The organism is Pseudohongiella spirulinae (assembly GCF_001444425.1).
Classification (GTDB): domain Bacteria; phylum Pseudomonadota; class Gammaproteobacteria; order Pseudomonadales; family Pseudohongiellaceae; genus Pseudohongiella; species Pseudohongiella spirulinae.
The window spans coordinates 1,668,126-2,129,498 of the sequence record NZ_CP013189.1 but is presented as its reverse complement, the minus strand read 5'-3'; the positions used below and the strand labels follow the sequence as shown (position 1 = coordinate 2,129,498).

General features: G+C 54.8%; 427 protein-coding genes, 12 tRNA genes and 2 pseudogenes (2 of these 441 running past the window's edge). 303 read left to right on the top strand and 138 right to left on the bottom strand.

Going from position 1 to position 461,373, the window contains the following annotated elements; all coding sequences use genetic code 11:
- From PS2015_RS09740 to nadA, 30 genes are all read left to right on the top strand, one after another.
- On the top strand, positions 1–356 hold the 3' portion of the coding sequence (locus tag PS2015_RS09740) for a hypothetical protein (RefSeq protein ID WP_058022062.1). Its footprint begins 190 nt before the window's first position; 356 of the gene's 546 nt are visible here — the last part of the coding sequence; the start codon falls outside the window, past its left edge; it ends in the stop codon at positions 354–356.
- Between the two features lie 208 nt (positions 357–564).
- A complete protein-coding gene (locus PS2015_RS09735; RefSeq protein ID WP_156412706.1) occupies positions 565–1,032 on the top strand; it encodes a hypothetical protein in 468 nt (155 codons plus the stop codon).
- Between the two features lie 13 nt (positions 1,033–1,045).
- The gene (locus tag PS2015_RS09730; RefSeq protein ID WP_058022060.1) at positions 1,046–1,633 is read left to right on the top strand and encodes a hypothetical protein; all 588 of its coding nucleotides are present in this window, start codon (positions 1,046–1,048) and stop codon (positions 1,631–1,633) included.
- Positions 1,634–1,799: 166 nt separating this feature from the next.
- On the top strand, positions 1,800–2,090 hold the full coding sequence (locus PS2015_RS09725; protein WP_156412705.1) for a hypothetical protein: 291 nt from the start codon (positions 1,800–1,802) through the stop codon (positions 2,088–2,090).
- A complete protein-coding gene (locus PS2015_RS09720; protein ID WP_058022058.1) occupies positions 2,087–2,551 on the top strand; it encodes a cell wall hydrolase in 465 nt (154 codons plus the stop codon). The genes PS2015_RS09725 and PS2015_RS09720 overlap by 4 nt, the downstream gene beginning before the upstream one ends.
- Positions 2,552–2,573: 22 nt before the next feature.
- Positions 2,574–3,296 (top strand): lipase family protein, encoded by a 723-nt coding sequence (locus PS2015_RS09715; RefSeq protein WP_058022057.1) that lies wholly within the window; start codon positions 2,574–2,576, stop codon positions 3,294–3,296.
- A complete protein-coding gene (locus PS2015_RS09710; protein ID WP_058022056.1) occupies positions 3,263–3,580 on the top strand; it encodes a hypothetical protein in 318 nt (105 codons plus the stop codon). Before PS2015_RS09715 ends, PS2015_RS09710 begins: the two co-directional genes overlap by 34 nt.
- On the top strand, positions 3,567–3,749 hold the full coding sequence (locus tag PS2015_RS09705) for a hypothetical protein (RefSeq protein ID WP_058022055.1): 183 nt from the start codon (positions 3,567–3,569) through the stop codon (positions 3,747–3,749). Before PS2015_RS09710 ends, PS2015_RS09705 begins: the two co-directional genes overlap by 14 nt.
- Before the next feature lie 151 nt (positions 3,750–3,900).
- Complete coding sequence (locus PS2015_RS09700) at positions 3,901–4,353, top strand: terminase small subunit (protein ID WP_169792295.1); 453 nt, start codon at positions 3,901–3,903, stop codon at positions 4,351–4,353.
- Positions 4,301–6,235 (top strand): phage terminase large subunit family protein, encoded by a 1,935-nt coding sequence (locus PS2015_RS09695; RefSeq protein ID WP_082628082.1) that lies wholly within the window; start codon positions 4,301–4,303, stop codon positions 6,233–6,235. The genes PS2015_RS09700 and PS2015_RS09695 overlap by 53 nt, the downstream gene beginning before the upstream one ends.
- Positions 6,235–6,435: a phage head-tail joining protein gene (locus PS2015_RS09690; protein WP_058022052.1), complete on the top strand. Its 201-nt coding sequence runs from the start codon at positions 6,235–6,237 to the stop codon at positions 6,433–6,435. The genes PS2015_RS09695 and PS2015_RS09690 overlap by 1 nt, the downstream gene beginning before the upstream one ends.
- On the top strand, positions 6,432–7,880 hold the full coding sequence (locus PS2015_RS09685; RefSeq protein WP_058022051.1) for a phage portal protein: 1,449 nt from the start codon (positions 6,432–6,434) through the stop codon (positions 7,878–7,880). Before PS2015_RS09690 ends, PS2015_RS09685 begins: the two co-directional genes overlap by 4 nt.
- Complete coding sequence (locus PS2015_RS09680; protein ID WP_082628081.1) at positions 7,855–9,948, top strand: ClpP-like prohead protease/major capsid protein fusion protein; 2,094 nt, start codon at positions 7,855–7,857, stop codon at positions 9,946–9,948. The genes PS2015_RS09685 and PS2015_RS09680 overlap by 26 nt, the downstream gene beginning before the upstream one ends.
- A gap of 80 nt (positions 9,949–10,028) precedes the next feature.
- Positions 10,029–10,379: a DUF2190 family protein gene (locus PS2015_RS09675; protein ID WP_058022049.1), complete on the top strand. Its 351-nt coding sequence runs from the start codon at positions 10,029–10,031 to the stop codon at positions 10,377–10,379.
- A 17-nt stretch (positions 10,380–10,396) separates the two neighbouring features.
- Complete coding sequence (locus tag PS2015_RS09670) at positions 10,397–10,684, top strand: hypothetical protein (RefSeq protein ID WP_058022048.1); 288 nt, start codon at positions 10,397–10,399, stop codon at positions 10,682–10,684.
- Complete coding sequence (locus PS2015_RS09665; RefSeq protein ID WP_082628080.1) at positions 10,681–11,253, top strand: phage tail protein; 573 nt, start codon at positions 10,681–10,683, stop codon at positions 11,251–11,253. The genes PS2015_RS09670 and PS2015_RS09665 overlap by 4 nt, the downstream gene beginning before the upstream one ends.
- Entirely contained in the window at positions 11,250–11,636 is a 387-nt protein-coding gene (locus PS2015_RS09660; RefSeq protein ID WP_058022046.1) for a phage tail terminator protein, read from the top strand. Before PS2015_RS09665 ends, PS2015_RS09660 begins: the two co-directional genes overlap by 4 nt.
- 49 nt (positions 11,637–11,685) lie before the next feature.
- The gene (locus PS2015_RS09655) at positions 11,686–11,904 is read left to right on the top strand and encodes a hypothetical protein (RefSeq protein ID WP_058022045.1); all 219 of its coding nucleotides are present in this window, start codon (positions 11,686–11,688) and stop codon (positions 11,902–11,904) included.
- Positions 11,901–12,842, top strand: a complete 942-nt coding sequence (locus tag PS2015_RS09650) for a phage tail tube protein (protein WP_058022044.1) — start codon at positions 11,901–11,903, stop codon at positions 12,840–12,842. Before PS2015_RS09655 ends, PS2015_RS09650 begins: the two co-directional genes overlap by 4 nt.
- 98 nt (positions 12,843–12,940) lie before the next feature.
- Entirely contained in the window at positions 12,941–13,363 is a 423-nt protein-coding gene (locus PS2015_RS09645; RefSeq protein WP_058022043.1) for a hypothetical protein, read from the top strand.
- The gene (locus PS2015_RS09640; RefSeq protein WP_058022042.1) at positions 13,318–13,740 is read left to right on the top strand and encodes a DUF1799 domain-containing protein; all 423 of its coding nucleotides are present in this window, start codon (positions 13,318–13,320) and stop codon (positions 13,738–13,740) included. Before PS2015_RS09645 ends, PS2015_RS09640 begins: the two co-directional genes overlap by 46 nt.
- A complete protein-coding gene (locus PS2015_RS09635) occupies positions 13,733–18,538 on the top strand; it encodes a phage tail tape measure protein (RefSeq protein ID WP_058022041.1) in 4,806 nt (1,601 codons plus the stop codon). Before PS2015_RS09640 ends, PS2015_RS09635 begins: the two co-directional genes overlap by 8 nt.
- A complete protein-coding gene (locus PS2015_RS09630) occupies positions 18,522–19,967 on the top strand; it encodes a hypothetical protein (protein ID WP_058022040.1) in 1,446 nt (481 codons plus the stop codon). Before PS2015_RS09635 ends, PS2015_RS09630 begins: the two co-directional genes overlap by 17 nt.
- 3 nt (positions 19,968–19,970) lie before the next feature.
- Positions 19,971–20,837: a hypothetical protein gene (locus PS2015_RS09625; RefSeq protein WP_058022039.1), complete on the top strand. Its 867-nt coding sequence runs from the start codon at positions 19,971–19,973 to the stop codon at positions 20,835–20,837.
- A gap of 2 nt (positions 20,838–20,839) precedes the next feature.
- Positions 20,840–21,592 carry a hypothetical protein gene (locus PS2015_RS09620; RefSeq protein ID WP_058022038.1) on the top strand — a complete coding sequence of 251 codons (753 nt, stop codon included), beginning with the start codon at positions 20,840–20,842 and terminating at the stop codon, positions 21,590–21,592.
- 30 nt (positions 21,593–21,622) lie between these two features.
- The gene (locus tag PS2015_RS09615; RefSeq protein WP_058022037.1) at positions 21,623–21,979 is read left to right on the top strand and encodes a hypothetical protein; all 357 of its coding nucleotides are present in this window, start codon (positions 21,623–21,625) and stop codon (positions 21,977–21,979) included.
- A 3-nt stretch (positions 21,980–21,982) separates the two neighbouring features.
- Positions 21,983–23,050: an SUMF1/EgtB/PvdO family nonheme iron enzyme gene (locus PS2015_RS09610; protein WP_058022036.1), complete on the top strand. Its 1,068-nt coding sequence runs from the start codon at positions 21,983–21,985 to the stop codon at positions 23,048–23,050.
- 61 nt (positions 23,051–23,111) lie between these two features.
- On the top strand, positions 23,112–23,498 hold the full coding sequence (avd, locus tag PS2015_RS09605; RefSeq protein WP_237113307.1) for a diversity-generating retroelement protein Avd: 387 nt from the start codon (positions 23,112–23,114) through the stop codon (positions 23,496–23,498).
- Positions 23,499–23,783: 285 nt separating this feature from the next.
- Entirely contained in the window at positions 23,784–24,854 is a 1,071-nt protein-coding gene (locus PS2015_RS09595; protein ID WP_058022034.1) for a reverse transcriptase/maturase family protein, read from the top strand.
- A 190-nt stretch (positions 24,855–25,044) separates the two neighbouring features.
- A complete protein-coding gene (nadA, locus tag PS2015_RS09590; protein WP_058022033.1) occupies positions 25,045–26,097 on the top strand; it encodes a quinolinate synthase NadA in 1,053 nt (350 codons plus the stop codon).
- A gap of 69 nt (positions 26,098–26,166) precedes the next feature.
- On the opposite strand, the gene PS2015_RS09585 is transcribed toward nadA, so the two are convergent.
- A complete protein-coding gene (locus tag PS2015_RS09585; RefSeq protein WP_169792294.1) occupies positions 26,167–27,630 on the bottom strand; it encodes a M48 family metalloprotease in 1,464 nt (487 codons plus the stop codon).
- Between the two features lie 80 nt (positions 27,631–27,710).
- On the opposite strand from PS2015_RS09585, the gene PS2015_RS09580 reads away from it, so the two are divergent.
- The 6 genes from PS2015_RS09580 (at position 27,711) to PS2015_RS09555 (ending at position 33,001) form a co-directional block, all read left to right on the top strand.
- Positions 27,711–27,944 (top strand): sulfurtransferase TusA family protein, encoded by a 234-nt coding sequence (locus PS2015_RS09580; protein ID WP_058022031.1) that lies wholly within the window; start codon positions 27,711–27,713, stop codon positions 27,942–27,944.
- A 12-nt stretch (positions 27,945–27,956) separates the two neighbouring features.
- The gene (locus PS2015_RS09575) at positions 27,957–29,033 is read left to right on the top strand and encodes an AI-2E family transporter (RefSeq protein ID WP_418054917.1); all 1,077 of its coding nucleotides are present in this window, start codon (positions 27,957–27,959) and stop codon (positions 29,031–29,033) included.
- A 115-nt stretch (positions 29,034–29,148) separates the two neighbouring features.
- Positions 29,149–30,024, top strand: coding sequence for a 4-hydroxy-tetrahydrodipicolinate synthase (gene dapA / locus PS2015_RS09570; protein WP_058022029.1), 876 nt, complete (start codon positions 29,149–29,151; stop codon positions 30,022–30,024).
- 17 nt (positions 30,025–30,041) lie between these two features.
- Positions 30,042–31,124 (top strand): NlpB/DapX family lipoprotein, encoded by a 1,083-nt coding sequence (locus PS2015_RS09565; protein WP_058022028.1) that lies wholly within the window; start codon positions 30,042–30,044, stop codon positions 31,122–31,124.
- A gap of 7 nt (positions 31,125–31,131) precedes the next feature.
- Positions 31,132–32,382 carry a DNA recombination protein RmuC gene (locus PS2015_RS09560; RefSeq protein ID WP_058022027.1) on the top strand — a complete coding sequence of 417 codons (1,251 nt, stop codon included), beginning with the start codon at positions 31,132–31,134 and terminating at the stop codon, positions 32,380–32,382.
- Positions 32,375–33,001: a MiaE family protein gene (locus tag PS2015_RS09555; protein ID WP_058022025.1), complete on the top strand. Its 627-nt coding sequence runs from the start codon at positions 32,375–32,377 to the stop codon at positions 32,999–33,001. The genes PS2015_RS09560 and PS2015_RS09555 overlap by 8 nt, the downstream gene beginning before the upstream one ends.
- On the opposite strand, the gene PS2015_RS09550 is transcribed toward PS2015_RS09555, so the two are convergent.
- The gene (locus tag PS2015_RS09550) at positions 32,976–33,515 is read right to left on the bottom strand and encodes a leucine-rich repeat domain-containing protein (RefSeq protein WP_156412703.1); all 540 of its coding nucleotides are present in this window, start codon (positions 33,513–33,515) and stop codon (positions 32,976–32,978) included. The two genes, PS2015_RS09555 and PS2015_RS09550, sit on opposite strands and share 26 nt — an antisense overlap.
- Before the next feature lie 118 nt (positions 33,516–33,633).
- Between PS2015_RS09550 and bamJ the strand changes: the two genes are divergently transcribed.
- Positions 33,634–34,332 (top strand): BamJ family beta-barrel-assembly machinery protein, encoded by a 699-nt coding sequence (gene bamJ / locus PS2015_RS09545; protein WP_058022022.1) that lies wholly within the window; start codon positions 33,634–33,636, stop codon positions 34,330–34,332.
- The gene (locus tag PS2015_RS09540) at positions 34,333–35,682 is read left to right on the top strand and encodes a M18 family aminopeptidase (protein WP_058022019.1); all 1,350 of its coding nucleotides are present in this window, start codon (positions 34,333–34,335) and stop codon (positions 35,680–35,682) included.
- A gap of 275 nt (positions 35,683–35,957) precedes the next feature.
- Here PS2015_RS09540 and mnmC read toward each other — a convergent pair whose 3' ends face one another.
- Entirely contained in the window at positions 35,958–37,940 is a 1,983-nt protein-coding gene (mnmC, locus tag PS2015_RS09535) for a bifunctional tRNA (5-methylaminomethyl-2-thiouridine)(34)-methyltransferase MnmC2/FAD-dependent 5-carboxymethylaminomethyl-2-thiouridine(34) oxidoreductase MnmC1 (protein WP_058022017.1), read from the bottom strand.
- Between the two features lie 328 nt (positions 37,941–38,268).
- On the opposite strand from mnmC, the gene prfB reads away from it, so the two are divergent.
- The 4 genes from prfB to PS2015_RS09515 all read left to right on the top strand — a co-directional run bounded on the left by prfB (position 38,269) and on the right by PS2015_RS09515 (position 42,792).
- A protein-coding gene (prfB, locus tag PS2015_RS09530) for a peptide chain release factor 2 (protein ID WP_156412702.1) occupies positions 38,269–39,364 on the top strand; the annotation gives its coding sequence in 2 pieces (ribosomal slippage) (positions 38,269–38,340 and positions 38,342–39,364; 1,095 coding nt in all).
- Positions 39,365–39,368: 4 nt separating this feature from the next.
- Positions 39,369–40,895 carry a lysine--tRNA ligase gene (gene lysS / locus PS2015_RS09525; protein WP_058022013.1) on the top strand — a complete coding sequence of 509 codons (1,527 nt, stop codon included), beginning with the start codon at positions 39,369–39,371 and terminating at the stop codon, positions 40,893–40,895.
- The gene (gene ung, locus PS2015_RS09520) at positions 40,895–41,590 is read left to right on the top strand and encodes a uracil-DNA glycosylase (protein ID WP_058022011.1); all 696 of its coding nucleotides are present in this window, start codon (positions 40,895–40,897) and stop codon (positions 41,588–41,590) included. The genes lysS and ung overlap by 1 nt, the downstream gene beginning before the upstream one ends.
- A gap of 26 nt (positions 41,591–41,616) precedes the next feature.
- The gene (locus PS2015_RS09515) at positions 41,617–42,792 is read left to right on the top strand and encodes an NAD(P)/FAD-dependent oxidoreductase (protein WP_058022009.1); all 1,176 of its coding nucleotides are present in this window, start codon (positions 41,617–41,619) and stop codon (positions 42,790–42,792) included.
- A 13-nt stretch (positions 42,793–42,805) separates the two neighbouring features.
- On the opposite strand, the gene queD is transcribed toward PS2015_RS09515, so the two are convergent.
- Positions 42,806–43,162: a 6-carboxytetrahydropterin synthase QueD gene (queD, locus tag PS2015_RS09510; RefSeq protein ID WP_058022007.1), complete on the bottom strand. Its 357-nt coding sequence runs from the start codon at positions 43,160–43,162 to the stop codon at positions 42,806–42,808.
- 116 nt (positions 43,163–43,278) lie between these two features.
- On the opposite strand from queD, the gene PS2015_RS09505 reads away from it, so the two are divergent.
- The 11 genes from PS2015_RS09505 (at position 43,279) to PS2015_RS09460 (ending at position 53,374) form a co-directional block, all read left to right on the top strand.
- A tRNA-Val gene (locus PS2015_RS09505) sits at positions 43,279–43,354 on the top strand.
- Positions 43,355–43,414: 60 nt separating this feature from the next.
- A tRNA-Asp gene (locus PS2015_RS09500) sits at positions 43,415–43,491 on the top strand.
- Positions 43,492–43,553: 62 nt separating this feature from the next.
- On the top strand, positions 43,554–44,285 hold the full coding sequence (locus PS2015_RS09495) for a 1-aminocyclopropane-1-carboxylate deaminase/D-cysteine desulfhydrase (RefSeq protein ID WP_058022005.1): 732 nt from the start codon (positions 43,554–43,556) through the stop codon (positions 44,283–44,285).
- Between the two features lie 111 nt (positions 44,286–44,396).
- On the top strand, positions 44,397–44,546 hold the full coding sequence (locus PS2015_RS15615) for a hypothetical protein (RefSeq protein ID WP_156412701.1): 150 nt from the start codon (positions 44,397–44,399) through the stop codon (positions 44,544–44,546).
- Positions 44,547–44,626: 80 nt separating this feature from the next.
- On the top strand, positions 44,627–46,771 hold the full coding sequence (locus tag PS2015_RS09490) for a M12 family metallo-peptidase (protein WP_058022004.1): 2,145 nt from the start codon (positions 44,627–44,629) through the stop codon (positions 46,769–46,771).
- 80 nt (positions 46,772–46,851) lie between these two features.
- Complete coding sequence (locus PS2015_RS09485; protein ID WP_058022002.1) at positions 46,852–47,742, top strand: NAD(+) kinase; 891 nt, start codon at positions 46,852–46,854, stop codon at positions 47,740–47,742.
- A complete protein-coding gene (locus PS2015_RS09480; RefSeq protein WP_058022000.1) occupies positions 47,735–48,583 on the top strand; it encodes a rhomboid family intramembrane serine protease in 849 nt (282 codons plus the stop codon). Before PS2015_RS09485 ends, PS2015_RS09480 begins: the two co-directional genes overlap by 8 nt.
- On the top strand, positions 48,576–48,884 hold the full coding sequence (locus PS2015_RS09475) for a YeaC family protein (protein WP_058021998.1): 309 nt from the start codon (positions 48,576–48,578) through the stop codon (positions 48,882–48,884). Before PS2015_RS09480 ends, PS2015_RS09475 begins: the two co-directional genes overlap by 8 nt.
- 5 nt (positions 48,885–48,889) lie before the next feature.
- Positions 48,890–49,717 carry a DUF2797 domain-containing protein gene (locus PS2015_RS09470; protein ID WP_058021996.1) on the top strand — a complete coding sequence of 276 codons (828 nt, stop codon included), beginning with the start codon at positions 48,890–48,892 and terminating at the stop codon, positions 49,715–49,717.
- Between the two features lie 8 nt (positions 49,718–49,725).
- Complete coding sequence (pepN, locus tag PS2015_RS09465) at positions 49,726–52,440, top strand: aminopeptidase N (protein WP_058023255.1); 2,715 nt, start codon at positions 49,726–49,728, stop codon at positions 52,438–52,440.
- A gap of 22 nt (positions 52,441–52,462) precedes the next feature.
- Positions 52,463–53,374, top strand: coding sequence for an AEC family transporter (locus PS2015_RS09460; protein ID WP_058021994.1), 912 nt, complete (start codon positions 52,463–52,465; stop codon positions 53,372–53,374).
- Here the strand turns inward: PS2015_RS09460 and PS2015_RS09455 are convergent.
- Complete coding sequence (locus PS2015_RS09455) at positions 53,361–54,596, bottom strand: PQQ-dependent sugar dehydrogenase (RefSeq protein ID WP_058021992.1); 1,236 nt, start codon at positions 54,594–54,596, stop codon at positions 53,361–53,363. The two genes, PS2015_RS09460 and PS2015_RS09455, sit on opposite strands and share 14 nt — an antisense overlap.
- 287 nt (positions 54,597–54,883) lie before the next feature.
- Here PS2015_RS09455 and PS2015_RS09450 point away from each other — a divergent pair, with 287 nt between their 5' ends.
- Positions 54,884–55,237: a hypothetical protein gene (locus PS2015_RS09450; protein WP_058021991.1), complete on the top strand. Its 354-nt coding sequence runs from the start codon at positions 54,884–54,886 to the stop codon at positions 55,235–55,237.
- Between the two features lie 599 nt (positions 55,238–55,836).
- Here the strand turns inward: PS2015_RS09450 and PS2015_RS09445 are convergent.
- The 3 genes from PS2015_RS09445 to acnB all read right to left on the bottom strand — a co-directional run bounded on the left by PS2015_RS09445 (position 55,837) and on the right by acnB (position 60,444).
- Entirely contained in the window at positions 55,837–57,165 is a 1,329-nt protein-coding gene (locus PS2015_RS09445; protein ID WP_058021989.1) for a serine hydrolase domain-containing protein, read from the bottom strand.
- 70 nt (positions 57,166–57,235) lie between these two features.
- Positions 57,236–57,427 (bottom strand): hypothetical protein, encoded by a 192-nt coding sequence (locus PS2015_RS15610; RefSeq protein WP_156412700.1) that lies wholly within the window; start codon positions 57,425–57,427, stop codon positions 57,236–57,238.
- A 422-nt stretch (positions 57,428–57,849) separates the two neighbouring features.
- Positions 57,850–60,444, bottom strand: coding sequence for a bifunctional aconitate hydratase 2/2-methylisocitrate dehydratase (acnB, locus tag PS2015_RS09440; protein WP_335338230.1), 2,595 nt, complete (start codon positions 60,442–60,444; stop codon positions 57,850–57,852).
- 51 nt (positions 60,445–60,495) lie between these two features.
- On the opposite strand from acnB, the gene PS2015_RS09435 reads away from it, so the two are divergent.
- A complete protein-coding gene (locus tag PS2015_RS09435; RefSeq protein WP_082628078.1) occupies positions 60,496–61,014 on the top strand; it encodes a DUF1289 domain-containing protein in 519 nt (172 codons plus the stop codon).
- On the opposite strand, the gene PS2015_RS09430 is transcribed toward PS2015_RS09435, so the two are convergent.
- Positions 60,993–61,769, bottom strand: coding sequence for a UDP-2,3-diacylglucosamine diphosphatase (locus tag PS2015_RS09430; RefSeq protein ID WP_058021985.1), 777 nt, complete (start codon positions 61,767–61,769; stop codon positions 60,993–60,995). The two genes, PS2015_RS09435 and PS2015_RS09430, sit on opposite strands and share 22 nt — an antisense overlap.
- A 33-nt stretch (positions 61,770–61,802) precedes the next feature.
- A complete protein-coding gene (locus tag PS2015_RS09425) occupies positions 61,803–62,306 on the bottom strand; it encodes a peptidylprolyl isomerase (protein WP_058021983.1) in 504 nt (167 codons plus the stop codon).
- Positions 62,307–62,392: 86 nt separating this feature from the next.
- Between PS2015_RS09425 and PS2015_RS09420 the strand changes: the two genes are divergently transcribed.
- The 5 genes from PS2015_RS09420 (at position 62,393) to PS2015_RS09400 (ending at position 65,937) form a co-directional block, all read left to right on the top strand.
- Complete coding sequence (locus PS2015_RS09420) at positions 62,393–64,132, top strand: glutamine--tRNA ligase/YqeY domain fusion protein (protein ID WP_058021981.1); 1,740 nt, start codon at positions 62,393–62,395, stop codon at positions 64,130–64,132.
- Positions 64,129–65,529, top strand: coding sequence for a cysteine--tRNA ligase (cysS, locus tag PS2015_RS09415; protein WP_058021979.1), 1,401 nt, complete (start codon positions 64,129–64,131; stop codon positions 65,527–65,529). The genes PS2015_RS09420 and cysS overlap by 4 nt, the downstream gene beginning before the upstream one ends.
- Positions 65,530–65,614: 85 nt before the next feature.
- Positions 65,615–65,691, top strand: a tRNA-Pro gene (locus PS2015_RS09410).
- Positions 65,692–65,716: 25 nt separating this feature from the next.
- A tRNA-His gene (locus tag PS2015_RS09405) sits at positions 65,717–65,792 on the top strand.
- 68 nt (positions 65,793–65,860) lie between these two features.
- Positions 65,861–65,937, top strand: a tRNA-Arg gene (locus PS2015_RS09400).
- Positions 65,938–66,762: 825 nt separating this feature from the next.
- On the opposite strand, the gene efp is transcribed toward PS2015_RS09400, so the two are convergent.
- The 3 genes from efp to PS2015_RS15715 all read right to left on the bottom strand — a co-directional run bounded on the left by efp (position 66,763) and on the right by PS2015_RS15715 (position 68,764).
- Positions 66,763–67,329: an elongation factor P gene (efp, locus tag PS2015_RS09390; RefSeq protein ID WP_058021975.1), complete on the bottom strand. Its 567-nt coding sequence runs from the start codon at positions 67,327–67,329 to the stop codon at positions 66,763–66,765.
- 32 nt (positions 67,330–67,361) lie between these two features.
- A complete protein-coding gene (gene earP, locus PS2015_RS09385; RefSeq protein ID WP_058021973.1) occupies positions 67,362–68,561 on the bottom strand; it encodes an elongation factor P maturation arginine rhamnosyltransferase EarP in 1,200 nt (399 codons plus the stop codon).
- Positions 68,562–68,626: 65 nt separating this feature from the next.
- Positions 68,627–68,764 (bottom strand): hypothetical protein, encoded by a 138-nt coding sequence (locus PS2015_RS15715; protein ID WP_169792292.1) that lies wholly within the window; start codon positions 68,762–68,764, stop codon positions 68,627–68,629.
- Between the two features lie 156 nt (positions 68,765–68,920).
- On the opposite strand from PS2015_RS15715, the gene PS2015_RS09380 reads away from it, so the two are divergent.
- Together PS2015_RS09380 and PS2015_RS09375 are read left to right on the top strand one after the other, a co-directional pair.
- Positions 68,921–69,934 carry an urease accessory protein UreH domain-containing protein gene (locus PS2015_RS09380; RefSeq protein ID WP_237113305.1) on the top strand — a complete coding sequence of 338 codons (1,014 nt, stop codon included), beginning with the start codon at positions 68,921–68,923 and terminating at the stop codon, positions 69,932–69,934.
- 9 nt (positions 69,935–69,943) lie between these two features.
- The gene (locus PS2015_RS09375; RefSeq protein ID WP_058021971.1) at positions 69,944–70,717 is read left to right on the top strand and encodes an S-methyl-5'-thioinosine phosphorylase; all 774 of its coding nucleotides are present in this window, start codon (positions 69,944–69,946) and stop codon (positions 70,715–70,717) included.
- A gap of 9 nt (positions 70,718–70,726) precedes the next feature.
- Here the strand turns inward: PS2015_RS09375 and PS2015_RS09370 are convergent, their stop codons facing one another.
- Positions 70,727–71,494: a CsiV family protein gene (locus PS2015_RS09370; RefSeq protein WP_169792291.1), complete on the bottom strand. Its 768-nt coding sequence runs from the start codon at positions 71,492–71,494 to the stop codon at positions 70,727–70,729.
- Between the two features lie 104 nt (positions 71,495–71,598).
- Here PS2015_RS09370 and PS2015_RS09365 point away from each other — a divergent pair, with 104 nt between their 5' ends.
- Positions 71,599–72,984, top strand: coding sequence for an alanine/glycine:cation symporter family protein (locus PS2015_RS09365; protein WP_058021968.1), 1,386 nt, complete (start codon positions 71,599–71,601; stop codon positions 72,982–72,984).
- On the opposite strand, the gene mfd is transcribed toward PS2015_RS09365, so the two are convergent.
- Positions 72,963–76,403: a transcription-repair coupling factor gene (gene mfd / locus PS2015_RS09360; RefSeq protein ID WP_058021966.1), complete on the bottom strand. Its 3,441-nt coding sequence runs from the start codon at positions 76,401–76,403 to the stop codon at positions 72,963–72,965. The genes PS2015_RS09365 and mfd overlap by 22 nt on opposite strands.
- A 136-nt stretch (positions 76,404–76,539) precedes the next feature.
- On the opposite strand from mfd, the gene PS2015_RS09355 reads away from it, so the two are divergent.
- The 13 genes from PS2015_RS09355 to PS2015_RS09290 all read left to right on the top strand — a co-directional run bounded on the left by PS2015_RS09355 (position 76,540) and on the right by PS2015_RS09290 (position 89,659).
- Positions 76,540–78,000 (top strand): glyceraldehyde-3-phosphate dehydrogenase, encoded by a 1,461-nt coding sequence (locus PS2015_RS09355; protein ID WP_058021964.1) that lies wholly within the window; start codon positions 76,540–76,542, stop codon positions 77,998–78,000.
- A gap of 393 nt (positions 78,001–78,393) precedes the next feature.
- The gene (locus PS2015_RS09345) at positions 78,394–79,752 is read left to right on the top strand and encodes a Na(+)-translocating NADH-quinone reductase subunit A (protein WP_058021961.1); all 1,359 of its coding nucleotides are present in this window, start codon (positions 78,394–78,396) and stop codon (positions 79,750–79,752) included.
- A gap of 14 nt (positions 79,753–79,766) precedes the next feature.
- The gene (locus PS2015_RS09340; protein WP_058021959.1) at positions 79,767–80,984 is read left to right on the top strand and encodes an NADH:ubiquinone reductase (Na(+)-transporting) subunit B; all 1,218 of its coding nucleotides are present in this window, start codon (positions 79,767–79,769) and stop codon (positions 80,982–80,984) included.
- Positions 80,974–81,765: a Na(+)-translocating NADH-quinone reductase subunit C gene (locus PS2015_RS09335; protein ID WP_058021957.1), complete on the top strand. Its 792-nt coding sequence runs from the start codon at positions 80,974–80,976 to the stop codon at positions 81,763–81,765. The genes PS2015_RS09340 and PS2015_RS09335 overlap by 11 nt, the downstream gene beginning before the upstream one ends.
- Before the next feature lie 10 nt (positions 81,766–81,775).
- Positions 81,776–82,444: an NADH:ubiquinone reductase (Na(+)-transporting) subunit D gene (locus tag PS2015_RS09330; protein WP_058021955.1), complete on the top strand. Its 669-nt coding sequence runs from the start codon at positions 81,776–81,778 to the stop codon at positions 82,442–82,444.
- Position 82,445: 1 nt separating this feature from the next.
- Positions 82,446–83,054: an NADH:ubiquinone reductase (Na(+)-transporting) subunit E gene (nqrE, locus tag PS2015_RS09325; protein ID WP_058021954.1), complete on the top strand. Its 609-nt coding sequence runs from the start codon at positions 82,446–82,448 to the stop codon at positions 83,052–83,054.
- A 44-nt stretch (positions 83,055–83,098) separates the two neighbouring features.
- On the top strand, positions 83,099–84,325 hold the full coding sequence (gene nqrF, locus PS2015_RS09320) for an NADH:ubiquinone reductase (Na(+)-transporting) subunit F (protein ID WP_058021953.1): 1,227 nt from the start codon (positions 83,099–83,101) through the stop codon (positions 84,323–84,325).
- A gap of 11 nt (positions 84,326–84,336) precedes the next feature.
- The gene (locus PS2015_RS09315) at positions 84,337–85,422 is read left to right on the top strand and encodes an FAD:protein FMN transferase (RefSeq protein ID WP_058021951.1); all 1,086 of its coding nucleotides are present in this window, start codon (positions 84,337–84,339) and stop codon (positions 85,420–85,422) included.
- Positions 85,419–85,601 (top strand): (Na+)-NQR maturation NqrM, encoded by a 183-nt coding sequence (gene nqrM / locus PS2015_RS09310; RefSeq protein ID WP_058021950.1) that lies wholly within the window; start codon positions 85,419–85,421, stop codon positions 85,599–85,601. The genes PS2015_RS09315 and nqrM overlap by 4 nt, the downstream gene beginning before the upstream one ends.
- The gene (gene sthA / locus PS2015_RS09305) at positions 85,598–86,983 is read left to right on the top strand and encodes a Si-specific NAD(P)(+) transhydrogenase (RefSeq protein WP_058021948.1); all 1,386 of its coding nucleotides are present in this window, start codon (positions 85,598–85,600) and stop codon (positions 86,981–86,983) included. Before nqrM ends, sthA begins: the two co-directional genes overlap by 4 nt.
- An 81-nt stretch (positions 86,984–87,064) precedes the next feature.
- Positions 87,065–88,123: an NAD(P)H-dependent glycerol-3-phosphate dehydrogenase gene (locus tag PS2015_RS09300; protein ID WP_058021947.1), complete on the top strand. Its 1,059-nt coding sequence runs from the start codon at positions 87,065–87,067 to the stop codon at positions 88,121–88,123.
- The gene (locus PS2015_RS09295; protein WP_058021945.1) at positions 88,105–88,722 is read left to right on the top strand and encodes a DUF4389 domain-containing protein; all 618 of its coding nucleotides are present in this window, start codon (positions 88,105–88,107) and stop codon (positions 88,720–88,722) included. Before PS2015_RS09300 ends, PS2015_RS09295 begins: the two co-directional genes overlap by 19 nt.
- Before the next feature lie 49 nt (positions 88,723–88,771).
- Positions 88,772–89,659: a DUF4892 domain-containing protein gene (locus PS2015_RS09290; RefSeq protein ID WP_169792290.1), complete on the top strand. Its 888-nt coding sequence runs from the start codon at positions 88,772–88,774 to the stop codon at positions 89,657–89,659.
- A gap of 58 nt (positions 89,660–89,717) precedes the next feature.
- On the opposite strand, the gene folE is transcribed toward PS2015_RS09290, so the two are convergent.
- Positions 89,718–90,302 carry a GTP cyclohydrolase I FolE gene (folE, locus tag PS2015_RS09285; protein WP_058023249.1) on the bottom strand — a complete coding sequence of 195 codons (585 nt, stop codon included), beginning with the start codon at positions 90,300–90,302 and terminating at the stop codon, positions 89,718–89,720.
- Positions 90,303–90,381: 79 nt separating this feature from the next.
- Here folE and prmB point away from each other — a divergent pair, with 79 nt between their 5' ends.
- The 15 genes from prmB to purF all read left to right on the top strand — a co-directional run bounded on the left by prmB (position 90,382) and on the right by purF (position 106,771).
- Positions 90,382–91,278: a 50S ribosomal protein L3 N(5)-glutamine methyltransferase gene (gene prmB, locus PS2015_RS09280; RefSeq protein WP_058021942.1), complete on the top strand. Its 897-nt coding sequence runs from the start codon at positions 90,382–90,384 to the stop codon at positions 91,276–91,278.
- A 36-nt stretch (positions 91,279–91,314) separates the two neighbouring features.
- The gene (gene aroC / locus PS2015_RS09275) at positions 91,315–92,400 is read left to right on the top strand and encodes a chorismate synthase (RefSeq protein WP_058021940.1); all 1,086 of its coding nucleotides are present in this window, start codon (positions 91,315–91,317) and stop codon (positions 92,398–92,400) included.
- 73 nt (positions 92,401–92,473) lie between these two features.
- A complete protein-coding gene (leuC, locus tag PS2015_RS09270; protein ID WP_058021939.1) occupies positions 92,474–93,904 on the top strand; it encodes a 3-isopropylmalate dehydratase large subunit in 1,431 nt (476 codons plus the stop codon).
- Between the two features lie 67 nt (positions 93,905–93,971).
- Positions 93,972–94,619 carry a 3-isopropylmalate dehydratase small subunit gene (gene leuD / locus PS2015_RS09265; protein WP_058021937.1) on the top strand — a complete coding sequence of 216 codons (648 nt, stop codon included), beginning with the start codon at positions 93,972–93,974 and terminating at the stop codon, positions 94,617–94,619.
- 39 nt (positions 94,620–94,658) lie between these two features.
- Entirely contained in the window at positions 94,659–95,678 is a 1,020-nt protein-coding gene (locus PS2015_RS09260; RefSeq protein WP_335338229.1) for an aspartate-semialdehyde dehydrogenase, read from the top strand.
- A 40-nt stretch (positions 95,679–95,718) separates the two neighbouring features.
- Positions 95,719–98,118, top strand: coding sequence for a motility hub landmark protein FimV (locus tag PS2015_RS09255; protein ID WP_058021933.1), 2,400 nt, complete (start codon positions 95,719–95,721; stop codon positions 98,116–98,118).
- Entirely contained in the window at positions 98,115–98,906 is a 792-nt protein-coding gene (gene truA / locus PS2015_RS09250; RefSeq protein ID WP_058021931.1) for a tRNA pseudouridine(38-40) synthase TruA, read from the top strand. Before PS2015_RS09255 ends, truA begins: the two co-directional genes overlap by 4 nt.
- Positions 98,907–99,029: 123 nt before the next feature.
- Entirely contained in the window at positions 99,030–99,680 is a 651-nt protein-coding gene (locus PS2015_RS09245; protein ID WP_058023247.1) for a phosphoribosylanthranilate isomerase, read from the top strand.
- The gene (gene trpB / locus PS2015_RS09240; RefSeq protein ID WP_058021930.1) at positions 99,667–100,911 is read left to right on the top strand and encodes a tryptophan synthase subunit beta; all 1,245 of its coding nucleotides are present in this window, start codon (positions 99,667–99,669) and stop codon (positions 100,909–100,911) included. The genes PS2015_RS09245 and trpB overlap by 14 nt, the downstream gene beginning before the upstream one ends.
- A 13-nt stretch (positions 100,912–100,924) precedes the next feature.
- The gene (gene trpA / locus PS2015_RS09235; protein WP_058021929.1) at positions 100,925–101,737 is read left to right on the top strand and encodes a tryptophan synthase subunit alpha; all 813 of its coding nucleotides are present in this window, start codon (positions 100,925–100,927) and stop codon (positions 101,735–101,737) included.
- A 50-nt stretch (positions 101,738–101,787) separates the two neighbouring features.
- Positions 101,788–102,666, top strand: coding sequence for an acetyl-CoA carboxylase, carboxyltransferase subunit beta (accD, locus tag PS2015_RS09230; RefSeq protein WP_058021928.1), 879 nt, complete (start codon positions 101,788–101,790; stop codon positions 102,664–102,666).
- Positions 102,667–102,670: 4 nt separating this feature from the next.
- Complete coding sequence (gene folC, locus PS2015_RS09225) at positions 102,671–104,041, top strand: bifunctional tetrahydrofolate synthase/dihydrofolate synthase (protein WP_058021927.1); 1,371 nt, start codon at positions 102,671–102,673, stop codon at positions 104,039–104,041.
- Positions 104,032–104,745 carry an SPOR domain-containing protein gene (locus PS2015_RS09220; RefSeq protein WP_058021926.1) on the top strand — a complete coding sequence of 238 codons (714 nt, stop codon included), beginning with the start codon at positions 104,032–104,034 and terminating at the stop codon, positions 104,743–104,745. Before folC ends, PS2015_RS09220 begins: the two co-directional genes overlap by 10 nt.
- On the top strand, positions 104,746–105,237 hold the full coding sequence (locus PS2015_RS09215; RefSeq protein ID WP_058021925.1) for a CvpA family protein: 492 nt from the start codon (positions 104,746–104,748) through the stop codon (positions 105,235–105,237).
- Positions 105,238–105,268: 31 nt separating this feature from the next.
- Positions 105,269–106,771 (top strand): amidophosphoribosyltransferase, encoded by a 1,503-nt coding sequence (gene purF, locus PS2015_RS09210; RefSeq protein WP_058021924.1) that lies wholly within the window; start codon positions 105,269–105,271, stop codon positions 106,769–106,771.
- Between the two features lie 3 nt (positions 106,772–106,774).
- Here purF and PS2015_RS09205 read toward each other — a convergent pair whose 3' ends face one another.
- Genes PS2015_RS09205 through PS2015_RS09175 form a run of 7 tightly spaced genes read right to left on the bottom strand, consistent with a single transcriptional unit; the run spans position 106,775 to position 114,356 of the window.
- Positions 106,775–107,140, bottom strand: a complete 366-nt coding sequence (locus tag PS2015_RS09205; RefSeq protein ID WP_058021923.1) for a translation initiation factor — start codon at positions 107,138–107,140, stop codon at positions 106,775–106,777.
- 3 nt (positions 107,141–107,143) lie between these two features.
- Positions 107,144–108,925, bottom strand: a complete 1,782-nt coding sequence (locus PS2015_RS09200) for a BatD family protein (RefSeq protein WP_082628075.1) — start codon at positions 108,923–108,925, stop codon at positions 107,144–107,146.
- 10 nt (positions 108,926–108,935) lie between these two features.
- Complete coding sequence (locus tag PS2015_RS09195) at positions 108,936–110,861, bottom strand: VWA domain-containing protein (RefSeq protein ID WP_058021921.1); 1,926 nt, start codon at positions 110,859–110,861, stop codon at positions 108,936–108,938.
- A complete protein-coding gene (locus PS2015_RS09190) occupies positions 110,858–111,874 on the bottom strand; it encodes a vWA domain-containing protein (protein ID WP_058021920.1) in 1,017 nt (338 codons plus the stop codon). Before PS2015_RS09190 ends, PS2015_RS09195 begins: the two co-directional genes overlap by 4 nt.
- Positions 111,867–112,415: a DUF4381 domain-containing protein gene (locus PS2015_RS09185; RefSeq protein ID WP_058021919.1), complete on the bottom strand. Its 549-nt coding sequence runs from the start codon at positions 112,413–112,415 to the stop codon at positions 111,867–111,869. The genes PS2015_RS09190 and PS2015_RS09185 overlap by 8 nt, the downstream gene beginning before the upstream one ends.
- A complete protein-coding gene (locus PS2015_RS09180; protein ID WP_058021918.1) occupies positions 112,394–113,368 on the bottom strand; it encodes a DUF58 domain-containing protein in 975 nt (324 codons plus the stop codon). The genes PS2015_RS09185 and PS2015_RS09180 overlap by 22 nt, the downstream gene beginning before the upstream one ends.
- 28 nt (positions 113,369–113,396) lie before the next feature.
- On the bottom strand, positions 113,397–114,356 hold the full coding sequence (locus PS2015_RS09175; RefSeq protein ID WP_058021917.1) for an AAA family ATPase: 960 nt from the start codon (positions 114,354–114,356) through the stop codon (positions 113,397–113,399).
- A 201-nt stretch (positions 114,357–114,557) separates the two neighbouring features.
- Between PS2015_RS09175 and PS2015_RS09170 the strand changes: the two genes are divergently transcribed.
- Positions 114,558–115,580 (top strand): quinone-dependent dihydroorotate dehydrogenase, encoded by a 1,023-nt coding sequence (locus PS2015_RS09170; RefSeq protein ID WP_058021916.1) that lies wholly within the window; start codon positions 114,558–114,560, stop codon positions 115,578–115,580.
- Positions 115,577–115,831 (top strand): glutaredoxin family protein, encoded by a 255-nt coding sequence (locus tag PS2015_RS09165; protein WP_058021915.1) that lies wholly within the window; start codon positions 115,577–115,579, stop codon positions 115,829–115,831. Before PS2015_RS09170 ends, PS2015_RS09165 begins: the two co-directional genes overlap by 4 nt.
- Here PS2015_RS09165 and PS2015_RS09160 read toward each other — a convergent pair.
- A complete protein-coding gene (locus tag PS2015_RS09160; protein ID WP_058023245.1) occupies positions 115,797–116,615 on the bottom strand; it encodes a TatD family hydrolase in 819 nt (272 codons plus the stop codon). The two genes, PS2015_RS09165 and PS2015_RS09160, sit on opposite strands and share 35 nt — an antisense overlap.
- A 138-nt stretch (positions 116,616–116,753) precedes the next feature.
- Between PS2015_RS09160 and PS2015_RS09155 the strand changes: the two genes are divergently transcribed.
- The 3 genes from PS2015_RS09155 to PS2015_RS09145 all read left to right on the top strand — a co-directional run bounded on the left by PS2015_RS09155 (position 116,754) and on the right by PS2015_RS09145 (position 121,043).
- Entirely contained in the window at positions 116,754–117,806 is a 1,053-nt protein-coding gene (locus PS2015_RS09155) for a branched-chain amino acid aminotransferase (RefSeq protein WP_058021914.1), read from the top strand.
- 94 nt (positions 117,807–117,900) lie between these two features.
- A complete protein-coding gene (gene topA, locus PS2015_RS09150; protein ID WP_058021913.1) occupies positions 117,901–120,525 on the top strand; it encodes a type I DNA topoisomerase in 2,625 nt (874 codons plus the stop codon).
- A gap of 272 nt (positions 120,526–120,797) precedes the next feature.
- Complete coding sequence (locus PS2015_RS09145; protein ID WP_058021912.1) at positions 120,798–121,043, top strand: hypothetical protein; 246 nt, start codon at positions 120,798–120,800, stop codon at positions 121,041–121,043.
- Here the strand turns inward: PS2015_RS09145 and lexA are convergent.
- Complete coding sequence (gene lexA, locus PS2015_RS09140) at positions 121,024–121,644, bottom strand: transcriptional repressor LexA (RefSeq protein WP_058021911.1); 621 nt, start codon at positions 121,642–121,644, stop codon at positions 121,024–121,026. The two genes, PS2015_RS09145 and lexA, sit on opposite strands and share 20 nt — an antisense overlap.
- A gap of 178 nt (positions 121,645–121,822) precedes the next feature.
- Here lexA and nagZ point away from each other — a divergent pair, with 178 nt between their 5' ends.
- From nagZ to PS2015_RS09115, 5 genes are all read left to right on the top strand, one after another.
- On the top strand, positions 121,823–122,839 hold the full coding sequence (gene nagZ / locus PS2015_RS09135; RefSeq protein WP_058021910.1) for a beta-N-acetylhexosaminidase: 1,017 nt from the start codon (positions 121,823–121,825) through the stop codon (positions 122,837–122,839).
- 44 nt (positions 122,840–122,883) lie between these two features.
- Positions 122,884–123,432: a hypoxanthine-guanine phosphoribosyltransferase gene (locus PS2015_RS09130; protein ID WP_058023243.1), complete on the top strand. Its 549-nt coding sequence runs from the start codon at positions 122,884–122,886 to the stop codon at positions 123,430–123,432.
- 32 nt (positions 123,433–123,464) lie between these two features.
- On the top strand, positions 123,465–124,058 hold the full coding sequence (locus PS2015_RS09125; RefSeq protein WP_082628073.1) for a DUF1285 domain-containing protein: 594 nt from the start codon (positions 123,465–123,467) through the stop codon (positions 124,056–124,058).
- 106 nt (positions 124,059–124,164) lie between these two features.
- A complete protein-coding gene (locus PS2015_RS09120; RefSeq protein ID WP_058021909.1) occupies positions 124,165–124,914 on the top strand; it encodes an electron transfer flavoprotein subunit beta/FixA family protein in 750 nt (249 codons plus the stop codon).
- Positions 124,915–124,928: 14 nt separating this feature from the next.
- Positions 124,929–125,858: an electron transfer flavoprotein subunit alpha/FixB family protein gene (locus PS2015_RS09115; RefSeq protein WP_058021908.1), complete on the top strand. Its 930-nt coding sequence runs from the start codon at positions 124,929–124,931 to the stop codon at positions 125,856–125,858.
- 45 nt (positions 125,859–125,903) lie between these two features.
- Here the strand turns inward: PS2015_RS09115 and rne are convergent, their stop codons facing one another.
- On the bottom strand, positions 125,904–128,948 hold the full coding sequence (gene rne / locus PS2015_RS09110) for a ribonuclease E (RefSeq protein ID WP_082628072.1): 3,045 nt from the start codon (positions 128,946–128,948) through the stop codon (positions 125,904–125,906).
- 631 nt (positions 128,949–129,579) lie between these two features.
- Between rne and PS2015_RS09105 the strand changes: the two genes are divergently transcribed.
- The 17 genes from PS2015_RS09105 to PS2015_RS09025 all read left to right on the top strand — a co-directional run bounded on the left by PS2015_RS09105 (position 129,580) and on the right by PS2015_RS09025 (position 145,243).
- On the top strand, positions 129,580–130,308 hold the full coding sequence (locus tag PS2015_RS09105; protein ID WP_058021906.1) for a recombinase family protein: 729 nt from the start codon (positions 129,580–129,582) through the stop codon (positions 130,306–130,308).
- Positions 130,309–130,310: 2 nt separating this feature from the next.
- Positions 130,311–131,552 carry an ABC transporter permease gene (locus PS2015_RS09100; RefSeq protein WP_058021905.1) on the top strand — a complete coding sequence of 414 codons (1,242 nt, stop codon included), beginning with the start codon at positions 130,311–130,313 and terminating at the stop codon, positions 131,550–131,552.
- A 40-nt stretch (positions 131,553–131,592) separates the two neighbouring features.
- Entirely contained in the window at positions 131,593–132,288 is a 696-nt protein-coding gene (gene lolD, locus PS2015_RS09095; protein WP_058021904.1) for a lipoprotein-releasing ABC transporter ATP-binding protein LolD, read from the top strand.
- Positions 132,281–133,549 (top strand): lipoprotein-releasing ABC transporter permease subunit, encoded by a 1,269-nt coding sequence (locus tag PS2015_RS09090; RefSeq protein WP_058021903.1) that lies wholly within the window; start codon positions 132,281–132,283, stop codon positions 133,547–133,549. The genes lolD and PS2015_RS09090 overlap by 8 nt, the downstream gene beginning before the upstream one ends.
- 63 nt (positions 133,550–133,612) lie before the next feature.
- Positions 133,613–136,045 (top strand): DNA internalization-related competence protein ComEC/Rec2, encoded by a 2,433-nt coding sequence (locus tag PS2015_RS09085; RefSeq protein ID WP_082628070.1) that lies wholly within the window; start codon positions 133,613–133,615, stop codon positions 136,043–136,045.
- 4 nt (positions 136,046–136,049) lie between these two features.
- A complete protein-coding gene (locus PS2015_RS09080; protein WP_082628069.1) occupies positions 136,050–136,754 on the top strand; it encodes a MotA/TolQ/ExbB proton channel family protein in 705 nt (234 codons plus the stop codon).
- A complete protein-coding gene (locus tag PS2015_RS09075; RefSeq protein WP_058021901.1) occupies positions 136,751–137,185 on the top strand; it encodes an ExbD/TolR family protein in 435 nt (144 codons plus the stop codon). Before PS2015_RS09080 ends, PS2015_RS09075 begins: the two co-directional genes overlap by 4 nt.
- A complete protein-coding gene (gene msbA / locus PS2015_RS09070; RefSeq protein WP_082628068.1) occupies positions 137,178–139,028 on the top strand; it encodes a lipid A export permease/ATP-binding protein MsbA in 1,851 nt (616 codons plus the stop codon). Before PS2015_RS09075 ends, msbA begins: the two co-directional genes overlap by 8 nt.
- Complete coding sequence (gene lpxK / locus PS2015_RS09065) at positions 139,028–140,125, top strand: tetraacyldisaccharide 4'-kinase (protein ID WP_058021900.1); 1,098 nt, start codon at positions 139,028–139,030, stop codon at positions 140,123–140,125. Before msbA ends, lpxK begins: the two co-directional genes overlap by 1 nt.
- A gap of 10 nt (positions 140,126–140,135) precedes the next feature.
- Entirely contained in the window at positions 140,136–140,324 is a 189-nt protein-coding gene (locus PS2015_RS09060; RefSeq protein ID WP_058021899.1) for a Trm112 family protein, read from the top strand.
- Entirely contained in the window at positions 140,321–141,058 is a 738-nt protein-coding gene (kdsB, locus tag PS2015_RS09055) for a 3-deoxy-manno-octulosonate cytidylyltransferase (RefSeq protein WP_058021898.1), read from the top strand. Before PS2015_RS09060 ends, kdsB begins: the two co-directional genes overlap by 4 nt.
- 2 nt (positions 141,059–141,060) lie before the next feature.
- Positions 141,061–142,122 (top strand): UDP-N-acetylmuramate dehydrogenase, encoded by a 1,062-nt coding sequence (gene murB / locus PS2015_RS09050; RefSeq protein WP_058021897.1) that lies wholly within the window; start codon positions 141,061–141,063, stop codon positions 142,120–142,122.
- Positions 142,109–144,142, top strand: a complete 2,034-nt coding sequence (gene uvrC / locus PS2015_RS09045; RefSeq protein ID WP_058021896.1) for an excinuclease ABC subunit UvrC — start codon at positions 142,109–142,111, stop codon at positions 144,140–144,142. The genes murB and uvrC overlap by 14 nt, the downstream gene beginning before the upstream one ends.
- A 48-nt stretch (positions 144,143–144,190) precedes the next feature.
- Positions 144,191–144,736, top strand: coding sequence for a CDP-diacylglycerol--glycerol-3-phosphate 3-phosphatidyltransferase (gene pgsA, locus PS2015_RS09040; RefSeq protein ID WP_058021895.1), 546 nt, complete (start codon positions 144,191–144,193; stop codon positions 144,734–144,736).
- A gap of 107 nt (positions 144,737–144,843) precedes the next feature.
- Positions 144,844–144,919: transfer RNA gene (locus tag PS2015_RS09035), tRNA-Gly, on the top strand.
- A gap of 63 nt (positions 144,920–144,982) precedes the next feature.
- Positions 144,983–145,056: transfer RNA gene (locus PS2015_RS09030), tRNA-Cys, on the top strand.
- A 100-nt stretch (positions 145,057–145,156) separates the two neighbouring features.
- A tRNA-Leu gene (locus PS2015_RS09025) sits at positions 145,157–145,243 on the top strand.
- A 77-nt stretch (positions 145,244–145,320) separates the two neighbouring features.
- Here PS2015_RS09025 and PS2015_RS09020 read toward each other — a convergent pair.
- The 3 genes from PS2015_RS09020 to PS2015_RS09010 all read right to left on the bottom strand — a co-directional run bounded on the left by PS2015_RS09020 (position 145,321) and on the right by PS2015_RS09010 (position 149,580).
- Positions 145,321–145,632 (bottom strand): DUF3817 domain-containing protein, encoded by a 312-nt coding sequence (locus PS2015_RS09020; protein WP_058021894.1) that lies wholly within the window; start codon positions 145,630–145,632, stop codon positions 145,321–145,323.
- 8 nt (positions 145,633–145,640) lie between these two features.
- Positions 145,641–147,605, bottom strand: a complete 1,965-nt coding sequence (locus tag PS2015_RS09015; protein WP_058021893.1) for a calcineurin-like phosphoesterase C-terminal domain-containing protein — start codon at positions 147,603–147,605, stop codon at positions 145,641–145,643.
- Positions 147,606–147,684: 79 nt separating this feature from the next.
- Complete coding sequence (locus tag PS2015_RS09010) at positions 147,685–149,580, bottom strand: glycosyltransferase family 39 protein (protein WP_169792288.1); 1,896 nt, start codon at positions 149,578–149,580, stop codon at positions 147,685–147,687.
- A 35-nt stretch (positions 149,581–149,615) separates the two neighbouring features.
- On the opposite strand from PS2015_RS09010, the gene PS2015_RS09005 reads away from it, so the two are divergent.
- The 6 genes from PS2015_RS09005 (at position 149,616) to mtnC (ending at position 154,277) form a co-directional block, all read left to right on the top strand.
- Entirely contained in the window at positions 149,616–150,203 is a 588-nt protein-coding gene (locus PS2015_RS09005; RefSeq protein WP_058021891.1) for a nitroreductase family protein, read from the top strand.
- Positions 150,204–150,262: 59 nt separating this feature from the next.
- Positions 150,263–151,117, top strand: coding sequence for a pirin family protein (locus PS2015_RS09000; RefSeq protein ID WP_058021890.1), 855 nt, complete (start codon positions 150,263–150,265; stop codon positions 151,115–151,117).
- Complete coding sequence (locus PS2015_RS08995; protein WP_058021889.1) at positions 151,114–152,313, top strand: class I SAM-dependent rRNA methyltransferase; 1,200 nt, start codon at positions 151,114–151,116, stop codon at positions 152,311–152,313. Before PS2015_RS09000 ends, PS2015_RS08995 begins: the two co-directional genes overlap by 4 nt.
- A 61-nt stretch (positions 152,314–152,374) precedes the next feature.
- On the top strand, positions 152,375–153,031 hold the full coding sequence (locus tag PS2015_RS08990) for a methylthioribulose 1-phosphate dehydratase (protein ID WP_058021888.1): 657 nt from the start codon (positions 152,375–152,377) through the stop codon (positions 153,029–153,031).
- Positions 153,028–153,591: a 1,2-dihydroxy-3-keto-5-methylthiopentene dioxygenase gene (locus tag PS2015_RS08985; protein WP_058021887.1), complete on the top strand. Its 564-nt coding sequence runs from the start codon at positions 153,028–153,030 to the stop codon at positions 153,589–153,591. The genes PS2015_RS08990 and PS2015_RS08985 overlap by 4 nt, the downstream gene beginning before the upstream one ends.
- A complete protein-coding gene (gene mtnC, locus PS2015_RS08980) occupies positions 153,588–154,277 on the top strand; it encodes an acireductone synthase (protein WP_058021886.1) in 690 nt (229 codons plus the stop codon). The genes PS2015_RS08985 and mtnC overlap by 4 nt, the downstream gene beginning before the upstream one ends.
- Positions 154,278–154,588: 311 nt before the next feature.
- Here mtnC and PS2015_RS08975 read toward each other — a convergent pair whose 3' ends face one another.
- The 8 genes from PS2015_RS08975 to PS2015_RS08935 form a co-directional block, all read right to left on the bottom strand.
- On the bottom strand, positions 154,589–157,447 hold the full coding sequence (locus PS2015_RS08975; RefSeq protein WP_058021885.1) for an acetoacetate--CoA ligase: 2,859 nt from the start codon (positions 157,445–157,447) through the stop codon (positions 154,589–154,591).
- A complete protein-coding gene (locus PS2015_RS08970) occupies positions 157,447–159,351 on the bottom strand; it encodes an acetyl/propionyl/methylcrotonyl-CoA carboxylase subunit alpha (protein ID WP_058021884.1) in 1,905 nt (634 codons plus the stop codon). Before PS2015_RS08970 ends, PS2015_RS08975 begins: the two co-directional genes overlap by 1 nt.
- The gene (locus PS2015_RS08965; protein WP_058021883.1) at positions 159,348–160,166 is read right to left on the bottom strand and encodes an enoyl-CoA hydratase-related protein; all 819 of its coding nucleotides are present in this window, start codon (positions 160,164–160,166) and stop codon (positions 159,348–159,350) included. The genes PS2015_RS08970 and PS2015_RS08965 overlap by 4 nt, the downstream gene beginning before the upstream one ends.
- Before the next feature lie 11 nt (positions 160,167–160,177).
- The gene (locus tag PS2015_RS08960; RefSeq protein ID WP_058021882.1) at positions 160,178–161,779 is read right to left on the bottom strand and encodes a carboxyl transferase domain-containing protein; all 1,602 of its coding nucleotides are present in this window, start codon (positions 161,777–161,779) and stop codon (positions 160,178–160,180) included.
- Positions 161,780–162,391: 612 nt separating this feature from the next.
- Positions 162,392–163,555 carry an isovaleryl-CoA dehydrogenase gene (locus PS2015_RS08950; RefSeq protein WP_058021880.1) on the bottom strand — a complete coding sequence of 388 codons (1,164 nt, stop codon included), beginning with the start codon at positions 163,553–163,555 and terminating at the stop codon, positions 162,392–162,394.
- A gap of 73 nt (positions 163,556–163,628) precedes the next feature.
- On the bottom strand, positions 163,629–165,173 hold the full coding sequence (locus PS2015_RS08945; protein WP_058021879.1) for a methyl-accepting chemotaxis protein: 1,545 nt from the start codon (positions 165,171–165,173) through the stop codon (positions 163,629–163,631).
- A gap of 93 nt (positions 165,174–165,266) precedes the next feature.
- Positions 165,267–168,239 carry a bifunctional diguanylate cyclase/phosphodiesterase gene (locus PS2015_RS08940; RefSeq protein ID WP_058021878.1) on the bottom strand — a complete coding sequence of 991 codons (2,973 nt, stop codon included), beginning with the start codon at positions 168,237–168,239 and terminating at the stop codon, positions 165,267–165,269.
- 8 nt (positions 168,240–168,247) lie between these two features.
- On the bottom strand, positions 168,248–169,432 hold the full coding sequence (locus PS2015_RS08935) for an aspartate aminotransferase family protein (RefSeq protein WP_237113303.1): 1,185 nt from the start codon (positions 169,430–169,432) through the stop codon (positions 168,248–168,250).
- Positions 169,433–169,546: 114 nt separating this feature from the next.
- Between PS2015_RS08935 and msrA the strand changes: the two genes are divergently transcribed.
- A complete protein-coding gene (gene msrA / locus PS2015_RS08930) occupies positions 169,547–170,173 on the top strand; it encodes a peptide-methionine (S)-S-oxide reductase MsrA (protein WP_058021877.1) in 627 nt (208 codons plus the stop codon).
- A 283-nt stretch (positions 170,174–170,456) separates the two neighbouring features.
- Positions 170,457–171,587 carry a hypothetical protein gene (locus PS2015_RS08925; RefSeq protein ID WP_058021876.1) on the top strand — a complete coding sequence of 377 codons (1,131 nt, stop codon included), beginning with the start codon at positions 170,457–170,459 and terminating at the stop codon, positions 171,585–171,587.
- A gap of 50 nt (positions 171,588–171,637) precedes the next feature.
- Here the strand turns inward: PS2015_RS08925 and PS2015_RS08920 are convergent, their stop codons facing one another.
- The 4 genes from PS2015_RS08920 to PS2015_RS08905 form a co-directional block, all read right to left on the bottom strand.
- Positions 171,638–172,693 carry an undecaprenyl/decaprenyl-phosphate alpha-N-acetylglucosaminyl 1-phosphate transferase gene (locus PS2015_RS08920; RefSeq protein WP_058021875.1) on the bottom strand — a complete coding sequence of 352 codons (1,056 nt, stop codon included), beginning with the start codon at positions 172,691–172,693 and terminating at the stop codon, positions 171,638–171,640.
- A gap of 143 nt (positions 172,694–172,836) precedes the next feature.
- Complete coding sequence (locus tag PS2015_RS08915; protein ID WP_058021874.1) at positions 172,837–176,550, bottom strand: PKD domain-containing protein; 3,714 nt, start codon at positions 176,548–176,550, stop codon at positions 172,837–172,839.
- 287 nt (positions 176,551–176,837) lie between these two features.
- Entirely contained in the window at positions 176,838–179,549 is a 2,712-nt protein-coding gene (locus tag PS2015_RS08910) for a hypothetical protein (RefSeq protein ID WP_058021873.1), read from the bottom strand.
- A gap of 12 nt (positions 179,550–179,561) precedes the next feature.
- Positions 179,562–180,698 carry a hypothetical protein gene (locus PS2015_RS08905; RefSeq protein WP_058021872.1) on the bottom strand — a complete coding sequence of 379 codons (1,137 nt, stop codon included), beginning with the start codon at positions 180,696–180,698 and terminating at the stop codon, positions 179,562–179,564.
- Positions 180,699–180,833: 135 nt separating this feature from the next.
- Between PS2015_RS08905 and smc the strand changes: the two genes are divergently transcribed.
- Genes smc through ligA form a run of 3 tightly spaced genes read left to right on the top strand, consistent with a single transcriptional unit; the run spans position 180,834 to position 188,596 of the window.
- Positions 180,834–184,340, top strand: a complete 3,507-nt coding sequence (smc, locus tag PS2015_RS08900) for a chromosome segregation protein SMC (RefSeq protein ID WP_058021871.1) — start codon at positions 180,834–180,836, stop codon at positions 184,338–184,340.
- A gap of 22 nt (positions 184,341–184,362) precedes the next feature.
- Positions 184,363–186,534: a cell division protein ZipA gene (gene zipA, locus PS2015_RS08895; RefSeq protein ID WP_058021870.1), complete on the top strand. Its 2,172-nt coding sequence runs from the start codon at positions 184,363–184,365 to the stop codon at positions 186,532–186,534.
- On the top strand, positions 186,521–188,596 hold the full coding sequence (gene ligA / locus PS2015_RS08890; protein ID WP_335338228.1) for an NAD-dependent DNA ligase LigA: 2,076 nt from the start codon (positions 186,521–186,523) through the stop codon (positions 188,594–188,596). Before zipA ends, ligA begins: the two co-directional genes overlap by 14 nt.
- Before the next feature lie 168 nt (positions 188,597–188,764).
- On the opposite strand, the gene PS2015_RS08885 is transcribed toward ligA, so the two are convergent.
- The 6 genes from PS2015_RS08885 to PS2015_RS08860 form a co-directional block, all read right to left on the bottom strand.
- Positions 188,765–189,214, bottom strand: a complete 450-nt coding sequence (locus PS2015_RS08885) for a transposase (protein ID WP_058021869.1) — start codon at positions 189,212–189,214, stop codon at positions 188,765–188,767.
- A gap of 39 nt (positions 189,215–189,253) precedes the next feature.
- Positions 189,254–189,490: a DUF2442 domain-containing protein gene (locus tag PS2015_RS08880; protein WP_058021868.1), complete on the bottom strand. Its 237-nt coding sequence runs from the start codon at positions 189,488–189,490 to the stop codon at positions 189,254–189,256.
- Positions 189,491–189,499: 9 nt separating this feature from the next.
- Positions 189,500–189,766 (bottom strand): DUF4160 domain-containing protein, encoded by a 267-nt coding sequence (locus PS2015_RS08875; protein ID WP_058021867.1) that lies wholly within the window; start codon positions 189,764–189,766, stop codon positions 189,500–189,502.
- 75 nt (positions 189,767–189,841) lie between these two features.
- Positions 189,842–190,444, bottom strand: a complete 603-nt coding sequence (locus tag PS2015_RS08870; RefSeq protein ID WP_058021866.1) for a transglycosylase SLT domain-containing protein — start codon at positions 190,442–190,444, stop codon at positions 189,842–189,844.
- A 29-nt stretch (positions 190,445–190,473) separates the two neighbouring features.
- Complete coding sequence (locus PS2015_RS08865; RefSeq protein ID WP_058021865.1) at positions 190,474–190,890, bottom strand: type II toxin-antitoxin system VapC family toxin; 417 nt, start codon at positions 190,888–190,890, stop codon at positions 190,474–190,476.
- The gene (locus tag PS2015_RS08860) at positions 190,881–191,111 is read right to left on the bottom strand and encodes a FitA-like ribbon-helix-helix domain-containing protein (protein WP_058021864.1); all 231 of its coding nucleotides are present in this window, start codon (positions 191,109–191,111) and stop codon (positions 190,881–190,883) included. The genes PS2015_RS08865 and PS2015_RS08860 overlap by 10 nt, the downstream gene beginning before the upstream one ends.
- 162 nt (positions 191,112–191,273) lie before the next feature.
- Here PS2015_RS08860 and PS2015_RS08855 point away from each other — a divergent pair, with 162 nt between their 5' ends.
- The 16 genes from PS2015_RS08855 (at position 191,274) to PS2015_RS08780 (ending at position 207,885) form a co-directional block, all read left to right on the top strand.
- Positions 191,274–191,672 (top strand): MarR family EPS-associated transcriptional regulator, encoded by a 399-nt coding sequence (locus PS2015_RS08855; protein ID WP_335338227.1) that lies wholly within the window; start codon positions 191,274–191,276, stop codon positions 191,670–191,672.
- The gene (gene rfaH, locus PS2015_RS08850) at positions 191,669–192,163 is read left to right on the top strand and encodes a transcription/translation regulatory transformer protein RfaH (RefSeq protein WP_058021863.1); all 495 of its coding nucleotides are present in this window, start codon (positions 191,669–191,671) and stop codon (positions 192,161–192,163) included. Before PS2015_RS08855 ends, rfaH begins: the two co-directional genes overlap by 4 nt.
- Positions 192,164–192,445: 282 nt before the next feature.
- Entirely contained in the window at positions 192,446–193,645 is a 1,200-nt protein-coding gene (locus PS2015_RS08845) for a polysaccharide export protein (protein ID WP_058021862.1), read from the top strand.
- Positions 193,642–194,100, top strand: a complete 459-nt coding sequence (locus PS2015_RS08840; protein ID WP_082628065.1) for a low molecular weight protein-tyrosine-phosphatase — start codon at positions 193,642–193,644, stop codon at positions 194,098–194,100. The genes PS2015_RS08845 and PS2015_RS08840 overlap by 4 nt, the downstream gene beginning before the upstream one ends.
- A gap of 35 nt (positions 194,101–194,135) precedes the next feature.
- The gene (locus PS2015_RS08835) at positions 194,136–196,439 is read left to right on the top strand and encodes a polysaccharide biosynthesis tyrosine autokinase (protein ID WP_058021861.1); all 2,304 of its coding nucleotides are present in this window, start codon (positions 194,136–194,138) and stop codon (positions 196,437–196,439) included.
- Between the two features lie 147 nt (positions 196,440–196,586).
- Complete coding sequence (locus PS2015_RS08830; RefSeq protein WP_058021860.1) at positions 196,587–197,573, top strand: 2Fe-2S iron-sulfur cluster-binding protein; 987 nt, start codon at positions 196,587–196,589, stop codon at positions 197,571–197,573.
- Between the two features lie 10 nt (positions 197,574–197,583).
- Positions 197,584–198,357, top strand: a complete 774-nt coding sequence (gene rfbF, locus PS2015_RS08825; RefSeq protein ID WP_058021859.1) for a glucose-1-phosphate cytidylyltransferase — start codon at positions 197,584–197,586, stop codon at positions 198,355–198,357.
- A gap of 5 nt (positions 198,358–198,362) precedes the next feature.
- A complete protein-coding gene (gene rfbG / locus PS2015_RS08820; protein WP_058023227.1) occupies positions 198,363–199,433 on the top strand; it encodes a CDP-glucose 4,6-dehydratase in 1,071 nt (356 codons plus the stop codon).
- Between the two features lie 34 nt (positions 199,434–199,467).
- Positions 199,468–200,784 (top strand): lipopolysaccharide biosynthesis protein RfbH, encoded by a 1,317-nt coding sequence (rfbH, locus tag PS2015_RS08815; RefSeq protein ID WP_058021858.1) that lies wholly within the window; start codon positions 199,468–199,470, stop codon positions 200,782–200,784.
- Entirely contained in the window at positions 200,784–201,710 is a 927-nt protein-coding gene (locus PS2015_RS08810) for an NAD-dependent epimerase/dehydratase family protein (protein ID WP_058021857.1), read from the top strand. Before rfbH ends, PS2015_RS08810 begins: the two co-directional genes overlap by 1 nt.
- On the top strand, positions 201,697–202,215 hold the full coding sequence (gene rfbC / locus PS2015_RS08805; RefSeq protein WP_082628064.1) for a dTDP-4-dehydrorhamnose 3,5-epimerase: 519 nt from the start codon (positions 201,697–201,699) through the stop codon (positions 202,213–202,215). Before PS2015_RS08810 ends, rfbC begins: the two co-directional genes overlap by 14 nt.
- Positions 202,216–202,219: 4 nt before the next feature.
- Positions 202,220–203,338: a glycosyltransferase gene (locus tag PS2015_RS08800; protein ID WP_058021855.1), complete on the top strand. Its 1,119-nt coding sequence runs from the start codon at positions 202,220–202,222 to the stop codon at positions 203,336–203,338.
- Positions 203,339–203,353: 15 nt separating this feature from the next.
- Positions 203,354–204,661, top strand: coding sequence for an oligosaccharide flippase family protein (locus tag PS2015_RS08795; protein WP_156412698.1), 1,308 nt, complete (start codon positions 203,354–203,356; stop codon positions 204,659–204,661).
- Between the two features lie 218 nt (positions 204,662–204,879).
- Positions 204,880–205,758: a glycosyltransferase domain-containing protein gene (locus PS2015_RS08790; RefSeq protein ID WP_058021853.1), complete on the top strand. Its 879-nt coding sequence runs from the start codon at positions 204,880–204,882 to the stop codon at positions 205,756–205,758.
- Positions 205,759–205,778: 20 nt separating this feature from the next.
- On the top strand, positions 205,779–206,735 hold the full coding sequence (locus tag PS2015_RS08785; RefSeq protein WP_237113302.1) for a glycosyltransferase: 957 nt from the start codon (positions 205,779–205,781) through the stop codon (positions 206,733–206,735).
- Between the two features lie 64 nt (positions 206,736–206,799).
- Positions 206,800–207,885 (top strand): glycosyltransferase family 4 protein, encoded by a 1,086-nt coding sequence (locus tag PS2015_RS08780; RefSeq protein ID WP_058021851.1) that lies wholly within the window; start codon positions 206,800–206,802, stop codon positions 207,883–207,885.
- Here the strand turns inward: PS2015_RS08780 and PS2015_RS15600 are convergent.
- From PS2015_RS15600 to PS2015_RS08755, 6 genes and pseudogenes are all read right to left on the bottom strand, one after another.
- Positions 207,863–208,504, bottom strand: a complete 642-nt coding sequence (locus PS2015_RS15600) for a hypothetical protein (protein ID WP_156412697.1) — start codon at positions 208,502–208,504, stop codon at positions 207,863–207,865. The two genes, PS2015_RS08780 and PS2015_RS15600, sit on opposite strands and share 23 nt — an antisense overlap.
- A gap of 711 nt (positions 208,505–209,215) precedes the next feature.
- Positions 209,216–210,220: a UDP-glucose 4-epimerase GalE gene (galE, locus tag PS2015_RS08770; protein ID WP_058021849.1), complete on the bottom strand. Its 1,005-nt coding sequence runs from the start codon at positions 210,218–210,220 to the stop codon at positions 209,216–209,218.
- A gap of 1 nt (position 210,221) precedes the next feature.
- Entirely contained in the window at positions 210,222–210,944 is a 723-nt protein-coding gene (locus tag PS2015_RS08765) for a WecB/TagA/CpsF family glycosyltransferase (RefSeq protein ID WP_058021848.1), read from the bottom strand.
- A gap of 217 nt (positions 210,945–211,161) precedes the next feature.
- Entirely contained in the window at positions 211,162–212,232 is a 1,071-nt protein-coding gene (locus PS2015_RS15710; RefSeq protein WP_058021847.1) for a mannose-1-phosphate guanylyltransferase/mannose-6-phosphate isomerase, read from the bottom strand.
- 207 nt (positions 212,233–212,439) lie between these two features.
- Positions 212,440–212,565: pseudogene (locus tag PS2015_RS15800) on the bottom strand (transposase); the annotation flags it as partial.
- A 214-nt stretch (positions 212,566–212,779) separates the two neighbouring features.
- Complete coding sequence (locus PS2015_RS08755) at positions 212,780–213,025, bottom strand: hypothetical protein (protein WP_058021846.1); 246 nt, start codon at positions 213,023–213,025, stop codon at positions 212,780–212,782.
- A gap of 70 nt (positions 213,026–213,095) precedes the next feature.
- Here PS2015_RS08755 and PS2015_RS08750 point away from each other — a divergent pair, with 70 nt between their 5' ends.
- Both PS2015_RS08750 and PS2015_RS08745 read left to right on the top strand, forming a co-directional pair.
- Positions 213,096–214,097 carry an ATP-grasp fold amidoligase family protein gene (locus PS2015_RS08750; protein ID WP_058021845.1) on the top strand — a complete coding sequence of 334 codons (1,002 nt, stop codon included), beginning with the start codon at positions 213,096–213,098 and terminating at the stop codon, positions 214,095–214,097.
- Positions 214,085–215,020 carry a hypothetical protein gene (locus PS2015_RS08745; RefSeq protein WP_058021844.1) on the top strand — a complete coding sequence of 312 codons (936 nt, stop codon included), beginning with the start codon at positions 214,085–214,087 and terminating at the stop codon, positions 215,018–215,020. Before PS2015_RS08750 ends, PS2015_RS08745 begins: the two co-directional genes overlap by 13 nt.
- On the opposite strand, the gene PS2015_RS08740 is transcribed toward PS2015_RS08745, so the two are convergent.
- The 4 genes from PS2015_RS08740 to PS2015_RS08725 are packed head-to-tail and all read right to left on the bottom strand — an operon-like array spanning position 214,972 to position 221,040.
- Positions 214,972–216,633 (bottom strand): hypothetical protein, encoded by a 1,662-nt coding sequence (locus PS2015_RS08740; RefSeq protein WP_058021843.1) that lies wholly within the window; start codon positions 216,631–216,633, stop codon positions 214,972–214,974. The genes PS2015_RS08745 and PS2015_RS08740 overlap by 49 nt on opposite strands.
- The gene (locus PS2015_RS08735) at positions 216,630–218,432 is read right to left on the bottom strand and encodes an ABC transporter ATP-binding protein (protein WP_058021842.1); all 1,803 of its coding nucleotides are present in this window, start codon (positions 218,430–218,432) and stop codon (positions 216,630–216,632) included. Before PS2015_RS08735 ends, PS2015_RS08740 begins: the two co-directional genes overlap by 4 nt.
- A 2-nt stretch (positions 218,433–218,434) precedes the next feature.
- Positions 218,435–219,280: a glycosyltransferase family 2 protein gene (locus PS2015_RS08730; RefSeq protein ID WP_058021841.1), complete on the bottom strand. Its 846-nt coding sequence runs from the start codon at positions 219,278–219,280 to the stop codon at positions 218,435–218,437.
- Positions 219,277–221,040, bottom strand: a complete 1,764-nt coding sequence (locus PS2015_RS08725) for a WlaTC/HtrL family glycosyltransferase (RefSeq protein ID WP_058021840.1) — start codon at positions 221,038–221,040, stop codon at positions 219,277–219,279. Before PS2015_RS08725 ends, PS2015_RS08730 begins: the two co-directional genes overlap by 4 nt.
- 236 nt (positions 221,041–221,276) lie before the next feature.
- On the opposite strand from PS2015_RS08725, the gene PS2015_RS08720 reads away from it, so the two are divergent.
- Positions 221,277–222,278 (top strand): T6SS phospholipase effector Tle1-like catalytic domain-containing protein, encoded by a 1,002-nt coding sequence (locus PS2015_RS08720; RefSeq protein WP_058021839.1) that lies wholly within the window; start codon positions 221,277–221,279, stop codon positions 222,276–222,278.
- A 34-nt stretch (positions 222,279–222,312) separates the two neighbouring features.
- Here the strand turns inward: PS2015_RS08720 and PS2015_RS08715 are convergent, their stop codons facing one another.
- Positions 222,313–223,104, bottom strand: a complete 792-nt coding sequence (locus tag PS2015_RS08715) for a GGDEF domain-containing protein (RefSeq protein ID WP_156412696.1) — start codon at positions 223,102–223,104, stop codon at positions 222,313–222,315.
- A 146-nt stretch (positions 223,105–223,250) separates the two neighbouring features.
- Here PS2015_RS08715 and PS2015_RS08710 point away from each other — a divergent pair, with 146 nt between their 5' ends.
- On the top strand, positions 223,251–224,303 hold the full coding sequence (locus PS2015_RS08710) for an NAD-dependent epimerase (RefSeq protein WP_058021837.1): 1,053 nt from the start codon (positions 223,251–223,253) through the stop codon (positions 224,301–224,303).
- Between the two features lie 7 nt (positions 224,304–224,310).
- Here the strand turns inward: PS2015_RS08710 and PS2015_RS08705 are convergent, their stop codons facing one another.
- Both PS2015_RS08705 and PS2015_RS08700 read right to left on the bottom strand, forming a co-directional pair.
- Complete coding sequence (locus PS2015_RS08705; protein WP_058021836.1) at positions 224,311–225,516, bottom strand: hypothetical protein; 1,206 nt, start codon at positions 225,514–225,516, stop codon at positions 224,311–224,313.
- Complete coding sequence (locus PS2015_RS08700; RefSeq protein WP_058021835.1) at positions 225,516–226,355, bottom strand: hypothetical protein; 840 nt, start codon at positions 226,353–226,355, stop codon at positions 225,516–225,518. The genes PS2015_RS08705 and PS2015_RS08700 overlap by 1 nt, the downstream gene beginning before the upstream one ends.
- Before the next feature lie 252 nt (positions 226,356–226,607).
- On the opposite strand from PS2015_RS08700, the gene PS2015_RS08695 reads away from it, so the two are divergent.
- Positions 226,608–227,327 carry an FAD-dependent oxidoreductase gene (locus tag PS2015_RS08695; RefSeq protein WP_058021834.1) on the top strand — a complete coding sequence of 240 codons (720 nt, stop codon included), beginning with the start codon at positions 226,608–226,610 and terminating at the stop codon, positions 227,325–227,327.
- A 77-nt stretch (positions 227,328–227,404) separates the two neighbouring features.
- Positions 227,405–228,574, top strand: coding sequence for a fumarylacetoacetate hydrolase family protein (locus PS2015_RS08690; protein WP_058021833.1), 1,170 nt, complete (start codon positions 227,405–227,407; stop codon positions 228,572–228,574).
- Between the two features lie 293 nt (positions 228,575–228,867).
- Here PS2015_RS08690 and PS2015_RS08685 read toward each other — a convergent pair whose 3' ends face one another.
- Positions 228,868–230,034 carry a nucleotide sugar dehydrogenase gene (locus tag PS2015_RS08685; RefSeq protein ID WP_058021832.1) on the bottom strand — a complete coding sequence of 389 codons (1,167 nt, stop codon included), beginning with the start codon at positions 230,032–230,034 and terminating at the stop codon, positions 228,868–228,870.
- 222 nt (positions 230,035–230,256) lie between these two features.
- On the opposite strand from PS2015_RS08685, the gene PS2015_RS08680 reads away from it, so the two are divergent.
- From PS2015_RS08680 to cysC, 4 genes are all read left to right on the top strand, one after another.
- Positions 230,257–230,493 carry an AbrB/MazE/SpoVT family DNA-binding domain-containing protein gene (locus PS2015_RS08680; protein ID WP_058023226.1) on the top strand — a complete coding sequence of 79 codons (237 nt, stop codon included), beginning with the start codon at positions 230,257–230,259 and terminating at the stop codon, positions 230,491–230,493.
- The gene (locus PS2015_RS08675) at positions 230,477–230,881 is read left to right on the top strand and encodes a PIN domain-containing protein (RefSeq protein ID WP_335338226.1); all 405 of its coding nucleotides are present in this window, start codon (positions 230,477–230,479) and stop codon (positions 230,879–230,881) included. The genes PS2015_RS08680 and PS2015_RS08675 overlap by 17 nt, the downstream gene beginning before the upstream one ends.
- 183 nt (positions 230,882–231,064) lie before the next feature.
- Entirely contained in the window at positions 231,065–231,229 is a 165-nt protein-coding gene (locus PS2015_RS15590; protein ID WP_156412695.1) for a helix-turn-helix domain-containing protein, read from the top strand.
- A gap of 337 nt (positions 231,230–231,566) precedes the next feature.
- On the top strand, positions 231,567–232,163 hold the full coding sequence (gene cysC, locus PS2015_RS08665; protein WP_058021829.1) for an adenylyl-sulfate kinase: 597 nt from the start codon (positions 231,567–231,569) through the stop codon (positions 232,161–232,163).
- A gap of 39 nt (positions 232,164–232,202) precedes the next feature.
- Here cysC and PS2015_RS08660 read toward each other — a convergent pair whose 3' ends face one another.
- Genes PS2015_RS08660 through PS2015_RS08645 form a run of 4 tightly spaced genes read right to left on the bottom strand, consistent with a single transcriptional unit; the run spans position 232,203 to position 237,465 of the window.
- A complete protein-coding gene (locus tag PS2015_RS08660; RefSeq protein WP_058021828.1) occupies positions 232,203–233,366 on the bottom strand; it encodes a M14 family metallopeptidase in 1,164 nt (387 codons plus the stop codon).
- Positions 233,350–235,299, bottom strand: a complete 1,950-nt coding sequence (locus PS2015_RS08655; RefSeq protein WP_237113300.1) for an acetoacetate--CoA ligase — start codon at positions 235,297–235,299, stop codon at positions 233,350–233,352. The genes PS2015_RS08660 and PS2015_RS08655 overlap by 17 nt, the downstream gene beginning before the upstream one ends.
- Positions 235,296–236,129 carry a beta-keto acid cleavage family enzyme gene (locus tag PS2015_RS08650; RefSeq protein ID WP_058021826.1) on the bottom strand — a complete coding sequence of 278 codons (834 nt, stop codon included), beginning with the start codon at positions 236,127–236,129 and terminating at the stop codon, positions 235,296–235,298. Before PS2015_RS08650 ends, PS2015_RS08655 begins: the two co-directional genes overlap by 4 nt.
- Complete coding sequence (locus tag PS2015_RS08645) at positions 236,110–237,465, bottom strand: aspartate aminotransferase family protein (RefSeq protein WP_058021825.1); 1,356 nt, start codon at positions 237,463–237,465, stop codon at positions 236,110–236,112. Before PS2015_RS08645 ends, PS2015_RS08650 begins: the two co-directional genes overlap by 20 nt.
- Positions 237,466–237,600: 135 nt before the next feature.
- Between PS2015_RS08645 and PS2015_RS08640 the strand changes: the two genes are divergently transcribed.
- From PS2015_RS08640 to PS2015_RS08625, 4 genes are all read left to right on the top strand, one after another.
- On the top strand, positions 237,601–238,542 hold the full coding sequence (locus PS2015_RS08640) for a LysR family transcriptional regulator (protein ID WP_058021824.1): 942 nt from the start codon (positions 237,601–237,603) through the stop codon (positions 238,540–238,542).
- A 123-nt stretch (positions 238,543–238,665) separates the two neighbouring features.
- Positions 238,666–241,482 (top strand): TonB-dependent receptor domain-containing protein, encoded by a 2,817-nt coding sequence (locus PS2015_RS08635; protein WP_082628060.1) that lies wholly within the window; start codon positions 238,666–238,668, stop codon positions 241,480–241,482.
- Between the two features lie 66 nt (positions 241,483–241,548).
- Positions 241,549–243,186: a gamma-glutamyltransferase family protein gene (locus PS2015_RS08630; protein ID WP_058021822.1), complete on the top strand. Its 1,638-nt coding sequence runs from the start codon at positions 241,549–241,551 to the stop codon at positions 243,184–243,186.
- The gene (locus PS2015_RS08625; RefSeq protein WP_058021821.1) at positions 243,186–244,055 is read left to right on the top strand and encodes an alpha/beta hydrolase family protein; all 870 of its coding nucleotides are present in this window, start codon (positions 243,186–243,188) and stop codon (positions 244,053–244,055) included. The genes PS2015_RS08630 and PS2015_RS08625 overlap by 1 nt, the downstream gene beginning before the upstream one ends.
- Before the next feature lie 9 nt (positions 244,056–244,064).
- Here PS2015_RS08625 and PS2015_RS08620 read toward each other — a convergent pair whose 3' ends face one another.
- From PS2015_RS08620 to PS2015_RS08575, 9 genes are all read right to left on the bottom strand, one after another.
- Positions 244,065–244,487, bottom strand: coding sequence for a type II toxin-antitoxin system VapC family toxin (locus PS2015_RS08620; RefSeq protein WP_058021820.1), 423 nt, complete (start codon positions 244,485–244,487; stop codon positions 244,065–244,067).
- Positions 244,487–244,723, bottom strand: coding sequence for a type II toxin-antitoxin system Phd/YefM family antitoxin (locus PS2015_RS08615; RefSeq protein ID WP_058021819.1), 237 nt, complete (start codon positions 244,721–244,723; stop codon positions 244,487–244,489). The genes PS2015_RS08620 and PS2015_RS08615 overlap by 1 nt, the downstream gene beginning before the upstream one ends.
- 281 nt (positions 244,724–245,004) lie before the next feature.
- Entirely contained in the window at positions 245,005–246,678 is a 1,674-nt protein-coding gene (locus PS2015_RS08605; protein WP_082628058.1) for a cytochrome c peroxidase, read from the bottom strand.
- Positions 246,653–247,258, bottom strand: coding sequence for a methylamine dehydrogenase light chain (locus tag PS2015_RS08600; RefSeq protein WP_058021816.1), 606 nt, complete (start codon positions 247,256–247,258; stop codon positions 246,653–246,655). The genes PS2015_RS08605 and PS2015_RS08600 overlap by 26 nt, the downstream gene beginning before the upstream one ends.
- The gene (gene mauD / locus PS2015_RS08595) at positions 247,258–247,878 is read right to left on the bottom strand and encodes a methylamine dehydrogenase accessory protein MauD (RefSeq protein ID WP_058021815.1); all 621 of its coding nucleotides are present in this window, start codon (positions 247,876–247,878) and stop codon (positions 247,258–247,260) included. The genes PS2015_RS08600 and mauD overlap by 1 nt, the downstream gene beginning before the upstream one ends.
- 5 nt (positions 247,879–247,883) lie before the next feature.
- Positions 247,884–248,408 carry a MauE/DoxX family redox-associated membrane protein gene (locus PS2015_RS08590; protein ID WP_058021814.1) on the bottom strand — a complete coding sequence of 175 codons (525 nt, stop codon included), beginning with the start codon at positions 248,406–248,408 and terminating at the stop codon, positions 247,884–247,886.
- A complete protein-coding gene (locus tag PS2015_RS08585; protein ID WP_058021813.1) occupies positions 248,408–249,553 on the bottom strand; it encodes an amine dehydrogenase large subunit in 1,146 nt (381 codons plus the stop codon). The genes PS2015_RS08590 and PS2015_RS08585 overlap by 1 nt, the downstream gene beginning before the upstream one ends.
- On the bottom strand, positions 249,550–251,079 hold the full coding sequence (locus PS2015_RS08580; RefSeq protein ID WP_169792287.1) for a tetratricopeptide repeat-containing sulfotransferase family protein: 1,530 nt from the start codon (positions 251,077–251,079) through the stop codon (positions 249,550–249,552). Before PS2015_RS08580 ends, PS2015_RS08585 begins: the two co-directional genes overlap by 4 nt.
- 8 nt (positions 251,080–251,087) lie before the next feature.
- Positions 251,088–254,186 carry a TonB-dependent receptor domain-containing protein gene (locus PS2015_RS08575; RefSeq protein ID WP_058021811.1) on the bottom strand — a complete coding sequence of 1,033 codons (3,099 nt, stop codon included), beginning with the start codon at positions 254,184–254,186 and terminating at the stop codon, positions 251,088–251,090.
- A gap of 407 nt (positions 254,187–254,593) precedes the next feature.
- Here PS2015_RS08575 and PS2015_RS08570 point away from each other — a divergent pair, with 407 nt between their 5' ends.
- Positions 254,594–255,589: a hypothetical protein gene (locus tag PS2015_RS08570; protein ID WP_058021810.1), complete on the top strand. Its 996-nt coding sequence runs from the start codon at positions 254,594–254,596 to the stop codon at positions 255,587–255,589.
- Here the strand turns inward: PS2015_RS08570 and PS2015_RS08565 are convergent.
- Complete coding sequence (locus PS2015_RS08565) at positions 255,555–256,487, bottom strand: ParB/RepB/Spo0J family partition protein (RefSeq protein WP_058021809.1); 933 nt, start codon at positions 256,485–256,487, stop codon at positions 255,555–255,557. The two genes, PS2015_RS08570 and PS2015_RS08565, sit on opposite strands and share 35 nt — an antisense overlap.
- Before the next feature lie 309 nt (positions 256,488–256,796).
- Here PS2015_RS08565 and PS2015_RS08560 point away from each other — a divergent pair, with 309 nt between their 5' ends.
- The 6 genes from PS2015_RS08560 to cysQ all read left to right on the top strand — a co-directional run bounded on the left by PS2015_RS08560 (position 256,797) and on the right by cysQ (position 262,904).
- Positions 256,797–258,233, top strand: coding sequence for an L-serine ammonia-lyase (locus PS2015_RS08560; protein ID WP_058021808.1), 1,437 nt, complete (start codon positions 256,797–256,799; stop codon positions 258,231–258,233).
- Between the two features lie 67 nt (positions 258,234–258,300).
- Complete coding sequence (locus PS2015_RS08555; protein ID WP_058021807.1) at positions 258,301–259,527, top strand: hypothetical protein; 1,227 nt, start codon at positions 258,301–258,303, stop codon at positions 259,525–259,527.
- 52 nt (positions 259,528–259,579) lie between these two features.
- Entirely contained in the window at positions 259,580–260,569 is a 990-nt protein-coding gene (locus PS2015_RS08550; protein WP_169792286.1) for a substrate-binding periplasmic protein, read from the top strand.
- 4 nt (positions 260,570–260,573) lie between these two features.
- Positions 260,574–261,116 (top strand): CBU_0592 family membrane protein, encoded by a 543-nt coding sequence (locus tag PS2015_RS08545; protein WP_058021805.1) that lies wholly within the window; start codon positions 260,574–260,576, stop codon positions 261,114–261,116.
- Positions 261,117–261,242: 126 nt separating this feature from the next.
- Positions 261,243–261,941: an OmpW/AlkL family protein gene (locus tag PS2015_RS08540; protein WP_156412693.1), complete on the top strand. Its 699-nt coding sequence runs from the start codon at positions 261,243–261,245 to the stop codon at positions 261,939–261,941.
- A 207-nt stretch (positions 261,942–262,148) separates the two neighbouring features.
- Entirely contained in the window at positions 262,149–262,904 is a 756-nt protein-coding gene (gene cysQ / locus PS2015_RS08535; RefSeq protein WP_058021803.1) for a 3'(2'),5'-bisphosphate nucleotidase CysQ, read from the top strand.
- A gap of 75 nt (positions 262,905–262,979) precedes the next feature.
- Here the strand turns inward: cysQ and rnt are convergent, their stop codons facing one another.
- The 4 genes from rnt to PS2015_RS08515 all read right to left on the bottom strand — a co-directional run bounded on the left by rnt (position 262,980) and on the right by PS2015_RS08515 (position 265,485).
- Positions 262,980–263,624, bottom strand: a complete 645-nt coding sequence (gene rnt / locus PS2015_RS08530) for a ribonuclease T (protein ID WP_058021802.1) — start codon at positions 263,622–263,624, stop codon at positions 262,980–262,982.
- On the bottom strand, positions 263,624–264,676 hold the full coding sequence (pyrC, locus tag PS2015_RS08525) for a dihydroorotase (RefSeq protein ID WP_058021801.1): 1,053 nt from the start codon (positions 264,674–264,676) through the stop codon (positions 263,624–263,626). The genes rnt and pyrC overlap by 1 nt, the downstream gene beginning before the upstream one ends.
- 354 nt (positions 264,677–265,030) lie before the next feature.
- Positions 265,031–265,249, bottom strand: a complete 219-nt coding sequence (locus tag PS2015_RS08520) for a DUF2283 domain-containing protein (protein WP_058021800.1) — start codon at positions 265,247–265,249, stop codon at positions 265,031–265,033.
- Positions 265,246–265,485: a hypothetical protein gene (locus PS2015_RS08515; RefSeq protein WP_058021799.1), complete on the bottom strand. Its 240-nt coding sequence runs from the start codon at positions 265,483–265,485 to the stop codon at positions 265,246–265,248. The genes PS2015_RS08520 and PS2015_RS08515 overlap by 4 nt, the downstream gene beginning before the upstream one ends.
- A gap of 166 nt (positions 265,486–265,651) precedes the next feature.
- On the opposite strand from PS2015_RS08515, the gene PS2015_RS08510 reads away from it, so the two are divergent.
- Together PS2015_RS08510 and PS2015_RS08505 are read left to right on the top strand one after the other, a co-directional pair.
- Positions 265,652–266,563 (top strand): OmpA family protein, encoded by a 912-nt coding sequence (locus PS2015_RS08510; protein ID WP_082628054.1) that lies wholly within the window; start codon positions 265,652–265,654, stop codon positions 266,561–266,563.
- Positions 266,564–266,934: 371 nt separating this feature from the next.
- Positions 266,935–268,149, top strand: coding sequence for an argininosuccinate synthase (locus tag PS2015_RS08505; protein WP_058021797.1), 1,215 nt, complete (start codon positions 266,935–266,937; stop codon positions 268,147–268,149).
- Between the two features lie 324 nt (positions 268,150–268,473).
- On the opposite strand, the gene PS2015_RS08500 is transcribed toward PS2015_RS08505, so the two are convergent.
- Genes PS2015_RS08500 through PS2015_RS08490 form a run of 3 tightly spaced genes read right to left on the bottom strand, consistent with a single transcriptional unit; the run spans position 268,474 to position 270,647 of the window.
- A complete protein-coding gene (locus tag PS2015_RS08500) occupies positions 268,474–269,292 on the bottom strand; it encodes a glycosyltransferase family 2 protein (protein ID WP_058021796.1) in 819 nt (272 codons plus the stop codon).
- A gap of 3 nt (positions 269,293–269,295) precedes the next feature.
- The gene (gene nth / locus PS2015_RS08495) at positions 269,296–269,931 is read right to left on the bottom strand and encodes an endonuclease III (RefSeq protein WP_058021795.1); all 636 of its coding nucleotides are present in this window, start codon (positions 269,929–269,931) and stop codon (positions 269,296–269,298) included.
- Positions 269,928–270,647 carry an RnfABCDGE type electron transport complex subunit B gene (locus PS2015_RS08490; RefSeq protein WP_169792285.1) on the bottom strand — a complete coding sequence of 240 codons (720 nt, stop codon included), beginning with the start codon at positions 270,645–270,647 and terminating at the stop codon, positions 269,928–269,930. The genes nth and PS2015_RS08490 overlap by 4 nt, the downstream gene beginning before the upstream one ends.
- A gap of 96 nt (positions 270,648–270,743) precedes the next feature.
- Between PS2015_RS08490 and rd the strand changes: the two genes are divergently transcribed.
- From rd to PS2015_RS08465, 5 genes are all read left to right on the top strand, one after another.
- Positions 270,744–270,911 (top strand): rubredoxin, encoded by a 168-nt coding sequence (gene rd, locus PS2015_RS08485; RefSeq protein ID WP_058021793.1) that lies wholly within the window; start codon positions 270,744–270,746, stop codon positions 270,909–270,911.
- 45 nt (positions 270,912–270,956) lie between these two features.
- A complete protein-coding gene (metG, locus tag PS2015_RS08480; protein WP_082628052.1) occupies positions 270,957–273,050 on the top strand; it encodes a methionine--tRNA ligase in 2,094 nt (697 codons plus the stop codon).
- Between the two features lie 75 nt (positions 273,051–273,125).
- Complete coding sequence (locus PS2015_RS08475; protein ID WP_082628051.1) at positions 273,126–274,673, top strand: S1C family serine protease; 1,548 nt, start codon at positions 273,126–273,128, stop codon at positions 274,671–274,673.
- 26 nt (positions 274,674–274,699) lie between these two features.
- A complete protein-coding gene (gene dcd / locus PS2015_RS08470; RefSeq protein ID WP_058021791.1) occupies positions 274,700–275,269 on the top strand; it encodes a dCTP deaminase in 570 nt (189 codons plus the stop codon).
- Positions 275,270–275,572: 303 nt separating this feature from the next.
- On the top strand, positions 275,573–276,289 hold the full coding sequence (locus PS2015_RS08465; RefSeq protein ID WP_058021790.1) for a GAP family protein: 717 nt from the start codon (positions 275,573–275,575) through the stop codon (positions 276,287–276,289).
- A 21-nt stretch (positions 276,290–276,310) separates the two neighbouring features.
- Here PS2015_RS08465 and PS2015_RS08460 read toward each other — a convergent pair whose 3' ends face one another.
- The 3 genes from PS2015_RS08460 to PS2015_RS08450 all read right to left on the bottom strand — a co-directional run bounded on the left by PS2015_RS08460 (position 276,311) and on the right by PS2015_RS08450 (position 277,358).
- Positions 276,311–276,640, bottom strand: coding sequence for a type II toxin-antitoxin system PemK/MazF family toxin (locus PS2015_RS08460; RefSeq protein WP_058021789.1), 330 nt, complete (start codon positions 276,638–276,640; stop codon positions 276,311–276,313).
- Positions 276,641–276,895 carry an AbrB/MazE/SpoVT family DNA-binding domain-containing protein gene (locus tag PS2015_RS08455; RefSeq protein ID WP_058023224.1) on the bottom strand — a complete coding sequence of 85 codons (255 nt, stop codon included), beginning with the start codon at positions 276,893–276,895 and terminating at the stop codon, positions 276,641–276,643.
- 97 nt (positions 276,896–276,992) lie between these two features.
- Entirely contained in the window at positions 276,993–277,358 is a 366-nt protein-coding gene (locus tag PS2015_RS08450) for a hypothetical protein (RefSeq protein WP_058021788.1), read from the bottom strand.
- 703 nt (positions 277,359–278,061) lie between these two features.
- Between PS2015_RS08450 and PS2015_RS08445 the strand changes: the two genes are divergently transcribed.
- From PS2015_RS08445 to PS2015_RS08240, 42 genes and pseudogenes are all read left to right on the top strand, one after another.
- Positions 278,062–279,267, top strand: a complete 1,206-nt coding sequence (locus PS2015_RS08445; RefSeq protein WP_058021787.1) for a sensor histidine kinase — start codon at positions 278,062–278,064, stop codon at positions 279,265–279,267.
- Positions 279,267–280,667 carry a sigma-54-dependent transcriptional regulator gene (locus PS2015_RS08440; RefSeq protein ID WP_058021786.1) on the top strand — a complete coding sequence of 467 codons (1,401 nt, stop codon included), beginning with the start codon at positions 279,267–279,269 and terminating at the stop codon, positions 280,665–280,667. The genes PS2015_RS08445 and PS2015_RS08440 overlap by 1 nt, the downstream gene beginning before the upstream one ends.
- A gap of 5 nt (positions 280,668–280,672) precedes the next feature.
- Entirely contained in the window at positions 280,673–281,041 is a 369-nt protein-coding gene (gene fliE / locus PS2015_RS08435) for a flagellar hook-basal body complex protein FliE (RefSeq protein ID WP_058021785.1), read from the top strand.
- 45 nt (positions 281,042–281,086) lie between these two features.
- Positions 281,087–282,790: a flagellar basal-body MS-ring/collar protein FliF gene (fliF, locus tag PS2015_RS08430; protein WP_058021784.1), complete on the top strand. Its 1,704-nt coding sequence runs from the start codon at positions 281,087–281,089 to the stop codon at positions 282,788–282,790.
- A complete protein-coding gene (fliG, locus tag PS2015_RS08425) occupies positions 282,783–283,778 on the top strand; it encodes a flagellar motor switch protein FliG (RefSeq protein ID WP_058021783.1) in 996 nt (331 codons plus the stop codon). Before fliF ends, fliG begins: the two co-directional genes overlap by 8 nt.
- A gap of 1 nt (position 283,779) precedes the next feature.
- Positions 283,780–284,775 carry a flagellar assembly protein FliH gene (locus tag PS2015_RS08420; RefSeq protein ID WP_058021782.1) on the top strand — a complete coding sequence of 332 codons (996 nt, stop codon included), beginning with the start codon at positions 283,780–283,782 and terminating at the stop codon, positions 284,773–284,775.
- Positions 284,772–286,109: pseudogene (fliI, locus tag PS2015_RS08415) on the top strand (flagellar protein export ATPase FliI); the annotation flags it as partial. The gene PS2015_RS08420 and the pseudogene fliI, both read left to right, overlap by 4 nt.
- A 128-nt stretch (positions 286,110–286,237) precedes the next feature.
- The gene (gene fliJ, locus PS2015_RS08410) at positions 286,238–286,687 is read left to right on the top strand and encodes a flagellar export protein FliJ (RefSeq protein WP_058021781.1); all 450 of its coding nucleotides are present in this window, start codon (positions 286,238–286,240) and stop codon (positions 286,685–286,687) included.
- 86 nt (positions 286,688–286,773) lie between these two features.
- Entirely contained in the window at positions 286,774–288,504 is a 1,731-nt protein-coding gene (locus PS2015_RS08405) for a flagellar hook-length control protein FliK (RefSeq protein ID WP_058021780.1), read from the top strand.
- 168 nt (positions 288,505–288,672) lie between these two features.
- Positions 288,673–289,167 carry a flagellar basal body-associated FliL family protein gene (locus tag PS2015_RS08400; RefSeq protein ID WP_058021779.1) on the top strand — a complete coding sequence of 165 codons (495 nt, stop codon included), beginning with the start codon at positions 288,673–288,675 and terminating at the stop codon, positions 289,165–289,167.
- Between the two features lie 18 nt (positions 289,168–289,185).
- The gene (gene fliM, locus PS2015_RS08395; RefSeq protein ID WP_058021778.1) at positions 289,186–290,154 is read left to right on the top strand and encodes a flagellar motor switch protein FliM; all 969 of its coding nucleotides are present in this window, start codon (positions 289,186–289,188) and stop codon (positions 290,152–290,154) included.
- Positions 290,147–290,533, top strand: a complete 387-nt coding sequence (fliN, locus tag PS2015_RS08390) for a flagellar motor switch protein FliN (RefSeq protein WP_058021777.1) — start codon at positions 290,147–290,149, stop codon at positions 290,531–290,533. Before fliM ends, fliN begins: the two co-directional genes overlap by 8 nt.
- Positions 290,530–290,850, top strand: coding sequence for a flagellar biosynthetic protein FliO (gene fliO / locus PS2015_RS08385; RefSeq protein WP_058021776.1), 321 nt, complete (start codon positions 290,530–290,532; stop codon positions 290,848–290,850). Before fliN ends, fliO begins: the two co-directional genes overlap by 4 nt.
- On the top strand, positions 290,850–291,653 hold the full coding sequence (gene fliP, locus PS2015_RS08380; RefSeq protein WP_058021775.1) for a flagellar type III secretion system pore protein FliP: 804 nt from the start codon (positions 290,850–290,852) through the stop codon (positions 291,651–291,653). Before fliO ends, fliP begins: the two co-directional genes overlap by 1 nt.
- 3 nt (positions 291,654–291,656) lie before the next feature.
- Positions 291,657–291,926, top strand: a complete 270-nt coding sequence (gene fliQ / locus PS2015_RS08375) for a flagellar biosynthesis protein FliQ (protein ID WP_058021774.1) — start codon at positions 291,657–291,659, stop codon at positions 291,924–291,926.
- Positions 291,927–291,930: 4 nt separating this feature from the next.
- Complete coding sequence (gene fliR, locus PS2015_RS08370) at positions 291,931–292,704, top strand: flagellar biosynthetic protein FliR (RefSeq protein WP_058021773.1); 774 nt, start codon at positions 291,931–291,933, stop codon at positions 292,702–292,704.
- A gap of 41 nt (positions 292,705–292,745) precedes the next feature.
- The gene (gene flhB, locus PS2015_RS08365) at positions 292,746–293,888 is read left to right on the top strand and encodes a flagellar biosynthesis protein FlhB (protein WP_058021772.1); all 1,143 of its coding nucleotides are present in this window, start codon (positions 292,746–292,748) and stop codon (positions 293,886–293,888) included.
- A 223-nt stretch (positions 293,889–294,111) separates the two neighbouring features.
- On the top strand, positions 294,112–296,229 hold the full coding sequence (gene flhA / locus PS2015_RS08360; RefSeq protein WP_058023223.1) for a flagellar biosynthesis protein FlhA: 2,118 nt from the start codon (positions 294,112–294,114) through the stop codon (positions 296,227–296,229).
- Between the two features lie 24 nt (positions 296,230–296,253).
- A complete protein-coding gene (flhF, locus tag PS2015_RS08355) occupies positions 296,254–297,402 on the top strand; it encodes a flagellar biosynthesis GTPase FlhF (RefSeq protein ID WP_058021771.1) in 1,149 nt (382 codons plus the stop codon).
- A gap of 31 nt (positions 297,403–297,433) precedes the next feature.
- The gene (locus tag PS2015_RS08350; RefSeq protein WP_211271208.1) at positions 297,434–298,240 is read left to right on the top strand and encodes a MinD/ParA family protein; all 807 of its coding nucleotides are present in this window, start codon (positions 297,434–297,436) and stop codon (positions 298,238–298,240) included.
- Positions 298,241–298,243: 3 nt separating this feature from the next.
- A complete protein-coding gene (locus PS2015_RS08345; protein ID WP_058021770.1) occupies positions 298,244–298,966 on the top strand; it encodes an RNA polymerase sigma factor FliA in 723 nt (240 codons plus the stop codon).
- A gap of 117 nt (positions 298,967–299,083) precedes the next feature.
- The gene (gene cheY, locus PS2015_RS08340; protein ID WP_058021769.1) at positions 299,084–299,476 is read left to right on the top strand and encodes a chemotaxis response regulator CheY; all 393 of its coding nucleotides are present in this window, start codon (positions 299,084–299,086) and stop codon (positions 299,474–299,476) included.
- A 12-nt stretch (positions 299,477–299,488) separates the two neighbouring features.
- On the top strand, positions 299,489–300,175 hold the full coding sequence (locus PS2015_RS08335) for a protein phosphatase CheZ (RefSeq protein ID WP_058021768.1): 687 nt from the start codon (positions 299,489–299,491) through the stop codon (positions 300,173–300,175).
- A 51-nt stretch (positions 300,176–300,226) separates the two neighbouring features.
- Complete coding sequence (locus PS2015_RS08330; RefSeq protein WP_058021767.1) at positions 300,227–302,266, top strand: chemotaxis protein CheA; 2,040 nt, start codon at positions 300,227–300,229, stop codon at positions 302,264–302,266.
- 14 nt (positions 302,267–302,280) lie between these two features.
- Entirely contained in the window at positions 302,281–303,369 is a 1,089-nt protein-coding gene (locus PS2015_RS08325) for a protein-glutamate methylesterase/protein-glutamine glutaminase (protein WP_058021766.1), read from the top strand.
- A gap of 1 nt (position 303,370) precedes the next feature.
- Entirely contained in the window at positions 303,371–304,180 is an 810-nt protein-coding gene (locus PS2015_RS08320; RefSeq protein WP_058021765.1) for a ParA family protein, read from the top strand.
- Positions 304,173–304,871, top strand: coding sequence for a chemotaxis protein CheW (locus PS2015_RS08315; RefSeq protein WP_058021764.1), 699 nt, complete (start codon positions 304,173–304,175; stop codon positions 304,869–304,871). Before PS2015_RS08320 ends, PS2015_RS08315 begins: the two co-directional genes overlap by 8 nt.
- An 87-nt stretch (positions 304,872–304,958) precedes the next feature.
- Positions 304,959–305,429, top strand: a complete 471-nt coding sequence (locus PS2015_RS08310) for a chemotaxis protein CheW (protein WP_058021763.1) — start codon at positions 304,959–304,961, stop codon at positions 305,427–305,429.
- 24 nt (positions 305,430–305,453) lie between these two features.
- Positions 305,454–305,852, top strand: a complete 399-nt coding sequence (locus tag PS2015_RS08305; protein WP_058021762.1) for a DUF2802 domain-containing protein — start codon at positions 305,454–305,456, stop codon at positions 305,850–305,852.
- 304 nt (positions 305,853–306,156) lie between these two features.
- Entirely contained in the window at positions 306,157–306,825 is a 669-nt protein-coding gene (gene ccmA, locus PS2015_RS08300; RefSeq protein WP_058021761.1) for a cytochrome c biogenesis heme-transporting ATPase CcmA, read from the top strand.
- Positions 306,822–307,529: a heme exporter protein CcmB gene (gene ccmB / locus PS2015_RS08295; protein WP_058021760.1), complete on the top strand. Its 708-nt coding sequence runs from the start codon at positions 306,822–306,824 to the stop codon at positions 307,527–307,529. The genes ccmA and ccmB overlap by 4 nt, the downstream gene beginning before the upstream one ends.
- 90 nt (positions 307,530–307,619) lie before the next feature.
- Complete coding sequence (locus tag PS2015_RS08290) at positions 307,620–308,366, top strand: heme ABC transporter permease (protein WP_058021759.1); 747 nt, start codon at positions 307,620–307,622, stop codon at positions 308,364–308,366.
- Positions 308,363–308,575 (top strand): heme exporter protein CcmD, encoded by a 213-nt coding sequence (gene ccmD, locus PS2015_RS08285; protein ID WP_058021758.1) that lies wholly within the window; start codon positions 308,363–308,365, stop codon positions 308,573–308,575. Before PS2015_RS08290 ends, ccmD begins: the two co-directional genes overlap by 4 nt.
- Positions 308,572–309,027, top strand: a complete 456-nt coding sequence (gene ccmE / locus PS2015_RS08280; protein ID WP_058021757.1) for a cytochrome c maturation protein CcmE — start codon at positions 308,572–308,574, stop codon at positions 309,025–309,027. The genes ccmD and ccmE overlap by 4 nt, the downstream gene beginning before the upstream one ends.
- A complete protein-coding gene (locus PS2015_RS08275) occupies positions 309,027–311,027 on the top strand; it encodes a heme lyase CcmF/NrfE family subunit (RefSeq protein WP_058021756.1) in 2,001 nt (666 codons plus the stop codon). Before ccmE ends, PS2015_RS08275 begins: the two co-directional genes overlap by 1 nt.
- Positions 311,027–311,587: a DsbE family thiol:disulfide interchange protein gene (locus PS2015_RS08270; RefSeq protein WP_082628046.1), complete on the top strand. Its 561-nt coding sequence runs from the start codon at positions 311,027–311,029 to the stop codon at positions 311,585–311,587. Before PS2015_RS08275 ends, PS2015_RS08270 begins: the two co-directional genes overlap by 1 nt.
- The gene (locus tag PS2015_RS08265; protein WP_058021755.1) at positions 311,584–312,165 is read left to right on the top strand and encodes a cytochrome c-type biogenesis protein; all 582 of its coding nucleotides are present in this window, start codon (positions 311,584–311,586) and stop codon (positions 312,163–312,165) included. Before PS2015_RS08270 ends, PS2015_RS08265 begins: the two co-directional genes overlap by 4 nt.
- Positions 312,166–312,174: 9 nt before the next feature.
- Complete coding sequence (gene ccmI, locus PS2015_RS08260; protein WP_058021754.1) at positions 312,175–313,446, top strand: c-type cytochrome biogenesis protein CcmI; 1,272 nt, start codon at positions 312,175–312,177, stop codon at positions 313,444–313,446.
- A gap of 13 nt (positions 313,447–313,459) precedes the next feature.
- Positions 313,460–314,539, top strand: coding sequence for a GTP 3',8-cyclase MoaA (gene moaA, locus PS2015_RS08255; protein WP_237113299.1), 1,080 nt, complete (start codon positions 313,460–313,462; stop codon positions 314,537–314,539).
- Between the two features lie 8 nt (positions 314,540–314,547).
- Positions 314,548–315,063 carry a molybdenum cofactor biosynthesis protein B gene (gene moaB / locus PS2015_RS08250; protein ID WP_058021752.1) on the top strand — a complete coding sequence of 172 codons (516 nt, stop codon included), beginning with the start codon at positions 314,548–314,550 and terminating at the stop codon, positions 315,061–315,063.
- Between the two features lie 503 nt (positions 315,064–315,566).
- Positions 315,567–316,355: an exodeoxyribonuclease III gene (locus PS2015_RS08245; RefSeq protein WP_058021751.1), complete on the top strand. Its 789-nt coding sequence runs from the start codon at positions 315,567–315,569 to the stop codon at positions 316,353–316,355.
- A 20-nt stretch (positions 316,356–316,375) separates the two neighbouring features.
- The gene (locus PS2015_RS08240) at positions 316,376–316,969 is read left to right on the top strand and encodes a peptidylprolyl isomerase (RefSeq protein WP_335338225.1); all 594 of its coding nucleotides are present in this window, start codon (positions 316,376–316,378) and stop codon (positions 316,967–316,969) included.
- Between the two features lie 24 nt (positions 316,970–316,993).
- Here PS2015_RS08240 and PS2015_RS08235 read toward each other — a convergent pair whose 3' ends face one another.
- A complete protein-coding gene (locus PS2015_RS08235; protein ID WP_058021750.1) occupies positions 316,994–317,293 on the bottom strand; it encodes a YciI family protein in 300 nt (99 codons plus the stop codon).
- Between the two features lie 126 nt (positions 317,294–317,419).
- On the opposite strand from PS2015_RS08235, the gene PS2015_RS08230 reads away from it, so the two are divergent.
- From PS2015_RS08230 to rluB, 5 genes are read left to right on the top strand one after another with little or no spacing between them, the layout of a single operon-like run.
- Positions 317,420–318,040 carry an L-threonylcarbamoyladenylate synthase gene (locus tag PS2015_RS08230; protein ID WP_058021749.1) on the top strand — a complete coding sequence of 207 codons (621 nt, stop codon included), beginning with the start codon at positions 317,420–317,422 and terminating at the stop codon, positions 318,038–318,040.
- 60 nt (positions 318,041–318,100) lie between these two features.
- Positions 318,101–319,315 carry a tryptophan--tRNA ligase gene (locus tag PS2015_RS08225; RefSeq protein WP_082628045.1) on the top strand — a complete coding sequence of 405 codons (1,215 nt, stop codon included), beginning with the start codon at positions 318,101–318,103 and terminating at the stop codon, positions 319,313–319,315.
- Positions 319,315–320,136: a segregation and condensation protein A gene (locus tag PS2015_RS08220; protein WP_058021747.1), complete on the top strand. Its 822-nt coding sequence runs from the start codon at positions 319,315–319,317 to the stop codon at positions 320,134–320,136. The genes PS2015_RS08225 and PS2015_RS08220 overlap by 1 nt, the downstream gene beginning before the upstream one ends.
- Before the next feature lie 43 nt (positions 320,137–320,179).
- On the top strand, positions 320,180–321,007 hold the full coding sequence (gene scpB / locus PS2015_RS08215; RefSeq protein WP_211271207.1) for an SMC-Scp complex subunit ScpB: 828 nt from the start codon (positions 320,180–320,182) through the stop codon (positions 321,005–321,007).
- Entirely contained in the window at positions 321,000–321,806 is an 807-nt protein-coding gene (gene rluB, locus PS2015_RS08210; RefSeq protein WP_058021746.1) for a 23S rRNA pseudouridine(2605) synthase RluB, read from the top strand. Before scpB ends, rluB begins: the two co-directional genes overlap by 8 nt.
- Before the next feature lie 3 nt (positions 321,807–321,809).
- On the opposite strand, the gene PS2015_RS08205 is transcribed toward rluB, so the two are convergent.
- From PS2015_RS08205 to PS2015_RS08180, 6 genes are all read right to left on the bottom strand, one after another.
- Positions 321,810–322,232: a hypothetical protein gene (locus PS2015_RS08205; protein ID WP_058021745.1), complete on the bottom strand. Its 423-nt coding sequence runs from the start codon at positions 322,230–322,232 to the stop codon at positions 321,810–321,812.
- A gap of 18 nt (positions 322,233–322,250) precedes the next feature.
- Positions 322,251–323,159 (bottom strand): GGDEF domain-containing protein, encoded by a 909-nt coding sequence (locus PS2015_RS08200; RefSeq protein ID WP_058021744.1) that lies wholly within the window; start codon positions 323,157–323,159, stop codon positions 322,251–322,253.
- 179 nt (positions 323,160–323,338) lie between these two features.
- Positions 323,339–324,103 carry a YciK family oxidoreductase gene (locus PS2015_RS08195; protein ID WP_058021743.1) on the bottom strand — a complete coding sequence of 255 codons (765 nt, stop codon included), beginning with the start codon at positions 324,101–324,103 and terminating at the stop codon, positions 323,339–323,341.
- Positions 324,100–324,786 carry an HAD-IA family hydrolase gene (locus tag PS2015_RS08190; RefSeq protein ID WP_237113298.1) on the bottom strand — a complete coding sequence of 229 codons (687 nt, stop codon included), beginning with the start codon at positions 324,784–324,786 and terminating at the stop codon, positions 324,100–324,102. Before PS2015_RS08190 ends, PS2015_RS08195 begins: the two co-directional genes overlap by 4 nt.
- Positions 324,783–325,493, bottom strand: a complete 711-nt coding sequence (ubiG, locus tag PS2015_RS08185; protein ID WP_058021742.1) for a bifunctional 2-polyprenyl-6-hydroxyphenol methylase/3-demethylubiquinol 3-O-methyltransferase UbiG — start codon at positions 325,491–325,493, stop codon at positions 324,783–324,785. Before ubiG ends, PS2015_RS08190 begins: the two co-directional genes overlap by 4 nt.
- Positions 325,490–326,827, bottom strand: coding sequence for a TRZ/ATZ family hydrolase (locus PS2015_RS08180; RefSeq protein ID WP_058021741.1), 1,338 nt, complete (start codon positions 326,825–326,827; stop codon positions 325,490–325,492). The genes ubiG and PS2015_RS08180 overlap by 4 nt, the downstream gene beginning before the upstream one ends.
- Before the next feature lie 151 nt (positions 326,828–326,978).
- On the opposite strand from PS2015_RS08180, the gene gyrA reads away from it, so the two are divergent.
- The 11 genes from gyrA to PS2015_RS08125 all read left to right on the top strand — a co-directional run bounded on the left by gyrA (position 326,979) and on the right by PS2015_RS08125 (position 339,674).
- Entirely contained in the window at positions 326,979–329,552 is a 2,574-nt protein-coding gene (gene gyrA / locus PS2015_RS08175; RefSeq protein WP_058021740.1) for a DNA gyrase subunit A, read from the top strand.
- Positions 329,539–330,387 (top strand): prephenate dehydratase, encoded by an 849-nt coding sequence (gene pheA, locus PS2015_RS08170; protein WP_058021739.1) that lies wholly within the window; start codon positions 329,539–329,541, stop codon positions 330,385–330,387. The genes gyrA and pheA overlap by 14 nt, the downstream gene beginning before the upstream one ends.
- Positions 330,374–332,155, top strand: coding sequence for a prephenate dehydrogenase (locus PS2015_RS15460; protein WP_169792284.1), 1,782 nt, complete (start codon positions 330,374–330,376; stop codon positions 332,153–332,155). The genes pheA and PS2015_RS15460 overlap by 14 nt, the downstream gene beginning before the upstream one ends.
- Positions 332,155–332,823: a (d)CMP kinase gene (cmk, locus tag PS2015_RS08160; protein ID WP_058021738.1), complete on the top strand. Its 669-nt coding sequence runs from the start codon at positions 332,155–332,157 to the stop codon at positions 332,821–332,823. The genes PS2015_RS15460 and cmk overlap by 1 nt, the downstream gene beginning before the upstream one ends.
- 179 nt (positions 332,824–333,002) lie before the next feature.
- Positions 333,003–334,679, top strand: a complete 1,677-nt coding sequence (rpsA, locus tag PS2015_RS08155; protein ID WP_058021737.1) for a 30S ribosomal protein S1 — start codon at positions 333,003–333,005, stop codon at positions 334,677–334,679.
- 18 nt (positions 334,680–334,697) lie between these two features.
- Positions 334,698–334,988 carry an integration host factor subunit beta gene (ihfB, locus tag PS2015_RS08150; protein ID WP_058021736.1) on the top strand — a complete coding sequence of 97 codons (291 nt, stop codon included), beginning with the start codon at positions 334,698–334,700 and terminating at the stop codon, positions 334,986–334,988.
- A 104-nt stretch (positions 334,989–335,092) separates the two neighbouring features.
- Positions 335,093–335,386, top strand: coding sequence for a lipopolysaccharide assembly protein LapA domain-containing protein (locus tag PS2015_RS08145; protein ID WP_058021735.1), 294 nt, complete (start codon positions 335,093–335,095; stop codon positions 335,384–335,386).
- A 34-nt stretch (positions 335,387–335,420) separates the two neighbouring features.
- Complete coding sequence (pyrF, locus tag PS2015_RS08140; RefSeq protein WP_058021734.1) at positions 335,421–336,122, top strand: orotidine-5'-phosphate decarboxylase; 702 nt, start codon at positions 335,421–335,423, stop codon at positions 336,120–336,122.
- Between the two features lie 118 nt (positions 336,123–336,240).
- The gene (locus tag PS2015_RS08135) at positions 336,241–336,588 is read left to right on the top strand and encodes a ComEA family DNA-binding protein (protein WP_058021733.1); all 348 of its coding nucleotides are present in this window, start codon (positions 336,241–336,243) and stop codon (positions 336,586–336,588) included.
- Positions 336,589–336,671: 83 nt separating this feature from the next.
- Positions 336,672–337,694 carry an MraY family glycosyltransferase gene (locus PS2015_RS08130; protein ID WP_058021732.1) on the top strand — a complete coding sequence of 341 codons (1,023 nt, stop codon included), beginning with the start codon at positions 336,672–336,674 and terminating at the stop codon, positions 337,692–337,694.
- Between the two features lie 3 nt (positions 337,695–337,697).
- Positions 337,698–339,674, top strand: coding sequence for a polysaccharide biosynthesis protein (locus tag PS2015_RS08125; RefSeq protein ID WP_058021731.1), 1,977 nt, complete (start codon positions 337,698–337,700; stop codon positions 339,672–339,674).
- Between the two features lie 8 nt (positions 339,675–339,682).
- Here PS2015_RS08125 and PS2015_RS08120 read toward each other — a convergent pair whose 3' ends face one another.
- Together PS2015_RS08120 and PS2015_RS08115 are read right to left on the bottom strand one after the other, a co-directional pair.
- Positions 339,683–340,225, bottom strand: coding sequence for a peptidylprolyl isomerase (locus tag PS2015_RS08120; RefSeq protein WP_237113421.1), 543 nt, complete (start codon positions 340,223–340,225; stop codon positions 339,683–339,685).
- 298 nt (positions 340,226–340,523) lie between these two features.
- Positions 340,524–340,598 (bottom strand) — tRNA-Asn (locus PS2015_RS08115).
- 126 nt (positions 340,599–340,724) lie between these two features.
- Here PS2015_RS08115 and uvrB point away from each other — a divergent pair.
- From uvrB to PS2015_RS08005, 22 genes are all read left to right on the top strand, one after another.
- Positions 340,725–342,758 carry an excinuclease ABC subunit UvrB gene (uvrB, locus tag PS2015_RS08110; protein ID WP_058021730.1) on the top strand — a complete coding sequence of 678 codons (2,034 nt, stop codon included), beginning with the start codon at positions 340,725–340,727 and terminating at the stop codon, positions 342,756–342,758.
- A gap of 113 nt (positions 342,759–342,871) precedes the next feature.
- Positions 342,872–342,948, top strand: a tRNA-Val gene (locus tag PS2015_RS08105).
- Between the two features lie 50 nt (positions 342,949–342,998).
- A complete protein-coding gene (gene thrS, locus PS2015_RS08100; RefSeq protein ID WP_058021729.1) occupies positions 342,999–344,921 on the top strand; it encodes a threonine--tRNA ligase in 1,923 nt (640 codons plus the stop codon).
- Between the two features lie 33 nt (positions 344,922–344,954).
- A complete protein-coding gene (gene infC, locus PS2015_RS08095; RefSeq protein WP_058021728.1) occupies positions 344,955–345,485 on the top strand; it encodes a translation initiation factor IF-3 in 531 nt (176 codons plus the stop codon).
- Between the two features lie 69 nt (positions 345,486–345,554).
- Positions 345,555–345,749: a 50S ribosomal protein L35 gene (rpmI, locus tag PS2015_RS08090; RefSeq protein ID WP_058023218.1), complete on the top strand. Its 195-nt coding sequence runs from the start codon at positions 345,555–345,557 to the stop codon at positions 345,747–345,749.
- Between the two features lie 24 nt (positions 345,750–345,773).
- Positions 345,774–346,130, top strand: a complete 357-nt coding sequence (rplT, locus tag PS2015_RS08085) for a 50S ribosomal protein L20 (RefSeq protein WP_058021727.1) — start codon at positions 345,774–345,776, stop codon at positions 346,128–346,130.
- A 90-nt stretch (positions 346,131–346,220) separates the two neighbouring features.
- Positions 346,221–347,261 carry a phenylalanine--tRNA ligase subunit alpha gene (gene pheS / locus PS2015_RS08080; RefSeq protein ID WP_058021726.1) on the top strand — a complete coding sequence of 347 codons (1,041 nt, stop codon included), beginning with the start codon at positions 346,221–346,223 and terminating at the stop codon, positions 347,259–347,261.
- Positions 347,262–347,302: 41 nt separating this feature from the next.
- Complete coding sequence (gene pheT / locus PS2015_RS08075; RefSeq protein ID WP_058021725.1) at positions 347,303–349,687, top strand: phenylalanine--tRNA ligase subunit beta; 2,385 nt, start codon at positions 347,303–347,305, stop codon at positions 349,685–349,687.
- A 2-nt stretch (positions 349,688–349,689) separates the two neighbouring features.
- Positions 349,690–349,995 carry an integration host factor subunit alpha gene (gene ihfA, locus PS2015_RS08070; protein WP_058021724.1) on the top strand — a complete coding sequence of 102 codons (306 nt, stop codon included), beginning with the start codon at positions 349,690–349,692 and terminating at the stop codon, positions 349,993–349,995.
- A complete protein-coding gene (locus PS2015_RS08065) occupies positions 349,979–350,335 on the top strand; it encodes a MerR family transcriptional regulator (protein ID WP_058021723.1) in 357 nt (118 codons plus the stop codon). Before ihfA ends, PS2015_RS08065 begins: the two co-directional genes overlap by 17 nt.
- Positions 350,336–350,615: 280 nt before the next feature.
- Complete coding sequence (locus PS2015_RS08060) at positions 350,616–353,525, top strand: TonB-dependent receptor domain-containing protein (protein ID WP_058021722.1); 2,910 nt, start codon at positions 350,616–350,618, stop codon at positions 353,523–353,525.
- 162 nt (positions 353,526–353,687) lie between these two features.
- Positions 353,688–353,764, top strand: a tRNA-Pro gene (locus PS2015_RS08055).
- Between the two features lie 80 nt (positions 353,765–353,844).
- Complete coding sequence (locus PS2015_RS08050; RefSeq protein WP_058021721.1) at positions 353,845–354,675, top strand: CvfB family protein; 831 nt, start codon at positions 353,845–353,847, stop codon at positions 354,673–354,675.
- A gap of 129 nt (positions 354,676–354,804) precedes the next feature.
- Complete coding sequence (locus tag PS2015_RS08045) at positions 354,805–356,055, top strand: EAL domain-containing protein (protein ID WP_082628041.1); 1,251 nt, start codon at positions 354,805–354,807, stop codon at positions 356,053–356,055.
- Positions 356,056–356,074: 19 nt separating this feature from the next.
- Positions 356,075–356,551 (top strand): DUF6644 family protein, encoded by a 477-nt coding sequence (locus PS2015_RS08040; protein WP_156412691.1) that lies wholly within the window; start codon positions 356,075–356,077, stop codon positions 356,549–356,551.
- A gap of 6 nt (positions 356,552–356,557) precedes the next feature.
- Positions 356,558–357,043: a DUF6644 family protein gene (locus PS2015_RS08035; protein ID WP_058021718.1), complete on the top strand. Its 486-nt coding sequence runs from the start codon at positions 356,558–356,560 to the stop codon at positions 357,041–357,043.
- 53 nt (positions 357,044–357,096) lie between these two features.
- Positions 357,097–358,284 carry an acetyl-CoA C-acyltransferase gene (locus tag PS2015_RS08030; protein WP_058021717.1) on the top strand — a complete coding sequence of 396 codons (1,188 nt, stop codon included), beginning with the start codon at positions 357,097–357,099 and terminating at the stop codon, positions 358,282–358,284.
- A complete protein-coding gene (locus PS2015_RS08025) occupies positions 358,284–359,876 on the top strand; it encodes a protein adenylyltransferase SelO (protein WP_156412690.1) in 1,593 nt (530 codons plus the stop codon). Before PS2015_RS08030 ends, PS2015_RS08025 begins: the two co-directional genes overlap by 1 nt.
- A 176-nt stretch (positions 359,877–360,052) precedes the next feature.
- Entirely contained in the window at positions 360,053–361,213 is a 1,161-nt protein-coding gene (locus PS2015_RS08020; RefSeq protein WP_058021716.1) for an efflux RND transporter periplasmic adaptor subunit, read from the top strand.
- A 35-nt stretch (positions 361,214–361,248) separates the two neighbouring features.
- Entirely contained in the window at positions 361,249–364,428 is a 3,180-nt protein-coding gene (locus tag PS2015_RS08015; RefSeq protein WP_082628040.1) for an efflux RND transporter permease subunit, read from the top strand.
- A gap of 56 nt (positions 364,429–364,484) precedes the next feature.
- Positions 364,485–365,081, top strand: coding sequence for a LemA family protein (locus PS2015_RS08010; RefSeq protein ID WP_058021715.1), 597 nt, complete (start codon positions 364,485–364,487; stop codon positions 365,079–365,081).
- An 18-nt stretch (positions 365,082–365,099) separates the two neighbouring features.
- Positions 365,100–366,992, top strand: a complete 1,893-nt coding sequence (locus PS2015_RS08005; RefSeq protein ID WP_058021714.1) for a M48 family metallopeptidase — start codon at positions 365,100–365,102, stop codon at positions 366,990–366,992.
- Between the two features lies 1 nt (position 366,993).
- Here PS2015_RS08005 and ygfZ read toward each other — a convergent pair whose 3' ends face one another.
- Positions 366,994–367,884: a CAF17-like 4Fe-4S cluster assembly/insertion protein YgfZ gene (ygfZ, locus tag PS2015_RS08000; protein WP_058021713.1), complete on the bottom strand. Its 891-nt coding sequence runs from the start codon at positions 367,882–367,884 to the stop codon at positions 366,994–366,996.
- Between the two features lie 27 nt (positions 367,885–367,911).
- Here ygfZ and PS2015_RS07995 point away from each other — a divergent pair, with 27 nt between their 5' ends.
- Together PS2015_RS07995 and PS2015_RS07990 are read left to right on the top strand one after the other, a co-directional pair.
- A complete protein-coding gene (locus PS2015_RS07995) occupies positions 367,912–368,199 on the top strand; it encodes an FAD assembly factor SdhE (RefSeq protein ID WP_058021712.1) in 288 nt (95 codons plus the stop codon).
- Between the two features lie 4 nt (positions 368,200–368,203).
- A complete protein-coding gene (locus PS2015_RS07990; RefSeq protein ID WP_058021711.1) occupies positions 368,204–368,632 on the top strand; it encodes a hypothetical protein in 429 nt (142 codons plus the stop codon).
- On the opposite strand, the gene nadB is transcribed toward PS2015_RS07990, so the two are convergent.
- Positions 368,606–370,243, bottom strand: a complete 1,638-nt coding sequence (gene nadB, locus PS2015_RS07985; protein WP_058021710.1) for an L-aspartate oxidase — start codon at positions 370,241–370,243, stop codon at positions 368,606–368,608. The two genes, PS2015_RS07990 and nadB, sit on opposite strands and share 27 nt — an antisense overlap.
- 113 nt (positions 370,244–370,356) lie before the next feature.
- Between nadB and rpoE the strand changes: the two genes are divergently transcribed.
- From rpoE to PS2015_RS07905, 16 genes are all read left to right on the top strand, one after another.
- Complete coding sequence (gene rpoE / locus PS2015_RS07980) at positions 370,357–370,935, top strand: RNA polymerase sigma factor RpoE (RefSeq protein WP_058021709.1); 579 nt, start codon at positions 370,357–370,359, stop codon at positions 370,933–370,935.
- A 99-nt stretch (positions 370,936–371,034) separates the two neighbouring features.
- Complete coding sequence (locus PS2015_RS07975) at positions 371,035–371,676, top strand: sigma-E factor negative regulatory protein (protein ID WP_058021708.1); 642 nt, start codon at positions 371,035–371,037, stop codon at positions 371,674–371,676.
- Positions 371,677–371,956: 280 nt separating this feature from the next.
- Positions 371,957–373,393 carry a Do family serine endopeptidase gene (locus PS2015_RS07970; protein ID WP_237113297.1) on the top strand — a complete coding sequence of 479 codons (1,437 nt, stop codon included), beginning with the start codon at positions 371,957–371,959 and terminating at the stop codon, positions 373,391–373,393.
- Positions 373,394–373,467: 74 nt separating this feature from the next.
- Positions 373,468–375,267 carry a translation elongation factor 4 gene (gene lepA, locus PS2015_RS07965; RefSeq protein WP_058021706.1) on the top strand — a complete coding sequence of 600 codons (1,800 nt, stop codon included), beginning with the start codon at positions 373,468–373,470 and terminating at the stop codon, positions 375,265–375,267.
- Positions 375,267–376,040, top strand: a complete 774-nt coding sequence (gene lepB / locus PS2015_RS07960; RefSeq protein WP_058021705.1) for a signal peptidase I — start codon at positions 375,267–375,269, stop codon at positions 376,038–376,040. The genes lepA and lepB overlap by 1 nt, the downstream gene beginning before the upstream one ends.
- Before the next feature lie 10 nt (positions 376,041–376,050).
- Positions 376,051–376,743: a ribonuclease III gene (gene rnc, locus PS2015_RS07955; RefSeq protein ID WP_058021704.1), complete on the top strand. Its 693-nt coding sequence runs from the start codon at positions 376,051–376,053 to the stop codon at positions 376,741–376,743.
- On the top strand, positions 376,740–377,627 hold the full coding sequence (era, locus tag PS2015_RS07950; RefSeq protein WP_058021703.1) for a GTPase Era: 888 nt from the start codon (positions 376,740–376,742) through the stop codon (positions 377,625–377,627). Before rnc ends, era begins: the two co-directional genes overlap by 4 nt.
- Before the next feature lie 4 nt (positions 377,628–377,631).
- Positions 377,632–378,324, top strand: coding sequence for a DNA repair protein RecO (gene recO / locus PS2015_RS07945; protein ID WP_058021702.1), 693 nt, complete (start codon positions 377,632–377,634; stop codon positions 378,322–378,324).
- A gap of 99 nt (positions 378,325–378,423) precedes the next feature.
- Positions 378,424–379,341, top strand: coding sequence for a cysteine synthase CysM (gene cysM, locus PS2015_RS07940; RefSeq protein WP_058021701.1), 918 nt, complete (start codon positions 378,424–378,426; stop codon positions 379,339–379,341).
- 8 nt (positions 379,342–379,349) lie between these two features.
- On the top strand, positions 379,350–380,744 hold the full coding sequence (rlmD, locus tag PS2015_RS07935; protein WP_058021700.1) for a 23S rRNA (uracil(1939)-C(5))-methyltransferase RlmD: 1,395 nt from the start codon (positions 379,350–379,352) through the stop codon (positions 380,742–380,744).
- 12 nt (positions 380,745–380,756) lie between these two features.
- Complete coding sequence (locus PS2015_RS07930; RefSeq protein ID WP_058021699.1) at positions 380,757–382,793, top strand: RelA/SpoT family protein; 2,037 nt, start codon at positions 380,757–380,759, stop codon at positions 382,791–382,793.
- On the top strand, positions 382,790–383,623 hold the full coding sequence (mazG, locus tag PS2015_RS07925) for a nucleoside triphosphate pyrophosphohydrolase (protein WP_237113296.1): 834 nt from the start codon (positions 382,790–382,792) through the stop codon (positions 383,621–383,623). Before PS2015_RS07930 ends, mazG begins: the two co-directional genes overlap by 4 nt.
- 38 nt (positions 383,624–383,661) lie before the next feature.
- Positions 383,662–384,312, top strand: a complete 651-nt coding sequence (adk, locus tag PS2015_RS07920; RefSeq protein WP_058021698.1) for an adenylate kinase — start codon at positions 383,662–383,664, stop codon at positions 384,310–384,312.
- 168 nt (positions 384,313–384,480) lie between these two features.
- Complete coding sequence (locus tag PS2015_RS07915; RefSeq protein ID WP_156412689.1) at positions 384,481–385,428, top strand: hypothetical protein; 948 nt, start codon at positions 384,481–384,483, stop codon at positions 385,426–385,428.
- Positions 385,429–385,503: 75 nt separating this feature from the next.
- Positions 385,504–386,184: a tRNA (adenosine(37)-N6)-threonylcarbamoyltransferase complex dimerization subunit type 1 TsaB gene (gene tsaB / locus PS2015_RS07910; RefSeq protein ID WP_058021697.1), complete on the top strand. Its 681-nt coding sequence runs from the start codon at positions 385,504–385,506 to the stop codon at positions 386,182–386,184.
- Complete coding sequence (locus PS2015_RS07905; protein ID WP_058021696.1) at positions 386,181–386,918, top strand: class I SAM-dependent methyltransferase; 738 nt, start codon at positions 386,181–386,183, stop codon at positions 386,916–386,918. The genes tsaB and PS2015_RS07905 overlap by 4 nt, the downstream gene beginning before the upstream one ends.
- On the opposite strand, the gene dapE is transcribed toward PS2015_RS07905, so the two are convergent.
- Genes dapE through map form a run of 5 tightly spaced genes read right to left on the bottom strand, consistent with a single transcriptional unit; the run spans position 386,879 to position 392,915 of the window.
- Positions 386,879–388,027, bottom strand: coding sequence for a succinyl-diaminopimelate desuccinylase (gene dapE / locus PS2015_RS07900; RefSeq protein ID WP_058021695.1), 1,149 nt, complete (start codon positions 388,025–388,027; stop codon positions 386,879–386,881). The two genes, PS2015_RS07905 and dapE, sit on opposite strands and share 40 nt — an antisense overlap.
- 16 nt (positions 388,028–388,043) lie before the next feature.
- Entirely contained in the window at positions 388,044–389,075 is a 1,032-nt protein-coding gene (dapD, locus tag PS2015_RS07895) for a 2,3,4,5-tetrahydropyridine-2,6-dicarboxylate N-succinyltransferase (RefSeq protein ID WP_058021694.1), read from the bottom strand.
- A 36-nt stretch (positions 389,076–389,111) separates the two neighbouring features.
- Positions 389,112–389,465, bottom strand: a complete 354-nt coding sequence (locus PS2015_RS07890) for an ArsC/Spx/MgsR family protein (RefSeq protein ID WP_058021693.1) — start codon at positions 389,463–389,465, stop codon at positions 389,112–389,114.
- Positions 389,462–392,140, bottom strand: a complete 2,679-nt coding sequence (locus PS2015_RS07885) for a [protein-PII] uridylyltransferase (RefSeq protein WP_058021692.1) — start codon at positions 392,138–392,140, stop codon at positions 389,462–389,464. Before PS2015_RS07885 ends, PS2015_RS07890 begins: the two co-directional genes overlap by 4 nt.
- Position 392,141: 1 nt before the next feature.
- Positions 392,142–392,915, bottom strand: coding sequence for a type I methionyl aminopeptidase (gene map / locus PS2015_RS07880; protein WP_058021691.1), 774 nt, complete (start codon positions 392,913–392,915; stop codon positions 392,142–392,144).
- 332 nt (positions 392,916–393,247) lie between these two features.
- Here map and PS2015_RS07875 point away from each other — a divergent pair, with 332 nt between their 5' ends.
- Positions 393,248–393,994 (top strand): TorF family putative porin, encoded by a 747-nt coding sequence (locus PS2015_RS07875; RefSeq protein WP_058021690.1) that lies wholly within the window; start codon positions 393,248–393,250, stop codon positions 393,992–393,994.
- Here PS2015_RS07875 and PS2015_RS07870 read toward each other — a convergent pair.
- Positions 393,982–395,145, bottom strand: coding sequence for a patatin-like phospholipase family protein (locus PS2015_RS07870; protein ID WP_082628038.1), 1,164 nt, complete (start codon positions 395,143–395,145; stop codon positions 393,982–393,984). The genes PS2015_RS07875 and PS2015_RS07870 overlap by 13 nt on opposite strands.
- Positions 395,146–395,210: 65 nt before the next feature.
- On the opposite strand from PS2015_RS07870, the gene PS2015_RS07865 reads away from it, so the two are divergent.
- Complete coding sequence (locus tag PS2015_RS07865; RefSeq protein WP_058021689.1) at positions 395,211–396,116, top strand: 5'-nucleotidase; 906 nt, start codon at positions 395,211–395,213, stop codon at positions 396,114–396,116.
- Positions 396,113–397,108, top strand: a complete 996-nt coding sequence (gene cysB / locus PS2015_RS07860) for an HTH-type transcriptional regulator CysB (protein WP_058021688.1) — start codon at positions 396,113–396,115, stop codon at positions 397,106–397,108. The genes PS2015_RS07865 and cysB overlap by 4 nt, the downstream gene beginning before the upstream one ends.
- Here cysB and PS2015_RS07855 read toward each other — a convergent pair.
- A complete protein-coding gene (locus tag PS2015_RS07855; protein WP_082628222.1) occupies positions 397,083–397,814 on the bottom strand; it encodes a phosphoadenylyl-sulfate reductase in 732 nt (243 codons plus the stop codon). The genes cysB and PS2015_RS07855 overlap by 26 nt on opposite strands.
- 141 nt (positions 397,815–397,955) lie before the next feature.
- Between PS2015_RS07855 and thrH the strand changes: the two genes are divergently transcribed.
- Positions 397,956–398,573, top strand: a complete 618-nt coding sequence (gene thrH, locus PS2015_RS07850) for a bifunctional phosphoserine phosphatase/homoserine phosphotransferase ThrH (protein ID WP_058021687.1) — start codon at positions 397,956–397,958, stop codon at positions 398,571–398,573.
- A gap of 1 nt (position 398,574) precedes the next feature.
- On the opposite strand, the gene pabB is transcribed toward thrH, so the two are convergent.
- The 7 genes from pabB to PS2015_RS07815 are packed head-to-tail and all read right to left on the bottom strand — an operon-like array spanning position 398,575 to position 405,580.
- Positions 398,575–400,008 carry an aminodeoxychorismate synthase component I gene (gene pabB / locus PS2015_RS07845; protein WP_058021686.1) on the bottom strand — a complete coding sequence of 478 codons (1,434 nt, stop codon included), beginning with the start codon at positions 400,006–400,008 and terminating at the stop codon, positions 398,575–398,577.
- The gene (locus PS2015_RS07840; RefSeq protein WP_058021685.1) at positions 400,008–400,715 is read right to left on the bottom strand and encodes a hypothetical protein; all 708 of its coding nucleotides are present in this window, start codon (positions 400,713–400,715) and stop codon (positions 400,008–400,010) included. Before PS2015_RS07840 ends, pabB begins: the two co-directional genes overlap by 1 nt.
- Before the next feature lie 19 nt (positions 400,716–400,734).
- The gene (locus PS2015_RS07835; RefSeq protein ID WP_058021684.1) at positions 400,735–401,904 is read right to left on the bottom strand and encodes a cupin domain-containing protein; all 1,170 of its coding nucleotides are present in this window, start codon (positions 401,902–401,904) and stop codon (positions 400,735–400,737) included.
- A gap of 56 nt (positions 401,905–401,960) precedes the next feature.
- Positions 401,961–403,328 carry an adenylosuccinate lyase gene (purB, locus tag PS2015_RS07830; protein ID WP_058021683.1) on the bottom strand — a complete coding sequence of 456 codons (1,368 nt, stop codon included), beginning with the start codon at positions 403,326–403,328 and terminating at the stop codon, positions 401,961–401,963.
- A gap of 13 nt (positions 403,329–403,341) precedes the next feature.
- Positions 403,342–404,010, bottom strand: a complete 669-nt coding sequence (gene hflD, locus PS2015_RS07825; RefSeq protein ID WP_058021682.1) for a high frequency lysogenization protein HflD — start codon at positions 404,008–404,010, stop codon at positions 403,342–403,344.
- The gene (mnmA, locus tag PS2015_RS07820; RefSeq protein WP_082628036.1) at positions 403,991–405,097 is read right to left on the bottom strand and encodes a tRNA 2-thiouridine(34) synthase MnmA; all 1,107 of its coding nucleotides are present in this window, start codon (positions 405,095–405,097) and stop codon (positions 403,991–403,993) included. The genes hflD and mnmA overlap by 20 nt, the downstream gene beginning before the upstream one ends.
- Positions 405,098–405,103: 6 nt before the next feature.
- The gene (locus tag PS2015_RS07815) at positions 405,104–405,580 is read right to left on the bottom strand and encodes an NUDIX hydrolase (protein WP_058021680.1); all 477 of its coding nucleotides are present in this window, start codon (positions 405,578–405,580) and stop codon (positions 405,104–405,106) included.
- 133 nt (positions 405,581–405,713) lie between these two features.
- On the opposite strand from PS2015_RS07815, the gene moaC reads away from it, so the two are divergent.
- From moaC to moaE, 3 genes are read left to right on the top strand one after another with little or no spacing between them, the layout of a single operon-like run.
- Positions 405,714–406,214, top strand: coding sequence for a cyclic pyranopterin monophosphate synthase MoaC (gene moaC / locus PS2015_RS07810; RefSeq protein ID WP_058023212.1), 501 nt, complete (start codon positions 405,714–405,716; stop codon positions 406,212–406,214).
- A 4-nt stretch (positions 406,215–406,218) separates the two neighbouring features.
- On the top strand, positions 406,219–406,470 hold the full coding sequence (gene moaD, locus PS2015_RS07805) for a molybdopterin converting factor subunit 1 (protein ID WP_058021679.1): 252 nt from the start codon (positions 406,219–406,221) through the stop codon (positions 406,468–406,470).
- A gap of 2 nt (positions 406,471–406,472) precedes the next feature.
- Entirely contained in the window at positions 406,473–407,021 is a 549-nt protein-coding gene (gene moaE / locus PS2015_RS07800; protein ID WP_335338224.1) for a molybdopterin synthase catalytic subunit MoaE, read from the top strand.
- Here moaE and PS2015_RS07795 read toward each other — a convergent pair.
- Complete coding sequence (locus PS2015_RS07795; RefSeq protein ID WP_058021678.1) at positions 406,937–407,557, bottom strand: pseudouridine synthase; 621 nt, start codon at positions 407,555–407,557, stop codon at positions 406,937–406,939. The genes moaE and PS2015_RS07795 overlap by 85 nt on opposite strands.
- A gap of 166 nt (positions 407,558–407,723) precedes the next feature.
- Positions 407,724–407,948 (bottom strand): cold shock domain-containing protein CspD, encoded by a 225-nt coding sequence (gene cspD, locus PS2015_RS07790; protein ID WP_058021677.1) that lies wholly within the window; start codon positions 407,946–407,948, stop codon positions 407,724–407,726.
- A 161-nt stretch (positions 407,949–408,109) separates the two neighbouring features.
- On the opposite strand from cspD, the gene clpS reads away from it, so the two are divergent.
- Entirely contained in the window at positions 408,110–408,478 is a 369-nt protein-coding gene (gene clpS, locus PS2015_RS07785) for an ATP-dependent Clp protease adapter ClpS (protein ID WP_058021676.1), read from the top strand.
- An 11-nt stretch (positions 408,479–408,489) separates the two neighbouring features.
- Complete coding sequence (gene clpA / locus PS2015_RS07780; protein ID WP_058021675.1) at positions 408,490–410,781, top strand: ATP-dependent Clp protease ATP-binding subunit ClpA; 2,292 nt, start codon at positions 408,490–408,492, stop codon at positions 410,779–410,781.
- 57 nt (positions 410,782–410,838) lie between these two features.
- Here clpA and infA read toward each other — a convergent pair whose 3' ends face one another.
- From infA to trxB, 3 genes are all read right to left on the bottom strand, one after another.
- Positions 410,839–411,057, bottom strand: coding sequence for a translation initiation factor IF-1 (gene infA, locus PS2015_RS07775; RefSeq protein ID WP_058021674.1), 219 nt, complete (start codon positions 411,055–411,057; stop codon positions 410,839–410,841).
- Positions 411,058–411,125: 68 nt separating this feature from the next.
- Positions 411,126–411,827 carry a leucyl/phenylalanyl-tRNA--protein transferase gene (gene aat, locus PS2015_RS07770; protein WP_058021673.1) on the bottom strand — a complete coding sequence of 234 codons (702 nt, stop codon included), beginning with the start codon at positions 411,825–411,827 and terminating at the stop codon, positions 411,126–411,128.
- 3 nt (positions 411,828–411,830) lie between these two features.
- The gene (trxB, locus tag PS2015_RS07765; RefSeq protein ID WP_058021672.1) at positions 411,831–412,778 is read right to left on the bottom strand and encodes a thioredoxin-disulfide reductase; all 948 of its coding nucleotides are present in this window, start codon (positions 412,776–412,778) and stop codon (positions 411,831–411,833) included.
- Between the two features lie 226 nt (positions 412,779–413,004).
- Between trxB and PS2015_RS07760 the strand changes: the two genes are divergently transcribed.
- The 6 genes from PS2015_RS07760 (at position 413,005) to cysG (ending at position 420,497) form a co-directional block, all read left to right on the top strand.
- Positions 413,005–415,329, top strand: coding sequence for a DNA translocase FtsK (locus PS2015_RS07760; RefSeq protein ID WP_058021671.1), 2,325 nt, complete (start codon positions 413,005–413,007; stop codon positions 415,327–415,329).
- A gap of 83 nt (positions 415,330–415,412) precedes the next feature.
- Positions 415,413–416,039, top strand: coding sequence for an outer membrane lipoprotein periplasmic chaperone LolA (gene lolA, locus PS2015_RS07755; protein WP_169792283.1), 627 nt, complete (start codon positions 415,413–415,415; stop codon positions 416,037–416,039).
- 31 nt (positions 416,040–416,070) lie between these two features.
- The gene (locus tag PS2015_RS07750; protein WP_082628221.1) at positions 416,071–417,381 is read left to right on the top strand and encodes a replication-associated recombination protein A; all 1,311 of its coding nucleotides are present in this window, start codon (positions 416,071–416,073) and stop codon (positions 417,379–417,381) included.
- On the top strand, positions 417,378–417,770 hold the full coding sequence (gene crcB, locus PS2015_RS07745) for a fluoride efflux transporter CrcB (protein WP_058021668.1): 393 nt from the start codon (positions 417,378–417,380) through the stop codon (positions 417,768–417,770). Before PS2015_RS07750 ends, crcB begins: the two co-directional genes overlap by 4 nt.
- Positions 417,771–417,820: 50 nt before the next feature.
- The gene (serS, locus tag PS2015_RS07740; RefSeq protein ID WP_058021667.1) at positions 417,821–419,104 is read left to right on the top strand and encodes a serine--tRNA ligase; all 1,284 of its coding nucleotides are present in this window, start codon (positions 417,821–417,823) and stop codon (positions 419,102–419,104) included.
- A gap of 1 nt (position 419,105) precedes the next feature.
- On the top strand, positions 419,106–420,497 hold the full coding sequence (gene cysG / locus PS2015_RS07735; protein ID WP_058021666.1) for a siroheme synthase CysG: 1,392 nt from the start codon (positions 419,106–419,108) through the stop codon (positions 420,495–420,497).
- Here cysG and PS2015_RS07730 read toward each other — a convergent pair.
- The 7 genes from PS2015_RS07730 to PS2015_RS07700 form a co-directional block, all read right to left on the bottom strand.
- Entirely contained in the window at positions 420,451–421,758 is a 1,308-nt protein-coding gene (locus PS2015_RS07730; RefSeq protein ID WP_237113295.1) for an MATE family efflux transporter, read from the bottom strand. The two genes, cysG and PS2015_RS07730, sit on opposite strands and share 47 nt — an antisense overlap.
- An 83-nt stretch (positions 421,759–421,841) precedes the next feature.
- Positions 421,842–422,951 carry a phosphoribosylaminoimidazolesuccinocarboxamide synthase gene (locus PS2015_RS07725; RefSeq protein WP_335338223.1) on the bottom strand — a complete coding sequence of 370 codons (1,110 nt, stop codon included), beginning with the start codon at positions 422,949–422,951 and terminating at the stop codon, positions 421,842–421,844.
- 66 nt (positions 422,952–423,017) lie between these two features.
- Complete coding sequence (locus tag PS2015_RS07720) at positions 423,018–423,368, bottom strand: TusE/DsrC/DsvC family sulfur relay protein (RefSeq protein ID WP_058021664.1); 351 nt, start codon at positions 423,366–423,368, stop codon at positions 423,018–423,020.
- A gap of 4 nt (positions 423,369–423,372) precedes the next feature.
- The gene (gene tusB / locus PS2015_RS07715; protein ID WP_058021663.1) at positions 423,373–423,648 is read right to left on the bottom strand and encodes a sulfurtransferase complex subunit TusB; all 276 of its coding nucleotides are present in this window, start codon (positions 423,646–423,648) and stop codon (positions 423,373–423,375) included.
- The gene (tusC, locus tag PS2015_RS07710; RefSeq protein ID WP_058021662.1) at positions 423,645–424,010 is read right to left on the bottom strand and encodes a sulfurtransferase complex subunit TusC; all 366 of its coding nucleotides are present in this window, start codon (positions 424,008–424,010) and stop codon (positions 423,645–423,647) included. The genes tusB and tusC overlap by 4 nt, the downstream gene beginning before the upstream one ends.
- A complete protein-coding gene (tusD, locus tag PS2015_RS07705; RefSeq protein ID WP_058021661.1) occupies positions 424,007–424,399 on the bottom strand; it encodes a sulfurtransferase complex subunit TusD in 393 nt (130 codons plus the stop codon). Before tusD ends, tusC begins: the two co-directional genes overlap by 4 nt.
- A gap of 120 nt (positions 424,400–424,519) precedes the next feature.
- A complete protein-coding gene (locus PS2015_RS07700; RefSeq protein ID WP_058021660.1) occupies positions 424,520–425,203 on the bottom strand; it encodes a Bax inhibitor-1/YccA family protein in 684 nt (227 codons plus the stop codon).
- Positions 425,204–425,386: 183 nt separating this feature from the next.
- Here PS2015_RS07700 and PS2015_RS07695 point away from each other — a divergent pair.
- Positions 425,387–425,477, top strand: a tRNA-Ser gene (locus PS2015_RS07695).
- 273 nt (positions 425,478–425,750) lie between these two features.
- Here the strand turns inward: PS2015_RS07695 and PS2015_RS07690 are convergent.
- From PS2015_RS07690 to PS2015_RS07680, 3 genes are read right to left on the bottom strand one after another with little or no spacing between them, the layout of a single operon-like run.
- Positions 425,751–426,719 carry a 1-phosphofructokinase family hexose kinase gene (locus PS2015_RS07690; protein WP_156412688.1) on the bottom strand — a complete coding sequence of 323 codons (969 nt, stop codon included), beginning with the start codon at positions 426,717–426,719 and terminating at the stop codon, positions 425,751–425,753.
- The gene (locus PS2015_RS07685) at positions 426,716–427,732 is read right to left on the bottom strand and encodes a hypothetical protein (protein WP_058021658.1); all 1,017 of its coding nucleotides are present in this window, start codon (positions 427,730–427,732) and stop codon (positions 426,716–426,718) included. Before PS2015_RS07685 ends, PS2015_RS07690 begins: the two co-directional genes overlap by 4 nt.
- A 43-nt stretch (positions 427,733–427,775) precedes the next feature.
- Positions 427,776–428,549 carry a glucose 1-dehydrogenase gene (locus tag PS2015_RS07680; RefSeq protein ID WP_058023209.1) on the bottom strand — a complete coding sequence of 258 codons (774 nt, stop codon included), beginning with the start codon at positions 428,547–428,549 and terminating at the stop codon, positions 427,776–427,778.
- Positions 428,550–428,664: 115 nt separating this feature from the next.
- On the opposite strand from PS2015_RS07680, the gene PS2015_RS07675 reads away from it, so the two are divergent.
- Positions 428,665–430,035: a M20/M25/M40 family metallo-hydrolase gene (locus PS2015_RS07675; protein ID WP_058021657.1), complete on the top strand. Its 1,371-nt coding sequence runs from the start codon at positions 428,665–428,667 to the stop codon at positions 430,033–430,035.
- A gap of 9 nt (positions 430,036–430,044) precedes the next feature.
- Here PS2015_RS07675 and PS2015_RS07670 read toward each other — a convergent pair whose 3' ends face one another.
- Positions 430,045–431,385, bottom strand: a complete 1,341-nt coding sequence (locus tag PS2015_RS07670) for a M28 family metallopeptidase (RefSeq protein ID WP_082628035.1) — start codon at positions 431,383–431,385, stop codon at positions 430,045–430,047.
- A gap of 121 nt (positions 431,386–431,506) precedes the next feature.
- Here PS2015_RS07670 and PS2015_RS07665 point away from each other — a divergent pair, with 121 nt between their 5' ends.
- Positions 431,507–433,843 (top strand): TonB-dependent receptor, encoded by a 2,337-nt coding sequence (locus tag PS2015_RS07665; protein ID WP_082628034.1) that lies wholly within the window; start codon positions 431,507–431,509, stop codon positions 433,841–433,843.
- A gap of 10 nt (positions 433,844–433,853) precedes the next feature.
- Here the strand turns inward: PS2015_RS07665 and nhaC are convergent, their stop codons facing one another.
- Complete coding sequence (gene nhaC, locus PS2015_RS07660) at positions 433,854–435,311, bottom strand: Na+/H+ antiporter NhaC (RefSeq protein WP_058021655.1); 1,458 nt, start codon at positions 435,309–435,311, stop codon at positions 433,854–433,856.
- Between the two features lie 148 nt (positions 435,312–435,459).
- On the opposite strand from nhaC, the gene PS2015_RS07655 reads away from it, so the two are divergent.
- Positions 435,460–436,638, top strand: a complete 1,179-nt coding sequence (locus PS2015_RS07655) for a DUF3089 domain-containing protein (RefSeq protein ID WP_058021654.1) — start codon at positions 435,460–435,462, stop codon at positions 436,636–436,638.
- Positions 436,639–436,647: 9 nt separating this feature from the next.
- On the opposite strand, the gene PS2015_RS07650 is transcribed toward PS2015_RS07655, so the two are convergent.
- Positions 436,648–438,927, bottom strand: coding sequence for a carboxy terminal-processing peptidase (locus PS2015_RS07650; RefSeq protein ID WP_058021653.1), 2,280 nt, complete (start codon positions 438,925–438,927; stop codon positions 436,648–436,650).
- A 132-nt stretch (positions 438,928–439,059) separates the two neighbouring features.
- Complete coding sequence (locus tag PS2015_RS07645) at positions 439,060–440,274, bottom strand: tyrosine-type recombinase/integrase (RefSeq protein WP_156412687.1); 1,215 nt, start codon at positions 440,272–440,274, stop codon at positions 439,060–439,062.
- 119 nt (positions 440,275–440,393) lie between these two features.
- Between PS2015_RS07645 and PS2015_RS07640 the strand changes: the two genes are divergently transcribed.
- The 5 genes from PS2015_RS07640 to PS2015_RS07620 all read left to right on the top strand — a co-directional run bounded on the left by PS2015_RS07640 (position 440,394) and on the right by PS2015_RS07620 (position 447,076).
- A complete protein-coding gene (locus PS2015_RS07640) occupies positions 440,394–441,707 on the top strand; it encodes a mechanosensitive ion channel family protein (protein ID WP_237113294.1) in 1,314 nt (437 codons plus the stop codon).
- Between the two features lie 84 nt (positions 441,708–441,791).
- Positions 441,792–442,340, top strand: coding sequence for a TetR/AcrR family transcriptional regulator (locus PS2015_RS07635; RefSeq protein ID WP_058021650.1), 549 nt, complete (start codon positions 441,792–441,794; stop codon positions 442,338–442,340).
- Positions 442,337–443,425 (top strand): efflux RND transporter periplasmic adaptor subunit, encoded by a 1,089-nt coding sequence (locus PS2015_RS07630; protein WP_058021649.1) that lies wholly within the window; start codon positions 442,337–442,339, stop codon positions 443,423–443,425. The genes PS2015_RS07635 and PS2015_RS07630 overlap by 4 nt, the downstream gene beginning before the upstream one ends.
- A gap of 17 nt (positions 443,426–443,442) precedes the next feature.
- Positions 443,443–446,484 carry an efflux RND transporter permease subunit gene (locus tag PS2015_RS07625; RefSeq protein ID WP_058021648.1) on the top strand — a complete coding sequence of 1,014 codons (3,042 nt, stop codon included), beginning with the start codon at positions 443,443–443,445 and terminating at the stop codon, positions 446,482–446,484.
- A gap of 10 nt (positions 446,485–446,494) precedes the next feature.
- A complete protein-coding gene (locus tag PS2015_RS07620; protein ID WP_058021647.1) occupies positions 446,495–447,076 on the top strand; it encodes a protein tyrosine phosphatase family protein in 582 nt (193 codons plus the stop codon).
- 449 nt (positions 447,077–447,525) lie between these two features.
- Here the strand turns inward: PS2015_RS07620 and PS2015_RS07615 are convergent, their stop codons facing one another.
- The gene (locus tag PS2015_RS07615) at positions 447,526–447,939 is read right to left on the bottom strand and encodes a helix-turn-helix domain-containing protein (protein WP_058021646.1); all 414 of its coding nucleotides are present in this window, start codon (positions 447,937–447,939) and stop codon (positions 447,526–447,528) included.
- 205 nt (positions 447,940–448,144) lie between these two features.
- Here PS2015_RS07615 and PS2015_RS07610 point away from each other — a divergent pair, with 205 nt between their 5' ends.
- Positions 448,145–449,173 carry a phage/plasmid replication protein, II/X family gene (locus PS2015_RS07610; RefSeq protein ID WP_058021645.1) on the top strand — a complete coding sequence of 343 codons (1,029 nt, stop codon included), beginning with the start codon at positions 448,145–448,147 and terminating at the stop codon, positions 449,171–449,173.
- 66 nt (positions 449,174–449,239) lie between these two features.
- Positions 449,240–449,515 (top strand): hypothetical protein, encoded by a 276-nt coding sequence (locus tag PS2015_RS07605; protein ID WP_156412686.1) that lies wholly within the window; start codon positions 449,240–449,242, stop codon positions 449,513–449,515.
- A 452-nt stretch (positions 449,516–449,967) separates the two neighbouring features.
- Here PS2015_RS07605 and PS2015_RS07600 read toward each other — a convergent pair whose 3' ends face one another.
- Positions 449,968–450,381 carry a helix-turn-helix domain-containing protein gene (locus PS2015_RS07600; protein ID WP_058021646.1) on the bottom strand — a complete coding sequence of 138 codons (414 nt, stop codon included), beginning with the start codon at positions 450,379–450,381 and terminating at the stop codon, positions 449,968–449,970.
- A 205-nt stretch (positions 450,382–450,586) separates the two neighbouring features.
- Here PS2015_RS07600 and PS2015_RS07595 point away from each other — a divergent pair, with 205 nt between their 5' ends.
- The 5 genes from PS2015_RS07595 (at position 450,587) to PS2015_RS07575 (ending at position 455,124) form a co-directional block, all read left to right on the top strand.
- Positions 450,587–451,615, top strand: coding sequence for a phage/plasmid replication protein, II/X family (locus tag PS2015_RS07595; protein WP_058021645.1), 1,029 nt, complete (start codon positions 450,587–450,589; stop codon positions 451,613–451,615).
- 66 nt (positions 451,616–451,681) lie between these two features.
- The gene (locus tag PS2015_RS07590) at positions 451,682–451,957 is read left to right on the top strand and encodes a hypothetical protein (protein ID WP_156412686.1); all 276 of its coding nucleotides are present in this window, start codon (positions 451,682–451,684) and stop codon (positions 451,955–451,957) included.
- Between the two features lie 163 nt (positions 451,958–452,120).
- Positions 452,121–452,417: a hypothetical protein gene (locus PS2015_RS07585; RefSeq protein ID WP_156412685.1), complete on the top strand. Its 297-nt coding sequence runs from the start codon at positions 452,121–452,123 to the stop codon at positions 452,415–452,417.
- Positions 452,418–452,513: 96 nt separating this feature from the next.
- Positions 452,514–453,857: a TolC family protein gene (locus PS2015_RS07580; protein WP_058021642.1), complete on the top strand. Its 1,344-nt coding sequence runs from the start codon at positions 452,514–452,516 to the stop codon at positions 453,855–453,857.
- On the top strand, positions 453,850–455,124 hold the full coding sequence (locus tag PS2015_RS07575) for a multicopper oxidase family protein (protein WP_058021641.1): 1,275 nt from the start codon (positions 453,850–453,852) through the stop codon (positions 455,122–455,124). The genes PS2015_RS07580 and PS2015_RS07575 overlap by 8 nt, the downstream gene beginning before the upstream one ends.
- On the opposite strand, the gene PS2015_RS07570 is transcribed toward PS2015_RS07575, so the two are convergent.
- Both PS2015_RS07570 and gorA read right to left on the bottom strand, forming a co-directional pair.
- Positions 455,085–456,101, bottom strand: coding sequence for a GGDEF domain-containing protein (locus tag PS2015_RS07570; RefSeq protein ID WP_058021640.1), 1,017 nt, complete (start codon positions 456,099–456,101; stop codon positions 455,085–455,087). The genes PS2015_RS07575 and PS2015_RS07570 overlap by 40 nt on opposite strands.
- Positions 456,102–456,107: 6 nt before the next feature.
- Positions 456,108–457,475 (bottom strand): glutathione-disulfide reductase, encoded by a 1,368-nt coding sequence (gene gorA, locus PS2015_RS07565; RefSeq protein ID WP_058021639.1) that lies wholly within the window; start codon positions 457,473–457,475, stop codon positions 456,108–456,110.
- Positions 457,476–457,566: 91 nt separating this feature from the next.
- Between gorA and PS2015_RS07560 the strand changes: the two genes are divergently transcribed.
- Positions 457,567–458,772: an NAD(P)/FAD-dependent oxidoreductase gene (locus PS2015_RS07560; RefSeq protein WP_058021638.1), complete on the top strand. Its 1,206-nt coding sequence runs from the start codon at positions 457,567–457,569 to the stop codon at positions 458,770–458,772.
- Here PS2015_RS07560 and PS2015_RS07555 read toward each other — a convergent pair.
- The 5 genes in view from PS2015_RS07555 to mltG are tightly spaced (at most 31 nt apart) and all read right to left on the bottom strand, a layout consistent with a single transcriptional unit that may run on beyond the window.
- Complete coding sequence (locus PS2015_RS07555; protein ID WP_082628030.1) at positions 458,744–459,229, bottom strand: DUF411 domain-containing protein; 486 nt, start codon at positions 459,227–459,229, stop codon at positions 458,744–458,746. The two genes, PS2015_RS07560 and PS2015_RS07555, sit on opposite strands and share 29 nt — an antisense overlap.
- A 5-nt stretch (positions 459,230–459,234) precedes the next feature.
- Positions 459,235–459,564: a PilZ domain-containing protein gene (locus PS2015_RS07550; RefSeq protein WP_058021636.1), complete on the bottom strand. Its 330-nt coding sequence runs from the start codon at positions 459,562–459,564 to the stop codon at positions 459,235–459,237.
- Between the two features lie 31 nt (positions 459,565–459,595).
- Entirely contained in the window at positions 459,596–460,567 is a 972-nt protein-coding gene (holB, locus tag PS2015_RS07545; protein ID WP_058021635.1) for a DNA polymerase III subunit delta', read from the bottom strand.
- 1 nt (position 460,568) lies between these two features.
- Positions 460,569–461,225, bottom strand: a complete 657-nt coding sequence (gene tmk / locus PS2015_RS07540) for a dTMP kinase (protein ID WP_058021634.1) — start codon at positions 461,223–461,225, stop codon at positions 460,569–460,571.
- A gap of 2 nt (positions 461,226–461,227) precedes the next feature.
- Positions 461,228–461,373: the final stretch of an endolytic transglycosylase MltG gene (gene mltG, locus PS2015_RS07535; protein WP_237113409.1), read on the bottom strand. It continues 874 nt past the right edge of the window; the window shows 146 of its 1,020 coding nt (coding positions 875–1,020); its start codon lies beyond the right edge, outside the window — the gene reads right to left on this strand; the stop codon is at positions 461,228–461,230.

The following is a 461,373-nucleotide window of genomic DNA, read 5'->3' as shown; positions in this document are numbered from 1 at the left end:
GCATCAGCTTTGTTCTGCATGGCGGGTATCTGGAGCGCTACCAGAACGATCGCACTGAGCTGGCGGATCGTATGCGACGGGCATGCAACATGAGCCCGGTTCAATTGGATCAAATCATCGCCGGCGAGCAAACTGATCTGTCGATCGACCTGGGCGAGTTCATTGGGATTGAGCACTGGCACAGGATAGTTCGCGTCCAGCCTGAGACATGGACCTTGATGATTGTTGATCACGCCCGTGAATCGAAGTGGTGGTTCCGCGATGATGCTGGCGCTCTGGAAGAAATGACCGCCAGCCCTGCTGACTGGTGGAAGGCATGCAGATCGCGCGATCAGAGCGATGGAGCAGTGCAGTGACTGCCCGAAAGAAGCGGCAAATCAGAACGGTTTCGCATGTTCTAAGGCGCGCCAGGGGTCGCTGGTCCAAATCTGCACGGCCAGAAAAAGATGAGGTTCGGACAAATCACCCGGAATTGATATCGGCGGATCGTGCAGCCGGGCCGCTCAAGGATCCGCAAAGGATGCACCTGCCGGCGCGTGATCAGGGCATTGATTGGAGACTTCAGTGAGCGGACCTGTTGTTGTTGGGCTGGATCCGGATAGTAAGCGGCACGGCGTTGCGGTCTACCGAAATGGACAGCTGGAACAGCTTCTCATGCTTAGCCTGGTAGAGCTCAGGGCCTGGCTGGATGCCAACAGCACCGAGCGCTTTCTGTTCAGTATCGAGGATGTCCTGTCACAGAATTTCGTTTATGCCCGCAATTCAAAATCCAGCAAAGCAGCACACGCGAAAGTCGCACTCAGTGTCGGGCGCTGCCAGCAAGCCCAGGAAGAGGTCATGCGAGAACTGGACGCCAGAGAGGTTCCCTACCATCTGCACAAGCCGGCGCGTGGTAACTGGGCGAATAACAAAGATCAGTTTGAAAGGGTGACTGGATGGAGATCGTCCAGTAATCCGGAGACCCGCTCAGCTGCATATTTCGGCTTTATCGCCTCGCGTAAATTTAAGAACAACAACCCAGTATGGATGTGAAAGGGAAATCATTATGGTTAGCGAACAACACGCCGATCAGGTATTTAATCACGCCCCGCCGAGCAAGGCAGAAGCCCTGCTGCAAAAGCTGAACTTGAGATCGCCAGACTATTGCAGCCCGATGGGTGGCGGGACCGGCAGGGGGCTCTGCCCTGGTGAGATTGCAGCAGCACTGGCGCTTGGTCGCCCGGCGCTGCCACGCGCTTCTCGATTCATGTCTTACGAACTTGCGCGAAAGGCGATGGCCTCGATGGCGATGTATGTGCACACAGGGGACAGGCAATCATTTTGCCACGTTTACTATTTCGCGCTGAATGTGATTGCCGGACAAATGGCGGCGGCTGCCACAGATATGAAATCCCTGGCCAAAGAGGTGGCAGAGCACAGAGGCGCCATGAGCGCTTGTTGTGTGATGGCAATCGATGATGTGAGCTGCCCCCGAAAATACAGAGCGACCACTGACAGGGAGTTTGCCAGAATTGTGGGGCTGCCAAATCACAAACTCTGGTCGCGAAACTGGAAGAGTCGTTACCAGAACATACGGTCAGTGATCGAGGAGCTTTCTGATACCGCGGAGCAACAAATCAAAAATAATGTGTGAAAAACTTGACGTGTCCCAAAATAGGGGTATTATTTCCCATAATAGCGAATTCTGACTCTACAGCGAACCCGGCCCTAAAAAGCTGGGTTTTTGCGTTTTAATGCCCGAACAATCAACCAATCGAAGCCGGCCGCCAAGCCGGTTTTTTTATGCCTGGAGAAATGGTTTGTCTGGAGAGCGAGAAAGCTGGCACTTATCCAAGTCGGTGCCCATCACACTGATTGTTGCGTTGTTAATTCAAGCGGCAGCAGTTGTTTGGCACGGCAGCCAGTGGACTGCGGCCATCCATCAAAACCGAACTGACATCGACAAGCTGGCAGCAGAGCACGACCAGATGAATAACGCATCGTCTGTGCAGGCGATCCAGTTGGCCAGGATTGAGGAGAATACCCGCAATCTGGCAGAGCGAATAGCGGATTTGGTCCGGCAGCTGGAAAGGCGGCAGCCACAGCCATGAGGCCGTCCGATGCCGACATCCTGATCGGCGCATTAACGATCCACGGCGAAGCCAGGGGCTGCACACAGCCCGGCCGGACCGCCATTGCTCATTGCATCATCAACCGGGCAAAGGCGCGCAAATGGTGGGGCAAGGGCACAGCAGGCTATGCCGATCACACGATTGCGGCCGTATGCCTGAAACCATGGCAGTTCAGCTGCTGGAACCCGAACGATCCTAATCAGATTCTTCTTAAGACGTTGCAGGAGCAGTATCGGGCAGCGATCCAGAAGCCGACATGCCGTGCAGCATTAAAGGCATTGATCGACGCGCTGGACGGCTATGAGCCAGACCAGACCGGCGGTGCAACGCACTACCTGACAACAAATCTACACAAATCGGCCAGATGCCCGGCATGGGCAAAGGGCAACAATAATTTTGTCGAAATAGGCAGCCACAGGTTTTTCTCGGGAATCGCATAAGCCAGCCCGCCCGGAGGCACGCATGACAGCAATCGACGATCTGATCATGTTGGCCGAGCTGTGTCGTGATGTTTACATGCACACCAGCACCACCGAATCGCTCGGCATTGTCGCCATGCACGACTTTGCCAGCGGATCTGATTACGGGTGCGTGTACGTGGGAGCGGATAGTCTGTTTATTACCATCGCCGGATCAGACGACGCGCTGGATTGGCTCAGCAACTTCAGAGCTCTGGCGCGCGATGACTGGTATGGGATCAGGGCCCATCGAGGGTTCGTCCAGGGCGCGCGATCCATCGAGCTCGCAGCGCTAAAGATCATTGATAAATACCCTGGCTATGATCTGGTGTTCACAGGCCACAGCAGAGGCGGGGCCATAGCGCTGCTGCTGGCTATAGCTGCCGAGCACCACCACAAACACAAGGTCAGCCGGTGCGTGACATTCTCGCAGCCCAGGCTGTCGAGTGGCCGGCAAATCCGGCTGGCTTATCGATACGGGCAATACATCCGCGTCGTTAACGGATCGGATGCAGTCGCTCGCTGGCCCAAGGTTGGGTACGGCCATGCCGGCACAGAGCTCTATATAACCAATCGGGATGATGGATACCTCATCGACCCGAGCGGCTGGCAACGCCTGGTGGATAGAGCGATGACTCTTTTTCAGCGGGCCAAAGACCATACAATCAGCGACGTAATACGGGAGCTGCACAAATGCAAAAACTGGCTGCTATCACAGCGCTGCTGATCGCCCTGATTGGATGCTCAGTGATTCAACAGGCGTCAGTGCCAGAGAGCATAGCCGTTGGCTACCTGAGCATTGAAGCGATCGCTGAAACGGCCGCTGACGCTGATCTGGACGAGCCCGCCAAAGACAGGGTCAGGAGCGCGCTTCAGGAGGCGAAAGACATTCTTGATAGCGCCACCGATCTCTATGAAGCCGGGTTCGAGGCACAGGCCGAATCAGCACTGGCCAGAGCTTCCCAGTTGCTCGCTACTGCACAGGAGATTCTGACCCGTGGACGCAATTAAAGTCATCCAGATCATAAACCTGGCGCTGGACCTTGCGGCTGATGCGCACATCAGCATCAAAAAGCTGCAAGCACTTCGGGAAGCGGCACAGGCCGAAGGCCGCCAGATCACTGCCGATGAGCTTCGGTCTCTGGCTAGCGATGCCCAGGATGCCATCGACCGGATCTGACCGCCCGAAAAATCGAGCGGGTCCTCCCCGGCGATCTGCAGTACGGGTGCGAGGAACCGCGATTTCGCGCTAATTATGAAAATTTTCACAATCAGGTTGTTGTTTGGTAACCATGGCGAAAAAAGAGGCCTACTGGCTCAATAAGTCACAAGTGGCACGTAGTCTTGGGATTAGCACCCAGGCGTTCGACAAGTGGGGCGTAGAGCCGGTCGCCCGCCAAGGTCGCGAGGCATACTTCACGATGCGCGACATCCTGGATAATCGGCTGGCGCATGTTGAGGCACGCAGGTCGAGTTCCGGTGCCGATGACGATGACTATGATGCCCAGCGCACCAGGCTCACCAAAGAGCAGGCTGATAAGCTGGAGATGGAGAATGCGGTCACCAGACGGGAGCAGGCACCAGTCGAATTGCTGGAATGGGCGCTGGCCGAGTTGAGCCAGCGCATCAGTGCAATCCTGGGCGCGGTACCGTCCAAGATCAAAAAGCGGGTGCCATCACTTACTTCGACGGAAATGACCAACATCAATCGAGAAATCATCAAGGCTCAAAATGCAGCAAGTAAAGTCGAGCTACCCTGGGATAAATTGCCGGGATTCGATTGATAGGGCCATCCGCCACGGATTAAAGCCGCTTTACAAGCCCGAGCCACTGACTCTGTCGGCATGGGCAGATGAGAATTTCTATCTCAGCCCAGAGTCCAGTGCTGTTGAAGGGCCTTGGGAGACGCTTCCGCCACAAAAAGGGATCATGGATTGCATCAGCAATGATGACATCGAGGTGATCACCTGGCGAAAGAGTGCACGGACTGGGTATACGAAGATAATCGTTGCCGCGATGTGTTACTTCGCTGAGCACAGAAAGCGAAACATTGTAGTGTTTCAGCCAACCGACAGCGACGCTGAAGAGTTCGTTAAGGATGAGATTAACCCGGCAATCCGAGATGTTGATGTCGTCAGGGACATATTCCCCAGTTACGATAAAAAGTCCAAAGACAACACGCTCAGCAAAAAGGTGTTTGTTGGATCGACTCTCGATATCCGGGGCGGCGAAAGCCCGAGAAACTACCGGCGCTTGACCAAAGATGTCGCCATGTACGACGAGTTGAGCGGCTTTACTCGTGATGTGGGCGGTGAGGGCAAGCCGACCGACCTCGGCGATGTGAGGATCACAACCTCATCATTCCCAAAATCGATTCGCGGATCAACACCAAAGATCGAAGGGTCTTGCCAGATCACGGACTCCCTCAATGAGGCTGACGTTGTTTTTGAATTCCAGGTGCCGTGCCCCCGCTGTGACGAGTTCCAGCTGTTGGAGTGGGGTGGAAGCAAGGCGTCGTTCGGCATCAAGTGGGAAGGGACAGACCATAAAACGGCCCATTATGTGTGCCGCCACTGTGCAGACAAATTTTATTACCAGGAGCTGACGGCTGTCTGGGATCGCGGGCGCTGGGTCAGCGAGCAAGGTCACTGGATTGATGAAGATGGTGAAATCCGCTCCCCCGACGGAACGGTCACCGATCCGCCAAAGCATGTTGGGTTTGATCGGTACTCCTCAATCTACTCGATATTCTTCACCTGGCCACAGATGGTTGATCAGTATCTGAAGGCAGTTGAGAAGGCCCGGCTGGGCGATGACACAAAGCTCAAGACGTTTATCAACACGCGCCTTGGAGAAACCTGGAAACAGGATGTCGGCGACAAGCCGGACAATGAGATCCTGTACAACCGGCGCGAGAACTACGGCGGCGATGTGCCTGACCAGGTTGTTTTCATAACTGGCGGTGTGGATGTTCAGGACGACAGATTTGAGTTTGAGATCTGCGGCTGGGGCACCGACGAGCAAAGCTACTCTATCGAATATCAGGTGCTGATGGGCAATCTGTCCAATCAGGCGGTCTGGGACATACTGGCCGAGATGCTGCGCAAACAATTCAAGCGCAATGACGGGCTGGTAATACCAGTTAGCCGAATTGGCATGGACTCCGGCGGCCATTACACAGACGAGGTGTACGCGTTCTCGCGCAAGCACGGAGTGCACTGGATTATCCCGACCAAAGGCGCAAGCACATACGGCAAGCCGATCGCGGACTTTCCAAAAAAGCCGAACAAAAAAGGCGTGTTCCTGACTTTGGTGGGAACCGAAAATGCTAAAGACCTGGTGTACAACAGGCTGGCGATCAAGGACATCGGACCAGGATATTGCCACTTCCCGAATCGGGACGATATGTACAACGAAGCCTATTTCAAGATGCTGACATCTGAAAATAAGCGGCTCGACTATAGCCGCGGACGGCCGGTCTATAAATACATTCTGCCCAGCGGGGTGCGAAACGAGGCTCTTGATTGCCGTGTGGGCAACCTGGTCGCGCTGCGCATATCGCAGCAGTACTTTGGACTGGATCTTCTGACCATCCAGCCGCGCCGCCGCGAAGACGAACCAAAGCCAGACCAGCGCAGAAAATCAAGTTATTGGAATCGAGACTGATGAGCACAGCAGCACAACAACTGGCAAAGATAAAGGAAGCAATCGCCCTTGGCGCCCTTGAAATTCACATGAATGGGCGGCGGGTGACTTACAGATCCCTGAACGAGATGCGCAGCATTCGCGACGAATTGCAGCGTCAGATTTCGGGCAGCTCTGGCCCGGATGTGCTTCGCCCAACTTTTGATAAGGGCATCGAATGACAAACGCACTTGATAAAACCATTGGCTTCCTGTTCCCAGGCTGGGGCGCCTCTCGCGCATTCGCTCGCGCAAAGATGAACTATCTCGGCGATGCGATGAACAAATATGATGCCGCCGGTAAGGGCCGAAACGGCTGGACCAGAGGAAGTGATAGCAGCGCAAACATGGAAATCGGCGCAGCGCTTCCCAGAGTTCGCGCTTTTTCCCGAGACCTTCGGCGCAACAACCCGTATGCGAGCAAGATAAGCGACTCGCTGGTGTTCAATGTCGTTGGCGCTGGCATTGTGCCAGGGGCAAAGCACTCGTCAGAGCGGAAAAGAAAGCGCGCCCAGGAGCTGATGCAGGACTGGTCATGGACAACTGACTGTGATGCAGATGGCCGCATGAATTTGTTCGGACTGCAGTCACTGGCGTTTCGAACTGAGAATGACAGCGGCGAGGCGTTGATCGTGCGCCAGATCGTCAATGACCCGACCATGGCGGTACCACTGAAGATCCGCGTGCTCGAAGGTGATTTTCTCGACCACACAAAAAATGTTACGGCTCTGTCAAACGGTGGGCGCATTGTCCAGGGTGTCGAATTCGATGCCCAGGGCCGCAGGGCTGCATACTGGTTATTCGAAGATCACCCCGGTGAGTATGGCTTCAGGCGTTTTAACTCAAAGCGCCACGACGCTGCCAATGTAATCCATCTCTATGAGATCCGCCGCCCCGGGCAGGTTCGCGGCATGCCACGAGGCGCTGCCGGTTTTCTGCGTCTGAAAAACGTGGATGAGTTTCAAGACGCAGTGCTTGGCCTGCAAAAGGTCGCGGCTTGCTTTGGCGCGTTCATCAAAAGCGACGATCCATCCAAAAAGGCCGGAGATATCCTGCCGGAAAAGATGGAGCCGGCCATGCTCACGAAGCTGAGCTACATGGAAGATGTTTCCTATGTGACTCCGCCGACAACCTCTGGTCATGCCGAATACCTGACCACGGAGCTGATGGGCGCAAGTGCCCCGTCTGGCGTGACATATCAAGCTGCCACTGGTGATTTGCGCGGCGTGAACTTCTCATCCGGGAAGATGGGATTCATCGAATTTGGCCGAACGATTTCGCACCTGCAAAAGAACATGCTTATTCCGCTGCTGTGCCAGGGCATAGAGAAGTGGTTCATTGAGGCCGCTGCTTTGCGAGGAATAAACCTGTCGGGCGTCTACTACGAATGGACGCCACCGCGCCGCGAAATGATCGACCCGCCAAAAGAGCTGCCCGCGATCTCGAAAGCAATCCAGGGCAAGCTGAAGTCGTTCAGCGACTGGGCGCGGGAAAACAACCGCGATCCGGACGAATGGGCCAAAGAAATTGCTGATGACATGAAGCGCTTCCGCGATCTGGAAGTAGATCTTTTCGATAAACAACCGAAAGAGGAGCAGTCCAATGCCCCGAACAACGAGCAAGACTAGCGCGGCAGACTCAAAATTGATGATTGGCAGCGACGGAAAGACGCTGCTGATCTATGGCGTGATCGGAGACTGGTGGGAAGGCAACGACGCGCTGACCCTGGCCCAGGAGATTGATGCGCTGATCGATGCAAACGATGAGCTGAACGTCAGAATACACTCTCCGGGTGGCTACATCATGGAGGGCCTGGTGGTTTATAACCGCCTCAAATATGCAGAAAAGCCAGTGAACATCCACATAGATGGAATGGCCGCATCAATGGCCTCAGTTATCGCAATGGCTGGCGGCAATGGCGGAAAAATATCAATGCCAGAAAATGCCTGGCTGATGATCCACAAGCCGATCAACGGAGTGTTTGGTAACGCCGACGACATGCGAAAAATGGCCGACACCCTTGACGGTTTTGAAACTGACATCAGCAACATCTACATGCAGCGCTTCACAGGCTCCCGAGAGGAGCTGGCTGAAATGCTCACACAAGAGACATGGATTAATGCGCAGGATGCGCTGGCTTATGGCTTGATCGACGAAATTGTCGAGCCGGTCAAAGCTGCAGCGTCGCTGGCGCTCAATCTCAGTGATTTCGAAAACGCTCCGAAGGCGGCCATTCAGCTTTTCGGGGAATCCACGGCGAGCACCGCCAAATCAATGCAAGGAGTAACAACTATGCCTAACAAAGCTGAAGAGCAGGCAAAGAACCCGGCGGCAAACGGTGGCGCCGATCCCATCAACACTGCGCAGAACGAGCCGCAAAGCCGAAAACCAGCCGAGCCTCGCGAATCTGCCGCTGCAGATAAAAGCGATGTGACCGAAGCGGTCAATACCGCCCTGGCGGCCCGCGCCCAGCTTAATGCCGATATTCGTGCGCTGGCGCAAAAGGTGCGGCTCAGTGATGCTGAAACCAATGCCATTGTTGATAAGAACCTTGGCAGCATGGAGCTGGCCCGCGAAGCCATCCTCGAAGTTGTCGCAGATCGTGACAGCAAGGCGCAGCCCTCCAACTTCGTCACTGTCAATCACGACACATCGATGTTGCGAGAAGATATTACCAAAGGCCTGATGGCCAAAGCGGGCCTGATGGACCACAAAGAGGGTAATGATTTTACCCAAATGTCATTGGTCGAGATTGCCCGCTTCTGTCTGCAAAACGCTGGCGTTTCAGTGGGTGGCATGAACAACAACGCCATCGCCACCAAGGCTATGCACACCACCAGCGACTTCCCCAACATCCTGGCTGATGTTGCGAACAAGTCGCTGCGCGCCGGCTACGACGCCTATCCGAGAACATTCCTGCCTTTCTCGCGCCGCGTAAGTGCGAACGACTTCAAGCCGATTAACCGGGCTCAGTTGGGTGAAGCGCCTGCGCTGGAGAAGGTCAACGAAAACGGCGAGTTCAAGCACGGAACCATGGGTGACGGCAAAGAGCGTTACAACCTGGAAACCTACGGCAAGATCATTAGCCTGACTCGCAAAACAATCATCAATGATGACCTGGATGCGTTCACGCGCGTGCCGCAGTCATTCGGCGATGCAGCTGCTGATCTGGAGAACTCTGTTGTCTGGGGCCTGATCATCAACAACGTCAAGATGAGCGACAACAAGGCGCTGTTCCATGCTGATCACAAAAACCTGGGCACAGGCGGCGTTCCAAGCGAAACCACTTTGTCCGAGGCGCGCAAGATGATGCGTGTGCAGAAGGCATTGAACGGCACTCGCAACCTGAACCTGCGTGCTCAGTACGCCCTGGTGCCAGCCGCCCTGGAGACAACTTTCCAGAAGCTGCTGTCAGCCATCATGGCCAACGACACGGATAACGTGAACGTCTTTACCAACTCGATGGAACTGATCGTTGAGCCTCTGCTCGATTATGCTGATCCAAAGGCCTGGTATGTGGCGGCAGCGCCAAACCGTATCGATACCATCGAGTATGCGTACCTGACTGGCGAAGAGGGTGTGTACATCGAAACGCAAAATGGTTTCGAGGTCGATGGCGTTCAGATCAAGGCGGTGCTGGACTTCGGTGCTGGCGTGATCGACTACCGCGGCCTGCTGAAGAACGCCGGGCAGTAATCTGATCCAAATCTCAAAAGGCCACCAAGGGGTGGCCTTTTTGGTTCGAACAGAAACATTTTAATTCTGGAGTAAATCTCATGAAAAATTTCATTCAGTCCGGTCACACAGTGACCGCAATTCTGTTGGCTGCGGCCACCAGCGGCGATGGCGTGCTGATCGAGAATCTGTTCGGCGTTGCCTCAACAGATGGTGCAATCGGTGACGAGTGCGAGCTGCAGGTCACTGGCGTTTTCACTCTCCCGAAAAAGTCAGCCGATGAGCCAGCCCAGTTCCAGGTTGCTTACTGGGATCCTGTTAATGACGAGCTCACAGTGACCGCGACATCGAACTATCGAGTCGGCGTGTTTATGGACACGCTGGCCAGTGGGACAACCACAGCTGCTGTCCGGCTCGATGGCACTGCAATCATCCAGGAAGCTGGCGCTTAACCCGGGGGCCGCCACAGATGTTTGATCTGATGTCACAAACCGCTGTGGCGGCATTTGGCGGTGCGCTGGAATACACCCAGTCAACCAATAAGCAGAGCTTTCAAATCCTGATCGAGCGCAATCTGGAGATCATCGACGATGATACCGGTGCGGGGCAGTACATTAATGCTGCTGTTTGGGCAAATGTCGATTTCCCGTTTAGCAAACCGGTGGACGGTGATCTGATTGTTGCGCCTGATCGAACATGGCGAGTTGTTCGAAAGGTCTCCGATGACGGACATGTCACAACAGTAGAAATTCGATGATTGAATTTAAGGACAACCTGGACGAAAAGATTCGACAGATTGATCCGGAGGTTTTTAGAAAAGCCCAGCTCTCTGCGCTTACCCGGCTTCGAAGTTCCACGGCCACCCAGATATCAAGGGCAGCCAGGGAAAAGTATAGCGTAACAGCTGCAACCATAAGGGGTGCACTGTCGCGCCGGATCCGGATAGTGGTGCGCCGCGATCAAACCACCGCAGTTCTGGAATATGTCGGCCGCCGAATTGGGCTGATTAATTTCGGCGGACAATTTAAGAAGGTCAGCACCCCGCGCGGCAGGCGCATGGGCGCAACGACCAAGTTGTACAAAAACAAACGCCGATATCTAACAAAGCGCGGATTCATTGCGACCGGCAAAAGCGGCAATGTGCATATCTACCAGCGAGAAAAAGCCGGACAGACCAAGCGCTTGCCGCTTCAGGCGCTCTACGGCCCATCTATCCCTCAGATGGTTGGGTCTGATGAGGTGCTGGAGAAGGTCGGGCAGTTCGTTGAACGACAGTACCCGATTGAGCTTTCCAGACAGATTGATTATCAGTTGAGCAAATTATGATCGATTCATTTATCGCGCACCTCAACTCGCAGCTGGATCAGACGTTCGTGAAAATCACGCACGCTGCAGACCAGCAACCGATTGATGACATTACAGAAGAGCTGCCACTTCTGGGCGTTTTCCCAGGCCCTGATAGCACACAGGTGGATCCGACCGATTTTGTTGAATCGAAGATGATCACCTCTGAGGCGATCGTACACATCGTTTGCCTGATTGAAGAGTTAGAAACCTTGCGAACCGCAGTTCGGTCAGAGGCAATGGGCTGGAATGCCGGACCCATGTACACCGACATGACCTTAAAAAGCGGCGAGCTACTACAGCTCAAGGCTGGAATCTGTTGGTGGGAAGAGAGATACACCTCAGCCCACCTCATCAGAGCTTAATAAACTTTCCCCACTAACCTGGGCCCGCCCGGGCCGATGAGGTATTGCTATGAAAAAAACGAAGACACCCTCCAAGGGCGGCGTCTATTTTCAGTCATCGCCCGACGCAACACCGGTTCAGATTGCTGGCCCTGGCTGTCAGATGACCGATGAGACACGAAAAAAGCTACTGGCAGACGCCCAGCGTGCGCCAGTAAAAACCCCCGCCGAGGCCTCGGACACATCTGATGCCGACGCGACCTACAACAAAGGAGCGCGCAGCAAATGAGCTTTCTGGCCCGTAACCAGATCATTCTGGTAAAAATCGAAGATACTTACGCAACCGACCCAACCCCGACCGAGTCGCTGAACGCTGTCCTGACCAAAAATCTGCAGCGCCAGATGTATAACGGCAACCGGGTCAGCCGCGATGTAGATTACCCCTACATGGCAAACGACTTCTCGATCAATACCGCACCGAGCGTTCAGCTGACCTTTGATGTTGAGCTGGCAGGATCCGGCGATGCTGGCACCGCACCGCAGCTCGATGCCTTACTTCGCGCATGCGGCTTTGCGTCAACTGTAGTGGCTGAAACCAGTGTTACCTACAGCCCGGTTAGTGGCGCGTTCGAGTCCTGCGCGATCTATTACAACTATGATGGCGAGATGCAGAAAATTGTCGGTGCCCGTGGTACCTGGACGCTGAACATGGCCCGCGGCGCATTGCCCTCGGTCAGCTTCACGATCACAGGCCTGTATGCCAAGCCGACTGCGGTTGAGCAGTACGACCCGACCTATACCGCAATCTCTCCGCTGCCGTTCAGCAGCTACAACACCACAACATTCAGCGTTCATGGCCAAGCCGTCCGGGGCGAAGGCCTTAGCATTGATGGTGGTGTGAACGTCGTTCATCGCAACCTGGCCGGTTACGATGGCGTCAACATTACCGACCGAGCACCGACCGGCAGCGTTTCATTTGAAGCGCCGACCATTGCAACAAAAGACTTTTTTGCGCAGATGGAGTCGCATAACAAGTCGCCGGTCACAGGCGCTATCAGCGTGGTCCACGGAACAACAGCTGGCAACATAGTCACAATAACTGCCGGCCAGACCCAGATCACAAACATCAACGAGCAGGACAGCGACGGCATCCGCACCTTCTCAGCTGAGTTTATTCCTGTTCCAACCGATTCGGGTAACGACGAGTTTTCGATCGCCTTTACCTGATGCCCCAGCAGTAGTGTGTCACCTGTATTGCCGGTCACTGCCCACCTCTCTCCCGGGCAGCGGCCGGATTTTTTTTGGGAGAGAACCGGGAGAAGAAAATGGCATTTGTCATAGGTGAGATTAAGACAGTTGAGCGCAAAGTGGAGTTTGACCTGCCATCGAGTGTAGGTAAGCCAAAACGCAAGGCTGATTTTGTTGTAGAGCTGACAGTGCGCGATGACGCCACAGTAAAGGCCCGCCGCAAAGCGGTGCAGGAATATCTGGCTAAGCTGAATCGAGAAATGGAGCTGGCGCGCGGTGATCGAAACTACACGCCGACCATTGATGATCAGAACTTTGATGACGAATACCTGCGCGAAGACGTGGTGAACATCAAAGGGGTGCGCGATGAAAGCGGCAATGACCTGGAGTTCAGTGCCCAGTTGCTCGATGCCATTCTGCTGGATCGGCCAGCCAGATCCGCCCTGCTTGATGTATGGGCAGAGCTCAACTCAGACAAAGCGCTGAAAAGAAAAAACTAATCGAGGCCGGGGAATACTGGGCCAGCGCCTCTCCCCGCGCCAAAAACACAGATGGCCTTGAGGCCGATTTTGATCAGTTTGGTCTTAGCCAGGAATTGCGCGAGCAGATACTGGCTGACACTGATCCGCAAACTATTGACCAGGACTTTGTGGTGCTCGCTGAGAACGCAGAGGCGCTGGACGTGTTTATGTTCTGCCAATCTCAGTGGCGCACCTCCATGTCCGGGTTGATAGGCCTGGATTATACCGCGGTGATCGCTGTCATCGCACTTCGCTACAAAAAGCGCAAAACCCAGCGGGATTTACTGGAATCCGTTCGATTGGTTGAATCAGGCGCCCTTGGCGCGTTTGCAAAAATGAGGCAGGTTGATGGCTAAGACGTATCGTTATGGCTTCACGATTGAGGGGGATGCCGAAAAAGGCACCAAGACTCTTCGTCGATTCAAAGAAGAAGTCACCGATCTGCAGCGCGAAACCGGCAACACGCGCAAACGAACTCAGGAATGGCGCACAGAGACTGATAAGACCAGCCAGTCGCTGCTAAGCGCCAAGAACATGGTTGTCGGCCTGACAGGCGCACTGGCTGCCATGGGTGCAACCAGATTTGCCCAGGGCGTGATTAATGACTACCGTGAGTTTGAAGTCGGCCTGCTGGGCGTCAGTAAAACAACCGGACTGGTCGGAAAGGAGCTCGACACGTATGCCGCCCGGATTGACAGAATATCCAGAGGCCTGCCAGTAACAACAGCCGAGCTGTTGGAGTTGTCACAGGCTGCCGGCCAGATGGGCGTGACCGGCGCTGCCAATCTTGAAAAGTTTGCCGTAACGGTAGCCAAGCTGGGCAGGGCCTCTGACCTGGCTGGCGAAGAGGGCGCAAAGTCGCTGGCCCGCATTCTTAACGTCACCGGCGAATCCGTTGACCGTATCGATGTGCTGGCCAGCGTCATTGTTTCGCTTGGCAACAATGTGGCTGCCACCGAATCGGAGATTGCAAACATTACAACCGAGGTGGCGCGGGCCACCAGCCAGTTTGACATCTCCTCAGCTTCAGCCGCGGCGCTCGGTGCCGCGATGGCGTCAATCGGCGTTAGAGCTGAGACCGGCGGCTCTTCAGTTGGTCGTGTGTTGCAGGAGATGACCCTGCGCATCCAGGAAGGCGGCAAGGAGCTTGAGGACTTCGGCGTTGCTCTGGGCCTTAATGCTGATGAATTAGCCCGCCTGTATGCTGAAGACAAGATGCTGGCGCTGGAGTACTTCCTGGATGCTGTTGCCGCTAAAGGCCTGGACGCCGGCGGTGCTCTGAAAGATGTCGGGCTCGGCGGGCAGGAAGTGCTCAAGACCATCATCCCGCTGGCCGGCAACATGGATATCCTCCGCCAGACAATGGGCCTGGCGAACGAAGAGGTCAGAGAAGCCTCTGCCCTTGAGAATGAATTCGCTGCCACCCTGGCGTCGCTCGATGCCCAGTTCACTATTTCCCAGAACATCCTTTCCAGCTATTCGCTTTTGCTCGGCACTCAATTTCTGCCGACAGTGACCGATACTCTCGCCGCGTTTAACGCCTGGGGCGAGGAAGACGGTCCCGAGAAGATGCTGGAGGCGACCAGGGTCGCAACGACGCTGCTGGCAACTGCCCTGACAGCCAAATTGATGGGCCCTCTCGTGGCATCCGCTGGCGGCTTGGCGCTCTCTGCCGCAAACGCTGCATTTTATGCAGCGTCCGCAAAAAACGTTGAGCTGGCCCTGATTAGGGCTACCGCACAGCAAAGATTAATGAATGCAGCGATGGACAGGGGAAAGACCCTGCTGGCGTTAGTCGGAGGCCCTGGCGGCCTTTTAATTCTTGCTGCTGGCGCAGCCTACACATTCAGGGAACAGTTGGGGTATACCAAATACGATGCCGAAGGGGCGCTATCTGCTGTCCAGAATTTAACTAGCGGGATCGATGATCTAACAGATGCTCAGATCCGCAATAGCGCCAACAAAGCCCTGGAGGGCTACTTAGAGGCAGCTAAAGAAGTTGAGCGGATGGAGGCCAAACTAAGCGTCCTGCAAACCAGCATGACGCAAAATCGCCGCTTCCAATACTCACCTGAGAAGCAGAAAGAAATCACTGAAACACAAGCCGACCTTGATTCTGCCCGGCAGGCACTGGATCAATACGGTGAGGCGCTGACTAGGCTCGTTCGCGCAGCAACTGATGCTAGCGAGGCTACTGGCGAGCAAACTAGCGCAACAAATGATCTCGGCGAAAGCGTCCGCGCGGCAGCCGGAGATATTCCCGAGCTAACTAGCAAGATCGATCAACAAATCCTATCCCTGAGGCAGCGAGTGGTGGCCACCCAGCTCGACGCCCGCAACCAGGCCATCTACAACGCAGTTATTCAGGCCGGCAGTGATGCCGCTGAAGGTAAGATCCGCCAGATCGTCGAGCTGACAGGCGCGCTCTATGATCAAGACGCTGCCCAGCGAGCGACCACAGATGCGATGCGTTCCGCCGAGCGAGAGATGGAGCGGTTGGAGCGAATTTCAGAGCAGACCGCCCGGCAGCTCCAGGAGGACTGGGAGGAAACACGGCGCGAGTTTGGCAAGACCTGGGCAGATTGGTACATGGATGGCAAAAACGCCATGGATGCCACGGCTCAGGCCTTCAAGCGCATGCTTTTGGAAATGTCGGGTCAGCTGGCGCTCAGTGGCCTGGCCAAAATGTTTGGCGTCAATGTTCCTGGCGGCGGAGACGCAGGCATTCAAGGCGTGCTGGATAGCTCTGGCTTCGCCGGCGATGTTACCGGCGCGCTGCTGTCCAGGTTTGGCGGGCAGTTCGGCACAAACGCTGGTGTATCAGACATTTTTAGGGGCCTCGGCTTTGGCAGCGAGAAGCTGTACATCGATGCAGCGGGCGAGGGCATCGATGTCGCCAATACCTTCAGCGCTGACACATTGGTCAGTGGCCTGAAAACTCTAGGCCTGAATATCGGCGCAGGCATTGCAGGCGGCTATGCAGGCAACGAAATCGGAGAGGCTCTGTTCGGGAAAGTGTCCGAGTCGGGCATTGGGCAATCGCTTGGCACCGCCATAGGCACCTACGTGGGTGGCCCCGTGGGCGCACTGCTTGGATCTGCTCTGGGGTCGATGGTTGATGTCGCCACCGGCGGTGATGGCAAGGTGCGCTATAACGCCGGCATGCTGGTCGGACCCACCCCGGCAGCCATTGGCTCAGATCGTGCGTTCGAGGTTGATCCTTTTGAGTCCGGTCTTCGCGTCACAGGTGCAGCCAGGCGCGTAGATCAATCCAAGGCCCTTGAGGTCATTAACACGTTCCGAGAAGTTGACTCTGTTGTTGCCAGTCTCATCAGAGCGATGGATGGCACAATTGATCTGAGTCGCGCCACCTTGGCAGGACTCGATGAAGAGGCGACACCTGGCAGCTCTGGCACGTTCCTCGGCCTTGGCGGGAACGGTCAGCTTGCCGGTGACTTGCTGGCGCAGCTCGACTACTTTGTGGATCAGCTGCTGAGCCATGTCTCTGGGGTCAGCGATGAAATCATAACGGCCGCAAAAGCTGCCGGCACAGCGGAGGAGGCCATCGCCATACTCTCTGGTGCAGTTGTCGAACACACGGCAAACACCCAGGCAGCTGCAGAGGCCGAAGAAAAGGCGGCCGCCGCCACCGCTGCACTTGCTGAGACTGAAGAGAGGCTGCTCAAAGAGCGGCTGAGCGCCACTCAGGCCATGGTTGATGATCTACGGTCCATCCGTGCCGTGCGCGACAGCATCAGCATGGATGTTTCCAGTCTGCTGGGCGCAACGCCTCTTTTTGGTATCGATGGGGCGGTGTCCGATCAGGTGGCCCACATCGAAGAGGCGCGCCGTCAGCTATTAAAGAATCACGAAGATCAAATTCGGGCCGAGCAGCGCTTGCACGAGCAACGCATGAGCTATGCACAAAGCCTGTATGACCTGGCCCTTAGCATCCGCCTGGGCGATTCCAGCAGCCTGACCGGACAAGAGAAATTTGATCTTGCACAAAGCAACTTCCGCGATCTGGCGCAGGCCGCCGCCGGCGGCGATCTGGCTGCGGTTGGCAGGCTCCAGGAAGCTGCGCAGAGTTACATATCATCGGCTGACTACATGTATGCCTCGAGCACCCCTAGAAAAGAGGCAGTGGCCGAGGTGCTCAGCGTGCTTGATTCGGTTGGCGCTCAGCTTGGCCAGAGCGAGTTTGACCCACAGGCTGCCAATGATGCCTTGCTGCGCAGCCTGCGCGATCTGGATAGCCAGCTGACCGCAATTGCAGACGGGGTAAACCAGGCAATTATCGATAAGCTCGATGAAATCCGCGTTTCGATCGGTGACCTCTCCCCACAAATGCGAGACGCCCTGTTCGGCGCAGTCAGCCAGTGGATCGACCAGTCAGGCCCAGGCGGTGCCGAGATTATCGATGCCCTGGGCGGCATTCGCGGATCAGTCGATGCCCTGCCACCTGAAATCGCCGGCTATCTCTCTGGCGCCATGGGCTCATGGATCCAGCAGATGCAGTCCAGTGGGGCAGCATCCCAGGTCATCGCAGACAGCATCAGCAAAGGCGGCCTGGATGAGTCGGCAGCCAATAAGTGGCTGGCAGGCCAGGGCGCTGGCAGCGTCGATGATTACCGATCTGCCTACAACCCGGCATTCGGTGCCCAGGAGATCGCCGCCCACGTTAATGCGGTGCTGGGATCAGCCAGCGATGAGGATGCCGCCATTGCCAGGCTGCACGCAGAGGCCACCGCCAGTGGTGTCGGCAGCCGCCAGTTAGCCGAAGCCATGGGCATGAGCCAGCAGGACGTGATCGATGCGGTGACACGCCTGGGCCTGCCCAGTTTCAGCGGTGGCGGCATTGCCTATGGTCCGGCCACCGGCCACCTGGCACTGCTGCACGGCTCCGAAGCGGTTGTGCCTCTCCAGTCGGGCGCCATCCCTGTGCGGGTGGATATGGCGCCCGCAAACGATGCCATTGTGCGCGAATTGCGGGCAGTGCGTGAGGACTATCGTGCCAGCTCTGCTGAGCTGGCAGCCCTTCGCAAAGACATGCGCGCCGGCATGGCATTTGCTGCCCAGCAGCGCGATGAGATGACGCAGGCCACTGAGCAGTGGGCGCGCAGCAAAGGGGTGCGCAATGGCACTATCGGATAGCGAGTGGCGCGCCTGGCTGGCCCAGGAGGATAAGCAGCCGGTGATCCTGGTTGAGGCACAGTACTATGACGGCAGCGTCAAAACCGCCTATTGGTCAGACTCTGGCTACATCGATCCAACTGATGCCAGCGGTAAAAACTATCTGCCGGTGATCGTCAGCGAGGTGGTCATCAACGAGTCGCTGCAGTCGAGCGTGCTGGATGATGTGGAGGTCTTTCTATATGACCAGGACCTGCTGAGCTGGCGTTTTGTCGGTTACAGTTTCAAGGTTTGGTTTGGTGACAAGAGCTGGCCGCGCTCCGACTTTGTGCTACAGGCCACCGAGAAAACGCACGATCTGGCCGCACGGGATCCGGATCGGGTGCGCTTTCAGTTCGCAGATTTGGGCGACATTTACTTTGATCAGCTGGTCAATGGCAACGGACTGGGACTCGATGCCGGTTTGCCGTTTGTGTTTGGGCGGGTCTTCAATTTCGAGCCACTGCGCACCGGCAGCGAGACCTTCCGTTATTTCACCCCGGCAGAGATTGCCAGCCCTGAAGCGGCCAGGGACAACGGCGTGGCAGTCACGATCACAAATATCAATTTCACGGCAGATGGCACCGGTGACGGCCTGCGCATCGATGTCACGCTATCAGCTCCGCCCGCCGGCCGTGTCACGCTCGATATTCGAGGCGGCATACCTGGCGATCCGGATCCGACCTGGACGAACAACAATCTGAAGCACCTGCTGCAGCGGATGAATAATTACATTCAGATCCCGATCCCCCTGGGCCCTACACTGGACACAGCACCCATGGATGACCTGGGCTATGCGTTTTACCAGTACGGCACGGTCAAACAGATGCTGACCGAGTTCTGCGACAGCCTGGGTCTGAATCCGCGCATCAACAAGGCGGGCCAGCTGGATGTGATCCGCATCGATGACAGCGGCACGGCTACTCGCCTGGCAACCGACTCCAATCTGCTCAGCCGTCTCACCCTGCAGTCCATCGAGCCACCGTACAAACAGTTGGAGCTCGGATACCGCAAAAACTGGGCAGTGCAGGGCACCGACACGCTGGCAGGGTCGGTTAGCGCCGCCAACGCGCTGCTGTACTCGCGTGATTACAGCTATGAGAAAGAAACCCGCACGCTCACCGGCTACCCGTTTGTGCGCAACCAAAAGCGCGAGACGCTGCTGTATGAGCAGACCGATGCAGCGGCAGAGCTTACCAGGCGCTGGGATCTGCGCGAGACCGAGCACCGCGTTTATGCCGGGGAGGGCGATGCCAGCTTTCTGGCCGATGAGATCGGCGACAAAATCGTGCTGCGCTCTGCCGATTATGGGTTCGGCCCAGTGGGCAGCTCCCCCGGCACGTCGGTGATTGTGATCAGCAACAAAAAAAACCTGACCCGACAGCGATGTCAGTTTGAGATATGGGTGTAACACATGGCGCTTAAAAGCAAATTACTCATCGGGTGGAAAAATCTGCTTGAGGACATGTCGCTGATCACGATGCAGGGCACTGACGTGCTGCATCCGATTGCCAATGTGCTCAGCCAGACAAAAGGCCTGCCCACGCGCTGGGATATAACTGGCGAGTCCGTGATTACGCTCAAAGCGTCCTCTGCCACCGCCCGCGCCATGTCAGGCCTGATGCTAAAGGGGCACAACCTGGTGGAGGAGACCACCCTGCGCCTGCGCATCTGGGATGGCGAGAACCAGACAGGCTCAGTCCTGTATGACTCAGATGACGTGACCGGTGCAGACACCATATTCACGGTGCGGCCCTGGGGCGAAATGCTGGCAGGCTTCGACCCCTGGGGCGGTTACTGTGACGCGGACAGCGTGCTCGATGCCGTCTACACGCTGGTGTTTGAGGATGTGACAGGCAAGTCCATGCAGCTAGATATCACGCCAGGCACCCAGCCAGACAACATTGTAGAGATCGACAAACTGGCGCTGTTTTTTGCCTGGGCCCCGCAATACAACTATGACTGGGGTGCTGTGTTCGGCACGGACGATCTGACCGAACAGGCGCGCACTGTTGCCGGTGGTTACTGGAGCAGCGCCCGGCCCGTACGCCGGCGCATTGATCTGGATTTCAGCCTGATGGAAGACGTGGACCGCAACCGCTTCCTCGCAATCCTCGGGGCCGCCGGGAAAACCGGCGATTTGTACGTAATCCCCAACCCCAACGATGTTGGCTGGTCCTGGCACATGGGCGCATCGATTTACCGGCGCACAAACGACTACCAGTATGAGCAACAAATGTTTAACGGCAGCGCGAGCGCGCTGACACTCAGGGAGAATTGAGCATGGCCATTGATCTGCAGCCATACAAGATCACTATTAAAGACCACGATTATCCGGTCAAGCACAATGCCATGATTGATGGTGTGCAGGCTGGGGTTAACCAGGGCCTGGATGACATTGATGAGGGTCTGGCCGATATCGTCCAGGCCACCACCGATCTGAGCAACCAGATCACCAGCGAGCTAAACGTAGCCATCGGGCAGGTGGAAGTCTTCCGCGACCAGTCAGCAGCCTATGCCGCCACCGCCCAAGCGGCCGTCATCGCCTCGGGCACCAACGCCGGCGATGCACTGACCTACCGAAACGAAACCCGAGACGCCCGCGACGAAGCCATTGCCATTGTCTATGGTGGCGACTACTCAGTCACCCCGACGCCCGGCAACGTACCCATCGCCGGATCTACCGGCACCCTGGACAAGGGCTGGGTGGCCGCAGAGTACTCCGTCCAGTTCATCGAGCACATCAACTACGTGCTGGACGTTGCCGACAAGATTCGCAAGGACCAGCCCTCAAACCGCGACACAGATGCTCTGGTGCAGATGCTGCTACAGATATCCGATTTGGCGGGTCAGGCAGCCAAGACACTGGCTGGCATAGGCGAGTACAAGGCCAGCGCCGGATCTGCAGCCCGCTGCTCAATTGCCCATCGCACCAACCCCGGCACTGGCATGTTTTTCCCGGCTGCCGATGAGATTGCATTTGCCGTCAACGGCACAGAGGTGCTGCGCATCGACTCCGGCGGCATCGTACCGTAATTCAACTGACACCCCTGATCAGGAGCAACCATGAGCAACTACAACGAGCAATCCGTCACCGGCACGGAGTGGACACGATGCAAGCGTATCGTTATCAGCAACCCGCTGGCTGCACAGCCCGAGATACGCTATGACGAAGAGACCGTACTGACCACCAGTGCGGGTCAGACGCTCAAGAGCGCACAGGGTTATCTGACTGTGCCATTTGACCCGTCAGCAGTCATTGATCTGTATGACCCGGCAACAGGCCAGCCAACTGGCCAGACAGTTACGCAGGGTGAGATTTATGCGCTGGTCTACTCAGCATATCTGACAGCTGCCAACGCGCGCGATGTCGCCAATACACCACCGGCTGAAGAGCCGATAGAAGAGCCGCAAGGAGAGTAAGCCATGCCAATTACTATCAACGTGCCAGACCAACTGCGCAGGCAAGTCGAGGCGTCCAGCAACGGCCGCAACACAGTCCTGTACACGGCTGCCGGACAGCCCTGCTTCATGTATGTGCTGCGTCACTCCGATATGGCGGCCGTCAACTCCGACCTGGGCATCAGCCGCCACCCCGCTTTTATCGTAGGCGGTGTCAACAAAGACGAGCTGATGATCGGCCAGTACCTGGGCAGCAGCCGCAACAGCGAGCTGATCTCAGTGCCTGGTGTTGATCCGACGACAGAGATCACTAACGATGCCGCCATCAGCCTGGCGCGCAACAATGGCGCTGGGTGGCACCTGACGACCTCGGTTGAGTTTGCGGCACTCGCGCTGTGGTGTCACAAAAACGGATTGATGCCACGAGGTAACAATGATTATGGGCGAGATCACGCGACGACTGTCGAGGCTGGGCGACGCCAGGATGGCGTGACACCCGGCACCGCAAGCGGTACCGCCCGCACCCTGACTGGCTCCGGCCCGACCAGCTGGCGACATGACAACACGCCTTTTGGTATCAGCGACCTAAACGGCAATGTCTGGGAGTGGACACCAGGGGTGCGAGTCGTGGCTGGCGAGATTCAAATTATCGAAAACAACGATGCTGCTCTGACCGCGACCGATCTGGGCGCAGCCTCTGCGAGCTGGATGGCGATTGATGGAGCCACTGGTGATCTGGTGTCACCCGGGCACGCCAATTCCGTTAAATATGCCAGCGCAAACAGCGGAACTGCTGACTATACCCTGTACAGACTAACAGTAAATACGTTTGAGGGTATGCAAAATAGCACTGGCGCAAACCCTGTCAGCACGGCTGCTTTAAACCGGCTCAAGGCACTGGCGCTGTTCCCCATCGCCGGGAGCGGCCTGGGCGGAGATGGATTCTATCTGAACACCTCTGGCGAGCGCGTCTCGCTTCGCGGTGGCTACTGGAGCAGCGGTTCGATCGCCGGCGTGTTCGCGCTCACTCTCAGCGCTGAGCGGTCGCCGTCGCACACGACTGTCGGCGCGCGGCCCGCTTTTGTAATCTGAAGCCTGAATCACTGTAATCTGATCGGCGCTAAAGCGCCGCTACCATGCTGACAAGGATGTTATGAGCAGATCACTGCAACGCAAACCAGAAAAAATCACTGACCTTCTGATCCGTCAGAAAGTTGAGGATATGATCGACTACGGGTATATCGCACTGCGTCAATTTCCAAAGTCTGAGCGCCACGTGCTCAGTGCGGAGATCCGCCAGTGTATGTGGTCGATCCTGCGCTGCGTCATCAAGTGTAACCTGGCTCGGGACAAAAGGGCTGCTTTGTTGCAGCTTGATGTCGAGCTAAACGTCCTGCGCAGCTTTTTGCGCAGGGCCATGCAGTACCAATTTCTGCAGTTTAAGAAATTCGAGCATTGGTCCAAGCTCAACGATGAGATCGGCCGCATGATTGGCGGCTGGATCAAATCACAGAGCCAGGCCAGCAGGGGTGTGCGTTAAACGCGTCTCGCGTCGCGGTGGCAACTGGAACAACGGTTCGATCGCCGGCGTGTTCGCGCTCAATCTCAACAATGAGCGGTCGAATTCGAACACGAATATCGGCGCGCGGCCCGCTCTTGAGATGTGTCAGAAACTCAAAGCCCACGTGGCTTTAAGTCAGTACCTCTCTCAAAAGGACGCATGCTCCCCGGCAGATGCCGAAAAACTTAACAGGCAGGCTGTTCCAGTAAGTGCCATGTTGCACCCACCGTTCAGCCCTGCCGCCTTTTTAGACACGGAGTGTTTATGAAAAGCCACAACGGAATGTTCCCGGCCGTTTATGATTTTGAGAGCCTGTATCGCGGGCACCTGAAGGCCAGGCTGGGCAAGCGAGGCCGCCCGGCCGTGCAGCACTTTGAGCAGGATCTGGAGGGCAACCTGATTCAGCTCCAGAACGAGCTGATCTGGGGTGAATACAAAACCGGCAAATATCACCGGTTTCATGTGTTCGAACCGAAAAAGCGCGAGATTGCCTCGGTCCCATACCGCGACCGCGTGGTGCAGCACAGCCTGGTCAGCCAGCTTGAGCCGCTATGGGATCCGTGCTTTATCCACCACAGCTATGCCTGCCGAACCGGCAGAGGTATGCACAGAGGCGCAGATGCCGTCCAGCGCATGCTCAGAAAGGTGCAGCGCGAGCATGGTCATCTGTATGTGCTCAAGGCCGATGTCAGCAAATATTTTGCCAGCGTGGATCACGGCGTGCTGAAAGCCATTTTACGACGCAAGATCCGCTGTAACCGCACCTATGAGCTGTGCGCAGGCATCATCGACAGCGGCATTCACCCGGCAACACTGGCACCCAAAGGCCTGCCCATCGGCAACCTGACCAGCCAGCTCTGGGCCAATGTGTACCTGCATGAGCTGGACCTGTACGCAAAACACCAGGTCAAGGCTCGGCACTATGTGCGCTACATGGACGATTTTGTCATCGTCCACCACGACAAAGCCTGGCTGCACGATGCCAGGCGCGTACTGGAGCAGTTTCTGTGGGACAGCCTAAGGTTGACCACCAATGACAAAACACAGGTGTTCCCGGTGGCCACCCGGCATGGGCGGGGGCTGAACTTTCTGGGGTATCACATTTGGCCGACACACCGGCGGCTGCGTAAAGATTCGATTCGGCGGATTAAGCGTAGTTTGAAGCGCCTGCAGCGGCAGTATGCCGAGGGCAGTGTTAGCCTGGAGCTGGTGCGTCAGACCGTGCAGAGCTGGGTGGCGCATGCCAGTCATGCGGATACGCTGGGGCTGCGTGAGAGTGTGCTGGGTGGGGTGGTTTTTGTGCCAGCTGAGCGCGGTCGATCTCCGGAAAAATAAATGCTATTATCTTGATATTACAGGGGTGTTTTCGGCACTTTGCCGGAAAAAGATGGCACCCAACTATTTGATAAGTGAGCAAAATGCAGTTGCCTTTTAACCAATTGGTCGATGGTTCGAATCCATCACGCCCCACCATTTCATCTGTGCAAGTATTATGACTCAATCCTCAGCGCCAGATGACAAGTTGATGTCGGATACTCTGCTGGTCAGAGAATATCTGGCAAACCTGCCCGACAAAACCGAGCTCGCTTCCTCTGAGCGCGACCAATACCGTCATGCAATCAAAAAACTGCTGAAAGAAAAAAACGCAGTGCTGGTTGCTCATTATTACACCGATCCTGAGTTGCAGTCCCTGGCCGAAGAAACAGGTGGCATTGTGGCCGACTCGCTGGAAATGGCGCGTTTCGGGCGTGACTGCAATGCGCAGGTGCTGGTAGTTGCCGGCGTTCGTTTTATGGGTGAGACAGCCAGCATTCTGAGTCCGGAAAAAACCGTGCTGATGCCCACTGTTGAAGCGACCTGCTCGCTGGATATAGCCTGTCCGATCGAAGAGTTTGCGCCTTTCTGTGATCAGCATTCGGATCGCACCGTGGTGGTCTACGCCAATACATCGGCGGCTGTGAAGGCGCGTGCTGACTGGGTAGTGACATCCAGTATCGCACTGGATGTGATTGAGCACCTGAAAGCGAAAGGCGAAAAAATACTGTGGGCACCTGATCGCCACCTGGGGCATTACATTCAGGAGAAAACCGGCGCTGACATGTTGCTCTGGAACGCCGCCTGCATTGTGCACGAAGAGTTCAAGGCCAAGGGTCTGTTCGACATGAAAACGCTGTACCCGGACGCCAAAATTCTTGCACATCCAGAGTCGCCGGCATCGGTGTTAAGCATGGCTGATGTGATTGGTTCCACCAGCCAGCTTATTAAAGCAGCCTGTGATCTGCCGGATCAGACGTTTATTGTGGCGACTGATCAGGGTATTTTTTACAAAATGCAGCAACTGGCGCCTGAAAAGACATTCATCATTGCACCAACGGCAGGCAAGGATGCAACCTGCCGAAGCTGCGCAAGCTGTCCGTGGATGGGTATGAATTCCCTGCAGGCGATGTATGAGTCACTGCGTGACGGCAGCAATGAGGTGAGAGTGGAGGCGGAGTTGGCAAAAAAAGCCATGATTCCTCTGCAGCGTATGTTGGATTTCTCCGCTCAACACAAGCTGAAGGTGCAGGGCAAAGCCTGATAATTGTTGCGGCAGAGTGCTCTTCCTGCTTGCGTGATTTTAAGACCGGTTTTTTGCTGGTGAGAATTGTCAGCCCTGGGTTTCCCGCTGCATTTGTTCAACCTCGGTCATGCGCTGGCGCAGCCGGCTGATCAGTGGAATATTACCTTCTCGTGAATTTTCAATACGCAGCGCGTAGTTCAGTTGCTCACGTGCGCTGCGGAAGTCACCGACCAGAATGAAATACTCAGCCCGTGCCTGGTGTACTTTGCTGATATCACCGACCTGTCCCTGGGTTTCCGCTATCAGATACCACAGGTCGTGATCATCCGGCCGACTCACTGCGTGGCGCTCCAGAACCCGGGCGGCTTCGGTATAATTACGCTGGGCAATCAGAGCGTCAACATGTGTCATGGTCAGCGGGTGATTGCTGGGGTTGATTCGCAGATGGCGGTCCAGATAGTCCAGCGCCTGCTGGGCGCTGCCCTGTGCAATCAGAATATCAGCACGCGTCACGACGTAGGTAATGCGATTGGGGTCGCTTGCCAACAGGCTGTCAATTCTCTGCAGTGCCAGGTCATATTGTTCCGCAGCCAGGTGAGCAAGCGCCAGGCCGTAGGTGTTGGTCGTGCGCTGCTGGTCGGTGCGGCTGTCGCTCAGCCGGGTGGTGAAGTCTGTCACCGCGGCGCTGTTGTCGCTGGCGTAATGGACTTCTATCCGTGCTCGCATTAACTGGTATTCCAGGGAATCACTCTGACCGGTATTGCGATAGGGAATGCGGCCTGCGCGACTGCGCGCATCGGCAATACGGGTCTCTGTGACCGGGTGGCTGAGCAGGAACTCCGGCGGGCGACTGGTGAATCGGCTGATGTCCATGAGGCGCTCAAACAGTCTGGCCATGTCAGCCGGGTCATAACCGGCAGCCACCATAGTGCGCAGTCCAATACGGTCTGCTTCCGATTCATTTTGCCTGGAAAAACGCAGTTGATTTTCGATTGATCGTCCCTGTGCGGCCATGACGGCGGCCGGGCCGGCGCTGCTGCCGGTGCCCATCAGCACCACGCTGGCCAGCAATGTCGCCAGTTCCGGAATGCGCCGTCGCTGGGCGTCTTCCACGCTGCGGGCAAAGTGTCGCTGGCTGACGTGGGCAATTTCGTGCGCCATGACAGAAGCGAACTCGCCTTCAGTATGTGCGTTAAGGAACAGCCCGCCATTGACACCAATCACTCCGCCGGGGGTCGCAAAGGCGTTAAGGGCCGGACTGTCTATGACAATAAAAGCCAACCGGTAGTCCTGCAGGTCGCTGTGCATCGCCAGGTTGTGAGTAAAATTAACAACATAGTCATTGATCAGAGGGTCTGATATGGTGGGCGTGGTGCGCCTGACAGAGCGCAAAAAGTCGCGGCCCAGTTTGTACTCCTCATCAAGGGAGAAAATACCGGATATCCTGTCTCCCAACGAGGGTAACTGGCTCTGTGGCAAAGCTGCCGGGCTATGGCTGAGAGCCGCTATACTGGCGGCCATCACGCTGACTTTAAGAAGACTACGCATCATGCTCATAAGACCGATATTAGCACAAATAATTCCGCAGGCTGCGCTATGCACAGCTTTGCAATGCTTGATAAAATGCGCCGATGGAAAATAATGCCGATCATGAACTGGATGTCAGCGGACTCCAGTGCCCCATGCCTTTGTTGAAGGCCAAGTTGGCGCTGAATTCGCTGCAGCCAGAGCAAATTTTAATGGTCACGGCGACAGATCCGGCTTCAGAGCGGGATTTTTTCGCCTTCGTGCAACAAAGCCGTCATAAAATTATTGCATTCGAAAAGCAGGATGCCTCCTATTGTTACTGGATACAGAAAGGCTGACCACTGATGCGAGTGCGAAATTTTTTCAGAAGTTTCCTGGATCGCTATTTCCATGATGAAGAATCAGTCATCTTTACCTTGATTCTGATCTCTGCGCTTTTGGTGCTGTGGACTATTGGCACTTATATAGCGCCATTAATCGTCGCCCTGATAATTGCCTACCTGTTGCAGGGAATGGTGAATTCTCTACTACGACTGGGATTGTCTTATCTGCTGGCAGTGGTACTGGTCTATACCCTGTTTATCAGTGGATTCATGGCCCTGCTGCTGTTGGTGCTGCCACAAGCCTGGGGGCAGTTGGCGCGACTTATCAATGAGTTGCCGCGTCTGATCAGCGAAGGGCAGGCACTGCTGATGGTGCTGCCGGAGAACTATCCGGAATTGATGAGCGAGCAGCAGGTCCAGGATTTCATCCGCAGTCTGCGTGGCGAGCTCGCCCTGTTTGGTCAGTACATTCTGTCTTACTCCATCTCCAGTCTTCCCAATATATTCTCCTGGATTATCTTTGTGATCCTGGTGCCGGTGCTGGTGTTTTTCATGATGAAGGACAAAAAGACGCTGGTTGACTGGGTCGCAGGGCTGTTGCCCCGGCATAGACCGCTGATGCGCAAGATCTGGCTTGAAATGGATGAGCAGGTGGCCAATTACGTGCGCGGCAAGTCGCTGGAGATCCTGATTCTGGCGGGTGTCAGCTACATTGCCTTCACGATTCTGGGAATGAATTATACGTTGTTGCTGGCGGTATTGATGGGTCTGTCTGTCATTGTGCCGTTTATCGGCGTGGCCGTGGTGGTGATTCCGGTGATGGCGGTTGCCTACGTGCAGTGGGGTTTTGGCAGTGAATTTTTTACCGTCCTGGCTGTCTACACGGTTATTCAGCTGCTGGATGCCAATTTATTGGTACCGATCATCTTCTCTGAGACGGTTAATCTGCATCCGGTGGCAATTATCGCCGCGGTGCTGGTTTTTGGCGGTCTGTGGGGGCTGGCGGGGGTGTTTTTTGCAATTCCGCTGGCGACCCTGATCAAGGCCATTCTGAACGCCTGGCCCTCGCATCCGGGGCCAGGCGATCAAACCCTGCTGAAATAAATCGTCCACCAGTCAGGCGGGCACCGTGGTACGTGTCATTCGGGTTTTTGTCTATATGGTGCAGTGTGTTAGAGTCTGCTCCCTGAGCCAGACCCATAAAAGTTGAGGTTTTTGCATGATCCAGGGCAGTATTGTTGCCATTGTTACGCCGATGTTTCCGAACGGCGATATCGATTTCGAAGCGTTTGACCGCTTGCTGGAATGGCACGTTGAAAGCGGCACAGACGCCGTTGTGGTGGTGGGTACAACAGGTGAATCACCGACACTGACCGCTGATGAGCACGTCGATGTCATAGCGCGTGCCATCAAAACGGTAAAAGGGCGCATCCCTGTGATAGCCGGCACTGGTTCCAACTCCACCAGTGAGGCAATTTATTACACAAAAGCGGCCAGGGAAACTGGAGCTGATGCCTGTTTGCTGGTGACGCCTTATTACAATCGCCCCAGCCAGGAAGGCCTGTATCAGCACTTCAAAAAGATTGCCGAAGAAGTGGATATTCCCCAGATTCTCTACAATGTTCCGTCACGAACCGGTTGCGACATGCTGCCGGAGACTGTCTCCAGGCTGGCTGATGTCGACAATATTATCGGTATTAAAGAGGCGACCGGCGACCTGGATCGCGGCCAACAGGTAATCACCCTGTGTGCTGAGCGTATTGCCATTTATAGCGGTGATGACGCCACGGCGCTGGATTTGATTCTGGCCGGTGCCAAGGGCAATATCTCGGTCACGGCCAACGTTGCCCCGGCGCAGATGCACGAGATGTGCCGCCTGGCGCTGGCCGGCGAATATGAAAAGGCCAGTCTGCTTAACGCCCGACTGGCCGGTCTGCATAATGCTCTGTTCCTGGAAGCCAATCCGATTCCTGTGAAATGGGCTCTGGCCGAAATGGGTTATATTCAAAGTGGTATCCGGCTGCCGCTGGTTACACTGAACAAGGCGTACCATATTCCGCTGCGTGAAGCGCTGCGCCATGCCGGTCTCGATTAATTATTAAGGTCCCGAAAATGCTGTTTGAAGCCCGGAATACGAATATCCGCACTGTCGCCAGAGTGTGCTGCATTGCTCTTTTCTCTCTGTCATTCCCGGCCTGCTCCTGGCTGGGTATAGGCGGCGAAGACGGCTGGTTGCGTGACCGGCAGGGCGAATATCTGGAGGCGCGTATCTCTCCGCCCATGACGATTCCACAGGAGCTGGATAGCTTTACCATTGACGAGCTGTATTATATTCCGCCCGAATCGCCCGGTGAGCGTGAAATGTACGTCATCCCCCCGGCCCCCAAACCCATCGACACCCGCGTACGTGAAGGCGTTGTGATTCAGCGCTTTGGCGAGCGAGCATGGATTGTCATCGGTGCGACCCCGGGGCAGGTATGGCCACCATTGCGTGACTACTGGATCACAGAAGGTATAACCCTGGCCGGTGAAGATCCTGTGAACGGTGTGATGGAAACCGGCTGGATTCCCGTGGAAGGCGGTGAGCAGCGTCACCGTTACCAGGTACGCATTGAACCTGGCCTGCATGCCGGTAACTCTGAGATCTATGTGCGTCATGTCAGTGACTCCGGTGCCACGCCGGATGGCATGCCCGTCGCCTGGCCAGCGGAATCTCAAAGTCTGGAACGTGAAACGGCTGTGCTTGCGTCCATCTCTGTGTATCTGGCTGACCGCACTGACATCTACCGTGCCTCTTCCGTGTCCATGCTGGCTGGCAGCATTGCAGTGCAAGGCAAGGCAAGGCTGGATGCCAGCCGCGCCGGTGATACACGATTACTGCTGAGCGTGGATTTCGAGAGAGCCTGGAGTCAGATCAATCAGGCAATAAACAATGCGGAAATAGTAGTGCTGGAAGCAGACCGCGATGCGGCTCGATTCCGGTTGCAGTTCTCGGGTGATGAGGGGCAGGATGAACCCGGATTTTTGGCCAGACTGTTCACACGTGACCGTGATGAGGCGGAGCTGCGGGAGTTTGTGTTGACTCTCGATGAGAGCGGTGGGCTTATTACTGTTCGTGCCGAAATTGCTGAAGGGGCGCCTGCTCCGTACCAGCAAGACCTGCTGATTCGCACAATTAACGATAATCTGATCTGAGCCACCCATGCCCTTGACGGCTGTGCTGCTTGAAGAGTCGGTACCGATGTATGCGGCACTGTTGGCAGTGGCGGTTGTTGGGCTGTTGGCGACGCTGCTCGGTCGTTATAGCAGTAGCGGTCGGATTCGTGAGATGCGAGAGCAGAATATCCGACTGCAAACCCGCCTTGATGAAGAGCAGCGTCAGACTGTTGAGAAAATTGAGTTACTGAATCAGAGTCGCGAGGAGCTGCGCCAACAGTTTCGCATGCTGGCCACTGATGTGCTGAATGAAAAAAGTCGGCGTCTGAGTGATCACAATCAGGCAACCATCAGTCAAATTCTGCAACCTCTGCAGGAAAAAATCAGCGGATTCGAAAAACGTGTCGAGGAGGCTTACAACCGCGAGGCACGAGAGCGATTTGCGCTGGAAAAAGAAATCCGCCAGCTGCACCAGCTTAACACGCAGATCAGCGAAGATGCGGTGAATCTGACCCGGGCACTTCGTGGTGAGCAAAAAACCCAGGGTGTGTGGGGGGAATTTATTCTCAGCTCGGTATTGCAGGCATCAGGGCTGGTTGAGGGTCGTGAATACCAGATACAGCAGAGTTTTCATGACACCTCAGAAGACACCGGGTCGCGTTTGCGCAGTCAACCGGATGTGGTTGTGCAATTACCGGATAACCGTCAGATCATCATTGATGCCAAAGTGTCGCTGACTGCCTATGAGCGATTCTGTTCGGCAGACGATGATCCAGCTCGTGATCTCGCGCTGAAGCAGCACGTGCAATCGGTAAGGACACATGTCCGGCAACTCAGTGACAAGCGCTATCAGAACCTGCCCGGCGTGGTATCTCTTGATTTTGTGTTGTTGTTTATGCCGGTGGAACCGGCGTTTTCTCTGGCCTTGCAACAGGACCATGAGCTGTTTAATCACGCATTCGACCGCAATATCGTGCTGGTCAGTCCATCAACTTTGCTGGCAACCTTGCGTACTATTCAGAATATCTGGCGTTATGAATATCAGAGCCGCAACGCCCAGGAAATCGCCCGGCAGGCCGGTGCGCTGTACGATAAGTTTGTGGGTTTTGTCGAGGATATCGACGACCTGGGGCGTAAACTCGATGCCAGTCAACGCAGTTACGAAGGCGTGATCAATAAGTTACAGACCGGTAAAGGTAACCTGATCGGTCGCACTGAAAAATTGAAGAAGCTGGGTGCCAGGGCCAGCAAGAAACTGAATGAAGATCGCCTGGCGCAGGATAATGATGATGAATGAAGCACTGCAGGAACTGATTGATTTTTTGCCTTGTCGCACGCCCGCTGCGTGGCTCGACTGGGCCATGGATAATCAGGCCTTATTATTGATTGATCATGCCAATTGTGAGAAAAAGGCGGCATCCAATGCCATGACGCTGATGTATCGTTATGTGTCGCACACTGATCTGCTGACAAAAATGTCACAACTGGCACGTGAAGAGCTGCTGCACTTTGAGCAGGTGGTTGGCATCATGGCTGAGCGAGGGGTGACTTATGGGCGCATCGGGCCGTCGCGTTATGCAGCGGGCCTGCGCGATTCTATGCGTACTGACCGGGATGGAGCCCTGATTGATAGCTTGATTGTGGGCGCCATTGTTGAGGCTCGCTCCTGTGAGCGATTTTCAGTGCTGGCGCCGCTGCTCGATGAGAAACTGGCTAAATTTTATCGAAGTCTGCTGCGCTCTGAGGCGCGGCATTACCAGGATTATCTGGGCCTTGCTCAGCAGTATGCGGATGTAGATATCAGTAATCGCATCAAACATTTTCTCAGTATCGAAAAAACGCTGATTGAATCACCCGACACCGAATTTCGCTTTCACAGCGGAGTGCCTTTCAGCGCCGACACTGCGGCGATCTGATCAGATTCTGCCCCAGCTTCTGTTGAAGACTCTCCAGTTGGTCACATGGGATGTCCGGGTTGTCTGTCAGCACGGCGCTGGTTAATGAGTTCAGTGCCAGAATTCCGGAAATATCTTTCAGCAGATTGTTCGGCGCGTTGACCGATGTCAGACGCTCCAGACGTCGCAATCCATCCAGCGTTTCCAGCTCATTGCCAGCCAGATCAATAAAGCGCAGGGATGCTACCGCTTCCAGGCCGGCCAGTGAGCTGATTTCCAGTTGCGGGCAGGCCAGGACGGTTATATCAGTGATATCGCTGATCTCGCGCTGACGAACTGTGACGTTGATACAGCTCTGGAGCCCCGGATCGGCTACCCGGATTAAGCCGCTGGCGGGTCTGGGATCATACAGGACATTCTGATTGACACTGACCGAAAACTGTCGGGCACAGCTGTTGAGCGTAAGCAGGCACGCGCTCATGCAGACGATTTGAAGGGTCGCGCGGCGGAATAGTTGGCGGGGGGTGATTGTCATGCGCCAAGCATAACCGATGCGACCCGGAGGCGGAAGCACTGTCATGGCGCCACTGGAAATCAACGCTTAACAGGTTTAGACTGCTCGGCGTATTCAAAAACGCTAACAGGACAAGATTATGAACAAATTTCGCGCCGCAGGCCTGGGTCTGGCGGTTTCATTGCTGATGGCACAGGTGCCTGCGCAGGCTCAGGACGTCGATCTGACTGATCAACAAATGCAGATCAGCTACAGCGTAGGCGTTAATATTGGCCAGAATCTGGTGATGCAGGGGCTGACAGAAGACATCAATCTTGAGGCTTTTATCGAAGGTCTGCGAGATACGGTCAACGGCGAGCCACGCATGAGCGAAGAAGAAATGATGAATGCGCTGATGGCCTTTCAGCAGCAACTGATGGAACAGCAACAGGCCGAAGTTGAAGCCAACCGCCAGGCCGCCGAACAGTTTCTGGCTCAGAATGGCCAGCGCGACGGTGTGACCACAACAGCCTCGGGGCTGCAATATGAAGTGTTGTCACGCGGTGACGGTGCCGGTGTATCACCGACTGCCAGCGACTCGGTGACCGCTCATTATGAGGGACGTTTTGTTAACGGCGAAGTGTTTGACAGCTCAATTGAACGTGGGCAGCCTGCTGAATTTATGTTGAGCCAGGTTATTCCTGGCTGGACAGAAGGCCTGCAGCTGATGAAGCCGGGCGATCGTTTCCGTCTCTACATCCCGTCGGATCTTGCCTATGGCCCAGGTGGCTCTGGTCCCATTCCACCATTCTCAGCGCTGGTGTTTGATGTAGAGTTGCTTGAGGTTAACGGTCAATAAGTGGATAAGCAGCACTATAATGATGGACTGCTGCGTTTCCTGCAGCAGTCTCCTACACCCTTCCATGCGGTCAGTACCATGCGGGCGGCGCTGGAATCTGCCGGATTTGAACTACTGAATGAGCAGGATGTCTGGCAACTGAAACCTGGCCGCGCCTATGTAGTGACGCGCAATGATTCCTCAATTGTGGCGTTTACCACGGCAGATGCCGATCCAGCAGAAACCGGCATCAACATGGCAGGTGCCCATACCGACAGCCCTTGTCTGAAACTCAAACCCAATGCGGTGATGAACTCGCCATCGGCATTGCAGTTTGCCGTCGAAATTTATGGCGGTGCTCTGCTGGCGCCCTGGTTTGATCGGGATCTGTCGTTGGCGGGTCGGGTGGAGTTTCGCCGACAAAACGGCGATGTCGACTCGGCTTTGCTGAACTGGTGCCGGCCGATAGCCACTGTCCCGAGTCTGGCCATTCACCTGGATCGTGAAGCCAATCAGAATCGCAGCATCAACGCCCAGAAGGATATGCCACCGGTGTTTGCCATGCCGCTGGTGCCGGCAGCGGATAATACGCCAGCACAATTTGATTTCGGCGCTTTCATCCGTGAGACGTTGGAGGCACAGCACGGCATTGTAGAAGTCGATAAAGTACTGGCTCATGAACTGTATTTTTACGATACACAGGCACCGGCCGTGATTGGTCTGCACAATGACTTTATTGCTTCAGCGCGGCTGGACAATCTGCTCAGCTGTTATGTGTGCCTGGATGCAATTCTGGCGGCTCACAAATCGGACAATAAACAGTTTTCGCTGATGGTCTGCAACGACCATGAAGAAGTGGGCAGCGCATCAGCCTGCGGCGCGCAGGGTCCTTTCCTGCGTTCCGTGCTGGCTCGGCTGTGCGCACAATTCTCGCAGGGTGATGCCGCCGAATCAGTCGAGCGCATGACACGCCGCTCGCTGTTTCTGTCCATCGACAATGCCCACGGCCTGCACCCCAACTTCCCCGAAAAACACGACGCCAACCACGGTCCCTTGCTTAACAAAGGTCCCGTCATCAAAATCAACGCTAATCAACGTTACGCCACCAACAGCCGCAGCAGCGCCCGCTTCAAGGCAATATGCGATCAGGCGGATGTGCCTGTGCAGGAGTTTGTGGTGCGCAGCGACATGGGCTGCGGCAGCACCATCGGGCCAATCACGGCCTCGGGGCTGGGTGTTGAAACCATCGACATCGGTGTGCCGACCTACGGTATGCACTCGATCCGGGAACTGGCTGGCAGTGACGACGGCTGGTTGCTGGGGCGTGCTCTCCGGCTCTACTTCGGCGCCGGGGACGGAGGCGGTCTCTGACCCTCCCTGGGTTATAAGCTTCGTTCGGGAGCGGATTGGGTGTCAGGCAGCGCGGTCATAACCGGCCATCTTTTCCCCAGTGGTAACCGGCGGTGCGGAACTCGACGTCGCGGCTGCGCCGCTCCGGACTCAGACAGTCCTACCGCTGATCGGCTACCACTGGGGAAAAGAAAACATGGCCTGAATGGTTATGACCGCGCTGCCCGACACCCAATCCTTGTGCCGGCTTCTAGCGTGATGTGGTCAAAGACCGGCTCTGACTCTCTTGTCGGCGATTATTGCTCGGGGGACGTAGACCGCCTCCGTCCCCGGCGCTGGAATCTGATCGGATCGACCAGCTCTGCCAGGGGTTGGGGCAGGGGGGATGGTTCTCCGCAGGCCAGACTGGCCAGGTGCTCGGCGAGGATGGGACAGCTGACAGTGCCGTGGGAACCGTGGCCGGCGCTGATGTAGAGGCCGGGCAGACGAGTTTCTTCGGGGCTATCATGAAAGTGTTGAGCGCCGCCGTAGCGATGGGCTGGCTGCTCGGGGTCGGGCACGGAGCCGGCCATGGGCAGGTAATCGCGTGACGTGCCGCGGAAACCGACGCGGCCGGCCAGTGGCGTTTTTGGATCGAGGTTCAGGCCGCTGGTGATGGCGCCCAGTTTTTGCAGGTTTTCTTCATGTTCAGACAACGAGAGCTGAGCATCGTCTGTATTTTTCACATAACTTGCGCCCACACAATGCAGACCCTGATGGGCGGGTGCCAGGTATCTCTCTGAACACAGCACCATGTTGATGCTTTCACTGTCTGATGTCGATGGCACGTGGCTGACCTGGCCGCGTAGCGGTGCCAAAGGTAAGTTTTCGGTCGGTTCCAGGTCGTTCGCCGCATAACTGTTGGCGATAAAAACCAGTTCACTACGGGTGATCAGCGCACCGCCGGGTTCGCTCAGTTGCCATTGTTCGCTGCCAGCACGTTCCAGCTTTGCTACTTTTACGCCGGTTCTAACGCTGATCAGGGGGTGTTCCAGGCACAGCCTGCAGCAGGCTGCCGGATTCAACCAGCCACCGCCGGGCAGATAAATTCCGGCCTCTTGCAGCTGTATACCGCCGACAGCACTAGTCATCTCAGTGCTGAGCTGTTGCAATACAGATTCCGGATAGTGGCTGTAGTCTTGCGATGAGCCTCCCTTGCGGGTGTGTGTGTAGGCACTGTCCAGCGTCAGGACACCGCAGGCATGCCAGTTCAAGGCATTACCTGACTCGTCGGCCAGCGCCTGATAACAGCGCAATGCATACAGATAGCTGTGCAGGTTCAGTTGCCAAAGCGCATCAGCCTGCCGGTTAAGGCGCATCTGCACCACTGCCTGGCGATTGCCTGAGGCACCACCGGCGACTTCCGGCAATTGCTCCAGCACTGTCACGTGGACACCACGCCGCGCCAGTGAGCGAGCCAGCATGGCACCAGCCAGGCCCGCCCCGATAACAACAGCTGAGCTTGGGGTACGAATCTCTTCTCTGAACTCAGATCCGAATCGTGCAAACAGCATCTGCCGTTTATGGCCGAATCCTTTGCGCTTTTCCACTTCAAAACCCAGTGCTCGCAGTTCTCGCACAACCCGTCCCGTGACACTGTAGCTGCTGAGTGTGCTGCCGCCATGACTCAGTGCAGCTATGGTCGCCAGAATTTCATCGCTCCAAAGTTCCGGATTGTGGGCTGGCGTAAAACCATCCAGAAACCAGGCATCGATTTTGGCCCCGGGCGAGGACTGCTGTCTGAGCAGCTCCAGGGCATCGCCGTAATACAGATCCAGCGTGACGTCCGGCAGAGGCAGACGGTGATATCCAGCCGTATGATCTGGATAAAAACGCAATAGCTGATCGCGCCACCTGGCCAGCTCCGGCCACTGCAACAAGGCCTTGCCCAGCGCCTCATGAGTCAGTGGATGTTTCTCGCAGCTGATGTAGTGCAGACGCAAACGCCGACATCCGCTATGCAGCCAAAGCCGCCAACAGCTCAGAAAATTAAGCCCGGTACCAAAGCCCAGCTCGGCAATCGTGAACACCGCATGTCTGTCACTGGCCACCAGTTCTGCGTCAAGCGCCTGCCAGCGCGCCATAAGGTCGTTGGCCTGCAAAAACACGTAGTGCGTCTCGGCCAGCCCGCCTTCGCGGGAGAAGTACACGTCATCATAATCAGGCGAGTAGGGCGCGCCGTCGTCCTGCCAGCTGAGCCTGGCGTTGTGCAGTTCAGTGTGTTTCGTCATGCGCGCCATTGTAACCTACTCCGGCGCGCAATCGTTCAGTACTCCGTAGTACGGTCACGGAGAGGGGGAGGTACGCCCAGCACGCGCTTGAACCCATCCATGGCGGTCAGATGGCGAACGCCGAGCGCCCCATGGATGGGTTCAAGCGCGTGCTGACAGAACCTGCCCCACCCCGCAGCCGTGCTACGAAGTGATACTGACCCTGCTACGAAGTGATAACGGCCGCGCTACGAAGTGATACTGAACGCGCTACGATGACACAGATGTGTAAACGAGCCCGCAGTGGTGTAAAATGCGCGTTTTTCCGGATAAACCGCGCAAACCCACAGGATCATCGATGGAAATCAACCCCTTGCTGAACAAAATCAAAGACTTCACCGAGCGTACCAACACGCTGAGGGGGTACCTTTGACTACGACACCAAAAAGGACCGCCTCGCAGAAGTAGAACTCGAACTGGGCGAATCCGCCGTCTGGGACAAACCCGAATATGCCCAGGAACTGGGACGCGAGCGCTCCAGCCTTGAGAACGTGGTGGGCACCATAGATCGCATGTACAGCGGTCTGGAAGACAGCAAAGAGTTATTGCAGTTAGCGCAGGAAGAGCAGGATTCAGACCTGTTTGATGAGGTTGGTTCTGAACTTGGCAAGCTGGAGCAGGAACTGGAAGCACTGGAGTTCCGGCGCATGTTTTCAGGCAAGATGGATCCCAATAACGCCTTTCTGGATATTCAGGCTGGTTCTGGTGGCACCGAAGCGCAGGACTGGGCGGAAATGCTGATGCGCATGTATATGCGCTGGGGTGAGGACAAAGGATTTGCTGTAGAGGTTGTGGAATTATCCGCCGGTGAAGTGGCTGGCATCAAAAGCGCCACGCTGCACTTTAGCGGGGAATATGCTTTCGGCTGGTTGCGTACTGAGACGGGTGTGCACCGATTGGTACGCAAGTCGCCGTTTGATTCAGGTAACCGTCGCCATACATCGTTCTCTTCGGTGTTTGTGTCGCCGGAAATTGATGACGATATTGAGATCGATCTCGATATGTCGCAGGTTCGTGTTGATACCTATCGCTCCAGCGGTGCCGGTGGCCAGCACGTAAATACCACTGACTCGGCGATTCGACTGACGCACCTGCCATCGGGCATTGTTGTGCAGTGCCAGAATCAGCGCTCGCAACACAAGAACAAGGACCAGGCTATCAAACAATTGAAGGCCAAGCTCTATGAGCTGGAAGAGCTCAAACGTCGTGAAGAGGCGCAAAGTGTTGAGGCTGAAAAAGCAGATATTGGCTGGGGTAGCCAGATTCGCTCTTATGTGCTTGATCAGTCGCGCATCAAAGATCTGCGTACCAATGTCGAGAATACCAATACCGGCGCCGTGCTAGACGGCGACCTGGACCGCTTTATTGAAGCCAGCTTGAAAATGGGATTGTAAACGGATGAGTTCACCAAAAGATCAGAATACGGCAGACAACGTCGCGCCGCAGCACGATGTGCATGAAGAGAACAAGCTGATTGCCCAGCGGCGGGAAAAGTTGCACGCCATTCAGGCGAAACGCAATGCTTTCCCGAATGACTTCCGGCGCGATGTCCTGGCGGTAGATCTGCATCGGGAATACGCTGAAACCAGTCGTGAAGACCTGGAACAACTGGCACGTAAGGTCAAAGTGGCGGGGCGCCTGATTCGTCAGCGCGGGCCGTTTCTGGTCATACAGGATGCCAGCGAAGCGCTGCAGCTTTACGTGAATCACAAGGCCTTGCCTGCTGAAATGATGGAAGAAATCAAAGCGCTGGATCTTGGTGACATCGTTGGCGTTGAGGGCGAGGTGTTCCGTACCGGTAAAGGCGAACTGACTGTAAATGTTGAGTCCCTGCGCTTGCTGACCAAGGCGCTGAGACCGCTGCCGGACAAGTGGAAGGGTCTGACTGATACAGAAGTGCGCTATCGTCAGCGTTATGTTGACCTGATCGCCAATGAGGAGTCGCGTCGCACATTTATCTTGCGTTCAAAGATCATCAACAGTATGCGTGATTACTTTCTGTCGCACGATTATATGGAAGTGGAAACGCCGATGATGCAGGTGATTCCCGGTGGTGCCACGGCAAAGCCGTTTATTACGCATCACAATGCGCTGGATCAGACCATGTATCTGCGCATTGCCCCGGAGCTGTACCTTAAGCGTCTGGTGGTGGGTGGCTTTGAGCGGGTTTTTGAAATCAATCGCAATTTCCGCAATGAAGGTCTGTCTACCCGACATAATCCCGAGTTCACCATGGTCGAGTTCTACCAGGCCTATGCTGACTACCACGACATGATGGATTTCACAGAGCACATGCTGCGCACAATTGCCGGCGAGGTGCTGGGCAGCACGGAGTTTGAATATCAGGGTTTAAAACTTGATTTTTCTCAGCCCTTTACCCGATTGCCGGTGAAGGAGGCCATCCTGCAATACTGTCCGGATGTCAGTGCAGAGCAATTGGAATCGCGCGACAAGGCCGAAGCGTTGGCCAAATCTTACGGTGTCAAAGTTGAAGCATCCTGGGGCCTGGGCCGCATCATGATGGAAATTTTTGACGAGAAAGTTGAGCATCATCTGCTGCAGCCGACCTTTATCACTGAATACCCGACGGAGGTGTCACCACTGGCGCGGCGCAGCGACAGCAACCCCGAGGTGACGGATCGTTTCGAGCTGATTATCGGTGGGCGCGAACTGGCCAACGGCTTTTCGGAGCTGAACGATGCCGAAGATCAGGCGGCTCGTTTCCATGAGCAGGTGGAGCAAAAGGATGCCGGTGATGATGAGGCCATGCATTTTGACGCAGACTACATCACGGCCCTGGAGTATGGCATGCCGCCAACGGCCGGTGAAGGTATTGGTATTGATCGTCTGGTGATGCTGTTCACAGATTCGCCGTCTATACGTGATGTGCTGCTGTTCCCGCATATGCGACCACATAAAGACTGATGGCAGCGGCAGAATCCGGACGTGAGATAAAGCTGGAGCCATCCTGGAAAGCATTGTTGCAGGATGAATTTCAGCAGCCTTACATGTTGGCGCTACGCCAGTTTCTGCGTGATGAAAAGGCCGCGGGTAAAATCATTTACCCGCCAGGTCCGGATATCTTTAATGCTCTCAACTCAACACCTTTTGATAAGGTCCGGGTAGTGATACTGGGACAGGATCCCTATCACGGTTCAGGCCAGGCACACGGTTTGTGTTTTTCTGTGAAAAAAGGTGTTGCTGTGCCACCTTCCTTAAAAAACATCTACAAAGAGCTGGGTCAGGATCTGGGGCTGAGTGTGCCGGCACATGGTAATCTGAGCCATTGGACGCAGCAGGGGGTGTTGTTGCTCAATGCTGTATTGACGGTTGAATCTGGCCGCGCTGGTGCTCACCAGAATAAGGGCTGGGAGCGCTTTACCGATAAAATTATTGCACTGCTGAATGAGCGGCGCGAGCATCTGGTGTTTATGCTTTGGGGTAGTTATGCGCAGAAAAAAGGTGCGATTATTGATCGACGCAGGCACCTGGTCCTGCAGTCGGCTCACCCCTCGCCACTGTCCGCTCACAGGGGATTTCTGGGTAACCGTCATTTTTCGAGTGCCAATCATTATTTGCAGGCGCATCAGCAGCCGCCTATTGACTGGCAGATAGTTTAGTTTGGTATTTTCAGCAGGAGAGTTGCATGTCTGAATCGTCTCAGAATTTACGTTGCGTCATCGTCGGTGCCAGTCATGCTGGTTCGCAATTGGCCATACAACTCCGTAAAAACGGCTGGACGGGCGAGATCGTGCTGATCGGGGATGAATCGCAGATGCCTTATCATCGACCACCTTTGTCCAAGGCGGTCATGTCCGGCGAAAAAGACGCGGATGGTATTCTGTTGCGCCCGGCGCCCATGTACCAGGCCCAGAATGTGACACTGCGACTGAATGAGCGAGTACAGTCTCTGAGCGCAGAAAATAAACAGGTGGTTCTGGTTTCTGGTGAGGTGCTGGCTTATGACAAGCTGGCACTGTGCACAGGTGCGCGGCCCATACGTCTGCCCCTGGGCGATGGTCTGGATGGTGTCTGTTATCTGCGCACCCTGGCAGATGTTGAAGCAATCCGCGCGCGCCTGGATGAGGTGCGGCGTGTAGTGGTGATTGGCGCTGGTTATATCGGTCTGGAAGCGGCGGCGGTGCTTCGTAAACTGGGCAAAGATGTCACTGTGCTGGAGCGGGCGGAGCGCGTGCTGCAACGGGTCACTGGCCCGCAGATGTCAGCGTATTTTCAGAATCTGCATCGTCACCATGGCGTTGACATTCATTGCTCTGCCGAAGTGGTGGCCATCAATGGTCAGCAGTCTGTGGAGTCAGTCACCTGTGCAGACGGCAGTACCTTTAAGGCTGATCTGGTGATTGTTGGTATTGGTGTGGTGCCGGAAACCGGGTTGGCCGAAATGGCCGGTCTGAAACTGGATAATGGCATTTGTGTTGATGAACATGCGTGCACCAGTGACCCGGATATCTACGCAGCAGGTGATTGTTGCTCGCACCCGAGCGCGTTGTATCAGCGCCGTGTGCGCCTGGAGTCGGTGCAGAACGCCAATGATCAGTCTCGCGTAGCGGCTGCCAATATCTGTGGCGCCAATGAAGTGTACAACATGACCCCTTGGTTCTGGTCGGATCAGTATGATGTCAAATTGCAAGCCGCCGGTTTGTGTGATGGCTATGACCGTATTGAAACGGATGGCTCAGCAGAGCCCGGTTCAGAAGAAGGTTTTGTCGTGACTTACTATCGTGATGGAGAGCTGATCGCGGCCGACTGCATCAACCGCGCAAAAGACTTTATGTATTACAAAAAACTGCTGGGCAGCTAAGCCCGGCCAGCGTTTACTCGCCGCTGTAGATGCAGCCGCTGGTGCAGGTTTCGCGGATCTCGATGCGCGCAAGTTCCGGCAGCTGCGGCTTCAGTTCCTGCCAGATCCAGGCGGCAATATTCTCACTGGTGGGATTTTCCAGGCCGGGGATCTCGTTCAGGTAGTGATGGTCCAGGCGTTCCCAGACTGGCTTGAACGCTTTTTTGATGTCGCCGAAATCCATGACCCAGCCGCTGTGTTCACCCACCGGTCCAGCGACGACCAGTCGCACCTGGAAGGAGTGGCCGTGCAAACGGGCGCACTTGTGTCCCTCAGGAACATTCGGCAGGCGATGGGCCGCTTCGAAGCTGAACTCTTTGTAGATTTCCATCAAAAAATAATCCGTGATCGGCAAAGACTGACAAGTATAAACCTTGTGACTTATTTTCTTAAATTTTATTTGACATGCCAGCTCAAGTCGGTAAAATGCGCGTCACTCAACACAGCGGGTGGTTAGCTCAGTTGGTAGAGCGTCGCCCTTACAAGGCGAATGTCGGGGGTTCAAATCCCTCACCACCCACCAGAATTTACGTGACACTTTCTGGCTGTATGGATGTGCAATGTGCACTGTGTAGGGTATCGCGGACCGGTAGTTCAGCTGGTTAGAATGCCGGCCTGTCACGCCGGAGGTCGCGGGTTCGAGTCCCGTCCGGTCCGCCATTATTTCTGATGCCCGTCGGCAATCGCCGACGGCGCCATCAACCGGACACTCCCTCTTGCCTATGTCCGATTCAGCTCCTTCAGACTCCTTGTTATCAGACGGTTGGCTTGCCCCCGAGCCAGACTTTGATACCGTTCCGCTGCAGACATTAGTTGATCCTGTCCTTAAGCAGCATGCTATCGATTTGCAGATATTACGCCTGGATCTGGCCGATCCGGCGCTGGGTGGCAATAAGTGGTTCAAGCTACGCGAGAACCTGCGCCTGGCGCGGCTTAACGGCCACGACACGCTGCTGAGTTTTGGCGGCGCCTGGTCGAATCATCTGTATGCGCTGGCCGCAGCCGGTCATCGTTACGGCATGCGCACCATTGCCATGCTACGCGGTGAGATCCCGTCGATGCTGAATCCCACGTTGAGGTTTGTTCACGAGCGCGGCATGCAGTTGATTCCGATCACGCGCAGTGAATATCGACGTCGTCATGAGTCTGCATTCGTCGATCAGTTGCTGGCACGGTATGGTCCGGCATGGCTTATACCGGAGGGGGGCGGCAATCTGGCTGGCACGCACGGATGTCAGGCGCTGGCGAAGGTGCTGAGGCCGAGCATTGATGATCGGCCTGATCAGCATATTGCTCTGGCCTGCGGCACGGCTACCACCATGGCTGGCTTGTTGGCCGGTCTGTGGCAGCATCATCAGCTGGGTGATCTGCGATATATGCCACTGGTTCGGGGATACGCTGTCCTTAAAGGTGCTGATTTTTTGCAGCGCGACCTGGAGAGCTGGCTGGCATAACTGGGCGTTAATCTCAGCCCCTCATCGTATGTCTTGAAGCTGAACCATCATTGCGGAGGGTACGCCAAAACAAACGCCGAGCTGATGGGATTTATTGACTGGTTTGAGGCAATGCATCAGATACCGCTGGAACCGGTCTACACCGGCAAACTGCTGGCAGGTCTTTATCAGGACATTCAGCAAGGCGACTTCAGTCCTGGGTCCCGAATTATTGTGCTGCACACCGGCGGCTTGCAGAATCGTTTCGCCGCATCCCCCTGACTTAATCTGCAAAAAGGTGGAAAAAATTCCCACGTCACGCTATTCTGGTCGGGTCGTTCATTATTCGCGGTCTCTGGTTTATGCAGTTTCGCACCCTGTTAAGCTCAATTGGACTCTCGGCCATGCTGGTGTTGCTGAGTGGCGGCGCCGTATTGCCCGCCCTCGCTGCCGAAAGCTTGACCCTGCAGGTGCCCTCGAAGACTATTGATTCCTTGCGTGAGGGGCGGTTACTGGAGTTTTTCGTGCCCGGGCACGGCACTCAGCAGGTTATTATCAGTCATGACGGCCACTACCTGAACGGTGACCGGGTATTGCGCGGTGAGAGTGAAGATGGTCAGGTCGCTGTCATTCTGACTACTAACCGCCAGGTTGCGTTTGCAGAAATTCAGTTGTCCGGACAGCGCTGGTTGTTTGATGGTCAGCGGAGCGGCGAAATGATCGAAGGTCGTCTTTATCAGCCTGAAGAGCTTGAGCTGGATAAACTCAGTAGTGACTATGTATTGCCTGCTGATTATCTTCGACAGGCGCAGCCCTTGTCATTGTCTTCTGATCATGCCCGCCCCGATCAGTTGCATGTCTCCCAGGGTGAACTGGAAATTCAGCAACAATTCAGCCGCCAGGTGCTGTTTACGGGGCAGTCTGCCGAGGTGGAGGTAACTCTGTCCTTTACTAATCGAAGCAGCCGCAATCTGTCTGCTGTTGAGGCAGACGTTTATTTCATTCTTGAAGACAGCCGCCTGATCAGCGCACCAGCCTGTCAGTCACTGTGGACCAATACGCGGCCAAGCCAGCAGATATTGCGTTGCCGTCTGCCACAGACATTGGCGCCCGGTGCCACCCGCAGCATCAGTTATATAGTCCGAGTGGATCCGGTCAGTCAGCCCAAGCGACTACTGAGCACCGTTTATGTCGAGCAGCAGCGGCACGATGCCTGGTTGAACGTGGTCAATGACGTAGTAGGTCAGGGTAGTGATGACATGCTCAGCGCATTCAACACAGCTCAGGCTCAGCAGTTGACAGCGGATCGGCTGGGCAATGTGGTTATCGATGTGCTGGCCCTTTACACACCCGATGTGCGTCAGATATACGGTGCAAACGCGGCGACCCGTATCAATCAGATGTTCAGTGTTGCCAATCAGATTTTTCAGGACAGCGGTGTGGGCATTACCCTGCGCCCGGTCTATCACAATGAAGTGAATTACCCGGGAAGTGACGTTGATTTTTATACCCAACTGGATGAGCTGACCTATGGTGATCATCCGGCTTTCGGCCAGGTGTCGACTCTGCGTGACCAGTATGGTGCAGATCTGGTTGTCCTGTTCCGTCCCATGGCTGTGCAGGCACGGCTGTGTGGCCTGGCCAACCTGGGCGGGTATCAGACATACGGTGATCTGACGGCTTTTGATGAGAGTGAGTATGCGTTTTCTTTGGTGGGTATTGATTGTCCGGTCAGTTCGGCGCTGGTACACGAAATTGGTCATAATCTGGGACTAACCCACTCACACCTGGAAGACGGCGGCGGTGGCACCTTCCCGTTCGCAACCGGGCACGCGGTCGACAATCAGTTTGCGACAGTCATGGCCAATCCGGCCCGGTTTGGCAGCGCCCGGCGTACTGCAGTGTTTTCCAGCCCTCATCTGGACTGTGGTGCCGGACTGGCCTGTGGTGTACACCATGGCGATCCGCATCAGGGCGCCGATGCCGTCAGAGCCTTGAATCTGGTGCGCTTTCAGGCTGCCAACTACCGCCCTTCAACGGTCACCCAGCGCCCGGCGCGACAGGTGGCCAGTCTGGATGGCCGCGCTACGGATGCACAGATAGCCCTGGCCGCCAGCGTTGATCAGGGCCTGAACTACACCTACAGGGTCAGCCCAGGGCAGCGAATGGACATCAATGCGGATTTTTATATCGATTCGCAGCATGTAGGAGAGCAAGGTCAGTTCCATGTGCTGGCCGATCTGTCAGCGGCGGGTCTGGGCTTGCTGCAACTTAATGATCAGGGTGAAATTTTTGACTGGGACGGCAGCGCAGCCGGATTGGTGCCTTACGCCCCGGCGAGAACCCTGAGCGCCGTTGAATATCTGAGCATTCTGCAGAACTTCCAGCCGCTGCCGGAGCTGCTGGGCCATCCCCTGGTGCTGTTTATTGCGTATCAGTTGCCTGATACCGGTCAGGTGATTTACACCGCCGAGCCACTTGTAGTGCAGATCGGAACCGGACCCTGATTTTTCAGTGCCACGTGCCTGTTACCGGTCCCGTGTTATACTGCGCTGCTGTTAAATCCCGAGCGCGCGGAAGCCTCATTATGTCGACATTCAAAAAGTTGGGTCTGGTGGGTCGCCCCGGACACGCCGGCGTTGTTTCGACCCTCAGACGCCTGATTGAATACCTGCAAACCCGACATCTGGAGATTGTGCTGGAGCAGAGCACTGCCGAGCTGCTGCCGGACATTTCATTGCCCGTGCATCGTCGCCATGAACTGGGCGGCGAGTGTGACCTGGTGGTCGTGGTGGGTGGTGACGGCAGTATGCTCAATGCCGCTCGAGCGCTGGTTAATCATGATGTACCCGTACTGGGAATCAACCGCGGCCGACTGGGTTTTTTGACTGACATACTGCCCGAAGAACTGGAGACATCGCTGGATGCTGTGCTGGCGGGTCGTTATCGGGAAGAAAAACGCTTTATGCTGGATTTCACCGTGCGCCGGGATGATGAATTGCTGCCCGGTGGCACTGCCCTCAATGATGTCGTGCTGCACCCGGGCACTGCCGCGCAAATGATTGAGTTCGAACTGTTTATCGACAACCAGTTTGTCAATTCGCAACAGTCTGATGGCCTGATCGTGGCCACGCCGACCGGATCGACAGCTTACTCTTTATCGGCCGGCGGGCCGATCATGCATCCCAGTCTCAATGCTCTGGTGCTGGTGCCCATGTATCCGCACACTTTGAGCAGCCGCCCCCTGGTAGTCGATGCTGATCTGGAAATACGCATAGCGGTTGTCAAGCAGCGGGCAATTTCGCCCCTGGTCAGCTGTGACGGTGCTGTGCGGTTTCATACAGAGCCGGGTGATGAAATCATTATCCGCAAAAAAGCCGGACCGCTGCGCCTGATCCATCCGCTGGAATACAATTACTACGAAGTTTGCCGCAGCAAACTCGGTTGGGGTAACCGACTGGTCAGGGACGATGCATAGAGCACTGACGGTTTCGGCAAGTCTGGATTTACGCCCCCTGGTGGTGATACTGCGGTCGCGGGCAATTGCGCATCACGTGACGGAGGAGTCGGGTAAGCTGGTGGTGTGGACGCGCTCGGAGGCTGAGGCTCAGCTGGTTCGGGCCTGTTTCGATGCCTGGCAAAGTGGTGAGCTGCAAGTGTCGGACAGTGCGCTGACCCGTGGGCCGGCAATGCTGCCGGTCAAGAGCATTGTTCAGAATCTGTTAAACGCAGCCTGGACGGCACCGGTGACAGTCACAGTGTTGTTGATCAGTCTTGTGGTTGCGTTGTTCAGCAGCGCCGGAGCCGATACCTACGCCATTCGGGGGATGTTTTTTCCCGACCTGAACCGTAGCACAGTCTCGCTGTCTGAGCCGCTGGTCTGGCTCCAAATGATTACGCCGGCATTTCTGCATTTTGGACTGATTCATCTGGTATTCAATTCATTGTGGCTCTGGTATTTTGGCCGCATGATGGAGCCTACCCTGAAACCCTGGCGTTATACATTGGTCCTGTTGTGGATGGCACTGGCTGGCAATGTGGCGCAGTACCTTTGGAGTGGGGCGGCCAATTTTGGCGGCCTGTCGGGTGTGGTTTACGGTCAGATCGGCTTTATCTGGTTATGGCAGAATATTCATCCGGGCTCTCGACTCCGCCTGCCGCCCGCCATGATCATGGTATTTCTGGTGGCGCTCATACTGATGGAGGTGCTGGCCTCATCCTACATTGCCTCGGCGGCACATGCCGGTGGTCTGGTTTCCGGTATGCTGGCCGGCTGGTTGCTTGGCCTGTGGTACAAAAAAAGAGGATCCTATGTCTGAGAAAACGATTGAGTCGATACGGGATATTCTGGATCTGATGGATCCGGAAGTGCACGAGAATCTTAAAACAGCGGTGGAGCTGGGCAAATGGCCCGATGGCCGGCGCTTGACGCCCGAGCAACTGGAGTATTGTCTGCAGGCGATTATCGCTTATGAGCAGCAGTATTTGCCTGAAGAGCAGCGGGTTGGATTTATCGACCGCACAGGGCTTAAAAAAACACAGTGTGATGATGATAAACCCGCCGATCCTCAGCAGAGTGTCCCACTGACAATCATGCCGGAAGATGGACGGAGACATTGAATTCTATGGAAACCCTGGCCAGAGGCAACGCCCGCAAACTAATCACCCGACTTGAACAGCCGGTCAACTACCGGTTGGCACTGGGTGAAACGAAAGTCGAACTCAATTCCCTGCTGGGCAGCACAGTGCGTCTGCGTTATACAGGCAAAATCAACTGCGTGCATTGCGGTCGCAATACCAACAAGAGTTTTAACCAGGGTTACTGCTACCCCTGTTTTCAGACTCTGGCGCAATGCGATAGCTGCATCATTCATCCGGAAAAGTGCCACTACGATCAGGGCACCTGCCGTGAGCCTTCCTGGGGTGAAAAATTCTGTATGCAGGATCATATTGTTTACCTTGCCAATTCATCCGGCCTCAAGGTCGGCATTACCCGCGCCACGCAGATTCCGACTCGCTGGATTGACCAGGGCGCGATTCAGGCGCTGCCAATTGTGCGGGTGCGCAGCCGTCTGCAAAGCGGGGCGCTGGAAGTGATTTTCCGTCAGCATGTGGCCGATAAAACCAACTGGCGCGATATGCTGCGTGAAGGCGATCATGTGGTGGATCTGCTGAAGGAGCGTGATCAGTTGCTGGAGCGCTGCCGCGCGGATATTGATGAGTTGATCCAGCGTTTTGGTTTTCATGCCATCAGCGTGATCAGGGGCATTGATCCGGTCGATATCAGTTATCCGGTTGAAGGCTATCCGCAAAAAATCACCTCATTTAGTTTTGACAAAGAGCCGCTGGTTGAAGGCACCCTGCTGGGTATTAAAGGGCAGTATCTGATGTTTGATACTGGTGTTATCAACATCCGGCGCTTTGGCGGTTATGAACTTGAATTGATGAATTGAGACTGATTATGAGAGATGCACAGGCAACAACCATTTATCTGAAAGATTACCAGGTTCCGACATTTCTGATCGACCGCACACAGTTGCGCTTCGAGCTGGAAGAGACGCAGACCCGTGTTATCTCCAGGCTCAGTATGCGCCGCAATCCGGATTTGATCGGCAACACCGGCAATACGCTGCGCCTGGATGGTCAGGATATGACCTTGGTATCGGTGTCGCTGAATGGGCAGGCCTTGAGTGCTGAACAATATCAGGTCGATGATGAATCGCTGGTGATTGCCAATATCTCTGCGCTGCTGGATCAGTCGCCTGAGCAGGGTTTTGAGCTGAGCTGTGAAACCCTGATTAAACCGCAGGAGAACACCAGCCTGGAGGGGCTTTACAAGTCCCATACCATGTTCTGCACGCAATGCGAGGCCGAGGGCTTTCGTAAAATTACCTATTATCTGGATCGTCCGGATGTGATGGCGATGTTTGAAACCACCATCGTGGCCGACAAGCGGCGCTACCCGGTGCTGCTGTCCAATGGTAATGCCATCAAGCAGGGCGAACTGGACGACGGCCGCCACTGGGTAACCTGGGAAGACCCCTTTCGCAAACCCTGCTATCTGTTTGCCCTGGTGGCCGGTGATCTGAAATCCATTGAAGACCGCTTTACCACACAGTCCGGTCGGGATGTGATGCTGCGTATCTTTGTTGAAGAAAAAGACCTGGATAAGTGCGATCACGCCATGCAGTCCCTGAAAAATGCCATGCGCTGGGATGAGCAGGTCTATGGTCGTGAGTACGATCTGGATATTTTCATGATCGTGGCGGTTGATGATTTCAATATGGGCGCCATGGAGAATAAAGGTCTTAATATTTTTAACACCTCCTGTGTGCTGGCCAAGCCTGAGACCACCACCGATACCGCGTTTCAGCGCGTTGAGGCGGTGGTGGCGCATGAGTATTTCCATAACTGGTCAGGTAACCGGGTCACTTGTCGAGACTGGTTCCAGCTTAGCCTGAAAGAGGGTTTTACAGTCTTCCGTGACGCTGAGTTTTCGGCCGATATGGGTTCACGAACCGTCAAGCGCGTAGAGGATGTGACGTTTCTGCGCACGGCGCAGTTTGCAGAAGATGCCGGTCCCATGTCGCACCCTGTGCGACCTGACTCTTATATGGAAATTTCCAATTTTTATACATTGACCATTTATGAAAAAGGCGCCGAAGTAGTGCGTATGATTCGTGAACTGGTGGGTGAAGAAAATTTCCGTAAGGGCTCTGATCTGTATTTTGAGCGCCACGATGGCCAGGCCGTGACCACAGAGGACTTTGTGCGAGCCATGGAAGAGGCAAGCGGTGTGGATCTGCAGCAGTTCCGCCGCTGGTATACCCAGTCAGGGACACCCGTGATGCACGTCAGTGGTCACTACAACGAGCCAGCCCAGACCTACGAACTCAGCCTGAGTCAGAGCTGCCCGCCAACTCCGGGTCAGCCGCATAAAGAGCCTTTCCATATTCCTCTGCGCATGGGGCTGCTGGGCGCCGGGGGCAATGAACTGGAATTGAATCTGCCGGGTGAGAAACACAGCGGCCTGACCGAGCGTGTGCTGAATGTGACCGAGCCAGTGCAGCGTTTCGTGTTCCATAATATTCCGGCCGCGCCGGTGCCTTCTTTACTGCGTGGTTTCTCGGCGCCGGTGAAGCTGCACGCTGACCTTGATCGTGACCAGTTGATGTTTTTGATGACACGTGACAGCGATGGCTTCAATCGCTGGAATGCCTCGCAGGAGCTGGCGGTGGGCGTGATGCAGGAGATGCTTGCCAGTCATCAGCAGGGCGGCGAGATGGTGATGGACAGTCGCCTGAGTGTGGCAGTCGGTGAAGTATTACAGCATGCGGTTGCGGATGCCCAGGGCGCCAATGAGTTGGATCAGGCCATGCTGGCGCAGCTTCTGAGCCTGCCTTCAGAGGCCTATCTGTCGGAGCTGGCCGAGGAGATTGACGTGGATGGTATTCACGCTGTGCGAGAGCATGTGGCTGATGCGCTGGCCGCAGAACACGCCGCCGCTTTTGCACAGCTTTATCAACTCTGCCAGTCAGATGAACCCTATAGGGCTGATGCAGCGGGCATTGCCAGACGCTCCCTGAAGAATCTGTCGCTTGCCTATCTGATGCGCCTGCCAGAACCCAAACCGCTTGATGTGTGTTTTGAGCAATTTACTGGCGCTGGCAATATGACCGATGTGGATGCTGCCTTGCGCCTGCTGGTCAATAGTCGGCAGCCTCAGGCGGCGGCCCTGGCGGAAAAGGCGCTGGCTGACTTTTATGCCAAATGGCGTCATGAGTCACTTGTAGTGAATCAATGGTTTACGGTTCAGGCCACCGCCTCGCGACAGGGCACCTTGCAGCAGGTCAAGGCGCTGATGGAACACGAAGCGTTTGATATCCGAAACCCCAATAAAGTCAGGTCGTTGATTGGTGCGTTCAGTAACGGCAATCCGGTCAACTTCCATGATCTCAGCGGAGAAGGGTATCAATTTCTGGCTGAGCAGATTCTGCAGCTTGATGGTCTGAATCCGCAGATTGCCGCGCGACTGCTAACACCTTTGACCCGCTGGCGGCGCTACGGCGCACAGCGTCAGAAACTGATGAAAGCAGAACTGGAGCGTATTGCCGCGCAGGCAGATCTGTCGCGTGATGTTTATGAAGTGGTGAGCAAGAGCCTGTCTGCATCCTGATCAGCACAACAGTGACTAGCGTGTGAGTAACTTTTTTCTGGTTCTGATTTATCTGGTCATCGGCGCGTTGCTGCGTCGCACCGCGTTGATGCCGGATAATGCGGCCAGTGTGCTCAATGCCTATGTGTTGTATGTGGCATTTCCGGCGCTGATTCTGAAGAGCCTGCCGGGGCTGCAGTTCTCTTTTGATCTGCTGATTCCGGCGCTGACGCCCTGGATTTTGCTGGCATTCAGCGTACTGCTGGTACTGCGTCTCAGTCGCTGGCTGCACTGGTCGCGCGAGCAGACCGGCGCCTTGCTGATCCTGGTACCGCTGGGTAATACCTCATTTCTGGGGTATCCGCTGGTCGAAGCGTTTTTTGGTGCTGACGCTATTCCTTATGCGCTGGTTTATGATCAGATGGGATCGTTTCTGGCCTTAACGATTTACGCCACGATTATCGCGGCGATATACAGTCCTGCGCTTTCAACACCTGATGCGGTGAGCGTAATACGCAAGATCATCACCTTCCCCTCGTTTGTTGCGCTGATTGTTGGCTTGCTGTTATTCAACGTAGAAAAACCCGCTTTGGCCATCAGTGCCATCGACAATATTGCCGCCACCCTTGTGCCGGTGGTGATGGTAGCGGTGGGATTTCAACTCAGTCTGCGATTTGATACACGCGAAGTGTCGCCACTGCTCGTAGCATTGAGTCTCAAGTTGCTGTTGCTGCCGGTGTTGGCCTGGTCAATGTGGTCGCTGGCCGGTCAAAGCGGACAGGCGGTTGATATCACTATTTTTCAGGCGGCCATGCCGTCAATGATTTCGGCCGGTGCGGTGGCCAGCATGGCCGGCCTTTCACCCAGGCTGGTAAGCGGTGTGACCGGGCTGGGCATTTTATGCAGCCTGGTCACTTTGCCGCTGGTGTACTGGTTGATTACTAACGTGGCGTGATGCGCAGAATGCGATCGGGTTGTTCTCGATGTGAGGGTGTCATCTGTCGCCCATCATGATTGCTGGTGCCGACATACAGCGCACCATCCGGCCCTACTGCCAATGCGCGCAAGCGGCCATAAACACTGTTGCCCTGACCATCATTAAACCATCGCTCAATGGCTGTCGGGCGAGTCGGGTCAGCAGGGTCCTGAAAGCGAATGCGCATCAGATTCTGACGATCCTGAGGCTGAAAACCCAGTACTGAAACAAACAGATCGTTCTTTAATTCCGGCATCAAATCGCCGGTGTAGAAAGCCATGTCGCCGGGTGGTGACGACGGCACAAAGGTCAAAATTGGGTCAACATAATCGGGTGAGTTTATAGCGCCCACCATGATGGGCCAGCCATGATGACGGCCACCTTCCAGTACGATGATGCGATCGTGGGCCATCAACTGATCTTCGCCCGTCGGACCGTGATCCCCGGCGAACAGATTGCCGGTCTCAGGTTGCCAGGTCAGGCCATGCGGATTACGCATGCCGTGTGCCCAGATCGGGTTGCCGGGCCAGGGATTATCGGCCGGTACTTCGCCCTCGGGCGTGATGCGCAGCACCGCACCCGACAGGTCCTGCAGATCATTGGAACGCTGGCGTTCGAAGGCATCGCCGGTGGCCACATACAGCATACCGTCGGCACCAAACTGCAGGGTACCGCCGCTGTGACTGCCGCCACGCGCCTGCGCCGCCAGTCCATCATAGAGAATCGTTTCCTCACCGGCTTTGCCATTCACTTCTATAAAGCGGCTGATACGGTTATAGGGGCCCTCGTCGGTCATGTAGGTATACATAATGTAGACCCAGGGCACCTGCGGATATTCTGGATGAAACGCCAGTCCGGTCAGACCGCTTTCGCCCTGAAAAAATATTTTATCTTCCAGCGACAGCCAGGGTTGTGGATCCAGCTCGCCATCGGGCGAAACAATACGTACGCGACCGGGGCGTTCAGTGACAAAAATGCGCTGGCCATCGGGTGTAAAACGAATGGTCCAGACCACCTGCAGATCGCCGACAAACTCCTCGACCTGATAGTCCTCAGGCTCGGTGATCCAGTCAATTGCCGGCATGGGCGGGATCTCACCGCGGATGATTTCGTCCTGGGCAAACGCGGGCAGGGAAGCGCTGCTGCAAATAAAACCACACAGCAAAGCGGCAGCAGACAGTTTAGTTCTCAAGGTTTTCATGGCGACGTCCTGGTACATGAATGGATGCGCGACAGTATAGGCCCGTGCCAGACCAACGTCATGTCACTCTATCGCAGCGGATCAGCACATTATCCCGTACATGGTTAAAATCGCTAACTGCTTAGCCAACTGACCAACTTTTGTTGCCCTGTACTTGCCGACGTTTAGGCGATCATTCTTAAAAAGCTAATAAAAACAGAATGATACTTGGTGTCTTGGATATTGGCACAATTTCTGCTTTTACCTTCGCACAAGATTAAAACTAATAAGCTGATTTTGGGGGAAATATGATCAAGTTGTTGGGTGTGGCCGTGTTGAGCATGACATTGATGGGCTGTCTTTTTGTGGTGGATTCCAAGCAGACGGCTTCACGATCTCAGTGGCATGAGGAACAACGCAGCCGCCTGGTCGCCGGCCAGACAGAAGCGTCATGGGTACGGGAGAATTTCGGCGAACCGGACCGGGTGTCCCGGTATGAGGATGGTAGTGAGACCTGGCGCTATCGTAATTCGAACTCGTCGGAGTCGCGCATTGGTCTGTTCTTGCTGTTCAAGATAGACGTGGAGCGCGAAAACACCGAGACGCTGGTGCTCGATATCCGTGACGGCGTTGTCACCGATCACTGGGTCGAGCGCCGTTAACGCGGGGGACGGAGGCGGTCTACGTCCCTCGTGTGTTTCGCGGACCGGGTAGTGTGCGGGGAGTACGGTGCTGACCGGCCACCTCCTTCTGCTGCCGACCCGGCGGTGCGGAACTCGACGTCGCGGCTTCGCCGCTCCGGACTCAAACAGTCCTCCCGCTTTTTCGGGTCGGCAGCAGAAGGAGAAGACGTGGCCTGATTGGTCAGCACCGTACTCCCCGCACACTACCCTAAGAGCCAGCGATTTGGCGCTGGGGACGTAGACCGCCTCCGTCCCCCGCGCAGCCAGAGTTGTGCGCGGCACCGGTGGCCGGAGGAAGCCTGCAGAGCAACAGGTTTCCGACCGCCGGTGCCGACGCATTACATAAATTGTTTGTGAAGGGGCGGAATATATTGATTAGGGGCGGGGAGTGGGTGGTGGGGTGATTGCCAGTCAGGCCATGTTTTCTTCTTTTTCCGTCCACCCGAAAAGCGGGCGGGACTGTCTGAGTCCGGAGCGGCGCAGCCGCGACGTCGAGTTCCCCCCCGCCGGGTGGACGGGGAAAGAAGATGGCCGGCAATCACCCCACCACCCACTCCCCGCCCCGGACCCAAAGGAACCTACTTGAGCCCCTCGTAAATAATATCCACCGCAATGCCGCGCATATTCGCCGCACCTGGCCGCGTGCCGCCCTGCGCCTGAATCATGCCGATGAAGTACATGTCATGCACCGGATCAATCCAGAACCAGGTGCCCGCCGCGCCACTCCAGTAATAGGTGCCTTCGCCCTGCACCGAGCCTGCGGCCACCGGATCAAAAATCACCGCAAAATCCACACCAAATCCCTGACCTGCCTGGCCCGGACGGGTGTCAGTTCCACGCAGCAGCAGACCGTCGCGCAGGGTATTGCTGCGCATCATATCTACTGACTGCGGGCCGAGAATGCGGCGACCATCCAGCTCGCCACCATTCACCAGCATCTGCAGAAAGCGTGCATAGTCGTGGGTGGACGACACCAGACCGCCACCGCCGGATTCCAGGCGAGTCGAATCAAGATAGCTGGGACGATCCGGGCGTTCTTCATTGCGCATCAGCTTGCCCTGCGATGCTTCCCATCGGTACACATCGGCAAACCGGTGTTTGTCTTCAGCTTTTACATAAAAGGCTGTGTCGTGCATGCCCAGCGGATTAAAAATTTTCTGATCCAGAAACTCACCGAACGGCATGCCGCTGAGTTTTTCAACGATATATCCCTGAATATCAACTGCAATGGAATATACCCACTGTTCACCGGGCTGGTAGAGCAGGGGGATGTCAGCCACCTTGTCAATCAGTTCATTCAGATCGCTGGATGCCAGCACACCTTTGTCGCGGAAAGCTTCATTGACCGGATCATTGCCGCCCAGACCATAACCAAAACCCGCCGAATGATTCAGCAGTTCCCGCATAGTGGGCTGACGTGTCAGTGGCTCAAGCTGCATGGCGCCACTCTCGTCGTAACTGACCATGACCTGCAGGTTTTCAAACTCCGGTACGAATTTGCTGACTGGATCATCAAAATCCCAAAGTCCCTGCTCATGCAGCATCATCAATGCGACGCCGGTGACCGGTTTGGTCATGGAATAGATGCGGAACAGGGTGTCTTTGGTCATCGGGCGATTATCCTCAATCGAGGCATAACCGGCTGTTTCATAGGTGGCCACCTTGCCGTCTTTGGCCAGCAACCAGACCATGCCGGCGACATCATTGTCGCTGACAATCTTCTCCATGGCGGCATCCAGCCGATCTATCGTGGCCTGCGAGAATCCGGCCGCGGAGGCGCCGTCCGCCTCAACAGGCCAGCTGGTGTCGTGGCTCCAGGCCGACAGGCTGAGAGCGCTAAGCGCCAGAGTCAATGCGCTGGTGTTGAGCCATTTCTTGAAGGCAGATGTTCTTTGGGAGATCAGCATGGGTCACCTCTGTTGGAATTATTGTTGCCGCATGTTTTACCACAGATTCTTGAGACTGTCGTGCGACTTGTCAGTGGTTCTTGTTCGAGATCGGCCTGGGTGGTGGGGTATGACCGTCAGACCGGGCACCGTCTTCAGCCGGGCGACCGGCGGTGCGGAACTCGCCCTCGCGCGCTTCGCGGGCTCGGAGCTCAGACAGTCCTCCCGCTTTTTCGGTCGCCCGGCTGAAGCCGAAGCGTGCCCTGATTGGTCTGACGGTCATACCCCACCACCCAGGCCTTGTGCCGGATTCAGGAGAAGCAGACTTGCCTCAGCGGAGTGAATCTGACTGAGCCGGTAAACACATGGAAGTGCGGCTATGCTGAGGATAGAAAGGAGAGAGTAACAAAACGCCGAGGATGGCAAAAAAGGCGAGAAAGACGCGCCTGCAGAATGGCACAAGGGCCGGGGAGCGGGCGGTGGGCTGCGGGTCGTGCGCCCGGACCATTCAGGCCGCGCTTTTTCTTTGGGTAGGGACCCGAAAAAGCGGGAGGACTGTTTGAGTCCGGAGCGGCGCAGCCGCGACGTCGAGTTCCGCACCGCCGGGTGCCTACCCAAAGAAAGCGGCCGGTCCGGGCGCACGACCCGCAGCCCACCGCCCGCTCCCCGGCTCGCTCTACACTACGAAGTGATCAAGTGCCCGACTCAAGCCACCTCAACCACATTAGTCACCGGAATCGCCTTCTGACGCTCCGCCGCCTCCATGTACTCCTTGATCTCATTGAAGTTCAGATAACGGTAGATATTATCCGCCATGGTCTTCACCTCACCCATGTAAGACATATACTCTTCCATAGTCGGGATCTTGCCCAGCGCCGAAGCAACTGCCGCCAGCTCCGATGAGGCCAGGTAAACATTAGCCCCATCACCCAGACGGTTCGGGAAGTTACGCGTTGAAGTCGAGATCACAGTCGAGTTCGGCGCCACCCGTGCCTGGTTACCCATGCACAACGAGCAGCCGGGCATCTCGGTACGTGCACCGGCCACGCCGAACACACTGTAGATGCCTTCCTCGGTCAATTGATGCTGATCCATCTTGGTCGGCGGAGAGATCCATAGACGTGTTGGCAGCGTGCCTTTTACCTGCTTCAGCACTTCGCTGGCGGCGCGGAAATGACCGATGTTGGTCATGCAAGAACCAATAAACACTTCGTCGATCTTTTCGCCCTGAACTTCAGACAGTGGCTTCACGTCATCCGGATCATTCGGACAGGCCAGCAGCGGCTCCTTGATTTCGTTCAGGTCGATCTCGATGATCTTGTGGTACTCGGCGTCAGCATCCGGTTCCATCAGCTGAGGATCTTCCAGCCAGGCTTCCATGGCCTGGGCACGGCGCTCCAGAGTGCGGGGGTCGCCGTAACCCTCACTGATCATCCAGCGCAGCAGGGCGATATTGGACTTGAAGTACTCAATGATCGGCTCTTTACCCAGGCGAATGGTACAGCCGGCAGCAGAGCGCTCGGCCGAGGCATCTGACAATTCAAACGCCTGCTCTACTTTCAGGTTTGGCAGGCCTTCAATCTCCAGAATACGGCCAGAGAAGATGTTCTTTTTGCCCTTTTTGGCAACCGTCAGATCACCAGACTGAATGGCCGCATAGGGAATGGCATTGACCAGATCACGCAGGGTGATACCGGGCTGCATCTCTCCCTTGAAGCGCACCAGCACGGATTCCGGCATATCCAGCGGCATCACGCCCGTGGCGGCGGCAAAAGCCACCAGACCGGAGCCGGCCGGGAAGGAAATGCCGATCGGGAAGCGGGTGTGTGAGTCGCCGCCAGTGCCGACTGTATCGGGCAGCAGCATACGGTTCAGCCAGCTGTGGATGATGCCGTCGCCGGGGCGCAGTGATACACCGCCACGGGTCTGAATGAAGTCGGGCAGGGTGTGTTGAGTGTCGATATCAACCGGCTTGGGGTAGGCCGCTGTGTGACAGAAAGACTGCATGACCAGATCCGCAGAGAAACCCAGACAGGCCAGGTCTTTCAGCTCGTCACGGGTCATTGGCCCCGTGGTATCCTGCGAGCCAACGGTGGTCATCTTGGGCTCGCAGTAGCTGCCTGGACGCACGCCTTTCACGCCGCAGGCCTTGCCAACCATCTTCTGTGCCAGAGTAAAGCCCTTGTCAGAGTCGGCCACAGTGAATGGCTTGCGGAATACCGTTGAGTGCGGCAGGCCCAGTGCAGTGCGTGCCTTTTCTGTCAGGCCGCGACCAATGATCAGCGGAATACGGCCACCAGCGCGGACTTCGTCCAGCAGTACGTCAGTCTTTAATTCAAACTCGCATACCAGTTCGTCAGTGCCGTGTTTGAGTATTTTGCCGTAGTAGGGATAAATGTCGATCACATCCCCGGTTTCCATCTTGTCGACGTCGCACTCGATTGGCAGGGCACCGGCATCTTCCATGGTGTTGAAGAAAATAGGCGCGATCTTGCCGCCGATACAGACACCACCATCACGCTTGTTGGGGATGTAGGGGATGTCGTCACCAATATTCCACAGAACGGAGTTGGTGGCCGATTTGCGCGAGGAACCAGTTCCCATTACGTCGCCAACCAGGGCAACCGGGTGACCTTTTTTCTTCAGCTCGGCAATCTGCTCGGCGGCGTTGGTCACACCTTCGCGTGGCATTTTGTACATGGCCAGTGCGTGCAGGGGAATGTCAGGGCGTGACCAGGCATCGGGTGCTGGAGACAGGTCGTCAGTGTTGGTCTCACCCGGTACCTTATAAACGGTCGTTGTGAGTTTTTTGGGCACTTCGGGACGGTTCAGGAACCACTCGGCCTCCGCCCAGCTTTCAATCAGCGCCTTGGCGTGAGCGTTGCCAGCCTGCATTTTTTCTTCCACATCATGGAAGGCATCAAACATCAGCAGGGTGTGCTTCAGTTCGTTAGCCGCTGCTTCCGCCAGTTCGGCATCGTCCAGCAGTTCTACCAGTGTGGTGATGTTGTAACCACCCAGCATGGTGCCCAGCAGTTTAACGGCGTGTTTTTTATCGATCAGCGGGGATGTGGCTTCGCCTTTAGCGATGGCGGACAGGAAACCGGCCTTTACGTACGCCGCTTCGTCAACACCTGCAGGAACACGATTAGTGATCAGATCCAGAATGAAGTCTTCTTCGCCGGCCGGCGGAGCCTTCAGCAGTTCTACCAGATCGGCAACCTGCGCCGCGTCCAGAGGTTTGGGCACAATGCCCATTTCAGCCCGTTCGGCCACGTGTTTACGGTAGGCTTCTAACACAGTAATCCCCTTCAGGTAATGGTGAAACAAAATTCGGGTAAGCGGTGAAAAATGGCTGACGATTTTAGTGTAAAATGGCTGAAATTTCCAGTTGACTCCCTGTGTGACCATTTTCTGATGACAGTCCCTCCGGTTAGAACGCCTTGTATTGGTATCTGCTCCACCACGTCAGTGGGGGATGCCATCTGTCGCGGTTGTAAGCGTTTTGCGTTTGAAGTCATTGAGTGGAACAGCTTTGATGACCAGGAAAAGCAGGCGGTGGTGGATCGTCTGGAGCAACTGATTCGCCCGATTGTAGAGACCCGCTTTATTATCCGCTCGGCCGATACCCTGGCCAGCGGCCTGCGTCGCCAGGGCGTGCCTTTTAACCCGGCACTGTCACCCACCAGCTGGCTGCATAATCTGCTGAAAAAACGTCACCAGGTGATTCGTGATCTGTCAGAGTTTGGTGTTGAGGTACGCCCGGACTTCAGTCACCTGTCACTCGCGGAACTGGCAGAGGATATGGATGTGCAACTGCTGCGTCTGTGTCAGGCGCACCAGTTGCGCTACTTCCCGGAACTGGGTTGATGGGGTAAAGGCTTGAGGTCATAACCTTCAGGCGTGAACTCCAGTACCCAGGCTTTCTGGTCCCAGGCGCCCAACACAATGCGACAGGCCTCATCGCTGCCATTGATGGGTTCCTGCAAACGCAGGGTGTGAATGCCGGGCCGATGAGTGTGGCCGTGAACCAGGATGTTGACAGACAGTGATTCCATCAGCTTGACCACTTCCTCATGGGTCACGTCCATGATATCCGAAGCCTTGTTGCTGTTGGCTTCCTTGCTTTGCTGGCGCAACTGCTGAGCAACCATCAGGCGTTCCAGCAGAGGACGGGCCAGAAAGGCGGCCTGCCAGTCAGGGTCGCGCACCTGGCTGCGAAACTTCAGATAGTCGGTGTCGCGGGTGCAAAGGCTATCCCCATGCACCAGCGCCACTCGTTGCCCGTAACAATCAATCACAGTGGGTTCATTGAGCAGGGTGGCGCCACAGCGACTGGCATAGTCCTGCCCGATCAGAAAATCGCGGTTGCCATGCATCAGATAAATGGCGGTGCCGTCGGCGCTGAGTCCCGCCAATGCGTCGGCCACCCGATCAGCTGCGGGATTCTCATCATCGTCGCCAATCCAGGCCTCAAACAGATCGCCCAGAATATAAAGCGCATCTGCACCGGGCACCCGTGTCTGCAGGATATTCAGCAGACTGTTGATAATGGGTCCGTCGGGTGACTCGATATGCAGATCAGAAATGAACAGTGTTTTATTGTTCTTTTGCGGGTCGGTCATAGCTTTCCCTGACTTTTTATTGTTGTTCCCTGATTATGACTCAGGGTAAGTCACTTCTGTGGCTGTGATGATTACCTCATCAAGAGGGACATCCTGATGACCGGCAACATAACCGGTTTTGCAGGTCTTGATGCGGTTGACCACGTCCATGCCGTCTGTCACTTTGCCAAATACGGCATAACCCCAGCCCTGGGTGGTTTTGTTTTTATGATTGAGAAAACCATTGTCTGCCACATTGATAAAAAACTGCGAGGTGGCTGAGTGTGGGTCAGAGGTGCGGGCCATGGCAAGTGTGCCAGCGTCGTTGGTCAGGCCATTGTCAGCTTCGTTTTCAATCGGGTCACCATTATCTTTCTGCTTCATACCGGATTCAAAACCACCGCCCTGAATCATGAAGTTATCGATAACGCGATGAAAGATCGTGCCATCGTAAAAGCCGTCCCTTGCGTACTTCAGAAAATTTGCGGCTGTATTAGGCGCCCTGTCAAAGTCCAGTTCAATCTGGATATCGCCGTAATTGGTCTTAAAAACAATCATAATTCACACTACTCGTCGGTTCTGCTCATGGGTAGGAACAGCTATAATAAAGGCTTTACATCGTCTGAGAAAGCAGAATTGCCATTATGACAGATTCCAGCAAAGCGCCATCGCATTTTATTCGCCACATGATTGACCAGCATCTGGCTCAGGGCAAGCACGACGGTCGGGTGCAGACCCGCTTTCCGCCCGAGCCGAACGGCTTTCTGCACATTGGCCATGCCAAGTCTATCTGCCTGAACTTCGGCCTGGCGCAGCAGTATTCAACTGACTACCGGGCAGCGTGCAATCTGCGCTTTGACGACACCAATCCGGTCAAGGAAAGTCAGGAATTTATTGACGCCATCAAGGCGGATATCGAGTGGCTGGGATTTAGCTGGCAGGGCGATGTGCGTTATACCTCGTCCTACTTCAACTATCTTTATGAGTTTGCCTTGCAGTTGATCAGCAACGGCAAAGCCTATGTCTGCGGATTGACGCCGGATCAGGCGCGTGAGTATCGCGGTACTTTGACAGAGCCGGGTCGCAACAGTCCCGATCGTGAGCGCAGTGCAGATGAAAACCTGGATCTGTTCAGGCGCATGCAGGCTGGCGAGTTTGCCGATGGTCAATACAGTCTGCGCGCGAAAATCGACATGGCGTCGCCCAATATCAATATGCGTGACCCGGTGATTTATCGTATCAGAAAGGTTCATCATCACCAGACCGGCAATCAGTGGAACGTATACCCGATGTACGACTATGCGCACTGCATATCGGATGCGCTGGAACATATTACCCATTCACTTTGCACACTGGAGTTCGAGGACCATCGTCCCCTTTATGACTGGATCCTGCAAAATCTGACGCCGGAGTCACTGCAAAAGGCCTGCGATGAGCTGGGAAATATGGGCGGCACCACACATTACGTACTGCCGCAGCAGACCGAGTTCGCTCGTCTGAACATTAACTACACAGTGATGAGTAAGCGCAAGCTGAAAGAACTTGTTGAATTGCAACTGGTATCCGGCTGGGACGATCCGCGCATGCCTACTTTGTCTGGTTTGCGCCGACGTGGTTATACGCCGGCTGCGATTCGCAACTTCTGCGATATGATTGGTATGAGTCGCAGTGAGAGCATTGTTGATGTGGGTATGCTGGAGCACAGTATTCGCGAAGATCTGGATGAAAATGCCCCGCGAGCCATGTGCGTGCTGCGTCCATTGAAAGTGACCCTGCTCAACTATCCGCAGGGACAGACAGAAATGCTCAGCCTGCCAAAGCATCCTAAAAAAGATATCGGGCACCGTGAGCTGCCGTTTGGTGCTGAACTGTATATTGACCGGACCGATTTTGAAGAAGTGCCACCGCCCGGGTTCAAGCGACTGATGCCCGGCACTGAGGTTCGATTGCGTGGTGCTTATGTGATTCGCTGCGACGAAGTGATCAAGGATGAGTCGGGCAAGGTTGTCGAGCTGCGCTGCACAGCCGATCTGGATACCCTGGGTAAAAATCCTGAGGGACGCAAGGTCAAGGGTGTGATTCACTGGGTGCCGGCGCATGCGGCTTTGCCGGCGGAAGTGCGTATTTATGATAGATTGTTCAATAATGCCAACCCTGACGACAAATCGCTGGGTGATTTCAAAAATTGCCTGAATCCTGACTCACTGCAGGTCCTGACCGGGTGCCTGGTGGAGCCATCGCTGGCCGAGGCAAAAGCTGAAGACAGTTTTCAATTTGAAAGGGAGGGCTATTTCTGTGTTGACCGGCGCGACAGTCATGCCGATAAACTGGTGTTTAATCGCACTGTGAGTCTGCGCGACTCCTGGGGAAAACAGAACCCATGAATAATTCCGAATTATCCATATACAACACTTTGACCCGAAAAAAAGAACGCTTTGAGCCCCTGGAGGCAGGCAAGATCAACATGTACGTGTGTGGTCTGACCACCTATGATTATGCACACATCGGTCATGCCCGTATGTTGGTAGCCTTCGACGTCATTGTCAGATACCTGCGTTATCTGGGTTTTCAGGTGACATATGTGCGTAATATCACCGATATCGATGACAAGATTCTGCGTCGTGCCAATGAAAATGGCGAGTATTTCGAGGATCTCACCGCACGTTTTATTGAAGCGACGCATGAGGATGAGCGGGCTCTGTTTATCATGCCGCCAGATAAGGAGCCGCGCGCAACAGCTCATATCTCCGAGATCATTGCGCTTATTGAGCGCCTGATTGCGGCGGACTATGCTTACCGTGCCGAGAACGGTGATGTGTATTACGCGGTTCGCCAGTTCAAAGGTTACGGCAAACTGTCGAATAAAAACCCGGAGGAATTGCTGGCCGGTGCCCGCATTGAGGTGGGTGAGCTGAAGCGCGATCCGCGCGATTTTGCGCTCTGGAAGTCTGCCTCGGACAGCGAGGTGGGTTGGGATTCACCCTGGGGCTATGGGCGTCCGGGCTGGCACATCGAATGCTCGGCCATGTCAACCTGCTGTCTGGGTGATAGCTTTGATATTCACGGCGGCGGCTCCGATCTGATGTTTCCGCACCACGAAAATGAGATTGCCCAGTCTGAAGCGGCAACCGGCAAACAATTTGCCAAATACTGGCTGCATAATGGAGCTGTGCGCGTCGACAATGAAAAGATGTCCAAATCGCTGGGCAACTTCTTTACTGTTCGTGATGTGCTGAAGAGTTATCCTGCCGAGGTGGTGCGCTACCTGCTGGTCGCCAGCCATTACCGCAGTCCCATCAATTATTCTGATCAGGGTTTGAAACAGGCCTCCGCATCGCTGGAGCGCCTCTACCTGGCAGTGCGTGGGCTGGATACAGAAAAAGCCCGCGATCTGGCCAACAGCAGTTACGAGAAAACTTTCCGTGCAGCCATGAACGACGACTTCAATACCTCAGAGGCCATCAGTGTGCTGTTTGATCTTGCCAAAGAGATTAACAAGATCAAGGAACAGGATGCACAGCAGGCTGCTATTCTGGCGCGTCTGTTGTTGAAGCTGGCTGGTGTGCTGGGTCTGATGCAGGGTTCGGCGGAAGCGTTTCTGCGACGCAGTAACGACGGTGTTGATGCTGAGCTGATTGACTCGCTGATTGCTCAGCGCAAACAGGCCCGGGCTGATAAAAACTGGGCCCTGGCGGACGAAATTCGTGACCGTCTGAACGCGATGAATGTCGTGGTTGAGGATGGCACTGATGGCAGTCGCTGGCGCATTGAAAACCAGTGAATGAGCAATCAATCGTTGACGGAGCGTGCCCGCATGAGTATTATGCGCACCTCGCGGTAACGACGTCAGTTTGCAGGACGAATATCGGGGTATAGCGCAGTCTGGTAGCGCGCCTGCTTTGGGTGCAGGATGTCGGGAGTTCAAATCTCTCTACCCCGACCAATTTTGTTGGTTCGCGAGTGTTATGGTGGCTGTAGCTCAGTTGGTAGAGCCCCGGACTGTGACTCCGGTTGTCGTGGGTTCGAGCCCCATCAGCCACCCCATATTCTGCAGTAAACGCCGTTCAGCACCGTGCGGCGATTGCGCACCCGGCGCAACAGGGCCACGTTCAGCGCTCGTAGCTCAACCGGATAGAGCACCGGCCTTCTAAGCCGGGGGTTGCAGGTTCGAGTCCTGCCGGGCGCGCCAAATAAAAAAGGTCACCTTCAGGTGGCCTTTTTTGTTTGCCGTCTGGTGGCAGACGAGAACCTGCCGGTTCGACAAAACGGCAGGATAGCCGTTTTGGATGACCGAAGGTCACCCGCAGGGCGAGGGCCATGGATGGCCCGAGTCAGTCCTGCCGGGCGCGCCAAATAAAAAAGGTCACCTTCAGGTGGCCTTTTTTGTTTGCCGTCTGGTGGCAGACGAGAACCTGCCGGTTCGACAAAACGGCAGGATAGCCGTTTTGGATGACCGAAGGTCACCCGCAGGGCGAGGGCCATGGATGGCCCGAGTCAGTCCTGCCGGGCGCGCCATCTTCGAGCATCTCAGTCAGGGGTTTCTTCGACCAACGGTCCGGGTGGCGGGTAGCAGATTGCGCCCGGCCGCATCCTTTTGCCGCTCAGCCGGCGGGGGGGAACTCGACCTCGCCGCCTTGCGGCTCGGGACTCGAACAGTCCCGCCCGCTGATCGGCTGAGCGGCAAAAGGATAAACGCGGCCTGAATGGGCGCAATTCTGCTATCCGCCACCCGGACCTTATGCCAATCTTCGAGTGGATGCGGTATCGAATACGCAAGCAGCCTGTCTCTGACTCAGCCGCAAAGCGCCCAATTCCAGGCATCACTTACCAAGGCCCGGCACAAAACCAGATCCAGGCAGCGGATTCGGAAGCGGGGGTGAGAGCGAGGAAAACCTGACGAGGAACACCCCCGCTTTCGGAGCCGTTGCCGTCAGGCGTTCAAGTTAATCGCCTTGGTAAGCGATGCCGGCAGGCACTGAAGCAGAACCTGCCGACATACTGAGAGGCTGAGATTTTAGCGCTTGACGCGCGACTTGTACTCGCAGGCGATGGTATCAATCTCGATGAAGTCACCGATCTCGCAGAACTCGGACACTTTCAGCTCATAGCCGGAGTTCAGACGGGCGATTTTCATAACTTTGCCGGTGGTATCGCCGCGGGCGGCCGGCTCCGTGTAGGCGATCTGGCGCACGATAGTTTTCGGCAGATCAATGGATATCACCTTGCCATCGTAGAACACTGCCTGGCAGACATCTTCCATGCCGTCTTCGATAAAATCGATGACGTTTTCCAGGTCTTCCTTCTCAATCTCGATCTGCTCGTACTCGCTGTCCACAAACACGTACATGGGATCGGCGAAGTAGGAGTAAGTCACTTCCTTCTGCTCCAGCACGATCTGCTCCAGCTTATCGTCGGACTTGAATGCCGTTTCAGTCTGGACGCCGTTAAGCAGGTTTTTCAGCTTCATCTTGTTGACGGCTGAACCGCGACCGGCACGATGAAAGTCGTTCTTTTGCACTTTCCACGGTGAACCATCGATCATGATGACTTGACCGGGACGGATTTCCTGAGCGGTTTTCATAATGTAAGACTCTGTAAAGCAAAACAAAAAGGTTATTTTGCAAAGCCTGTAGTGTGCACGAGACTTGAGGTCAGATCGGGCAAAACTGCCAGCTTTTGCTGCCAGTTCCGGGCGTGTATCTGAAGCGCCGGAAGGTGGGGGCGCAGATCATGCCATAAATTGCCGATGTCGTCACCAAGATTCCACTTCAACTGCAGTTCCTGCCAGTAATCCAGGGCTGCCTGGTCGACGGCACTGTCACAGTAGCGTTCAATGAAGGCCTGCAGTTTGTTGATATGTGCTCCATCATCTTGAGGATAAATATGCCAGAGCATGGGTTTGGCGGCCCACTGCGCGCGGACCATGGAATCTTCGCCACGCACGATATTGATGTCACAAATACTGAGCATTTGATCATAGTCGGGTTGACTGACAAAGGGTCTGATCAGCGCCGCGAGTTTACCCCAGCGGATAAGCTTGCCGGCATGGGCTGGCCCGCTCTGGCCAGCCAGCAACATTAGCTGGTCTGCCGTCTTGCCTTCAGGGATCAGGCATAGCACCGGATCTTTGTCATTCTTCATGGCACGCAGCAGATTTTCGCAACAGATACCCGGGTACATGAACAGAGATACCCAGCTTGCAATATCCGAGCTTGGAAAACAATTGTTGAGACCGGTCTGTGTGAGTAATTCCTGACGCAATTCTGTTTGCTGTTGTTGCCATTGCCGGTGCTTTTGCAACACGTCAGGCTCTCGCAACAGTCCGCCACTATCTGTGCTGAAACCAGGCATAAAAAACTTTTTCTGTAACGTGCGCGAGCCTTTAGTCGTCATGATGGTCTGTGGCGAGGGTAAGCGGTGCAAGCCGCCTACCCAGCTTTCCGCGCTCAGATATTCAATTGTCAGCCAATGGGGAGCATTGCCGGATTCCGCCATGGCTTGCAAAAGAGCCTGTGGCAACGGGCAGCTGAACATTTCGATAATGACGGAGCTGGCTGCGAGCTCGCGGTTGAATGTCTGGTCGTCAGGCCAGATTTGCAGCCATCGATGAACAGTAATCCGCCCATATTGAAAGTGGTTTTTGTGCTGCAGGGCAGAGGGGGTGTCGGGCCAGGGACCCAGAAACTGACTGAAAGCGGACCAGTCGTCGACAAACAAATCAACGTGAATGTGATGTTCGTTTGCGAGCTGCTGGGCCAGACGCCAGGTGACTCCGATGTCACCCAGATTATCGATGACCTGGCAAAAAATCACCCACCGTCCCGGCGTCTGTTGGGCGTCCGGGACGGTGATCAGTGATAGATCGGCAACTTGATCGGTTATGCTTCCACCTTGGTCATCTGCTTGCCGCAGCAGATTTCAGAGTGAGGCATGCCTTCGCAGGGGCAGGCTACTTCGTAAACCAGCTCTGCTTTACAGGAATCGCAACGATATCGATCACCAACTTCTCTGGACATTGTTTGTTTCTCCTCAAGATGCATTATTTTTTATCGTGTCATGATGGTTACAACGGTTAAGATAGTGTCACCACACGCTGATAAATTCAAGCATAGGGTGACGCGTATAATTTGATCTGAGTCAGCAAAGACTGACATCACACGGGAGCGTTTCACATGGTGGCAACAACAACGCAGTTTAATGTTGAGGGTATGCATTGTTCGGGCTGTGAACAGAGCATCGAACAGGCAGTGGCAAAGCTGGTCGGTGTGGAATCTGTGAAGGCGGATCATGGTAAGGGAGTGGTGGAGGTCAAATTTAATGATCGGCTGACCACGCGGCAGGCCATTGAATCATTGATCAGCTCAACCGGTTACTCTGTACGCTCGCCGCAAGTGGCGACGGTTTCTCTGGTCCGCAAGGTGTTATTGTTTGTGATCCTGCTGGCAGTGGTTGGTGGTGTGGCGTTCTGGGGTAAAAGCCTGATGCCCGGTCTCATGCAGCAGATGAACGCCGAGTTGGGTTATGCCGTGTTGTTTGGTATCGGTTTTCTCACCGGTTTCCACTGCATTGGTATGTGTGGCAGTTTTGTTGTCAGCTACTCTGATGCGGCCCGCTCAAATGCCGAAGCGGCTGTGTCGCATTTTTCTTACGGTGCCGGTAAAACTATATCCTACACAATGATCGGTGCGATGTTCGGCCTGCTCGGTGCAATCCTGACCATCACGCCTTTTATGCGGGGCATGGCAGCGATTCTGGCGGGACTGTTTTTGTTTGTATTTGGTCTGAAAATGCTCAACGTGATTCGCAGCATGGGTGTGTTTTCATTGCGACTGCCTGACTCATTTGTCAGCAAGGTCAGCAGGCAGATTAACCTGCGTCAGAATCCGCTGGCGATTGGTTTGTTGAGCGGCCTGCTGCTGGGCTGTGGACCACTGCAGGCCATGTATATAATGGCAGCAGGCACCGGCAGTCCGGGCGAAGGTGCGCTGTTGCTGTTTTTCTTTGGTCTGGGTACGCTGCCGCCGTTGCTGGGTTTTGGATTTTTCGCCAGTTATCTGTCGCGCAAAACCATTCACGATCTGGTACGTGTATCGGGCGTGCTGGTTATTATAATGGGTCTGATGATGCTGGATCGCGGTCTGCTGATGACCGGCTCGGGGCTGGATTCCGGCTCGTGGTTCAATTAAGGAAATATTATGTTAGCGATTATAGGTGGCAGCGGTATGGACCAACTGCCGGGGCTGAAACTGGATCAGCAGCGGGCTGTACAAACACCTTATGCCGCCGAACCGGTTGTTGTACAGGCCGGTACTCTGGAGGGTGCTTCGCAAGATGTGGCCTTTTTGCCCCGGCATGGTGCTGATCACGCTGTGCCTCCGCACCGTATAAACTACCGCGCCAATATCTTCGCATTACACAAACTGGCCGTATCTGGCGTGCTGGCCGTTAATGCTGTCGGTGGCCTGAGCCCGACAATGGGGCCGGGTGTCATAGCTATTCCCGATCAGATAATTGACTATACCTGGGGGCGCGAACATACGTTTTTTGATGGCAGTATCAGTGGCATCGAATCACCTGATCAGTTCAGCGATACCGTCGCCCATATTGATTTTACGGAGCCTTATGACGCCGACCTGCGTCAGTTGCTGATTGATGCAGCGGTAGAGCAGGGCGTTGTCATTCAGACGCACGGCACGTATGCCGCTACTCAGGGGCCCAGGTTGGAGACGCCCGCGGAAGTGCGCCGCCTGCTGCGTGACGGTAGTGATCTGGTTGGTATGACAGGCATGCCGGAAGCCGCCCTGGCGCGGGAAATCGGTTTGCCGTATGCCTGTGTAGCGCTGTCGGTGAACTGGGCGGCAGGAATCAGTGATGAGCTCATTACAATGGACAGTATCCGTCAGGTCCTTGAGCAGGGCATGGGCAGCGTCAGACAGATATTGCAGGCGGCGATTCGGCTGCAGGACTAATCCTTTGTGCTACATCTGGTTTTGTAACGGCACGGTATAGGGGAAGACCTGCACTACAATGCCCACCACCGGATGATCCAGGTAATGGAACTCGTTACTGCGCATGTCCCGGCTTTCACGGACAGGGATTGTTAGTTCCTCTGCGTTAAACCAGAGGGCCGTGTCCAGCACCACCCGGTCCTCACTGCGGTTGAAGCGTATGGTCAGACTGCCATCCAGCTCCGGCTGACCCTCAATCATCCTGCCGCCTTCAATCTGTATGGCCTGCGCGCCGGCAGCCTGTCTGACCGGCTGACGCCAGGCGGCATGATATAGCAGTCGATAGGCGGGCGATCGCTCCAGCGCCCGGTTAGTATCAGCAAAGTTGAAGTCATCAGGGAGTAACAGCAGGTAAGCGTCCCGATCAAAATCCGGCAGTCGGAAATTGCCGATGACAGGAGCGTCAGCACCGGTCAGCTCTTCGAGCTGCGCCGGCTGCCCTTCGACCGGGAGATCAGTGATGGCTGGTGTGACTTCCCATTCTGGCAGGGATAACACATCCATCAATTGATCAAGTTTTCTTGCATTGTCCGGCAGGCTAAACAGCGTCGGGTCGCTGGGCCAGTTCTCTTCATTCAGCGTGCTGTTCTCATGCTTGAAAATACTCAATTCAATCTGATACCAGCGTTCACCCGACTGCGCCTGAACCCCGCCGACAAACAAGGTGACCAGCAAGGCGGTCATCGCCTTGATGTGTTGGCGCATCCATGGACTGAGTTTTGAGGGTGAGCGGTTCATGGCCGCGATTATCGCACAGCTTTGGATGAGGGGTAAGACAATCAGCCCGGCAGATGCTAAGCTCATTAAAACATGGAAAATGAGCTAGCGGAGAACAGAAGAATATGGAAACTCTGGCCCAGAGTCTGCAGGCCTTGTCTGGTTTTTTGTGGGGAACACCGCTGATTGTGCTGCTTGTTGGGGGTGGCGTCTTTTTTGCCATTTACAGCCGGTTTCAGCCCTATCGTTATTTCGCACACGCGGTAGCCATCCTGCGCGGCAAGTACGATCACGCGGAGGATCCGGGCGATCTGAGTCATGCGCAGGCGCTGGCGGCGGCGCTGTCAGGCACCCTGGGCATGGGCAATATTGCTGGCGTGGCGCTGGCCATTGGCATTGGCGGACCCGGCGCAGTGTTCTGGATGTGGGTGACCGCTGTGGTGGGTGTGGCGACCAAGTTTTTTACCTGCACCCTGGCTGTCATGTATCGCGGACCAGACAGTAATGGCGATATTCAGGGCGGTCCGATGTATGTGATTCGCGAAGGGCTGGGTAAACGCTGGCACTGGCTGGCGATGATGTTTGCCGCCGCGGGCCTGATAGGAACCCTGCCGGTGGTACAGATCAATCAGCTGACTCAGGTTATCCGCGAAACTGTGTTTGTGCCTGCCGGGCTGGTCGATGCCGGTAATCCGTTTTTTTTTAATCTGTTGTTTGGTTTGTTTGCAGCAGCCGTGGTGGGCGGGGTGATTTTTGGTGGCGTCAAACGTGTCGGATACGTGGCTGTGCGCCTGGTGCCGTCCATGGTGCTGCTGTACATGGGTATGACGTTACTGGTGCTGCTGGCCAATATTACCGAGCTGCCGCGTTATCTGGCGCTGATTGTCACCGATGCGTTTACAGCGCAGTCAGTGGGTGGCGGTCTGATAGGCGTCATTACGATTGGCGTAATGCGCGGCGCGTTTTCCAATGAGGCAGGCATCGGGACTGAAGCCATGGCGCATGGGGCGGCGAAAACCACCGAGCCGGTGCGCGAAGGTCTTGTTGCCATGTTGGGGCCGTTTATTGACACGCTGGTAGTATGCACCTGTACAGCTCTGGTGATTCTGCTGACTGGCGTGTGGGAAAATGGCGATGTGGATGGCGTCAGTCTGACGGCGATGGCCTTTGCCGATATTCTGCCGGGGCAGTTTGGAGCGTACGCGATTTCCTTTGTGGTCTTGATATTCGCTTCCAGTACCATGTTTACTTTCTGGTACTACGGTGCCAAGTGTCTTGGTTTTCTGATAGGTGCGCACCGTCAGCATCACTATCGCTATTTTTATGTGCTGCTGGTGGTGCTCGGTGCTATTGCACCGCTGGAAGCCGTATTCGGTCTGATTGACAGTGCCTATGCATTGATGGCGATCCCGACCATGGTGTCGACCTTCCTGCTGGCGCCGCAGGTCATGACCGCGGCGCGCGATTACTTTCAACGTCTGAATGTGGGTCAGGAAGATAGTCGAAACTGATCCAGTGTTTTATTAATAAACTCGATGCGCGCAGCGGGCTTTTCCTGGCCGTGGGTAAAGCCAAGCTGAGCGGGACCGGATAGTTTGTAAAGGCGTGATTGCTTCTGTACCAGCTGAACAATAGACAGTGGATCGACTTTGGTGTGCTGACGGAACACGATACGGCCAGTCTGGGCACTGGCATCAATTTTACTGATGCCATACTCTTCGGCCCTCAATTTAAGGCGGGTGACAGACAGCAGAATCTTCACCTGTTCCGGCAACAGCCCGAAACGGTCAGTCATTTCCACATGTAAGTCCTGCAGTTCTTCTTCATCACGTGCACCGGCAATGCGTTTGTACATGATCAGACGTGTATGAATATCCGGCAGATAGTCTTCCGGAATAAGTGCCGGGACGCGCAGATTGATTTCGCTGCCACTTTGCAGGACCAGATCGACATTGGGCGAGCGGCCTTCACGCATGGCCTTGACGGCTTCATCGAGCATTTCGGTGTACAGGGTAAAACCGATTTTTTGCATATGACCGGTCTGTTCTTCGCCCAGAATTTCACCGGCACCGCGAATTTCCAGATCATGGCTTGCCAGGGTGAAGCCGGCGCCGAGTGTGCTGGCGGCCATAATGGCTTCCAGGCGTTTCTGGGCATCGGTGCTCAGTGATTTTGGCGGTGGCGTCAGCAGGTAGGCATAGGCCTGGTGATGCGAACGGCCCACCCGGCCGCGCAATTGATGCAATTGCGCCAGTCCCAGCTTGTCGGCACGGTCGATAATGATGGTGTTGGCGTTTGGAATGTCGATGCCGGTTTCGATAATGGTGGAGCAGACCAGGATGTTGTACTTCTTGTGATAGAAGTCCGCCATGATGGTCTCCAGTTCGCGTTCGGGCAGCTGACCGTGAGCCACACACACGCGAGCCTCCGGTACCAGTTCGCGAAGATGCTCGGCGGTGCGCTCGATGGTTTTGACTTCGTTATGAAGGTAAAACACCTGGCCGCCGCGCAGCAGTTCCCGCAGAATCGCCTCTTTGGTCAGGCTGTCCTGCTGCTCGCGCACAAAAGTTTTTACCGACAGGCGTTTGGCTGGTGGCGTGACAATCAGTGACAGGTCACGCACACCGGACATGGCCAGATTCAGTGTGCGCGGAATGGGCGTGGCGGTCATGGTCAGAATATCAACCTCCGCACGCAACGCTTTGATGCGTTCTTTTTGCTGTACCCCAAAGCGGTGCTCTTCATCGATGATCAGCAGGCCCAGGTCTTTGTACTTGATCGAACTTTGCAGCAGTTTATGTGTGCCGATTATGATATCGGCCTGGCCATCCTCGATGCGTTTCAGCGTGTCGGTCTGCTGCTGCCCGGTGCGAAAGCGGGAGATCAGCTCCACGGTGACCGGCCAGTCGGCAAAACGATCCTGGAAACTGTCATAGTGTTGCTGTGCCAGCAGTGTTGTTGGCACCAGCATCACAACCTGTTTGTGGTTCTGTACAGCGATAAAAGCGGCGCGCATGGCTACCTCGGTTTTTCCGAAACCGACATCGCCGCATACCAGCCGGTCCATGGCGCGAGCTGATTGCATGTCGGCAATCACGCCATTGATGGCGTCGAGCTGGTCAGGTGTTTCTTCAAACGGAAAACCGTCGGCGAAGCGCTCCATATCGATGTCATCGACGCGGTAGGGAAAGCCTTTTTTGGCTTCGCGTTTGGCGTAGATGTCCAGCAGTTCGGCTGCCGCATCGCGAATTTTTTCCGCCGCTTTGCGTTTGTTTTTCTGCCAGGTGTCGTTGCCCAGTGTGTCCAGTGGCGCCAGTTCGGGATCGGTGCCTCCGTAGCGACTGATCAGATGCAGGTTGGCAACCGGCACATATAAGGTGGCACCTTTGGCATATTCCAGGGTCAGGAACTCCGCCTGCTGGTTTTCGATGGTCAGGTTCTGCAAGCCCACATAGCGCCCGACGCCGTGATCCAGATGAACAACGGCGGCGCCCGGGTGCAATTCTGTCAGACTCTTGATGATAAAATCGGTATTGTCCTGAGTCTTGCGACGTCGGCGCCGCTGTGCGATTTTGCGCCCCAGGAGCTGAGACTCGGTGATCATTGCCAGTTTCTGATCAGGCAGCAGCAGACCTTTGTCCAGAGAGGCAATCGTAATGGCAGGGGACAGCGAACCGTCACTGAACTCTTGCCAGGAATCCACCGATTGCGTGCTCAAAGGAACAGCGCGCAACAGCTCGCTCAACACCTCGCGCCGACCTGCAGTTTCCGCACAAATCAGCAGTCGGTAGTCGGGGTGCTTGTCAATAAAATGTCGCAGCGCCTGCATTTGCTGGCCCGGCTGGCTGTCACTGGTTAATTCCGGGAAGCGGCTGGCGGCAACGCCTTCAAGGGTGACGGTGGCAAATGGCTTGATCTGTCGGAAGACTTCTTCCGGCATCATGAAAATTTCTGATGGTGGTAGAACGGGGCGCATCCGGTCATAGCGTCGGTCTTCGTGCCGCGCTTCAATGTCCTGCCAGAATCGCTGCGCCGGCTGTTCCAGTTGCCGTGAGCGCACCACCAGCGTTCGCTCTGGCAAATATTCGAATAAATGACTTAACTGCTCATAAAACAGCGGCAGATAATATTCCGCACCTGTTGAGGCGATACCTTCGCTGATGTCCTGATACAGGCTGCATTCACGGGTATCCACATCGAAACGCTCCCGGAACCGGCGCCGGAACTGGCTGCGCCCGGTTTCGTTCAAGGGATATTCACGGCCGGGCAGTACACGTATTTCGGAAACTTTTTCCAGGGACAGCTGTGTCTCCGGATCGAAGGTGCGCAGCGATTCTATTTCGTCATCAAACAGGTCGATGCGAAAGGGCTGCCGACTCCCCATTGGGAAGATGTCGACGATGGCGCCGCGTACGGCAAATTCTCCATGCTCGTAAACAGAATCTACATGCTGGTAGCCGGCCTCTATCAGGCGACTGCGCAGCGCATCGGTATCCAGTCGTTCACCTGTTTTCACCATCAGACTGTTGCCCAGCACATACTCGCGCGGCGGCAGACGGTGCATCAGGCTGTTGATCGGTACTATGACGATGCCGCTTTTCAGGTCCGGCAGATGATAAAGGGCGCTAAGGCGCTCTGAGACAATATCCTGATGGGGCGAGAAGGAATCGTAAGGCAGTGTTTCCCAGTCGGGGAATGTATAGATGGACAGGCTCTCATCATCGCCGGCAAAGAATACAAGCTCGCGGCGCAGTTGCTCGGCATCCTCGCTGCTGTTGCTGATGACCATGACCGGTGCCTGTGACCGCCGTGCCACACTGCGGGCGGCATGCACCAGTGCCAGGGCCAGTTCGCTGTCAGCCAGATCTCGCCACTGAGTGTTGTGGGCTATGTCGGGGAGAGGAGGGGAAAGCAGGTCAAAAGTTGCCATAGCAGAATGCGGTCAGTCCGTGAGCCATAAAAAGGGCACGTATTTTGGCACAGTCCCGATAAAGTTGCACCGGCGGGCTAATCGCAAGATAATATGCGCCCCTTTAATTCATCTCTATGACAAACAGGTAACTGACGTGACTCGACCCAGCCCGGATGATTATTTCAGCGATTGGAAAGCAAGAGAAGCCCTGGCCCAGGAAATGATTCCTGTGGTAGGACGTCTGTACAGCGAGCGCAATGTCGGCGTGTTTATTTATGGCCGTCCCCTGCATAACCGATCTGTGACCAATATCATGAAGTCACATCGTTTTGTGCGCCAGGTGGGACGTAACGAGATGTCGGAGTTTGAGTCGCACCCCGTGCTGATGGCGCTGGCCAAACTGGATCTGTGGCACTGTCAGATTGATCTGGGCAAGTTGACTGTCAAATACATGGAGCTTCAGAAAGACGGTAGCGCTCCTGCGGTGGAAGATTTTGTGGCAAAGGAACTGGCGCACCTGGTGGGTGACAAAACCCCGCCCAGCAAAAAGTCTCAGGATATTGTGTTGTACGGTTTCGGCCGCATCGGCCGTCTGATTGCCAGGCTGCTGATCGAGCGCACCAGCACCGGTGAGGTCATGCGCTTGCGTGCTGTTGTTGTGCGTCCCGGTAAAGAAGGTGATTTGATCAAGCGTGCCAGTCTGTTTACCTCTGATTCCGTGCACGGCACGTTCCAGGGAACGGTGCGTATCGATGAAGAAAATAACTGTCTGATCTGTAACGGTAATGTGGTTCACGTTATCTACGCGAACAACCCGGATGAAATCGATTACACCCAGTACGGCATCGAAGACGCGTTGGTGATTGATAACACCGGTAAATGGCGCGATGAGGCCGGTCTGTCTCTGCACCTGAAGTCCAAAGGGGCCAGCAAAGTAATGCTGACGGCACCAGGCAAGGGCAACCTGAAGAATATCGTTTATGGCATCAATGACAATCAGATCAGCCCCGATGACAAGATCATCACGGCAGCATCTTGCACGACCAATGCCATCGCACCTGTGTTGAAGGTACTGAACGACGAGTACGGTGTGGCCAGCGGACACGTTGAAACGGTGCACGCCTACACCAACGACCAGAACCTGATTGACAATTACCACACCGGCAATCGTCGTGGCCGCAGCGCAGCGCTGAACATGGTACTGACCGAAACCGGCGCCGCCAAAGCGGTGGTCAAGGCCGTACCTGAACTGGCCGGCAAACTGACCGGCAACGCCGTGCGGGTGCCAATCCCCAACGTGTCCATGGCTATCCTGATGCTCAATCTGGAGAAATCCACCACCAAGGAAGAGATCAACGAGTTCCTGCGTCTGCTGGCCCTGCACTCACCGCTGCAGAACCAGATCAGCTACACCCAGGATCCCGATGCTGTCTCCAGCGACTTCGTTGGTACCCGCGAAGCGGCGATCGTCGACTCTACAGCCACCATCGTCGATGGCAACCGCTGCGTCCTCTACCTGTGGTACGACAACGAGTTCGGTTACTGCAACCAGGTCGTGCGCATGGTCTACCGCATGGCCGGCGTTAACTACCGGGTCTATCCGGTAGAGGGTTGATGTGCTGGGGACGGAGGCGGTGACGCGGGGGACGGAGGCGGTGACGCGGGGGACGGAGGCGGTCTACGTCCCCAAGCGTGGGGACGTAGACCGCCTCCGTCCCCCGCGTCACCGCCTCCGTCCCCAGTGTATCAACTGACACTGAATTGGCTCAGAAAGTTAACAAATCAGTGGCAAATCAAGCCACTTATCTCTATAATTATGCCCGTTTTGACGGCGCCCGCCGATACCTGGCTGCCACATAAAAAATGTCTGTCATTCTTGATGGGTGACATATCTCTCTCAGAGCGGCGCGAGGCCGCAGTGGTGCTGTATGCGTACGCTGTATCAGACTGGCGTGAAATACGTAACAAACAAACGTTAATCCTGAAAATTAAAGACTAGGCCTGATGAATGATCAGAATTAAGCGCGGTTTGGACCTACCTATAAATGGTGCTCCTGAGCAGGCAATTGAAGATGCTGCTGCGGTGCGCTCGGTAGCGATACTGGGGAACGACTACGTTGGCATGAAGCCCACCATGGAAGTTCGAGAAGGAGACCGGGTCCGTCTGGGCCAATTGGTGTTTACTGACAAGAAAACCGAAGGTGTTAAATACACCGCGCCGGGGACCGGTACTGTTCGTGCCATTAACCGGGGTGAAAAGCGGGTGTTCCTGTCACTGGTGATTGATCTGGATGAAGATCAGTCAGATCAGGAAACCTTTGCCAGCTACAATGATGAGCAGATCGCTGGCCTGGAGCGCGATAAGGTGGTGGAGAATCTGGTTGATTCCGGATTGTGGACCACACTGCGCACCCGGCCATTCAGTAGAGTACCGGATCCCCAGACAACACCATCCTCGATTTTTATCAATCTGATGGACAGCAATCCGCTGGCCATGGATCCAGAAGTGGTTGCAAGGGATCATGCGCAGGATCTGCTGCGTGGTATCAGTGTGCTGGCGCGTCTGACCGAAGGCAAAGTGTTTGTATGCCGCCGTGCCGGAAGCTTTGCCGGGCTGGAAGGTCAGGGTCTGCCATCCAGTGTGCAGGTTGAAGACTTTGATGGCCCGCACCCAGCCGGCCTGACAGGTACCCATATTCATTTTCTGGACCCGGTCAGTCTCAACAAGTGGGTCTGGAGCGTTAATTTTCAGGACGTGATTGCCATTGGCAAGCTGTTCAGCACCGGGCAGATCTGGAATGAGCGCGTGGTTGCGCTGGCGGGTCCTCAGGTCAAGCGTCCGCGCCTGCTGCGCACCCGGGTTGGCGCCAATCTAACAGAATTGTTGGCTAATGAACTGAAGGACGGTGAAAACCGGATTGTTTCCGGCACTGTGCTGGCTGGTCGCAAAGTGGCAGATCCTGAAAATTTCCTGGGTCGCTATCACCAGCAGATCTCCGTGCTGAAAGAAGGCCGTGAGCGTCCGCTGTTTGGATACCTGTCGCCGGGCAGCAACCGCCACTCCAATCTGGGTATCTATCTGACCAGTCTGTTCAAAGGCAAAAAGCTGGACATGACAACCACGACCAATGGCAGTGAGCGTGCCATGGTGCCGGTGGGCAGTTACGAGACCATCATGCCGCTGGATATTCTGCCGACACAACTGCTGCGCTCGCTGATTGTTGGCGATATCGAAACAGCCATGAATCTGGGCTGTCTGGAACTGGACGAAGAGGACCTGGCACTTTGCACCTACGTGTGTCCGGGTAAATACGAATATGGTCCGATTCTGCGTAGCAACCTCACGCGTATCGAAAAAGAGACTTGATGGAAAGCTGAAACATGGGTCTGCGTAAAATACTTGATGATATGGCGCCGCAGTTTGAAAAAGGCGGCAAATACGAAAAGATGTATCCACTATATGAAGCCGTGGATACCATTTTTTACTCTCCGAGCAAAGTCACCGTTGCCGGATCTCATGTGCGTGACGGTATCGACCTCAAACGCATCATGATCACCGTCTGGTTTGCGGCTTTTCCCGCCATGTTCTACGGCATGTACAACGTCGGTTATCAGGCCAATATGGCCATGATGAACATGGGCATAGAGTCAGTGGAAGGCTGGCGCGGTGCGCTGATCAGTCTGCTGGCCGGACACAATCCGGAGAGTATCTGGGATAACTTCTGGCATGGTGCCATGTATTATCTGCCCATTTACGCCACGGTATTTATTGTTGGCGGCTTCTGGGAAGTTCTGTTCGCTATTAAACGCGGCCACGAGATCAACGAAGGCTTCTTCGTTACCTCAATTCTTTTCGCTCTGATTGTGCCGCCTTCGCTGCCCTTATGGCAGGCCGCTTTGGGTATTTCCTTTGGTGTGATAGTCGGCAAGGAAGTCTTCGGTGGTACTGGCAAAAACTTCCTTAACCCCGCGCTTACGGGAAGGGCCTTTCTGTTTTTCGCCTATGCTCCGCAAATTTCCGGTGATTCTGTCTGGACGGCGGTGGACGGATTTTCTGGCGCAACGGCGCTTAGCCAGATAGCCACAGACGGTCTGCCCGCTGTGATGGCCGCGACCGGCGAGCAACTGACCTGGCTGGATGCCTTCTTTGGTCGAATGCAGGGTTCAATCGGTGAGGTCTCGACGCTGGCGATTCTGATCGGCGCAGCAATTCTGCTCATCACCCGCATTGCTTCCTGGCGCATCATGCTGGGTGTGTTCGTTGGTATGGTGATTTTCTCTACTTTCCTCAACATGGTCGGCTCTGACACCAATCCGGCGTTTGCTACCCCCTGGTACTGGCATCTGGTGCTGGGTGGTTTTGCCTTTGGTATGGTGTTCATGGCCACCGACCCTGTATCAGCCTCCATGACCAATACCGGTAAATGGGTGTTTGGTATTCTGATTGGTATGCTGGTTGTGATGATCCGCGTACTCAACCCGGCTTATCCGGAGGGCATGATGCTGGCTATTCTGTTCGGTAACCTGTGTGCCCCGCTGATCGATTATTTCGTAGTGAAAGCCAATATCAAACGGAGGATTGCCCGCAATGTCGTCTAATGTGAACTCCGTTGGCAACACCATCAAGGTGGCGCTGGGATTGTGCGTGGTGTGCTCGATTGTGATTTCGAGTGCGGCCGTTGTGCTTAAACCCATGCAGACAGCCAACCAGATTCTGGATCGCAACAAAAATATTCTGATTGCCGCCGGTATGTTTGATCCGACGGTGAATACCAATGCCGATGTGCCAGCCATGTTTGCTGAATTCACGCCCAAGATGGTTGATCTGGACGCCGGTCGTTATCTGACTGACGATGAGCTGCAGCAACTGGGGCTGGATCCTGAAACCTATGATCAGCAAAGCGCCCGCAATGACCCGGCACTGTCGGATGCGTTGAGCGGTGCCGAGGATGTGGCTTCCATTCGTCGGCGCGCCAAATATGCCACTGTATACGTCATAGAAGGCAGCTCGGGATATGAAAGCGTAGTCATTCCGGTCAGCGGTTACGGCCTGTGGGGTATCATGTACGGTTACCTGGCGCTGGAAAGCGACGGTAATACGGTGCGTGGTATCGGTTTCTACGACCATCAGGAAACCCCCGGTCTGGGCGGTGAAATCAGCAATCCACGCTGGCAGGCTCAGTGGCCCGGCAAACAGATTTATGATGAAAGCGGCGATGTGGCCTTCCGTGTCGTGAAGGGAGGTGGTGCCGGTGGAGAGCGACAGGTTGATGCGCTGTCCGGCGCCACACTGACTAGCCGTGGTGTCGAGAACATGATTGAATTCTGGTTAGGTGAGCGTGGTTTCGGCCCCTACCTTGATAACGAAGTGCGAGGCTGACGAGGTATCTATGGCAGCAGCAAATTCCAAAACCATCCTGATCAAACCGATCTTTATGGACAATCCCATCGCACTGCAGATCCTCGGGGTCTGTTCGGCGCTGGCGGTGACAACCAGTCTGTCAGTGACTCTGGTTATGTGCCTGGCGTTAACGACAGTGTGTGCATTTTCCAACCTGTTCATCTCAATGATCCGCAATCACATGCCGAGCAGTATTCGTATCATCATTCAGATGACTATCATCGCCTCGCTGGTTATTCTGGTGGATCAGGTGCTCAAGGCATTTGCCTACGAAATCAGCAAACAACTCAGCGTATTTGTGGGGCTGATCATCACCAACTGTATCGTGATGGGTCGCGCTGAGGCCTTCGCCATGAAGAACCCGCCCGGTCTGAGCTTCATTGATGGTATCGGCAACGGCCTGGGCTACAGCGTGGTGCTGATCGTTGTCGGTACGCTGCGTGAACTGTTTGGTTCCGGCACCTTGCTGGGCATTACCATTTTGCCAACAGTCGCCAATGGTGGCTGGTATCAGCCAAACGGTCTGATGTTGTTAGCGCCAAGTGCCTTCTTTATTATCGGGTTCTTTATCTGGATTTTGCGTAACAAGTACGATGAGCAAGTGGAGAAGAATGAGTTTGAAATGATGCCGCACACTGCCGAGAAGGGGGCTCATTGATATGGAACATTATCTGAGTCTGTTTATCAGCGCGGTTTTTGTTGAAAATATGGCGCTGATGCTCTTCCTGGGCATGTGTACCTTCCTGGCGGTTTCCAAGAAGGTCGATACCGCTATCGGTCTGGGTATTGCCGTGGTTGTGGTACAAACCATTACGGTTCCCGTGAACAACCTGATTTATAACTACCTGCTGAAAGACGGCGCGCTAGCCTGGGCCGGTCTGTCTGATGTGGATCTGAGCTTCCTGGGTTTCCTCTGTTACATTGGCGTAATTGCGGCAATGGTGCAGATTCTGGAAATGTTTCTGGATAAGTTTGTACCGGCGCTGTACAACGCGCTGGGTGTGTTTCTGCCGTTGATTACAGTGAACTGTGCCATCCTGGGTGCCTCGCTTTTCATGGTAGAACGCAGTTATACCTTCCCTGAAAGTGTTGCCTACGGCATGGGCGCAGGTGCCGGCTGGGCGCTGGCCATCATACTGCTGGCCGCTATCCGGGAAAAGATGAAGTACAGTGATGTTCCAGCTGGTTTGCGTGGTCTGGGAATAACTTTCGTGACCACCGGTCTGATGTCACTGGGCTTTATGTCCTTCAGCGGTCTGACTCTGTAACAGACTTTTTTCAGTCACTTTGAAGTGAGAAGGTTTCAGAAATAATGGATATCACAACGATTGTAGCCGGCGCTTTGATGTTCACCGTGGTGGTGATGCTGCTGGTAGTGATGATTCTCGCCGCCCGTTCACGCCTGGTCAGTACAGGTGATGTGAAAATTGAGATTAACGGCGATCCGGAAAAGACCATCACTGTGCCGGCTGGTGGCAAACTGCTGAACACGCTGGCCGATGCCGGTATTTATTTGTCATCAGCCTGTGGCGGTGGCGGTACCTGTGCCCAGTGTAAATGCAAAGTGGTTGATGGTGGTGGCTCCATGTTGCCGACCGAGGCCGGACACTTCACCATGGGTGAGGCCAAAGAACACTGGCGTCTGTCCTGTCAGGTAGCCGTGAAGCAGGATATGAAGATCGAAGTCGATCCTGAGTTCTTCGGCGTCAAACAGTGGGAATGTGAGGTGATCTCAAACCATAACGTGGCGACCTTTATTAAAGAACTGGTTCTGAAAATACCCGAAGGCGAGGTGGTGGATTTCCGCGCTGGCGGTTACGTGCAGCTCGAAGCGCCACCCCATTCAGTTGATTTCAAAGACTTTGAGATTGAAGAGCGCTTCCGCGGTGACTGGGAACACTTCAAACTGTTTGATCTCAAGTCAAAGTGTGATGAAACCACAATCCGTGCTTACTCCATGGCCAACTATCCGGAAGAGTACGGCATCATCAAGTTCAACATCCGGATTGCCACGCCGCCGCCGCGGACCAACCACCCGCCGGGCATCATGTCGTCCTATGTGTTTAACATGAAACCGGGCGACAAGATCAAGGTGTTTGGTCCCTTCGGCGAGTTCTTCGCCAAGGAAACTGACAACGAGATGGTGTTTATTGGTGGTGGTGCCGGTATGGCTCCCATGCGTTCACACATCTTTGATCAACTATGTCGCCTTAACAGTAAGCGCAAGATCACTTTCTGGTACGGTGCACGAAGCAAGAAAGAAATGTTCTATGTTGAGGACTTCGATCGTCTGGCCGCTGAACATGACAACTTTGAATGGCACGTGGCGCTGTCTGAGCCGCAGCCTGAAGATAACTGGGAAGGTTTCACCGGCTTCATCCATAACGTGGTGCATGATCAGTATCTGAAAGATCATCCGGCACCGGAAGACTGTGAATACTACATGTGTGGACCGCCCATCATGAACGCGTCTGTGATCAAGATGCTGAAAGACCTGGGTGTGGAAGACGAGAACATCGCGCTGGACGAGTTCTCCTGATCCCCGGCCGCATGGCAATGATCGCAACACTGCAGCACTGGTTAGGCCGTTACAGCTATACGCTGGCCTTTCTGGTGCTGTTTTTTTTGTGGCTCTGGTTAAGACCGGAGGCGCCGACTCAGGTTTATCAGCTTGATGGCGCGACCATGGGCACGCGGTATCAGATTCTGATAGCCGGCTTTCCTGAATCAGTGTCTGATCAGGAGCTGGCAGACGGTATTGAGCAGCGCCTGTTTAGACTGGACAGGGAATTGATGTCGACTTATGCGCCAGACTCTGAATTGTCACAATTTAATCGCAGTGAGCCCGGACAATGGGTGGATGTATCGCCAGAGCTCGCCTATGTGGTACATCGCTCACTTCATTTTAGTGACATGACTGGCGGGTATTTTGATGTGACAGTCGGGCCTCTGGTTGACCGTTGGGGATTTGGCCCTGATCAACAGGGTTCGCTTAGCTGGACCCGTATTCCTGATCAGGCGGAAATATCCCGCCTGCAGTCTCAGGTGTCCTATCAGGCCCTGCAGGTCAGTCTGCAGCCTCCCCGTCTGCGCAAGGAAAGAGACGTAAAGCTGGACCTTAGCGGTATCGCCAAAGGATATGCAGCTGATGTTATTGCTGATTACTTTGATAGCGTAGGGCAGAACAGCTATTTTATCGAGATTGGCGGTGAGTTGCGTATCCGGGGTCTCAAGCCTGACGGCAGCGCCTGGGTACCAGCTATTGAGAAACCCGAAGACGGGGTGCCTGAAATCTGGGCGGTGTTGAACACGCAAGGGGAATCATTAGGCATTGCCGGGTCCGGCGATTACCGTAATTATTTTGAGGAAGACGGTGTTCGTTACTCGCACGAGATTGATCCCTTTACCGGTAAGCCAGTGACTCATCAACTGGCGGCTGTTAACGTAATTGCTGACGACGCACTGACCGCTGACGCCCTGGCCACTGCCTTTATGGTCATGGGGGAACAGCGTTCCGCAGAGCTGGCGGAGCAGCACGGACTGGCCGCCTACTTTATAGTAAAATCCCCCAACGGGGATGGCTTTGAGGCGCGATATACGTCCCGTTTCGCGCATTATCTGGAGGAAGCACCATGACAACCGTATTAGCAACATTTGTTATTCTGATGCTGGTCGTGGCCGGTATGGCCGTGGGTGTCATATTCGGGCGTCAGCCGATCAAAGGTTCCTGTGGCGGGCTTAACAATGTCGGCATTGATCAAACCTGCGAGCTGTGCGGCGGTAATCCTGCCAAATGTGAAGAGAGCACCCGATGATCCGCAAGAAATACGACATTATTGTCGTTGGCAGCGGGCCGGCTGGTGAGTCGGCGGCGATTAATGCTGCCAAACATGGCAAGTCGGTGGCTCTGATCTCGGATCGGGATCAGGTGGGCGGTAACTGCACTCATCTGGGCACCATTCCATCCAAAGCTCTGCGCCATTATGTGAAGCAGGTCATGCAGTTTCGTTCCAACCCGCTGCTCAGAGAGTTCGCTACACTGCATAAACCCGGTTTTCAGGAGATCATGCGCCACGCCGAGCGGGTGATTGAAGAGCAGGTGTATCTGCGCAGCAACTATTACGAAAAAAATGATGTTGATGTGATTCAGGGGCATGCCGTTTTTCAGGATGCCAACACCATCAAACTGGGCAGCAAGGGTCCGACCCTGAAGGCGGACTATTTCATTGTTGCCACCGGTTCGCGACCCTACCGGCCGGCTGAAGTGGATTTTGATCACCCGCGTCTGTTTGACAGCGACAAGATCCTCACCCTGGATCACACGCCCAAAAAAGTCACTGTGATCGGGGCAGGTGTAATCGGCTGTGAATATGCGTCTATCTTTGGCGGACTGGGCTGCAAGGTTGAATTGATCAATCCAGCCGAATCACTGCTCTCCTTTCTTGACTGGGAAATCTCCGATGCGCTGAGTTATCACCTGCGAGACATTGGTGTGCGCAGTCGTCATAAAGAAGAGTTCGAAGAAATCGAGTACCACGATAATTATGTCGTGACCCACCTGAAGTCTGGCAAGAAGATCAAGAGTGATATTATTTTGTGGGCTAACGGTCGAACCGGCAATTCGGACGGCCTGGGGCTGATTGAACTGGGTGTAAAAGCAAACAGCCGGGGCCAGGTTCAGGTTAACGAGCGTTACCAGACGTCCGTGGAGAACATTTTTGCCGCTGGCGACATAATCGGCTGGCCCTCGCTGGCCAGTGCTTCCTATGATCAGGGCAGGGCTGCCTGCAACGCTATTGTGGCGCCGGATGATTTTGTGGCCATCAACCGGGTGGCCTCGGGTATTTACACCATTCCGGAGATCAGCACGCTGGGGCGTACCGAGCAGGAACTGACTGCCGAACAGGTGCCCTATGAAGTGGGCAAGGCGTTTTTTAACAATACAGCCCGCGGCCAGATCACGGGCGAGTCGGTGGGCATGCTGAAAATCATATTCCACTTCGATACCCTTGAGATTCTGGGTATCCACTGTTTCGGTGACCAGGCCTCAGAGATCGTGCATATTGGTCAGGCCATCATGGAGCAGAAGGGTAAGGCCAATACGATGAAGTATTTTCTCAATACCACTTTTAACTACCCAACCATGGCCGAAGCCTATCGAATAGCCGCCCTGGATGGCCTGAACCGGGTGTTTTAAAAGCCTGCTGCGGCCTTACACAGCCTGTGAGAACACGTTTATGCTCGCTGTCATTGCAAATTAAACAATAAGGAGAATTCAGTGCCTGAACAGACAGTCAGTGTTCTGGGTGGTGGCAGTTTTGGCACGGTACTGGCCAATATCATTGCCGGCAATGGTTTCAGGGTTAATTTCTGGATGCGCAACAGTGAGCTTGTAGAGCAGGTCAATGCGCTGCACGAAAACCCGCAGTATTTGCCGGGATACAGTCTGGACCACAAGGTTCATGCAACTGACGATATTCTGCGAGCCGTTTCCGGCAGTCGCACGGTATTTGTGGCCGTACCCAGTGCCTATTTCCGGACCGTGGTCCGTAAACTCAAACCTGCCGTCAGCGAAGATACCATTCTGGTCAGCACCACCAAAGGCATTGAGGCTGGCAGCTTTCTGTTGATGAGCCAGATTCTGCAACAAGAGCTGCCGCAATCCCCCACAGGAGTGCTCAGCGGCCCCAATCTGGCTGGTGAGATTGCCACACGAAGTCTTACGGGCACCGTCATTGCCAGTTCCAGTGAATCCGTGCGAGAGCGGGTCAGAGAAGTACTGCGGTCGGATTATTTCCGGGTTTATACCAATGACGATATGTTTGGGGTTGAGCTGGGTGGTTCTCTAAAAAATATTTACGCCATTATTGCCGGTCTGGCCTCTGCCATGGGTATGGGGCAAAACACCAATAGCATGTTGATTACCCGAAGCCTGACCGAAATGGCGCGTTTCGGCCGTGAACTTGGCGCTGATCCGATGACCTTTTTGGGACTGGCAGGTGTCGGTGACTTGATTGTAACCTGTTCTTCTTCGTTGAGCCGGAATTTTCGTGTAGGCTTTGCTTTGGGTCAGGGCAAGTCACTGCAGGAGGCCGTAGCCGAACTCGGGCAGGTCGCCGAGGGAGTCAATACTCTGAAGCAGGTCAAAGAAAAGGCCGATCAACTCGGAATTTACATGCCACTGGCCTCGGGACTGTATAAGATTGTGTACGAAGGGTATGCAGTGGATCAGGTCATTTCGGCGCTGATGCATGGCGAAGGTGCCCTGGATGTCGAATACGAAGCCAGCCGAAGCAAGCAATTGACAGGAGCGAGTGCATGTCCGACGAATTCGTAGATAACCTCAAAAAACCGTCAGCCTGGCTGCGGGTATTATTCATGGCCGGCTTTGTAGTAGCCCTTTATGTCACGGGGGTCGTGCTGCTGGTCATCATGCTGGCACAGATCATATTCAGTCTCCTGACGGGTGGCGACAATCAGAATCTTCGACGCCTGGGTGCGGGTCTTTCTGGTTATGTCAGCGAGATTCTTGCGTATCTGACTTATAACTCAGAGCTGCGACCCTTTCCTTTTTCTAGTTTTCCGCAAACGTCAGACCCGGAAAACGATCCCGAACCAAAGCCCGGGCCGGAGGCTGATTCAGAGCCAGCGTCAGACGCCAGGCCTGAGCCCGAGTCAAAGTCTGAGCCAACGTCCGAACCTGACCCCAGGCCTCGATCAGATCCATCACCCAAGGCTGAATCGCAGCCCGAATCAAAAGCCGACAAGGCGGAATCCAAACCCGTGGCACGAAAAAAACCGGCTGCAACAAAAAAAACGGCTGCAGCAAAAAAAGCTGCGAGTAGCAAAAAAAGTACGGCTGCCCCTAAACCGGCTGCCCGCAAACCACGTACAACAGGCAAGTCTGCAAAAACTGAAGGTGATGGTGATAGCTGATATCCGTAGTTTACTTTCAAGCCTCATGGGGCTGTTGCTGTGCGCGGGAATGACGGTAGTCTCTGCAGATACACCGGGCTCGTCTGATTTCCCCGGCATCGATCGCTTTCCCGGCTCCGAGATTGTCAATTTTCAGCGCGATGACAATACCGTCTATGCGCTGGCCCTGGGGCGAATGCAGCGGGCCGCTGGCACCGTGGCGCCGAGCAATGCGGAGCGATTCAGTGGCAACCTGTGGCGCATCACCTATCGTATTCCTGACGGCTTTGATGCGCAGGAAGTTTACAACCACTTTAGGTCGCAATTGCTGGTAGCCGGTCAGCGAGAGCTGTTTGCCTGTCAGGGGCGTGGCTGTGGCAGCAGTAATTTCTGGGCTAACGATCAATTTAATAATCGCGTTCTGTACGGTCCGGAAGCCAATCAGTCCTACCTCGCCAGCACATTCCAGGTCACAGCGCAGGGTCAGGAGCGGGTTGGCTACGCGGCCCTGTATGTGGTGACCCGGGCAAATCGGCGCATGTATGCGCACCTGGATTTTCTGGAGCTGGCAGGTGCACAGGCCGATGAACAGCGTGCAGGCGTACTGGCAACAGCCCAGGCTATGCAGCTGCGCTTACAGAACGATGGCGTTATTGTGATTCCAGGGCTGTCATTTAACGAAGACGATGAGCTGGTGGATGAGCAGGGGTTGCAGCTGCTGGCAGAGGTCATGCAGGCCGATGCGCTGCTGAGCATCTATCTGGTGGGGCATCTGGCTGATGATCAGCCACTGGAGACATTGCAGCAGCGTTCAATGAACCGGGCTTTGGCTGCTCAGCAGGCTCTCATTCGGCTGGGTGTGGATGCCGATCGCATTAATCCTCAGGGTGTTGGTCCTCTGGCCCCTTACTGCCGCCCCGGGCCTTGTGGTTCACGCATCGACGCGGTGCTGCAGTAAGTCTCCCCCTCCTGTCGGACAACTTGTGGCGACTGCCTGTCAGGGATAGTCGCCGCAATCAGCGCTGAATTAGCGACAGAAATTCATTGCGGGTACTCTGACTGTTGCGGAAAGCCCCAAGCATGCACGATGTGGTCATCACCGAATTCTGCTTTTCCACGCCACGCATCATCATGCACATGTGCTGAGCCTCGATAATCACCCCGGCACCGGCAGCACCGGTTTTTTCAATGATGACCTCGGCAATTTCTTTGGTCAGATTTTCCTGAATCTGCAGGCGACGGGCAAACATATCCACGATGCGTGCTATCTTCGACAAACCGATCACCTTGCCCTTGGGCAGATAGGCAACATGGCATTTGCCGATAAATGGCAGCATGTGATGCTCGCACATGGAATATAATTCGATGTTTTTGACGATGACCATCTCTTCAGAAGAGGAGGGGAACATGGCGTTGTTGATCACTTCGTCGATGTTCTGCTGATAACCGCGGGTCAGAAACTGCATGGCCTTGGCGGCGCGCAGCGGTGTATCTACCAGTCCCGGCCTGTTCAGATTTTCGCCAATGTCGGCGATGATCTCCCGGTAAGCCTGAGTCATGCCGGAGAGTTTGTCAGCGGGTTGCAGAGGTGTTTTGCTCATGCCAGGGTCACTCGTCAAAAAAAGATCGATACCGTACGATATCACCATGGCTTCGTAAAGCAATTTTTAGGACAAGATAATGCAATTAGAGGAATGCCTGTCCCGGCTAGCCGAGCAGTTTGAAGAGGCCGACCTGTATTATGGTCACGGAACGGACAATGCCTGGGATGAGGCGGTCTATCTGGTGTTTTCATTGCTGGGTCTGTCATTTGATGAGGAGGTAGACCCCGCCCAGCCTGTCAGTGCCGGGCAGTGGCAGCACATCGTGTCGCTGGCGGACAAGCGCATCAACAATCGCATACCCGTAGCCTATCTGATAGGGGAGGCCTGGTTTGCCGGTCTGCCATTTAATGTTGATGACAGAGTGTTGGTGCCCCGTTCGCCGATAGCGGAATTGATAGCCAATGATTTCCAGCCTCTGCTGGATGAGTCGCCCCGACGTATTCTGGATCTTTGTACTGGCAGTGGCTGCATTGGTATCGCCACAGCCATCTGCTTCCCGCAGGCGCAGGTGGATCTGGCTGATATATCAGAGGATGCGCTGGCGGTTGCGCGCAGCAACATCGAGCGACATCAATTGCAGGATAGGGTACATGCCATCCAGTCGGACCTGTTCTCGTCACTGACTGAGCGCTGTGCCGGGCACGGCCCCTACGACCTGATTGTCTCCAATCCACCGTATGTGTCTGCGCAGGAAGTGGCAGAGCTGCCGGCCGAATATCAATCGGAGCCGTCACTGGGGCTGCTGTCTGAGGACGAAGGCCTGGCCATACCCCTGGCAATCCTGCAGCAGGCGTCAGACTACCTGAGTGAGAACGGTCTGCTGGTGCTGGAGCTGGGTTATACCTGGCTCTTATTGGAGCAGCGCTGTCCACGTCTGCAGGTCACGTGGCTGGAATTTGAGCACGGCGGTGAAGGCGTATTGGCGATCAGCCGCGCTGAGCTGATTCGTGCCAGACAGGCACTTCGTGTATAATACCCGCCTTTTTACTCAGTAATGGAAGCCTGACCGATGGCCGGCAATACCATAGGAAGTCTGTTCACTGTCACCAGTTTTGGCGAAAGCCACGGCCTGGCACTGGGTTGTATTGTGGATGGCTGCCCGCCCGGTCTGGAACTGTCAGAGGCCGATCTGCAGCGTGATCTGGATCGGCGCAAGCCGGGCCAGTCGCGTTTTACCACGCAGCGCCGTGAAGCTGATGAAGTGAAAATTCTGTCAGGTGTGTTTGAGGGCAAAACCACCGGAACACCGATTGGCCTGATCATAGAAAACACGGATCAAAGGTCTAAAGATTATAGTAAAATCAAGGATATATTTCGCCCTGCTCACGCCGATTATACCTATCAGCAAAAGTATGGTCTGCGGGATTATCGGGGCGGTGGCCGCTCTTCTGCCCGAGAAACGGCCATGCGGGTGGCGGCTGGCGCGATTGCCAAGAAGTACCTGGCGCAACATTGTGGCGTGCAGGTGCGTGCCTATCTCAGCCAGCTTGGGCCGATCAAGGCCGAGGTGCTGGACTGGGATCAGGTAGAGCAAAATCCGTTTTTCTGTCCGGATGCCGGGAAAGTGGCAGAGATGGAAACGTATATGGCTGCGCTGAATAAAGAAGGCAATTCCATTGGTGCCCGGATTTCAGTTGTCGCCAGCGGCGTGCCGGTCGGTCTGGGTGAGCCGGTGTTTGACCGGCTGGACGCCGATATTGCGCATGCCCTGATGAGTATAAATGCTGTTAAAGGCGTGGAAATCGGTGCAGGTTTTGAGTCAGTAACCCAGAAAGGCACCGAGCATCGCGATGAAATGACGCCTGAGGGGTTTCTGTCGAATAACGCCGGCGGTGTGCTCGGTGGCATTTCCAGTGGCCAGGATGTCGTGGCACATATTGCGTTGAAGCCGACTTCCAGTCTGCGCTTGCCGGGGCGATCGATTGATATCCACGGTCAGTCGGCGGAGGTGGTGACAACCGGGCGGCATGATCCCTGCGTGGGTATTCGTGCGGTGCCCATCGCCGAGGCCATGTTGGCCATTGTGCTGATGGATCATCTGCTGCGCCACCGCGCACAGAATTTTGATGTAACGTGCAGCACACCAAAAATATAATAATTTCATAGATCTGTAATTGAAATTTAACACTGCCACCTATGGTAGGTGGCTCGACATGCGGGAATGATTCATGGCTGGAAAAACCTTATACGACAAGCTCTGGGATTCACACCTGGTCAAGCAGCGCGACGATGGCACAGCATTGATTTACATCGATCGTCAGCTGATTCATGAGGTCACCTCACCGCAGGCCTTTGAAGGTCTGCGTCTGGCCGGGCGTAAACCCTGGCGTGCGGATGCCAACCTGGCAACGCCTGATCACAATATTCCGACCACCAAGGCGGAACGCAGCCGTGGCCTGGATGGCATTATCGATCCGGTATCGCGTATTCAGGTCAAGACGCTGGATGAGAACTGTCGTGAGTTCGGCATCACAGAACTTGATATGAACGATATCCGTCAGGGTATTGTGCATGTGGTCGGGCCGGAGCAGGGTGCAACGCTGCCCGGCATGACCATTGTCTGCGGTGATTCGCATACCTCTACTCACGGTGCACTGGGTGCGCTGGCACACGGTATCGGCACCTCCGAAGTTGAGCATGTGATGGCCACGCAGTGTCTGATTCAGCGCAAGATGAAAAATATGCTGATTCGCGTCGATGGCCATTTGAACCCGGGCGTGACTGCCAAGGATATCGTGCTGGCCATTATCGGTGAAATCGGCACAGCCGGCGGTACCGGCTATACCATCGAATTTGGCGGTGAGGCCATCCGTTCGTTGAGCATGGAAGGGCGCATGAGTGTCTGCAATATGGCGATTGAGGCCGGTGCCCGTGCGGGTCTGATTGCCGTTGATGAAACCACCATTGATTACATCAGGGGTCGGCCCATGGCCCCGCAGGGTGAGATGTTCGAGCGTGCTGCTGATTACTGGCGTACGCTGGTCAGCGACCCGGATGCACATTTTGATCGTGTGGTGGTGCTGGATGCGGCTGATATTATTCCGCAGGTCACCTGGGGAACTTCCCCGGAAATGGTAGCGCCGGTCACCGGTGAAGTGCCGGACCCCGATCAGGAAAAAGATCCGGGTCGTGCCAGCAATATCCGTCAGGCGCTGAAATATATGGGTCTGAAGCCGCGCACACCCATCAAGGATATCAAGCTGGAGTATATCTTTATCGGTTCGTGCACCAACTCGCGTATCGAAGACCTGCGCGCCGCGGCTGCGGTTGTCAAAGGCCGCAAGGTGGCTGACAGCGTGGAGCTGGCCATGGTGGTGCCGGGTTCCGGTCTGGTCAAACAGCAGGCCGAAGCAGAGGGTCTGGACAAGATCTTTATCGAAGCAGGCCTGGAATGGCGTGAGCCCGGCTGCTCAATGTGCCTGGCCATGAACGCCGACCAGTTGCCGGCAGGCAAGCACTGTGCGTCGACCTCCAACCGTAACTTTGAAGGCCGTCAGGGCTTTGGTGGTCGCACCCACCTGGTCAGTCCGGCCATGGCCGCGGCCGCCGCCGTACATGGCCATTTTGTGGATGTGCGCGATATTCTGCTGGAGCACTGAGCGACAGGCATTGGCAGGGTTCGCCACCGGCAGACCTTAATTGATGACAGTATTTGAGTGAACGATTATGAAAGCATTTACCGTACATACCGGCCTGGCTATGCCACTGGACCGGGCCAATGTGGATACCGACTTCATTATCCCCAAGCAGTTTCTGAAGTCGATCAAACGCAGTGGTTTTGGCGTCAATCTGTTTGACGAGCACCGTTACCTGGATAAGGGCGAGCCGGATGCCGATAACAGCAAGCGTCCCGTCAATCAGGAATTTGTATTGAATCAGCCCCGTTATCAGGGTGCCAGTGTATTGCTGGCGCGGGATAACTTTGGCTGCGGTTCAAGCCGTGAACACGCACCCTGGGCGCTGGATGACTATGGTTTTCGTGTCATCATTGCACCGAGCTTTGCCGATATTTTTTTCAATAATTGCTTCAAGAATGGAATATTACCCATTGTTCTTGATAAAGATACTGTCGACCAGTTGTTTAAAGAGGTTGAGGCGCAGGAAGGTTATCAACTGACGGTTGATCTGCCCGCGCAAACCATCAACAAGCCCGATGGCAGCACGATTGCGTTTGAAGTGGACGGCTTCCGCAAGCACTGCCTGCTGAACGGTCTGGACGACATCGGCCTGACACTGGAGGATGCCGACGCCATTGCAGCGTTCGAGACCCAGTGGCGGGATAAATCCCCCTGGTACTTTCCGGCGCAACAATAAGCGCTGACGTGATCAGGTTTTTAATCCAAGGGAGTTATTATGAAGAAGTATAATGTTGCGGTTGTGGGTGCCACCGGTGCGGTAGGCGAGACCCTGATCAGCATTCTGGAAGAGCGCGATTTTCCGGTTAATGAACTGTTTCCGCTGGCCAGTGAGCGCTCTGCCGGCAGCAAAATACAGTTCCGCGGCAAGTCTGTGACAGTCCAGAATCTGGCCGATTTCGATTTTTCCAAAGCCGATATCGGTCTGTTTTCAGCCGGTGGCAGCATTTCCGAGATCTACGCACCCAAGGCCGGCGCGGCGGGGTGTATAGTTATCGACAATACCTCTCAGTTCCGCTATGACGAAGATATACCATTGGTGGTGCCGGAAGTTAATCCGGAAGCCATTGCCGGCTATAAAACCCGTAACATCATAGCCAACCCTAACTGCTCGACCATTCAGATGCTGGTGGCGCTGAAACCCATTCATGACAAAGTGGGCATTACCCGGATCAATGTGGCGACCTACCAGGCGGTATCCGGCACCGGTAAAGAGGCCATCGAAGAGCTGGCCGCCCAGACCGCAGCGCTGCTTAACGGCAAAGAGGCTGAGTGCAATGTGTATCCCAAGCAGATCGCCTTTAATGCGCTGCCGCACATTGATGTATTTCTGGACAATGGTTACACCAAGGAAGAGATGAAAATGTCCTGGGAAACCAAAAAGATCATGGATCCGGCCATCGAAGTGAATGCAACCTGCGTGCGCGTGCCGGTATTCTATTCACACTCTGAGGCGGTGCATCTGGAAACCCGGGAGCCAATCACGGTAGAAGAGGTGCGTGAACTGATTCGCAATGCACCGGGTGCCGTGTTGATGGATGAGCGCAAAGACGGTGGCTATCCGACAGCGGTCGGTGATTCTGCTGGCAAGGATGAAGTGCTGGTGGGTCGGATCCGCAAGGATATTTCACATCCCAACGGTATTGATATGTGGATTGTCGGTGACAATGTCCGTAAAGGCGCGGCGCTGAACTCCATTCAGATCGCTGAGGTGTTGATAAAAGACTATTTATCATAAATACTCGGACGTCAAACGATCAAAATAAAAGGAATATGAAATGATCAAACGGTTGCTCTCCTGTCTGACGGTGCTGGCGATGCTGGCTGCCGGTCCGGTAGCAGCCGTCGAACTGGGTGAGTTGACCCTTAACAGTCGCAGCGGGCAACCGCTGCAAGCTGTGATCAGTCTGCAGGATGTGCAGGGCGTGTCGGCCGCGGATATAACGGTTAGCGTGGCCTCTGCGGACGATTTTGAGCGCTTCTCTCTGGAGCGTAATCCCGTCCTGGATAATCTGCAGGTGACATTGGACTTGAGTGCTAATGGTGGTCCGGTTGCCAGACTGGATACCACTGTCACCGTCAATGAACCTTTTATTGCCCTGGTCCTGGAGACGCGCTGGCCAACCGGACGCCTGCTGACCGAATACACGCTGCGACTTGAGAGTCCGGCATTCTCCTCGGGAGTGGCCTCGCAGGTCATTTCCCCCAGTCGCTCGGTTAACGAAGAACCCATCGTTGATGAAACACAGGCTGATGAGCCGCTCAATGCAGAACAGCAAGCAGAACCTCAACTGGCTGATGTGCCGGTTACCAGCGATCCTGTCGCCGGACAGTCTGACGATAGTCAGAGCACAGCCACTGAAGCAGCCACAAGTGCCCAGGCACCGACCGAAGAGCCGTCCAGCACGCCCGCGTCGCCCCCGGTTATCTCTAATGCCAGTACGCTGACGGTCAATGCCGGAGACACCTTGTGGGAACTCGCTCTGCGAGCCAGGCCTGATGACTCGGTGAGCGTCCAGCAAACCATGCTGGCGCTGCAGCGTCTGAATCCAGATGCCTTTATCGGCGGCAATATCAATCAGGTGCGCCGCGGTGCCGTGCTGAACGTACCGGAAATGGCTGAAATTCGCCGTCTGGGCCAGACAGAGGCCGTGCAGCAGGTTGCGCAGCAGAACCAGGCATTCGCGGCACGGGCAACGACTCCACAGCCCACTGCGGCTGCGCCGGGCAGCGCAACTGGCGGTAATGCGCAGGGTGAGCTGCGGGTAGTCAGCGTGGACGAAGAGCAAAACGAACCGGTTGATGTGGATGCGGCCGGCAGCCAGGATGCAGAGCGCGAGCAGCGCCTCAATGAACTGGAGGACCGCCTGGCGGTGCGTCAGGAAGAACTTGATCGGCTCGATTCTGAAAATTCTGAGCTGAATGCGCGCCTGGATATGCTGCAACAGCAGATTGCCTCCGCTCAGGAGATAATCCGCTTGCGCGATCTGGAATTGGCGCAGTTGCAGTCCTCGCTGGCTGAACAGCAGCGTGAGCAGGCGATAGCCGAGCCGCCACCTCCGACGGTAGTCACTCTGGCACCCGAGGCAGGCCCGTTGCAGCGCTTGATGAATTCACTGGTCAGTAATACCTGGATGTTGCTGGGGCTTGCGGTTGCGCTGATATTGATATTGGTGCTGATCCTGGTGTGGCGCAATCGCAGCGCGCGGGCTGCCGAACAGGAAAATGAACATGATGCCGATAAACTGAAAATCGGCGAAGAAGATTCTGACGAATTGCTGTTTGCTGGTGTGGCGGCTGCAGCAGCAGAGGCTGATGCCGACGCCGATGCGCGTCGTGAAGACCTGACAGACGATGCGGCAATTCAAGATGATGATGGCGTTGTCTATACGCCGAGCGGAGAGGCCGCCGCGCTGGCCGAGCAGGCGTCTGCGGACACTGACAGCAGTCAAACGTCTGATTTTGACCGAATGTTGTCAGAAGAGCAGCAGCCCATATCGGGTGAAGAGCCTTCAGCGGGTGAGGAGCCTTCAGCGGGTGAAGAGCCTTCAGCGGATGAAGAGCCCTCAGCGGGTGAAGAGCTCAGCGACTCAGATACGGCCTGGACTGACAGCACTGGTGATTATACTCTGGACGATGAGTTCGATCTGGACAGTTCGGCCGATCCGCAGCCCGAGTCTGCTCCGGCAAAAGAATCTGATGACTTTGATGCTGACCTGGAGTGGCCGACAGAATCTGAAGAACCAGAACCAGAACCAGAACCAGAACCAGAACCAGAACCAGAACCAGAACCAGAACCAGAACCAGAACCAGAACCAGAACCAGAACCAGAACCTGAGCCAGAACCTGAGCCAGAACCTGAGCCAGAGCCGGAGCCAGAGCCGGAGCCAGAGCCGGAGCCGGAGCCAGTCGCCGTAGATGGTGACGACGATGATGACTTCGATGATCTGGCCTTTATACCATCTGAAGAACTGACGGCGGATGACGACCTGGACGATGACGACGAGGATTTCCCTTTCCTGTCCGATAGTGATGAAGCCGCCACCAAACTGGACCTGGCGCGCGCCTACATCGACATGGGCGATGAAGAGGGTGCCCGGGAGATTCTGGCGGAAGTGCTTGAGGAAGGCACTGAGTCCCAGCGTCAGGATGCCCAGGCCTTGCTAGATCGTCTGTGAACAACCGTATAGCACTGGGTGTTGAGTACAACGGTGCCGCCTTTTCGGGTTGGCAGCGTCAACTGGCCCCGCCATTGCCTACCATTCAGGGCTTGCTGGAGCAGGCGCTGAGCAGGATTGCCGACCAGCCGGTGAGTATAAGCTGTGCTGGCCGCACCGATGCTGGTGTGCATGCAACCGGCCAGGTTGTACATTTTGATACCGTCAAAGACCGGGGCCCAAAAGCCTGGATTATGGGGACCAATACTCAACTGCCCCCCCAGATTCGTGTGCAATGGGCCTGTACTGTTGATGATCGTTTTCACGCCAGACATTCCGCAACGGCACGCCGCTACCGCTATATCATTTACGATGAGCCGGTGAAGCCGACGGTACTGGTCGGCCAATTGACTCATAGCCGGGAAAAACTGGATGTCGACAGTATGCACCGGGCCGCACAGGCGCTATTGGGCGAAAATGATTTCAGCGCCTTCAGGGGCAGCGGTTGCCAGTCCAGTACACCTTTTCGTTACGTTCATGAGATCAAGGCCTACCGCCATAACCGATTTGTTGTCGTGGAGGTTGAGGCCAACGCGTTTTTACTGCATATGGTCAGGAATATAGTTGGCACCTTGCTGCATGTCGGGCAGGGCAGGCAGCCTGAATCCTGGGTGGCGCAGATACTGGCAAGCCGGGATCGCCAGCAGGCGGCCGAAACTGCCAGGCCAGATGGCCTGTTTCTGGTCCATGTAAGCTATCCTGGCTACCCTGATCTGCCGATGTTGCCTTTGGGACCCTGTTTTCTCTGAATTTTTAAGCGGACAGGCGTTTTACTCACCCAAGGCTGCGGGTTCTCTGTTAAAATCACCTGCTTCGCTGAACAGCCAGATTGTCGACTCATGAGCACTGCATACACAAACAACAGCCAGACCATGCCGCGCACCCGCGTCAAGATCTGCGGAATCACCCGCCCGGATGATGCGCGGCAGGCGGCGTGGTTTGGAGCCGATGCACTGGGTTTAGTATTTTATCCACCCAGCAAGCGTGCCGTGAGTCCCGCACAGGCTGCGGTGATAGTCTCGGTGACTCCCGTTTTTGTGAGCATGATCGGACTGTTCGTCAATCCCGACAAGAAAGATGTGCGCGATGCGCTCAGGCAGGTTCGGCTGGACTGTCTGCAGTTTCACGGTGATGAAGACGCGGCTTTTTGCGAGTCATTCGGTTTGCCTTACATGAAGGCGGTGAGGGTCAAGCCCGGGCAGGACGGTCTGGCCGCCGATCCGCTTCAGGAAGCATCCGCACATCCAAATGCCAGTGCGATATTGCTGGATGCGTTTGACGCCCGGCAGGCCGGCGGCACTGGCAAACAGTTTGACTGGACTGTGGCACGACGCTGTGTAGAACAGTGCAACGTGCCGGTGGTACTGGCCGGCGGCCTGAAGGCTGCCAATGTCGCTCAGGCCATCACGCAGGTTCGACCCTGGGCGCTCGATCTGAGCAGCGGGGTAGAAAGTGAGCCGGGTCTGAAAGATCCGGAAAAATTGCAGGAATTTTTCAAAGAGGTTAATCGTGTCTGTATCTGAGTCAGTTAACGTTGCCAAATCGGCAACAGAGCAGGATCTTTTCAGCGGACCCGACCTGAGCGGCCATTTTGGGCGTTTCGGTGGCATATTTGTGGGTGAAACGCTGATGGCAGCGGTCGAGGAGCTCGACCAGGTGTATCGCAAGCTGTCCAAAGATCCTGACTTCTGGCGCGACTACGACAATGACATGAAACATTACGTGGGCCGTCCCTCGCCTCTGTATTTTGCCGAGCGACTGACAAAACACGCCGGTGGCGCGCGTATCATCCTGAAACGCGAAGACCTGAACCACACCGGGGCACACAAAATCAACAATACCATCGGTCAGGCGCTATTGGCCAAATACATGGGCAAGCCGCGTATTATTGCCGAAACCGGTGCAGGTCAGCATGGTGTCGCCAGCGCCACGGTAGCGGCGCGACTCGGTCTGGAGTGTCATGTTTACATGGGCGCTGATGACGTCAAGCGCCAGTCAGCCAATGTCTATCGCATGAAGCTGTTGGGTGCCAACGTCATTCCGGTGACTTCCGGTTCGCGTACCCTGAAAGATGCACTGAATGAGGCGCTGCGTGACTGGGCCACCAATGTGGATAATACCTATTACATCATTGGCACAGTGGCCGGCCCGCATCCGTATCCCATGCTGGTGCGCGATTTCCAGGCCATCATCGGCCGTGAAGCGCGCGCGCAGTCTCTGGAAGAATATGGTCGTCTGCCAGATGCCCTGGTGGCCTGTGTGGGCGGTGGTTCCAATGCCATTGGTCTGTTCCACCCCTTCCTGAAGGATAAAGAAGTCGCCATTTACGGTGTCGAAGCCGGTGGTGATGGTGTTGAAACCGGTCGTCATGCGGCGCCGCTGTCGGCGGGCAAGCCGGGTGTCCTGCACGGCAACCGCACTTACATCATGAGCGACGATAACGGTCAGATCATGGAGACACATTCGGTATCAGCAGGTCTGGACTATCCGGGTGTCGGGCCAGAACATGCCTGGCTCAAAGATATTGGCCGCGCTAATTACGTCTCCGTCACAGATACCGAAGCGCTGGAAGCCTTTCGGCTGACAACGCGGCTGGAAGGGATTATCCCGGCGCTCGAGTCAGCCCATGCGGTGGCTTACGCCTTGAAACTGGCTGCGACCATGAGCCCCGATCAGAACATTGTGGTCAATCTGTCCGGCCGGGGTGATAAAGATATTCATACCGTAGCGGCCATCGACGGCATCAGCGTTTAAGGATGAGGAGAGCATGAGCAGGATTTCAACAAGAATCAGTCAGAAAAAGGCTGATGGCAAAAAGGTTTTGATTCCCTATCTGGTGGCTGGCGACCCGGATGCGGTCACCACAGTGGCCTTGATGCATCAACTGGTCGCTGATGGTGCTGATGTAATAGAGCTGGGTGTGCCTTTCAGCGACCCGTCCTCTGACGGCCCGGTGATTCAATTGGGTGCCGAACGAGCGCTGCGCCAGGGGACAGGATTAAAAGCGGTATTTGACATTGTGCGCCGCTTTCGCGAGCAGGATGACACTACGCCAATAGTGCTGATGGGGTATCTTAACCCGGTGGAGATCCTTGGCTACCAGGCATTCGTTGAACAGGCTTCGCAGGCTGGCGTTGATGGCGTGCTGATTGTCGATCTTCCGGTCAGTGAAGCCAGTGCCTTGCTTGAACTGACCCGGCCGCGTGACATGGATATCATTTTCCTGGTGGCGCCGACCACCACGGAGCGCCGTCTGCAGGGTATCTGTGAACACAGTTCTGGCTACCTGTATTACGTATCCTTGAAAGGTGTCACCGGCGCCGCGATTTCCGACAGTGGCGAGATTGCTGAACGGGTGCAGACTTTGCGCAGCCGCACAGAGCTGCCGGTTGTGGTCGGTTTTGGTATCAAGGACGATAACAGTGCCCGTGCCATGGCCAGCATCAGCGATGGAGTGATTGTGGGCAGCGCGCTGGTAGAGCGGATTGCCGCGCTGACAGATTCCGGCGCCCGGGATCAGGCCAGCATTGCAGAAGCCACCGCCATCATCGCACAGCTGCGTCAGGCAATGGACGCATAAACGCTCGTAAAATGTTATAGTTAACGGCAAGTGTTTTACAGGAATCAGGTATGAGCTGGATTAACAAAATCCTTCCCTCCATTCGCAACAGCAGTGCGGCGCCTGAAGGCGGCAAGCAGAAGTCCAGTGTGCCCGAAGGGCTGTGGAAGAAGTGCCCGCGCTGTGAGGCCGTGCTGTATCGGCCCGATCTGGAGCGCAACCATGATGTCTGCCCCAAATGCGACCATCACATGCGCATCAGTGCCAGACGACGACTGGAGCTGTTCATGGATGCTGAAGGCCAGCAGGAGCTGTTCGGCGACATCGAGCCGGTCGATATTCTCAAGTTCAAAGACCTCAAAAAGTATAAAGATCGGCTGTCAGCCGCTCAAAAGAGCACCGGCGAAAAGGACGCATTGATCGTCATACAGGGCCGGGTCTGTGACGTGGAGAGCGTTGTTGCCGCCTTTGAATTCGGATTTATCGGTGGCTCTATGGGAGCCGTGGTGGGTGAGAAATTCGTCCAGGCGGTCAATCGCTGCATCGAGCAGCGTCTGCCGTTTGTGTGTTTCTCCACCAGTGGCGGCGCACGGATGCAGGAAGCACTGATCTCACTGATGCAGATGGCCAAAACCTCTGCAGCGCTGGAGAAACTGCGTGCCGAAGGCCTGCCGTTTATTTCCGTACTGGTTGACCCGGTCTACGGCGGTGTCTCGGCCAGTCTGGCGATGTTAGGCGATATCAATATCGCTGAACCACGCGCATTGGTCGGGTTCACCGGGCCGGATGTGATCCGCCAGACAGTGCGGGTCAAGCTGCCCGAAGGTTTCCAGCGAGCTGAATTCCTGCTGGAGCACGGAGCGATCGATATGATCGTGCATCGTCAGGACATGCGTCAGACAGTGTCCGGCCTGGTCGCCAAATTACTGCAATTACCTCCGGCTGCCTGATTTGATGACACAGCCCGCCTCGCTGGCGCAGTGGCTGGATTATATCCAGCAGCTTCACCCCTCAGAGATAGACATGGGGCTTGACCGGCTGCGCCTGGTGGCGCAGCGTATAGGCCTTGGCCGTCCGGCACCAGTGGTGATTACAGTGACCGGCACCAATGGCAAGGGTAGCCATGTTGCCACTCTGGAAGCGCTTTGTATCGCGCTGGGTTATCGCACGGCCGCATACACCTCACCGCATTTATTGAAGTACAACGAACGCGTGCGCATCAATGCGCAGGACATCGATGATGCCTCCCTGGAACAGGCGTTTTCGACTATTGAACAGGCGCGCGGCGATATCTCCCTGAGTTATTTTGAATTCGGCACACTGGCGGCATTGATGATCTTTGCCGAGGCTGCTCTCGATGTAGCTATTCTGGAGGTGGGGCTGGGTGGTCGTCTGGATGCCGTAAATCTGGTGGATGCTGATGTCGCGGTGATCAGCAGTATCGGACTTGACCACCAGGAGTGGCTGGGCGATACGCGTGAATCGGTGGCCAGGGAAAAAGCCGGCATTTTTCGCCCAGGCAAACCGGTTATCTGCACAGAAGCGCAACCACCGGCCAATTTGCGTGAGATCGCTGAGCAGCTCGCCTGTCCTTTTTTGCAGTTTGAACAGGATTTTAACGTAATAGAAAGGGCTGATGGCTGGCAGTGGTCGGGTGTCGATTCACAGCGGCAGGGGCACTGGCAGTTGTCCGGGCTGCCGCGTCCGGCGTTGCAGCTGCAAAACGTGGCTGGCGCCGTCCAGGCCGCCATTGCTGCTGGACTGGTCAGCGGGCCGGAGGCGCTTCAGCAAGTGCTGCCCGCCATGCTGAGCAATTTACAGTTAGCCGGCCGACAGCAGTTTATAAACATCAATGGGCAGCAGGTTTTGTTGGATGTTTCACACAATCCACAGGCCGCCCTGGCGCTGGCTGATACGATTGCCCGCTGGCGGGCTGATGCTGTCGGCTCCGCGCCCGGACAGGTCAGATTAGTGCTGGCCATGATGAAAGATAAAGATCACGATGGCTACATTCAGGCTTTAGAAAAGCAGATCGATTTCTGGTATATTGCGCACTTCGATCTGCCACGTTGCATGGCAGCCGATAAGCTGGCGAACCTGGTGCGGCAGCATCCTGTAAAGTCGACGTCAGACAACGTATCCGTTGTGGTATTTGATGGTCCGTTGCATGGCTTATTAAATGCAGCGACAGGTGTGCAGCAAGCATTTTTGGCTGCCTGTGCTGAAGCGTCGCCCGGCGACCTGCTGGTTGTGAGTGGTTCCTTTTTCACCGTGTCAGACGTCATGCAGTTAAAGACGATTACGAGCGAAGACAGATGGCAGTGAGTCAAAACACCCGTCAGCGAATAATCGGCACCATCGTTCTGGGTCTGGTTGCGGTGATTGTGCTGCCCATGATCTTTGACGGAGAAGGCAGCTACCAGCCACCGCTACAAACCCAGATTCCCCCGGTCGCCGAACGTCCGGAAGTGAACCGCAGTCTGCCGCAGCGCCCCGTTATCACTGCCGACTCCGATGCCATCCGAATTCGCCCCGAAACACCTGTAGAAGAATCAATAGCTCCCTCTGACCGGCCAGACCAGCCAGCAACCGACGCTGAGAGTGTAGACGACTCGCAAGAGCAGCTTGCCGATAACAATTCTGCTGACAACAATGATGACGCGCAGTCACAGGCGCTCACTACAGACGAGCCCGCAGCGGATGCTGCACAAGCAGCAGCTGCGGTAGCTGAGCCCCCCGATACAGCGGCCATCACTGCCGCACTGGACAATCAGGGCCTGCCGGAGGCCTGGAGCGTGCGTCTGGCCTCATTCTCAAACCAGACCAATGCCAGCAATCTGCTCAATCGCCTGCTCAGCGATGGTCATCGTGCCTATACACGCCAGATCAGTTCCAGTCAGGGACAGTTGACGGCGGTGTTTGTCGGGCCGCTGATCGACCGTGCAGCCGCTCAGCAACTGCTGGGGCAGATGCGTGAAGATTATCAGCTCAACGGGCTGGTAGTGCGTTATCAGATTGAGGCGCCGTAAATGCTGAACTGGGTCGACATTATTATCTTGAGCATCATTGCGCTGTCGGCTTTGTTTGGTATCTGGCGAGGATTTGTCCGGGAAGTCCTGTCGGTGGTGGTGTGGATAGGCGCCATCGTCGTGGCCCGACTTTACAGTCCGCAGTTCTCCCCTTTGTTTGACAGCCTGACAGACAGTGAAACCGCCCGCTACGTGATGGCCTTTGCCGTGCTGTGTTTTGGCGTGCTGATCCTGGGTGGCATCATCAATCATTTTATGGCCCGTCTGATCAGCGTTGCAGGACTGCAGATCACAGACCGTCTGCTGGGCATACTGTTTGGTGTGGCGCGTGGGGTGATCATTGTGGCCATCATCGTTTATTTTGCCGCTGCCGTTTATCAGACGGAACTGTGGTGGCAACAATCCCTGACACTGCCCTATATCGAACAGGTGATAACCTGGGCGCAGGGCACGCTTGGCATGGACAGCGATCCTGTCCCTGCCGGAGCCTGATTTTTACTAGCTGGTTTACGGAGTATTTTGCATGTGTGGTTTGGTTGGCATCGTTGGCAACTCAGATGTTGCAGTTTCATTGTATGACACCCTCACGGTGTTGCAGCATCGGGGTCAGGACGCGGCAGGTATCGCAACCTGTGACAACGGTAAACTGAGTCTGCGCAAGGACAACGGTCTGGTCAAAGATGTGTTTCGCACCCGCCACATGCGCCGCCTGATCGGTCGCATGGGCATCGGACATGTGCGCTATCCGACTGCCGGCAGCTCCAGCCCTGCGTTGGCGCAACCGTTCTATGTCAACTCCCCATACGGCTTGTGCCTGGCCCATAACGGCAACCTGACCAACTCGGCAACTCTGGCCGAAGAGCTTTACTCCGAGGACCTGCGTCACATCAATACTGACTCCGACTCTGAGGTTCTGTTGAATATTTTTGCTCACGAGCTGCAGCAGGTCGGGCGTGTGGCACCCAGTGCCGACGACGTCTTCAAGGCGGTGCAAGGCGTGCATCGCCGTTGCCGGGGCGGATACGTGGCACTGGTGATGATCACCGGTTACGGCATTGTGGGTTTCCGCGATAAAAATGGTATCCGTCCGCTGGTGTTTGGCAAACGGGAACTGAACGGTCATACCGAGTACATGCTGGCCTCCGAAAGTGTGGCTCTTGACTCGCAGGGTTTTACCCTGGTGCGTGATGTCGCGCCGGGCGAGGCCGTGTATATTGATGCCAAAGGCAATCTGCACACCCAGATCTGCGCCGAGCCGGCGCCCTATACACCCTGCATTTTTGAACATGTTTATTTTGCCCGGCCTGACTCATTGATGGATGGCATTTCGGTGTATAAAGCACGGCTGCGAATGGGTGAGCGACTGGCGGATAAGGTAAAACGTCTGCGACCGGATCATGATATTGATGTGGTGATTCCCATCCCCGACACCAGTCGTACATCAGCCCTGGAACTTGCCAATCGCCTGGGTGTGAAGTATCGAGAAGGGTTTGTGAAGAACCGGTATATAGGCAGGACCTTCATCATGCCGGGGCAGAGTGAGCGTCGCAAATCCGTGCGGCAGAAACTTAACGCCATCGAGCTCGAGTTCCGGGGCAAGAATGTATTGCTGGTGGATGACTCCATAGTGCGTGGCACTACCTGCAAGCAGATTATTCAGATGGCGCGTGATGCCGGTGCCCGCAAGGTGTATTTTGCTTCTGCCGCGCCACCGGTACGTTATCCGAATGTGTATGGCATTGACATGCCGGCTGCCAGTGAACTGATAGCGTATGACAAGACTGAAGAGCAGGTGCAGGAATTGATTGGCGCTGACTGGCTGGTCTTCCAGGATCTGGAAGATTTGATAGCCGCTTCACACGAAGGTAACCCCAAAATTACCCAGTTTGAATGTGCGGTCTTTAATGGTCAGTATATTACCGGTGATGTGGATGATAACTATCTGAAGGCGCTGGAGGCTTCACGCAATGATGCGGCCAAAAAGCAGCAGCGTCGCAAGCCGGAAGAGCCGGCGGATGAGGCCTGATACTCAGGCGCCGGCTATTTTTGCCTGGATGCCTCGTGCGTCCAGGAAGGCCAGGATTGTCTGGCGCTGGTCACCCTGAATTTCGATAGTCGCGTCTTTCACAGAACCACCACATCCGCAATGTGTCTTGAGCGCTTTTGCCAGTTGTGCCAATTGGGGTGCCGTCATGGCAAGGCCTTCTACCAGTGTGACACCTTTGCCTTTTCGACCTTTGGTTTCGCGTCTTATCCTGACGCGGCCATCACCCAGAATCCGTTCGCTGGCATTCGTCCTGCATTGACAGTTTGTTTTAGCCTGACCGCAGTCCGGGCACAGACTGCCTTTGTCCGTGCTGTAAACCAGGCGTGACAGCTGATCGCGCATATTCATGGTTTAGTTGCGATACAGCGGAGGCAGAACGTAAGGCGCCTGCTGCTTCTCTAAACGCCGGGATTTGGCCTGGCCGTCGCGATAGTCGCTGATCAGTGACTGTAACTGCTGGCGTTGGGATTGATCAAAATTCCGGGCATCTTCAGCGCTGTACATGGCCGCCTGCAGATGGGTGAAACTTTGTCTGATGGTTGCGTTGTCAAGGTGTCGTGCCAGGTCATCCAGATTATAAAGGCCGGCATCGTGAAAATACTGACGACCCCAGGCGATCAGGTGCAGCCGAATTTGCTGCGGGTCAGCCTGGCTGATGCTTTTGCTCAGGTCTGCAAAGGATTGCTGCTCATGGCTGTCCTCGATTTCTCGGGCATAGGCTTCGCTGCGTTGGTAAGTGGGTGCAGCCGCTGCAGCGGCCGCTGTCATGGCGGCCAGACGTCGTCGCCACAGCCACCACATGCCAGCCAGCACCAGTACAATCACCAAACTCATCAGATTGATAATCCACACCGGCGTTCTGGCGCTGCTCAGCAATTCGTCCTGCTCAACAAATGCCGCAAGACCATTGTTCTCTGCTGCTTCGTCACCGTCAGCCTCTGACTGTGCAGCAACAGCACCACCAACCGGGTTGACCCTGATCAGCGAAGCCGGAATTTGTGCATTTCTCAGCTCATCAGCTTCGGTGTCCCACCAGGGTAGATTGATTTCCGGAATGACTACCGAACCTTCGCCCGTGGCAACCAGTTCATATGTCTCGGTTCTTGAACCGACGACATTGCCATCGATGACCCGACGCTCAATCACTGGCGCTTCCGGGTAGACATTCATTCGTGCTATTTCTTCTCCGGTTGCCAGCGGTGGCAGGGCAGGGCCGTCCAGCCCGTCAGCCACAATGGTGATCGTGCGCTTGACTGCATCACCTGGCTCCAGAGTGGTGATATCCCGGCTCCAGGTCTCACTGATCTGAATGTTCTTGGCCGGAAGCCAGGTATTGTCCTCAGACGGGAACTCGGTCGGGCGCTCATTAACATCGACGCGATAGCCAGTGGCGAAGGCTGTAACCGGTCGCATATTGGGATTGCGAAACACGAAGTTACTGGAACCATCTGTCAGCTCACCACGAAACACAATATCAGGGATGACCAGCTCACCACTGCGCTGCGGAAAAATCACGTAGTTTTTCTCGTATACACCATAGCGGATTCCGTCAATTAGCTGCTCATACTGGTGTGGCTGTCCGAGCAACTGTACCAGCGCATTGTCGGGTTCCACTTCAGTGAAGTTGGGATTGCGAATCCCGGCAATGGTGTAATACAGACGGATAGTGAACAGCAGTTGTTCCTGCACATAGACAGATTCATCGCTGATCACAGTTTCAAGATATATTTCCTGGCCGCCACCCAGGCCAGCGCCGCTCGGCTCGTTGACGGTGATGGTATAACTTTGTGTTGTAGTGCCTGCAACCTCCAGAGCGGGAACCTGCTGTTCACCCAGCTCTCTGGGGAACAGCACCAGGTCATAGTCAGTCCAGGATTCGATGCGGTTGTTTACCGAGCGCAAATGACTGGCGGAGCGGGTTGAGACAATCTCAAAATTTTCGCGTAAAGGTTCCAGCTCTATGCGAACGCCGCCCTGCTGGCCATGTACACGCACAGTGACTGTAACCGTTTCGCCCCGGGTAATTTCGGTGCGATCAATGCTGGTGTCAACTCTTGGAGGCTGCTGAGCCTGCGCCAGTCCGACCAGCAGGGCCATGACCAGCCCTAAAACACATGTCAGTTGCTGTCTCATAACTCTCCGCTCATCGTATGCCTTGGCTGGCTGCGCGTCGCTCAATCATGCGGCGACGTGATTCAAACTGGAATTTGCGGCGCAGCAGCTCACCCGGATCGTCTTCGATGCGGCGCAGGAACTGCTCCAGAGATTCCTGATCTTCTTCAAATTCGGTGTTTTCGCTGCGCTGGTTTTTCTGCGAATCGTCAGTTTCAGCATCTTCAGCTTCCTGCTCGGGCGTTTCCTGTTCCTGAGGCTCCTGAGGTTCCTGATCCTGCTGCTGTTGCTCGTCTTCTTCCAGCGTTGGTTCAACTTCTTCTTCGTTTTCCTGCTGTTCGGCTTCGGCCTGAGACTCTTCCTGCTGTTCCTGCTCCTGCTGTTCCTGCTCTTCCTGTTCTTGCTGTTGCTGCTCCAGTAGCTGTTCAACAATCTGCTTGTTGTGCTGGGCGTCTTCGTGCATGGGCTGTTCGGCCAGCACGCGGTCGTAGGCGGCGATGGCTTCGGCAAAACGTTCAGCGTAGGCCAGGGCGTTACCGAGGTTGTAGTAGGAGTCGAGATCCTCGCCCTGACTGAATTCCTGAATGGCAGCTTCGAAATTGCCGGCCCGATAGTGTGCAGTGCCACGCCAGGCCTGATCATCAAACAGGACTGCCGCCGTGTTCGGGTCGCGGTTGGCAAGAGCGCGTGCGGCGCGCTGGTCGCGGTTCAGGAACAGGGCGCGCCAGTCGAAGCGGGGCGGGTTGGCGGGTGGAAACTCCGATTGCATCTCTTGCGGAGTGCCGATTGACAGGGTCTGCATCTGCCCGGGGCTCTGTGAATTGTCGCCTTGCGGGGCCTGCGCCTGAGTTAAGGGATCAGTCTCATCAGCCGGTTGCGCCATGACTGGTTCCGGTGTCATGACCATCATGGCCAGGCCTGCCGACAGGGCCAGCTGCAACACCCAACCGCGCCGGAAGCACAGGGCACACAGCGGCAGCAGCAGTAGCAGCAGCCACGGACCGGCGTCGCGCCACAGCTCAACTTCTTCTTCGGACTCCAGGAAGGTGTCGTTATCACCGCGGCGCAGGCTTTCAGCCAGCACTGACTCGAGATCGCTGCTATCAACCGTTACATCGCTGTAACGACCATCATGATTACCGGCGACCTGTTGCAGTACACTGCGATTCATGGCGCTGATGACCACCTGGCCATCACTGTCACGCAGCACTTCGCCGCCAGCTGCCGGGATCGAGGCGCCCTGCGTTGTACCAACCCCGATGACATGCAGCGGAAAGTTGACGGTACTCATGGCATCACCGATGCGAAACACCTGATCGGACGGAATATCCGAGGTGATCAACAGAATGCGGCCATTGCTGGTGCCGGCTTCTTCCAGCAGCCGATTGGCCATCTGGATTCCGTCAGCCGGATTGTTGCCGATCACTGGCATGATGTTGGGGTTCAGGGCCGGCACCATGGCGCGGATGCTGATGCTGTCATCGGTTAACGGAGTGACCATATGCGCCTCACCGGCGTAGACCACCAGGCCGGTCTGGCCCTCGCGCCGGGTATCCAGGATGTCCAGAATCTTGCGTCGGGCGATGGTGATGCGATTAGGTTCAAAGTCGGTGGCAAACATGCCCAGGCTCAGATCCAGCACAATGACCAGGGCGTCCTGACGCTGCTGGACCGGTTGTGTCTGCTTGGACCAGGTTGGGCCGGCCAGTGCCACAATGCTCAGGGTCCAGGCCAGCATCAGCAGATACAGAGGTAAACGCTGCGAGCGGTTTTTGGTGGCGTTCAGCAGATAGGGCAGCAGGCTTTTTTCGATCACTTTGTGCCAGGCAGATCCCTGCGCGTCGAGGACCCACAGGCGGCGAAAGAAAAATACCGCCGGCAGCAGCGCCAGTAGCCATAGCGGGCGCAGAAAATGAAAGTTTTCGACGGCCTGTGCCAGCGTTATGGTCTCATTCATACCGAGTCCCCCGCCCGTGCCCGAGTGGCTGCGGGCATGGCACTGAGTGCCAGCAGGAAGCTGAGCAACAGGGCGATGCCCAGCGGCCAGTGGAATAGCTGGGTTTCCGGTCGATAGGTCTGCTCATCCTGCTCGATGGGCTCCATCTGATCCAGTTCATCATAGATACTGATCATATCTTCCAGGGTCCGCGCGCGAAAGTACAGCCCACCGGTCATTTCAGCCGCCTCGGCCATGGTTTCATCGTCTATTTCAGAGACCAGCGCCCCGCTGGCACGTGTGCCGAACATGGAACGCTGGGCAAACTGATCGGATGCCACGCCCACAATATGCATTTTTATGCCTTCGGTACGAGCCAACTGGGCCGCCTGCAGAGGCGTGAGCTCACCGGCGTTATTGATGCCATCGGTCAGCAGAATCAGGATGCGGTTATTTTCCGGTTGCTGACGCAGGTGGCGGATACTCAGACCGATGGCATCGCCAATGGCCGTGGCTGACTCATCAATCATGCCGATTTCCAGCTCATCCACCATTTGCTGAACAGTGGCCAGATCATAAGTCATCGGCGTGAGCATATAGGCATGTGCCGCAAACAGGGTCAGACCCAGACGGTCGCCGGTGCGCTTTTCCACAAAATCACTGATCACCGCCTTCATGACCTGAAAGCGCGACAACTGGGTGTTGTTGAGAAACATATCACGCGCTTCCATACTGCCCGACATGTCCAGAGTCAGCATCATGTCGCGGCCGGTAGTAGGTATCTGAACAGGATCGCCTATCCATTGCGGGCGAGATGAGGCGATTACCACCATCAGCCAGATCAACGCGCAGGCAATCAGCAGAAACAGGTTCTTGTTGTACTGATGTGAGCTGTCAGTGTGCAGTTGCACCAGCTGACGATAAAAAGGTACGCGCAGCGCCGCATCCTGACGCGGTGCCCGCGGCACCAGCCAATAAATGATAAGCGGCAGGGGCAGGGCCAGAAAAACCCAGGGCCAGGAAAATTCAAGCATGATGTTCGGTCGCTGTGCTCGGTGAATTCGTTTTATTGTTGTCGATTCTAGCCATATACAGGCCTTTAATCCAAGTGCCGGCCATGCTGTGCAGGGCCTGGGTATCAATGTCACAGCGCGGTGCAAAACGACCCTGTGCCAGGGCCTGCGCCAGGTCATCGCGCAGCAGCTGCTGCTGGTCATAGCGGCGCAGGAAGGCAATCCACTGCTGGCCGGTCAGACCGGCCACCTCGGACTGGCTGAAATGAGCCAGCGCCACGCGGCGCAGCACGCTGTTGACCTCATTAACGTAGACCAGCCGCTGCTGCATATCCTGTTCATCACCGGCGCGCAGTTTATTCAGACACTTGTCCAGCTCAGCGACCGCCTGGTTGGCACGGCGCTGCAGGCGCAAGCGCGCCATCAGTTTCCACAGGCCCCAGAGCAGCCCGGCAATCAGCATGGCAATCAGCAGCCACCAGCCCGGTGCCAGCGGCCACCAGCCCACTGCCTGCGGTGCATGAATGTCGGCCAGTTGGCTCAGAGCGTCTGCGATGTCCATTGGTGTATCCGTTCTACGACAGGTTCGTCGGTTCTCAGGGTGAGCAGGGGTATCTGTAATTTGTTCAGTTCGCCCTGCAGTGCATCAAGGCGCTGATGAAAGACGTTGCTGTAGCTGTCCCGTACCTGCTTGTTGTAGGTGTTCAGTGTGCCTTTTTCGCGACCGTCGGTAATACTGTAGTAACCCGGCAGCGGCAGATTCTCTTCCAGCGGATCGTAAACAAAGCAGCACACAACATTATTATGACGTGATATCTGCGACAGGTACTGGAAGCCGGCCTCATTCAGGGTAGAAAAATCACTGATGATGTAAAGAGTGCTGCCAGGTTTGGTAATGCGCCGGATGCGACCCAGTGCGGTTGCCAGATCCCCAGACTCAGGGCTCGGTGCGGCCTGCGACTGTGTGGCGTTAACTGCCAATTGGGTGTTGTACTGATGAATCTGGTTCAGCAGATGAAGCGCCGAGCGCCGGCTGCGTTTCGGGCGCACCAGCGCAAACTCATTGTCGCCGTACACCAGCCCACCAACCCGGTCGCCGTTATCAATGGCCAGCCAGGCAAAGATCGCCGCTGCCTGAGCGGCAACTACCGATTTAAACGCTGTTTTGCTGCCAAAAAACATGCTGGCAGACTGATCGATTGCGACCAGAACAGGGCGCTCACGCTCTTCGCGGAACACTTTGGTAAAAGGTTTGCCGATGCGGGCGGTGACTCGCCAGTCGATGGTGCGGATATCATCACCGGCCTGATAGGGACGGAATTCTTCGAAATCAATGCCCCGTCCGCGCATCTTGGACAGGTGCAGGCCCGAAATGCCAGCCACCGAGCGCTTTTGGGTGGCGTATTCGATGGTGCGGGCGGCATAACGCTGCAGCAACAGATCCTGCAGCGAAACAATGGCACCGTGCGCCCGATACAGCTCCTGGTGAGGTAAAATGCTGACTGTCTTGCTCATGCGAACTCCCGGTTCAGGCTGGCAGGGCTCAGGCTGACGGGACCCGCTCCAATATGGTGCTCAGTACCTTATCCGGGGTGATACCGCTGGCTTCCGCTTCAAAACTGAGCAACACGCGGTGACGCAGCACATCAAACATGACGGCCTGCACGTCATCCGGGCTGACAAAGTCCTTGCCCTGAATCCAGGCGTGAGCGCGGGCGCAACGATCCAGTGAGATCGTGCCACGCGGACTGGCACCAAAATCGATCCAGCCGGCCAGATCTTCGCCATAGGTGGCCGGGTTACGGGTCGCCATGATCAGTTGAATAATGTATTCCTCAACGGCCGGTGCCATGTGCATGGCCAGAATTTCCTGACGTGCTGCAAACAGGTCGTCCTGACTCATTACCTGAGGTGCTTCTGGCGCCACATGACGGGCCTCTTCGCGCACCAGGTGCAGAATGTCACGCTCAGCTTCTGTGGATGGATAGCCGATCGATACGTGCATCAGGAAACGGTCCAGCTGCGCTTCGGGCAGCGGATAGGTACCTTCCTGCTCGATCGGGTTTTGTGTTGCCATGACCAGGAACAGCGGCGGCAGCTGGAAAGATTCGCGGCCTACAGACACCTGATGCTCGGCCATGGCCTCCAGCAGGGCTGACTGCACTTTGGCCGGCGCACGGTTAATTTCGTCTGCCAGCACCAGGTTGTGGAAAATCGGGCCGGGCTGGAAGCGGAAAGATCCGTCCTCCGGGCGGAAAATTTCCGTACCGGTGATATCACTGGGCAACAGGTCAGGAGTGAACTGAATACGGTGAAAGTCACCTTCAACAGCACGGGACAGATCCTTGATAGCCTTGGTTTTTGCCAGTCCCGGCGCACCTTCCACCAGCAGGTGACCGTCGGCAAGCAGGGCAATCAGCAGGCGATCCACCAGTTTCTCCTGTCCGATAATCTGCTGCGTTAACCAGGTTTTCAGTACTGTTATTGTATTGTGGTGACTCATAATTTTTCCTGTTTTTCGTGCTTCTGTAGCTTGGCGGAAGTCAGCGATTGTAACCAATTCAGTTTTTATGTCTAGCAGCGCGAACACAGACTTTGTCTCAGAGTGTGGCAGATCGTCTATCAGTTCCCGGCAGATGTCTGCGCGCGCTTGCTTTATAATGACAGGTCTTTACTGCCAATTGTCTGCCGGAGATCAAACCTGATGTACTCACTGATGCGCAGCGCGCTGTTTACTCTGCCCGAAGAAACCTCCCACCGTGTGGCGTTGGGCAGCCTGGATGTGGCCGCCAGCCTGGGTCTGGGTGGTCTGCTGGGCGGTGCGCGCAGCGGGCGCGGGCAGGCGCTTAGGGTCATGGGTCTGGAGTTTCCCAATGCACTTGGATTGGCAGCAGGGCTGGATAAAAATGCTGATCATATCGAAGGGCTGGCGGCGCTGGGTTTCGGTTTTATTGAAATTGGCACAGTCACACCCCGGCCACAGCCTGGCAACCCCTCGCCCCGGCTGTTTCGGCTGGTCCCCCAGCAGGCCATCATCAATCGCATGGGTTTCAACAATAAAGGTATCGATCATGCCCTGCAGCGTATCCGCAGCAGCCGCTATCGCGGCGTGCTGGGCATCAATATTGGTAAAAACTTTGACACGCCGGTTGAAAAGGCCGCCGATGATTACCTGATTGGCCTGCGCAAAGCCTGGCCGCTGGCCAGCTATGTGGTGGTCAACCTGTCTTCGCCCAACACACCCGGGCTGCGGACTCTGCAATACGGTGAGGACCTGCGGCGCCTGCTGGAGGTGCTGAAGCGCGAACAGCAGACCCTGCAGCAGACCGATGGCCGGCATGTGCCGCTGGTGATCAAAATTGCGCCTGATCTGACTGCAGAGGAGCTGCAGCTTATTGCCGGCACTTTGCTGGACTTTAACATCGACGGAGTCATCGCCACCAATACGACGCTGTCGAGAGAAGGCGTTGAGCAGAATCCTCGCCACCAGGAGGCGGGCGGTTTGAGCGGTGCGCCGCTGCGTGAGCGCTCAACGCAGATCATTGCCGGTCTGCATGAAACGCTGCAGAGTCGTATTCCGATTATTGGAGTGGGTGGCATCAGCTCACTGGCCGATGCGCAGCAGAAGCTGGATGCCGGCGCCAGTCTGCTGCAGATATACACCGGCTTTATCTATCGCGGACCGGCGCTGGTGCGCGAAATAGTTGAAGGGCTGGAAACGGCGTGAGCGATATCATTTTATACACCACCGCTGGTTGCCACCTTTGCGATCAGGCCCGTTCTGTCCTGGAGCCGTTGGCACGTGTTAACGGGCTGCGCTGGCGTACGATTGACATCGCCGATGACCCGGCATTGGTTGATGTCTACGGACTGCGTATTCCGGTCATCAAAGTGGACGGAGCCGAGGCTGATATTGGCTGGCCCTTCGATGAGCACGCCCTGATCAACTATCTGCAGAGTCATCTGCCGGCAGACTGAGTGGCAGTTTAAACAGGTGTATGGCGTTGGCCGTGGTCTGGTGCGCAATATCCGCCGCCGGTCGCTGGCAGTGTTCAGCCACCACCCGTAAAACCTCCGGCAACCAGCCCGGTTCATTGCGGCGAGTTTTCGGGCGCGGTCGCAGGCTGCGCGGCAGCAGATAGGGTGCATCGGTTTCCAGCAGCAGCCGGTCGGCCGGAATATCCTTCACAAACTCGTGCAGATGGCTGCCGCGCCGTTCATCACAGATCCAGCCAGTAATCCCGATGTGCATGTCCAGATCCAGGTAGTCATACATGGCCTGTTTCTCATCGGTGAAGCAGTGCACAACACCGCCGCTGAGCTGGTCGCGGAACTCTTTAAGGATAGGCTGAAAGCGGTTGTGGGCATCGCGCTGGTGCAGAAACACCGGTTTTGCTGTCTCTGCGGCCATGGCCAGATGCGCTTCAAACACCTTTTCCTGAACGGGCCTGGGCGAATAATCCCGGTTAAAGTCCAGTCCGGTTTCACCGACAGCACGTACCAAAGGTTCGTCGAGCAGTTCGCGAATACCCCGCAGGACGTCAGCATCGGCGTGCTGCGCTTCATGCGGATGAACGCCGGCAGTGGCTGACAGATCTGCATGGGACTTGCAAAGCGATAGTGCTTTCTGTGAAGCTGAAAGGGTGGTGCCGGTCACCAACTGGTGAACCAGGCCGGCGTTGCGCGCCCGCAGCAGGACTTCAGTCAGGTCGTGAGCAAAGGATTCATGGCCCAGATTGGCGCCGATATCGATCAGTGGCATAGTCATGGCGCGCGATTATAGCAGCAGCCTGCTGGCGGATTCAGCATCTATCAAGGATAATGACGCGCTTTTGACAGCTCACAGGCCAGAACTGACATCAGGCAATAACACGTACGGGACACAACTGGACAGCAGCAGATGACACAGCAATTCACAACACCCAAAAAAGATTTGAACTGGGCGGAACTGGGATTTCAGTACCGGCCTACCGAGTTTCGTTTTCGCGCCCTGCACCGCAACGGCCAGTGGTCCGACGGCGAACTGATCACCGATAACATGATCAGTGTGCACGAAGGAGCACCCGCTCTGCATTACGCACAGCAGTGCTTTGAAGGACTGAAAGCGCAGACGGCTCCTGATGGGCGGGTATTACTGTTCAGGCCTGAACTGAATGCTGAGCGCATGCGGCAGGCGGCTGAACGACTGCTGATGCCCCAGGTGCCGGAAGCCTTGTTCATCCGCGGTGTCGAAGAAGCCGTGCGTGCCAATTATGCCTGGATTCCGCCGCATGGCTCTGGAGCGGCTCTGTACATCCGCCCCATGCTGATTGGCGTTGGGGAGAATCTGGGACTTAAGACTGCTAAAGAATTTGAGTTCCGGGTGTTCGTGTCGCCGGTGGGGCCTTATTACAAAAGCGCCGGTCTGGCGGTGATTTCACTGGCTGTTTCCGATCTGGATCGTGCCGCACCAGCGGGTACCGGTAACTATAAAATAGGCGCGAACTATGCAGGCGGTCTGCTGGCAACCCGTCTTGCCCAGGAGCTTGGTGCCAACGAGGCGCTGTTTCTGGATGCCCGGGAGCGTCGTTATATTGATGAAGCTGGCTCTGCCAATATCGTTGTTGCGATGCGCGATGGCAGCTTTGTGACACCCGGCTCCAATGCCGTATTACCCAGCGTCACACGGCGTTCCATCATGACGCTTGCCGAGCAGGAGCTGGGCATGAAGATTGAGCAGCGCGCCATCGATCTGCGCAAGGAAATCGATCAGTTCGAGGAAGTGGCAGCCTGTGGTACAGCAGCCGTGATTTCGCCAGTTGGAAAAATTTACATTGATGGTCAGTGGCACAGTTTTTACGGCGAGGGCGAGCAGGCCGGACCGGTGATGCAGAAGCTCTACAATCTGCTGGTTGGCATTCAGCGCGGCGAGCTTGAGGATAAATTTGGCTGGACACATGAAGTTAAAGCTTGACCCCCGGCAATCGAATCCTTAATGATAAAAAAGGCAGTGACATGAGGTTGCTGCCCGGACATCTCTCAATACTTTTCAGGAACTGTACAGCTTAATGAGTAAATCCCTGGTTATCGTCGAGTCACCCGCCAAGGCAAAAACCATCAACAAATACCTGGGCAAGGAATTTGTGGTGAAGTCCAGTGTGGGGCATATCCGTGACTTGCCGGTCTCCGGTGGTGGTTCCACCGTGTCAGCCGCTGAGCGTGCCAAAGAGGCTGCCAAAACGCGCAAACTGAGTCCTGAGCAGAAAGCGGCACACAAGGAAAAGAAAGCCAAAGAACAATTGATCGCCCGCATGGGTGTGGATCCGGAGCACGGCTGGAAGGCGCGCTACGAGATTCTGCCGGGCAAAGAAAAAGTGGTGGCAGAGTTAAAAAAACTCGCCAAAGGTGCAGACACCATTTATCTGGCGACGGACCTTGACCGGGAAGGGGAGGCCATTGCCTGGCACCTTAAAGAGGCTATTGGCGGCGATGATTCGCGATACCGTCGGGTTGTGTTCAACGAGATCACCAAAAAAGCCATCAATGAGGCCTTCTCTCACCCAGGTGATCTGGACATGCGTTACGTCGAAGCCCAGCAGGCCAGACGTTTTCTGGACAGGGTGGTGGGTTTTATGGTCTCGCCACTGCTTTGGGCTAAAGTGGCAAGGGGCCTGTCGGCAGGGCGCGTGCAATCGGTGGCCGTGCGCCTGATCGTCGAGCGTGAACGAGAGATTCGCAAGTTTATCCCGGAAGAATACTGGGAAATGTTTGCCGACACTCACACGACTCACAAAGATGCTCTGCGCCTGCAGGTCATAAAACAGTCAGGTGAGAACTACCGCCCCGGATCAGCTGAACAGTCGCAACAGGCCGAGAAGGCGCTGCAGTCCGCTGAATTTATTGTGAGTGGGCGCGAAGATAAACCAACCAGTTCAAAACCGCGTCCGCCGCTGATCACTTCGACACTGCAGCAGGCTGCCAGCACCCGTCTGGGTTTTGGTGTTAAAAAAACCATGATGATGGCTCAGCGTCTATACGAGGCGGGTTACATCACTTACATGCGTACTGATTCCACACACCTGAGTGCGGATGCCTTAACGATGTGCCGAGAGTACATCGAAGACAAATTTGGTAAACAGTATCTGCCAGAGAAGCCGGTGCAATACAGCTCCCGTGAAGGGGCGCAGGAGGCACACGAAGCCATTCGCCCGACTGATGTGAATACCTCGCCCACTCAGTTGTCTGGTATGGAGCGTGATGCTGAACGGCTTTACGCGCTGATCTGGGCACATTTTCTGGCCTGTCAGATGCCGCCGGCCCGTTATCTCAGCTCACAGATTACGGTGACTGCCGGTGACTTTGAACTGCGTACCAAAGGTCGCATCATGCAGTTTGACGGTTACCTGAAAGTGCTGCCGTCCAAAGAGGAAGACGTGGTACTGCCGGATGTCAGCAAGGGTGAGAAGCTTGCGCTGACAGCGCTGGACCCCAAACAGAATTTCACCAAGCCACCGGCCCGGTACACAGAAGCCAGTCTGGTTAAAGAGCTGGAAAAGCGTGGCATCGGCAGACCGTCTACCTATGCTGCAATTATTTCCACTATCCAGGATCGCGGTTACGTGAAAGTGGAAAGTCGACGATTCTATGCTCAGAAGATGGGTGATATTGTCACTGAACGTCTGAGTGAAAGTTTCGCGGATTTGATGGATTACGATTTTACCGCCAAGATGGAAGGTTCACTGGACGAAGTGGCGGCAGGCGACAAAGAATGGAAGCGACTGCTGGATGAGTTTTACGCGGATTTCTCCCGGCAGCTTGGTCAGGCATCCTCCGACGATAAACATGGCATGCGGGCCAATAACCCGACTGATACCGATATTCCCTGCCCCGATTGTGGCCGGCCCATGCAGATTCGCACGGCTTCAACCGGCGTTTTCCTGGGCTGCTCCGGCTACGCCCTGCCGCCAAAAGAGCGCTGCAAAACCACGATTAATCTGACGCCCGGCGAAGAAGCAATCAATACAGACAATGAAGAAGAAGCCGAAGCGCTGGAAAATCGACGTCTGCGCGAAAGACACCGCTGTAAACTGTGCAATACCGCCATGGACAGTTACCTGATTGATACCAGCCGCAAACTGCATGTCTGTGGCAACAATCCGGACTGTTCGGGATACGAGGTCGAGAAGGGCAGCTTCAAGATCAAAGGTTACGATGGTCCCGTTATTGAGTGCGACAAGTGCGGCTCAGATATGCAATTAAAGACCGGCCGGTTCGGTAAGTACTTTGGCTGCACCAATAGTGACTGCAAAAATACCCGCAAGTTGCTGCGCAACGGTCAGGCCGCGCCGCCCAAGATGGATCCGGTACCCATGCCGGAACTTGCCTGCGAAAAAGTGGATGACCATTATGTGTTGCGTGATGGCGCAGCGGGCCTGTTCCTGGCAGCCAGCAAATTCCCCAAAAATCGCGAGACACGTGCGCCCCTGCTCAGCGAGCTGGTGCCGCACAAGTCGGAAATCGATCCCAAGTATCACTACCTGTTTGATGCGCCGCTGGCGGACGATGATGGTAACCCGTCTATCATCCGGTTTAGTCGGAAGGCACAGGAGAGTTATCTGCTGACTGAGGTGGATAAGAAGCCGACAGGCTGGAAGGCGTTTTACCGCGACGGCCGCTGGGTGGTGGAGAGCTGATCTGAGCTATTTCAGTGGCTTCGTTCTGGTTCGGCCCGCGCACCCACCCCCGTGCCTTGTGCCATGCTGCGACTCTGCAGTGTCTGCATACGAAATAACTGTTCAGATTCTAGCGGTTCGCACAACTTGCTGCCTTCGACTATGCTGTTGCGCAAATCGATGGGCCGGGTGCATCTATCCAAAGCAACGTAATGGATGGCGCCTCTCAGAGTAGGGTTTGTGATGGCGCGTCAGTAGAGGAATAGCACAAGGGCCGGGAGTGACAGTGATGGGTGCTGACCTTTCAGGTCGCGTCTTCTTCTGATCTGGAGCACCCGAGAAAGCGCGAGGACTGTCTGAGTTCCGAGCCGCGCAGCGGCGAGGGCGAGTTCCGCAGCGCCGGGTGCGCAAGAGCAGAAGGCGGCCGGTCAGCACCCATCACTGTCATTTCCGGTCCGTTCTTTGCCGAAGCTACTGTAACTCCCAATCCGCTCTCTATCGAAGCTACTGCCAAGCGCGTCAACCGTGCCGACGGATGACCCCAACGGAGATGCCCTCGATGGCAAAGGCGTCGCGGCGCAGATCCACCTCTATTGGCTGGTAGTCGTCGTTCTCCGGCAGCAGGCGGATGCGGTAGCGGTCCGGCGTTTCCTCCAGGCGCTTTACGGTCACCTCATCGTCCAGCCGCGCAACAATGATCTCGCCATGACGCGCGCGATTGGTTTTGTGTACCGCCAGCAGGTCACCCTCGAATATACCCACATTGATCATACTGGTGCCCTTGACGGTCAGCAGGTAGTCGGCGCTGGGGTTGAACATGGCGGCAGGCACGCTGACATATTCATCGATGCATTCCTGTGCCAGGATGGGGCTGCCTGCGGCTACCTGACCGATAACCGGCAGGCCCTGCTGCTTATCCTGATCGTCCTGATCTGGCAGGCGGATGCCGCGCGAGGCGCCGGGCACAATTTCTATGGCTTTTTTGCGGGCCAGGGCTTTCAGGTGCTCCTCGGCTGCATTAGGGGAGCGGAATCCCATTTGCTGGGCAATCTCCGAGCGCGTGGGCGGATAGCCGGTTTCCTGCTGGTATTCACGGATAAATGCCAGTATCTGCGCCTGTCGAGGGGTCAGTGCCTGCATGGTCATGATTCCTGTTGATCCATTCAGCCTGTGATTATATACAGTTATGGATTCAGGGCAAGCCCCGCATGACGATGCGCTGTATTCGGGGCAAGTGGATGATAGCCAGTGACATTGGTATGTTGGCCCCGATGGGTGATAATGTCGCGTTTTGATCAGGCACAAAATGGAGTGCGCAATGTCCGATTTCCCCGGCGTGCTGATGCTGGATTTGATGGGTACCACGCTGAGCCGTGAGGAGCACGATTTGCTCCAGCACCCTCAGGTGGGTGGTGTCATATTGTTTGCGCGCAACATAGAGACACCCGCGCAAGTCTGTGCACTCAACGCTGCCATCCGGCAAAGCCGTCCCGAAATTCTGATTGCCGTTGATCAGGAAGGCGGGCGGGTGCAGCGACTGCGACAGGGATTTACCCGATTGCCCCCGCAGTTGCGTCTGCAGAGTCTGTTTGAAAGTGACGCAGAGCAGGCATTGCGTCTGAGCCGGGATTTAGGCTGGCTGATGGCAAGTGAGGTGCTAGCGGCCGGGTTTGATTTCAGCTTTGCGCCGGTGCTGGATTTGCACACCGGACGTAGTACCGTGATTGGCGATCGTGCCTTTGCATCAGATATCGATACGCTGGTTGCACTGGCGTCAGCCTATATGGAAGGCATGCACGAGGCCGGCATGGCAACGACCGGCAAGCACTTTCCCGGACATGGCAGTGTGGAGGCCGATTCGCATCTGGATCTGCCGGTTGATGAACGGCCACTGGATGAGATTCTGCGGCAGGATCTGCAGCCCTTTGCCCGTTGCCTGCCACTGCTGGATGCGGTGATGCCCGCTCATGTGCTGTATCCGGCTGCTGATGCCAGTTGTGCCGGTTTCTCATCGTACTGGCTGCAGCAGGTTCTGCGCGAGCAGCTGGGTTTCAAGGGCGTGATTTTCAGTGATGATCTGGTCATGGCCGCGGCCGCCTCGGCAGGCGATATGCCGCAGCGTGTCGCCCGGGCGCTGACCGCGGGTTGCGATATGCTGCTGGTCTGCAATGATCGGGCCGCCGCCCTGCAGGCATTGCAGGCGCTGGACAAGGGGCAGGTGTCACCGTCAGAAAAGCTGTTGTCGATGCGTGGTCGTTATCAGGGCAAGGATCTGGTGTCATTGCAAACTGATGACCGGGTAATGGATATCCGCCAGCGAATCGGACAGTTGTGAATTTAAATTTGAATTCAGGGAGTAATAGTTTGGACAAGCAGACCATGCTGGATGTACTGAAGCAGGCCGAATGCCTGTATTCGCCGAAACAGATTGATGCTGCTATCGATGCAATGGCAGAGAAAATAAGTTCCGTGATGGCGGACAAACTGCCGCTGCTGCTGTGTGTCATGAATGGTGGCATCATCTTGACAGGACACCTGGCGCCTAAGTTGTCGTTCCCCCTGCACATCGACTACATTCACGCCACACGTTATCGCGAACAGTTGACCGGAAGTGATCTGCACTGGCGCGTTTCGCCGGCCACATCGCTGCAGGGTCGGGCAGTGCTGCTGCTGGATGATATTTTTGACGAAGGTGAAACCCTGGCCGCTATCCGGCGCTGGTGCCTGGAGCAGGGCGCCGCCGACGTCTACAGTGCAGTGCTGGTCGACAAACAGCATGATCGCAAGACGGCGGATATCAAACAGGCCGACTTCACCGCGCTTTATGCTGAAGACAAATATCTTTTCGGTTATGGTATGGACTACAAAGGATTCTGGCGCAACGCACCGGGCATTTTTGCCGCCAGCGATGCTCACACCGGATCCTGACCGTTGAATCAGACAGCAGGTGAGGTCAGATCATGAGTCAGTTTACACCCGACGCCGACAATCTGCTTAAAACCCTTGGCAAGCAGCGCGGTCCCGCACCGGTCCATCTGTGGGACCCGCCGTACTGCGGCGAAATGGACATGCGTATCGCCGCTGATGGCCGCTGGTATCACGAAGGTTCACCCATTGGCCGGCTGCGCATGGTGCAGTTGTTCTCATCAATTCTGCGACTCGATGACGATGGTCATTACTATCTGGTGACGCCCGTCGAAAAAGTCCGTATTCGTGTGGATGATTGTCCGTTTGTGGCACAGGTACTGGATGTGATCGAGGACGATGGGCAGCAGGTCCTTCGTTTTACCCTGAATACAGAAGAGACAGTGGATGCCGGGCCGGATCATCCGCTTGAAGTTGATGTTACAGACGAGGGGGAGCCGCATCCGGTGATTGAAGTGCGGCGCGGTCTCAAAGCACTGATCAGCCGTTCGGTTTTTTATCAGCTTGTTGAACTGGCGGCCCGTCAGGCAGATCTGGAAGATGAAGAAAAGTCCAATAAAAACAATGAGTCAAATCAGCTCCTCAGTATCTCCAGCAGGGGTAAAAAATTTGCGCTGGGTCAGTTTTAGGGTAGATTCTGTGCGGCACTTTTATTGACGTATGCAGCTAAAAGCGGCATCATTGTCGACCTTTTCAAGCCGCAATATTTTCTTAACCGTAAACTTTGGAGAATCCATGAAGATTCTGGTAGCAGTCAAACGCGTTCTTGATGCGTACGTAAAAGTGCGCGTGAAGGCAGACAACAGTGGTGTCGATATGGCCAATGCCAAGATGGCCGTGAATCCCTTCTGCGAAATTGCCGTTGAAGAGGCGGTCCGTCTGAAAGAGAAGGGGCTGGCAGAGGAGGTCATTGTGGTCTCCATCGGTGAAAAGTCCTGTCAGGAGCAGATCCGTACCTCTCTGGCGCTGGGCGCCGATCGCGGTATCCACGTTGAAGCGGCGGCAGATCTCCAGCCACTGGCGGTCGCCCGATTGCTGCAGAAAATTATTGAGAAAGAAGGCACCGAGCTGGTGCTGCTGGGCAAGCAGTCCATCGATTCTGATAACAACCAGGTGGGCCAGATGCTGGCGGCACTGACCGGTATGCCGCAGGGTACTTTTGCCTGCAAACTGGAACTGGCTGATGGTAAAGCACTGGTTACCCGCGAAATCGACGGCGGTGAGCAGACTGTTTCCTTGAAACTGCCAGCGGTTGTGACCACCGACCTGCGTCTTAACGAACCGCGTTACGCCTCTCTGCCGAACATCATGAAGGCCAAGAAGAAACCAATCGACACGCTGACGCCGGACGAGCTGGGCGTTGACGTCAGTTCAGGTCTGAAAATTCTGTCCGTTGAGCCGCCACCCGCACGTTCCGCCGGTATCAAGGTGGAGAGTGTGGACGAGCTGGTCAGCAAATTGAAAACTGAAGCCAAAGTGATTTAAGGGGACGCGTACAGATGAGTATTTTGGTAATTGCAGAACACGATAACGCCGCCCTGAAACCGGCAACCCTGAATGCGGTCAGCGCCGCTAAAGAAATCGGTTCAGACATCACTGTACTGGTCGCTGGTTCTGGCTGTGATGCAGTCGCCCAGGCGGCCGCTGCCATCGATGGCGTCAGCAAGGTGCTGGTCGCTGACAACGAAGCTTATAAAAACCAGCTGCCGGAAAACCTGGCCGAGCTGGTTGCCGAAGCCGGCAAAGATGCCAGCCATATTTTGGCGCCCGCCACCACCAGTGGTAAAAACTTCATGCCGCGCGTAGCGGCTTTACTGGGTGTTGCCCAGATCTCTGATATCACCGCCGTTAAATCTGCCGACACCTTTGTGCGTCCAATTTACGCGGGTAATGCCCTGGCAACCGTGCAGTCCTCCGACAGCGTGAAAGTGATCACCGTGCGTGGTACTGCATTCGATGCGGCTGCCGCTGAAGGTGGTTCCGCCAGTATAGAGGCTTGTGACATCGTCAAAACGCAGGATGTCGCCGAGTTCGTCAGCGAAGAGTTGACCAAGTCTGAGCGTCCGGAGCTGACCGGTGCCAAGGTTGTCATCTCCGGTGGTCGTGGCATGCAGAATGGTGAAAACTTCGCCATGCTGGAAAAAGTCGCTGACAAGCTGGGTGCTGCCATCGGTGCGTCGCGCGCAGCAGTTGACGCCGGCTTTGTTCCCAACGATATGCAGGTAGGTCAGACCGGCAAGATTGTTGCGCCGGAGCTGTACATTGCGGTCGGTATCTCTGGTGCCATTCAGCACCTGGCCGGCATGAAAGACTCCAAGGTCATTGTTGCCATCAACAAAGACGAAGAGGCGCCTATCTTCCAGGTGGCCGACTATGGGCTGGTTGCAGACCTGTTCCAGGCCGTGCCGGAGCTGGAAGAGAAGCTCTGATCGTTACGCTGGGGACGGAGGCGGTCTACGTCCCCAGCGCTTCACTCAAGATTCCTGCTGCTGTTTCTCTTGCTGCTGACGACGGCGTATTTCACGCGGGTCGTTCGGAGCGCGGCCGGTGGGTCTGGCCGGAGCGGGGGCAGGTGTGGGTTCAGGCTCTGTTTTGGTTTCTGACGTTTCTGTCTCTACGGCAAGTTCAGTCTGAACGGGTTGCTCTGCTTCAGTGTTGGTTTCCGCTGCAGTGTCAGCTTTGCTTTCTGTCTCTGGCTGTGCAGATGCCTGGGGCGATTCAGGCGCTTTTTCCTTTATGTCTGCAGTTTCTGGCGCATTTGCGTCGGCAGCTGCCGGCATCTCAGCGGACTCAGTTGTCTCTGCTGAAGTCTCCGTTGCCTGCTCTGTTGCAACCGGTTCGTCACTGCTGCTTTCCGGTTTGGCTTTGCTGTCACGTGCTGCCTTCGCCTGTTTGGCGCTGGCGGCCTTGGCCGCTTTGGCAACCTTCTTGACGACGGCGGCTGTTTCTTCGCTCATGGCTTCGTCCGCAGAGGTTTGCTCAGCGGGTGCCTGGCTGGCGACGGTGTCTTCAGCCTCTGCGCTGTCAGAGCTTGCGGAGTCTGCGCCGGCATTATCGGCGCTCGTCTCATCGCCGCTGGCCTCATCGGCGCTTGCGTTGTCGGCTGACACATCCTTGTTTTTGCTGCCGCGACGTGAACGACCACCACGGCTGCGGCGACGTTTAACGGGCTTTTCAGTTGAATCGGCGTCTTCAGCGGTGCTGGCGTCGGTCTGTGGCGACGTTTCGCCTGCTTCAGCGGACTCGGATTGCTCGGCCGGTGCGGCAGCGGCTGGGGCCTGCTCAGTGACCGGCTCTGCCTGAGGCACTGCGGCCTGTTCAGCGGTTTGCTGCTCATCTGCTGACTGCTCAGTGGCCTGCTCGCCATCGGGATGCGGTCCACGCACGCGCTTGGTGGTGTTGCGTGGTTTGCGCTCACCGCGCGGACGGCGATTGCTGTTTTCCTGCTCGTCGCCCTCGGACGCTTCCTGATCCGGCTTGCTGCCCTGACGATTGCCGGCCTTCTCCTCATCGCTCTTGTTGCGATTGCGCCCGCCGCGACGTCGACCGCGCGAAGGTTTGTCTGCGCCGTCCTTGTTCTCTTTGTCGCTGCGCTCTTCAGCCGCTTTTTGGGGCTGCTGAGTGCCGCGCGAACTGTCGTCCTGCGCATTATCGCCATCGCGCTTATCACTGCGCTCTGATCGATCACCGCGGTTACCACCTCGTCCGCCGCGACTGTTACGGTTGCGATTGCTGCCGTCACGACGGTTGTTGTTGCGACTGCGATTATTGTTGCTGCGCTCTTTCTGCTTGTCGTCAGTCTCCGACTCTTCGTCGTTGGCGGCACCTGAGAACAGCCCGCCAAACACAGACAACAATGAACCCAGGAAGCCTTTTTTCTCGGCAGGGCGCTGCTTTTCAGCCGCTACCGGACGAGGCGCCGGTGCCTGGGCAATGGTAGGTGCCTGCACTGCGGCCTGCTGCACTTGCAGAGGCTTCTGCGCCTGCACAATCTCTTCGCTCTGGTCCTGATCAGTCTCGATCTCGAAGCTGGCCAGCGACACGCCGCCTTCCTGTGGGCTCAGGCTCTGAATGTCAAAGTGCGGTGTTTCCATGTTTGGATTAGGGATGATCAGCAGGCGGGTCTTGCTCTGCTGCTCGATGCCAGCCACCACATTGCGCTTTTCGTTCAGCAGGTAAGAGGCGACATTCAAGGGCACAATGGCGCGGATCTCGGCGCTTTTCTTCTTGTTGGCCTCTTCCTGCAGAATACGCAGGATGGACAGACACAGTGACTTCACATCACGGATCGTGCCCTGGCCGCTGCAGCGCGGGCAAACTACGGCATTGGTCTCTTCCAGAGAGGGACGCAGACGCTGACGTGACATCTCCAGCAGACCAAAACGGGAAATACGGCCCACCTGCACACGCGCGCGATCCGCTTCCAGCGCATCACGCATGCGGTTTTCCACTTCCTTCTGGTTGCGGGTAGACGACATATCGATAAAGTCGATGACCACCAGGCCGCCCATATCACGCAGACGTAGTTGACGGGCAATCTCATCAGCCGCTTCCAGGTTGGTGTTCAGTGCGGTTTCTTCGATGTCTGAACCGCGGGTTGCGCGCGAGGAGTTGATGTCGATGGAGATCAGTGCCTCGGTCGGATCAATCACGATGGAACCGCCGGAGGGCAGTTTCACTTCGCGCTGGAAGGCCGATTCAATCTGATTCTCGATCTGATAGCGATTAAACAGCGGCAGCGCATCCTGATAATGCTTGATGCGTGATTCGTAGTGCGGCATGACCTGGCGCACAAAGTTCAGCGCTTCTTCGTAGGATTCTTTGGTGTCAAACAGTACCTCGCCGATGTCCTGGCGCAGGTAGTCACGGATGCAGCGGATAATGACATTGCTTTCCTGATAAACCAGGAAGGGGGCTTTTTTCTCAGCCGAGGCTTCGGTAATGGAGCGCCACAGTGACAGCAGATAATCCATATCCCACTGCAGTTCTTCCTGACTTTTGCCCACGCCGGCGGTGCGTACAATGATGCCCATGCCGTCCGGAATGTTCAGGCTGTTGATGGCTTCGCGGATCTCTGAGCGCTCGTCGCCCTCAATGCGGCGCGAAATGCCGCCGGCGCGCGGGTTGTTGGGCATCAGCACCAGGTAGCGTCCAGCCAGGCTGATAAAGGTGGTCAGTGCTGCGCCCTTGTTGCCGCGCTCTTCTTTTTCCACCTGAATGATGACTTCGGTGCCTTCGGCAACGGCCTCTTTAATGTTGACGCGGCCGCCGTCACCCTTGTTGCTGAAATATTCCGGGGCAATCTCCTTTAACGGCAGAAAACCGTGGCGCTCGGCGCCAAAATCAACAAAGGCCGCTTCCAGACTGGGTTCAACCCGGGTGATGCGGCCCTTGAATATGCTGGCTTTTTTCTGAACCCGGGTGCGATTTTCGATATCCAGGTCGTAAAGTTTTTGCCCATCGACCAGGGCAACACGCAACTCTTCTTCCTGAGTTGCATTGATTAACATTCTCTTCATTTGATTCACATCTCTGTTGAACCAGACCGGGGAGGCCAGAAGAAAATGATGTCAGGCGCAGTGCGGGAGCACTCAATGGCGCGGACAGGCGGCTATGATCACAACTTGCGTGGATCAAAAGACCATGAGGAGCAATGGTTTACAGGTGTTCTGGAGCGTGTCTCAGTGTACTGTTAACTCAAAATAACCATTAATCCGATTGCGTCGTGCGCCAACCATATCACTCACATCTTGTTTGTGGCGACAGGGCGCTGCGCGCAATCCGTCTGTTCGTGCCGTGCTTTGCCCGGCGTGCCGACCCCGGGCTCAGCTATTGGACTGAAACTCCACCGGGTGCGGTCTGCAGGAAGCCGTCTATCGGGCTTCCGCTGGAAATCATCTTCTGGGCTCCGGGCTGTCGTGTTGTCACGCAGCGTTGCCGGATCCGGTTACCGTTAAAAAAAGTAACTATCAGTAACTAGCAATCTTAAAATCTTCATCGCCGAAGGTGCGGCGGAATTATCTAAAATCTGTCTGCTTTGCAGCTCCGCGACTATAGCAGCATGTTCCAGAATATTCAAACAGTTAATTTATCCCCGGAGCCATGCACGGGCGGTTTGTTTTCGCTGCAGGGCTCGACTAGAATCCGGCCATGAAGATTTATGCCTATCAGCGTCTCTCTGCCTTTGAACAGGACTCCGATCCGGATTTGCCGATGGGATTCAGTGACCCTGCTGAATTGGCGCAGATTATCAACTATTGTGAGGCTCAGGGCTGGGCGGAACCCATCTGGATTCGGGAAAGCAGCCGTGACTGGCGCGCCGGTTTCAGTCAGAGACTGGCAGCCGGTTATACCGGAGACGGCTGGCGTCCCGCACCGGGCAGTGATGTTGTGGTGCACAGCCTGCAGCGACTGGTCAATGGTGCGCAGGATCTGCTGCTGACCCTGGATTGGCTGCGTGAGCACGATGTCTGCCTGCATGTTGTTGAATTTAATGCCGAACTCAGTCAAACCCGCACGCTGATTCGCACCCGGGTGGATTCTGATGTCATGCTGGCCAGCCTGGCACGTGTCGAAATGCGCCGCGGTGCCGAACGCATGCGCAAGGTTAAACACGAACAGCGCAACAAAGGCCGCTTTCTGGGCGGCACTAAACCGTTTGGATACATGGTGCACAGCAATGGCAAGCTGGTGGAGAATCCTCTGGAGCAACGGGTGTTAAAGCAGATACGGCAACTTCGCAGTCAGGGGCATTCGCTGCGCGTTATCGCGCGCAAGGTCAGCACGCCTGTCGCTCCAATCAGTTTCAAGACCGTGCAGCGTGTCCTGCAGCGTGATGAGAGAGATGGGCAGCCGACGCAACAGGGAGTGAAACGCTGAGCATGTTCAGGCCTGTCGCCCTGTTTGTCGGCCTGCGCTTTGTGCGGGCCCGCAAGAAAAATCAGTTGATGTCCTTTGTGTCGCTGATCTCCATGCTTGGCGTGGCACTGGGGGTGGCGGCCCTGATTGCCGTGTTGTCGGTGATCAATGCGTCAACCGCGACCATGCGTGATGAAACACTCAAAGCCGTCCCGCATGCGGCCATCAGCCTGAACGGGTCATTCATGGGTGTCGACCAGGCGATTGAACGCCTGTTGGCACAGCCCGGCGTTCTGGGCGCGGCGCCCTTCATGCAGGCCGAAGCCTGGCTGCGTTTTGAAGGGCGGGGCGAATTTGTTAATGTGCGCGGCGTGTCAGCACAGACTGAAACGCAGGTGCTACATAGTCCCAGTCCGCAGTTGCAGGATTTGCTGCAAGAGCTGTCAGGGCAGCCGGATGGGGTGATCCTGGGTACCCGACTGGCCGGGCAGTTGGGCATTTATGCCGGCATGCAGTTATCTGTCACGCCACTGGCCAGTCTGCTGCAGCGCCAGACAGAAGATGCCCGCAGTTTTCGGGTACTGGGCGTCGCTGATTTTGGTTTTTATGATAACGACAATATCGCGCTGATCTCCCTGCCAGCGGCTGAGCAGCTGTTTGCCGCTGATCCCGGTGCTGTCACGCAGATTCGTCTGAAGGTGGATGACGTGTTTGAAGCCGCCGCCATTGCCCGCCAGGCCGCCTCATCGCTGGATAATCAGCCGCATACGGTCAGCAGTTGGAGTGAGTCGCGCCGCAGTCTGTTTGATGCGCTGCGTATGGAGAAAATCCTCACCGGCTTTATGTTGTTGATGATTGTGATTATCGGAGCTGTGAACATAGTGGCGACGCTGGTCATGGCGGTGGCCGATAAAAATGCCGATATCGCGATTTTACGTACCATGGGCGCAGGGCGCTTTACGGTGATGGCTGTATTTATGATTCAGGGGTTTGCCGCCGGCATACTGGGCACGGTGCTGGGCGCCGCAGGTGGCATTGCGCTGGCGGCCAATCTGCAGCACATAACCCGCTGGTTCGAAGGGGCTATCAACAACTTTGTGGCGCCTGGTAATGTTTACATGATTGCCCATCTGGACGCACTGGTGCTGTGGTCTGACGTGTTGCTGGTGTGCCTTAGCGCGCTGCTGATCAGTCTGCTGGCCACTTTGTATCCGGCGTGGCGCGCCTCGCGTGTGCAACCGGCAGACGTGCTGCGTTACGAATAATGTTGAATACTTCAGGATCTGACATGCCAGGAGAAAGCGTTTGAACAGCCCCGAGCCCGTCATCAGCTGTCGGCATCTGCAAAAGTCCTACACGCAAGGGCCGCAACAGGTGGATGTGCTGGTCGATATCAATCTGGATGTGATGCCCGGCGAATGCGTTGCCATTGTCGGCAGTTCCGGCTCTGGCAAAACCACTCTGCTCAATATGCTGGGCGGCCTGGACCTGCCCAGTGCCGGACAGATTCACGTGGCCGGTCAGGATATGCTGAAATTGTCAGAAAAGCAGCGTGGCCTGTTGCGTAACCAGGATCTGGGTTTTGTTTATCAGTTTCATCACCTGTTGGGAGAGTTCAGCGCGCTTGAAAATGTCGCCATGCCCTTGTTGATTGGCGGGCAGGGCATCGACCAGGCCAGAAAGAGGGCCAGTGAGTTGCTTGAACAGGTTGGCCTCAGTCACCGACTGGACCATAAACCCTCAGAGCTGTCCGGCGGCGAACGGCAGCGCGTGGCCATCGCCCGTGCGCTGGTGGCTGGGCCGCGCTGTGTACTGATGGATGAACCCACCGGCAACCTGGACCGGCGCACGGCAGAAGGTATCCATCAGTTAATGAAGACACTGAATCAGACCCTGGCAACCAGTTTTGTGGTAGTGACCCACGACGAGCGCTTTGCCGCCAGTCTGGATCGTGTTCTGTTGCTGGACAATGGCCGGCTGGAAGCGGCCAGCGATGTCTGAATCTCAGCTGATTCCCGGCCTGTCCGGGCGCATCGCACTGCGGTATGTCAGTGTGGGCGCCCAGCACAGCCAATTGGTCAGCTTTATGTCGGCGCTGACGATCAGCGGACTGACATTGAGCGTGGCCATATTGATCACCGTGCTGTCAGTGATGAATGGCTTCGATCGTGAAGTGCGTGAGAATGTGCTGGGCGTGCTGCCGCATGCCAGTGTGATAACAAACGAAAAGCCGCGCAGCCGCGACTGGCTGTCACTGGATGAACAGCTTCGCGCCGTTGATGGCGTATTGGCAACAGCGCCGGTGCTTGAAGTGAACGGTGTGCTGGCCACCGATGCCGGCAGTCGGGGTGTGCTGGTTAATGGCATCGATCCGCAACGCGAGCAGCAGATGTCACAGTTGGGGCGTTTCATGCAGCAGGGCTCCATTCAGGCCCTGGCGGAACAGCGTTTTCAGGTGGTCATGGGCCAGACCCTGGCGCAGCAACTTGGAGTCGGGCTGGGCGACAGTGTCACGCTCTACAGTCTCAATGTGTCCATTAACCCGATCGCGCCCATGCCGGTGCAACGCCGCTTCACCGTGGCCGGAATCTATCGGGTGGGCACTCAGGAGCTGGACGAGCGGCTGATCATGATTGCGCTGCCCGATGCGCAGGCCCTGTACCGGCAGCCTGACAGCTTCAACGCCCTGCGTCTGCGCACCGATGATGTGCTGGCGGTCAACCGCCTGCGCCCACAACTGGAGGCCGCGCTGCCACAGGGTTTTTACGTGCAGACCTGGACGCAATGGTTCGGCAGTATCTACGAGAATATTCGTCTGTCTCGCACCATCGTGGGGCTGCTGTTATGGTTGCTGGTGGCGGTGGCGGCCTTCAACCTGATTGTCAGTCTGGTCATGATTGTGCGCGACAAACGCGGGGATATCGCCATTTTACGCACCATGGGCGCGCCGCCGGGCATGATCGGACGCGTATTTGTGCTGCAGGGTGCCCTGATCGGGCTGATCGGGACGGTGCTGGGCCTTGCGATAGGGACGGTGCTGGCGCTGAACGTCAGCGATCTGTTTGCGGCCTTCGAGGGCTGGAGCGGTACACAATTGTTGAGCGCGGATGTGTATCCGGTCGATTTTCTGCCCTCCCAGGTGCGTTGGCAGGATCTGCTGCTGATCAGCGGCGGCGTCATGTGCCTGTGTCTGCTGGCCAGCCTGTACCCGGCCTGGCGTGCCTCCCGCGTTCTGCCTGCAGAGGCACTGCGCGCCGAATAGCCGCGCAGCGGGCTGTCCCATAGTCTATAACAGACAGACAGGCCAGTTAGGGAGCGGGCAGGGATGCGCACCGCAATGTTGTTGTTTTGTCTGGGTTTGATGTTGCCGGGCTGGTGGTCTGCCCTGCCAGCCTGGTCGCCGGCGATTGTTGGCAGTGTGCTGGTGTTGTGTGTTGTGCTGCTATCCGCCATTTATCTGCTGGCGCCCGATTCGCTGTGGCGGACGCTGAGCTGTCTGGCGCTGGTGGCATGGCTGGGGCTGGGCAGTGCGCTGCATCATGGCCTGCAGCTCCAGGCACATCAATTACCCACCTCCTTGGAGGGGCGCGATTTCTGGGTGAGCGGGACAGTCACGGGGCTGGTCAGTCAACAGGCGCGCTATCAGCAATTTGAATTTCGGGTTCGCCATAACTGCTTTCGTCTGGACCCCGCTGACTGCGATGATCAGCCGCCAGTCCTGACCGGCCATCGTATTGTTCTGAACGACTACAGCCAATTGCCTCTGAACAGCGGTGATCAGTGGCGGCTGCGGGTGCGCATGAGCCGGGTGCATGGTCTGTCAAACCCGGGCACCCGGGATTTTTCGGCGGTGCAGGCTCAACGGGGTATCGTAGCGCGCGGCTACGTGCGCGAGACATCGCTGAATCAAAAGCGACCGGGCGCGATCTGGCACATTGATCGTGTTCGCCAGGCGCTAATCAATCGTCTGCATGAACTGGCTCAGGAGCCGGCAGTCAAACTCAATCACCCCGGCGTGCTGTCAGCCCTGGTGGCCGGTGACCGTCGCGGCATCAGTGATGATCAGTGGCTTCTGCTGAGCAACACAGGCACCAATCATCTGCTGGTGATTTCCGGTCTGCATGTGGGGTTTGTGGCGCTGATGGCCTACTGGCTGATAAACCTGCTCAGTCGCATCAGCACGGCCCTCATCAGCCGGGTGCCGGCGCAGCGACTTGGCGCCGTGGCAGCCATAGTGGCGGCCACCCTGTATAGTGCGCTGGCAGGATTTTCGCTGCCCACGCAACGAGCCACGATCATGGTGACCCTGATTATGGCGGGCCACTTGCTGGGTCGGCGTTTTTTGCCCAGCTACAGTCTGTTGCTGGCGATGAGTGTGGTGTTGTGGCTCGATCCACTGGCCGCCACGCAGGCAGGCTTCTGGTTATCTTTTACGGCTGTCGCGACCTTGCTGCTGTGCTTTGCGGGACGTATTGAGCCGGGCGCTTCCGGCCGACCCTGGCGGCATGTCTGGCAGCAGTGGATCAGGCCTCAATGGGTCGTCAGCATCGGTCTGCTGTTGCCATTGCTGCTGTGGACCGGGCAGGTGTCGCTGCTGTCGCCGGGGGTCAATATGCTGGCAATTCCCTGGGTCAGCTTTCTGGTGGTGCCGGCGGCGCTGGCGGGTAGTGCGCTGCTCACTGTCTGGAGTGAGGCGGGCGTCCTGTTGCTTCAGTTTGCCGACTGGGCACTGGCGCTGTTTTTTCAGGTACTGCAGAAAGCGGCCACGGTGCCATTGGCGGTCTGGCAGCCACTCAGGCCCGATCTGCCGACCATAATATTTGCCTTATTGGCCTGTCTTCTGGTGTTGCTGCCTCGTGGCTTGTTGCCGCGCTGGCCGGCACCCTTGTTGTTAATGCCGCTACTTTGGCCGTCGTCTCGAGCGCTGCTGGCGGAAGGTGAGTTACGCCTGCAGGTGCTGGATGTGGGGCAGGGTCTGGCGGTGCTGGTTCATACCCGACATCACAGTCTTCTGTACGATGCCGGACCCCGGCTGGGTGAGCTGGCAGATGCCGGGCGCAATGTCATCCTGCCGGTGCTGAGACATGAAGGTATAAATGAGCTGAGCATGGTCATTATCAGCCACTGGCATGAGGATCACTTCGGCGGGCTGAATGCTGTTCTGCGGGCAGTGCCGGTGCGGCAGGTTCTGAGTACTGAACCCGAGCGACTGGGTGCAGACATGCGCGCCGGACGCTGTCGTGCGGCACAGCGCTGGCAGTGGGATCAGGTGCTGTTCGAGATTCTTCATCCGGATGACGGCGTCTATCGTTCCATCAATGACCGTTCCTGTGTACTGATGATCACGGCAGGACAGCAGCGCGTGTTGCTCAGTGGCGATATTGAACAGGTGGCGGAGCGGGCCCTGGTGCGGAATTATGGACCCGGCTTGCACGCCCAGTTTGCGCTGGCGCCGCATCATGGCAGTAATACCTCATCCTCCATCGCCTGGCTGCAGCAGGTTCAGCCCCGGTGGCTGCTGGTGTCTGCTGGGTACCGTAACCGCTTTGGGCATCCGGCCGAAGAAGTTCTGGGGCGTGCCCGGCAGCAGGGGGCAGAGGTGCTGCGCACTGATTATCATGGCGCCATCGAGATCCATGTGCGTGAGGAGCCGTGCGCATCGCAGATTTCCCTGCATCGCCTGATCAGTCGGCGTTACTGGCATAACATCCCGTCTGGCGATTATGGTAAAGTAGCCTGCAATTCTGCAGGAGGCTAAGGTTGTGGTAGAAATTGTAATGGCCGGTGGCTGGCTGATGCTGCCAATTATTCTGTGCTCCATTCTGGCGATTGCAATTGTCATCGAGCGCTTCTGGACACTCAGCACCAATCGCATAGTGCCGCGCTATGCCGTTGGCCAGGTGTGGACCTGGATCAAGAACGGTGAGCTGGACTCCTCGCGGATGCGCGAACTGCGCCTGGCTTCCCCTCTGGGGCAGATCCTGGCTGCCGGTCTGTTGCACGCCCGCCAGGGTCGTGAGGCCATGAATGCCGCCATCGAGCAGAGCGCTGCGGTTGTTATCCACGAATTGGAGCGCTACCTGAGCACGCTGGGCACGATTGCAGCCATTACGCCATTGCTGGGGCTGCTGGGCACGGTGGTGGGCATGATACGTGTGTTTACGGAAATCATGATTCAGGGAACAGGCAATGCCAATGCCCTGGCCGGTGGTATTTCGGAGGCTCTGATTACCACAGCAGCCGGCCTGACGGTGGCCATTCCGGCTTACGCCTGCCATCGCTATTTTATCCGCAAAGTGGACTCGCTGGTGCTGAGTCTGGAGCAGGAGTCTGCCAAGCTGGTCGAAGCGCTGCACGGTGACCGGCGCGTCGATGTGCGTGATTTTGTGACGCTGCCCGAGACCGGTGCGGCGCGCGAGGCGGCGCAGCAGGCAGCTGAGGGTGCCACAGTGGATGGCCAGGCGTGAAATTTCCGCGGCGCACGCTGGAAGATCCGGCCATCAACCTGACACCACTGATTGACGTGGTGTTTCTGCTGCTGATCTTTTTTATGGTCACCACGACCTTTACCCGGGAAACCCGACTGGCCGTCAATCTGCCCGAGGCCGACGCGGCGCCCGCCGAACAGCAGCAGAATCAGATAGAAGTACTGGTCAATCAGAACGGCCGCTACAGCATCAACAATGAACTGCTGGCCGACAATCTGCGTGATACGCTGCGCGATCGGCTGATCGACGTGGCCGGCGGTAACCTGAATCAGACAATCCTGCTGATTGCCGATGCCGAGTCCAGTCACCAGGCCGTGATCACCGCCATGGACGCCATCGGCCAGGCCGGTTTCAGCGGTTTCAGCATTGCTACCCGGCAGCCCGGTCAGGACGACAGTAACAATGAGTGATTCACCCTCTCTCACATCCGGGCCGCTGGAACAACAGCCTCCGGAACAGGCGACGCCGCAGCTTACCGGTATGCAGGTCTATCAGCGACTGCTGACTTATGTGCGGCCCTACCTGGGATTTTTTGGCATCAGCCTGCTGGGTTATCTCATATTTGCTGTCACTACACCGGCCACGGCTGCCTGGCTGGGCTGGACGATTGATCAGATCGAAGCCGGCAATGCCGATGCCCGCATTATCAGCCCCATCCTCTGTGTATTGATTGTACTGGTGCGCGGGATTGGTGGTTTCCTGGGTCACTATTCGCTGGAACATATCGCCAATCATGTGGTGCACAAGCTGCGGACCGAAGTGCTGGATCAATTGTTGAATGTGCCTGTCCGTTACTACGATGCCAATACCACCGGGCGTCTGGTGTCCAAGGTCACCTATGATGTCATGCAGATCAAAGGCGCAGCGACCAGTGCCGTGACAGTGATGCTGCGTGAAGGCCTGACTGTGATTGGTCTGCTGGCGTGGTTGTTCTGGGTGAACTGGCGCCTGAGTCTGGTCTTTCTGCTGGTGGCGCCCTGCATGGCGCTGATTGTGCACCTGGCAACCAAGCGTTATCGCCGCTACAGCCGCCAGATGCAGGATTCTATGGGGGATGTCACGCAGATCGCCAACGAATCGATTAAAGGCCAGAAAGTTATCCGCACCTTTAATGCCGCCGGCTTTGTGCTGGATCGTTTTCTGCAGGCCAGCGAGCGCAACCGCCGTCAGAACATGAAGATGGTCACCACCGAGGCAACCGCCACGCCGCTGATCCAGTTGATTGTGGCCATGGCCATGGCGATTCTGATCTGGCTGGCGCTGGCGCCGGAGTTTCTGGGTGGTGCATCGGCCGGCGAGGTGGTGACCTTCCTGACCCTGGCGGGCATGCTGAGCAAGCCGCTGCGCCAGTTGTCAGGTGTTAACGCCATTATTCAGCGTGGCATTGCGGCAGCGTCCAGCATCTTTGAGTTGCTCGACAGCGACCGTGAGCGTGATGACGGTACGTACCGGACAGAGCGTGCGCGGGGCCGCGTGGATATCGAGCAACTGAGTTTTGCCTATGATCCGGACAAGCCTGTGCTGGATAGTGTCAACCTGCAGGTGCAGCCCGGTATGACGGTGGCACTGGTCGGTCGTTCGGGCAGCGGCAAGTCAACGCTCGTCAACCTGCTGCCGCGCTTTTATGATTTTCAGCAGGGTGAAATTCGTCTGGACGACGTGCCATTGAAGGATTATCAACTGGCCAATCTGCGAGATCAGATTGCCATCGTGACGCAGGACGTTGTGTTGTTCGAGGGCAGTGTGGCAGACAATATTGCCTATGGCCTGGGTGACTTGATGACGCGGGAGCAGATCGAACAGGCGGCCCGCGACGCCCATGCTGATGAGTTTATCCAGCGCCTGCCCGGTGGTTATGATGCCGAGATCGGAGACGGTGGATCATTGCTGTCCGGCGGTCAGCGTCAGCGTTTGGCCATTGCCCGGGCCTTTCTGAAAAACGCACCGCTGCTGATTCTGGATGAAGCGACCTCGGCCCTGGATACTGAGTCGGAACAACATATTCAGCAGGCTTTGAGTGAGCTGATACGCGGCCGCACTACCTTTGTCATTGCCCATCGGCTGTCAACTATTGAAAACGCTGATCTGATTGTGGTCATGGATCAGGGGCATATCGTTGAGCGCGGCACACATCAGGAATTGCTGGCGCTCAACCAGCACTACGCCCGTTTGCACCGCATGCAGTTCAGCGAACAGCTCGATGACCCTTTGCAGTTGCAGCGTACCGCGCCTCCCGATGGAGCCATTGAGTAATGTGGCTGGTGGACGCCTGGTATCGGGGTGCCTGGTGGTTGAACCTGCTGCGTCCCCTCAGTGCGCTGTTTGTCCTGCTGGCGCGGCGCCGCCGCCAAAAGTCAGGCGCGCAGGCGCGTCCGGTGGACATTCCCGTGATCGTGGTTGGCAATATCACTGTTGGCGGTACGGGCAAGACACCGGTGGTGCTGGCATTGGCTGAGGCATTGCAGCGCAGCGGTCTGCGAGTTGGTGTGTTGAGCCGCGGTTATGGTGGGTGCGCTGCTCAATATCCCCTGAGGGTGACCAGCGATACACCGGTCAAACAATGCGGAGACGAAGCCAGTTTGATGCGGCGGCATCTGCACGGACCACTGGTACTGGACCCGCAGCGCGCACATGCTCTGCACGCACTGGTCAAAAGCGGTGAGTGCGACGTCGTGCTCAGTGATGATGGCCTGCAGCACCATCGACTATGGCGTGATGTGGAGATTGCTGTGATTGATGCGGATCGCGGCCTGGGTAATGGACTTTGTTTGCCGGCCGGGCCGCTGCGGGAGCCGCCGTCTCGTCTTGCGGAGCTTGATCATATTGTGTTGAATGGCCATATGACTCAGTCATCGTTGTCGCAATGGCAGGCACTGGCCGGCACAACGCCGGTTAGCGGGATGAGTCTGCGGGCACGTGAATGGGTTAATGTCAAAACCGGCCAGCGTGTGGCTCTGCAGCAGTTTTTCATGGCGCTGGGGCTGGACGATAGCACCGAATTGGCTGACGATACGACGAGTGCCGGACAGGCAGGGTCTGAACAACTGTCACTGCATGCCATTGCGGGAATCGGACATCCGCAGCGTTTTTTCGACACCCTGCAAACGCTGGGCTTAAACCCGCTGTGCAGAGCGTTTCCGGATCATCACAACTTTGTCGCCGAAGATCTGGCCTTTGCCGGTAAACAGCCCTTGCTGATGACCGAAAAAGATGCCGTAAAATGTCACTCATTTGCCGGCGACAACTGGTGGTATCTGTCAGTGACAGCGCAGTTGTCGCCATCACTGCTCAAGGCCCTGGCCACAAAAATTGATGCAATACGCGCCTCTGCCAATCATCAGCGCGACTGAGGAAAACAGTATGGATAAAAAATTGTTAAGCATTCTGGTTTGTCCGGTCTGCAAAGGCCCGCTGCAGTACAAACGCGAGCAGGCGGAATTGATCTGTTACGCCGACGCGCTGGCTTTTCCGATTCGCGATGACATACCGGTGATGCTGGAAAACGAAGCCAGAACGCTCAGCGAACAGGAGCGTGAGGAACGCTCATGAGCTTCACGGTTGTCATTCCGGCCCGTTACGCCTCGACCCGTCTGCCCGGCAAACCCCTGCTGGATATTGCCGGCAAACCGATGGTGCAGCACGTTTACGAGCGCGCCTGTGAAAGCGGTGCCAGTGCCGTGTATATTGCCACCGATGATCAGCGCATCGCCGCTGCCGTGCAGAAATTTGGCGGCAAGGTAGTGATGACCCGTGATGATCATCAGTCGGGCACTGACCGCATTCAGGAAGTGGCGCAGCAATTGGGATTGGATCATGCCGAGATCGTGGTCAATGTGCAGGGCGATGAGCCACTGATACCACCAGCGGCGATCAATCAGGTGGCTGAACGCTTGATCAGTCATCCGCAGGCAGGTATCAGTAGTCTGTTTCATCGTATCAGCAATGTGACTGAGTGGATGAATCCCAATGCTGTCAAAGTGGTGACCGATGCATCCGACTATGCTTTGTATTTCAGTCGCGCGCCGATTCCCTGGCAGGACACCGATCAGATTCACGGCAAGCGCCATATCGGAATATACGCTTATCGTGTGGATACGCTGAACAAGTTTGTTCAGTGGCCGCGCTCCCTGCTGGAAGTCAGCGAGCGATTAGAGCAGTTACGCGCTATGCATCACGATGTGCGCATTATCATGGATGAGGCCGTTGAGATGATCCCGGCGGGTGTTGATACGCCGGAAGATCTGGAGGCGGTGCGCCGTTTTCTGTCCGACAGTGAGATGTAAGCGTGAATTTTCCGTCTAACTGGCAGGCCGACGCGAGTCTGCAGTCGCTGCATACTTTCGGATTCAAGGTTCACGCGCGCTGGCTGGTGCAGGTGGAGCAGGAGGATGAGTTACCGGCAATTCTGGCAGTCGCTGAACGCAAGGATCTGCCGGTGATGATTCTGGGCGGTGGCAGTAACGTGCTGTTTGTCTCTGACTATCCCGGGTTAGTGGTACATCTGCAGTTGCAGGGTGTTCGCAGTCGAGCTGAAGGCGAACGGATTCTGGTGACAGCTGCGGCGGGGGAGAGCTGGCACGATTTTGTTGAATACTGTCTGGGACGTGGCTGGTATGGTCTGGAGAATCTGGCACTGATTCCCGGTAGCGTGGGTGCCGCGCCGGTGCAGAATATCGGCGCCTATGGTGTGGAGCTGGCCGCCATTTTGCACAGTGTCCGTTATCTGGATCGTCAGGATATGTGCGTGAAAACGCTCGCTGCAGTTGACTGTCAGTTTGCCTACCGTGACAGTATCTTCAAACATGAACTACGCGATCGGGCGATTATCTTGTCCTGCACTTTTTCACTAAGTGCTGTTCCGCAATCACAGCTTGAATATCCGGCTTTGCGACAGACGCTGGCGCAGTTACCGGGTGTGGATCTGGAGCAGGTATCGCCCCGGCAAGTGTTTGATGCGGTCTGCGCTTTGCGTCGCAGCAAATTGCCGGATCCTGCCGTACTGGGCAATGCCGGCAGCTTCTTTCGCAACCCGATCATAAGTCGTGCACATTGCCAGCAGTTATTATCCGAATGGTCGGATATGCCGGTATTTGAGATTCCACACGATCCCGGACATGTTAAAGTGCCGGCAGCCTGGTTGATCGAGCAGGCGGGCTGGAAGGGTGTGCGCCGGGGATTTGTCGGTGTGCATGACCAACAGGCGCTGGTCCTGGTGCACGATTACCTGCATTCGCAGGGTGCTGCCTCAGCTTCTGAGCTGGTCAGGCTGGCAGGTGATATCGCTGAGTCAGTGCAGCAGCGTTTCGGCATACAGCTACAGCCGGAGGTGCAGATTGTCGGACTTTGATGCTGACTTTGATGCAAAGGCGCGCCTGCAGGTGATGAGCCAGCGTCCCGGTGTGTATCGCATGCTGGACGACAAGGGCGAGGTGCTTTACGTCGGCAAGGCGCGTAATCTGAAAAAACGTGTCAGCAATTATTTCCGTGCCAGTGGCCTGGATACCAAGACAATGGCACTGGTCTCACACATTGCGGATATCGATGTGACCATCACCAACAGCGAAGCCGAAGCGCTGCTGTTGGAGCAGAACCTGATCAAGAAATATCGCCCGCCCTACAATATCCAGCTGCGCGACGACAAAACCTATCCCTACATTATGCTTACGCACAAAGACGCCTATCCGCGCCTGGCTTTTTACCGTGGCAGTCGCAAACGTGATGCGACTTTTTTTGGCCCCTATCCCAGTGCCAGCGCCGTGCGAGAAAGTCTGGCGTTGCTGCAAAAAGTATTTCGCGTGCGTCAATGTGAAGACAGCTACTTTCGCAATCGCAGTCGCCCCTGTCTGCAGTACCAGATAGGCCGCTGCACAGCACCCTGTGTCGGTTATATCACGCCCACCGATTACGCGCAGGATGTTCAGGATGCTGTGCAGTTCCTGCAGGGGCGCAGCGATACCCTGATTCAGACGCTGGGCAAACGCATGGAACAAAAATCGGCGGCGCTGGAGTTCGAACAGGCGGCGCGTGTCCGCGACCGGATAGCCGATCTGCGGCGCATTCAAAGTGAGCAGGTGGTGTCCGGCGATGGTAATGATGCCGATGTCATGGCGGCCGTTTTGCAAGGTGCCTATACCTGCGTGCACGTCATCACCATTCGTGGTGGGCGCATTATAGGTAGTCGCAATTTCTTCCCCAAAGACAAATTGGCCGAAAACGCCGCCGAATTGCTGAGCGCGTTTATCGCGCAATATTACTTGCGCGACAACGTGGTTGCTGGCAGCAGTTTATTGCCTGCAGAGATCATCATCAGCCCTGCCATTAAAAACAGCGCCAGCCTGCAGGAGGCACTCTCAACCGCTGCAAGCAAACAGATTCGCCTGACCGGCAGCGTCCGTGGCCATCGCGCCCGCTGGCTGGCCATGGCCGTGGCCAACGCCGAGCAGGCCATGCTCAGTCACATAAACAACAAACAGACCATGTTCCAGCGCTTCGAGCGCCTGCAGGCGGAGCTGGAGCTGGATTTTATCCCCAAACGCATCGAGTGCTTCGACATCAGCCACACCATGGGTGAGAGTACCGTGGCTTCGTGCGTGGCCTTTGATCATAACGGGCCGCTGAAGTCAGATTATCGGCGTTATAACATCAGCGGCATTGAGCCGGGGGATGATTATGCGGCGATGGATCAGGCGTTGGGTCGCCGATTTGCTGCTCGGGGGACGGAGACGGTCTCCGTCCCCCCGTCGGTCAATGCCAACCGGCAAGCCGCCGGCCAGGGGGGAGGTTCCTCGGGTACACCCTCGCTCACTTCCCCCCCACCCGACGGCCTGCCTGGATCAGACATTAGCGCTGGGGACGGAGACCGCCTCCGTCCCCAGGGTAAACCGGCTTCTCAGCGCCCACTGCCGGATATCCTGCTCATCGACGGCGGCAAAGGTCAGCTCTCCCAGGCGGTGGACGTGCTCAACCGCACGCTCACGCCCGAGCAACTGCAGGGCATGCTGCTGATTGGCATCGCCAAGGGTATCAGCCGTCGGGCAGGGCAGGAGACGCTGTTTCTGGCGGTCGGGGACAGCTATCAGGAGATTGCCATTCCTGCGCATTCGCCCGCGCTGCATCTGCTGCAGCAGGTGCGTGATGAGGCGCATCGTTTCGCTATTACCGGCCACCGCCAGCGTCGTGCCAAAACCCGCAATCAGTCGCCGCTGGAGCAGATTCCCGGCCTGGGTCCGGCCCGGCGACGTGAGCTGCTGAAGTACTTTGGTGGTCAGCAGGAAATCATGCGTGCCAGTCAGGCCGACCTGGCCCGCACACCCGGTATCAGCAAAAAACTCGCTGCTGTTATTTATGAGTCTCTGCATAATGAGTAGAATGCACGCTGTTACACGATCGGGAATACAAGGGAGAGACAATCAGCAATGAACGCGGCCAATACGGTAACAATATCGCGAGTCCTGTTGGTGCCGCTGATTGTTGTGGTTTACTACAGTGGTTTTGCCTGGAGCCAGCTCGCAGCCGCGGCGCTGTTTACCGTTGCCAGTATCACCGATTGGCTGGATGGGTACCTGGCCCGCAAACTGAATCAGACCTCGCCCTTTGGCGCCTTTCTGGATCCGGTGGCCGACAAACTGCTGGTGGTGATGGCGCTGGTGCTGCTCACCGCCAATTTCCCCAGTCCCTGGTTTGTGGTCCCCACGGCCATCATTATCGGCCGCGAAGTCTTCATCTCCGCATTACGCGAATGGATGGCATCACGCGGCGAGCGGGACAAGGTGGCCGTTGGTTATATAGGCAAGGTGAAAACCACCGTGCAGATGATTGCCATCATCGTTTTGCTGGCCTACAGCCCGGAATTTCCGCGTTGGGTCTTGCAATTGGGCTATGTGTTGATATATCTTTCCGCCGCCTTGAGTGTGTGGTCCATGGTCAACTATTTGAAGAGTGCCTTGCCGACCATGAGGTGAAAAAACGGCGAAAAATTCGGAGACTGATGCTTGACATCGTACCGAATGCCATTAGAATAAGCGCCTCTTTCGCAGTGATGCAAAAGACGTAAAAAAACCAGTTTAATGCGGGAATAGCTCAGTTGGTAGAGCACGACCTTGCCAAGGTCGGGGTCGCGAGTTCGAGTCTCGTTTCCCGCTCCAAACATACGGCCACTGGCCAGTCCGGAAGTTACCTGTCTGCCAGGTAAAATTTGGAACAGTACAGGCTGGGTGGCAGAGTGGTCATGCAGCGGACTGCAACTCCGCGTACGCCGGTTCGATTCCGACCCCAGCCTCCATTTTCTACAAGCCGCCCGGGTGGCGAAATTGGTAGACGACGTGCAGGATGCACGAGTGCCGCGGAGGACAGGAGTCCGGGAGCGGCCGCAAGGACAAACTGCCCGGGTGGCGAAATTGGTAGACGCAAGGGACTTAAAATCCCTCGGGGGAAACTCCGTACCGGTTCGATTCCGGTCCCGGGCACCAATCAAATCTCCGAAATTTTTTCTTAAACGAGCTCAGTGTTATTACTGGCTTGATGAGTTCGTCTTTCGGGCTCGGGCCTACCCCAGCAAGCCCTTGCGCCTGAACCATATCTCTAGCGGCAGTGTCACCAGCGGCGGAATAGCCGCCATAATGGCGAGCATGCTGGCCCACCATGGCCAGCGCAGTCGCGTCATGCAGAAAAAGGTCACCACCACGTAGGCGATGAAAGCGGCGCCATGCAATCGGCCAAAGAGCCACACTCCGAAATCGGTAGTACCAGTGACGTATTTCAGGTACATGCCAATCAGCAGGCCGGCCCAGGTCAGGGCTTCTATCAGGGCTACAATTGAGAACAGCCGACCTGCAGAAAATGTCAGAGTATGTGTCATATTGGACGCTATTGTCCGGTATCCATATCCCATACGTCAACGCGATGCAGTGGATCGGGTCGCGCCTCACGCACCTCGAATATCACGCGGTCGGTATACCGGCGGCCGTGCCGGTCGATGCTGGTCACCTCGAGGGTATGCACGCCGTGCGGCAGATCAGTTGGCAAAGTGGCACGCCACAGGTGCATGTTGCGATCAGCGATGGCTGTCTGGGGCTGCGGCGGACCCTGAAATCGAGAACCACGGTAGGCTTCGTAGCCCTGGTTGCGGGGACGTCCCATCGTGCTTTCTATGGCATATCTGCCTACCGTAGCCTGACGCTTGACGGTGAAAGGATCGGCATACTCGGCGCCGATCTGTGCGGCCTCGCCGGTTCCCTGTTGAGTGCGGCTCAGTGTTATCGGCGCGCCGCCATTGATGCGGGCGCTGACTTGTGTTTCCCGACTGCCGTTCCAGACGTTGGCGGTGATGAAAACACCCTGACTCAACTCCTCGGGGGTGAGTATCCGGGTGTCCGGCAGGTCGTTGATGGAAACCGGCGGCACAGGATTTCGTTCACGCGCCGGCAGTGATCGCCATGCCTGCAGGATGTCAAACCACTCGCGGAAGGCGGGCGTGTTAAAGTCCACCCACTGACCGCGCCGTGGGTCTATGCGGGAACCCACGTAGTGTTCCCGATATTCACTGCCCTGAAAGTCCAGCATCAGCAGTCCTTTGGGGGCGCCCATACGCTGCAGTGCCATGGCGTCGCCATCGATACCAAGATCACCCTGCCACCAGTGACCGGATGCGGCGCCAGCCACAATGTGACGGAAGGGAGCGCTGTCGACACCCAGTGCCTGCTGCCAGCCGTCGAAGGATTCACCAGGCGCGATGTTTTCCAGCGTATGTAGGTGACCGGACAGAGACAGCGCTTCGCGGCCGGCCACCAGGGCATGAATCTGTGCAGTGGCATCATCCTGATGCTGAAAAGAACCGGATCCATAGAATGACAGCATTGGGCCATGATGCGCCATTACGATCAGTCGGTCTTCCGGTGTGTGCCGCAGCAGGTTTTCAAGCCATTGAAGTTGAGTGTCATGGACTCGTACATTGTAAACCGGACGGTCTGATTCGACACAGAATTCACGCCCTGGCAGCCTGAGTTCTTCCTCGCCGCAAGGGTAGATGATGTTGTCCAGTACAATGAATGTCACCTGACCTGTTTCGAATGCGTAGTAGTTCGGTCCATAGATTCGCCGCCAGGAATCGGAGGAGTGTGCATCGCTGCTGGCGTCAAAGTCGATGTCGTGGTTGCCCAGTGCCATCCACTGTGGCACACCGACGGCTGAGCCAACCTCCAGCAGGCGCTCCAGCACGTCCAGATCATCACCGACCACATCGCCCAGATATACCAGACAGTCATTGCTGCCCAGATCCATTTGCACCAGATCAGCAATGGCGCTGTCGCGGAACTGGCTCAGCTCGCCGTTTGAGTAGGTCTGACTATCGCCGATGGCCGCGCAGGTAAAGGTATTGTCAGGGTTACTGCGCGCGCGCAGCGGAAAATTTACCTGCGAAGGCGCTGGCCCGGTGTCCGGTAAGCCGCCAAATCGTAAGGGTTCCGGGGTTCCGCCGGGTTTGTGGGTATAGGCAAATTGCGGCACCATGCGGTGATCAACCGGTACCTGCCAGCCGGCCGGTTGTACAACTGTCAGGTCCATATCTGCACGTACGCCAATCTCATAGCGCCCGTTGGCATCGGTTTGTACAACATCAAGACCATTGCTGACCAGCACATCGGCAATACCTGGTTCGTTGGGCTGGCGGCGGCTGTCGCCATTGAGATCATTGAACACCAGGCCCTGAATGGTGTCTCCGGAACTGGCGCCGCGGATGACTTCAACTTGGCCGGTCCAGGGTTGGGCGTGAGCGGTAATGCTTAGTCCGAGAGCTGCCAGGGTAAGCGGGATCAGTCTGGTCACGCGGTTCATGAGCTACCTCCGGCCCTGAAGGGCCTGTCACAGATTAGGAAAAATGTCATGCTAGCCCGAACTTTGTGACGGGAGTTTGTCAGTTCCGAATACTGATGCGCCGTTGCCCGCTCAGTCTGAGCTGGCCGGTGCCAGAGACAGTCTCGATGGCCAGCTCGTAACGTCCGTTCGGGAATTGTGTGGTATCGACCAAGACTTCAAAACCCAGCACCGGCGCATCCGGATCGCTGTCGCCATTCATCAGTTGTACCACATCTTCGCGGTGGATTTGTCGGCTGGCGGTGGCGATTGACTGCCGATTGAGCAATACCTTAATTTCCCGTGCTCCAAAACCCGGCACGATGCTCCAGCCGCTGATTGTGACGGTGCCGGAGAGTGTCACATCTTCAGCCGGCTGATCCAGCCAGGTCAGAGCGGGAAGGGGGCAAGGCGACCCCAGGCTGGTCTGGTAACCTTTCTGGCCGTAGTAAATGCTGAAGCGTTTGTCACCATTAAACAGGGTGAGCTGGTCGATAAAGTTGAGCGGCTGAAACAGGCTGCAGGCGAGCTGCATCACGGTCGTTTTTTCGTCGATATCCAGCGTGCTGTCTTCGGTAATGAAGACGATATTGTCGATGTCATGCTGCATCAGCGCCGGGGTGTGGCGCTGCCACAGGGCATACTGCGTGGCGCGGCCATCGCGAATGGTTTTGTCTTCGTCGATTGTGTAGACCTGCAGGTCGGGAAACTTGAAGCTGAGCTGCGCGGCCGTGTAGTAGTTATCTGTGACGTACAGTCGTTCCGCTGGCAATGCATGCTGCTGGTCAAGTTGCTCAATTTTCTCTGCCAGAGGTTGCCAGCCGGCCATTTTATTGGACAGCACGTCATTACCCACCAGAGTCTGCAGTTGCTGATTAAAGCCTTGTGAGCCAATACCGGCCAGCACCAGAAAAGTGCCCAGCAGGCCCAGCAGTGGCGTGCTGATGGCGGCTTTGGCGGACCATTGATTGGCGATGTGTCGCAGGGTCTGTGGCAAAAATACCAGCAGCGGCAGGTAGCCGGACAGAGGCCAGTGCAGGGTGGTACGGGTGGTGTCGCTCCAGGGCGACAGTAGCAGGTAAACGCCCAGGTTGAACAGGGCAAACAGCATGAACAGTGTGGCGCGGTTGTCGCCTTCACGCCCCTGCAGAAACGTGCGCCACAGGGTATACCAAAGTGCGGCGTACATCAGTGGCGTGACGATGACGGCCTGAATCAGCGGGTGCATCAGCCCTTCGGCCTGGAATTGCCAGGGGTGGCGGTCGACCAGATGATAATCCAGGCCGCTCAAATCATGCATCAGATTGAATGACAGCGCCGGGATAAATCCGCACAGCCCGATCAGGCCACCCAGCCAGAGCCCGGGACTTTTCCAGTAATGTCGATGGTCGGTGGCAATCAGCAGGTAGACCACCGCCGCCAACGGATAGAGTACAAAGCGGTAATGGCTGGACAGGCCCATTGCGGCCATCACGCCAGCCGCCAGCCAGTAGCCGGAGTGCCCGGTTCGGGTGGCGCGCTCTAACATGCCCAGAAATAACATGCCCCAGAAAATCATCGGCACATCGGGCACCGCCAGCAGACCCAGGAAGGCTGCCATGGGCAGGCACAGTGTCAGCAGCGCGGATGTCAGCGCGTCCCTCTGACCGGTCAGCGGCAAGGCCAGCCAGTAGATCAGCAGCGGCAGACTGCTGCCCATCAGCAGAAACAGCGAGCGCACTGCCAGCGGTGTATTGCCCAGCAGCTCGCTGCCCAGCCCCGCCAGCAGGGCGGCCATAAATGGCAGATCGCTATAAGCCAGTGCCGGAAACTGCGAGGCCTGCCAGTAGAAAATCTCGTCGCTATACAGCTCCAGCCGCCAGGCCAGCATCAGCTTGATACTCGTAATCAGCAGCAGTAACGCAGCAACTGGCAGCGGGCTTAAAACGTTGCGTGTTGGGGCGTTGTTGGTCATCATGGGCGTCAGGCACCAACAGTTTAAAAGGAGCAATAATGCCATACCCTGACAGTATTAATCCCGACTTTTCTGCACGCGACAGCCTGCCTGGTGTTGATGAAACACTGGCGCGGCGCTGGTCGCCCCGGGCATTTGTCAAAACCCCTATTGCCGAAGCCGATGTTAACGTTCTGTTTGAGGCCGCTCGCTGGGCACCCTCGTGCTTCAATGATCAGCCCTGGGAATTTCACGTCTCCACCGAGGAGACCTATGATGATTTCCTTGATTTGCTGCTGGAAGGCAATCAGGTCTGGGCCAAAAACGCATCACTGCTTTGTTTTGTGGTGGTCCGCAAAACCTTCAACCACAATGGCAAAGACAACGCCTACGCCGAATACGACGCCGGCGCCGCCTGGATGGCCCTGAGCCTGCAGGCTCGCCAGATGGGGCTTTATACGCACGGCATGGGTGGCATTAAGCACCAGCAAGTAGCAGACTACCTGCAGCTTGACGATAATCACAAAGTCATCTGCGGCATCGCCATCGGCGTGGCCGCAGAACCCGACGTCCTGTCGGCCGAGGTGGCCGCCAAGGAAAAACCGTCAGGACGCAAACCGCTGGCGGATGTATTGAAACGCTGGTGATGCTGGGGACGGAGGCGGTCTACGTCCCCAGCGTCACCAGCGCCGACAGGAGCTTAAGCATGGCTAAACTATTAAAAGGCGACAATAAAGACCTGGGCGGGTTCTCCGTCTCGCGCATACTGCCCCACCCGGAAAAGAAAATGGTGGGACCCTTCATATTTTTTGATCACATCGGGCCCGCGCAATTTCCTGCCGGGCAGGGCATCAACGTGCGCCCGCATCCGCATATTGGCCTGGCGACCGTGACCTATCTGTTTGAAGGCAGCATGCTGCATCGCGACAGTCTGGGGTCGGTGCAGGAAATCTTCCCTGGCGATGTAAACTGGATGATTGCTGGTCGCGGCATTGTGCATTCCGAACGCGAAACGCATGAAGTTCGCTCCAAGGATCACCCCCTTTACGGCCTGCAGCTGTGGGTAGCGCTGCCGCAGGATCATGAAACCATTGAGCCGGATTTTCAGCACATCAGCAAAAATGATCTGCCCTGTATTTATCGGCCCGGCATCATGATGCGCCTGATCGTGGGCAATGCCTACGGTCGGGGATCGCCGGTGCGTACTTTTTCGCCCATGTTCTACCTGGATGTGATGCTGGACAAAGGTCGTCAGCTGGAACATCCTGACCCTGAGCAAGAGGCCGCCATCTGTGTGGTCAGTGGCACTGTGCTGATCAATGATACAAGCTACACCAAGGGTGATTTTGTATTGCTGGAGTCAGGTGACACACTCATAAGAGCGCAGGACGACGCCCGCTTTGCCATGATCGGTGGCAAAAAATTCGAGCAGGTGCCGCATATTCACTGGAATTTTGTGGCTTACGACCGCGCCACCATAAATGCGGCGCGGGAAAGATGGGAAAATGGCGAATTTCCCGCCATACCCGGCGATGATGAGGAACGCATCCCCCTGCCATGAACACTTTACACCTGAGCAAGGGGCGCGAATCGTCCTTGCTGCGCCACCATCCCTGGGTCTTTTCCGGTGCCGTTGCCAAAGTCAGCGGCAATCCGGCCAATGGTGAAACCGTCAAGGTGGTTGATGCCAGTGGCCGGGAACTGGGGCTGGCAGCCTACTCACCGCATTCCCAGATTCGCGCGCGCATGTGGGGTTTCGACCCAAACGCAGTGATTGATGCCGATTTTATCCGCCGCCAGGTGCAGGCCGCCATCAACCGTCGCGGTCATCTGTTTCATGAAAAGCGCAACGGTTTGCGGCTTATTTATGGTGAGTCGGATCAATTGCCTGGCCTGGTGGTGGATCGCTACGGTGATTTCCTCTCTTGTCAGATCCTTTCCAGCGGCACTGAATACTGGCGCCAGGCCATTATTGATGCACTGCAATACACACTGCCCGAGATCAAGGGTATTTACGAGCGATCCGATGTGGCGGTGCGCAAACACGAGGGGCTGGAGCAGCGCAAGGGCCTCTTGGCGGGCGCTGAACCACCGGACTATATCACTCTGAATGAGCAGGGGCGGCAGTATCTGGTGAGCATCGTCGATGGTCATAAAACGGGCTACTACCTGGACCAGTTTGATAACCGTAACGTCGTGCAGCAGCTGTGCGCGGCGCGTTCGCAGCCGGCGACGGTGCTGAACTGCTTTTCTTATACCGGCGGTTTCGGCATCGCGGCGCTGCATGGTGGCGCGGCACATGTGACTAATGTGGACTCGTCGGGGCCGGCGCTGGAGCTGGCAGGGCGGAATCTGCAGCTGAACGGATTTGACCCCGATCAGGCTGAGCTGGTGCAGGCCAATGTGTTTGAATACCTGCGCGAACTGAAACAGCAGGGGCGCCAGTTTGACATCGTGGTGCTGGATCCGCCCAAATTCGCCGAGACCAAACATCAATTCAAACGCGCTGCCCGCGCCTATAAGGACATTGCCCTGCAGGCCGCGCAGCTCATCAAGCCAGGCGGCTATCTGGTCACTTTCTCCTGTTCCGGTGCCATCGACCCGGGTCTGTTCCAGAAGATAACCGCCGATGCATTGCTGGACGCCGGGCGCAGCGGGCAGATTACCCGTTTTCTGCATCAGGCCGAAGACCACCTGGTGGCACTGCCATTCCCCGAATCACTCTACCTGAAAGGTCTGATTTGCCTATTGGATTGATCGGCTTTTTCAATGGCAGTTTGCTTATCGATTGGCGCGTTTCGGTTTATAATCCCCGCCCATGACTCAATTACAGACTTTCCAGCAGGCCGTCGACGGTCTGATCGACGCTGGCCAGCGTATCTGGAAGCAGGGCTGGTGCCCGGCCACCAGCAGCAATTTCTCGCAGCGACTCGATGCTCACTCCTGTGCCATCACGGTGTCGGGGCGTGATAAAGGTGCACTGCAGCCCGAAGACATCATGCAGGTGGACATGGCCGGGCAGTCGCTGGATGGCAAACGGCCCTCGGCTGAGACCTTATTGCATACCCAGCTATACCGGCGTGATGCAACGATTGGGGCGGTTTTGCACACGCATTCACTGAAGTCTACCCTGGTGTCCATGCAGGCCGAGACGCCATGCATCACCATCAGCGGCCTTGAACTGCTGAAAGCCTTGCAGGGAACCACCACTCACGACAGCAGTCTGAGTATACCGGTGTTTGATAACACGCAGGACATTGCCGCCCTTGCAAAGCAGGTTGATGCCCATATGGATAAACATGGCACAGGGCATGCTTATCTGATCAGGGGGCACGGATTGTACACCTGGGGCCCGGATCTGGCTGCGACAATGCGCCATCTTGAGGCGCTGGAGTTTTTACTGGACTATTATTGGAATGCCCAGCGGGGTAATGGCACGCCCGCCAGGGGCGCTGATCACGAGGCTTTAGTATGAGCGAACTGAGTATTTTTGCTGACGACAAACCGGATCATGAACTGATGCACAGCACTGACGGCGATGAGATTGCCGCTGAACTGGCCGCTGTGGGTATTCGCTTTGAGCGCTGGCAGGCCGGTGCGCAGGTCAAGGCCGGGGATTCGCCCGAGCAGGTCATGGCTGCTTATAAGGATGATATCGATCAGTTGATTGCTGAAGAAGGTTACCAGACTGTGGATGTCATCAGCCTGGATGCCATGGACAATCCCGACGTACAGGCCAAAGTGCCGGAAATGCGACAGAAGTTTCTGAGCGAACACCGTCACAGCGAAGATGAAGTGCGCTTTTTTGTCGACGGTCGGGGCTTGTTCAGTCTGCATGTGCAGGGCAGAGTGTATGAAGTTCTGTGCGAGAAAGGTGACCTGATTTCTGTGCCGGCCAACACGCCACACTGGTTTGACATGGGCCCCAACCCAAGGTTTGTTGCTATTCGATTCTTTAACAACCCGGAAGGCTGGGTTGCCAACTACACCGGAAGTACGATTGCTGAATCGTTTTCCCGACTGGAGTCACAATGAAGCCTATTGCAATTGTCACGGATATTGAGGGAACGACCAGCTCCATTCGTTTCGTCAAGGACATTCTGTTTGTGTATGCCGAGCAGTTTCTGCCTGACTTTATTCGCAAGCACAAGGAAGAAAGAGATGTGGCGCGTCAGCTTCGCGCAATGAGCGAAAACACCGGTATTCCGCTGCGTAATACTGAGGCACTGATAGCCCAGTTACAGGAGTGGATGCGCAATGATGAGAAAGTCACCGAGCTGAAGGCCTTGCAGGGCATGGTCTGGGAGCAGGGTTATTCGCGGGGTGAGTACCAGGCGCACGTCTACCCCGACGTGCCGGAGAAACTGCGTGAATGGCAGGAGCAGGGCATCAATCTGTATGTCTACTCTTCCGGCTCAGAAAAAGCTCAGCGGCTGTTCTTCCGTTACACAACTTACGGCGATCTGCGCCTGCTGTTTGCTGGCTATTTTGACACCACCATCGGCGCCAAACAGGAGGCGCAGTCTTATCGCAATATCGCTGAATGGATAGCGTTGCCGCCTGAGGACATCCTCTTCCTGTCCGACATCGAGGGTGAGCTGGATGCTGCGGCAGAGATTGGGATCCGCACCATTCGGGTGGTGCGGCCGCAGGAGAGCGAGGGCGAAGTGACGTCCAGGCATCCGGTGGTGCATTCATTTGAGGAAATCACCCTGGAGTGACGCGGGGGACGGAGGCGGTCTACGTCCCTGATCTTCCTCGCGCATTAGTTTCGTTGCAGAGCGGGCTGGGTGAGGGTGGACGCGCTGTGAACCGGCCATCTTTTCCCCGCTGGCATCCGGCGGGGGGGAACTCGACCTCGCGGCTGCGCCCCTCGGGACTCAGACAGTCCCGCCCGCTTTTCGGCTGTCAGCGGGGAAAAGAAAACATGGCCTGAAAGGTTCCCATCGTTTCCACCCTCACCCAGCCCTTGTGCCACCTGTCAGAGTATAGGAAGTTGTGCTGGGGACGTAGACCGCCTCCGTCCCCCGCGTTAGCCAGCCGTGTACTCCTGCAGTGATTCAGGATTTGCCAGTGCGTCTTTGTTTTTCACCGGGCGGCCGTGAAGGGCTTCGCGCACGGCAGTTTCGGCGATCTTGCCATTGAGGGTGCGGGGGATGTCCTGCACCTGGCGGATGATGGCAGGGACGTGCCGGGGTGAGGCACCACTGCGGATGGTCTGGCGGATGCGGGTCTGCAGGGCATCGTCGAGGGACAGGCCTTCGCGCAGTCGCACAAACAGCACAATGCGTACATCGTTTTCCCATTCCTGGCCGACGGCCACGCATTCCAGTACGTCTTCAATGAGTTCTACCTGACGGTAGAGCTCGGCGGTGCCTATGCGCACGCCGCCGGGGTTCAGTACTGTGTCGGAGCGACCGTAGATGATCCAGCCGCCGTTTTCGGTCTGCTCGGCGTAATCACCATGAGTCCAGACGCCGCGCGGGTAGATGTCTGCGAAACGCTCAAAGTAGGCGGCCTGGTACTTGCTGTTGTCCGAGTCGTTCCAGAAACCCAGTGGCATGCTGGGGAAGGACTGCCGGCACACCAGCTCGCCTTTTTCGCCAATGACGGCCTGGCCATTCTCGTTCAATACCACCACGTCCATGCCGAGTCCAGCGCCCTGGATCTCGCCACGGTGTATCTCGCCCCACGGGTAGCCGAGCACAAAACAGGAGATAATGTCGGTACCACCGGAGATGGATTGCAGACGGATGTCCTGTTTAATGTCCCGCCACACATAATCGAAACCTTCGGCACTCAGCGGTGAGCCGGTGGACAGCAGGGCGCGCATTCTGCTCAGATTGTGAGAGTCGACTGGTTTGAGTCCGGCTTTCTCGGCAGAAGCCAGATAGCGGGCCGATGTACCAAAGACGGTGATACCTGTGTCTTCGGCCAGATCAAACAGAATGTCGGGTTTCGGGTGGAAGGGAGAGCCATCAAACAGAACAAGTGTGGCACCTGATGCCAGTCCGCTGACCAGCCAGTTCCACATCATCCAGCCGCAGGTGGTGAAATAAAATAAAACATCATTGCGCGTCAGTTCCAGATGCAACTGGTGCTCTTTGCGGTGCTGCAGCAAGGTGCCGCCTACCCCATGTACGATGCACTTGGGAACGCCTGTTGTACCGGAGGAGTACATGATGTACAGCGGGTCATTGAAGTCGCAGGCGTGGAAGTTCAGCACAGGGGCAGGCTGACTGCAATCGCCTTGCGTCTGTTGCCATTCGACGACCTGGCAGTTGTCTGTTGATATCGGCTTGTTCTTGTTCTCGTAAAGCTCGGGCAGCAGTACCACAGATTGCAGAGTGGGCAATTCCTGTATGAGTTTGTTCAGGGTCTGCTGATGAACGTTCAGCTTGCCGGCGTATAAATGGCTGCTGACCGCAAACAGAACACGTGGCGTGATTTGTTTGAAGCGATCCAGCACTCCGTTCACACCAAAGTCCGGTGAACATGACGACCAGACAGCACCCAGCGAGGTGGCAGCCAGCATGGCGACGACGGTTTCAATCCGGTTAGCAGCAAAGCCCGCGATCCGATCGCCCGGCTTGATGCCTTGCTGTTTCAGCCAGTCGGCCAGACGCGCTGTCTGCTCGGCCAGCTCTGCATAGCTGAGTTGCTGCTTGTTACCTGCCTCGTCCTGAAAAACCAACGCCGCCTGCTCATCCCTGAATCGCAAGAGGTTCTGTGCGTAATTCAGCTTTGTGTCGGGGAACCAGCGGTCCTGCCAGATTTTGTCGCCTTCCTGCAGGATGGTCTCGCCCATTTGCTGCGTGATGATGCCAGTGTGGATCATGGTCAGACGCCAAAACTCCTGGCGGTGGCTGATCGAGAAAGCATGGAGGCGCTGGGGACGGAGGTGGTAGCGCGGGGGACGGAGGCGGCTCGGGGGACGGAGGCGGTCTCCGTCCCTAGGGACGGAGACCGCCTCCGTCCCCCGAGCCGCCTCCGTCCCCAGCGCCAGTGCCACCTTGGAGCCGTTAAGTCGACCCAGCTGCTCGCAGATCCAGTGGCTGGTTTCCACCAGTGCATCAAGGTCGACACCAGTCTCGTAACCCATGCCGTGCAGCATGTACAACACATCTTCGGTCGCCACATTACCACTGGCGCCCTTTGCGTAGGGGCAGCCACCCAGGCCGGCGACTGAGGCATCGATGGTGTGAATACCCAGCTCCAGACCGCTGCGCAGGTTGGCCAGCGCCTGACCATAGGTGTCGTGGAAATGCATGGCCAGCTGATCTGGACGCGCAACGTCCAGGCAGGCGGACAACACTTCGTAGACCTGTATTGGAGTGCCAACGCCGATGGTGTCGCCTATCGAGACCTCATAGCAGCCCAGTTTAATTAGCTCCCGCACCGCCATGACCACATCCTGCAACGGTACCTTGCCCTGGTAGGGACAGCCCATGGCGGTGGAGACATAACCGCGCACCGGCAAACCCTTTTCAAGTGCCACCTGGCACACGTCAGTGAAGCGCTGTATGCTTTCCTTGATGCCGCAGTTAATGTTTTTCTGGCTGAATGCTTCGGACGCAGCAGCAAATACTGCCACTTCATCGGCGCCGGCTTGCATAGCGCGATCAAGTCCCTGCAGGTTTGGAGTCAGCGCGGAATAACGCACGCCCGGGCGGCGACGTATCAGTCGGAAGACTTCTTCTGAGTCAGCCATCTGGGGAATCCAGCGTGGTGATACAAAACTGCCGGCCTCTATGCGACGTAATCCCGCAGCGGCCAGCCGTTCTATCAACTCAACTTTGACAGTGGCAGGCACTGTGCCAGGTTCGTTCTGCAGGCCGTCGCGAGCGCCCATTTCCACTAATTGAATCTGTGTGCCAGTCTTGATTGCCATTAGTCAGTAAACTCCATCAAAATCTGATCCGGTTGCACCATATCACCCTCAGCGCACAGCACTGAGTCAATCACAGCGTCGGCCGCGGCGCGCAGGGTATGTTCCATTTTCATTGCCTCCATGATCAGCAGCGCTTGACCCGCCTTGACAGTATCGCCGGGACTCACCTGCACACTGATGATGCGTCCGGGCAATGGCGCGCGGGTCTGCTTGTGATGATCGCCCGCATGCGTGTCGCCGGTCAGCGTCACCGGATCACAGGCGGCAGAAGGGTTGCCGTCGCCAAACAGGGGGCGTAAGTGATGCTGCACAGAATAGGCATTGGAAACGCTACGCCAGGCAGACAGGTGCCCCCAGTCGTTGGCGCTTTTGATAGCCGACGCAGCGCCTGTCGCCGAAGAGGTCATTCGTGCACTATTCCGTCTTACCAGTTCCGCTGCGATAGCGGCCTGATGATCCATAATAAATCCGGTTTGTACCTCGCCCTGGCGAAACGCGTCGGTATCCAGAATCGCGCCCAGGTAATCAGCATTGTTTTCTATGCCATTGATCTGCAATTGACTTAAAGCCTCAGATAGCCGTGCAACTGCTTCTGCCCGAGAGGAGCCATGTGCAATTACTTTTCCAATCATGCTGTCATAGTTCATGCTGATGCGATCACCCGCACGGAAGCCGGCGTCCACCCGGATGTTCTCGCCCCGCGGCCAGCGCAGTGATTCAATCAGCCCGATTGATGGCAGAAAGTCCGGCGCTCCGCTTTCAGCATTAATACGAGCCTCAATAGACCAGCCATCGCGCTGAATCTCATCCTGCGTGACAGGTAAAGGTTCGCCCGACGCTACGCGCAATTGCCATTCAACCAGATCCAGGCCGGTGATCATTTCCGTGACTGGATGCTCAACTTGCAGGCGGGTATTCATTTCCAGAAAATAAAAAGCATCATCCTGATACAAGAACTCCACCGTACCTGCTCCGCTGTAGCCAATGGCCTGCGCTGCACGAACAGCTGCTTCGCCCATAGCCAGCCGCGTGGCGGTTTTTAAGCCCGGGGCAGGTGCCTCTTCTATCAGCTTCTGGTGCCGGCGCTGAATCGAGCAATCACGCTCATGCAGGTGCAGGCAATTACCATGATTGTCAGCGAAGATCTGAACTTCCACATGCCGTGCGCGTGCAAGGTACTTCTCAATCAAGACTTTATCGTCGTTAAACGCCGCTTTCGCCTCACGTTTGACGGCGGCCAGGGCCTCAGAGAATTGTGCCGCATCCTCAACAATGCGCATGCCACGACCACCACCGCCAGACACCGCTTTGATCAGCACGGGATACCCGATCTTGTTCGCCTCGGCCAGTAATGTGTCTGCGGATTGATCATCCCCATGATACCCGGGTAGCAAGGGCACACCTGCCTCAGTCATCAAACGCTTGGCCTGGGACTTAGAGCCCATGGCCGCGATCGCGGAGGCCGGCGGCCCGACAAAAATCAGCCCGGCGTCCACAACCGCCTGAGCAAACTCAGCGTTCTCCGACAGAAAGCCATAGCCAGGGTGGATGGCCTCAGCATCCTCAGCGAGGGCGGTTTCAATAAGGTAGCCCAGGTCCAGGTAAGGATTCTGGGGACGGAGGCGGTCTACGTCCCCAGCGTTAGCTTTAGTTCCAGGCAGACTGCCGGGCGGGGGGAATGTGAGCGAGGGTGTACCCGAGGAACCTTCCCCCCGCCGGGTGGTCTGCCGGCAGGCGCTGACCGACCGGGGGACGTAGACCGCCTCCGTCCCCAGCGCCACATGCAGCGCCCCGCGATCTACCTCAGACCACACCGGCACTGTCCGCACCCCCAGCCGATGCGCAGTGCGGATGATGCGGCAGGCGATCTCGCCCCGGTTGGCGATCAGCAGAGACTTGATCATGCTGTCTCTCCATCATCTGCTATCCAGGGTGCCGGGCGTTTGTCCAGGAAGGCCTGAAGTCCGGCCTGCGCTTCATCGCCGGCGCGTACTCGGGCGATCAATTCGCAGGTGAGTTGCGACAGTTCGGGAGAGGAGGGAACGGGCACCAGTTCGCGAATCAGGGTTTTGGTATCTGCCAGTGAGGCAGGGGCGTTGCGCAGCATTTCCATGGCTCGGGCATGCGCGTAGGCCATCACTGAATCGTCGGCAACGCATTCGTGAACCAGGCCGACGCGCTGAGCGGCGGCGGCATCAAAAACTTCTGCTGTCAGAAAATAGCGCCGTGCCTGATGCGGGCCAATGCGTGACATCACATAAGGGCTGATCACGGCGGGTACCAGACCCAGTTTGACTTCGCTGATACAGAAACGCGCACTGTCGGCGGCGATCACAAAATCAGAGCAGGCGACAATGCCTGTTGCGCCTGCAAACACATTGCCGTGCACGGCCGCAATCACCGGTTTGGGAAAGCGATGTAATGTCTGCAGCATGGCTGACAGGCGACCGGCATCGGCAACATTTTCAGCATGCGAAAAGTTCACCATGGACTTCATGTAATTCAGATCAGCACCGGAGCAGAAACTTTTGCCGCGACCGGCGATGATGACGACGCGAGTCGACGAATCATCACGCAAGGTGTCCAGTGCGCGATGAATGGCGGCAATCAGCGCAGGGTCAAAGGCGTTGTGTTTCTCGGGTCGATTCAGCCAGATTTCTGCGATGCCACTTGCCGGCTTTTCAATCTGCAATACATCACTAAAATTTTTGTCAGACATCCTGCTTTTCCTCACATCCTGAATACGCCAAAGCGGGTGTCCTGTGCTGGTGCATGGCGCGCCGCGAATAAAGACAGGCCCAGTACGGTGCGTGTGTCCGCCGGGGCGATGATGCCATCGTCCCAGAGTCTGGCACTGGCGTAATAAGGATGTCCCTCATGTTCATATTTATCTTCGATGGGTTTTTTGAAGAGACGTTCTTCATCTGCGGTCCAGGGCGTTCCTTTGGAGGCCAGCCATTCGCCGCGAAGCTGTGCCAACACGCCGGCAGCCTGTGGTCCGCCCATCACCGAGATGCGTGCATTCGGCCAGGTCCACAAAAAGCGTGGATCATAGGCACGACCGCACATGCCATAATTGCCCGCGCCAAAACTGCCGCCGATCAACACTGTCAGCTTTGGAACATTCGCCGTGGCTACGGCGTTAACCAATTTCGCGCCGTTTTTGGCAATACCTTCATGCTCGTATTTCTTGCCTACCATAAAGCCGGTGATGTTTTGCAAAAAGAGCAGGGGTATGCCGCGCTGGCAACACAGCTGAATAAAATGTGCACCCTTCAGCGCACTTTCCGAAAACAGTATGCCGTTATTGGCAAGAATGCCCACCGGCTGGCCGAAGATGTCCGCAAAACCACAAACCAGAGTTGAACCGTAAAGTGGTTTGAACTCATCAAACACGGAGCCATCTACAATGCGCGCGATAATTTCCCGTACATCATAAGGCGTGCGAACATCCGCAGGGACGATGCCGTAAATCTCGTCCGTGTCGTATAAAGGGGCAGGTGCATTTAAATTCAGCGAGACTCCGGTTCTGTTCAGCCTGGCGATACTGCGACGCACCAGCGCCAGGGCATGCATATCATTATCGGCCAACTGATCAGCAACGCCGGAGATCTCGGCATGCACACGTCCACCGCCCAATTCCTCCGCCGAGACTTCCTCGCCGGTTGCTGCCTTAACGAGCGGCGGGCCACCCAGAAAAATCGTACCCTGATCACGGACAATAATCGATTCATCTGCCATGGCCGGCACGTAGGCACCGCCAGCGGTACATGAGCCCATCACTGCGGCAATCTGCGGTATTCCCGCGGCAGACATGCGTGCCTGATTAAAAAATATTCGCCCGAAGTGTTCACGATCCGGAAACACCTCTGCCTGATGCGGCAGATTGGCGCCGCCGGAATCAACCAGATAGATGCAGGGCAGGTGGTTCTCTGCCGCAATCTGCTGCGCCCGCAGATGCTTTTTCACACTCAAAGGGTAATACGTGCCACCTTTGACGGTAGCGTCGTTGGCCACAATCACACAGGCCTGCCCGGAAACCATACCGATGCCACTGATCAGTCCAGCGCCGGGAATGTCATCATCGTAAACCTGCCAGGCCGCCAGCTGCGAAAACTCCAGAAACGGCGACCCGGTATCCAGTAGCGCCTCAACCCGTTCACGCGGCAACAATTTACCGCGTGACACATGGCGCTCACGCGACTTCTCATCACCCCCCAGCGCAAGCTGAGCGGTCAACGCCTGCAACTCATCGCGCAGCCGTGTGTGATGCGCATAATTATGCTTGAACTCCGGGGAGTTCCGATCAACCGTACTCTGAATCCGTTTCATAATATCTCCCTGGCAGCTAGAACAGCTTCGATCGAAAGCGGGGCAGGTGAGTGCGGGCACCGTTGGAACTGGCCACCATCATTGCCTGCCCAGCCGGCGCTGCGGAACTCACCCTCGCTGCGCTGGGGACGGAGGCGGTCTACGTCCCCAGCGCCGCTGTTCAATCCAGGCGAGTTGCCGGGCGGGGGGAATGTGAGCGAGGGTGTACCCGAGGAACCTTCCCCCCGCCCGGTAGCTTGCCGGTTGGCGCTAACAGAAAAGGGGACGTAGACCGCCTCCGTCCCCCGCGTTACACCCAGCGGAAAACCGGCGCATGTTCTGCTCAATGCTGAGTCCGCGAGACGGCTTGAGCGGGTAATGCCTGACGCACCCACCAAAGCCAATTCCAGGCCTTGGCAGCCGGATGTCAGGTCGGATCCAATCAGGCCATGCTTTCTTGTTTCCCCGTACAACCGAATAAGCGCGAGGCCTGTCCGAGTCCCGAGCCGCTGTGCGGCGAGGTCGAGTTCCGCAGCGCCGGTTGTACGGGGGAACAAGATGGCCGGATCCGACCTGACATCCGGTTGCCATGGCCGATAGGCACTGAAGGCGGACGCGGAAGAGATTACCCGCTCAAGCCGTCTCACGGAACAGCTCCCGGCCAATCAGCATGCGCCGGATTTCCTGCGTCCCCGCGCCAATCTCGTACAGCTTGGCATCACGCAGCAGCCGCCCCGTCGGATAGTCATTGATATACCCGTTGCCACCCAGAATCTGAATCGCCTCCAGGGCCAGCTTCGTTGCATGATCCGAACTGAACAGAATCGCGCCGGCCGCATCCTTGCGCGTTGTTTCGCCCCGATCACAGGCCCGGGCTACCGCGTACACATAGGCTCGCGAGGCGTTCAGCGCCGTGTACATGTCTGCCACCTTGCCCTGAATAAATTGAAACTCCCCGATGGACTGCCCAAACTGCTTGCGATCGTGCACATAAGGCACCACCACATCCATACAGGCCTGCATGATGCCCAGTGGCCCCCCGGACAGCACCACGCGCTCGTAATCCAGTCCGCTCATCAGCACCTGAACGCCGCGGTTCTCGCCACCCAGAATCTGGCTGGCCGGCACACGACAGTCTTCAAAAACCAGTTCGCAGGTATTGGAGCCACGCATGCCCAGCTTGTCCAGTTTGGGAGAGCGGGAAAAGCCCTTCAGATCCCGTTCGACGATAAATGCCGTGATGCCGTGAGGACCTGCGTCCAGATCGGTTTTGGCGTAGATAACATAGACGTGTGCATCGGGGCCGTTGGTGATCCACATTTTGCTGCCGTTCAGCACAAAATCATCGCCATCGCGCCGCGCGGTCAGTTGCATGCTGACTACATCGGAGCCAGCATTGTGTTCACTCATGGCCAGCGCGCCGGTGTGTTCGCCAGAGATCAGTTTTGGCAGATAATGGCGTCGCTGTTCATCTGTGCCGTTACGGAAAATCTGGTTCACACACAGATTGGAGTGAGCGCCGTAGCTCAGGCCAACGCTGGCAGACGCGCGGCTGATTTCCTCAGCAACGATCACATGAGCCAGATAACCCATGTCGGCGCCGCCATATTCCTCAGAGACAGTAATGCCCAGCAAACCCAGGTCGCCCATTTTGCGCCATAGCTCAGCCGGAAAGTCATTGCTCTGATCGATTTCGGCGGCGCGCGGGGCAATTTCCCGGGCGGCAAACTGCTGCACCTGGTCTTGCAGCATGCGCAGGCTTTCGTCGAAATCGAAACTCAGTTGGGGGTAGTGCATGAATCCGCTCCCGCTTTGGTTTTTGTCATTGTCTTGCGACCGATTCTAAACCAAAAATGAACGGATTCACACGTCAGGCAGAGAACTGCTTCACCAGCTCATGCATCGCCGAAATGTCACGCGCCAGGCGCTTGCTGATGTCTGCAGTGGAGGCCGAGGCCTCGCTGGTACGCTCGGACTGTGTCTGGATATTGACGATATTACGGTTTACTTCCTCGGCCACCGCGCTTTGCTCCTCAACCGCCGTGGCCACCTGGAAGGTCATATTGCGAATGTCTGACACAGCCTTGCTGATAGAGGTATAGGCCTGGCCGGCCTCCTGGTTGAAGTTCACACAGCGCTGAGCTTTTTCCTGGGCGCTGGCAATTGACTCCACACAGCTCTGGGTGCTGCCCTGAATACGGTTGATGATTTCCTTAATCTGCACAGTAGAGTTCTGGGTGCGCTGCGCCAGAGTGCGCACCTCGTCTGCCACCACGGCAAAACCGCGACCCTGCTCACCGGCACGCGCCGCCTCAATGGCGGCATTAAGAGCCAGCAGATTAGTCTGCTCGGCAATACCGTTGATCACCTCAATGACTGAGCCGATGGCCGTGCTGTCTTCACCCAGATCCTCGATCATGCGGGTAATATCGTCGATATTGGTGGCCAGCTGGGTGGTGGCAGACAGGCTTTCGTCAATCGACTGATGACCATTAACGACGTTCTGGTCAGCCTGTTCGGCTGCTGTTGAGGTGTTAGCGGTGTTGCTGGCCACTTCCTGAATGGCACTGGACATTTCCGTAACGGCCGATGAGACCGAGGCCAGTTCGGCTTCCTGATGATTGATGGCGGTGTCGGTTTCCGCAACGGCGGCGTTGGCCTGTGCGGCCAGCTGATCGAGGCGTGAAGCCGACTCATCCACCCGTTTCAGAATGGTATCAACCTGTGATTTACGTGCCTTGATGGCCAGCTCAATGCTGCCCAGTTCATTGCGATGGCCGGTATACACCAGGCGGGCCAGGGGGTCGTCGATAATCGTCTCGGCCTGTTCCACCAGCGGGGTCAGTTGCGATAGCAGCGCCGCCGTGCCACCCAGACCGGCCAGTGCCGCCAGCACCGCCAGTGCCGTGCCGGCCAGTCCATCCAGTGCCGGCACCAGTACCACGGCCAGCATCAGTGCCACGGCCAGTGCCTGTACCGCCAGTACGCTCTGCCGCCAGCCCAGCATGGCTTGCAGGCGCACCGACATTCCGCGACGGATCTTGCCGTACAGCGACTCCGCGGCATCCACATGCACCTGGTCTGGGCAAGAGCGAACCGACTGATAGCCAGTCACCTTGCCGCCCTCATAAACCGGTGTTACGTAGGCATCCACCCAGTAATAATCGCCATTTTTGCACTGGTTTTTGACCATGCCCATCCAGGGTTTGCCCTGTTGAACGGTATCCCACAGCGCCTTAAAGGCATCCTTTGGCATGTCCGGATGACGCACAATATTATGCGGCGAGCCGACCAGCTCCTGCTCGGTAAAACCTGAAATCTTGATAAATTCCGGATTGGCGTAGCGGATGTAGCTCTTCAGGTCAGTGGTGGAGACCAGCTTCTCACTGGCGGAGAAGTTTCTGCGTTCAGCCATGGTGTTGTCTCTTCGTAATGCGCTGTGGGTTTACAGCTTTAATAACGGCGGCGATGCAGGAAACTTAAGTTGATGTAAGTAAAATCTGACATGCTATTCGGAGCAGGGGGAATGCTGCATTGACAGGTGCTGCCGGTACCAGGAGACAAACTGCCCGGCGGGGGCAGGGCGATGGCAGTAGAAGCCCTGTGTATGGTCGCACTGGTAACTGCGCAGAAAGTTAAGCTGATCAACGTTCTCCACGCCTTCGGCAACGACTGTCAGACCCAGGGTTTTACCCATGGAGATTATGGCCTTGCTGATGGCCTGGTCTTCGCGGCTGATGGCCAGGTCGCGGACAAAAGCCCGGTCAATCTTGAGTGTGTCGATCGGATAGTGGCGCAACTGTCCCAGCGAGGAATAGCCGGTGCCAAAATCGTCCAGCGCAAAGCGCACGCCCATGCCCTGAATCTTTTTCATCAGCGCGATACTGGTATCGGGATTTTGCACCACCAGACTCTCGGTGATCTCCAGCTCCAGGCGATGAGCGGCGATGCCGCTGTTTGTTAATGCTGACTTGATCTGTTTGCGCAGATCTGGCGAGTTAAATTGTCGGGCCGACAGGTTCACTGCCATGTGCAGCGGCGGCAGACCCAGGGCGTCCCATTCACTGAGCTGCTGAAGGGCGGTTTCCAGTGCCCATTCACCCAGTGGCACTATCATGCCATTGTCCTCGGCGATAGGTATAAACTGTGCCGGCGAAATTTCACCCAGCTCCGGATGATGCCAGCGCATCAGGGCTTCCACCCCAACAACACGGCCTTCGTCTATTGACAATTTTGCCTGGTAATACAGGCTGAGTTGTCCGTTGGCCAGGGCGTGGCGCAGCTGCACGGCCAGATTGGCGCGTTCCTGGCTGTGTTGATGCAGCCGTGCCGAATAACACTGCACATTATTGCGACCGGTTTCCTTGGCTGCATACATGGCTGTGTCGGCATGATTCATGACTTCTTCTTCGTTGCGCGCATCTTCGCCAAACAGACTGATGCCGATACTGCCACCAATCAGAAACTCTCTATCGTCCATCTTGATGGGTTGGCTGAAGGTTTTCAGAATGTTCTCGGCAATGTGTAAGGCTTTATCCCGCTCGCTCACCCGGTTTAGCAGCACCACAAACTCATCGCCGCCCAGGCGGGCCACGATGTCGCTTTCACGCAGCGGTTCTTTCAGCCGATTGGCCACTGCCGCCAGCAACTGGTCTCCGGTGTTATGACCAAAGGTGTCGTTCACGTTTTTAAATCGGTCCAGGTCGATAAACAGCACCGCAAAACGATGATCTTTATAGCGATTGGCCGTGCGGATGGTGCTGCGCAATAACTCCTGAAACATGACACGGTTGGGCAGGCCGGTCAGCATGTCATGCGTGGCCAGATGTTTAATGCGATTGGAGGCCTGTTTGCGTTCGGTGATATCGCGTGCGATCCCCCGGTAACCGGCAAAGCGCTCATTGTCAAAAATGGGTTCGCCAGCAAGCGTAAAGTAATATACCCGACCCGCTGAGTTGGTAAAGGACAGGTCAATGTCGCGGAATGCTTTCTTTTTGCGCAGCAGACTTTTGAAGCGACGCCAGGTGCCACTGTCTGGTTCGACCCCGGGCAGGTCCCACATGCGGTTGCCTATCAGCATCTGCACAGCTTCCCGGTTAAGTTCATCCTCAATGCGTCCTTCGTACTGCTGCACCTTTAATCTGGCATCCATCTCCCAGTAATAGTCTGATGTCAGGTGAACCAGGCTGCGAAAGCGTTCCTCGTTCCGGCGAATGGCTTCTGCCGCGCGCGCCTGCTCCTCATCCGCCGCAAAGTTATCCAGTGCAAAGGAAATATTGTCGGCCATGCTCTGCAGGATGGATTGGGTTTCAGGGTCGAACATGTTGACCGGCCGGGCATAAAACAGCATCACTGCCACGCACTGTTTACGTTTAAACAGGGGGTAGGCCGCCGCGCTGCCGATATCAAACTGTTCCGCCAGGTCATGCCACGGGCGCGTACGTTCATCGGTCTTGAAATGATTGCTCAGCATGGCTTTATGCTGTCGCCAGGCTTCACTGGTCAGGCCACGTCCTTCAGGAATATCCGGTGTGGTGGTGACCAGTATTTTTTCTGGCTGCCGGGTGTAATTGCCGGCATTGGCAATTGCCTTGAAGCGACCACTTGGCAGCGGGCTGAGGATGGAGGTGATCGTAAACAGTCCTGAAGACACGGCTGCTGTGCAGACATCCTGAAACAGCGATTGTTCGCTCTCGGCGCGTAAAATGGCCTCGTTGGTCAGACTCAGTGCCGAAAACATGCGTTGCAGGTGCAGGGCCCGGTTTTCAGCGCGTTTACGATCGGTTATATCGCGTGCCACGCCAATGATAACCCAGCGGCCGTCGATTTGCGTTGCCCGGCTGTAGACCTCCAGGGCACGCTCTTCGCCATCGGGCCGGGTCATAACACGTTCAATTCGGCTGCTCTGACCCTCAAAAATGAGTCTGTCGTAACGCTGAATCAGTTCCTGCTCGGAGGAGTCCAGTATCTTGGAAGGACCGGCCTTCAGCATCTCCTGACGGCTCATGCCCAGCTCCAGGCACGCAGTATTGTTCACATCAGTGAAGCTCAGGGTTTCTCTGTCGACCAGGAAAATCATATCCAGAGAGGTATCCATGGCGGCACGGAAACGCTGTAGATTGGCGTTAACAGCCGAGGCGTCACTCAGATCAACGGCAACACACAGATAGTGACTGAGGGTCAGGTCGCTGTTAAAAACCGGTGTGCCGGTAATCTGCAGATCGCAGGGGCGGCCGGAGGTCAGTATGCGGACAGCGATTTGCCGGAATGGTTGATGGCTGGCAAGTGTTTTGCACCATTGCTGACGTTCATCAGGCTGCACAAGCGCATCTAATGCTGAAACCTGGATGGCCCGCGCCGCGCGTTCTGTCTTGGCCGCGTAATTAAAAATCTGCAGGCACTGGCCGTCCTGCGCCATCGACCAGAACAGGTCAGCCGACAGCGACAGCAGGCTATGTGATACATCCAATGTATTCGTCATTCAATCCTCTAGACCAGTGATTGACAGGCTTTTTCCAGCAAAGCCAGACCTTCCTCCACTTCCTGTGCGCTGATGATCAGCGGCGGCAATAGCCGAATTGAATTGCCGCCGGCTTTCACCGCCAGCATACCCTGCGCCTGCAGTGCTTTAATCATATCGGCATTGCTGCCCAGGCACTTGAGGCCCACCATCAGACCCAGGCCGGTGTGGCCGCCGATCAGGCCGGGGTAGCGTTGTGTCAGCTCATCAATGCCGGCTCGCAGCTGTCCGGCACGTTCGCTCACCGTGTCCAGAAATCCCGGACCGGTTAACACGTCCAGTACGGCGTTGCCGACGGCGGTTGCCAGCGGGTTACCGCCAAAGGTGCTGCCATGGGTGCCGGCGGTCATCACTTCCGCCACGTGCTCTTTGGACAGGCAGGCGCCAATGGGGAAGCCGCCGCCCAAGCCTTTGGCTGAGGCCAGAATATCGGGCTGCACGCCCAGCGCTTCGTGTGCAAACAGGTAGCCGGTGCGCCCCATGCCAGACTGCACCTCGTCAAACATCAGCAGTATGCCGTGTTCGTAACACAGATCGCGGATCGCCTGCAGGTACTCTGTTGGCGCGGCACGGATGCCTCCCTCGCCCTGCACCGGCTCCAGAATAACGCCTGCCGTCTGCCCGGTAATCGCGGCCTGCAGGGCTTCCAGATCACCAAAAGGCACCTGATCAAAGCCGCTGTCACCGACCAGGAAACCCTCGGTGTGCAGTGGATTACGGCAGGCAGCAACCGGCGCCAGAGTGCGACCATGGAAGGATTGCGTGAGCGTAATGATGCGTGTGCGCGCTTTGTTGCCATGATGATAATGATAACGACGCATCATTTTGAAGCCGCATTCCACCGCCTCGGTGCCAGAGTTGGCAAAAAACACCCGGTCCGCAAAACTCAGATCCACCAGCCTTTGAGCGAGCCGCTCGGTGGGAATGATGCTGAACAGGTTGGAGGTATGCCACAGCGTTTCCGCCTGAGTCTGCAGTGCCTTGACCAGATGTGGATGGCAATGGCCCAGACAGTTGACCGCAATACCACTGGTGAAATCCAGGTAGCGCTGATTGTCGGCTGTGTACAGATACACCCCCTGTCCACGGGCAAACTGCAGCTCGGGGTGGCCGTAGTTGGCCATTAATGCGGAAGGGGTTGGCGCTGGATTCATCGGGTCATTCCTTGTGGCTTGAAGCGGGTAGTGGTTGATGGCTGTTTTCTTAATAGAACAGCTGTTCGTGATATTCTAGGCACCTCACGGGCAGATGTATAGCAGGGGATTACTATGTGGTTTACAGATAAAAGCAAAATGCCAACGGCAGAGACGGCCTTGCCTGGCCGGGAGGCAGCCATGCAGATCAGCGGTGTGCATTTTGTCAGCGGGCATCGTATCGCAGCACCGCTGCCGGCGGGGTTGTCAGAGGCCGTCTTTGGTCTGGGCTGTTTCTGGGGAGCGGAGCGCGTATTCTGGCAACTGCCGGGTGTCTACAGCACTGCAGTGGGGTATGCCGGCGGCTTCACACCCAACCCGACCTACGAAGAAGTCTGCAGCGGCCAGACCGGTCACACCGAAGTGGTACGCGTCTACTTTGATCCCGCCGTCATCAGCTATCAGGATCTGCTGGCCGTCTTCTGGCGCTCGCACAACCCCACCGAAGGCATGCGCCAGGGCAACGACCAAGGTACACAATACCGCTCGGCCATCTATACGCTTGATGCCGGGCAGCAGGCAGCTGCTGAAGCCAGCATGGCGCAGGCCCAGCAGCGCCTGAGCGACGCCGGTTTTGGTGCCATCACTACAGAAATCAAGCCGCTGGCCGACTTCTATTACGCTGAAGAGTATCACCAGCAGTACCTGGCGAAGAATCCTGACGGCTACTGCGGGATCCGCGGGCTGCAGTGCCTCATCTGACACGGGGGACGGAGGCGGTCTACGTCCCCATTGGTTCTGCGCAGCCACCCTCACCCCTTGTGCCACCGATCCGGCACTGGGGACGTAGACCGCCTCCGTCCCCAGCGCAGGAATTAGCTTCTGTAGAAATGTCACACAAATGACACATAAGTGACGTTAAAATGTCACGTAACTGTCTTGTAACAGAATGATGACATTCTGTTAAATGGTCAAAAACCGGAGGCAGTACGATGCACACAGGCCTGCAGAACAGCGGGTTTTATACAGAAAGGAGAGAGTCTAGGTGAAATATTCCTGTTGGGCACTGGGTGCCACACTGGCGGCGGCAGTCAGTTCTGGGGCGGTTGCGCAATCCGTTGATTTTTCGGGGGATCTGCGGTTTGGTTACATATTTGCGGATCGTGATGAGCGTGACGGCACAAACATCGACTCAGATGAGTTGCGTCTGCGTGCCCGGGCCGGGCTGCAGTGGAATGCATCAGAGGTTTACAGCTTTAAGGTGCGTTATGCGGGACTGGTTAATAATGAGGATAACGTAGACGGCCTCAGACTATACCGCGGCACCGGCAGTCAGGGCAGCCTGCGGCCGGGTCAAAGCACGCTGGATGAACTTTATGTGCGCGCCCGTTATGGTAACTGGACACACACTGTTGGCCGCTTTCAGACCAATGCTCGACTGGTGGGTGTGATTGGCCGTACCTTCAGCCGCATCAATTCGGGCGGCTACAACATCAGCTGGACGGATGGTATCCGCAGCGTCTACAGCGATGGCAATGGCTGGAACTACACGGTGATTGTTGAGCGCAACGACAAGGAGCAGGGTGCCAGTGCCGAGCGCCGAGCGCCGTTGGGTTTTGACAAGTCATCCAGCCGCGCCACGTATTACTTCGCCATCGACAGTCGCGATACCGATGGTCTGTGGGCGCAGCGTTCACTGGACCTGACCTACATCCCCAGCGCGCTCTACAGCAACGGCTTCACCAGCACGGCAACTGAGAACTATCTGGGTATCACCGGTCGGGTGGCTATGCAGACTTCGCTGCAAAATGGCATGCGGCTGGTAGGTGGTGTGCAGGTGGGCTATGCGCCGGAAACCCCGCGCAACGCAGTGATGGGACTTCCGGGTACAGGTGACGCGGACTCGCTGTCCTGGACCTTTTCAGGCAACCTGATGAATATTGCGCCGGGGCACAGCCTGGGTGTGATGTATGGCAAGAACGAAGCCGGCTGGCTGCTGTCCTCTGACTTGCGTGCCAACTCTGAAATTTCAGAGGTGCGTTATGCCTGGCGCCCGATGTCAGGTCACCTGTTCGAGGTGCGTCTGCGTCATCGTGAGGACCTGGTGAAGCCGATTGCGGCATTGCGCAAGCGATCTGAGGTCGATGGATTCCTGCGCTATACGATCAGTTTGTGAGTGGCACTGGGGACAGTTGCTGACGCTGGGGACAGCAGCCGTCCCCAGCGTCAGCAACTGTCCCCAGCGCCAACGCTGTCTTCGGCGACACCAAGCAGGCGGCGTGAGACGAACATGTAGATGGCAAACAGTGCCAGGAAGCCGGTGAACATCATGCCATCGGGCAGGGCTGCAAAGTGACCGGCCAGACCGATCAGGCCGAAGACAATAGCTGCGCCGTGCATCATCAACACGGTCTGTTTAACGTTAAAACCAGCGTTCAGCAGGCGGTGATGTAAATGATCCCGACCCGGAGAGAAGGGAGAGCGGCCCTGCAACGGGCGACGAATCAGCAGGCTGACCGTATCGATAAGAGGGACTGCCAGAAACCAGAGTGCTGTCACCGGCGCGATGAAGGCATTCTCGCCCTGTGACGCCGCAATCACCAGCCAGGCCAGGATAAAACCGAGCAAGGTGCTGCCGGCATCTCCCAGGTATACCAGGGCACTTTTTTTCCAGAGTAAGCGGAAATTGAAGGCCAGGAAGGCCAGCAGAGAGACGATGAGGATCTGACTGAAGCTCAGGATGGAGCTTTGGCCGGAACTTAGCGCGGCGATGGACAGCATCACCAGTGCGATCACAACCAGACCACCGGACAGGCCATCCAGACCGTCACTCATATTGACCGCATTGATGACACCTACGGTGGCAAACAGGGTTACCGGTACAGCCAGCAGTCCCAGCTCGACAGGGCCCAGGAACAGGATATCCCCGAACGAGCGGATCTGTATGCCCGCACTGACGGCCATTACCCAGGCTGCCACTGCGTGCATGGACATGCGAAGTGATGCCCGGATATCAAACAGATCATCCAGCACTCCCACAAACAGCACGAGTCCGGAGATTGCAAGCAATATCAGGTAGTCATTCATCAGGACCGGGGAGAGCATACAAATGGCGAGTGTGCCCAGATAAATGCCCAAACCGCCTATCATCGGTGTGGGAGTCTGGTGAGTCTTGCGTCCGCCCGGAATATCAATAAGGCCAACGCGGCTGGCCAGGGGCCTCAGCGCGAGTAATGCAAAGCATGTTACCGCGAAGGTGCTGATCAACGCATAGAGAGCCATTTGATTTACGTCCTGTCCTACTTTGCCACCGACCAGAGCGACCCGACTGTCGCCGCGGGTCGAGCCGTGGTATCAAGGTGAATTCAATTTGATTCCGTTAAAACCAAAGGCAGCCATGAGGCTGCCTTTGTGTCTGCCTGGTCTCAGTCAGCGGCTCCGTACAGTATCTGGGCGCCGTTGGCTGAAATCACCTTGTAGTCGACAATGCCATCACCGTTCAGATCCATGGTCTGGTAAGCAATGCCAAACTCATCCTTGTTAATCGCATGGAAGACCTGCTCCGCCTCACTCAATGGCGTGACAAAGAAGCTGGCCTTGAAGCGACCAATGCCCGGCAGCGTGATAAAGCCGTTGTCACGGTTGGCCCGCGCGGCAATACCCAGCGCTTCCATGCTCTGGAAGAAGTCAGCATTGTCAACGAACGGCTGTACCTTCTGGGTGACGCCATTAGCACAGTTGACGCCGTAGGCATAGCCGGCCGAGTTAGCCGGACCGGTCGGATCGGTGAAGCTGATCGCGCCACAGTTGCTGACATCCTGATCGGTCAGGTTGTCATAGGCAAAGGCACCAGAGAAGCGCTCACCGCCACCGAGATCCAGCGAGATGGTAGCGTTATTGCGCAGCGTGAAGCCAAAGCCGGCATCTTCCACCGCCGTGGTGAAACCACCCAGATTCAGCGCCACCGGTGCCAGTTCTACCGCAATACCGTCTGTCACAATGATGCCGCGTCCGTCACGACGGATACGGATGCCATTGGGCACCACCGCCGGCACTGAGCGCACCGCGACAATGGCGCCGGCGTAGGTTTCGCCCGGCAATATAATGGTCACTGCGCCTGTTTCGGCATCAACAACGATTTCCGATTCCTCGGCAGTCACGGCGGTGACAGTACCGGTTCGTCCGTCACTGACCATCAGCGTGGATTGACCACCGGTGCCGCGGAACAAGGCCCGCAAGCGATCCAGTACACTGGTGCCGCCCACCTGAACATTGTTCGGGTCTACCGCCGGTCTGTCATCAACGACTGTTGGTGGAATCTCCAGCGTCTGGTTGAAGACATCTTCCAGCAGATCCTCGTTCTGTTCCAGAACCTGACGGATTTCCTCATCACTGGGCAACTCTTCACCTTCGCTCAGGGTTTCGCGGATCGCTTCACGGGCCGCCGCTGTCGCAATGGAGGCACTGGCATCGCGTACCGCATTGACCACCGTCTCATCGGCGCCTACACCCAGGTTCTTGGTGGCCTGGATGATTTCGTTGGCAGAGCGGGCCAGCTCGGCAATCTGAGCCTTGCTGGTGGTGTTCTGGGAGACATCACCGGCCGACTTGAGCAGGTTGGTGCTGGCCGTTTTGACCGTGTTGCTGTCCTCATCAGAGAGCTTGGTACCACCCTGGGTCGTTCGGGTGGCCAGCGCCGTGAAGGTGCTGGCGGCGTTTTTCACGGTATTGGAGACCGTGGTGGTGATTGTTGCCTTGTTCTCTTCCGTGGAAGCCTTGGATACGTTAGAGGCCAGCGTGGTCGTGGTACTGGTGCTCTGAATGGCCTTCAGCGCCGTCGAGGTGGTTACCGTACCGCTGGTGACCGCTTTTTGCAGATCCCGGGTGGTTTCCTCCGCCTTGGTGGCGGCGGTGGTGGTCGTGGTAGCTACTTCCTGCGAAACCGTACCACCTGTCTGGATCAGTTCATCCAGATTGCCGGTCTGCTGCTGCAGATTTTCGTTATCGTTATTCTGCTGCGTAATGGTATCAAGCACCTCAGTGTTGCTGGGTGCGGGTACAAAGGTTGCCACGTTCACCGTTACCACGGTCTCGGACTCTCCGCCGCGAGAATCGACGGCGCGGAAGGTGACCGGAGTGTCCCCATCGGGGAAGCGACGACTGAGCACCGCTCCACTGCTGGTTTCGCCCAGTGCTGTCCACTGTCGCAGCACGATGTCGTCACCGTCCGCGTCAGTGACATTGGCGGTCAGGGTGACAGCCTCACCGGCCAGCGCATCGGTATCCTCATAAGAGGTTGGGCCTACAATCTCGATGGTCGGGTTGTTGTTGGCAGGTGGCTCCTCGCCAGAGCTGTCTCGGGCTCGCACGATGACCACGGCGGTGGCGGTGCCGGCTTTGTTGAAATCGTCCGTGAACTGGATGTTTGCGGTTACTGTGCCGCCAGACTCCGAAACGGTTACTGGGGAAAAGCTGACGGTGGAAGATCCAGAAGTTGAGTCGACCACTATGGGTCCGGGGCCAATGCCGAAATCCCCGTCAGTTGCAAAAGTCAAAAATGTGCCGGGACCAGACATTCGACCCTCCGGGTCGACGGCGTTCCAGGTGAAAGTGACGTCTTGATCATAATCGACAGTAGTTGAACTGCCGCCATTCACCGTCAGTGTTACCACCGGTGCCTGGTTCTCACGCACTTCCACCGTTACCGCATCGGAAGTGGCCTCGCCGCCCTTGCCATCACTGGCGATAAAGAACACGGTATTCGCCCCGTCAACGGGCAGTGTCAGGCTGGGGCTGGCCCCGCTGCCGGCAGAGTTGCCGTTGACAAACCATTCATAGGTGAGGTCATCGCCATCGGGATCCGTCGCAGTGGCCGAGAAGCCGCCGAGTGTTTCACCGGCCTTGCCATCGGTATCGAGAATGGGGCTGGAAGGTGCGCCGATGGCCAGGCCTTCAGGTGCCTGGTTGGGCGCCGGAGCCGGTTCGCTCACGGTGATAGTGGCTGAGGTCGTGCTCACGCCGCCTTTCTCATCGGTGGCCCGGAAGGTCACAGTGGTGTCGCCATTGTTCAATGACAGGTTGGCTGAGGTGCCTGTTGCCACCACGTTGCCACCAACCAGCCACTCAGTGCTGGCGATGCCGTGATAGTCATCGGCATCGGTTGCGGTTGCAGTGACTGCCACGGTGTATGGTTCGGTGCCAGTGTCGTTGGTAAATGAGGTGGCGCTGGTAATAGACACGGCTGGCAGATGGCAGTTCTCTACAATGGCAGTCTGTGCGGTCGCCGCAGTCCCGGGGCTGCCGACGGTCAGGGTGCCGATGGCGGCGTGTGCCGACGGGATTTTGTTGGCCAGAGCGCTGCTGCTCAGATTGAATACATTGGCTGACTGCAGATCGCTGATCTGCGGACAGCTGGCCATGACGCGCGGGAACAGCGAGAAAGTACCGCCGTTTTCATGTCCGACCCGCACGGTGGTCGGTCCGGCCACCGGTTGGATCAGCACGCCGTAGTCATAGTGAGCGCCGCTACCAAAGGCGCCATTCATGATCTCATCAAACAGAGCATTATTGTTGGAGAGAGCGTTGAAGATGGTGCCCACATTCAGACGGATATTTTTGGTAGCCCCGTCAAATGACAGCATATTGGCCTTGGCTTCAAAGTCTTCTGTGGCCAGAGACAGATTGCCGCGTCGGGCACGGATCTCGATATTATCGTAGTTGGCCTGGCCGCTGGTGACCATGTTGACGCTCTGGATGACATTGGTGCCGCCGACGTCGGCCACGATGACCCGGGCCACACCCATGGTCATGTTGAGCACGTGATTCTCATTGGTCTGGCTTTCTACATGCAGGCCGATACGCACAAAGTAGTCGCCGGGAGCGGCATCAACCACATTGAGCTGGAAGCCGATATCGGGCACCACAAACCCGGGGTTGGTGGCCAGAGTGGCCGAGCTGGCAACGCCGTTTGCGCCGACGGTGACGGTCTGCAGGGTGTTGCCGTTAGTGTCCAGCCAAGCCACTGAGTTGTTGGCGAGCGCGAAATCGCCCGCCTGGCTTGCCGTACCTGCGCCAGCCAGCAGACTGGCGGCGACCACCTGGCTGAGCAATTTTTTCTTGAACCGGGTCTTGTTGTTCATTTTGCGTATCCCTCTGGTACCTTGGATTTCTTTAGTTTTCAACATGTTGGGAGGTCAAATTAAAACAAATTGCTTAAGACTTGGCTCGTCAGCCACAAAATTGCCAGCAATAGTGTAAAAATTTGTAATCATTTTCGCTCTCAAATATGTCAAGAATTTGACTTTGCTTCAAGAGCTTAAAGCGATTGTTGAGAATTTTTTTCTACACGGGGAGTATAAACTCGCACGTAGCCGCTTCCAATTAGCTGTTTGGCTAATCAGAAGCGGCTACGTGCAGTCAAGAAAGGTCAGGGTGTGCCGTACAGAACCTGCACGCCATTTGGCGAAATGATGCTGTAATCCATAATGCCGTCGCCATTCACATCACCGGCGCGGAAAGCAATGTCAAAACTGTCCTTGTTTGCTGCATGGAAACTGCTGTCGGCGGCTGTCAGGGGGCTGACAAAGAAGCCTGGCTTGAAGCGCCCGACGCCGCCAACCGTGATCATGCCGGTACTGCGATCCACTCGGCCTGTCAGACCTTCAGCTTCAAGACTGTCGAAGAAGTCACTGTTATCGACAAATGGCTGCATGGTCTGCGACACGCCATTGGCGCAGTTAACACCAAACGCGTGATTGGCCGAATTGACGGGGCCGGCCGGGTCTGCAAAGGTCACGGCACCGCAGTTGGTCACCGTCTTGCCGTCCAGATTGTCATAGGCAAATGCGCCCGAGAAGCGTTCACCGTTGCCCAGGTCCAGCGAAACGGATGCATTGTCGCGCAGTGAGAACGGGAAGCCGGCCGCTTCCACGGCGGCCGCAAAACCCAGTACATCCAGTGCGATAGGTGCCAATTCTACAGCAATGCCTTCGGTGACAATCACACCCCGGCCATCGCGGCGCAGACGAATGCCGTTGGGTACGGTAGTCGGCACCGACTTGACCGAGACTATGGCGCCGGCATAGGTTTCGCCGGGTAGCTGCACAACCACCGAACCGGTAGCCTCATCCACAATGATGTCCGCTTCGTCGGCAGTAATTGCCGCAATGCCGCCCGTGCCGCCGCGGTTGTCGATCAGCGACAGCAATCCGGCTGTGCCACGGAACAGGGCCTGCAGTTTGCTGACTATATTGACACCGCCGACCACAATGTTGTCAGGTCTGACGATATTCTTGCGGGCCGCCTGACTGATGCGCTCCAGCGCTGCGTCAGAGGTCTGTAACCCCCGCTCACCGGCATTTTGCTGCAGTCGCTGTTTGGCATCTTCGCCGGACTCCACCACGGCCGGTGGTATGGGCAATGCCAGACTCAGCACCTGTTCTGCCAGGTCTTCGTTGGCTGCCAGCAGTTCGCTGATCTGCTCATCGCTGACATCAGCGCCGGCAACTGCGCGGATTGCGGCCTCGGCTATCTTGCTGCTGGCATCCCGCACCGTGTTGACTACGGCCTCGTCAGCCGCCACACCCAGGCGCTGGCCGGCATCAATGATGCTGGCCGCCGAGCGGGCGATTTGCGCCAGTTGTTCTGAGGTGGTGTTGCTGTCACCGCTCACCGCTGCGGCTGTTTTCAGCAGGTTGGTGGAGGCCTCCTTGACCTGTGCCAGTTCCTCCGAACTCAGTTGCTCCGCACCGCTGTCACGGCGATCAGCCAGCGCCGCCAGGGCCGTTGAACTGTTGTTGATGACAGTGCGGCTGGTCGCTACGATTTCCTGCCGCGCGGCATTGTCAGCAGCGTTCTGGATAACGGTGGAGCCGGTGTTGCCAGCCTTGGCCGCTGAGCTGATGGTGCCCAGGATGTTGGTTTTGCTGACATTGGTGCCGCTGTTGAGTGCTTCGGCAATCTTGTTGGTGTTGGTGGCTGCCAGTCCGGTGACCTCACCTGTTTTGGTGACTGTTTCGGTGGTGACGCTGCCGTTGTTCTGCAGCGCCTGTTCAACCTGCTGTGCCAGGTCGTCCACTTCCTGCTGCTGATTGTTCAGATCAGTCTCTGAAACCACGTCTTCGGCGTCGTCGTTATCATCACCAGAACCAGAATCCCCGCCGGCTCCCGAGTCACCGCCAGAGCCAGCGCCGCCGCCCGAGCCGCCGCCCGAGCCTGCGCCACCGCCAGAAGAACCGCCGCCAGAATCAGGTGTGCTGACACAGGTCTCTGTGAAAGCGGCCGGCAGGGCGTCACCGGTACCCGTGGCGCCCGTGACACTGAACTGTCCTTGTACAGCATAGGCCTGGCTGAACTGTGTGCCGACTGTATACGCCTGGTTGTTGACCGTGCCATTGAGCGCGAACACGCTGCTCAGTTGCGAAGCGGTGCTCAATGAACAGCTTGTGCGTACGCGCGGGAAGGCGCTGAAGCTGCCGCTGTCTGAGCGCCCGAAACGCACCGTTGACGGTCCGTCTGTCTGCTCAATGACCACGCGGTAAGTGTAATGTCCGCCAGTATCAAAGCTGTCCAGGATCGCATCGAATGCAGAACTGGCCGCCTTTAGCCGGTCTACCAGCCGGGTGCCGCTGAAGGTAACCTGCCCGCCGCTGATGCTGACCGGGCCGTTGGCCGAGGCATTGCTCAGTACGGCCGAGGCGCTTATGACACCATCGCGTCCGATCACGATCAGATCCTGATTCGGAACCGAGCCGGTAATGGTCTGCCCGTTATTGCTGATTTCAAGCGTCAACTGGCCCAGAAAGGCTTCAAAGCGCCGGTTGGAATCCTCATCGGCAATGGCCACGCCTATTTTGAAGTTGTAAGTGCCATTGGTGGGGGCGGCCGCGCTGTTGACGAGATTGAAGCTGAAGTTGGGGATACCGAAGTTGCCTGATACTGGCACATCCGTCACCCGGGGAGAAACCACCCCGTTGGTGCCTACCGTGGCGTTGGCGGAAAAGCCGCCGCTGCTGAGTGTCAGTGCGCCATTGTCAATGCTCAGATCATTGGCCTGCGCGGTCAGCCCCAGGCCAGCCAGCATCGTGCCGGCAATCAGTTGATTGAGATGCTTGCGGGTGAACCGGCTGTCAGGATACATGGAATTACCTTTTTATCTGATGAATTTAAATCCGAGTTTCAGTTCAACAAACCCGTACAGCGTGTCGGAAAAACTGGCGCTGAGCGGGTTATTAAAGTGCGGCATGATGCCGACAAACTGGTTGCGGAACACCTTGCCGGACAATGATGCATAAAGATGAGGCGTGGCCCACCAACTGACTGTCCCGTATGCCGTATGGTTGCTGGTGGCGCTGTCGGCCAGGTTGCCACCCCGCAAAAACGAGGGTAACAGGCTGCTGTTGCTGCTGACAATGTTCTGATCCCGATTGCTGATATTCAGGTACTCGTAGCCAAGCTGCACGGGCAGACGGGGGATCTGCTGAAAGTTCAGATTAAAGCCGGCCAAGTACTGCTTCTCACTCAGGTCGAAGGTCTGCAGAAACGCATCCTGAATGGTGCTGTTATCGATTTCCGTGCTGGTTCCCGAGCTGGCATCTGATTCACCGTAGCCGACCCAGGCGCTCAGGGTGGTGTTACTACCCAGTGCGGTGCTGTAAATCAGGCGGCTCTGCCAGCCATCGTCGGCCAGTCTGTCCATGCTGAAATACTGGGGTGGGTCCAGGGTGACGACGACGTTGGCGTTAAATCGCAGCTCCTGCAAAAATCCCCCGAATGCCTTGCTGTTATTTTCTGACCGGGAAATTTGCAGTGCCAGGCTGCTGGAGGCGCGATCCTGACGGTTGCTGCCGGACTCGAACACAACAAAACGGGCACCCCAGCGGGTGCTGGTGGTTTCCAGTTGGTCATCCAGGTCGATGATGTTGGCGCGGCTGGAGGGGTTGATTTTCAGGGTCATATCCTGCTGCTGCCGACTGTAAAACAACTCAAGACCTTTCCATACGCCCAGGCGCAGTTCGCCACGCGTGCCGCTCAGATCGCCGCTGTTGTCGATCAATCGGCTGTTGCCCGACAACAAATCGTCGCGCAGATTCAGGAAATCGATGGTGTCGTTGACCTGTAGTGCACTGCCGGAGAGCTCAAATTCACCGGGTTTCAGCGTATAGGCGCTGACGTGTCCGTTGCTGATCCAGCCGGTGGGCTGTTGGGCGTGGGTGGTCGGCGCAATGGAGAATGTCAAAAGTGCGGCAACAGCCGCGCTCTGGATACATCGGAAGCGGGTATCAGTCATGGTTTGTTAAACTGTGTAAAATTCCTTTTGATGCGGCTAGCTTAGCAGAAAAAGTGCGGACGAAGGACATTTTTTCCGCTACACTCTCGGGATTATAAAAACCGCACAACAGGATGTTAGAGACCGCCCCATAACATGCGCTTAAAAAGTATCAAACTCGCCGGCTTCAAGTCGTTTGTTGACCCCACCACTGTCAATTTCCCAAGCAATCTGTGTGCGGTTGTTGGCCCCAATGGCTGCGGCAAATCCAATATCATCGACGCGGTGCGCTGGGTGATGGGTGAAAGTTCCGCCAAGAATCTGCGCGGCGAGAATATGACCGATGTCATCTTTAATGGCTCGGGCGGGCGCAAGCCGGTTGGTCAGGCCAGCATCGAGCTGATTTTCGACAACAGCGATAACCGTATTCAGGGCGAGTACGCCAAGTTCAGCGAGATCTCCATCAAGCGCAAGGTCACCCGCGACGGGCAGAACATCTACATGCTTAATGGTGCCAAGTGTCGTCGGCGCGATATTACCGATATTTTTCTGGGTACCGGTCTGGGTCCGCGCAGCTATTCCATCATCGAGCAGGGCATGGTCTCGCGTCTGATTGAGTCCAAGCCGGAGGAGCTGCGCATCTTTATTGAAGAGGCGGCGGGTATCTCTAAATATAAAGAAAGACGCCGTGATACCGAGAATCGCATCAAGCGCACCCGCGAGAACCTGGAGCGTCTGACTGATATTCGTGAGGAGCTGGAGCGACAGTTGCAGCATCTGCATCGTCAAGCGCAGGCTGCAGAAAAATATAAGGAATACAAATCACAAGAGCGTGATCTTAATGCGCAGTATAATGCTTTGCGCTGGCGTGCTCTTAACACAGAAGTCGAGTCGAAGCAGGCGGTGATTCGCGATCTGGAGCTGCAGATAGAGGCGGTGATCACCGATCAGCGCGCGCTGGATGCGCAACATGAACAGCTGCTGCTGAACCAGACCGAGCGCAATGACGCGCTTAGCGAAGTGCAGGGGCGCTACTACTCCATCGGTGGCGATATTGCCCGCATCGAACAGTCCATTGAGCATCACATTGAGCGTATGAAACAGCTGCGCGCCGATCTGGAAGACAACCGCCGCAGCTTCTCCCAGTCCCAGTCCGACATGGATGTGGATGTGCAGAAGCTTGAAAACCTGCAGGGTGAACTGGATGCCTTGACACCCGAGCTGGAGATGGCTGAACACACCGCCGAAGAGTCGGCCATTCAGCTGGAAGAAGCCGAGGAGCGCATGCAGCAGTGGCAGCATGAGTGGGACGGTTTCAGTCAGCGTTCAGAAGAGCCGCGCCAGACGGCAGAAGTGGAGCAGTCGCGCATCCAGCAGTTGGAAAAGATTGTTGAGCGGGGCATTGAGCGCCGCGCTCGCCTGAAAGAAGAACGCGCCACACTGGGTGAAAACCCCGAACAGGATGCCATTGAAGAGCTGTCCATGCAGCTGACCCAGATGGAAGATGACCTGGAGGCGCAACAGGCCCAGAGTTCCGATATGGCCGAGGGCATCAATCAGGAACGCAGCCGCGGCCAGCAGCTGTCCGCCGAGCTGGACCAGGCCCGCTCCGATTTGCAGCGCGGCAAAGGCCAGTTCGCCTCCCTGGAAGCTCTGCAGCAGGCGGCGCTGGGGCAGAAAGACAACAAACTCAATGCCTGGCTGACCGAGCGTGGCCTGGCCGATAACGCCCGCCTGGGCGAAAAGATTCAGGTGGCCGAGGGCTGGGAGCAGGCTGTAGAGGCGGTGCTGGGCGATACCCTGCAGGCGGTTTGTGTGGATGATCTGGCGCGGGGGACGGAGGCGGTCTCTGTCCCCAACGTCACCTTGGTGACGCGGGGGACGGAGACCGCCTCCGTCCCCGGTGCAGTCGTCGACGCGCCGCTGCTGAGCTCAAAGATCACCAGCACCGTGGACATGGCGCCACTGCTGGGCAACATCTTTGCCGCTGACTCGCTGGAACAGGCCATGGCCTTGCGCCCAGACCTGCTGACCCATGAGTCAGTCGTCACCCGCGACGGCCTGTGGCTGGGGCCAAACTGGCTGCGCGTGCGAAAATCCGTCGATGCCGCCGAGGGCATGCTGGCTCGCAAGGGTGAAATGACCCGCCTGCAGGAGCAGATGGATGAGCTGCAGATGCGCGTGGATGAGCTGGTCGATCAGCAGCAGCAAAGCCGTGACAGCCTGCGTGACCTGGAATCACGCCGCGACGATGTACAGCGCCGCATCGCCCAGATGAGCCGTGAGCACAGCGACCTGAAATCACGCCTCAGCGCCAAAATCATGAAAGAAGAGCAGGCCAATCAGCGTCGCAATCGCCTGCAGCATGAGCTGGAAGAGCTGCAGAAGCAACTGGAATTCGAGCAGGACAACATCACTCAGTCGCGCGAACGTCTGCAACTGGCGCTGGACACCATGGAGCAGGATGTTGAGCGGCGCGAGCAACTGCTGCAGCAGCGTGATGAGCTGCGCCAGACCCTGGATCAGGTGCGCCAGAAAGCGCGCCACGACAAGGATCATCACCACCAGATCAGCATGCGCGCGCAGCTGTTGCAGACCCAGATTACCTCGGTCAAAGACACCATGGCGCGCATGAGCACCCAGGTGCAGCGCGCTCGTGAACGCATCGAATCGATAGAGAGGCAGCTCGCCGAGTCCGATATGCCGCTGGAAAGCAAGCGCGAGGAACTGGAGCTGCTGCTGCAAAAACGCGTGGCAGTGGAAGAGCAGATGACTGCCGCCAAGGCCGCCGCCGATGAAAACGAACATCAGCTGCGCGCTCTGGAGCAACAGCGCGCCGGCTTTGAACGTCAGGCCGCCGGTCTGCGTGAAAAACTGATGGAAAATCGCCTGAAAACAGAAGGTGATCTGGTCAAGCGCGAAGCCCTGGCGGAACAGCTGCGCGAGGCGCGCTATGACCTGCAAACCGTGTTGGCACAGTTGCCCGACGAGTTAACTGCAGACGAATGTGAGCAGGAATTACAGGCCATCGGTCAGCGCATTCAGCGCTTGGGCGCCATTAACCTGGCCGCGATCGAGGAATATCAGCAGCAGTCCGAACGTAAAGTGTACCTGGATGCCCAAAATGAGGACCTGGAAAAGGCTTTGGTGACGCTGGAAAACGCCATCCGCAAGATCGATCGCGAAACGCGCACCCGCTTCAAGGAAACCTTCGACAAAATCAACGCCGGCCTGCAGGAGCTGTTCCCCAAGGTGTTTGGCGGTGGGCACGCCTATCTGGATATGACCGGCGAAGACCTGCTCGACACCGGCGTCGCCATCATGGCTCGCCCGCCCGGCAAGCGCAACAGCACCATCCACCTGCTGTCCGGCGGCGAAAAGGCCATGACTGCCATCGCTCTGGTGTTCTCTATTTTCCGGCTCAATCCCTCGCCCTTCTGTATGCTGGACGAGGTCGACGCGCCGCTGGACGACGCCAATACCGGCCGCTACAGCCGGCTGGTCAAAGAGATGTCCGACACGGTACAGTTCATCTTTATTACGCACAATAAACTGACGATGGAAGTGGCCAACCAGCTGCTGGGTGTGACCATGCATGAGCCCGGCGTGAGCCGCATCGTGGCGGTAGATATAGAAGAAGCGGCCGAGTTGGCGGCGATGTGAGCAAGAAGGATAACTTAAAACAATGATGCTACGGGAATTTCTGATTCTCCTTCTGATACTGGCGATTGTCGTCGTTGTGCTGCGCGGCATTTACGTCGCCATGCGCCGCCGCAAAAACAAAATCAAAGTAGCATTGGACAAAAACATTCCCGAATACGATCTGGAAGAGCTGGAGCTGCGTGAGCTGCCCAGCGGTGGTGCCCGCGTCGTCGAGCGCTCCTTTGCCGAGGTCATGAAACAACACGGCCTGCCCAGCGAGCAGGCCGCTGCAGCGCCCAAAAAAGTATTTCCTGCCCGCACAACAGAAACCTTCGCGCGGGCCAGGGGCTTGGCGCGGGGAGCGGGCGGTGACGCGGGGGACGGAGGTGGTGACGCGGGGGACGGAGGTGGTCTACGTCCCCAGGCTTGGGGACGTAGACCACCTCCGTCCCCCGCGCCACCACCGCCGGCCTCCGTTCCCAGTGCTCCCGCCGCCAGCTGGGATGATGCCTATGATGATGAATGGCTGGACGACGATGTCTCACCGGTGCGCGAGGTGCGCGTTGAACCCGAGGTGTCAGCCGTTGTCGAAGAAGAATGGGCGGAGGAGAATCCTGCGGCAGAGGAGAGCGCGTCAGATGAGCAGTTTATTGAAGAAGAGCAAGCCGTGAAAGAGCATGAGGACGAGTCGTTGCAGCCTGATGTGGCGGCTGATGATGACTATGAATCTGATGAGCCGGCCGTCTGGCAGGGCGACCCGCAGATCAGCGATCTTTCTGCGCTGGATGATGAATCAGAGCTGGAATCTGAGCCAGAGTCGACGCCTGAACCAGAGCCAGAGTCAGAGCCAGAACCAGACGTAGAACCTGAACCCGAAAAAGTGACCGCCATGAGTCGTGATGATGACCTGGGCAGTGTGCTTGATGAGTTGCTGGAGCAGGGTGAGAAGCCGGCGCCGGCGTATGCGACTGTGCCCGAGTATGTCCCGCAACCTGAGCCTGAGCCGGAATACGAACCCGAACCAGAATACGAACCTGAGCCGGACTACGAACCCGAACCAGAATACGAGCCGGCGCCAGAGGCAGAGCCTGAGTATCAGCCCGAACCAGAGCCAGAGTTCGAGCCAGACCCCGAACCAGACCCCATCCCGGAAGTACAGGAGGAGGACGATATGCCGAAGAACTTTGACTCAGAGTACGAGGCAGATCCCGAACCTCAACCCCGCGATGATGACTCTTTCTCCGCCATGAGCGCAGACGATGATATCGACATTCTGTTTGATGAGGACGACAAGTCCCGGCGTCTGGAAGAACTGGAAGAGAAAGAGGATAAGGCGTCACGTCGCATCTTTGGCTGGGCCGGCGACGCTGTAAAAAGCCTGGGTGCCAGCATGGCAGCACGTCGCGCAAAAGCGGCTGAAGAAGCAAAAGCAGCTGAAGAAGCTGAGGCCGTGGCAAGAGCAGAAGCCGCTCAAAAAGCGCAGGCCGAGGCCGACGCTCGTGCAGCAGAGCAGGCCAGATACGACGAAGAGAGGCGGCTGGCCGAGGAAGCAAGACGCAATGAGGTGCCCGATGAGCTTTATGGTCACGAGCAGCCGGCTGATGACAGTCAGTTAGAGCAAGAGCAGGAGATGGCCGAGCAGTCGCAGTGGGCTGAGGAAGCGGAAATGCCCGAAGAGTCCCCCTATGCAGCGACGCCCTCAGCCCCTACCCGACGTTCATGGAAAGACAACCAGCTCAGCCTGGATATGGTCGAGGACGAAGAGGTAGAGGAGGATCCGGGTTATAGCGAGGTGCTGGTCATCAATGTAATGGCGAGACCTGGCACGGTAATCGCCGGTGATGACCTGCTGCAGTTATTGTTGGGTGCTGGATTGCGCTTCGGCAGCATGTCCATCTTCCATCGCCACGCTAACCGCAAAGGCGGGCCGGTGCTGTTTAGTGTGGCCAATGCACTGAATCCAGGCACCTTCGACCTGAATGAAATCAGTGAATTCACTACCAAGGGCGTTTGCTTCTTCATGACGCTGCCCAACGTTGCCAATAATATGCTGGCTTTCGAGCAGATGCTGGCCACGGCCAAACATCTGCAGTCGTCACTGGACGCGGAATTAAAAGATGACAACCGCTCCGTTATGACGGCGCAAACCATCGAACATTACCGTCAGCGCATTCGTGATTTTGAGTTGCAACAACTGAAAAATGGCAAGCGATAAAGCCCTGTCCCAGGATCAGGCGGCGCAAGAACTCAACGAGCTTCGTCGCCAGATCGACTACCACAATTCCCTCTATCACCAGTATGATGCGCCGGAAATTCCGGATGTCGATTACGACCGTCTGTTTGACCGACTGTTGGCGCTGGAAGAACTGTTCCCAGAACTAGTGACACCTGACTCTCCATCGCAGCGAGTGGGCGATGCACCGCTGGAATCTTTCAAGCAGGTGCAGCATGATGTGCCGATGATGTCGCTGGCAAAGGTCTTTAACGACCAGGATTTGGCGGACTTCGAGGCGCGGATTTTGAAGCGGCTGGACAGTGAAGAGGCGCCTTATTATAGCTGCGAACCCAAAATAGACGGCGTGGCGGTCAGCCTGCTGTACGAAAACGGCCTGCTGGTGCGAGGTGCCACCCGCGGTGATGGCGTGACCGGCGAAGATATTACCCATAACGTCAAAACCATCAAGAATATCCCGCTGCGCCTGACTATAGAGGGCGACATGCCGCCTTTGCTTGAAGTGCGCGGAGAGATTGTCATGAGCCGCTCGGGTTTCGCGCTCATGAATGAGGAAGCATCGAAAACGGAAGGCGGGCGGGTGTTTGTGAATCCGCGCAATGCGGCGGCGGGCACCTTAAGGCAGCTGGACTCGAGAATTGCCGCGACCAGGCCGCTGAAATTTTTCACCTACAGTGCGCACTTGTCTGACAAGGTCGCTGATGATGCGGGCTGGGGTGCAAAGTGGCCAGCTGAACACAGCAAGGTGCTTGAACTGCTTGGCCAATGGGGATTGCCGCTCAATCCCGAGCGTGCAACCGTTTGTGGCTGGCAGGCCTGCCTGCAGTATGCCAAGGATCTGCTGGCCAAACGTGATGCGCTGGATTATGAAATAGACGGCGCGGTTATCAAAGTCGACAACATTCGCCTGCAAAATGAGCTGGGCAGCAATGCCCGCACCCCGCGCTGGGCCATGGCCTATAAATTCCCTGCTGAGGAAGCATCCACAACCGTGAACGATGTGGAATTTCAGGTTGGGCGAACCGGCACCATCACCCCGGTCGCGCGACTGGAGCCGGTATTCGTCGGGGGCGTCACCGTCAGCAATGCAACCTTGCATAACATGGATGAAATCGCCCGCCTGGGCGTGCAAATCGGCGACCGTGTCATTATCCGCCGCGCCGGCGATGTGATCCCCAAGATTGTCAGAGTCCTTGACCCACCTGACGCGGGGGACGTAGACCGCCTCCGTCCCCCGCGTCATGCGATCAGCATGCCCGCCCGATGTCCGGCGTGTGACTCGCCCGTGGAAAAAGATGGCGAGGTACTGTATCGCTGCACTGGCGGGCTGGTCTGTCCTGCACAACGCAAAGAGTCCCTGCGTCACTTCTGCTCACGCGCGGCCATGGACATCGAAGGTCTGGGCGAGAAACTGGTGGAGCAGCTGGTGGACGCTGACCTGGTGCACAGCGTTGCCGACGTCTTCACCCTCAGCAAAGAGCCGCTCGTGGGTCTGGAGCGCATGGGCGAAAAATCTGCAGATAACCTGCTGACCGCCATTGAAAAGGCCAAAAACACCACCTTGCCGCGCTTGCTGTTCGCGCTGGGGATTCGGGAAGTGGGCGAGGCGACCGCACTGGCGCTGGCTTCCCACTTTGGCAGCCTGGACAAGCTGATGGCGGCCGACGAAGAGGCCTTGGTCAGTGTTGAGGACGTCGGTCCGATCATGGCGGCTCACATTCGACACTTCTTTGATAACGCCGAAAACGACAAGGTAATCAAAGAGCTGCGAGAGCGCGGTGTTCACTGGTCCGAGCATGAAAGCACTCAGGTGTCTGATAGACTGGCCGGTCAGACCTGGGTGCTGACCGGCACGCTGGAGGCCATGACCCGTGACGAAGCTCGCGCGCGCCTGCAGGCCCTGGGTGCCAAGGTTGCCGGCAGCGTGTCCAAGAAAACCACCGTGGTGGTCGCCGGGCCGGGTGCTGGCTCCAAGCTGGATAAGGCCGTGGAACTTGGGGTGACGGTGATGGATGAGCAGGGGCTGCTGGAGGTGCTGGGCTGACGCTCACGTAACAGCTCATTGATTGACTGTCGCGATACACCCAGCGCATCAGCCAGACCCGCAACATTCAATTCATAATCCGGCAAAAAATCCTCGCGCAGCATTTCGCCAGGGTGTGTAGGCCTGCGTTTCATGCCCGTATTATCAATAGACATACAACACCTCTCTTTAATGGTAATCGCAGACTTCAACCTCAAAAGCATCCTCATCCGTCAACGCCGTCCCATGCCGCGTCAGCCAGCCGGGTGAGCCAATCGCGGTATTGTGGTAGCTGGACCACGGATAATCGCTGGGCTTCGCCGCGATGCCCGTGCGCACAGGATTCAGCTCAATGTAGCAGTAGCACTGCATTACATACTCCATGCCCTGTACCAGATGTGCGCGGTGGCGACCCTCCCAGAGCGATCCGGTTCTGTCGTATTCCCGGTTTACATAGCGCGCGTAATTGCTGCCAACTGTTTGCATCGTGCGCGAAATGGCATCTTTTTGTCGGTTAGTAACCAGAAAATGGATATGATTTGTCATTTCGCAAAAGGCATGCACATCAAGCCCGTAGCGTTTCGCGCAATCCATCCAGAGTTTCAGGTAATAGCGATAATCGCGTGGTTCGCGAAACACAATCTGCTTGTTATTGCCGCGCCCCCAAATCGGCGATGCTTAACGTTTCACGGTTTTTTCGTACACGAACTCTGGGTCCAAATCGACACCGCAAGGCCATTCGATTGTTTTGAAAGATATCGTGACCTGATTGAAGATTTGAGGGTTTTTTAATCTGCTGAAAACTCCAAAGTCGAGATAAGGGGTCATGTCCAGCTCACCCTGCTCGCCATTTTCGAAACTGACACGGAGCTTGTGATCTTCGATTACTTTGACTTTGGTGACAGCGGGGTGCATAGCTGACTCCTATTGCAAGGGAGGTATTTTAAAGGGTTCTTCGCCATTCATTACCAATTGCCAATTCGCCATCAACTCGTCGCGATGTAGTTCAGCCCAAGCTTTGACCAGCCGTAATTGCCTGGTGGGCAAATTACTGTGAATGATAACCAGATCCGCGATGGCGACAGAGGCTTGGTATTCTCCATAATAAACATGAAAATGCGGTGGTGGATGTTCTCCTGGTGCATAGTACATGCGTATTATTAACCCATAAAACATCGAAATTGTCGGCATAGCAAACTCCTTTTGCTATCAACGTGCTGTGTGATATGACGCTGGGGACGGAGGCGGTCTACGTCCCCAGCGCACCTAACTAAACAACCGCCAGAACCAGCTTTTGCCCAGCTCTTCCCGGCACGAGGCATACTGCGCGGTATACCGGTCAGCATTGCTCTGCACCGAATTGGCCACATCCAGCAGCCAGGGTTTATCCGCATAAGTGCGGCGATTAAAGCCCGTATGCCCCTCGTGATAGGCCAGATACAGGTTGCGCGCGTCGCTCAGCTCAATACCGCTTCGCCTGACTGAATGGTGGTTGTACCAGCCGATAAAATCCACCGCATCGCTGAAATTCGTGCGCCGTGCCCAGCCCTGGCCGGTCTCGCGCTGGTAGTCGGCCCAGGTGGACTCCAATGCCTGGGCATAGCCGCGTGCCGTCGACGGCCGGGTCCAGGGGATAAACCCCAGCAGGCGCGTGCGATCGGGTCGGGCGCGGGCATGAAAAGACGATTCCTGATAAATAAACGCCATGGTCACCGGCACCGGCACGCCCCAGCGCTGCTCGGTGCGCTCGGCGGCCTTGTACCAGGCGCGGCGCTCCTCAAACATGTGGCACACGTTGCCCGGGTTGGCCGGACGGGTTGCCACGCAGGCGCTGAGCAGCAGGGCGGTTGTCAGGAATAGGAGTCTCATGTGTTTGAGTATAGCACCACCCCAGCACCTCAATTAAACGGATCCAACACCCGTACCCCAGTGCCCGCCACATGCCGCACATTCCGCGTCACCACAGTTAAGTCATAACACAGCGCCGTCGCGGCAAGTTGCTTGTCGATAATATTGGTTGTGTCAGGCGAGCAAAGATGTCCCCACAGCTGAGCGCAGTCCTTGCAAAACGGCAAAATATTGGACGCGTAGTTCTCCAACACGCTATCCAGCCAAGCCTGCAGTATAAGGCCTTGCTTCTGGTCGCCACGATGATTGCAGAGGCTGATGCCGCGCTGTATCTCGCCGATCGTGATGCTGCTGACAAAACAGGGCGCCCCCGACTCTACCGCCTCACGGAAAAACTGCCGTACTCCGGCGTTGCTGCGATCGCCCTTGCGGGCCTCGCTGATGACGTTGGTGTCGATTAAATACATTCGTCCCGCCCGGCTGAGGCAGGTCGGGCAAAATCAGCATCCAGCCCGGCATCCGGCATCGCTGCCAGCACCTCCGCAAATGACCGGGCGCGCGGGCCACGCAGGGCCTGCTCCAGAATGCGCCGATGTTCCGCCTCTGCACTAATGCCATGTGCGCCGGCCCGCTTTTTCAGCGCCAGTACAATGTCTTCGTCCACATTTCTGACCAACAGATTTGCCATGATGAGTGCCATTAACCACGTTATAGACAAATAGTTTGATAGCATTGATAGCAAATGTCCAGATTGGAGCGGGGGACGTAGACCGCCTCCGTCCCCCGCGCCGCAAAATTACCCATTCGTACTATTGTAAAAGTCTGTAAAGGCTTTTAGGATGTTCATCGCTTGAACAGTCACCACAGCTACATCTATAACAATAGCGACGAGCATGATAACAAGCAGATGATCACGGACGAGGCACGGTACAAGATTTTGCGGGCCCTGCAGGCGCAGCCCGACCTGAGCCAGCGCGAGCTGGCCGACCAGCTGGGCATCAGCCTGGGCAAAGTAAACTACTGCCTGAACGCCCTGATCCAGAAAGGCTCCATCAAAGCCAAGAATTTCAGCAAGAGTGAGCACAAGAAACGCTACCTCTACCTGCTCACACCCGCCGGCATCGAAAGCAAAGCCCGCCTGACACGCCGCTTCCTGCAGTACAAAATGGAAGAATTCGAAGCGCTCAAAGCCGAAATCGAAGACATCCGGCGCGACCTGGACGCCACCACGGCGCAGGAGAAGCCATGAGCGCGCACTGGTATCTCTTGCAATGTCGCCCCATGCAGCAGGACCGTGCCGAGCAGCACCTGCAGAATCAGGATTTCCAGACCTTTGTGCCGCGCCATCCCGTCAAGCGCGTGCGTCGCGGCAAATACATCACCGTGGCAGAGCACCTGTTTCCCGGCTACGTCTTTATTCAGTTGGATGAGCACAGCGACTGGCGCGCGCTGAATGCCACACGCGGGGTAAGTCGGGTGGTCAGCTTCAATGGTCGGCCGCATCCGGTGCCGCAGGATTTGATTGCAGAATTACAACGCCGCTTCAGTGAAGACGGCGTGCCGCCCAAACCCCTGTTTGAACCGGGCGAAAAAGTACAGATAACCGAGGGCTGTTTCCGTCACGTTGAAGCCATCGTCAAAGCGGTTACCGCGGACGAGCGCATCATCGTGCTGATGAACATTATGCACACCCAGCAGGCAATTACCCTGGAGGTAACGCAGCTGGCGAAGGCGGGGTAGCCGGGGATGTTGGTGACGCTGGGGACATTGGCGGCCCTGGGGCCACCAACGTCCCCAGCGTCATACCACCGTCCTAGACATTAGAAAGCCCACCCAAGATGCCGCAGAAATGCACGGGCAGGGCGGTAGCGTGCCTGATGATGCGATAGCGCCGCCGACAGATATCCACTACAATCCGGGGTTTACTACAGGGGGACGTAGACCACCTCCGTCCCTCGAGCCAACAATTGGGGACGTAGACCACCTCCGTCCCCGGCGCAACAACAAGGCTAAAAAAGAACAATGCTGAAAAGAATCACAACGCTTATCGCAACACTCACGCTCACTGGCTGCGTGCTGGTGCCGGGCAGTAATATCAACCCGGACGAATACGCCACCGATGCTGGCAGCAACTGGTTTGAGGTCAACCGCGGGGTGTGGTTCCCGGGGCTGCGCGGTGTAGCTGGCGGCCAGGACACCGAGCAGGACCGGGAAACCGTGCAGCAGCAGGTGGATATTCGTGCCATCACGCCCAACCTGATAGCCGAGCAGGCACAGCTATCCAGCCTGGCCAATGCCCAGGTCACCGCCGCCATGCCCGCCGCCCTGCAGCAGGAGATCGCCAACTACGAATACTACGTGGAGCGCGGCGACATGCTGCACATCACCGTTTACGACCACCCCGAGCTGACCAACCCCAGTGGCAGCAATAACAACAACATCCAGAACTCCGGCATCACGGTGGAGAACGACGGCACCATTTATTACCCCTACATAGGCAAGGTGCCCGTGGCCGGCAAAACCGTCGACCAGATCCGCGAAGCCATCGCCGTGCCGCTGGCCGAATTCATCACCGCGCCCCAGGTTTCCGTGCGCGTGATCGCCTACAACGCCAAACGCGCCTACGTCACCGGCCAGGTCAATGATCCCGGCCCGCAGTCCATCACCAATGTGCCCATGACCGTGCTCGATGCCATTGCCCGCGCCGGCGGCCTGGCCGACAATGCCAACTGGCACGAAGTATTACTGTCGCGCAATGGCGCCGAAACGCGCCTGTCTGTGTACGAAATGCTCAACAACGGCCGCCTGGGCCAGAATATGCTGCTGCAACACGGCGACGTGCTGCACGTACCCGTGGTTGGCCAGCGTCTGATCTACGTGCTGGGCGAGCTGAACCGCGTCAACACCCTGCCAGTGGGCAACATGAGCATGTCCCTGACCGAGGCGCTCACCCGCAGCGGCGGCCTGAACCAGGTGACCTCCAACGCCGAAGGCATCTTCGTGATTCGCCCCAACGCCCCTGAAGACGACAAACTGGCCACCGTCTACCAGCTGAACGTAAAAAACGCCGTCTCCTTTGCCGTGGGCACCCAGTTCATGCTGCAGCCGTCGGATATTGTGTACGTGACAACCGCGCCGGTAACGCGCTGGAACCGGGTGTTAAGTCAGGTGTTGCCTAGCTTGAATGCATTGATAACCGCTGAGAGGGTGGGTGGTCTTTGAGCCCCTACAAAAATATTCTAGTAGTCTGCCAAGGCAACATCTGCCGCAGCCCCGTCGCCGAGGCCATGCTGCGCCGCGCCATGCCCGACAAACAGATCCAGTCTGCCGGCCTGCAGGCCATGGTTGGCCACGGCGCTGACCCCACCGCCGCCGAGATCGCCAGCGCCGCCGGCCTGGACCTCAGCGCACACAAAGCAAGGCAGATCAGCAATGAGCTGGTACAATGGGCCGACCTGATACTCATGATGAGCCAGAATCAACGCCGCATGCTGGCCGGGCAAATGCCCGAAGCACTCGGCAAATCCCTGCTGCTGGGCCACTGGGTCCGCGCGCAGGGCACCCGTGCCAACAACGGACAGGACATCCCCGACCCCTACAAAAAGAGCCGGGACGTCTTTGAGCACGTACACAAAATGATGGATGAAGCCGTCCAGCTATGGGCCAGCAAGATCTGAGCCCACAGCCACACTAACGAGAAGTCACACAACGCATGACAGAAACAAGCAGCCCCAGCAACCGCCCCCGCAGCAGCCAGAGTCAACAACAAGCCGACGACGAAATCGATCTGGGCTACCTGCTGGCCATCTGCCTGGACAACAAGTGGCTGATCATCATCATCACCGCCCTGGTCACCCTGGCCGGCGCCGCCTACGCCTGGCTGGCCACCCCCGAATACCGCGCCGACGCCCTGCTGCAGGTAGAACAGCGCGGCGGCAACCTGGCCAGCATGGAAAGCATCATCACCATGCAGGAACAGACCGGCTCCACCACCCAGAGCGAAATCCTGCGCTCGCGCATGATCATGGGCCAGGCCGCCCAGCAGGCCGGGCTCGACTTGGTAGTCCAACCCAGACGCTTCCCCATCATAGGCGCCGCCCTCACCAGACGCGGCACCGAACGCCCCGGCTGGGCCCAGGGCAGCGCGGACGCCTGGGCCGGCGACAGCATTACCGTGGATGAAATGCGCGTGGAACAAGCGCTGCAGGGCCAACCCATCACCCTCAAAATCACCGGCCCCGACAACTACACCCTGATAAATGAAAACGAACAGACCCTGGGCAACGGCCGCGTTGGCACCCTGTTCAGCAGCGATACTCCCTACATAGAACTCCTGGTCAGCCGCCTCCAGGCCCCGGCCAACGTCGAGTTCACCCTGATCAAACGCAGCGACACCCAGATGATCCGCAACCTGCAGGGCCGCTTTAACGTAGCCCAGCGCGGCCGCGACACCGGCATCCTGGAACTCACCCTGACCGGCCCCGACCCCGAAGAACTGCGCCGCTCACTGGACGCCATCTCCAACGTCTACCTGGTACAGAACATCAACCGCCAGGCCGCCGAAGCCGAAAGCCGCCTGGAGTTTCTGGAGCAACAGACCCCGCTGATCCAGGATGGCCTGAACAGCGCCGAAAACCGCCTGAACGAATACCGCGCCAGCCAGGACTCTGTGGACCTGAGCTTTGAGACCCGCAGCATGCTGGAGCGCCTGGTCAGCCTGGAAACCGAACTTAACGCCCTGCAGATTCAGGAAAGCGAAGTGGCCCAGCGCTTTACCCCCAGCCACCCCAACTACCGCAGCCTGCTGGACAAACGCGCCCAACTGCTGGGCGAGCAGCAGCGCCTGGAAGCCCAGGTCAACAACCTGCCAGAAACCCAGCGCCAGGTACTGCGCCTGAACCGCGATGTGGAAGTGAGCCAGCAGATCTACATGCAGATGCTCAACGCCCAGCAGGAACTGCGTATCGCCCGCGCCGGCACCGTAGGCAATGTGCGCATTCTGGACAACGCCCTGGTGGGTGGCAGCCCGATTGCTCCGCGCACCAATCTGATTCTGGTGATCAGCCTGATGGCCGGCCTGATGCTGGGCCTGATGGTGGTACTGCTGCGTCACATGCTGCACCGCGGCGTGACCTCGGTAGAAGAACTCCAGGCCCTGGGTCTGCAGGTCTACGCCACCATTCCGCTGTCCGAACGGCAACTGAAAATATTCGACCGCTTCAGCGACCGCAAATCCCGCAAGCGCCTGAAAAACGTGGTGGGCAAACAACTGGCCGAGCGGATGAGCAAAACCGGCAAACGCCGCAAACACGGCGAAGACGGCGGCGTGCTGGCCCTGATAGACCCCAGCGACCTGGCCATTGAGGCATTACGCAGCCTGCGCACCAGCCTGCACTTTGCCATGCTGGAAGCGCCCAACAATAGACTGATGCTGACCGGCCCCAGCCCGGCGGTGGGTAAAAGTTTTATCTCCACCAACCTGGCCGCCATCTGTTCCCAGGGCGGCCAAAAAGTACTACTGATAGACAGCGACCTGCGCAAAGGCCATATTCACCGTTCATTTGCCGGCCACAGCGAACAGGGCCTGAGTGATTACCTGGTGGGGGACATCACACTGGAACAGATGATACGGCACACCGAACTTGAGGGTCTGGATTATGTGGCACGTGGCACGGCGCCACCCAACCCCAGTGAACTGTTGATGACCCGCAAGTTCAATGAGTTTCTGGAAGAAGCAGGGCAGCACTATGACCTGGTGATTATCGACACACCACCGGCACTGGCTGTGACCGATGCGGCTGTGGTAGGCAAACAGGTGGGTGCCACGCTGATGATTACCCGCTTCCGTGAGAACAACCCCAAAGAAATCGAGCGTGCGCTGCAGCAACTTGAGAGCGCAGGTGTGTCGGTCAAGGGTAGTATCCTGAATGCGATTGAGCGCAGCGCCTCGTCCTACTACGGCTATGGCTACGGGTACGGGTATTACCACTACGCGTATAAGTCGGACGAGGCATAAGCCTCGGGGGACGGAGACTCCGCTCTCCGTCCCCCGCGTCAATCCAGGCACTGTCCCTCTCATTAATCATTGATATAAGAAAGCTGAATAGCCTCTACCACCTGAAGTCACAACGAATAAATTGACCAAGGATTTACCCTCCACCTCATGTTCACAGTCGAAATTAACGACAACAAGACATTTAAAGCGGAAGAAACTCAAACAATCCTGGATGCCGCAAGAGCCGAAGGCATAGGCTTGGAATATAGCTGTAGATCAGGTCGTTGTGGAGTTTGCCGAACGCAGGTCATATCGGGCACAACTGAAGCTATAAAACCGGAGCTATACATGCTCGATGAGGATCAATCGCGGAATTGGATACTCACCTGTTGTCGGGTAGCGAGGTCAGATATCAAACTGGACGCTATTGATCTTGGTAAAATCGGAAAAATCAAATCTCAAACTTTACCGTGCAAGATAGACTCCTTAGTCGAACTTACGAAAGATATTGTCGAAGTAACTCTTAGATTGCCGCCAACCGCAGCATTCGATTACGTGCCAGGTCAATATATTGATGTGATTGGTAAACAGGGAATTCGACGCAGCTATTCTGTAGCTAATGCACCCGGCGATGACAATAGAATTGTTCTTCATATCAGGCGAGTGGGCGGCGGGGCCATGAGCCAATACTGGTTTGAAGAAGCAAAGACCGATGACTTGTTAAGATTTGAAGGGCCGCTTGGTACATTCAGCCTTCGGGAGTCGTCTAAGTCCCATCTAGTTATGTTGGCGACAGGTACTGGTATAGCACCGATTAAAGCTATCCTCGAAGGCCTTGATGAAGTTGGTTCTCGGCAGTTTGATCGCATTGATGTATTCTGGGGAATGCGTTTCCGCGATGAAATCTATTGGCAACCATCGTCTAAGCATATTGCAGTCAACATGATACCGGTGATTTCGAGCGAAATGCCGGCGAATATGTCCCCCAAACGGTATGTTCAAGATATGGTTGTCAGTGCTGAGATCGATCTCAGTGCTTGCACGGTTTATGCCTGCGGTTCAGAGCTGATGATTCGTGATGCCAAGGTCATGCTCTGTGCTGACGGTCTTGATATTCGGCATTTTCATTCTGACGCGTTTGTAAGCAGCAATTAAGGAAGTACTAATGAAGGCAGTCATACTAGCTGGTGGATTGGGCACACGCTTGAGTGAGGAGACCAGCTCTCGTCCGAAGCCGATGGTCGAAATTGGTGGTATGCCAATCCTGTGGCATATCATGAAAATGTATTCTTCGCATGGTATCAATGATTTCGTTATCTGCTGTGGGTACAAGGGATATATCATTAAAGAATATTTTGCCAACTATTTTCTGCATATGTCGGATGTCACATTTAATATGCGCGACAACACCATGGAAGTGCATAATAAAAGGGCAGAACCCTGGAATGTCTCATTGATTGATACAGGGGAGCATTCCATGACAGGAGGGAGACTGAAACGTGTCGCAGATTATGTAAAAGGCGACGATTGCTTTTGCTTTACATACGGAGATGGTGTTGGAAATATAGATATCGGTGAGACCGTACGCTTCCACAAATCTCATGGCAAGGCTGCTACACTTACTGCGACTTATCCACCTGGACGGTTCGGCGCGCTTGATATAAAGAGACGACAAGTTCTGAATTTCAAAGAGAAGCCCAAGGGAGATGGTGCCATGATTAACGGTGGGTTCTTCGTGCTCAACCCTATTGTCCTCAATTATATCAAGGATGATTCAACAATATGGGAGCAGGAACCACTTATGCGTCTTGCAGAAAATCAAGAACTAATGGCCTATGAACATCAGGGTTTTTGGCAACCAATGGATACCTTGCGGGATAAGCACCTTCTGGATGATTTATGGGAACAGGGTAGCGCTCCGTGGAAGACGTGGGATTAAATCAGATGTCAGCAACTGTTAATCCAGAATTTTGGCGCGAGAAGCGGGTATTCCTTACAGGACATACCGGTTTCAAAGGAAGCTGGTTATCATTATGGTTACAAAGTATGGGCGCAACAGTTAAAGGATTTGCGCTTGAGCCGCCTACGTCGCCTTCGCTGTTTAATGAAGCCAAGGTTTCAGACGGAATGGATTCAGAGATCGGCGATATACGCGATCTCAACGCTATCACTTCAAGTATGATCAGATTTAATCCCGACGTCTTAATACATATGGCTGCTCAGCCTTTGGTGAGACTTTCATACCGTGAGCCTGTAGAAACCTATGCCACGAATGTCATGGGTACGGTTCACGTTCTAGAGGCAGCACGGCGGTGTGGCCATCTTCGAGCCATAGTCAATGTGACCACTGATAAGTGTTATGAGAATCGTGAGTGGGTATGGGGTTATAGGGAGAATGAGCCCATGGGTGGGCGGGATCCTTATAGCAATAGTAAGGGATGCGCCGAATTAGTTACTTCAGCCTATCGAAGTTCTTTTTTCAGTTCGTCGAGTACTCCAAGTCTGGCTTCTGCGAGGGCAGGTAATGTCATCGGGGGTGGCGACTGGGCAGAGGACAGACTGATACCGGATATATTGAGGGCGTTTGAAAAACAGCAGCCAGTAGTCGTCCGAAATCCTTTGTCAACGCGCCCATGGCAGCACGTATTGGAACCCTTAAGCGGATATTTAATTCTGGCCGAAAATCTCTATCTTCATGGTGACGATTACGCCGAAGGTTGGAACTTTGGTCCGCTTGACGAAGATGTTATGCCAGTTGAATGGATACTGAATCACATGGTGAAAATCTGGGGGCAAGGTGCCAGTTGGCAGATTGATACCACACAACAACCGCATGAGGCTCAATTGCTTAAACTTGACATCAGCAAGGCGGCATCAAAGCTCCATTGGCTGCCGCGCTGGCCACTAACTACCGCTCTGGACTCTATTGTGGATTGGCATAAAGATTGGTTGCTTAAAAAAGATGTGAGGCTCTTAACTCTAAATCAGATTGAAAGCTATCAATCGCGTCATTAACAGATTTACAAATTCGTTCTAATTAGAGAGAGTTATGACTCCCGAGACATTATTAAGACAACAAATAGCAGATTTAGTCGAACAATACGCCAGTACTGCATTAGCCCCTAGCGATTTTGTTCCAGGCGAAAGCGTCATTCCACCATCAGGCAAGTTAATAGGCGCACGTGAGTTGCAAATGATGGTTGATGCATCTCTTGATGGCTGGTTGACAACAGGACGTTTCAATGCTGAATTCGAAAAGAAGCTAGCCGAATTTATTGGAATCAAGCACCTTATAACTGTGAACTCAGGTTCTTCAGCTAACCTGGTTGCATTTAACACGCTTACGTCACCGACACTGGGCGATCGAGCTATCAAAAAAGGTGATGAGGTAATAGGAGTCGCAGCCGGTTTTCCGACCACAGTAAATCCAATCGTACAGTTTGGTGCAGTCCCTGTATTTGTTGATGTGGATATGCAGACCCACAACATCGATGTCGATCTAATTGAGGCAGCGATATCGCCAAAAACAAAAGCGATCATGTTGGCACATACACTAGGCAACCCATTTAACCTTGCTAGAGTTAAAGCCATCTGCGAAAAATACAATTTATGGCTTGTCGAGGATTGCTGTGATGCGCTGGGTGCTACCTTTGATGGGAAGATGGTTGGGACTTGGGGTGACATCGCAACACTCAGCTTCTACCCTGCACACCACATTACTATGGGCGAGGGCGGAGCCGTTTTTACCAACAGCCCTAAGCTTAAGGCGATTGCAGAGTCATATAGAGATTGGGGTCGTGACTGTTATTGCGCTCCGGGCTGTGATAACACATGCGGTAACCGTTTTGGTCAGAAGTTTGGATCTTTACCGCAAGGCTATGACCACAAATATGTGTACGCACATCTAGGCTATAATCTGAAAATTACAGATATGCAAGCAGCTTGTGGATTGGCACAGCTGGAGCGTGTAAAAGAATTCATTGATTCACGCAAACGCAACTTTGGCTTGCTGAAAGATCGTCTGGCTTCCCTTTCTGATTATCTGGAAATAGCTGAAGCGACACCGAACAGTGAACCGTCATGGTTTGGTTTCCCGGTGACGTTAAAAGAGAGTAGTGGTGTGAAACGTGTTGATCTCCTAAAGTATTTGGACCAACACAAGATTGGAACTCGATTACTGTTTGCAGGGAATCTCATCCGCCAACCGTACTTTCAGGAGGTGGAATATAGGGTGGTTGGTGAATTGAAGAATACCGATCGCACAATGAATCAGACCTTCTGGTTAGGTGTGCAGCCCTCCTTGAATGACGACCATTTTAAATTTGTGGCGGCAAAAATAGAAGAATTCTTTGGTTTGGGTTTTTGATGAAAAGCATCTTGCTAACTGGCGCAACTGGGTTTTTGGGTAGCCATCTCCTGGAATGCCTTGTTGAAGAAGGTTACATAGTCACAATTCTGAAACGATCAACTTCGGATACCTGGCGGATCAATCACTTACTTGATCAGGTTAGAAGTTACGATTTAGACAATGACCCCTTGGTTAAAGTTTTTGAAGAAAAAAGAATTGATTTGATTATTCATTTAGCGACCTTGTATCAGAAAGATGATGAGGTGATGAAAGTAATACCAATGCTTCGCTCGAATGTTAACTTTCCGACAGAGCTGCTCGAATTTGCAATAAGGCATAAAGTTAAACACTTCATTAATACAGGAACGTTTTTTGAGTATGATTGGTCGGCAATGCCTTTAAATGAGCAAGCTCCCATAAGTGCGTTCAATTTTTATGCTAAGACAAAAATAGGTTTTGAATCAATACTTCAGTCCTATGCCAACAAGATTGCGATCGTCACACTACGTCTCTTTTCGCCATATGGTGAGCGAGACAATTTTAAATTAGTTCCCAGTATAATCGATAAGGCGTTACGGAAAAATGTTATCGAGTTAAGCGATGGACTGCAGAAGTTGGATTTCATATATACGAAAGATATAGTGTCAGCGTATGTAAAATCAATTAAGTATATTGAGGGCAGGTCTATCGGCTATGAGACTTTCAATATAGGGTCCGGTAACGCGATTAGTATTCGTGACGTGGTTTCTGTATTGGAGCAACAATTAGGCTATACAGTTGAAAAGAGGTGGGGAAAACCTTCGGATTTAAACGAACAAATCGTCTATGCTGATATCAGAAAAGCTAAGAATATTCTAGGCTGGAGTCCAAAATACTCTATTCATGATGGTATTCAGAGAACACTTGAATACTACAAGGAGAAATTTCGTTTTGAAAATAACTGAAACTCAATTGGCTGGAGTTTATGAGATCGAAAATAGTACATTTCGTGATGAAAGAGGTTTTTTCGTAAAGACTTTTCACAGAGATACTTTTAAAAAATATGGATTGACGGTAGTTTTTGAAGAAAGTTTTTACTCTATCTCAAAGAAAAACGTACTTCGTGGTATGCATTTTCAAAAGACACCCGATGATCACGCCAAGCTTGTTTATGTTGTTGCAGGAGAAATCTTGGATGTAGTAGTTGACATAAGAGAGGGATCTAACTCTTTTGGTCACTGGTATGAGACTTTATTGTCTGCTGAAAATAAAAAGTCTCTATATCTCGATAAAGGCCTGGCTCACGGCTTTCTGACCTTATCAGATAGCGCTACAGTCGTTTATATGACCTCTACTCAACATAGCCCGAAGGCTGATTCAGGCATAAAGTGGGATAGTTTTGGGTTTGGTTGGCCGATTTCGAATCCGATTATCTCTGAGCGCGACAAAAATTTTCCTGGCTTGTACTAACTGTATGAAAGTATTTCTTAGTGGTGCGGTTGGCGGTAGTTATCGGTCACAGAATATTATTAAAGTATTAGGCGATAATGGCATTCTTTTTAGCTATTTGCCGACCGGGTTTATCATACCGAACTTTAAATGGAGATTCTTGAAACGTTTGGTCGGCATATTATTATTATTTTTTACGATACCATTTCGATTCTTCTTGATATCCCTAGCTTCTCATGTATTAGTTCTGCCGATGAATTTCCACATTTTTTCCGCTCTTGATATTTTCTTCGCAAGACTTCTTCGAAAGAGGATTATAGTAGATTTTTACATTAGTAATTACGATACCTTGGTTAACGACAGACAATTGTTGAAGCAGGGATCGCTAAGTGCCAAGTGGGCAATGTTTAAAGATCGTTTCTTTATGAGCTCAGCCAGTACCTTGATTTTCTTAAACCAATCCGAAGCTCTGTATTATTCAGAAATTGCGGGGATAACCAATAATATCGCGAAGATCAAGATAATTCCTTTGTGTGTAGATTATAGAACCGAGTTTTTTATAGAAGGTCATAAAGATCAAGTTGCTAAAGATTTTTTTTCAGTATGCTGGTGGGGGACTTACATTCCTTTGCACGGGCTCGAGAATCTTATTAATGCGTTTACGAAAATCTCTAACAAAAAAATTAAACTATACTTATTTGGGGATTCAGAAAAAAAGTCAAAACCATATAAAGAATTAATTGAATCCTATGGGCTATCGGAGCATGTGATTGTCAATAACGATTTCAGCTTTTCAAATGGGAAGCTCGCACCATTCCTAAAAGAGAATTGTGATTTGGCAGTCGGTAATTTTGGCTCTAGTGCAAAAGCCAAAACCGTTTTAGTGAACAAGTTGGTGGATGCTCTCTCGCTTGGATTGCCTTGTCTTACAATGAGCACCAAAGCTGTTGGTGAGTTTTTTGCAAAGAATGAAGGTGTGATCTTAACTGATGTTGACCCCGATTCGATCGCTAGGAGTATACTTTATTGTTTTGAAAATCAGGATGAGCTTGGAGTTATTGGGAAGATGGGTAAACTCAAGTATTTAAGTACTTTTTCTCCTGATGCATTTAAGATCAGATTACTCTCAGTTTTTGAAAACTAAGGAAGTACTTGTAAAGTGAGTAACGCCTCGGGTTTATATCGTGCTATTTCAAGGAGTATGTTAGGCCGATACGCGGTGTATGCAGTTAATCTGCTTTCTATGATGGTGTTGGCCCGCCTTTTTTCGCCGGAAACATTTGGCACCGTTGCCGCGATAATGGTGTTTTTCACTTTTTTTCGCTTAATGGCTGAAGCAGGGCTTGGTCCGGCCATTATCAATATTGACAACATTTCAGTGGAAGATAGAAATGGTCTTTTTGGGCTGACTATAACAATTGGCTTTGTTTTGGCAATAATGTTCGCGGCGCTTGGGCCCATATTCTTGATGTTTTATGATATGGCTCGGGTCGATGAGGTGGTGCCTTATATTGCCGTTAGTTTATTCGTATTTGCTGCGGGCATTGTTCCGACAGCTTTTCTGTTACGCGAGCAAGCATTTTACCGTATAGCGACTGCTGGGCTACTCGCTGAAGTTGTGAGTACAGCCTCGGCTATTGCGCTGCTACAAATTATCGATCCGCTGCATGCTCTTGCTGCTAAGGGCGCTGTGAGCGCAGTCGCTCTTGTCAGTGTTAGTTGGTATTTTTCGAGTGCTACTCAATTTGGTCGACCACTCCTAGGTGCGAGATTTTCCGCCATAATACCTTTGCTTAGTTTCTCTAGTTATCAATTCGGTTTCAATTTCATAAACTATTTTTCACGAAATTTGGACAATATTTTGGTAGGAAAGTATATGGGGGCCGGTATGCTTGGTGCGTATGATAAAGCGTATCAACTTATGCGCTATCCATTGATGTTATTGACTTTTGCCATGACACCTGCGATTCAGCCGGTAATTCGTAAGCATTCAGGCGACCCCGTATTAGTCGAAGCGATACATAGTGAGTTTGTATTCAAACTATCATTAATAGGTGCACTAGCAGGGCTGTTGATTTTTTTATTATCAGACTGGATCGTGCTAATTATCCTTGGAGATCAATGGTTGAATGTTATACCGATTATTCGGATTCTCGCGATTGCTATTCCAGCTCAAGTGGTTCTCTCCACTAGTGGCAGTTTTTTTCAAGCAATGAGTCGGGCAGATCTTTTATTTCTTAGTGGAATTCTGTCGGCTATTGTAATGGTAGGTGCAATAATCGTAGGCGTATCAGAGCGCGATATCGAGTTGTTGTGCTGGTGCTTAGTAGTGGCATTCCACATTAACTTTCTACAGGCTTATTTCTTGTTGTATCGTAAGATATTTGTGGTGCCTTTAAGGAAGCATTTGATCAGAATGACTCCCGCTGCATTTATTGTTATTGGCATGGTTTGGTTTGCATGGTGAATCTGACGTTACGTTTTCATGCTTGGTGTATTGTAGTTGTATGTGGCCTGTCCAAGGGGATTACAAAAGTGCCCGGGAAACTGGGGGCAGTTCGCTGGCTAGTGGGTGGTGTCTGGTTTTTAGCTGGGGCAACTACATGCGTAATGTAAATTGTAGCTCGACTAGATCAAGTTGGGTTGCTCATCTATATCTTAAATGTTCGTCTGAAGGTATTGCTAGTGCTTAAGCTGAAACCCGCGCATGATTTGATCGATAATTTTAATAAAAAGCGTTTAGTATACACATGTGTGTTCGGAGATTACGACCGGGTTTTAAAGCCTCTCAATAAATTGAAAAACACCGATTATTTTATCATTACAGATAATTCTGAAATGACCGTGAATGGATGGCAGACTCTATTGGTGGATTCGAGAAAATTTAAAACTCCTAAAGCAGCAAATCTATATTACAGGGCTTTAATCCACAAAGTGTTGTCTGGTTACGATACATCGATTTATATCGATGGCAATATTAAAATCCTAAACGGTATTCACGAGTTCTTGATACCTTTCGAAAATTCTGGTTGCACTTTAGGGCTCTATCCACATGAATCTCGATCAACAGTAGAAGAAGAAGTTGATGCTTGTATCAGCAGCGGAAAGGTATTAAATGCCAACGATCTTATTGACGAGTATCAAGGTTATTTGCAGCGGGGGTTTCCAGATAAGAGTGGCCTTATTGAGACAGGAGTGATCTTTAAAAACCACGTAACTGACTCTCTTGACGAACCAATGGAAGTTTGGTGGCAATGTTTTAGTCAGAGATCTACCAGAGACCAAATAAGTCTTCCTTATGTTCTTTGGAAGACAAATCCGAGTGTTTACTTATTCGACCAGAGTTATCGAAAATATAAAGCTACATTTTTGATTTCACCTCACAAGCATGATCGTAGGTATAGTGAGCTATATAAATTACTGAGACCTAGATCTAGAGATGGAGTTCTATGGTTTCTCATTTACGCCCCTTTCGCATGCTTCCACGTTCTGTTTAAGCATGCCAACGTGATCAGAAGTAAGGTGGTTCACAGATTAAATGGGATTAAAGTCTCAAAAGGCTAAAAATGAAGATCTCGATAGTAATGGCTACATACAATGGTTCTAAGTATCTTCAGGAGCAGCTGAATAGTTTCTTGCTACAAACCAGGTTGCCTCATGAACTAGTAGTCTCTGACGATGCGTCTAAGGATGATACTTGCAAAATTATAGAGGAGTTTTCGGTTAACGCACCATTCGATGTCAGGCTGATTAGAAACAGAGAAAATTCAGGGTATAGTGCCAACTTTAATAAGGCATTGCTTGAGTCCAAAGGTGATTTGGTTTTTTTGAGTGACCAGGATGATGTTTGGTTTTCAGATAAAATTGAACATATGCTGTCCAGAGTGTTAGATAATCCAGACACTTTGTTGTTCATGAATGATGCTCAGTTTACCAATGAGGCCCTAGTGCCTGTTAATATTACCAAACTTGGACAAATTAGATCGGCTGGATTGTCAGACACTAGTTTTGTCATGGGCTGTTGCATTTGTGTGCGCCGTGAGCTTTTAAACATATGTTTACCAATACCAGACGACTTCGGTTCGCATGATGGGTGGTTAGTAAGATTTGGAATTGGACTAAACACTAGAATTATAGATAAAAAAGTACTCCAATATTATCGACGCCATTCAAGTAATACGTCAAATGTGATTTTTAACAATCCTCAGCGTATATCTTACTTAGACCTATTTCCCTATTACTTTAAGGTTATATTTGGGTCAAATAGCCATGAAGAAGAGAAATCGCGCATACTTAAGAACAAGCTAATTCTGAGTAGGTTAGATTTAGTGCTCGCAAAGAGATCAATTTTGGATACGAAGAGGCTTCTGGAGTTCAGAGAATCTACAGTCAAGGAATTATTTTTTTTGGAGAAGCATTTGAAAATACGAACAAGGCCTTTTTTACCAAGACTGTTTCAGGTCACATGTTCATTTGTTGTAGGTGACTACTTTTCAATTAGAGGTTTTCGTGTTCTCTTGCAGGATATTGTGGGAGAGTAGAGTTTCTACCTGGTTTAATGGTTTACGCAATTCAAGTAAGAATGACTGATTGGCAATATATATAATGAAGATCATTACACTCGTTACCTATTCCGGAACTGGCGGCGCAGAACTGAATGCAATTTTATTGCGTGATGAGTTTGATATGAGGGGGCACATTTCTTACGCCTGGGCTATCTTTAGAGACCCATCTTTACCTTCAGACTTGTGTTTCGATAAAGTGTTTGCGAATCTTGGTAATTTGGCTTTTGCACGTGCAATATTTGCGTTTTTTCGTGCTTTGAAAGTTGTGCGCGAGGTAAAGCCTGATGTTGTTATTGGCTTTCATCCGCTGGCTAACGTATTTTTAGCTATGTTTAAAGTTTTTTCTCCTAACATAGTTACAATCGCCACGCAGCGAAACCCTCAGTCAAGTCAATCATGGCTTATGGGTAAATTGGAGATGATCGTGGGCTCAACGTGTTTGTACGGAGCAAATATAGCTGTATCACACGAGGTTTCAAACTCCTACAGTCATTATCCTGACTCGTATAAGAAAAAATTCAAAGTCGTTTGGAATGGACTGCCGGAGCCTGCGAAGGCTTCGCTAGACAAGCATCTAGCAAAGAAGATGCTGGGGTTACCTATCGATGGGATAGTGATGGGTTTTATTGGTAGATTGGCGTTTCAAAAGAATCCCGAGTTTTTGATTGAGGTTTGCTCCAAGTTAGACTCTGCAACTTTGGTTTTCGTAGGGAGTGGGCCTAGTAAAGATATGCTCGTCGAAAAGGCAGAAGCTATGGGTGTTAGTGATAAAGTCAAGTTCCTTGGCGACGTTTCTCAAGAGCAAGTTCACAAATTCTTGGGCTCAATAGATGTATTGCTGTTCCCCTCTAGATACGAAGGCTTTGGCCGAACTCTATTAGAAGGAATGCAGCGCGGTGTTCCCGTGATCGCATCAAATATAGAGATAACAAGAGAGGTCTTAGGGGGTGCTGGTATTAGATTGCCCTTCGACTCAACACTTTGGGCATCAGAGATTGTGCGAGTTACCTCACAACACGGAGTTGCCCAAGAGATTAAGTGCCAATTACGCGAACGATCGAAAATGTTTTCAATATCTGCAATGGTGGAAGGATACATTGATGTCATTGAGAGTGTTTCAGGATAACTCTCAACGAATTTGTTTGTGCTTTTAGCATGAAAACATACCCGACAAATAGATAGTATGTGGGTAATGTTTTTAGCCTATCAGTAATTGCAGACGATAGTCCGAATAGCAGTATTTCAGACATTGTTATAAGTGCTACAGCGAGAGCGAATGCCGAAACTTCGTGTGTTGATTCGTGGACTTTATATTTTTTGTAAAACGAAATTGAATGACGAGTTATCGTTAGTTTTATAGCTAACATAAACAGTAAACCGGCAATTCCCCACTTGATTAGGTGGTAACCATAAAAAGATTCAATTACTGAAATTTGTGATGCAATCTCGACTCGAGCAGGCCCGATTCCTAAAGGTGGATTTCTCAATGCGGAATCTCTTGCCAGTTCAAGCTCTCGTATTCTGTGGCTTGCTGATGAATCAATGTCTTGTGTGAATACTGATGTCAAGTACTCTGTGTATATTCCATAGTTTTCTGAGCTGTTTGAGCTAAAGTATCCAATCATGAAAAGTGTAAGAGTTATAGACATCACTAATACTTTAATTCTAGCTATTAATCCTGTAGCTATTAGTTGGATTATCAATATTCCGACAGTTGCGAATATTCCACCTCTGCTGAAGGTCATGTATAGTGCGACCGCGCAGCACCCGAAAATTATGAGCTCTCGTGCTGGGAGTTTACCTTTTATTTGAATAAGAGAGATGTAAAAGAAGATATAAAACGATAGTAAGAATGAAAAATCCGAGGGGAATCCGTATGTTCCACTCCAGCGGTAAAAGTGTAGTGCCATGTCGTCGCTAGGACGACCTTTAAAGATGTCGACTATTGGCCAAAGAATTGGAAAGTATATGAAAAGTGAGAATATCAACTGTACTACGATTAATTTTTTTAAAAATTCAATTAGTTTTGTGAATTCATCAAAATTGAGATGAACACACAATGGCAATATAAAGTACATAAAGTATATGCCAGGTCGAACTATGTCTGTTATGTCACGAACGGTTAGCATTGCTGTCATAGTGATGGCGGTAATACTGTAGAAAAACATAATCGCGCAGACTATTGCGGTCCCATATAATATGGTTCTCTTATCAATGAATTTTGCTTTATAAATGATAAGTATCAAGCAGGCTGGTAAAAATATTACGTGCATCAACTGCTGTGCCAGGTTGGCACCTAATATCCCTGGTAAAACGGGAAAAAATGTTAAATAGATCCATATATACTTATGGATTGCTAAGTTCGAAATACGCGAGCCGTGAATTTTGATGCTCGGGATAATCTGTATTGCGGATAGGTTCGTCATGGAACTTTACATTTTGTTATCGCTACTTAATTATTGAAAATGATCTGATTTTCGCATCTTTGTTTCTTTCAATAGTTTTTCCCAACGCCACGCTGAGTTAATTATAGTTTCAAGTGAGCTATTTGATGGTCTCCAGTTAAGCTGCGAACATGCTTTTTGGTTCGTCGCGACAAGTCTTTCTGGGTCTCCTGGCCTTCGATCTGCTATTCTGATCTCGGCTTTTACCACTAGTAACTTTTCGCAGACGTTTATCACCTGCATTACGCTTGACCCGGTTTCTGTCCCTAAATTGAATGCGTTGAAGCCTGGGTTCTTTTTCAAGAATTGTAGAGCTAACTTATGGGCAAATGCCAAATCCACCACATGTATGTAGTCTCGAATACAAGTTCCATCGTGGGTGTTGTAGTCGTCTCCGAATACGCTTAGCGGGCTTTCATTTCTAATGCTCTTGAGTATGTTTGGTATTAGGTGGGTTTCTGGGCTGTGTAATTCTCCAATTTTTCCAGATGGAGACGCTCCGGCTGCATTAAAGTATCTAAACACGATTGAGTTTAACTGATATGCATCACAATAGTCTTTTATGATTTGCTCGATCATTAGCTTGGAGCGCCCGTAAGTGTTTATCGGATTAGTTGGGTGTTGTTCATCTATATTCTCATTAGTTATGGGGGTGCCGTAAACTGCAGCCGTTGATGAGAATATCAAGTTGCGTGTGCCGGCGTTTATCATCGCGTCAAGCAGATTGATAGATCCGATTACATTCGTGTTGTAGTAAATCGAAGGATTTGTAGCAGATTCACTGACTATTGATTTAGCAGCAAAGTGAAACACTGCATCATATTTTCCTTCCGCTAGAATACTTAGCACCGCAGCACGATTTGTTAGGTCAACTTGAATCAAAGGACAATCTTGGCACGCCCAAAGATGCCCTGTTGATAGGTCGTCCAGGATATGGATGGTGAAGTTGCTTAACTTTAGAAGTTCAACTAGATGAGAGCCGACGTACCCAGCCCCACCGGTTACTAGTACTTTCATGCTAACTAAAGTATTCTCTTATAAATCGGGCTGTGAATTTGGGATAATCTAACAGAATTCGTTTTCTAACGTGAGCGTGTAGAATAGCACGCTGCAGCCATCGGACCCCAAATTTTTTAACGAACGGATGGTAGTAGTCGTCTTTTAGGGCTGTTTGGGTGAGAAATCCACCGCAAGTAAACATGACCTTAGACGGTACACCTGCTTTTTTTGCGCGCACCAGAAAATTCTCCTGGCGTGGCGCACCCATACCGCATATCAGTATATCCGCACCCTTTTCTATTAATTCCAGCATCACTTGATTTTCTTCTTTGTCGGTACGAATGTAACCATTTCTAACATAGACAATCTTAAGGTTGGGGTATCGATTCTGAATGTTTGCAACAGCTTTTTGTATTTCTGGCTCTGTTGCTCCAATAAAGGCAACGGTTAATCCTTCACTTTGTGCATGCTGCAGCGTGACGCCAGCTACCGATGAGTAATCAAAGCTAACTCTATCTATCTTTGTTGAGTTTAGGAGGTTGTGGAGGATTGTTAATAGAGAACCGTCTGAAAAAAAATAGTCGAATTTCTCACAGAGTGCTTTATCGTCATTTATATCGTAATACGAAAATGGATTTACGAAAGTGACTAATATCGGTTCAGATGAGCCTTTCGTTATTGACTTTAGAATATTATTAAAGCTGAGTGAGTCAGCTAACTTGATCCGGTGCTGGTGTTTCATTCAACAATTTGCCTACATTATTGTTTGATTTCCATGTGGGGATGCTATTCCCAATGAGAATCTAAGTTGCGCGTAACCCAACACTAATGAACTCAGACTGGCCCCCGGCCAGTGGTTGTCGAAGCCGTCATATCGCTCATTAGTGTCAGGCTACACTTTGTTTATAGTTGGCGTTTTTCATCATTTCCAATTTTTTTCAAAATTTTTAAATATTTTTCTAAACCCGCCCAAACGTATCCTCGAACCGTACAATATCAGTCTCGCCCTGATAGCTCTCGCTTCCTACCTCAACCTGCCGCACCACCAGATCATCCAGCCCGATCGTCACCACCAGTTTGTTTTTGTTGTCGTTATGCACCAGCGTGTTGTGGGTGTTGATATTGATCACATCACCAATGCTGGCGGTGCGGCTGGCATCTTTTTCCAGAATCTCCCAGATGGCCCGCCAGCCGCCAATATCACTCCAGCCCGCATCCAGCGGCACCACGCGCACATTGTCGGCTTTTTCCATCACCGCATAATCAATCGAGTCGCTGGGGCAGCCGGCAAAAGCCTGGGCATCCACCCGGATAAAGTCCAGATCGTCTTTGGCGGCGCCCATGGCGGCCTGGCAGTGTTCAACGATGGCCGGGGCGCTGTGCTGCAGGGCGTCCAGGTAGGCGGCGGCTTTGAAGACAAACATGCCGCTGTTCCAGAGGTGTTTGCCGGAGGATAGGTATTGTTCGGCGGTGGCTTTGTTTGGCTTTTCTGTGAAGCGTTTGACGGAGGTGGTAGATTGCGCGGGGGACGGAGCCAGGCCTCCGTCCCCCTCAGTGGTTTCTATGTAGCCGTAGCCGGTTTCGGGGGATGTGGGTACTATGCCAAAGGTGATTAGTTCGTTGCCGGTGGCGGCGGCCTGCGCGGCGATGTCCAGGGCCTGCTGAAAGGCGTGCTGGTCGCGGATCACATGATCGGCCGGGAAGACGGCGATGATAGCCTGTGGGTCAATTTGCAGCGCTTTGATGGCCGCCAGTGCGATGGCCGGGGCGGTGTTTTTGGCCTCGGGCTCCAGCAGGATGGCAGCGGGTTTAATGCCAATGCTGTGCAACTGCTCGGCCAGCATAAAGCGGTGATCCTCATTGCACACCACAATGGGGGCGGCCAGGTGCTGCACGCGCAGGGCGGTTTCCTGCAGCAGGGTATGCTCGCCACCGGTCAGCCTGTGAAACTGCTTGGGGTAGTGCTTGCGCGACAGCGGCCAGAGCCGTGTGCCGGCGCCGCCGGAGAGGATGACGGGGATGACCTGCATGTCGTGTGGAGCTCCTGTTGCTGTTTGTGCCGCTGATTGTAGCGCGGGGGACGGAGGCGGTCTACGTCCCCAATTGGGTGAGTGCCGGCAGCCGCTCCACCAGATACAGCGGCAGTGACAGCAGTTCGTATTGAATATCGTGGACCTGCCTGCTGTTAATGGCCAATTAAAATGACCCAAGTGGGTCAAAATTATTGGCCATTGACAGTAGTGGTAAAACAACGTCACCCCGCTACTGATATTCAGTCGCCGACAGATATCGGGTACTTTGGCTCCAGCCTCATGCTCTTTGATGGCCTTGATGATTTGCTCTTCTTTGTATGGTGGCTTCATATTGAGATTTCCACCCCATAAGGTTAACTGGAAATCTTATCAAGGTCATGGTTCTAGTTTTTGGGGTAAGGTCACAGGCCGACCAGATCTCTGGCGAGGATGCCTGGGTCGCCCAGCAGTATGTTTTGATCACCCAGTCCTGCATATTGTTGGCTAAGCCGTCCCCGCAGTGCCAGGACTTTGCAGTACGGCAATACCATGCGTTTGGGCCGAATCAGTCCTGCGCCCCATATGGCCAGTGGTTTTTGGCCGGGCAGTACGCCTTTAACGAGCGGATGACTGCTTTTTTTCGTGAATCCCAGAACCCCAGAATGCTACCAATAGCAAACAAATCGGCATCTGCATGGTCAGCTTGGACCACCTGACGGCCGGTAATATGTTGCACCAGTTTCGGCGACAGATCGTCGCCAAAATTGGGTGATTGAGGTTTTTGATAGTAGGAAAGTTTGATAGTGTGCATGAATCTGATTGACCTGATAAAGTCACTGACGGTATAAAGCTGGTTTGCCTGACCAGATGTAAGTGATTAAGTGCTGTACAAAAAAATCCTGAGAAAAGCTCGAACCGTCACCCGTAAAACCCAGTTTCAGTTCGCGATTAGACACCAGTTAAACAGCAAATGGCAAAGCGATTGTTCATGCCTGGCACTGTCCCAGCGACATTTTTTTCTGTTCCATACCATTCATCAGGCCTGCTGGGTTAACCAGATTCCCTTCCCCGACCTGATTGCAGGTCAATCGTTTAACGATAAAATACAGTGGCTGAAGCTGTTCGGGCAGGATTCTCGAATGGTCGCACTAACCGACAAGCTGGCACTCAAACAAATTGTGGGCCAACGCCTTGGAGCCGGGTTTGTAGCAACTACGCTGTCCCAAGGCGCGAGTTACCGGGATGTCGACATCGCCAGCCTGCCAGGACAGTTTGTGCTAAAGGCTAACCACGACTCCGGATCGGTCTATTTTGTCCACAACAAAAATGATTTTCCTGCAAAACACTATGAGTCTCGTCTGAATCGCGCGATTAGCCGGACATTTGGTAAAAGCGGCGGGGAATGGCAGTACTGGCCCATCCCCAAGCAGGTGTTTGCCGAAGAATTGCTGCCGTTTGTTGGCGGGGCGCCACCACCGGATTACAAGTTTCACTGCTCCGATGGTCAGGTGCTTTGGCTGCAATATATATTCGATCGGGGTCGCCATACAAAAGAGGTTATTACCGATCGCGATGGTAAGGTAATGGGGTTGAATTTTGATCAACACATGACCAGTGTTTTTGAATTCAAGCGTCCGGCTAACTGGCAGGCACTGTTGGACGTGGCCGAGGCCATGTCACGCGGATTCCAGTACGTGCGTGTCGACCTGTATAACTTGCCGGGCCGGATTGTCGTTGGCGAAATGACCTTTACGCCGCTTAACGGCATGTACCAATCAGAGGGAAATATTGAGTTGGGTAAACTTATCCACTTGGACCGCACCAAGGTCAGGGACCTGGTCTGTGCTGAATTCCCCGGCCACACGCGTCGATGGCCCTGGTAGCTAAGGGTTGGCGCCAGCGCCTTCAACGTGTGCCGGGCCTGCGCGCCCTGTGGTCCGCTCAGCACGGGCTCCGTCGATACGTGTTGTATCTTGGTTTGCGCGCCTGGATGCCTTTGCTCTCCAGATACCCGGCGCTGTCGCGGATCAAGTCCAGGCCGCATCATCTCACAACCCCGCTAGTGGTTTCTCTGACCAGCCATCCGCCAAGATTCTGGTGTCTTGCACTGACGCTGCAGTGTCTTTTGCGCCAGACCGTTAGGCCGGATCATCTGATTCTCTGGATTGCCCACGAACACAAGTCTGAATTGCCTGATGCGGTATTAAAACTTCAGATGCGCGGTCTGGACATTCGTTACGTAGAAGATCTTAAGTCGTATAAAAAGCTGATCCCGGCTTTACAGACCTTTGGCTTTGACGTGAATCACGTAATCGTTGACGACGACATGTATCAGGCACCGAACTGGCTGGAATCGTTGCTCGATGCCCCCTCAGAGAATGAGGTGGTTTGTCATTTTGGGCGGTATTGGTGTGATGAGCAGGGGAGAGTGTCAACCTATCGACAGTGGCCTGCAATGGATCCGGGTGCTGTGTCTTGTCGTGGTTTCATTATTGGCCATGGTGGTGTCTGGTTTCCGCCGGTCAGTCTCGGGCCCGAGGCATGCGATTATGAGCTGGCGGTGCAACTTTGCCCCTTGCAGGATGATGTCTGGTTTACCTGGCATGCCTTGATGCGCGGCTACCGCATTCGCCGGACTCCTCGGTCAACACGCCGGTTCAGCTGGCCCGGCGCGGATGCAAATGGCGTAGCACTGTCCGACCAGAACAACCCGCAGCATGGCGGCAATGATTTAGCTATTGAGAAGATGATCAAGCACTACGGTAGTCCGCTGTCCAGCTTCGAGGCGCGGCGCAAGTCCCAATAGGAAAGTCTGCCTTCAGCTTGGAAACTCAGCGTGAGTGCCGACTCCAATGCTGACTGTGCCAGTTGACCATGAATATTCAGCAGGTAAAGGTGGTGATATCCCTTGTTGTAACGGACAACATATGCCCTGTAACTGTCGCTGTTGTGCAGATAGTGTGACAACACTGCGCGAGGCGCGCGGAATACGGGATTTCTGGCATGCTGCCATGCGTCGCTGTCGGGAGTCAGGCTGCTCTCGATCTGCGTTCGGGTGAGCTCACAGACATTCTGTTGGCAGTATGAGGAAAAATCGGCACTTCCGGCGAGGTGCGCAAAGTACAGGTCGGCACGCAGCGCCGCAAGGCTCTCCGGAGTCACCTGTGTCAGTGCAAATTCTGGTGTATTGAGGCCAATCAGATCAAACTTTTGTCCGGGTAGCCAGAAGCTAAATCTGCCGGCCTCGGTGATGGCAAACCGGGTCTGGGACGAGGTGGCGTACGACAGAAAATAGGGAAACGAGTTTATGTACTCATGTTCCCGGAGATAGGACACCCGGGCGACGCTCGCCTGTGCAGCCTGATTGACAGCCAGTACAAGCATCGCAACTATGCTCGCATATGTTGCTCGGTTCCAATACTCAATGGCCTTGGAATGCCGGGATATCAACGCCCCCAGATAAATCGCGCACCAAAGAATCAACACGGTTGTTGCCGGTGCCTGAAAGCGATCGGCGATATTCTGCGACTGATTGGCGAACAGCAAGGCTATCAGCAGTACGCCAACCGGCAACGATGCTGTTAACAACCGCCATCGGTGGTTACTCAACAGAAAAACCGTCAACGCAGCAGCGCCCAGATAGAAATTGCGAGCCGCCCAGTCCACGTGTCCGGCGAGGCCGGGCAGGACCTGTGCATCGGCACTTTTTACTATCAGCGGCAAGGGTAACCAGTATCCAAAGTATTGAATGCGCCAGACAAAATAGATGATACCCAGACACAGACAAGCGCCCGAAACATAGAGATAGCGGCGCATACAGGCAGTTTGCCGGCTCATGATTGCACCAATCAGCGTTGCGGTGATCCCTATGATCACCCCGTCGGGTCTTATCAACCCGGTGACAAGACCCAACATCGGTATATAGACCAGGTGAACTCCCGCCGGGCGATAAAGCAGATAAAAGAGCAGGGCAATAGCACCACAGTAAAATCCCGTGCTGAAGCCAGCCAATGCGGCCTGGGTGACTTGAGATGTCGTGATGAGAAGAACCAGCAAAGCAACTGATCCCGCTTGCCGCCAGCCCGCCATCGTTGCTCCGGACAGTTTGACGGCAAGTCCGGTAATTATGGATAAGCCGGCACCATTCAGAATGTGTGCAAACAGGGCACCATCAATTCCGACGCGCTCAGCCATTGCCAGCAGTAGCATCCAAAGGAAATCGGTAGCGCCTTCTGCAGGCGCTCCACCTGCAAAATAGCTGATGCCATAACCATCTGCCAGGTTTCGGGCGTAGGTGTTAAGAATATAGGCGTCTTCGTGCGGGTGGCCGGTTAACAGCAGCCAGACAGCCACGCAAAGATATGTTGTAAATACAAAAATTGGTGCGCCAATTAGTGATAACTGATGTGTTTTAATCATGAAAATTCAGAGTGACTGACCAGTGTCTGAAAAATTCCGTTCTTGTGGCTTAGCTCAGCAAACGTTCCAGTGCCCACCAAGTGCCCATGATCAATCACAAAAATCGTATCACAGTGTTGGATAGTGCTTAGGCGGTGGGCGATTATGATGACGGTTTTTTGTTGTCGCATATCCGCAATGGCATCCATGATATGGCGTTCACTGATCGTGTCCAGTGCACTGGTGGCTTCGTCCAGCACGACCACGGCGGGGTCATGATACAGGGCGCGTGCGATGCCAATACGCTGGCGCTGGCCGCCTGATAACTGCACGCCGCGCTCGCCAACCAGTGTGTTGAGTCCGTCGGGGAGCTGGTCAACAAATTCGTTGATGTGCGCCAGTGCTGCCGCTCGCTCAAGACGCTCTTCATCAATATCTCCCCTGCTGAGGCCCAACGCGATATTGTCACGGATGCTGGCATCTGCCAGATAAATGGATTGTGGTACGTATCCAATACTGTTTTGCCAGGCCCTGCGGTTGTGGTCACTGATAGTCTGGTCATCAACAGTCAGCTTTCCGCTGTCCGGGGGCAGCATACCGAGAATCATATCCACGCACGTCGATTTGCCTGCGCCCGAAGGCCCGACGAAGGCAGCGGAGTGGTTGACCGGAATGCTCAGCGAAATCTGATTCAGCGCTGGCTCTGATTTGCCAGGATAGGTGAAGCTGACTTTCTCCAGGGCGATCTGCTGTTGAGGCCTCACGGCTTCTGTTGCCACAGTCTGAGGGAGCTGCGTTTGTTGCGAGATTTCAAGATCCTCTTTAATAGCATGAAACGCCGGCAGGTTTCCTCGAATCTGCGCCAGGCTCGCGTATATCTGCTGAAAAGCCGGCAACAATTTAAATCCGGCCAGCGCGTAAAGAGATAACAGTGGCAACAGTGTGCTGCTGTCACCGTTGTCGGCGCGCAATAAATAAAGCACCAGCATAATGACAGCACCAAATGCGGTCAGTTCAACCAGATAGCGGGGTAATTGCGCGAGCGCGTTCATGTTGCCTTGCTGACGCGCCAGGTCATGTGCACTGTCAGTGTAATCAGCGATAAACTGTGGCTGGCGCCCAAGCAGCATTAATTCCTTGATAGCACCGAAGCCTTCGGTCATAAGACGATACCGCCGTCGGCCGGCAGCACTGGTCTGCTCGCCGATATGTGACAGGCGTCGGCGGACAGTCATGAACAAAACCGCGTAGATGGAGAAAAAAGCTACCGCGCCGATCGCAGCTGCTACGGGGTTGACCAGAAAGACGGTCACCAGCAACAGCGTTGAGGTCGCTATCCGGGCATTCAGCTGCAGTAGGGGGTTGATAATCTGTGACATCACGCGATGACATTCACCAGCGATATGATTGGTCAAGGTGGCGCTATGGTGCGTGGAGTGAAACAGCCAGGGCTGCAGCAGATAATGTTGATACAGTCTGATGCTCAGATCGGCGCCCAGGCGCTGGCCTGTGTGAATGATATGCCAGGACGTGAGGATGCTGGTGAGGCTACTGAGAGCAAGCAGGCCAAGCACTGCGACACCCGACCAGAACAAAAATATATCGTGCGAAGTGGCACCACTGGCCTGATACAGTTGTGCCAGAAATGTCTCGCCACTCAGTACGTCCGGGTTGCTGACGATGGTCATAAAGGGCAGTATGGATGCCACCCCAATCACTTCCACTAGTGCCATCGTCAGAATCAGCCCCTGCAGCATGATGATCTGTCGGTGCTGCGCCGGGGAAAGCATGGACCAGAGGCTTCGAATGTCTTTCCACATGCTCACAGTTTATCCTTGAGCGATTGAACAACAGGCAGAGTCCGTAAGCGATCATACAGGCCAGTGGCCTTTAGCAGCGGCACTGGCCACATCAGCAGCTTTCGCCGCCAGTCGCCACGATCCAGGCGAACGTGTTCAAACAGACCTTCAGCCTGGGCAATGCGAAAGTCCTGCGTTTGCCACCAGGGTTGAATAACCCGTTCAGGCCACGTAATGTCGTGGGGATCGTTGGCTGTAAAATAATCACCTAGCGTTGCAAGCAGCCAGTCCCGACGATATAGCGCCGGATTGTCGGTGTAGTTCATGTGGCGCGCGGTGGTTTGCAGGAATTGCGGTTTGTCCGTGTTGCGCTGAATTTTGTCCGGATATACCTGCTCCGGATGATCCAGCCAGTAGAGGCTGTTGAACAGATGACTTTGCCAGGCTTGCTCATTGCCGCGCACATTGTCGGTCGCCCAGTTGGGCTCGCCCGGGCGGCTGCGGCTGCGGTAGAGCACGACATCAATATCATACCGGCTAAGCAGGTCAATACCATCGGTCAGTTCTGAGATGTCCTGTCGCAGATCGTGAATAAGTCGAAAGTCGTTTTGTAAGTAAAGAATGTAGGGGTGGCGTGCACGTTCTGCCAAAAATCGGTAGGCCGCACCAATGCCGATGTTGTGTCCAGCTCCGTAGTACTGAAGACCATAACGCTTGGCGATGCGAATGTCTTTGGCCGACATCTGCTGAAAGAAGATTAGCTTGTCATCTGTGATATCCAGCAGACCGTTTTCACGATAACTTTCCAATGTGGCTATCAGGGTCTGGTGGGACTGCCAGCTAAGTATCAACAGGGAAATCGGTATCATGCTGCACCCGCTGACAGAAATCTGTTGCGAATCAGGTGTGGTACACCCTGGCCCAGGAAATCAAGCCGTGCCAGGTGACTGTCGTTAACATAATGGTGGCTGCAGGTCCTGGCACTTAATGCCTGCTTCGTCGAGATCTGGTAGGTGTCCGGTAGTCGTTTCATGGTCTCACCCAGCGTTGCAAACAGGGCGGCCCAAACTGTCTGTTCCAACCAGACAAGTCTGGGGCAGGGCTGGCGCTGGTAGTATGCCCCCAGGCATTGTTCGACGAAGCCAATATCGTACAGACCACCGTCGGGTAGATAGAACAAACCTACATTGACCTTACTGATGCCACGAGTGCCAAGTACCGCAGGCCATCGTTCGAGCGGCCAGGTATAGGCGTCTTGCCAGTCGCTCATGTAGAAGCCTTTGTTCTGCCGGATGGCTTCAATGATTTCTTTGGGTTTTTTGAAAAACAGTACGTCAGCATCCAGCACCATGAACGCGCGTTCACGAGAGTACCAGGCAAAATCCAGAAGTTTGATGGCCGGCCAGCTGTATTCGGTGATTCGGTAGCGATAGGCATTCGGATAATTCGCCAGCGCTGCCGACATATCCTGGTTTGCCTGTTCAAAGGGAATGATGCGAGCCTCGGGAAAATGCTGCAACAGTCGCTGCTGATGTTCCTGACTTAAGCTGCCGTCATCATGAATTATCAGCCGTGGTCGAAGCTCGCTGTAGCGCAGGAAGCTGTTAAGTGCCCATAAGCCGTTGACCACATCACGGGCGCACAGCAGGATGTGCAGGTCAAATTCGTCACGGCCCAAGCCGGTTAATGGCGGTTCCTGAAGAATCCTCTTAAGCTGTGCGTTATGGCGCCAGGCTGTCCATTGACTCAGGACACGTCGTTTCAGCGCCCTGAAAGTTGTCTTTGGATGTCGCAGGCGTCTGACGCTGTGCCAGGGCGTGCGTTCGCTGAACAGACCTTTAACGCCAGCTTGCTGAATCAGCGTCGTGTCTGTTTGTGTGGGATAACGATACGAGAGGGCGGTGAGGATACATTCTTCTGTACCGAGATGGCCTGCGGCAATTGTCTCGCCGAGCAACTGACTAAAGTGCTCTGCCATGGTCTGAACGATACTGCTGCCACCTCCGAATATGCCACCTTTACAGCAACGGTCAACGAAGTCAGTTTGGCAGTAGTTGGCCAGGGCGCCGCGATCGAAACCATGCACCTCTGTATTCTTCTCATAGGGTTTTGCCAACATGCGCAGTTTGCTGGGCTCGCGTATGAATTGCTGAAAAAATGCTTCGTTTACCAGCTGATGTTCGCCGGGGTAGAGGTGCATATGGATGCCGGCATCGATCCAGATGAAGTTGTCGTTATTGTCATTTGACTGTTCTGCTGCTTGTGCCAGCCAGCGCATTTTGCTGTTGACCAGCGGGACATACAGCTCCAGCGTTGCCATGGGTGAGTTAGTCAACCACTCTGCCTGAGACAGCCACGCCCCGGACGTACGGATACGCTGAATGCTTTCGAAGTGAGGCGACTGCCGCAATTGTTCATGGTTCAGAGCATACAGTCTGGTTTGTCTGCCCTGCCGCCAGCGCAGGATTTTGGCGTGCATGGCCGGCGCGGCGTGAATGTGAAACGGCAGATCGAGCTGACAAAGTCGCTTCAGACTTCGTTCATAGGCATGCCACTTGCGGCGAAATCGCGGGTTTATCTGGCTGCGATTGATGTCCAGCAGGGCTGTGACGAGAGTTGGTTGATGCATGTGCTGGGGGTCGAATTTCGTGCTGCTCAAAGGACTGAGCCAACTTTATCACACACTTACTTAAATTGATCGCCTTAGCTTGTAACACCCACATTTCTATAGAATTTTGATGTGTGCATGACTGCTTTGCCGTTGCAGATGGCCTGCAGGGGGTTTGGAAATCCTAAAAATTTGCGCAAAACCGCCAGCCATGGTCTATAAACCAAGTAGAACAGCAGCTGGAAGCAAAAAAGAAGATGCGTAAACTTGTGATGGGCTTTGATGGCACCTGGAACACACCCGATCAGATGGATCGTGATCGCCAGGTGCCCACCAACGTGGTGAAGCTCTTGCGGGCCCTGCAGTCGGGTGCGGGCCTGCTCAAGTATTACGACACAGGAGTAGGGACGGTAGGGCGGCTGGACAGGCTGTGGGGCGGGGCAGCCGGGCGCGGACTGTTTGCCAATGTGCGTGATGGCTGGCTGTGGCTGAGCCGACATTACCGGCCGGGTGACCGGGTGTATTTGTTTGGCTTTAGTCGTGGGGCCTATACGGCGCGCAGCCTGGCGGGCATGTTGGCAATCTGTGGTATCGGCCCGGGCGAGGGTGCTGCCCAGTCGCTGGCCGATGAGGCTTGCCGCATCTACCGCGAGCGCGATCCGGACAAGCGCGGGCGGATGGGGGCGCGCTTTGTTCACGAGCATCATTGCCGGCCAGGCACCGTCGACATGCTGGGCGTTTGGGATACCGTGGGTGCCATGGGGCTGCCCACGCGTGGACCCTTGGGCCAGGTCACGCGCCGTCGACATGGGTTCCACAATGTGCGTCTCGGCGCCAATATCCGACATGCTTACCACGCCCTGGCACTCAACGAGCAGCGCGCGGCTTTTACGCCCTCGCTCTGGCAGCATCCGGTGCCGCCCACCGTGCAAACCGTGCAGCAGATGTGGTTTGCCGGCGTGCATTCCAACATTGGCGGAGGTTACGCCTGCGCGGGGCTGTCAGACATTGCGCTGCAGTGGATGTTGTCCAGGGCAGAGTCACATGGCCTGGCATTGAACCAGAGTTATGTTAAGCGGCGCATCGATCCCGATGTCTTTGGTGAACTTCGCGATTCACTATCCATGCTGTATCGCACACCCCTGGCCGGTGGGCCTCGCCCGAGAGCAGTCGGCACTGGCGTGCCGGGCGAGGCTGTGCATCTGTCGGCCTGGCAGCGCTGGCGGGCGGTTAGCCGGCCGGATGAGGCGCCGTGGTAATTGATCGGGGGACGGAGGCGGTCTACGTCCCCAATTAGGTATACCCTGCCAGCTCAATCCGATTCCTGCCTTGATCCTTGGCCTGATACAGGGCTGCGTCAGAATGCCTCAATAGTCCCTCCAGTGTCGGATTAACCCTTCCCTCGGTACTGGCAATGCCAATACTGACGGTCACCGATATCTGCTTCCCGAAGTACTCAATGCTGGAGGCTTCCACATCACGCCGCAGGCGTTCCATGACCTGCCTGGCGTCAGCCGGGTTACTGCCCAGCAACGCAATTGCAAACTCCTCTCCTCCCAGACGTCCTGCCAGATCGGCATTGCGGAGCACATTCAGCGCGATCTGCGAGAATGTTTTGATCACTTCGTCGCCCGCGCCGTGGCCGAATTCATCGTTGATACGTTTGAACTTGTCCAGGTCGAGCGTGGTCAGCGTAAATGGCTGATTGTTGCGCACACTCAGGCGCAGCAGCGCCTCACAACGTTCCAGAAAGGCGCGCCGTGTGAGCAGACCGCTCAGATCGTCGTATGTTGCCTGATGGCGATGCAGCTCCTCGAGTCGCGTCACCTTGATGATGGCGCCGATGATGATCCATGTGGTAATTGGCGCGATGATCCCGGGTGCCAGCGCTGCGATAACAAATATGACGGGCAGCATTGGCGAGTTAGTGACGGCAAGTGCGGTGTAGGTGATCAGTAGAGAGGCTACAACGCAGAGCAGGGTGACGCCAATGACCCAGGCCACACGCGTGCGCTCGTGCGTGGCACTGTCCGCGTAAAAATGTTCGTTGATCAGATCGTTGAGCGACATGCGTTTTTTTGTCAAGTCTGTTTCGTGAGCCGGGATTGTAGCGCAAAAACCTGCCGACTATTAGCCCGCTGGGTCGCATGACCCGCACGCGCAACAGGTGCAAAACGTCACCGACCCGCGCTAAACTGCTGCTCTGGTTTTCTCTCAGGGAATGAAGCAGTATGAAAATTCTGGTGACCGGCGCGGCCGGGTTTATTGGTGCGCATCTGGTCCAACGGCTGGCAGCACGCGGCGATGACGTGGTCGGGCTGGACAGCATTAACGACTATTATGATGTAAAAGTTAAATATGGGCGCCTGGATCGGGCGGGCATCAGCCGCCATGCTATGGAATACGGCAAGTTGCAGGTGTCACAGACCCTGCCCAACTACCATTTTATCAAGCTGCAGATGGAAGACAAATCCGCGCTGAATGCGCTGTTTGCGGCCGAAGAATTCGATGCGGTATGCAACCTGGCCGCTCAGGCCGGTGTGCGTTACTCACTGACCAACCCCCAGGCCTATATCGACTCCAATATCGTCGGTTTCATCAATATTCTGGAGGCCTGTCGGCACCACGGCGTGCAGAACCTGTCTTACGCCTCCAGCTCGTCCGTCTACGGCCTGAACGAGACGCTTCCGTTTGCCACCACCCACAACGTGGATCACCCCATCAGCCTGTACGCCGCCAGCAAAAAGTCGAACGAGCTGATGGCGCACACCTACTCGCACCTGTTTGGCATCCGCACCACCGGCCTGCGCTTTTTCACCGTCTACGGGCCGTGGGGCAGGCCTGACATGGCGCTGTTTTTGTTCACCAAAGCCGCGCTGGCCGGCGAGCCCATCAAGGTGTTCAACCACGGCAACATGCTGCGCGACTTCACCTACATTGATGACATCATCGAGGGCGTGGTGCGCGTGATCGATAACCCGGCCTCGGCTGACAAAGCGTGGTCCGGGGCTGAACCCAACCCCGGCAGTTCATCGGCTCCGTTCAAGATCTACAACATCGGCAACAACAACCCCGTGAAGCTGCTGGATTTTATCGACGCCATCGAAAAGGCGCTGGGTGTGCCAGTGCAAAAAGAGTTCCTGCCGCTGCAGGCCGGCGATGTGCCGGCGACCTTTGCTGATGTGTCGGACCTGGTGGAGGATATGGGTTATAAGCCGGCGACGCCGGTGCAGCAGGGCATTGATAACTTTGTACGGTGGTACCGGGAGTTTTTTGGGGTTTGAGGCGCAGCTACCGCCCCAGCCAGCCCAGTACCTTCTCCAGTCGGCTTTTCTCGCTGCTGAAACGGTCGGCCAGGCCGATGCTGATAAACACACCGATGTCGCCGTCGCTACGCCAGCTCAGGCCGGTTGTCAGCTTGTTGTTCCAGTGCAGCGCCAGGCCATGGCCCACGTTTTTGCTGCCATCGCGGTCGGAGTAGGTTGTGATCAGTGACACGCCCAGCGGCCGCCTCATGCGCACATCCGTGCCACTTCCAGCGAATTTCCAGGTATTGAAACCGATCCATTCCATCACCACAGCGGGTTCGAAGCGGCTGCCGTCGCTGGCTTCATCTACATATTCCATGCCGATGCTGGGGTGCAGCAGGATGATCTGACGTTCGGGCGGGATGCGATCGACCAGTGCCAGTTCGCGGCCGGATGTGCGCTCACGCTGCCGGATATCGCTTTGATACAGATGACCGTTCAGGAGCATTTCCCAGGGATACTGAACGCGGGCCTCGTTGCTGTACAGATCCCACATGACATTGTTGCGCTGGAAGGCATGCAGGTTGATGCCCAGGGTGCGATCTGCCCGCTGATTGACTTGCTGCATCAGGTTGGCTACGCGCAGCAACTGTTCCAGACTTTCGGTAGCCTGCTGGCAACCGTCCGAGGCGGGCTGTGCCTGACAGTTGGGAGTCAGTATGGTGTTGATTGGCTGCAGTAGCGGTACGTTATTGACGCTTGGGCCGTAACGGTCTTCCTCCAGTGCGAACTGCCAGCCGCCGTCGCTGTCACGCGCCTGCCGTAAGGCATCGGTGGTCTGTGACGGGGCTTCGCCGCGCAGCCGCTCTGCGACAGTGCGTACGGCCGACGCGCCCGCCAGATTGGCGTTTTCCAGGCGAATAGCCTCGCTGGAGACGGTATTGGCCAGGCGTTGCACGATGGCCTCCACTGCCTGCAAGTGACTTTCTTCCAGCCTCCCGGTAGAGGGGATCTCGGCCTTGCGCAATTCCTGCCTGACCCACAGGGTCAGCTCGCTTCTGTCATTGTCCTCGCCATAACAACCGCGCAGATTGACCTGGATCCCATCGAAGATTGCGTCGACGTTGGCACCGGTGGGTGTCTCGCAGGCGATGGCAGTGGTGGTTACCAGCAGACTCAGGCTCATGATGAAGGCGCTGATCAGAGCGCTGATGGCGTGCAGGCTTTTTCCTCTGAGGCGTGTGTTCATCACAGTGTCTCCAGCATTTTGTGGAATGAATAACCCATGCTCAGCAGGTCCTGCAGTTCTCCGCCGTGCCGTTCGATCAACTGTCGTAGCTCCTCTGCTTCACCTTCCAGGTGGGCGTCAATGACAGCCTTGCGGTAGGTCTGTTGCGCCTTGATCTGCTCGGCTTTGCTGACGATGCTCATGTTGTCGCAGGTGGCGCGGAAGAAGGGAATGTGTACGGCCGGATTCTCCAGGTAGTGCTCCAGTGCGTGTACATTTTTCTGCCGGATTTCGGTGGTCTTGATGTCCTGAAAGCGGCTGTGCCGTGCTGCCTGGGTGGCGGCATCCAGCCAGGAGTGACTCGGCTCAAAACGCGAGGGGCGGGTGAAGGGGTCAAACATGTTCCAGGCGTTGAGAAAATAACGCATTACTGCATCGCGCGAAGGTGTCATGGCTGGTCGCACGCGTGAGTTGTAAACGGGTATTTCATTGCCTTTGCTGAGGATGCGCGAAACATTGGCGCAGGCCAGGTAAGTGTGCAGTGAAAAGTTGCGGACGCTGAGCGGAGGAATATCAGCCGAGGGGGAGCTGGCGAACATCAGGTGAAGCGTGTCGTGGGTGACGGCGGTGCCCAGTGAGTGCCCGATAATGGACCATTTGACCGGGCCGGCGTTTGAGCTGCGGTGCTTTTCGAGTGCTTCAGTGATGGATTTGGCGACGTATGTGCGAACGGGGTCGCGCACTGTAGGGAAGAATCGGTAGAATATGACATCGAGTACATGAGTGCGAAAAAAGCCGTCACCGGTGCCGGACTGGGCCAGGCGGGTGAGGGTCTGGACCAGTCCGCTGCTGACACCCATTGCGATCAGACGTTCCTTTATGCCGTCTGATTCGTTTTCCCAGGCATCGCGAATACTTTCAAAAATATGGTCGTAGGTTATCTCATGGAAGCTGTAGGCGCGGCTGTATCGGGCCGGGCGACAGAGCGGGTGGCAGAAACTGCGCCGACAACCACAGGTGTCGATCCGCCTGGCGACGTGTCGTGCCCGTTGACAGCCTGCCTCATCTGCATCAAAGTGCTCTCCTTATAAAAACAACAGAGACGTCTCCACATGCAAAGACGCAACTTTCTGAAAGGCGCTGCTGCCTTACTGGGCACCGTGCCGATTCAGTCCGCTTTGTCGGCACAGCCTGCGCCCGCCAGCCAGGAAAATGCGACACCTGACACTAGTGCGCATATGCTGAGCAGCTCCCGGGGGCTCGCGCCGATTATCGCCACGCCTGATCGCATCATCGAGATGAACGTCTGTACGCGCCCCTTTCGACTGCAGGGGCCGCGCATTCAGGATGAGCGCATCGGCCGCAAAAACGTTGTGCATAACTATGGGCATGGCGGCAGTGGCTGGTCTTTGTCCTGGGGCACGGGTCGCATGGCCGTGCAGTTGGCCGCCGCCCATGGACGACGGGAGCTCGCAGTCATTGGCTGTGGTGCAATCGGCCTGACTACAGCGCTGGTGGCGCAGGAGGCTGGCTATCGGGTCACCATTTATGCCAAAGAGCGCCCGCCGTATGTGTCTTCGCATCGGGCGACCGGCTCATTTACGCCGGATTCGCGCATTGTCAGTGCTCAGCATGCACCGGCATTTGCCAGTCAATGGGAGCAGATGGCCAGGTATTCGTTCCGGCGCTTTCAGTCCTATCTGGGTGTCGACAGCCATCCGATTGAGTGGCGCGACATGTATAGTCTGTCCGATCGGCCGCCTGGCTCGCCTCGCACCCCCGAGCACCACCACCGTCCCCCGCGCACCACCACCGTCCCCAGCGCCCAGTAGACAGAATCCTCATTTAGGTTTAACGTGACCCTCGGCAACAAACAACAATAATGACAAGCTTTGTAGGGAGTCAATCAATGAGAAGAACAACCCTGTTCAGTCTGGCCCTCGTGGTCGTGGCGATGCTGCTTGGTGCGCCGGCCCGTGTTCTGGCCCAGCCTGATATCTTGCCCGCCGAGCCTTTTAAGGTCGGCACCTTTGCCGTCAATTACGAGCAGTTCTCCGGCCTGGTGATGCGCGACGATTCACTGATTGTGGATATTGTGCAGGCTAATAAGGCGCTGGAACTGATGCCGCAATATCCACCGGTAGCCATGCCCGACGATGTGCTGGGTCTGATCGAAGGCTACGAATATGGCCTGAAGTACCGCGTTTATGAGATCGTGAACTGGCTGGCGGAGTCCGGACAGCTGCAGGGCAATAATCTGCCGGGTTTCATCCACCGCGTTGCCGATGTGGATATCCGCGCGCCCATTCAATACCCCAGTAAGATCATGAATGCCGCTGTGAACTTTTATACCCACGCCTGTGAGGGCTGCACGGAGGAACAATTGCGCGAGCGGACCCGTCAACGCCAGGAAAACCGCGGGGTGCCGTACCTGTTTCTGAAGCCGACCCGCGGCGCAGTGATCGGTGATGGCGAAGATGTGATCATGCCCTATGGCCGTGACGAGATTGAATATGAAGTGGAAATGGCCATCGTGTTTGGTCGCTCCGGCAAGTACATCTCTGCACACCGCGCCTATGACCACGTATTTGGTTACATGGTGGCCATGGATATTTCCGACCGCGGTGGCCGCCCACCGGGTGGTTTCAGCTCTGGCCAGGACTGGTTTGTTGGCAAGGGCCACGACACCTTTGCACCACACGGCCCCTGGATTGTACCCAAGGAATTCTACGGCGACCCCATGGAGCGTCTGCACCAGATCACCGTGGTTGATGGCGTGACTGTACAGGAAGCCAGAGCAGGGGACATGATCCACAACATCCCCGAGCTGATTGAGTACGCCTCCTCACTGATCACCCTGTTCCCCGGCGACGTGCTGCAAAGCGGCACCTCCGGCGGCACCGGCTCTGGCCGCGTCGAGCGCGCCACCGGTTCCGGCTACCTGATCGACGGCGAAACCATCAGCGCCAGCATCGAGGGCATCGGCACGCTGACCCACCGCGTGGTGCGCGAAACCAGTGTGCCGGACGACCTGTCCGGTTCACAGCTGCCGCCGACAAGGACTTACCGCAATCGTTGAGGGTTGTGACGCTGGGGACGGAGGCGGTCTACGTCCCCGTCCACTGTCCGTGATCAAGCGTCTTGGTGGTGAATGCGGTGACGGTCAATCAGGTCACGCTTATCCCTGGCGGCAATTTCCGATAAAGCGCGAAGCCTGTCTGAGCTCCGAGCCCGCGTAGCGCGCGAGGGCGAGTTCTGCAGCGCCGGAAATTGCCGTCAGGGATGTGGCCGACCGTCACCGCATTCACCACCAAGACGCGACCAACAAATCAAGTAAATGGGGACGTAGACCGCCTCCGTCCCCCGCGCAACTCAATCTCCCCCAAACAGGTCGCGGGTATACACCTTCCCCCACACATCCTCCAGCGCATCCACCATCCGATTCGCGATAATCACATCACTCATCTGCTTGAACGCTTCCAGATCACGGATCACCCGCGAGCGGAAGAAATCCTCCTCCTTAAGCTCCGGCTCATACACCACCACCTCGATGCCCTTGGCCTTGATACGCTTCATCACGCCCTGCACGCTGGAGGCACGGAAGTTGTCGGAGCCAGCCTTCATGATCAGGCGGTAGACGCCGACGATTTTGGGCTGCCGGCGGATGATGTCATCGGCAATAAAATCCTTGCGCGAACGGTTGGAATCAACAATGGCGCGGATCAGGTTCTGCGGCACATCGTCGTAGTTGGCCAGCAGCTGTTTGGTGTCCTTGGGCAGGCAGTAACCACCATAACCGAACGAGGGGTTGTTGTAGTGATTGCCAATGCGCGGATCCAGACTCACGCCGTTGATGATCTGCCGGGTGTCCAGGCCATGCACAGCGGCATAACTGTCCAGCTCGTTAAAATAGGCCACTCGCATCGCCAGGTAGGTATTGCTGAACAGCTTGATGGCCTCGGCTTCAGTCGCATCGGTAAACAGCACCGGCACATCCTGTTTGATCGCGCCTTGCTGTAGCAGCTCAGCAAACTGCTGCGCACGGGCTGACTGCTCGCCGACGATGATGCGCGAGGGATACAGATTGTCATACAGCGCACGGCCTTCGCGCAGAAACTCCGGGCTGAACATCAGATTGGGTGTGTTAAACCGCTCGCGCGCCTCTTTGGTAAAACCCACCGGCACCGTGGACTTGATCACCATCACCGCCTTCGGGTTGATGGCCATCACATCCTGAATCACCGCTTCCACAGTGCGAGTGTTGAAGTAGTTGGTCTGCGGGTCGTAGTCGGTCGGGGTGGCGATGATGACGAAGTCGGCATTGGCGTAGGCCTGCTGCTTGTCCAGTGTCGCTGTCAGATTCAGAGGCTTGTTGGCCAGGTAGTCCTGCAACTCGGTGTCCACGATCGGGCTCTCGCGCCGATTGATCATGTCCACTTTGTCCTTAACGATATCCAGCGCAATGACCTGATTGTGCTGGGCCAGCAGCACGGCGTTTGAGAGGCCAACGTAGCCGGTGCCGGCGATGGTGATGTTCATGGTGACGTCCTTTTTCAGTTAGGCCAGTGGTCGTGCGCTGGGGACGTAGACCGCCTCCGTCCCCGGCGATTCTATCAAGCGCCACAATGGGGGTCTATAAGCCTGCCGACAACGGAAACAAGGGCAATATTCTGCGCGGTGGTCTATAAAGTTTTGTGACTCCATGATACTTTATGATAGACATTTATATTGATGTATATCCATCGGATTGAGAGTTTTATTATGCAGGTATCAAAATGGGGTAACAGTCTGGCCATTCGCATCCCTGCCTCAGTGTCTGAGGTATTACAGCTTAAAGAAGGTGACGACATTGAAGTCGTTGTGGCGGGCACAAGGACGTTTGAAATCCGGCGGCAGCCCTCCCGTGATGAGCTTATGGCTCAACTGAAGGCTTATCGTGGCCGCCTGCCCGCTGATTTTATTTTTGACAGGGATGATGCCAATGAGCGAGGAGCGTAGCTTTCTTGATACCAATGTGCTTCTCTACTTGCATTCTGCTGACTCACGCAAAGCTGACACGGCGGAAGCGCTTATAGCGGCGGGTGGTATAGTCAGTGTGCAGGTACTGAACGAGTTGACACATGTGCTGCGACGAAAATTGCTGTACTCCTGGCAAGAGGTCAACCATGTACTTGATCTGATGGAGCGCCTGCTGCAGGTTGTACCGCTGACCCAGGAGGTTCATCGACAGGGGCGGCTGCTGGCAACACGTTATAGTCTGAGTGTTTACGATGCCATGATTGTTGCTGCTGCGATGCACGCCGACTGTGACGTACTTTACTCGGAGGATATGCAGAGCGGACAGCAGTTTAATGGTGCGATGCGTCTGGTGAATCCGTTTAAATAGCAGGGCCATCAGTAGATCACCCTTGATATTGCCGAGTGTGGAACTGCGCGGGGAAGCGCTCTCCTGTACTGAGTGCTCCACCGCGTCCTCTGGCACATTAATACGCTATTGTGTTTCTCATTATTGGCAATATGGTATTTTTGTATACCATGAGAATCATTGTATTTCTAAACGAGAACGGCTATGCCCTCGAAATCTCCGGCAGTGACCTCTGATATTAAGTTCCGCGCCAGAGAGATTGGCAGGCAGATACGTACCAGACGCAAGGCGCTCGGCGTCAGCGCGACGGCACTCGCCGAGTCCGTTGATATGTCGCGTGTCACTGTCCATCGAATGTCCATCGAATAGAGAAAGGTGAGTTATCGGTCACCTGTGGTGCCTATCTTTCAGTTTTACAAGCGCTAGGTATGGCAATGACTGTTCACCCTGATCAATATGGCATAAGAACCATAGTTAATGTCTTTGATGTGCCAATCAAGTTTGAGATTATTCGGGAAGTGAGGATAGGCTTGGATACCTCTGGGGGGGATGACAATGTGTGCGGAGTGCCCACTCTGACAGTGGTTGACATGGCGGCCAGCAAATTGCTGGCTAATTCTGATCGATGCATGCAGGTTATGAGCGTTTCCCTGCCAAGAGCTGTAGTCTGGACAAATATTCGAAAGCTAAAACGGGTCATATCATAATGAACAATATCCACCAGCAGACTTTTTCGGTCACATTGGCCGATCGGGCAGCCATGAAACAGCAGACGCCTGCCGTGCTGTGGTTCACCGGTCTGTCGGGCGCCGGCAAGTCAACCATCGCCAATCTGGTTGAACAGCAGCTGCTGGCCATGGGGCGCCACACCTATCTGCTGGACGGCGATAATGTGCGACGCGGCCTGTGCGCCGATCTTGGTTTTAGCGATGCTGACCGGGTGGAAAACATCCGCCGCGTTGCAGAGGTGGCCGCCCTGATGACCGATGCGGGCCTGATTGTGCTGGCCGCATTCATCTCACCCTTCAAAGCCGAGCGCGAAGCCGCACGCCAGAGCATCGGCGCTGACCGTTTTTTCGAGATTTATGTGGATGCCCCGTTGGCGGTCGCCGAACGGCGTGACGTGAAGGGCCTGTATGCCAAAGCCCGAAGAGGGGAGATCAGGCACTTTACGGGCATTGATTCGCCCTATGAAGCGCCTGAGGCACCTGCGCTGGTGATCAAAACTGAACATGAGACGCCTGAGCGGAGTGCTGCACGGGTGGTGGAGTTGTTGTTGGGGGATGCTGGGGACGGGTGGTGACGCGGGGGACGGTGGTAGTGCGCCTCCGTCCCCAGCGCACTACCACAAAAGCTGCTCCATCAGCACAGTAGCCGCCGTTTTTGCCGTCAGCTCGATTTCATCCGGGTCAGTGTTGTCCCCCACCTCATAGGTGACGGCGTGAGTCTGGTAGACATCCGCGATGAACTGCTTGAATACGCCACCGCCCGGATTGTCGCCGGGCACAGCTTCCAGATTATAATCCGGGAGCCGCCGATCAGTTTCGGTCAACCAGTCGTTGGTCAGCTGCGGATTGTGGCGATCTTTATTGTCGGGCATGGTGTAGTAAACATTCCGATTCGTCGAGTGAAAATCCAGCGCAAATACAAGCTCCTCGGGTGATTGCACGCGCTCCGCTAACGCTGCAGCAACGGCCCGCGTTTCGGCCTGACTCAAGGCATGCCAGTCGCGATTCAGGTCCATGCCACGGCTGTTATGTCGCCAGTTGCCCGCGGCCACACCGTCTGGATTGACGTTAGGAATGATGAGCAGATTGTACTCAGCCCGGAACTGTTGTGCCAGAGATGTATCACTTAAGACTTGATCAGAAAATGTAAAAAACGCCATTGCCCCCGTCACTTCTGGTGGATGCTGTCGGCCGATCAAGAGCAGCCACGACTTGTCGTCGCTTTGCTCGGTTGCCAGGCTTTGGAGCGCCTGTATTGCCCGACCCTGTTCACTGACGCCCAGCTCTAACAGTTGTATGTCCGGCTGGGTGGCATGTCTGTTCAGCCACCGAGCGTAATGCGCATCAACAATCAGAGGTTGCCCCGCAACATACAGTGTGTTGCCATCAGTCTGCAGATTAAACTGCATATCAGCCTCATCAGCCTCAAACTCCAGTGTGTGCCAGTTGACTCCATCACGACTGGCCTTGGGAGCGTAGCGGGCAAATCCTGCGCTGGCACTCAACGTAATCTGAAGAGATTGTTTTGTATCACTGATAACCTGAAAAGCATACCAGGCACTGGGGTTGACCGGTGTAAATGCTGGGTCAATACGCAGTTGGTAGTGATGTTCATCAAGTTGTTCGCAATGATTCAGACGGGCGCCGGCAAAGTCACGGACGAAGTGTACCGTGTCGAACCGGCACACATCGGTCGATATATTACCTGACGGTTGGTCATGGCATGCCGCCAGCAGTAGCAGGGCGACAAACAACAGTCCTTTATACGAGGTTCTCATATTCCGTTAGTGCCTCCGGATTCAACAGAGCAGCCTTGTTTGCAACCGTCTTGCCATGAATCGTATCACGTACCGCTACTTCCGCCAGTTTGCCATTCAGTGTGCGCGGTATGTTCTTGACCTGACAAATCAGCGCCGGAACGTGACGCGGTGAAGCACCCTGACGGATAGCTTGCTTGATACGGGCGATCAGCAGGTCGTCAAGTGGCACATTGTCCGCCAGTTGCACGAATAAGACGATACGCACATCTCCCTGCCATTGTTGGCCCACAGCAACAGCATCTCGCACCGGATAAAGGCCTTCAAGTTGTCGATAGAGTTCTGCCGTTCCGATACGCACCCCGCCCGGATTCAATACAGTATCAGAGCGACCATGAATCACCCATGAGCCGGAGTCAGATTGTTCGGCCAAATCACCCTGACACCAGAAGTTTGGAAAACGTTCGAAGTAGGCCGCACGATACTTTCTCTGCTGGTCATCGTTCCAGAAGCCAACCGGCATACTGGGAAAAGACTGTCGGCACACCAGCTCACCTTGCTCTTCGATGACCTGCTTTCCTGAGTCATTAAATACCGCCACATCCATGCCCAGGCCGGCGCACTGGATTTGGCCGCGATACACCGGTAGCAGCGGACAGCCCAGTACAAAGCAGGACAGAATATCAGTGCCGCCAGACATGGACTGAATAGCCGCGGTCGGACTGATCTGTTGATGTACATAGTCGAAGCTGCTCTCACTGAGCGGTGAACCGGTCGACAGTACAGTGTGCAGCCGTGACAGCCGGTGAGACCGAAGAGGGTTCAGTTTGGCCTGTTCAGCTGATGCCAGGTAGCGCGCTGATGTACCAAAAATACTGATACCCAGTGAGTCGGCAAGGTCAAACAAAATGGACGGCTGTGGATGGAACGGAGAGCCGTCATAAAGTACCAGCGTTGCGCCTGATGCGAGGCCGCTGATCAGCCAGTTCCACATCATCCATCCGCAGGTTGTAAAGTAAAACAGCACATCCTCTCGTTTCAAGTTCAGGTGCAAATGGTGCTCTTTACGATGCTGCAGCAGGGTGCCACCGTGCCCGTGCGTGATGCACTTGGGGGCGCCAGTGGTACCGGAAGAGTACATGATAAAGAGAGGGTGATTGAATGGCACTGCCTTAAAGGCAATACTGCCTGCTGGTCTTGTCAACGCCTGCGTCCACTCAGTTACAGCACAAGCCGCATCAATTGTCACTTTTTCTTGCTGATAGATCTCCGGTAGCAGCACCAGGTGGCGCACTGAGGGTAGCTGGAGACATAATTTTTTAAGATTCTCCTGGTGCTGATGGATTTTTCCAGCGTAACAGTGGCTGGATACAGCAAACAGTATGACTGGTTCTGTTTGACTGAATCGGTCGATCACACCATTGAAACCAAAGTCTGGTGAACAACTTGTCCAGACCGCGCCCAACGCCGTGCTGGCCAGCATGGCAATGACTGTCTCGATGCGATTAGCTGTGAAGCCAGCGACCCGGTCGCCTGTTTGCACGCCCTGTTCCTGCAGCCAGACTGACAGTCTGGCGACCTGCTGTCGCAATTGGTGATAACTGATACGTTGACGGTGGCCAAGCTCATCGCAGAAGATGAGCGCTGTGTGCGTGTCCCTGAATCGTAGCAGATTCTCGGCATAGTTCAGTGTGGTATCCGCGAACCATTGATCCTGCCATATCTGCTCGCCCCGGTTCAGAACCTGGCTTCCACGCTGCTGTGTGATGACGCCGGTCTGCTCCATGCATGCCTGCCAAAACGCCTCGCGCTCAGTGACTGACCAGTGGTGCAGTTGTTCGTAGCTGTCAATAGGCTCTTGCTGCACTTGCCTGGCAAAGTCGAGCATGTGGCAGTCAGTTGCTGGAGTGTGATGCCAGTCAAACCTGGCAGGGGTCAGTTGTTTTAGTTTCATGTCGGGAAAAAGTGCTGGCGTATATCATCGGCATTAGCCAGGGGGCGCCCTGATGAAGTCAGCTGGCTGACAAAGTCATTCAACAACTGGGCGTTATCCTCCGCCAAACTGCCATCGGAACGATAAAGATTGTTTTCAAAACCAAGCCTGACATGCCCTCCGGCGCGTGCAGCCACCAGCATGGACTGATGCTCGGTGGCGCCGAAACAGCAGCAGGCCCAGTTGCCACAGCGAGTATCCCAGGCATTGATAAAGGCCTGTAGTTCCTGCGGATCGCCCCTCAGATCCTGACTGTAGCGGCCCAGTACGAATAATACTGATACCGGCCCGGGTCCGAACACGCCCCGTGCGTGAAGCTCAATAAAGCGTGATACTTCCTGGGCTGAATACAAAATATATTGAGCCCAGATACCTTGCTGGCGGCACCACTCAAAAAATGCAGCACTGTGAGCAACGCTGTCTTCATCCGGGCACAGTTCACGCAGGGCCAGTGAGACGGCTTCCGGTTTCAGTTCCTTCACTATCTGAATCTGCTGCTCCCGGGTGTAGATGCCGACCGCTTCTGTAGTGACCTGAATTACGAGGTCGTCACCTACGGTTTTTCTGATCGCAGCGATAGCCTGGCGATAGCGCTCGGGACTCAGACTGTGTTTACCACTATCGTCACGTACATGCAGGTGTAGCACGCTGGCACCAGCCTGCAAAATATCGGCTGCGCAATCTGCCAGTTGTTCGGGGCCGATGGGCAGCTGAGGGTGATCTGCGCGGGTCTTGCGTGCGCCGTTGGGGGCACACATGATCATCAGCCTGTCAGGCGATTGTGTTGTCATGGGTCACCATCGATTTGAGTTCGTTATGGTCAAGCACTGAGCTCAGTTTGCTGAGCAGCTCGTCAATATGCTGATCCTGATAAATGAACGGAGGTGCCAGCAGGATGTGGGTACCATTCGAGCCATCCACGCTGCCGTGGCCGGGGTAGATGATCAGGCCGGTATCCATGGCGCGCTGCTTCAAGGTCGAGGCGAGCGCGGCGCTGTTGGCCGGAGCGCGTCGCGAGGTGCGATCACTGACCAGTTCGATACCGATAAAAAGGCCGCTGCCGCGAATATCTCCGACATACGGGTGTTCGGCCAGTTGCGTTCGTAATGCATTGCGAATGAGTTTTCCGCTGCTTTGCACCCGGTCCAGCAGATTCTGCTGCTCCAGCACGTCCATGACCGCGACACCGGCCGCGCAGGCCGTCGCGTGCCCGATATAAGTGTGACCATGAGCGAAACTGCCACAAGCATCGACGATGGTGTCGTGTATGTCTTGCCGGCAGATACAGGCGCCCAGCGGCTGATAACCGCCGCCCAGTCCTTTAGCCAGAGTGACAACATCAGGAACGACGTTTTCCTGTTCAAAAGCAAAATAATGACCGCTGCGACCGGCGCCGCACATGACCTCGTCCAGAATCAGTAACACCTGGTACTGATCGCAGATCTCCCGTATGCGTCGGAAGTAGTCAGTGGCAGGCAAAACCACACCCAGTGTGGCGCCGACAATAGGTTCGGCAATAAAGGCAGCAACTGTTTCCGGCCCGGCTTCCAGGATGGCCTGTTCTAGGGCGTTGGCGGCCCGCTGTGCAAACTGCGCGTCCGATTCGTCTTCGCGCTGGTGTCGATAGCTGTAGCAGGGCATGATGCGTGGCCAGTCCTGCAGCATGGGGCCATAGGTCTTGCGGCGCTGAACATTGCCGCTCACAGACAACGCCCCCAGAGTGTTGCCGTGGTAGCTTTGCTGGCGGCTGATGATCTTGTATTTGCTGGAGCAGCCTTTGGCCAGCCAGTACTGACGGACCAGCTTCAATGCGGTTTCATTAGCTTCCGAGCCGCCTGATAAAAAATAGACGCGGGCGCCGACCTGCGGAAATCGATCAGCCAGGCGCTGTGCCAGCTCTTCCTGCGGCTCATTGGTGAAAAAAGCCGAGTGGGCAAAGGGTACTTTGTCCAGTTGTGCCTTGATGGCCCGGATAATCTGCGGGTGGTTGTAACCCAGGCAGGAGACTGCCGCACCGCCGCTGCCATCCAGGTAGGCTTTGTTGTGCTGGTCATAAAGGTAGACGCCATCCGCACGCTGAACCATGGGATAGCGGGTTTTGGGAGATCTGTAAAATACCTGGGACATATTGGCCTGTTCAGAGAATGAAATGTTGCTATTTATGTTTTGGCCTATGGTTGGGCTTTTTGGTACATAAGTCAAATTGTATTATTTGCAATACCTATAACATTAGATTATGTTTATGAAAAACAGGAGGCGCTTATGCGATTCAGGCAATTGGAGGTGTTTCATGCGGTGATGACTGCGGGCACGGTCACACAGGCTGCCCGCAACCTGTCTGTGTCGCAGCCGTCAGTAACATCAAGCATTCAGCAGATGGAAGAAGAGATTGGCTTTCCACTGTTTGTTCGAAGTGGGGGGCGTCTCACGCCGACGGCAGAGGCCAGGATTCTGTTTGAGGAGGTTAATCGGGCGCATGATTCGCTGGTGGCCGTGCGGGGCCTGTGCGATCGCCTGAAAGACGGTGCGGCCGGACATATTCGAGTAGCGGCCACCCCGGCCATCTGTCAGCGGGTATTGCCGTTGGCGATCACCATTTTTCAGGAGCATCACAAGCGATTTACTTTTGATATCTCTTCGGAGCACTCGCCAGTGATTTTGTCGAATCTTGATGAGCGACCAACCGCGTATCACATGGGGTTCACCTTTGGCGGCGATGGTCTGGAAGGTATCTCTTCCATCAAACTGGCCGATATCCCGGTGTTCTGCGCGCTGCCGCGGCGCTGGCTGGGTCGGTTGCCTAAAGATTATCGTCGCGACACTCCCATTGATTTGAGCGTCATACGGGAGTGGCCCTTCATTGAGCTCTATGAGAATGAACCCCTGGGGCAGCGGGCCCGTAACGCCTGGTTGGCCACGGGTGTGTCGCCCAACAACATTGTCCGGGTTCACGACCACCATATGGCGGCGTCTTTGGTTAACAATGAGATTGGTTTTGCCATCCTGGATCGTCTGGCGATTAACGGGGTGTCCAACTTTGCAGATCAGTCGGGTATTCACGCTCTGCCTTTGCCTGATGCGCCGGATCTGCCTGTCACGGCAGTCTTTTCTCAGCGACGTAGCCTGTCATACCCCATGCGCTATTTTGTCGATTGTGTGAAAGCGGCGATTGATGAAATAGTGGTCCTTAAAAATGAGCATTAGTAAATTACGGTGATATATAAGTATAAATTATGGAAACATGATTTGTATTGACCTTGGTAATTTCATCTGTTTAACTCGGGCGTATCACAATTCTGTCAAATAAGCGCCGGAGGCAAAAACAACATGAAGCGGATCATATTTAGAAGTATTACGACAGCCTCGTCACTCACTGCGATGTTGGCCTCATCGATGGCCATGGCTCAGACGCCTGCACCCGAGGCAATGACCGATGTCGAGGAGATCATCACCGTAGGCAGTCGAGTGCAGGGCCTGTCCGAAGACGCCTTGCCGGTCACTGTCATGGGTGCGGATCAGATTGAGGCACTGGGTGCTACCAATATGCAGGATCTACTTAGCCACATTCCTTCCATCGGCGATTTTGAATTTCAGGATTCCAATACGGGTACCAATGGGGCGCGTGGTGATGTGGCTGGTGTCAATCTGCGCAGTCTGGGAACAGGCAATACGCTGACGCTGCTTAATGGCCGCCGTATGGTGGTGCACCCGACCTTTGAAAGTAAGAACGGAGTGCCCTCGATTCTGTATAACGTCAATAGTATCCCATCTTCTGCGGTATCACGTATTGAGGTGCTGCGTGATGGTGCATCCGCTCTTTACGGTGCAGATGCCACTGGTGGTGTGGTCAACATGGCACTGACGGAGCAGTACGAAGGCTTCAGCGCATCAGTGAAGTATGGTGGCAGCGAGAATACCAGCTACGACGAAACCACATTAACGGCCAAAGGCGGCGTGTCGATAAACGGCGGGCGAACGCATCTGGGATTTTTTGCGACCCATTATGACCGCACAGGGGTGATGATTTCTGAGCTGGATACGCTCTATAGCAATCTGGATCGGCGCGGTAATCCCTCTATCCCGGAAGAATGGCGTGACGATTCCCAACTGAATAACCTGTCATCTGTCACTCCCTACTCGGTGTTCCAGCTGGGGTCTCTGAACAGTCAGGGCCGTTTTGTATCCACTGGCAGTCGTCATGTTAATCAGGCGCTGCAGATAGGCACGGGAGTTGGCAGCCAGCGATTCAATTTTAACGAAGAGGTTCAGATAACGCCGGATACAGAGCGCAGCAACCTGATGCTGACCTTGAGTCATGATCTGGATAATGGCATTAACTCTTTCTCTGAGTTGACTTACTACAGTTCAGACTCAAAAACCCAGCGCGCGTCGGGTCCGCTGGACAGTGGCCTGGCCTACATTATTGTCCCATCGACCAATTACTACAATCCTACCGGGTCTGATGTGCTGTTGACGCGCTACCGTCCCACTGAAATGGGTGCCCGGGTCATTAAGGTGGAGCAGGATTCTTACCGTGTGCTGACAGGTCTGTCGGGTGAATTTAATGGTTGGGACTGGGAATCAGCCATCTGGTATTCGGCGGCGTCTGCTGACGATGAAGAATTCAATCGTATGTCCAAGACTTTACTGTCTCAGTCGCTGGCAAAGACGACACCTGACTCGTTTAATATTTTTGGTGGACCGGGTGCTAACAGTGAAGATATCCTGAATACAGTCCGTATTTCCAGTATCCAGAAATCGGAAAGCACATTGGCGTCATGGGATGCCAAGTTCACCAAATCTGATTTGTTCAGTCTGCCTGCTGGCGATGTAGGTACGGCATTGGGCCTGGAGTGGCGCCGCGAAACCTATCTGGATGATCGTGATCCACGCCAGGACGGCTCAATGCCCTACGATGTTAACGGTATCTTTGACGAAAGTGATGTCGTCGGTGTTTCAGCGACACGTGACTCTTCTGCAAGTCGCACAGTGGTCTCTGCTTATGCCGAGTTCGTAGTGCCTCTAACAAGTGATCTTGAGTTGCAACTGGCTGGTCGTTACGAGGACTTTTCTGATGCGGGCGATACGTTCAAGCCCAAAATCAGTGCGTACTATTCTCCGCTGGATATGCTGAGCCTGCGTGCGTCGTACTCCAAGGGCTTCCGCGCACCAAACCTGCCGCAGATGAATCAAGGTGATATCATCCGCCGCATTCTGAACGTGGAAGATCCGTTGCGTGCTGATGTGACGGGTCTGGACATTGATACAGGTGCGCTTTACCGCACAACGTCTCGATTGGGCAATAATGATCTGAAGCCAGAGCACACTGATACGGTGTCGATGGGATTTGTCTTTCAGCCAGCCGGCGCACTGGACGGCCTGATGGTGACGTTTGATGCCTGGGAAATCGAGCAGCGTAATGTGGTGGTATTGCTGGGTGAAGGTTATGAACTGGATGTTGAGGCTCAGTTTGGCTCTAACCCCAATGTAGTCAGAGCTGCACCGACGGCTCAGGATATTGCCCTGTTTGACGCCTGGAATGCCGCAAATCCTGATGATCAGCGCACGCCTGTGGGCCCGACCACCAATATCATCAGTCAATATATCAATGCGGATGTGCGCAAAGTAGAGGGCTGGGATGCTTCCGTACAGTATTCATTTGATGCTGGACAGGTGGGGCAGTTCCGTTTACGCACTGATGTCAGTAAATTGAGCCGGTTTGAACAGCAGGCCGGACCGGTAACGACTGACTTTGTGCGCCGTGCGGGAAATCCGGAATGGCGTGCCAGTGGCAGTATTGCCTGGATGAAAAACAATTGGCGCAGTAATCTGTCTGCCCGTTATGTTGGCAGTGTGTATAGCACCGGTCTGTACAACACGATAGCCAGTGGCGTCAGTGGCACAGTCGACAGCAATCTGAATCGCGTTTATTGGGATGTAGACACATGGACAACGTTCGACTGGAGTGTCGGTTATGAGTTTGTTGGCCGCGATGATATGTTGAACGGTACCAATATCAGTGCTGGTATTCGTAATTTATCCGATGAGGAACCGCCATTCGCTGATGTGGGTAACGGTTTCTATCAAGCCTTGCATAACTCTTACGGACGTGTCTGGTGGTTGGGTGTGGAAAAGCAGTTCTGATGTCACAGCAATGAAGACAAGCGGCGAACCTGGTTCGCCGTTTTGTTGTTAAAGAGGAGTAATCGTGTGAATTTCAAAGTATCCGCGCTTTTGGTAAGTCTTACTCTATCAGTGAACGTATTTCATGCTTCAGCCGATCAGCATTTCGCCGGCGTCGTTTCTTCGGCTACGCCTGAGGCCACGGCGGCTGGTATTGCCGTTCTGGAACAGGGTGGCAATGCCATCGACGCAGCAGTGGCCGTATCCCTGGCATTGGGCGTGAGTGAGCCGGCTGGTTCAGGCGTGGCCGGACAAACAGTGATGCTGGTGCATCCGGGCGATGGCAACGCACCTTTTGTGATAAATGGCACCTCTTGGTCACCGCGTGAGATTCCTGACAACGTCACCCGAGATCAATTGCGATTGGGATACACCGCATCCACAGTACCTTCTACACCTCGAGTGCTGGATTTTGCATATCGCCAGTATGGCAGCGGCGCAGTCGACTGGCGGGAACTGGTGCAGCCTGCCATTGATATAGCTGAGAACGGTTTTGAAGTGGGGCCGTTCCGTGAGCGGGCATTTCGATATTACGGCAATGTATTGCGCGGGCAGAGTACGGCAGCGGAAATATTTATCCGGGCTGACGGCAAGGATTACCAGATTGGTGACCGGGTATTTCAACACAAAACAGCTCTCCTGCTGCGACGTCTGGCAGAGCATGGCGCGGATGATTTCTACACAGGAGAGATAGCCGACTCGATCGCTCGCGATATGGCCGCCAACGGTGGCTGGATTACTGCTGAGGACTTGCGTAATTTTCCTGACCCAGAGGTGGTGGAGCCATTGTTCAGCCGTTTTCGTGGTTATGATGTGGCCAGCTTGCCACCTCCGTTTGGCGGCTGGGTAGCATTGCAGATGTTGAATGTGCTGCAGGCCTCACACAGCGACGCGTTGCCCGATGAGCAGGACGCGTTTGATCTGGCCATGCTGGATGCGCTGTATCTGGGACACCGTTCTCGTCAGCAGGCGCCGGAATTGAGTTTCTATGATTATAGTGATCAGATGGCAGAAAAAGTGTCCATGCGCACCGCGCAGGATCTGCTGGCGGCGTGGCAGCGCGAAATTGGCGGCGAGACTACGCATTTCTCTGTTGTCGACGCTAACGGGATGGCCGTATCGGTAACGCAAAGTATTGACAGTTATTTTGGCGCCGGGGTTGCCAATCCGGATTATGGGTTTCTGTATAACAATTACATGCAGGGTTTCAGGCTGGATGATGAGGACAGCCCGTTTGCTTTAAGGGAATTCGAGATGCCTTATTCGTCCATGGCTGCGACGATTTTGTCACGCGATGGTAAGGTAGATCTGGTACTGGGCAGTCCTGGCAGTGCACGTATCATTTCAGCCGTTGTGCAGGTTGTCAGCCGCTGGGCTGAAGGCAAGGCGAATATTGTGGACGCGGTAGCTGCGCCTCGGGTGCATGCTGTGGCCGCCCGGGCTGCCTATATGGAGCGCACCGAACTGTCGGTGGATATGCTGCAGGGTCTGGCGCAGCGTCAGCTGATTCTGCGTCGACCTCAGTTTGGTGTTGCCGATGGATTTTACGATCCTTACTTCGGGGGTGTACACGCTATAGCGCGTGAAGAGGAGGGCTGGCGTGGTGCAGCTGACCCCCGGCGTGATGGAACTGCGCAGACGGCTTATCGGAAAGGTGATGAGTGATGTGTGTTTTGATAATTCGAAGATTGCTGATTCTCAGTCTGTTGTGCGCGTGTTTTTCAGCTCGCGCAGATTTGTCGGCAGACGATGTCCCGCATTTTGAGTTTTCAGACTGGAGTGGACCTGAACTGCGGGTATGGTATGAACTGCCGGATAATTTTCATGCAGACATGCCGATTGTATTTGTAATGCACGGGGTCGGCCGCGATGCTGACCGTTATTACGCCGAGTGGCGTGAGTATGCGCATGAATACGATTTTGTGTTACTGGTACCGGAGTTCAGTGACGCCGATTTTCCGGGCGCAGCTGGCTACAATCTGGGGAATGTCTTTGATGCGAGCGGCGCAATGAATCCGGAGTCTATTTGGAGTTATTCAGCGTTGGATCCGATCTTCGAGCATGTGGCCAGTGAGTTGGGATCAAATCGGGAAAACTATCGACTTTATGGGCACTCAGCAGGTGCGCAATATGCGCATCGTTTTCTGTTGTACAAGCCCGCTGCCAAAGTTGAGCTGGCAATTGTCGCCAATGCGGGATGGTATACGATGCCTGATGCGTCAGTTGAATTTCCCTACGGTCTGCGATCGAGTGGTATCGACGCGATGAGTCTGACACCGTTGCTGGGGCGTCATGTCACCGTTCTGTTGGGGGAGGAGGATACAGATCCGGCACACCCTTCATTGCGGGTGACGCCAGAAGCTAATGCTCAGGGTGCGCATCGGTTCGCTCGTGGTCAGGCATTTTATCAGCAGGCGATGTCGTTGGCCGCTCGTATGAATGTTCCTTTTGCCTGGCAGTTACAGACTGTGGCGGGTGCTGCGCATAACAATAGTCAGATGGCTGAAGCTGCTGCGCCTGTTTTGGGGCGGTAGGTTCCCACTTTACGCTATTCTTGCCTCAAGCCCCAAAAACAATGCGGCTTTAACTAGCGCTTTATCCTGGCTTATCAGACATGCCCGGTTTCGCTCCGCGCAAGCCAGGTGCAGAGCGTCCAATGTTCGCAGCCGTGTGTTATACATGCTTATCCAGTGAGTCGCACGCTCGTAGTCGGCCGCCTCTATCGACGTCCTGACAAAGCGTTTTTGCCTGATATCATCACTGAACGTTGATTCAATTCGATTGGCTTGCGATTCGGTCAGTTCGCCCATGCGTATCCAGCGCGACAGTGCACTGGCAACTTCGACCTGTGTCAGGTGGCTGATCAGGACGGGCTGCTGCTGAGACATCAGCAGCGCCTGCACCCGTTCGCTGGCCGCTTCCTGCCTGTAGTAGGGCAGCAGGGCGCTGGTGTCAAAATAGAACATCAGTAGCGTTCTTCGTCCCTGAGAGTTCTGATTAGTGTCGTGGCATCCACTGTGGCTGCCGGTAAAGATGCGCGCAGCGCAGTCCGGTCCGGAAAACAGACATTGTCTGACTGAGGAGTGGTCAATCTGGCCACAGGTTTTCCGTGGCGAAGAATAATGATTTCCTCACCGGCTTCTACTGCGTCCAGCAGGGCTGACAGTCTCTCGCGTGTTTCTCGAACGTTAATTTTCTGCACCTTGATTCTCACTGAGGACTTAAATTGTGTACACGGGAAGTGTACGCAAATTACGCGTTCTCAGCAATACTGGTTTTCTTTGTTATAGATGAAGATGAACAAAATTGCTGAAGTGAGGCGCTGGTGACGGGTGGTGACGCGGGGGACGGTGGTAGTGCGCTGGGGACGGAGGCGGTCTACGTCCCCAAGCGTGGGGACGTAGACCGCCTCCGTCCCCAGCGCACTACCACCGTCCCCCGCGTCACTACCACCGTCCCCCGCGTCACCACCAGCCCCCAGCCTCACTCATAACGCGCATCCGTCAGCATATGCAGAAATGCCGTCAGCGCCTTGATTTGCCGCGGATTCAGCGGGAACCCACTCTCCAGCTTCTGCCGAACAATGCTGTCAGGCACATTGGCAGCCGCCCAGGGCTCGCCGGTTTCCGGGTTGATGCGCCCACCGTGGCCGGTTTCATTGAAATGGTTATAAAAGGCCATCAACGTCGATAGCTCAGTAAACACGCCGTTGTGCATATAAGGCCCGGTGACGGCGACATTGCGTAGACTGGGCACCTTGATACGACCGGCCAGCTCATCGGCTGCAAAGGCCTTAGCAACTGTCGGATTGGCGGCCAGCCCGGTGTCCCGATAATCGGCACCCAGGCCATTGCGGCTCAGCAACACGGTATTAAGTGGTGAACCAATATTCTCATAGCGGTGGTTGGTGAATAACTCACGTTCGGCATAACCACTTGCTTCTGACTGGTGACAGGTGGCACAGCTTGTAAAGCCTGGCGCAAAAAACAGTCCCATGCCGATCATCTCTTCACGGGTAGGGGTGTACTCGCCGCGCAGATAACGATCGTAGCGCGAGTCAAATGAATTCAGGGCATCGCTTCGCAGATAGGCGGCTAATGCATTGGCGACGCGCGTCAGCACCTGTTCAGGGGCGCGCGCATCACGCAGATAATTCTGGTAGTGGGCACTGTTGCCGACGCGTGCGACCAGCTCCTGCAGGTCTGTCAGCGCCATTTCTTTCTGATTGATAAACGGCGTCAATACCTGCGCTTCCAGGGTCGGCTCGCGGCCATCCCAGAAAAATCCGCCACGCACCGAATCGGCTGGTGCTGGCTCAACAGCTCTGGTCAACAGACTGCCGGAAACAATACTGTGTGAATCGTTAAGCGATAAATCTGGTGTGAAACCAATATAGGTCAGAGCCGGTGCATTGCGTTGACCGATGCTCAGATTGTCTGAGCCAATCGAGGCGCCGGCCATCATGGCGGCGGGCCTGGCATCAGAAAAAGCCCGTGCCGGATCATGGCAACTGGCACAGGACTGATTATTGTGACGTGACAAAGAGGTATCAAAAAACAGGGCCATGCCAAAGGCTTCCAGCTGCGCCGCGCTAAGGGGCGCGGCAGGGCTGGCAGAAGACGCTGACACCGCCGCGGTCGGAACCGGTGACGGTGTGTCAATCGCAGGCAACTGGCCTGCTTCGGGGGACAGTCCCCCGGCAGGCTCAGCGGATACCGATGCCTGGGCATCGTCAAGCAGCTGCAGCAGCTCCTTGCGCGTGCCGGGCGCATCGTACATCGGAATACGCCGGTTGGCCGTGATTTCCTCGGCCGTATAGGGCTGTGGCGAATCACCAGCAGCAAATGTTTCCAGCATCCAGTTTAACACCTCAGCCAACTGCTCATCGCGCAGTGGTGAGTGTGCGGAACCTGGCACCCTGATCAGATAGGCACGTCCTTCCGGGAAACTGGCAAAGAATCCCATGTGCTCATTCAGATCGGGCACGACACCGGTCATCCCGGAGCCATCCTCAATGTGACAACCGCCGCAGTGCAGCAAATAGTTGTACTGGGGCGAGGAAGGCTCCGGTGAGGCACTCGCCGTCGCCGCAGCGAAAGCGAGTGTCAGACCGGCCAGGCCGGTTCGCAGATCAGCGAAGAACGTTATTATCGCCATGACCAATCACCAGAGCCAGTGTGCAGTGATACGCGTGGCTGTTGGCACCGAAACACCACAGAATGGCATTGGACTTGGACGGGAAGTACACCGGCCGGTCGCCCTCTGAACGCGAACATCCGCAACCACAACTGCCTTTGCCACAGCAGTCGTTGTAGGAGATCAGGTAGTTTCTGCCGTCGGTAGGGTTAAAGCAGGAGCCAACCCAGGCCACCGTGGCGGTTTCCGATCCCGGCGGACAGGTGGTCATGGTGCCACCACAGCAGGAACACAGCGAGCCGCTCATCGCACAATAGCGCCAGTACTCACATGAATTGATGTCACCCATCTCTTCGATATCCGCGACGCCATTGACCTCTGGCAGATCTGTGGGCGGCGGGAAGGGGGTGGGCGACGATGTCTGGGCCGACGCGCGCGCCATGGGCAGCAGGGGAATAGCACCCATGCCGGCCATGAACACGCCAAAACGGCCCAGGAAGGAGCGCCGCGAAGTCCGCGCCGCGAGGAAGCGGATGGCACCAGTGGTGACCGAATCCAGATCCTTGAACAGTTGTGAAATTAATTCCTGACGGTTGCTCATTACGCCTGCTCCTCCAGATGACCGTTTTTAACCATGTAATCCTGAATTGACTCGTACCCGCTCTGCATGGCGTGCACCAGTGACTCCAGATGTTCGCGGCTGTTGACCAGCCCTTTGGAGCGCAGCACGCCCTGATCGTCGATCAGTACGGCATAGGGCAACTTGGCGACTTCAAAGCGCATGCCCAGTTCCAGAGAGACGATATAGGGGTATTTTTTCAGATCCATCTTGTCGATGTAGGCAAGATGCTGATCGGCCTGGCCACCGTCGCTGCCAAAAATCAGTGAGACGTTCTCACTGCGGGCCATGCTCTTGGCGGTTGGCACCAGCTCTTTACAGATGGGGCAGCTGGGTGAAACAAACAACAGCAGCTGGGCTTTGCCAGCCAGTGCGTTGCCACCAGTCGCACCAATCTCAACGGGCTTGCCGTGAATATCCGGAATGGACATGTTGGAGATTTTTTCACCCAGCTTGGGGCCGGATGTGGTCATCAGGGCGCCGGCCGGAGCCAGGCGGGTATGCAGAATGCCGATCTGTCGGGCCAGCGCAATCACAGCGAATACCAGAACCAGAACAACCAGGGTCAATAAAACTAATACTGCAGCCAATGCGTTACTCATGGCTCTTACTCCTTATGGGTTAACAAGTTGTGATTGCGGGAAAGGTGCTCCATCATCGTGTAGCTGAGCGAACACAGCACAACAAACAGCAGAGCAAATAACATGTCGAGCATGTTCAATGAGCGTGTGGCAACCGGAACCAGCATTAGCAAAGCGCCAAATGCCAGTATCAGGTTGCGCAGCACCAGCCAGGAGGACAGCGGTTGCGGTGTATCACCGCAGCCACAGTCGATAGCCGATCGTCCACGACGCAGATTGATGGCCATGGCCACCGCATAGGCGCTTAACAGCAGCGCCGCGGCGATGCCGCCAAAGGGTCGTGACACGGCAAACAGCATGCTCAGGGCAATCACGATTTCGATCCAGGGTAGTACCCGTGTCACCGGCGACAGCAGATTGTCGGGTACCAGTTGATAGGCAGACAGTTGGGCTTTAAAGCGCAGCGGAGCGCTGAGCTTGTGCCGGGCTGCCAGCAGAAACAGGATGGCCAGCGAGGTGGCAATCACAATGGTGATCAGGGGATCAATCATTAGCGCATCCCCTCATACAGTGCCTGGATGGTGCCGCTGGCGTTAGGCAGGGTGTGCTTCAGCACGCCGGTGCGGGGCTCGCGAATCTCCATTCCTTCGCTGGTGTTGATGACCAGCATGGGGTCAGGGCCGGGAGTCAGCAGGACACCGCGTGCGGTGACGCCATCATCCAGCTTGATGCGAACGCCGCGGTTGCCGGTGCGCATGTTGTAGACCCAGATTTCGGTGCCGTATTTATCGAAATACTCGCGACCACCGCCATCGCGCATCACAGTGGCCAGCAACGCTTCGCTGTCGTGCCAGGCGAAGGGCTGACTGCCGACAATGCGCCAGTGATCGTCATTAGGAAAGGCGACACCGTTAACATCGACCATGCCGTTAGTATCCGGGTTGATGTCAAAAGGTTCTGATACGTTTAACGTGTCGCCATTCAGAGTCACTTTGCGCAAAAAACCGTCAACGGACATGAACATCCAGCCATCGGCGGCAGGCACCGAGTAATCCCAGACGAAGTCGTCGAAGACATCAAAGAAAGCGCGGCTCTGAATGCGGCGCGCCACCTGTCCGGTGTTGTTCAGTTCAATATAGAGCGCTGTGCCGTCACCGCAGATGGAGATCCAGCCCTGGCCCTCCGGATAGATGCCTGAGCAGCTCGGCATTGACACCTCACCGACAAAGCGCATGTTTTCCACATCAACGATGCTCACTGAGGTAGCCGGGGAAATGTTCCACAGTCCCACATACTTCTGGTTGATCAACCCCATCATGCCGGGGTGACCGATGCCGGCGGGCATCTGTGGTAATTCCAGTTCGGCAATTGGGCTGGCAGTTTGCGCATCGTAGACCATAAACAGGTCTGTGCGATCACCATACAGGCCACGGCTATAGTAGCTGCCGTAGGTGTAGATGCGTCCTTCTTCCATATGCGGGGCGATTGCCGGGGTAAAATTGGATACCGCCAGTGAAGCGCCCACTTTTCCGGTTTCGGTATTGACCATGTAAATGGTGTTGCCGCGGTTGGCGGTAACCCAGTGATGGTCAATTTCCTCCAGAATGCCGACGTCACCAACGACGCTGTCCCACTGCGCGTTCGCGGCCCCACTGAGAGCCAGTGACGCCATCACAGCAAGTATTTTTTTCTTCATTTGATACCCCATTTTTGCTTGTTGAAATGACTGTGTTGAGTTGGAACGTCACGCAAAGCCTGGTTAAGCTCAACCAGATTGTTCGCGTAACGGGATGATCGGTCAAGATATTTCGCTGATATCGGTTTTTTTACCTGAACGGCGCTGAAAGTGGCCACTGCACGTTTAGATTTGTGTGGTGAAAAGCAATCGCTCTGTTCTTGCAGCGAGCAGTGCTTCAGGAGATTTTTGATAACAGTTTCAGGTTGTTGAACCATGTCTTCGTGTTTCACGATATGAATCAACTGTTCTGATTGCTGCTGCCACATGTCCATGGTGGCGGCGTGCAACGCCAGAAAGTGTCCGATGTCGGGCAGGCGATGCGCACAGGGCCAGTTTTTAGCGAATTTGTGCCGCCAGATGGAGAATCCCGTTTCGACAGCGTCACGCTGGGTATAAATCACCGGAGATTCCGGAAACAGGATTCTGATAAGGCCTATCAGGCGGAAATTCAGTGGCTGTTTATCGACCACCCAGCGTGCGGACTGGCCATCAGGCAGAGCGTGCAGGTATTGTTCACGCCAGGCGCCGGCACGGGTACTGATCAGGTGTCTGGCGACCGCCGTTCCCTGTTGCCGGGCCGTTTGCATGATTTCTTCATAGATGATCTGCAATCCAGGCAGTTCCCCGCCACCGCTGACATCGCTGTGTGAGGCCAGTACGGATTCAACCAGGGTGCTGCCTGAACGTGGCATGCCCAGCACGAAGATTGGCAGCGCCCGGTCTGGGTTGCGTTCTGCCAGCCAGTCCGATGTGATGGGCGTGGCGAAAATCTCTTTCAGCAATTGCAGTTCGGTTTCCTGTTGCTCCGGTTGATATTTGAACCCTTCCTGCTCGGAAATGGCCCGATTGACTTCGTTGGCCTGTTGCCAGGCATCAAAGGCCGCCTGGGTCTGTTCGCGTCTGTCGAGTGCATCACCCAGGGTGAAACCCAGCATGGTACGGTATTCAGGGTGGACGCGAGTGTCGTTAAACAGTCGGATGATGGTCTGCACGTGATCATCCTCCAGATTGCCTTCGCGCAACATGCCAAGATTGACGTAGGCAGGCGGGAAATCCGGTCTGGTTTTGATGGTTTGCAGGCAGTAATGTTCGGACAGTTCCAGTTCACCAGTCAGGTAGTGAAGCCGGCTTAGCGCGTAGCAGACTTCGCCGGACTGCGGTTGGGCGGATTCGGCAATCGACAGGTGATGTCTGGCGAGCGCGTAGTCCTGGGCGGCCATGGCCAGTCGGGCGGTGCTGATGTGGTGAGAGTGATTGTCCGGCTCCAGTTGCAGAACCTGATTAAAGGCAGTGATTGCTTCAGCAAAGCAGGACTGTTCAAACCAGGCGCGTGACAAGTGCTGCCATGCTTCGACACACGACGGATCAATCGCGGCCCAGTTGTCTGCGATGCGCGCCAGTTCGGGCCAGTCACGCAGACGGGCGGCCGTCGTGGCCGCCCCTCTGAGTTGTTGCTGACTGAATTGCCTCGGGTACTGCTTCATGGCGACCTTCATCGGAACGGATTGGCGATGTCTCTGATGTTCGCGAAGTTCGCTGACAGTCCCATATACACGAACCGACCCCGTGCGCTGACCGGTGTGTTCAGGTAGGTCGCGTCAGGTTTACGGTCACCCACGTTGTTGGCACCCAGGTAGGCTTTCAAGCCTTCGTTGAATGCGTATTCAGCCTGAATGTCGTGTACAAACAGATTTTTTGTGTTCAGGTAATCTGAAATATCGGGCTGTCTTTCCAACTGTTCTTCGGTGTAGATGTCCAGCTCGCTCTGATGATGCAGGCGATAGTTGACGGACAGAGGGCCACGCTGCCAGTTGGCGCTGAAGTTGGCAACCAGCTCAGGTGCCTGTTGTCCCAACAAGGTGGTGACCATGCCTGCCTGATCTATCTGACGTGGCGCTACAGTGGGCTGCACCAGCAGATCATTCAGGTAGCTGCCGTTGAATCCCAGCATCAAAGTGCCGCGATCAAAACCCAGGTCCGTCTGATAACTCACGCTGAAGTCTACGCCGGAGGTGTTCAGTTGGCTGACGTTAACCGGTCGCTGCTCGACGTCGATGATGACCCCAACAATGCCGTCCGTGGCGCGAGTGAACAAGGAACAGAACGCGTTATCCATGCTGGGTGCGTCGTAACAACGTTCCACGATTTCTGTTGAATTCGGATACAGGATGCCCTGATCCATTTCGATCTCCCAGACATCCACTGTGGCGACCAGGCCGGGCATGAATGTGGGGGTCAGGACAAAGCCAAAGGTGTTGGTGTCGCTGGTTTCTTCCTGCAGTGACGGGTTGCCGCCGATCACGCCGGGGCGGCCGACAGGCGAGGCCGATACGAAGGTGTTCGGATCCAGACCGAGCCTTGACAGATCAGCCGCACAGTTGGCGATAGTGTTGGCTGACTGGCTACCCAGGTTAGCCTGTTCACAGGGGTCGTCCGGTCGGAATGAACCTTCGTTATCTGGTGAGAACAGCTCGTTCAGGTTGGGTGATCGTACGGCACGTCCAAAAGAGCCGCGCAGGATTACGCTGTCGTTGAGGGTCCAGTTGGCACCGATACTGAAGGCGCTGGTCTGACCAATGGTTGAGTAGTCGGAGAAACGATAGGCACCGTCCAAACGCAGCGCCTGCATAAACGGCCCCAGGTCTTCGAATACAGGAGCGGACAGTTCAGTGAACACTTCCGCGACGTCGAATGAGGACGCGCTGCTGCGTTCAAAGTTCAGCGGTGTGAGACCATTGGGGTTGCTGCGAATCGGGTCGACATTGTTGCTGACTTCTTCCTCACGGTATTCGCCGCCGAGCACAAAGTCGATGGGGCCGGCTGGCAATTCCAGTCCGAAGCCGGAGCTGCTGCCTGCGATAAACGCGTTGGCCACTTTTTGTGTGATTTCGCCGTTATCCACCAGGGGGACGCCGCCGCCGGTCATAAAGGCGATGGCAGCCGCATTGGGGTTTGAAGGGTCAAGTGCACCAGGTGTGAAGTAGCCGGATGTCCCGTCAAAGAAGGGGTTAAACGGTGCACAACCGCTGTTCGGTCCCGGAGTGAAGCTGCTATTGGCTGGGTCTCCCCAGACAGCTGTGTTGTATGAAGATACGATATTGTCCACGGCCGGCACAGCAGAAGGGTCGAGGTTGGAACGACAGGTGGGTTGGCCGGTTGCGGGGTCTGTTACAGCATCCAGTGCAGCAAAGTAGCGGTCTTCTCGGCGGATGTTGGTCAGCCTTGAGGTTACGTCAGTCTGACCGTAGTTCAGTGACACCTCGTAGTTCAGCCAGTCGGTCATATCGCCACGTACACCGGCCACCACGCGGAAAGTGTCACGTGTAATATCATTGAACGGACGAAGCTCCAGGTCATCACGTGCCAGATTAACCACGGGATCCTGGATGCCGGCCAGGGCCGTGTCGAAAGAATCCGGAATAAAGGGGTTCTCCATACTCAGTTCCAGCACGGATGTGAAGGATGACGAGCGTGGGTTTACGGTGTCAGTGGTGACGTACTTCAATTCAGTAAACGCTGTGGCACTGTTGCTCAGATCGTAGCGGCTGTTCAGGTTGATGGCGTGTACGTCTGACTCAGGCAGAAACTGGCTGGTAAAGAAGGCTGTTGGTGTGCCGTCACCTCCTAAAGATGTGGCACCTGATACTGGTCTGCCTGCGTCGAATGGCTGGCCGCGGGCATTCAACTTGATATCGCCAAATGCCAGGGGGGCGCCAGTTGCAGTATTGAAGCCCAGGATGTCGTAACGTCCGTCAGGAGCAGTGAAGATATAGCGACGATCGCCGGCTACAATTCGGTCTGGCACGTTGGGGTCATCGGCCTGGCGATACTCAGCCGGGTTGTTCACGATGTACTGGCGTCCTGTCAGGCCATAATCACGTTCAAAGATCTGCAGGGACTCTTGACCGCGAAATTCGTAGCTGGCAGTCACGTTGCCGCGACCGTCAGCAAAGTTGCTGCCCCAGACGAACGAGGCAAAAAACTGCTCGGCATCACCTTCGCCGGAAATGCCAGCCTGGGTGCGCATGTCGAAGCCTTCGAAATCATCTTTCAAGACAAAGTTCACGGCACCTGATACCGCATCGGCTCCGTATACAGCGGAGGCGGCGCCGGTGAGAATGTCGATGCGTTCAATCAAGGCAGTTGGAATGGTGTTGGTATCAACTAACGGCTCACCCGTGGCGATAGAGCTGACGTGGCGTCGGCCGTTGACCATCACCAATGTGCGGTTGGTGCCCAGGTTTCGCATGTTCAGAGCGTTGATACCTGTTCTTGTACCGTTAGAGCCGCTAGCTGATTCAAACGAGCCAGTAGAGCCGACCAGTGCGCCGACTTCGCTCACAAAGTCTTCCACGTTAACGGTACCGGCTGCTTGCATCTGTTCGGTACCCAGAGAAAGAACGGGGGCCACATAGTCACCTTCGAAACGTGTGATACGTGATCCGGTTACAACGACTTCTTCCAGCGTTGGCATATCGGCGGACTGCTGTGCGCTGACTGCACCGCTGATCGGAAAGATGGCTGCGGAAATGGCAGCAGACAGCATGTTAAGTCTGAAAGGATGTTTGCTGGCGTTGTGGTGTGTGGGCATGGAGCGGTTCCTCATAGACGACTGATTATTGATGACTACGGGGCTTGAGCAGGTTTCGTGCCAAGCATGTTTTTGGAAGGCTTTTTTTGAGAGTTTCTTTTATAAGCATCTGATCAATAACAATAAAAAATTTGTCTGGGGGTTTTGCGGTCAGGACTTATGGGTTCAGAACGCTGGATGCTGTGGGTGGGGTTTTGCGCGAGAGTGGTGCGCGGGTAGGGCGGAGGTGGGGCGCGGGGGACGGAGGCGGTCTACGTCCCCCGCGTTTTACGCATGCGTAAACGCGGGGGACGTAGACCGCCTCCGTCCCCCGCGCACTCCCACAAACCCCAAAAATTCTGTTATCCTCAAACTGTCGGGTAATAGGGCGTCAGATCAATAGCCCGACTGGAAAAGGGGAAATCAAAATGTCACGTTTAGCCAGCGTTCGTCGTCTGGCAACGTTCGGTATTGCGCTGGTGGTCGCCGTATCACCTGTGTCCGCAATTTATGGCCAGACGTTGTCGGAAAAGCTTGAGCAGGGGTTTGTGCAGGGCGTCGGTTGGTCAATTGCTGAGGCAGATGAAATTTTTCGTCAGGCGCTCGATGCGGATTCAGCTACGTTGATGGAACGAGCGGTACAGGCTTACCGTGCGGCCGAGGGGCCTTATGGTCTTAGTCAACTGCCAGCCATACAGCATCTGCTGCAGCATCGATTAAAGCAGCAGGATTGGCCCCAGTTGCGCCGTGACCTGTCCACAGCCATGGGTATTTACACGGCACACTACGAGCCGGATCATCCAATCTTTATTAAAGTCTCGCAGGTGCGTGCGCACTGGCACCTGTTGGCCTACTTTAACGGTGGTGAAATCAATCGCTCGACAGATCTCTCTGCCGTTCTGCCAGAACTGGAAGCGGCCTATCGGTTGACAACACAGGCCATTGAGCTGGCATCGGATCACTACGGTCAAGCCTACCCGGATCTGCCGGAAATGTTGCGCGACATGGCGGCGATGTCCTGGCTGTTTGCCCATCACCACAGGGCTGGCGACACGCGGGCAGGGCGTATTCAGACCAGTCATAGTGGCAGTCACCGCCTGGCTGCAAATGATCCTGCGCACGACCGTCACGGTTATCGTCAGGGGCGGCAGGCTTTGCAGGGTGTCATTGATCTATATCTGACTGATGAACAGATTGAGCAGGCTACCCTGGCTCAGGCCTGGCTGGATCTGTCGGGATGGCACCAGCAGTTTGGCTATCAACGCCGTGCAGAAGATGCCTATATGCAGGCGCAGAAATCAGCCGATGCCCTGGATGAAGAACAGCGAGATCGATTGTTCAGAAATAAAGCGAGTCTGGATCCATTGAGCTGGTTGAATACGGGACTGGCTACGAGTCTCGTTTTTCCAAACGGACGATTCTGAGTTCAGACGCCTTCATGCAAAGTATCTGCCCGGCATCCTGCTCAAGCTTGAGCCATACTTCGCGCGCATTGTCGGAGATTCTGTCGGTGAGCAGCTCGCCCAGTTGACGATTGTAGGGGCCGCTGGTAATACGGACGATAATGCGCAGGTCGTCCGGCGAAGTAATCTGCCAGGTGTTTTGTCGATTGTTGAGCGCTGTTGTTTCAGCGAATTTTAATAAGCGACCATAAGGTGAGTTGCGTGAAGCCGAGTCAAGTTTAATAAATGTTTCGTTCAGCACATCTCGCGCTCGCTGACGATGTATGCCTCGCCCGGCGGCTTCGACGCACAGGTCATTGCAGCGCTTTTCATCCAGTTCGTGTAACTGCCGCAGAATATTCAGCGTGTCGGTATCGGCGCAGATGCCCTGTTCGTATAGTTGCAGTACACAGGGCGGTAGTTTGAGCAGGCCAAGATACGCGCTCACATATTTGCTTGATTTCCCCAGTCGTTTGGCGATGTCGACTTGCTTCCAGCCTTCATTGATAAATTTCTGCAGAGCGTGGGCAATTTCCAGCGCCGTCAGGTCCTCGCGCTGAATGTTTTCGATCAGCTCACCGGCGGTCTCATCCAGCTCACTTAGCTGACGCTCATTGACGATAATGTCGATGTGACTGATGCCCGCCTGAATGCAGGCCCGCCAGCGACGTTCACCTTTTTGGATAACATACTTTCCGGCCTGATTGCGCGGTGAGACGATGATTGGTGTTTGCTGTCCTTCCACCAATAGCGATTCGGCCAGGGCGTCGATGTTGCGAAACTGCTTGCGCACCTGAGGTTTGGGCAGCACCTCATCCACGCTGACCCTCAGGACGCGTTTCAGCTCACTTGTAGCCTTGTCACTCTGCATGGCGCTCATGGCCGTGTGCCCTCACACAGTCAGGTGGTAGTGCGCGGGGGACGTAGACCGCCTCCGTCCCCCGCGTCTACCATCGGTCTCGCGGTTAACCATCATCACGAAGCAATGATGCATAAACTGCGCCAATGTGCCGGCGAGGTGCTGTAGGCCTTGATTGATGTGGCTTGTTAGCTATAGTTGTCTTTCGCATGCGTAATTTTTTCGCACCATGGCTGGGAGTCGGAGTAAGATGTGCCCCACCAAAACGCTTTATCAATGGCAACGGCTGGGGACCTAGACTGCCTCCATCCCCGGCACCAGGGAACACCTATGACCCGTGAATCAATATCCGTGCTGGATATGTTCAAAATTGGCATCGGCCCGAGCAGTTCCCACACACTGGGGCCGTGGCGGGCTGCGCAACGCTTTGTGGCGGAGCTGAATGCTGAGCGTCCACCTCGGGCGGCGCTGGCAAGTGTGCGGGTCTATCTGTACGGCTCGCTGGCCAAGACTGGCAAAGGTCACGGCACGGATGTGGCGATCATGATGGGCCTGTCGGGTGCCGATCCGGTGACTTTTCCGGTCGACCGCCTGGCTGACACCATTCAAACCATCCGCCATGACAAGACCATTAAACTGGCTGGCGAGCAGTTGCTGGCTTTTGACCCTCAGCAGTGTGTGCAGTTTTGCGCTCAGGAATCCTTGCCGGAGCATCCCAATGGTATGCGTTTTGTGGCTGAGTTTGCTGATGGCACAGATCATAATGCGGTGTATTTTTCGATTGGCGGCGGCTTTGTGTCGCGGCTCGATGAGCTGGGCACCAGCGCGGTGGATTTTGTTGAGCTGCCGCACCCGATAGAGACGGCCGCTGATCTTAAACGCTGGTGCTCGGAAACCGGCTTGTCTATCGCGCAGGTGGTAGAGAAAAATGAATTGACCTGGCGCGGTTCAGACGAGACGCATCAGGCCGTCATGCAGATATGGCAAGCGATGTATGAGTGCCTGTATCGTGGCTGTCATGCCAATGGCGAACTGCCGGGTAATCTGCATGTGACGCGCCGCGCCGCTGCTTTCAATCGACGCTTGCTTGATAATGATATCGACTATAACAAAGACACATGGCGCTATGTGATTCGTGAGTCAGGCACAGGTTTCTCTCATACGCTCGACTGGTTGAGTTGCTTTGCACTGGCTGTTAATGAGGAAAATGCGGCTTTTGGGCGTGTGGTGACGGCACCGACCAACGGGGCTGCCGGTGTGATTCCCGCCGTGCTCTGGTATCTGCTGGTGTTTGAGCAGGACAGGCCGGACGAGGAAGTGATCAGGGAGTTTCTATTCACCGCCTCAGAAATTGGCTGCCTGTTTAAAAAGCGGGCAACCATTTCAGCGGCTATGGGTGGCTGTCAGGCGGAGATCGGTGTCTCTTCGGCGATGGCTGCAGCAGGGCTCACGGCCTGTCGTGGTGGCCGTGTCGATCAAGTGATGATGGCGGCTGAAATTGCCATGGAGCATCATCTGGGCCTGACCTGCGACCCGGTCGGCGGGCTGGTGCAGATTCCCTGCATTGAACGCAACGCCATGGGCGCGGTGAAGGCGGTGACAGCATCGCAACTGGCACTGTTCGGCGATCCATCCAAGGCCAAAGTGTCACTGGATGCGGTGATCAGCACCATGTGGCAAACGGCGGCTGATATGAGTGACAAATACAAAGAAACCTCGGAAGCCGGTCTGGCGGTGAACATTCCGATCAATTTGAGTGAGTGTTGATGCTCTGCTATGGTTGCCAACGGCGTTTCGCGCCCAGCTCTGTTATCCGTCAACAAGGACCAAGCCTGTGCAGATTGTGACGTTTACCCCCATCCACACCTCACTGCGATTGCAGCCCGGCCTGGATCCGCGCTCGCGTGACTACCAACAGGTGCTGTCCGCTATGCCGGCGGATGACGAGCTACTGTGTGTGCCGAATCGGGACCTGAACAGCCGTTTGTCTGACTTTGATCGAAAGGACGAAGATAATTACGACACACGCCTGGTGGTTTATCGGCAGGCGGTTGATCGTGGCGAGATTGTCTTTCATGTGTTTCCTGTGGGCATGGCGATCGTCGAGATCTGTCTGAATTATCGCGAACACCTGGATCCGCGGCAGGTCGAAGAGTTTGCCCAGCGCCATGCTCGTGAATTGATGGTCACGCACCTGCCGGCCGTATCCCGGCTGTTGGCCGACGCCGCCACGCAAATCCCCGACACTTATCTTGACAAGCAAGCGTCGGAAACCGTTCAGTCGCTTGTGGATGAGAGTTGGACAGCGCGTACTGTGTTGATCGCCAAGGATTCTCTGCCCGACCCGGCGATGCAGACGTTTCTTGAGCAATGGCTGTGCGATACGGCGCGACCCGACGATGCGCAACGTTTGATTGCGGGCGAAACGGATTACTCCATGACCTGGCTGAACTACGTCATTGTTGACGCTGATCCGGCGCGAACCCGCATGCTGCGCGCGGCAATGCGTTTGTCGCAGTATTATTATGCGGTGCAGCACATTCTGAATCGACAGGCGCAATTGAATTTATCGAGTGCTCAGTTTGAAAAAAATGCCCGCAAGGCTGAAGCCGAATTAACGCGGACTCGAAAGCGCATGCAAATGCTGCAGATTCAGTTTGGGGTTCAGAAAAGTTTTATGAATCGCACCATGCGCCGGGTGGTTGATGGCATCATGCAGGCTTGGGAGTTTGACGATGTTGTGGCCAATGGCAATCGGCTGATTGAGGCCAGTAGTGCGCGTATTAATGAGTTGGATCGTAGTCGGCGCGAATTCAGTACCTATCTGACAGATGTCATTCTGGCTGCGATTGCCCTGATTGCGATCATGGAGTTGTCGCTGGGACTGGTGCAATACAGTCGCGAATTCATATCTCGCCCGGTGCTGGGTTATACCGACAGTGGCGTGTCGCGGGTGCTCAGTTTTGTTGCTTCGCGCGAGATCGATGTGCTGCTGTCGGGTTCGGCATTGTTATTCGTCATTCTGGTGGTTGTATATGGTCTGCTTAAAAGACATAAGTAAAGAGTGTGCTGTACGTTCCCGGGTGTTCAGTTTGTTGCTGCTTGTGACGTTCATGTCACAGTCGGTGCGGGCGGCAGAGACCGTGGATTTGCCAGTGCTGACTGATATTTGGCCGCCTTATGTGATGGAGCCACGTAACACAATATCTGGCAATGGGTTGGGCAGTGCGGCGCGGATTGTGCGTCTGGTGTTGCATGATATGGGCTACACGGCACAGTTTGAGTATTTTGACTTTGCTTACGGTTTTAATCGTGTGGCAGAAGACGCTTCCCTGGTGTCGTTTCCTTATTTCAGGACACCGTCGCGGGAAGGGCAGGTGGTGTTTTCCGATCCGCTGTTTGAAGTGCGTAATCGCCTGTATTACAACCGCCAGTTTCACGATTTTCGGGATGAGACGACGGATTTTTCCGGACTGCGTTTCGGGCAGGTTGCTGGTTACAGCTATGGTGCCGAGCTGGACGAAATACTAATAGATCCGATTATTTTTGCCAGCGAACAGGAGGCCATGCGGGCCTTGTTGAACAATGCCATTGACCTGCTGCCAATGACTGATTCGGTTGCCAGTGCCCTGTTGCAGGATGAATTTCCTGATCAGATGGAATTGGTGAGACCGGTTGCAGCCCTGGACAGCATTTCCAGTCTGCATTTGATTTCACCGGTAACGGATCAGGGCGAACAGTTTATTGCGCGTTTTAATATCAGTCATCAACGTTTGCTGCAGGCCGGCATCATTTCTTCTATAGAGGCAAGTGGTGACTTTGAACAGCGACTACAGACTGATGTTGTTGAGCTGGTGGCTGCTGAGGGATTCCCGGTGATTGTCGGCAATACGCGCACGAACCCTGCGCAGCATTTCGCAATTCCACAAGGAACCCGTGCCATGGTGTTACGCTGGAGTGATCTGATCAGCGAGGCTTCACCGAGCGAGCAGATCTATCGCACAATGACAGATGAAAGTCTGGTTGTGGTGTTAAACGGTCCGCATGTCGGCAAGGAATTGTATGTGAAAAACATGCATCTGCAGATTGTTCCGGCCCGGTGATTGAATGCTGGTTTCTCTGATTGGCTGGCTGGGCACTGTCTCGTATTTGCTTGCCCATTTTTATCTGGCACTGACGCATGATCCGCGCGTGCGGATGTATTATGTTGTAAATCTGTTGGCCGCCTTAATGTTGGTCTTCAGTTCGGTTGTGATTGCATCCTGGCAGGCGGCGGCAACCAATGTATTCTGGGCGCTGATCAGCCTGGCAATCGTGCTGCGATACGCGCCGCAGGTCTCTTTTAAGCTGTCGGAACGGTGGTTGATCGCACCCTGCGTGGTGCTGGGCCTCGTTGGCATGGGACGGAGTCTGTTTGATTTTTATACAGGCATGAGTCTGCTGGGTTGGGCAGGGACATTACTGTTTGGCTTGTCTTACCTGCTGTTTGCCAGTGGGGTGATCCAGCGCCGCCGCTTTCTCTGGTACAACATGACGGCAGCTTATGCCCTGGTGCCCATTCTGTATCTTGACGATAATCTGCCTGTGTTTGTACTGGAGCTTGCATGGGGCAGTATCTCTGCGGTGGGTTTGTTGCGTCATAAATCTTGATCTGTCTTGAGTCTCTGAACTGTCCTGTATTTCGCTGGGATTTTTCCCTGATTTACATCAAAGGCGTGCGCTGTGGTGGGGGTAGTCTGTAGTGGTAGCTCCAACATCCACTTAGGGAGAAATAAAGTGAGATTCACAAACACAGCACGACTATCAGCAGCTATCGCTTTGAGTTCTTTGATGACATTGCCTGGCATCGTTTCCGCGCAGCAGGCCGGCGACTGGCTGGTGCGTGTGGGTGCGGCGACTGTTGCACCCGATGAAAGCAGCAAGGTGCTGACCACGCAGGCGACTGGCCCGCTGGCAGGCACGGGCGTTGGTGTCAACAACAACACCCAGGTTGGCCTGAATGTTGTCTACATGATGAGCGATCATCTGGGGCTGGAGTTGTTGGCGGCCACACCTTTTGAACATGATCTGTCTGTGGATGGGCTGTCTCAGTACAATTTCATGACTACGGATCTTGGATCGACCAAACACCTGCCGCCCACCGTCAGCGCGCTGTATTACTTTAACGGGCCGGCAGCGCGTTTGCGTGTTTATGCCGGTGCGGGTCTGAATTTCACCACCTTCTTCAGCGAAAAGCTGTCACCTCAGGCTCGCACAGAGCTGGCGGCTGATCGTCTGAAACTGGATGATTCATGGGGTTGGTCGGCCAGTGTGGGCGCTGATTTCCGGTTTGATGATACCTGGACAATCAGCGGTGCGGTGCGCCGCCTCGATATCTCGACCGATGCTTCTCTGGACTCAGCGCTGGGGCGGATTACGACCAGCGTGGACATTGATCCGTGGGTGTATATGCTATCGGTCGGCTTCATGTTCTGAGGCGCGGGGGACGGAGGCGGTCTACGTCCCCATTTGATTGATTGATTGGTTGGTCGCGTCTTGGTGGTGAACGGGATAAACGTGGCCTGATTGACCGTAATCGCGTTCACCACCAAGACGCTTGATCACTGACAGTGCCTTGGGGACGTAGACCGCCTCCGTCCCCGGTGCCTCGCCTCAATCCGGCTTTTATGCCAAAATCAGCGCATGGACTACGCTCACCTGATTCCCGCGCTGGAACAGATCGCCCGCGATGCCGGGCGGCTGATTATGCAGATCTATGCCACAGACTTTTCTGTCTACGGCAAGGATGACAATTCTCCCGTGACCGATGCTGATCACCAGGCCGAGGCGCTCATTGAGCAGGCCTTGCGGGTGTTAACGCCGGATATTCCCATTGTGGCCGAGGAGGCTGCAGCGGCTGGGCGCGAAGATGAGGCGGAAGGCTGCTTCTGGCTGGTTGATCCGCTGGATGGTACCCGTGAGTTTGTATCCCGCACGGGTGAATTCACCGTTAATATTGGTCTGATTGTGCGCCATGTGCCGGTGTTGGGTGTGATCTACGCGCCCGCGCTGGATCGTTTGTTTTCCGGCGTGGTCGGGCAGGGGGCCTGGCTGACGGAGGCGAGCGGGCGCCGTCAGATTACTACGCGCAAAGCACCTGCTGAAGGCCTGACGGTGGTCGCCAGTCGGGTTCATGGAGACACGGCTGTGATGCAGGATTACCTGGCTGACAAGCGCGTAGCCTCGGTCTGTAATGCCGGTTCTTCATTAAAAATGTGTCTGATTGCTGCCGGGGAAGCGGACCTGTATCCGCGCTTTGGTCGCACCATGGAATGGGACACAGCCGCCGGGCACGCCATCTTGCGCGCAGCAGGAGGGCGGCTGACCGATACTGCTGGTGAGGAGCTGGGTTACGGCAAGCGCGGATATGAGAATCCAGATTTCATAGCGCTGGGTTGACGGTGGTGGCGCGGGGGACGGCGGTGCGCGGGGGACGGCGTCCCCCGCGCACCGCCGTCCCCCGCGCCACCACCGTCAACCCAGCGGCCAGCCACCCAGCTTCTGCCACCTGTTCACAATATTGCAGAATAACTCCGCGGTTCTTTCGGCGTCGTACTTGGCCGAGTGAGCCGCCTTGGTGTCAAAGGCAATGCCGGCAGCCTCGCAGGCTCTGGCCAGCACTGTCTGCCCATACGCCAGGCCGCTCAAAGTAGCGGTGTCAAAGCTGGAGAAGGGGTGAAAGGGGTTGCGTTTCAGGTCGTGTCGGGCGGCTGCCGCATTGATAAAACCATGATCGAAGTGGGCATTGTGAGCCACCAGAATGGCACGCTTGCAGCCATTGGCCTTCATCGCTGTGCGGATGACCCGGAACAGGTCCTCAAAAACGTCTTTTTCCTTGCGGGCAATGCGCAGCGGGTGCCAGGGATCGATGCCGGTAAATTTCAACGCGGCTTCCTCGATGTTGGCGCCTTCAAAAGGAATCACCCGGTGGAAATGCGTCTGCTCGATTTCCATGATGGACTTCTGGTTCATACCAACGATGACGGCGGAGATCTCCAGAATGGCATCAGTCTTCGCATTGAAGCCGCCGGTCTCTATGTCTACCACCACGGGCAGATAACCCCGGAAACGGTTGCCCAGCGGGCTGTCCGAGTGACTATTTTCGTCGTGCTCATGCATCAGGAGACCGCCTCCGTCCCCAGCGCAAGCCGCCAGCGCAAGGTTTCACCTGCCCGCAGCGGCACCAGCGCTGTGCCCAGGTAGTCATACGCGGCAGGTACAGTCCAGTCTTCTTTCAGCAGGGTGATGGTGTCGGTGTTGCGTGGCAGTCTGTAGAAATCGGCGCCGTAGAAAGAAGCAAACCCCTCCAGCTTATCCAGCGCGCCGGCATCCTCAAAAATCTCGGCATACAGTTCAATGGCCGCATTGGCACTGTAACACCCAGCACATCCGCAGGCGGTTTCCTTGGTGGGCTGTGCGTGCGGCGCGGAGTCGGTGCCCAGAAAGAAGCGCGGATGGCCGCTGGTGGCTGCTTCCAGAAGAGCGCGCTGGTGGATATTGCGCTTCAGCACTGGCAGGCAATAGAGGTGCGGGCGCACGCCGCCCACCAGCAGATGGTTGCGGTTGTACATCAGATGTTGCGGCGTCAGGGTGGCAGCCACGTTGTCACCGGCATCGCGCACAAAGGCAGCGGCATCGGCCGTGGTGATATGCTCCATGACTACGCGCAGGCTCGGGAAGCGATCAATGATGCGGCTCAGCACCCGGTCGATAAACTCTTTCTCGCGATCGAATATATCGACATGATCATCAGTCACTTCGCCGTGCACCAGCAGCGGGATGCCGGCATCTGCCATCGCTTCCAGCACCGGAAATACATTCTCCAGCGCTGTGACACCGCTGTCGGAATTAGTGGTGGCACCGGCCGGGTAGTATTTCACCGCTGTGACGACACCGGCTTTATGTGCGTTGACGACTTCCTGGGGTTGTAACTGATCTGTCAGATACAAAGTCATCAGGGGCTGAAAGTCACTGCCGGTGGGTCGGGCTGCCAGAATGCGGTCGCGGTAGGCTTGCGCCGCTGCCAGGCTGGTCACGGGCGGTTTCAGGTTGGGCATGACGATGGCGCGGGCAAAGCGGGCTGCCGTGTGCGGAACGGTGGTCAGCAGGGCATCCTCGTCGCGCAGATGCAGGTGCCAGTCGTCCGGACGGGTCAGGGTGATCGATGTCATAAGTGCTTTCTTAGATGGGGTGGCTTGGTAACGATGAGCGTAAGTTTACCTCATCTTGGCGGCAGATGCGCGGGGGACGGAGGTGGTCTACGTCCCCATTTGATTGATTGGTTTGCGCGTCTTGGTGGTGAACGGGATTCCGCTCGGCCACATCCCTTACGGGAAATTCCGGCGCTGCAGAACTCGACGTCGCGGCTGCGCCGCTCCGGACTCAGACAGGCTTCGCGCTTTATCGGAAATTCCCGCCGGGGATAAACGTGGCCTGATTGACCGTAATCGCGTTCACCACCAAGACGCTTGATCACCGCCAGTGCACTGGGGACGTAGACCACCTCCGTCCCCCGCGCCACAACCTCAGGCAGCCTCAGTTTCAACCGTCCCCGGCAAACGACTCACGGTCAGGCTGGCCAGATCGACCTTACGGCTGGCATTATCAATATCAATACCAACCAGCTCACCTTTATCGTCATAATCCAATACAACCCCTTCGGAGACCTCGCGGCTCGATGCACTGACCCGGTCAGACAGGTCAATGTACAGGGAGTCTGTCTCGGGGCAATAATTCAGTTTCATGGCTTGAACCTCCGATCCGGAAATGCATTATGAATAGTCACTTTATCGGCCAGAGTCACAACCCGCAAGTAGCGACCTCCCAACTCATCTATTGCAGCCAAAAAACGAAATCGATTCCCCTCCTGAATCTCCCACCGGCAAGGGGTGCGTAGCGCATGCTCACACCACTCTTTTTTCAAATAAGGACGCTTGCGGAGCACATGCTTTTCAAAATATTCGGTATAGCGGTAAATCATCCTTGATAGTCCTGACTGTATCCATGGTCAGTTTATAGACTAGTCACGGGAGATTTGCCCTGGGGACGTAGGCCGCCTCCTTCCCCGCGCTGCTAAAGTTTGCCGGTGGCCCGCCGATGTAACTCACGTATCGGTAATTCACCGCTCAGTGGACGATTCACATAGTATGATCATTGCCCGCCCGTCAGACTCGATTCACCCCCGCATCTGCCGGGCGCTTGCCAGTCTGGCGGGATTAATGTGCGCGGCATCCGTGCATGCCGGCTCCGTGTCGTCCTATTACCCCGACTTTGATGCCTCCGGCTGGACCACCGAAGGCTCCATTTTCGAATGCAGCCTCAGCCAGCAGATTCCCGGCTTTGGCATGGCGGTGTTTTACCATCGCGCGGGTGAACCCCTGAGCTTTTATCTGCAGACGCCGGACAGCCCCATGCAGGCGGGCAAGGCGCTGTTGACGTCACAACCGCCAGTCTGGCGTCAGGATCTGACGGTCAAGGATCTGGCCTACGTAGATGTGACGCGCAGCCGGCGTCCCGTATCGCTGGATGCTTCACACAGTCGTCTGCTGATCGCCGAACTGGGGCGGGGTATGGTGCCGACTTTGATGCGACGCGCCTGGTTCAGCGACAACGAATCGGTGCACGTCGGGCTGTCGCCCGTGCGTTTCGGCGAAGCCTATCAGAACTACCACGCCTGCGCCGCTGAGCTGCTGCCGGTCAATTTTGATCAGATTGAACGTTCAACCGTCTTTTGGCCGGTCAACAGCCGCGAGCTGGACGAGACCCAGAAGGCCCAGCTCGATGACATCATCACCTATATCAAAGCCGATCCGAGAGTGCTTCGCGCAGAAATCAACGGGTTTACGGACGGCGCCGGTAATGCGCGCGACAATCTGGAGTTGTCCCGCATCCGCGCCTTTGCCGTGCAATCCTATCTGGTGCAGAACGGGCTGGATGAAAACATGTTCAATACCCGTTTTTTCGGTGCCACCCCTGAATTCCGCATCGTGCGCGAGGAACGCAGCGCCGAAGACCGCGACCGAAACCGCCGCGTCACCATCCGCCTGCACCGCGAGTAATCCTTGCGCGGGGGACGTAGACTGTCTCTGTCCCCAGGGCACATGCAGTGATCAAGCGTCTTGGTGGTGAATGCGGTGACGGTCAATCAGGCCACGCTTATCCCTGGCGGCAATTTCCGATAAAGCGCGAAGCCTGTCTGAGCTCCGAGCCCGCGAAGCGCGCGAGGGCGAGTTCTGCAGCGCCGGAAATTGCCGCCAGGGATGTGGCCGACCGTCACCGCATTCACCACCAAGACGCGACCAACCAATCGATTAAATGGGGACAGAGACAGTCTACGTCCCCCGAGCCACAGCTGACTTAAGCGCGGCGCTTTTATCTGCTACAATTCCCGCCCTGTTTTTTCATCCCCTTCAATTTGGAGCAGCACAGCATGTCTGGCATCAAAAAAGTGGTATTGGCTTACTCAGGCGGCCTGGATACCTCGGTCATCGCCAAGTGGTTGATGGAAACCTACCAGTGTGAGGTGGTGACATTCACCGCTGATCTGGGGCAGGGCGAAGAGCTGGAGCCGGCCCGCGCCAAAGCCAAGGCCATGGGCATCAAGGAAATCTACATAGAAGATCTGCGCGAAGAGTTCGTGCGCGACTTCGTCAATCCCATGTTCCGAGCCAATGCGCTGTATGAAGGCGAATACCTGCTGGGTACCTCTATCGCTCGTCCGCTGATTGCCAAGCGTCTGGTGGAAATTGCCAATGAAACCGGCGCCGATGCCATCTCTCACGGCGCAACCGGTAAGGGCAACGATCAGGTTCGCTTTGAGCTGGGTGCCTATGCACTTAAGCCGGGTATCCGCGTGATTGCTCCGTGGCGTGAATGGGATCTGAACTCGCGTGACAAGCTGCTGGCCTACTGTGACCAGCATGGTATTCAGGTCGAGAAAAAGCGCGGCACCAAGTCGCCTTACTCCATGGACGCTAACCTGCTGCATATTTCCTACGAAGGTGATCTGCTGGAAGACCCGGCGGCGGAACCGGAAGAAGATATGTGGTTGTGGTCAGTCTCGCCGGAAAACGCGCCAGATACACCGACTTATATTGAACTCACCTACGAAAAGGGTGACATCGTTGCCGTTGATGGCGAAAAAATGTCACCTGCTACGGTTCTTGCGCACCTGAACAAGGTGGCTGGTGCCAATGGCATCGGTCGTGCAGACATCGTTGAGAACCGCTACGTTGGTATGAAGTCTCGCGGCTGCTATGAAACACCCGGCGGTACGGTGATGCTGAAAGGTCATCGTGCCATCGAATCCGTGACACTGGACCGTGAGCTGGCCCACCTGAAAGATGAACTGATGCCGCGCTATGCGTCACTGGTTTACAACGGCTACTGGTTCTCTCCGGAGCGTCAGGCACTGCAGGCGTTGATTGATTACTCGCAGCAGTACGTGAACGGCAAGGTGCGTCTGAAGCTGTATAAGGGCAGCGTGGCAGTGGTGGGTCGGGAGTCGGCCGACTCTTTGTTTGATGCGAACATCGCGACGTTTGAGGATGACGCGGGCGCGTACAACCAGGCGGATGCCGGTGGCTTCATCAAGCTCAACGCACTGCGTTTGCGTATTGCTGCCAACAAGGGGCGCAAGATCTGAATCTTGCGCTTAGCGTCTGGGGTGGCCGCCCAACGCGCTCACTCCGTAGCGGATTCACAACACTATCAGTCAGGATTGCTTAGCCGCTGCTTACTACGAAGTGAGCGCGGTGATGGTGGTCGGGGGCACGTCCATTCAGACCGCGTTTAGCGCAGCCACGGCTTTCCGAAAAAGCGCGAGGCCTGTCTGAGTCCCGAGCAGCTTGCTGCGAGGTCGAGTTCCGCAGCGCCGGAAAGCCGTGGCGGAGCTGCGGTCGGACGTGCCCCCGACCACCATCACCGCGCGGCCCCCGCACACGTTAAACGCAAAAGGCTAACCGCAGCGTCAAAGCTGCTCGATCCCGTGTTCCGTGCGAGTGATGCGCTCGCGCTCGACGCGTTTGCGCAGGGCTTTGTTGGAGGCCATCAGCGCCGGGTCGCGGTAACCCTTGGCGTGATCCAGGTGAACCAGCACCGCGCTGTACTTCACGTCGCGCGCTTTTATACCGATGTTGTTCAACCTGACCCCAAACTCCCGATCCTCGCCCCCGTAGGCCATGCGCTCATCAAAGCCGTTGACCTTGAGTACATCAGCCTTCCAGGCGGCTGCGTTGGAACCTTTGAAGTTGCAGTTGGCCGGTGAGAAGCGATTCAGAATAGCGCCCAGTTTTGGGCCGGCGGTTATGCGCAGGATTTTGCGGGTGGGTTTCAGGCCGTTGGCGTAGAGCCATTGCTTATCAAAACAGCGTTGTTCCCTGATGTCGTCTGGTGTGATCAGCTTGCTGGTCGACATGGGTAGCAGCAGACTGCCACCGGAGACAAAGTAGCCCGGTTCTGCGGCACGCATTTGCGTGTCTATGAAGTCGTGTCGCGGGATGCAGTCACCGTCGGTAAAGATCAGATAGTCGCTGTTGGCGCGGAGTACAGATTTGTTGAGTATGCGGCATTTGCGGAATCCGTCGTCGCGCTGCCATACGTGGGTGATCGGAACGGGGCTGATGTCACGCAAAGAGTCCAGACGTTCGCGCGTATCTTCTTTTGATCCATCGTCAGCGATGATGATCTCAAAGTCCCTGCGGTTCTGATTGAAATAGCCATGCAGGACTTTTTCCAGCCAGTCCGGTGAGTTGTAAGTTGAGATGATGACGCTGGCGACAAGGGTCACAGATTACACCTCAGTCTTCTTTTTATATTCGCACAGATCATAGATCACGCAGGCGCCGCAGCGAGGTTTGCGCGCTGTGCAGACATAACGACCGTGTAGAATCAGCCAGTGGTGGGCGTCCAGCAGGAATTCCGCCGGCACCAGTCGCAGCAGACGTTTTTCCACTTCCAGCACGGTTTTCCCTGGCGCGATGCCGGTGCGATTGGAAACGCGAAAGATATGTGTGTCCACAGCCATCGCGGGCTGACCGAAAGCCGTGTTGAGCACTACATTGGCTGTTTTGCGTCCGACGCCGGGCAGGGCTTCCAGCTCTTCGCGTGTTGAGGGCACGATGCTGTTGTGCTTTTCCACCAGTGCGCGGCAGGTCTTGATAACGTTTTCCGCCTTGGTGTTAAACAGGCCGATGGTCTTGATGTATTCCTTCAGTCCGTCGACACCCAGCGCGAGAATGGCTTCCGGCGTGTTGGCAACTTGATACAGTTTGCGGGTGGCTTTGTTTACACCCACATCGGTGGCCTGAGCGGAGAGAATCACGGCGATCAGTAGTTCAAAAGTGCTGCTGTAGTCCAGCTCCGTAGTGGGGCTGGGGTTCTCGGCGCGCAGGCGCTGGAAGATTTCTGTGCGTTTTTGGCGGTTCATGGTTTGTTGGCCTTCTTCCTCGCCACCGCCGCCATAATCTCTGCCCTCAGCTGCTCTGGCGTTTTGGCCAGTGCCGTATTGGCCACCGAATCGCGCTGCAGTTCCTCTCCACGATCCAGTGCCGCCAGCTTATCCTTCAGTTTGAGCAATCTGCGCTGGTCTGCAGCCTCTGCGTCGCGGGCCAGTCTCGCCTCGCGCCGTTCATAGCGCTGACGCCAGTGTGTTGCTGTTTCGCGTGACGGTGGCTCAATGCGCGTACCGACGGTGATCAGGTCAATGCAGTCCACCGGGCAGGGCTCCAGACACAGGTCGCAGCCGGTGCATTCATCAGCAATGACAGTATGCATGAGTTTGGCCGCGCCAACGATGGCATCGACCGGGCAGGCCTGAATGCATTTTGTACAGCCGATGCATTCATCTTCGCGGATCACTGCCAGCTGCTGCGGCACATGTTGTCCGACCTCCGGGTTCAGGGGGCGCACAGATTGCCCGGTCACCGCCGCCAGGCGCTCGATGGTCTGCGGTCCGCCGGGCGGGCAGCGGTTGATCAGCTCGCCCGCGGCGATCGCCTCGGCATAAGGGCGACAGCCGTCAAACCCGCATTTGGTGCATTGGGTCTGTGGCAGCTGGGCGTTGATCAGTTCAATAAAGTCGGCGCTTGTCATGGCCGCGCAGTTTATCACGACTTTGCCGCCGGGCGCGCAATCCAGTATCATCAGCAGCCTTGCAGAACAGGCCGGCCTCAGCTGCCGACCATTCGATAATCCGGGCATCACCAACGGCCCGACACGATTAGAAACGGAGTATCCCGCGTGAAGAAGTGGCAGTGCATTGTCTGTGGTTTTATTTATGACGAGGCGGAAGGCTGGCCGGAAGACGGTATTGAGCCGGGTACCCGCTGGGAGGATGTGCCCGAGGACTGGATGTGTCCGGAGTGTGGGGTGGGGAAAGAAGATTTTGAAATGATCGAGATTGATTAAAACCTGACAGATAGCATCAGCAGCCAGACCTTAAAGGAAAACACCGTGACTCAACGCCAAATTCTTGTCACCAGCGCTCTGCCATACGCCAATGGACCTATCCATCTGGGGCATATGCTGGAAGCCGTGCAAACCGACATCTGGGTGCGCTTCCAGAAGATGCGCGGGCATGACTGTGTGTATGTGTGCGCCGACGATGCCCATGGCACAGCTATCATGCTGCGTGCCGAGAACGAGGGCATCACGTCTGAGCAGCTGATTGACAGGGTGCGCGCGGAGCACATGGCGTCCTATGCCGGTTTCCACATTGGTTTTGACAACTACCATTCCACGCATTCGCCGGAAAACCGTCACTATTCGGAAACGATTTATAAGGCGCTGCGGGCGAATAACCGCATCGCCACGCGCAGTATCAAACAACTGTTTGATCCGGAGAAAGGTCTGTTTCTGGCTGACCGCTTTGTGAAGGGCAGCTGCCCGAAATGCAAGGCGGAGGATCAGTATGGTGACAACTGCGAAGTCTGCGGTGCGACCTATAGTCCGGCGGAGCTGATTAACCCGCGCTCCACCTTGTCTGGCGCTACGCCGGTGGAAAAAGAATCCGAGCATTATTTCTTCAAGCTGCCGGAGTTCACTGACTTTCTCAAGCAATGGACGCGCAGCGGCAGCCTGCAGCCGCAGGTGGCCAACAAGCTGGCGGAGTGGGTGGAAGGCGGCCTGCAGGAGTGGGATATCAGCCGTGATGCGCCTTATTTCGGCTTCGAAATTCCTGATGCACCGGGCAAATATTTTTATGTGTGGCTGGATGCGCCCATCGGTTATATGGCCAGTTTTCAGGCGCTGTGTGACAGAACAGGTCGCCAGTTTGATGACTACTGGAAGCCGGGCAGCCAGGCCGAGCTGTATCACTTTATTGGCAAGGACATTATCAATTTCCACGCACTGTTCTGGCCCTCCATGCTGAGTGATTCAGGCTACCGAACGCCCACCGCGGTGTTTGCGCATGGTTTTATGACGGTCAATGGCAAGAAAATGTCCAAATCACGGGGCACTTTCATCAATGCGGACACCTATCTGCAGCATCTGGATGCCGAATTTCTGCGCTACTTTCTGGCATCGCGCCTGGGCGGCGGCGTTGACGATTTGGATCTGAGCTTTGATGATTTTCTGGCCAAGGTAAACGCCGATGTGGTGGGCAAGCTGGTGAATATCGCCAGTCGCTGTGCCGGCTTCATCAGCAAGGGTTTTGAGGGCAGACTGGCCGAGGAGCTGGCCAATCCGGAATTGCTGGCCCAGGCGCAGCAGGCTGCCGAGAGCATCGCCACGGCCTATGAAGAGCGGGAATATCACCGCGCCATCCGTCAGATCATGGCGCTGGCTGATCAGGCGAATTCGTACATTGCCGAGCAGCAGCCCTGGGTGCTGGCCAAACAGAACCCGCAGGACCCTCAGGTACAGGCCATCTGTTCAACCGGGATCAACCTGTTCCGCTTGCTGATGATTTACCTGAAACCGGTGCTGCCGGCGATGGCCGAGAAGGTGGAAGCATTTTTACAGGTGCAGCCTCTGCAGTGGCGTGATGCGGCCAGCCTGCTGACTGATCATGTGATAGACAGCTTCAAGCCGCTGGCTCGCCGCGCGGAAGCGGCGCAGGTGGAGGCTTTGCTGGCATCCACCCGCGAAGAAGCGGAACAAACCCGTAAATTGACAGCGGCGCCTGTGGATCAGGTTGCTGCGTCGACTGTGACAGGAGAGCAAACCGTGGACAGCCAGCTGGCTAAGGAACCGATTGCTGAGGAAATCACCTTCGACGACTTTATCAAGGTGGATTTGCGTGTGGCGCGCATCATCAAGGCTGACTATGTGGAAGGCGCCGACAAGCTGCTGCAACTGACACTGGACCTTGGCCCCGACGCCAACGGTGAGGGCGTGGTGCGCAATGTCTTTTCCGGCATACGTTCGGCTTATACACCGGAGGCTCTGGAGGGTCGGCTGACGGTGCTTGCGGCCAACCTGAAACCGCGCAAAATGAAATTCGGCCTGTCCGAAGGCATGGTGCTGGCGGCCGGTCCCGGTGGTGAAGACATCTTTCTGCTGAGCCCGGACAGCGGCGCACAACCGGGCATGCGTATTGTCTGACAAAGATTATTTGACGCCGGGTTAATTTTTCAGGTTTACTCGGGGATCAATAATCAAAATATAAGAGGATAGCTGATGACTGCAGCAGCCCCGGTCGCCGCCCGGCGATGGTTGTCGCGGACTGCGTTGTTGGTGGTCACCTGTGCGCTGAGCTGGCTCAGCGCCGCCGCCAATGCCCAGACCACTGATGAAATCCGTGCCATTGAAGATTCCATCATCAAAATCTACACCACGTCCGCGGAGCCGGATTATTTCACGCCATGGCGGCTCATGAACCCTTCACAAAGCAGCGGCTCCGGTGCTGTTATTGAGGGTCAACGTATCCTGACCAATGCGCATGTGGTTGCCAACGCCAGCTACGTGCAGGTTCAGAAGCACAACGACCCCGAGCGCTACCTGGCCAGTGTTGAGTTTGTCTCACATGCATCCGACCTGGCCCTGATCCGCGTTGAAGACAGTTCATTTTTTGACGATGCACCGGCACTGGAGATCGGCAATCTGCCGGAACCCAACACCGAGGTGCTGGTGTTTGGCTACCCGATTGGCGGGCGCACATTGAGCGTGACCAAAGGCGTGCTGTCGCGCGTGGAACAGCAGGTGTATGCGCATTCGGGCGAGTTTTTGCTGGCGGGCCAGATTGACGCGGCCATCAACCCTGGCAACAGCGGTGGCCCGGTGATTGCCGATGGCAAGATTGCCGGCGTGGTCATGCAGTCGGCCGGAGGCAGCCGCACCGAGGCGCTGGGTTATTTTGTGCCGCCGGATATTGTGCGTCACATGCTGACTGATGCCAGCAACGGCAGCTACGACGGATTCCCGGATCTGGGTTTTCGCACCCAGGACCTTGAGAGTCCGGCAGCCAAGTCCCGTTATGGCCTGACGCCGGATCAAAGCGGCGTGCTGGTTATCAAGGTGTTTGAGGAATCGCCCGCCGACGGTATTTTGCAGGAGAACGACGTGCTGCTGAGTATCGACGGTTTTGAAGTAGCCGGTGACAGCTCTATCCGTCTGAGCCGCGACCTGCAGACCAACTATAAACATGCTATTGACCTGAAACAGATAGGCGATACGGTGCCACTGCGCATCGCACGTAACGGTCAGGTCCTGGATGTGGAACTCACTGCCCAGCGTCGTCAGCAGAGCTATAGTCTGGTGCGCTCTGAAGAGTTCGATGCTGTGCCTGAGTATTATATTTACGGCGGCATTCTGTTTGTGCCTCTGAACATGAACCTGATCAAACGCTGGGGTAACGACTGGACACGCAGCGCCCCTGTGAATATGCTGCACGCCCGCAGTCAGTGGGCGTCGCCGGAGAAGCGCGAAGTGGTGGTGGCCCTGCAGGTGCTGGCTGCCGATGTGAATCTGGGTTATCACGATGTGCGCAACTGGATTGTTGAGACGGTCAACGGTGAGCCCATCCGTGACTTTTATGATTTCAGCCGCAAATTGCACAACAACGAAGAGCCGTATGTGGTGTTTCGCAGTGAATCGGGCTTCCAGCTTGTTGTCGACCATCAGCAGGCACGCGACAGCGAACTGGATATTCTGAACCGTTACCGCATTCCGGCCCCGTATTCAGAAGGCCTGTTTGACTCGCCCGCACTGGCCCGGGTTCAACCTTAAAACGCATCGCAGGAGTTCCGCGCACCATGAGTATCAAGTCAGACAAATGGATTCGTAAAATGGCCCAGGAGCACGGCATGATTGAGCCGTTTGAACCGGGTCAGATCCGCTATGTGGATGGCGGCAAGGTGATTTCTTATGGCACCTCCAGCTACGGCTATGATGTGCGCTGCGCCTCGGAGTTCAAGATCTTCACCAATGTGCATACCACCAATGTAGTTGATCCCAAGAACTTCGATGAGACCAGTTTTGTCTCCATCGACGAGCCGTACTGCATCATCCCGCCCAATTCCTTCGCACTGGCGCGCACGGTGGAGTATTTCCGCATCCCGCCGGATGTGCTGACCATCTGCCTGGGCAAATCCACTTATGCACGCTGCGGCATTATTGTGAATGTGACGCCGCTGGAGCCTGAATGGGAAGGGCATGTCACGCTGGAGTTCTCCAACACCACGCCGCTGCCGGCCAAGATCTACGCCAACGAAGGCGTGGCGCAGATGCTGTTCTATCAGGGTGATGAGCAGTGCGAGGTTACCTACAAACAGCGCGGCGGCAAGTACATGGGTCAGACCGGCGTCACTCCGCCCCGAGCCTGACACGGGGGACGGAGGCGGTCTACGTCCCCACTTAATTGATTGGTTAGCGCGTCTTGGTGGTGAACGCGATTACGGTCGGCTACATCCCTTACGGGAAATTCCGGCGCTGCAGAACTCGACGTCGCAGCTGCGCCGCTCCGGACTCAGACAGGCTTCGCGCTTTATCGGAATTTCCCGCAAGGGATAAACGTGGCCTGATTGACCGTAATCGCGTTCACCACCAAGACGCTTAATCACTGACATTGCCCTGGGGACGTAGACCGCCTCCGTCCCCCGTGTCAGGCTCGGGTGCAGGGTGAGATTATGAGCATCGCTTTGATTCTGGCGCTGGTGGGGCTGGCGCTGATTGACAGTACCAGCATCGGGACTTTGCTGATTCCGGTCTGGTTGCTGCTGGACCATCGGCGGATTCGGTTGTCGCGTATGTTGCTTTATTTGGGCACCATTGCCGGGTTTTACCTGGTAGTGGGGCTGGTGTTGGCACTTGGGGCTGATGCGGTGATGGGCAGCATGGCTGAGGATGTGCCCGCCGACACCGAGGCAACCCCAGGCGTGTTTGCAATGGCGTTGACCGTGGCTCAGTTGCTGGTGGGCATCTGGCTGTTTGCGATCAGCTGGCGCTTTGACAGTAGCAAGCCGGGGGCGGCAGAGCGCGTAAAACGTTGGAAGGACAGGGCGCATGAGGCGACAACTTCACCGCGGGTGTTGATGGGACTGGCTTTGTTCGCAGGTATCGCCGAGCTGGCGACCATGTTGCCGTATCTGGGCGCTATTGCAATGATTACGGCCGCCGACATGTCTGCGTTGACCATGTTCATTGTCATGGCGTCCTATTGTTTCGTGATGATCATGCCGGCTTTGTGTCTGCTGGTTATGCGCCGCATCATGCACGAGCGCATTCAACCCATTCTGGTCGGGGTTGACGACTGGATCTGCCGCAATGCCGAATCGGCTCTGGGCTGGACACTGGGTATTGCCGGCTTTCTGATTGCTCAGGATGCAGTTGGACGCTTGATCTGAAGACTCTTTTGCCTGCCAGCCCTATGTTACAAGGGTGCGTACCTTGGCGAGCACCTCGTTTAACACGCCGGTGGGAGCGGCCTCAATGAATTTAACGCCGCGATAGTCGTAGTCGATGGTTTTGACCTGCTGACATAGCACAGCACCCTGCGTCGTGGTTCCCTGCAGGTGGACCTCAAAACCGTGTCCGCGTATCCGACTGGTTATGGGGGCGACCAGTGCCAGTTTGATCTGCCAGTTGAAGACCTCGGGAGAGAGCACAATCGCAGGACGCCGTCGTGCCTGCTCGTGCCCGGCGGACGGGTCGAAGTCTGTCCATATAATGTCGCCACGCGCAGGGATATAAGCCATTTAATCGGACTCCCTGCCCACAGGAGCATCATGAAGCCACTGCTTATCCTCGTCGTCGAGTGCCAACTTGTCTGACGGGGTCGCTTCCAGAAGGTCCTCCAGTCGGTAAACAGGAGCAGCCTGCCGGATCACAATCGTTCCATCCACGACTTCGATTTGTATTGCATCACCCACACGCAGTCCAGCCTCTGCCAGCACCGGTGCAGGTATGATGGTCCCCGCTGAGTTGCCCCATTTGCGAATATTTGTTTGCATGTCAGTTGCCAGCATCCAGTTTATACCCCTTGTATATTATCATCTGCATTGAGTTATACAATGTTTAAACAAAGTTGCCGCTTGTCAAAGGGCGGTCCTAAAAACCCACAGCAATCCCGATTACAAAAGCAGCCAGTATTGCGACAAATCCAAACTGCAATATTTCTGTACTGTAGAGTTTGCATGTTTGATATGCGCAAGGGCCCTTGCGCCCGGCTTTGACGTTTCTCTCCAGAAAATACTCAAGCACAATGCCCGGTAGGGAAGTCGCAAAAAGCATCGCTATCAGAACTGCACTCCTTGCCACAGATGATATCCCCGCCGACAGAAGAATTACGGCAGCAAACCCAAGAAAGACAAAGCAGCTGGCTGCTAATTGCCTGAACAGCAACAACTGTGACTCAAACAAGAAAGAGGGGCGATTCTTACCGATCAACAAAAGCGGCCGTTCAATTTTGATCATGCAACCTCAGCGGAGTAACAGTAAATTCTGAATCCGGGACGGAGTTTCCTCCGTCCCATCATTTGCTTTTAAGAACCTTGTTGGGTCATTGTCATTGCCATGCCTGTGGCTCCCGCAGCAAACATGACAGTTCTCCCCACCATGCCTGCGGGTTATAATGTCTGGGCTCTAAAGCCTGAATCATACTGACCTCCTCATCCTGAGAAATTGAGTTTCTATCCTCCGACCAATAAAAATGATTGGGCGCATATGTTTTATAGAACAAAATAACCGGCGCTGCCGGGTTTTATTTGGGCCCCGCCTTACGATCGGAGCTCTGACGCTTGGCAACTACGAAGTGAGCGCGGTGCGGGTGGGCAGGGACACTGCCATTCAGGCCACGTTTATCCCTGACGGGAAATTCCGAAAAAGCGCGAAGCCTGTCTGAGTCCTGAGACGCGCAGCGTCGAAGTCGAGTTCTGCAGCGCCGGAATTTCCCGTCAGGGATGTGGCCGGCAGAGTCCCTGCCCAGCCGCACCGCGCGGTCAGCATACTCGTTAAACACCAGAGTCAGATCAGTGAGCCGTCCCCAGCGTCAAAAACCCGTCGACGGCAAAACACTGCCGCTACCTAAGCTATTGAAAAATAAGATATCACCTAGATGGCACGGACATTGCTTGCCTCATGCACGGAAACAAATAACCGCCAAAAACGGGACAAAAGCATGGCAGCAAGCCCTTTACGAGTCGTCGAACAACCCAGCGCGCAGTCGTTGGAGCTGGCGTTTCAGGCCTTTAATAAACTCTCCAGTGAGTTGACACAGACCTATCATGCGCTGGAAACGCGGGTACGTGATCTGACCGCAGAGCTGGAGGCGGCCAACGCACAACGTCTGCAGGAGCTGGCGGAAAAAGAGCGCATTGCGCATCGTCTGAGCAAACTGTTGCAACTGCTGCCGGGCGGGGTTTTGGTCTTGAATGCCCGCGGTCAGATAGCTGAGTGCAACCCCGCGGCAAAAGAGCTGCTGGGCACACCGCTGGAAGGGGAGTTGTGGGTCGATATCATCCGCCAGCGTTTTGCGCCGCGCAGTGACGATGGCCATGAAATATCCCTTGCCAATGGTAAGCGTGTGAGTCTGTTGAGCCGCTCTCTGGAAGAAGAACCGGGGCAGATTATTCTGATCACCGATCAAACGGAGACGCGTCGCTTGCAGCAGCGTCTGAGTCGTCATCAACGTCTGACTGAAATGGGTCAGATGGTCTCCTCTCTGGCACACCAGATCCGCACGCCGCTGGCTGCCGCCATGCTGTATGCGGGTAACCTGACCAACGCCACTGCGCAGGAACCCGAGCGTTTTACGCGTACTCATGAGCGCCTGATGTCACGTCTTCACAATATGGAGCGACAGGTCCGCGACATGCTGGTTTTCGCTCGTGGCGAAGCCGTTCTGGACGCCCGTCTGAGCATGGCGCAGCTGTTTGAGGAAACCCGCACCGCAGCTGAAGTATTGCTGAAGGCCAATCGCACTCAGTGTCAGTGGCAGAATCTGGCACCGGACTGTGTGCTGGAGTGCAACACTGAATCGCTGGTGGGCGCTTTGCTGAATCTGATAGAAAACGCCCAGCAGAATGCCGGCCCGGCTGTGCAGCTGACGGTGCGTGCTGATCACAACTGCCAGCCGGGTCAGATGCGCTTTTTTGTGCAGGATAACGGCCCCGGTATTGATCCGGCAGTCATCGATCAGGTAACCGAGGCATTTTATACCACGCGCGCACAGGGTACCGGTCTTGGTCTGGCAGTCGCCCAGGTGGTCGCCCGCGCTCATGGCGGACAATTTTTTATTGAAAATCTGGACAGTGAGACAGGCACCGGCGTACGTGCTGGATTTGTATTGCCGTGCCTGGGTAATTCTGCGAAGGAGTACAATTGATGAGTGACAAGGCATCCATTCTGGTGGTCGAAGATAATCCGGAGCTGCGTGAAGCACTGAGTGACACGCTGGAATACGCGGATTACAGGGTTATGGCTGTGGATTCCGGCGAAGCGGCGCTGGAAGCTCTGGCAGACAGACCGGTCGACATGGTGATATCAGACATCAATATGGATGGTATGGACGGTCACGAACTGTTGCAGCAGGTGCGCGCGCGGTTCCCGGTGATGCCGGTTGTACTGATTACCGCCTTTGGCAGTGTTGGCAGCTCAGTGCGCGCCATGCGGGAAGGTGCGGTTGACTATCTGCTGAAGCCCTTCAAACCGGAGCATCTGCTGGCAACTATTGAGAAGTACCTGGCACCTCGGGTGAACGGCAGCAACGACCCGGTAGCCGTTGAGCCAGCCAGTCAGCAGTTGCTGTCATTGGCCCGCAAGGTGGCGAGATCGGATGCCACGGTGCTGATTTCCGGCGAGAGCGGGACAGGCAAGGAAGTGCTGGCACAGTTTATTCACCGACAGTCCGCTCGCGCCGACGGCCCGTTTATTGCCATCAACTGCGCAGCCATTCCCGAAAATATGCTGGAAGCGACCTTGTTTGGTCACGAAAAAGGTTCATTCACCGGCGCCTATCAAAGCAGCCCGGGCAAATTTGAACAAGCCGATGGCGGCACCATTTTGCTGGATGAGATTTCAGAAATGGACATCGGCCTGCAAGCCAAAATTCTGCGGGTTCTGCAAGAGCGCGAGGTGGAACGTCTGGGCAGTCGCAAAACCATCAAACTGGATGTGCGGGTCATTGCCACCACCAACCGCGATCTGCGTCAACATGTCCGCGACGGCAAATTCCGCGAAGACCTCTATTACCGACTGAGTGTATTTCCGCTGGCCTGGCATCCATTGCGCAGCCGCCGCCAGGACATTGTGCCGCTGGCAGAGCGGCTGCTGGACCAACATACCAGCCGGATGGGGCGCACTGCTGTCAGGCTGGATAGTGAAGCGCGTCTGGCTCTGACTCAACACGATTGGCCGGGTAACGTAAGAGAGCTGGATAATGTGTTGCAACGGGCGCTTATTATTCAGGACGGCTCGGCAATCACCGCCTCTTGCCTGGGGCTGAATATGGACGCTGGACAGGCGCCAGCGGCACCGGAACATCAACCACTGCCAAACGCGTCTGTACCCGCCGAGTCGATTGGGCTGATTGAACAGAACGAAGGCGATGCTGATCTGAGTGCACTGGGCAATGACCTGAAGCAGCGCGAGTTTCAGATCATTCTGTCAACATTAAAGCAGCAGGGCGGACGACGCAAAGAAACTGCGGAAGTGCTGGGTGTCAGTGCCCGCACTTTGCGTTACAAACTGGCGCGTATGCGTGATCTTGGAATCCTGGGGAGCTGACTGATATGAATACTATTGGAGATCGTTCAGATATCAATCAACTGCTGATGCAGATGCGCGAAATACGCGGCCAGATCCAGACTCCGGAAGCCAATAAGCCGGATCTGAGCAATGCCGTTAACAATGGTCAGGCAGTTGGTCGCAGTGAAGGTCCCGGCTTTGGCGAGATGTTGAAGCAGGCGGTTGATTCCGTCGCGGACACCCAGCAGAAATCCGGTGAACTGCAACGCGCATTTGAACGCGGTGATCCTGGTGTAGATATCACTCAGGTCATGATTCAGATGCAAAAGGCCAGCGTTTCCTTTGAGGCCATGAACCAGGTTCGTAATCGCCTGGTCAGTGCTTATCAGGACATCATGAACATGCCGATCTGAGCAAAGCAACTTTGATACTGAATTGTATAAACAGGACTGTAAATAATGGCTGCTGATACTGCTGATAGCTCAACTGCAATGACAAAGTCCGGAGGCGCCGGTGCCGGAGGCGGTGTCAATTTCCTGACGGGATTCAATCGCCTGGATCTGCTCAGGCAGGGTGGCTTGTTACTGGGGCTGGCAGCCAGTATCGCCCTGGGTTTCTCTGTTGTGCTTTGGTCGCAACGCGAAGATTTTCAGCCACTGTATCCCAGTATGCAGGGTTTTAATGTGGCCGAGCTGGCCGAAGTACTGGAGTCAACGGCGCAGCCCTATCGTATTGATCCCGGCAGCGGTGTGTTATTGGTGCCTGCGGCGCAGGTTAACGAGATTCGTCTGCAAGTCGCTGCAGCAGGTATTTCCCGTGACAATGGCTACGGTTACGAGTTCATGGATCAGGAGCAGGGCCTGGGCACCAGCCAGTTCATGGAGAATAACCGTTACAAGCGCAGCCTTGAGGGTGAGCTGGCACGCACCATCGCCAGTTTCCGTCACGTACAGGCCGCGCGGGTGCATCTGGCCACGCCGGAGCGCACTGTGTTTGTTCGTGAGGCACGTGTCCCCACAGCATCGGTCTTTTTGACGTTGAACAGCGGCCGTCAGTTGACTGATGTGCAGGTGCAGGCGATTGCCAACCTGGTGGCCTCCAGCGTACCGGACATGGCGCCGGAAGGTGTGACGGTCGTGGATCAGTCCGGCAATCTGCTGTCGCGAAGAGGCGAGAACCGCGAGCTGGCTATTGCCGGTGAACAGTTTGAGTATGTCCGCCGCTATGAAGAAACGTTATCCAGTCGCATCAATCGTATCCTGATGCCGCTGCTGGGTGCTGGACGTTTTACCGCCGAGGTGGCGGCAGATATCGATTTCACTCGTATGGAGCAGGCGGCGGAAGTTTATAATCCGGACAGCACCGTACTGCGCAGCGAACAGTCCCTGAATGAGCAGCGCAACGCGGGTGACATCGTAGCAGGTATTCCCGGTGCACTCAGCAATCAGCCCCCGGCAGCGGGCGTGGCTCCTGAAGTGGCAGCTAACGCGGCGGCTGGCGGGAACACAGCAGGTGCGGCGGGCAATTCGCGCACCCAGGCTACCCGCAATTATGAAATGGACCGCACCATCAGCTACACCAGCTATGATCCTATTCGTGTCAAGCGATTGTCCGTTGCTGTTGTGATTGATGAACCGGCGGGCGAAACGGCGGCACCCTGGACGACCGATGATCTGGATCGCATTACCGCGCTGGTGCGTGATGCCGTTGGTTTTGATGTGGAACGTGGCGACAGCGTGACAGTCATCAACAAACAATTTGCGCAGGCCGAGATGGTCGCCGCCGACAGCTTTCCGATCTGGCAGGAGCCCTGGTTTGCCAGCGCGCTGAAGCAGGTCGCAGCCGCCATATTTGTGTTGATTCTGGTGTTTGGCGTGTTGATGCCCACAATTCGTCGCCTCACGTCAGTGGGCTCTGGTAGTCGTGCCGTGGCACCGGTTGGGGGCAGCAGCTCGGGGGGTGGGGATGTGCGCTATACTGACGTGCGTCCGGACAGCAATGGTGCAGCAGAAAAAGTCACGCTGAGCGGTGGTGATGATTTGCTGCTGGGCAGCCCCGGTGACAGTTATGAACGGCAACTCAGTGCCATTAAGGGTCTGGTTGCACAGGATCCTGCCCGCGTGGCGCAGGTGGTAAAAAACTGGATTTCTAACGATGGCTGATATGAATTCTCTTGAGCGAGCCGCGATTCTGCTGATGAGCATGGGCGAGAAAGATGCCGCCGAAGTGCTTAAACAGATGGGGCCAAAGGAAGTGCAGCGCGTGGGGGCGGCCATGTCTACCCTCAAGTCCGTGTCACAAGATACGGTCTCGGGCGTGCTTAACGAATTTCTGAATGAATGTGGTGCACAGAGCGGCCTGGGCATTGGCGCTGAAAACTACATCCGTAATATGCTCACCGAAGCGCTGGGTGAAGATCGAGCCCGAGGTTTTCTGGACAGGATTCTGCTGGGCAGTTCCGGCTCCGGTATCAACAGTCTGAAATGGATGGATCCGCGCTCGGTGGCGGATGTGATTCGTCTGGAACACCCACAGATACAGGCTGTCGTGCTGAGTTATCTGGATGCTGATCAGTCTGCCAATATTCTGGCTCAGTTTCCTGAGAAAGTGCGCCTTGAAATCATGATGCGCATTGCCTCACTGGAAAGTGTTCAGCCGGAAGCGTTGAAAGAACTCAATCACATTCTGGAAAAACAATTCTCGGGCAAGGGGTCCAATCCCTCAACCGTGATTGGTGGCACAAAAACCGCCGCCGAGATCATGAACAATCTGGATGGTGCGGTTGAGCAGGAACTGATGGAAGCCATTAAAGGCGTTGATGAAGATCTGGGTAATCAGATTCAGGATCTGATGTTTGTCTTTGACAATATGCGAGATGTGGATGATCGTGGCATTCAATCCCTGCTGCGTGAAGTGTCTTCTGAAGTGCTGATTCTTGCATTGAAAGGAGCAGATGACTTTCTTAAAGAAAAATTCTTCAACAATATGTCCAAGCGTGCGGCGGAATTGCTGCGCGATGACCTGGAAGCCAAAGGGCCGGTGCGTATCGTTGAAGTGGAAGCCGCTCAGAAAGAAATATTGGTGGTGGCGCGGCGCATGGCCGACGCCGGCGAAATTCAGCTTGGTGGTGGCAGCGAGGCAATGATCTGATATGCAGCGACACGTCTTTGATGGGGTGAATCGGGTATCACAGAAGCAGGCGGAAGCGCAGCCATTGCGTCGCTGGCTGCCGCCCACGATTGACAAGGGTGGCAAATTGATTCACGCCGAACCCCGTGAAGAGTCTCAGTTTCGTCAGGCGGTCAGTCAGAGTGCTTCTGCCAGTCATGCAGGTGCAGACGACAGTCCTGCCCGGCAGCCAGCAGATTTTGGCGCTTCGTACGACGAAGGCTATGAACAGGGACTGCTGGCCGGTCGCAAAGAGGGACTGCAAAAAGGTCTGGCAGAGGGCCGCGAACAGGGACAGAAACTCGGCTATGATGCCGGGTTTGAAGAAGGCCGACAGGCGGGTCTGCAGATGGGCGAAGAAGCCGGTCTCGCTAATGCCCAGCAAACGGTACGCCAGCAACTGAATGTCTTGAATAGTGTCATGACGCACCTGACACATGCAGTGAATGACCAGGACTATCAATTAGAACTGGCGCTGCTGGGTCTGGTGCGTGAGGTGGCGCGGCAGGTGGTGGCGCGCGAACTGAGCATAGACAGCCGCCACATCATGAAAATTGTGCAGCAGGCGCTTAACACTCTGCCGCCGACCCGTGACAATGTCCGAATTCTGGTGAACACTGCCGATAAGGAACTGGTGATGCGCGCCGCTGAAGAAGGCGGCGAGAATTGGCGGGTCATTGGCACACCGCAAATTGAACGCGGTGGCTGTCGGGTCGAAACTGATCACAGCGCGGTGGACTTTACGACCGGTGCGCGTTTTCGCCAGGCGATTGAACAGATAGTCAGCAAACAGTTTGCCGAGGAAGGTGATCTGCGCCATCAAGGGTTGCCGCCGGGCGAGTCGTTCGAAGAGGCCCCCGAGCCGGTGGTAAAAGCTATCAAGGAGGCGGCCGGGCATTCGCCGCGACGCGGCCTGGCAGAAGAAGCTGAATCTCTGGCTGGTCAGCAGCCCGGCAGTGATCCGCAGGAGCCGGTCTGATGTTTCAGCGGCAGAGCCTTGCGCAACGCTTGCGGGCCTATCATCCGCAAGCTGAACTTGATATTGAGCCGGTCATCGTCGGACGCCTGACGCGCGTGGTGGGCATGACACTGGAAGCCGTGGGTTGCAATGTTTCGCTGGGTCAGCGTTGTCTGGTCGGTCACAGTAATGGCGGTGAGATAGAGGCGGAAGTGGTGGGTTTCGACGGCCCCCGAATTTTTTTGATGCCGCTTTACAGCGTTGAAGGGTTACAGCCCGGCGCTCGTGTGATACCTGCCACCCAGGCTCAGACATTGTGGGTGGGCGATGGACTGCTGGGCCGCGTGCTTAACGGTTTTGGTGAACCGATTGACGGGCGCGGCGCGCTGGATACCACCGCCTGTCGCCCCGCAGAGTCGGAGCGCAGCATCAATCCTCTGAAACGCCAGCCCATCAAGCAGACCCTGGACGTCGGCATAGCGGCCATCAATGGTTTGCTGACGGTCGGTCGTGGTCAGCGTATCGGTCTGTTTGCCGGCTCCGGCGTGGGTAAGTCTGTTCTGCTGGGCATGATGACCCGCTTTACCGAAGCCGATGTGATTGTTGTAGGACTGATTGGTGAACGTGGCAGAGAGGTCAAGGAGTTTATTGACGAAATTCTGGGTGAAGAAGGGCTGCGTCGCTCTGTGGTGGTGGCCTCGCCCGCCGATGATTCGCCGCTCATGCGTTTGCGGGCGGCAACGGTGACCACACGCATCGCCGAAGGTTTTCGTGATCAGGGCAAAGATGTGCTGTTGTTGATGGATTCATTAACGCGCTACGCCATGGCACAGCGTGAAATTGCCCTGGCGATAGGCGAGCCGCCGGCCACCAAAGGGTATCCGCCCTCCGTGTTTGCACGCATACCGCAATTGGTGGAGCGTGCCGGTAACGCTGATAATGGCGAAGGAACCATCACGGCATTTTATACTGTCCTCACCGAAGGCGATGACCAGCAGGACCCCATTGCCGATTCATCCCGTGCGATTCTGGACGGCCATATCGTGCTGTCTCGCACCCTGGCCGAACAGGGCCACTATCCGGCCATTGATGTGGAAGCCTCCATTAGCCGGGTGATGCCAGCTGTGGTGTCCCCTGAGCACCTGGCCAAGGCTCAATTATTCAAGCGGGTTTACTCTCGTTATCAGCAGAATCGTGATCTGATCAGTGTGGGTGCCTACACCATGGGTGCGGACCGAGACATTGACTTTGCCATAGAGCGGATGCCGCACTTGCGTCAGTTCCTGCAACAGGGGCTGACGGAAAATGTCGCTTTGCCGGAGGCTGTAGAGCGTCTGAGCAAGGCTATCACGCCACCACAACGACGACTGCAGAATGGCCAGACGGCGGCCAGCAATGTCACGGCACTGCACGCTGGTGAAGCCCGTACCCTGGGTGGTAGCGCACGTGAGACAGGCGCACAGCAGGCTGACGGGCGAAGCGCATGAACCGCGTCAAGCGCATGCAGCCGGTCTTGCGCATTGCCGAGCTGGAGGCTGACAAGGCCGGACGCCTGCTGTCCCAGGCGCAGCAACTGGTACAGCAGGAAGAACAGAAATTGCAGCAGCTGGCTGAGTATCAGGACGACTACCGTCGCCGACTGCTCGATGCCGGGCGGCAGGGCATGACTGTGGACCGACTGCGTCTTTATGATGGTTTTCAGGGTCAACTGGACCGCGCCATCGCTCATCAGAAAACGGTTATCGCCACCCGTGAGCAGGAGGCCGAGCAATTTCGCCTGCAGTGGCAGCAGCTCGATATCCGCTTCAAGAGTCTGGAAAAAATGCTGCAACGTCTGCAGCAGGAAGCTGACCGGCAGCAAGCGCGAGTCGAACAGCGGAACCATGACGAATATGCCCGCCGGGGCGCGGGTGCAAAAAAAGCCTGGAATTAAAGCCTTCAGCAAGCTGGCACAGTTCTTGTTTGGTTCTTGTTAATTGTCTGAGTTATACAACTTTGCGCCTTGCTGAGGAGTTAGTCATGCTGCTACCCGCCGATCTGCTTTTGTCACTGAGTTCCACCCAGCAATCGGGCCGTCCGGAAGGTGCCGGTCACGCCGTGCTGCCGGTGGTTGATGTGGCGGCTGTGCAGTCATGGCTGGATGCTCCATCAGGTGATGGGGATAATGCTCAGTCTGACCCCAGATCTTTGATAAATCAGCTTTTATCTGGTATGACTGAGCAGCAGAGCGATAGCTTTGCGGCTGATTTTGTGCATAATCTGCAGGCTCTGTTGCCGCCTGAGCAGCCCCTGCAACCGACTGCCACTCTGGATTTATCCGGCAGTGTTGAGTCCGGAAATCCTGTGCAGTGGACGGTCGATGAACTGCTGAAATTTTCTGAGCAGATTCTGCCGACGTCTCAGTCTCAGCGTCCGATGAGCGATGAAGGCGGCAGTGTCTTGCCGCCGGGTGAACAAAATTTGCCCCAGGTGTTGCTCAGTGCCCTGGCTGCCTTACAAAGTCAGGTATTGCAGGATGGTGCTCAGCCGGAGAAGCAATCTTATAGTGTCAATCAGGCATTGGCTGACCTTGTACCGGGCATTGCTGTGACGGATGAACCGGCGCAGCTCTCAAATTGGTCCCAGCCTGTGACACTGGCAGTGACTGGTTCTGAACGGTCAACAACGCCTGGCGGGCAGCTTATGTCGCAACCCATGACTCACGGAACAATTGAGGCAGACAATCGGGCTGTTGTGACGGGGCTGGAGCCAGTGCAGATTCAGATAAAGCGAGAGACTCAAGATCAGGCTCTGCCTCATAGTCAAAATAAGACGTCCGGACTGAATGAGCTCGCCGCCGCTGCTGTTTCACCGACAGCCATCAAGCCTGCCGTTGTTGAGCAGAATACGACGCCGACAACGGTCGTCCCGAACATAATTGCGAAGCCATCGGCTGAATCGAAACCCGGTGAATCAGGTTCAGACTCATCAGTTATGCTGGTGGCGGAATCAAAGTCAGCGATGCCCGGGGAGCTTGCGCGAGCGCGCCCCGCAACAGGCGATGCGCTGATAGTAACTGACTCTGTCATGCCGGCTGATCGTCGACCGCTGGCCGTCGCTATTGATGCAGCCCTGCAGAGCGCTGCCATGGATTCCGGTCGAATCCCGGATGCAGCGGTCTCTCGGCAGGATGGTGCAGCCTTGTTGAGCACCGCGGTGCCGACCGCCGGCGAGCTGGCCCAGGAATTATATGGTGCCGACCAGCGACGTCAGTTGGCGGCCCAGGCACGGGAAGCCACAGTTGCCAGTCAGCCACTGTCGCCAGCTAACCGTGCTGTCAGCGATAACCTGCAGATGGGCAGCTTCGGTCAAACGCAATGGGGCGAGAATGTCAGCAGGCAGTTGATGATGATGACCGCCAACGGTGTCAACAGCGCGCAGATTCGCCTGGACCCTCCGGAACTGGGCACTCTGACAATCAAGGTGAAGCTGATCGATCAGGCGGCGACCGTCAACTTTGTCAGCCAGCATGCCATGGTGCGCGATGCGCTGGAGTTACAGATTCCGCGTCTGCAGGAACAGTTCCGTCAGGAAGGTCTGAATCTGGTGGATGTCTCGGTGTCAGACCAGTCGGCGCAACAAGGCGGCAGTCAGGGTGACGACCGTCGTGGCGGGAGCGGGGAGCGGTTGACGGATGCTAATGATGAAGAAATTTTAGCGGGTGAAACGCCCGTGCGTCATTCCAGTCATTTAATTGACTTCTATGCCTGAGCGTCAAAGCCTTGTCTGTTGAGTCGTGAGATGCGTCGATAAACTGACGCAATTCTTCTGCCGACACGTCTGCGATAAGCCTATATAATTGAATTGAAATAAGTTATTGGCTTGTTTTAAGCATGGCACAGGCTTTGCTTATACTTTGCAGTTCTGAATGAGGCAGTTATGGCAGACGATAATTCTACAGGGTCGAAAAATGGCGGTTCGATGAAGCTGGTGTTCATCATTGCGATCGCGCTTTTGGTGTTGGGCGGCGGCGGTGCCGGTGCCTGGTTTTTCCTGATGTCAGGTAATGATGCAGGTCAGGCAGCCAGCAGTGAGCCTGCCGCCCCGGTACAACAGCCAGCACAATACTTGCAGCTATCCCCCGCCTTTGTCGTTAATTTTCCCCATCAGGGTCGGCAGCGTTTTATGCAGGCCGATATTTCCGTGATGTCCCGGGATGCGCAGGCGCTGGCTGCTATCAGCCAACATATGCCAGTGGTTCGTCATGCGTTGAACAACCTTTTCAGTGCTCAGTTGGTGCTGGTATTTGAAAACCCGGCTGGTATTGAAAACCTTCGTCAGTTGGCCACAGAAGAGGTGAACCAGGTACTGGAGCGCGAGATCGGCCGGCCTGGCATCGAAGAAGTATTGTTTACCAGCTTTGTCATGCAATAGCTCAGTGGGGAAGCGCTGATGCAGGATCTGTTATCACAAGACGAAATTGACGCGCTGTTACATGGCGTGGATGAAAACGATCTGATCGACGGGGAAGACGAAGATCCCGGCGTGGTGCGCTCCTATGACCTGACCAGTCAGGACAGGATTGTGCGTGGCCGTATGCCCACGCTCGAGATGATTAACGAACGTTTTGCTCGCCACACCCGCATCAGTCTGTTTAATCTGTTACGCCGGTCAGCCGACGTATCGATTGGGGGTGTGCAGATCACTAAATTCGGTGAGTACCTGCATACTCTCTACGTGCCAACCAGTCTCAATCTTGTCAAGTTTCGTCCGTTGCGTGGAACCGCACTGGTGGTGCTTGACGCCAAACTGGTCTTTAAACTGGTGGACAATTATTTTGGTGGAGATGGGCGTCACGCCAAAATTGAAGGTCGTGAGTTCACACCCACTGAACAGCGTGTTGTGCAGATGGTACTGAACCAGGTTTTTGAAGATCTGGGAGAGGCCTGGCGCAATGTTTATAAACTGGAGTTTGACCTTATTCGATCCGAAGTCAATCCCTCCATGGCCAACATAGTCAGTCCCAGCGAGGTGGTAGTGGTCAGCAGTTTCCACATTGAACTGGACGGTGGCGGTGGCGATATCCACATCACGCAACCTTACTCCATGATCGAGCCGATCCGTGAGCTGCTGGACGCTGGCATGCAGAGTGATGTGGATGAACATGATGAGCGCTGGGGCAAGGCGCTGAAAGAGCAGATCAAACATGCGACTGTAGATTTTTCCTGTGATGTATTTGAGCGCATGATCACGTTGCGAGATGTTGTTGATCTTGAGGAAGGCGACATCATACCCGTTGAAATGCCGGAAACGGTGGTACTTAAAGCCAATGGTGTGCCCCTGTTTGATACCCGCCTGGCGATGTCAAACGGTAATCTGGCGCTAAGAGTTGAAGGAATTCACCGGGAAACCGATGACTGAGGAGACAGAGATGAGCAAAGACGAACAGTCAATGGCCGACGAATGGGCTGCTGCCATGGAAGAGGAAAAAGATGCATCGGCCGAGCCTGCGCCGGCGTCTGCGTCGCAGAAACCGGGATCGCCGGATCTGGATGTGATTCTGGATATTCCGGTACGTATTTCCATGGAAGTGGGCAGCACGGCGATTACCATCCGTAATCTGCTGCAATTGAATCAGGGATCGGTGATTGAACTGGACCGTCTGGCTGGTGAGCCGCTGGATGTGTTGGTGAACGGAACACTCATTGCCCATGGCGAGGTGGTGGTTGTTAACGACAAATTTGGCATTCGTATGACCGATGTTATCAGCCCGTCGGAAAGGATCAAAAAACTGCGATGAGTGAGAGCGGAACCGCTGCGGTTGCAGAAACACTGTTGTGGCTGGGTGTGATTGTCGGCCTGATTCTGGCGCTGGCCTGGGCAGCGCGGCGGTTCTCGGCTTTCAAACCGATGACAGGACACAACATGAAAGTGGTTGGCGCATTGCCGGTGGGCAGCCGCGAGCGGGTAGTGATTGTACAGGTTGGCGAGCGGCAGATGCTGCTGGGCGTGGCGCCTGGGTCTGTTAATTATTTGGGTGACCTGGGGGCGCTGGGGACGGAGGCGGTCTCCGTCCCCAGGGACGGAGACCGCCTCCGTCCCCAGAGCATCAAATAATGCGCCTGATCCTCCCCATCATTCTGCTGCTGACCCTCCTGGCCAGCCCCCACACACTGGCCCAGGACGTGCTCAGCACCGCAGATGAACAGGCTGAAACCACGGCCGTGCAGGATAACTTCCTGAACGGCATCCCGGCCCTGGCTGTGACCACCGGCGACGACGGCACGCAGCAATATTCTGTCACGCTGCAGATTCTCTTCATCATGACGGCGCTGACCCTGCTGCCTGCACTGGCCATGATGATGACGTCTTTTACCCGTATTATTGTGGTGTTTGCGATTCTCAGGCAGGCCCTGGGTCTGCAGTCCACACCATCCAATCAGATTCTGTTAGGTCTGGCACTGTTCCTGTCGATTTTTATCATGACACCGGTTTTTCAACAGGTGAATCAGAATGCCCTGCAGCCTTACATAAATGAGGAATTGAATGCCGACCAGGCCCTGGCGCAGGCGGAGATTCCATTCCGTGCCTTCATGGCGGCACAGACCCGCGAATCGGATCTGCAGTTGTTTCTGGAGCTTTCCGACAACACAGATCTCGCCGGTATTGATGATGTGCCCATGACGGTACTGATTCCCGCCTTTGTGACCAGCGAGCTTAAAACGGCTTTTCAGATTGGTTTTATGCTGTTTATTCCGTTTCTGGTCATTGACCTGGTAGTAGCCAGTGTGTTGATGGCCATGGGTATGATGATGCTGTCGCCAATCATCATTTCACTGCCGTTCAAGATCATGTTGTTCGTGCTCGTGGATGGCTGGGCGATGGTGATTGGCACATTGGCGATGAGTTTTGGAGTGTAGACAATGACACCTGACGTAGCGGTAACTATCTGGCGCGAAGCCATGTGGCTGATCGTGTTGCTGGTGGCAGTTATTGTCATGCCAAGCCTGATCGTCGGTCTTCTGATCAGTACTTTTCAGGCGGCAACCCAGATCAACGAACAAACGCTGAGCTTTTTGCCACGTTTGCTGATCACTTTGATAGTGATTATTGTTACCGGTCCCTGGTTGCTGCAAAAGATTCTGGATCACTCCGAGACGCTCATCTTCAGTATTCCGAACCTGATAGGCTGAGTCCGTGCTGACCTTTACCGACGCAGAGATAGGCGCCATGGTCGGAAGTTTTCTTTGGCCGCTGTTTCGTGTGATGGGTTTTTTCCTGGCAGCGCCGGTGCTCGGATCAAATTTTGTGCCGCAACGGGTAAGACTGATTCTGGCGGTTGCTGTCGCACTGCTGATTGCGCCGACCTTGCCAGATGTGCCCGCTGTGGAAGGCATCTCATTAACTGCCATGCTCATTGTGGGGCAACAGGTACTGATTGGCGCGGCACTGGGTTTTTTTCTGCAGATGCTTTTCCAATTGTTTGTCTTGCTGGGACAGATGATCGCCATGCAGATGGGGCTGGGTTTTGCGTCCATGATCGATCCCAGCAATGGCGTTAACGTGGCCATTCTCAGTACTTTTTATCTGATGTTTGTTACTGTGCTGTTTATCTCCTTTGACGGGCACCTGGTCATGATTGAGGTGATCGCGGAGAGTTTTGAGTTGATTCCGATTTCGACCTCGGGCCTTGATGTGGATGTCTACTATCAACTGGTCACCACAATAAGCTGGGCATTTTCCAGCGCGCTGCTGTTGGCATTGCCTGCATTGACGGCGCTGTTGATGACCAACTTCGCCTTTGGCATTATGACCCGGGCGGCACCACAGATGAATATTTTTGCGCTGGGTTTCCCCATCGCGCTGATGTTTGGTCTGTTTATTATCTGGCTGAGCATGGGATTTTTTCTGGACTCGGCCGAAGGCATTTTTGCCGAAATGTTCGTGCGAATGCGGGCCTTGTTGCAGTAAGCCCGCTTAATTTACCCTTTTTTGCCAGTGAGCGATAAGTCATGGCTGAAGAACAGGATTCCTCGGCGGAAAAGACCCAGGACCCCACCCCGAAACGACTTGAAAAAGCGCGGGAAGAGGGGGATACGGTTCGCTCCAAAGAACTGAATACCATGGCCATTCTGCTCACCGGTTCGGCCGCCATGCTGATGTTCGGCGGTTTGATGGCCAGATCCATGGGCAGAATCATGGATCAGAATTTCTCGCTGTCACGTGAGGATATTTTCGATACCAGTGCCATGGTCCGATTCCTGGATATATCTGCCATGGAAGGTCTGATATTGCTGCTGCCGGTGTTTGGTATTTTGTTGGTGGCGGCGTTTCTGGGTCCGATTGGTCTGGGCGGCTGGAATTTCACCTTCAAGGCCGTGATGCCCAAGTTCAGTCGACTCAATCCGGGCTCCGGGCTCAAGCGCATGTTTGGCCCCAAGTCGCTGATGGAGTTGGCAAAAGCAGCCGCCAAAGTGCTGGTGGTGGCAGGTATCGCACTGCTGCTGTTCATGTTCAACATGGATCGCATCATGTCAATTTCCCAGCAGGACATTGGTCCTGCCATTCTCAATGCCATGATCATTATCGGCTGGTCGGTACTGGCGATGTCTTGCGCCATGATTCTGATTACCCTGGTTGATATTCCGTTTCAGATTCATTCGCACACAGAGAAGTTGCGTATGACTCACCAGCAGGTCAAGGATGAAATGAAAGACACCGAGGGCAAACCTGAGGTGAAGCAGCGTATCCGCCAACTGCAATATCAGATGTCACAGAACAAGATGATGGGTGCGCTGCCTGAAGCCGACGTCATCATCACCAACCCTGAACATTACGCCGTAGCGCTGAAATACAAACAGGGCAGTGGTCAGGCGGCGCCGGTGATGATCGCTAAAGGCATCGACTTTATGGCGTTGCGTATCCGCGAGGCCGCCAACAAACATGAGATCCCCATTGTCGAGTCGCCCGTTCTGGCGCGTGCCATTTATTACAACACCAAAGTTGACGAAGAAATCCCCGAAGGACTGTACAAAGCCGTAGCCCAGGTGCTGGCCTATGTCTTCCAGCTACGCCAGCATACACGCGGTGTTGGTCCGCGACCGACGCTGGCAAGCGATCTTCCCGTACCTGATGAACTAAAAAGAGACCACTGACGCTGGGGACGGAGCGCTGGTCTCCGTCCCCTCACTTTGTTAGCGACAGAGTGCCACCGAACGGATGGCAGCTTTGGCATGAGTCTTGCGATACCCCTCCCGGTAACGACTTTTTTGGCCTAAAAGGCCAATAAAGCGTCAAGAATTTGGACGGGGTGACTGTAATCTGACAGTCAGCCGTCAAGGGAGCACTCTCCGGAGCATGATGAATCTGGGCAGCAACATGAATCGCACAACACTGGTGGCCAATGCCCGTAGTCTGACTGACGGTAATCTGGGCATACCTGTGTTGTTGCTACTCATCCTTGCGATGATGACGCTGCCAATTCCGCCGTTTTTGCTGGACGTCTTTTTCACCTTCAATATCACCATCGCTCTGGTGGTGCTGTGCGTGGCGGTGTACGCCATGCGGCCGCTGGATTTTGCGGTTTTTCCGACTATTCTACTGGTATCCACTCTATTGCGCCTGGCCTTGAACGTAGCGTCCACGCGGGTTGTGTTACTTAATGGTCATGAGGGTGGCGCCGCTGCCGGGCGGGTGATCGAGTCATTCGGTGAGGTGGTCATTGGCGGCAACTATGCCGTGGGTCTGATTGTTTTCCTCATCCTGATCATCATCAATTTTGTGGTCGTGACCAAAGGTGCCGGCCGTATCGCTGAGGTCAGCGCCCGCTTCACCCTGGATGCCATGCCGGGTAAACAGATGGCGGTAGACGCGGACCTGAACGCCGGCATTATCGATCAGGAACAGGCTCGTGTCCGTCGCCAGGATATCACCCAGGAAGCAGACTTTTATGGTGCCATGGATGGTGCCAGCAAATTTGTGAAAGGCGATGCAATCGCCGGCATCCTGATTCTGGTGATCAATATTCTCGGTGGTCTGGCCATCGGGATCATGCAGCACGGGCTGGACTTTGCCACCGCTGCAGAGCGCTACGCACTGCTGACAATCGGTGATGGTCTGGTGGCGCAGATTCCGGCACTGGTGCTGTCGACGGCAGCGGCCATCATGGTCACGCGCAATAACAACTCCGAAATGATGGGCGCGCAGGTGGTGGGACAGATGTTTGCCTCGCCGCGCTCGCTGGGCATCGCTGCCATGGTTTTGTTTGTGATGGGTGTGGTGCCGGGCATGCCGCATTTTGCCTTCCTGTCTTTGGCGCTGGCTGCCGCCGTCGGATCCTTCGCTATTTATTGGCGGCAACAAAAAGTCACCGGCGATGTGCTTGATGACGAGGTCGCAAAAAAAGCCGAGGCGGAAAAGCAGAAGGCTGACGCGGAACCGCAGGAGCTGGGCTGGAATGATGTGACGCCGGTCGATGTGGTGGGGCTGGAAGTTGGCTACCGCCTGATCCCCCTGGTGGACAAGTCGCAGGGCGGCCCTCTGTTGGCGCGCATAAAAGGTATCCGCAAAAAGTTGTCTCAGGATCTGGGTTTCCTGGTGCCGTCTGTGCATATCCGCGACAACCTGGATCTGCAGCCCAACGAGTATCGCATCAACCTGATGGGTGTAAATATCGGCGGTGCGGAGATCTACCCCGAACGTGAGATGGCTATAAATCCGGGTCAGGTCTATGGCGAGGCGCAGGGCATTGCGGCAAAGGATCCTGCCTTTGGCCTGGACGCGATCTGGATAGAGCCTGGACAGCGCGAGCAGGTGCAGGCCCTGGGTTACACCGTAGTGGATGCCAGCACGGTGGTGGCAACGCATATGAACACTCTGCTGCAGCAGCATGCTCACGAATTGCTGGGTCATGACGAAGTGCATGAGCTGCTGGCGATGCTGGGCAAAACCTCCAGGAAACTGGCCGAAGAGCTGCCAGGGCTGATTAACCCCAATATTCTGCGCCGGGTGCTGCAGAACCTGCTGCAGGAAGGCATACCGGTCAAGGACATGCGCACCATCGGTGAGGCGCTGGCAGTGGCCTCGGCGCGCAGTCAGGATCCCGGTGCACTGACATCGGCGGTTCGCGTATCACTGGCCCGGGTCATTGTACAAGGCATCTTCGGCAACCGTTCGGAGTTGCCGGTGATCACCCTTGATCCGGCATTGGAACAGATATTGCTTAAAGCAGTACAACAATCAGCTCAGCAAGGCGGAGGCGGCGATGACAACGTGGTTATTGAGCCTGGTATCGCCGAGCGACTGCAACAGGCACTGGTGCAGGCGGCACAGCGGCAGGAAATTGCCGGTAATCCTGCCGTTTTGCTGGTAGCGGCGCCGTTGCGACCGATGCTGAGCCGCTTTATCCGGTTTACGACGTCCGGCGTCAAGGTACTTTCCTATCAGGAAATTCCGGACAACAAACAGATCACAATTGTGGCAACGATTGGCCAATAAATCAGCGGGTGAGAGGACTTGAGCATGCAACTTAAAAAATTTGTGGCTAAGGATATGCGCAGCGCACTGACACAGGTGCGCGATGCCCTGGGTGAGGATGCCGCTATCTTGTCTACCCGCAGCGTTACCGGCGGTGTGGAAGTGGTGGCCACCCAGTCACCACCGGCACCGGACAAGGCCGCCGCCCAGGCGGCCGTCGACGACTCCGTAAGCAAGGCGGAATTCGGTGCCATGCGCTCGGAACTGAACAGTATCCGCAGCTTGTTGCAGCAGCGTCTGAACGGGTTGGCCTGGGATCAGTTTGCTCGTCAGACACCTGCACAGGCGGCGATCTGGGAACGACTGAGCACCATGGGGTTGCCCGGATCTGTGAACCGGCGTCTGCTGGATCAGGCCGGACAGGCTCGCACGCTGGAACAGCTTTGGCGTCAGGTGCTCGCGACGCTCTCGAAAATTATACCGGTGGCGGGTGAGGATCTGGTGGAGCAGGGTGGTATATTTGCACTGCTGGGTCCTACCGGTGCAGGCAAAACCACCACTATTGCCAAGCTGGCGACGCGCTACGTTCTGCGTCACGGGGCTGAAGAAGTGGCCTTGGTGACCACCGACAGCTTCCGGCTGGCCGCGCATGAGCAACTGCGCACATTGGGCCGCATACTTGGCGTGAGCGTCAGGATTGTTGATAATCAACATTCTCTGGCAGAGACGCTGGAGAGTTTGTCACATAAAAAGTTAGTATTGATAGACACAGCCGGGCTGCCGTCACGACATCCGGAACAGATGCGTCAATTGACAGAGCTGCAGGCTCAGCCGCAGGTTCACAAATGGCTGGTCCTGCCCAGTACAACGCAGGCGCAGGTGCTTAATGCTGCCTGGAAAAGTTGTTCGACGGCAGCGATATCAGGCTGTATTCTGACGCATCTGGACGAAGCCTGTGTAATGGGTGAGGCGCTGGGGCTGTGTATTGAGCGGCAATTGCCGGTGGTTTATGAAACCTTTGGCCAATCGATTCCGGATGATCTGTCTCTGGCGACCGGTCAGGCGCTTGTCAAAAGAGCGGTTGCTCTGGGCCGGGCGCAGGCAGCGATACCGGTTGATCGTAATCGTGTAGTGAACGAATATGGCAGCCAGGCGGCGGGTAATACCGCCCTGGCCAATCGGGCTCTGATGTAGTCTGCATTATATTTTGGGGAGACGTATAGGGATGCATCCCATTCAAGTACTGGCAGTGACCGGCGGCAAAGGTGGCGTTGGCAAGACCAGTATCTCTGTAAATCTGAGTCTGGCATTGGCCCAGGCCGGCAAACGGGTGGTGCTGATGGATGCCGACCTGGGACTGGCGAATGTGGATATTCTGCTGGGCGTCAAGGCACCACGTACGATTGCCGATGTGATGTCGGGTGATTGTGAACTGCGCGATGTGCTGGTTGAAACTCACGGCATCAAAATCATTCCTGCCTCATCCGGCGTTCAGTCGCTGGTTAATCTGGGGGCCGGTCAGCATGCCGGCATTATCCATGCCTTCAGTGATCTGGCTGATGAGCTGGACGTGCTCGTTATTGATACAGCGGCCGGTATTTCCGATTCTGTGGTCAGTTTTGTGCGTGCTGCGCAGGAGGTGCTGGTTGTTGTCTGTGACGAACCGTCGTCCATGACGGACGCCTACGCGCTGATCAAGCTCCTGAATCGTGACTGTCAGGTGCGTGATTTCCGTATTCTGGCCAATATGACCCGCAAGCAGGAAGAAGGGCGTTTGATGTTTCAGCGCTTTTCGGCAGTTGCCGGCCGCTTTCTGGATGTTAATCTGCACTATGCCGGTGACATCCCCTATGATGAAAATCTGCGTAAGGCCGGTCAGAAGCAGCGGCCCTTGCTGGATATGTATCCCGGCTCGCGAGCCGCCGATGCGTATCGCAGACTCGCTAAAGAGGTGGTGCAGTGGCCGGTTCGTACGCAAGCCAGTGGCCATCTGGAATTTTTTGTTGAACGTCTGGTGCAGGGTATGAACTGAGCAATGAGTGCCTCGGCGTATCAGGAAGCACAGATGGCGGACGCCAATGAATTGGTGAACCGTCACGCGCCCCTAGTCAAGCGTATTGCGCATCACTTGTTGATGCGCATGCCCTCCAGTGTGCAACTGGATGACCTGGTGCAATCCGGCATGATTGGCCTGCTGGAGGCCGCACGCAAATACGACATGTCCAAAGGCGCCAGTTTTGAGACCTATGCCGGTATTCGTATCCGCGGTGCCATGCTTGACGAAATCCGTAAGGGCGACTGGGCGCCGCGCTCAGTGCATCGCAAGTCACGGCAGGTGGCTGATGCCGTGAAAGCGGTGGAATCGCGTACCGGAACAGATGCCAAGGACCATGAAGTGGCGGAAGAGCTGGGCATTGATCTGGAGACCTACTACGCGATTCTGCAGGATGCCTCCGGCAGCCGTCTGTTCAGCTTTGACGATCTGACCGGCGGCGGAGATGACGGTAATCTGGATACCCTGGCCGGCGAAGCGGATGGGCCGGCTCACGAACTGCAGGATGAGACATTCCGGGAACACCTGGCGCAGGCCATAGAAGGTTTGCCGGAACGTGAAAAGCTGGTGCTGGCGCTGTATTATGACGAAGAGCTCAATCTCAAAGAGATTGGTGAGGTGCTGGGCGTCAGCGAATCCCGTGTCAGTCAGATCCATTCTCAGGCGGCTCTGCGTCTGCGTTCCCGACTCAAAGACTGGCGCTGAAGGCGTCGGCGCAAACTTTCCCCTAAATATTTTTTCAAATCAAGCGATAACCTAGCCAGGGAGATCCTTTATCAGTCGGGGAGCTCCTTTGACTGATGCGATGACCGGGAGGCGGTTTTGGACAAGAACATGAAGATTCTCATTGTTGACGACTTCTCAACAATGCGACGTATTATCAAAAACCTGTTGCGGGACCTTGGCTTTACCAATACAGCGGAGGCTGACGATGGGAACTCGGCATTACCCATGCTGGAGAATGGCAATTTTGATTTCTTGATCACTGACTGGAACATGCCTGGCATGACCGGTATTGATTTGCTCAAGGCGGTTCGCGCCAGTGACAAGCTGCGTTCTTTGCCGGTGTTGATGGTCACCGCCGAGGCCAAGCGTGACCAGATCATCGCCGCCGCGCAGGCCGGTGTGAACGGTTATGTGGTCAAGCCGTTTACCGCCGCCGCCCTGCAGGAAAAGATTGAAAAGATCTTTGAACGCATAGAAGCCAACGGCTAAGGAGGGCGGGGCGTGTCTGAGATTGACCAGGAGCGTTACGAACGACTGTATCACGAGGTGGGTCGGCTGACCCGGGCGCTGCACACGGCCATCCGGGATTTCCATCTGGGCATTGGTTTGCAGGCCAGTGAAGAGGTAGAACATGAACTGTCCGAGATGGCCGATGCCCGCAGCCGTCTGAATTACGTCATCAAGATGACTGAAGAAGCCGCCAACAAGACGATGGACCGGGTTGATGAAGCCGCGCCGGTGATCCGTAATATGGTTGATCAGGGCTCAGCTCTGCAGGCTGACTGGACTGCCTATCTGGCAGATCGCAAGTTGGACGCCGAACAGCAACAATTGTTTGATCGTGTTTCCGGACTGCTGGACCTCTTATCAACGCAGGGTGCGGGCATTCACGAGCATCTGACCGAGATACTGATGGCCCAGGGTTTTCAGGACTTGAGTGGTCAGGTCATCAAGCGAGTCATCGAGCTGGTCAGCGACGTTGAGAAGAGTCTGGTCAATCTGGTGAAACTGGCCAGTAATGTAGAGCAGATAGCTGGCATTGAGTCGGGTGTCAGCACTGTACTCAAGCTTGATGACGAGCAAAGCCGTATCCGGGCTGAAGGCCCTCAGGTGAAAAGCGGCAGTAAGCGCGACGTGGTTTCCGGGCAGGATGATGTAGATGATCTGCTCTCCAGTCTGGGGTTTTGACTCAAGCAACAGCGGTCGGCTGAACAGCGGCAGGTGAAGAGGTTAGACAGCATGAGTTTTTTTGATGACGAAGAGATACTCGAGGATTTCCTGGTTGAAGCCGGCGAAATTCTTGAACAGCTCTCTGAGCAATTGGTCGATCTGGAGAAGCAGCCCGATGATAAAAATCTGCTGAATGCCATCTTTCGCGGTTTCCATACCGTCAAAGGCGGGGCTGGCTTTTTGCAGCTCAATGCCATGGTGGATTGCTGTCATGTAACTGAAAACCTGTTTGATAATCTGCGCAACGGTCATCGTCATGTCACACCCGAGTTGATGGACATTGTGCTGCAGGCGCTGGATACCGTTAACGAGATGTTCGCCCAGGTGAAGGAGCGACATCAACCGGACCCGGCGCCGCAAAGCCTGCTGGATGCGCTGCAGGCGCTGGCCAGTGGCGAGGATATGCCCGCCAGTGTGCGTTCTGATGATGAACCGGCGACCACTGCTGATGATGAGATGAGCGATGCGGAGTTCGATGAGCTATTGGCGGCGCTGGACTCTGCTGATATCGCCAGCGAAGCCGAGGCTGATAAGCCGGCATCTGACGATGAAATATCCGAAGAAGAATTTGAGGCCTTGCTTGATCAATTGCAGGGAAAAGCGGCGGCCAGCGACGCATCAGCGGCCCCGCAGAAACCGGCAGAGGCCAGTTCCGACAGCGATGAAATTACCGACGATGAGTTTGAGGCGCTGTTGGATCAGCTGCATGGTGCCGGGTCGCACAAAGGAATTCCGCAAGGCCTTGATGCCGACAATACAGTCAAACCTTCTGAGTCTTCGTCTGCTTCCCCCAAACCGCGTCCCGAGCTGAAAGCTGTTCCGTCATCGCCGCCGCCTTCGTCCGGCAAGGCAGCCGCCGCCCCCGCAGCGGCCAAGGAAGCGCCCGAGACGACTGTGAGGGTTGATACCCGTCGACTTGATGAAATCATGAATATGGTGGGCGAACTGGTACTGGTTCGCAATCGGCTGGTGCGTATCGGATCGACGGCCGCAGATGAAATGCTCTCTAAAGCGGTTGCCAATCTCGATCTTGTGACTGCCGATCTGCAGACTTCTGTCATGAAGACCCGTATGCAGCCTATCAAGAAAGTCTTTGGTCGCTTTCCGCGTGTTGTAAGAGACCTGGCGCGAAGCCTGAAAAAAGAGGTGTCGCTTGAGCTGCATGGGGAAGAAACAGACCTGGACAAAAATCTGGTTGAAGCGCTGGCCGATCCCCTTGTGCATCTGGTGCGAAATGCGGTTGATCACGGCATCGAACTGCCAGAGGTCCGCGAGAAAAATGGCAAGCCTCGCCAGGGCACAGTGCTGTTGACTGCTGAGCAGGAGGGTGATCATATTCTGCTGACCATCTGCGATGATGGCAACGGTATGGATCCTGAGGTGTTGCGACGCAAGGCGGTTGAAAAAGGTCTGATGGACAAGGATGCGGCTGACCGTCTGAGTCGCAGTGAGTGTTTCGATCTGATTTTTGCGCCTGGTTTCTCAACAAAAACCGAGGTCTCTGATGTATCGGGTCGTGGTGTGGGCATGGATGTGGTCAAGACCAAGATCTCACAGCTTAATGGCTCTGTGGTGATTGATTCCAATCCGGGTAAAGGTTCGCGCATCGAGATCAAGGTTCCGTTGACATTGGCCATCATGCCGACGCTGATGATCGTGGTGGCCGATCAGACCTTTGCTTTGCCGCTGGCTAATGTAAATGAAATATTCAATCTGGACCTGAGTCGCACACATATTGTGGATGGACAACAGGTGGTAACGGTGCGCGATAAAGCTCTGCCACTGTTCCATCTGCGTCGCTGGCTCAGTGCGGGTGGCAGCCAGCAGGCAGAAAATGCCACAGAAGCGAATGTGGTGATTGTCAGTGTTGGTGCGCAGCGCGTCGGTTTTGTGGTTGATACGTTAATTGGCCAGGAAGAAGTTGTTATCAAACCGCTGGGACGTATGCTGCATGGCACGCCGGGCATGGCTGGTGCAACAATTACCGGTGACGGGCGTATTGCGGTGATTCTGGATGTGCCCGGATTGCTGAAGCGTTACGCGGCCTGAGGGAATAGCTTGTTATGCGTATTCGGGTGTTGGTGGTTGATGATTCGGGATTTTTCCGTCGGCGATTAACGGAATTGATCAATGGCGACAGCCGTCTCGAGGTGGTGGGAACCGCCAGCAACGGACAGGAGGCTATAGATCAGGTTCGTGCACTTAAACCCGATGTGATTACCATGGATTATGAGATGCCGGTAATGGATGGCATCACGGCTGTGCGACAGATTCAGCAGATCCGGCCAACACCGGTGCTGATGTTTTCCTCGCTGACTTACGAAGGCGCGCGGGTTACGCTGGATGCACTGGAAGCCGGCGCGGTGGATTATCTGCCAAAGAATTTCGAAGATATCTCACGGCACGCTGAGGAGTTGCAAAAGATTTTGTGTGAGCGCATCGTGGTGGTGTCGCGCAGCGGACCCCGGCGGCGCCCGGTGCCAGTGTCAGGCTCGGTGGTCACGCCCGACGAGAGAGCGGCTGCGACCCCTGCGCCTGTGTCGGCGTCAAACACGGCGGCTGCGGCGCGTCGCAGTTCCCCACGGGGCGTTCAATTAGTGATTATTGGCGCTTCGACAGGCGGACCAATGGCCTTGCAACAGGTCCTGACCGCCTTGCCGGCGAATTTTCCACTGCCGATTGTGTTGGTTCAGCATATGCCCGGCACCTTTACCAAAGCCTTTGCTGAACGTCTGAATCGCATTTGTCAGATTGGCATCGCAGAAGCAGTCGATGGCGATGTGTTAAAGCCCGGACATGCCTATCTGGCACCGGGTGGTAAGCAGATGCTGCTGGAGGGCAGGCCCGTCATGCGGGTGCGGGTGGTTGATGGAGATGAACGGCTCAATTATAAACCGTCGCTGGATGTAACCTTTGGTTCGGCATCGCGGGATCTGGGCGGCAAGGTGCTGGGCGTGGTGCTGACCGGCATGGGGTCCGATGGCCGCGATGGTGCCCGCTTGTTAAAAGCACAGGGTGCCAGTATCTGGGCTCAGGATGAGGCCAGTTCGGTCATCTATGGCATGCCGATGGCGGTGGCCAAAGCCGGTCTGGTTGATGAAGTGCTCAGCCTGGAAAAAGTGGCGCCGCGTTTGTGTGAGGAGTTTAGCTGAAATGCACGTATGGTCAGTTGCCAATCAAAAGGGCGGGGTCGGGAAAACGACGACCACAGTTGCCCTTGGCTGTCTGCTGGCTGACAAAGGCAAGCGTGTGTTGATGCTGGACCTGGACCCACAGGGTTCGCTGGGCAGTTATTTCGGACATTCTCCAGAGCAGGCAGCTCAAAGCAGTTTTCACTGGTTTGCAGCGCCTGGCAAACTGGCAGAGGATGTTTTAAACGGCTGTATACGACACACTGATACCAGGAATCTGCATCTGGTACCGGGCAGCACGGCACTGGCTACTCTGGAGCGCAGTGCCGTGACGCAGGAAGGCATGGGGCTGGCGATTTCGCGCGCCTTGAGTCGTCTGTGGGATGATTACGATTATGTGTTGATTGACAGTCCGCCGACCCTGGGTGTGCTGCTGATTAATGCGCTCGCCGCCTCTGAACGCCTGATTATTCCGGTGCAGACGGAATTTCTGGCCATCAAAGGGGTGGAGCGTATGCTCAATACACTGAATATGGTCAATCGCTCCCGTCGTCAACCGCTGCCTTACCTGCTGGTACCCACGCTCTTTGACCGACGCACTCAGGCGTCGGTGAGCAGCTTCCGCCACATGCGAAAAACCTGGCCGGACGTCACCTGGCACGCCGCCATTCCAGTGGATACCCGCTTGCGAGATGCCAGCTCTCAGGGCGTCACGCCGCTGGCGCTGGACCCTGACAGTCGCGGCATCCAGGCCTACGGTTCCCTGCTGAAGACCTTGTTGAAGGCGGAATCAGCTTTGACGTCTACGGCAGGAGTAGCAGCGAATGGTTAGTAATACGGCTGAGCAGATCGATATCGTTCAGGACTACCTGGATGCTTTGCTGCGCGAGGGGACGGAGGCTGCTCAGGAGACCGAGGTGGTCTCCGTCCCTTCTACTGACAACGCCAGTCGGCAGACCGCCGGGCCGGGGGAAGGTTCCCCTGGGGACGTAGACTGTCTCCGTCCCCAGGGACGGAGACAGTCTACGTCCCCAGCGTCACCACCTACACCGGGGACGGAGGCGGCCTCCGTCCCCAGCGTCATTCCGGCGTTATTGTTTGAGGTGGGGGACATTGAGCTGGCGGCGCCGTTGCAGGATCTGGGCGGCATCAGTGTGATTGATGACAGTTTGCAGCCGTTGGCGGGTCAGGCACCGTGGTTTATGGGGTTGATGCGCTGGAACGGGCGTAATCTGAGAGTCGTTGACACCCATCAGTTTCTGATGCCGGAGCGGGAATGTGACGAAGGGCATCGCCAGCGCTATCGGTCAGTGGTGGTGCTGGGCGATTCCAATTGGGCGCTGGCAGTTGATGTGGCTCAGCAGTCTGTGCGCCTGGAGTCTTCAAAGATCCGCATGCGAGAGCAGCGCGGCGCTCGTCCGTGGCAGGCCGGCACCTTGCTCGAAAGTCTGTGTACTATGCTGGATATTGCTGCACTTCACCGCATGCTTGAAGCATCAGAAGTTGCCAGTGATGTCGACTGAAACCGGCACGAATTCTGCATGAATCGCGCATACTGCGTAAATTCAGGCAAAACGCTAATTTTTTGACGCTTTGATTTGAGGGTAGCAATGGCGGAACTTAAACAACAGGATGATCAGGTCCTGCAATGGGTCACATTTCAGCTTGATAATGAAACCTATGGCGTCAATGTCATGGCGGTCAAAGAAGTGCTGAAGTTTCAGGATATTGCGCCGGTTCCCGGTGCACCTGACTATGTGATGGGTATCATCAACATACGCGGTACGGTGATCTCGGTGATCAATACCCGGCGGCGTTTTGGATTGCCGGATCGTGAATCGGACGACAATACCCGAATCGTGATTATCGAGATAGGCCGTCATGTGATTGGCATTGTTGTGGACAGCGTGGCAGAAGTTGTCTATTTACGCCGCTCTGAAATCGAAACGGCACCCCAGGTGAACAAAGACGAAACCGCTCGCTTTATCACCGGCGTTTGCCATCGTGATGACGCCTTGCTGATCTTGGTCGAACTGGACAAGCTGTTAACCGAAGAAGAACTGGCTGAGCTGGATAACTGACAGCCGCCGTTCCGGAGAATGTACATGATGGCAACAATGATTATTGCAGGAATTCTGGCGACGCTGTGCTGCGTGCTCATCGTGATGCAGTTTGTGCAGATGCGTCGGTTGCGTGAATTGCAGGCCTCCCTTGCCGCCGCCAGTTCACGTCACGAATCTCTGTTGCGTAAAACCGGCCAGGCCGTCGGTCAGCTTGGACAATCCTTGATTACCCTGGACCAGCGCGTCACTCAGACCCAGAGACGCCAGCAGGACCTTGAAAACAAGGACAGCGGCAGCCTGACCTATGCCCAGGCCAGCAAGCTTGTGCAGATGGGCGCCGACCCCGCCGAACTGGTCAAATCCTGCGGCCTCTCAGAAGCCGAAGCCAAACTTGTCTCCCTGATGGCCGCGCGCGGCGTAGGAGACGGCGTCAGGCTCTGAGTGCTTTGCAGAGGTTCTGTTGGGGAGCGGGCTGGGGGTTGACCTGCACGGTCGTGACCGGCCATCTTCTTTCCCCACACCCCCGGCGGGGGGGAACTCGACCTCGCGGCTTTGCCGCTCGGGACTCGGACAGTCCCGCCCGCTTTTCGGGTGTGTGGGGAAAGAAGAAAACATGGCCTGAATGGTCACGACCGTGCAGGTCAACCCACAGCCCTTGTGCCGACTTCGGCCGCAAAGCACTCAGAGCCTGACGCCGTCTCCGGTTTCCTCCCATTTGCAGTGGAAAGTGTTTATAATCCGGCGGATGATACACGCTGATTCCACTGAGATACCTTCGTCTGGCCCGTTGCTGCGGGCTGAGCAGCTTTTCTGTGAGCGGGATGAGCGGGTGTTGTTCAGGAATCTGAGCTTTGAGCTGCATGCCGGACAGCTGATGCAGGTGAAAGGCAGCAACGGTAGCGGCAAGACCACGCTGTTGCGCATTCTTTGTGGTCTGAATGACAGTTATGAAGGTGACATACTTTGGTATGGGCAGCCTGTAGAAGAACAGCGCGAACGTTTTCTGGCTTCACTTCTTTATATCGGACACCGTGCAGGTGTGAACCGCATTTTGACGCCGCGTGAAAATCTGCGCTGGAGTGCCTCTCTGCATACACCGGTTGATGATGCCCGTATTGAGGCGGCGCTGGCTCGCGTAGGCTTGCGCGCTTACGAGGACATTCCCTGTCGTAATCTTTCTGCCGGGCAGACGCAGCGTGTGGCCTTGGCGCGCCTGCTGATCAGTCCTGCCAGGCTGTGGATTCTGGATGAGCCGTTTACCACACTGGATGTGCATGGCGTGCGTGAGCTGGAGTTGCTGCTTGCAGAGCATGCCGGGCAGGGTGGTGCTGTACTGGTGACAACTCACCATGCTCTGAATGTGCCGTGCGAGCTGCATAGCCTTAATCTTGATGGGGTAGATCGCGCCGCATGACTGATCATACTGCTCATCAAAACCCGCAGGTCAGCACCTGGGGCGCCTTTCGTGCCACGCTCAAGCGTGATCTGCTGGTCGCCTTCAAACGGCGTAATGACCTGCTGAATCCCATTATGTTCTTCCTTATTGTGGTCACGCTGTTTCCGCTGGGTGTCAGTCCGGATCCGGTGGAGCTGAGTCGCATATCTGCCGGGGTAGTGTGGGTATCAGCGCTGCTGGCGTCCATGCTATCGCTGGACAATCTGTATCGGGCAGACTACGAAGATGGTTCTCTGGAGCAGTTGCTGCTTTCTCCTCAGCCGCTGTACTTTCTGGTGCTGGCAAAAAATATTGCGCACTGGCTGATCAGTGGTCTGCCAGTGGTTATCCTCTCGCCGCTGCTGGCCTATATGCTCTATCTGCCCGGCGAAGCCTACACCACACTGGTACTGACTCTGTTGATCGGCACGCCGGTGCTCAGCCTGTTCGGATCTATCGGGGTGGCGCTCACCGTGGGGCTGGGCAGTCGCGGACTGATTCTGGCGGTGATTGTTTTGCCCCTGTCGACCCCGGTGCTTATAATCGGCGCCAAAGCGGTCACAGATGTCATGTTTGGTCTGCCGACAGGCAGTCACTTTGCGCTGCTGGGGGCAATTCTGGCGCTGGCGCTCAGTGTTGCACCACTGGCCTCTGCAGCCGCACTTAAAATCAGTGTAAACTAGCGCCCGCAGAGGCGTTACAAAGCGTAACAGGGCTTCTTGGAAGTCTCGTGTTATAGTCGGATAATCAATAGCTTGGGGTGGGGCAGTGTCATGTGGCTGTGGTTTTCAAAATTAGGTTCGCCGCGCTGGTTTTATGACCTTTCCGGAAAGTGGCTGCCCTGGTTGTACGGCGCCATGTTAGTGCTGGGCGTGACCGGCCTGACCTGGGCTCTGCTGTTCGTGCCGCAGGATTATCAGCAGGGTGAAACCATTCGCATCATGTATGTGCATGTGCCTGTTGCCAGCATTTCACTGGCCTGTTTCCCGCTAATGGCGGTGGCCGGTGCTATTACCCTGGTCTGGAAAATGAAGCTGGCTGATATGGTGGCCAAATGTGTAGCGCCAATTGGCGCCTGGTTTACCGGTCTGGCGTTGGCCACCGGAGGCATCTGGGGTGAACCGATCTGGGGAACCTGGTGGGCCTGGGATGCACGTCTGACCTCCATGCTGATTCAATTCTTTCTGTTTATTGGTGTAATCGCGCTGCGTTCTGCCATCGAAAGCCCGGATAATGCCGCTAAAGCCTGTGCCGTACTGGCCATTGTTGGCGCCATCAATGTGCCGATTATCAAGTACTCGGTCGAGTGGTGGAATACGCTGCATCAGCCGGCCAGCCGTTTTTCAATGGACCCGGTGGCTCCCAATCCGCCGGAAGTCTGGGTGCCGCTGGTCATCATGATTTGCGCTGTTTATGTGTTTTTTGTGATTACACTGATTTTACGCACCCGTAATGAAATTCTGGTGCGTGAACGCCGGTCGCAATGGGTGAAGGATCTGGTCGCAAAGGAACCGGTATGACTATTCAGTTTTCCAGCCTCAGTGAATTTCTGCAGATGGGCAATTACACCTTTCACGTGTGGATGGTTTATCTGCTGTTTACGATTTTTATCACTTACAACCTGCTGGCGCCGCGACTTCAGCGCCGGCAATTCATTCGCGAACAAAAGCGTCGCGCGGCGCGGGATGCCGAATTGGCCGCCCGCCAAGATAACAGGAGCCAGTCATGAAACCGCATCGCAGAAAGAAGCTGGGTATTATTCTGTTTATTGCCACCGGTCTGAGTGTGGCCATTGGCCTGTCGCTTTACGCGCTCAGCAGTAATATTGATTTGTTTTACACGCCCACGCAGGTGGCCACGGGAGAGGCTGCCCAGGGTCAGCGTATTCGCATTGGCGGTATGGTTAAAGAAGGTTCGGTTGTCCATAACCAGGAAGACCTGGAAGTCATGTTTGTGACCACCGATTACAGCCATGATGTAGAGATTTATTACAGCGGCATTCTGCCTGATCTGTTCCGTGAGGGGCAGGGCATTGTGGCTGAAGGTTCACTTGATGCCAGCGGCACCTTTATCGCCTCGCGCGTGCTGGCACGCCATGATGAAAATTACATGTCTCCAGAAGTCAAAGCTGCGCTGGATGCGGCTGAACTGGCCCGGGCCTCGGCCGGAGGCACGTACTGATGATTCCTGAGCTGGGTAATTTTGCGCTGATTCTGGCATTCTGCCTGAGCATTATTCTGGGCACCGTGCCGATGATCGGAGCGGCCCGCAACAATGTACTTTGGATGTCACTGGCCAGACCGCTCACGGCCGGCGTGTTTGTTTTCCTGTCCATCAGTCTGGTGATCCTGGGCTACAGCTTTGTCACTGATGACTTTTCGGTTCAGTTTGTTGCTAACCACTCTAACACCACCTTGCCCCTGCAATACAAGATTACAGCCGTGTGGGGCGGCCACGAAGGTTCCTTCCTGTTCTGGACCTGGATGCTGGGCGGCTGGATGCTGGCCGTGGCCATTTTCAGTAAGTCGGTACCTGAAGAGTTTATCGCCCGGGTGCTGGCCATCATGGGTCTGATCTGCGTGGGTTACACGCTGTTCATGCTGGCAACCTCCAACCCCTTTGACCGGGTATTGCCGCTGGCACCGGCTGATGGGGCTGATCTGAATGCGGCGCTGCAGGACTTTGCCTTTATTGTGCATCCGCCGTCGCTGTATATGGGTTATGTTGGTTTCTCTGTGGTGTTTGCCTTTGCCATTGCTGCACTGCTCAGTGGCCGTCTGGATGCTGCCTGGGCGCGCTGGTGCCGACCCTGGGCCAATGTTGCCTGGGCGATTCTGACGCTGGGTCTGTCGCTGGGTTCCTGGTGGGCTTATTACGAGCTGGGCTGGGGTGGCTGGTGGGCCTGGGATCCGGTGGAGAATCCGCCACTGATCACTTGGCTGCTGGGTGCTGCGATGATTCACTCTCTGGCAGCGACGGAAAAGCGAGGTGTGTTCAAGAGCTGGACGGTGCTGCTGGCGATTATGGCCTTTGCCTCCAGTCTGCTGGGTACCTTCATTACGCGCTCAGGTCTGCTGACATCGGTGCATGCATTTGCCACCGATCCGACACGCGGTGTTTACATTCTGGGCTTCCTGGGTGTGATCATCGGCGGCTCACTGGTGCTTTACGCGATTCGTGCGCCAATTCTGAAAAGTGAGTTCGGCTTTGGCAGCTGGTCGCGTGAAGTATTCCTGCTGGCCAATAACCTGATCCTGGTGGTTGCCAGTGCCGCGATTCTGTTGGGTACCCTGTATCCCATGGTTTACCAGGCGGTCAGTGGCGGTGACCTGATCTCGGTGGGTCCGCCTTATTTTAATACCATTTTCATACCGTTGATGGGCATTCTGATTGTGCTGTTGGGCATTGGCCCCATCAGCCGCTGGAAGCGCACCTCAACAGCCTATCTGCGACAGCAACTGACCCGGGTGGCGATTGCGGCGCTGGTGCTGGGTGTGGCCATCCCGGTTTTGCTGACCATGGATGTGCCGCTGGGTACGATTGGTGTGACAGTGCTCGGCCTGTGGATCATGTTCAGCATGGGCAAGGATGTGCTGAACAAAATAGCCAACAAACCATCAGTGGCTGAAGGGCTGAAAAGTCTGCCGATCAGCTACTGGGGCATGCAGCTTGCGCATTTTGGTTTCGTGGTGACGATGGCGGGCGCCTGCCTGACCAGTATTTACAGTATTGAACGCAGTGTGCTGCTGCAGGCCGGCCAGCAGGCCGATCTGGGGCGCTATACCTTTGTATTTGAAGGGACGCGTCCGGTGCAGGGCCCCAACTACATTGCTGACGAGGCGACGGTGCGGGTGCTGCGTGATGGTGAATACCTGCGTAATCTGTATCCGCAGAAGCAGTTGTATACAGCCAGCAACACCCCGGCTACCAAGATGGGCATTGACGGTCGCTTTCTGCGCGATCTGTTTGTGACACTGGGTGATCCCAGGGATAGTGGTGCCTGGTCCATGACACTCTACGTGAAGCCTTTTGTGCGCTGGGTGTGGCTGGGCACGTTGTTTATTGCCTTTGGCGGTATTCTGGCCGTGACAGATAAACGCTATCGTCGATTCAAAGTGAAGCAGCAGGCTGAGACAGCTTCAAAGTCTGCCACTGGCCAGCTGGTCGGGGAGCAATCGTGATGAGAAATCTCAAGCTGTACATCCCGGTGATTATCTTCGCAGTGCTGGCCGTGTTTATGTGGCGCGGTCTCTATCTTGATTCGCGGACCCTGCCGTCCGTGTTGATTGACCGCCCATTGCCAGAGTTCGAATTGCGAACTCTGGAGATGGGCGATCAGCTGGCAACAATTGATGATCTGCCGGATGAACCCTTCATTCTGAATATCTGGGGCAGTTATTGCCTGCCATGTCTGCAGGAAAACCCCATTTTCATGGCAGCCCGCGAACAGAATCTGGTGCCCATTATCGGCGTGAATTATAAGGATCGGGATCATCTTGCCCGCGACTGGCTGGATATCAACGGTAATCCTTTCAGCCTTAACATCATTGACGATACGGGCCGTTATGGTATTGATCTGGGCGTTTATGGTGCCCCTGAAACGTTTATCGTAGATGCCAGTGGCGTGATCCGCTTCAAGCACATTGGCACTATCGATTACCGAACCTGGGAAGAAGAGATCATGCCGGTTGTACGCCAACTGCAGTCTGAACATATGTCTGCCGCCGGTGTCAGCTCATGAGTTTGCGGTCCCTTACATTGAATGCGCTGCTGGCCTTTGGCCTGGTATTGCTGCTGCCCGCCGGGATCGTGCCGACGGCTCATGCCCAGATGGATGTGTATGAGTTTGAAACTGATGAGCAGCAGAGACGTTTTCGCCAGTTGTCCAATGACTTTCGCTGCCCGATGTGTCAGAACGCTAATCTGAGCAGCTCTCCGGGCGGCGTGGCCGCCGATTTGCGTCGTGAGATTTATCTCATGATCATAGATGGCATGAGTGATGAAGAAATTGAATCCTTTATGCTGGAGCGTTACGGTGACTTTATTCTGTATCGCCCGCGGTTAACCGTGCAGACGCTATTGCTGTGGTTTGGCCCTGTGCTGTTTCTGTTAGCCGGTGTATGGATTGCCTGGAATATAACGCGACGCAGCGGTCGTGGCTCAGAGGAGCCTGCAGCCATATCCCCGGCGCCTTCGTCGGCACCAGACGCTGCATCGAAGACATCCGGCGTTCATACAGCACCACTTAGCCCTGAAGAAAAACGGCGGCTGGCCCAATTGCTGGGCGACGATATCGACAATCCTTCCAAGCCGTCATGAGGTGATCACTTGTTCTGGATAATCAGTACCCTGTTATTTGTACTGGCCCTGCTTTTTGTGCTGCTGCCTGTCATCAGGCACAGCAACAAGGCGGTGGCAGGTCTCAAAGAGCGTAATGCCGCGAACCTGAGCATTTATAAAGAACGATTGGGCGAGATTCGGGCTGAACTGTCCGAGGGGCATATTGATCAGACAGAGTTTGATGCGCTGGAGGCAGAACTGTCACGCACGTTGCTGAGCGATGTAGATGGCTCGGACGACGCGACCGATCAGTCTGCTGCGGAACAGGCTAAAGCCAGCTGGTTCAGTCCGCTACGCCTGATTCCCCTGTTGATGGCTGTTGCAGTGTTGCCTTTGAGTATCTGGCTATACGGCTTGTGGGGCTTCAGCAATGATTTGCAGGTCGCACAGATTTTTGATCGCAGCCGTGCTGCGCAGAATGATCCTGAGCAGATCCGGGATATCATTTTTGAACTCGGCGAGGTAATTGAGCGGGACCGTGAAAATGGCTGGGCCTGGTACTTTCTGGCCCGCAATCTGGTATCGCTCGGTCAGTTTGAGCAGGCGGCAGTGGCCTTTGAGCGTGCGTCTGAAAACATTGAGCATCCTCAGGATCGCGCGGTGGTCCTGGGCCAGTATGCCCAGGCTCAGTATATTGCTGACGGTCAGCAAATGACGGCTGAGGTCATGCAGATCATTGATAGCGCGCAGCGACTGAACCCATCTGAACCGGCGGTGCTGCAACTGCTGGGTGCCGATGCCTATGTCAATCGCGACTTTCAGAGTGCTTTGACTTATTGGCAACGATTGCTGAATATGACCCCGGCCGGCAGCGAAGATGGTGAGTTCCTGCGTATGATGATCGCCGATGCTCAGGCTCAGATGACGCAGCAGTCGGCTGCTGACGCCGATCCGATGGCTTCTGCGCCCCAGATTCAGGTCAGTTTGTCTCTGTCGCCCGAACTCGATGTGCCGGATGATACCCGGGTATTTGTGTCAGCCCAGGACAGTGCAAGACCCGGTCCGCCTCTTGCGGCCAGACTGCTCACGGTGGCCGATTTGCCGCTGGTGGTCGACCTGAGTGACGCCGATGCAGTGGGTCCTTTTAATCTTTCTTCAGCTTCTGAGGTCGTGGTGGTTGCTACGGTGTCCCTGAGTGGCACAGCCGATGTTCAGAGCGGCGATTTTCAGGCACGTTCCGCACCTGTTATGCTGGACCACGATGCCGAACCGGAAAATCCGGCCAGGATTCAGATAATGATCAGTGAACCCGTTCCCTGACTATAGTGTTTATATGACAGAAGCTGCAAAGTCCATGTCCGCAGGTAGTGAAACGCCCGCATTGATCGATCGTTTTGGTCGACGGGTGGACTATGTGCGTTTGTCAGTCACAGACCGATGTGATTTCCGGTGTGTGTACTGCATGACCGAACAGATGACTTTTCTGCCACGCCGACAGGTACTGAGCCTGGAAGAAATCTATGCAATCGGCAAGGCTTTTACTGAGCTTGGCGTAAAGCGATTGCGATTGACAGGCGGCGAACCGCTGGTGCGAAGTAACGTTATGAGCCTGATTGAGGCGTTGGGGCGATTGCCCGGCCTGAATGAGCTATTGTTGACGACCAATGGCGCACAATTGCAGAAACTCGCGGCGCCGCTGCGCAGGGCAGGGGTTACTCGTATCAATATCAGCATTGACAGCCTGCAGCCGGAGCGTTTTCGTCGTATCACGCGGGTTGGCGATCTTGATCGGGTGCTGGCCGGAATTGCCGCAGCGCAGCAAGAGGATTTTGAGCGTATCCGTCTGAATGCCGTCATCATGAAAGGGTACAACGATGACGAAGTCATGGCACTGACCGACTACGCGCTTGACCAGGGTCTGGATATCGCCTTCATCGAGGAAATGCCTCTTGGAGAGGCGTCTGACCACAAGCGTGAAGACACTGTCTGCACCAACGATTGGGTCAGAGAACAGATTTCGGCACACTATTCACTCCAGGCCAGCGATGCGCGAACCGCCGGGCCATCTAAATACTACCGTGTTCCCGGTTATGATAGTCGCATCGGTTTCATCTCACCTATGTCACATAATTTTTGTGCGGACTGCAACCGGGTCCGGGTAACTGTTGAAGGACGCCTGTTGCTGTGTCTGGGCAATGAACATTCATCTGATTTACGAAGCGTACTGCGGCGCGGGCTAGCAGAGCAGGGGCCGGCACCACTGGGCGATCTTGCAGACCTGGAAAGAGAGCCGGTCAGCGAGTCGCTGAAGCAGGCCATCATCGCGGCCATGGATCTGAAGCCGGAGCGTCATCATTTTTATGAGGCCGATTACGCTCAGCCGGTCCGGCTGATGAACATGACTGGAGGTTAGTGCCAAACATGGCAAAAGAAAGTACTGGTTTTTTACCCGTTAATGCGGTGGTGGTGACGGTTTCTGATACTCGCACCGAGCAGACCGATACCTCAGGAAAATATCTGGCCGACAGCCTGCAGCAGGCGGGTCACACTGTCCTGGCCCGGCATATTGTCAAAGATGATACGTACAAGTTAAGGGCTCTGGTAGCCACGCTGATTGCCGATGATCAGGTGCAGGCGGTGTTACTGACCGGCGGCACCGGTTTTACGCATCGTGATAATACAGTGCGGGCTGTCACCCCCTTGCTTGATATGCACATTGATGGTTTCGGGGAGATTTTCCGCTACCTGTCTCACGCCGAGATCGGCAGCTCGACTATCCAGTCGCGCGCCTTTGCCGGCATGAGCAATGGCACAATCGTATTCTGCATGCCCGGGTCTACCGGTGCCTGCCGCACAGCCTGGCAGGGCATTATTGCCCAGCAGCTCGATAGCCGTCATAAGCCCTGCCATTTTGTCGACAAACTTAAGTCTGTGTAATCGTCCCGCCAATAAAAACGCCGGCTCTGAAGGTCAGAGCCGGCGTAAAAAACCGTCCACGCGGGTCTTGCATTTACAGATGCGCGTCTTCCTGTCAGCCAGTTTAGTCACGCATCAAAAATTCGGTGTTAAGTCTGTTACACGTTAGCCAGAATGGTCAGCACAGGAACAGCAACTGAGGCTGTTACAACGGCTGCGGTGATCAGTGCGGCTCGTGCGCTAATGATCAGTTCACTCATTTAAGTCATCTCCTTTTGAGGTTACTCAATCTTAAAAACAGGGTTTGTTACCTTTGTTTGTTACGGTTGGCGTTTTGTGCCTCGGTAACGGTGCGTATAGTAACACAGTTGCGCAATAAAGTAACACTTTTAGGTAAATATTTTTATTTTCACGATGAAATGTAACCTTATGTCGGTGAGTTGACTGAAAACTGCGCTGATCGGTCGGATTGCCAGCCCGGAACGCTCTGGTTACACTTGGGCGCTTTTACACGTGGGGTACAGATGCGCATCACCACCTTTAACTGCAATGGTATTCGTTCGGCCGCGCGCAAGGGCTTTTTTGATTGGTTCTCCCGTCAGCAGATTGACGTGCTGTGTCTGCAGGAAACCAAAGCGCAGGTTCATCAGCTCGACGATGAGGTGTTCAGGCCTGCTGGCTATGAGCGGTTTTTCTGCGATGCGGAAAAAAAAGGTTATGCCGGTACGGCCATCTATTGCCGTGTTACTCCGGACAAGATCAGCCGTGGCATTGGCTGGTCGGTGGCTGACCAGGAAGGGCGCTACATACAGGCTGATTTTGGTAATCTGAGCATTGTTTCTCTTTATATGCCATCAGGATCCAGCGGTGATGCCCGGCAGGCCATCAAATTTGAGTTTCTGGATCGTTTTCTGCCTTTGTTAAAGCAGTTTCGCGGGTCGGGCCGTGAATATGTGCTGTGCGCTGACTGGAATATCTGTCATAAGGAAATTGACCTGAAAAACTGGCGGGCCAACCGCAAGAATTCAGGTTTTCTGCCCGAGGAGAGGGCCTGGCTGGATCAACTTTACGATGAGCTGGGTTACGTGGACTCTTTCCGGCTGGTGAATCAGCAGCCCGATCAGTACAGCTGGTGGTCAAACAGGGGCCAGGCCAGAGCCAAAAACGTTGGCTGGCGTCTGGACTATCACATAGTCACTCCGGCGCTGGCCTCACGGGTAGAGAATGCTACAATTTACACTGATGAGAATTTTTCCGATCACGCCCCGGTGACACTTGATCTGGAGTGGGATTGGCAAACCAGTCAGTCATGATAGCGAGCAGGGGTTTTTGCATGATCAAAATGCGGCAGATGCTGGGTTTATTGCTGGTGGGCTTGTTGTGTTCCACGGGCCTGCAGGCTCAGAATATTACGGCGACCATTGAAACCAGCAAGGGAACGATTGAACTGAGTCTGCGGGAGGGCGCGGCGCCCACGTCGGCAGCCAATTTCATCAACCTGGCGCTGCGAGGCTATTACGATGGACTGGTTTTTCATCGGGTTGAGCCACGTTTCATGATTCAGACTGGTGACCCGGAAGGCACCGGGCGTGGTGGCCCGGGTTATACCTTTCGCGGTGAGACGAACCTGAAACATAATCGTCCGGGTGTAATTTCAACTGCCAATGCCGGACCCGGTACCGATGGCAGCCAGTTTTTTATCACTCACTTGCCGACGCCGCATCTGGATGGCAATCACTCGGTGTTTGGTTACGTGACCAGCGGCATGGATGTTGTGAACGCAATCCGCCGGGGTGACACAATGATCAGCGTCACCATCAATGGCGATATCTCGGCGTTATGGGAACGGAAATCTACCGACCTGCTGGTCTGGAATACCATACTCAACCGCAATTTCGATGGACTGAAGCCCGCGCCTGCGCCCTGATTTTCCAGAGAATGATCCGGTTGTTCAGGGCAGCACCTGCTTGAAAGGTTTGACTGTGACGCGCTGGTAGACACCGGCCTTTTGATAAGGGTCTTCATCAGCCCAGCCTTGAGCATCCTCAAGAGAGTCGAAGCGAGCGATGATCAGGCTGCCAGTGAAGCCAGCCTCGCCCGGATCTTCGCTGTCGATGGCCGGATGTGGCCCGGCAATAATCAGTCGGCCTTCGGCGCGCAGTGCCTCTACCCGTTCCAGGTGTGCGGGACGAACCGGCATGCGGATGGGCAGGCTATTGGGTACATCTTCACTGATAATGGCGTATAACATGGGGCTCCTGGCAGGTTTCTGCGGTGCTTGAGTGAATGTCGACTTTGCCGGGGCAGCCTGCTATTGTTGGCGCTTTCCCGGCACAGGGATCATAAAAGAACCACAGACAGGAACGCAACGCCGCGCATGACTCAGACTTTACAAATACATCCCGAAAATCCCGAGCCCCGACTGATACAGCGTGCCGCCGAGGTGCTGATAGGCGGTGGTGTCGTGGTGTATCCCACCGATTCAACCTATGCGCTGGCCTGTCACATAGGCGATAAAAATGCTCTGGAGCGCATCCGGCGCATTCGTCAGTTGTCTGACAAACATAATCTGACGCTCATGTGTCGCGATCTTTCAGAAATCTCCACCTATGCCAAAGTCAGCAACAGCGCCTACCGTCTGCTCAAGGCCTATACGCCGGGTGCCTATACGTTTATTCTGCCGGCCACCGCTGAAGTGCCCCGGCGCCTGATGCACCCCAAGCGAAAAACCATCGGTCTGCGCATTCCGGATCATCCGGTGACTCTGGCTCTGCTGGAGGCAGTAGGTGAGCCGGTGATGAGCACCAGTCTGATCCTGCCTGATGATGAACACCCGCTGTCAGAGATCTACGATATCGAAGATCAGGTCGGAAAACTGGTGGATCTGATTGTTGAGAGCGGGGCCTGCGGACTGGAGCCGACCACGGTTGTCGATCTGGTTGAGGGTGCGCCGCAGCTGCTGCGTGCGGGCAAGGGTGATCCCGCGCCGTTTATGTAACATGGTCTTTGTTAATTCGTGCGATAATAGCGCCGATTTTTTCAAGAGGGAGTGGGTCGTTTGTCTACAGTGGAGTCGCAAAAACGTGTTCTGTCCGGAATGCGTCCTACCGGTCAATTGCATTTGGGGCACTATCACGGGGTTCTGAAGAACTGGATCAAATTACAGCACGAGTATGAGTGCTTCTTTTTTGTTGCCGACTGGCACGCTCTGACCACACATTATGCCTCGCCGCAAATGTTGGAAGAGCATGTGCTGAACATGGTGATTGACTGGTTGGCGGCAGGCGTCAACCCCGGCTCGGCGGCCCTGTTTATTCAGTCGCGTGTGCCCGAACATGCGGAATTGCATCTGCTGCTGTCGATGATGACTCCGTTGGGCTGGCTGGAGCGGGTACCCAGCTACAAGGATCAGCAGGAAAAGTTGCGTGATCTCGATCTGGAAACCTACGGTTTTCTTGGTTACCCCTTGCTGCAGAGCGCTGACATTCTGATTTATCGTGCCGGAAATGTCCCGGTCGGTGCTGATCAGGTGGCGCATGTTGAACTGACCCGCGAAGTTGCCAGACGATTCAATCATCTGTACGGGCGAGAGCCAGGTTTTGAGGATAATGCCCAAGCCGCCGTTAAAAAAATGGGCAAAAAAGCCGCGCGTCTTTACCAGACACTACGCACGGCCTACCAGGAAAAGGGTGACCATGAGGCGCTGGAGCGGGCGCAGGCCTTGATTCGCGAGCAGCAGAATATTTCCCTGGGTGATCGTGAGCGTTTGTACGGATATCTGGAAGGCAGCGGTAAAATGATTCTGGCCGAACCGCAGGCCTTGCTGACACCGGCGGCCAAGATGCCGGGACTGGACGGACAGAAGATGTCCAAGTCCTATGGCAACACCATTGCGCTGCGCGAGGATCTGGATACGGTTGCCAAAAAGATTAACACCATGCCAACCGATCCAGCCCGAGTAAGGCTGACCGATCCGGGTGATCCGGATAAGTGTCCGGTCTGGCAGTTGCATGAAGTGTATTCTGATGACAGTACACGTGCCTGGGTGCAGGATGGCTGCCGAAATGCGGGCATCGGCTGTCTGGCCTGCAAAAAGCCAGTGATTGACGCGGTCATTGCCGAGCTGGAGCCGATTCAGGAGCGAGCCCGGCAGTATGAGAAAGATCCCGATGTGGTGCGTTCAATCCTGGCAGATGGCGGCGAACAGGCTCGAGAGTCAGCCCGCGAAACATTGCGCGATGTGCGCGAAGCAATGGGGCTGGCCTACCGCTGATGAGCGATCCGTCGATCACACAGATTTCACCTCAGGAGCCTCCGCAGCATGAGATGCCCTTTGCGTATATAGCGGGTAAGGCGATTACCGAGCTGCCTCAGGATCTGTATATTCCGCCGGATGCTCTGGAGGTTTTTCTGGAGGCATTTGAAGGCCCGCTGGATTTGCTGCTGTATCTGATCAAACGTCAAAATATCGATATTCTGGATATTGATGTGTCGCTGATCACTGAGCAGTACATGGCTTATGTCGAGCTGATGGAGTCCCATCAGTTTGAGCTGGCGGCCGAATATCTGGTGATGGCCGCCATGCTGGCCGAGATCAAATCGCGCATGCTACTGCCGCGCAGCAAGGATGAAGAGGAAGACGAAGAAGATCCGCGCGCGCGACTGATAAGACGTCTGCAGGAATACGAGCGATACAAAAAAGCGGCTGAAGATCTTGACGAACTGCCCCGCATTGAGCGTGATATCTTTGTAGCCGGAGCCACCGGGCCTCAGCTTGAGCGCACGGCGCCTGATCCGGTTGTTGAGTTACATGAAATTCTGGCGGCGCTGGCCGGTGCACTCCGACGGGCGGACATGTTTGAGCACCATCAGGTGCAGCGCGAAACCCTGTCGACCCGTGAGAAAATGGCCGAAATTCTGGTGCGTCTGTCCAGTGAGCGTTTTGTGCCGCTGGTCTCCTTGCTGATGCGTGAAGAGGGCCGGCTTGGGGTGGTCGTGACCTTTTTGGCTGTTATGGAGCTGGTCAAAGACTCATTGGTTGATATTGTACAAAATGAACCATTTGCGCCGATTCACATCAAGGCGCGCAGCTGAGCAGTGGGGCAGTTGGCGGATAAGAAACTGATGCAGGTATGCAATGACTGAAAACTCAACTCCTATTGAGCCCGAAGACGGCACTCCTATTGATGAGGCGGCTGTCGAGACGGTAGAAGAAGCCGCCCGCGACATCGATGAAAAACTGCTGCAGCAGATCATCGAGGGATTGCTGATGGCTTCGGGTAAACCCCTGTCGGTGGCGGCACTGGCCGAACTCTTTGTGGAGGCAGAGCGTCCGACAAATGATCAGATCCGTGCCGCATTGGCCAGGATTGCTGAAGGCTGCGAAGAACGGGGATTTGAGTTGAAAGAGGTCGCTTCGGGCTTTCGCTTTCAGGTCAGGCAGCATTTGAGCCCCTGGATTGCGCGGCTGTCAGAAGAAAAACCGCAGCGCTATACCCGGGCCTTGCTGGAGACGCTGGGTCTTATTGCCTATCGTCAGCCGATTACTCGCGGTGACATAGAGGAAATACGGGGTGTGGCGGTCAGTTCCACAATAATCCGCACGCTGCTGGACCGCGAGTGGATACGGGTGGTTGGCCATCGCGATGTGCCGGGCAGACCAGCCATGTTTGCCACGACACGTCACTTTCTGGATTATTTTAATCTGAAAAGTCTGCAGGAGTTGCCGCCGCTGTCCGAAATCCGCGATCTGGATCAGCTCAATCCCGAGCTGGATCTGGGTGACGGGTCGGAAGGACGGGTGCTGACCCTGCCGGATGAACAGGACGCCGGGCCGGATACCGATGATGAAGCGATCGACCCGGACAAATTAATTGATGAGGATGAGGCGATGGCGTTGGCCAAACGACCTCTTGACGACATTCTCGGCTACGGTCGGGATAAGCAGGATCAAACGGATGAGTGAAGAAGTCCAACAGGACGAAAAATTGCAAAAAGTGCTGGCCAGGGCGGGCTTTGGTTCGCGACGCACCATGGAATCATGGATTGATGAGGGGCGGGTGCGTGTTAACGGGAAAGTGGCCTCGATCGGGGATCGTGTGACGCCGGAAGACACCATTCACGTGGATGGAAAAAAAGTTGCCAATATGGGTGACGATGCGGCCATGCCGCGGGTTTTGCTATATAACAAGCCCGAGAATGAAATCTGCTCCATGCGCGATCCCGAGGGTCGTCCGTCCGTGTATGATCATCTGCCGCCAATCAAACATGGGCGCTGGGTAGCTGTAGGGCGCCTGGATTTCAACACCAGCGGTCTGCTGCTGTTCACCACAGACGGTGAACTGGCCAACCGACTGATGCACCCATCCAGCAATATTGATCGTGAATACGCCGTGCGAATAAACGGCGATGTGACCGATGAGATGATAAAGACGCTTTTAAAGGGCGTCATGATTGAAGAGCATCTTTGCCGATTCACAGATGTTCAATACTTTGCCGGTGAAGGACGCAACCGCTGGTATCACGTGGTGATCATGGAAGGCAGAAACCGGGAGGTGCGCAAGCTGTGGGAATCGCAGGGCGTGCGTGTCAGCCGCCTGAAACGGGTCCGTTACGGGCCTGTATTTATACCCAGTCGGGTCAAAAAAGGTCAGTTTTACGAAATGAAGACGGCTGAAGTGGTCGGCCTTTATGAATTGGCCGGACTGACGCCACCCTCCGGCAGCACCCGTCGTCCGGCCCGGCCGCAGAAACGGCGTCGTTAGCGGTCAGTCTTGCTGGCTTCGCAGAGATTTGCGCAGCGGGCTGACCAGGGCGGGAATAACTGACTCGATCAGCTCCAGTTCGCGTTCGCTGAAACGACGACGGCGTTTGAAGATAATCTCCCCCAGGTATTCGTCGGTGCACAGCAACCGATAACCACAGCTGTGGCCAACCTGTTGGCCCAGCTGAATATCCAGTGCCAGTGCTTCATTATGGTAATGCAGACCATCCAGCCCGATACCTTGCGTGAGACTGTTGAGTAAGCGTTCCTGCAATGCAGACAGCTCGGTGGTATCAGCAAGCGAGTCCATCATATGCTGTTTCAGCGCCTGCGCGCGCGCTTTGCTGCGCTGCGGCGCGCTGCTTTTCTCAGCCTGCCGGGGCTGTTCGCTGCGGACACTCAAAATGCCGGTAGTGGCGACCGTCATGATTTATTCCTCTGATTGTTAGACGCACTCGATGGCATTGCCGCCACCCTGTTTGATTTGATACATGGCCTTGTCGGCGCGGTTAAGCAGCGATTCGGCGGTGTCCGTTTCGCAGAAACTGGCTGAACCAATGCTGACGGTTAGCTGCAGAGGACCGTTCTCAGCACAGATGCGCATATTGGCAATGGCTGAGCGCAGACGCTCACCTATCACGCTCGCACCGCCCCGGGATGTGTTGCTGAGCAGGACAACAAACTCCTCCCCTCCATAGCGAAAGCATTGATCAGTATTGCGGTTGATCTGTCCGATAAGTCTGACCAGCTCCTTGAGTACACGATCACCTGCCGCATGGCCATGCTCATCATTGATGGATTTGAATTTGTCTACATCCATAATCAGCAGAGCCAGGTCCTGGTTGTAGCGTCGTGCCAGGCTGATTTCGCGCTCCAGAGCCTCCATAAGCGCCATGCGATTGCCGGCACCAGTCAGGGCATCAGTACGTGAAGCATTCAGAGCTGCCTGGTATATCAGAGCATTACGTAACGGGCACAGCAGATTGCCCAGCAATTTTTCAAACAGATGCAGTTCAGATTCAGAAAACCGCGTTTCTCGGGTAATAGTCAGTTCACCCAGTTGATCACCCTGGATGATCAGTCGGTAAGAGCTGCTGTGTGCTGCGGTGTTGCCCAGACTTGCCTGCAGGTTCAGTGACTCGTTTTCATAGCGCAAGCCGCTGATGGTGATCAGTGTGCTAACTTCATTAAAGAAAATGGTCAGCAGGCGCTCAGCGTCCAGCGTTGTCTGCAGGGCGGATAACAGGCGATAGCGTGTTTCGTGACCTGCACCAGCATCCTGTCCGGCTTCCTGCAGCGAAGCTCTGGCGACATTGATATCGATGGTTTGCGCGGTACTTAATGGCACGGCCATAAGGTTCTCCTGCATTGGTATGCAGTGTTACCAGCGAAAATCGTGCCAGATTATATTTTTTGTATTAAAGTGTATCAATATCAATAAGATGCTGGTTGTAACGGCAAATACTTGCCATGCTAAGCCAGTCGGGTGGCGGCAATAGTTGCCGGAATTCCGGCACTTTGCCGCAATCAGTGTCAGTTTGCCGACGCGTGGTCGTTCTGTACACGGGCCAGCATTTCCCGAATATCAATAGCCTGGCCGTGAATAGCCTGACTCTGCGCACTCATCAGATAAACATAGGCGGGCATCAGGGACTCAGCGGTCGGTAAAGTGGCAGGATCTTCTGCAGGGAAGGCGCTGCGGCGCATCTCGGTTCGGGTGGCACCGGGGTTAATGCTGTTTACACGGATACTGGATGTGTTCTCAAGCTCGTCAGCCAGCACCTGCATCAAACCCTCAGTGGCGAATTTGCTGACCGAGTAGGCTCCCCAGTAAGCCCGGCCTTGTCGGCCAACGCTGGACGACGTCATCAGAATTCGGGCATCGGCAGATTGTGCCAGCGCTGGCAGCAATGCCCGGGTCAACAGAAACACGGCGTTGACATTGACCTGCATGATTTTCAGCCAGCTTTCCGGCGGAAAATACTCAATGGGACCCAATGAGCCCAGAATGCTGGCATTGTGCAGCAGTCCGTCCAAAGCTGGAAATTGCTCCTGTATTGACGTGCCCAACTCCTCATAATCAGCGATATCGGCTGTGGCCAGGTCCATGGGGTGGATGATCGGTTCAGGCAATTTTTCGGCCATTATTGCGTCATACACACTTTCCAGTTTCTCCTGGGTCCGTCCCAACAGTATCACGCTGGCACCTGCGCGGGCGTAAGCCATGGCAGCGGCTTTGCCTATGCCGTCGCCAGCGCCGGTGACCATGATCAGTTTGCCTTTGAGTGTGTCAGTCATTTTGTATCCTCTTGCCAGATATAGCGGGAAATGTCATCAGTTGAAGCGGCAATGAAGTCCGCCTGCCAGTCGTCGATGGGTGATTCGGGCGGCAGGTATCCGTATGCAGCGGCGATCGTGGCCATGCCGGCAGCCCGGCCAGCTTCGATATCTCGCGGGTGGTCGCCCACATAAATGCTCGCCTCAGGCTCACAGCCCAGTCGCTTGCAGGCCAGCAGTAATGGCTCCGGATGAGGTTTGCTGTGGCTAACATGATCCGGGCAAATCAACACCGCACAGTTCTCGCTCAGTCCCAATACGCTCAGCAGGGGCTCGCTGTAACGTAACGGTTTATTGGTCACAACACCCCAGGGAATTGCATGGTCACTCAGTCGCAGCAGCAGCGCTTGCATGCGAGGGTAGAGCCGGGCATGACTGGCGTTGATCTGTTGTCCGTACAGATCAAGCAGTGCCTGCAGTCGGATCTCAAATCCGTCATCTTGCGGACTCAGACCAAAGGCCAGTTGAGTCAGAGCACGGGCGCCGCTGGAGACGGTCGCATGGATGGCCTTTGGTGAGGGCGGATTGATATCAAACTGGGCGCACAGCTGATTGATAACGCTGACAAAGTCGGGTGCCGTGTCAATCAGTGTGCCATCCAGATCAAACAGCACGCTGGCGGGCAGGGGGCGTTTGAGCATCATGGTTTGATGTAATGTGCGAGGTAGTTGACTGTTACATCGGCTTCCAGCTTGTACTTGCGAGTCAGCGGGTTGTAGGTCATGCCAATCAACTCGCCCTGTTCCAGCTGCTGATGGCGGCACCAATTTGCCAGTTCTGAAGGTTTGATGAACTTGGCATAGTCATGTGTGCCACGTGGCAGCAGATTCAATACATATTCAGCGCCAACGATGGCGAATAGCCAGGCTTTGGGATTGCGGTTGATGGTGGAGAAAAACAATTGTCCACCCGGCTTCGCCAGGCGCGCGCAGGCGGCAACAACCGCTTCCGGATCGGGCACGTGCTCGAGCATTTCCAGGCAGGTGACAATGTCATACTGCTCCGGCTCCTGTTCCGCCAGCGCCTCAGCGGAAATATTCTCGTAGCGTATGCTGTCCAGGCCACTTTCCAGCTGATGCAGGCGCGCGACTGACAGCGAGGCCTCAGCAAGATCAATAGCCGTGACTTGTGCACCCTGGCGGGCAAGTGCCTCACTGAGGATGCCGCCCCCGCAGCCGATGTCGACACATTTCTGACCGGCCGGATTGATCTTGCGGCTGATAAAACCCATACGCAGGGGGTTGATTTCGTGCAGTGGCCGAAACTCGCTGTTGGGGTCCCACCAGCGGGCGGCCAGCGCCTCAAATTTGCGGATTTCGGCGTCGTCTCGGTTGGTGTGCGTCTGTGTCATGCGAATTCCTGCAGTTTGTTTTGCCATTGGCGGGTGGTTTCTATCAGGCTGCCTGGATCGATGGTGGTTAATTTTCCGTGAGCGAGTAACTGTTTACCATTGACCCAGACGTGTTCAACCTGATCGCTACGGGTGCTATAGGCCAGGTGCGAAGCGGGGTGATACATGGGCAGAGCATTGACCTGATTCATGTTGACAGCAATGACATCAGCCTGTTTGCCAGGTTCCAGAGAACCGGTCAGGTGGTCCAGCCCCATCGCCCGGGCACCATTAATAGTGGCCATCTGCAGCGCATCATGAGCAGGCAGCGCCGCGGCATCCCCGGCGACAGCCTTGGCCAGCATGGCAGCAGTGCTCAGCTCTGCGAACATGTCCAGGTCATTATTACTGGCCGCACCATCGGTGCCCAATGCCACGTTGATGCCTTCTTTACGCAGCGTTTCAACCTGGCAGAAGCCGCTGGCCAGTTTCAGGTTGGACTGCGGGCAGTGCACAATATGTGCACCATTGTCGCGAATAGTGGCAATGTCCTCATTGTCCAGCGCTGTCGCATGCACGCAGATCAGGCGTGGACTGAACAGGCCAATATCCAGCAGCCGTTTGATGGGGCGCACGCCATATTGACGGATTGAATCCTGCACCTCGGTTTCGGTTTCGTGCACATGCATGTGGATGGGGATATCCAGTTCCTCCGCCAGCGGCACAATGCGTCGAAGCGGCTCATCAGAAACCGTATAGGGGGCGTGCGGACCGAAAGCCGTGTGCACCAGTGGCTTGTTGCGCCAGCTGTCGTGTAGTGTCAGGGTTTTACAGATGGCTTCGTTGGCATCAGCTGCCCAGGGAGTTGGAAAGTCTATAATCGGGCAGGCCAGTTGTACCCGCATGCCCGCCTCTGAAGCCGCCCGCGCTGAGGCTTCCGGAAAGAAATACATGTCAGCATAACAGGTCGTGCCGCCGCGCAGCATTTCGGCGATGGCGAGCTGCGTACCGTGATACACAAACTCTTCGCTGACCCAGCGACCTTCCAATGGCCAGATGTGCTTCTCCAGCCAGGTCTGCAGCGGCAGGTCGTCAGCAATACCACGCAGCAGGCTCATGGCAGCATGCCCATGAGTGTTGACCAGACCCGGCATGAGGATGTGATCGTCACACTGCTGCACGGACTCAGCGCTGAAGTGCTGGTTGATCTCCTCTGTTGGCAACAGAGCGACGATGCGGCCATGATGAACGGCCAGAGAGTGATGCTCCAGCACTGATTGCTGCTCATTCATGGGTAATATCCAGCGGGCGTGGATCAACAGGTCGATCCGGGCTGGCGTCTCGGTGGCGGTCATGCGCACTCCTGATCTGGCGGGTTCAGCCCGCGATTATAACGAATTGGGGGCCAAAGCTGCAGCCTGTTATCACTTGGTATTTATCTGTCCGGCAGGTTGGTGTTTGTGGTAGAATCGCGTAATTTTTCCGGACCTACAAAATGGAAAATCTATGACGGAATCTACCAATCAGGTCTTGCCGGTTTCGCTTGAAAGCGAAATGCGTGAGTCCTACCTCGCTTATGCCATGAGCGTTATTGTTGGCCGGGCGTTGCCGGATGTTCGCGATGGTCTGAAGCCGGTTCACCGGCGTGTGCTGTTCGCGATGAATGTGCTCTCCAACGATTACAACAAGCCCTATAAAAAGTCGGCCCGTGTGGTCGGTGACGTGATCGGTAAATATCACCCGCATGGTGATTCAGCGGTTTACGACACCATCGTCCGTATGGCGCAGAACTTCTCTTTGCGTTATCCGCTGGTGGACGGCCAGGGTAACTTCGGCTCGATAGATGGTGACGCGGCCGCCGCCATGCGTTACACCGAGATTCGCATGGCCAAAATTGCCCACGATCTGATGGCCGATCTGGACAAGGAAACGGTTAATTTCTCGGATAACTATGACGGTACCGAGACGATCCCGGATGTGTTCCCAACACAGATCCCGAATCTGCTGGTTAATGGTTCGTCCGGTATCGCCGTGGGCATGGCCACTAATATTCCGCCTCACAATCTGGGCGAGGTTATCGACGCTTGCCTGGCTCTGCTGGATAACGACGATATCACCATCGATGAGCTGATGGAGTATGTCAAAGGCCCGGATTTCCCGACGGCGGCTATCATCAATGGTCGAGCCGGTATTGTCGAGGCCTACAAGACAGGTCGCGGCCGCATTTACATGCGTGCCCGGGCCGAGATCATCGAAGATGAAAAGAGTGGCAAGCAGACCATTATTGTCACTGAGATTCCATACCAGCTGAACAAGGCCCGTCTGGTTGAAAAGATTGCCGAGCTGGTGAAAGAGAAGAAAATTGAGGGCATAACAGAGCTGCGCGATGAGTCCGATAAAGACGGCCTGCGGGTGGTCATCGAGCTGCGCCGCGGCGAGGTGGGCGAGGTCGTACTGAACAACCTCTACGCCCAGACGCAGATGCAGTCAGTGTTCGGTATCAATATGGTGGCGCTGGTTGACGGGCAGCCACGCCTGCTTAATCTGAAAGAGATTCTGCAGTCGTTCATTCGTCACCGCCGCGAAGTAGTGACGCGCCGTACGATTTATCTGCTGCGCAAAGCGCGTGAAAAAGGCCATATCCTGGAAGGTCTGGCTGTCGCGCTGGCTAATATTGATGCCGTTATTCAATTGATCAAGGAGTCGCCCACCTCGGCTGAGGCAAAAGAGAAATTGCTGGCGCGCTCCTGGCAGTCCACCAGTGTGCTGGCCATGCTGGGAGAGGCGGGCGCCGATGCCTGTCGTCCCGAGGAGCTGGCAGAAGAGTTTGGTCTGAAGGGCGATGAGTATTATCTGTCACCGGCCCAGGCTCAGGCGATTCTGGATCTGCGACTGCATCGCCTGACCGGGCTTGAGCACGAAAAGCTTATTAACGATTACAAAGAGTTACTGAAACAAATTGCTGACTTCCTGGAGATTTTGGGCAGTGATGCGCGATTGTTTGAGGTGATGCGCGAAGAGATGAATCTGGTGCGGGCCAACTACGCTGATGAGCGGCGCACCGAGATTGTCGGCTCGCAGCTTGATCTGAGCATGGAAGACCTGATTACCGAAGAAGACCGAGTTGTCACCATCTCCCGAGGCGGTTATGCCAAGTCACAGCCGCTGGCTGACTATCAGGCGCAGCGCCGTGGTGGTATGGGCAAGGCAGCGGCATCTGTTAAAGATGAGGATGTTGTTGAACACCTGCTGATTGCCAGCAGTCATGACACACTGCTGTGTTTCAGCAGCGCCGGCAAAGTGTACTGGATCCGGGTGTTCAACATCCCATTGGCGAGCCGCACTTCCCGTGGCCGGCCCTTGGTGAATATTCTGCCGCTGGAAGAGGGTGAGCGTATCACCAGTATGTTGCCGATTCGTGAATACACCGAAGGCTATTTTATTTTCATGGCTACGGCTCACGGCACGGTGAAGAAAACACCGCTGGAGAACTTCTCACGACCGCGCAGTGTTGGTTTGCGTGCTGTTGAGCTGGATGAAGGCGATACGCTGATTGGTACAGCCCTGACCGACGGTCAGCGTGACATTATGCTGCTGAGCAGCGGCGGTAAAGCGCTGCGCTTCAATGAAGGTGATGTGCGTGCTATGGGTCGGACCGCACGCGGCGTGCGTGGTATTCGGTTGGCTGAAGGACAGCAGATGATCGCCCTGATCATTCCTGAAGAGGGTAAGCAACTGCTGACCGTCAGTGAAAATGGTTATGGCAAGCGCACGGATACAACCGAATTCCCGCAATACGGCCGGGGCGGACAGGGTGTGATCGCCATGCAGACCAGCGAGCGCAATGGTGACCTGGTTGGCGCGGCTCAGGTCAGCGATGGAGATCAGATCATGTTGATCAGTGATCGGGGTACTCTGGTGCGAACTCGTGTTGATGAAGTGCCTGTGCTGAGCCGCAACACCCAGGGTGTACGGCTGATTCGTCTGAAAAACGATGAAAAACTGGTGGGTATAGAGCAGGTTGCAGACCCTGATGATGAAGAGCCGGAAGGTCTGCCGGATGTCGATGCAGAAGACTGATGATGTTATCAGGGTGGCCTTCCTCGGGCCGCCCGGAACGTTTTCGCACGCTGCCGTCGATCGCGCGTTCAGTGAGGACGGCCGTACTCTGGATTATCACAGTGTTGCCAGCATTGATGACGTATTTCTGGATGTGGAAGCCGGGCAGTCAGATTTCGGAGTGGTGCCGGTAGAGAACTCCACGGAGGGAGCAGTCAATACGACCCTGGACTGCCTTATCGATACCTCACTCAGCATCGTTGGTGAGGTGTTTATTCCCATAGAGCACAACCTTTTGCTGCAGCCCGGCGCTGATATGGTCGATGTGCGCCGCATTGTTTCCCACAAGCAATCACTGGGCCAGTGCCGCTTGTGGTTGCGTAGCCACTACCCCGATATTGAATTGCTGGATGTGAGCAGCAACGCTGAGGCGGCAAGACTTGCTGCCGAAGATCCGTCAACAGCCGCCATTGCAGGTTTGAAAGCTGCCGAATTGTATGGCTTGAACGTCGTGGTGGCGGGCATTCAGGACAGGCGCAATAACACCACCCGTTTTCTGACGCTTGCACGTGTGCGTAATACGCAGCCGAGCGGTGCCGACAAGACCTCTATCATCGTGTACGCCGAAAACAAACCTGGCTCCCTGTTTCGCCTGCTTGAGCCGTTTGACCGATTTCAGGTCAGCCTGACCCGGCTTGAGACCCGACCTGCCCGCGATGATATGTGGTCCTATGTATTCTTTATAGATTTCGAGGGGCACAGCGACGATGCAGCAGTTAAACAGGTCTTCAGCCAGTTGACCGAGCGTGTTGTTAAAATCAAGAACCTGGGTTCGTATACTCGTGCATCTTCTTGAAAATAAAACAGTTCTTATAATTGGTCTGGGGCTGATTGGCGGCTCTGTGGCGCGTGGACTGGCGGCCGGTCGACACTGTCGACGCATCCTGGCCTGTGGCCGCGACGAGGGGCCTTTACAGACGGCTTTGCTGGATGGGGTTATCGATGGTTATGCCACTACGCCAGATACATTGGTGCCGGATGCCGATATTATTCTGCTGGCAACACCAACGCTGACTGTTGCCCGTGTGCTGGAGCAGATCAGCGATCTGCTGCGTGCCGATGCGATCGTAACTGACGCGGCAAGTGTCAAAGGCAGCGTGCTCGCCGATGCGCGCCGCATCCTGGGATCAGCCAGCTCACGCTTTGTTGCCGGGCATCCCATTGCCGGATCGGAACAGAGTGGTTATCAGGCCTCCAGAGCCGATCTCTATCAGCAGCGCAAAGTCATTCTGACGCCGGTGGCAGAAAACCAGACAGTGGCAGTTCAGACGGTAATGCAGCTCTGGCAGTGTCTTGGGGCTGATGTACACGCCATGAGTGCCGGACGTCACGACAGGATCCTTGCCGGTACCAGCCATTTGCCGCATTTACTTGCGTTTGCTCTGGTTAACACGCTTGTCGATAAGGTTGGAGAACCCGATCGCCCGCAGCAGGTGTTTGACTATGCGGCTGGTGGCTTCGCCGATTTCAGTCGCATCGCGTCAAGCGATCCGGTGATGTGGCGCGATATATTTCTGGCCAACCGGGAGGCTACGGTGTCTGTGCTGGATGCCTACATGAACTCGTTGACTGACATGAAGCGTCTTTTGCTGCAGGCCGATGGGGTTGCGCTGCAGACCGGGTTCGCGCGCGCCAAATCAGTGAGGGACGATTTTATCCGTCGATTCAGGGCCGGTCAGTCTGCTCTGGATGTCCCTGAGCCTGAGTCATCGCGGCCACTTCGCGTGACGCCGGCAGTCTGTATAAAGGGTGATTGTTGGCTGTCATCCGGGGCAGAAGGTGCCCGTGCAGCCCTGCTGGGTGCTCTGGCTACGGGGCAAAAAACCTTGATCCGTGGCTTTCCGGAGGACAGGCAATCATTGCAGCTTGTGCAAAAGTTGAATGCTGCCGGCACGCCAATCAGTGGCCCTGAGCAGGGTGAGCTATTGGTTTTCGCTGGCGATCAGAAGACAGTGAATCTGTCGCTGGGCGCTGACCCGCTGCTCATCGCGGTCATCGGTCTGGCGGCTTCCTGCCTGCCAGCGTCTTCTGTTGTTATTCGTGACGGGCTGGGTGACGAGGCGGCGCTGAGCGGTTTGCCCGCGCTATGGTCTGAACTTGGCCTGAACCTGTCGGTGCAGGATAACAAAGACCTGCAGATCGCGGCACTGGTGACGACCATGACCGGTGGCACGCGACTGGATGTGCCGGTCGGCAGTCTGTCGCTTGCGGAGAGTCTGGCACTGGTTGCATGGGGGCTGACCGGAGATCAGGAACTTGAAATTGCGTTAGAGACTTCAGAGTGCGCCGCTTTATGGCATCGGCTCCGCCCCTGGCGAGACTCGGGGTTGCAGATCACACTGGCAGATTCGACAACCGTGCAGGTGAAAAGCGGACTCTGGGCAGCAGATGTGCATCAAATTGACTGCGATCACGATACCGAGCTGGCTCTACTGACGGCGGCTCTGGTGGCAACGGGAGCCCATGAGATGACTCTGACTGCTGTCGGAGACCTGGCCGCTCAGTATCCCGGTTTATTGGTCACACTAGGCAGTCTGGGTTTTAAAATCAAGGAACTGGTGTAATGGCAGATACTCCGGTCGTGACTATTGACGGGCCCGGTGGCGCAGGCAAAGGCACTATCAGTCGTCTTGCCGCACAACGGCTGGGCTGGCATTACCTTGACAGTGGTGCATTGTATCGTCTGTTGGCGATGGCGGCGCAACGTCGGCAGATTGCGCTGGATGATGAGCGAGCGCTGGCAGCGTTGGCGCGACAGTTGGATATTCGTTTTGGCACGGGCAATGACGATAGTGTCTGGTGCGACGGCGAAGAGGTGTCTGCGTTTATTCGCACAGAGCAGGCCGGCAGCCATGCATCGCTGGTTGCCGCCATTCCGGCCGTTCGCGAGGCGCTGCTGCAGCGCCAGCGGGACTTTTGTCAGCCTCCCGGACTGGTGGCTGATGGTCGTGATATGGGGACGGTAGTTTTCCCTGAAGCCCCGGTCAAAATTTTTCTGACAGCCTCTGCTGAAGAGCGTGCAGAACGGCGCTATAAGCAGTTGATTGCAAAGGGTATTGATGTTAAGATCGGCGACCTTTTGGCGGATATCCGGGCGCGTGACGAGCGCGATACCCAGCGAGCCGTGGCACCATTACGGCCGGCTGAGGATGCGTACAGTCTTGATACGACTTGTCTGAGTATCTCTCAGGTGCTTGATATTGTTATCAATAAAGTTCAAGAGAGAGTCTGAGTGGCGGCATGACAGCCTCCGGAGTAAGCGTTTAAGAGCAGCCTGATCAGGGATTCCAGCACTGTCCCCGGTCCGGCTTTTAACCATTGGCCCGTGTGTGCTGGTGCACGGTTGAATAGAAGCTGCGTTGACATCGTTATCTGATGATCCCGCGGTGAGATTAATTAACAGGATTTAACATGAGTGAAAGTTTCGCTGAATTATTTGAACAGAGTCTGATTGATGTTGATATGACCCCCGGTGCCATCGTGACCGGCACTATCGTGAACATCGATGCTGACTGGGTAACAGTCCACGCCGGACTGAAGTCCGAAGGGGTTATCCCCAAGAGCCAGTTCCTGGATGAAGATGGCGAATTTACCCTGAATGTGGGTGACACGGTCAAAGTTGCACTGGAAGCCGTTGAAGACGGGTTTGGTGAGACGCGCCTGTCCAGAGAGAAGGCCAAGCGGGCTGAGTCCTGGATGGAACTGGAAGCGGCTTTCGAGAAGAACGAAATCGTCAAAGGTATCATCAATGGCAAGGTCAAGGGTGGCTTCACGGTTGACCTCAACAATATCCGTGCCTTCCTGCCCGGATCACTGGTTGATATTCGTCCGATCCGTGACACAGCGCACCTGGAAGGCCAGCTGCTGGAATTCAAACTGATCAAACTGGACCAGAAGCGCAACAATGTAGTTGTGTCGCGTCGTGCCGTACTGGAAGCGGTCAGCTCTGAGGAGCGTGATGAGCTGCTGGCTACGTTGCAGGAAGGTCTGGTTATCAAGGGTATCGTCAAGAACCTGACTGACTACGGTGCATTCGTGGATCTGGGTGGTGTTGACGGCCTGCTGCACATCACTGACATGTCCTGGAAGCGCATCAAGCATCCGAGCGAAATCGTTAACGTGGGTGATGAGATCAAGGTCAAGGTACTGAAGTACGACCGCGAGCGTAACCGTGTATCTCTGGGTCTGAAGCAGCTGGGCGAAGATCCGTGGGTGGAAATCAAGTCACGTTATCCGGAAAACACTGTCGTCAAGGCGCGTGTGACCAATCTGACCGACTACGGCTGCTTTGCTGAGCTGGAAGAAGGTGTTGAAGGTCTGGTTCACGTCTCTGAAATGGATTGGACCAACAAGAATGTGCATCCGTCCAAGATCGTGCAGCTGGGTGACGAAGTAGACGTGATGATCCTGGATATCGACGAAGAGCGTCGTCGTATTTCTCTGGGCATCAAGCAGTGCTACCAGAATCCGTGGGATCGTTTCGCTGAGCAGTACAATAAGGGCGACAAGATCTCCGGCAGCATCAAGTCCATCACTGACTTCGGTATCTTTATCGGTCTGGAAGGCAACATCGATGGTCTGGTTCACCTGTCTGACATCTCCTGGGATGAAAGCGGTGAAGATGCGGTACGCGAGTACAAAAAGGGTGATGAAATCGAGACAGTCATTCTGTCCATCGACCCGGAGCGTGAGCGCATTTCTCTGGGCATCAAGCAGCTGTCCGAAGATCCGTTTGCCAACTACGTTGGTGAATTCGAGAAAGGCAGCATCGTTAAAGGTACCGTCACAGAAGTTGAAGCCAAGTCTGCAACAGTCGATCTCGGCAACGGTGTGATCGGTTCACTGCGCGCGTCTGAAATCAGCCGTGATAAAGTGGAAGATGCCCGCAATGTGCTTAATGTTGGCGACCAGCTTGATGTGAAGGTGGTCAGTGTTGATCGCAAGAACCGCGTACTGGGTTTATCGGTCAAGGCGATCGAGATTGACGATGAGAAAGCAGCGATCCAGGATCACAAGAATCAGGAAGCACCGGCAGCCGGTCCGACCACGATTGGTGATCTGATCAAAGCGGAAATGGAAAAGAAATAACACCATCAGGGATCTGTTATGACAAAGTCAGAACTTATCGAGAGAATTGCAGCAAAACAGGCACAGCTTTCAGCTAAAGACTGTGAATTTGCGGTAAAAGCGATTATCGAGTACATGTCAGAGGCTTTGTCTGATGGTGGTCGCATTGAAATCCGGGGTTTTGGCAGCTTTTCACTGCACTACCGGGTGCCGAGAATCGGGCGCAACCCGAAGACCGGCACCCCGGTCAGCCTGAGTGGAAAGTATGTTCCGCATTTCAAGCCAGGCAAGGAGCTACGCGATCGTGTCAACAGCACGATGCAGCAGTAACAGCCTGATGTGGCCCGGGGGCGAGCCCCGATGCCAATCTCTGAGTTAGAATAAAGCGGCGGATTCGAAAGAATTTCGCCGTTTTTTTTTGGGAGTGCGCGCTTATGCAAGGATTAAAACGCTGGCTTACGATATTGCTGCTCTTGCTGATAGTGTTGCTGAGCGCTGGTTTCAGCTTGTGGAATACAGTTCCGGTTCCGCTGTCCTTTGGCATTGTCAGTTTTGCAGATCGACCATTGGCCGTATGGGTCATCGCTGCCTTCTGCCTGGGTGGATTATGTGGTCTGGTCCTGGGAGCAGGGGTGGTGCGTGATGTCAGACTGCGCCTGAGGATACGCCGACTGGAGAAAGAGCTGGCCAGTCGTCCCCGTTTTCCGCCCGCGGAACGGGAAATTTGATAAATGAAAAATTGAGTAACAAGGAGAACCGACTGTGAAGGACAGCAACTGTATAATCGTCGCCCTGGATTTTGAAGAAAGACAGCAGGCATTGGATCTTGTCCGTGAACTTGATCCTTCTCAATGCCGTGTCAAAGTCGGTAAGGAGTTGTTTACTCGCTTTGGGCCCGATCTGGTGCGTGAAATTCAGGCGCTGGGATTTGAGATCTTTCTCGACCTCAAGTTTCATGATATTCCCAATACTGTTAACAAGGCCGTGCGCGCTGCGGCTGAGCTTGGTGTCTGGATGCTGACCCTGCATGCATCAGGCGGTGCTGCCATGTTGCAGGCGGCGCGGGATGCCGTGCAGGGCATGGATCACCCCCCGCTGCTTGTTGCTGTCACGGTCTTGACCAGCCTGGAGTCCAGCGATCTGGCTGTGCAGGGCATCGAACGCAGTGTCGAAGAGCAGGTGCAGCGCCTGGCTTCGTTAGCCCAGGGCAACGGTATGGATGGTGTGGTCTGTTCGGCTGCCGAAGCGGTGTCATTGCGTAAACTTTTGAGCGAAAACTTTCTGTTGGTGACGCCCGGTATCCGGCCGACGGGGGCTAATGCCGATGATCAGAAGCGCATTGTAACGCCGGCAGACGCGGTCCAGTCTGGCAGCAATTATCTGGTGATCGGGCGGCCGATCACACGGGCTCGTGATCCGCATCTCAAATTGAGCGAGATTCAGGCAGAAATTTTGGCAAACTGAAATAGGCTGTGCTAGTAAACAGTCAGCACGAACCGACGCATAATTGCCGATGGGTGCTGTCGTGCTGAATGTTTAATGGTTCTCAAGCAAGTTCAATTTAGAGGAAAAGGAGTTTCCCATGCTGAAATCTGATTCGAAAATGGGTCGGTTTGCTCGTTCAACATTGATCGCTTCCGCATTGGCCATTTCGGCCACGCTGTCAGTACCTTTCGCAATAGCAGACGACGATCAGCCAGAAGTGGCTGCCGTCATGGAGGAGCAGGTCAACATCAATACGGCCAATGCTGATATGTTGGCCCTGGCACTCGATGGCGTTGGTATGACGCGTGCGCTGGACATCATTGCCTATCGCGAGGAACATGGTCATTTTAAAACTGTAGATGAACTGGAGCGGGTTCGCGGAATAGGCAAGGCAACTCTGGAGCGTAATCGGCACAAAATTCTCGTGAAAGACGAGTCGGAGTGACAGGAATCACAGACACTGATGCCGAACTGCAGTGCAAGTAAGTTAGAATAGGGGCCTTGCGCCCCTTTTCTTATGGATGATTTATGACGGATCTTACCGGCCCGGAGCCAGCCGGATTGATACTGCTGACAGGGTTTTTGCTAAGTACCGGCGTTTGTGCGCTGCTTGTCAGGTTTGCCCGTCACCGGCTTCTGGATGTGCCGGTTGCGCGCAGCGCTCACAGCCATGCCACACCAAGAGGTGGCGGCATTGCCATTGCTATCAGTCTGTTCCTGATGCTGTCACTGTTTACCCTGAATGGCACACTCAGCGTCTGGCAGTGGTTGATATTGATGTGTGCATCCCCGGTTGCCCTGATCGGATTTCTGGATGATCTGCATGCCTTACCGGTTCGAATACGTCTGCCCCTGCACCTGCTGAACGCAGCACTGGTCTTACTGTTATTGGGTCCGGTGCCAGAGCCGTTTTTCAGTGGCTGGTTAAGCATGCCCGACTGGTTACAAATGCTGATTCTGATCGTTGCACTGGTCTGGTTATTGAATCTTTACAACTTCATGGATGGCATTGATACCCTGGCTGTAGCTCAATGCGTATTCGTGTGTGGCGCGGTCGGTTTAATGCTGTGGTCTCTGGCTGATCCGCTGATGTGGGTTTGTGCCGCTCTGGTGGCAGCCACCCTCGGATTTATGGTGTGGAATATTCCTCCGGCGCGTCTATTTATGGGTGATGTCGGTAGTACCTATCTTGGGTTCATACTAGGCGTGCTGGGTTTAATGACGCACTACTCAGGTGTGTTGTCAGTCTGGGTCTGGGTACTGCTGATGGCGACATTTATTGCCGACACCACCTATACCTTATTGAGACGTGCCCTGGCCGGAGTCTCTGTAACGGAAGGCCACAGCTCACATACCTACCAGCGACTGGCCAGGCGGTGGGGAAATCACTGGAAGGTTACGGCTGCTTTTACAACCGTGAATCTTTGTTGGTCATTACCATTTGCCTGGCTCGCGTTAACATACCCCGAATATGGGGTGGTGCTGGCATTCTCTGGTATAGTACCGTTAATGGCTCTGGCCGCTGCGCTTGGTGCGGGAAAGCAAGGATAGTTAATGAATCTGTATACAGTACCGATTTCGCGGAATGTCAAGCAGGCGCTGCTGATGGTGGCAGATGCGCTGATGCTCGCACTTGCGGCCTGGCTGGCGTTTAACATGCTGGGTATCAGGCTTGAGATGCCGACTGACCAGGCCGTGGTTTATTTCGCTTTGGCCGCTGTGATCAGTGTCGCGGCTTTTTACCGGATTGGTCTTTACCGGGCCTTGCTGCTTTACATGGGGTTACAGTCCGGCTTCATTGTTGTTCAGGGTGTTGCGATTGCAGCCCTGCTGTTTGGCGCAGTTTACTACCTGATACTTGATCCGCCTTCGCCCAATAATGCGATTGTCCCCATATTCTGGATGATCGCTCTGCTGTTTGTCGGTGGTAGTCGATTTATCGCCAAGCTGGCCCTGCAAAGTCTGATTCAGAATTTTCGCCCCAAAGAGCCGGTGATAATTTACGGTGCCGGTAGTTCCGGGATGCAGTTGGTGGCGGCCTTGCTGAACGGTAATCAATACCTGCCGGTGGCCTTTGTAGATGACAGCCGCCATATCATTGGCAGCATTGTGAATGGGGTGCGGGTATATAGTCCGGCATCTTTACCTGATCTGATCAATAATTTTTCTGTGCGGCAGGTTCTGCTGGCCATGCCTTCCGTGACCCACGCGACCCGCAAATCGATTCTTAACAGGCTGGAGCACCTGCCTGTGCACGTCAAAACCGTCCCGGAGCTTTTCGACATGCGTTCGGGAAGATTGCACGTCGACCAGGTGCGCGACATCGATATTGAGGATCTGCTGGGGCGAGACATTGTGCCGCCGGACCCGGAGCTGATGGGTGCCTGTATCAGCGGTCGCTCGGTGATGGTAACCGGGGCAGCCGGTTCCATCGGGTCTGAGTTGTGCCGCCAGATTATTGCTCTTAGACCACAACGGCTGATACTGCTGGACAGCTTTGAGTTTGGTCTTTATGACCTTGAGCTGGAGCTTCAGGGCATGCGCGATTCAAGCGCCGACACCGAAATCGTGGCGATGCTGGGCAATGTATGCAACCGGTCCCTGATGGATGCGGTAATCAATCGATTCAGTATTGAGACGGTCTATCATGTGGCGGCTTATAAGCAAGTTCCCATGGTTGAGAAAAATGTTGTGGAGGGCGTCTACAATAATATCTTTGGCACGGTGGTGGCAGCGCAGGCGGCTCAGGCTGCGGCGGTTCGTGACTTCGTATTGATTTCAACTGACAAGGCCGTGCGTCCGACAAATGTTATGGGGGCAACTAAACGTTTTGCAGAGCAAATACTGCAGGCACTGGCTGCGACTCAGAGTAATACCTGCTTCAGCATGGTGCGCTTTGGCAATGTACTGGGTTCGTCCGGGTCAGTAGTGCCCCTGTTCAGGCGGCAGATAGCAGAGGGCGGGCCGGTTACGGTTACGCACCCGGAAGTAACCCGCTATTTCATGACAGTTGAGGAAGCGGCACAACTGGTTATTCAGGCCGGATCAATGGCCAGTGGCGGGGAGGTGTTTGTGCTGGATATGCATGATCCAATCCGCATTGTTGATCTGGCACGTAAAATGATCCACCTGATGGGTTACGATGTGAAAGACGAAAATGCTCACAGGGGCGACATCGCCATTGAGTATTCTGGTTTGCGACCGGGTGAAAAACTGTTCGAAGAGTTGCTGATTGGGGAATCGGTAACTGGGACAGACCATCCAAAAATAATGCGTGCCGAGGAAGGATTTCTGCCCTGGGAACATCTGCAGCCCATGCTGGATGAGCTGCATCAAGCCTGTCAAAACCTGGACCTTTTGCGTATCAGAGAACTGCTGATTGAGGCAGTTGATGGCTTTGAGCCAATATCGCTGAAGGATGACCCCTTATGGACGGTGCCTGATCAGGTTGTGGAGCTGCCAGCGGTGTCAGGCACGGTGACTGCAAAAGTCAAATCTGCCAAAGTGACACCGCTGCACAAGCGCTCCTGATATCCGGTTTATCTACGTGTGGCGGAAACGATAGTAACCGCTTCAACGGGCACATCCTGATGGCCGCGTCTACTGGTGGTCTGTACACCGGCAATCTGATCCACTACGTCCATACCACTTATAACTTCCCCGAATACCGCGTAACCGAACTCCTGGGGAGAGGTACCGCGTTGATTCAGGAATTCGTTGTCGACAAGATTAATAAAAAACTGACTGGTGGCACTGTCAACGACCTGTGTGCGAGCCATCGCGATGGTGCCCCGGTCATTTCTCAGGGCCGGACGGGCTTCGTTCTTGATGGCCGGGTATCCGGACAGCTCTACAAAATCGCTGTCGTAACCGCCGCCCTGTATCATAAAACCGGGGATAACCCGATGAAAGGTCAGGTTGTCATACAGGCTGTTATCAACATAGCGCAAAAAGTTTTCTACAGATAAAGGTGCTTCTTCGGGCCAAAGTTCAATTTCGATGATGCCCATGCTGGTTTCCATGACCACCACGGGATTGTCGCTGCTTGCAGGCATGGCATCGTCACCGGTCGCACTTTGCATTTCCGCAGGTGCTTCCTGCGCAGTGTCTGTCAACTGTGTTTGCGGATTGGTGTCTTCGCCTGAGCAGGCGCCTAAGGTCAGCATGCTGCCAAACAGCAGGGCCATAAACAGACGTTTGTAGTTGAGTGCAGTCATAGTGTTATCCCGGTTAAAGTCTTGGTTGGATCGAGACGCCGATTATAACCACAGAATTCGTTTAACGTGAACGGCAACAGCGGACACAAATCAATGAGAAAAAACCGGATCAGTCAGGCGGTGTCAGGAAAAGAGGGGCTTTACTGGTGATGAGGGAGGAATTTGGCTGCCCAACCTGGACTCGAACCAGGAACCAAGTGATTAACAGTCACCTACTCTACCATTGAGCTATTGGGCAGTGAAGACGGCCATGTGTGGCCTCAACAGGACGCGTATACTAATGACATTTTTTTTAATGGTCAACCTTTGTTTATAAAGTTTTTGTTGCTGGCTGAGCCCTGATGCAGCTGTGTATACTTACAGCATGAGCATACCATTTACAATGAGGTCCCGTTTCCAGCCGGCCGGTGATCAACCAGATGCCATCCGCTGTTTGATTGAAGGGCTGGAAGAGGGTTTGCACGCTCAGACTCTGCTGGGTGTAACCGGGTCAGGAAAGACTTTCACCATTGCCAACGTGATTGCCAGTACGCAACGTCCTGCGCTGGTCATGGCACCCAACAAGACATTGGCTGCACAGCTCTATGGCGAGTTTTCAGAATTCTTTCCGGACAATGCTGTTGAGTATTTTGTTTCTTATTACGACTACTACCAGCCTGAGGCCTATGTCCCTTCGTCCGATACCTATATTGAAAAGGACGCGTCTATAAACGAGCACATCGAGCAGATGCGTTTGTCGGCTACCAAGGCCCTGCTTGAGCGACGCGATGTCATCGTGGTGGCAACGGTATCGGCCATCTACGGTCTGGGAGATCCCGGCTCATATCTGCAAATGGTGCTGCATCTGGATCGGGGTGATCGGGTTGATCAGCGATACATTCTGCGCCGACTGGCAGATATGCAGTACACCCGCAATGACATGGATCTGCAGCGAGCCACTTATCGTGTTCGTGGCGATGTGATCGATATTTATCCGGCCGATTCTGATGAGCATGCCATTCGTGTAGAGTTGTTCGATGATGAGATTGAGGGTCTGTCTTTTTTTGATCCGCTTACCGGAGAAGTGATCCGCAAAGTGCCGCGTCTCACAATATTTCCCAAATCACACTACGTGACGCCGCGCGAGAAAGTCATGGACGCGCTGGAATTGATCAAGCTGGAGCTTAATGAACGGGTTACACAGCTTGAAAGCAATCATCAACTGATTGAAGCCCAGCGATTGTCCCAGCGCACCCGCTTTGATCTGGAGATGATGAGCGAACTGGGCTATTGCACTGGCATAGAAAATTACTCCAGGTACCTGTCTGGTCGCGATCCGGGCCAGCCGCCACCCACGCTGTTTGATTATCTGCCTCCGGATGCTCTGGTTATTGTTGATGAATCACATGTCTCCGTACCGCAAATCGGTGCTATGTATAAAGGAGATCGTTCACGTAAAGAAACCCTGGTTCAGTATGGCTTTCGACTGCCATCTGCCCTGGATAATCGGCCGCTGCGCTTTGAGGAATGGGAGGCACTGACCTCACAATTGATTTTTGTGTCGGCAACTCCCGGGCCCTATGAAGAGAGTCGTTCGGGTCAGGTTGTGCGGCAGGTGGTACGCCCCACTGGTCTGGTTGATCCGGCTGTAGATATTCGACCGGCTGGCACGCAGGTGGACGATCTGTTGTCAGAAATCAGGTTGGTGGTGGCCAGGCAGGAGCGGGTTCTGGTGACTGTGCTCACCAAGCGCATGGCCGAAGATCTGACGGATTATCTGATGGATCATGACGTACGGGTACGCTACCTGCATTCGGATATCGATACGGTGGAGCGATCGGAAATCATTCGTGATCTGCGGCTGGGGAATTTTGATGTGCTGGTAGGTATTAACCTGTTGCGGGAAGGTCTGGACATTCCTGAAGTGTCACTGGTGGCCATTCTTGATGCCGACAAGGAGGGTTTCCTGCGTTCTGACCGTTCACTGATCCAGACCATGGGGCGAGCTGCGCGCAATGTGCATGGACGTGCCATTCTTTATGCAGATCGCATAACCGGTTCCATGCAACGAGCGATTGACGAGTCGGAGAGGCGGCGCGAGACACAGATTGCATTTAATGAAGCGCATAACATTACGCCGGCCGGGGTCAGCAAAACCATTATGGACGTCATGGAAGGCGCTTACTCCGCTGGAGATGGCTCGACACGCCAGCGCAAGCGTGGCAAAGCGGTGGCGGAGAAGATTGCCAGCTATGGCACTGGCGCGCCCATATTGTCAGATCCCAAACACATTGCCGCTGAAATCACCCGTCTTGAGGCTCGCATGCTGGAGCTTGCCCGTAATCTGGAGTTCGAGGAAGCCGCCGTGCTGCGCGATCAGGTGCATCTGTTGAAGAAACAGCTGTTGCAGGCTGGGTAAAAGGCCCCTATAATCGCACTCCTTTGGCGGCCCCCCGCGCCAGAATGGAGAGGCCCCGCGCCGGGATGGAAAGGCGTTAGTAGTAAAGCAATGGCAAAAGCTGTTGCAGCAGCAGGCGCGTAGCTCAGTTGGTTAGAGCGCTACCTTGACATGGTAGAGGTCACCAGTTCGAATCTGGTCGTGCCTACCACTCCTCTGCGGGTGCCACATCGTAAACCGGACTCTGAAACTTTCTTTCCTATGCCAGTAATTACTCTTCCCGACGGTAGTCAGCGCAGCTTCGATCAGGCTGTGACAGTAGCCCAGGTGGCTGAATCCATTGGTGCCGGCCTGGCCAAGGCCGCGCTTGCCGGCCGGGTCAACGGTTCGCTGGTAGATACCTCTTACCGCATTGATGTGGATACAGACCTTGCCATTGTGACTGATCGTGATGATGAAGGTCTGGAGATCATTCGACACTCGTGTGCGCATTTGATGGCACAGGCGGTTCAGCGATTGTTTCCCGAGGCGCAGGTTACTATCGGGCCGGTCATCGAAGACGGCTTTTTCTACGATTTCGCCTTTGAGCGTGCCTTTACGCCTGAAGATCTGGAACAAATCGAAAAAGCCATGTCAGACATCGTCAAGGAGAACCTTCCGGTCAGCCGCGAGGTCATGAGCCGTGACGACGCAATCGCCATGTTTGAGGAGATGGGCGAAAAGTACAAGGTCCAGATCATCAGGGATATCCCGGGTGATGAAGAGCTGTCTTTTTATCGTCAGGGCGATTTTATTGACTTGTGTCGTGGGCCGCATGTGCCCAACACCGGCAAGTTCAAAGCCTTCAAACTGACATCAGTAGCGGGTGCCTACTGGCGCGGCGATTCCAATAATGAAATGCTGCAGCGCATTTATGGCACTGCCTGGCCGGATAAAAAGCAGCTGGCTGATTATCTGTTTCGCCTGGAAGAGCAGCAGAAACGCGACCACCGCAAGATTGGCAAAAAGCTGGACCTGTTCCACTTTCAGGAAGAAGCACCGGGCATGGTGTTCTGGCATCCGAAAGGCTGGACCATTTACCAGGAAATCCAGCACTACATGCAGAAGCTGCAGAATGAACACGGTTATCAGGAAATCCGCACGCCGCAGCTGGTTGACTATACTCTGTGGGAGAAGTCAGGCCATGCGGATAAGTTTGCCGACGAAATGTTCAGTGTTGAGTCGGAAACCCGCATGTATGCCATCAAACCCATGAATTGCCCCTGCCATGTGCAGGTGTTTAATCAGGGTCTGAAAAGTTACCGTGACCTGCCTTTACGTTTGGCGGAATTTGGTTCCTGCCATCGTTTCGAGCCGTCAGGCTCCATGCACGGTTTGATGCGTGTGCGCAGTTTTACCCAGGACGACGCGCATATTTTCTGTGCTGAAGATGATATCCAGAGCGAAGTGGCGGCCTTTATGGAGCTGCTGTTTGGTGTGTATCGCGATTTTGGGTTCGACGACATCATTTTGCGTCTTTCTACACGCCCGGAAAAGCGCGTTGGCAGTGACGAGATCTGGGATCGGGCGGAGGAGGCTCTGCGCCAGGCGCTGGATAACAGTGGTCTCAAGTGGGAGCTGTTGCCGGGTGAGGGTGCTTTTTATGGTCCCAAGATTGAGTTTTCATTAAAAGACTGTATGGGTCGGGTGCAGCAGTGCGGCACGATTCAGGTGGATTTCTCAATGCCGGATCGTTTGGGTGCGCAGTACGTGGCGGAAGATGGCAGCCGAAAAGTGCCAGTCATGTTGCACCGGGCCATTCTCGGTTCGTTTGAACGATTCATTGGTGTATTGATCGAACATTACGCCGGCGCGCTGCCAGTGTGGCTGGCGCCCGAGCAGGCCGTGATTCTCAATATTACCGACAAACAGGCTGAATATTGTGAAAAAGTACGTAAAATACTGGCAGAAAAGGGTTTTCGTGTCAGTGCGGACTTGAGAAATGAGAAGATCGGCTTTAAAATCCGCGAGCACACTATTCAGAAAGTGCCATTTATGCTGGTAGTCGGCGATCGGGAGATGGAAAATAACCGGATTGCTGTGCGTACCCGTGAAGGTGAAGACCTCGGAGTCATGACAATTGAGGCATTTGCCGAGCATATGGCTGCCGCTGTTGCCCGGTTCGGGCGCACTGGCGCTGAATGAGGAATTTTTACAGGAGAGAAGACGCTGTCAAATATGAAGAGTAGTTCCAGGAAACCGGTCATCAATGAAAATATCGACGCCACGGAAGTGCGTCTGGTTCTCGCCGATGGTGAGCAAAAAGGCATTGTGACCATAGAAGAGGCCCGCGCCGAAGCGGCGGAGGCTAAACTGGACCTGGTGTTGATCGCGCCGGACGCAGAGCCTCCGGTCTGCAAGATCATGGACTACGGCAAGCATATCTTCGATATCAAGAAGCAAAAGGCTGCCAGTAAAAAGAAACAGCGTAAGACTCAACTGAAAGAAATAAAGTTTCGACCAGGGACGGAAGAGGGAGATTATCAGGTAAAACTACGCAACCTGATACGTTTCCTGACTGATGGGGACAAGGCCAAGGTATCACTTCGGTACCGCGGCCGGGAAATGGCCCATCAGCATCTTGGATTGGAGTTGCTGAACCGTATCCGCAAAGATCTTGAGGAATACGGTGTGGTTGAACAAGAGCCCAAGATGGAAGGTCGTCAGGCCGTTATGGTTCTGGCGCCGACGAAAAAGAAGAAATCCTGATCGGTTTCAGGATTTTATTTATCTTAACCTGTATCGCCAGTGATGGCTGATAAATGCGGAGTTGCAGTAATGAGCAAGATGAAGACCCATAGCGGTGCTTCCAAGCGCTTCAAAAAGACAGCCTCTGGCTGGAAGTGCAAAAGCGCCAACAAGAGCCATATCCTGACCAAAATGACCACCAAGCGCAAACGTCATCTGCGCGGCACATCGCTGGTATCTGCCTGCGACAAGCCGTTGATCGATCGTATGCTGCGTAAAGTGTAACCCCAGCGGATTTAGGAGACTGATATGGCCCGAGTTAAACGTGGCGTAACGGCGCGTCGCCGTCACAAAAAAATTCTGAAGCAGGCTAAGGGTTATTATGGTGCCCGTAGTCGTGTCTATCGCGTAGCGTTCCAGGCGGTTATCAAAGCCGGCCAGTACGCCTACCGTGACCGTCGTGCGAAAAAGCGTGTATTCCGCTCGCTGTGGATTACCCGTATCAACGCACAGGCTCGTGCGAACGGAATGACCTACAGCCAGATGATTGCTGGCTTGAAGAAAGCTAATATTGCCGTGGATCGTCGTGTAATGGCCGATCTGGCTGTGCATGACAAGGCAGCGTTTGCTGCACTGGTCAATCAGGCTAAAGCAGCCCTGGCATAAGTCCACAACGCGGTAATTTTCCTGCAGAGCCGGTTCGGGATCAATGTGCCCGTGCCGGCTTTGTACATTCATGGCATAGCGGAATAATCCATGACAGAAACAGATACGCTTTTACAGACGGCACTGCAGGCTGTGCACGGCAGTACCGATGAACGCGCCCTGGATCAGCTTCGGGTGGACTACCTGGGTAAAAAGGGGCGGCTGACGGAATTGTTGAAGGGTCTTGGCGGATTGCCCGCCGATGAGCGACCTGCCGCCGGCGAGCGCATTAATCAGGCCAAGCGACAGGTACAGCAGGCTATTGAAGAGCGCCGCCAGATATTGGTAGAGCAAGCGCTGGCGGAGCAACTGGCGGCTGAGACCGTTGATGTAACACTGCCCGGTCGTCGTCAGAGCGAGGGCGGTCTGCACCCGGTCAGTCGGACTATCGAGCGTATTCAGCAACTGTTTCAGTCGGCCGGCTACAGCGTTGCGGAAGGTCCGGAGATCGAAGACGACTACCATAACTTTGAAGCCTTGAACATTCCTGGCCATCACCCGGCCCGTGCCATGCATGACACGTTTTATGTGGAAGGCTCAGCAGCGGCCGGAGCTGGCTTGTCCTGGGTTCTGCGCACTCACACTTCACCGGTTCAGGTGAGAGTCATGGAGCAGGGTGAGCCGCCTTTTCGTATGATCTGTCCCGGCCGTGTGTATCGCTGCGACTCAGATCTCACGCACACGCCCATGTTCCATCAGGTAGAGGGGCTGCTGATCGATGAAGATGTCAGTTTCTCTGACCTGAAAGGGACGCTTGAGGAGTTCCTGCGGGCATTTTTTGAGGCTGATCTGGCTGTGCGCTTCCGGCCATCTTACTTTCCCTTCACTGAGCCATCTGCTGAGGTAGATATGAGCTGTGTGATGTGTGAAGGCAAGGGCTGCCGTGTTTGCAAACAGACCGGTTGGCTGGAGGTGCTGGGTTGCGGCATGGTACATCCGCGAGTGCTGGAAATGTCCGGTATCGACAGTGAGCGCTATCGGGGTTTTGCCTTCGGCATGGGAGTAGAGCGATTGGCGATGCTGCGATATGGCGTCAATGATCTGCGGCTGTTTTTCGAAAATGACCTGAAATTTCTTCGGCAATTCAATTGATTGCAGGATTTTTAGAAAGCTGTTTGTAAGAGCTGATAATTATGATTTTCACAAAACAATGGATACGCGAGTGGCTGGATCTGCCATTGGACCCCGATGCCCTGGTACACCAGCTGACAATGGCTGGCCTGGAAGTCGATGCCAGTGAGGCGGTGGCTGCCGACTTCAGCGGTATTGTTGTTGCCGAGGTACAGGATGTTCAGCCTCACCCCGATGCTGACAAGCTCCGTGTCTGTCAGGTTAATGATGGCAGCCAGATCCACCAGGTGGTGTGTGGTGCGCCTAATGTGGTGACCGGCATGCGTGTTCCCTATGCCACCATTGGCGCACAGTTGCCGGGCAAAGATGGTAAGACTTTCGCGATCAAAAAGGCGCGCCTGCGTGGTGTCGAATCTCACGGGATGCTGTGTTCTGCCGAGGAACTGGGCATGGCTGAATCTTCCGATGGTCTGCTGCCGCTGCCTGCCGATGCGCCTGTGGGGGAGAACGTCCGGGATTACCTGCAGCTCGATGACATCTATTTCGAGCTGGATCTGACGCCCAATCGAGGTGACTGCCTGAGTATCCGCGGGCTGGCACGGGAGATAGCTACGCTGAATAATCAGCCCTTCAAGGAAATCATCAACAGTAACGTCCCGGCACAGATTGACGATACCTTCCCGGTTCGCATCGATGCGCCGGACGCCTGTACTCGTTACCTTGGGCGAGTCATTCGTGATGTGGATGTCAGTGCGACTACTCCGCTCTGGATGCAGGAAAAGCTTCGCCGCTGCGGCCTGCGCAGCATTGATCCGGTGGTGGATGTCACCAACTACGTACTGCTGGAACTGGGGCAGCCCATGCATGCCTTTGATCTGGAGCGTCTGCAGGACGGCATTGTGGTCCGTATGGCCGACGGTCAGGAGCAGATCACATTGCTGGACGGCAAGGTTGTGCAGCCGGATACCGATACCTTGCTGATCACTGATAGCACTGGCCCTCTGGCGCTGGCCGGAATCATGGGCGGCGAGCATAGCGGTGTCAGCGAACAGACCCGCCATGTGTTTCTGGAGTGCGCCTGTTTCGATGCGCTGGCAGTTGCCGGGCGGGCCCGGCGCTATGGTCTTCATACTGATTCTTCACATCGCTACGAACGCGGTGTTGATTACAATCTGCAGACTCTGGCAATCGAACGCGCAACTGAATTGTTAATTTCCGTTGCCGGTGGCAAACCGGGTCCCGTAACAGTCAACAACGGTCAGGTGCCTTCTGCCCGCGAGATCAGTCTGCGTCCTGACAGGTTGGCCAAAGTATTGGGCATGTCACTTGAAGATGATGAAATAATCAACATACTTAACGGCTTAGGTGTGACTCTTGTAAGTCGTTCCGAAAACGAGTTGATTTTTGACATTCCCTCGTTCCGCTTCGACCTGAGCATCGAGGCTGACCTGATTGAAGAGGTTGCCCGGGTGTATGGCTACGAGCGACTGCCGGTCACTCGTCCGGGTATGCGCATGCGTATTCCCGAGACCAGCGAGACGCAGGTGCCGCTGTCACGTCTGCGTGAGCGGCTGGTCGCGGCGGGTTACCAGCAAGTTATTACCTACAGTTTTGTTGAACCGGGTCTGCAGCAGCTGATTCAGCCTGAACCGGCTGCAGTTGCTCTGCAGAATCCGATCTCTGCAGATATGGCGGTCATGCGCACCAGTCTCTGGCCAGGTCTGCTGTCCACCTTGCAGCGCAATGTTAATCGTCAACAGCATCGCGTGCGTCTGTTTGAAACCGGGCAGGTGTTTCTGGATGACGGGCAGTCCATCAAGCAGCCGGAACGGCTGGCTGGGCTGATGTATGGCAGCCGCTTTCCGAAAGACTGGTCGCATGCTCGCGAGCCGCTGGATTTTTACGATTTGAAAGGTGATGTGGAAGCCGTATTGTCGGTCGGTGGTGCGCTGTTGCGCTGCCGTTTTGAACCTGGCAATCATCCGGCCCTGCACGCCGGCCAGTGTGCCCGGATCATTCTGGACGGCCAGCTTGTGGGGCATATGGGTACACTTGATCCACGCCTGCAGCGGCAGCTGGATCTGAACGACAAAGTGTTTCTGTTCGAGCTGGATCTGGCGGCAGTCTCCAGAGCGCCCGTCCCGGCGTTTGAGCCCTTGTCGCGTTATCCCGAGGTTGGCCGTGATCTGGCGCTGGTAGTTGATAGACAGTTGCCGGTTGGTGAGATTGAGGCCTGTTTACGCGAGCTGGCCGGGGAATATCTGATTGATATGCGAATATTTGATGTTTATCAAGGCGATAAGCTTGATAATGATAAAAAAAGTGTTGCAATAGGCTTGACCTGGCAACATCCTTCGCGCACTCTAGATGACTCTGATATCAATGTGATAATTGATCGTTGTGTCAAAGGCCTGCAAGACAAATTTAATGCAAGTTTAAGGAATTGAGCATGGAGAAAGGGGCGCTGACAAAAGCAGAAATGGCGGAACGTCTGTTTGACGAATTAGGTGTCAACAAACGCGAGGCCAAAGAGCTGGTTGAGCTTTTTTTCGAGGAGATTCGTCTTGCTCTGGAGAGTAATGAGCAGGTTAAACTCTCTGGTTTTGGCAACTTTGACCTGCGGGATAAAAAGCAGCGTCCGGGCCGGAATCCAAAAACCGGTGAAGAGATCCCCATCAAGGCGCGTCGTGTTGTGACATTCCGTCCTGGCCAGAAGCTGAAGGCGCGGGTAGAAAAATATGCCGGAAGCCAGTAGTCAGGCCCAGGATCTGCCACCGATTCCTTCCAAACGCTACTTCACCATTGGCGAGGTGGGGGAGTTGTGCACGGTCAAGCCGCATGTGCTGCGTTATTGGGAACAGGAGTTCCCGCAGCTTAAGCCAGTCAAGCGACGAGGCAATCGTCGCTATTATCAGCGTGAAGATGTCCTGCTGATCCGTCAGATCAAATCCCTGTTGTACGATCAGGGCTTCACGATTGGCGGTGCCCGTCAGCAGATGAGCGGGCAGCACAGCCAACCCTCCGGTGCTGCAGTTGAAAAAGCCGAACTCAGGGAGATGATCAGGGCGCTGGAGGAAGCTATCGCTCTGCTCTGATTACTTTGTTAGCGAGACTGCTACATGTTGTTTCGAGCGATTGCTCTAAATGTTTTTCCGCTTTTCACAAATTTCATCTTTACATCATCATCTCGAATGATATATTGCATTCGCGGCAGCGATTACATGTTGCCGTTTCTTAAGCAGTAAAAATAAAAAGAAGCATGTCACTGTTTGAGGCTTGTTGTTGGCTACCAGGTTTCGGGAGAGGCCTGGGTTGGCTATTGTCTCAGCATCGACGACTCTTTGTTTCAAATAATAATTATCAAGAGGTTCGTAGATGAAGTTTGTTAATGAAACTACCCACAAGCCCGTCCGTAAGCTGTTGTACGTTGCAATTGCCAGTAGTCTGATGCTACCGGCTGGCTCAGCGATTGCCCAGCAGACACCCGAAGTTGAAGAAGTTGTAGTAACTGGTTCCTTCATTCGTCGCTCTGAGGGATTCCAGGCGGCTTCACCGATTCTGCAAGTCACTGCAGAAGACATCGCTGTGGAAGGCACACCCAATATGGGTGACGTGATCCATAACCTGAGTTTCAACCAGGGTTCCACCATTACCCAAAACTCATTGACAGGTGCCTCCAGCACTGCCACATCAATTAACCTGCGCGGCCTTGGATCAGGCGCAACGTTGAATCTGGTTGATGGCATGCGTGTGATAGGCACAAACGTGAACACATTCTTGCCCCAGATCGCCATCGCCCGCATGGACATCGTTACTGATGGTGCAGCCGCACTCTATGGCTCCCAGGCCGTGGCAGGGGTTGTCAACTTCGTGCCGCGCAAATCTTACGACGGTGTGCGGCTGGAAGCTTATCGCCAGGGTGATGATCGCGGCGACTATACCGACGATCAGTTCAGCCTGCTGGCCGGTACTGAATGGAATGGCATAGACCTGGTAGTGGCTGGTGAATACCGCACCAATGGTCGTTTGAAAATGATCGATCGTCCCGACAACTTTAATGCCGGACTGACCTCATCCAGCACGCCTAACCCGGGTCGCTACCGCGTGCCCGTGCGTGATGCCAGTGGCAACCTGACCGGCGCATATCGCACAATTTCTGATCCGAACTGTGGCGGTACCCGCGAAGATCCGACCCAGATGGGCAACAACCCTAATGGCTTCACATTTGGTGGACAGTGCTGGTATGACTTTGGTGAGTTCTGGGATTTTCGGGCGGCGCAGGATACTGCACAGGCATTTGCCAGCGCCCAGTATGATGTCAGCTCTGATTTGACTCTGTCTGCGCAGTGGGGATTGTTCAAACGCTGGTCATATAACCGTGGTTCGCCCTCTAACCCGGGTGGACGTGTGGGTGAGCTGCCGCCGGTTCGCGGAGAAATTCCGGGCAACCCGTTCCCGGCGCGTGATGCCAATGGCAACCAGCTCTATGCCGTTGATGCCAATGGTGACGGCGTGCCGGATCGTGATGGTAATGGCAACGTGATACGTGCAGCCGATGCAAACAGCGGCATTCCATTTAATGAGGATGTGTTGTTCGCATCCTGGCGTCCCTGGGGTAAACACGGTACTTTGCCGTCTCAACTGGGACCAGATGGTGCAACTGTAGGCGCCGGTGAGATTGGTGGCTGGCGCACAGCGCTGCGTGCCGACTTCACTGTACCCGTCCTGGAAGGCTGGGAAGGCTCCGCGACTTATATGTACACACGTCACACAGACCGAAGTCTCGCCAATAACTTCAGTCTGAGTGCTCTGACCGACGGATTGAATTGCGATGTGGCGAATGATCGGGCATCGTGTTTCAATCCATTTGTGTCCACTGACCCGTCTACATTGAACACCCAGGAAGTTGCTGATTCAACCTACCTGCAGAACCGCGTCAACGATGTGGACTCCCTGCAGACCTTTGATCTGGTCATAAACGGCGTGATTGCGCCCGGTGGTTTCGAGTTGCCCGGTGGCCAGATCGGCGCGGCATTTGGTTACCAATATCGGGAAGATCGCTTTGACAACACCCCAAGTCTGCACAGCCTGACTGGTGATGTGTTTATCGGTACGCAACTGTTCCCGGTCCGCGATGGACGTACAGTAGATGCTTACTTTGCGGAACTGTCGCTGCCGATTCTGGATAACCTGGAAGCACAGGTCGCGGTCCGTGATGAGTCTTACAGCACGGGCCAGTCCTCTACTGATCCCAAGTACGGTCTGGTTTATATCCCGACTGACTGGCTGACTCTTCGGGCAACAAAAGGCACCTCATTTATTGCACCGTCATTGAACCAGCTCAATGCTCCTCAGTCCTGTGGTCTGACCAACGTAGCTGACCCCTTTACAACATTCGCTGCATTTACTGCGAACTGTTCACAGGGTAACCCGAACCTGGTGCCGGAATCGGCTGATACCCAGTCTTTTGGTATCACCATCGATCCTATTGATGGCTTGAGCATCAGTGTAGATTGGAGCGAGACGGACTTCGTCGACCGAATCATCAGCTCAACAACGGCTGATATTCTGGCTGCCGATTTCTTTAACTTCCAGCAACAGACCGGGTTCTCGGGCCCTGGACTGCCGACACTGGCTCAGGTAGCTGCCTGGAACGCCAATCCGGCGTCGGATAAGCGCATTCAGCGTGATCCGAACAATATGGCCCAGATTGATCGCATCATCAGCAGTTCCAGCAACGCTTCAAAGATGCTGGTCAAGGCTATCGATCTGAAGACCTCCTATCAGTTTGATGTCAGAGACTGGGGCACCTTTACGGTAGGTCTGGATGCCACTTATGTGGATAGCTATACCTATCAGTTGTCACCTGAGCGGCCGGTTGTTGAGGCAAAAGGATTGCAGAACAACCTGACTGGTGCGGTACCACCCATGCCGGAATGGAAGGCTAACGCCCGTTTGGGCTGGTCTCGTGGTAACCACAGCGCTAACGTGCTGGTTCGATACATTGATGACATGGTGTTTGATGCCAGCAAGTTCTCATTCCAGCGGCTTCTGCCGTTCAGCAATTACCGCGAGGTAGACACACTGCGTGCTTCAACCATCACCGACGCCAGCTACAACTACCGCGGTGTAGAGGCGCTGGGTGGTGAGTTCTCCTTCACCATTGGTGCCCGTAACCTGTTCGATCGTTTGCCTCAGAAAGTGCCCATGCTCGGTGGTATGGAGTCCATTCTGTATGATCCGACAGGACGTATGGTATATGGTCGCGTTACATTTGACATGTAATGTGTATGCAGTTGTATAGGCAGCTGTAATCAATACAGTAAAAAGGCGGCCTGTTCCCCCCGGGCCGCCTTTTTCTGTTTAAGAGTTCTGTTTAAGAACGCTTTTATCGGTACATCTACTTGCATGCCGGCGCAGGGCAAGTATAATGCCGCTCTGGCTTTTCGGGGCGTAGCGCAGTCTGGTAGCGCACCACACTGGGGGTGTGGGGGTCGCAGGTTCAAATCCTGCCGTTCCGACCAATTTCTTTATGTAAAACAGCGACTCAGGTCGCTGTTTTGCTTTCTGCGGTTCCTTGTTTCAGAGGTGCGGGTTCACCACAATGATTCAACTTGGCAAACGCTACACCCTGCGAGTTTCCGAATTGTCCGATATGGGCGCCTATGTGGATGCGGGAAATCTCGGCAAGGTTTTGTTACCGCGCCGGCACCTGCCGGCGTCACTGACAGTCGGCGCGGAAATCAGTGTGTTTCTTTATCTGGACAGTGATGACCGATTGATCGCCACTACCCGTATTCCCCTGGCCATGGTGGGTGAGTTTGCCTTTTTAACGGTAGTGGATGTCAATAACGCCGGTGCGTTTCTGGATTGGGGGCTGGAGAAGGACCTGCTGGTTCCATATCCCGAACAACACAAACCCATGAAGGTCGGCCAGTCCTGTCTGGTTTATTTGTACGTCGACCGGGTACATGGGCGGATTGTCGCATCTTCCAAAATTGACAAATTCCTGGATGATGATCGGCCGCATCGATTCCGGGCTGGTCAGGCCGTGTCTCTCACTATAGCTAACAGCACAGATCTGGGTTACAAGGCTATCATCAATCACAGTCATTGGGGCTTGCTGCATAAATCTGACGTCAATCAGCGATTGAGTTTTGGTCAGAGTCTCAGGGGTTATATCAAGCATGTGCGCCCCGATGGCAAGATCGATCTGAGTTTGCAGAGTCGGGATGACAGGCTCGACAAAAACGCTGAGACTATCATGCGATATCTGCGTCAACAGGATGGATTTGCACCGCTGCACGACAAATCAGATCCGAAATTGATAGAGCAGACACTGGGCATGAGCAAGGCGGCTTTCAAGAAATGCATCGGCCGCCTGTACAAGGATGGCCTTATTGATCTGAGTGCTGACGGTATCCGAATTTTATAGATCTTCGACATGCCCGCATTCAAGAGATGAGCGGGCTGGGCGGTATTGAATCTGCTTGTGCACTTGGCGTTGATGTGTGTTACAGCGTACACTCGTGCTGATTATAATCATTAAAAGCCCGATTCTGCTATGACGCCAGACTCTCATCTACACAACTTGCTGGTAGCTGAAACGCCGCAGGTGGAAAAAAACTTCCGGGCCGGCGAAATTATCATGCGCCAGGGCGAGCCTGGTGAGATTGCCTACTTTATCCAGCAAGGTCAGGTTCAGGTGCTGGTGCGCCTGGCGGATGGCAGCGAGGTTGAAGTGGCCCGTCGCAGCGCTGGCAGTCTGATTGGCGAAATGGCAATTGTTGACGGTGGGCCTCGCAGCGCATCGATCATCGCTCTGCAGGACTGCTGTCTGCTGGAAATCAGTCGTTCAGAGTTTAGTAAGGCGCTTACGCACGCCAATCCCATTGTTGGTCTGGTTACCCGACTGATCCTGATGCGGTATCGCAATATCCTGCAGCGTTCAGCCTCACTGGGCGAACTTGATCCCGCGTCGGTAGCCCTGGAGCGGGAAGAGCATGCCCACGCCGAGCAGAGCAAAGTCCTGGATGCCGTTCGACTGTCAAACGAATTTCGGGTTGCGCTCGCCGATTCGCAACTGTTTCTTGAATACCAGCCTTTTGTGGAATTAAGCAGTGGTACGGTGATTGGGTTTGAGGCGTTGCTGCGCTGGAATCATCCAGTGCATGGCCGTATGCCACCGGATCAGTTTATCCCTCTTATAGAGGAAACCGGTCAGATAATAGCGGCGACACGCTGGGTATTTCGTGAGGCCTGCGGAGCCTTGTTGCGAATGCAGCAAGCGGCAGGCAATAACGATCTTTTTATGAGCATTAATTTTTCGGCGCAGGATTTTGATGAGCCGGAATTTGTCACATCGCTTTGCAATGTCGCCGAACAGGAAGGCATTGAGCCCCGCAATATTCATCTTGAGATAACCGAGCGCTTATTGCTGCGTCAGGCGAGCCATGTCAGCGAGACGCTCAAACTGTGTCGGGATAAGGGCATGGAAGTGTCAATTGATGATTTTGGTACCGGCTACTCATCTTTGAGTTACCTGCACCGCTACCCCATCAGCACACTTAAAATTGATAAGAGTTTTATCAGTAACATGAGTAGTGATGACGGTGCGCTGGGACTTGTTCGATCTATTATGTCGATCAGTGACAACCTGGGTTTATCGATAATTGCCGAGGGTGTGGAGAACGACCAGCAAGTCAGTATGCTGCGCTCTTTACGCTGCCACGTAGCTCAAGGATTCTATTTCTCCAGGCCTCTTGCTGAGTCAGATGCCATAAGCCTGCTGAACGGGGTGCACATTGATGCGTGACCTTCTCTCTGAGTGGTTCATGAATAGTTCACTACGTGAATTCAGTACAGAAATGCTACGCAGTATCCCGGGACTGCCACCTATATTGCAGACTATTCATTTATTGGGGCTGGTGATGCTCATGGCATCAGTTGTCATGATTTGCCTGCGGGTACTGAATATAGCCGCCCGTCGTCAACAACTGCAGGAGCTTGGATTGCGATTGCAGCCCTGGTTCTATTGGAGCCTGCCGGTCATGCTGTTCAGTGCCTTGCCATTTTTTTTGGCACGCCCGCAGCGTTATATCTACAACCCCATTTTTGCGATCAAACTGGTTGCCTTGCTTGTGGCGCTTCTCGCCAGCATCAGCCTTCTGCGCCATTTACGGCGGCTGTCTTCTGAGGCGCCGGGTATCACAGCCCGACTGATGGCGGTGTGCGCGTTGCTGTCGTGGTTGTTGACGGCGCTGGCAGGACGCTGGATTGCCTATGTTGATTACATATTCTGGGCAGGGTGAAGGCTTATGCTGCAAAGTGAATTCTGGTTGAATCTTGAGTATCTTTGGCTGTCTGAGCAAATAGGGGCTACCTGGTTGTTTCCGCTCTTCAACTCGCTGCACGTGATTGGCATTACCTTCATGCTGGGCTCTCTGTTGATGGTGGACCTGCGCCTGTGTGGTCTGGCGGCTCGAATATACAGTCTGCAGATGCTGACGCGTGATTTTTTGCCCTGGGTCTGGGGCGCTTTTGTGATCTCGGTGGTCACGGGTCTTGGTCTGTTTATTACCCGGGCGAGTGCGCATGTACTGAATATTGCTTTTCAGTGGAAGATGATTTTGATGTTGCTGGCGGGTATCAATATGGTGCTGCTGCATTTTATGCTGCGTCGTTATCGCAATGCTCAGCAAGCTGAAACATTGCCTGTATCCGTTCGGGTGGCGGGCTTTGCCTCATTGCTGCTATGGGCTGGTGTCATGTTGTCGGGTCGCTGGGTGGGACATATCATCTGACTGATCGTTACAAGCCTGAGAAATAAGTGATCTGCAAAAAAAGGAGAAAGAAAGTGGGCGAAGCATACATAGTGGGCGCGGTGCGTACAGCCTGTGGGCGACGAAATGGCCGGCTCAGCAAAATTCATCCCATCGACCTGGGCGCGGCCGTGGTTGATGAATTGTTGGATAGAAGTGCCGTACCGGTAATGGCGGTTGACGACGTGATATTTGGTTGTGTCAGTCAAATTGGCGCACAGGCGGGTAATCTTGGACGTAATGTAGTCCTTGCGTCCCGGCTGGATATTTCGGTGCCAGGTGTCACAGTAGATAGACAGTGCGGCTCTTCCTTGCAGGCCATTCACTTTGGTGCGCAGGCGGTGATGTCGGAAACCCAGGATCTGGTGATTTGTGGCGGTGTTGAAAGCATGAGCCTGGTTCCGATCGGTTCGAATATAAATGACTCCTTATCGTTGGGGCGCGGCGTGCCGCGCGGTGAAAGAATTGATGAGCTGTACCCAGGTATAGAATTCAGCCAATTCTCCGGCGCTGAATTGCTGGCACAAAAATACCATATCAGCCGTAATGAGCTGGACAAATTTGGTGTGTTGAGCCACCAGCGCGCGGCTCAGGCGACCCAGAATGGATATTTTCATCGCGAAATCGTGCCGGTAGAAATTACGACTGAGGATGGGAGCCTTGAAACGCATACTGTTGATGAAGGTATCCGTTACGATGCCAATCTTGAGTCAATGCAAGGCCTGAAAACGCTGTTTGAAGGAGGCGTGATTACAGCGGGCACTGCCAGCCAGATCAGCGACGGCGCAGCCGCTGTGATGATTGCAAACCGACGAGCGGTGGAACGATACAATTTACCTGTACGTGCCAGGATTCACACCTTGACCGTGGTGGGCTCTGATCCGGAGATCATGCTGGAAGGTCCGGTGCCTGCCACAGAAAAGCTCCTGGAACGGGCGGGGTTGACTATAGATGATATCGATCTGTATGAAGTAAACGAGGCCTTTGGGTCAGTGCCACTGGCCTGGGCTAAAGCGCTCGGTGCAGATCTGCGAAAACTTAATGTGAATGGCGGCGCACAGTCGCTTGGTCATCCTTTGGGTGCAACTGGCGCCAAATTGACTACAACTCTGTTGCATGAACTGGAACGGCGCGAGGCGCGTTACGGGCTGATTGCTATTTGTGAAGGTGGTGGAACGGCCAATGCGACTTTAATAGAGCGTATGGATGGTATTGACTGGTAATGATGACAGGGTTTGTTAACACCTATGTTCGTGAGCTGCCGGGCGAAGAGGGTGCTTCCAGCGAGAGTTCGGCTGAGCCTCGTCAGGTTTACGGAGCGGCCTGGTCGCCCGCCAGAGCTGAACCGGTTTCCGCTCCGCAGTTGCGAGCATGGAACGCCAGCCTGGCAGAACAGCTGGGCTTGACGATTGAAAAAGAACTTTGTGCGTCCGTTTTTTCAGGCAATCGTCTGATGGATGGAATGCAGCCCTATGCTGCCTGTTACGGAGGACACCAATTCGGGCAATGGGCCGGTCAGCTTGGCGATGGACGGGTGATCAATCTCGGTGAATGGCAGGCAGCAGACGACCAGAACTGGACCCTGCAGCTAAAAGGGGCAGGACGAACGCCTTATTCCAGACATGCTGACGGTCGTGCGGTATTGCGCTCATCGATTCGTGAATACCTCTGCAGCGAAGCCATGCACCATCTGGGCATCCCGACTACAAGGGCCCTGAGCCTTGTGGAGACCGGGGACATGGTGGTGCGTGATATGTTTTATGACGGCAATCCGCAAAATGAGCCGGGCGCGATTGTCTGCCGCGCTGCGCCTGGCTTCCTTCGCTTCGGTCATTTCGAGCTGCCTGCGGTGCGAGGTGAACTCGATGTACTGAGGGCTCTGCTGCATTACTCCGTTCGCCATGATTATCCTGAGCTGGCCCCGTTGCTGGCAACGTCAACGTCGGATGCAGAAAGGGTCGCGGTGTATCTGCAGTGGTTCAGCGCCGTCTGTGATCGTTCCATGAATCTGGTAGTTGCCTGGCAGCGGGTGGGATTCGTGCATGGTGTGCTTAACACAGATAATATGGCCGTTAATGGACTGACCATTGATTATGGCCCCTATGGCTGGATAGATGACTACGACCCGAACTGCACACCGAACACCACCGATGCCGGACAGCGCCGTTATCGATTCGGGGCCCAGCCAGAAATCGTGCGCTGGAATCTGTTTCGTCTGGCCAATGCCATTTATCCATTGATTGGCGAGGCAGAGCCACTTCAGGATGCGGTGGATGTGATTGCAGTCGAGTTGAGCCGGCGCCTTCACCAAATGATGGCTGACAAACTGGGCGTTGATGCTGAAGACCTGGCTGCCTCGCCGGTCAAAGAGTTGCTGGAACAGGCGTTAACCGCTCAGGAGACCGACATGACGCTGTTTTTTCGCTCATTGAGCGAATTCGGCCGATCGCATGACAACAGATCATTGCAGGTTTGTGTGCAGTCCGCGTTTTATGCGGGCGAACTCCGGGCGGAGAATCTCGACCTCTATCGTCGCCTGGAGGAACAATACCGTCTTCTGATTCGTGATCCCGACGATGAGTCCCGCCGTGATCGCATGAAACATTGCAATCCTCGCTACGTGCTTCGAAATTACCTTGCCCAACAGGCCATTGATGCCGCGCATCAGGGCGACTGGTCAGTGTTCGATGAGCTTTCGGCTGTATTGAGGCAGCCTTACGCCGATCAGCCGCAACAGGCCGCCCGCTTCGGTGCATTGCGCCCGGATTGGGCCCGCAGCCGGGCCGGATGTTCCATGCTTTCATGCAGTTCATGATCTTGTTGCTGCTTTTGATCGTAAATGTCAGTTAATTGGGCGCAACTTTGAACTGCGGTAACACTTTGTCACCACAGTCATTTATCAAGACCGTATACTCCAGCTTGCGCACCTGACAGCGCTTATTTTTTTGTAAGCCGACGGATTGGAAGTGGCCCTTGGCCCGGGAGTGGAAATTGCAATTTATCAGCCGACACCCGCTTGTCATCTTTTTTCTGGCAGCCTTGATTGCTCTGTCTTATGGTGTTTATACCAAGCTCCAGCCTGCGGCAGGTAATGCAACCGGTGGACCTCCAGGCATGGGAGGGCGGCCTGGCGGGATGGCGGCACCTTCAGTGACAGTCGCTCTGGTAGAAAGAGGCAGTTTCATCGATCGCGTCGAGTCAGTGGGCACCGCACAGGCTAATGAATCGGTGACCATTACCCCTAAAGTCTCGGATATTGTCACACGGCTGCATTTTTCCGACGGCGACTACGTGGAAAAGGGCGATTTACTGGTTGAGCTGACTAATACCGCTGAAACAGCACGTCTGTCAGAAGCACAGACAGCACTTGATGATGCCCGTCGCCAGCTGGAACGCGTCAAACAGTTGAGTGCCAATAACCTGGTATCCCAGTCTGATCTTGATGACGCCGAAAGCCGGGTAGAGACTGCCTCTGCACGGCTGGAAGGTGTGGTTGCCAATATGCGTGATCGGGTGATTGTGGCGCCATTCAGCGGTGTGCTCGGTTTTCGTAACATCAGCGAAGGAACCATGGTGACTCCGAACACGGCCATCACTACCCTGGATGATATTTCGACCATCAAACTTGATTTCAACGTGGCAGAGTCCTTTCTGGCTCAACTGCAGAGTGGTCTGCAGATTAATGCCAATAGTATTGTCTATCCGGGCCGGACATTTACCGGTGATGTGCAGGTTATCGGTTCGCGGGTCGACGAAGCAACCCGCTCTGTACCGGTGCGCGCGCTTATTGATAACCCCGACGGGGACCTGCGCCCCGGCATGTTACTGACCGTGGGCATGATGCTTAATGAGCGTGACACCATTGTCATCCCGGAGCAGGCCGTTGTGCCCGCACAGGGACGCCAATACGTATTTGTAGTTGATGAAGAAAACACGGCACGCCGCGTTGAAGTGACACTGGGCGCCAGACGCCCGGGCATCGTTGAGGTGCTGTCAGGCCTGGTGCCGGGGCAGCGGGTGGTTGCCGAGGGAGTCGCCCAGGTGCGCCCGGGACAGCCCGTAAGAATTCTTAACAACCCGACCTCCAGCACTTCGTCCAGTGCGGGCGACAGCAGTCGAACATCCGGTTCCGACAGTAATAACCGTACCTGATGTGAAGGTACTGACTGTTTTCAGAGGAAATTAGCATGGTTTTGTCTGACATCTCTGTCAAACGCCCGGTTTTTGCGACAGTCATCAGCCTGCTGCTGGTGGCTTTTGGCATCCTGTCTTTTATGGAGCTGCCATTGCGGGAATATCCTGATACCAGCCCGCCCATTGTGTCTGTCAGCACCAGCTATCCGGGTGCGTCGGCGGAAATTGTGGAGCAGCAGATCACCCAGCTGATCGAAGACCAGATTAACGGAGTTGAAGGCGTAACCTCGATCAGCTCCTCGAGCAGTGACGGCAGCTCTCGCGTATCCGTTGAATTCGAAGTGGGCCGTGATATCGACCAGGCTGCCAATGACATTCGGGATAAAATTTCCCGCGTTACTCGGCGACTGCCCGAAGACGTGGATCCGCCGGAAATTGCCAAGGCTGACGCCGATGGCCGCCCGATCGCTTTTTTCAATTTGACAAGTACCCGGATGAGCTTTCTGGAGCTCAATGACTATGCTGAGCGTTATATCGTCGACCAGTTTGCTGTCATTGATGGCGTGGCCAATGTTAGTGTGCGGGGTACGGGCGGCTATGCAATGCGAGTATGGCTTGACCGGGTCAAGCTGGCGGCGCGCGGGCTGACGGTAACGGACGTCGAATCGGCGTTGCGTCGCCAGAATCTGGAATTGCCGGCCGGACGTGTTGATTCTGTAGATCGTGAGTTTACCGTTCGCGTGGACCGGGTTTATCAGACACCTGACGATTTTTCCCGACTGGTCATCGGCAGAGGTCAGGACGGTCACCAGATTACACTGGGCGAAGTCGCACGAGTTGAACTGGGCGCGGCCAGCACGCGCTCTGTCTTTCAGGGCAATGGCACTGACGCGGTTGGCCTGGGGCTGGTCAAGCAGTCAAACGCTAACAGCCTGTCCGTGTTGCGTGAGGCGAAGGCGCTGACCGAGCGTATCAATGCAACACTGCCAGATCATATGACACTGGTTCTGTCTAACAGCGATGCAGAATTTATCGAAAACGCCATCAGTTCGGTCTATTCAACCATCTTTTTGACCATTGCGCTGGTCAGTCTGGTCATCTACATGTTCCTGGGCTCCATCCGCAGTATGCTGATTCCGGCCGTTACAATCCCGGTTTGTCTGCTGGCAGCCTTTATCGTGCTGCTGGCTTTCGGTCTGACCATCAACCTGATCACGCTGCTGGCGATGGTGCTGTGTGTGGGTTTGATAGTCGATGATTCCATTGTGGTTCTGGAGAATATTCAGCGACGTGTTGAGGCGGGTGAGCCGCCATTGTTGGCAGCCTTCAATGGCTCTCGTCAGGTCGGATTCGCGGTCATAGCCACAACGCTGGTTCTTATCGCGGTTTTTGTGCCAGTGGTGTTCATGGAAGGCAATATGGGCATTCTGTTTTATGAACTGGCGATTACCATTGGCGGTGCCGTGGTGTTTTCGACGGTTCTGGCCCTGTCACTGACACCCATGATGAGTTCAAAGCTACTCAACAACCACTCCCATGAAAGCTTTTTGACCCGTAAGGTGGATCAATTCTTCCGCTGGTTGCAGCGCGGTTACCATAGCACACTTGAGGTGTGTCTCAAATTCCGCTCGCTGGTCGTCGCCGGTTTGTTTTTTATTGGTATCGCCGTCTATTTTCTCTGGCAACAGGTGCCATCAGAATTCGCCCCGCAGGAAGATCAGGGTGTGATGATGGCACGCATGAGTGGCCCGGAAGGAGCCAGCATGGCATACATGCAGGAACAGACAAATCTGCTGCAGGATACGCTAATGCCTTACCTGGATCGGGGTGAGGTGAAAAGCATTGTGACCATGCTGCCTGGTTTTGGTGGCGGTAGCGGCGTGAGCAGCGGCATGACCATTATTGCGCTCCCTGATTGGGCCGAGCGGCCGCGTGAAACAACTGAAATCATGGGCGAGCTGATGACCGAGTGGCGCAATATTCCGGGATTGGAAACCATGATATTCATGCGCTCTGGTCTGGTGCGCGGTGGCGGTGGTCAGCCGGTCCAATTTGTCATTGGTGGACGAACCTATGAAGAGCTGGCCCAATGGCGTGACATGTTGATTGAACAGGGTGAAGCCAGTGGTCTGTTTACACGCATGACCTCTGACTTTCTGGAAACTCGCCCGAGCCTCACCATCACGGTAGACAAGGTACGGGCTGCCGATCTTGGCGTGTCGATTCAGAGCATTGGCAGAACATTGCAGGCCATGATGAACGAAAGTCGCGTGACGACCTTTGTTGATGCGGGTGAAGAATACGATGTGATTCTTCAGGCGGAAGAGACTCAGCGAGCGTCGCCGGACGATCTGACCAATATTTATGTGCGCTCAGAAAGCACCGGGCAGTTGATTCCGATGGCCAACCTGATCCGCATTGAAAATACCTCATCACCCAATTCACTGAATCGTTATAACCGGGTACGTGCCATCACTATCAGTGCAGGTTTACAGCCCGGTGTCACCTTGGACGAAGGGCTGGCATTTCTTGAAAACCTGGTGCTGACAGAATTGCCGGAATACGCCCAGATTGATTATAAAGGTGAATCACTGGAGCTTAAGGAGGCCAGTGGCGGGCTGGTGTTTATTTTTGCCATGTCCCTGCTGGTGGTATACCTGGTACTGGCCGCGCAATTCGAAAGCTTTATTCATCCTCTGGTAATCATGACAACGGTCCCGCTTGCTATATTTGGGGCTTTGATTGGCTTGTTGCTGACCGATGGTACATTGAACATTTATACCAATATCGGGCTGATTGTACTGGTGGGCATTGCCAGCAAGAACGGTATTCTGATCGTCGAATTTGCCAACCAGCTGCGCGACGAAGGCAAGGCCTTCCGTGAGGCGCTGGTCGAAGCTTGTGACATGCGACTGCGGCCTGTGCTGATGACGGCGCTATCGACCATGATGGGCTCGCTGCCACTGATCTTCTCCACCGGTGCGGGATCGGAAAGTCGCATGTTATTGGGTACCGTGATTTTCTCGGGAGTATTGATGACCACCTTGATGACCCTGTTTGTGGTGCCCGTAGTTTATGATCTGCTGGCCCGTAACACGGGTTCGCCGCAGGCGGTTTCCAACTTGCTTAATACCTTGCAAAGCAAATACACTGGGGCCAGATCGGCTCCGTTGCCGCCGCACGCAGGTGGTGCTGATGGTCAGACTGTCAATCAGCGCCTTGATGATCTGTAGGCTTGTCTGGCAGCAGCGTCGCCTGATATAGGGAAATTACTGTTGAGGAGACGCTGATGGGCCTGTCATCCGTTATTGTGCTGGTTTTGTTTGCCGTACTGCTTTTGTATGGTGTCAGTATTTACAACCAGTTGGTCAGCTTGCGTAATCGATATCAGAACGGTTTTGCGCAAATCGAAGTTCAGCTTAAACGTCGTTATGACCTGATTCCTAACCTGGTGGAAACTGCCAGGGCCTACATGAGCCATGAGCGAGAGACACTTGAATCGGTCATAGCGGCTCGCAATGCAGCCGCGCAAGGTCTTCAGAATGCGGCGGCCACTCCCGGTGATGCGGCGGCCATGCAAGCCCTGCAAGGACAGGAAAACGCCCTGGCAGGTGCGCTGAGTCGCTTTAATGTTGTCATGGAGGCCTACCCTGACCTGAAGGCAAGCCAGAATATGATGCAATTGAACGAAGAGCTCAGCAGCACTGAGAACAAGGTCGCCTTTGCCCGCCAGGCTTATAACGATCAGGTCATGGCCTACAATACCTATCGCCAGAGTTTCCCACCGATTGTGTTGGCAGGCTTGATGGGGCACGGCAGTGACGCCAGTCTGCTGGAATTTGCAGACAGCGAGCAGATTCAGTCTGCGCCCAAGGTATCGTTCTGATTCGGCGGATCTACTCTGATGGATTTTTTTGGAGCGCAGCAGCATGCCAGGTCGCTGAGCAAGCGGCTTGTCATCCTGTTTATTCTGGCTGTACTGTGCCTTGTGTTGATTACTCAGGCTCTGCTCTGGGTGACTTTGCAGGCGCTTTCGCAAGGACGCGATGCAGGGCAGGGCGCTGTAACCCTGGCCTATGATCCTGTGCTTTTTGCTGGTTCTGCGGTGGCTATTATTACTGTCATCGCATTAGCCAGCCTTTACAAAATTGTCAGTTTGCGTGGCGGTGGTCGTCGTGTCGCTGAAGCGCTTGGCGGGCGCCTGCTGATTGCTGATAACGGTAGCTTCAATGAACAACGCCTGCTGAATATTGTAGAAGAAATGGCGATTGCATCGGGCATGCCAGTGCCGCCGGTGTATGTGCTGGACGAAGCGGGCATCAATGCTTTTGCGGCGGGTTATACTCCGGCTGATGCAGTTATAGGCGTGACACGTGGCGCGCTCGATACATTGAGTCGCGATGAGTTGCAGGGTGTTATAGCTCATGAGTTCAGTCACATATTGCATGGCGATATGCGCCTCAATATTCGTCTGATGGGATTGTTGCATGGCATCCTCGTCATTGGCATGCTCGGTTATTATCTGCTTCGATCGGCACGTTTTCAGCGGCGAGGGAATAATACTGCGGCTATTGTTGTGATAGGACTGGGGCTTGGAATCATTGGTGCGGTTGGTGTATTTTTTGGCAAACTCATCAAGGCTGCGGTAAGCCGCCAGCGAGAGTTTCTGGCCGATGCATCAGCGGTTCAATATACCCGAAATCCAGATGGAATTGCTTCAGCGCTGAAGCATATAGCGGCTCATCAAAACGGTTCATTGCTGGATAACCCGGCGGCTGAAGAAATCAGTCATTCTCTGTTTGGTGCTGGCTCCAGACTTAATCTGCAAGGGCTGTTTGCCACCCATCCGCCATTGGAGCGGCGCATTCGTCGCCTGGATCCGGATTGGAATGGCGAATATATTCCGTCAGAGCCACGTCCGGCTTCGTCGGCATCATCGTCGAAACAGGCAGATGCCAATCGTCAGTCGACACTGGCGCAAGTGATTCTGACTCTGCCAGTTGCCATGCAGCGTATCGGCAATCCCGACAAAAATGATCTGCAACGCGCAGGCCAGTTGCATCAGCAGATACCCGTCGCCATGCTGGCTGCTGCTCGTACGCCTTTCGGCGCGCGGGCGATTGTTTATCTGTTGTTGCTGGAAGAGGCGGCTGAGTGTCGTGCTGAGCAATGGCGGGTTCTGGAAAGGCAGGCAGATCCGGCAGTACTGGTCGAACTTGAAAAGCTTCTCCAGGAGTCGCCGTTGTTGAGCACTGAGTTGCGACTGCCGGTTCTGAACGTGGCACTATCGGCGCTTCGGCAATTGTCAGAAAATCAGTACCACATATTGCGCGATAATATCGAGGCGTTGTCACGACTTGACAGCAAACCCAGACTCAGTCGCTGGCTGGTCCGAAAATTATTAGTCAGTCATCTGGACGGGCAATTCAGCGGTGGGGTGCCTGAGTATCCGGTCGACGGCAGTCTGGCTCTGACCGCTGTGCGCGCAGAGCTGGCGGTTGTGTTATCGCTGCTGGCGTATCTGGGTGGACGGCAGGCTACTGAAGCATTTAACGCGGCAGCCAGGGAGCTGGCCGTGACTGGCGTTGACGCTGTTGCGGCAGACAGTCTGAGTCTGGAGCAGCTTGACAAGGCGACTGATCGCCTGGCTCAATTAAATGTCGAAGCCAAACAGACGCTGTTGCGCGCAGCGTTACTATGTGTGCACCAGGATGGTCAGATTAATCAGGCGGAGCGTGATCTGCTGGCTACCCTGGCAGAAATTCTGCAGGTGCCATTACCCGCATCCTGGCACTGACTCAGCCTGCGATCAATTCAATGCGGCTGTGACGCTGTTCATCGCGAGTGTTTGCCACCAGCAGGTAGTGACGTTTTCCGTCTGGTGTTTCTACCATGTCGATAATGTCATTGTCTGCCTCAATACCAAAATTGTCCAGTGATTCGCCTTGTTCCAGCAGCAGATAGCCGGGTCGTTTTTTGGCTTCTGCCCGATAGTACATACGAGCGACCACTTCCTGCCCCGTGTAACACCCTTTCTTGAAATCGATGGTGCCGTTAAGGTCGTAACCCAGTAGCTGAGGCGTGAAACATTCTTCCTGGCCCGGTCGAACATGGGCAATGCCATCCTGTATATCAAATAATCGCCAGTCAACTGCCTGACCCTGCCGAAGGTTTCCAGCCAAAGTGCTGAGCCATTGGCTGACCTTGTCATGGCCGGAATCCAGCAGCAATTCAAAGCGTGCCGGTGTTGATGTGCTGTTATTGATACGCGCCACTTTCAGACCTGGCAAATTGATCACCTGGTCGATGTCACCTGGCCAGTTCTGAAACTCAGCGGCGGACGAGTGTCCCGGGTCTGAAAGACTGACACCAATACACTGGAAGCGGGCATCCATGGTCTCGATATCTGTCTTGAAAAAGACCTGATATTTGGACAGGCTGCTGCGGATCTTTTCAGCCATACCCTGAGGACATTGCATGATAATGTTGTCTTCATGTTGCCAGAGTTGTACGTCACTGATGACCCGACCTTTAAGATTACACAGGGCACCTCTCAGCCTTGTGTTGCCCGACAGTCGGTTCATATCGCAGCTGAGCTGCCCCTGTAGAAATCGTTGGCTGTCCTTGCCGCTGACCAGCAGCAGATCACACGGGATATCGGCTACAAAACTATTGGTACTTGAAGTCATAAAAGTTTGAGGGCAAACGCCTGAAATATGGATTACAATACTGGCATGTTATCAGAAATTGCCTACAAGAAGTTGCTCTGGCACAGTCGACGCGGTATGTGGGAGCTGGATATCCTGCTGTTGCCATTTGCCGAACAGCAATTGTTGACGCTGGGTGAATCCGAACAACGACTCTACGAGAGGCTCCTGTCAGAAGAAGACCAGGATTTGTTTGCCTGCCTGGTCGAACGCGCCGTGCACCCGGATCCCGAATTGCAGGCTCTTGTTGTCAAAATCCGTGAATTTTCAAAGTCCGGAGTCAAACGTCCACACTGAGTCGGTGTCTGAGGCTCTGTGCTGGCAGTCCCGGCAGCGTGACCGCACGCTGTTGTTTCTGTTGCGTTTGAGTATACCAATGGCCGCCATCGGTGCCGTGCTGCACAGCGGAATTGGTATTTTGCCGGGCGGCCTGATGATATCGGTCGTGTTGCTTATGCTTGGCCGGGCTCAGAAAATTCACGATGCACCGCTAAGCTGCGTGATTGAAAACGATACCTGTCTATTGTCATTAAAAAGCGGCCGCTGCCTGGTCGTCACGCCCGGTTTCGGTTTTCTGAGTACTCATCTGCAGTTGCTGTCCGTTCAGGATGCCAGTCGTCGGTGGCATATTATCTGTGCCGCCATAGGTATCAGCTCCGCAGAACAGCAACGGCAATTGCGTCGACTGCTGTTAGCCCTGCCTTCACTGCGGCGTGAGCACAGTGTCTGAAGCACTCCTGGCCAGATCCGGATAATCGATGGTGTAGTGCAGACCGCGGCTTTCTTTGCGCAGCAGAGCTGACTCCACAATCAGGCGCGACACCTGAACCAGATTTCGCAGTTCCAGCAGATCACGGCTGATCAGATAATGTCGATAATGGTAGGAAATCTCGTGCTCCAGCATCTGTATGCGTCGCCTTGCTTTCAGAAGTCGCTGGTCACTGCGCACAATACCAACAAAGTCCCACATGACCCGCCGTAATTCATCCCAGTTGTGAGCGACAATCACTTCTTCCTGTGACTGCGTGACGCGACTTTCGTCCCAGTCCGGGATTTTTTCTGGTGCGGCAGGCAGCCTGTCGATATGGGTGCGAATATCATCGGCAGCACCGAAGGCCAGTACAAAGCACTCCAGCAACGAATTACTGGCCATACGATTGGCCCCGTGCAGCCCCGTGCAGCTGGTTTCACCTATGGCATACAGATGATTGATATCGGTGCGTCCGAGTTTGTCGACCATCACTCCGCCACAGGTGTAGTGCGCGGCGGGTACTACCGGAATCCGGTCGCGGGTAATGTCAATGCCAAATTCCAGGCAACGGGCGTAGATTGTGGGGAAGTGTTCGCGTATGAACGCGGCCGGTTTGTGGCTGATGTTCAGATACACGCAATCACAGCCCAGACGTTTCATTTCATGGTCGATGGCTCTGGCGACGATATCACGTGGAGCCAGCTCGGCGCGTTCGTCAAACGCTGGCATAAAACGGCTGCCAGCAGGTAGTTCCAGAGTGGCGCCTTCACCGCGCAGAGCTTCGGTAATCAGAAACGAGCGCGCGTGCGGGTGGTACAGACAGGTTGGGTGGAACTGATTGAACTCCATGTTGGCTACCCGGCAGCCGGCGCGCCAGGCCATGGCGATCCCATCGCCGGTAGCACTTTCGGGATTGGTTGTGTACAGGTAGGCCTTGCTGGCTCCACCACTGGCCAGAACCACAAACCTTGCACGGAAGACTTCCACGCTTCTGCTTTCGTTGTTATAGACATAAGCCCCGACACAGTCATTGCCCTCCAGGCCCAGCTTCTGGCGCGTGATCAAATCTACCGCAAGGCGGTTTTCATACAGTGTGATGCCTGATGTCTGCTGCGCCTGACGCAACAGAGTTTCAAAGATGGCGCGGCCAGTGGCATCCGTGGCGTGAATGATGCGCCGGTGGCTATGGCCACCTTCCTGAGTCAGGTGCAGAGGTTTCAGATTGTCGGCATTTAATGGTTCAGATGCAGCGCCTGTGCCGGCTTCTTCGCGGGACATGACGGTAAATGGCACGCCTTGCTCCACTAACCACTGAATAGCCTGTTGGCTGTGTTCAACGACATGACGCACCATGTCTTCGTTGCAAAGACCCGCGCCGGCGTCCAGGGTGTCTGCTATGTGGGCATCAACGCTGTCGTTTTCGTCCAGCACGGCAGCAATGCCGCCCTGTGCCCAGAATGTGGCGCCCTGATTCAGGCTGCCTTTACTCAGTACGGCAACGCGAGCGAACGAGGCGGTTTTCAGAGCCAGACTGAGGCCAGCGGCACCACTGCCAATAATCAGAATGTCATAGTCGTACACAGTAATCAGCCTTTGCTGTGGTGCGGGGTCGAAGAATTCTATAGACTCTCAGAACTTTTGCAAATCCCGATGGTCAGTGTTCACTGGAGCGGGGCAGGTGGCTGAGGCGCAACACAGGTAGTATGAATAATCAGGTGACCGATAACCAGCTTGTCGAGCGGGTACTGCAGAACGACACGCGGGCTTTTACATTGTTGGTCACGCGTTACCAGCATAAGGTGCTGGGCCTCATAAGTCGTTTTGTAAAAGATCCGCACGAGGCAGAGGATGTGGCCCAGGAAGCATTTCTGAAAGCGTATCGTGCATTGCCCAATTTTCGGGGTGACAGTGCTTTTTATACGTGGTTGTATCGCATTGCTGTGAATACCGCCAAAAACCATCTGGTCTCGCGGGGGCGCAGGCCGCCCAGCACCGATGTCGACATGGATGATGCGCAGCTGGTTGATGATACCAGCACCCTCAGAGAGCTCGATACACCTGAAGCGAATATGGAAAAAGAAGATCTTCGGCGGGTCATCTATCAGGCCATTGAAGAGTTGCCTGAGGAGTTGCAGACGGCCTTCAGTCTGCGTGAGTTTTCCGGTCTCAGTTACGAGGATATTACGGAAGTGATGAATTGTCCTGTTGGCACGGTTCGCTCGCGGATATTCAGAGCCCGGGAGGCGATTGACAAGCGGGTTCAGGAGTTGCTCAATAGTTGATGTCATTTTTTTGCCATAGTTCGGCTTTTTCAGGGAACTAAGTCAGGCACTGGTAGTCTTAAGTACCAGCATCCCGGAACAGACAGAGGTATGTATTGCATGCAGCAGGACAGCCAGACAGGTCAGAACCAGATTGATGATGAAGCGTTGTCGGCATTGATTGACGGCGAGTTAAGTGATTTTGAACTCCGTCGCCTATTGAGCCGCCTGGATGAAAATCCCGACTTGCTTGAGCGCTGGGAGCGTTACAATCTTGCCGAAGCGGCATTGCAGCCCGAGTTGATTCGTCGTCCGATGAGCAGTTCTGGCAGTCAGTCGTTTGCGCGTCGCGTGATGCAACAGGTGGCTGACGAGCAGCCTCTGCAGGCTACTCCGTCAAAGTCGCAGTGGCGTATCGCTGTGGGTCGGGTCGCGGTCGCGGCATCTGTTGCGCTGGCAGTATTTGTTGGCATGCAGACCGTATTGCCGGGAGACGGCCAACCATTGCTGGCGGGCAATACCGACAGCCAGAAGGCAGACTCTTCAGACAGTGCGGTGTTCAACAGTGAATCCAGACAGGTTGCCGTTCAGGCGGATGCCCAGCAACGGCTTAACGAGTATATCCGCAGTGTGAATATTCCGGCCCGGGCTGCTAACGCGCCAGCACCTTTTAATGTGCTGAATGAATCACCCCTTCTGCGACCGGTGTCTGACCGGGAGCTGGTCGAGACGCCAGCCAGAGAGCCAGCGTCAGGGCAGTAATGGGATTTTTTGCGGGATATGGTCCAGAGCAGTGTTCTCCCTGAGAAGGTTGCTGGAGCAGGTCGGCAAAGCCAGGTATTTAGAGTAAGCGAAGTATGTAGAGTAAGTGCATTTAGTGGTGTGTGAAGCCTGTCAGGCCTTATTTTCAGCTGGGAAACAGCTGAACAAACCCGGGAACTTAGCTGTCTCGGGTTTTTTTTATCTGCAATTTACTTCGCCATTGAACCCCATGACACATCGCGGTATGTTAAAGCCTGTTTATCAGTTTTCAGGAGTGGATATGGCAGAGCATCAATGGCACGCACGCAGGGCAGTCGGTTTTTTTATGTCCTTTGGCCTTCCCGTGTTGCTGACCTGCCTGTCTGTGACGGCGGTTGCACAGTCCGGACTGCCTGATTTTGTGTCACTGGTAGAAGCCAACAGCCCCTCCATTGTTAACATCACCACGCGCCAGGAAGTTCCGGTTCGCAACAGCTCCAGGCAACGTGATATTGAAGAATTATTGCGCCAACTGCAGCCCGATGGGGAGTCGGCTGAAATCCCGGAACTGCCGCCAACCCGACCGCGAGGTGGTGTAGGTTCCGGTTTTATCATCAGCGATGATGGCTACATTATTACCAATCACCATGTGGTCGCGAATGCTGACCGAATAACAGTGACATTGACCGACCGACGGGAATACATTGCTGACATCATAGGCAGTGATGAATTGTCTGACGTGGCCTTGATCAGGATTGATGCGACTGGCTTGAATCCGGTTATTTTCGGAGACTCCGAGCAGGTCAGGGTTGGAGAATGGGTATTGGCGATCGGCTCGCCCTTTGGTCTGGAGTTCTCAGCTGCGGCAGGCATTGTCAGTGCCAAGTCGCGCAATGTCCCTTCGCGTGGTCCAGCCAACTATGTATCCTTCATTCAGACTGATGTGGCGATCAATCAGGGTAATTCAGGGGGGCCGCTGTTTAATCTGGCTGGTGAGGTGATCGGAATCAATTCGCAGATCCTTAGCAGTACAGGTGGCTCTAACGGTATTTCGTTTGCAATACCGAGCAATATGGCACTCAATGTGATTGAGCAGTTGCGCGAGAACGGTACCGTAGCACGCGGATTATTGGGCGTACTGATTAAAGATGTGGATCATGCCTTGTCGCAGGCTTTTGGCCTGAACCGCCCCAGAGGCGCTTTTGTTGACGAAGTTCAGCCTGGCAGCCCGGCAGAGCGGGCGGGGGTCCGCACCAATGATATTGTTCTGGCATTTAATGGCACCCAGATTGAGCAGTCTGCGCAGTTACCGTTTTACGTTGGTCAGGTTCGCCCGGGTACTCAGGCAGTCTTGACAGTCATGCGTGAGGGACGACAGCTTGATCTGGATGTAGTAGTTGGCGCGTTGCCAAGTAACGATGTTGCCGCTTCAGGCGCAAGCAGACCCAGCAGCAGAGGTAATTCACTGGCCCTGACAGTCACGCCATTGCCATCAGGGGCAGCGGATGATGTTCCGGAACTCGCCGATGGTGGTGTGATTATCGACGAGCTGCGCGATGGTCCCGCACGGGCCGCCGGTCTGGCCAGTGGTGATGTGATTGTAACGCTCAATCACCAGCCAATTGGTTCTGTTGCAGATTTTAACCGGGTCGTTGAATCCTTGCCGGAAGAAGGTTTCGTGGCAGTGCGCGTAGTGCGCAACGGCCGTGGTACAACACTGGTTGTGGAGCTGCGCTAGGCCCGAAAACCCCTGACAGCAGGCGCCGGATCATGTAGACTTGGCGCCTTCTGGATTATGGGTGTACCGCTTAAGTGACTGATCTCAACCGCATTCGCAACTTCTCAATTATCGCTCACATTGATCACGGCAAATCGACTCTGGCTGACCGTTTTATTCAGTACTGTGGTGGATTGACCGATCGTGAAATGGCTGAGCAGGTACTGGACTCGCTGGACATTGAGCGGGAGCGCGGTATCACCATCAAGGCACAAAGTGTGACGCTTTTCTACGATGCGAAGGACGGCGAACGCTATCAGCTCAATTTTATCGATACGCCCGGACATGTTGATTTCTCATATGAAGTGTCCCGTTCACTCGCTGCCTGTGAGGGTGCACTGCTGGTGGTCGATGCGGGACAGGGTGTTGAGGCGCAGTCGGTAGCGACCTGTTATACAGCTATCGAGCAGGGCCTGGAAGTTATTCCTGTACTCAACAAGATGGATCTGCCGCAGGCTGATCCCGACAAAGTACGCCACGAAATTGAAGAAATCATCGGGATTGATGCGTCGGTCGCAGTTCCCTGCAGTGCCAAAACGGGCATGGGAGTGCAGGAGGTGCTTGAGGAGCTGGTTCGCCTGGTGCCGCCACCTCAGGGGGACAGAGAGGCTCCGCTGCAAGCCTTGATCATTGATTCCTGGTTTGACAATTACCTTGGGGTCGTGTCTTTGGTCCGAGTTAAACAGGGCACTCTGCGCAAAGGTGACAAAATTATTGCCAAGAGCATTGGCAAAGCTCACTTGGTGGATCATGTTGGTTATTTTGATCCCAAGCGCCATGACCTGCCGCAGCTGCAGGCCGGCGAGGTGGGTTACGTCATCGCGGGAATCAAGGACATCAAGGGGGCGCCGGTTGGTGATACCCTGACCTTGTCTTCCACACCCGATACACCGGCATTGTCAGGTTTCAGACGAATTCAGCCACAGGTGTATGCGGGTCTGTATCCGGTGTCTGCCGATGACTTTGAAGACTTCCGGGATGCGCTCGAAAAATTGACACTTAATGATGCGTCGCTGTTTTACGAACCTGAAAGCTCGGATGCTCTGGGTTTTGGATTCCGCTGTGGTTTCCTGGGCATGTTGCACATGGAGATTGTGCAGGAACGTCTTGAGCGCGAATATGACATCAACCTGATCACAACTGCACCCACCGTGGTTTATGAAGTTGTGCTGCGTAACAATGAAGTGGTCAGGGTGGAAAGCCCTTCGGCGCTGCCGCCAACTGCGTCCATTGTTGAAACCAGAGAGCCGATTGTGCTGGCCAGTATTCTGGTACCTCAGGATTATGTGGGGAACATTATCAACCTCTGTGTCGCACGCCGGGGTGTGCAGCGTGACATGCAGTTTATTGGCAGCCAGGTTTCTCTGACCTATGAACTGCCTATGGCCGAAGTGGTTATGGATTTCTTTGATAAACTGAAGTCGGCCAGCCGTGGTTATGCCTCTCTGGATTATCATTTTGTGCGCTTTCAGCCAGCCAGTCTGGTGCGCCTTGATGTGCTTATCAATGGTGACCGTGTTGATGCGCTGGCCTTGATTGTGCATCGTGACCAGGCACACAGCAAAGGCCGTGTACTGGTTGAAAAAATGAAGGAATTGATTCCTCGCCAGATGTTCGACGTGGCTATTCAGGCGGCGATCGGCGGTCAGATCGTCGCCCGCTCGACGGTCAAGGCACTGCGCAAGAATGTTACGGCCAAATGTTATGGCGGCGACGTCACACGGAAAAAGAAATTGCTGGAGAAGCAGAAAGCCGGCAAAAAACGGATGAAGCAGGTGGGTAACGTGGAAGTACCGCAGGAAGCGTTTCTGGCCGTACTCAAGGTGGATAGCTGATGGATATCGATTTTGCGCTGGTATTGGTGATTCTGGTCGCAGTTTGTGGATTTATCTGGCTGCTGGATCATTTTCTGTTTGCCGCATCGCGCAAAAAACAGGGCAAGGAAGAAGAGCCGGTTGTTGTTGAATATGCCAAGTCATTTTTCCCCGTCCTGTTAATTGTGCTGATGTTGCGCTCCTTTGTTATTGAACCTTTCCAGATCCCCTCCGGCTCCATGATTCCCACCCTGGAAGTGGGTGATTTTATCCTGGTAAACAAGTATCACTATGGTCTGCGTTTGCCTGTAATCGGCACAAAAATCATGGCGAACAACGAACCGCAGCGCGGCGAAGTAATGGTGTTTTTTCCACCTCACGAGCGACGTTATTTTATCAAGCGTGTGATCGGTCTGCCCGGTGATACCATTGAGTATGAGAATAAGGTGCTCAGAATCAATGGTGAGCCTGTTGATATCGAAGTGCTCGGTGATGTGCAGCTGGAAGCTGGTGGAGCAATGCGCGCTGGCATTCTCTTTAATGAAACGATCGGTGTAGCGACACATCAGGCCCAGATCGTCAATAATGACATGCGTCGCAGCTCAAGAACCTCGTGGGTTGTGCCGCCAGGACATTATTTCATGATGGGGGATAACCGGGATAACAGCGCAGACAGTCGGGTCTGGGGTCCGGTACCGGAACAGAACATAGTGGGTAAAGCGTTTGCTGTCTGGATGCATAAAGAACCCGGCCTTAATCTGCCGACCTTTAATCGAAATCAGCTGATAAACTGAGTGACGTTGCATGACAGGGTCATCGTCTCTGGGCCAGTTAGAGAAAAGACTGGCTTATCATTTTGAAGATTCCGCACTGCTCAGGCTGGCCCTGACTCACCGCAGTGCCGGTGCCGAGCATAACCAGCGACTGGAATTTTTGGGTGATGCAGGCCTGGGAATGATCATGGCTGACCTGCTGTATCAACAATGGCCCGACAGTCCCGAAGGCTCGCTGAGTCAATTGCGCGCCAGTCTGGTTAACCAGCAAACCCTGGCAGCAGTAGCGCGTGAACTGAATCTGGGTGATTATCTGACACTGGGGCTGGGGGAACGCAAGAGCGGAGGACGCCAGCGCGATTCGATTCTGGCTGATGCCATGGAAGCGGTCATTGGTGCTGTATTTCTTGATGGTGGTTTTGACAGGTGTCGGCAGTGCGTGGCGCATCTGTTCGCTTCGCGACTTGAACAGACTGTGCCGGCAGACAGTAAAGATGCCAAGACCCGGCTCCAGGAATTGATGCAGGCCAGGGGTCTGCCCTTGCCTGATTACACTGTAAAAAATATTGATGGCGCTGAGCATCAGCAACAGTTCCAGGTTACTTGTCAGCTGGCACTACTGAGCCACGCGGTGAGCGGCTCTGGTCGTTCACGTAAACTGGCCGAACAACAGGCAGCCAGCAAGGCACTACAACAATTGGCAGGCGAGGGAAAAGCAAGGTGACTGATGTGACTTCGCGGTGCGGATTCGTGGCCATTGTAGGCCGTCCTAATGTCGGGAAATCAACCCTGCTTAACCACTTGCTGGGTCAGAAGATCAGTATTACGTCCCGCAAGCCCCAGACCACCCGTCATCGTATAACTGGCGTCTATACCGAAGGTAATACGCAGCTTGTTTTTGTTGATACTCCCGGTCTGCATAAAGAGCAGCACAAAGCCCTGAACCGGCTCATGAACGCAACGGTACTCGATGTGCTCAAAGATGTAGATGTCGTGCTGTTTGTGGTCGAGCGGCTGGTTTTTAATGATGAAGACCAGATGGTGCTGGACGCTTTGTCAGGTATCAAAGTGCCGGTGTTACTGTTAATCAACAAGATTGACCAGATTGATCGTCGTGAAAAACTGTTACCCCATATGGAGCGCTTATCCAGGCTTTATAACTTTGCAGAAATTATCCCGCTTGCTGTACTGAATGGTCATAATCTGGATACAGTGCTTTCCTGTGTAAAAAACTACCTGCCGGAAGGCGGATTTCTTTATCCCGAAGATCAGATTACCGACCGTTCGTCCCGATTCCTGGCGGCTGAATTGATACGGGAAAAGATCACTCGGCAACTTGGCGACGAGCTGCCTTATGAGGTTACGGTGGAAATTGAGAAGTTTGAACAGCAGGGTGCCGTACTGCATATTCATGGGCTGATTCTGGTTGATAAGGCTGGTCAGAAACAGATTATTATCGGACGTGACGGCGAACGTCTGAAATCCATCGGCACGGCGGCTCGTCTTGATATGGAAAGAGCTTTCGAACACAAGGTAATGCTCAATCTTTGGGTAAAAGTGAAGTCAGGCTGGGCCGATGATGAGCGCGCCCTGCAGAGCCTGAGTTGAATTCATGCGAATCGAGCTGCAACCGGCTTATCTGTTGCACAGTCGTCCCTATCGGGACTCCAGCGCCCTGGTGGATCTGTTAACGCTGGATCACGGACTTATTCGCGCCGTCGCACGGGGTGTTCGCGGGCGTCGCAGGAGCACGGCACTACAACAACACCAGTTGTTGCTGGTGTCCTTGAGCGGACGCGGTGAACTCTTGACGCTGACACATACCGAGCAGGCCGCGGCCGGTTTTTTTCTTACCGGACACCGGCTGTTCAGCGCTTTGTATCTGAATGAGATTCTGGAGCGATTACTGCAGCCCGCTGACAGCCATCCGGCGGTTTTTCGCCTTTATCAGCAGACGTTGCTGCGCCTGCATGAAGAGTATCCACTGGAACCCTTGTTGCGCAGCTTCGAATGGTCACTGCTGCAGGAACTGGGTTACGAAATTGATTTCAGCGCTCTGGAGCCGGGGCATTGCTATCGCTTTGACCCCTTGAATGGCTTCGAGCCAGTCGCTTCCCTGAGCGATCGCCGCGATTTCGCTGGTCAGGCTCTTTTGTCACTAAAAAAGGTATTGACTGGTGACCCTTTGTTGATGACGCTGGAACAGCAGTCCGATGCCAAACGCCTCATGCGTCAGGCGCTGGGACCACTACTGGGAAACAAACCCCTGATGAGCAGGCATCTTTTTATGGCAGGTACAGAATGACTCAGGCCCTGTCGCCGGCTCGTTCTGTCCTTTTGCCTACCCCCATTGCCCAATAAAGGGTAAAATTGCGACTTTGTCAGCAACAAGACTGCTTGAATTATGTCAAATCAGAATGCCATCCCGACAGGATCTGCCTTCCCCACGATTGAATCACAGATTGGCAACACGCCCTTGGTCCGTCTGCAACGCCTTGGTGCACAGGATGGCAATACCATTTTGCTGAAACTTGAGGGTAACAATCCGGCCGGATCGGTAAAAGACCGCCCGGCTTACAATATGATTCTGCAGGCAGAGTTGCGCGGAGAAATCAGCCCCGGTGATACGCTTATCGAGGCCACCAGTGGTAATACGGGCATTGCGCTGGCAATGGTAGCAGCTATCAAGGGTTACAGAATGATCCTGATAATGCCGGAAACTATGTCGCAGGAGCGGAAAGCGTCTATGGCTGCCTACGGTGCGGAACTTGTACTGGTCAGCGACGAGCAGGGCATGGAAGGTGCCCGTGATCTGGCTGAACGAATGAGCCGGGAAGGGCGCGGCAAAATTCTCGATCAATTTGGCAATCCGGATAATCCTGCTGCCCATTATCATGGCACCGGCCCTGAGATCTGGCGCGATACACAGGGAACAGTCACCCATTTTGTTGCCTCAATGGGGACCACAGGCACGATAATGGGTGTATCTCATTACCTGAAAGAACAGAATCCCGAGATCCGTATAGTGGGTCTGCAGCCAAAAGATGGTTCTAAAATTCCTGGTATCCGGCGCTGGCCACAGGAATACCTGCCGCGCATTTTCGAACCTGCTCGTGTTGATCAGATCATCGATATTGATCAGCAGGATGCTGAGCAGACCATGCGTGCCCTGGCCAGCGAAGAAGGCATTTTCTGTGGTGTGTCTTCGGGCGGTTCCGTTTACGGCGCGCTGCAACTCAGCCGACAACTGAGCAATGCTGTTATCGTAGCGATTATCTGCGACCGTGGTGATCGTTATCTTTCCACTGGTGTTTTTTCCTGAGTCTGAATATGCGCAGATCTAACCGAAGACGGCAGCAATTGCCCGTTGATCCTGTACGTTTAACAATTGATCGTGTCGGGCATGACGGTCGGGGTATTGCCAGTAATGAAGGCAAAGTGGCATTTGTGGAGGGAGCGCTTCCGGGAGAAACGGTTGATGCGGTTTTTATCAACCGGCGTGGCAAGTACGATGAGTTGCGCGTGCAGCAGATTATTGAACCGGTTGCCCAACGCGCGGTACCGCCCTGTGAATTTGCTGCGGTATGTGGTGGCTGTGTTTTGCAGCACATGCAGGCAGATGCGCAATTACAATTAAAGCAGCAGATCCTGCTGGAGCATCTGCGACACAGCCCTGCCGCACTGACAGAGTTTGAATGTCTGCCGGCTATGAGCGCAGATAATCTCGCTTATCGTCGCAAGGCGCGCCTTGCTGTGCGTTACGTGCACAAAAAAAATGATGTGTTGGTTGGATTTCGGGAAAAGGCCAATTCGTTTATCGCCGATATGGAGTCCTGTGCTGTTCTTGTGAGACCTGTAGGCTCTTTGATCAGGCCCTTGCGGGATCTGCTGATGTCAATGGACGGAAAACGCGATATTCCCCAGATCGAGGTCGCGGTGGGCGAACAGAAATGTGTGGATGACGACGAGCTTGACAAGGTGCTCAGCGTCAGCCTGATTCTTCGTCATCTGGAAGCATTATCCGAAACTGATCTGAATCGTCTGAGAGACTTTGGACAGTTGCACAATATTCATTGGTATCTGCAATCCGGTGGTCCCGCTACAGTAAAAAAATTCTGGCCGCCAGATGAGAACAAGGAGTTGAATTACTTTCTGCCCGATCCGTTGGGCGATATTGAAATGCGCTTTCGGCCTGATGACTTTACTCAGGTCAATGCAAAGATTAACCGTCGCATGATCAGGCAGGCGCTTGAGTTGCTGGATCTGACCGAGCTCGACAGGGTGCTCGACCTGTTTTGCGGGCTTGGCAATTTTACGTTGCCGATGGCGAGGCGTTGTGCTCAGGTGACCGGCGTCGAAGGCAGTGATTCCATGTTGCAGCGTGCTGCCGACAATGCCAGCCGAAATAATATCGATAATGTGCAATTTCATGTTGCGGATCTGTTTACTGAGTTTGATACGCAGAGCTGGGCCAACGGGGGGTATAATAAATTGCTGTTGGACCCGCCGCGCTCAGGTGCTATTGAAATAGTGTCACGCATAAATGAACTGGCACCGGACGTGATTGTTTATGTGTCCTGCAATCCGGCAACCCTGGCTCGTGATGCTGCCCAGTTGGTGATGTCGGGATATCGAATGACGCATGCCGGGGTGATGGATATGTTCCCTCATACGGGGCACGTCGAGTCGATGGCCCGTTTTGAACGCGTGTCTGAAGGTCGTTGAGCAGAGAAAGTTATGGTCCAGGTTCGTGAAGAATACTCATTCAACGCCGATGGCAGCGTTAATTTTGAACAATGGATTGGCCGGCTGGAAAGTTATGTCGGCCTGGACCGTCATGATCAGATCAGAAGCGCCTGCGATGTCAGTTGGCAGGTTGAGCAGCAGGCAATAGCGGCAAAGAATATCTGGTCGCCTGGGGTCAGCAGCTATCGAACCGGGCTTGAAATGGCGGAAATTCTGGCACAACTGCATCTGGACAGTGAGGCCATTATTGTTTCGGTTCTGTATCGTCCGGTTCGCGAATCACGCCTGACGCTGGATGCTGTGCGTGAGGACTTTGGTGACAGTATCGCCACCTTGCTGGAAGGCGTGTTACGCATGGCGGCGATCAATGAAACGGATACCAGCCACACACGCGTGCTGGGACAGTCTCAGGATCAGGTAGAAAACGTCCGCAAAATGCTGCTGGCCATGGTTGATGATGTGCGGGTAGCTCTGATCAAACTGGCTGAGCGAACCTGCGCCATTCGGGCGGTAAAAACGGCAACTGAAGAGAAACGCCGCCGGGTGGCGCGCGAGGTTTTTGATATCTACGCGCCTTTGGCTCATCGCCTGGGTATCGGTCAATTGAAGTGGGAGCTGGAAGATCTGTCTTTCCGTTACCTGCAGCCCGACAATTATAAACGTATCGCCAGTCTTATAGATGAACGACGGGTAGACAGGGAGCGTTACATTACCGAGGTTACCGACGAGCTGCGCCGCCAGTTTAATCGGGCAGGAATCGATGCTGAGATTAACGGACGGGCCAAAAGTATCTACAGCATATGGCGCAAGATGCAGCGTAAGCATCTTGATTTCAATCAGATATATGATATTCGGGCGGTGCGGGTACTGGTGCCGGATGTGCGCGATTGTTATGCTGCGCTTGGCATAGTGCATAATCTGTGGCGGGTGATTCCACATGAGTTTGATGACTATATCGCCAACCCCAAAGAAAACGGATATCAGTCATTGCACACCGCCGTGATCGGACCTGAAAACAAAGTGTTTGAGATTCAGATCCGGACGTTTGCCATGGATGATGATGCCGAATTGGGTGTATGCGCACACTGGCGTTATAAAGAAGGTATTAACGACCCCGAATATCGGGATGGTTTTGACGGCAAAATTGAATGGTTGCGACAGGTACTGGCCTGGCATGATGAAATGGGCATGGTTGGCGGTCTGGCTGAACAGCTTCGCACTGATGCCGGTGTTGATGATCGTATTTACGTGTTCACACCCGAAGGTCATGTAGTTGACCTCATGGCAGGTGCCACGCCCCTCGACTTTGCCTACTATGTGCACACAGAGGTCGGAAATCACTGCTCAGGTGCTAGAGTCAACGATAAGTTGGTGCCCTTGAACTACCGACTCAAAACGGGTGATAGAGTTGAAGTTTTGTCCAGCGACCTGAATGAGCCGAGCCGTGAGTGGCTGAAGCCGCACCTTGGGTATGTCAATACTCCCAGAGCCCGGGCGAAATTGGTGCAATGGTTCAAAAGTGGATCGCGTGAAGAGAATCTGGAGTTCGGTCGTCAATGGCTGAACACTGAATTCAGTCGCCTGGCGATGCCGGATATCGCTTACGAAGAGATAGCACGGCGTCTTGGTTGCAAGAACGTTGACGGCCTTTTTATTTCAGTCGGTACCGGTGCAATCGAGGTGGATGAGGTTATCGAGATTACAAATCAGGTACTGCCGTTGATATCGCATGACGATCTGTTTTCAGAACGTGCTGACGAGTCTTTGACGGATACATCGCCGGTCATCGTAAATATCGAGATTCTGGCACGCGATCGGGCGGGTTTGTTGCTGGATGTCACTACCATACTGGCCAGGGAGTCCATATACGTACTCTCAATTGCCACCCGCAGCGACAGGCGTGAAGGAACAGCTGTCATGCAGCTTGAAATTGAAGTGTCGTCATTCAACAGTCTGGCGCGCGCTCTTGATCATTTGAATGACCTGGAAAGCGTAATCGATGCCCACCGACAGGACACCCAAGCGTGAACGATAAACGACGACAGACTCAGTCATTTGCCCGATTGGTTGAGTTAATGGCGGATTTGCGCGACCCGGAGCACGGCTGTGCCTGGGATCGCAAGCAGACACTGGAGTCGTTAAAGCGCCACACTCTGGAAGAAGTGTACGAAGTGATCGATGCCATTGATGAAGGTGATGCCGCAAAAATCCGGGATGAGCTGGGTGATTTGCTGTTTCAGGTGGTGTTTTATGCACGTATTGCCCAGGAACAGAAATTGTTTGATATCGCAGATGTTGCCGATGGAATCGTCGGTAAACTGTTGCACCGTCATCCGCATATTTTTCCGGATGGCACACTGGAAAGTTTTGGTCAACCATCAGACCTGACCGCCGAGCAGGTCGAGAAAAACTGGGAACTGATCAAAAACGCCGAACGTCAGTCCAGGGCGGATCAGGCTTTTGTGAGCGTGATGGATGATGTGCCACGGGCCATGCCTGCGCTTGAAAGGGCCGGCAAATTGCAGAAACGCGCTGCATCGCTGAGCTTCGACTGGCAGGACGTGGACGGTGTCCTGGCGAAATTGACAGAGGAAATTGATGAGCTCAGGTCAGCCATTAGTTCTGGTAATGCCCGGCAGCAGTCCCATGAGTTGGGTGATGTGTTGTTTACCTGTGTCAATCTGGCGCGTCATCTGAAACTTGACCCCGAAGGCGCAGTGCGTGACGCTAATGCCCGCTTTGAAAACCGGTTTCGCTTTCTGGAAGATCGCGCAGCACATCAGGGCGTATCAGTTTCGGATGTTCCGATCGACAGGCTGGAAATCTGGTGGTGCGATGCAAAGGCACAAGAACGCTAATCAGCAATACGAATTTTATCAAGTAACAGGAGAAGGACATGCGAATTATCTTATTGGGTGCGCCCGGCGCCGGAAAAGGAACACAGGCGCAATTCATTACGTCGGCTCTGTCGATACCACAGATCTCTACCGGTGACATGCTGCGTGCGGCTGTTAAAGCCGGTACTGAGCTTGGCAAGCAAGTGGAAAACGTAATGAACAGCGGCGGCCTGGTAACAGATGAGATCATCATAGCCCTTGTTAAAGAGCGAATTACTCAGCCCGATTGCGCCAATGGTTTTCTGTTTGACGGCTTTCCGCGAACCATTCCGCAGGCTCAGGCGATGGTGGATGCCGGTATCGATATTGATCGTGTCATTGAAATTCGTGTGGATGATGAGGAGATTGTTTCCCGCTTGTCGGGTCGCCGGGTGCACCCCGATTCGGGTCGTGTGTATCACATCAGCCATAATCCGCCCAAAGTAGAAGGTAAGGACGATGTGACAGGTGAAGATCTGGTTCAACGAGAAGATGACCAGGAATCTACAGTCCGTAAACGTCTTGCTGTCTACCATGAACAGACTCAGCCGCTGGTGAGTTTCTACCAGTCCATGGAAAAACTGGGTGGCGGATTGCAGTTTATCAGTATAGATGGTCAGGATGATGTGCAGAATATTCGACAGCAATTATCCGAAGTTCTGACTAAGTGAATCAAAAAACAATCAGTTTTTGCATAAACAGAGTGTAATTAAACACAAATTTAATGCATATCACTGTATAGCAAAAAAATTTTGTGTTATCGTCCAGCTCAAACGTGGCTGAGTGCGCGTTTAAAATAAGATGGTGGTTTTCTTCCACAGTTTTGGAGAGATAAAAGTATGGCCAAAGTTAAAGCAAAAAAGAAGACGTCTGCCAACTCAGCGGTGAAAAAAATGAAAGACGCTGCCTTGGCAAAAGCTGAAGCCTCTCTGGTAAAAGTTGAGAAAGAATTGGCGATAGGCAAAAAGAAAGTAGAAACTGCAGAAGCGAAAGCGAAAGCAGCCGCCGCTAAAGTTTCGAAGAATGCCACTGCCGCAGGCAAAAAGGCATTGGCCAGTGCTGAAGCTGCGGCCAAAAAAGCCTCGGCCAATCTCTCGTCAGTAAATGACAAACTGAAAGATGCCAAAGCCCAGGTCAAGGCAATGCGTGATGCTGCCAAAGCCAAGGCAGCGGCTGAGGCCAAAGCTAAAGCAGAGGCAGAGCGTAAGGAAGCCATTGCTGCTAAAGCAGAAGCTGATCTGGAGAAAGCTGTTAAAGCATTTGCGTCGCAGTGGATGAAAAAGCGCAAAAAAGTCGATGCAGCTAAAGAAGCGGCCCGTATCAAGAAAATCAAAGCACGTGAAAAGATAGCAGCCAAGAAAGCAGCAGCCAAAGAACGTGCCGCTGCAAAAAAAGCAGCGGCTAAGGCTCGTGCAGCGGCCAAGGCGAAAGCTGCCAAAGAGCGTGCAGCTGCGCGTAAAGCCGCTGCCAAGGCCAAAGCCGCAGCTAAACTGAAAGCTGCTCGTGAAAAAGCAGCCGCTAAAAAAGCGGCGGCAAAAGCCAGGGTAAAAAAAGCTGCTCCCAAAAAAGCGACACCCAAAACTGCAGTAAAAAAAGCGGCCCCCAGGAAAGCAGCACCTAAAAAGGCAGCACCCAAAAAGGCAGTAAGCACAAAAACTGTTGCCAAAAAAGCGGCGGCAAAAAAAGCACCAGTGAAAAAAGCGGCCCCTAAAAAAGCCGCGGTAAAAAAAGCGGCGCCCAAAAGAGCCCCGCGGGCAAAGAAAGCCACTCCAGCAGCCAGCGCCTGACCTCTGACTGATCTCAGGCTGGCCACTTGTGATAGCGGCCAGCCTGAGTAATCAGTGGAATAAAACATACCCGCCATGATTCCCCGCATTCTTGCCATTGATACCAGCGCCGCCCTCTGTTCAGTTGCGCTGCATAACGGCGTTCAGCAATTTTTTAATACCAGTGTCAACACCCGTCGACATGCCGATGACCTGTTGGCCATGGTTCAGGGTCTGTTGGCAGAGTCCGGTCTCACACTGTCTGATCTGGATGCCATAGCCGTGGTCAGTGGTCCAGGTTCCTTCACGGGATTGAGAATAGGTCTGGCGGTTGCTCAGGGTCTGGCATTCGGCTCGGATAAAGGAATTATAACGGTGTCGGCTCTGGCGATGCTGGCCCGTTGTGCAGCGAGCCAGTTGCAGAGCACTCAGTCATCGTTCGCTGCTTTGATGGCGGCTAGAGAACAGGAGTATTACCTGGGTGTGTATCAGGATGCGCTGGGTCAATTCCCGAACTGCCTGCTCGCTGACCAGGTTATCGATGCGGACGATGTGAGGGCTGCATTGCAGGGCGTACCTGTCGGGCAACTGGTCTTCGCTGGTTCAGACTGGCGCTCTCTGGGTATTGAGAATTCGCTTGAGTGTTTGCCTGATGCACGCGTTCTCTTATCTCTTGCAATTCAGCAATTCGAGAAGACAGGAACCATAGCACCTGAACTTGCCGCCCTCAGTTATCTTAAGGAAGAACTGCCGTATCGAACGGTAGAGCACCAATGAACGACTCTGAGGTCGACGACGCACTGCCTGCCGGTCTGAAGCTGGAACGTACTGCTCAGGGCTTAACGCTGCTGTCAGAAACCGAACCAGATGCAGGTGCAGTGCGGGTCGATTTTTTAACCCCGGAAATTGGTTACAGGCGTCACCAGCCTTTAGGCAAGGAGATGCTGATTAAAGCGGTTGGTGGTGTGGTCGATAATCGCCGGATTGCTGAGGTCCCCAGCATCATTGATGCGACCGCTGGTTTGGGGCAGGACAGCTTCATGCTGGCGTGCGCCGGTTGGCAGGTGATCATGCTTGAACGTTCACCGGTGATTCATGCTCTGCTGAGTGACGGTATTGCGCGCGCAATATTGACCGCCCACCAGTCGAATGACGCTACATTGATTGCCATCCTGGACCGAATGCGGCTGCAGGCAGCTGTCGACAGCGTCTGCTTTTTGCGACAGACAGAACCGGTGGATGTGGTGTATCTCGACCCCATGTTTCCGGAGCGCAACAAGTCAGCCCGGGTTAAAAAGAATCGCTATCTCCTCCAGCATCTGCATGGCGCTGAGGCACAGGGTGATGGCCTGCTGATGGCAGCGCTGGACGTGGCACGCAAAGTGGTTGTCAAGCGACCGAGACTGGCGCCAGCCCTGCAGGACAAGGCGCCCTCGGCCAGTATTGCAGGCAAGACGGCCCGCTTTGATATTTACGTTGGCAAAAGCAGGCGTTGCATTATCCGCTCATAGATTTGCGACAGTTTATCCAGATCAGCGACCTTCACATATTCGTCTATCTTGTGAATGGTGGCATTACATGGTCCCAACTCGACCAGCTCAGCACCAGTCGGTGCGATAAAACGCCCGTCAGATGTGCCACCGCTGGTGGAAGGTTGACAGACAACACCGGTCTCCTCGCGTATGCTCTCGGTAACGGCACTGATCAAGGTGTCTCCCCGGGTCAGGAAGGGCAAGCCTGACAACTTCCAGTCCAGAGAGTATTCAATATCATGCTGACCCAGAATCTCTTCAGTGCGTTCGCGAATGGCCTGCTCATCCAGTTCGGTCGAAAAGCGCCAGTTAAACACCACGTCCAGGTTGCCGGGGATAACGTTATCAGCGCCTGTTCCGGCATGGATATTGGAGATCTGAAAGGTTGTGGGAGGAAAGGCTTCGTTACCTTCATCCCAGACTGTGGCGCAAAGCTCATGCAGAGGCTGCATGGCTTTATGTACTGGATTGCTCGCCAGGTGAGGATAGGCAACATGACCTTGCACACCATGCACCGTCAGTCGACCGTGCAGAGAGCCGCGTCGGCCGATTTTGATCACATCTCCCAGTGTATCGGTGCTGCTGGGTTCTCCGACAATACACCAGTCAATCTTTTCACCGCGGGATTCCAGCACCTCAATGACTTTGCGGGTACCGTTGATTGCTATACCTTCTTCATCTGCCGTGATCAGAAAAGCTATCGATCCGTGCGGCGGTTTGCCCTGTTCACGGCATTGGCCCACAAAGCGCTCGCATGCCGTTATCATGGCCGCCAGGCTGCCTTTCATGTCAGCGGCACCGCGGCCGTAAAGCCTGCCCTGGCGTATAGTGGGTTCAAAAGGTGGCGATTGCCACTCTTTCTCCGGTCCGCTGGGTACGACATCGGTGTGCCCGGCAAAACATAACAGGGGAGAGCGGTCGCCAAAGCGGGCCCAGAAGTTATTGACGTCGCCAAAGCGCATCGTTTCAATGCTGAAACCGAGTTCGGTCAGGCGATCAATCATCAACTGATTACAACCCTTGTCATCGGGGGTAACCGAGGGGATGCGAATCAGCTCTTCAGCCAGGTCAACAGTGGGGCTCTTCATAGTCAGTCAGTTCCGGTCAATTATGGCTGTGCAGCTCTTCATTCAGGGCAATACGGGTTTTGTTGGTTTTGCATTCCACTGCACCGGTTTGCGAGTTGCGCCGAAACAGCAGGTCACTTTTTCCGGACAGCTCCCGAGCCTTGATCAGATCTACCTGCTGTCCGTCATTGTCCAATAAGGTGACTTTGGTGCCACCGGTCACATACAGGCCCGCTTCAACGATACAGCGATCGCCCAGTGCTATACCGATGCCGGCGTTGGCACCAATCAGACAGTCCCGCCCGACGGAAATGATGGCTGTGCCGCCTCCTGACAAGGTGCCCATGGTTGAGCAGCCGCCCCCCAGATCGCTGCCTTCGCCGATGATAACGCCTGCCGATATGCGACCTTCGATCATGGCTGTGCCTTCTGTACCCGCATTGAAGTTTATAAAACCTTCATGCATGACAGTGGTGCCTTCGCCCACATAAGCGCCCAGTCGAACCCTGGCAGTATCGGCAATCCGTACACCGGCGGGTACGATATAGTTGGCCATCTTGGGGAATTTATCGACTGATATAACATCCAGAAACTGGCCACTCGCCCGCGCTTGCAACTGACGCTGTGGTAGATCTTCAATCGCAATGGCTCCCTGATTGGTCCAGGCAATATTTCGCAATATACCAAAAGCACCCTGCAGATTGACCGCGTGAGGTTTGCACAGTCGATGGGACAGCAAATGCAGTTTCAGGTACACCTCAGCGATGTTTTCCGGCGCTCGATCTTCGGCGATAAAACAGGCGATCAAGGTCTTGTTGCCGTCCGCTAACTGCGTGGCGATCTGCTCGTCAAAGGGGCAGGCGGATTCACGACTCAACTGCTGTAGTTGATCCGGATTGATTCGCAGACTGGCATTGCCGGACTGATAAGCCATCAAGTTGGCAACTGGTGCAATTAACTCGGCAGCCGGATTAAGCAGCGGCTGCGGATAATAGACCTCAATAATGGTGCCGGAAGTGTCTGTAGTAGCGATGCCGATAGCAAAGCTGTGAAGTGAATTAAAGCTCATCATTCAGTTTCCTGCCAGGTGTGATAATTGTCGGGGTCAGGCCGTGCGGCGCAGGTAGTCATTTAAGGCGGCGTATCCGATCAGCCAGTCGCCTTGCCCGGTTTTAACGACCGGGCGCTTGATCAGTGTTGGATACTGCAGCAAGGTGTCGACAAGCGCGACGCGACTGCTGATCTGTTGCTGCTGTTCGCGGGTCAGTTGTCGCCAGCTCGTGCTGCGTTTATTGACCAGTTCCGAAGCCTCCAATGCATCCAGAAAGGTCTCGATCAGGTCGCGTTCCAGGCCCTGTTCGCGAAAGTCGTGCAGTACCCACGCGCGTTTTTCTTTATCAAGCAGCTGCTGCGACTTTTTTACGGTATCGCAGTTCTTTATGCCGTACAGGGTAATCATTCACCTAGCTCCTGCTGCAGTGCTTCCTGCAACTGTCTGATGCGCTCCGGATCGGTGATCGGCTGATCATTGGCATCGGCAATAAAAAATAAATCCTCGACTCGTTCACCCAGAGTTGCGATGCGGGCATTCAGAAGTTGTATGTCCTGCTCGGCAAACACTTTTCCGATGCCCGCCAGGATGCCCGGTTTATCAATACAGTTAATCTCAAGCGTTGACCACTGCTGATCAGGTTTGTTGATCAGGTCGGTCTCAATCTGCTGACCGAAATGCTGCAATTTGCGAGAGCGGCGCTTTTGTGCGACCCGAAGGTGTGCGGAAGGCTCCTGCAGGTAATCAGTTAACATGGTTTTTATCTCGGCAATGCGGCGGGGATTTTCGCCGATGGGTGTGCCGTCAGATTGCAATACCGAGTAAGTATTCATGCAGTAGTTTTTACTGGAGGTAAAAATCCGTGCGTCATGAATATTCAGCCCAAGTTGCTCCATGGCGGCGGCACTGGCTGCAAACAGATAATTGCGGTTAATGGTGTAAATAAAAATATGCGTGGCGCCTTCGGCCAGTGTGTCCGCCGTATCCTGCACCAGCACCAGCGTTTCCTGCTCGGGATGCATGCGCTGGTGTTCTGCGATCGATTCAGTGTGCCAGACGATATTGGCGACCGACTCACGCACAAAATATTCATCGTCGGTGTTTTGCCAGATACTCTGCACGGTTTTCTCGCTGAACCCCTTGTCAGCCAGTTTCAGCAGGGCGCTTTCCTGTTTATCCTTGATTCTGTCTGCCCGGTCGATAGGATTCTCAAGCCCTCTGCGCAGGGCTTTTTTGGTGCTCAGGTACAGTTGCCGCAACAATGAAGCACGCCACGCATTCCACAAGGTGGGATTAGTGGCATTGATATCGGCTACTGTGAGCGCGTACAGATAATCAAGGTGCAATTTATCACCCACCTGAACGGCAAAATCGTGGATGACTTCGGGGTCGGAGATATCTTTACGTTGCGCTGTCATGGACATCAGCAGATGTTTGCCAATCAACCAGCACACTAACTTGGTGTCCCAGGCGCTCAGATGATGGCGCCGGCAGAATTCGGTTGCATCGTTCATGCCCAGAGTCGAATGGTCACCGCCGCGGCCCTTTGCGATGTCGTGATAAAGGCCGGCAATATACAGCAACTCGATTTTAGGTAATTTGTGGGCTATGTGGGCAGCGATCGGATAGTTTTCTTCGGCTTTGGGCAGCCTGAACCGACGCATATTCTCCACCACCTGAAGGGTATGTGCATCAACCGTGTAAATATGAAACAGGTCATGCTGCATCTGGCCGGTAATCGCACCGAACTCGGGCAGATAACGCCCCAGCACGCCGTAACGAGCCATACGACGCAGCTGTGCGGTCAGGTCATGCGGTGAACGCAGCAGCTCCATAAAAAGGCTGGTGTTTCGTAAGTCGTTGCGGAATTTGTCGTCAATCAGCGTTCGGTATTCACGGATAAGCCTGATAGTGGACGCACGGATGCCTTGAATTTCCGGGTTTTGTGCCATCAGCACAAAAATCTCCATCAAGGCGAAAGGAAATTTTTTGAAAACTTTGTCATCACGGACTTCGATGTAACTGTTGCGAATCTGAAATCGCTTGTTGATGCTGGTGATCTCGGCTTTTTCACCGGCTCTCAGAATTACTTCGTCGAAATGTTGCAGCAACACGTCATTCAGCACTCGCAGCATCGCGACTGCGCGATAGTATTCCTGCATCAGTTTTTCAATGGCCAGACTTTTATCATCATCCTGATAGCCAAACATCGCTGCCAGATCGCGCTGTTTGTCAAATAACAGGCGGTCCTCCTTACGTCCTGCCAGCAAATGAAGGCCGTATCGCAACTTCCATAACAGCGCCTCACCGCGACGCAGTTGTTCATACTCATAAGCTTGCAGAAAACCAAGTTCTACCAGTTCTTGCAGGGTGTCAGCATCGTAGTGCCGTTTGGCTATCCAGCCGATGGTCTGAATATCGCGCAATCCACCCGGCGATGTTTTGACATTCGGTTCCAGTGCGTAATCAATATCGTAATATTTCTGATGGCGGGCAATCTGCTCGTCGCGTTTGGCTTTAAAAAACTCTCTGGCAGGCCAGACATCATTGGCCTGCGTCATATCTATCATCTGTTGTCGCAGGGTCTCAGGGCCGGTAATAGTGCGCGACTCCATCAGGCTGGTCGCGACCGTGATGTCTTTCAGGGCTTCGTCGCGGCATTGTGATACAGTTCTGACGCTTTGCCCGATCTCAAGGTTGAGGTCCCAGAGTAAGGTAAAGAAAGCGCTGAGCGCCTCACGATTAGAATTGGCATAATCCTCTTTCATCAGCAGTAGCAGATCGATATCTGAATGAGGGTGTAATTCACCGCGCCCATATCCGCCGACCGCCAGCAGACTGATCTGATCGGCATGTTGCCAGGCAAACTGTTGCCAGGCGCGTTTTAACAGTTCATCCATAAACTGCGCCCGACCGGTGATCAGAGAAGTGATATCAACATTATCCCGATAACGTCTATCCAGCTCCTGACAGGCAGTCTGTAGTGCTTCGCGGAGAACTTCCGCAGCCGACTCGCCACCCGTCAAGCGTTGATCAACGCGGTTGAAGTCGACTAATTGATCGGCGTACAAAGCTGTTGTCATATCAGAATGACTCTTCGCTGCGACGTGTCAGGACTTCGCAGCCATCAGCCGTGACCGCCAGGGTATGTTCCCATTGTGCTGACAGACGACGATCTTTGGTGGTCACTGTCCAGCCGTCAGCCTTGGAAAGTTTGGTGTGCCGGGATCCGAGATTGATCATGGGCTCGATTGTGAAGGTCATACCCTCCAGCAATTCAATGCCGGTGCCTGCTTTGCCGTAGTGGAGTACCTGTGGGTCCTCATGAAAAATCTGACCGATTCCGTGCCCGCAGTATTCTCGTACCACACTATAATTATTGGCTTCGGCGTAGGTCTGAATGACGTGTCCTATGTCGCCGAGACGCGTGCCGGGACGCACCAGCTCGATCGCTTTATAAAGACACTCCTGCGTAATTCGCACCAGGCGCTTGGCATGTGGTGCAACATCACCGACCAGAAACATTTTGCTGGTATCGCCATGAAAGCCATCTTTAATAACGGTGATATCAATGTTTAGTATATCGCCGTTTTTGAGCATTTTACTGTCACTGGGTATGCCATGGCATACCACGTGATTGACAGACGTGCAGATGGATTTCGGGAAACCGTTGTAGTTGAGCGGGGCGGGGATGGCCTGCTGTTGATTAACGATATAGTCATGGCATATGCGATCCAGCTCTCCGGTTGAAACGCCTGGTTTGACATGCTCACCAATCATTTCCAGAACTTCAGCCGCCAGCCGACCGGCGATACGCATCTTCTGGATGTCCTCGGGCGTTTTGATGGAAATACTCATATAGCCACTCTCTGCAATTTTTTCAGGCGCTATTGTATGTTTTTCATCGCGTCAGGGCTAGCCGCATGACCGCGTACCAATTCGGTGCGCGCCCGCTCCAGCTCGGCGCAAACTGCTTATTTGTGCACTGTGCTGGTGCGGTCCGGAATTCTGATTTTTTCCTGAAAAACCTCCTATTTTTATCTAATTATTTGTAATTGTTTATAAAAATAAAAGTGGCATAGCTATTGCTCTCTCACTGTCAGATTCGGCACAACATCCAGAAAAGGAACCCGGATCGTGCAAGAGACTACTTACTATCAAGTCAAAACAGTGAACCAGGAGTGAACACTATGCAGGCTTTAAAAAACGCATCAAACAAAAAACTGGCGGCCCTCGGCACAAGCGCTATTCTGCTGGCCGGCAGCATGACCCTGTCAACCTCTGCAGCCGCTCAGGTAGAAATCAGCGGTAATATCGGCGTTGCTTCAGGCTACGTCTTCCGAGGCATTACCAATGCATCAGAAAACGACGGCGCAGCCGTGCAGGGTGGTCTGGACCTGGAGTCTGACAGTGGTTTCTATGCGGGCTGGTGGGCCTCTAACCTGGGTTACGGCACACCGAACCTGGGAACGACGGTCGAAAATGACCTGTATGGTGGTTTTTCTGGAGAAGCAAACGGTTTCTCTTATGACATCGGCGCGCTGTACTACTGGTATATGGATGACTCTGATGCCAGCGGTATCGAACCCTATCTGGGCCTGAGCTTTGGCGGTATTGATTTTGGCATGCATTACATGGCTGAAGACGTAACCTGGTCTAACCAGGGAGATATGTTCTTCACACTGGGCACTGGTTTCGATCTGGGCAATGGTTTTGGTCTGGGTGTCACAGCCAGCTATGCGACTTACGAGGACAGTGGCAAGTTCATCGCCGCGACAGGTAAAAGCTCTGCTTTCCGCAGCCTGGATCTGACATTGACCAAAGGCATCGCTGATCTGCCTGCGGAAATGTTTGCGACCTACATAGTGGGTGGTAAAGATCGGGATGGCGTGAGCCAGGAAGACAAAATCATTATCGGATTTGGCTACTCGTTCTGATGACTGAAAAAAGCCTGGATCTGCTCGCGTTTTGCAAGCGCATCAGCGACGCCCATTTCCATGAGCTTTTCGCAATACTCTTTCTCGAACATCAACAGACTGGCGATTGAGCTGGAGTTGGTGTCCCGGATGAACATCCGTATCGCCTTGGGCAGACTGTTGTAGTGGTCCTCGGCGATACGGTTCAGGTCCTGACTGGGTGTAATCTCCAATAGTTCTACCGGACGAATGTCCAGATCCTTTTTACTTTTGCAGTACGGTAGCAGACCGTTGTATCGTTGCAGCACCGCAATATCACTTTCCAGCGTATCCACAAATGCACTATTTAATACATGTCCGATTATCTGTGACAGCGACGGCTGAGCGATCTGCTCACCTTTTGCAGGGCGCCGTGTGCGAGCGCCGCTGACGCCAATGGCAAGAATTTTATCGGCTCCCATATGAATGGCCGGACTCAAAGGTGCCAGTTGTCTGATGGCGCCGTCACCAAAAAACTCCCGATTGATTTTCACCGCCGGAAACAAGGTGGGGATGGCGGAAGATGCCATCAGGTGCATATACCGCAGATCGGTACGGATACCAATACGATGTGGGCGCTGCCAATTGTCGATATCATTTACTGACTGGAAAAAAGACACGGACTCACCGCTGCTATAACCTGATGCGGTGATTACCAGACTATCCAGAAAGCCGGCGTTCATGTTCTCGTTGACTCGTTCCATTTTCAATACACCCGCCAGCAGATCAGCCAGTGGTCTGTTGTCCAGAAGCGACGTCGGTACCTGACGGCCACGGTTATTGATAAAGGAAAACACCCAGTTTGAGGCACTGCTCAGCAGGCCGTTGGAGTCCAGTCGATAGATTTTATCGCTGCGGATATGGCGCCATACATACTCCAGCATCCTGATGCCGGTACGAAATTTGTGTGCATGGGTTGCCAGTCCGGTCGCATTCAGTGCGCCGGCAGAGGTGCCGGAGATGATATTAAAAGGATTGGTCGATTCTTTGTCGATGACCGTCGCTATGCCCCGCAATGCACCGACCTGATAAGCGGCCCGGGCACCGCCACCTGACAGAACCAGAGCGGTCTGTGGAGAATTGTGCGATAAATTTTGTCTGATTTTTGGTTTATTGCCGGCTCTGCTTGTCATATTATTCCCTTAATCTGTGACCAGGATTCTAACGCCTGATTACTTCTTTGCCTATTGGAGCTGGAATGCCCGACAATACAGTTGATAAGCTGGTACTGGCAATTTCTTCGCGCGCCCTGTTTGACTTGAGCGAAAGCCATCGTATATTCGAGGAAGACGGGCTTGAGGCTTATCAGCAATACCAGATTGAGCATGAAAACGAACCCCTGCAGGCCGGCGGTGCCTTTAACCTGGTGAAAAAGCTGCTGCATCTGAATTCACTGATGCAAACCCAGCGAGTAGAAGTCATACTGCTGTCCCGCAACAGTGCAGATACTGGCCTGCGTATTTTCAATTCCATTGAACATTATGGTTTGTCAATTACACGTGCCGCGTTTTCAGGCGGCGTGAGTCCTTATCGTTACATTTCTGCATTTAACAGCCACCTGTTCCTGTCCATGGATGGGGCTGATGTGCGTCATGCCCTTGAACAGGGCGTGGCTGCTGCTACAATTCTGCCGTCAGCACCTCAGGCAGCCAGCGATACACAGGTCAAATTTGCCTTTGATGGTGATGCTGTCCTGTTTTCAGACGAAGCGGAGCGAATCTACAAATCACAGGGGCTGGAAGCCTTCGCCCGCAGCGAGAAACAGTCCGCTAACGAGCCTCTGTCCGGCGGGCCGTTCAAGCCGTTTTTGGCAGCTCTGCAGCAACTGCAGATGGAGTTTCCGGCAGGCGAGGCTCCCATCAGAACCTGTCTGGTCACTGCACGCTCTGCACCGGCCCACGAGCGTGTGGTGAAAACCCTGCGTAACTGGAATATTCGAATTGATGAATCACTGTTCCTGGGCGGCATGGAAAAAGGCGTGTTTCTGAAGGCATTTGACGCCGATGTCTTTTTTGATGACCAGGAAGCCCATTGCCATTCAGCACGCCAGCATGTCGCCACCGGCCATGTGCCGCATGGCGTGGCCAACGAGAAACCAGCATGAAACTGCAACAATTACGTTATATCAATGAGGTCGCCTCCTGTGGCTTGAATGTGTCAGCCGCTGCTGACCGGATGCATACCTCGCAGTCCGGTGTCAGCAAACAGATTCTGGCGCTGGAGGACGAGCTGGGCATACAGATATTCGTGCGCAATGGCAAACATATTTCTGGTATGACGCCGGCTGGTAAAGCCATCGTCGATCAGGCCCGTGAACTGCTGCAACAGGTTGATAACATCAAGCGTACCGCCGCAGAGTTTAGCGACGCCGCGGCTGGCAGCCTGGCTCTGGCCACGACACACACCCAGAGTCGATATGTGCTGCCGCCGGTCATTTCGCAGTTCATCACTCGCTATCCCGATGTTTCCCTGCAGCTGCATCAGGGCACACCTATACAGATCGCCGAGTTGGCTGCCAAAGGTGTGGCCGATTTTGCAATTGCTACCGAAGCAATGGAGAAGTTCAGCGATTTGATGATGATGCCCTGTTATCGCTGGAATCGCGTCGTGCTGGTTCCACGCGGACATCCACTGGCGGATGTCAGGAAATTAACGCTGGCCGATCTGGCGCGATTTCCATTGGTGACTTATGTGCTGGGTTTTACGGGGCGATCCCGGCTGGATGATGCTTTTGCAGCTCAGGGTCTGCAACCCAAAGTTGTGTTTACGGCCGCGGATGCCGACGTGATCAAGACCTATGTGCGCCTGGGTATGGGCATTGGTATTGTCGCCAGCATGGCCTACGATTCAGAAAAAGACGCTGATCTGGTGGCGTTGGATGCCAGCCATCTCTTTGACTACAGTGTCACTCGCATTGGCTTCCGGCGAGGCACGGTATTGCGTGCTTATATGTTTGATTTTGTTGCCATGTTCGCGAAGCACTTGCAGCGACCCATTGTTGAACAGGTGCTGCAGTGTCAGTCGCAGCAGGAAGTTGATGCCCTGTTTGCCGACACCGACATTCCGGTGCTTACTTCGGCTCCGTCACCAGATTGATCCTGTGCAGGCCACATTCTTTGGCAGTGGCTTCCTCCCACCACCAGCGGCCTTCACGCTCATGCTGGTTGGGTCCGACAGGGCGAGTGCAGGGTTCACAGCCGATACTTATGAATCCTTGGTCGTGCAACGGGTTGTAAGGAATATCAAACATTCGGATGTAGTTCCAGACGTCGGCTGATGTCCAGTTGGCCAGTGGATTGAATTTCAGCAGCGTGGCTCCGGGCGCAGCAAACGTGGTATCAACCTGGGCGAGCGCGACATCAGTCCGGGTAGGGCTCTGGTCGCGGCGTTGACCGGTAATCCAGGCTTGCGCCGTTGACAATTGACGACGCAGTGGTTCGGTTTTTCGGATCGAACAGCACTCTTCATGTCCGTCCTGATAGAAACTGAATAGACCCTTGCGCCGGGTCAGGTCTTCTATTGCTCTGGTATCGGGATAAACAAACTCGATATCGATCTGGTAAAACTCACGTACCTTTTCGATAAATTGGTAAGTTTGCGGATGCAGTCGACCGGTATCCAGTGTAAAGACGCGAATGTCTTTTTTGATTTTCCAGGCCATTGCCAGCAGTGCAACATCTTCTGCGCCAGAGAATGAGAGCACGATATCGGGGATCTCAGTCAATATTTCCTGCAGCATGTCGCGTGGCTCCAATGCCTGGAAGCGCAGATTCAATTCGCCGATGTTGTCCTTTGTGATCATGGTAATCCTGCTGGCAGTGCGGTGTGTATTCGTCGTCAGGCGCACATGATACAACAGCGCGGCTGGCATGACAGGTGGCAACCGGCTAAAATCGGCGGCTGTTATCATTCAGACTAAAATTTTATTCTAAAGGGGTGTAGTGTGGAACTGGCGTGTCTTGATCTAGAAGGTGTTTTGATTCCGGAAATCTGGATTGATTTTGCGGAACGTACAGGCATCGATGAGCTGCGTGCCACCACGCGCGATATTCCTGACTATGATGTGTTGATGCAGCAGCGTCTGCGCATTCTTCGTGAGCATAAGCTGGGATTGCCGGATATTCAGGAAGTGATTGCTGGCATGTCACCCATGCCTGGTGCGCGGGAGTTTGTAGATTGGTTGCGCGAGCGTTTTCAGGTCATTATTCTGTCGGACACTTATTATGAATTTGCGCAGCCCTTGATGCGGCAGCTCGGATTTCCGACGCTTTTCTGTCATCGGCTGGAAGCCGACGAGCAGGGCATGATCGTCAATTACCACTTGCGTCAGAAAGATCCCAAGCGGCAGTCTGTGAAAGCCTTCCATGCCCTGAATTACCGCGTTATTGCGGCAGGTGATTCCTATAATGACACCACTATGCTCTCTGAAGCAGAGGCCGGCATTCTGTTCCGTGCGCCAGAGAATGTCATTCGCGAGTTTCCGCAGTTTCCGGCGGTGCATGAGTACAAAGATCTACAGGCAGAATTTCTTAAAGCCAGTAATCGCGAACTGACTCCCTGATTTATTTGAGCTGTTCCAGTGTCTGCATCAGTGCCATGACTTTGTCATGGCACTCCTGATATTCCCGCTCGAACTGTGAATCTGCAACAATGCCGCCACCGCCCCAGCAGAATATGCGTTGCTCATCGCAGAGCAGGGTGCGTATACAGATGCTGCTGTCCATATTACCGTTGAAATCCAGGTAAAACACTGAACCGCAATAGATGCTGCGCGGCACCGCTTCCAGCTCGCTGATGATCTGCATGGCACGGATTTTCGGTGCCCCGGTGATAGAACCGCCGGGGAAACAGTGCTTGAGTAGGTTCAGTGGACTGATGTCGGCGGGCAATTGTCCGGTCACTGTGCTGATCAAGTGATGGACATGAGAAAAACTGTGCAGCGTGAACAGCTCCGGTGTCTTGACACTGCCAGTCAGACAGACCTTGCCCAGGTCATTACGCATCAAGTCAACAATCATCAGATTTTCAGCCTGATCCTTGACACTGTTGGTCAGTCCTTCAATGACCTTGGCATCAGCCTGTTTGTCCGTCAGTCGGCGCCGTGTACCTTTGATGGGCTGGGTGGTGACAGTCTGACCGCGTACCGAAAGGAAGCGCTCCGGGGAAAGGCTGAGTATCGCGTTTTTGCCATGGCGGATGAAAGCGCTGAACGGGCTGCGACTCTGGTCGCGCAGTGCCAGGTACGCTGTGAGTGGATCGCCCTGAAAATCAGCCTGGAAGCAGATGGCAAGATTGGCCTGATAGCAATCCCCGGCCAGAATGTACTGTTTGAGACGATCAAAAGTCTGCTCGTAGTCACGCCTGGATGTGAGTGGGGAAAATTCGCCTGTGAGTGCAAAGTCGGCAGATGACGGTGGCTGGGATTGCGTCAACATCATACGCGCAAGCACAGTGTCGCGGATTCTGGGCGGACAGTCGGGAAGAATGAACAGGGTGCACTGCTGTAGATGATGATCGTTGATCAAAGCCCAGTGATAAAGCCCTATGCCGGCTTCAGGCTGGGACTGCAATCGGGCGGCGTTGTCAGACAGATAGTTGTCCCGATAACCACTGCGCCTGTCCTGGCCGGCAGGATAAGCCAGCCAGCCCAGCAGGCCGCCTGTGAATGGCAAATGCGCCAGCGCTTCTTGCACCGCATTTGACGGTTGATGCGCTAGCAGCAGGAGCTCGGCAGCTTCGTGGATATCTACCTGGGCCAGGGGTTGCCAGCGGCCGTGAGCCATTTTGCGCTGATAGACGACAGGGCGATCAGTGCCCGGGCGGCGATGCTGCTCCAGCTGGATACTTGGCAAGGCGCTCAGAATGTCGTATCGGGCTTCACGGCGCCGGGTTTTGCCGCTATCCAGACAAATTGCGCCGGGCAGGGTGCCTGTCAATTTCAATAAAGTGTCGCTGTCGGCCTGGTATGGCAGCGACTGCAGGTAAAGCTGTGACATCAGGGCAGGACGTCCACCCGAATAGCGATAACCGGTGCCGGTGCTGTCTGTGAGTCTGTCTCGACCTCCAGATCGGGATCGGTCAGCGTCGCCGTTTCATTCAGGGTCATCCAGACACCCAGATCCAGTGTCAAAGGGTGACGTCCGGTAAACCCATCCACATTCAGCAACTCCAGTTGCAACTGCGCCTGATTGTCGCGTATATCCGCCTGCAACCAGATAGCTGTTTCAGAGATGATTTCAGCGCCCGCTTGTGTGTCTGTTGATGCCTGTAGCTGATCAGGCAGGGGTGCTTGCTGCTCCTGCTCAGGCTCTTGCGTCACAGGCTGTGTACTTTGCACCAGCCGTAATTGTTCACCTTCCAGTGCCTGCACGCTCTGGCTGGAGTCTGTCAGGCGGTTGTTAAAGTCAAAATCCACGCTCACCACAAGCCGCCGTGGAGGCACATCAATCTGGTTGATAAGAGACCTCAGTTCCTGCAGGTTGGCAGCGGTTGTGGCGATGACCAGCTTGTTGTCAATTTGACCAATGTGGCCGCGCGGATCCAGTTGCGGCCGGATCTGACTGCGAACCAGCAAAGGATCCCGGTGCTGCAGACTCAGGATTTCAATAACAGCGCGGTTGCCCTCGGTCTGGGCGTGCAGGCTGTGCCCGAAGCACAACATGACGGTCAGCAAAAAAACAGATAGAGATCGGCAAAGTGTCATAGACGGTATCCGTTGAATATCATTCAATGATCAGGCTGCCCTGATTCAGCAGCTTCAGCAATAACTGTGCAACTTCGGGGTCATTAAGCACGGCCCTGATTATCTTGTCGGGCAGTGGTGCCATTGGATTACTGTCCGACAGTGCCTGTAGCAGGCACAGGGCTCGCGATGGCAGAGCGATGCAATCACCGTTGGCATAAAGCTCCGCCTGTTGGTCTTCAATTGTATAGGCAAACCGGGCACCCGGCGCTGGGTATAATTGCTGTCCGCCTAGCAGCTGACGTTGCAGTGTTTGATGGCAGGCAATCACCTCGTCTGTCCCGATTTGTGCTACATAACGTGGTTCGGTCATGGTTTTGCCAAACCAGCGGCGTATCAATTGTCGGTTGCCAAGGCGCTTGTTGATGCCTTGTTGCAGGGCATCAATAACATCGCCCGGGATTTCGCCACGATGCAATGGCAGCCGCGGGCAGGCGTCAGTGTAGCGCTCGCCTTCATTCAGCTCATCCAGCACCTCATCAACGACGCCGCCGAGTATTTCGGCCCAGGAAGGAGCCCGAAAGCCTACCGAATAAGTCAGGGCGGATCCCTCGGCAATACCATAGTGTGCAATGCCCGGAGGCAGATACAGAATATCGCCGGCTTCAAGCAGATACTCTTCTGTTGCCTGGAAATTCTGCAGCAGCTTCATGTCGCTGGACGTTTGCAGTTCAGTTGTGTGATCGCAGTGTTGCCCAGTTTGCCAGCGACGCTGTCCCTGTCCCTGAATCAAAAAAACGTCGTAGTAGTCAAAATGCGGGCCGACATTGCCCTGATCGCTGGCATAACTGACCATAATGTCATCTACTCGCCAGCCGGGAATAAAGTCAAAATCGGCGAGCATGGCAGCCACATCATCAACCCATTGATCGACAGACTGAACAAGCAGGCTGTAGTGTGATGCCGGCAGGCTCAGAAAATCAGCTTCTGTGAACGGGCCATGACGCAATGTCCATTCACTCTGCTGTGGATTCACCTGCACCAGACGAGCCTCGGCTTCGTCTTCACAAGCCAGTGCTGCCAATTCCTCTGGCGTTACCGGGTCAATAAAGTCTGAGTTAGTGGCACGAATCAATAGTGGCTTTTTCTGCCAGTAATTTTTCAGAAAGTCGTTACGGTTGAAGTTTTCCGGCAGTACCCGAGCAGTCACGTTGTTTTTCCTGGTTCAAGCCCCGGCATTGCCGGGGCACTTCCTTGATTGATGGTTCAGATTTGTTTGGCCTGATCAACAGCGTTGCCGGTGTAAGTGCCCGGTTTGAGTGCCCGCAATTGTTGACGAGCCGACTCCGGAATATCCAGTGTGTCGATAAATGTGCTGATGGCGGCCTGATCAATCTTCTGGCCTCGTGTCAGCTCTTTGAGTTTTTCATAGGCCTGTTCGACACCGTAGCGGCGCATCACGGTCTGTATGGGCTCAGCCAGCACTTCCCAGCTATTGTCCAGATCTCGTGCCAGCGCTTCGGGATTCAGGCTGAGCTTGTTCAGACCCTTCATGGTAGCCTGATAGGCAATCAGGCTGTGCGCAAAGCCGGTGCCGACACTGCGCAGTACGGTAGAGTCGGTCAGGTCTCTCTGCCAGCGAGAGATTGGCAGTTTTTCTGCCAGGTGCTGCATGATGGCGTTACCGATGCCCAGATTACCCTCTGAGTTTTCGAAATCGATGGGGTTGACCTTGTGTGGCATGGTCGAGGAACCGACTTCGCCGGCAATAGCGCGTTGCTTGAAGTAGCCCAGAGAGATATAACCCCAGATATCACGATCCAGATCGATCAGGATAGTGTTAAAACGGCAGCAGGCAGCAAACATTTCGGCAATATAGTCGTGTGGCTCGATCTGGGTGGTGTAGGGGTTCCATTGTAAACCCAGCTTTTCGACAAACTGTTGCGCGTTAGCCTGCCAGTCAACCTCCGGATAAGCAATCATGTGCGCATTATAGTTGCCGACCGCGCCATTGATTTTGCCCAGTACCGGGCTGTCAGCAAACTGGGTGAGCTGACGTTCCAGTCGATACACTACGTTAGCCAGCTCTTTTCCTACGGTGGTCGGAGAAGCGGTTTGGCCGTGTGTACGAGACAGCATGGGTTCTTCGGCACTGTCATGGGCAAGTTGGCGCAAGCGGTCAATCACCTGCTGCATGGCTGGCAGCATGACCAGATCGCGTCCATCGCGCAACATCAGGGCATAGGACAGGTTGTTGATGTCCTCTGATGTGCAGGCGAAATGCACAAACTCCATTTGCTGACCCAGGTCCGGATGATCCTTTATCTTTTCTTTAATGAAGTATTCAACGGCCTTGACGTCGTGATTGGTGGTGCTTTCGATTTCTTTGACCCGCTCGGCATCTTTGATCGAGAAGCCACTGATGATGCTTTCCAACAGCTCATTCGCCGATTCTGACAGGGCGGGTGCCTCGGTGATAGCGGGCATGCCGGCCAGTTGCTGCAGCCAGCGAATCTCAACCACTACCCGGTAGCGAATCAGCGCATATTCACTGAAACAGCTGCTTAAAGCTTCAGTTTTGTTGCGATAACGACCATCAACAGGTGAGATGGCGGTGAGAGTTGAGATGCTCATAGTGTTGTTTTCCTTAGCCGATAAGTTGTCGTCGCACATCGGCCAGGCACTGGCGGATACGCTTTTTGTAGAAGAACAGGTGCCAGCGTCGGCCGCCGAGCTGATGCCACAATACGGCAGAACGGATTCCAGCGAGCAGCAGAGCGCGGATCTGGTCGGCCACCTGATTGTTACGCAGGTGCTCCGGATTGCCCGCTACGTGGATACGGTAGCTCAGTGTGCTGATGGTGTCCTGATAGAGCCGTGCCAGAGCACTGCAGTCAGCCTGCAGGGACTGCTCGGTCAATGGCTCTTCCGGTGTGTCAATCAATGCGCGTTCCGATAACTGGCTGATGCGTTGCCCAATGCGCGATTGAATATCATTGTGTTTGTTGAGGTGTTGTTGAATTACGAGCATGCCCAGCAGATAGCGAACCTCATTGGCATGCTCGCGCAGTCCCGCGCTGTCAAATGACTCCTGCAGCACGCGGATACCCTGATTGAAATCAGAAATGTTGGGGTAGAGATCCGCTACCGAATCGGCATCGAGTTTATAAACCGGCTTCAGGCAGGCGATCAGCGACTCGCGTGATACCTGCCCGTCAGTCGCCAGCCGATTGACCAGCACCGCACATTGGGTTACCACGGCGAGCGCGATGTTGCGGTATTGCCAGTCCGAAAATTCACTTGTTGTACTGTTCAATGACGCCTCCTCCCAGACAGATATCATCCTGATAAAAAACGATGCTTTGCCCTGGTGTGACAGCTCGTTGCGACTGGTCGAATGTGACATACAGGTCACCGCTGTCAAGCTGGCTCACAAGGCAGGCCTGATCGGCCTGACGGTAGCGAATTTTGGCGTGGCATCGCAGGGGCAGCTCAGGTGCCGGCCGGTTGACCCACGAGATCTGTCCCGCGCGCAGGGCGCTGGAGAAAAGTGCCGGATGATCAGGACCTTGTGCGACAATCAAAACGTTCCGCTGAAGGTCCTTGCCGACCACATACCAGGGCGCTTCGTTGTGGTTTGGCAGACCGCCAATGCCCAGCCCCTGACGTTGCCCGTAAGTATGGTACATCAATCCCTGGTGTGTGCCGACCTGCTCCCCATCAACCGTTTCGATTATGCCGGGCTGAGCGGGCAGGTAGCGTTGTAAAAAGTCGGTGAATTTACGTTCGCCGATAAAACAGATACCAGTGCTGTCTTTCTTGTTGCTGGTGACAAACTGGTGCCGTGCAGCAATATCCCGGACCTGTGATTTATCCAGCTCACCGACCGGGAACAAGCTGCGTGCCAGGCTGTCTGCCGTGACCGCACTTAAAAAGTAACTTTGATCCTTGTTGTTATCCAGTCCTTTCAGAAGCTGTGTCTGATCGGCTGTTTGACGCCGCCGTGCATAGTGGCCGGTAGCGATATAGTCAGCACCCAGCTCGGTCGCGTATTCCAGGAATGCCTTGAACTTGATTTCACGGTTGCACAGGATATCGGGGTTGGGCGTGCGACCGGCCCGGTACTCAGCCAGGAAGTGCTCAAACACACCATCCCAGTATTCGGCGGCAAAATTCGCAGTATGCAGATGAATCCCCAGGCGATCGGCAACAGACTGTGCATCCGCCAGATCCTGCCGGGCCGTGCAGTATTCGGTATCGTCGTCTTCTTCCCAGTTTTTCATGAACAGGCCTTCAACCTGATAGCCCTGTTCTTGCAGCAACAGGGCTGCAACTGAGGAGTCAACGCCGCCCGACATGCCGACGATAACCCTTGTCTGTTGTCTGTTTTTCTGTTCAGTCATACCGTATCAATCAATGTGTTGGACGCTGTTCAGCGGATAAACCCGACCCTGTAGATAGTCATTGATAACCTGCATCACCAGCGGGCTGCGCAGCTCAGCTTGACGTTGTTGAAGTTCCTGCTGGCTGAGCCAGTGAGTCTGCACAATATCAGCATCCAGTTTGAGCGCCGGGTCATGGCTCAGTGCCCTGCCGACAAAGCAGGTGCGCAGATAACATTCACCGTTGTCCGGAGATGTATACTGATACTGTCCCAGACAGCCCGTCAGGCTGATCTGCCAGGCAGTTTCTTCCAGTGTTTCGCGCAGTGCCGCCTGCAACAGCGTTTCGCCTTTTTCAAGATGTCCAGCCGGCTGATTGAAGACCTGTCGACCGTCGCTGATTTCTTCAACAATCAGGAAGCGCTGCGTGATGTCGCCCGGTGTTTTAAGTTCAGCGGGTTGTTCAACGACAACAGCAACAGTATTGTGAGGACAGAATGTCATGCCGGGATTTCGTGTAAATGGGATTGTTCAGGCTGCGCAAGTTTACCGGAAATCACAGTGAAATGCTTGATCAAGACTCTACTTGATTGGTGAAAGCATGGATAATGCATTCTTTTTGCAGGGAGACTGTGCAATGTCTAGATCCGATCATCCCTCAGGTCTGTCGCACCTGGATGCGCAGGGTAATGCGCGCATGGTGGATGTCAGCCAGAAAGCGGTGACCAACCGGATAGCCGTGGCTGCCGGTGAAGTACACATGCAGGCCGAGACCCTGGCGCTGATAGCGGCCGGAGGTCATAAAAAGGGCGATGTGCTGGCTGTGGCACGTGTGGCCGGCATCATGGCGGCAAAAAAATGCCCTGATCTTATTCCGCTGTGCCATCCTTTGCTGCTGAACGCCGTCAATGTAGATTTTGAATTGGATACGGACAACTGCAGGGTGTTAGTCAGGGCGAGTTGCGGCCTTGATGCACGAACTGGAGTGGAAATGGAGGCGCTGACGGCGGTATCAGTGGCAGCTCTTACCATCTATGATATGTGCAAGGCCGTTGATAAGGGCATGGTTGTCAACAATATCCGGTTGATCAGCAAGTCCGGTGGCCGTTCCGGTGATTATTTGCGCCAACAGGATTAGTCTTATGTTAACTATTCAGTATTTTGCCAGTGTCCGTGAGCAGCTGGGCCGTGCAGGCGAAGAAATGGCTCTGCCAGACGGGGCGGAGACAGTGGCTGATCTAATCGATGTATTACAATCGCGGGGTGCGCCGTGGTCATTGTTATCGGATCAGCAGCAGGTCCTGGTGGCAGTGGATCAGGCCGTCGCAGACCGCGGTCACCGCTTGGCGGGAAATGAAGAAATTGCTTTCTTTCCACCCATGACCGGGGGCTGAGCATGGGGGCGATAGTGGATGTTAAAATCAGCGTGCAAACCGAGGATTTCGACCTCGCTCATGAGTACGCCGAGCTGTGCCAGTCAGCGAGCAATCCCGGCGCTGTCGCAATTTTCAGTGGCCTGGTCAGGGAACTTGTGGCTGATGATGTCCCGGGGGCTCTACAGTCAGCAGGTACTCAATCGCTGACTCTCGAACATTATCCTGGCATGACTGAAAAAGCGCTGACCGATATTGTTGATAAGGCTGCCAATCGCTGGCCGCTGCAGGCCTGTCGCCTGATCCACCGGGTTGGAGAGTTGCAGCCGGGTGAGCAGATTGTACTGGTGGCAGTCGCCAGCGCCCATCGCGAGGCCGCGTTTGCGGCTGCCGAGTTCATGATGGACTACCTGAAGACCGATGCGCCGTTCTGGAAAAAGCAGCGTAACGGTGATGACAGCGTGTGGGTTGCCAGCCGGGACTCTGATTATCGTCGTGTTGAGCGCTGGCGCGGGGATACAGATCTCGATGCGATTGAACTTGACGAAGCCGGGCGACCCGGCAAGGGCTGAATCTGCAGGGTCCGGGATTCGCCCGGTGCCAGGCCCTCTATTGTCCAATCACCGATGCGATAACGGATCAGGCGCAGGGTCGGGAATCCCACGGCAGCTGTCATGCGTCGCACCTGTCTGTTACGGCCTTCAGTAATGCTCAAGGACAGCCAACTGGTGGGGATGTGCTGTCGTTCTCGGATGGGGGGATGTCTGTCCCAGATTCTCGGTGGTATGATCGCTTCAGCCCGCGCGGGACGCGTCTGACCATCCTTCAGCGTGACGCCGCAATGCAGCGCGTGCAGAGCGGTTTCGTCAATCAAACCCTCTACCTGTACCCAATAGGTTTTTTCGAGTTTGTACGTTGGGTTGCTGATGCGCGCCTGAGTCTGGCCACAATCGGTCAACAGCAAAAGACCCTCTGAGTCTTTGTCCAGCCTGCCGGCCGGATAAAAACCAGGGGCATCGATATAATGACTCAGCGTCTGCTCGGGTTGATCACCGCTGAACTGGGAAAGCACATTAAAAGGTTTATTAAACAGGATGATTTGCGGCATGCGGCGAAGTATAGCCTATTTGAGCGCCCGGTACAGGCGGTGCTATACTGCGTCGAAATCGAGTTATTGCGTGCTGGTGATTGCCCGATGGCAGGTGTTCGCAGGATGCTCAGTTGACTAAAGTTGACTACAGCGGCGGGAGCCTGAACGGCTCCCGCCGCCGACATCAGGCTTGTTGCTGCGACTGTGCCACAGGTTTGATGTTGGTTGCATGAAGCCCTTTCGGACCTTCCAGGGTTTCAAAGGTTACGGTTTGACCGGCTTTCAGAGTTTTATAGCCATCCATTCCAATAGCAGAGTAGTGAGCGAAAAGGTCGCTGCCACCGTCCTCCGGAAGGATAAAACCAAAACCTTTAGCGTTGTTGAACCATTTAACTTGCCCCATTGCCATCATATTACTCCATTGCACGTATAGTTCTAATTTTAATTGTTACACGCCAGGCAAGGCCTGAGTGTTAATCCTCAACGTTTGTATATCGTCCATGTAGGACCTTATTATTCATCCTTTTTGTCTAATTGCAACAGTCTGTAATAGATCGGAGTGACTTATTAATGACAGAAACGGTATTTACATCCGTAATTTCAGCGCAATCGCCCGGTCAGCCAGGCCAGGATGAGCACGAAGATCGTGGTGTTGCAACCGCCGCCAGCAAGCCCCGGCTGGCGCGGCCACCGCTGTACAAAGTACTGCTGATGAATGATGACTATACACCGATGGAGTTTGTAGTGACCGTTCTGGTCAATTTTTTTCATATGCCGGTGGAGAAAGCCACGCAGATCATGTTAAAGGTACACACAGAGGGTAAAGCCGTTTGTGGTGTGTACAGCCGGGATGTCGCTGAAACCAAGGCCGAACAGGTCAATGAATTTGCCCGCGAGCACAAACACCCGCTACTATGCCATGTAGAAGCTGACCAATAGGAGAGCCCTGGATGCTGAGCCGTGATCTTGAAGTGACTCTGAACAGCGCCTTTGCCAGCGCCCGCAGTAAACGCCACGAGTACATGACGGTTGAGCATCTACTGCTGGCTTTGCTGGATAACGACGTCGCTATTGATGTGCTGCTGCATTGCGGGGCTGACATTGCCCGTTTACGCGGCGGGCTGGTCGATTACATCGAATCCACCACACCTGTGCTTGCCGAGCAGGAAGAAGAGCGTGACACACAGCCGACTTTGGGTTTCCAGCGAGTCTTGCAGCGTGCCGTATTTCATGTGCAATCCTCGGGTCGCAACGAAGTCAGCGGTGGCAATGTATTGGTAGCCATTTTCAGCGAACAGGAAAGTCAGGCTGTCTACCTGTTAAGCCAGCAGGATATTGGTCGTCTTGATGTGGTGAATTACATCAGCCATGGCATCAGCAAGCAGCAGGGTGATGAGCCTGCCGAAGATGAAAACATGCAGGCCGGGCAGGGTGAAGAAGCGGGTAGTACCTCCAGCGCTCTGGAGAATTACGCCACTAATCTCAATGAACTGGCCCGGCAGGGCAAAATCGATCCGTTAATTGGACGTGACAAAGAAGTCATGCGCCTGATTCAGGTACTGTGCCGTCGGCGCAAAAACAATCCGCTGCTGGTGGGTGAATCCGGTGTTGGCAAAACAGCCGTGGTGGAAGGTTTGGCGCGCATGATCGAAGAAGATCAGGTGCCTGAGGTGCTGAAAGGGCATGTGATTTATTCGCTTGATATGGGTGCCCTGCTGGCAGGCACCAAGTATCGGGGCGACTTTGAGAAACGTTTTAAGACCTTGCTGGCGGAACTTAAAAAACAGCCGGAATCTATTCTGTTTATTGATGAAATTCATACCATTATTGGTGCTGGAGCGGCCTCCGGTGGTGTTATGGATGCATCCAACCTGTTAAAACCGATTCTCACCTCCGGAGATCTTCGCTGCGTTGGTTCAACGACCTATCAGGAGTACCGTGGTATTTTCGACAAGGACAGGGCGCTGTCACGTCGTTTCCAGAAAATCGACATTGATGAGCCCGATGTCGAAACCACCTATAAAATTCTGCGTGGCCTGAAGTCGCGTTTTGAGGCTCATCACGATCTGCGCTACAGCGATAATGCGCTGCGGGCGGCCTCCGAACTGGCCGGTCGCTATATCAATGACCGGTTCATGCCGGATAAAGCCATTGATGTGATTGATGAGGCTGGTGCTTGGCAACGGCTGCAACCGGAAAGTAAGCGTAAAAAGCTGATTCAGGCTCCGGATATGGAGCGGGTAGTGGCGTCAATTGCCCGGATTCCTCCGCAGCACGTTACCAGCTCAGATGTGGAGGCTTTGCGCGGTCTGGAATCGAAGCTGAAAATGGTAGTGTTTGGTCAGGATGAAGCCATCGTCTCTCTGGCGACAGCAATCAAGCTGTCCAGAGCCGGATTGAATACGCCGGACAAACCTATTGGTTCCTATCTGTTCGCTGGCCCCACTGGTGTGGGTAAAACAGAAGTCAGTCGTCAGTTGGCCCGTATCCTTGGCATTGAGTTGCTTCGTTTTGACATGTCAGAGTACATGGAGCGTCATACAGTTTCCCGCCTGATCGGTGCGCCACCTGGTTATGTCGGTTTTGATCAGGGTGGTTTGCTGACTGAGGCGGTAACCAAGCACCCGCATTGTGTGTTGCTGCTGGATGAGATTGAAAAGGCGCACCCGGATGTTTTCAACATTCTGTTGCAGGTTATGGATCACGGTACATTGACGGACAATAACGGTCGCAAGGCCGATTTCCGTAATGTCATTCTGATCATGACCACCAATGCCGGGGCGCAGGAAATGTCGCGCCCCTCTATTGGATTTACCCGCCAGGATCATAGCAGCGATGGTATGGAGGTGATCAAGCGCAGCTTTACACCGGAATTCCGCAATCGTCTGGACGCCGTTGTGCAATTCGGACCGCTGCAACCGCAAACTATCCGCACTGTGGTCGATAAATTCCTGGTTGAGTTGCAGGTACAACTGGATAGTAAAAAGGTGACTCTCAGTGTGGATGACAGTGCGCGCGACTGGTTTGCCGAGCATGGCTACAGTCCACAAATGGGCGCGCGGCCTATGGCTCGCCTGATTCAGGAAAAACTCAAAAAGGCGCTGGCTGATGAAATTCTGTTTGGCAGCCTGAGCAGCGGCGGCGAAGTCAAGGTCTCAATCGTGGATGGTGAGGTCAAGCTGGATATCAAACAGCGTGGCAGCAAAGCTGAGGGCAGGGAGCTCAGCACAACAGAGGATTGATGCCGCTCGGCTACTGCCGGGCTTTCCGGCGTCAGCCAGGGGGCAGGCGCCGGGACGTCAACGAGCGCGGTAAGTGATGCGTCCTTTGGTCAGGTCGTAAGGTGTCAGTTCAACTTTAACCATATCACCCGTGAGAATTCGGATGTAGTTTTTGCGCATTTTCCCTGAAATATGAGCTGTCACTATGTGACCGTTTTCAAGTTTTACGCGGAACATGGTGTTGGGAAGTGTGTCGACAACTTCGCCTTCCATTTCGATTTGATCTTCTTTAGCCATCTGGTTCTTGGTCTCACGGATTAAATTAAGCGCGCATTTTGCCTGATTTTGGTGTTAATGGCAAAGGCTTACAGTTCAGCCGTGAATTTCCAATAGCCAGTTTGATCGGGATTCTGTGCATTGCGCGACAGGCGATGCAGAAATTCAGTACGGGCCACAGGACGGGCACCCAGACTGCTCAGGTGTTCAGTTGGCATCTGACAATCAATCATGTCAAAGTGCCATTCTGACAACTGTCGGCAAAGCGCCACAAATGCAATCTTTGAAGCGTTGTCAGCCAGGCTGAACATTGACTCACCAAAGAACATCCGCCCGAGCGCTATGCCGTACAGGCCTCCCACCAATTGTTGTTGCTGCCATACTTCAACAGAGTGAGCATAGCCCAGCTTGTGCAAGGTGCGGTAAGCGCGTTGCATATCCTCGGTGATCCAGGTTCCCTGAGATTCCTGGCGCAGGCCGGCGCAATACCCGATGACCTCATCGAAAGCACAGTCCATACTGATATGGCAGGTATTGCGTCGAAGGGTTTTGCGCAGGCTGCGGGAAACATGCACCTGCGCTGGTTCCAGGACCATTCGCGGGTCTGGTGACCACCACAATATCGGGCTGCTGTCGTCATACCAGGGAAAAATACCTTGCCGGTAAGCAGCCAGTAGTCGCTCCGGTCGTAAATCTCCTCCGACCGCCAGCAAACCTGCTGGTTCTTTCAGGGCCTGGTCGGCGGGAGGAAAGGCGACGCTGTCAGCCCGCAGCCTGAACAGCCGTCCCATGGTTTACTGATCCAGGTATTTCTCGGCATCCAGCGCAGCCATACAGCCAAAGCCGGCCGAGGTAATTGCCTGGCGGTAAATATGGTCCGCTATGTCGCCGGCAGCAAACACGCCGGGCACACTGGTTTGTGTGGCATTACCATTGGTGCCGCTGTGAATCTTCAGATAACCATCATGCATCTCGAGTTGTCCCTCGAAGATATCGGAATTCGGTTTGTGTCCGATGGCGATAAATACACCGTCGACGGTTAATTCTTTTGAGCTGTTATCTTGAGTGCTGGCTACGCGGATGCCGGTCACGCCCATGTCATCGCCCAGGACTTCGCTCAGCGTGTGATTCCACAGGATCGTGACATTGCCGCTTTTTTCCTTGGCAAACAGTTTGTCCTGCAGGATTTTTTCCGCTCGCAGGCTGTCGCGTCTGTGCACCAGGGTGACATGCGAGGCGATATTGGAGAGATAGAGTGCTTCTTCCACTGCCGTGTTGCCGCCACCGATCACCGCGACCGGCTTGTTGCGGTAAAAGAATCCATCGCAGGTTGCGCAGGCACTGACGCCTTTGCCCATAAACGCCGTCTCGGATTCAAGGCCGAGGTATTGCGCTGATGCACCGGTGGCGATGATCAGTGCGTCACAGGTATAGCTGCCGCTGTCACCCTGCAAGGTAAAAGGTCGATTCTGCAGGTCAACCTTATTGATATGGTCGAATACGATGCTGGTATTGAAACGTTCGGCGTGCTGTTTCATTCGCTCCATCAGGTCCGGTCCCTGCAGACCTTCAACATCACCAGGCCAGTTATCCACATCGGTGGTTGTTGTAAGCTGACCGCCCTGAATCATGCCGGTGATGACGACCGGTTCGAGATTGGCGCGGGCCGCGTAAACAGCGGCCGTGTAACCGGCGGGGCCGGAGCCGAGGATGATTAATCGGTGATGCTGTGAATCATTCATAAAAACAGATTCCTGCTGGTTTTCGGAGTTGCGGGATAAGGTTAAGCGCTGAATTATACACGCATGGAGTCGTGCGTAGCGATTTTCAAGCGTCGCTTTATGCTATGCTCATCGTTGCTGTGGAAGTGGCGGTTCCACTGACGGCCGAAATTGCTTATGATAGCGACCATAAAACTTGAAACTGAATTAAAATATTTTCGCATCCCACTGAAAAAATATAGAAAATATGCCCAAGCAAAAAGCACAAAACGATGACGGACTAAAGCATCTGTCACAACGAATAGCCAGGGAAGGTACGCTGATTGCGGCATTCTTGCTGGGATTGTTTCTGCTGATCGCCCTGGTCAGTTACTCACCCGATGACCCTGCCTTTACGACAACTGGTAACGGGGGGGCAGTCAATAACGCTGTCGGCCATATGGGCGCCTGGCTTGCGGATGTGCTGCTGCATATGTTCGGTTATTTTGCATATGTGTTCCCCTTTGCACTGGGTTTCAAGATCGTCCGGCTGTTTCGCCAGTCAGAGGCTGATAAACCGTTTTCCGGTCTCATGCTAACCATTAAATCGGGCGGCATCATTTTGCTGGTGATTGGTGCCTGCACACTGTCCACGATGCATTTCGCCATGCCTGCAAACAGCCCCTGGCCTGCCGGCGGGTTGATCGGCGCAGCGATGGCGGATGCCAGCGTGCCGGTTTTTGCCTTGCTGGGCAGCACACTGCTTTTTCTGGCGCTGTTCCTGTTTGGGCTGACCGTACTGTTTGAGATTTCCTGGTTAAAGCTGGTGGATCAGATTGGTTACTGGACCTTGAACGGCTGGTCCAAAGGCCTTGAGTCATGGCAGGCATGGCGGGAAAAACGCCAGGAGGCGGGCAAGGTCCGTCAAGCTGTTGAGCGTCGCCAGAAGGCGCTTGAAGTGCGCGTTGAAAAAGAACGCAAACGTACGCCGCCGCGCATCGAACCGGTGGTCAGTGTGCCGCCCGCCCGCAGTCAGCGTGCAGAAAAAGAGCGCCAGACACGGCTTTTCACGGACGACAAGACGCCAGGTGAGCTACCAGCCATTGGTTTGCTGGATGAGAATAAAAAGGCTGGGCAAAAGGGCTATTCGGCAGAGTCGCTGGAGGCGATGTCGAAGTTGCTGGAGCTCAAACTGCAGGACTTTGGGGTCGAAGTCGAAGTGACTTCTGTGCATCCCGGGCCTGTTATCACCCGTTTCGAAGTGCAACCGGCGCCGGGTGTGAAGGCCAGTCGAATTACCGGTCTGGCCCGGGATCTGGCGCGATCCCTGGCCGTTGTCAGCGTCCGCGTGGTTGAGGTCATTCCCGGTAAAACGGTCATTGGCATCGAGATTCCCAACGAACAGCGTGAGATGATCATGCTCAGTCAGGTGCTGGCGTCACCTGAGTTTGATAAAGCACAGTCGGCATTGAGTATGGCGCTGGGACACGACATAGTGGGCAAGCCCGTGATTGTTGACCTGGCAAAAATGCCACACCTATTAGTGGCGGGTACGACGGGCTCAGGTAAATCTGTTGGTATTAACGCCATGATACTGAGCCTTTTGTACAAATCCACGCCTGAACATGTGCGCATGATCATGATCGATCCCAAAATGCTGGAATTGTCGGTGTATGACGGCATTCCGCATCTGCTCACACCCGTTGTCACTGACATGAAAGATGCCGCTAATGCGCTGCGCTGGTCGGTGGCAGAGATGGAGCGTCGCTACAAACTTATGTCGGCGCTGGGGGTGCGCAATCTGTCGGGTTATAACAAAAAAGTGCAGGATGCCAACAAAGCAGGGCAGCCGATTCCCGATCCGGTCTGGCGCCCGGATCCTATGGCGCTGCAGGATGATCAGGAAGCGCCCATGCTGGAAGAGTTGCCAAACATCGTGGTTATCGTGGACGAACTGGCCGACATGATGATGGTGGTTGGCAAAAAGGTTGAAGAACTGATTGCCAGGATAGCGCAGAAAGCGCGGGCCGCCGGCATTCATCTGATTCTGGCCACGCAACGACCTTCGGTGGACGTTCTGACTGGCCTGATCAAAGCCAATATACCCACGCGATTGTCGTTTATGGTGCAGTCCAAAGTGGACTCGCGCACGATCCTGGGTGAGGGCGGCGCTGAACAGTTGCTGGGCAATGGCGACATGCTGTTTCTGCCGCCTGGCGGTGGTCTTGCCAGGCGGGTGCACGGCGCCTTTGTCAGTGATGAGGAGGTACATCGCGTGGTTGCCGACTGGAAATCGCGGGGTGAGCCGGTTTATATCGACGAAATCACTCAGGGTGTGGAAGACCGGGACATGAATATGGGTATGTCCTCTGGCAGCAGCGAGGGCGGTGAAGAGGACGATGCACTGTATGACGAAGCCGTTGCTTTTGTAACTGAGTCCCGCAAGGCGTCGATTTCGGCCGTTCAACGTAAACTTCGTATCGGTTACAACAGGGCCGCCCGGATGATTGAAGCGATGGAGGCGGCTGGTGTGGTCTCTGAGATGGGCAGTAACGGCAGCCGGGAAGTGCTGGCCCCGCCACCACCCAGATGAGCGCTCAACGGCTTATGTCAGTTATGTCGCACACTTTGAATTTTGCTGGTCTGCGCCGCTGTATCAGACAGGTGTCAGCTGCTTTGCTGCTGACTTTGTCAGTAATGCCATCGCAGGCTCAGGACAGCGAAAAACTGCAGACTTTGCTGGCAGATCTGCAGACCTTCAGGGCGGATGTGCGGCAACTGGTCATGGAGTCAAGCGGCAGTATTCTGGAAGAGAGTCATATCCTGTTCATGTTGCAGCGACCCGATGGTTTTTATTGGGAGACACTGGAACCCTTCCCGGAACTGATCGTCACCGATGGTCAATGGTTGTGGAATTACCAACCTGACCTGCTGCAGTTGACCATCGACGACTGGGACAGCGATCAGTCAGAGTTGGCGGCACAATTACTCAGCGGCAGGGTCGATGAAGTGGCTGAGCAATACAGCATCAATGCGGTGCCGATCGCCGACGGTGGTATGGAATTTGTCCTGCAGCCATTGGATCCGGCCAGTCTGTATCAGCAGGTGACGCTGTATTTTGAGGGCGGAGAGCCTGAATCGATTCTGTTAGTTAACACCAATGGTCAGCGCACTTTCTGGGAATTCAACAATCGTCAGGTGAATCTGGCCCTGGCGCCGCAGCAGTTTGTGTTTCAGACGCCGGACGATGAAATGCTGGAAGTGATCGACAATCGCAGCACCGACAGTGGCGGGAATCCGTGAGGTGAGTGCCCTGCAGCCATTGGCAGCGCGAATGCGCCCTGTGCGGCTGGAACAGTATATCGGCCAGGCGCATATTCTGGGACCGGGGCGACCACTGCGTACAGCCCTGGAGCGCGGTCTGGCGCACTCAATGATTTTCTGGGGCCCTCCCGGTACCGGCAAAACCACTTTGGCTCGTCTGGTGGCTGAATACTGTGACAGCGACTTTGTGAGCCTGTCTGCGGTGCTGGCCGGCGTCAAGGATATCCGCTCGGCGGTGGCTCAGGCCAGACAACACAAGGACCTGAACGGACGGACCACCATCGTGTTTGTTGACGAAGTACACCGTTTTAACAAGAGTCAACAGGATGCCTTTTTGCCCCATATTGAAGACGGAACCCTGATCTTTATCGGCGCTACGACAGAAAATCCTTCATTCGAACTGAACAACGCATTATTGTCGCGGGCCAGAACCTATGTCCTGAAAAGTCTTGATGAGGACGATTTGTGTGCTGTGCTGGAGCAGGCACTGACAGACACCGAACGCGGTCTGGGACAGCGCCGACTCAGTATCCGTCCGGAGGACATGCAGCGACTGGTGCGTGCCGCCGATGGCGATGCCAGGCGTGCAATAAGTCTGCTCGAGATAGCCGCAGATCTGGCGGACGATGGGGCCGTGCTGGACAGCGATTGTCTGGATCAGGTACTGCAGGGTGGCAGTAAGCGTTTCGACAAGGGTGGTGATCTTTTCTACGAGCAGATCTCGGCACTGCATAAATCAGTCAGGGGATCAGCACCGGATGCGGCTCTGTATTGGCTTGCGCGGATGCTGAATGGCGGTTGTGACCCGGTTTATATCGCCCGGCGACTGGTGCGGATGGCTGCGGAAGATATCGGCAATGCCGATCCGCGGGCTCTGCAGTTGGCCATGAATGCCTGGGATGCACTGACCCGATTGGGGTCGCCCGAAGGCGAGCTGGTGCTGGCCCAGGCGGTTACCTATCTTGCCGTGGCGCCCAAGAGCAATGCTGTTTATACCGCTTTCAATAGGGTTATGGCTGATGTCGTTTCGCAGCCCTCCTATGATGTACCCGAGCATCTGCGAAACGCACCGACAAGCATGATGAAGGGGCTGGGTTATGGGGCTGGGTACCGTTATGCACATGATGAGCCTGGCGCCTATGCCGCTGGTGAAAGCTATATGCCAAAGGTTTTGCACGGCGTTCAGTATTATTACCCGGCTTCACAGGGGCTGGAGATGAAAATTGGCGAGAAGTTAAGACATCTGAAGGCCCAGGATCAGGCCAGTCGCCGTAAACGATATGATGTCGACTCATCGTCGACAGACGGTGATTCAAAATGATGTGGCTGTTTATCGCTCTGGGCGGTGCCGCAGGCGCGCTGGCTCGCTATTCTTTAATGACACTTGTACACGCCAGTCGTATCGGCACTAATGGAGCCTGGCAGTTATTACCAATTGGCACCTTGATCGTGAACGTGCTGGGATCTTTGTTGATTGGCATGCTCTACGTACTGATTATTGAGAAAATGATTCTGCCGGCGGAATTCCGTTCTTTGCTGGTGGTTGGCCTGTTGGGTGCATTCACGACATTTTCGACCTTTTCGCTCGATACTGTGCTGCTCCTGGAACAGGGATTCTGGCTGCAGGCGATCACTTATACGTTGCTGAGTGTCGTTTTGTGTGTCCTGGCAGCCTGGCTTGGCATGGCGATATTGCGTCTGGTGGCGTAAAATCAGCGCTCTGCGTTTTCGGCCCATTTATACATAAGGATTCTGGTTTCATGTTGGACCCTCGATTACTGCGTTCAGACCCTGATCGGCTGGTATCTGCCCTGAAAATTCGGGGCATCGATCTGGATATTGATTATTTCACAGAGCTGGACAATCAGCGCAAACAGCTGCAGCAGGAAACCGAGCAACTGCAGAATGAGCGCAACACGCATGCCAAAAGTATTGGCAAGGCCAAAGCAGCAGGGCAGGATGTGGCGCCACTGTTGGCCCAGGTCAGCGATCTGGGTGACAGGCTGGATGCCGCCAAGGCCGCATTGAATGATATACAGGAATCGTTCCATCAGGCCTGGATCGCTTTGCCCAATATGCCGCAGCCTGACGTGCCGACTGGCAGGGACGAAAACGACAATGTTGAACTGCATCGCTGGGGCACTCCACGCGAGCTGGATTTTGAACCCCGTGATCATGTGGAACTGGGGGAGCATCAGGCATCTCATGGCCTGGCCATGGATTTTGCCGCCGCTACCAGGCTGACCGGTTCCCGGTTCGTGGTAATGCGTGGCCGTGTTGCGCGCCTGCACCGGGCCTTGATTCAGTTTATGCTGGACCAGCACACCCTGCAGCACGGCTATGAAGAAGTTTATGTGCCCTATGTGGTCAACGCCGATTCATTGACCGGTACCGGGCAGTTACCAAAATTCGCCGAAGATCTGTTTAAACTGCATGCGGAACATGAGTTTTATCTCATTCCCACGGCGGAAGTACCTGTGACCAACCTGGTGCGGGGAGAAATCATTGGCGCTGAGCAACTACCCATCAAGTATGCCTGCCACACTCCCTGTTTCCGCAGTGAGGCGGGTAGCTACGGACGTGACACCCGTGGCATGATCAGGCAACATCAGTTCGAGAAAGTTGAACTGGTACAGATGGTCAGACCACAGGATTCCGATCGGGCGCTGAAGGAATTGACTGGCCATGCTGAGCGCATTCTGCAACTGCTGGAGTTACCTTACCGCGCCATGCAGTTATGTGGTGGTGACATGGGTGCCAGTGCTGCCCGTACCATCGACCTTGAAGTCTGGCTGCCTTCGCAAAAATGCTATCGTGAGATTTCCTCCTGCAGTAACTTTGAAGACTATCAGGCGCGCCGAATGCAGGCCCGCTGGCGTAATCCGGAAACGGGCAAACCGGAATTGCTGCATACCCTGAACGGCTCCGGGCTGGCGATCGGTCGCACGCTAGTGGCCATTCTGGAAAATTATCAGCAGGCCGACGGTTCAGTCACTATTCCCTCTGTGCTGGTGCCCTATATGGGCGGCATCACAACCCTCTGATATGGACTATCTGCCGGTATTCATGCAAATCACCGGTCGGCGCTGCCTGCTGGTTGGCGCCGGCGAGGTAGCCTCGCGCAAGGCGGCATTGCTGCTGCGCTGCGGAGCCTGTCTGATCGTGGTTGCGCCGTGGGTCAGTGATGCGGTGAAAGCGCTGATTGATACGCATGGCGGAGAGATCCATGAACGGCCATTTGAGGATTCGGATCTTGAGGGTGTAGTTCTGGTGGTAGCCGCGACAGACGATGACCAGGTCAATCGCCGTGTGTCGGAGCTGGCAACGGCGCGCCAGTTACCAGTGAATGTCGTTGATCAGACTGAGCTTTGTAGTTTCATTGTACCCGCCATTGTCGATCGTTCGCCTGTGGTAGTGGCGATATCTACCGGTGGCAGCTCGCCGGTGCTCACGCGGCGCATTAAGGAACAGATCGAGATACAATTACCAGCAGCGCTGGGTGCACTGGCAGCGCAACTGGGCAGTTTTCGCGATCGTGTAAAGCAGCAGCTCAGTGACTTCAGGCAACGCACCCGGTTCTGGGAACGACTGCTGAGCGGGCCCATGCCGGACCTTTATCTTTCCGGGCAGCAAGAGCAAGCCATGCGCCTGTTTGAAGACACCCTGGTTTCTGATCTTCATGAATCGGGGCAGGGCGAAGTATATCTGGTAGGTGCCGGCCCCGGTGATCCTGATCTGCTGACTCTGAAGGCACTGCGTCTGATGTACGCGGCTGATGTGGTTCTGTACGACCGACTGGTATCACCGGAGATTATGCAGCGCGTGCGTCCGGATGCCGAACGGATCTTTGTTGGAAAGGAAGCCAAACATCATCCGGTGCCTCAGGAAGAAATCAATGAGCGCCTGGTCACTCTGGCCCGCGAGGGTCTGAAGGTGCTTCGCCTTAAAGGCGGTGATCCCTTTATTTTTGGTCGTGGCGGCGAAGAGATTGACCGTCTGACCGCCGAAGGCATTCCGTTTCAGGTTGTACCCGGCATTACGGCAGCGTCTGGCTGTTCGGCTTATGCCGGTATTCCTCTGACCCACCGGGATTTTTCGCAGTCGGTTCGCTTTGTCACCGGCCATTTGAAAAATGAGCAACCTGATTTGAATTGGTCCGCCCTGGTGGACGAAGAACAGACCCTGGTGATTTATATGGGACTGCTGACTCTACAGACCATATGTGAACAGTTGATTGCGCACGGGATGTCGACAGCAATGCCGGTCGCCATTGTCGAGCAGGGAACGCTGCCGAGACAGCGTGTACTGACCGGAACTGTCAGCGATATTGCGCACAGAGCCGCAGAGCTGGGTGTCAAAGCGCCGGCGATCATCATTATTGGTCAGGTGGTCAGGTTGCAGAACCGGCTTGCCTGGTTTGGCGAGACTGCACTTTGAACCTCAAACCGGGCAGGTAATAGCCCAGTGTGATGGCACGCGTGACCACATACATGACAAATGCCCACCAGAGCCCGATTACCCCATGCTGCTCGCCCAGAACCACGCTGAGTGGCACAAACACCAATACTGAGAGTATTGAAGCGTTACGCATCTGTGCGGTCTGAGTCGTCCCGATAAAAACCCCGTCAAGCTGGAATGCGGCAAATGCCAATGCAACATAAAGCGCTGCCAGGTGCATCGAATCCGTTGCCGCCAGCCAGACAGCCGGATGCTGACTGAGGAGCGGCACAATTAGTTCTCCGCCCCAATAGATAATGCTCGCCAATACCAGTGCGCTGCCACCGGCAAGGCAGGAGCTGCGCCACAATGCCTGATCAAACAGATGGTCATCGCCTGCGCCCATAGCTTCTCCGACCAGCGCTTCTGCCACATAAGCATAGGCATCCAGAAAAAAAGCGGAGAATGAGATCAACTGCAACAGGATATGGTTAGCGGCCAACACCTCATCCCCATATGTGGCACTCTGGCGTACAAACCAGGCAAAGCTGGCCACCATCAACAGGGTTCTGATCATAATGTCGCGGTTGACACTCAGGGTGTGCAACAAACCGGTCGCATCGTGCAATAGTGACCAGGGAATCAGGGGTAAAGTTGTGTCAGTCGCTCTTTCGCGCAAAGATCGCACAACAATAAACAGCGCCAGAAGTAAACTGCTCCACTCCGCGATTGCGGTCCCAAGCGCGATACCGGTTGCGCCCATTTCCAGAACGCCAGCAAACAGAATATCCAGAACAATATTCAATCCGTTCATAAACAGCTGCACAGCAAGCAGGGATTTACTTTTCCCCAGTCCAATCAGACAGCCCATCAGTGCAAATAGTATAAGCGCAGCCGGTGCACCCCATATTCGGGTTTGTATATAGCTATGTGTCATCGCTTCAACAGTGTCACTTCCTTGAAGAAGTAGAAGTGACAGGGTGCTGATGGGCGATTGAATCAGGATCAGTAAAAAGCCGATAATGGCGCCGATAAACACTGCTCGCCAAACGGCTGCTCTGATTTCAGCTTCATCACGCGCGCCCACGGCCTGTGCTACAAAGCCGGTTGTGCCCATGCGCAGAAAGCCAAAACTCCAGTATACAAAACTGAAGACAATTGACCCGAATGCAATAGCGCCAAGTGCCTCCAGTGAGCCGTAGTTGCCGATTACCGCGGTATCAGAAAGACCCAAGAGCGGAACCGACGCATTGGCCAGCATGACTGGCCAAGCTCTTTGCAGGATGTGCCGATAGGAAACAGTTCTAGTGGGCGCCGTCGGTGTGTTGGCCATCGGGAAGCGGGTCAGTCTATCAGGTGATAGTGATCGCGCAGCACAGCGATGATTTCAGCCTTGGGATTTTCCGGTCGATAGACATGCTGGCCGGTTATTTTTTCGGCCATGCCGATATAGGTATCGGAGACATCCATGATGGCCTGTAAGGGCAGTGCGGTATCACAGGCCAGCGCAAGCCGTTCATTCATTCTCGATTTGTTCAGCAGAATATCAGGGTCGCTGAAGTGGCCGAGCAAAAACTGCCTGAACGCCTCTTTGGACTGCTCAACGATGCGTCCTTCGCGATAGGCCGGTCCATCCCAGATTCTGGAAGAGTCAGGTGTTCCGACTTCGTCCATATAGATCAGTTTTTCCTGACCGTTTCGATCTGTCACATAACCAAATTCAAATTTGGTATCAACAAAAATCTGGTCGATGCTCTGGAGTTCTTCGCTGATGGTGGCAAAACCTTCTGTCAGAAGCTGTTCATATAGAGCGATATGGTCGGGGCTGCGGAAACCAAAAGCCTCAGCGTTGTCGGCAATCTGTTGGCGGGAAATATTAACGTCATCAGCTTCCGGGACACCCGGTATGCCGCGCAGGATACCCTTGGTAGATGGCGTTATGAGCAATTCCGGTAAGCGCTGATCTTTTTGCAAACCATCGGGCAGTTGAATACCGCAGAATTCGCGCTCGCCCTGCTGATAGGCGCGCCACATGGAGCCGGTAATATACTGTCGACAGATGGCCTCGATTTTTACCGGACGGGCTTTTTGCACGATCCAGACAAATGGGTGGGGTATATCGAGTATGTGGGCATCGGCCAGCCCCTGATTGCGGAACTGACTGAACCAGTGACTGGCAATCGCGTTCAGTGCGGCACCCTTGCCAGGTACGCCGTTAACACCACCTTCGGCGTGCCAGATGCAATCAAAGGCAGACAGCCGGTCACTGATGACCATCACGGCCAGAGGCGCATCGGGCAGAACCGGATAGTCACGTTCGCGGATAAGACGGGCGCTGTCCTCAGCCGTCAGCCAGTATACTGAGCGGACTTTACCGCTATGCACCGGCTGAGCCGTGCGGATTGGAAGATCATCGTTTACGGCCAGCACACTATCTGCAAGATTCATGGTCATTTTTTCTGCCTGAAAAGTCGCCTGAAAAGTTAAAGGTGAATCATATCAGAAACCGGGCCGACTCCATCAGAAACAGTTGGCGGGTCTTGGCAGTCCGGCAATACGGCTTACGCTAAGCGCGGGTTTGCCGCCAAACAGGCGCATCAGGTAGATGCTTTTGCCTTTTTCCGCGCCCGCTTTTTCAGCGATGAGGTTGATCAGGGGGCGGGTGGCAGGGGACAGGCCGGTCTCGGCGTAGAACTGACGAACGATATTGATGATCTGCCAGTGAGCATCCGTGAGCTTGATCGCTTCGGTCTGTGCCAGCGCGTCGGCGACCCGCTCATTCCAGTCTGCCAGGTTTTTCAGGTAACCATCTTTATCGAGGGCAATTGCACGTTGTTCTACCCAGAGTGTAACCGGCGTCTTGCCTTTCATCCTTTTATGTCCAACTGATGCTGTTGTCATGCTCACATACCAGCCGCACAAAATCGGCATAGTTTGCTGTTGGCAACGCGTTTGCCTGCAATCCTCGCGCCAGTAGATCTTCTTCCAGAAGGTAACAGGCTATTGTTGACGGAAGTTGCACGGAACTATTCAGAATATACACTCCGTTTTCAATAAACAGCAGGGAATCGCCCTCAGCAAGCAGGCTCAGGCAGCGCTGCAGGCTGTCTGAGGAAAACGGCGAACAACTGACAATATGCAATGTTGTCATAGGCTAATCACTGTGTCTGATCGATGTAGCAGGGCGCTTATTTCCTGCCACCCGCTAACTCGCGCTGAAATACTCAGGTCCTCTGCAGCAAGCCCGCGTTGCTGCAGAGATTCGCTGGCAACATAGACCGTTTCGATGCCATATAATGGCAGTGCCGTAAGCGCAGCTGAGGTATTTTTGGCACCGATTGCGGCCGGATCCTGCTTGGCCAGCAATTGAAACACACCATCATCCATAAAGATCAACTGCACGGACTGTTCAAACACGGCTGCCGACAATGCCATGTCCAGAGTTGCTTTAGCCCGGCTGCTCCCATAGGGAGCCTGACGGATGATGAGACTGATGACCTTGTTTTTGCTCATGATCCAAAGCTCACTACACGGTCAGAATGAATACAGGCATCAACCCATTGCCCCAGTCCGGAGATCTCAAACCCGCTGGCCAGTGTCTTGGCGGATTTTTCATAGCGTCGGGCTTCTTCTGCATTGAGAATGCCCCGTTTGAGTGCTGAGGCGACACAAACCACGGCATCCAGTTTGTTTTCCTTGATCAGGGTTTGCCATTGCTGTGAAAGGTGCGATTCGTCCTGTGGAAATACGCTCAGCTCATTGGCAGTATTGACGCCCTGTTCATAAAAAAACAGCCGGTAAATCTGATGGCCGGCTGCCAGCGCAGCGCGGCAAAAATGCAGGGCGCTGGCATTGGCCTGCTGATCGGCGGGGGCGGCGTAGATGACCACACTGATTTTCACAATCGATGATTTCCTGATGACGTGTGCGCGATTATAACGCGAGGCGGCCCTGTAACAAAAAGCCCCGCAGAGCGGGGCTTGGGCAGAGCGATCAGCTATTCCAGCTGCGACAGGGCGATTTTATTCTTCGCCGCTCAGTGCTGTCAGCAGATTCAGCAGGCTGATGAAAATATTATAAATCGACACATACAGCGTCACGGTTGCCAGAATGTAATTTCGTTCGCCACCATTAATAATGGCGCCGGTCTGCATCAGGATCGCGGCGCTGGAAAACAGCATGAATGCGCCTGACAGTGCCAGTTGCAATGCCGGAATCTGCATAAACAGATTAGCAATAAACATGGCAATAATGACCAGAAAGCCGGCAAACATGAAGCCACTCAGGAAGCTGAAATCCTTACGGCTGACCAGGGCATAGGCTGACAGGCCGAAGAAAATAAAGGCAGTGCCGCCCAGAGCAGTCATTACCAGTTGACTGCCATTGGCGCTGGCCATGTAGAACCCAAGAATTGGCCCCAGTGTGTAGCCCATGAAACCGGTCAGCGCAAAAACTGACAGTAATCCCCAGGCGCTGTTGGCCAGTTTATGTGTCAGGAAAAGCAGGCCGTAAAAACCGATAAGCATCACCCAAATGTTCACAGGCGCTGCGTTGCTGGCCATGGCAAAGGCTGCAGTGAGCGCGCTGAATGCGAGCGTCAGACCCAGTAACAGATAGGTGTTTTTAAGAACCTTGTTTACAGCAACAGCAGAATCCTGCCCCTGAGCTGTGGTACTGCGCGTGGTTCCAAGCTGATACTGACTCATAAAGGTAAACCTCCGGTTTAAACTATGGTTAACGTCTTCCTGCGTGTAATCATACTGACTGCCGGGGCGAAATCAACGAATTTCGTCGCCGGATCTGCATCTGATGAGACCGGCCATCACGAGATTTACATTCTGCTGTTGACTGATTCTGAAATTATAGTAACATGCCGCTTCTCGCGCTGCGGAGGGGTGGCAGAGCGGTTGAATGCACCGGTCTTGAAAACCGGCATAGGTTAATAGCCTATCCAGGGTTCGAATCCCTGCCCCTCCGCCATCTAATATTTTTCCAAGCCAGAAGCCATCTCCAATCCCGAAAATATTCCCATCACCGGGAAGCGGGCAGGGATGCGAACCCGTCATCAGGGTTCGACAACTTGCATAGCAAGTTGAGACGAGCGCAAAGCGCGAAGCCCGCAGGGTTAAACAGCCCAAAGGCTGTTTAACAAATCCCTGCCCCAGTTGTTGCGCCTTAATCGAACCAGCAAGCCAGCCTTACCCAATCATTAACATTAAACAATGCCGCAGCCGTGGTCTGAGTGAGTCTCAATCACCCCAACTCCATCACAGTCACTCCGTTATAAACCTCTTCCAGCCACTGCAAATCCTCAAGCTGATTGCCCGGCGTACTGATTGCCGCTGCAGCTGCCGCTACACCATAGACGAAGGCCTCGCGAACGGGTCGCTGTTCAAACAGCTTCCAGGTCATCACCGACACAAAGGCATCTCCGGCGCCAGCATGGCTGACGACATCAACAACAGGCGGGCGGGCGTGCAATAGTTCTCCTGAGCGACTCGCCAGCAATGCACCATCAGGCCCCAGCGTCAGTACCAGATGCTCAAGCTGACGCTGTTCGCACACACTTTGAAGAACTTTAATGCGCGATGCCGGATCCTTTTCGCCCCGGTATCCCAGCGCCTCAAAATCCTCCCGATTAAGCTTGGCAGCCAACACACCAGGTCCCAGTGCCCTCAACAGCGCAGGTCCTGACGTGTCGAGTATCACTTTAATACCGGCGGCCTGGCATGACGCTACCAGTTCCTCCGTAAACTGCGGAGGTACACCAACAGGCAGGCTGCCGCTGATGACCAGCATGGACGGCTGCGGAGAAAGTGACATGATGGCGTGTTTGCAGGTCTGCCATTCCGTCTCGCTTAGCTCTGCACCCGGAAATACCAGGTGCAGATTTTGCCCGCTGGCAGTTTCGCTGAGCACAATATTCTGAGTGGTTTCTTGCTTGATTGGTATGTGTAGATAATCCAGTGACCCGTCTTGCAATAGCTGCCGCAGTAGTTCCCCGTGATGCCCGCCAGCAGGAAACACTGCCGTGACCGCAAGCCCAAAGCGTTTGAGATTACGGGCAACATTAATGCCACCTCCACCGGGCAGGCGCTCTTTAATCTGACAGCGAGTTTTGCTGTCGTAGTAAAACTGATCCGTGCGGGCAAACATGTCTACCGCCGGACTCATGGTAAGTGTCGCAATAGTTTTGATGGCGGTGCCTCCAGGGACTGTCACTGACGCTGAAAACTTTCTGCAAACTCGTATTGTTGCGCGCTGTTTTTAATCAGGTCGTGTAACAGGGCGAGCACCATTGCAGTTCCGGATTCAACGGCGCTGTTATGCTGATCCATCTGACTGCGCAGTGCCTCGGAGCTGTCATGCGAAATCAGAGGCGGGCGATGCACAGGTTGACTGGCTACAAAAAGGTCGCTGCGGATACGTGCCAGTTCGTTCAGATTATTGGCCGGTTCCGGTATGTCACCAAGAATCAGGCGCATACGACTGCGGATTCGATCGAGTGAATCAGCCTGACGACAGTCAAGCAACTGCTCAAGCTGATAAACCACCATGAGAGCAGTCCGGGCGCTGGATTCATGACGCTGCTGAGCGACTTTAAGCAGCGAGAATAGTGTTTTGTTAATGCGGCTGATGGCCGTAGTGACCTGACTGCTGCCGCACATTTCCAGCCAATTCCAGACCTGTGCAAAGTCAAGAGGCTTTATTGAAGGCCATGCATTGTAATGCGCGGCTTTGGCGGCGCCGTACAGTATTCTGCTGTCAAACTCCTGAGCTTCGTAGCGGTGTGCGACGGACTCAGCGAAGCGGGTATGTAAAAACTGAATTGAACCGGGTTGCGCCAGGTTGGCAGCCAGCACCAGTTGCTGCAGATAGACGGTGGCGACACGATAAAACTCAGCGTCAGACAGCTTGTCGTCAGGATGGCTGAGCGTCATACGTAGCGTGGCGTCAGTTTTAAGAGTGTGATTCTCGATATGTTGCTTCAGATAGTGATCAAAGCTGCCGGACTGCTTATGTGCCTGCTCTAAACGCTCAACAAGCTGGCTGAAATCACAGCCAATACTGAATTGTGCGCCAGCGTGATAGTCCGTTTCTGGCGCACTGAATTCAATGTGTTGCAAGACATCACTGACAGACTGCCAGAGATTGATGGTTTTGGCCGTCTCGGCTGCATTACCGGGCGGTATGGCACTGCCAATATAAAAATCAATGGTAGCGCTGGATGTCATACGGAGCTCCTTTATCATCCTGACAGGAATCAAACTTGAACGATTATCGGGCGACCATACCGCCGTCTACGGCCAGTGCCTGACCTGTGACAAAAGAAGCACCGGGTAGAGACAACCAGACGACGGCAGAGGCGACTTCGTCAGGCACGCCCATGCGATTCATCGGATGCAGTGCGGCGAACTGTGCCTCAACCTCTGCATCTTGGTGAGTGATGCGATCTATCATAGCGGTTTTTATGGCGCCGGGGCAGACAGCGTTGATGCGAATTCCCTGCTCAGCGTATTCCAGGGCAGCGGCTCTTGTCAGCTGGACTACACCACCTTTGGAGGCACAATAGGCTGGCAGGCCAGCGAAACCAACCAGCCCGGCAACAGACGCCATATTGACGATTGAACCCTGCTTGCGGGGCAGCATGATCCGAAGTTGCGCCTGCATACACAGAAATACACCGCGCAGGTTTACCCCGATAACCCTATCGAAATTTTCCAGACTTGTTTCCGCAGTTGGAGCCTGCAGCCCCTCAATTCCAGCATTGTTGCAGGCGTAGTCCAGTTGCCCGAAGCGTTGCATGATCGCATTGTGCAATTGCGTGACGTCGTCCGGATCCGCGGTATTGGCGCACACTGCCAGCACCTCACAACCAGTGGTTTTTAATAGCTGCTCACTTTGCTGCAAACCGGTTTCATCTACATCTGCGATCACGAGACGACAATGTTCTTTTGCGAAGGCCAACGCTGTTGCTCTCCCCAGCCCCGCTGCGGCGCCTGTTACCAGTGCGACAGGCTTGGTATCCGGATTTGTTGTGGTATTGTTCATTATGAAACTCCAAACTGTGTTGTAGGTGGTCACACTGATGGTTGCTGTCTGAGCATGCCATGGCCATTGAAACAGCACAAGAGAGTGTAACCCGGATTAATCAAGGTGCCTGATGATGAAAATAGGAAGACTACCAGTTGTGATGTTGTTGCTGTTCAGCGCGGGTGCTATGGCCCAGCAAGTGACTGAAGACCAGGCGGTGGCATGGCTGCAGTCATTTGTCCGGATAGATACCGTCAATCCCCCTGGCAACGAATATCGGGCTGTGGAATTTTATAAGGCCATCTTTGATGCAGAGGGTATTGAATACCAGACCGCTGAAAGTGCACCTGGCCGGGGTAATATCTGGGCCCGACTGCCAGGTGGCGATGAGCCTGGCCTGATTTTGCTGCAGCATACGGACGTGGTGCCGGCTGATCGGGAATTCTGGTCATTTGATCCTCTGTCCGGCGATATCAGTGATGGATATATTTATGGACGAGGTACGCGGGATATGAAAGGGTTGGGCATTGCGCAACTGGTCACCTTTATAAACCTGCACCGTGCCGGCCTGCCGCTCAATCGGGACGTCATCTTTCTGGCTACAGCTGATGAAGAGGCTGGTGGGGAGTTCGGAGTCGGGTGGTTGATTGACAATCATCCAGAGATATTTGAGGGTGCCGGCATCCTGCTGAACGAAGGAGGCGGAGGCAGCCGGATTGAGGATGATGTCACTTTTGGTGTGGAGGTGACCCAGAAAGTGCCTGTCTGGCTGCGGCTTGAGGCCGTTGATGTGCCCGGCCATGGTTCAGCACCACGCACCAGCAGTGCTGTAACCCGGATTGTGCGGGCACTTAACACCATGCTGGAAAATCCCTTTCCGCCGCGTGTCATTGCACCGGTACAGGAGTACTTTGCGGGCCTGTCGCTGAACATGGGTCCAACCTGGCAAGCGGCATATGCTGATCTGAATTCCGCCATAAACGATCCGGACTTCCTGCAGCGTCTGCATGAACAAAGGCCTGGGCATCACGCATTGACGCGAGATACCTGTTCCATGACCCGTTTCGAGGCGTCCAATAAAATTAACGTGGTGCCGCCGACCGCCTGGGCAGAAATTGATTGCCGCATATTACCGGACAAACCGGCTGAGCAGTTTGTGAGCGAGCTTGAAGCGTTGATCGCTGATACTGGTGTGAGCGTGGAGGTCATCATGGCGTTTACGCCGGCTATCTCAACGACAAATTCCCGTCTATTTGAAGCGATTCGCAATGTGACTGCAGAGTTGCATCCGGGATCTCGCGTGCTGCCCTCGGTCAGTACTGGTTTTACGGATAGTCACTTTACCCGCGATCTGGGCATAATCAGTTATGGTTTTAACCCCATGATCACGGATGATGGCGAGCATACTGGTGTGCACGGTAACGACGAGCGCGTGCCGGAAGCGGTCTTCCGGCGCGGCGTCAGTGACTTTTATGCAGTTGTACGAAACGTGGTGTACGATTGATCGGGTATTTCAGAATGCGCCGGCAGGGCCCGGAAATACCACCGGGCTCTGGATACCGTCTTCAGAAATACTCGAAACGCCGAAGAAATAGTTGTCAATCACCACGTTCTGCAAGGTGAACTCCGATACGTCGCCGACCGTTCTGGCGTGTGTCCATTGCGGTTCGGTCGTCAGACGCCAGTGAACGCGATAGGCAGCGGCACCTTCCACCTTGTCCCAGCTTAAGGTTGTGTGCGGACTGACCTGACCACTGATGCTGACATTACGGGGCGGGGCGGGTGCCCAGGCCATTGATGCCAGCGTGACTGCATTCAGAGCCGTCAGTTTCGCCGCATAGTCGAAATCGACATGTTCCAGTACATCACCGTAAGCAATGCCGTTTTCAACACGAATATCCTGGTGTTGCCAGTTGTAATTCTCATTGGTCTCCATAATGCGGACGGCCGGAAAGCCGGCTTCGTTAAACGGTCGATGATGCCCGCCGCGACCAAAGCGATCAAGGCGATAGATCATCATGACATCCAGGTTAGGGATGTAGAGGTCAGCCATCTGATCAATATATCTGGCCAGATTACGGGAGGCTGAATCGACCTCGCCGCCCTGGAAACGCCGCAGACGAGCTTCATCTTCAGTCTCCACATAGCGTGTTCCTTCAGAAAATACCCGGGCTGTTGTGTTATCAATGACGCCGTTGATACCGCGGATATTGCCGATCATGTCGTTATTAATGACGGCCTGTACATGCCAGTTCTGGTCGCGGGCATAAGTGGCCAGTATGGCACCGCCGTTTAGCCCCTGTTCCTCTCCTGACAGTCCGGTATAAATAATGGAGCCGGGAAACTCGTATTGACTCAGGATACGCGCGGCCTCCAGTGTGCCGGCAAGACCTGAAGCGTTGTCGTTGGCGCCGGGGGCATCATCTGTTGAGTTCATGATGTCACTGACACGACTGTCAATGTCACCGCTCATTACCACAAAGCGGTTGGGGTTACGGGTGCCTCGCTGGATGGCGACGATATTCACTACTTCGGCTGAATCCGGGATGCGCGCCGTTCCTGATACGATGTCGCTTACCTCGATTACTTCCAGGCAGCCTCCACAATCAGCGGAGATGCGCTCGAATTCCGCTTTTAACCAGCGTCTGGCAGCACCTATACCGCGCGTATCAGAGTTGGTATCGGACAGCGTGTGACGGGTTCCAAAACCTGCCAGGGTAGTAATATCCTGCCTGAGTCTTTCGGCTGACGCTGAAGCGGCTATTTCGTGAAGTCGGGGGTCGTCCGCAGATGACACTGCAACCGGCATGGCGTATATCAGGAGTAAAAGGACGGCTGTACGAATCAGATTCATCGGTTATAGATCTCTGTATTGAGTTTGTTTTCGAGTTTAACACTGAAAACGGTCTTGTCGATTGGTGTCGGTATGCTATGCTATAACATAGTTTTGGAAATCCAATCGGAGTTGTTTGCTGATGCCCTATAAAAAATCACCACTCGCCATTATGATCTGCCTTGCCACTAGCGCGTCTTTCGCGCAATTCAGTGCGGCACAAGACAGTACCGTCCAACACGCTGACCACGATACAGAAGCTCATCACTACAGTGAAATCGAAGAGATCATCGTACGCGCGTTACCAATGAGCCGCACGCGTATGGAGTCTGCGCAACCTGTCGATGTATTGGCTGGTGAGCTGCTGGATGATCGGCGAGGAATGACGCTGGGTGAAACATTGCAGTCACAGCCAGGTGTACAGTCGAGTTTTTACGGCGCGGGAGCTGGCAGGCCTGTTATACGTGGTCTGGGGGGTCCCAGGGTCAGGGTACTGCAGGATGGTCTTTCTACAGCCGATACCTCAACGCAAAGCGATGACCATGCTGTCAGTGCCGATCCGCTACTGATCGATCAGATTGAAATCCTGCGTGGACCGGCGACGCTTCTGTACGGCTCCGCTGCGTCCGCGGGAGTAGTCAACCTGATAGACGGCCGTATTCCCGAGAGTCTGCCGGATGAACCTGTGAGCGGGCGCTTCGAACTGCGGGGCGACAGCATTGCTGAAGAGCGAAGTGGTGTGTTGAGATTGGACGGGGCGCGGGGCCAACTTGCGTGGCACCTGGATGGTTCCTGGCGTGATGCGGATGACTACCGTATACCGGGCATAGCCAGGCTGGAAGACCACGATGATCATGATGACGACCATGACGACCATGACGACCATGACGACCATGACGATCACGATGATCATGAGGAAATGACACCTGGTGGTCGCGTCGCCAACAGTTTTGTTGAATCACGCTCGGGCACCGGCGGTTTCAGTTGGATCGGTGAACGCGGATTCATCGGTGCGTCTCTCGGTACCTTCAGTTCGGAGTACGGTATCCCGGCGCCTCACGCGCATTTTGACGATGATCATGACGACGATCACGACGATCACGACGATCACGACGATCACGACGATCACGACGACCACGACGATCACGACGATGAGTTCGCCTATATTGATATGCTGCAACGCAACTGGGATATCAAAGCTGGCCTTGATAACCCCTTCCGAGGCGTTGAGAGACTGAATTTCCGCTATGGTCTCAGCGATTACGAGCATACAGAGATTGAATTATCAGGCCACGACGACCACGACGGTCACGACGACCACGACGACCACGACGACCACGACGGTCATGATCATGGCGGCACCGTTTTTGACGTCAAGACCTGGCAGGCTCGGCTCTTGCTGGAAACTTCCCCGTGGGCCGGATGGCAGGGTGCAGTAGGGCTGCAGGCCGAGCGTGAAAATTTTCAGGCTGAAGGGGCCGAGGCGTTTGTAGCCGACAGCCTGACGCGAACCTACGGCCTTTTTGTGCTGCAGGAAAGACGCTTCGACAACTTTACTCTGAGCCTGGGCGCTCGCTACGAAAACAGTCGTGTTTCCAATCTGGAAACTGCGATACACCATGCTGACGACGATCATGACGATGACCATGACCATGACCATGACCATGACCATGATCATGAGCTGGAAAGGCCGTTTGCTGACATACAGCACCATAAATTCAATAGTGTCTCAGTCAGTATCGGGGGGATATACGAATTCAATGATAATTGGCAAATGTCTGTCAATTTTGCACGTTCGCAGCGCGCTCCTGCGGCTGTAGAATTGCTTGCTGAAGGCCCGCATCTGGCGACATTCACCTATGAAGTGGGGAATGGTGGCCTGAACAAGGAGGTCAGCAAGGCTTGGGACGTGACTTTGCACAGACATAGCACGCAATTTGATTTTGAGGTCACGCTGTTCCGAAAGGATATACAGGACTTCATTTACCTTGCCGATAGCGGGCGCGAGATTGGTGGTTTCCCGGTAAGGCTTACCAGGCAGAATGACGCGGAGTTCAGCGGCGTTGAAGTGCAGGGTGTCTGGCAGTTGTTTACGAATGACCTGGGGCACTTCGAGCTACGCACCGCCTATGACCAGGTTAATGCCAGATTGAGTGATGGGTCGCGTCTGCCGCGTGTTTCGCCAGCCCGTTTCAGCGGTGGTCTGGATTGGCATCGTGATGCCTGGCGAGCCAGCCTTGAGGCTACCCGCGTCATGAAACAGGATAAGGTGCCAGTGATGGACGAGCCGGTGGCGGGGTATACCATGATAAACGCAAAACTGGCGAGGCAGTTTGAGCTGGGTGATGCGCAGTTTGAAGCCTTTATTCAGGGGCGCAATCTGGGCGACAGTGAAGCAAGGGTGGCAACATCATACCTGAAGAACTATGCGCCGCTGCCCGGACGGAATCTTGTGATGGGTATTCGCGGCCGATTCTGATTGTCCCTGATTATGCGGTCTGAGTTCCGCCGATTGCATCCGGATCCTGTTTCAGGATCCGGATTCTGCCCCAGGCAAAAAACAGGGTCATCAAGGGACTGATCAGGCAGAACAGCGCCCAGGGAGCATAGGCAAGCGTGGCAACGCCGAGGACACTGGCATGATAGGCACCGCAGGTATTCCACGGCACCAGAACAGAGGTGACGGTGCCAGTATCTTCCAGGGTTCGACTGAGGTTCTGGGGTGCCAGACCCTGCTTCTGATAGGCCCGGGTAAACATTCGACCGGGCACGACGATAGAGAGGTACTGATCCGAGGCTGACACGTTGGTCACCATGCAGGTAGCCCCGGTCGCGGTTACCAGGCCGGCATCACTTTTAACCCGACTGATCAGAGCGTGTGTGATACGGGCCAGAAATCCTGACGCTTCCATAGCGCCGCCAAACACCATGGCGGAAATAATCAACCATATTGTGAACAGCATACCTTCCATGCCACCGGTACTGAGCAGTTCATCAAGAATTGTATCGCCGGTGGCAATGGCCATGTCCCCGTAAACGGCCTGCATGACTATCTGATAGGTGTTGCCGGTACTGGCAGATAACTGCGCCATCAGATCCTGCTGTGCCAGCAGTGCGCATACGATGCCGGCTACAGCGCCAACAAACAGCGCAGGCAGGGCCGCCACTTTTTTGATGATCAGAAAGATGACGGCGGCCGGTACCAGCAGTAAAAGAATACTGACAGTGAATTTCTCCTGGATTATGGCCTGATAAGCTGCGGTTGTGCTGCTGTCGGCGGTGTCAGAACCCAACAAGAGTCCAATCACGGTATACAGGACCAGCGTGATCAGAATAGATGGGACAGCTGTCAGGCTGAGATAGCGGATATGAGTGAACAGATCGACATTGCTGACACCTGACGCCAGATTTGTAGTGTCCGACAGTGGTGACATTTTGTCGCCGAAGTACGCGCCCGAGATCAATGCCCCGGCGACGATGCCGGGATTGATGCCCATGGCATAACCGATGCTCATTAACGCCACACCCAACGTCGCTGAGGTCGACCAGGAACTGCCGATGACAACGGCGGCAATGGCCATGACAAGACAGGCGCTGGCGATAAAAAAGGTCGGGCTGAAAATCTGCAGCCCATAATAAATCATACTTGGCACGATGCCGCCGATCAGCCAGCTGCCTGTCAACGCGCCTACCATTAACAGGATGAGTATGGCAGGCGTTGCAGCCTTGATGTTGTCGATAATGTGATCCTGAATATCGACCCATTTGCGGCCACCGGCCAGACCCAGTGCGGCAGCCAGGGCAGCGCTGATAATGAGTGCGGTCTGGTTGGCTCCGCTGAGAGAGTCATCTCCGTAGACGGCAACGTTATAAGCAAGCAGTGTGAACAGAACAAGAAGCGGGACAATCGAAATGAGCAGGGAAGGCTCTGAGTGTTGGCTCTTCATACGGTGAATGATCCTCGGTTCGTCCCGAAAATTTGCACTTTAACATCAGTTGCGTCTTGTGACGAGACAGTTGCTGACATATGCTCGAAGCGTTTCTCATTTATCGCTTGTTTCACAGAGCCACAGGACAGTAACGGAGGTTTCAGGTATGAAATTCAGTCAAACGTCGCGCCGTGCCCTGTATCTGGGTATCAGCTGCGTACTGGGTACGCTCTCATCTCAGCTTGCAGCACAAACAAATTCAGAGGCGGTTGATTACAGTCAGGCGTCGAACTGGTTATGTCGGCCAGATAATCCGCGAGCCTGTGCGGTAGATATGAGTACGACAATAGTTAATGCAGATGGTCAGACACGCCTGGAACCCTGGTCGGATAATCCCTTGGCACCTGTGGATTGTTTTTATGTGTATCCCACAGTGTCTCAGGATGCCACCGCCAATAGTGACATGATCGCCGGTCCCGAAGAGTTCAATGTGGTACGTAGCCAGTTTGCAAGACTCGGCTCGCAGTGCAGGACCTTTGCGCCGCTTTACCGACAGATCACGCTGACGGCGCTGCGCGCTGGTATGAGCGGGCAGGGCAATCTGACGCCGGACCGGGAGCTCGGCTACAACGATGTGCTTAATGCCTGGAATTACTACCTTGAAAACCATAACGACGGCCGTGGGGTCGTGTTAATCGGACACTCACAAGGCGCGGGCGTGCTTAGTCGCCTGATAGCCAATGAGGTCGAGGGCAGCCCTGTTCAGGAGCAGATTATTTCTGCGATGATTCTAGGCAGCAATGTGCAGGTACCAGAAGGTGAGCTGGTCGGCGGTACCTTTAAAGAACTGCCGCTGTGTGAGCGGGGGGATCAGTTGGGTTGTGTAATTGCCTACGCCTCTTTCCGTTCTGACGTACCGCCGCCGCCGAGCGCTTTGTTTGGTCGTGGTGGACAGGGAACGGTAGCCGCCTGCACTAATCCAGCACAACTGGCGAAGGGCAGCAATGATTTGCATGCCTATTTAAGTAATGCCGCTGCCGAGGGTTTTTCGTCAACCGGGCCGTCACCCTGGACGACTAACGGAACAGCCATTCATACACCTTTTGTGTCAGTGCCGGGGTTATTGAGCGGCGAGTGTGTTAGCCGAAACGGCTTTAGTTACCTGGAAATTACGGTGAACGCCGATCCGGATGATAACCGGACCGACGTAATTGCCGGGGATGTGATGAATCCGGATGGCACTGTCAACGCTGGCTGGGGTTTGCATCTGATCGACGCCAACGTGGCCATGGGCGATCTGGAAACTATCGTCAAGCGGCAGGCGCAGGCCTACTCCAGGCGCTAAGCCGGTCGCTTACTGCGCAGATCGGTCAATCTCAACCTGGGCTGCCCGCAGATTATCTGATTGATAAGCTGCAGTCATTGGGCGGCCCAGCAACTGCGCCATGTCGACCAGAATGCGACCGCTTTCCTGCAGCAAGGGATCATCCTCTTCCTGCGCTTCTTCTTCGTTCTCAGTATCGTTGGCGGCTATTTCTGCACTTTCTGCATTCTCTTCTTCGGCCGCGAGTTCTTCCTCATCCTTCCAGACCTCCAGCGGCAGACCCTTGGCCTGCAGGCGCTGGTTGTTAGCCTCGAACTCGGCACGGCGGTCAGCTTCACGCTGAGCTTTCAGCAAATCCTTGTTAAGTGGAATTGAAGTACGCTGACGAACCTCGATCATGCGCTGCACAGCGTCGTTGAGGTAGACAAAATCAGGGTCTTCAGCAGCGCGTTCCTGGTGACGGGCCTGCAGTTCGGGCAGTATTTCACGCAGTGGCAGATAGTTGCGATATTCAACGGGGCGCACAGTATCCCAGGGCAGGGCGCCATCCAGATTACTTTCACCCATGGTTTCTATCGCCTGATAGCGATCCGGAAACTCGATGTCTGGCAATACGCCACGATGCTGTGTGCTCGCACCGGAGATACGGTAGAACTTGGAGCGGGTCAATTTTACCTGACCATAGTTCATCGGGATGATTTCCTGCACAGTGCCTTTGCCGAATGTCTGGCCGCCCAGCACTATGCCTCGTTGATAGTCCTGAATTGCTCCGGCGAAAATTTCTGATGCCGATGCACTGGCGCGGTTGACCAGCACGGCGAGCGGGCCGTCATAGACAATTTCCTGGTCGGCATCGCCATATGAGCGCACAAAACCATTACGCTGACCTGAGTAGCGAATCTGTACAGTGGGACCGGTATCGATAAACAGTCCCACCAACTCATTGGCTTCGTTCAGGGATCCACCCCCGTTGTAGCGCAGGTCGACAACCACTGCCTCGACGCCATCCTGTTTGAGTTCCTCGAGCAGTGCGCGCACGTCGCGGGCAGAGCTGCGATAGTTGGGCAGTCCGGCCGCGGCGGCTTCGAAATCAAAGTAGAACGAGGGCAGGGTGATCACACCTACCTGGTAAACATCAGCTTCGACCTCAACTTCAATGATTTCACTGCGGGCAAACTGTTCAGACAGCTCAACGGTGTCACGGACAATTCGTATTTCGCGGGCGGCGGCTTCACTGGTCGCTTCGGCCGGAATCACACTCAGCCGCACCAGAGTGCCTTTTTCACCGCGAATCTGGTCCACTACGTCATCGAGCCGCAAGCCAATAACGTCCTGCATTTCGCCGTCTTCACCCTGGCCTATGCCGATGATGCGGTCTCCGGCACGCAGTTCGCCAGCCTGTTCAGCGGGGCCGCCTTTTATGAGTTCGGCAACCTTGGTGTATTCATCTTCTGAAGTCAGTTGTGCGCCGATTCCCTGCAGAGACCCACGCAGTCCCATATTGAAGTTTTCTGAGTCCCGCGGCGAGAAGTAGCTGGTATGCGGATCAACGGTGCGCGCAACGGTGGCCAGAAAAGCCTGGAATACGTCGCGGTCGTTGGTCTTGGCGACCTGGCTCAACTGATTACGATAGCGTTTGCTCAACCGTTCTTCGATCAGGTCGGGTTCCATGCCGGTCAGCGTCAGGCTCAGCGCGCTGTTTTTGATTCGTTGACGCCATAGATCATCGAGTTGCTCCGGAGTGCTTGCCCATGGTGCTTCGTCGCGATCAATTTCCAGGTATTCGTCAATCGTGAAATCCAGGCCGGCCAGCTCTTTTTCGACAAAGTTGACTGTCCAGACAAGTCTTTCCAGAACCCGTTTGTGATAAATGTTGTAGATATCGTAGGCAGGCTGCAGGTTGCCATTTTTCAGGGCGTCATCAAGGGTTTCCCGATAGCCGATCAGTGCGTCTATATCTTCCTGCAGGAAGTAGAGTTTCTGGCTGTCCAGGCCGTCCAGGAAATTGTCGAACACTCTCTCGGCAAATTGATTGTCAAAACTGACAGTTGAATAATGTTTGGTTTCCAGCTCACGGAGTAATTCGATGGCGGTGCGACCGTAGATAACCTGCGGCGCCATCTGCTCATACAGTGCTTCAATATTCAGTTCGTCGGGCAGGACGATGTCGGGGGTGCCTGGTTCCTGGGCAACGGCTGCGGCCATGGGCAGCAGGCTGGCAAAGGTCAGAACTTTTAGCAGACGGGTACCCGTGTGCCATGTGTGTCGGAGTGAACTTCTGATCACATCGCTCGCTACAGTGTTCAACATCTTACCTCGCCTTACTTAATACGTTTATGCTCACCTTGATATTACGATTGGCCCGTTTCTGTCAAGGCGGGCCATGTAATTAAACGTCACGGCACCAGCAGCTGATACTTTTCGACTCATTTTGCGAGCGTTTCAGGGCTTTACGCGCTTGTTGCGGGCGCTCGCATGCCGTTCGGTTCGCTCAACATCAATATAGCGGTCGGTGATGGCACTTGAACCATGGCCGGCGTCATCACGCACGTGTTCCCGGGGGCGATATTTCACATCTTCCGAAATGCCCGTATGTCGAAGCCAGTGTACCGTCGCTTCAGACAGCCGTTGCGCCTCATCTATAGACCCTTCCTGGCGCAACTTTGCTTCAGCCCGATCAAAACATTTTTGCACAATGCCCCGAATTTGCCGCGTACTGGTGATGCCGCCTTTGCCGCGAGTCTTGTGAATCAGCGGTGCTGACTCGCCGGGTGACGGTAAAGGCGTCATCTGCCGGGACTGCCGATAACGGCGCAGAGCATTCAGCATGTCATCGCTGACCGAAATTTCTCGCTCTTTGTTGCCTTTGCCAACGGTGAGAAACCACCAGTTTCCTTCAAGGTCGCGCTGAAAATGTCCCATTTGCGGAATCCAGCGCTCTGTTTCCGTCAGTTCCGAGATGCGCAGGTACATGCCATAAAGCGCGCACATGATGAAGAGGGTGCGTTCGTGCGTGACCGGGTCTTCCTCCGCCATTTCCTCGGCTGTTTCAATGACAACATCCCATTGCAAAGGAGAAAGCCGACGGATTTTGTTCTGAGCCTGGCGTTTGCGCAAAAATTTGCCTTTCTGTCGCAGGCGTGCAATGGGGTTGGCCGATACAAAATTTTCCTGCACCAGGTAATTGAAAAAACTACCCAGTACCGCAAACAGGGCCTGTAATGCTGATTGGGAAAGACTGTATTCCTTGCCGGCCGGGGCGAGATAAGGACGCCAGTCGGGATTGCATTGGCGTTCACCGTCCTGCTCGATAAATCGCGGCACCTGACGAGAACCTATCCAGTTTTGAGGAGGCTGTCTGGCGAATTCGGCATAGGCTTCAATGTCGTCACGCTCAACCTTGGGCAGATTTTTTTCGGCTACCAGCCAAAGCCATTGCAGAAAGTGCTCCAGCTCGCGTCTATAGGACGCGAATGTATCGGGGCTTCCTCGGTAGCTGTAAAGAAATTCACAGGCGAATTGGTAGTCTTTATCGGCACCAGACGGTGATCTTTCCGATAGGGCGAAGGGAAGCCGCGCGGGCGTGCGAAAAGGGTTGGGCAGGTTTTCCAGGGTGTCAAACAACGCAGCCGGCGCTTTCTTGGAATAATTTTTCACATTAATAATTGCTTATATCTTTTTGAATTTTATATTTGTAAGTGAATGCTAACTTGAGTAGCTTACCATTCGACTACGTTTGCGGTTATGCTATTCTCATAAGCTTGAGATGGAAAGCCATGATGCCAGAAAATATTCAGTCACTGATGCAAAGTCTGCTCGAAAATGTGCGCACCACGGACTATTGGTGGCAGATATTGGCCCTGGCAACCGCAGTGGCGGTGTCAGCCATTGTCAATAGGCGTCTCCAGCAGTTGCTGCAGGCGCGCAGCGAATCCAGTATCGGACTGCGGCATATTGCTGTAAGAAGTCTGCAGCGCCTGTTGTGGCCGCTGGTGGCTTTAGCGCTGGTGCTGCCGGCCAGGGCAGTACTGCATCGATACGAGCTGCCTTCTGTCGTGCTGGATGTTGCTTCTCCTGTGTTGACTGCTTTGGCCGTGGTGAGATTCAGCGTTTACCTGATGCGCAAGGCATTTACGCAAAATGCGTTGTTGCGCTCTTCTGAAAACATTCTGGCAATTTCTATCTGGCTGGTGGTTATTTTTCATTTGCTGGGTTGGTTGAATCCTGTACTGGCCATGCTTGATAGCATCGCCATTACCCTTGGCGAGTCACGTGTGTCTGTATTATCGGCGCTCAACTTGCTGCTAATTGTGGCTTTTGCCTTCATTGTCGCGTTGTGGCTGGCTGAGGTGGTAAATCGGCAGGTCCAGCGCATGCCGGGGGTGACGCCCAGCTTTAAAGTGGGGGTGAGCAAATTCAGCCGTTTCCTGTTGATAACGCTGGCATTTCTCCTGGCTTTGAATGCGGTTGGCATCAATCTGAGTTCATTAGCCATTTTTGGCGGGGCATTGGGGGTTGGTCTGGGGTTTGGTCTGCAGCGCATTGCCTCCAATTTTATAAGCGGTTTTATTCTGGTGCTCGATCGCTCCATCAAGCCGGGTGATGTCATTACGGTCGGTGACAAGTTTGGCTGGGTACAGGAACTGAATGCGCGTTACATCGTGGTTCGTAACCGAGAAGGGGTGGACACCCTTATACCGAACGAGAATCTGATTACTTCCGAGGTAATCAACTGGAGTTATGCTGATCCCAATGTGCGCCTGACAATTGCTGTGCAAATAAGCTACGACGATGACCCGGAAGAGGCAATGGCGCTTATGCTGGAGTGTGCCAAAGCCTCGCCCAGAGTCTTAGCGGAACCCCCTCCCTCCGTAAGGCTTACCCAATTTGCAGACAGCGGTATTGAGCTCCAGTTGCGGGTGTGGATTGCCGATGCGAACAACGGCTTTGCTCCGGTCAAGTCTGATGTCAACCTGGCGATCTGGCGGGCGTTCAAGCAAGCCGACATTACTATTCCATATCCGCAGCGGGATCTGCATATCAGAAGCGCCTCCGCCGATGTTCTGGGCAATCTGAAGCGACCTGAATAGTTTATTTTCCGCATTAGTGTTGCTATAGGTAACACGTTACCCTAAAATTGCGCTCATTCTTTGTACCAACCAGACGGTAAACTGATGAGCGAATCACGTCATAAATCTCGTGACAACATCCTGGATGCGGCACAGCGGGTCGCAGGCAAAGTGGGCGCAGGTAATCTCACCCTCGACAAAGTGGCCTGCGAATGCGGCATGAGCAAAGGCGGGCTGTTGTACAACTTCCCCAACAAAGATGCCCTGCTGGCCGCCATGCTGGATCGCCTGCTGGAGCAGCACCAGCAGATTCTGGCGACAGAAGAGCGCATGCTTGGTGATGAGCCGAATCGTTGTCTGAAAGCAATACTGCGTTCTATGGCCTGTCATCAAATGGCCGATCCTGAAGTTTACTTATCCTTGCTGGCCGCCGCATCTCAGCAGCCTGAGCTGTTGGCGCCGGTTCGCGAGGCCCTGGCGGCTCATTACGAGCGGCTGACTAACGAATCCTCAGACCCGCAATTGGCGGTGCTTTTGTGGCTTGCAGCCGAAGGCTTGATGTTTCATGACATTCTGAATATCGCTCCTTACAGCAAGTCTGAAAAAAACAAATTGTTTCAACGTCTTTTTGAAATTTCCGGAGAAGTATCATGAGCAGTATCATGAGAAATCAACTGTGCCGTGCAGGCAGTTTGCTCACCCTGTTGTTGCTGGTTGTGCAGTTGTCAGCCTGCCAGGAATCGACTGCCGAACAGCAGCCCGATGAAGGTTTGCGAACCGTTCGCCTGGAAACTGTAGGCACAGGTCCGTCAGAGGGGCAGCGCCGTTTTGTTGGCCGGGTTGATGCGTTAAGAACCGTTGATCTGTCTTTTCAGGTGGGCGGACGTATTCTGAATATGCCGGTTCAACAGGGAGCCATCGTACCCGCTGGCGGTCTGATGGCCGAACTGGACAAAGCGGACTATGACAGAGCTGTTCGTGAAGCTCAGGTCGCTCTTGATCTGGCTGAGCTTGACCATGATCGAAGCAGTCAGATGCTGGAGCGGGGTGCCATCCCGCAGGCGAGCTATGACAGGAGTCTGGCTGACCTGGAAATGCGTCGACTGGCGCTGGATGCGGCACAGCGTAATCTGGGTTATGCATCGATCGAAGCGCCTTTTGATGCCCTGGTCACGCGGCGGCTGGTGGATGCTTTTACCCAGGTGCAGGCTGGAGCCCGTGTGGTGCGAGTCCAGGATGTTACTGAATTGCGTGTTCATATTGCCGTACCTGAAACGCTGATGAGCATGCTTCAGACGCCTGAGCGCTTTGATGTGACTGCAGAAGTCGCTGCTTATCCGGGCAAAACCTTTACTTTGTCCTATCGCGAACATGCGACAGAGGCTGACCCGGTGACCCAGACCTACCAGATCAGTTTTGGATTGCCTCGTGCAGAGGCGCCCCAGCTGCTGCCTGGTATGACCGCGACAGTCACAGTCAAGTCCCGGGCTGGTTCGCTGCCGGCATCAATAACCGTGCCGGCATCAGCGCTTGATACTGAGGCAGATGGATCTTTTCGTGTCTGGATTTATGACCCTGCGACGCAGCAGGTTAACCCCCGTCGGGTGCTCACCGGCGCACTGGGTTCGCAGCGCGTTCTGATCGAGTCCGGGTTGCAGCCAGGTGAGCAGATTGTCACTGCCGGTGCACACCTGTTGCGACCGCAGATGCGTGTTACACCTTACCGATCAGAGCGCTGAAAAAAAGGTCAACAGACATGGATTTTGCTCGTTATGCCATTGATAAGCCAGTTAATACCTGGCTTTTGATAATCATTCTGGTGCTAGGCGGTTGGTGGGGAATTAACACCGTCGGTCGTTTGGAGGATCCGGCGTTCACGCTTAAACAGGCTGTTGTAGTCACACCTTATCCGGGAGCTTCGGCGATTGAGGTTGAACAGGAGGTGACCGAACATCTCGAATCCGCTATTCAGCAGCTGGGACAACTCAAACGCATCACCTCCAAGTCAGTACCCGGTCGATCCGAAATTACCGTTGAAATCCAGGACACCTATACCGGACAACAAATACCGCAAATATGGGATGAACTGCGGCGAAAAGTAGGCGATTTTCAACGAAATCTTCCTGAAGGTGCCGGCCCGACGATGGTGAATGATGACTTCAGCGATGTTTTTGGTATTTTCTACGCCGTAACCGCTGACGGATTCAGTATTCGCGAGATAAGGGATATCGCGCGCTTTCTGCGCCGCCAGCTGTTGACCGTTGACGGGGTGGCAAAAATTGAAATTCGCGGCTTGCCGGAAGAGGCCATTTACGTTGATCTACCCAATGAAAAACTGATCAGTTCAGGTTTGCCGCTGTCTCAGGTGATCAGCAGCATTCAGTCAGAGAACGCGGTGCAAAGTGCCGGGGCGGCCAGAATCGGAGATCTCAATGTACGCATCAGTAATGAGCCGGGTCTGGACAGTGTTGCCAATATTGAAGCCTTGCGTATAGGGCGGGCGGGCAGTACCGAGCAGATAAGCCTGGTGGATATGGCCACGGTTAGTCGCGAGGCCGTAGAAATTCCGGATCATGAGATTCGCTACGATGGTGAGCGCGCATTCACGCTGGCTGTAGCCGGCGTTGCCGATGCCAATATCGTAGAAGTGGGCAGGGCGGTCAGCCGCGCACTTGACGATCTGCGCGAACAAATACCACTGGGTGTTGAGCTGCATCCAATTTATGAACAACACGAAGTGGTGGATGAGGCGATCAACGATTTCATCGTTAATCTGGCGACCTCTGTGGCCATTGTGATCGGTGTGCTGTGCCTGTTCATGGGCTGGCGAGTTGGACTTGTTGTGGGACTGACATTGCTGCTGACAGTGCTCGGCACGGTCTTCATGATGCGTATCTTCAATATCGAGATGGAACGTATTTCCCTGGGTGCGCTGATCATTGCCATGGGTATGCTGGTGGATAATGCCATCGTGATAGCCGAAGGTATGCTCATTAATATGCAACGCGGCATGAAAGCTCACAAGGCCGCCAGTGATGCCGCGGCCCGCACTCAATGGCCGCTGCTGGGGGCCACTTTAATTGGCATTATGGCATTTTCCGGTATCGGTCTGTCACAGGATACAACCGGTGAGTTCCTGTTCTCGCTGTTTGCGGTAATCGGCATGTCGCTGCTGCTGAGCTGGGTGCTGGCGGTAACTGTCACTCCCCTGTTTGGCGAATACCTGCTTAAAGTAAGAGGCGGCACGGCAGGAGAAGACCCTTATAAGGGTTTGTTTTATCAGTTATATCGACAGGTATTGCAGGGCGGCTTGAGAGCCCGGACACTAACCGTCAGCGGGCTGATTCTGATTACCGTTGTCAGCTTTTGGAGCTTTGGCTTTGTCAAGCAGGCTTTCTTTCCTGACTCCAATACGCCGATGTTCTTTGTGGATTACCGCCTTGCGCAGGGTAGCGATATTCGGGCAGTTGCTCGCGACATAGAGCAGATTGATGAATATGTAATGAGCTTGCCTGGGGTCGAGAGTGTTGCCAGTTTCATCGGGCAGGGTGCATCACGCTTCATGCTGACTTATGAACCGCAGCAACCCGACAGCGCTTATGCACAAATGATCATCCGTACACAGGACCGTTCCCGGATTGATGCTCTGGCGGAGCGTTTGAGGCTGGAATTGGGGGCAAGTTATCCAGCCGCCGATATACAGACGCGACGTATCGTTTTCGGACCCGGCGGAGGCGCAAAGATTGAGGCCCGGTTCGCTGGTGAGGATCCTCGCGAGCTGCGTCGCCTGGCTGATCAGGTTCTGGAAGTGTTTGCTGCCAACGACAAACTGATCGACCTGCGCCATAACTGGTACCAGCGGGAACTGATCATCGCACCACAATTCAATGAAGAACGCGCCCGTATAGCTGGTGTGGCGCGCAGCGAGCTGGCTCAGACACTGGAATTTGCCACAACAGGTGTACAGGCAGGTACATACCGTGAATCTGATGAGCAGATACCGATTATTATTCGCCCGCCTGATGCAGAACGGCTCAATGTTGAGCGAATTCAGGAGCGTCTGATCTGGAGTGCCGGCGAGCAGCGTTACGTACCAATTACTCAGGTTGTGGATCAGTTTGCAACGCAGGCAGAAGACACGCTGATCATGCGACGGGACAGGGCGCGCACGATTACCGTGCAGGCAGAGCCTCGCCCTGGCGCAACCGCCGATGAAGTCCTGCGCGAAATTCGTAGCGCTGTTGAAGCAATCCCGTTACCGCCAGGGTACTCCATGAGCTGGGGTGGTGAGTTTGAGGCCTCGGCGGAAGCGCAACAATCGCTGGGCGCTCAATTACCGCTAAGCTTTGTTGTCATGCTCATCATTTCGGTCCTGATTTTTGGCAAGGTTCGCCAGCCATTGATTATCTGGCTTGTTGTGCCGATGTCATTGGTGGGTGTGGTGGCCGGATTGCTGCTAAGCGATTTGCCGTTCAGTTTTACTGCCTTGCTGGGCTTCCTGAGTCTTTCGGGTATGCTTATGAAAAACGCGATCGTGCTGGTGGATGAAATTGACGAGCAACTGCGTGAAGGCAAAGCAGGTGCCCCGGCTATTATTGATGCCTCGGTAAGCCGTCTTCGACCGGTTTTTCTTGCCGCAGCGACCACAATATTGGGTATGATTCCACTGTTGGGAGATGCGTTTTTTGCCAGCATGGCAGTCACTATAATGGGCGGATTGGCATTTGCATCCGTATTAACCCTGGTGGCAGTGCCGGTTCTATATGCATTGCTGTTCAGAATAAAATTTAGCGGGTAATTTTATGTCTATGAATTATAAAAGAATAAGTGCAGCGCTTGTGCTTTGTGTTAGTAGCGGTCTGGCTGCAGTCAGCACTCAGGCACAGGAAGCGACATTGTCTGACGTTCTCAATTTTCGTCAGTATAGTGATAATTTTGCCAGTGCAGGCCAGCCCAGCATTGAACAGTTTTCGCAGATACGTGATGCAGGCTTCGAGCGCGTGATTTATATCGCATTCAGCAATAATCAGAATGCTGTACCCAATGCCGATCAGGTCGTGAAAAGTCTGGGCATGGACTATGTGCACATCCCGGTGGACTGGAATAATCCGACGGCGCGTGATTTTTATACATTCGCCGATGCCATGCAGCGCAGTCCTGATCAGAAGACCTTGCTGCATTGCCAGGTCAATGCCCGGGCGACGGCGTTCAGCTTCCTTTATCGTGTGATTTATGAAGATGTGCCTGTGGCAGCGGCCAAAGCTGATATGAATTCAGTGTGGCAGCCCAATGAAACCTGGCGTGATCTTATTTTCCAGCTTCTGGCTGAAAACAATATTTCACCGGAATGCGAAGGGTGTGACTGGACACCATCGAACCTGGGTAATTGATCTACTATTTCCGGTAATCTTTATTATTAACAATAGGTTGCCGATATTATTTACTTTAAGGGCTGGAATGATAAAAGAGGCCGGATCCATATAGGTGGGTCTAAAAATCCCCCCGGGCCAGCGTTTAAGTTTGAGTCCTTGTGCGGGTGCCACTTCGCAACGCTTGATGTTCTTCCAGTTCAAAATCCTGCACTGGAAAGCCTCTGCCAGACCTGTCAGTCGGTTTTTCGCAAATTACCTGCCGGGTCTGCTGTGCCTTTAACTGTGACCCCCAAGTTACTATAGAGTAACTTGGGGGTTTGCCCGCCCGGCATAGAGGGCGGTTTTCTGATGTCCCGATGGTGCGGTGCTAGTGATACCGCACCAAATTCTCAAAATGAGACAAATACGACGTCATGATTGACTGGCTGTTTTTTGCCTTGTCGTCAAGGCTCCGCACAGGGGGCCTCTCAGTCTGTATTTTTCTTGAGTACTGGATCAAAATTACCTGCAGACCAGACGATCTTCGGCAATATCCGGCCTTTCTCTGTGTTCAGCATGGCTTGTGCGCTTTTTGCCATGCAATAGTGGTCTATTACATCAATCAGCACAGCCTGGCTGTGATCATCCAGCAAAGCGGCACGCTCCAGGGTGGTAGCCATAAGCCCTGACAGCCCAATGGTGGCCTGATCCTGTAAAAGACTGTTTGGTGAGCACTCCAGCGCGTTTAGTAGCTTGTAGACCGTCGAGAGTTTCGGGTCAGCACTGTCACTTGTCTCCATGGTTGAGATGTGGCCGTGTTTGATCCCTGTCATATCTGCCAGCTCTGCCTGTGTCAGATTCTTTTCCCTTCTGAGTCTTCTTAGGTTCTCCCCGAAAGACATAATTTCCCCCTTTTTGTGGTTAGCCTTTCACTGTAGGGCGAATCATATACCCCTGTTTGGTAATCATTGATTGACTTTACCTTTGCGAATAATTAAAAATTCCTCTGTAGTGGTATTGACACGGTTTGCGGGGGAGGGAGGACAGGGGTTAGTAATACTGTCCTTTTGTCTCATATTTTTACCTTTCAGGGATAATCCAAGCAGTATGATTGACTGGGTAACAGCCATCATTCCGTTCGATCATGAACCGCTTAACAGCGGCTCAGTGCTCAAGATTGCCCCTTCGGGTGAGATTGAATGGGAATCTCCATGCCGGATCCAAGTTGAGGGATCGCACGAATCCGGCATTCAAGTCAGAAGTCATGGCGGCAATGGGGAAGGGCGAGCATCTGAACTTATGCTTCACGGTAACCCTGCTAAATTTTTGCAAGGACATAACGTATTTGGCATCGATGATTTGAGGATGCTTGTGTTTGGAGCATTTATCAACGTTTGCAATGTGCTCAAACTGAATCCAGATAGGCGAGTATACGAACGGGTCGCTGCGGGAGGCTATCGGCTGACGCGTATTGATATCAACTACATGTACGAACTGCCCAGTGCTGCTGATGTCCGCTCTTGGCTTCGAGCAGCCGAGTACAAGAGCAAAACTCGTCATGGCAGACCATCGAGCAAGGCCGGCACCCTATACTGGGGCAAGAACTCCAGAAGGTGGGCCATTAAGGCATACAGTAAAGGGGAGGAGATCAACGGACCTAAATCACACAAGTTGCCAGATCGGTTTTCCGAAACGCCGATAGCCGAATTTGCACAAAACAAGTTGCGCATCGAACTGACATTAAGAGCTAAAGAACTCGAAAAAATCAATCTATTACAAGCTGATGAATGGGGAATGAAGACCCCTTATCAGATATTTAATGACTATGTGAAGAGAATCGAGATGAGCGAACAAATAGCGCTAACAACAGACAAGCTGAGCGAGCTGCCACGCCACCTGAAAGGCACCTATATACTTTGGCGTAGTGGTGAAAACCTTCGTGAAAACCTTTCTAAACCTACGTTCTACAAGCATAGGAAAGAGTTGCTTGAACTCGGTGTCGATATCAATCTTGCGGTTGATTCTGTTGATCGATCCAATGTTGTGCCGTTGATCAGGGTTCTTGAGGCTCAGCCGGTTCAAACGCCAACGTGGGCCTATGATCTGCGCCTGATATATCCAGAGTGCGCAGCGTGACGCTGCGCAGATTCACACGGCTTGCCGGGGGGAGCTGCTCAGCGTCAATTAGCCAGGTGATTCGTCATGCCTAAGCTTAATAGAGAAATCTCTGATCAGGTATGGAACTCCATGATCTGTATGGCTCTGAAATATCAAACCAAAATTGGCCGTTTCAATAATCGGCGCTATGAGCGTAAATTTGTCTATCTGGTGATTAATTTGTGCCAAGGAGCTTCGATCCTCGTCGAAACTGGCGCAATTCACTCATGGGCAGCGGGTTTTCGAAGGCTTCATGCAATTCAGGAAGAGGTTATCAGCCAATTCAACCGGATTTACGGCAAAACTCATTTAGATCTATAGAGTTATGTTATTTCCGGTAATCTTTATTATTAACAATAGGTTGCCGATATTATTTACTTTAAGGGCTGGAATGATAAAAGAGGCCGGATCCATATAGGTGGGTCTAAAAATCCCCCCGGGCCAGCGTTTAAGTTTGAGTCCTTGTGCGGGTGCCACTTCGCAACGCTTGATGTTCTTCCAGTTCAAAATCCTGCACTGGAAAGCCTCTGCCAGACCTGTCAGTCGGTTTTTCGCAAATTACCTGCCGGGTCTGCTGTGCCTTTAACTGTGACCCCCAAGTTACTATAGAGTAACTTGGGGGTTTGCCCGCCCGGCATAGAGGGCGGTTTTCTGATGTCCCGATGGTGCGGTGCTAGTGATACCGCACCAAATTCTCAAAATGAGACAAATACGACGTCATGATTGACTGGCTGTTTTTTGCCTTGTCGTCAAGGCTCCGCACAGGGGGCCTCTCAGTCTGTATTTTTCTTGAGTACTGGATCAAAATTACCTGCAGACCAGACGATCTTCGGCAATATCCGGCCTTTCTCTGTGTTCAGCATGGCTTGTGCGCTTTTTGCCATGCAATAGTGGTCTATTACATCAATCAGCACAGCCTGGCTGTGATCATCCAGCAAAGCGGCACGCTCCAGGGTGGTAGCCATAAGCCCTGACAGCCCAATGGTGGCCTGATCCTGTAAAAGACTGTTTGGTGAGCACTCCAGCGCGTTTAGTAGCTTGTAGACCGTCGAGAGTTTCGGGTCAGCACTGTCACTTGTCTCCATGGTTGAGATGTGGCCGTGTTTGATCCCTGTCATATCTGCCAGCTCTGCCTGTGTCAGATTCTTTTCCCTTCTGAGTCTTCTTAGGTTCTCCCCGAAAGACATAATTTCCCCCTTTTTGTGGTTAGCCTTTCACTGTAGGGCGAATCATATACCCCTGTTTGGTAATCATTGATTGACTTTACCTTTGCGAATAATTAAAAATTCCTCTGTAGTGGTATTGACACGGTTTGCGGGGGAGGGAGGACAGGGGTTAGTAATACTGTCCTTTTGTCTCATATTTTTACCTTTCAGGGATAATCCAAGCAGTATGATTGACTGGGTAACAGCCATCATTCCGTTCGATCATGAACCGCTTAACAGCGGCTCAGTGCTCAAGATTGCCCCTTCGGGTGAGATTGAATGGGAATCTCCATGCCGGATCCAAGTTGAGGGATCGCACGAATCCGGCATTCAAGTCAGAAGTCATGGCGGCAATGGGGAAGGGCGAGCATCTGAACTTATGCTTCACGGTAACCCTGCTAAATTTTTGCAAGGACATAACGTATTTGGCATCGATGATTTGAGGATGCTTGTGTTTGGAGCATTTATCAACGTTTGCAATGTGCTCAAACTGAATCCAGATAGGCGAGTATACGAACGGGTCGCTGCGGGAGGCTATCGGCTGACGCGTATTGATATCAACTACATGTACGAACTGCCCAGTGCTGCTGATGTCCGCTCTTGGCTTCGAGCAGCCGAGTACAAGAGCAAAACTCGTCATGGCAGACCATCGAGCAAGGCCGGCACCCTATACTGGGGCAAGAACTCCAGAAGGTGGGCCATTAAGGCATACAGTAAAGGGGAGGAGATCAACGGACCTAAATCACACAAGTTGCCAGATCGGTTTTCCGAAACGCCGATAGCCGAATTTGCACAAAACAAGTTGCGCATCGAACTGACATTAAGAGCTAAAGAACTCGAAAAAATCAATCTATTACAAGCTGATGAATGGGGAATGAAGACCCCTTATCAGATATTTAATGACTATGTGAAGAGAATCGAGATGAGCGAACAAATAGCGCTAACAACAGACAAGCTGAGCGAGCTGCCACGCCACCTGAAAGGCACCTATATACTTTGGCGTAGTGGTGAAAACCTTCGTGAAAACCTTTCTAAACCTACGTTCTACAAGCATAGGAAAGAGTTGCTTGAACTCGGTGTCGATATCAATCTTGCGGTTGATTCTGTTGATCGATCCAATGTTGTGCCGTTGATCAGGGTTCTTGAGGCTCAGCCGGTTCAAACGCCAACGTGGGCCTATGATCTGCGCCTGATATATCCAGAGTGCGCAGCGTGACGCTGCGCAGATTCACACGGCTTGCCGGGGGGAGCTGCTCAGCGTCAATTAGCCAGGTGATTCGTCATGCCTAAGCTTAATAGAGAAATCTCTGATCAGGTATGGAACTCCATGATCTGTATGGCTCTGAAATATCAAACCAAAATTGGCCGTTTCAATAATCGGCGCTATGAGCGTAAATTTGTCTATCTGGTGATTAATTTGTGCCAAGGAGCTTCGATCCTCGTCGAAACTGGCGCAATTCACTCATGGGCAGCGGGTTTTCGAAGGCTTCATGCAATTCAGGAAGAGGTTATCAGCCAATTCAACCGGATTTACGGCAAAACTCATTTAGATCTATAGAGTTATGTTATTTCCGGTAATCTTTATTACCGGAAATAGTGAGTACGGGCAGGCAGCTGGCTAAATTGTCAGCTGTCTGCATTTATGCCAAACTGCACCTATGATTATCAGCCGTATCAAATTACTGTGTTTTCTTTGCATATTCTGCCTGCCGGCGTCAGCTATGGCAGGTATTCTGGCAGAATGTGCAGAGCTGCATGCCGCGGGTATCACGCATTCAGAACCGCAGGCTGATTGCCATGGTACTGACATGCTGGAAACCTCTCAGTCTCACCAGGAAGCAGCTGACAATGCAGCCTGCTATCATTGTGACAGTCACTGTTCATCCATTAAAAACCTTTCTCCGGTTGCATCATCTGCACTGGTTTATGCTCTGGTCAGCTCTCCTGATTCAGAGCGCGGCAAAGATACTTGTAATGGCTACCCGCGTAGCCTGCAACGCCCGCCATCTCAGATCTGACTTCAAATGTAACGCAGCATTGCCTGCGATTGCCCTGATTGTCTCACCAGCGATCTGATTGCCGGTGGTAACACACATTTGAATGTTGGATTTTTCATGAAACGAACTTTCCTGATAATTGGACTGAGCGGCCTGTTTCTGAACGCCTGTGTATCAGCATCATCGATGCGTTCAGAAGCTCCGCAATATGACAGACACTCGCAATTGGCAGTGCTTTTGGAATCTGCTGATACAGCGTATACAGAGCAGGTATTCAGTGATCCTGCTCAGGCTCAGCGTTTTGCTTTGAGCCTGTCACCGAGGGTTCAGCAGATTCTGGCTGAACTGCAGATTCAGGATGCAGATTTATGGCAGCAACAGCTGCTTTCAAATCCTGAATTTGAGCTGGGTTTGATGATGCCGGAAGATGGTGGCCGCTGGCAGCTGGATGCCGGGATCAGTATTCCCCTGGTGGATATTTTGACGCGCAGTAAACGTCTGGAGGTCGCGGAGTCACGCCATGAGCTTTGGCAATTGACTGCTTTACGGGACCTGACGCTGTTTTTGCAGGATGTCCGCCAGTCGTGGATTGAGCTGGTCTCAGAAAGACATAAATATTCGATAATTCAAACGATTACGGAGGCATCTTCAGTTGCCAGCGAGCTGGCTGGACTGATGTATGAGGCCGGAAATCTGACTGAACTGGACTATCTTGGTTACCAGGCTGCGTTGGCCGAGCAGAGGATCCGTCTCGATCAGACAAAAGCGCATGCTGAGGCTGCCGAGAGCCGTTTGCGGGCACTGCTGGGCCTGGAAGCTGAAGCATCTTTCCAGGTACCAGACAGATTACCGGAAATCCATACCCGGACGGACGTTAAAACACATGACTTTGCCACTGTCTGGGACACAGCCCGGCAAACTATGCCTGAGCTGCAATTGCTGAATGCACAACTCAAGCTCAGAGAGGCCGATTTGGCGCAGCTTAGTCAGGAAATAGCGTTGATGTCGCCCGGATTGCATCTTGAAACCGAGCGCGAGTCAGATGGTGAGCGCAAGCACGGCCTGGCAATATCTCTGAAACCTGTAGTATTTGATCGCGGGCAGGCGCGGTTTGCGGCTCTAAACGCGCGAACTTTACTGCTGCAAGCGCAGGCTTCTCAACTTGAAAATAAACTAAGTGACCAGCTCCGACAGGCTTTTATCCAGAGAGAACAATCATCAAAAAGCATTCGGCAACTTGATCAGGCTGACCTGCCCCGTCTTGAGCAGATGCTGAATCTGGCAGTCCGGGAATATGATTTTATGCTTCGTGGGAGTTTCGATTTATTAAAGATTCGCGGTATGGCACTGGACAGACAACTTCAACGGGTTGAGCTGCTCGCCAGCTTCTGGAATTCAAGCGCAGAAATTGCGCGATTCAGTGGACAATTGACCGTCGCGCAAGGAGAACAGCATGATTAATCGTCGTCAGTTATTGCTTGGCAGTGCAGCCGGACTGGTCGGTCAGGCCTTAACCAGTAATCGCGGTATTGCCCAAACCACAGGTATTGCTTCCGGGATACCGTCCCGGCAGGGAGTTATCACCCCTAATGGGCGCTCCCTGCCCTGGCGAATACGCGATGGAGTCAAAGAATTTCACCTGATTGCCGAAGAGGTTGAACATGAGTTTGCTCCGGGTACAAAGATAAAAGCATGGGGATACAACGGTTCTACCCCCGGCCCTACCATCGAGGCAGTGGAAGGAGATCGGGTCCGCTTCTATGTTACCAATCGTCTGCCGGAACCAACTACCATTCACTGGCACGGATTGATTCTGCCTTTTGGTATGGACGGTGTGGCCGGATTAACACAAAGAGCCATTCAGCCAGGTGAAACCTGGGTTTATGAGTTTGATCTTAAACAGCACGGCACTCACATGTACCATCCCCATGCTGATGAAATGCTGCAAATGGCGATGGGCATGATGGGTATGTTTATCATTCATCCCCGGGAAGCTGAAGAGAATCCTGTCGACAGGGATTATGCCCTGCTCCTTCACAACTGGGCTGTTCATCCAGGCACCTATCGTCCAGACCCCGCAGTGATGACGGAATTTGATCTGTGGACGATGAACAGCAAGGTTTTCCCTGCCATAGATCCGCTGCTGGCTCAAACCGGCGAAAGGGTGCGTGTCAGGATCGGCAACCTTTCTATGTGGAATCATCCCATGCATATGCACGGGGTGCAGTTTGATGTCACTGGTTCCGACGGCGGCCGCTGGCCCAGGCAGCAGTGGCGTAAAGAAGTGACAGAGATAGTTGGCGTTGGCCAGACACGAGATCTTGAGTTTGTTGCTGTGGCGGGCGACTGGCCGCTGCATTGTCACATGTCACACCACACGATGAATGCCATGGGGCATGACCTTCCCAACACTCTTGGTGTTAATCAGCGCGATATAGTACAGCGTATGCGCGCCCTGGTGCCCGGTTATATGGCCATGGGAGAGACGGGGATGAGCGAGCATCAGAGCCACATTGACATGGGGCATATCAATGGTCCAGAGAATACCCTGCCGATGATGGGTGGCCAGGGTCCCTACGGTGGCATGGAGATGGGCGGCATGTTTACCCTGATCAAAGTGCGCGACCGGATGGATGCCGCGCCCGGCCAGGATCCTGGTTGGTATCAGCCGCCAGAAGGTACTCAGGCTTATCCGGTGACCGCGGCTCCTGAAGACCTGCCATCCTGAAGCGGATCAAAACAGACCCAGTTACGGCCCATGGACTTGGCTTTATAAAGTGCACGATCTGCGCGGTTGATGAGTTCATCAGTTGACTCATCAGCCCGCAGCTCTGCCAATCCGGCAGAAATGGTTAATCCACCGTCGGCTTCTATGATCTTGCGGATATCTTCAGCAAGATAGGCGGCCTGATTCATGCTGGTATTTTCGGTAATAACTATGAATTCTTCGCCACCAAAACGAAACAGTCGGTCGGTTGGTCGCAGTCGCGACTGAATCAGCAGACTCAAGTTGCGCAGGATTTGGTCACCGGTTGTATGCCCTTGTGAGTCGTTGATTTTTTTAAAATTATCCAGATCCAACATGATCACGGTAGCGGGAATGTGAGCACGTGTATACTGACTCTTTACCCGACGCAGTGCTTCTTCAAGCGCAGTCCGGTTGCCGGCGCGGGTCAGTGGATCGATAGTCAACATGCGATCCAGCTCCAGATTCTTCTTCTCGAGTTGAGCCGAGAATGCAAATAAAAACACATTAATCATGCCGAATGCAGCACTGAATCTGAATGCGATATCGGCGCTGTCAAAAGCCAGTAATGCGCTTGCCAGACAGGCAATGACGTTAATGATCAAGGCGGGATAGCGGTCAACGATATAGTAGTTCGCGACCGCACTGGCAAATATCCAGTAGCTGCCTATAAGCCCCATCTGCATGTGGATTATGACGGTCACACTCATCTGCATGACAGCCAGAAACAGCGCTATCCATGGGTTAAACCCTCTTTTGCGCAGCAAATACAGGCTCAATGACTGCATTATAATTACCGGCGTCAGCAACATACTGAAGAGAGGATTGCCCCATACAAGGTGGTAGATGGCAAACGGTGCCCCGACACAGAGTCCGCATAATGCAACGGCGATCAGTACCCGAGTGTAAAACTCCAGGTCGTGAGATTTGGCTGCGCTGATCGGCACGTATTTATGCATGTTGATTTAGCCCCTAATTGCAACGGGTGTTCGCATAGTGACAAACTCCTCGGCAGCTGTTGGATGAATACCGATGGTGGCATCGAAGTCAGCTTTGGTGGCGCCTGCCTGTAAGGCAACAGCCATGCCTTGAACTATTTCTGCAGCGTCATCACCTGCCATGTGGACTCCCAGTACCTTGTCGGTTTTTGCATCGACCAGCATCTTCATGTAAGTGAAATGTTCACGTTTGCTCAGCGTGTATTTCAGCGGGCGAAACCGGCTGGTGAATACCTTGACTGAGGCGTACTGCGATAGCGCCTGCTCTTCAGTCAGCCCGACTGTCGCAATCTGTGGCGTTGCGAACACAGCTGAGGGAATCAGATCATAACGCATCTGACGATTCTGTGAATCACCAAACAGCTGATTGGCCAGCAACTGTCCTTCGGCAAGGGCAACGGGTGTCAGGGCGACACGATCTATTACGTCTCCGATGGCATATACACCACCGACTGAGGTGCGAAAGTGCTCATCAACAACAACAGCGCCGTTATCGGTGAGTTGCACCCCCGCCTCTTCCAGGCCCAGATTGTCTGAATTCGGCTGGCGGCCGGTAGCAAACAGCACGGCGTCGGTTGTCAGCTGGCTGCCATTATTCAGATCCAATGTCAGTTCCTGTTGCCCTGAATCACGGTTAATGCCAGTGACCTGGCAGTGCAGGTGCAGATCGAACTCATGGCTGGCACAGTCAGTATAAAATTGGCGGATATCCTGATCGAAGCCTTTTAGTAGCAGATCTCCTCGATGTATCAGGGTGACACTACTGCCCAGGCCCCGGAAAACGCCGGCCAGTTCTGTGGCGATAAAACCGCCACCGACAATCACCACCCGTCGGGGCTGCTCAGTCAATTCAAAGAAGTCGTCTGAGTTCATTGCCAGTTCAATGCCAGGTATGGATGGCATAAAAGGCGTACCGCCGGTAGCAACAACAATATGACGGGCTGTGATAAGTCGCTCACCAACCCGAACCGAATTGGCACCTTCGAGCTTTGCCCTGCCCTCAATAATATCAACCCCCGCGTTTTTCAGCAGATTCTCGTAGATACCATTCAGACGCTTTATTTCCTGATCCTTGTTGGTTTTGAGTGTCCGCCAGTTAAACTGACCCTGTGCGATACTCCATCCAAATGAAGCTGCATCCTTGAGATCGGACTGAATATGCGCTGCGTAGGTATAAAGTTTTTTGGGAATGCAGCCAACGTTGACGCATGTTCCGCCCAGAAAACGGGCTTCAGCGACCGCTGTTCGCGCTCCGAGGGCGGCGGCGGTGCGTGCTGTCCGTACGCCGCCAGAACCGGCACCAATAACAAAAAAATCGTATTCGAATTCAGACATAATCAATTTTCAGCTAACAGAATTTTGGGATGTGACATAATCACGAATCTTCGCATTGTACATGCTCTTGACCGGAAATCTTATTGTTTCTATGGAAGAAATTGATATCTGTATTGTAGGCGCCGGAGCCCTTGGTCTGGCTATTGCCAGTCGTCTGTCTGAGGACTTCCCCGCCTCTGTTATCGTCGTCATTGAGCAGCATTCCCTGCCCGGCCAGGAAACAAGCAGCCGCAACAGCGAGGTTATTCACGCCGGGCTTTATTATCGCCCCGGAAGCCTGAAGGCGCGTTGCTGCGTTGATGGACGCGAGCTTCTGTATGCCTTTTGCCATGATTACGACATTAGCGTAAGAAAAACAGGCAAACTGATAGTTGCTCAGGCTGGAGAGGAAGCACAGCTGCAGACCATACTGGAAAATGCGAGTCTCTGTGGTGTTGATACGCTACAGCTTTTATCAGCCACCGAACTGCGCAGACGAGAGCCGGAGATACGGGGGTTGGCGGCCATATGGTCTCCGGATACCGGAATCATTGACAGTCACGCCTACCTTGAAACTCTGGCGGGTCTGGCTCAGCACCGAGGTGTGATATTCGCTAACAGAACACGTTTTAACGGTGCCCGGTATGATTGGCAAAGTGGGCAGTTCAGATTGGCTATTCAGTCTGGAACAGATAGTATCGGGCGCAGCGAAGAAGGCTTGCAATGTCGTGTACTGATTAACAGTGCTGGTCTTGGTGCAGCAGCCGTCGCAGAAACGATCCATCTGGAAAACGGTCTGACAACCGTGGCACCACAGATGCTTTACAGCAAGGGCAATTACTTTAGCCTGACAGGACCTTCACCCTTTCAAACCCTGGTGTATCCGGTTCCGGACATTTCAGGGCGTGGTCTTGGAATTCACGCCACGCTCGATTTACAGGGACACTGCCGTTTCGGGCCGGATGTAGAGCCTCTCGACCAAAACGTCTTTGACCCGCGCCAGCCCGACTATCGGGTTGATAGCAATCGTCTGGACGATTTTGTCGGTCAGATTCGACGCTACTATCCCGGCCTTTGTGAGGGGCGTCTGATGCCCGACTACTCGGGCATCAGAGCTCGCGCCTTGACTGGCTCTGGCGAGACCGATTTTGATATTCGTTACCATTGGCAGACCTCGGCAGCTGTGATTCATCTGCTGGGCATCGAATCTCCCGGATTGACAGCCTCACTGGCAATTGCAGCCCGGATTTCAGAGCAAATTCACGACTCCCGGCTGCTCAATAAGGTGATTACTGATATTGGGACTGCAGGTCAGTGACCTGGGCATACAATTCCGCAGTGCCATCTTTTTTAAGTAACAGCACATCGTAGGGCTGCAGCCGATCACCCACCTCCATGCCGGGACTGCCAATCGGCATGCCAGGTACAGCCAGGCCGATAGAGTCGGCTGGTGTGTCATCCAGATAACGGCTGATCAGGTGGGCCGGTATGTGACCTTCAAATACCGCGCCGTTTTCAGCTACAGCGGTATGACAGGAGTGGTAACGCAGACCGATGCCGCGTCGGAGTTTTTCCAGCGTCAGCTCGTCGTTGTTCAGATGGTGAACACGAAAGCTGAAACCTCTGTCTTCGGCGTGATCAACCCATAATGCACAGCAACCGCAAGTCGGACTTTTGTAAACATCAAGTGCAACAGTATCACGGCTTTGCGCCGGACTGCAGGCGATCAGAATGGCACACAGGCCAATGAGTACAAAACTGGAAACAGCACGCATAATCCTCATCCTCCACTGGGCTCTGTGGAAGATTCTACCGCAATTTGCGTCTCGATTCTGCCAATCAATTCCCTTGCCGCGGGCGGCAACTGTACTGCGATGCCTGCCGGGAGCATGTCACTGAGCGGCGCGGGACTGATCCATACGACACGCACCTGACAAAGCTCTCCTGCTGATTCACCAGGCAGGCGCAGAAGCAGATAAAAAGAGCTGTTGACGCCGGACAATGCCGATTCCGGTATGAAGAGCCCCGCCGGTTGCACAAATGGCAGATAACAGGCTCTCAGGGTATTTAGGTCCCGGTAATGAAGTTTAACAATAGTCTGCTCTGGCATAGGGTTACAGACACCTTCCGTGGTCCTGATTTCATGAAAACGCCGACCTGAATCCCAGCCAGCGTCCCAGCAGGTATTCAAAACCAAGCAGCTGATTAACATTGGCTGTGGAACTGAACTGCTGATAAACCGACGTGATTTCCCGGTGCAAGGTCAGCAGTTGCTGCATATTAGTTTTGATTGCGGGGTCCTGGCGTTGTCGGCTCAGTTCCCGAAGTCTCTCCAGACACAAATCCTCCAGAGTATGTATAGCATGTCTGAAGTCTTGCTTCTCACAGAATCGTGCCACCTCGGTCACACTGATATCGCCCCGATGTAATGCGGATAGTTGCTCATGTAAGAGCACGCGCCACTGCGGTATACCCTGTTCCAGTAAATCCAGGGCGTAAAACGGTTGCCGGGGCGCCAGTTGAGCGGCACTTCGCAGTAGCTGCGAGTCTGATGCGGACTGCTGACTCAGCCAGTTCAAGCTCTGCTGCAGATCAGGGGGCGGCAATGGTAATGGCTGACAACGGCTGCGTACCGTTGGCAGCACATGATCACCGCTTTCAGATACTAATAAAAACAATGTCTTGCCCGGGGGTTCTTCAAGGCTTTTGAGCAATGCATTGGCTGCTGCGGGAGCCAGTGCAGCAACAGGATTAATGACAACGATTTTGTAGGCGCCGGTCTGGCTGCTGGTCTGTTGAACATGCCCGGTCAGCTGGCGGATCTGATCAATCTTGATAGCCTGACTGCCTTCTTCCGGGCTTACCCAAAGGATGTCGGGATGCTGATCGCTGGCATTCAGCAAACACTGGCGGCACTCTCCGCACGCCGTATCTCGCGAGCTGGTGGTGTGCTCACAAAGCATATACGCACACAGTGCTGTCACGAACTGGTGACGACCACTGCCTTTTAACCCGGTGATCAGATAAGCATGTGCCAGGCGGTTACTGCGAACCTGCATAATGAGCTGCCGCCAGCTTGGTTGTTGCCATTCACAGGGTTGCTGAGCAGGCATTTTAAATTGCTCCCCCGGATCGACGACAGAAATCAAGCAGGCCATTGTGAATATTACGCTGTACATCTGCCAGTGGCTGGCCGGCATCAATTATCAGGTATCGTTCCGGATCGCTTGCTGCCCGCCGCAGATAGGCCTGTCTTACGCGCGAGAAGAACGCTACAGCTTCCTGTTCAAATCGATCCGGTTTGCTGCGGCGTCTGGCCCTGCTCAGGCCGAGTTCAGGCTGAATATCCAATAGAATCACCAGATCCGGCCGCAAATCCTCTTGCACCAGCGACTCCAGTGTGCAGATCGTATCCTGGTCCAGCCCTCGCCCGCCGCCCTGGTAGGCAAATGTGGCGTCCGTAAAACGATCGCACAACACCCACTTGCCCGCCTGCAAGCCAGGTTTAATCAGCGACGCCAGGTGCTGAGCCCGCGCCGCAAAGACCAGCAGCAATTCGGCTGTTGCATCCATAACGTCGTCGCGCGGAGTCAGCAGCAACTCGCGGATTTGTTCAGCGAGCGGTGTGCCCCCCGGTTCACGTGTTGTCACAACTTCCAGCCCCTGCTCCGACAGGCACTGCCTGACCCATTGCAGGTTGGTTGTTTTGCCGACCCCCTCAATCCCTTCGATGGTAATAAACTTGCCGCGTGCTCCTACCCCTGTGCTCATGACTACTCGCTTGTATTGTTGCGCAGATAACGCTGCACTGCTTGATTGTGTTGTTCCAGTGTATCGGAAAATTGATGGCTGCCATCGCCTCGCGACACAAAATACAGCGCACTGCCTGGTGCGGGATGCAGGGCTGCCTGCAGGGAGT

Excerpts from the sequence above, each read along its gene's own strand:
- PS2015_RS09730 (WP_058022060.1), top strand. The coding sequence starts at position 1,046 with ATGGTTAGCGAACAACACGCCGATCAGGTATTTAATCACGCCCCGCCG.
- PS2015_RS09720 (WP_058022058.1), top strand. The coding sequence starts at position 2,087 with ATGAGGCCGTCCGATGCCGACATCCTGATCGGCGCATTAACGATCCAC.
- PS2015_RS09715 (WP_058022057.1), top strand. The coding sequence starts at position 2,574 with ATGACAGCAATCGACGATCTGATCATGTTGGCCGAGCTGTGTCGTGAT.
- PS2015_RS09710 (WP_058022056.1), top strand. The coding sequence starts at position 3,263 with ATGCAAAAACTGGCTGCTATCACAGCGCTGCTGATCGCCCTGATTGGA.
- PS2015_RS09695 (WP_082628082.1), top strand. The coding sequence starts at position 4,301 with ATGCAGCAAGTAAAGTCGAGCTACCCTGGGATAAATTGCCGGGATTCG.
- PS2015_RS09690 (WP_058022052.1), top strand. The coding sequence starts at position 6,235 with ATGAGCACAGCAGCACAACAACTGGCAAAGATAAAGGAAGCAATCGCC.
- PS2015_RS09685 (WP_058022051.1), top strand. The coding sequence starts at position 6,432 with ATGACAAACGCACTTGATAAAACCATTGGCTTCCTGTTCCCAGGCTGG.
- PS2015_RS09680 (WP_082628081.1), top strand. The coding sequence starts at position 7,855 with ATGCCCCGAACAACGAGCAAGACTAGCGCGGCAGACTCAAAATTGATG.
- PS2015_RS09675 (WP_058022049.1), top strand. The coding sequence starts at position 10,029 with ATGAAAAATTTCATTCAGTCCGGTCACACAGTGACCGCAATTCTGTTG.
- PS2015_RS09670 (WP_058022048.1), top strand. The coding sequence starts at position 10,397 with ATGTTTGATCTGATGTCACAAACCGCTGTGGCGGCATTTGGCGGTGCG.
- PS2015_RS09665 (WP_082628080.1), top strand. The coding sequence starts at position 10,681 with ATGATTGAATTTAAGGACAACCTGGACGAAAAGATTCGACAGATTGAT.
- PS2015_RS09660 (WP_058022046.1), top strand. The coding sequence starts at position 11,250 with ATGATCGATTCATTTATCGCGCACCTCAACTCGCAGCTGGATCAGACG.
- PS2015_RS09655 (WP_058022045.1), top strand. The coding sequence starts at position 11,686 with ATGAAAAAAACGAAGACACCCTCCAAGGGCGGCGTCTATTTTCAGTCA.
- PS2015_RS09650 (WP_058022044.1), top strand. The coding sequence starts at position 11,901 with ATGAGCTTTCTGGCCCGTAACCAGATCATTCTGGTAAAAATCGAAGAT.
- PS2015_RS09645 (WP_058022043.1), top strand. The coding sequence starts at position 12,941 with ATGGCATTTGTCATAGGTGAGATTAAGACAGTTGAGCGCAAAGTGGAG.
- PS2015_RS09640 (WP_058022042.1), top strand. The coding sequence starts at position 13,318 with ATGGGCAGAGCTCAACTCAGACAAAGCGCTGAAAAGAAAAAACTAATC.
- PS2015_RS09635 (WP_058022041.1), top strand. The coding sequence starts at position 13,733 with ATGGCTAAGACGTATCGTTATGGCTTCACGATTGAGGGGGATGCCGAA.
- PS2015_RS09630 (WP_058022040.1), top strand. The coding sequence starts at position 18,522 with ATGGCACTATCGGATAGCGAGTGGCGCGCCTGGCTGGCCCAGGAGGAT.
- PS2015_RS09625 (WP_058022039.1), top strand. The coding sequence starts at position 19,971 with ATGGCGCTTAAAAGCAAATTACTCATCGGGTGGAAAAATCTGCTTGAG.
- PS2015_RS09620 (WP_058022038.1), top strand. The coding sequence starts at position 20,840 with ATGGCCATTGATCTGCAGCCATACAAGATCACTATTAAAGACCACGAT.
- PS2015_RS09615 (WP_058022037.1), top strand. The coding sequence starts at position 21,623 with ATGAGCAACTACAACGAGCAATCCGTCACCGGCACGGAGTGGACACGA.
- PS2015_RS09610 (WP_058022036.1), top strand. The coding sequence starts at position 21,983 with ATGCCAATTACTATCAACGTGCCAGACCAACTGCGCAGGCAAGTCGAG.
- avd (WP_237113307.1), top strand. The coding sequence starts at position 23,112 with ATGAGCAGATCACTGCAACGCAAACCAGAAAAAATCACTGACCTTCTG.
- PS2015_RS09595 (WP_058022034.1), top strand. The coding sequence starts at position 23,784 with ATGAAAAGCCACAACGGAATGTTCCCGGCCGTTTATGATTTTGAGAGC.
- nadA (WP_058022033.1), top strand. The coding sequence starts at position 25,045 with ATGTCGGATACTCTGCTGGTCAGAGAATATCTGGCAAACCTGCCCGAC.
- PS2015_RS09585 (WP_169792294.1), bottom strand. The coding sequence starts at position 27,630 with ATGATGCGTAGTCTTCTTAAAGTCAGCGTGATGGCCGCCAGTATAGCG.
- PS2015_RS09580 (WP_058022031.1), top strand. The coding sequence starts at position 27,711 with ATGGAAAATAATGCCGATCATGAACTGGATGTCAGCGGACTCCAGTGC.
- dapA (WP_058022029.1), top strand. The coding sequence starts at position 29,149 with ATGATCCAGGGCAGTATTGTTGCCATTGTTACGCCGATGTTTCCGAAC.
- PS2015_RS09565 (WP_058022028.1), top strand. The coding sequence starts at position 30,042 with ATGCTGTTTGAAGCCCGGAATACGAATATCCGCACTGTCGCCAGAGTG.
- PS2015_RS09560 (WP_058022027.1), top strand. The coding sequence starts at position 31,132 with ATGCCCTTGACGGCTGTGCTGCTTGAAGAGTCGGTACCGATGTATGCG.
- PS2015_RS09555 (WP_058022025.1), top strand. The coding sequence starts at position 32,375 with ATGAATGAAGCACTGCAGGAACTGATTGATTTTTTGCCTTGTCGCACG.
- PS2015_RS09550 (WP_156412703.1), bottom strand. The coding sequence starts at position 33,515 with ATGACAATCACCCCCCGCCAACTATTCCGCCGCGCGACCCTTCAAATC.
- bamJ (WP_058022022.1), top strand. The coding sequence starts at position 33,634 with ATGAACAAATTTCGCGCCGCAGGCCTGGGTCTGGCGGTTTCATTGCTG.
- mnmC (WP_058022017.1), bottom strand. The coding sequence starts at position 37,940 with ATGGCGCGCATGACGAAACACACTGAACTGCACAACGCCAGGCTCAGC.
- lysS (WP_058022013.1), top strand. The coding sequence starts at position 39,369 with ATGAGTTCACCAAAAGATCAGAATACGGCAGACAACGTCGCGCCGCAG.
- ung (WP_058022011.1), top strand. The coding sequence starts at position 40,895 with ATGGCAGCGGCAGAATCCGGACGTGAGATAAAGCTGGAGCCATCCTGG.
- PS2015_RS09515 (WP_058022009.1), top strand. The coding sequence starts at position 41,617 with ATGTCTGAATCGTCTCAGAATTTACGTTGCGTCATCGTCGGTGCCAGT.
- queD (WP_058022007.1), bottom strand. The coding sequence starts at position 43,162 with ATGGAAATCTACAAAGAGTTCAGCTTCGAAGCGGCCCATCGCCTGCCG.
- PS2015_RS09495 (WP_058022005.1), top strand. The coding sequence starts at position 43,554 with ATGTCCGATTCAGCTCCTTCAGACTCCTTGTTATCAGACGGTTGGCTT.
- PS2015_RS15615 (WP_156412701.1), top strand. The coding sequence starts at position 44,397 with ATGCATCAGATACCGCTGGAACCGGTCTACACCGGCAAACTGCTGGCA.
- PS2015_RS09490 (WP_058022004.1), top strand. The coding sequence starts at position 44,627 with ATGCAGTTTCGCACCCTGTTAAGCTCAATTGGACTCTCGGCCATGCTG.
- PS2015_RS09485 (WP_058022002.1), top strand. The coding sequence starts at position 46,852 with ATGTCGACATTCAAAAAGTTGGGTCTGGTGGGTCGCCCCGGACACGCC.
- PS2015_RS09480 (WP_058022000.1), top strand. The coding sequence starts at position 47,735 with ATGCATAGAGCACTGACGGTTTCGGCAAGTCTGGATTTACGCCCCCTG.
- PS2015_RS09475 (WP_058021998.1), top strand. The coding sequence starts at position 48,576 with ATGTCTGAGAAAACGATTGAGTCGATACGGGATATTCTGGATCTGATG.
- PS2015_RS09470 (WP_058021996.1), top strand. The coding sequence starts at position 48,890 with ATGGAAACCCTGGCCAGAGGCAACGCCCGCAAACTAATCACCCGACTT.
- pepN (WP_058023255.1), top strand. The coding sequence starts at position 49,726 with ATGAGAGATGCACAGGCAACAACCATTTATCTGAAAGATTACCAGGTT.
- PS2015_RS09455 (WP_058021992.1), bottom strand. The coding sequence starts at position 54,596 with ATGAAAACCTTGAGAACTAAACTGTCTGCTGCCGCTTTGCTGTGTGGT.
- PS2015_RS09450 (WP_058021991.1), top strand. The coding sequence starts at position 54,884 with ATGATCAAGTTGTTGGGTGTGGCCGTGTTGAGCATGACATTGATGGGC.
- PS2015_RS09445 (WP_058021989.1), bottom strand. The coding sequence starts at position 57,165 with ATGCTGATCTCCCAAAGAACATCTGCCTTCAAGAAATGGCTCAACACC.
- PS2015_RS15610 (WP_156412700.1), bottom strand. The coding sequence starts at position 57,427 with ATGACCGTCAGACCAATCAGGGCACGCTTCGGCTTCAGCCGGGCGACC.
- PS2015_RS09435 (WP_082628078.1), top strand. The coding sequence starts at position 60,496 with ATGGCTGACGATTTTAGTGTAAAATGGCTGAAATTTCCAGTTGACTCC.
- PS2015_RS09430 (WP_058021985.1), bottom strand. The coding sequence starts at position 61,769 with ATGACCGACCCGCAAAAGAACAATAAAACACTGTTCATTTCTGATCTG.
- PS2015_RS09425 (WP_058021983.1), bottom strand. The coding sequence starts at position 62,306 with ATGATTGTTTTTAAGACCAATTACGGCGATATCCAGATTGAACTGGAC.
- PS2015_RS09420 (WP_058021981.1), top strand. The coding sequence starts at position 62,393 with ATGACAGATTCCAGCAAAGCGCCATCGCATTTTATTCGCCACATGATT.
- cysS (WP_058021979.1), top strand. The coding sequence starts at position 64,129 with ATGAATAATTCCGAATTATCCATATACAACACTTTGACCCGAAAAAAA.
- efp (WP_058021975.1), bottom strand. The coding sequence starts at position 67,329 with ATGAAAACCGCTCAGGAAATCCGTCCCGGTCAAGTCATCATGATCGAT.
- PS2015_RS15715 (WP_169792292.1), bottom strand. The coding sequence starts at position 68,764 with ATGTCCAGAGAAGTTGGTGATCGATATCGTTGCGATTCCTGTAAAGCA.
- PS2015_RS09380 (WP_237113305.1), top strand. The coding sequence starts at position 68,921 with ATGGTGGCAACAACAACGCAGTTTAATGTTGAGGGTATGCATTGTTCG.
- PS2015_RS09375 (WP_058021971.1), top strand. The coding sequence starts at position 69,944 with ATGTTAGCGATTATAGGTGGCAGCGGTATGGACCAACTGCCGGGGCTG.
- PS2015_RS09370 (WP_169792291.1), bottom strand. The coding sequence starts at position 71,494 with ATGAACCGCTCACCCTCAAAACTCAGTCCATGGATGCGCCAACACATC.
- PS2015_RS09365 (WP_058021968.1), top strand. The coding sequence starts at position 71,599 with ATGGAAACTCTGGCCCAGAGTCTGCAGGCCTTGTCTGGTTTTTTGTGG.
- mfd (WP_058021966.1), bottom strand. The coding sequence starts at position 76,403 with ATGGCAACTTTTGACCTGCTTTCCCCTCCTCTCCCCGACATAGCCCAC.
- PS2015_RS09345 (WP_058021961.1), top strand. The coding sequence starts at position 78,394 with ATGATCAGAATTAAGCGCGGTTTGGACCTACCTATAAATGGTGCTCCT.
- PS2015_RS09340 (WP_058021959.1), top strand. The coding sequence starts at position 79,767 with ATGGGTCTGCGTAAAATACTTGATGATATGGCGCCGCAGTTTGAAAAA.
- PS2015_RS09335 (WP_058021957.1), top strand. The coding sequence starts at position 80,974 with ATGTCGTCTAATGTGAACTCCGTTGGCAACACCATCAAGGTGGCGCTG.
- PS2015_RS09330 (WP_058021955.1), top strand. The coding sequence starts at position 81,776 with ATGGCAGCAGCAAATTCCAAAACCATCCTGATCAAACCGATCTTTATG.
- nqrE (WP_058021954.1), top strand. The coding sequence starts at position 82,446 with ATGGAACATTATCTGAGTCTGTTTATCAGCGCGGTTTTTGTTGAAAAT.
- nqrF (WP_058021953.1), top strand. The coding sequence starts at position 83,099 with ATGGATATCACAACGATTGTAGCCGGCGCTTTGATGTTCACCGTGGTG.
- PS2015_RS09315 (WP_058021951.1), top strand. The coding sequence starts at position 84,337 with ATGGCAATGATCGCAACACTGCAGCACTGGTTAGGCCGTTACAGCTAT.
- nqrM (WP_058021950.1), top strand. The coding sequence starts at position 85,419 with ATGACAACCGTATTAGCAACATTTGTTATTCTGATGCTGGTCGTGGCC.
- sthA (WP_058021948.1), top strand. The coding sequence starts at position 85,598 with ATGATCCGCAAGAAATACGACATTATTGTCGTTGGCAGCGGGCCGGCT.
- PS2015_RS09295 (WP_058021945.1), top strand. The coding sequence starts at position 88,105 with ATGTCCGACGAATTCGTAGATAACCTCAAAAAACCGTCAGCCTGGCTG.
- PS2015_RS09290 (WP_169792290.1), top strand. The coding sequence starts at position 88,772 with ATGACGGTAGTCTCTGCAGATACACCGGGCTCGTCTGATTTCCCCGGC.
- folE (WP_058023249.1), bottom strand. The coding sequence starts at position 90,302 with ATGAGCAAAACACCTCTGCAACCCGCTGACAAACTCTCCGGCATGACT.
- prmB (WP_058021942.1), top strand. The coding sequence starts at position 90,382 with ATGCAATTAGAGGAATGCCTGTCCCGGCTAGCCGAGCAGTTTGAAGAG.
- aroC (WP_058021940.1), top strand. The coding sequence starts at position 91,315 with ATGGCCGGCAATACCATAGGAAGTCTGTTCACTGTCACCAGTTTTGGC.
- leuC (WP_058021939.1), top strand. The coding sequence starts at position 92,474 with ATGGCTGGAAAAACCTTATACGACAAGCTCTGGGATTCACACCTGGTC.
- leuD (WP_058021937.1), top strand. The coding sequence starts at position 93,972 with ATGAAAGCATTTACCGTACATACCGGCCTGGCTATGCCACTGGACCGG.
- PS2015_RS09260 (WP_335338229.1), top strand. The coding sequence starts at position 94,659 with ATGAAGAAGTATAATGTTGCGGTTGTGGGTGCCACCGGTGCGGTAGGC.
- PS2015_RS09255 (WP_058021933.1), top strand. The coding sequence starts at position 95,719 with ATGATCAAACGGTTGCTCTCCTGTCTGACGGTGCTGGCGATGCTGGCT.
- PS2015_RS09245 (WP_058023247.1), top strand. The coding sequence starts at position 99,030 with ATGCCGCGCACCCGCGTCAAGATCTGCGGAATCACCCGCCCGGATGAT.
- trpA (WP_058021929.1), top strand. The coding sequence starts at position 100,925 with ATGAGCAGGATTTCAACAAGAATCAGTCAGAAAAAGGCTGATGGCAAA.
- accD (WP_058021928.1), top strand. The coding sequence starts at position 101,788 with ATGAGCTGGATTAACAAAATCCTTCCCTCCATTCGCAACAGCAGTGCG.
- folC (WP_058021927.1), top strand. The coding sequence starts at position 102,671 with ATGACACAGCCCGCCTCGCTGGCGCAGTGGCTGGATTATATCCAGCAG.
- PS2015_RS09220 (WP_058021926.1), top strand. The coding sequence starts at position 104,032 with ATGGCAGTGAGTCAAAACACCCGTCAGCGAATAATCGGCACCATCGTT.
- PS2015_RS09215 (WP_058021925.1), top strand. The coding sequence starts at position 104,746 with ATGCTGAACTGGGTCGACATTATTATCTTGAGCATCATTGCGCTGTCG.
- purF (WP_058021924.1), top strand. The coding sequence starts at position 105,269 with ATGTGTGGTTTGGTTGGCATCGTTGGCAACTCAGATGTTGCAGTTTCA.
- PS2015_RS09205 (WP_058021923.1), bottom strand. The coding sequence starts at position 107,140 with ATGAATATGCGCGATCAGCTGTCACGCCTGGTTTACAGCACGGACAAA.
- PS2015_RS09200 (WP_082628075.1), bottom strand. The coding sequence starts at position 108,925 with ATGAGACAGCAACTGACATGTGTTTTAGGGCTGGTCATGGCCCTGCTG.
- PS2015_RS09195 (WP_058021921.1), bottom strand. The coding sequence starts at position 110,861 with ATGAATGAGACCATAACGCTGGCACAGGCCGTCGAAAACTTTCATTTT.
- PS2015_RS09190 (WP_058021920.1), bottom strand. The coding sequence starts at position 111,874 with ATGCTTGAATTTTCCTGGCCCTGGGTTTTTCTGGCCCTGCCCCTGCCG.
- PS2015_RS09185 (WP_058021919.1), bottom strand. The coding sequence starts at position 112,415 with ATGGACATCGCAGACGCTCTGAGCCAACTGGCCGACATTCATGCACCG.
- PS2015_RS09180 (WP_058021918.1), bottom strand. The coding sequence starts at position 113,368 with ATGAGCAAGACAGTCAGCATTTTACCTCACCAGGAGCTGTATCGGGCG.
- PS2015_RS09175 (WP_058021917.1), bottom strand. The coding sequence starts at position 114,356 with ATGAGTCACCACAATACAATAACAGTACTGAAAACCTGGTTAACGCAG.
- PS2015_RS09170 (WP_058021916.1), top strand. The coding sequence starts at position 114,558 with ATGTACTCACTGATGCGCAGCGCGCTGTTTACTCTGCCCGAAGAAACC.
- PS2015_RS09160 (WP_058023245.1), bottom strand. The coding sequence starts at position 116,615 with ATGCCACTGATCGATATCGGCGCCAATCTGGGCCATGAATCCTTTGCT.
- PS2015_RS09155 (WP_058021914.1), top strand. The coding sequence starts at position 116,754 with ATGACACAGCAATTCACAACACCCAAAAAAGATTTGAACTGGGCGGAA.
- topA (WP_058021913.1), top strand. The coding sequence starts at position 117,901 with ATGAGTAAATCCCTGGTTATCGTCGAGTCACCCGCCAAGGCAAAAACC.
- lexA (WP_058021911.1), bottom strand. The coding sequence starts at position 121,644 with ATGCAGGCACTGACCCCTCGACAGGCGCAGATACTGGCATTTATCCGT.
- nagZ (WP_058021910.1), top strand. The coding sequence starts at position 121,823 with ATGTCCGATTTCCCCGGCGTGCTGATGCTGGATTTGATGGGTACCACG.
- PS2015_RS09130 (WP_058023243.1), top strand. The coding sequence starts at position 122,884 with ATGCTGGATGTACTGAAGCAGGCCGAATGCCTGTATTCGCCGAAACAG.
- PS2015_RS09125 (WP_082628073.1), top strand. The coding sequence starts at position 123,465 with ATGAGTCAGTTTACACCCGACGCCGACAATCTGCTTAAAACCCTTGGC.
- PS2015_RS09120 (WP_058021909.1), top strand. The coding sequence starts at position 124,165 with ATGAAGATTCTGGTAGCAGTCAAACGCGTTCTTGATGCGTACGTAAAA.
- PS2015_RS09115 (WP_058021908.1), top strand. The coding sequence starts at position 124,929 with ATGAGTATTTTGGTAATTGCAGAACACGATAACGCCGCCCTGAAACCG.
- rne (WP_082628072.1), bottom strand. The coding sequence starts at position 128,948 with ATGAAGAGAATGTTAATCAATGCAACTCAGGAAGAAGAGTTGCGTGTT.
- PS2015_RS09105 (WP_058021906.1), top strand. The coding sequence starts at position 129,580 with ATGAAGATTTATGCCTATCAGCGTCTCTCTGCCTTTGAACAGGACTCC.
- PS2015_RS09100 (WP_058021905.1), top strand. The coding sequence starts at position 130,311 with ATGTTCAGGCCTGTCGCCCTGTTTGTCGGCCTGCGCTTTGTGCGGGCC.
- PS2015_RS09090 (WP_058021903.1), top strand. The coding sequence starts at position 132,281 with ATGTCTGAATCTCAGCTGATTCCCGGCCTGTCCGGGCGCATCGCACTG.
- PS2015_RS09085 (WP_082628070.1), top strand. The coding sequence starts at position 133,613 with ATGCGCACCGCAATGTTGTTGTTTTGTCTGGGTTTGATGTTGCCGGGC.
- msbA (WP_082628068.1), top strand. The coding sequence starts at position 137,178 with ATGAGTGATTCACCCTCTCTCACATCCGGGCCGCTGGAACAACAGCCT.
- lpxK (WP_058021900.1), top strand. The coding sequence starts at position 139,028 with ATGTGGCTGGTGGACGCCTGGTATCGGGGTGCCTGGTGGTTGAACCTG.
- PS2015_RS09060 (WP_058021899.1), top strand. The coding sequence starts at position 140,136 with ATGGATAAAAAATTGTTAAGCATTCTGGTTTGTCCGGTCTGCAAAGGC.
- kdsB (WP_058021898.1), top strand. The coding sequence starts at position 140,321 with ATGAGCTTCACGGTTGTCATTCCGGCCCGTTACGCCTCGACCCGTCTG.
- pgsA (WP_058021895.1), top strand. The coding sequence starts at position 144,191 with ATGAACGCGGCCAATACGGTAACAATATCGCGAGTCCTGTTGGTGCCG.
- PS2015_RS09020 (WP_058021894.1), bottom strand. The coding sequence starts at position 145,632 with ATGACACATACTCTGACATTTTCTGCAGGTCGGCTGTTCTCAATTGTA.
- PS2015_RS09015 (WP_058021893.1), bottom strand. The coding sequence starts at position 147,605 with ATGAACCGCGTGACCAGACTGATCCCGCTTACCCTGGCAGCTCTCGGA.
- PS2015_RS09010 (WP_169792288.1), bottom strand. The coding sequence starts at position 149,580 with ATGATGACCAACAACGCCCCAACACGCAACGTTTTAAGCCCGCTGCCA.
- PS2015_RS09005 (WP_058021891.1), top strand. The coding sequence starts at position 149,616 with ATGCCATACCCTGACAGTATTAATCCCGACTTTTCTGCACGCGACAGC.
- PS2015_RS09000 (WP_058021890.1), top strand. The coding sequence starts at position 150,263 with ATGGCTAAACTATTAAAAGGCGACAATAAAGACCTGGGCGGGTTCTCC.
- PS2015_RS08995 (WP_058021889.1), top strand. The coding sequence starts at position 151,114 with ATGAACACTTTACACCTGAGCAAGGGGCGCGAATCGTCCTTGCTGCGC.
- PS2015_RS08990 (WP_058021888.1), top strand. The coding sequence starts at position 152,375 with ATGACTCAATTACAGACTTTCCAGCAGGCCGTCGACGGTCTGATCGAC.
- PS2015_RS08985 (WP_058021887.1), top strand. The coding sequence starts at position 153,028 with ATGAGCGAACTGAGTATTTTTGCTGACGACAAACCGGATCATGAACTG.
- mtnC (WP_058021886.1), top strand. The coding sequence starts at position 153,588 with ATGAAGCCTATTGCAATTGTCACGGATATTGAGGGAACGACCAGCTCC.
- PS2015_RS08975 (WP_058021885.1), bottom strand. The coding sequence starts at position 157,447 with ATGGCAATCAAGACTGGCACACAGATTCAATTAGTGGAAATGGGCGCT.
- PS2015_RS08970 (WP_058021884.1), bottom strand. The coding sequence starts at position 159,351 with ATGATCAAGTCTCTGCTGATCGCCAACCGGGGCGAGATCGCCTGCCGC.
- PS2015_RS08965 (WP_058021883.1), bottom strand. The coding sequence starts at position 160,166 with ATGTCTGACAAAAATTTTAGTGATGTATTGCAGATTGAAAAGCCGGCA.
- PS2015_RS08960 (WP_058021882.1), bottom strand. The coding sequence starts at position 161,779 with ATGAAACGGATTCAGAGTACGGTTGATCGGAACTCCCCGGAGTTCAAG.
- PS2015_RS08950 (WP_058021880.1), bottom strand. The coding sequence starts at position 163,555 with ATGCACTACCCCCAACTGAGTTTCGATTTCGACGAAAGCCTGCGCATG.
- PS2015_RS08945 (WP_058021879.1), bottom strand. The coding sequence starts at position 165,173 with ATGGCTGAACGCAGAAACTTCTCCGCCAGTGAGAAGCTGGTCTCCACC.
- PS2015_RS08940 (WP_058021878.1), bottom strand. The coding sequence starts at position 168,239 with ATGACGAATACATTGGATGTATCACATAGCCTGCTGTCGCTGTCGGCT.
- PS2015_RS08935 (WP_237113303.1), bottom strand. The coding sequence starts at position 169,432 with ATGAATCCAGCGCCAACCCCTTCCGCATTAATGGCCAACTACGGCCAC.
- msrA (WP_058021877.1), top strand. The coding sequence starts at position 169,547 with ATGTGGTTTACAGATAAAAGCAAAATGCCAACGGCAGAGACGGCCTTG.
- PS2015_RS08920 (WP_058021875.1), bottom strand. The coding sequence starts at position 172,693 with ATGGCTCTCTATGCGTTGATCAGCACCTTCGCGGTAACATGCTTTGCA.
- PS2015_RS08915 (WP_058021874.1), bottom strand. The coding sequence starts at position 176,550 with ATGAACAACAAGACCCGGTTCAAGAAAAAATTGCTCAGCCAGGTGGTC.
- PS2015_RS08910 (WP_058021873.1), bottom strand. The coding sequence starts at position 179,549 with ATGTATCCTGACAGCCGGTTCACCCGCAAGCATCTCAATCAACTGATT.
- PS2015_RS08905 (WP_058021872.1), bottom strand. The coding sequence starts at position 180,698 with ATGACTGATACCCGCTTCCGATGTATCCAGAGCGCGGCTGTTGCCGCA.
- smc (WP_058021871.1), top strand. The coding sequence starts at position 180,834 with ATGCGCTTAAAAAGTATCAAACTCGCCGGCTTCAAGTCGTTTGTTGAC.
- zipA (WP_058021870.1), top strand. The coding sequence starts at position 184,363 with ATGATGCTACGGGAATTTCTGATTCTCCTTCTGATACTGGCGATTGTC.
- ligA (WP_335338228.1), top strand. The coding sequence starts at position 186,521 with ATGGCAAGCGATAAAGCCCTGTCCCAGGATCAGGCGGCGCAAGAACTC.
- PS2015_RS08880 (WP_058021868.1), bottom strand. The coding sequence starts at position 189,490 with ATGCACCCCGCTGTCACCAAAGTCAAAGTAATCGAAGATCACAAGCTC.
- PS2015_RS08875 (WP_058021867.1), bottom strand. The coding sequence starts at position 189,766 with ATGCCGACAATTTCGATGTTTTATGGGTTAATAATACGCATGTACTAT.
- PS2015_RS08870 (WP_058021866.1), bottom strand. The coding sequence starts at position 190,444 with ATGAGACTCCTATTCCTGACAACCGCCCTGCTGCTCAGCGCCTGCGTG.
- PS2015_RS08865 (WP_058021865.1), bottom strand. The coding sequence starts at position 190,890 with ATGTATTTAATCGACACCAACGTCATCAGCGAGGCCCGCAAGGGCGAT.
- PS2015_RS08860 (WP_058021864.1), bottom strand. The coding sequence starts at position 191,111 with ATGGCAAATCTGTTGGTCAGAAATGTGGACGAAGACATTGTACTGGCG.
- rfaH (WP_058021863.1), top strand. The coding sequence starts at position 191,669 with ATGAGCGCGCACTGGTATCTCTTGCAATGTCGCCCCATGCAGCAGGAC.
- PS2015_RS08845 (WP_058021862.1), top strand. The coding sequence starts at position 192,446 with ATGCTGAAAAGAATCACAACGCTTATCGCAACACTCACGCTCACTGGC.
- PS2015_RS08835 (WP_058021861.1), top strand. The coding sequence starts at position 194,136 with ATGACAGAAACAAGCAGCCCCAGCAACCGCCCCCGCAGCAGCCAGAGT.
- PS2015_RS08830 (WP_058021860.1), top strand. The coding sequence starts at position 196,587 with ATGTTCACAGTCGAAATTAACGACAACAAGACATTTAAAGCGGAAGAA.
- rfbF (WP_058021859.1), top strand. The coding sequence starts at position 197,584 with ATGAAGGCAGTCATACTAGCTGGTGGATTGGGCACACGCTTGAGTGAG.
- rfbG (WP_058023227.1), top strand. The coding sequence starts at position 198,363 with ATGTCAGCAACTGTTAATCCAGAATTTTGGCGCGAGAAGCGGGTATTC.
- rfbH (WP_058021858.1), top strand. The coding sequence starts at position 199,468 with ATGACTCCCGAGACATTATTAAGACAACAAATAGCAGATTTAGTCGAA.
- PS2015_RS08810 (WP_058021857.1), top strand. The coding sequence starts at position 200,784 with ATGAAAAGCATCTTGCTAACTGGCGCAACTGGGTTTTTGGGTAGCCAT.
- PS2015_RS08800 (WP_058021855.1), top strand. The coding sequence starts at position 202,220 with ATGAAAGTATTTCTTAGTGGTGCGGTTGGCGGTAGTTATCGGTCACAG.
- PS2015_RS08785 (WP_237113302.1), top strand. The coding sequence starts at position 205,779 with ATGGCTACATACAATGGTTCTAAGTATCTTCAGGAGCAGCTGAATAGT.
- PS2015_RS08780 (WP_058021851.1), top strand. The coding sequence starts at position 206,800 with ATGAAGATCATTACACTCGTTACCTATTCCGGAACTGGCGGCGCAGAA.
- PS2015_RS15600 (WP_156412697.1), bottom strand. The coding sequence starts at position 208,504 with ATGACCTTCAGCAGAGGTGGAATATTCGCAACTGTCGGAATATTGATA.
- galE (WP_058021849.1), bottom strand. The coding sequence starts at position 210,220 with ATGAAAGTACTAGTAACCGGTGGGGCTGGGTACGTCGGCTCTCATCTA.
- PS2015_RS08765 (WP_058021848.1), bottom strand. The coding sequence starts at position 210,944 with ATGAAACACCAGCACCGGATCAAGTTAGCTGACTCACTCAGCTTTAAT.
- PS2015_RS15710 (WP_058021847.1), bottom strand. The coding sequence starts at position 212,232 with ATGCAGGTCATCCCCGTCATCCTCTCCGGCGGCGCCGGCACACGGCTC.
- PS2015_RS08755 (WP_058021846.1), bottom strand. The coding sequence starts at position 213,025 with ATGCACACTATCAAACTTTCCTACTATCAAAAACCTCAATCACCCAAT.
- PS2015_RS08745 (WP_058021844.1), top strand. The coding sequence starts at position 214,085 with ATGGCCCTGGTAGCTAAGGGTTGGCGCCAGCGCCTTCAACGTGTGCCG.
- PS2015_RS08740 (WP_058021843.1), bottom strand. The coding sequence starts at position 216,633 with ATGATTAAAACACATCAGTTATCACTAATTGGCGCACCAATTTTTGTA.
- PS2015_RS08735 (WP_058021842.1), bottom strand. The coding sequence starts at position 218,432 with ATGTGGAAAGACATTCGAAGCCTCTGGTCCATGCTTTCCCCGGCGCAG.
- PS2015_RS08730 (WP_058021841.1), bottom strand. The coding sequence starts at position 219,280 with ATGATACCGATTTCCCTGTTGATACTTAGCTGGCAGTCCCACCAGACC.
- PS2015_RS08725 (WP_058021840.1), bottom strand. The coding sequence starts at position 221,040 with ATGCATCAACCAACTCTCGTCACAGCCCTGCTGGACATCAATCGCAGC.
- PS2015_RS08720 (WP_058021839.1), top strand. The coding sequence starts at position 221,277 with ATGCGTAAACTTGTGATGGGCTTTGATGGCACCTGGAACACACCCGAT.
- PS2015_RS08710 (WP_058021837.1), top strand. The coding sequence starts at position 223,251 with ATGAAAATTCTGGTGACCGGCGCGGCCGGGTTTATTGGTGCGCATCTG.
- PS2015_RS08705 (WP_058021836.1), bottom strand. The coding sequence starts at position 225,516 with ATGAACACACGCCTCAGAGGAAAAAGCCTGCACGCCATCAGCGCTCTG.
- PS2015_RS08700 (WP_058021835.1), bottom strand. The coding sequence starts at position 226,355 with ATGGGTGTCAGCAGCGGACTGGTCCAGACCCTCACCCGCCTGGCCCAG.
- PS2015_RS08695 (WP_058021834.1), top strand. The coding sequence starts at position 226,608 with ATGCAAAGACGCAACTTTCTGAAAGGCGCTGCTGCCTTACTGGGCACC.
- PS2015_RS08690 (WP_058021833.1), top strand. The coding sequence starts at position 227,405 with ATGAGAAGAACAACCCTGTTCAGTCTGGCCCTCGTGGTCGTGGCGATG.
- PS2015_RS08685 (WP_058021832.1), bottom strand. The coding sequence starts at position 230,034 with ATGAACATCACCATCGCCGGCACCGGCTACGTTGGCCTCTCAAACGCC.
- PS2015_RS08680 (WP_058023226.1), top strand. The coding sequence starts at position 230,257 with ATGCAGGTATCAAAATGGGGTAACAGTCTGGCCATTCGCATCCCTGCC.
- PS2015_RS08675 (WP_335338226.1), top strand. The coding sequence starts at position 230,477 with ATGAGCGAGGAGCGTAGCTTTCTTGATACCAATGTGCTTCTCTACTTG.
- PS2015_RS15590 (WP_156412695.1), top strand. The coding sequence starts at position 231,065 with ATGCCCTCGAAATCTCCGGCAGTGACCTCTGATATTAAGTTCCGCGCC.
- cysC (WP_058021829.1), top strand. The coding sequence starts at position 231,567 with ATGAACAATATCCACCAGCAGACTTTTTCGGTCACATTGGCCGATCGG.
- PS2015_RS08660 (WP_058021828.1), bottom strand. The coding sequence starts at position 233,366 with ATGAGAACCTCGTATAAAGGACTGTTGTTTGTCGCCCTGCTACTGCTG.
- PS2015_RS08655 (WP_237113300.1), bottom strand. The coding sequence starts at position 235,299 with ATGAAACTAAAACAACTGACCCCTGCCAGGTTTGACTGGCATCACACT.
- PS2015_RS08650 (WP_058021826.1), bottom strand. The coding sequence starts at position 236,129 with ATGACAACACAATCGCCTGACAGGCTGATGATCATGTGTGCCCCCAAC.
- PS2015_RS08645 (WP_058021825.1), bottom strand. The coding sequence starts at position 237,465 with ATGTCCCAGGTATTTTACAGATCTCCCAAAACCCGCTATCCCATGGTT.
- PS2015_RS08640 (WP_058021824.1), top strand. The coding sequence starts at position 237,601 with ATGCGATTCAGGCAATTGGAGGTGTTTCATGCGGTGATGACTGCGGGC.
- PS2015_RS08635 (WP_082628060.1), top strand. The coding sequence starts at position 238,666 with ATGAAGCGGATCATATTTAGAAGTATTACGACAGCCTCGTCACTCACT.
- PS2015_RS08625 (WP_058021821.1), top strand. The coding sequence starts at position 243,186 with ATGTGTGTTTTGATAATTCGAAGATTGCTGATTCTCAGTCTGTTGTGC.
- PS2015_RS08620 (WP_058021820.1), bottom strand. The coding sequence starts at position 244,487 with ATGTTCTATTTTGACACCAGCGCCCTGCTGCCCTACTACAGGCAGGAA.
- PS2015_RS08605 (WP_082628058.1), bottom strand. The coding sequence starts at position 246,678 with ATGGCGATAATAACGTTCTTCGCTGATCTGCGAACCGGCCTGGCCGGT.
- PS2015_RS08600 (WP_058021816.1), bottom strand. The coding sequence starts at position 247,258 with ATGAGCAACCGTCAGGAATTAATTTCACAACTGTTCAAGGATCTGGAT.
- mauD (WP_058021815.1), bottom strand. The coding sequence starts at position 247,878 with ATGAGTAACGCATTGGCTGCAGTATTAGTTTTATTGACCCTGGTTGTT.
- PS2015_RS08590 (WP_058021814.1), bottom strand. The coding sequence starts at position 248,408 with ATGATTGATCCCCTGATCACCATTGTGATTGCCACCTCGCTGGCCATC.
- PS2015_RS08585 (WP_058021813.1), bottom strand. The coding sequence starts at position 249,553 with ATGAAGAAAAAAATACTTGCTGTGATGGCGTCACTGGCTCTCAGTGGG.
- PS2015_RS08580 (WP_169792287.1), bottom strand. The coding sequence starts at position 251,079 with ATGAAGCAGTACCCGAGGCAATTCAGTCAGCAACAACTCAGAGGGGCG.
- PS2015_RS08575 (WP_058021811.1), bottom strand. The coding sequence starts at position 254,186 with ATGCCCACACACCACAACGCCAGCAAACATCCTTTCAGACTTAACATG.
- PS2015_RS08570 (WP_058021810.1), top strand. The coding sequence starts at position 254,594 with ATGTCACGTTTAGCCAGCGTTCGTCGTCTGGCAACGTTCGGTATTGCG.
- PS2015_RS08565 (WP_058021809.1), bottom strand. The coding sequence starts at position 256,487 with ATGAGCGCCATGCAGAGTGACAAGGCTACAAGTGAGCTGAAACGCGTC.
- PS2015_RS08560 (WP_058021808.1), top strand. The coding sequence starts at position 256,797 with ATGACCCGTGAATCAATATCCGTGCTGGATATGTTCAAAATTGGCATC.
- PS2015_RS08550 (WP_169792286.1), top strand. The coding sequence starts at position 259,580 with ATGTCACAGTCGGTGCGGGCGGCAGAGACCGTGGATTTGCCAGTGCTG.
- PS2015_RS08545 (WP_058021805.1), top strand. The coding sequence starts at position 260,574 with ATGCTGGTTTCTCTGATTGGCTGGCTGGGCACTGTCTCGTATTTGCTT.
- cysQ (WP_058021803.1), top strand. The coding sequence starts at position 262,149 with ATGGACTACGCTCACCTGATTCCCGCGCTGGAACAGATCGCCCGCGAT.
- rnt (WP_058021802.1), bottom strand. The coding sequence starts at position 263,624 with ATGCATGAGCACGACGAAAATAGTCACTCGGACAGCCCGCTGGGCAAC.
- pyrC (WP_058021801.1), bottom strand. The coding sequence starts at position 264,676 with ATGACATCGATCACCCTGACCCGTCCGGACGACTGGCACCTGCATCTG.
- PS2015_RS08520 (WP_058021800.1), bottom strand. The coding sequence starts at position 265,249 with ATGAAACTGAATTATTGCCCCGAGACAGACTCCCTGTACATTGACCTG.
- PS2015_RS08515 (WP_058021799.1), bottom strand. The coding sequence starts at position 265,485 with ATGATTTACCGCTATACCGAATATTTTGAAAAGCATGTGCTCCGCAAG.
- PS2015_RS08510 (WP_082628054.1), top strand. The coding sequence starts at position 265,652 with ATGATCATTGCCCGCCCGTCAGACTCGATTCACCCCCGCATCTGCCGG.
- PS2015_RS08505 (WP_058021797.1), top strand. The coding sequence starts at position 266,935 with ATGTCTGGCATCAAAAAAGTGGTATTGGCTTACTCAGGCGGCCTGGAT.
- nth (WP_058021795.1), bottom strand. The coding sequence starts at position 269,931 with ATGAACCGCCAAAAACGCACAGAAATCTTCCAGCGCCTGCGCGCCGAG.
- PS2015_RS08490 (WP_169792285.1), bottom strand. The coding sequence starts at position 270,647 with ATGATACTGGATTGCGCGCCCGGCGGCAAAGTCGTGATAAACTGCGCG.
- PS2015_RS08475 (WP_082628051.1), top strand. The coding sequence starts at position 273,126 with ATGACTGCAGCAGCCCCGGTCGCCGCCCGGCGATGGTTGTCGCGGACT.
- dcd (WP_058021791.1), top strand. The coding sequence starts at position 274,700 with ATGAGTATCAAGTCAGACAAATGGATTCGTAAAATGGCCCAGGAGCAC.
- PS2015_RS08465 (WP_058021790.1), top strand. The coding sequence starts at position 275,573 with ATGAGCATCGCTTTGATTCTGGCGCTGGTGGGGCTGGCGCTGATTGAC.
- PS2015_RS08460 (WP_058021789.1), bottom strand. The coding sequence starts at position 276,640 with ATGGCTTATATCCCTGCGCGTGGCGACATTATATGGACAGACTTCGAC.
- PS2015_RS08455 (WP_058023224.1), bottom strand. The coding sequence starts at position 276,895 with ATGCAAACAAATATTCGCAAATGGGGCAACTCAGCGGGGACCATCATA.
- PS2015_RS08450 (WP_058021788.1), bottom strand. The coding sequence starts at position 277,358 with ATGATCAAAATTGAACGGCCGCTTTTGTTGATCGGTAAGAATCGCCCC.
- PS2015_RS08445 (WP_058021787.1), top strand. The coding sequence starts at position 278,062 with ATGGCAGCAAGCCCTTTACGAGTCGTCGAACAACCCAGCGCGCAGTCG.
- PS2015_RS08440 (WP_058021786.1), top strand. The coding sequence starts at position 279,267 with ATGAGTGACAAGGCATCCATTCTGGTGGTCGAAGATAATCCGGAGCTG.
- fliE (WP_058021785.1), top strand. The coding sequence starts at position 280,673 with ATGAATACTATTGGAGATCGTTCAGATATCAATCAACTGCTGATGCAG.
- fliF (WP_058021784.1), top strand. The coding sequence starts at position 281,087 with ATGGCTGCTGATACTGCTGATAGCTCAACTGCAATGACAAAGTCCGGA.
- fliG (WP_058021783.1), top strand. The coding sequence starts at position 282,783 with ATGGCTGATATGAATTCTCTTGAGCGAGCCGCGATTCTGCTGATGAGC.
- PS2015_RS08420 (WP_058021782.1), top strand. The coding sequence starts at position 283,780 with ATGCAGCGACACGTCTTTGATGGGGTGAATCGGGTATCACAGAAGCAG.
- fliJ (WP_058021781.1), top strand. The coding sequence starts at position 286,238 with ATGAACCGCGTCAAGCGCATGCAGCCGGTCTTGCGCATTGCCGAGCTG.
- PS2015_RS08405 (WP_058021780.1), top strand. The coding sequence starts at position 286,774 with ATGCTGCTACCCGCCGATCTGCTTTTGTCACTGAGTTCCACCCAGCAA.
- PS2015_RS08400 (WP_058021779.1), top strand. The coding sequence starts at position 288,673 with ATGGCAGACGATAATTCTACAGGGTCGAAAAATGGCGGTTCGATGAAG.
- fliM (WP_058021778.1), top strand. The coding sequence starts at position 289,186 with ATGCAGGATCTGTTATCACAAGACGAAATTGACGCGCTGTTACATGGC.
- fliN (WP_058021777.1), top strand. The coding sequence starts at position 290,147 with ATGACTGAGGAGACAGAGATGAGCAAAGACGAACAGTCAATGGCCGAC.
- fliO (WP_058021776.1), top strand. The coding sequence starts at position 290,530 with ATGAGTGAGAGCGGAACCGCTGCGGTTGCAGAAACACTGTTGTGGCTG.
- fliP (WP_058021775.1), top strand. The coding sequence starts at position 290,850 with ATGCGCCTGATCCTCCCCATCATTCTGCTGCTGACCCTCCTGGCCAGC.
- fliQ (WP_058021774.1), top strand. The coding sequence starts at position 291,657 with ATGACACCTGACGTAGCGGTAACTATCTGGCGCGAAGCCATGTGGCTG.
- flhB (WP_058021772.1), top strand. The coding sequence starts at position 292,746 with ATGGCTGAAGAACAGGATTCCTCGGCGGAAAAGACCCAGGACCCCACC.
- flhA (WP_058023223.1), top strand. The coding sequence starts at position 294,112 with ATGAATCGCACAACACTGGTGGCCAATGCCCGTAGTCTGACTGACGGT.
- flhF (WP_058021771.1), top strand. The coding sequence starts at position 296,254 with ATGCAACTTAAAAAATTTGTGGCTAAGGATATGCGCAGCGCACTGACA.
- PS2015_RS08350 (WP_211271208.1), top strand. The coding sequence starts at position 297,434 with ATGCATCCCATTCAAGTACTGGCAGTGACCGGCGGCAAAGGTGGCGTT.
- PS2015_RS08345 (WP_058021770.1), top strand. The coding sequence starts at position 298,244 with ATGAGTGCCTCGGCGTATCAGGAAGCACAGATGGCGGACGCCAATGAA.
- PS2015_RS08330 (WP_058021767.1), top strand. The coding sequence starts at position 300,227 with ATGAGTTTTTTTGATGACGAAGAGATACTCGAGGATTTCCTGGTTGAA.
- PS2015_RS08325 (WP_058021766.1), top strand. The coding sequence starts at position 302,281 with ATGCGTATTCGGGTGTTGGTGGTTGATGATTCGGGATTTTTCCGTCGG.
- PS2015_RS08320 (WP_058021765.1), top strand. The coding sequence starts at position 303,371 with ATGCACGTATGGTCAGTTGCCAATCAAAAGGGCGGGGTCGGGAAAACG.
- PS2015_RS08315 (WP_058021764.1), top strand. The coding sequence starts at position 304,173 with ATGGTTAGTAATACGGCTGAGCAGATCGATATCGTTCAGGACTACCTG.
- PS2015_RS08310 (WP_058021763.1), top strand. The coding sequence starts at position 304,959 with ATGGCGGAACTTAAACAACAGGATGATCAGGTCCTGCAATGGGTCACA.
- PS2015_RS08305 (WP_058021762.1), top strand. The coding sequence starts at position 305,454 with ATGATGGCAACAATGATTATTGCAGGAATTCTGGCGACGCTGTGCTGC.
- ccmA (WP_058021761.1), top strand. The coding sequence starts at position 306,157 with ATGATACACGCTGATTCCACTGAGATACCTTCGTCTGGCCCGTTGCTG.
- ccmB (WP_058021760.1), top strand. The coding sequence starts at position 306,822 with ATGACTGATCATACTGCTCATCAAAACCCGCAGGTCAGCACCTGGGGC.
- PS2015_RS08290 (WP_058021759.1), top strand. The coding sequence starts at position 307,620 with ATGTGGCTGTGGTTTTCAAAATTAGGTTCGCCGCGCTGGTTTTATGAC.
- ccmD (WP_058021758.1), top strand. The coding sequence starts at position 308,363 with ATGACTATTCAGTTTTCCAGCCTCAGTGAATTTCTGCAGATGGGCAAT.
- ccmE (WP_058021757.1), top strand. The coding sequence starts at position 308,572 with ATGAAACCGCATCGCAGAAAGAAGCTGGGTATTATTCTGTTTATTGCC.
- PS2015_RS08275 (WP_058021756.1), top strand. The coding sequence starts at position 309,027 with ATGATTCCTGAGCTGGGTAATTTTGCGCTGATTCTGGCATTCTGCCTG.
- PS2015_RS08270 (WP_082628046.1), top strand. The coding sequence starts at position 311,027 with ATGAGAAATCTCAAGCTGTACATCCCGGTGATTATCTTCGCAGTGCTG.
- PS2015_RS08265 (WP_058021755.1), top strand. The coding sequence starts at position 311,584 with ATGAGTTTGCGGTCCCTTACATTGAATGCGCTGCTGGCCTTTGGCCTG.
- moaA (WP_237113299.1), top strand. The coding sequence starts at position 313,460 with ATGACAGAAGCTGCAAAGTCCATGTCCGCAGGTAGTGAAACGCCCGCA.
- moaB (WP_058021752.1), top strand. The coding sequence starts at position 314,548 with ATGGCAAAAGAAAGTACTGGTTTTTTACCCGTTAATGCGGTGGTGGTG.
- PS2015_RS08245 (WP_058021751.1), top strand. The coding sequence starts at position 315,567 with ATGCGCATCACCACCTTTAACTGCAATGGTATTCGTTCGGCCGCGCGC.
- PS2015_RS08240 (WP_335338225.1), top strand. The coding sequence starts at position 316,376 with ATGATCAAAATGCGGCAGATGCTGGGTTTATTGCTGGTGGGCTTGTTG.
- PS2015_RS08235 (WP_058021750.1), bottom strand. The coding sequence starts at position 317,293 with ATGTTATACGCCATTATCAGTGAAGATGTACCCAATAGCCTGCCCATC.
- PS2015_RS08230 (WP_058021749.1), top strand. The coding sequence starts at position 317,420 with ATGACTCAGACTTTACAAATACATCCCGAAAATCCCGAGCCCCGACTG.
- PS2015_RS08220 (WP_058021747.1), top strand. The coding sequence starts at position 319,315 with ATGAGCGATCCGTCGATCACACAGATTTCACCTCAGGAGCCTCCGCAG.
- scpB (WP_211271207.1), top strand. The coding sequence starts at position 320,180 with ATGACTGAAAACTCAACTCCTATTGAGCCCGAAGACGGCACTCCTATT.
- rluB (WP_058021746.1), top strand. The coding sequence starts at position 321,000 with ATGAGTGAAGAAGTCCAACAGGACGAAAAATTGCAAAAAGTGCTGGCC.
- PS2015_RS08205 (WP_058021745.1), bottom strand. The coding sequence starts at position 322,232 with ATGACGGTCGCCACTACCGGCATTTTGAGTGTCCGCAGCGAACAGCCC.
- PS2015_RS08200 (WP_058021744.1), bottom strand. The coding sequence starts at position 323,159 with ATGGCCGTGCCATTAAGTACCGCGCAAACCATCGATATCAATGTCGCC.
- PS2015_RS08195 (WP_058021743.1), bottom strand. The coding sequence starts at position 324,103 with ATGACTGACACACTCAAAGGCAAACTGATCATGGTCACCGGCGCTGGC.
- PS2015_RS08190 (WP_237113298.1), bottom strand. The coding sequence starts at position 324,786 with ATGATGCTCAAACGCCCCCTGCCCGCCAGCGTGCTGTTTGATCTGGAT.
- ubiG (WP_058021742.1), bottom strand. The coding sequence starts at position 325,493 with ATGACACAGACGCACACCAACCGAGACGACGCCGAAATCCGCAAATTT.
- PS2015_RS08180 (WP_058021741.1), bottom strand. The coding sequence starts at position 326,827 with ATGACCGCCACCGAGACGCCAGCCCGGATCGACCTGTTGATCCACGCC.
- gyrA (WP_058021740.1), top strand. The coding sequence starts at position 326,979 with ATGACGGAATCTACCAATCAGGTCTTGCCGGTTTCGCTTGAAAGCGAA.
- pheA (WP_058021739.1), top strand. The coding sequence starts at position 329,539 with ATGCAGAAGACTGATGATGTTATCAGGGTGGCCTTCCTCGGGCCGCCC.
- cmk (WP_058021738.1), top strand. The coding sequence starts at position 332,155 with ATGGCAGATACTCCGGTCGTGACTATTGACGGGCCCGGTGGCGCAGGC.
- rpsA (WP_058021737.1), top strand. The coding sequence starts at position 333,003 with ATGAGTGAAAGTTTCGCTGAATTATTTGAACAGAGTCTGATTGATGTT.
- ihfB (WP_058021736.1), top strand. The coding sequence starts at position 334,698 with ATGACAAAGTCAGAACTTATCGAGAGAATTGCAGCAAAACAGGCACAG.
- PS2015_RS08145 (WP_058021735.1), top strand. The coding sequence starts at position 335,093 with ATGCAAGGATTAAAACGCTGGCTTACGATATTGCTGCTCTTGCTGATA.
- PS2015_RS08135 (WP_058021733.1), top strand. The coding sequence starts at position 336,241 with ATGCTGAAATCTGATTCGAAAATGGGTCGGTTTGCTCGTTCAACATTG.
- PS2015_RS08130 (WP_058021732.1), top strand. The coding sequence starts at position 336,672 with ATGACGGATCTTACCGGCCCGGAGCCAGCCGGATTGATACTGCTGACA.
- PS2015_RS08125 (WP_058021731.1), top strand. The coding sequence starts at position 337,698 with ATGAATCTGTATACAGTACCGATTTCGCGGAATGTCAAGCAGGCGCTG.
- PS2015_RS08120 (WP_237113421.1), bottom strand. The coding sequence starts at position 340,225 with ATGCAAAGTGCGACCGGTGACGATGCCATGCCTGCAAGCAGCGACAAT.
- uvrB (WP_058021730.1), top strand. The coding sequence starts at position 340,725 with ATGAGCATACCATTTACAATGAGGTCCCGTTTCCAGCCGGCCGGTGAT.
- thrS (WP_058021729.1), top strand. The coding sequence starts at position 342,999 with ATGCCAGTAATTACTCTTCCCGACGGTAGTCAGCGCAGCTTCGATCAG.
- infC (WP_058021728.1), top strand. The coding sequence starts at position 344,955 with ATGAAGAGTAGTTCCAGGAAACCGGTCATCAATGAAAATATCGACGCC.
- rpmI (WP_058023218.1), top strand. The coding sequence starts at position 345,555 with ATGAGCAAGATGAAGACCCATAGCGGTGCTTCCAAGCGCTTCAAAAAG.
- rplT (WP_058021727.1), top strand. The coding sequence starts at position 345,774 with ATGGCCCGAGTTAAACGTGGCGTAACGGCGCGTCGCCGTCACAAAAAA.
- pheS (WP_058021726.1), top strand. The coding sequence starts at position 346,221 with ATGACAGAAACAGATACGCTTTTACAGACGGCACTGCAGGCTGTGCAC.
- pheT (WP_058021725.1), top strand. The coding sequence starts at position 347,303 with ATGATTTTCACAAAACAATGGATACGCGAGTGGCTGGATCTGCCATTG.
- ihfA (WP_058021724.1), top strand. The coding sequence starts at position 349,690 with ATGGAGAAAGGGGCGCTGACAAAAGCAGAAATGGCGGAACGTCTGTTT.
- PS2015_RS08065 (WP_058021723.1), top strand. The coding sequence starts at position 349,979 with ATGCCGGAAGCCAGTAGTCAGGCCCAGGATCTGCCACCGATTCCTTCC.
- PS2015_RS08060 (WP_058021722.1), top strand. The coding sequence starts at position 350,616 with ATGAAGTTTGTTAATGAAACTACCCACAAGCCCGTCCGTAAGCTGTTG.
- PS2015_RS08050 (WP_058021721.1), top strand. The coding sequence starts at position 353,845 with ATGATTCAACTTGGCAAACGCTACACCCTGCGAGTTTCCGAATTGTCC.
- PS2015_RS08045 (WP_082628041.1), top strand. The coding sequence starts at position 354,805 with ATGACGCCAGACTCTCATCTACACAACTTGCTGGTAGCTGAAACGCCG.
- PS2015_RS08040 (WP_156412691.1), top strand. The coding sequence starts at position 356,075 with ATGAATAGTTCACTACGTGAATTCAGTACAGAAATGCTACGCAGTATC.
- PS2015_RS08035 (WP_058021718.1), top strand. The coding sequence starts at position 356,558 with ATGCTGCAAAGTGAATTCTGGTTGAATCTTGAGTATCTTTGGCTGTCT.
- PS2015_RS08025 (WP_156412690.1), top strand. The coding sequence starts at position 358,284 with ATGATGACAGGGTTTGTTAACACCTATGTTCGTGAGCTGCCGGGCGAA.
- PS2015_RS08015 (WP_082628040.1), top strand. The coding sequence starts at position 361,249 with ATGGTTTTGTCTGACATCTCTGTCAAACGCCCGGTTTTTGCGACAGTC.
- PS2015_RS08010 (WP_058021715.1), top strand. The coding sequence starts at position 364,485 with ATGGGCCTGTCATCCGTTATTGTGCTGGTTTTGTTTGCCGTACTGCTT.
- PS2015_RS08005 (WP_058021714.1), top strand. The coding sequence starts at position 365,100 with ATGGATTTTTTTGGAGCGCAGCAGCATGCCAGGTCGCTGAGCAAGCGG.
- ygfZ (WP_058021713.1), bottom strand. The coding sequence starts at position 367,884 with ATGACTTCAAGTACCAATAGTTTTGTAGCCGATATCCCGTGTGATCTG.
- PS2015_RS07995 (WP_058021712.1), top strand. The coding sequence starts at position 367,912 with ATGGATTACAATACTGGCATGTTATCAGAAATTGCCTACAAGAAGTTG.
- rpoE (WP_058021709.1), top strand. The coding sequence starts at position 370,357 with ATGAATAATCAGGTGACCGATAACCAGCTTGTCGAGCGGGTACTGCAG.
- PS2015_RS07975 (WP_058021708.1), top strand. The coding sequence starts at position 371,035 with ATGCAGCAGGACAGCCAGACAGGTCAGAACCAGATTGATGATGAAGCG.
- PS2015_RS07970 (WP_237113297.1), top strand. The coding sequence starts at position 371,957 with ATGGCAGAGCATCAATGGCACGCACGCAGGGCAGTCGGTTTTTTTATG.
- lepB (WP_058021705.1), top strand. The coding sequence starts at position 375,267 with ATGGATATCGATTTTGCGCTGGTATTGGTGATTCTGGTCGCAGTTTGT.
- rnc (WP_058021704.1), top strand. The coding sequence starts at position 376,051 with ATGACAGGGTCATCGTCTCTGGGCCAGTTAGAGAAAAGACTGGCTTAT.
- recO (WP_058021702.1), top strand. The coding sequence starts at position 377,632 with ATGCGAATCGAGCTGCAACCGGCTTATCTGTTGCACAGTCGTCCCTAT.
- cysM (WP_058021701.1), top strand. The coding sequence starts at position 378,424 with ATGTCAAATCAGAATGCCATCCCGACAGGATCTGCCTTCCCCACGATT.
- rlmD (WP_058021700.1), top strand. The coding sequence starts at position 379,350 with ATGCGCAGATCTAACCGAAGACGGCAGCAATTGCCCGTTGATCCTGTA.
- PS2015_RS07930 (WP_058021699.1), top strand. The coding sequence starts at position 380,757 with ATGGTCCAGGTTCGTGAAGAATACTCATTCAACGCCGATGGCAGCGTT.
- adk (WP_058021698.1), top strand. The coding sequence starts at position 383,662 with ATGCGAATTATCTTATTGGGTGCGCCCGGCGCCGGAAAAGGAACACAG.
- PS2015_RS07915 (WP_156412689.1), top strand. The coding sequence starts at position 384,481 with ATGGCCAAAGTTAAAGCAAAAAAGAAGACGTCTGCCAACTCAGCGGTG.
- tsaB (WP_058021697.1), top strand. The coding sequence starts at position 385,504 with ATGATTCCCCGCATTCTTGCCATTGATACCAGCGCCGCCCTCTGTTCA.
- PS2015_RS07905 (WP_058021696.1), top strand. The coding sequence starts at position 386,181 with ATGAACGACTCTGAGGTCGACGACGCACTGCCTGCCGGTCTGAAGCTG.
- dapE (WP_058021695.1), bottom strand. The coding sequence starts at position 388,027 with ATGAAGAGCCCCACTGTTGACCTGGCTGAAGAGCTGATTCGCATCCCC.
- dapD (WP_058021694.1), bottom strand. The coding sequence starts at position 389,075 with ATGAGCTTTAATTCACTTCACAGCTTTGCTATCGGCATCGCTACTACA.
- PS2015_RS07890 (WP_058021693.1), bottom strand. The coding sequence starts at position 389,465 with ATGATTACCCTGTACGGCATAAAGAACTGCGATACCGTAAAAAAGTCG.
- PS2015_RS07885 (WP_058021692.1), bottom strand. The coding sequence starts at position 392,140 with ATGACAACAGCTTTGTACGCCGATCAATTAGTCGACTTCAACCGCGTT.
- map (WP_058021691.1), bottom strand. The coding sequence starts at position 392,915 with ATGAGTATTTCCATCAAAACGCCCGAGGACATCCAGAAGATGCGTATC.
- PS2015_RS07875 (WP_058021690.1), top strand. The coding sequence starts at position 393,248 with ATGCAGGCTTTAAAAAACGCATCAAACAAAAAACTGGCGGCCCTCGGC.
- PS2015_RS07870 (WP_082628038.1), bottom strand. The coding sequence starts at position 395,145 with ATGACAAGCAGAGCCGGCAATAAACCAAAAATCAGACAAAATTTATCG.
- PS2015_RS07865 (WP_058021689.1), top strand. The coding sequence starts at position 395,211 with ATGCCCGACAATACAGTTGATAAGCTGGTACTGGCAATTTCTTCGCGC.
- cysB (WP_058021688.1), top strand. The coding sequence starts at position 396,113 with ATGAAACTGCAACAATTACGTTATATCAATGAGGTCGCCTCCTGTGGC.
- PS2015_RS07855 (WP_082628222.1), bottom strand. The coding sequence starts at position 397,814 with ATGATCACAAAGGACAACATCGGCGAATTGAATCTGCGCTTCCAGGCA.
- pabB (WP_058021686.1), bottom strand. The coding sequence starts at position 400,008 with ATGTCACAGCTTTACCTGCAGTCGCTGCCATACCAGGCCGACAGCGAC.
- PS2015_RS07840 (WP_058021685.1), bottom strand. The coding sequence starts at position 400,715 with ATGACACTTTGCCGATCTCTATCTGTTTTTTTGCTGACCGTCATGTTG.
- purB (WP_058021683.1), bottom strand. The coding sequence starts at position 403,328 with ATGAGCATCTCAACTCTCACCGCCATCTCACCTGTTGATGGTCGTTAT.
- mnmA (WP_082628036.1), bottom strand. The coding sequence starts at position 405,097 with ATGACTGAACAGAAAAACAGACAACAGACAAGGGTTATCGTCGGCATG.
- PS2015_RS07815 (WP_058021680.1), bottom strand. The coding sequence starts at position 405,580 with ATGACATTCTGTCCTCACAATACTGTTGCTGTTGTCGTTGAACAACCC.
- moaC (WP_058023212.1), top strand. The coding sequence starts at position 405,714 with ATGTCTAGATCCGATCATCCCTCAGGTCTGTCGCACCTGGATGCGCAG.
- moaD (WP_058021679.1), top strand. The coding sequence starts at position 406,219 with ATGTTAACTATTCAGTATTTTGCCAGTGTCCGTGAGCAGCTGGGCCGT.
- moaE (WP_335338224.1), top strand. The coding sequence starts at position 406,473 with ATGGGGGCGATAGTGGATGTTAAAATCAGCGTGCAAACCGAGGATTTC.
- PS2015_RS07795 (WP_058021678.1), bottom strand. The coding sequence starts at position 407,557 with ATGCCGCAAATCATCCTGTTTAATAAACCTTTTAATGTGCTTTCCCAG.
- cspD (WP_058021677.1), bottom strand. The coding sequence starts at position 407,948 with ATGGCAATGGGGCAAGTTAAATGGTTCAACAACGCTAAAGGTTTTGGT.
- clpS (WP_058021676.1), top strand. The coding sequence starts at position 408,110 with ATGACAGAAACGGTATTTACATCCGTAATTTCAGCGCAATCGCCCGGT.
- clpA (WP_058021675.1), top strand. The coding sequence starts at position 408,490 with ATGCTGAGCCGTGATCTTGAAGTGACTCTGAACAGCGCCTTTGCCAGC.
- infA (WP_058021674.1), bottom strand. The coding sequence starts at position 411,057 with ATGGCTAAAGAAGATCAAATCGAAATGGAAGGCGAAGTTGTCGACACA.
- aat (WP_058021673.1), bottom strand. The coding sequence starts at position 411,827 with ATGGGACGGCTGTTCAGGCTGCGGGCTGACAGCGTCGCCTTTCCTCCC.
- trxB (WP_058021672.1), bottom strand. The coding sequence starts at position 412,778 with ATGAATGATTCACAGCATCACCGATTAATCATCCTCGGCTCCGGCCCC.
- PS2015_RS07760 (WP_058021671.1), top strand. The coding sequence starts at position 413,005 with ATGCCCAAGCAAAAAGCACAAAACGATGACGGACTAAAGCATCTGTCA.
- PS2015_RS07750 (WP_082628221.1), top strand. The coding sequence starts at position 416,071 with ATGCGCCCTGTGCGGCTGGAACAGTATATCGGCCAGGCGCATATTCTG.
- crcB (WP_058021668.1), top strand. The coding sequence starts at position 417,378 with ATGATGTGGCTGTTTATCGCTCTGGGCGGTGCCGCAGGCGCGCTGGCT.
- serS (WP_058021667.1), top strand. The coding sequence starts at position 417,821 with ATGTTGGACCCTCGATTACTGCGTTCAGACCCTGATCGGCTGGTATCT.
- cysG (WP_058021666.1), top strand. The coding sequence starts at position 419,106 with ATGGACTATCTGCCGGTATTCATGCAAATCACCGGTCGGCGCTGCCTG.
- PS2015_RS07730 (WP_237113295.1), bottom strand. The coding sequence starts at position 421,758 with ATGCTGGCCAATGCGTCGGTTCCGCTCTTGGGTCTTTCTGATACCGCG.
- PS2015_RS07725 (WP_335338223.1), bottom strand. The coding sequence starts at position 422,951 with ATGACCATGAATCTTGCAGATAGTGTGCTGGCCGTAAACGATGATCTT.
- PS2015_RS07720 (WP_058021664.1), bottom strand. The coding sequence starts at position 423,368 with ATGAAAGGCAAGACGCCGGTTACACTCTGGGTAGAACAACGTGCAATT.
- tusB (WP_058021663.1), bottom strand. The coding sequence starts at position 423,648 with ATGACAACATTGCATATTGTCAGTTGTTCGCCGTTTTCCTCAGACAGC.
- tusC (WP_058021662.1), bottom strand. The coding sequence starts at position 424,010 with ATGAGCAAAAACAAGGTCATCAGTCTCATCATCCGTCAGGCTCCCTAT.
- PS2015_RS07700 (WP_058021660.1), bottom strand. The coding sequence starts at position 425,203 with ATGAGTCAGTATCAGCTTGGAACCACGCGCAGTACCACAGCTCAGGGG.
- PS2015_RS07685 (WP_058021658.1), bottom strand. The coding sequence starts at position 427,732 with ATGACATCCAGCGCTACCATTGATTTTTATATTGGCAGTGCCATACCG.
- PS2015_RS07680 (WP_058023209.1), bottom strand. The coding sequence starts at position 428,549 with ATGAACAATACCACAACAAATCCGGATACCAAGCCTGTCGCACTGGTA.
- PS2015_RS07675 (WP_058021657.1), top strand. The coding sequence starts at position 428,665 with ATGAAAATAGGAAGACTACCAGTTGTGATGTTGTTGCTGTTCAGCGCG.
- PS2015_RS07670 (WP_082628035.1), bottom strand. The coding sequence starts at position 431,385 with ATGAATCTGATTCGTACAGCCGTCCTTTTACTCCTGATATACGCCATG.
- PS2015_RS07665 (WP_082628034.1), top strand. The coding sequence starts at position 431,507 with ATGCCCTATAAAAAATCACCACTCGCCATTATGATCTGCCTTGCCACT.
- nhaC (WP_058021655.1), bottom strand. The coding sequence starts at position 435,311 with ATGAAGAGCCAACACTCAGAGCCTTCCCTGCTCATTTCGATTGTCCCG.
- PS2015_RS07655 (WP_058021654.1), top strand. The coding sequence starts at position 435,460 with ATGAAATTCAGTCAAACGTCGCGCCGTGCCCTGTATCTGGGTATCAGC.
- PS2015_RS07650 (WP_058021653.1), bottom strand. The coding sequence starts at position 438,927 with ATGTTGAACACTGTAGCGAGCGATGTGATCAGAAGTTCACTCCGACAC.
- PS2015_RS07640 (WP_237113294.1), top strand. The coding sequence starts at position 440,394 with ATGATGCCAGAAAATATTCAGTCACTGATGCAAAGTCTGCTCGAAAAT.
- PS2015_RS07635 (WP_058021650.1), top strand. The coding sequence starts at position 441,792 with ATGAGCGAATCACGTCATAAATCTCGTGACAACATCCTGGATGCGGCA.
- PS2015_RS07630 (WP_058021649.1), top strand. The coding sequence starts at position 442,337 with ATGAGCAGTATCATGAGAAATCAACTGTGCCGTGCAGGCAGTTTGCTC.
- PS2015_RS07625 (WP_058021648.1), top strand. The coding sequence starts at position 443,443 with ATGGATTTTGCTCGTTATGCCATTGATAAGCCAGTTAATACCTGGCTT.
- PS2015_RS07620 (WP_058021647.1), top strand. The coding sequence starts at position 446,495 with ATGAATTATAAAAGAATAAGTGCAGCGCTTGTGCTTTGTGTTAGTAGC.
- PS2015_RS07615 (WP_058021646.1), bottom strand. The coding sequence starts at position 447,939 with ATGTCTTTCGGGGAGAACCTAAGAAGACTCAGAAGGGAAAAGAATCTG.
- PS2015_RS07610 (WP_058021645.1), top strand. The coding sequence starts at position 448,145 with ATGATTGACTGGGTAACAGCCATCATTCCGTTCGATCATGAACCGCTT.
- PS2015_RS07605 (WP_156412686.1), top strand. The coding sequence starts at position 449,240 with ATGCCTAAGCTTAATAGAGAAATCTCTGATCAGGTATGGAACTCCATG.
- PS2015_RS07600 (WP_058021646.1), bottom strand. The coding sequence starts at position 450,381 with ATGTCTTTCGGGGAGAACCTAAGAAGACTCAGAAGGGAAAAGAATCTG.
- PS2015_RS07595 (WP_058021645.1), top strand. The coding sequence starts at position 450,587 with ATGATTGACTGGGTAACAGCCATCATTCCGTTCGATCATGAACCGCTT.
- PS2015_RS07590 (WP_156412686.1), top strand. The coding sequence starts at position 451,682 with ATGCCTAAGCTTAATAGAGAAATCTCTGATCAGGTATGGAACTCCATG.
- PS2015_RS07585 (WP_156412685.1), top strand. The coding sequence starts at position 452,121 with ATGGCAGGTATTCTGGCAGAATGTGCAGAGCTGCATGCCGCGGGTATC.
- PS2015_RS07580 (WP_058021642.1), top strand. The coding sequence starts at position 452,514 with ATGAAACGAACTTTCCTGATAATTGGACTGAGCGGCCTGTTTCTGAAC.
- PS2015_RS07575 (WP_058021641.1), top strand. The coding sequence starts at position 453,850 with ATGATTAATCGTCGTCAGTTATTGCTTGGCAGTGCAGCCGGACTGGTC.
- PS2015_RS07570 (WP_058021640.1), bottom strand. The coding sequence starts at position 456,101 with ATGCATAAATACGTGCCGATCAGCGCAGCCAAATCTCACGACCTGGAG.
- gorA (WP_058021639.1), bottom strand. The coding sequence starts at position 457,475 with ATGTCTGAATTCGAATACGATTTTTTTGTTATTGGTGCCGGTTCTGGC.
- PS2015_RS07560 (WP_058021638.1), top strand. The coding sequence starts at position 457,567 with ATGGAAGAAATTGATATCTGTATTGTAGGCGCCGGAGCCCTTGGTCTG.
- PS2015_RS07555 (WP_082628030.1), bottom strand. The coding sequence starts at position 459,229 with ATGCGTGCTGTTTCCAGTTTTGTACTCATTGGCCTGTGTGCCATTCTG.
- PS2015_RS07550 (WP_058021636.1), bottom strand. The coding sequence starts at position 459,564 with ATGCCAGAGCAGACTATTGTTAAACTTCATTACCGGGACCTAAATACC.
- holB (WP_058021635.1), bottom strand. The coding sequence starts at position 460,567 with ATGCCTGCTCAGCAACCCTGTGAATGGCAACAACCAAGCTGGCGGCAG.
- tmk (WP_058021634.1), bottom strand. The coding sequence starts at position 461,225 with ATGAGCACAGGGGTAGGAGCACGCGGCAAGTTTATTACCATCGAAGGG.